417 protein-coding genes, 12 tRNA genes and 2 other RNA genes (2 of these 431 running past the window's edge) are annotated in these 461373 nt (G+C 51.4%); 241 read left to right on the top strand and 190 right to left on the bottom strand.

Translation table 11 applies throughout. The features are described from left to right. The 5 genes from gyrA to dnaA all read right to left on the bottom strand — a co-directional run. Positions 1 to 1734, bottom strand: partial view of a DNA gyrase subunit A gene (gene gyrA / locus B5F75_RS02445; RefSeq protein WP_087287391.1) — the 5' portion only. 786 nt of this gene lie to the left of the window's left edge; 1734 of the gene's 2520 nt are visible here — the first part of the coding sequence; its start codon is at positions 1732 to 1734; the stop codon falls past the left edge of the window. Positions 1735 to 1799: 65 nt separating this feature from the next. Beyond that, positions 1800 to 4271 (bottom strand): DNA topoisomerase (ATP-hydrolyzing) subunit B, encoded by a 2472-nt coding sequence (gene gyrB, locus B5F75_RS02440; protein WP_087287389.1) that lies wholly within the window; start codon positions 4269 to 4271, stop codon positions 1800 to 1802. 31 nt (positions 4272 to 4302) lie between these two features. Beyond that, complete coding sequence (locus tag B5F75_RS02435; protein WP_087287384.1) at positions 4303 to 4599, bottom strand: DciA family protein; 297 nt, start codon at positions 4597 to 4599, stop codon at positions 4303 to 4305. Next, positions 4599 to 5708 (bottom strand): DNA polymerase III subunit beta, encoded by a 1110-nt coding sequence (dnaN, locus tag B5F75_RS02430; protein ID WP_087287382.1) that lies wholly within the window; start codon positions 5706 to 5708, stop codon positions 4599 to 4601. The genes B5F75_RS02435 and dnaN overlap by 1 nt, the downstream gene beginning before the upstream one ends. Positions 5709 to 5877: 169 nt before the next feature. After that, positions 5878 to 7245: a chromosomal replication initiator protein DnaA gene (gene dnaA / locus B5F75_RS02425; RefSeq protein ID WP_087287379.1), complete on the bottom strand. Its 1368-nt coding sequence runs from the start codon at positions 7243 to 7245 to the stop codon at positions 5878 to 5880. A gap of 314 nt (positions 7246 to 7559) precedes the next feature. Here dnaA and tpx point away from each other — a divergent pair, with 314 nt between their 5' ends. The 9 genes from tpx (at position 7560) to B5F75_RS02380 (ending at position 14494) form a co-directional block, all read left to right on the top strand. After that, the gene (tpx, locus tag B5F75_RS02420; RefSeq protein WP_087287376.1) at positions 7560 to 8069 is read left to right on the top strand and encodes a thiol peroxidase; all 510 of its coding nucleotides are present in this window, start codon (positions 7560 to 7562) and stop codon (positions 8067 to 8069) included. A 13-nt stretch (positions 8070 to 8082) separates the two neighbouring features. Next, entirely contained in the window at positions 8083 to 8469 is a 387-nt protein-coding gene (locus B5F75_RS02415; protein WP_087287373.1) for a desulfoferrodoxin, read from the top strand. Positions 8470 to 8526: 57 nt separating this feature from the next. Further along, complete coding sequence (locus B5F75_RS02410; protein ID WP_204201198.1) at positions 8527 to 9723, top strand: FprA family A-type flavoprotein; 1197 nt, start codon at positions 8527 to 8529, stop codon at positions 9721 to 9723. A 9-nt stretch (positions 9724 to 9732) separates the two neighbouring features. Continuing rightward, positions 9733 to 10245, top strand: a complete 513-nt coding sequence (locus tag B5F75_RS02405; protein WP_087287370.1) for a flavin reductase family protein — start codon at positions 9733 to 9735, stop codon at positions 10243 to 10245. Between the two features lie 22 nt (positions 10246 to 10267). Continuing rightward, on the top strand, positions 10268 to 10429 hold the full coding sequence (rd, locus tag B5F75_RS02400; RefSeq protein WP_087287366.1) for a rubredoxin: 162 nt from the start codon (positions 10268 to 10270) through the stop codon (positions 10427 to 10429). Positions 10430 to 10580: 151 nt separating this feature from the next. Beyond that, positions 10581 to 11693, top strand: a complete 1113-nt coding sequence (locus B5F75_RS02395; RefSeq protein ID WP_087287363.1) for a glycosyltransferase — start codon at positions 10581 to 10583, stop codon at positions 11691 to 11693. A gap of 8 nt (positions 11694 to 11701) precedes the next feature. After that, the gene (gene lepB, locus B5F75_RS02390) at positions 11702 to 12670 is read left to right on the top strand and encodes a signal peptidase I (RefSeq protein WP_087287360.1); all 969 of its coding nucleotides are present in this window, start codon (positions 11702 to 11704) and stop codon (positions 12668 to 12670) included. 88 nt (positions 12671 to 12758) lie between these two features. Next, positions 12759 to 13592: a ParA family protein gene (locus B5F75_RS02385; protein WP_087287358.1), complete on the top strand. Its 834-nt coding sequence runs from the start codon at positions 12759 to 12761 to the stop codon at positions 13590 to 13592. A gap of 2 nt (positions 13593 to 13594) precedes the next feature. Then, on the top strand, positions 13595 to 14494 hold the full coding sequence (locus B5F75_RS02380; protein WP_087287355.1) for a ParB/RepB/Spo0J family partition protein: 900 nt from the start codon (positions 13595 to 13597) through the stop codon (positions 14492 to 14494). 255 nt (positions 14495 to 14749) lie between these two features. On the opposite strand, the gene B5F75_RS02375 is transcribed toward B5F75_RS02380, so the two are convergent. From B5F75_RS02375 to B5F75_RS02355, 5 genes are all read right to left on the bottom strand, one after another. Next, the gene (locus B5F75_RS02375; protein WP_087287353.1) at positions 14750 to 15889 is read right to left on the bottom strand and encodes a DegT/DnrJ/EryC1/StrS family aminotransferase; all 1140 of its coding nucleotides are present in this window, start codon (positions 15887 to 15889) and stop codon (positions 14750 to 14752) included. Between the two features lie 21 nt (positions 15890 to 15910). Then, a complete protein-coding gene (locus B5F75_RS02370) occupies positions 15911 to 16540 on the bottom strand; it encodes an MgtC/SapB family protein (protein ID WP_087287350.1) in 630 nt (209 codons plus the stop codon). A 4-nt stretch (positions 16541 to 16544) separates the two neighbouring features. After that, positions 16545 to 17597: a DUF1646 family protein gene (locus B5F75_RS02365; protein ID WP_239406342.1), complete on the bottom strand. Its 1053-nt coding sequence runs from the start codon at positions 17595 to 17597 to the stop codon at positions 16545 to 16547. A gap of 99 nt (positions 17598 to 17696) precedes the next feature. Continuing rightward, a complete protein-coding gene (locus tag B5F75_RS02360; RefSeq protein ID WP_087287347.1) occupies positions 17697 to 18332 on the bottom strand; it encodes an outer membrane protein in 636 nt (211 codons plus the stop codon). A 41-nt stretch (positions 18333 to 18373) separates the two neighbouring features. Beyond that, complete coding sequence (locus tag B5F75_RS02355) at positions 18374 to 18970, bottom strand: KdsC family phosphatase (protein WP_087287344.1); 597 nt, start codon at positions 18968 to 18970, stop codon at positions 18374 to 18376. 48 nt (positions 18971 to 19018) lie between these two features. Here B5F75_RS02355 and B5F75_RS02350 point away from each other — a divergent pair, with 48 nt between their 5' ends. The 6 genes from B5F75_RS02350 (at position 19019) to B5F75_RS02325 (ending at position 24081) form a co-directional block, all read left to right on the top strand. Continuing rightward, entirely contained in the window at positions 19019 to 19699 is a 681-nt protein-coding gene (locus B5F75_RS02350; RefSeq protein ID WP_087287341.1) for a CsgG/HfaB family protein, read from the top strand. After that, a complete protein-coding gene (locus B5F75_RS02345) occupies positions 19696 to 19944 on the top strand; it encodes a hypothetical protein (protein ID WP_087287338.1) in 249 nt (82 codons plus the stop codon). The genes B5F75_RS02350 and B5F75_RS02345 overlap by 4 nt, the downstream gene beginning before the upstream one ends. Before the next feature lie 11 nt (positions 19945 to 19955). Further along, positions 19956 to 21245: a serine--tRNA ligase gene (serS, locus tag B5F75_RS02340; protein WP_087287335.1), complete on the top strand. Its 1290-nt coding sequence runs from the start codon at positions 19956 to 19958 to the stop codon at positions 21243 to 21245. Continuing rightward, positions 21245 to 22441 (top strand): tetratricopeptide repeat protein, encoded by a 1197-nt coding sequence (locus B5F75_RS02335; RefSeq protein WP_087287333.1) that lies wholly within the window; start codon positions 21245 to 21247, stop codon positions 22439 to 22441. The genes serS and B5F75_RS02335 overlap by 1 nt, the downstream gene beginning before the upstream one ends. A gap of 90 nt (positions 22442 to 22531) precedes the next feature. Further along, positions 22532 to 23248 (top strand): outer membrane beta-barrel protein, encoded by a 717-nt coding sequence (locus B5F75_RS02330; protein ID WP_087287330.1) that lies wholly within the window; start codon positions 22532 to 22534, stop codon positions 23246 to 23248. Positions 23249 to 23355: 107 nt separating this feature from the next. Beyond that, a complete protein-coding gene (locus B5F75_RS02325; RefSeq protein WP_087287327.1) occupies positions 23356 to 24081 on the top strand; it encodes an outer membrane beta-barrel protein in 726 nt (241 codons plus the stop codon). 191 nt (positions 24082 to 24272) lie between these two features. On the opposite strand, the gene speB is transcribed toward B5F75_RS02325, so the two are convergent. Both speB and B5F75_RS02315 read right to left on the bottom strand, forming a co-directional pair. After that, entirely contained in the window at positions 24273 to 25157 is an 885-nt protein-coding gene (gene speB / locus B5F75_RS02320) for an agmatinase (protein WP_143351229.1), read from the bottom strand. Between the two features lie 13 nt (positions 25158 to 25170). Then, complete coding sequence (locus tag B5F75_RS02315; RefSeq protein ID WP_087287320.1) at positions 25171 to 25725, bottom strand: pyruvoyl-dependent arginine decarboxylase; 555 nt, start codon at positions 25723 to 25725, stop codon at positions 25171 to 25173. A 225-nt stretch (positions 25726 to 25950) separates the two neighbouring features. Between B5F75_RS02315 and B5F75_RS02310 the strand changes: the two genes are divergently transcribed. The 4 genes from B5F75_RS02310 to B5F75_RS02295 are packed head-to-tail and all read left to right on the top strand — an operon-like array spanning position 25951 to position 30916. Continuing rightward, positions 25951 to 27936 carry a M3 family metallopeptidase gene (locus B5F75_RS02310; protein ID WP_158093752.1) on the top strand — a complete coding sequence of 662 codons (1986 nt, stop codon included), beginning with the start codon at positions 25951 to 25953 and terminating at the stop codon, positions 27934 to 27936. Further along, complete coding sequence (locus tag B5F75_RS02305; RefSeq protein ID WP_087287314.1) at positions 27933 to 28778, top strand: acetate and sugar kinases/Hsc70/actin family protein; 846 nt, start codon at positions 27933 to 27935, stop codon at positions 28776 to 28778. Before B5F75_RS02310 ends, B5F75_RS02305 begins: the two co-directional genes overlap by 4 nt. After that, on the top strand, positions 28768 to 29586 hold the full coding sequence (locus tag B5F75_RS02300) for a phytoene/squalene synthase family protein (protein WP_158093751.1): 819 nt from the start codon (positions 28768 to 28770) through the stop codon (positions 29584 to 29586). Before B5F75_RS02305 ends, B5F75_RS02300 begins: the two co-directional genes overlap by 11 nt. Then, positions 29561 to 30916, top strand: a complete 1356-nt coding sequence (locus B5F75_RS02295; RefSeq protein ID WP_087287310.1) for a tetratricopeptide repeat protein — start codon at positions 29561 to 29563, stop codon at positions 30914 to 30916. Before B5F75_RS02300 ends, B5F75_RS02295 begins: the two co-directional genes overlap by 26 nt. Positions 30917 to 30976: 60 nt before the next feature. On the opposite strand, the gene ligA is transcribed toward B5F75_RS02295, so the two are convergent. Further along, positions 30977 to 32962 carry an NAD-dependent DNA ligase LigA gene (gene ligA, locus B5F75_RS02290; protein ID WP_087287306.1) on the bottom strand — a complete coding sequence of 662 codons (1986 nt, stop codon included), beginning with the start codon at positions 32960 to 32962 and terminating at the stop codon, positions 30977 to 30979. Between the two features lie 5 nt (positions 32963 to 32967). Continuing rightward, positions 32968 to 33378 carry a transcription antitermination factor NusB gene (gene nusB, locus B5F75_RS02285; RefSeq protein WP_087287303.1) on the bottom strand — a complete coding sequence of 137 codons (411 nt, stop codon included), beginning with the start codon at positions 33376 to 33378 and terminating at the stop codon, positions 32968 to 32970. 184 nt (positions 33379 to 33562) lie between these two features. On the opposite strand from nusB, the gene B5F75_RS02280 reads away from it, so the two are divergent. From B5F75_RS02280 to rplT, 5 genes are all read left to right on the top strand, one after another. Then, positions 33563 to 34366, top strand: a complete 804-nt coding sequence (locus tag B5F75_RS02280; protein WP_087287300.1) for a head GIN domain-containing protein — start codon at positions 33563 to 33565, stop codon at positions 34364 to 34366. 77 nt (positions 34367 to 34443) lie between these two features. Beyond that, a complete protein-coding gene (locus B5F75_RS02275) occupies positions 34444 to 34860 on the top strand; it encodes a hypothetical protein (RefSeq protein ID WP_143351228.1) in 417 nt (138 codons plus the stop codon). Between the two features lie 73 nt (positions 34861 to 34933). Further along, positions 34934 to 35473 carry a translation initiation factor IF-3 gene (gene infC / locus B5F75_RS02270; RefSeq protein WP_087287294.1) on the top strand — a complete coding sequence of 180 codons (540 nt, stop codon included), beginning with the start codon at positions 34934 to 34936 and terminating at the stop codon, positions 35471 to 35473. 102 nt (positions 35474 to 35575) lie between these two features. After that, positions 35576 to 35782, top strand: coding sequence for a large ribosomal subunit protein bL35 (locus B5F75_RS02265; protein WP_087287291.1), 207 nt, complete (start codon positions 35576 to 35578; stop codon positions 35780 to 35782). 12 nt (positions 35783 to 35794) lie between these two features. Beyond that, entirely contained in the window at positions 35795 to 36142 is a 348-nt protein-coding gene (rplT, locus tag B5F75_RS02260; RefSeq protein ID WP_087287288.1) for a 50S ribosomal protein L20, read from the top strand. 118 nt (positions 36143 to 36260) lie between these two features. Here the strand turns inward: rplT and B5F75_RS02255 are convergent, their stop codons facing one another. Together B5F75_RS02255 and B5F75_RS02250 are read right to left on the bottom strand one after the other, a co-directional pair. Further along, a complete protein-coding gene (locus B5F75_RS02255) occupies positions 36261 to 36839 on the bottom strand; it encodes a hypothetical protein (RefSeq protein ID WP_087287284.1) in 579 nt (192 codons plus the stop codon). Positions 36840 to 36868: 29 nt separating this feature from the next. Next, positions 36869 to 37678, bottom strand: a complete 810-nt coding sequence (locus B5F75_RS02250) for a TatD family hydrolase (protein ID WP_158093750.1) — start codon at positions 37676 to 37678, stop codon at positions 36869 to 36871. A 548-nt stretch (positions 37679 to 38226) separates the two neighbouring features. On the opposite strand from B5F75_RS02250, the gene hrcA reads away from it, so the two are divergent. The 10 genes from hrcA (at position 38227) to B5F75_RS07670 (ending at position 48363) form a co-directional block, all read left to right on the top strand. Next, positions 38227 to 39327, top strand: coding sequence for a heat-inducible transcriptional repressor HrcA (hrcA, locus tag B5F75_RS02245; RefSeq protein ID WP_087287276.1), 1101 nt, complete (start codon positions 38227 to 38229; stop codon positions 39325 to 39327). Continuing rightward, positions 39320 to 39901, top strand: coding sequence for a nucleotide exchange factor GrpE (locus B5F75_RS02240; protein ID WP_158093749.1), 582 nt, complete (start codon positions 39320 to 39322; stop codon positions 39899 to 39901). The genes hrcA and B5F75_RS02240 overlap by 8 nt, the downstream gene beginning before the upstream one ends. 57 nt (positions 39902 to 39958) lie before the next feature. Then, positions 39959 to 41839: a molecular chaperone DnaK gene (gene dnaK, locus B5F75_RS02235; RefSeq protein WP_087287268.1), complete on the top strand. Its 1881-nt coding sequence runs from the start codon at positions 39959 to 39961 to the stop codon at positions 41837 to 41839. 96 nt (positions 41840 to 41935) lie between these two features. Next, on the top strand, positions 41936 to 42631 hold the full coding sequence (locus B5F75_RS02230) for an RsmE family RNA methyltransferase (RefSeq protein WP_087287265.1): 696 nt from the start codon (positions 41936 to 41938) through the stop codon (positions 42629 to 42631). Beyond that, positions 42631 to 43860: a tRNA (N(6)-L-threonylcarbamoyladenosine(37)-C(2))-methylthiotransferase MtaB gene (mtaB, locus tag B5F75_RS02225; protein WP_087287260.1), complete on the top strand. Its 1230-nt coding sequence runs from the start codon at positions 42631 to 42633 to the stop codon at positions 43858 to 43860. Before B5F75_RS02230 ends, mtaB begins: the two co-directional genes overlap by 1 nt. A 178-nt stretch (positions 43861 to 44038) precedes the next feature. After that, positions 44039 to 45442 (top strand): bifunctional UDP-N-acetylglucosamine diphosphorylase/glucosamine-1-phosphate N-acetyltransferase GlmU, encoded by a 1404-nt coding sequence (gene glmU, locus B5F75_RS02220; protein ID WP_087287255.1) that lies wholly within the window; start codon positions 44039 to 44041, stop codon positions 45440 to 45442. Beyond that, a complete protein-coding gene (locus B5F75_RS02215; RefSeq protein ID WP_087287252.1) occupies positions 45435 to 46379 on the top strand; it encodes a ribose-phosphate diphosphokinase in 945 nt (314 codons plus the stop codon). Before glmU ends, B5F75_RS02215 begins: the two co-directional genes overlap by 8 nt. A gap of 45 nt (positions 46380 to 46424) precedes the next feature. Beyond that, positions 46425 to 47099, top strand: coding sequence for a 50S ribosomal protein L25 (locus B5F75_RS02210; RefSeq protein WP_087287249.1), 675 nt, complete (start codon positions 46425 to 46427; stop codon positions 47097 to 47099). Positions 47100 to 47102: 3 nt separating this feature from the next. Next, a complete protein-coding gene (gene pth / locus B5F75_RS02205) occupies positions 47103 to 47663 on the top strand; it encodes an aminoacyl-tRNA hydrolase (protein ID WP_087287246.1) in 561 nt (186 codons plus the stop codon). 193 nt (positions 47664 to 47856) lie between these two features. Next, a complete protein-coding gene (locus B5F75_RS07670) occupies positions 47857 to 48363 on the top strand; it encodes a type IV pilin protein (protein WP_275531902.1) in 507 nt (168 codons plus the stop codon). Between the two features lie 33 nt (positions 48364 to 48396). On the opposite strand, the gene B5F75_RS02195 is transcribed toward B5F75_RS07670, so the two are convergent. From B5F75_RS02195 to zapA, 5 genes are read right to left on the bottom strand one after another with little or no spacing between them, the layout of a single operon-like run. After that, positions 48397 to 49161: a TlyA family RNA methyltransferase gene (locus B5F75_RS02195; RefSeq protein ID WP_087287243.1), complete on the bottom strand. Its 765-nt coding sequence runs from the start codon at positions 49159 to 49161 to the stop codon at positions 48397 to 48399. Next, positions 49151 to 49399, bottom strand: coding sequence for an exodeoxyribonuclease VII small subunit (gene xseB / locus B5F75_RS02190; protein ID WP_087287240.1), 249 nt, complete (start codon positions 49397 to 49399; stop codon positions 49151 to 49153). The genes B5F75_RS02195 and xseB overlap by 11 nt, the downstream gene beginning before the upstream one ends. A gap of 6 nt (positions 49400 to 49405) precedes the next feature. After that, positions 49406 to 50611, bottom strand: coding sequence for an exodeoxyribonuclease VII large subunit (gene xseA, locus B5F75_RS02185; protein ID WP_087287236.1), 1206 nt, complete (start codon positions 50609 to 50611; stop codon positions 49406 to 49408). Next, entirely contained in the window at positions 50612 to 51865 is a 1254-nt protein-coding gene (locus tag B5F75_RS02180) for a replication-associated recombination protein A (protein ID WP_087287233.1), read from the bottom strand. Next, positions 51862 to 52158 carry a cell division protein ZapA gene (zapA, locus tag B5F75_RS02175; protein WP_143351227.1) on the bottom strand — a complete coding sequence of 99 codons (297 nt, stop codon included), beginning with the start codon at positions 52156 to 52158 and terminating at the stop codon, positions 51862 to 51864. Before zapA ends, B5F75_RS02180 begins: the two co-directional genes overlap by 4 nt. A gap of 130 nt (positions 52159 to 52288) precedes the next feature. On the opposite strand from zapA, the gene pheS reads away from it, so the two are divergent. From pheS to B5F75_RS02160, 3 genes are read left to right on the top strand one after another with little or no spacing between them, the layout of a single operon-like run. Beyond that, the gene (gene pheS / locus B5F75_RS02170) at positions 52289 to 53329 is read left to right on the top strand and encodes a phenylalanine--tRNA ligase subunit alpha (protein WP_087287228.1); all 1041 of its coding nucleotides are present in this window, start codon (positions 52289 to 52291) and stop codon (positions 53327 to 53329) included. A gap of 11 nt (positions 53330 to 53340) precedes the next feature. Further along, positions 53341 to 55725: a phenylalanine--tRNA ligase subunit beta gene (pheT, locus tag B5F75_RS02165; RefSeq protein WP_087287227.1), complete on the top strand. Its 2385-nt coding sequence runs from the start codon at positions 53341 to 53343 to the stop codon at positions 55723 to 55725. A gap of 1 nt (position 55726) precedes the next feature. Further along, a complete protein-coding gene (locus tag B5F75_RS02160; RefSeq protein WP_087287224.1) occupies positions 55727 to 55987 on the top strand; it encodes a hypothetical protein in 261 nt (86 codons plus the stop codon). Positions 55988 to 56062: 75 nt separating this feature from the next. Here B5F75_RS02160 and B5F75_RS02155 read toward each other — a convergent pair whose 3' ends face one another. Both B5F75_RS02155 and B5F75_RS02150 read right to left on the bottom strand, forming a co-directional pair. Continuing rightward, positions 56063 to 56449 (bottom strand): acyl-CoA thioesterase, encoded by a 387-nt coding sequence (locus B5F75_RS02155; protein ID WP_087287221.1) that lies wholly within the window; start codon positions 56447 to 56449, stop codon positions 56063 to 56065. Between the two features lies 1 nt (position 56450). Continuing rightward, positions 56451 to 56867, bottom strand: a complete 417-nt coding sequence (locus tag B5F75_RS02150; RefSeq protein WP_087287219.1) for a secondary thiamine-phosphate synthase enzyme YjbQ — start codon at positions 56865 to 56867, stop codon at positions 56451 to 56453. A gap of 61 nt (positions 56868 to 56928) precedes the next feature. Between B5F75_RS02150 and B5F75_RS02145 the strand changes: the two genes are divergently transcribed. Both B5F75_RS02145 and B5F75_RS02140 read left to right on the top strand, forming a co-directional pair. Continuing rightward, complete coding sequence (locus tag B5F75_RS02145) at positions 56929 to 57846, top strand: hypothetical protein (protein ID WP_087287216.1); 918 nt, start codon at positions 56929 to 56931, stop codon at positions 57844 to 57846. A gap of 58 nt (positions 57847 to 57904) precedes the next feature. Then, a tRNA-Gly gene (locus B5F75_RS02140) sits at positions 57905 to 57978 on the top strand. Positions 57979 to 58009: 31 nt separating this feature from the next. Here the strand turns inward: B5F75_RS02140 and B5F75_RS02135 are convergent. After that, on the bottom strand, positions 58010 to 58393 hold the full coding sequence (locus B5F75_RS02135) for a winged helix-turn-helix transcriptional regulator (protein WP_087287585.1): 384 nt from the start codon (positions 58391 to 58393) through the stop codon (positions 58010 to 58012). Between the two features lie 112 nt (positions 58394 to 58505). On the opposite strand from B5F75_RS02135, the gene B5F75_RS02130 reads away from it, so the two are divergent. Together B5F75_RS02130 and B5F75_RS02125 are read left to right on the top strand one after the other, a co-directional pair. Beyond that, positions 58506 to 59285, top strand: coding sequence for an MBL fold metallo-hydrolase (locus B5F75_RS02130; protein WP_158093748.1), 780 nt, complete (start codon positions 58506 to 58508; stop codon positions 59283 to 59285). Between the two features lie 154 nt (positions 59286 to 59439). After that, the gene (locus B5F75_RS02125) at positions 59440 to 60117 is read left to right on the top strand and encodes a hypothetical protein (RefSeq protein WP_087287210.1); all 678 of its coding nucleotides are present in this window, start codon (positions 59440 to 59442) and stop codon (positions 60115 to 60117) included. Between the two features lie 180 nt (positions 60118 to 60297). Here the strand turns inward: B5F75_RS02125 and B5F75_RS02120 are convergent, their stop codons facing one another. Beyond that, positions 60298 to 61419, bottom strand: a complete 1122-nt coding sequence (locus tag B5F75_RS02120; protein WP_087287207.1) for an HD domain-containing protein — start codon at positions 61417 to 61419, stop codon at positions 60298 to 60300. A 53-nt stretch (positions 61420 to 61472) separates the two neighbouring features. On the opposite strand from B5F75_RS02120, the gene coaD reads away from it, so the two are divergent. Together coaD and B5F75_RS02110 are read left to right on the top strand one after the other, a co-directional pair. Then, positions 61473 to 61955: a pantetheine-phosphate adenylyltransferase gene (gene coaD, locus B5F75_RS02115; RefSeq protein ID WP_087287203.1), complete on the top strand. Its 483-nt coding sequence runs from the start codon at positions 61473 to 61475 to the stop codon at positions 61953 to 61955. Between the two features lie 433 nt (positions 61956 to 62388). Continuing rightward, positions 62389 to 66195 (top strand): MFS transporter, encoded by a 3807-nt coding sequence (locus B5F75_RS02110; RefSeq protein ID WP_087287200.1) that lies wholly within the window; start codon positions 62389 to 62391, stop codon positions 66193 to 66195. A gap of 99 nt (positions 66196 to 66294) precedes the next feature. On the opposite strand, the gene B5F75_RS02105 is transcribed toward B5F75_RS02110, so the two are convergent. Continuing rightward, positions 66295 to 67110, bottom strand: a complete 816-nt coding sequence (locus B5F75_RS02105; RefSeq protein ID WP_087287197.1) for a PHP domain-containing protein — start codon at positions 67108 to 67110, stop codon at positions 66295 to 66297. 1 nt (position 67111) lies between these two features. Next, positions 67112 to 67336, bottom strand: a complete 225-nt coding sequence (locus tag B5F75_RS02100) for a NifU family protein (protein ID WP_087287194.1) — start codon at positions 67334 to 67336, stop codon at positions 67112 to 67114. A 154-nt stretch (positions 67337 to 67490) separates the two neighbouring features. Here B5F75_RS02100 and B5F75_RS02095 point away from each other — a divergent pair, with 154 nt between their 5' ends. The 11 genes from B5F75_RS02095 (at position 67491) to B5F75_RS02045 (ending at position 78342) form a co-directional block, all read left to right on the top strand. Beyond that, a complete protein-coding gene (locus B5F75_RS02095) occupies positions 67491 to 67958 on the top strand; it encodes an SH3 domain-containing protein (protein ID WP_087287191.1) in 468 nt (155 codons plus the stop codon). A gap of 144 nt (positions 67959 to 68102) precedes the next feature. After that, the gene (locus B5F75_RS02090; RefSeq protein WP_087287188.1) at positions 68103 to 68573 is read left to right on the top strand and encodes a hypothetical protein; all 471 of its coding nucleotides are present in this window, start codon (positions 68103 to 68105) and stop codon (positions 68571 to 68573) included. A 121-nt stretch (positions 68574 to 68694) separates the two neighbouring features. Next, positions 68695 to 69420: a hypothetical protein gene (locus tag B5F75_RS02085; RefSeq protein ID WP_087287185.1), complete on the top strand. Its 726-nt coding sequence runs from the start codon at positions 68695 to 68697 to the stop codon at positions 69418 to 69420. 77 nt (positions 69421 to 69497) lie between these two features. Then, on the top strand, positions 69498 to 72092 hold the full coding sequence (secA, locus tag B5F75_RS02080) for a preprotein translocase subunit SecA (protein ID WP_087287181.1): 2595 nt from the start codon (positions 69498 to 69500) through the stop codon (positions 72090 to 72092). Further along, entirely contained in the window at positions 72089 to 72520 is a 432-nt protein-coding gene (locus B5F75_RS02075; protein WP_087287176.1) for a hypothetical protein, read from the top strand. Before secA ends, B5F75_RS02075 begins: the two co-directional genes overlap by 4 nt. A gap of 5 nt (positions 72521 to 72525) precedes the next feature. After that, positions 72526 to 74157, top strand: a complete 1632-nt coding sequence (lnt, locus tag B5F75_RS02070) for an apolipoprotein N-acyltransferase (RefSeq protein ID WP_158093747.1) — start codon at positions 72526 to 72528, stop codon at positions 74155 to 74157. Next, positions 74150 to 75268 (top strand): peptide chain release factor 2, encoded by a 1119-nt coding sequence (gene prfB / locus B5F75_RS02065; RefSeq protein WP_087287171.1) that lies wholly within the window; start codon positions 74150 to 74152, stop codon positions 75266 to 75268. The genes lnt and prfB overlap by 8 nt, the downstream gene beginning before the upstream one ends. Beyond that, complete coding sequence (hemW, locus tag B5F75_RS02060; RefSeq protein WP_087287167.1) at positions 75268 to 76371, top strand: radical SAM family heme chaperone HemW; 1104 nt, start codon at positions 75268 to 75270, stop codon at positions 76369 to 76371. The genes prfB and hemW overlap by 1 nt, the downstream gene beginning before the upstream one ends. Then, positions 76368 to 77075 carry a coenzyme F420-0:L-glutamate ligase gene (locus B5F75_RS02055; protein ID WP_087287164.1) on the top strand — a complete coding sequence of 236 codons (708 nt, stop codon included), beginning with the start codon at positions 76368 to 76370 and terminating at the stop codon, positions 77073 to 77075. Before hemW ends, B5F75_RS02055 begins: the two co-directional genes overlap by 4 nt. 22 nt (positions 77076 to 77097) lie before the next feature. Then, entirely contained in the window at positions 77098 to 77544 is a 447-nt protein-coding gene (gene mscL / locus B5F75_RS02050) for a large conductance mechanosensitive channel protein MscL (protein WP_087287582.1), read from the top strand. A 93-nt stretch (positions 77545 to 77637) separates the two neighbouring features. After that, positions 77638 to 78342: a glycerophosphodiester phosphodiesterase gene (locus B5F75_RS02045; RefSeq protein ID WP_087287161.1), complete on the top strand. Its 705-nt coding sequence runs from the start codon at positions 77638 to 77640 to the stop codon at positions 78340 to 78342. Between the two features lie 41 nt (positions 78343 to 78383). Here the strand turns inward: B5F75_RS02045 and B5F75_RS02040 are convergent, their stop codons facing one another. Together B5F75_RS02040 and B5F75_RS02035 are read right to left on the bottom strand one after the other, a co-directional pair. Further along, on the bottom strand, positions 78384 to 78803 hold the full coding sequence (locus tag B5F75_RS02040; RefSeq protein WP_087287159.1) for a hypothetical protein: 420 nt from the start codon (positions 78801 to 78803) through the stop codon (positions 78384 to 78386). Continuing rightward, positions 78800 to 79672 (bottom strand): bifunctional 5,10-methylenetetrahydrofolate dehydrogenase/5,10-methenyltetrahydrofolate cyclohydrolase, encoded by an 873-nt coding sequence (locus B5F75_RS02035; RefSeq protein ID WP_087287156.1) that lies wholly within the window; start codon positions 79670 to 79672, stop codon positions 78800 to 78802. Before B5F75_RS02035 ends, B5F75_RS02040 begins: the two co-directional genes overlap by 4 nt. Positions 79673 to 79768: 96 nt before the next feature. Between B5F75_RS02035 and B5F75_RS07525 the strand changes: the two genes are divergently transcribed. Together B5F75_RS07525 and B5F75_RS07665 are read left to right on the top strand one after the other, a co-directional pair. Next, positions 79769 to 80254 (top strand): type IV pilin protein, encoded by a 486-nt coding sequence (locus tag B5F75_RS07525; protein ID WP_239406341.1) that lies wholly within the window; start codon positions 79769 to 79771, stop codon positions 80252 to 80254. A gap of 131 nt (positions 80255 to 80385) precedes the next feature. Next, a complete protein-coding gene (locus B5F75_RS07665) occupies positions 80386 to 80952 on the top strand; it encodes a pilin (protein ID WP_275531901.1) in 567 nt (188 codons plus the stop codon). Positions 80953 to 80983: 31 nt separating this feature from the next. On the opposite strand, the gene lepA is transcribed toward B5F75_RS07665, so the two are convergent. The 11 genes from lepA to B5F75_RS01970 form a co-directional block, all read right to left on the bottom strand. Then, a complete protein-coding gene (lepA, locus tag B5F75_RS02020; RefSeq protein ID WP_087287152.1) occupies positions 80984 to 82813 on the bottom strand; it encodes a translation elongation factor 4 in 1830 nt (609 codons plus the stop codon). Next, positions 82800 to 84569 (bottom strand): phosphoenolpyruvate--protein phosphotransferase, encoded by a 1770-nt coding sequence (gene ptsP / locus B5F75_RS02015; protein ID WP_087287150.1) that lies wholly within the window; start codon positions 84567 to 84569, stop codon positions 82800 to 82802. The genes lepA and ptsP (B5F75_RS02015) overlap by 14 nt, the downstream gene beginning before the upstream one ends. Further along, on the bottom strand, positions 84556 to 84825 hold the full coding sequence (locus B5F75_RS02010) for an HPr family phosphocarrier protein (RefSeq protein ID WP_087287147.1): 270 nt from the start codon (positions 84823 to 84825) through the stop codon (positions 84556 to 84558). The genes ptsP (B5F75_RS02015) and B5F75_RS02010 overlap by 14 nt, the downstream gene beginning before the upstream one ends. Before the next feature lie 8 nt (positions 84826 to 84833). Further along, positions 84834 to 85655, bottom strand: coding sequence for a PTS system mannose/fructose/sorbose family transporter subunit IID (locus tag B5F75_RS02005; protein ID WP_087287144.1), 822 nt, complete (start codon positions 85653 to 85655; stop codon positions 84834 to 84836). Positions 85656 to 85658: 3 nt separating this feature from the next. Next, positions 85659 to 86267, bottom strand: coding sequence for a PTS sugar transporter subunit IIC (locus tag B5F75_RS02000; protein ID WP_087287141.1), 609 nt, complete (start codon positions 86265 to 86267; stop codon positions 85659 to 85661). After that, positions 86264 to 86731 carry a PTS sugar transporter subunit IIB gene (locus B5F75_RS01995; RefSeq protein ID WP_087287138.1) on the bottom strand — a complete coding sequence of 156 codons (468 nt, stop codon included), beginning with the start codon at positions 86729 to 86731 and terminating at the stop codon, positions 86264 to 86266. The genes B5F75_RS02000 and B5F75_RS01995 overlap by 4 nt, the downstream gene beginning before the upstream one ends. Continuing rightward, entirely contained in the window at positions 86731 to 87138 is a 408-nt protein-coding gene (locus B5F75_RS01990; protein ID WP_087287135.1) for a PTS sugar transporter subunit IIA, read from the bottom strand. The genes B5F75_RS01995 and B5F75_RS01990 overlap by 1 nt, the downstream gene beginning before the upstream one ends. 2 nt (positions 87139 to 87140) lie before the next feature. Further along, positions 87141 to 87998: an RNase adapter RapZ gene (gene rapZ / locus B5F75_RS01985; RefSeq protein WP_087287133.1), complete on the bottom strand. Its 858-nt coding sequence runs from the start codon at positions 87996 to 87998 to the stop codon at positions 87141 to 87143. Next, positions 87985 to 88935 carry an HPr(Ser) kinase/phosphatase gene (gene hprK / locus B5F75_RS01980; RefSeq protein ID WP_158093746.1) on the bottom strand — a complete coding sequence of 317 codons (951 nt, stop codon included), beginning with the start codon at positions 88933 to 88935 and terminating at the stop codon, positions 87985 to 87987. Before hprK ends, rapZ begins: the two co-directional genes overlap by 14 nt. A 17-nt stretch (positions 88936 to 88952) precedes the next feature. Continuing rightward, positions 88953 to 89504, bottom strand: coding sequence for a ribosome hibernation-promoting factor, HPF/YfiA family (hpf, locus tag B5F75_RS01975; RefSeq protein ID WP_087287127.1), 552 nt, complete (start codon positions 89502 to 89504; stop codon positions 88953 to 88955). Between the two features lie 549 nt (positions 89505 to 90053). Continuing rightward, entirely contained in the window at positions 90054 to 90278 is a 225-nt protein-coding gene (locus B5F75_RS01970; protein ID WP_087287124.1) for a hypothetical protein, read from the bottom strand. 211 nt (positions 90279 to 90489) lie between these two features. On the opposite strand from B5F75_RS01970, the gene smc reads away from it, so the two are divergent. Both smc and B5F75_RS01960 read left to right on the top strand, forming a co-directional pair. Next, entirely contained in the window at positions 90490 to 93969 is a 3480-nt protein-coding gene (smc, locus tag B5F75_RS01965; protein ID WP_087287121.1) for a chromosome segregation protein SMC, read from the top strand. Then, positions 93969 to 94706, top strand: a complete 738-nt coding sequence (locus tag B5F75_RS01960; RefSeq protein ID WP_087287118.1) for a metallophosphoesterase family protein — start codon at positions 93969 to 93971, stop codon at positions 94704 to 94706. The genes smc and B5F75_RS01960 overlap by 1 nt, the downstream gene beginning before the upstream one ends. Positions 94707 to 94721: 15 nt before the next feature. On the opposite strand, the gene B5F75_RS01955 is transcribed toward B5F75_RS01960, so the two are convergent. The 3 genes from B5F75_RS01955 to B5F75_RS01945 form a co-directional block, all read right to left on the bottom strand. Further along, positions 94722 to 96077: a glycosyltransferase family 39 protein gene (locus tag B5F75_RS01955; RefSeq protein ID WP_158093745.1), complete on the bottom strand. Its 1356-nt coding sequence runs from the start codon at positions 96075 to 96077 to the stop codon at positions 94722 to 94724. Positions 96078 to 96203: 126 nt separating this feature from the next. After that, positions 96204 to 96279: transfer RNA gene (locus tag B5F75_RS01950), tRNA-Ala, on the bottom strand. Positions 96280 to 96377: 98 nt separating this feature from the next. After that, complete coding sequence (locus tag B5F75_RS01945) at positions 96378 to 99476, bottom strand: autotransporter outer membrane beta-barrel domain-containing protein (protein ID WP_087287112.1); 3099 nt, start codon at positions 99474 to 99476, stop codon at positions 96378 to 96380. A gap of 175 nt (positions 99477 to 99651) precedes the next feature. On the opposite strand from B5F75_RS01945, the gene B5F75_RS01940 reads away from it, so the two are divergent. Then, on the top strand, positions 99652 to 100362 hold the full coding sequence (locus B5F75_RS01940; RefSeq protein ID WP_087287109.1) for a class I SAM-dependent methyltransferase: 711 nt from the start codon (positions 99652 to 99654) through the stop codon (positions 100360 to 100362). Here the strand turns inward: B5F75_RS01940 and B5F75_RS01935 are convergent, their stop codons facing one another. From B5F75_RS01935 to B5F75_RS01915, 5 genes are all read right to left on the bottom strand, one after another. Then, entirely contained in the window at positions 100363 to 101193 is an 831-nt protein-coding gene (locus tag B5F75_RS01935; protein WP_087287106.1) for a deoxyribonuclease IV, read from the bottom strand. Between the two features lie 2 nt (positions 101194 to 101195). Beyond that, positions 101196 to 102239 (bottom strand): threonine aldolase family protein, encoded by a 1044-nt coding sequence (locus B5F75_RS01930; protein WP_087287103.1) that lies wholly within the window; start codon positions 102237 to 102239, stop codon positions 101196 to 101198. Between the two features lie 74 nt (positions 102240 to 102313). Further along, entirely contained in the window at positions 102314 to 102622 is a 309-nt protein-coding gene (locus tag B5F75_RS01925; RefSeq protein ID WP_087287100.1) for a hypothetical protein, read from the bottom strand. Between the two features lie 143 nt (positions 102623 to 102765). Then, positions 102766 to 102840: transfer RNA gene (locus B5F75_RS01920), tRNA-Val, on the bottom strand. Between the two features lie 354 nt (positions 102841 to 103194). Continuing rightward, positions 103195 to 106836, bottom strand: a complete 3642-nt coding sequence (locus B5F75_RS01915; protein ID WP_087287097.1) for a restriction endonuclease subunit S — start codon at positions 106834 to 106836, stop codon at positions 103195 to 103197. A gap of 878 nt (positions 106837 to 107714) precedes the next feature. On the opposite strand from B5F75_RS01915, the gene B5F75_RS01910 reads away from it, so the two are divergent. Continuing rightward, the gene (locus B5F75_RS01910; protein WP_087287094.1) at positions 107715 to 108830 is read left to right on the top strand and encodes a phage/plasmid replication domain-containing protein; all 1116 of its coding nucleotides are present in this window, start codon (positions 107715 to 107717) and stop codon (positions 108828 to 108830) included. 20 nt (positions 108831 to 108850) lie between these two features. After that, complete coding sequence (locus B5F75_RS01905; protein ID WP_158093744.1) at positions 108851 to 109021, top strand: helix-turn-helix domain-containing protein; 171 nt, start codon at positions 108851 to 108853, stop codon at positions 109019 to 109021. 91 nt (positions 109022 to 109112) lie between these two features. Here the strand turns inward: B5F75_RS01905 and B5F75_RS01900 are convergent, their stop codons facing one another. After that, positions 109113 to 109265: a ribbon-helix-helix domain-containing protein gene (locus B5F75_RS01900; protein ID WP_158093743.1), complete on the bottom strand. Its 153-nt coding sequence runs from the start codon at positions 109263 to 109265 to the stop codon at positions 109113 to 109115. 150 nt (positions 109266 to 109415) lie between these two features. On the opposite strand from B5F75_RS01900, the gene B5F75_RS01895 reads away from it, so the two are divergent. Further along, positions 109416 to 110426 (top strand): tyrosine-type recombinase/integrase, encoded by a 1011-nt coding sequence (locus B5F75_RS01895; protein WP_158093742.1) that lies wholly within the window; start codon positions 109416 to 109418, stop codon positions 110424 to 110426. 342 nt (positions 110427 to 110768) lie between these two features. Here the strand turns inward: B5F75_RS01895 and dnaE are convergent, their stop codons facing one another. Next, complete coding sequence (gene dnaE, locus B5F75_RS01890) at positions 110769 to 114257, bottom strand: DNA polymerase III subunit alpha (protein WP_087287082.1); 3489 nt, start codon at positions 114255 to 114257, stop codon at positions 110769 to 110771. An 85-nt stretch (positions 114258 to 114342) separates the two neighbouring features. Here dnaE and B5F75_RS01885 point away from each other — a divergent pair, with 85 nt between their 5' ends. Continuing rightward, positions 114343 to 114882: an NUDIX domain-containing protein gene (locus B5F75_RS01885; RefSeq protein WP_087287079.1), complete on the top strand. Its 540-nt coding sequence runs from the start codon at positions 114343 to 114345 to the stop codon at positions 114880 to 114882. A gap of 43 nt (positions 114883 to 114925) precedes the next feature. Further along, entirely contained in the window at positions 114926 to 115450 is a 525-nt protein-coding gene (locus B5F75_RS07660) for a type IV pilin protein (protein ID WP_087287075.1), read from the top strand. Between the two features lie 121 nt (positions 115451 to 115571). Here the strand turns inward: B5F75_RS07660 and B5F75_RS01875 are convergent, their stop codons facing one another. From B5F75_RS01875 to B5F75_RS01865, 3 genes are read right to left on the bottom strand one after another with little or no spacing between them, the layout of a single operon-like run. Then, the gene (locus B5F75_RS01875; RefSeq protein ID WP_087287072.1) at positions 115572 to 116459 is read right to left on the bottom strand and encodes a diacylglycerol/lipid kinase family protein; all 888 of its coding nucleotides are present in this window, start codon (positions 116457 to 116459) and stop codon (positions 115572 to 115574) included. Beyond that, positions 116456 to 116803 carry a hypothetical protein gene (locus tag B5F75_RS01870; RefSeq protein ID WP_087287069.1) on the bottom strand — a complete coding sequence of 116 codons (348 nt, stop codon included), beginning with the start codon at positions 116801 to 116803 and terminating at the stop codon, positions 116456 to 116458. Before B5F75_RS01870 ends, B5F75_RS01875 begins: the two co-directional genes overlap by 4 nt. A gap of 17 nt (positions 116804 to 116820) precedes the next feature. Then, positions 116821 to 117519 carry an HAD family hydrolase gene (locus B5F75_RS01865; RefSeq protein ID WP_087287066.1) on the bottom strand — a complete coding sequence of 233 codons (699 nt, stop codon included), beginning with the start codon at positions 117517 to 117519 and terminating at the stop codon, positions 116821 to 116823. A gap of 81 nt (positions 117520 to 117600) precedes the next feature. Here B5F75_RS01865 and alaS point away from each other — a divergent pair, with 81 nt between their 5' ends. Continuing rightward, positions 117601 to 120213, top strand: a complete 2613-nt coding sequence (gene alaS / locus B5F75_RS01860) for an alanine--tRNA ligase (RefSeq protein ID WP_087287063.1) — start codon at positions 117601 to 117603, stop codon at positions 120211 to 120213. Positions 120214 to 120532: 319 nt separating this feature from the next. On the opposite strand, the gene B5F75_RS01850 is transcribed toward alaS, so the two are convergent. Beyond that, positions 120533 to 120619: transfer RNA gene (locus B5F75_RS01850), tRNA-Tyr, on the bottom strand. A 184-nt stretch (positions 120620 to 120803) separates the two neighbouring features. Here B5F75_RS01850 and mutS point away from each other — a divergent pair. Genes mutS through B5F75_RS01835 form a run of 3 tightly spaced genes read left to right on the top strand, consistent with a single transcriptional unit; the run spans position 120804 to position 126024 of the window. After that, positions 120804 to 123368 carry a DNA mismatch repair protein MutS gene (mutS, locus tag B5F75_RS01845; protein WP_087287057.1) on the top strand — a complete coding sequence of 855 codons (2565 nt, stop codon included), beginning with the start codon at positions 120804 to 120806 and terminating at the stop codon, positions 123366 to 123368. After that, a complete protein-coding gene (mutL, locus tag B5F75_RS01840; RefSeq protein ID WP_087287054.1) occupies positions 123361 to 125229 on the top strand; it encodes a DNA mismatch repair endonuclease MutL in 1869 nt (622 codons plus the stop codon). Before mutS ends, mutL begins: the two co-directional genes overlap by 8 nt. A 3-nt stretch (positions 125230 to 125232) precedes the next feature. Further along, positions 125233 to 126024 (top strand): EFR1 family ferrodoxin, encoded by a 792-nt coding sequence (locus B5F75_RS01835; RefSeq protein ID WP_087287051.1) that lies wholly within the window; start codon positions 125233 to 125235, stop codon positions 126022 to 126024. A 57-nt stretch (positions 126025 to 126081) separates the two neighbouring features. Here the strand turns inward: B5F75_RS01835 and B5F75_RS01830 are convergent, their stop codons facing one another. Then, the gene (locus tag B5F75_RS01830) at positions 126082 to 127320 is read right to left on the bottom strand and encodes a hypothetical protein (RefSeq protein ID WP_087287048.1); all 1239 of its coding nucleotides are present in this window, start codon (positions 127318 to 127320) and stop codon (positions 126082 to 126084) included. 317 nt (positions 127321 to 127637) lie between these two features. On the opposite strand from B5F75_RS01830, the gene hpt reads away from it, so the two are divergent. From hpt to B5F75_RS01785, 9 genes are all read left to right on the top strand, one after another. Next, complete coding sequence (hpt, locus tag B5F75_RS01825) at positions 127638 to 128165, top strand: hypoxanthine phosphoribosyltransferase (protein WP_087287045.1); 528 nt, start codon at positions 127638 to 127640, stop codon at positions 128163 to 128165. Further along, a complete protein-coding gene (gene ftsH, locus B5F75_RS01820; RefSeq protein WP_087287042.1) occupies positions 128165 to 130096 on the top strand; it encodes an ATP-dependent zinc metalloprotease FtsH in 1932 nt (643 codons plus the stop codon). Before hpt ends, ftsH begins: the two co-directional genes overlap by 1 nt. 72 nt (positions 130097 to 130168) lie before the next feature. Continuing rightward, positions 130169 to 131521, top strand: coding sequence for a phosphoglucosamine mutase (glmM, locus tag B5F75_RS01815; RefSeq protein ID WP_087287039.1), 1353 nt, complete (start codon positions 130169 to 130171; stop codon positions 131519 to 131521). After that, positions 131518 to 132234, top strand: a complete 717-nt coding sequence (locus B5F75_RS01810; RefSeq protein WP_158093741.1) for a pyridoxine 5'-phosphate synthase — start codon at positions 131518 to 131520, stop codon at positions 132232 to 132234. Before glmM ends, B5F75_RS01810 begins: the two co-directional genes overlap by 4 nt. Before the next feature lie 9 nt (positions 132235 to 132243). Then, complete coding sequence (gene glmS / locus B5F75_RS01805) at positions 132244 to 134085, top strand: glutamine--fructose-6-phosphate transaminase (isomerizing) (RefSeq protein ID WP_087287033.1); 1842 nt, start codon at positions 132244 to 132246, stop codon at positions 134083 to 134085. Continuing rightward, entirely contained in the window at positions 134086 to 134433 is a 348-nt protein-coding gene (gene acpS / locus B5F75_RS01800; protein WP_087287030.1) for a holo-ACP synthase, read from the top strand. Beyond that, the gene (locus tag B5F75_RS01795; protein ID WP_087287027.1) at positions 134430 to 135335 is read left to right on the top strand and encodes an NAD(P)H-hydrate dehydratase; all 906 of its coding nucleotides are present in this window, start codon (positions 134430 to 134432) and stop codon (positions 135333 to 135335) included. The genes acpS and B5F75_RS01795 overlap by 4 nt, the downstream gene beginning before the upstream one ends. A 17-nt stretch (positions 135336 to 135352) precedes the next feature. Next, positions 135353 to 136252 (top strand): alpha/beta hydrolase, encoded by a 900-nt coding sequence (locus B5F75_RS01790; RefSeq protein WP_087287025.1) that lies wholly within the window; start codon positions 135353 to 135355, stop codon positions 136250 to 136252. 59 nt (positions 136253 to 136311) lie between these two features. Then, on the top strand, positions 136312 to 136968 hold the full coding sequence (locus B5F75_RS01785) for an HAD family hydrolase (protein WP_087287022.1): 657 nt from the start codon (positions 136312 to 136314) through the stop codon (positions 136966 to 136968). Positions 136969 to 137035: 67 nt separating this feature from the next. Here B5F75_RS01785 and B5F75_RS01780 read toward each other — a convergent pair whose 3' ends face one another. From B5F75_RS01780 to B5F75_RS01755, 6 genes are all read right to left on the bottom strand, one after another. After that, on the bottom strand, positions 137036 to 138169 hold the full coding sequence (locus B5F75_RS01780) for a glycerate kinase (RefSeq protein ID WP_087287019.1): 1134 nt from the start codon (positions 138167 to 138169) through the stop codon (positions 137036 to 137038). Then, positions 138169 to 139497 carry an outer membrane beta-barrel protein gene (locus B5F75_RS01775; protein WP_087287016.1) on the bottom strand — a complete coding sequence of 443 codons (1329 nt, stop codon included), beginning with the start codon at positions 139495 to 139497 and terminating at the stop codon, positions 138169 to 138171. Before B5F75_RS01775 ends, B5F75_RS01780 begins: the two co-directional genes overlap by 1 nt. A gap of 57 nt (positions 139498 to 139554) precedes the next feature. After that, on the bottom strand, positions 139555 to 139899 hold the full coding sequence (locus B5F75_RS01770) for a hypothetical protein (protein WP_087287013.1): 345 nt from the start codon (positions 139897 to 139899) through the stop codon (positions 139555 to 139557). An 83-nt stretch (positions 139900 to 139982) separates the two neighbouring features. Next, positions 139983 to 140288 carry a hypothetical protein gene (locus tag B5F75_RS01765; protein ID WP_087287010.1) on the bottom strand — a complete coding sequence of 102 codons (306 nt, stop codon included), beginning with the start codon at positions 140286 to 140288 and terminating at the stop codon, positions 139983 to 139985. Beyond that, positions 140272 to 141927, bottom strand: a complete 1656-nt coding sequence (recN, locus tag B5F75_RS01760; RefSeq protein ID WP_087287007.1) for a DNA repair protein RecN — start codon at positions 141925 to 141927, stop codon at positions 140272 to 140274. Before recN ends, B5F75_RS01765 begins: the two co-directional genes overlap by 17 nt. A gap of 1 nt (position 141928) precedes the next feature. Next, the gene (locus B5F75_RS01755) at positions 141929 to 142756 is read right to left on the bottom strand and encodes an NAD(+)/NADH kinase (protein WP_087287004.1); all 828 of its coding nucleotides are present in this window, start codon (positions 142754 to 142756) and stop codon (positions 141929 to 141931) included. Between the two features lie 117 nt (positions 142757 to 142873). Between B5F75_RS01755 and nifU the strand changes: the two genes are divergently transcribed. From nifU to B5F75_RS07655, 9 genes are all read left to right on the top strand, one after another. Next, a complete protein-coding gene (gene nifU / locus B5F75_RS01750) occupies positions 142874 to 143722 on the top strand; it encodes a Fe-S cluster assembly protein NifU (RefSeq protein WP_087287001.1) in 849 nt (282 codons plus the stop codon). 1 nt (position 143723) lies between these two features. Then, complete coding sequence (gene nifS, locus B5F75_RS01745; protein WP_087286998.1) at positions 143724 to 144893, top strand: cysteine desulfurase NifS; 1170 nt, start codon at positions 143724 to 143726, stop codon at positions 144891 to 144893. A gap of 49 nt (positions 144894 to 144942) precedes the next feature. Further along, positions 144943 to 146406 (top strand): bifunctional metallophosphatase/5'-nucleotidase, encoded by a 1464-nt coding sequence (locus B5F75_RS01740; RefSeq protein WP_143351226.1) that lies wholly within the window; start codon positions 144943 to 144945, stop codon positions 146404 to 146406. A 73-nt stretch (positions 146407 to 146479) separates the two neighbouring features. Further along, positions 146480 to 147943, top strand: coding sequence for a bifunctional metallophosphatase/5'-nucleotidase (locus B5F75_RS01735; RefSeq protein WP_087286992.1), 1464 nt, complete (start codon positions 146480 to 146482; stop codon positions 147941 to 147943). A 1-nt stretch (position 147944) separates the two neighbouring features. After that, positions 147945 to 149435 (top strand): bifunctional metallophosphatase/5'-nucleotidase, encoded by a 1491-nt coding sequence (locus tag B5F75_RS01730; RefSeq protein ID WP_087286989.1) that lies wholly within the window; start codon positions 147945 to 147947, stop codon positions 149433 to 149435. Then, positions 149432 to 150406, top strand: a complete 975-nt coding sequence (gene dusB / locus B5F75_RS01725) for a tRNA dihydrouridine synthase DusB (RefSeq protein WP_087286986.1) — start codon at positions 149432 to 149434, stop codon at positions 150404 to 150406. Before B5F75_RS01730 ends, dusB begins: the two co-directional genes overlap by 4 nt. A gap of 113 nt (positions 150407 to 150519) precedes the next feature. Next, positions 150520 to 150945 (top strand): 50S ribosomal protein L13, encoded by a 426-nt coding sequence (gene rplM, locus B5F75_RS01720; RefSeq protein WP_087286983.1) that lies wholly within the window; start codon positions 150520 to 150522, stop codon positions 150943 to 150945. A 15-nt stretch (positions 150946 to 150960) separates the two neighbouring features. Beyond that, the gene (rpsI, locus tag B5F75_RS01715) at positions 150961 to 151356 is read left to right on the top strand and encodes a 30S ribosomal protein S9 (RefSeq protein WP_087286980.1); all 396 of its coding nucleotides are present in this window, start codon (positions 150961 to 150963) and stop codon (positions 151354 to 151356) included. Positions 151357 to 151949: 593 nt separating this feature from the next. After that, complete coding sequence (locus tag B5F75_RS07655; RefSeq protein WP_087286977.1) at positions 151950 to 152459, top strand: type IV pilin protein; 510 nt, start codon at positions 151950 to 151952, stop codon at positions 152457 to 152459. A gap of 67 nt (positions 152460 to 152526) precedes the next feature. Here the strand turns inward: B5F75_RS07655 and B5F75_RS01705 are convergent, their stop codons facing one another. From B5F75_RS01705 to cysK, 5 genes are all read right to left on the bottom strand, one after another. Further along, a complete protein-coding gene (locus tag B5F75_RS01705; protein WP_087286974.1) occupies positions 152527 to 153993 on the bottom strand; it encodes a monomeric [FeFe] hydrogenase in 1467 nt (488 codons plus the stop codon). A 47-nt stretch (positions 153994 to 154040) separates the two neighbouring features. After that, on the bottom strand, positions 154041 to 154787 hold the full coding sequence (locus B5F75_RS01700) for an endonuclease/exonuclease/phosphatase family protein (RefSeq protein ID WP_087286971.1): 747 nt from the start codon (positions 154785 to 154787) through the stop codon (positions 154041 to 154043). Between the two features lies 1 nt (position 154788). Further along, positions 154789 to 156228 carry a phospholipase D-like domain-containing protein gene (locus B5F75_RS01695; protein ID WP_087286969.1) on the bottom strand — a complete coding sequence of 480 codons (1440 nt, stop codon included), beginning with the start codon at positions 156226 to 156228 and terminating at the stop codon, positions 154789 to 154791. A gap of 84 nt (positions 156229 to 156312) precedes the next feature. After that, positions 156313 to 157173, bottom strand: a complete 861-nt coding sequence (locus B5F75_RS01690) for a hypothetical protein (RefSeq protein WP_087286966.1) — start codon at positions 157171 to 157173, stop codon at positions 156313 to 156315. Positions 157174 to 157200: 27 nt separating this feature from the next. Next, positions 157201 to 158112 carry a cysteine synthase A gene (gene cysK / locus B5F75_RS01685; protein WP_087287579.1) on the bottom strand — a complete coding sequence of 304 codons (912 nt, stop codon included), beginning with the start codon at positions 158110 to 158112 and terminating at the stop codon, positions 157201 to 157203. Between the two features lie 153 nt (positions 158113 to 158265). On the opposite strand from cysK, the gene B5F75_RS01680 reads away from it, so the two are divergent. The 7 genes from B5F75_RS01680 to B5F75_RS07650 all read left to right on the top strand — a co-directional run bounded on the left by B5F75_RS01680 (position 158266) and on the right by B5F75_RS07650 (position 168150). Continuing rightward, positions 158266 to 159777 carry an efflux RND transporter periplasmic adaptor subunit gene (locus tag B5F75_RS01680; RefSeq protein WP_087286963.1) on the top strand — a complete coding sequence of 504 codons (1512 nt, stop codon included), beginning with the start codon at positions 158266 to 158268 and terminating at the stop codon, positions 159775 to 159777. Positions 159778 to 159785: 8 nt separating this feature from the next. Then, positions 159786 to 162938: an efflux RND transporter permease subunit gene (locus tag B5F75_RS01675; RefSeq protein WP_087286960.1), complete on the top strand. Its 3153-nt coding sequence runs from the start codon at positions 159786 to 159788 to the stop codon at positions 162936 to 162938. Further along, positions 162935 to 164386, top strand: coding sequence for an efflux transporter outer membrane subunit (locus B5F75_RS01670; protein ID WP_087286957.1), 1452 nt, complete (start codon positions 162935 to 162937; stop codon positions 164384 to 164386). The genes B5F75_RS01675 and B5F75_RS01670 overlap by 4 nt, the downstream gene beginning before the upstream one ends. 130 nt (positions 164387 to 164516) lie before the next feature. Then, complete coding sequence (gene purB, locus B5F75_RS01665) at positions 164517 to 165905, top strand: adenylosuccinate lyase (protein WP_087286954.1); 1389 nt, start codon at positions 164517 to 164519, stop codon at positions 165903 to 165905. After that, complete coding sequence (locus tag B5F75_RS01660) at positions 165898 to 166914, top strand: adenylosuccinate synthetase (RefSeq protein ID WP_158093740.1); 1017 nt, start codon at positions 165898 to 165900, stop codon at positions 166912 to 166914. The genes purB and B5F75_RS01660 overlap by 8 nt, the downstream gene beginning before the upstream one ends. Positions 166915 to 167002: 88 nt before the next feature. Next, positions 167003 to 167602, top strand: a complete 600-nt coding sequence (locus tag B5F75_RS01655; RefSeq protein WP_087286948.1) for an HAD family hydrolase — start codon at positions 167003 to 167005, stop codon at positions 167600 to 167602. 44 nt (positions 167603 to 167646) lie between these two features. Continuing rightward, positions 167647 to 168150, top strand: a complete 504-nt coding sequence (locus tag B5F75_RS07650) for a type IV pilin protein (RefSeq protein ID WP_275531900.1) — start codon at positions 167647 to 167649, stop codon at positions 168148 to 168150. Between the two features lie 39 nt (positions 168151 to 168189). Here the strand turns inward: B5F75_RS07650 and B5F75_RS01645 are convergent, their stop codons facing one another. Next, positions 168190 to 169488, bottom strand: coding sequence for a CNNM domain-containing protein (locus B5F75_RS01645; protein ID WP_087286945.1), 1299 nt, complete (start codon positions 169486 to 169488; stop codon positions 168190 to 168192). Between the two features lie 134 nt (positions 169489 to 169622). Here B5F75_RS01645 and B5F75_RS01640 point away from each other — a divergent pair, with 134 nt between their 5' ends. From B5F75_RS01640 to B5F75_RS01630, 3 genes are all read left to right on the top strand, one after another. Then, a complete protein-coding gene (locus B5F75_RS01640) occupies positions 169623 to 172118 on the top strand; it encodes a heavy metal translocating P-type ATPase (protein WP_087286942.1) in 2496 nt (831 codons plus the stop codon). A 98-nt stretch (positions 172119 to 172216) separates the two neighbouring features. Continuing rightward, on the top strand, positions 172217 to 174148 hold the full coding sequence (locus B5F75_RS01635; protein WP_087286936.1) for an NAD(+) synthase: 1932 nt from the start codon (positions 172217 to 172219) through the stop codon (positions 174146 to 174148). 31 nt (positions 174149 to 174179) lie between these two features. Continuing rightward, positions 174180 to 175241, top strand: coding sequence for an FAD-binding protein (locus tag B5F75_RS01630; RefSeq protein WP_143351225.1), 1062 nt, complete (start codon positions 174180 to 174182; stop codon positions 175239 to 175241). A gap of 44 nt (positions 175242 to 175285) precedes the next feature. On the opposite strand, the gene B5F75_RS01625 is transcribed toward B5F75_RS01630, so the two are convergent. Then, a complete protein-coding gene (locus B5F75_RS01625) occupies positions 175286 to 176494 on the bottom strand; it encodes a phosphopentomutase (protein ID WP_087286932.1) in 1209 nt (402 codons plus the stop codon). Between the two features lie 113 nt (positions 176495 to 176607). Between B5F75_RS01625 and B5F75_RS01620 the strand changes: the two genes are divergently transcribed. Further along, a complete protein-coding gene (locus B5F75_RS01620) occupies positions 176608 to 177135 on the top strand; it encodes a hypothetical protein (protein WP_087286929.1) in 528 nt (175 codons plus the stop codon). A gap of 52 nt (positions 177136 to 177187) precedes the next feature. Here B5F75_RS01620 and B5F75_RS01615 read toward each other — a convergent pair whose 3' ends face one another. Continuing rightward, the gene (locus B5F75_RS01615) at positions 177188 to 178120 is read right to left on the bottom strand and encodes a glycosyltransferase family 2 protein (protein WP_087286926.1); all 933 of its coding nucleotides are present in this window, start codon (positions 178118 to 178120) and stop codon (positions 177188 to 177190) included. 244 nt (positions 178121 to 178364) lie between these two features. Between B5F75_RS01615 and B5F75_RS01605 the strand changes: the two genes are divergently transcribed. Then, a complete protein-coding gene (locus B5F75_RS01605; protein WP_087286921.1) occupies positions 178365 to 180590 on the top strand; it encodes an EAL domain-containing protein in 2226 nt (741 codons plus the stop codon). A gap of 134 nt (positions 180591 to 180724) precedes the next feature. Further along, positions 180725 to 182419, top strand: a complete 1695-nt coding sequence (locus tag B5F75_RS01600; protein ID WP_087286918.1) for a PTS transporter subunit EIIC — start codon at positions 180725 to 180727, stop codon at positions 182417 to 182419. Between the two features lie 141 nt (positions 182420 to 182560). Here the strand turns inward: B5F75_RS01600 and B5F75_RS01595 are convergent, their stop codons facing one another. Beyond that, positions 182561 to 183658, bottom strand: a complete 1098-nt coding sequence (locus tag B5F75_RS01595) for a linear amide C-N hydrolase (protein WP_425130002.1) — start codon at positions 183656 to 183658, stop codon at positions 182561 to 182563. Between the two features lie 116 nt (positions 183659 to 183774). Between B5F75_RS01595 and B5F75_RS01590 the strand changes: the two genes are divergently transcribed. Both B5F75_RS01590 and B5F75_RS01585 read left to right on the top strand, forming a co-directional pair. Then, positions 183775 to 184494 carry a glycoside hydrolase family 3 N-terminal domain-containing protein gene (locus B5F75_RS01590; protein ID WP_087286912.1) on the top strand — a complete coding sequence of 240 codons (720 nt, stop codon included), beginning with the start codon at positions 183775 to 183777 and terminating at the stop codon, positions 184492 to 184494. Positions 184495 to 184527: 33 nt separating this feature from the next. Next, positions 184528 to 184920, top strand: coding sequence for a helix-turn-helix domain-containing protein (locus B5F75_RS01585; protein ID WP_087286909.1), 393 nt, complete (start codon positions 184528 to 184530; stop codon positions 184918 to 184920). Positions 184921 to 185141: 221 nt separating this feature from the next. On the opposite strand, the gene B5F75_RS01580 is transcribed toward B5F75_RS01585, so the two are convergent. Together B5F75_RS01580 and B5F75_RS01575 are read right to left on the bottom strand one after the other, a co-directional pair. Then, entirely contained in the window at positions 185142 to 185462 is a 321-nt protein-coding gene (locus B5F75_RS01580; RefSeq protein ID WP_087286906.1) for a hypothetical protein, read from the bottom strand. A gap of 28 nt (positions 185463 to 185490) precedes the next feature. After that, positions 185491 to 186075, bottom strand: a complete 585-nt coding sequence (locus B5F75_RS01575) for an LEM-3-like GIY-YIG domain-containing protein (RefSeq protein WP_087286904.1) — start codon at positions 186073 to 186075, stop codon at positions 185491 to 185493. Between the two features lie 736 nt (positions 186076 to 186811). Here B5F75_RS01575 and B5F75_RS01570 point away from each other — a divergent pair. The 14 genes from B5F75_RS01570 (at position 186812) to B5F75_RS01505 (ending at position 208043) form a co-directional block, all read left to right on the top strand. Beyond that, complete coding sequence (locus tag B5F75_RS01570; RefSeq protein ID WP_143351224.1) at positions 186812 to 187198, top strand: hypothetical protein; 387 nt, start codon at positions 186812 to 186814, stop codon at positions 187196 to 187198. Positions 187199 to 187200: 2 nt separating this feature from the next. After that, entirely contained in the window at positions 187201 to 189696 is a 2496-nt protein-coding gene (locus B5F75_RS01565; RefSeq protein WP_087286899.1) for an Hsp70 family protein, read from the top strand. A gap of 5 nt (positions 189697 to 189701) precedes the next feature. Then, positions 189702 to 191078 carry an ATP-binding protein gene (locus B5F75_RS01560; protein ID WP_087286896.1) on the top strand — a complete coding sequence of 459 codons (1377 nt, stop codon included), beginning with the start codon at positions 189702 to 189704 and terminating at the stop codon, positions 191076 to 191078. After that, entirely contained in the window at positions 191075 to 192823 is a 1749-nt protein-coding gene (locus B5F75_RS01555) for a hypothetical protein (protein ID WP_087286893.1), read from the top strand. The genes B5F75_RS01560 and B5F75_RS01555 overlap by 4 nt, the downstream gene beginning before the upstream one ends. Positions 192824 to 193852: 1029 nt before the next feature. After that, positions 193853 to 194929 (top strand): hypothetical protein, encoded by a 1077-nt coding sequence (locus B5F75_RS01550; RefSeq protein WP_087286890.1) that lies wholly within the window; start codon positions 193853 to 193855, stop codon positions 194927 to 194929. Positions 194930 to 194954: 25 nt separating this feature from the next. Continuing rightward, the gene (locus B5F75_RS01545; protein ID WP_087286887.1) at positions 194955 to 195140 is read left to right on the top strand and encodes a helix-turn-helix transcriptional regulator; all 186 of its coding nucleotides are present in this window, start codon (positions 194955 to 194957) and stop codon (positions 195138 to 195140) included. 320 nt (positions 195141 to 195460) lie between these two features. Beyond that, a complete protein-coding gene (locus B5F75_RS01540) occupies positions 195461 to 197047 on the top strand; it encodes an LA2681 family HEPN domain-containing protein (RefSeq protein ID WP_143351223.1) in 1587 nt (528 codons plus the stop codon). 248 nt (positions 197048 to 197295) lie between these two features. Continuing rightward, positions 197296 to 198900, top strand: coding sequence for a class I SAM-dependent DNA methyltransferase (locus B5F75_RS01535; RefSeq protein WP_087286881.1), 1605 nt, complete (start codon positions 197296 to 197298; stop codon positions 198898 to 198900). Further along, the gene (locus B5F75_RS01530) at positions 198887 to 199987 is read left to right on the top strand and encodes a restriction endonuclease subunit S (protein WP_087286879.1); all 1101 of its coding nucleotides are present in this window, start codon (positions 198887 to 198889) and stop codon (positions 199985 to 199987) included. The genes B5F75_RS01535 and B5F75_RS01530 overlap by 14 nt, the downstream gene beginning before the upstream one ends. Positions 199988 to 199989: 2 nt before the next feature. After that, a complete protein-coding gene (locus B5F75_RS01525) occupies positions 199990 to 203313 on the top strand; it encodes a type I restriction endonuclease subunit R (protein WP_087286876.1) in 3324 nt (1107 codons plus the stop codon). A 24-nt stretch (positions 203314 to 203337) separates the two neighbouring features. Continuing rightward, positions 203338 to 205182, top strand: a complete 1845-nt coding sequence (locus B5F75_RS01520; RefSeq protein WP_087286873.1) for a GmrSD restriction endonuclease domain-containing protein — start codon at positions 203338 to 203340, stop codon at positions 205180 to 205182. A gap of 808 nt (positions 205183 to 205990) precedes the next feature. Beyond that, a complete protein-coding gene (locus B5F75_RS07345; RefSeq protein WP_087286870.1) occupies positions 205991 to 206191 on the top strand; it encodes a hypothetical protein in 201 nt (66 codons plus the stop codon). A 51-nt stretch (positions 206192 to 206242) separates the two neighbouring features. Continuing rightward, entirely contained in the window at positions 206243 to 206437 is a 195-nt protein-coding gene (locus tag B5F75_RS07760; RefSeq protein WP_087286867.1) for a helix-turn-helix transcriptional regulator, read from the top strand. Further along, complete coding sequence (locus B5F75_RS01505; RefSeq protein WP_158093739.1) at positions 206427 to 208043, top strand: recombinase family protein; 1617 nt, start codon at positions 206427 to 206429, stop codon at positions 208041 to 208043. The genes B5F75_RS07760 and B5F75_RS01505 overlap by 11 nt, the downstream gene beginning before the upstream one ends. Here B5F75_RS01505 and B5F75_RS01500 read toward each other — a convergent pair. From B5F75_RS01500 to B5F75_RS01480, 5 genes are all read right to left on the bottom strand, one after another. Next, positions 208032 to 208108, bottom strand: a tRNA-His gene (locus tag B5F75_RS01500). The two genes, B5F75_RS01505 and B5F75_RS01500, sit on opposite strands and share 12 nt — an antisense overlap. Before the next feature lie 139 nt (positions 208109 to 208247). Further along, the gene (locus B5F75_RS01495; protein WP_158093738.1) at positions 208248 to 210485 is read right to left on the bottom strand and encodes an EAL domain-containing protein; all 2238 of its coding nucleotides are present in this window, start codon (positions 210483 to 210485) and stop codon (positions 208248 to 208250) included. 181 nt (positions 210486 to 210666) lie between these two features. Continuing rightward, positions 210667 to 211404, bottom strand: coding sequence for a M15 family metallopeptidase (locus B5F75_RS01490; protein WP_158093737.1), 738 nt, complete (start codon positions 211402 to 211404; stop codon positions 210667 to 210669). Positions 211405 to 211668: 264 nt separating this feature from the next. After that, the gene (locus tag B5F75_RS01485; RefSeq protein ID WP_087287575.1) at positions 211669 to 212169 is read right to left on the bottom strand and encodes a nitroreductase family protein; all 501 of its coding nucleotides are present in this window, start codon (positions 212167 to 212169) and stop codon (positions 211669 to 211671) included. 5 nt (positions 212170 to 212174) lie between these two features. Next, positions 212175 to 213404, bottom strand: a complete 1230-nt coding sequence (locus B5F75_RS01480; RefSeq protein ID WP_087286854.1) for an L-serine ammonia-lyase — start codon at positions 213402 to 213404, stop codon at positions 212175 to 212177. A gap of 56 nt (positions 213405 to 213460) precedes the next feature. Between B5F75_RS01480 and B5F75_RS01475 the strand changes: the two genes are divergently transcribed. The 3 genes from B5F75_RS01475 (at position 213461) to B5F75_RS01465 (ending at position 215483) form a co-directional block, all read left to right on the top strand. Then, entirely contained in the window at positions 213461 to 214030 is a 570-nt protein-coding gene (locus tag B5F75_RS01475; RefSeq protein WP_087286851.1) for a manganese efflux pump MntP, read from the top strand. A gap of 29 nt (positions 214031 to 214059) precedes the next feature. Beyond that, complete coding sequence (locus tag B5F75_RS01470; protein WP_087286848.1) at positions 214060 to 214617, top strand: manganese efflux pump MntP; 558 nt, start codon at positions 214060 to 214062, stop codon at positions 214615 to 214617. A 104-nt stretch (positions 214618 to 214721) separates the two neighbouring features. Continuing rightward, positions 214722 to 215483, top strand: coding sequence for a hypothetical protein (locus B5F75_RS01465; RefSeq protein WP_087286845.1), 762 nt, complete (start codon positions 214722 to 214724; stop codon positions 215481 to 215483). Positions 215484 to 215548: 65 nt separating this feature from the next. Here the strand turns inward: B5F75_RS01465 and B5F75_RS07340 are convergent, their stop codons facing one another. Then, a complete protein-coding gene (locus B5F75_RS07340) occupies positions 215549 to 216100 on the bottom strand; it encodes a hypothetical protein (RefSeq protein WP_087286842.1) in 552 nt (183 codons plus the stop codon). A gap of 116 nt (positions 216101 to 216216) precedes the next feature. On the opposite strand from B5F75_RS07340, the gene B5F75_RS01455 reads away from it, so the two are divergent. The 14 genes from B5F75_RS01455 to B5F75_RS01390 all read left to right on the top strand — a co-directional run bounded on the left by B5F75_RS01455 (position 216217) and on the right by B5F75_RS01390 (position 230325). Continuing rightward, the gene (locus B5F75_RS01455) at positions 216217 to 217278 is read left to right on the top strand and encodes a DUF1646 family protein (protein ID WP_087286839.1); all 1062 of its coding nucleotides are present in this window, start codon (positions 216217 to 216219) and stop codon (positions 217276 to 217278) included. A 104-nt stretch (positions 217279 to 217382) separates the two neighbouring features. Next, positions 217383 to 218519, top strand: coding sequence for a response regulator (locus B5F75_RS01450; RefSeq protein ID WP_143351221.1), 1137 nt, complete (start codon positions 217383 to 217385; stop codon positions 218517 to 218519). Positions 218520 to 218619: 100 nt separating this feature from the next. Further along, positions 218620 to 219783: a response regulator gene (locus B5F75_RS01445; RefSeq protein WP_087286834.1), complete on the top strand. Its 1164-nt coding sequence runs from the start codon at positions 218620 to 218622 to the stop codon at positions 219781 to 219783. A gap of 233 nt (positions 219784 to 220016) precedes the next feature. Further along, positions 220017 to 220502: an NADH-quinone oxidoreductase subunit NuoE family protein gene (locus tag B5F75_RS01440; RefSeq protein ID WP_087286831.1), complete on the top strand. Its 486-nt coding sequence runs from the start codon at positions 220017 to 220019 to the stop codon at positions 220500 to 220502. Further along, a complete protein-coding gene (locus B5F75_RS01435; RefSeq protein ID WP_087286828.1) occupies positions 220492 to 222375 on the top strand; it encodes an NADH-ubiquinone oxidoreductase-F iron-sulfur binding region domain-containing protein in 1884 nt (627 codons plus the stop codon). Before B5F75_RS01440 ends, B5F75_RS01435 begins: the two co-directional genes overlap by 11 nt. 2 nt (positions 222376 to 222377) lie before the next feature. Continuing rightward, on the top strand, positions 222378 to 224117 hold the full coding sequence (locus B5F75_RS01430) for a [FeFe] hydrogenase, group A (RefSeq protein WP_087286825.1): 1740 nt from the start codon (positions 222378 to 222380) through the stop codon (positions 224115 to 224117). A gap of 98 nt (positions 224118 to 224215) precedes the next feature. Continuing rightward, positions 224216 to 225163, top strand: a complete 948-nt coding sequence (locus B5F75_RS01425; protein ID WP_087286822.1) for a DMT family transporter — start codon at positions 224216 to 224218, stop codon at positions 225161 to 225163. 44 nt (positions 225164 to 225207) lie between these two features. Further along, positions 225208 to 225651 carry a hypothetical protein gene (locus B5F75_RS01420; RefSeq protein WP_087286819.1) on the top strand — a complete coding sequence of 148 codons (444 nt, stop codon included), beginning with the start codon at positions 225208 to 225210 and terminating at the stop codon, positions 225649 to 225651. Between the two features lie 12 nt (positions 225652 to 225663). After that, the gene (gene lpoB, locus B5F75_RS01415; protein WP_087286816.1) at positions 225664 to 226254 is read left to right on the top strand and encodes a penicillin-binding protein activator LpoB; all 591 of its coding nucleotides are present in this window, start codon (positions 225664 to 225666) and stop codon (positions 226252 to 226254) included. Positions 226255 to 226260: 6 nt separating this feature from the next. Then, entirely contained in the window at positions 226261 to 227559 is a 1299-nt protein-coding gene (locus B5F75_RS01410) for a COG3014 family protein (RefSeq protein ID WP_087286813.1), read from the top strand. 8 nt (positions 227560 to 227567) lie between these two features. Further along, the gene (locus B5F75_RS01405; RefSeq protein WP_087286810.1) at positions 227568 to 228503 is read left to right on the top strand and encodes a hypothetical protein; all 936 of its coding nucleotides are present in this window, start codon (positions 227568 to 227570) and stop codon (positions 228501 to 228503) included. Between the two features lie 10 nt (positions 228504 to 228513). Further along, on the top strand, positions 228514 to 229224 hold the full coding sequence (locus tag B5F75_RS01400) for an FKBP-type peptidyl-prolyl cis-trans isomerase (RefSeq protein WP_087286807.1): 711 nt from the start codon (positions 228514 to 228516) through the stop codon (positions 229222 to 229224). Further along, positions 229224 to 229802, top strand: a complete 579-nt coding sequence (locus B5F75_RS01395; RefSeq protein WP_087286804.1) for a hypothetical protein — start codon at positions 229224 to 229226, stop codon at positions 229800 to 229802. Before B5F75_RS01400 ends, B5F75_RS01395 begins: the two co-directional genes overlap by 1 nt. A gap of 43 nt (positions 229803 to 229845) precedes the next feature. Beyond that, positions 229846 to 230325: a hypothetical protein gene (locus B5F75_RS01390; protein WP_087286801.1), complete on the top strand. Its 480-nt coding sequence runs from the start codon at positions 229846 to 229848 to the stop codon at positions 230323 to 230325. Between the two features lie 61 nt (positions 230326 to 230386). On the opposite strand, the gene B5F75_RS01385 is transcribed toward B5F75_RS01390, so the two are convergent. Genes B5F75_RS01385 through B5F75_RS01370 form a run of 4 tightly spaced genes read right to left on the bottom strand, consistent with a single transcriptional unit; the run spans position 230387 to position 233551 of the window. Continuing rightward, a complete protein-coding gene (locus B5F75_RS01385) occupies positions 230387 to 231406 on the bottom strand; it encodes an AI-2E family transporter (RefSeq protein ID WP_087286798.1) in 1020 nt (339 codons plus the stop codon). Continuing rightward, a complete protein-coding gene (locus tag B5F75_RS01380; protein WP_087286795.1) occupies positions 231393 to 231917 on the bottom strand; it encodes a hypothetical protein in 525 nt (174 codons plus the stop codon). Before B5F75_RS01380 ends, B5F75_RS01385 begins: the two co-directional genes overlap by 14 nt. Continuing rightward, the gene (locus B5F75_RS01375; protein WP_087286792.1) at positions 231914 to 232666 is read right to left on the bottom strand and encodes a sensor histidine kinase; all 753 of its coding nucleotides are present in this window, start codon (positions 232664 to 232666) and stop codon (positions 231914 to 231916) included. Before B5F75_RS01375 ends, B5F75_RS01380 begins: the two co-directional genes overlap by 4 nt. 9 nt (positions 232667 to 232675) lie before the next feature. Continuing rightward, positions 232676 to 233551 (bottom strand): hypothetical protein, encoded by an 876-nt coding sequence (locus tag B5F75_RS01370; protein WP_143351220.1) that lies wholly within the window; start codon positions 233549 to 233551, stop codon positions 232676 to 232678. A gap of 96 nt (positions 233552 to 233647) precedes the next feature. Here B5F75_RS01370 and B5F75_RS01365 point away from each other — a divergent pair, with 96 nt between their 5' ends. Continuing rightward, positions 233648 to 234862, top strand: coding sequence for a metallophosphoesterase family protein (locus B5F75_RS01365; protein WP_087286786.1), 1215 nt, complete (start codon positions 233648 to 233650; stop codon positions 234860 to 234862). Between the two features lie 75 nt (positions 234863 to 234937). Here B5F75_RS01365 and rlmB read toward each other — a convergent pair whose 3' ends face one another. Genes rlmB through ispH form a run of 3 tightly spaced genes read right to left on the bottom strand, consistent with a single transcriptional unit; the run spans position 234938 to position 238500 of the window. Next, entirely contained in the window at positions 234938 to 235687 is a 750-nt protein-coding gene (rlmB, locus tag B5F75_RS01360) for a 23S rRNA (guanosine(2251)-2'-O)-methyltransferase RlmB (protein WP_087286783.1), read from the bottom strand. A gap of 9 nt (positions 235688 to 235696) precedes the next feature. Continuing rightward, positions 235697 to 236797 carry a 6-phosphofructokinase gene (locus B5F75_RS01355; RefSeq protein ID WP_087286780.1) on the bottom strand — a complete coding sequence of 367 codons (1101 nt, stop codon included), beginning with the start codon at positions 236795 to 236797 and terminating at the stop codon, positions 235697 to 235699. Positions 236798 to 236808: 11 nt separating this feature from the next. Beyond that, positions 236809 to 238500, bottom strand: a complete 1692-nt coding sequence (ispH, locus tag B5F75_RS01350) for a 4-hydroxy-3-methylbut-2-enyl diphosphate reductase (RefSeq protein WP_087286777.1) — start codon at positions 238498 to 238500, stop codon at positions 236809 to 236811. A gap of 81 nt (positions 238501 to 238581) precedes the next feature. Here ispH and B5F75_RS01345 point away from each other — a divergent pair, with 81 nt between their 5' ends. Further along, positions 238582 to 240630: a M3 family metallopeptidase gene (locus tag B5F75_RS01345; RefSeq protein WP_087286774.1), complete on the top strand. Its 2049-nt coding sequence runs from the start codon at positions 238582 to 238584 to the stop codon at positions 240628 to 240630. Positions 240631 to 240694: 64 nt separating this feature from the next. Here B5F75_RS01345 and B5F75_RS01340 read toward each other — a convergent pair whose 3' ends face one another. Then, on the bottom strand, positions 240695 to 241546 hold the full coding sequence (locus B5F75_RS01340; RefSeq protein WP_087286771.1) for a hypothetical protein: 852 nt from the start codon (positions 241544 to 241546) through the stop codon (positions 240695 to 240697). Positions 241547 to 241611: 65 nt separating this feature from the next. On the opposite strand from B5F75_RS01340, the gene B5F75_RS01335 reads away from it, so the two are divergent. Continuing rightward, a complete protein-coding gene (locus B5F75_RS01335) occupies positions 241612 to 242007 on the top strand; it encodes a DUF4156 domain-containing protein (protein WP_087286768.1) in 396 nt (131 codons plus the stop codon). A 100-nt stretch (positions 242008 to 242107) separates the two neighbouring features. Then, positions 242108 to 242479, top strand: coding sequence for a type IV pilin protein (locus B5F75_RS07445; RefSeq protein ID WP_087286766.1), 372 nt, complete (start codon positions 242108 to 242110; stop codon positions 242477 to 242479). A 229-nt stretch (positions 242480 to 242708) separates the two neighbouring features. Here B5F75_RS07445 and B5F75_RS01325 read toward each other — a convergent pair whose 3' ends face one another. Continuing rightward, complete coding sequence (locus tag B5F75_RS01325) at positions 242709 to 245072, bottom strand: sodium-translocating pyrophosphatase (protein WP_087286763.1); 2364 nt, start codon at positions 245070 to 245072, stop codon at positions 242709 to 242711. 136 nt (positions 245073 to 245208) lie between these two features. On the opposite strand from B5F75_RS01325, the gene B5F75_RS01320 reads away from it, so the two are divergent. Further along, positions 245209 to 246432 (top strand): protein-glutamine glutaminase family protein, encoded by a 1224-nt coding sequence (locus B5F75_RS01320; protein WP_143351218.1) that lies wholly within the window; start codon positions 245209 to 245211, stop codon positions 246430 to 246432. Here the strand turns inward: B5F75_RS01320 and B5F75_RS01315 are convergent. Beyond that, complete coding sequence (locus tag B5F75_RS01315; protein ID WP_087286757.1) at positions 246429 to 247742, bottom strand: BamA/TamA family outer membrane protein; 1314 nt, start codon at positions 247740 to 247742, stop codon at positions 246429 to 246431. The genes B5F75_RS01320 and B5F75_RS01315 overlap by 4 nt on opposite strands. Positions 247743 to 247917: 175 nt before the next feature. Between B5F75_RS01315 and B5F75_RS01310 the strand changes: the two genes are divergently transcribed. Next, a complete protein-coding gene (locus tag B5F75_RS01310; protein ID WP_087286754.1) occupies positions 247918 to 248406 on the top strand; it encodes a deoxycytidylate deaminase in 489 nt (162 codons plus the stop codon). Between the two features lie 114 nt (positions 248407 to 248520). Here B5F75_RS01310 and B5F75_RS01305 read toward each other — a convergent pair. The 3 genes from B5F75_RS01305 to B5F75_RS01295 all read right to left on the bottom strand — a co-directional run bounded on the left by B5F75_RS01305 (position 248521) and on the right by B5F75_RS01295 (position 250287). After that, positions 248521 to 248598 (bottom strand) — tRNA-Asp (locus B5F75_RS01305). 84 nt (positions 248599 to 248682) lie between these two features. Further along, complete coding sequence (murB, locus tag B5F75_RS01300) at positions 248683 to 249582, bottom strand: UDP-N-acetylmuramate dehydrogenase (RefSeq protein WP_087286751.1); 900 nt, start codon at positions 249580 to 249582, stop codon at positions 248683 to 248685. Between the two features lie 6 nt (positions 249583 to 249588). Beyond that, positions 249589 to 250287: a porin family protein gene (locus B5F75_RS01295; protein ID WP_087286748.1), complete on the bottom strand. Its 699-nt coding sequence runs from the start codon at positions 250285 to 250287 to the stop codon at positions 249589 to 249591. 114 nt (positions 250288 to 250401) lie between these two features. On the opposite strand from B5F75_RS01295, the gene B5F75_RS01290 reads away from it, so the two are divergent. The 3 genes from B5F75_RS01290 (at position 250402) to B5F75_RS07645 (ending at position 253603) form a co-directional block, all read left to right on the top strand. Then, entirely contained in the window at positions 250402 to 251949 is a 1548-nt protein-coding gene (locus B5F75_RS01290) for a phosphoglucomutase (RefSeq protein ID WP_087286745.1), read from the top strand. Between the two features lie 92 nt (positions 251950 to 252041). Further along, positions 252042 to 252404 (top strand): fluoride efflux transporter CrcB, encoded by a 363-nt coding sequence (gene crcB, locus B5F75_RS01285; RefSeq protein ID WP_087286742.1) that lies wholly within the window; start codon positions 252042 to 252044, stop codon positions 252402 to 252404. Between the two features lie 644 nt (positions 252405 to 253048). Beyond that, complete coding sequence (locus B5F75_RS07645; RefSeq protein WP_087286739.1) at positions 253049 to 253603, top strand: type IV pilin protein; 555 nt, start codon at positions 253049 to 253051, stop codon at positions 253601 to 253603. Between the two features lie 47 nt (positions 253604 to 253650). Here the strand turns inward: B5F75_RS07645 and B5F75_RS01275 are convergent, their stop codons facing one another. Continuing rightward, positions 253651 to 254580 (bottom strand): GGDEF domain-containing response regulator, encoded by a 930-nt coding sequence (locus B5F75_RS01275; protein ID WP_158093736.1) that lies wholly within the window; start codon positions 254578 to 254580, stop codon positions 253651 to 253653. Between the two features lie 60 nt (positions 254581 to 254640). Between B5F75_RS01275 and B5F75_RS01270 the strand changes: the two genes are divergently transcribed. Next, the gene (locus B5F75_RS01270; RefSeq protein WP_087286733.1) at positions 254641 to 255945 is read left to right on the top strand and encodes a cation:proton antiporter domain-containing protein; all 1305 of its coding nucleotides are present in this window, start codon (positions 254641 to 254643) and stop codon (positions 255943 to 255945) included. A 31-nt stretch (positions 255946 to 255976) separates the two neighbouring features. Here the strand turns inward: B5F75_RS01270 and B5F75_RS01265 are convergent, their stop codons facing one another. Beyond that, positions 255977 to 256669 carry a purine nucleoside phosphorylase YfiH/LACC1 family protein gene (locus B5F75_RS01265; protein WP_087286730.1) on the bottom strand — a complete coding sequence of 231 codons (693 nt, stop codon included), beginning with the start codon at positions 256667 to 256669 and terminating at the stop codon, positions 255977 to 255979. Then, positions 256666 to 257466 (bottom strand): glutamate racemase, encoded by an 801-nt coding sequence (gene murI / locus B5F75_RS01260; protein WP_087286727.1) that lies wholly within the window; start codon positions 257464 to 257466, stop codon positions 256666 to 256668. The genes B5F75_RS01265 and murI overlap by 4 nt, the downstream gene beginning before the upstream one ends. A 64-nt stretch (positions 257467 to 257530) precedes the next feature. On the opposite strand from murI, the gene B5F75_RS01255 reads away from it, so the two are divergent. Next, on the top strand, positions 257531 to 259021 hold the full coding sequence (locus B5F75_RS01255) for a protein kinase domain-containing protein (RefSeq protein ID WP_158093735.1): 1491 nt from the start codon (positions 257531 to 257533) through the stop codon (positions 259019 to 259021). A gap of 92 nt (positions 259022 to 259113) precedes the next feature. On the opposite strand, the gene B5F75_RS01250 is transcribed toward B5F75_RS01255, so the two are convergent. Then, complete coding sequence (locus B5F75_RS01250) at positions 259114 to 259860, bottom strand: phosphorylase family protein (RefSeq protein WP_087286721.1); 747 nt, start codon at positions 259858 to 259860, stop codon at positions 259114 to 259116. Positions 259861 to 259925: 65 nt separating this feature from the next. Between B5F75_RS01250 and B5F75_RS01245 the strand changes: the two genes are divergently transcribed. The 4 genes from B5F75_RS01245 (at position 259926) to B5F75_RS01230 (ending at position 265274) form a co-directional block, all read left to right on the top strand. Continuing rightward, complete coding sequence (locus B5F75_RS01245; RefSeq protein WP_087286718.1) at positions 259926 to 261287, top strand: alanine/glycine:cation symporter family protein; 1362 nt, start codon at positions 259926 to 259928, stop codon at positions 261285 to 261287. Between the two features lie 73 nt (positions 261288 to 261360). Then, a complete protein-coding gene (locus tag B5F75_RS01240; protein ID WP_239406340.1) occupies positions 261361 to 262275 on the top strand; it encodes a magnesium transporter CorA family protein in 915 nt (304 codons plus the stop codon). A 115-nt stretch (positions 262276 to 262390) separates the two neighbouring features. Then, complete coding sequence (locus B5F75_RS01235; protein ID WP_158093734.1) at positions 262391 to 262960, top strand: epoxyqueuosine reductase QueH; 570 nt, start codon at positions 262391 to 262393, stop codon at positions 262958 to 262960. Beyond that, positions 262944 to 265274, top strand: a complete 2331-nt coding sequence (locus B5F75_RS01230; RefSeq protein WP_087286713.1) for an AsmA family protein — start codon at positions 262944 to 262946, stop codon at positions 265272 to 265274. The genes B5F75_RS01235 and B5F75_RS01230 overlap by 17 nt, the downstream gene beginning before the upstream one ends. Before the next feature lie 51 nt (positions 265275 to 265325). Here B5F75_RS01230 and B5F75_RS01225 read toward each other — a convergent pair whose 3' ends face one another. The 3 genes from B5F75_RS01225 to B5F75_RS01215 form a co-directional block, all read right to left on the bottom strand. After that, positions 265326 to 266639: a thymidine phosphorylase gene (locus B5F75_RS01225; RefSeq protein ID WP_158093733.1), complete on the bottom strand. Its 1314-nt coding sequence runs from the start codon at positions 266637 to 266639 to the stop codon at positions 265326 to 265328. A 120-nt stretch (positions 266640 to 266759) separates the two neighbouring features. Next, positions 266760 to 268115: a hypothetical protein gene (locus B5F75_RS01220; protein WP_087286707.1), complete on the bottom strand. Its 1356-nt coding sequence runs from the start codon at positions 268113 to 268115 to the stop codon at positions 266760 to 266762. 120 nt (positions 268116 to 268235) lie between these two features. Then, positions 268236 to 269690 carry a hypothetical protein gene (locus B5F75_RS01215; RefSeq protein ID WP_087286704.1) on the bottom strand — a complete coding sequence of 485 codons (1455 nt, stop codon included), beginning with the start codon at positions 269688 to 269690 and terminating at the stop codon, positions 268236 to 268238. A 203-nt stretch (positions 269691 to 269893) separates the two neighbouring features. On the opposite strand from B5F75_RS01215, the gene B5F75_RS01210 reads away from it, so the two are divergent. Genes B5F75_RS01210 through B5F75_RS01200 form a run of 3 tightly spaced genes read left to right on the top strand, consistent with a single transcriptional unit; the run spans position 269894 to position 273534 of the window. Then, the gene (locus tag B5F75_RS01210; RefSeq protein WP_087286701.1) at positions 269894 to 271915 is read left to right on the top strand and encodes an LTA synthase family protein; all 2022 of its coding nucleotides are present in this window, start codon (positions 269894 to 269896) and stop codon (positions 271913 to 271915) included. Between the two features lie 9 nt (positions 271916 to 271924). Continuing rightward, complete coding sequence (locus B5F75_RS01205) at positions 271925 to 272488, top strand: LemA family protein (protein WP_087286698.1); 564 nt, start codon at positions 271925 to 271927, stop codon at positions 272486 to 272488. A gap of 2 nt (positions 272489 to 272490) precedes the next feature. Beyond that, on the top strand, positions 272491 to 273534 hold the full coding sequence (locus tag B5F75_RS01200) for a M48 family metallopeptidase (protein ID WP_087286695.1): 1044 nt from the start codon (positions 272491 to 272493) through the stop codon (positions 273532 to 273534). A gap of 58 nt (positions 273535 to 273592) precedes the next feature. Here the strand turns inward: B5F75_RS01200 and B5F75_RS01195 are convergent, their stop codons facing one another. Continuing rightward, the gene (locus tag B5F75_RS01195; RefSeq protein WP_087286692.1) at positions 273593 to 274132 is read right to left on the bottom strand and encodes a LemA family protein; all 540 of its coding nucleotides are present in this window, start codon (positions 274130 to 274132) and stop codon (positions 273593 to 273595) included. 208 nt (positions 274133 to 274340) lie between these two features. Here B5F75_RS01195 and B5F75_RS01190 point away from each other — a divergent pair, with 208 nt between their 5' ends. Together B5F75_RS01190 and B5F75_RS01185 are read left to right on the top strand one after the other, a co-directional pair. Continuing rightward, entirely contained in the window at positions 274341 to 275939 is a 1599-nt protein-coding gene (locus B5F75_RS01190; RefSeq protein WP_087286689.1) for a solute:sodium symporter family transporter, read from the top strand. 98 nt (positions 275940 to 276037) lie between these two features. After that, positions 276038 to 276904 (top strand): RDD family protein, encoded by an 867-nt coding sequence (locus tag B5F75_RS01185; protein ID WP_087286686.1) that lies wholly within the window; start codon positions 276038 to 276040, stop codon positions 276902 to 276904. Positions 276905 to 277045: 141 nt separating this feature from the next. Here B5F75_RS01185 and pssA read toward each other — a convergent pair whose 3' ends face one another. From pssA to B5F75_RS01165, 4 genes are all read right to left on the bottom strand, one after another. Next, positions 277046 to 277840, bottom strand: a complete 795-nt coding sequence (pssA, locus tag B5F75_RS01180; protein WP_087286682.1) for a CDP-diacylglycerol--serine O-phosphatidyltransferase — start codon at positions 277838 to 277840, stop codon at positions 277046 to 277048. Positions 277841 to 277848: 8 nt separating this feature from the next. Next, the gene (locus tag B5F75_RS01175) at positions 277849 to 278517 is read right to left on the bottom strand and encodes a phosphatidylserine decarboxylase (protein ID WP_087286677.1); all 669 of its coding nucleotides are present in this window, start codon (positions 278515 to 278517) and stop codon (positions 277849 to 277851) included. A 46-nt stretch (positions 278518 to 278563) separates the two neighbouring features. Then, positions 278564 to 278646, bottom strand: a tRNA-Leu gene (locus B5F75_RS01170). 60 nt (positions 278647 to 278706) lie between these two features. Continuing rightward, positions 278707 to 279117, bottom strand: a complete 411-nt coding sequence (locus tag B5F75_RS01165; protein WP_087286674.1) for an NYN domain-containing protein — start codon at positions 279115 to 279117, stop codon at positions 278707 to 278709. A gap of 94 nt (positions 279118 to 279211) precedes the next feature. Here B5F75_RS01165 and ssrA point away from each other — a divergent pair. From ssrA to B5F75_RS01150, 3 genes are all read left to right on the top strand, one after another. Next, positions 279212 to 279558: a transfer-messenger RNA gene (ssrA, locus tag B5F75_RS01160) on the top strand. 124 nt (positions 279559 to 279682) lie between these two features. After that, positions 279683 to 281092: a phosphoglucomutase/phosphomannomutase family protein gene (locus B5F75_RS01155; protein ID WP_087286671.1), complete on the top strand. Its 1410-nt coding sequence runs from the start codon at positions 279683 to 279685 to the stop codon at positions 281090 to 281092. 9 nt (positions 281093 to 281101) lie between these two features. Next, complete coding sequence (locus B5F75_RS01150) at positions 281102 to 281461, top strand: response regulator (RefSeq protein WP_087286669.1); 360 nt, start codon at positions 281102 to 281104, stop codon at positions 281459 to 281461. Positions 281462 to 281525: 64 nt separating this feature from the next. Here the strand turns inward: B5F75_RS01150 and B5F75_RS01145 are convergent, their stop codons facing one another. Next, the gene (locus B5F75_RS01145; protein WP_087286666.1) at positions 281526 to 282611 is read right to left on the bottom strand and encodes an LptF/LptG family permease; all 1086 of its coding nucleotides are present in this window, start codon (positions 282609 to 282611) and stop codon (positions 281526 to 281528) included. A gap of 1 nt (position 282612) precedes the next feature. Further along, complete coding sequence (locus B5F75_RS01140) at positions 282613 to 283707, bottom strand: LptF/LptG family permease (RefSeq protein ID WP_087286663.1); 1095 nt, start codon at positions 283705 to 283707, stop codon at positions 282613 to 282615. Between the two features lie 125 nt (positions 283708 to 283832). Between B5F75_RS01140 and B5F75_RS01135 the strand changes: the two genes are divergently transcribed. The 3 genes from B5F75_RS01135 to B5F75_RS01125 all read left to right on the top strand — a co-directional run bounded on the left by B5F75_RS01135 (position 283833) and on the right by B5F75_RS01125 (position 291522). Further along, a complete protein-coding gene (locus tag B5F75_RS01135) occupies positions 283833 to 285005 on the top strand; it encodes a trypsin-like peptidase domain-containing protein (protein WP_087286660.1) in 1173 nt (390 codons plus the stop codon). A gap of 126 nt (positions 285006 to 285131) precedes the next feature. After that, positions 285132 to 290786, top strand: coding sequence for a hypothetical protein (locus tag B5F75_RS01130; RefSeq protein ID WP_087286657.1), 5655 nt, complete (start codon positions 285132 to 285134; stop codon positions 290784 to 290786). A gap of 4 nt (positions 290787 to 290790) precedes the next feature. Next, positions 290791 to 291522, top strand: coding sequence for a ComF family protein (locus tag B5F75_RS01125; RefSeq protein WP_087286654.1), 732 nt, complete (start codon positions 290791 to 290793; stop codon positions 291520 to 291522). Positions 291523 to 291566: 44 nt separating this feature from the next. Here B5F75_RS01125 and B5F75_RS01120 read toward each other — a convergent pair whose 3' ends face one another. After that, positions 291567 to 292856 carry an L-cysteine desulfidase family protein gene (locus B5F75_RS01120; RefSeq protein WP_087286651.1) on the bottom strand — a complete coding sequence of 430 codons (1290 nt, stop codon included), beginning with the start codon at positions 292854 to 292856 and terminating at the stop codon, positions 291567 to 291569. Beyond that, positions 292853 to 293542 (bottom strand): RadC family protein, encoded by a 690-nt coding sequence (gene radC / locus B5F75_RS01115; protein WP_087286648.1) that lies wholly within the window; start codon positions 293540 to 293542, stop codon positions 292853 to 292855. Before radC ends, B5F75_RS01120 begins: the two co-directional genes overlap by 4 nt. A gap of 78 nt (positions 293543 to 293620) precedes the next feature. On the opposite strand from radC, the gene lpdA reads away from it, so the two are divergent. The 8 genes from lpdA to B5F75_RS07440 all read left to right on the top strand — a co-directional run bounded on the left by lpdA (position 293621) and on the right by B5F75_RS07440 (position 300700). Beyond that, positions 293621 to 294991 carry a dihydrolipoyl dehydrogenase gene (gene lpdA, locus B5F75_RS01110; RefSeq protein WP_087286645.1) on the top strand — a complete coding sequence of 457 codons (1371 nt, stop codon included), beginning with the start codon at positions 293621 to 293623 and terminating at the stop codon, positions 294989 to 294991. After that, positions 294988 to 295698 carry an RNA methyltransferase gene (locus B5F75_RS01105; RefSeq protein ID WP_087286642.1) on the top strand — a complete coding sequence of 237 codons (711 nt, stop codon included), beginning with the start codon at positions 294988 to 294990 and terminating at the stop codon, positions 295696 to 295698. Before lpdA ends, B5F75_RS01105 begins: the two co-directional genes overlap by 4 nt. A 61-nt stretch (positions 295699 to 295759) precedes the next feature. Beyond that, positions 295760 to 296872 carry a butyrate kinase gene (gene buk, locus B5F75_RS01100; RefSeq protein WP_087286639.1) on the top strand — a complete coding sequence of 371 codons (1113 nt, stop codon included), beginning with the start codon at positions 295760 to 295762 and terminating at the stop codon, positions 296870 to 296872. A gap of 33 nt (positions 296873 to 296905) precedes the next feature. Further along, entirely contained in the window at positions 296906 to 297823 is a 918-nt protein-coding gene (locus tag B5F75_RS01095) for a phosphate acyltransferase (RefSeq protein WP_087286636.1), read from the top strand. Between the two features lie 48 nt (positions 297824 to 297871). Then, positions 297872 to 299158: a M23 family metallopeptidase gene (locus B5F75_RS01090; RefSeq protein WP_087286633.1), complete on the top strand. Its 1287-nt coding sequence runs from the start codon at positions 297872 to 297874 to the stop codon at positions 299156 to 299158. Continuing rightward, positions 299148 to 299717, top strand: a complete 570-nt coding sequence (locus B5F75_RS01085) for an ATP/GTP-binding protein (protein WP_087286630.1) — start codon at positions 299148 to 299150, stop codon at positions 299715 to 299717. The genes B5F75_RS01090 and B5F75_RS01085 overlap by 11 nt, the downstream gene beginning before the upstream one ends. A 3-nt stretch (positions 299718 to 299720) precedes the next feature. Continuing rightward, complete coding sequence (locus B5F75_RS01080) at positions 299721 to 300284, top strand: ATP/GTP-binding protein (RefSeq protein WP_087286627.1); 564 nt, start codon at positions 299721 to 299723, stop codon at positions 300282 to 300284. A gap of 20 nt (positions 300285 to 300304) precedes the next feature. Beyond that, entirely contained in the window at positions 300305 to 300700 is a 396-nt protein-coding gene (locus B5F75_RS07440; protein WP_204201191.1) for an SEC-C metal-binding domain-containing protein, read from the top strand. 164 nt (positions 300701 to 300864) lie between these two features. Here B5F75_RS07440 and B5F75_RS01070 read toward each other — a convergent pair whose 3' ends face one another. Both B5F75_RS01070 and B5F75_RS01065 read right to left on the bottom strand, forming a co-directional pair. Then, positions 300865 to 302124, bottom strand: coding sequence for a tetratricopeptide repeat protein (locus tag B5F75_RS01070; protein WP_087286624.1), 1260 nt, complete (start codon positions 302122 to 302124; stop codon positions 300865 to 300867). 2 nt (positions 302125 to 302126) lie between these two features. Then, positions 302127 to 302621, bottom strand: coding sequence for a YajQ family cyclic di-GMP-binding protein (locus tag B5F75_RS01065; RefSeq protein ID WP_087286621.1), 495 nt, complete (start codon positions 302619 to 302621; stop codon positions 302127 to 302129). A 165-nt stretch (positions 302622 to 302786) separates the two neighbouring features. Here B5F75_RS01065 and B5F75_RS01060 point away from each other — a divergent pair, with 165 nt between their 5' ends. Then, a complete protein-coding gene (locus tag B5F75_RS01060) occupies positions 302787 to 304103 on the top strand; it encodes an MFS transporter (RefSeq protein ID WP_087286618.1) in 1317 nt (438 codons plus the stop codon). Positions 304104 to 304216: 113 nt separating this feature from the next. On the opposite strand, the gene rpsT is transcribed toward B5F75_RS01060, so the two are convergent. Beyond that, complete coding sequence (gene rpsT, locus B5F75_RS01055; RefSeq protein ID WP_087286615.1) at positions 304217 to 304495, bottom strand: 30S ribosomal protein S20; 279 nt, start codon at positions 304493 to 304495, stop codon at positions 304217 to 304219. A 115-nt stretch (positions 304496 to 304610) separates the two neighbouring features. Between rpsT and B5F75_RS01050 the strand changes: the two genes are divergently transcribed. Further along, positions 304611 to 305981: a GIY-YIG nuclease family protein gene (locus B5F75_RS01050; protein ID WP_087286612.1), complete on the top strand. Its 1371-nt coding sequence runs from the start codon at positions 304611 to 304613 to the stop codon at positions 305979 to 305981. Positions 305982 to 306046: 65 nt separating this feature from the next. Here the strand turns inward: B5F75_RS01050 and B5F75_RS01045 are convergent, their stop codons facing one another. Genes B5F75_RS01045 through gltX form a run of 3 tightly spaced genes read right to left on the bottom strand, consistent with a single transcriptional unit; the run spans position 306047 to position 310430 of the window. Continuing rightward, on the bottom strand, positions 306047 to 307126 hold the full coding sequence (locus tag B5F75_RS01045; RefSeq protein WP_087286609.1) for a type IV pilus twitching motility protein PilT: 1080 nt from the start codon (positions 307124 to 307126) through the stop codon (positions 306047 to 306049). Positions 307127 to 307141: 15 nt separating this feature from the next. Continuing rightward, positions 307142 to 308938, bottom strand: coding sequence for a hypothetical protein (locus B5F75_RS01040; RefSeq protein WP_087286606.1), 1797 nt, complete (start codon positions 308936 to 308938; stop codon positions 307142 to 307144). 28 nt (positions 308939 to 308966) lie between these two features. Beyond that, complete coding sequence (gltX, locus tag B5F75_RS01035; protein ID WP_087286603.1) at positions 308967 to 310430, bottom strand: glutamate--tRNA ligase; 1464 nt, start codon at positions 310428 to 310430, stop codon at positions 308967 to 308969. Positions 310431 to 310552: 122 nt separating this feature from the next. Between gltX and B5F75_RS01030 the strand changes: the two genes are divergently transcribed. Both B5F75_RS01030 and B5F75_RS01025 read left to right on the top strand, forming a co-directional pair. Next, the gene (locus B5F75_RS01030) at positions 310553 to 311632 is read left to right on the top strand and encodes a metallophosphoesterase (RefSeq protein WP_087286600.1); all 1080 of its coding nucleotides are present in this window, start codon (positions 310553 to 310555) and stop codon (positions 311630 to 311632) included. Then, positions 311629 to 313326, top strand: a complete 1698-nt coding sequence (locus B5F75_RS01025; protein WP_087286597.1) for a glycoside hydrolase family 3 protein — start codon at positions 311629 to 311631, stop codon at positions 313324 to 313326. The genes B5F75_RS01030 and B5F75_RS01025 overlap by 4 nt, the downstream gene beginning before the upstream one ends. Here the strand turns inward: B5F75_RS01025 and B5F75_RS01020 are convergent. From B5F75_RS01020 to B5F75_RS00990, 7 genes are all read right to left on the bottom strand, one after another. Beyond that, on the bottom strand, positions 313259 to 313909 hold the full coding sequence (locus B5F75_RS01020) for a DedA family protein (RefSeq protein WP_087286594.1): 651 nt from the start codon (positions 313907 to 313909) through the stop codon (positions 313259 to 313261). The genes B5F75_RS01025 and B5F75_RS01020 overlap by 68 nt on opposite strands. A 178-nt stretch (positions 313910 to 314087) precedes the next feature. Beyond that, positions 314088 to 315098, bottom strand: coding sequence for a DNA polymerase III subunit delta (holA, locus tag B5F75_RS01015; protein WP_087286591.1), 1011 nt, complete (start codon positions 315096 to 315098; stop codon positions 314088 to 314090). A 3-nt stretch (positions 315099 to 315101) separates the two neighbouring features. Continuing rightward, on the bottom strand, positions 315102 to 315683 hold the full coding sequence (locus tag B5F75_RS01010) for an LPS assembly lipoprotein LptE (RefSeq protein ID WP_087286588.1): 582 nt from the start codon (positions 315681 to 315683) through the stop codon (positions 315102 to 315104). A 35-nt stretch (positions 315684 to 315718) separates the two neighbouring features. Next, positions 315719 to 318232 carry a leucine--tRNA ligase gene (leuS, locus tag B5F75_RS01005; RefSeq protein ID WP_087286585.1) on the bottom strand — a complete coding sequence of 838 codons (2514 nt, stop codon included), beginning with the start codon at positions 318230 to 318232 and terminating at the stop codon, positions 315719 to 315721. An 85-nt stretch (positions 318233 to 318317) separates the two neighbouring features. Further along, on the bottom strand, positions 318318 to 319205 hold the full coding sequence (xerA, locus tag B5F75_RS01000) for a site-specific tyrosine recombinase/integron integrase (RefSeq protein ID WP_087286583.1): 888 nt from the start codon (positions 319203 to 319205) through the stop codon (positions 318318 to 318320). A gap of 287 nt (positions 319206 to 319492) precedes the next feature. Further along, positions 319493 to 320554 (bottom strand): recombinase RecA, encoded by a 1062-nt coding sequence (recA, locus tag B5F75_RS00995; protein WP_087286579.1) that lies wholly within the window; start codon positions 320552 to 320554, stop codon positions 319493 to 319495. Positions 320555 to 320576: 22 nt separating this feature from the next. Continuing rightward, positions 320577 to 323105, bottom strand: coding sequence for an ATP-dependent Clp protease ATP-binding subunit (locus B5F75_RS00990; RefSeq protein ID WP_087286576.1), 2529 nt, complete (start codon positions 323103 to 323105; stop codon positions 320577 to 320579). A gap of 126 nt (positions 323106 to 323231) precedes the next feature. On the opposite strand from B5F75_RS00990, the gene B5F75_RS07640 reads away from it, so the two are divergent. From B5F75_RS07640 to B5F75_RS00960, 6 genes are all read left to right on the top strand, one after another. Next, a complete protein-coding gene (locus B5F75_RS07640; RefSeq protein ID WP_087286573.1) occupies positions 323232 to 323765 on the top strand; it encodes a type II secretion system protein in 534 nt (177 codons plus the stop codon). Positions 323766 to 323917: 152 nt separating this feature from the next. Continuing rightward, positions 323918 to 324517, top strand: coding sequence for a KdsC family phosphatase (locus tag B5F75_RS00980; RefSeq protein WP_087286570.1), 600 nt, complete (start codon positions 323918 to 323920; stop codon positions 324515 to 324517). A gap of 16 nt (positions 324518 to 324533) precedes the next feature. Then, positions 324534 to 325151 (top strand): dTMP kinase, encoded by a 618-nt coding sequence (gene tmk, locus B5F75_RS00975; RefSeq protein WP_087286567.1) that lies wholly within the window; start codon positions 324534 to 324536, stop codon positions 325149 to 325151. Next, positions 325151 to 326155 carry a DNA polymerase III subunit delta' gene (holB, locus tag B5F75_RS00970; RefSeq protein WP_087286564.1) on the top strand — a complete coding sequence of 335 codons (1005 nt, stop codon included), beginning with the start codon at positions 325151 to 325153 and terminating at the stop codon, positions 326153 to 326155. The genes tmk and holB overlap by 1 nt, the downstream gene beginning before the upstream one ends. Positions 326156 to 326167: 12 nt before the next feature. Continuing rightward, a complete protein-coding gene (gene metG, locus B5F75_RS00965) occupies positions 326168 to 327679 on the top strand; it encodes a methionine--tRNA ligase (protein ID WP_087286560.1) in 1512 nt (503 codons plus the stop codon). Between the two features lie 89 nt (positions 327680 to 327768). Further along, a complete protein-coding gene (locus tag B5F75_RS00960; protein WP_087286557.1) occupies positions 327769 to 328413 on the top strand; it encodes an ankyrin repeat domain-containing protein in 645 nt (214 codons plus the stop codon). Positions 328414 to 328445: 32 nt separating this feature from the next. Here B5F75_RS00960 and recG read toward each other — a convergent pair whose 3' ends face one another. Further along, positions 328446 to 330542 (bottom strand): ATP-dependent DNA helicase RecG, encoded by a 2097-nt coding sequence (gene recG, locus B5F75_RS00955; protein ID WP_087286555.1) that lies wholly within the window; start codon positions 330540 to 330542, stop codon positions 328446 to 328448. A 60-nt stretch (positions 330543 to 330602) separates the two neighbouring features. On the opposite strand from recG, the gene B5F75_RS00950 reads away from it, so the two are divergent. Together B5F75_RS00950 and B5F75_RS00945 are read left to right on the top strand one after the other, a co-directional pair. After that, positions 330603 to 331283 carry a mechanosensitive ion channel family protein gene (locus B5F75_RS00950; protein ID WP_087286552.1) on the top strand — a complete coding sequence of 227 codons (681 nt, stop codon included), beginning with the start codon at positions 330603 to 330605 and terminating at the stop codon, positions 331281 to 331283. Between the two features lie 104 nt (positions 331284 to 331387). Next, positions 331388 to 332836, top strand: a complete 1449-nt coding sequence (locus B5F75_RS00945) for a hypothetical protein (protein ID WP_143351216.1) — start codon at positions 331388 to 331390, stop codon at positions 332834 to 332836. Positions 332837 to 332925: 89 nt separating this feature from the next. Here B5F75_RS00945 and B5F75_RS07755 read toward each other — a convergent pair whose 3' ends face one another. The 4 genes from B5F75_RS07755 to B5F75_RS00925 all read right to left on the bottom strand — a co-directional run bounded on the left by B5F75_RS07755 (position 332926) and on the right by B5F75_RS00925 (position 337110). Continuing rightward, positions 332926 to 334638 (bottom strand): sigma-70 family RNA polymerase sigma factor, encoded by a 1713-nt coding sequence (locus B5F75_RS07755; protein ID WP_087286546.1) that lies wholly within the window; start codon positions 334636 to 334638, stop codon positions 332926 to 332928. A gap of 7 nt (positions 334639 to 334645) precedes the next feature. After that, positions 334646 to 336394: a DNA primase gene (gene dnaG, locus B5F75_RS00935; RefSeq protein ID WP_087286543.1), complete on the bottom strand. Its 1749-nt coding sequence runs from the start codon at positions 336392 to 336394 to the stop codon at positions 334646 to 334648. 87 nt (positions 336395 to 336481) lie between these two features. Beyond that, entirely contained in the window at positions 336482 to 336676 is a 195-nt protein-coding gene (gene rpsU, locus B5F75_RS00930) for a 30S ribosomal protein S21 (protein ID WP_087286540.1), read from the bottom strand. A 98-nt stretch (positions 336677 to 336774) separates the two neighbouring features. Next, positions 336775 to 337110, bottom strand: a complete 336-nt coding sequence (locus tag B5F75_RS00925) for a histidine triad nucleotide-binding protein (protein WP_087287567.1) — start codon at positions 337108 to 337110, stop codon at positions 336775 to 336777. 180 nt (positions 337111 to 337290) lie between these two features. On the opposite strand from B5F75_RS00925, the gene B5F75_RS00920 reads away from it, so the two are divergent. The 4 genes from B5F75_RS00920 (at position 337291) to B5F75_RS00905 (ending at position 342182) form a co-directional block, all read left to right on the top strand. Beyond that, a complete protein-coding gene (locus B5F75_RS00920; RefSeq protein ID WP_087286537.1) occupies positions 337291 to 338934 on the top strand; it encodes an acyl-CoA dehydrogenase family protein in 1644 nt (547 codons plus the stop codon). A 10-nt stretch (positions 338935 to 338944) separates the two neighbouring features. Further along, positions 338945 to 339733 carry an electron transfer flavoprotein subunit beta/FixA family protein gene (locus B5F75_RS00915; protein ID WP_087286534.1) on the top strand — a complete coding sequence of 263 codons (789 nt, stop codon included), beginning with the start codon at positions 338945 to 338947 and terminating at the stop codon, positions 339731 to 339733. Continuing rightward, a complete protein-coding gene (locus B5F75_RS00910) occupies positions 339730 to 340920 on the top strand; it encodes an electron transfer flavoprotein subunit alpha (protein WP_087286531.1) in 1191 nt (396 codons plus the stop codon). Before B5F75_RS00915 ends, B5F75_RS00910 begins: the two co-directional genes overlap by 4 nt. 110 nt (positions 340921 to 341030) lie before the next feature. Then, positions 341031 to 342182 carry a hypothetical protein gene (locus B5F75_RS00905; protein WP_087286528.1) on the top strand — a complete coding sequence of 384 codons (1152 nt, stop codon included), beginning with the start codon at positions 341031 to 341033 and terminating at the stop codon, positions 342180 to 342182. 66 nt (positions 342183 to 342248) lie between these two features. On the opposite strand, the gene B5F75_RS00900 is transcribed toward B5F75_RS00905, so the two are convergent. Next, positions 342249 to 342512, bottom strand: a complete 264-nt coding sequence (locus tag B5F75_RS00900) for a hypothetical protein (protein ID WP_087286525.1) — start codon at positions 342510 to 342512, stop codon at positions 342249 to 342251. A gap of 188 nt (positions 342513 to 342700) precedes the next feature. On the opposite strand from B5F75_RS00900, the gene B5F75_RS00895 reads away from it, so the two are divergent. The 11 genes from B5F75_RS00895 (at position 342701) to B5F75_RS07635 (ending at position 351225) form a co-directional block, all read left to right on the top strand. Further along, positions 342701 to 344410: a sensor histidine kinase gene (locus B5F75_RS00895; RefSeq protein WP_087286522.1), complete on the top strand. Its 1710-nt coding sequence runs from the start codon at positions 342701 to 342703 to the stop codon at positions 344408 to 344410. After that, positions 344407 to 345120 carry a hypothetical protein gene (locus tag B5F75_RS00890; RefSeq protein WP_087286519.1) on the top strand — a complete coding sequence of 238 codons (714 nt, stop codon included), beginning with the start codon at positions 344407 to 344409 and terminating at the stop codon, positions 345118 to 345120. Before B5F75_RS00895 ends, B5F75_RS00890 begins: the two co-directional genes overlap by 4 nt. A gap of 3 nt (positions 345121 to 345123) precedes the next feature. After that, positions 345124 to 345726 (top strand): 3'-5' exonuclease, encoded by a 603-nt coding sequence (locus tag B5F75_RS00885; protein WP_087286516.1) that lies wholly within the window; start codon positions 345124 to 345126, stop codon positions 345724 to 345726. Between the two features lie 2 nt (positions 345727 to 345728). Further along, positions 345729 to 347285 carry a 2,3-bisphosphoglycerate-independent phosphoglycerate mutase gene (gene gpmI, locus B5F75_RS00880; RefSeq protein ID WP_087286513.1) on the top strand — a complete coding sequence of 519 codons (1557 nt, stop codon included), beginning with the start codon at positions 345729 to 345731 and terminating at the stop codon, positions 347283 to 347285. An 87-nt stretch (positions 347286 to 347372) separates the two neighbouring features. Further along, positions 347373 to 347597 (top strand): DUF167 domain-containing protein, encoded by a 225-nt coding sequence (locus B5F75_RS00875; RefSeq protein WP_087287564.1) that lies wholly within the window; start codon positions 347373 to 347375, stop codon positions 347595 to 347597. A gap of 87 nt (positions 347598 to 347684) precedes the next feature. Beyond that, the gene (locus tag B5F75_RS00870) at positions 347685 to 348647 is read left to right on the top strand and encodes a hypothetical protein (RefSeq protein WP_087286510.1); all 963 of its coding nucleotides are present in this window, start codon (positions 347685 to 347687) and stop codon (positions 348645 to 348647) included. A 190-nt stretch (positions 348648 to 348837) separates the two neighbouring features. Further along, positions 348838 to 349158: a 30S ribosomal protein S6 gene (gene rpsF / locus B5F75_RS00865; protein WP_143351215.1), complete on the top strand. Its 321-nt coding sequence runs from the start codon at positions 348838 to 348840 to the stop codon at positions 349156 to 349158. 7 nt (positions 349159 to 349165) lie between these two features. After that, positions 349166 to 349609 (top strand): single-stranded DNA-binding protein, encoded by a 444-nt coding sequence (locus tag B5F75_RS00860; protein WP_087286504.1) that lies wholly within the window; start codon positions 349166 to 349168, stop codon positions 349607 to 349609. A 23-nt stretch (positions 349610 to 349632) separates the two neighbouring features. Next, positions 349633 to 349956: a 30S ribosomal protein S18 gene (rpsR, locus tag B5F75_RS00855; RefSeq protein ID WP_087286501.1), complete on the top strand. Its 324-nt coding sequence runs from the start codon at positions 349633 to 349635 to the stop codon at positions 349954 to 349956. 16 nt (positions 349957 to 349972) lie between these two features. Next, on the top strand, positions 349973 to 350485 hold the full coding sequence (gene rplI, locus B5F75_RS00850) for a 50S ribosomal protein L9 (protein WP_087286499.1): 513 nt from the start codon (positions 349973 to 349975) through the stop codon (positions 350483 to 350485). A gap of 197 nt (positions 350486 to 350682) precedes the next feature. Next, on the top strand, positions 350683 to 351225 hold the full coding sequence (locus B5F75_RS07635; RefSeq protein WP_275531899.1) for a type IV pilin protein: 543 nt from the start codon (positions 350683 to 350685) through the stop codon (positions 351223 to 351225). Between the two features lie 78 nt (positions 351226 to 351303). Here the strand turns inward: B5F75_RS07635 and B5F75_RS00840 are convergent, their stop codons facing one another. Beyond that, positions 351304 to 352752 (bottom strand): peptide MFS transporter, encoded by a 1449-nt coding sequence (locus tag B5F75_RS00840; RefSeq protein ID WP_087286496.1) that lies wholly within the window; start codon positions 352750 to 352752, stop codon positions 351304 to 351306. A gap of 199 nt (positions 352753 to 352951) precedes the next feature. Between B5F75_RS00840 and dnaB the strand changes: the two genes are divergently transcribed. The 11 genes from dnaB (at position 352952) to B5F75_RS00785 (ending at position 365152) form a co-directional block, all read left to right on the top strand. After that, positions 352952 to 354370 carry a replicative DNA helicase gene (dnaB, locus tag B5F75_RS00835; protein ID WP_087286493.1) on the top strand — a complete coding sequence of 473 codons (1419 nt, stop codon included), beginning with the start codon at positions 352952 to 352954 and terminating at the stop codon, positions 354368 to 354370. A 9-nt stretch (positions 354371 to 354379) separates the two neighbouring features. Beyond that, the gene (gene alr / locus B5F75_RS00830; RefSeq protein ID WP_158093732.1) at positions 354380 to 355480 is read left to right on the top strand and encodes an alanine racemase; all 1101 of its coding nucleotides are present in this window, start codon (positions 354380 to 354382) and stop codon (positions 355478 to 355480) included. Continuing rightward, positions 355480 to 356256 carry an MlaE family ABC transporter permease gene (locus B5F75_RS00825; protein WP_087286487.1) on the top strand — a complete coding sequence of 259 codons (777 nt, stop codon included), beginning with the start codon at positions 355480 to 355482 and terminating at the stop codon, positions 356254 to 356256. Before alr ends, B5F75_RS00825 begins: the two co-directional genes overlap by 1 nt. Before the next feature lies 1 nt (position 356257). Beyond that, positions 356258 to 357022, top strand: coding sequence for an ABC transporter ATP-binding protein (locus B5F75_RS00820; RefSeq protein WP_087286484.1), 765 nt, complete (start codon positions 356258 to 356260; stop codon positions 357020 to 357022). 46 nt (positions 357023 to 357068) lie between these two features. Further along, positions 357069 to 358361, top strand: a complete 1293-nt coding sequence (locus B5F75_RS00815) for an MlaD family protein (RefSeq protein ID WP_087286481.1) — start codon at positions 357069 to 357071, stop codon at positions 358359 to 358361. An 8-nt stretch (positions 358362 to 358369) separates the two neighbouring features. Further along, on the top strand, positions 358370 to 359737 hold the full coding sequence (gene radA, locus B5F75_RS00810; protein ID WP_087286478.1) for a DNA repair protein RadA: 1368 nt from the start codon (positions 358370 to 358372) through the stop codon (positions 359735 to 359737). A 111-nt stretch (positions 359738 to 359848) separates the two neighbouring features. Next, complete coding sequence (locus B5F75_RS00805) at positions 359849 to 360796, top strand: PIN/TRAM domain-containing protein (protein ID WP_087286475.1); 948 nt, start codon at positions 359849 to 359851, stop codon at positions 360794 to 360796. 10 nt (positions 360797 to 360806) lie between these two features. Continuing rightward, positions 360807 to 361958, top strand: coding sequence for a 2-C-methyl-D-erythritol 4-phosphate cytidylyltransferase (gene ispD, locus B5F75_RS00800; RefSeq protein WP_087286472.1), 1152 nt, complete (start codon positions 360807 to 360809; stop codon positions 361956 to 361958). Then, positions 361955 to 362524 (top strand): hypothetical protein, encoded by a 570-nt coding sequence (locus B5F75_RS00795; protein WP_087286469.1) that lies wholly within the window; start codon positions 361955 to 361957, stop codon positions 362522 to 362524. The genes ispD and B5F75_RS00795 overlap by 4 nt, the downstream gene beginning before the upstream one ends. 2 nt (positions 362525 to 362526) lie before the next feature. Continuing rightward, positions 362527 to 363927, top strand: a complete 1401-nt coding sequence (gene cysS, locus B5F75_RS00790; RefSeq protein WP_239406339.1) for a cysteine--tRNA ligase — start codon at positions 362527 to 362529, stop codon at positions 363925 to 363927. 1 nt (position 363928) lies between these two features. Next, positions 363929 to 365152, top strand: coding sequence for an adenosine deaminase family protein (locus B5F75_RS00785; protein WP_239406338.1), 1224 nt, complete (start codon positions 363929 to 363931; stop codon positions 365150 to 365152). A gap of 43 nt (positions 365153 to 365195) precedes the next feature. Here B5F75_RS00785 and B5F75_RS00780 read toward each other — a convergent pair whose 3' ends face one another. Beyond that, entirely contained in the window at positions 365196 to 366569 is a 1374-nt protein-coding gene (locus B5F75_RS00780; RefSeq protein WP_087286467.1) for a chloride channel protein, read from the bottom strand. A 160-nt stretch (positions 366570 to 366729) separates the two neighbouring features. On the opposite strand from B5F75_RS00780, the gene B5F75_RS00775 reads away from it, so the two are divergent. The 4 genes from B5F75_RS00775 to B5F75_RS00760 all read left to right on the top strand — a co-directional run bounded on the left by B5F75_RS00775 (position 366730) and on the right by B5F75_RS00760 (position 369156). Continuing rightward, on the top strand, positions 366730 to 367317 hold the full coding sequence (locus B5F75_RS00775) for a MarC family protein (RefSeq protein ID WP_087286463.1): 588 nt from the start codon (positions 366730 to 366732) through the stop codon (positions 367315 to 367317). A gap of 34 nt (positions 367318 to 367351) precedes the next feature. After that, positions 367352 to 367906: a type IV pilin protein gene (locus B5F75_RS00770; protein ID WP_087286461.1), complete on the top strand. Its 555-nt coding sequence runs from the start codon at positions 367352 to 367354 to the stop codon at positions 367904 to 367906. A 51-nt stretch (positions 367907 to 367957) separates the two neighbouring features. Next, the gene (locus B5F75_RS00765; RefSeq protein WP_087286459.1) at positions 367958 to 368518 is read left to right on the top strand and encodes a hypothetical protein; all 561 of its coding nucleotides are present in this window, start codon (positions 367958 to 367960) and stop codon (positions 368516 to 368518) included. Positions 368519 to 368613: 95 nt separating this feature from the next. Continuing rightward, complete coding sequence (locus B5F75_RS00760; RefSeq protein ID WP_087286456.1) at positions 368614 to 369156, top strand: flavin reductase family protein; 543 nt, start codon at positions 368614 to 368616, stop codon at positions 369154 to 369156. Here the strand turns inward: B5F75_RS00760 and B5F75_RS00755 are convergent. After that, positions 369110 to 370225 (bottom strand): hypothetical protein, encoded by a 1116-nt coding sequence (locus tag B5F75_RS00755; protein ID WP_087286453.1) that lies wholly within the window; start codon positions 370223 to 370225, stop codon positions 369110 to 369112. The genes B5F75_RS00760 and B5F75_RS00755 overlap by 47 nt on opposite strands. A gap of 104 nt (positions 370226 to 370329) precedes the next feature. Between B5F75_RS00755 and B5F75_RS00750 the strand changes: the two genes are divergently transcribed. Continuing rightward, positions 370330 to 371184, top strand: a complete 855-nt coding sequence (locus B5F75_RS00750) for a bifunctional methionine sulfoxide reductase B/A protein (protein WP_087286450.1) — start codon at positions 370330 to 370332, stop codon at positions 371182 to 371184. Here B5F75_RS00750 and B5F75_RS00745 read toward each other — a convergent pair. The 3 genes from B5F75_RS00745 to B5F75_RS00735 form a co-directional block, all read right to left on the bottom strand. Further along, positions 371181 to 372065 carry a DMT family transporter gene (locus B5F75_RS00745; RefSeq protein WP_087286447.1) on the bottom strand — a complete coding sequence of 295 codons (885 nt, stop codon included), beginning with the start codon at positions 372063 to 372065 and terminating at the stop codon, positions 371181 to 371183. The two genes, B5F75_RS00750 and B5F75_RS00745, sit on opposite strands and share 4 nt — an antisense overlap. Positions 372066 to 372170: 105 nt before the next feature. Next, a tRNA-Glu gene (locus tag B5F75_RS00740) sits at positions 372171 to 372242 on the bottom strand. A gap of 8 nt (positions 372243 to 372250) precedes the next feature. Then, positions 372251 to 372322, bottom strand: a tRNA-Lys gene (locus B5F75_RS00735). A gap of 274 nt (positions 372323 to 372596) precedes the next feature. Between B5F75_RS00735 and B5F75_RS00730 the strand changes: the two genes are divergently transcribed. Genes B5F75_RS00730 through B5F75_RS00720 form a run of 3 tightly spaced genes read left to right on the top strand, consistent with a single transcriptional unit; the run spans position 372597 to position 375488 of the window. Continuing rightward, positions 372597 to 372974 (top strand): RidA family protein, encoded by a 378-nt coding sequence (locus B5F75_RS00730; protein ID WP_087286444.1) that lies wholly within the window; start codon positions 372597 to 372599, stop codon positions 372972 to 372974. Between the two features lie 6 nt (positions 372975 to 372980). After that, positions 372981 to 374552 (top strand): 4-alpha-glucanotransferase, encoded by a 1572-nt coding sequence (malQ, locus tag B5F75_RS00725; protein WP_087286441.1) that lies wholly within the window; start codon positions 372981 to 372983, stop codon positions 374550 to 374552. A 3-nt stretch (positions 374553 to 374555) separates the two neighbouring features. Further along, positions 374556 to 375488 carry a nucleotidyltransferase family protein gene (locus B5F75_RS00720; protein WP_087286439.1) on the top strand — a complete coding sequence of 311 codons (933 nt, stop codon included), beginning with the start codon at positions 374556 to 374558 and terminating at the stop codon, positions 375486 to 375488. Between the two features lie 7 nt (positions 375489 to 375495). On the opposite strand, the gene B5F75_RS00715 is transcribed toward B5F75_RS00720, so the two are convergent. Continuing rightward, the gene (locus B5F75_RS00715; protein WP_087286437.1) at positions 375496 to 376107 is read right to left on the bottom strand and encodes a hypothetical protein; all 612 of its coding nucleotides are present in this window, start codon (positions 376105 to 376107) and stop codon (positions 375496 to 375498) included. 121 nt (positions 376108 to 376228) lie between these two features. On the opposite strand from B5F75_RS00715, the gene B5F75_RS00710 reads away from it, so the two are divergent. Next, positions 376229 to 376756, top strand: a complete 528-nt coding sequence (locus B5F75_RS00710) for a hypothetical protein (RefSeq protein ID WP_087286434.1) — start codon at positions 376229 to 376231, stop codon at positions 376754 to 376756. Positions 376757 to 376813: 57 nt separating this feature from the next. On the opposite strand, the gene B5F75_RS00705 is transcribed toward B5F75_RS00710, so the two are convergent. Both B5F75_RS00705 and B5F75_RS00700 read right to left on the bottom strand, forming a co-directional pair. Continuing rightward, positions 376814 to 377617: an MBL fold metallo-hydrolase gene (locus B5F75_RS00705; protein WP_087286431.1), complete on the bottom strand. Its 804-nt coding sequence runs from the start codon at positions 377615 to 377617 to the stop codon at positions 376814 to 376816. Positions 377618 to 377652: 35 nt separating this feature from the next. Then, a tRNA-Ser gene (locus B5F75_RS00700) sits at positions 377653 to 377737 on the bottom strand. Between the two features lie 103 nt (positions 377738 to 377840). Between B5F75_RS00700 and B5F75_RS00695 the strand changes: the two genes are divergently transcribed. The 7 genes from B5F75_RS00695 to B5F75_RS07630 all read left to right on the top strand — a co-directional run bounded on the left by B5F75_RS00695 (position 377841) and on the right by B5F75_RS07630 (position 382611). Next, entirely contained in the window at positions 377841 to 378494 is a 654-nt protein-coding gene (locus B5F75_RS00695) for a TatD family nuclease-associated radical SAM protein (protein ID WP_158093731.1), read from the top strand. Further along, positions 378481 to 378939 carry a glycogen-binding domain-containing protein gene (locus B5F75_RS00690; RefSeq protein ID WP_087286425.1) on the top strand — a complete coding sequence of 153 codons (459 nt, stop codon included), beginning with the start codon at positions 378481 to 378483 and terminating at the stop codon, positions 378937 to 378939. The genes B5F75_RS00695 and B5F75_RS00690 overlap by 14 nt, the downstream gene beginning before the upstream one ends. Continuing rightward, on the top strand, positions 378939 to 379412 hold the full coding sequence (tsaE, locus tag B5F75_RS00685; protein WP_087286422.1) for a tRNA (adenosine(37)-N6)-threonylcarbamoyltransferase complex ATPase subunit type 1 TsaE: 474 nt from the start codon (positions 378939 to 378941) through the stop codon (positions 379410 to 379412). Before B5F75_RS00690 ends, tsaE begins: the two co-directional genes overlap by 1 nt. Continuing rightward, positions 379394 to 380089: a tRNA (adenosine(37)-N6)-threonylcarbamoyltransferase complex dimerization subunit type 1 TsaB gene (gene tsaB / locus B5F75_RS00680; protein WP_087286419.1), complete on the top strand. Its 696-nt coding sequence runs from the start codon at positions 379394 to 379396 to the stop codon at positions 380087 to 380089. The genes tsaE and tsaB overlap by 19 nt, the downstream gene beginning before the upstream one ends. After that, the gene (locus B5F75_RS00675; protein WP_087286416.1) at positions 380086 to 380520 is read left to right on the top strand and encodes a GNAT family N-acetyltransferase; all 435 of its coding nucleotides are present in this window, start codon (positions 380086 to 380088) and stop codon (positions 380518 to 380520) included. Before tsaB ends, B5F75_RS00675 begins: the two co-directional genes overlap by 4 nt. Continuing rightward, a complete protein-coding gene (locus B5F75_RS00670) occupies positions 380517 to 382064 on the top strand; it encodes a tetratricopeptide repeat protein (protein WP_087286413.1) in 1548 nt (515 codons plus the stop codon). The genes B5F75_RS00675 and B5F75_RS00670 overlap by 4 nt, the downstream gene beginning before the upstream one ends. A gap of 70 nt (positions 382065 to 382134) precedes the next feature. After that, positions 382135 to 382611 (top strand): type IV pilin protein, encoded by a 477-nt coding sequence (locus B5F75_RS07630; protein ID WP_275531898.1) that lies wholly within the window; start codon positions 382135 to 382137, stop codon positions 382609 to 382611. On the opposite strand, the gene B5F75_RS00660 is transcribed toward B5F75_RS07630, so the two are convergent. The 4 genes from B5F75_RS00660 to B5F75_RS00645 all read right to left on the bottom strand — a co-directional run bounded on the left by B5F75_RS00660 (position 382608) and on the right by B5F75_RS00645 (position 387657). Further along, a complete protein-coding gene (locus B5F75_RS00660) occupies positions 382608 to 383237 on the bottom strand; it encodes a thiamine diphosphokinase (RefSeq protein WP_087286410.1) in 630 nt (209 codons plus the stop codon). The genes B5F75_RS07630 and B5F75_RS00660 overlap by 4 nt on opposite strands. After that, the gene (locus tag B5F75_RS00655) at positions 383206 to 384633 is read right to left on the bottom strand and encodes a sodium:solute symporter family protein (RefSeq protein WP_087286407.1); all 1428 of its coding nucleotides are present in this window, start codon (positions 384631 to 384633) and stop codon (positions 383206 to 383208) included. The genes B5F75_RS00660 and B5F75_RS00655 overlap by 32 nt, the downstream gene beginning before the upstream one ends. Before the next feature lie 45 nt (positions 384634 to 384678). Then, positions 384679 to 386073, bottom strand: coding sequence for a YfcC family protein (locus B5F75_RS00650; protein ID WP_087286404.1), 1395 nt, complete (start codon positions 386071 to 386073; stop codon positions 384679 to 384681). Positions 386074 to 386190: 117 nt separating this feature from the next. After that, a complete protein-coding gene (locus B5F75_RS00645; RefSeq protein ID WP_087286401.1) occupies positions 386191 to 387657 on the bottom strand; it encodes a YfcC family protein in 1467 nt (488 codons plus the stop codon). A 148-nt stretch (positions 387658 to 387805) separates the two neighbouring features. Here B5F75_RS00645 and rsmI point away from each other — a divergent pair, with 148 nt between their 5' ends. Genes rsmI through B5F75_RS00630 form a run of 3 tightly spaced genes read left to right on the top strand, consistent with a single transcriptional unit; the run spans position 387806 to position 390149 of the window. Then, positions 387806 to 388516, top strand: coding sequence for a 16S rRNA (cytidine(1402)-2'-O)-methyltransferase (gene rsmI / locus B5F75_RS00640; RefSeq protein WP_087286398.1), 711 nt, complete (start codon positions 387806 to 387808; stop codon positions 388514 to 388516). Further along, positions 388494 to 389144 carry an L-threonylcarbamoyladenylate synthase gene (locus tag B5F75_RS00635; protein WP_087286395.1) on the top strand — a complete coding sequence of 217 codons (651 nt, stop codon included), beginning with the start codon at positions 388494 to 388496 and terminating at the stop codon, positions 389142 to 389144. Before rsmI ends, B5F75_RS00635 begins: the two co-directional genes overlap by 23 nt. A gap of 3 nt (positions 389145 to 389147) precedes the next feature. Next, complete coding sequence (locus B5F75_RS00630) at positions 389148 to 390149, top strand: sensor histidine kinase (protein WP_087286392.1); 1002 nt, start codon at positions 389148 to 389150, stop codon at positions 390147 to 390149. A 109-nt stretch (positions 390150 to 390258) separates the two neighbouring features. Here the strand turns inward: B5F75_RS00630 and rnpB are convergent. The 6 genes from rnpB to B5F75_RS00600 form a co-directional block, all read right to left on the bottom strand. Next, positions 390259 to 390603: RNase P RNA component class A (rnpB, locus tag B5F75_RS00625), an RNA gene on the bottom strand. 20 nt (positions 390604 to 390623) lie between these two features. Further along, positions 390624 to 391208: a ribonuclease HI family protein gene (locus B5F75_RS00620; protein WP_087286389.1), complete on the bottom strand. Its 585-nt coding sequence runs from the start codon at positions 391206 to 391208 to the stop codon at positions 390624 to 390626. Positions 391209 to 391233: 25 nt separating this feature from the next. Beyond that, positions 391234 to 392487, bottom strand: coding sequence for an ABC transporter permease (locus B5F75_RS00615; protein ID WP_087286387.1), 1254 nt, complete (start codon positions 392485 to 392487; stop codon positions 391234 to 391236). Continuing rightward, the gene (locus tag B5F75_RS00610; RefSeq protein WP_204201189.1) at positions 392484 to 393146 is read right to left on the bottom strand and encodes an ABC transporter ATP-binding protein; all 663 of its coding nucleotides are present in this window, start codon (positions 393144 to 393146) and stop codon (positions 392484 to 392486) included. Before B5F75_RS00610 ends, B5F75_RS00615 begins: the two co-directional genes overlap by 4 nt. After that, a complete protein-coding gene (locus B5F75_RS00605) occupies positions 393140 to 394123 on the bottom strand; it encodes an efflux RND transporter periplasmic adaptor subunit (RefSeq protein ID WP_087286381.1) in 984 nt (327 codons plus the stop codon). Before B5F75_RS00605 ends, B5F75_RS00610 begins: the two co-directional genes overlap by 7 nt. After that, entirely contained in the window at positions 394120 to 395472 is a 1353-nt protein-coding gene (locus B5F75_RS00600; RefSeq protein WP_087286379.1) for a TolC family protein, read from the bottom strand. Before B5F75_RS00600 ends, B5F75_RS00605 begins: the two co-directional genes overlap by 4 nt. A gap of 80 nt (positions 395473 to 395552) precedes the next feature. On the opposite strand from B5F75_RS00600, the gene B5F75_RS00595 reads away from it, so the two are divergent. Next, entirely contained in the window at positions 395553 to 396803 is a 1251-nt protein-coding gene (locus B5F75_RS00595; RefSeq protein ID WP_204201187.1) for a dicarboxylate/amino acid:cation symporter, read from the top strand. A 63-nt stretch (positions 396804 to 396866) separates the two neighbouring features. On the opposite strand, the gene gdhA is transcribed toward B5F75_RS00595, so the two are convergent. Beyond that, a complete protein-coding gene (gdhA, locus tag B5F75_RS00590) occupies positions 396867 to 398216 on the bottom strand; it encodes an NADP-specific glutamate dehydrogenase (RefSeq protein WP_087286376.1) in 1350 nt (449 codons plus the stop codon). Positions 398217 to 398289: 73 nt separating this feature from the next. On the opposite strand from gdhA, the gene B5F75_RS00585 reads away from it, so the two are divergent. The 7 genes from B5F75_RS00585 (at position 398290) to B5F75_RS00555 (ending at position 406254) form a co-directional block, all read left to right on the top strand. After that, the gene (locus B5F75_RS00585) at positions 398290 to 398727 is read left to right on the top strand and encodes a metal-dependent transcriptional regulator (protein WP_087286373.1); all 438 of its coding nucleotides are present in this window, start codon (positions 398290 to 398292) and stop codon (positions 398725 to 398727) included. A gap of 171 nt (positions 398728 to 398898) precedes the next feature. Then, positions 398899 to 401718: an isoleucine--tRNA ligase gene (ileS, locus tag B5F75_RS00580; RefSeq protein WP_087286369.1), complete on the top strand. Its 2820-nt coding sequence runs from the start codon at positions 398899 to 398901 to the stop codon at positions 401716 to 401718. A gap of 25 nt (positions 401719 to 401743) precedes the next feature. Continuing rightward, positions 401744 to 402202, top strand: a complete 459-nt coding sequence (lspA, locus tag B5F75_RS00575; RefSeq protein ID WP_204201185.1) for a signal peptidase II — start codon at positions 401744 to 401746, stop codon at positions 402200 to 402202. Then, a complete protein-coding gene (locus B5F75_RS00570; protein WP_087286366.1) occupies positions 402199 to 403185 on the top strand; it encodes a tetratricopeptide repeat protein in 987 nt (328 codons plus the stop codon). The genes lspA and B5F75_RS00570 overlap by 4 nt, the downstream gene beginning before the upstream one ends. Before the next feature lie 2 nt (positions 403186 to 403187). Next, positions 403188 to 405140 (top strand): heavy metal translocating P-type ATPase, encoded by a 1953-nt coding sequence (locus B5F75_RS00565; protein ID WP_087286363.1) that lies wholly within the window; start codon positions 403188 to 403190, stop codon positions 405138 to 405140. A 5-nt stretch (positions 405141 to 405145) separates the two neighbouring features. Next, a complete protein-coding gene (queF, locus tag B5F75_RS00560) occupies positions 405146 to 405544 on the top strand; it encodes a preQ(1) synthase (protein ID WP_087287550.1) in 399 nt (132 codons plus the stop codon). After that, positions 405541 to 406254, top strand: coding sequence for a hypothetical protein (locus B5F75_RS00555; RefSeq protein WP_087286360.1), 714 nt, complete (start codon positions 405541 to 405543; stop codon positions 406252 to 406254). Before queF ends, B5F75_RS00555 begins: the two co-directional genes overlap by 4 nt. Before the next feature lie 58 nt (positions 406255 to 406312). Here the strand turns inward: B5F75_RS00555 and B5F75_RS00550 are convergent, their stop codons facing one another. Genes B5F75_RS00550 through plsY form a run of 3 tightly spaced genes read right to left on the bottom strand, consistent with a single transcriptional unit; the run spans position 406313 to position 408251 of the window. Further along, positions 406313 to 406576 (bottom strand): HU family DNA-binding protein, encoded by a 264-nt coding sequence (locus tag B5F75_RS00550; RefSeq protein ID WP_087286357.1) that lies wholly within the window; start codon positions 406574 to 406576, stop codon positions 406313 to 406315. 51 nt (positions 406577 to 406627) lie between these two features. Then, positions 406628 to 407632, bottom strand: coding sequence for an NAD(P)H-dependent glycerol-3-phosphate dehydrogenase (locus tag B5F75_RS00545; RefSeq protein ID WP_087286354.1), 1005 nt, complete (start codon positions 407630 to 407632; stop codon positions 406628 to 406630). Next, complete coding sequence (gene plsY, locus B5F75_RS00540) at positions 407619 to 408251, bottom strand: glycerol-3-phosphate 1-O-acyltransferase PlsY (protein WP_087286351.1); 633 nt, start codon at positions 408249 to 408251, stop codon at positions 407619 to 407621. Before plsY ends, B5F75_RS00545 begins: the two co-directional genes overlap by 14 nt. 90 nt (positions 408252 to 408341) lie before the next feature. Here plsY and B5F75_RS00535 point away from each other — a divergent pair, with 90 nt between their 5' ends. After that, positions 408342 to 409331: a trypsin-like serine protease gene (locus B5F75_RS00535; protein WP_087286348.1), complete on the top strand. Its 990-nt coding sequence runs from the start codon at positions 408342 to 408344 to the stop codon at positions 409329 to 409331. On the opposite strand, the gene hflX is transcribed toward B5F75_RS00535, so the two are convergent. The 16 genes from hflX to B5F75_RS00455 form a co-directional block, all read right to left on the bottom strand. Further along, positions 409317 to 410561, bottom strand: a complete 1245-nt coding sequence (gene hflX, locus B5F75_RS00530) for a GTPase HflX (RefSeq protein ID WP_087286344.1) — start codon at positions 410559 to 410561, stop codon at positions 409317 to 409319. The two genes, B5F75_RS00535 and hflX, sit on opposite strands and share 15 nt — an antisense overlap. A gap of 2 nt (positions 410562 to 410563) precedes the next feature. After that, positions 410564 to 411517: a tRNA (adenosine(37)-N6)-dimethylallyltransferase MiaA gene (gene miaA, locus B5F75_RS00525; RefSeq protein WP_087286341.1), complete on the bottom strand. Its 954-nt coding sequence runs from the start codon at positions 411515 to 411517 to the stop codon at positions 410564 to 410566. Positions 411518 to 411850: 333 nt separating this feature from the next. After that, a complete protein-coding gene (locus tag B5F75_RS00520; protein WP_087286339.1) occupies positions 411851 to 412315 on the bottom strand; it encodes a PilZ domain-containing protein in 465 nt (154 codons plus the stop codon). A 2-nt stretch (positions 412316 to 412317) separates the two neighbouring features. Beyond that, positions 412318 to 413547 carry a tRNA (N6-isopentenyl adenosine(37)-C2)-methylthiotransferase MiaB gene (gene miaB, locus B5F75_RS00515; protein ID WP_143351214.1) on the bottom strand — a complete coding sequence of 410 codons (1230 nt, stop codon included), beginning with the start codon at positions 413545 to 413547 and terminating at the stop codon, positions 412318 to 412320. A gap of 57 nt (positions 413548 to 413604) precedes the next feature. Further along, positions 413605 to 415269, bottom strand: coding sequence for a glucose-6-phosphate isomerase (locus B5F75_RS00510; protein ID WP_158093730.1), 1665 nt, complete (start codon positions 415267 to 415269; stop codon positions 413605 to 413607). A gap of 39 nt (positions 415270 to 415308) precedes the next feature. Then, positions 415309 to 415761, bottom strand: coding sequence for a ribose 5-phosphate isomerase B (gene rpiB, locus B5F75_RS00505; RefSeq protein ID WP_087286330.1), 453 nt, complete (start codon positions 415759 to 415761; stop codon positions 415309 to 415311). Between the two features lie 3 nt (positions 415762 to 415764). Then, entirely contained in the window at positions 415765 to 416322 is a 558-nt protein-coding gene (locus B5F75_RS00500) for a D-sedoheptulose 7-phosphate isomerase (RefSeq protein ID WP_087286329.1), read from the bottom strand. Positions 416323 to 416334: 12 nt separating this feature from the next. After that, a complete protein-coding gene (locus B5F75_RS00495; RefSeq protein ID WP_087286326.1) occupies positions 416335 to 417057 on the bottom strand; it encodes an SH3 domain-containing protein in 723 nt (240 codons plus the stop codon). Continuing rightward, entirely contained in the window at positions 417054 to 418868 is a 1815-nt protein-coding gene (locus tag B5F75_RS00490) for a BatD family protein (RefSeq protein ID WP_087286322.1), read from the bottom strand. Before B5F75_RS00490 ends, B5F75_RS00495 begins: the two co-directional genes overlap by 4 nt. A gap of 4 nt (positions 418869 to 418872) precedes the next feature. Further along, entirely contained in the window at positions 418873 to 419532 is a 660-nt protein-coding gene (locus tag B5F75_RS00485; protein WP_087286319.1) for a tetratricopeptide repeat protein, read from the bottom strand. Positions 419533 to 419541: 9 nt separating this feature from the next. Continuing rightward, positions 419542 to 420585, bottom strand: coding sequence for a VWA domain-containing protein (locus B5F75_RS00480; protein ID WP_087286317.1), 1044 nt, complete (start codon positions 420583 to 420585; stop codon positions 419542 to 419544). Position 420586: 1 nt separating this feature from the next. Next, the gene (locus B5F75_RS00475; RefSeq protein ID WP_087286314.1) at positions 420587 to 421714 is read right to left on the bottom strand and encodes a VWA domain-containing protein; all 1128 of its coding nucleotides are present in this window, start codon (positions 421712 to 421714) and stop codon (positions 420587 to 420589) included. Next, the gene (locus B5F75_RS00470) at positions 421711 to 422619 is read right to left on the bottom strand and encodes a hypothetical protein (protein ID WP_087286310.1); all 909 of its coding nucleotides are present in this window, start codon (positions 422617 to 422619) and stop codon (positions 421711 to 421713) included. Before B5F75_RS00470 ends, B5F75_RS00475 begins: the two co-directional genes overlap by 4 nt. A gap of 1 nt (position 422620) precedes the next feature. Then, the gene (locus B5F75_RS00465; RefSeq protein WP_087286307.1) at positions 422621 to 423511 is read right to left on the bottom strand and encodes a DUF58 domain-containing protein; all 891 of its coding nucleotides are present in this window, start codon (positions 423509 to 423511) and stop codon (positions 422621 to 422623) included. 18 nt (positions 423512 to 423529) lie between these two features. Further along, positions 423530 to 424513 (bottom strand): AAA family ATPase, encoded by a 984-nt coding sequence (locus B5F75_RS00460; RefSeq protein ID WP_087286304.1) that lies wholly within the window; start codon positions 424511 to 424513, stop codon positions 423530 to 423532. A gap of 358 nt (positions 424514 to 424871) precedes the next feature. Then, positions 424872 to 425810 carry a hypothetical protein gene (locus tag B5F75_RS00455; protein ID WP_087286302.1) on the bottom strand — a complete coding sequence of 313 codons (939 nt, stop codon included), beginning with the start codon at positions 425808 to 425810 and terminating at the stop codon, positions 424872 to 424874. 64 nt (positions 425811 to 425874) lie between these two features. Between B5F75_RS00455 and B5F75_RS00450 the strand changes: the two genes are divergently transcribed. Together B5F75_RS00450 and B5F75_RS00445 are read left to right on the top strand one after the other, a co-directional pair. Continuing rightward, on the top strand, positions 425875 to 426816 hold the full coding sequence (locus B5F75_RS00450) for a hypothetical protein (protein ID WP_087286297.1): 942 nt from the start codon (positions 425875 to 425877) through the stop codon (positions 426814 to 426816). After that, a complete protein-coding gene (locus B5F75_RS00445) occupies positions 426765 to 427430 on the top strand; it encodes an SMI1/KNR4 family protein (protein ID WP_143351213.1) in 666 nt (221 codons plus the stop codon). Before B5F75_RS00450 ends, B5F75_RS00445 begins: the two co-directional genes overlap by 52 nt. A 425-nt stretch (positions 427431 to 427855) precedes the next feature. On the opposite strand, the gene B5F75_RS00440 is transcribed toward B5F75_RS00445, so the two are convergent. From B5F75_RS00440 to B5F75_RS00430, 5 genes are all read right to left on the bottom strand, one after another. Beyond that, complete coding sequence (locus B5F75_RS00440) at positions 427856 to 428341, bottom strand: DUF4424 family protein (RefSeq protein WP_255375225.1); 486 nt, start codon at positions 428339 to 428341, stop codon at positions 427856 to 427858. A 210-nt stretch (positions 428342 to 428551) separates the two neighbouring features. Beyond that, entirely contained in the window at positions 428552 to 428695 is a 144-nt protein-coding gene (locus tag B5F75_RS07780) for a hypothetical protein (RefSeq protein WP_425130001.1), read from the bottom strand. Positions 428696 to 428733: 38 nt separating this feature from the next. Next, positions 428734 to 428895, bottom strand: coding sequence for a hypothetical protein (locus B5F75_RS07335; protein WP_158093728.1), 162 nt, complete (start codon positions 428893 to 428895; stop codon positions 428734 to 428736). After that, positions 428888 to 429787 carry a hypothetical protein gene (locus B5F75_RS00435; protein ID WP_143351212.1) on the bottom strand — a complete coding sequence of 300 codons (900 nt, stop codon included), beginning with the start codon at positions 429785 to 429787 and terminating at the stop codon, positions 428888 to 428890. Before B5F75_RS00435 ends, B5F75_RS07335 begins: the two co-directional genes overlap by 8 nt. 15 nt (positions 429788 to 429802) lie before the next feature. After that, on the bottom strand, positions 429803 to 431083 hold the full coding sequence (locus tag B5F75_RS00430) for a hypothetical protein (RefSeq protein ID WP_087286286.1): 1281 nt from the start codon (positions 431081 to 431083) through the stop codon (positions 429803 to 429805). A 201-nt stretch (positions 431084 to 431284) separates the two neighbouring features. Here B5F75_RS00430 and B5F75_RS00425 point away from each other — a divergent pair, with 201 nt between their 5' ends. After that, entirely contained in the window at positions 431285 to 431503 is a 219-nt protein-coding gene (locus tag B5F75_RS00425; RefSeq protein ID WP_087286284.1) for an HTH domain-containing protein, read from the top strand. A 369-nt stretch (positions 431504 to 431872) separates the two neighbouring features. On the opposite strand, the gene B5F75_RS00420 is transcribed toward B5F75_RS00425, so the two are convergent. From B5F75_RS00420 to adhE, 4 genes are all read right to left on the bottom strand, one after another. After that, a tRNA-Pro gene (locus B5F75_RS00420) sits at positions 431873 to 431948 on the bottom strand. Positions 431949 to 431963: 15 nt separating this feature from the next. Then, a tRNA-Pro gene (locus B5F75_RS00415) sits at positions 431964 to 432038 on the bottom strand. A gap of 37 nt (positions 432039 to 432075) precedes the next feature. Then, the gene (locus B5F75_RS00410; protein ID WP_087286282.1) at positions 432076 to 432417 is read right to left on the bottom strand and encodes a MerR family transcriptional regulator; all 342 of its coding nucleotides are present in this window, start codon (positions 432415 to 432417) and stop codon (positions 432076 to 432078) included. Between the two features lie 145 nt (positions 432418 to 432562). Further along, positions 432563 to 435202, bottom strand: a complete 2640-nt coding sequence (adhE, locus tag B5F75_RS00405; protein ID WP_087286279.1) for a bifunctional acetaldehyde-CoA/alcohol dehydrogenase — start codon at positions 435200 to 435202, stop codon at positions 432563 to 432565. 179 nt (positions 435203 to 435381) lie between these two features. On the opposite strand from adhE, the gene B5F75_RS00400 reads away from it, so the two are divergent. Beyond that, positions 435382 to 436020, top strand: a complete 639-nt coding sequence (locus B5F75_RS00400) for a redox-sensing transcriptional repressor Rex (protein ID WP_087286278.1) — start codon at positions 435382 to 435384, stop codon at positions 436018 to 436020. Between the two features lie 91 nt (positions 436021 to 436111). On the opposite strand, the gene B5F75_RS00395 is transcribed toward B5F75_RS00400, so the two are convergent. Together B5F75_RS00395 and B5F75_RS00390 are read right to left on the bottom strand one after the other, a co-directional pair. After that, positions 436112 to 436528: an FKBP-type peptidyl-prolyl cis-trans isomerase gene (locus B5F75_RS00395; RefSeq protein WP_087286276.1), complete on the bottom strand. Its 417-nt coding sequence runs from the start codon at positions 436526 to 436528 to the stop codon at positions 436112 to 436114. A gap of 302 nt (positions 436529 to 436830) precedes the next feature. After that, positions 436831 to 437934, bottom strand: a complete 1104-nt coding sequence (locus B5F75_RS00390; RefSeq protein ID WP_087286273.1) for a GMP reductase — start codon at positions 437932 to 437934, stop codon at positions 436831 to 436833. Between the two features lie 163 nt (positions 437935 to 438097). Between B5F75_RS00390 and B5F75_RS07625 the strand changes: the two genes are divergently transcribed. The 3 genes from B5F75_RS07625 to B5F75_RS00375 are packed head-to-tail and all read left to right on the top strand — an operon-like array spanning position 438098 to position 439646. After that, positions 438098 to 438601, top strand: a complete 504-nt coding sequence (locus B5F75_RS07625) for a type IV pilin protein (RefSeq protein WP_087286270.1) — start codon at positions 438098 to 438100, stop codon at positions 438599 to 438601. Between the two features lie 11 nt (positions 438602 to 438612). Then, a complete protein-coding gene (locus B5F75_RS07620; protein ID WP_087286268.1) occupies positions 438613 to 439104 on the top strand; it encodes a type IV pilin protein in 492 nt (163 codons plus the stop codon). Positions 439105 to 439112: 8 nt separating this feature from the next. Continuing rightward, positions 439113 to 439646 carry a type IV pilin protein gene (locus tag B5F75_RS00375; RefSeq protein WP_087286264.1) on the top strand — a complete coding sequence of 178 codons (534 nt, stop codon included), beginning with the start codon at positions 439113 to 439115 and terminating at the stop codon, positions 439644 to 439646. 72 nt (positions 439647 to 439718) lie between these two features. Here the strand turns inward: B5F75_RS00375 and nagA are convergent, their stop codons facing one another. Genes nagA through ptsP (B5F75_RS00360) form a run of 3 tightly spaced genes read right to left on the bottom strand, consistent with a single transcriptional unit; the run spans position 439719 to position 444223 of the window. Then, on the bottom strand, positions 439719 to 440882 hold the full coding sequence (gene nagA, locus B5F75_RS00370) for an N-acetylglucosamine-6-phosphate deacetylase (RefSeq protein WP_087286260.1): 1164 nt from the start codon (positions 440880 to 440882) through the stop codon (positions 439719 to 439721). Continuing rightward, positions 440879 to 441706 (bottom strand): glucosamine-6-phosphate deaminase, encoded by an 828-nt coding sequence (gene nagB / locus B5F75_RS00365; RefSeq protein WP_087286257.1) that lies wholly within the window; start codon positions 441704 to 441706, stop codon positions 440879 to 440881. The genes nagA and nagB overlap by 4 nt, the downstream gene beginning before the upstream one ends. Before the next feature lie 36 nt (positions 441707 to 441742). Further along, positions 441743 to 444223, bottom strand: a complete 2481-nt coding sequence (ptsP, locus tag B5F75_RS00360) for a phosphoenolpyruvate--protein phosphotransferase (RefSeq protein ID WP_158093727.1) — start codon at positions 444221 to 444223, stop codon at positions 441743 to 441745. Positions 444224 to 444405: 182 nt separating this feature from the next. Here ptsP (B5F75_RS00360) and B5F75_RS00355 point away from each other — a divergent pair, with 182 nt between their 5' ends. Next, positions 444406 to 445428: a glycosyltransferase family 8 protein gene (locus tag B5F75_RS00355; protein WP_158093726.1), complete on the top strand. Its 1023-nt coding sequence runs from the start codon at positions 444406 to 444408 to the stop codon at positions 445426 to 445428. A gap of 67 nt (positions 445429 to 445495) precedes the next feature. Here B5F75_RS00355 and B5F75_RS00350 read toward each other — a convergent pair whose 3' ends face one another. From B5F75_RS00350 to B5F75_RS00325, 6 genes are all read right to left on the bottom strand, one after another. Then, a complete protein-coding gene (locus B5F75_RS00350) occupies positions 445496 to 451438 on the bottom strand; it encodes an alpha-2-macroglobulin family protein (protein WP_087286249.1) in 5943 nt (1980 codons plus the stop codon). 100 nt (positions 451439 to 451538) lie between these two features. Further along, entirely contained in the window at positions 451539 to 453131 is a 1593-nt protein-coding gene (gene argS / locus B5F75_RS00345; protein WP_087286247.1) for an arginine--tRNA ligase, read from the bottom strand. Between the two features lie 6 nt (positions 453132 to 453137). Continuing rightward, positions 453138 to 453710 (bottom strand): ribosome silencing factor, encoded by a 573-nt coding sequence (rsfS, locus tag B5F75_RS07435; RefSeq protein ID WP_087286243.1) that lies wholly within the window; start codon positions 453708 to 453710, stop codon positions 453138 to 453140. Between the two features lie 50 nt (positions 453711 to 453760). After that, complete coding sequence (locus tag B5F75_RS00335; RefSeq protein ID WP_087287546.1) at positions 453761 to 454636, bottom strand: LytR C-terminal domain-containing protein; 876 nt, start codon at positions 454634 to 454636, stop codon at positions 453761 to 453763. Further along, a complete protein-coding gene (locus tag B5F75_RS00330; RefSeq protein WP_087286239.1) occupies positions 454606 to 455736 on the bottom strand; it encodes a nicotinate-nucleotide adenylyltransferase in 1131 nt (376 codons plus the stop codon). The genes B5F75_RS00335 and B5F75_RS00330 overlap by 31 nt, the downstream gene beginning before the upstream one ends. Before the next feature lie 249 nt (positions 455737 to 455985). Next, complete coding sequence (locus B5F75_RS00325; protein WP_087286236.1) at positions 455986 to 457008, bottom strand: MraY family glycosyltransferase; 1023 nt, start codon at positions 457006 to 457008, stop codon at positions 455986 to 455988. Between the two features lie 34 nt (positions 457009 to 457042). Between B5F75_RS00325 and B5F75_RS00320 the strand changes: the two genes are divergently transcribed. Further along, on the top strand, positions 457043 to 457672 hold the full coding sequence (locus B5F75_RS00320; protein ID WP_087286234.1) for a hypothetical protein: 630 nt from the start codon (positions 457043 to 457045) through the stop codon (positions 457670 to 457672). Positions 457673 to 457727: 55 nt separating this feature from the next. On the opposite strand, the gene B5F75_RS00315 is transcribed toward B5F75_RS00320, so the two are convergent. The 5 genes in view from B5F75_RS00315 to B5F75_RS00295 are tightly spaced (at most 51 nt apart) and all read right to left on the bottom strand, a layout consistent with a single transcriptional unit that may run on beyond the window. Then, positions 457728 to 459176: a lipopolysaccharide biosynthesis protein gene (locus tag B5F75_RS00315; RefSeq protein WP_087286232.1), complete on the bottom strand. Its 1449-nt coding sequence runs from the start codon at positions 459174 to 459176 to the stop codon at positions 457728 to 457730. 51 nt (positions 459177 to 459227) lie between these two features. Next, complete coding sequence (locus B5F75_RS00310; RefSeq protein WP_087286229.1) at positions 459228 to 460049, bottom strand: purine-nucleoside phosphorylase; 822 nt, start codon at positions 460047 to 460049, stop codon at positions 459228 to 459230. Between the two features lie 20 nt (positions 460050 to 460069). Continuing rightward, positions 460070 to 460429, bottom strand: coding sequence for a YraN family protein (locus tag B5F75_RS00305; RefSeq protein WP_087286226.1), 360 nt, complete (start codon positions 460427 to 460429; stop codon positions 460070 to 460072). After that, positions 460426 to 461064 carry a ribonuclease HII gene (locus tag B5F75_RS00300; protein WP_087286224.1) on the bottom strand — a complete coding sequence of 213 codons (639 nt, stop codon included), beginning with the start codon at positions 461062 to 461064 and terminating at the stop codon, positions 460426 to 460428. Before B5F75_RS00300 ends, B5F75_RS00305 begins: the two co-directional genes overlap by 4 nt. A gap of 38 nt (positions 461065 to 461102) precedes the next feature. After that, a protein-coding gene (locus tag B5F75_RS00295; RefSeq protein WP_087286219.1) for a hypothetical protein crosses the window boundary here: on the bottom strand, positions 461103 to 461373 show its end. It continues 992 nt past the right edge of the window; 271 of the gene's 1263 nt are visible here — the last part of the coding sequence; its start codon lies off the right edge, out of view; its stop codon occupies positions 461103 to 461105.

Here is a 461373-nt window from a genome sequence, read left to right as displayed (position 1 = left end):
CACGCGGCCGCGGTTGGTGAACATCAAAATCGTCGCGTGCGACGAAGTAATGAAGAGATGCTCAATAAAATCTTCTTCCTTCGTGCGGCTGCCGATGATGCCTTTGCCGCCGCGGTTTTGGCTCTTGTAGGTGGAAAGCGGAATGCGTTTGGCGTAGCCGTCGTTGGAGATGGTAATGACGACGTCTTCCTTCTCAATCAAATCTTCCATGGAGAAGTCCGTTACGTCCGAACCGATTTCCGTGCGGCGCGGGTCGCCGTAATCCTTTTTCAGTTCCTGCAGTTCTTCTACAATGATGTCCAAAACTTTCTGCGGGTTGCCCAAAATGTCCTGCAAATCGGCAATCAACTTCAGCAAATCTTTGCGTTCGTTTTCAATCGCCAGGGCGGACAGTTGGGTCAGCTGGTGTAAGCGCATATCCAAAATAGCCTGCGCCTGCACTTCCGACAGCGTAAAGCGCGACATTAAGGTAAACTTGGCTTCCGTCGGGTCTTTGGCTTTGCGGATAATGGCCACCACTTCGTCCATATTGGCAATGGCCACCAGCAACCCGTTGAGCACATGTTCGCGCTTTTGGGCTTTGTTTAAATCAAATTTGGTGCGGTTGGTAACAATTTCCTGGCGGTGTTTGACGTACGCCTTCATCACTTCTTTCAGCGATAACACCCGCGGGCGGCCGTCTACAATGGCCAGCATGTTGACCGGGAATGACGTTTGCAGCTGGGTGTGTTTGAACAAGTGGTTCAGCACCACTTGGGCGTTGCCGTCGCGTTTGACTTCAATCACCAGCCGCATGCCGCGTCTGTCCGACTCGTCGCGGATGTCGGAAATATCGGTTACCTTTTTGTCTCTTACCAAGCCGACAATGCTTTCAATCAGCGCCGTTTTGTTGACCTGGTACGGAATGGCCGTTACGATAATGGCTTCCCGCCCGTTCTTGCGCTGTTCAATTTCCGTAGAGGCCTGCACTTTGACGCTGCCGTGGCCCGTTTCAAAATACTCGTAAATGCCTTTGGTGCCGCGGATGATGGCCCCCGTCGGGAAATCGGGCCCTTTGATGATTTTCATCATCTCTTTGGTGGAAATATCCGGGTTTTTGATGTAGGCGATAATTCCGTCGCACACTTCACCCAGGTTATGGGTGGGAATGTTGGTGGCCATACCGACGGCGATACCGGAAGACCCGTTGACCAACAGCGCCGGCAGTTTGGCCGGCAGCACGGACGGCTCCATCAGCGAACCGTCGTAGTTGGGGATCATTTTGACGGTGTCTTTGTCCAAATCGCCCAGCATTTCTTCGGAGATGCGCTGCAGGCGGCATTCGGTGTAACGCATGGCGGCGGCGGAGTCGCCGTCAATGGAGCCGAAGTTGCCCTGTCCGTCAATAAGCGGCTTACGCAGCGAAAAATCCTGCACCATACGCACCAGCGTATCGTATACGGCGGTATCGCCGTGCGGGTGGTATTTACCCAACACGTCGCCCACCACACGGGCGGATTTTTTGTAGGGTTTATTGTATTTCAACCCCATTTCGTTCATGGAATACAACACGCGGCGGTGTACGGGTTTGAGGCCGTCGCGCACATCGGGCAAGGCGCGCCCGACGATGACGCTCATCGCGTAATCAATGTAATACGAGCGCATTTCGCCCGCGATGTCGCGCTGTTGGATGTTGCCAAACAAGTCCACATTGGCGTTTTGGGCTTGGGGCTGGTTGTTGGTTTCTTCACTCATTAAAAATATCTCCTGTTACGGATAAATCGTTGTTCCGGGCGGCGTTTGAAACCGCCCGGAAGCGGTTAAATGTCCAAGTTCTTTACTTCCAGCGCGTGCGATTGGATAAAATCGCGGCGCGGTTCCACGCGGTCGCCCATGAGCATGGTAAAAGCCTGCTCCGTATCGGCGGCGTCGTTGATTTTTACCTGGATTAATTTGCGTTTGGCGGGGTCCATGGTGGTTTCCCACAATTGTTCGGGGTTCATTTCCCCTAACCCTTTGTAGCGCTGAATGGTGGCGCCGGCGGAAGCGGCTTCCTTCACCGCGTGCAACAGTTCCGCCAAGCTGTAGACCAGCGCGTCGGTTTTGCCGTTGTTGACTTTAAAGAGCGGGTTGACGCGGTCTTTTTCGCTTTCAATCACGGGGTACTGCGCAAACGTAAAGCCGAACGTTTCCATTTTCTTTTCGTCCGCCAACAGTTTGCCGAATTCAAACAGGCTTTGGTGTTCGGGAATCAGGCTGTCGTTGCTGACGGCATCCACATCCACGCCGTCGGCCGCCAATTCTTCGCGTTTTTCCTGCATATACTGGTTTTCGTAATCGCGGTATTCCTGTTCGGCGTAGAAATAGCGGAAGCCGCCGCTTTTAAGCGGAATGCGGTACACCGGCACTTTGCCTTCCGAAAGGAAAGCCATAAAGTCCGAAAGCGTGATGTTTTTCACTTCCAGTTTGGCTAAAATATCTTCCACGTCGCGCAGTACTTTCAAGAGGTCGCGCAGCTGTTCGGCGCTTAAGGCTTCGTTCTTTTTCATATCGGTTACGGTGACCGTAGCCAAGCCTTCTTTCATCAGCCACTGCTGCATTTGTTCTTCCGTCTGCAAGTATTGCTCCACTTTTCCTTTTTTGACTTTGTACAAAGGCGGCTGCGCCAAATAAATGTGCCCGCCTTCAATAAGCGGCTTTAACTGGCGGTAGAAGAACGTTAAAAGCAGGGTGGAAATGTGCTGTCCGTCCACATCGGCATCAGCCATTAAAATAATTTTGTGGTAGCGCAGTTTGGAGATATCAAATCCGCCTTCCCCTTCGCCTACGCCCGTACCCACGGCGGCGATTAAGTCGCGCACGGTATCGCTGGACAAAATTTTCACGAGCGGCGCTTTTTCCACGTTTAAAATTTTACCGCGAAGAGGCAAAATGGCCTGAAATACGCGGTCGCGCCCTTGTTTGGCAGAACCGCCGGCGGAGTCCCCTTCCACGAGGAACAACTCGCATTTGGAAGAGTCGCGTTCCTGGCAGTCGGCCAGTTTGCCGGGCAGTCCACCGCCTTCCAGCGCGCCTTTGCGGCGGGTTAAATCGCGCGCTTTGCGCGCCGCTTCACGCGCCACGGCGGCGCCTACGCATTTTTCGCAAATGGCGCGGGCCGTTTTGGGGTTTTCTTCAAAGAAAGTGGCCAACGTATCGCTGACTACGGAGCGGACAATACCTTCCACTTCCGAGTTGCCGAGTTTGGTTTTGGTCTGCCCTTCAAACTGCGGATGCGGAATTTTAACCGATAAGACGGCCGTTAAGCCTTCTTTAATATCATCCCCCGTCACGGATACGTCTTTGTGTTTGGAGATGTTATTGTTTTTAATATATTCGTTAATAATACGCGTCAGCGAGCTGCGAAAACCGCTTAAATGCGTACCGCCTTCCACGGTGTGAATGTTGTTTACGAACGAAAACACGTTTTCGGAATAGCTTTCGTTGTACTGAATGGCAAACGAAATATAATTATCCCCCACTTCTTTGGTTAAGTAAATAGGTTCGGGGTTAATAACGGTTTTGTTGGTATTTAAGTATTTGACAAACTGGGCAATGCCGCCTTCAAAATGGAAGGTAACGGTTTGATTGTCTTCTTTGCGTTCGTCGGTATAGATAATTTTGACGCCCGCGTTTAAAAACGCCAGTTCGCGCAGGCGGTTGCCGATGGTTTCGGTGGAAAAGGCGAGCTCGCCGAAAATTTCTTTATCGGCGTGGAACGTAACTTTAGTACCGTGTTCCTGCGTATCGCCGATGATTTTAACGGCTTCTTCCGGCTTGCCGCGGTGATAGCGCTGAAAATATACATGCCCGTTGCGGCGCACTTCCACTTCCATGGTTTCAGACAAGGCGTTTACGCACGAAACACCCACCCCGTGCAGACCGCCGGACACTTTATAAGCGCCGCTGTCAAACTTGCCGCCGGCGTGCAGCACCGTCATCACGACTTCCAAGGCGGATTTGTTGCGCAGTTTGGCGTCTTTGGCGTTTTTCATTAAATCTACGGGGATACCGCGCCCATCGTCTTGGATGGAGCAGGTCATATCGTCTTTAATGGTAACGGTAATGGTGGTCGCTCCGCCCGCCAAAATTTCGTCTACCGAGTTGTCCACCACTTCATACACCAAATGGTGCAGACCGGGCAGCCCCGTAGAGCCAATATACATGGCCGGACGTTTACGTACCGCTTCCAAACCTTCTAAAACGGTAATTTTGGAAGAATCGTAATCCTTCTCTTTCTGTTCTTCTGTCATCAAAAACTCCTTTGTCAGACTTTGTAAATCGTTATTGGATTTCTATTTTATGAATCCACGGTGTTTCAAAATGTTTGTTCAGCTCGGCAATTAATTGGTTTCTGTATCCCACCAATTCGTTGCGCGCTACGGCTTGCTTTACTTTCACGTACAGCGTATCTTCTTTAACGGCCTTTAACACCCAAAATTGGCTTTTGTTTCCCACCAGCCGGTTCCAGACGTGGTTTAAAATCATCAGCTGGTTTAACCGGCTGTGCAACGGGTTAAAACGCGAGTCTAATTCCTGGCTGGAGCGCCATTGTTTTTTGGGGTTTTGGCCGAATTTCATTACGCTCTCACCGGCATAATGACGTATTTAAACGTCGCATCGCCCACCGGCTCAATCAGCACCGGCTGGGACGCATTAATAAACGAGAAAGAAACTTTTTCCGACGAAATGTTTTTTAATACGTCAATAATATACTGCGGGTTAAAGGCCGCATCAAACGCTTCCTGCGTGTATTCAATCGGCAGTTCATCGGTAAAATCCATATTTTGGGAATTGGAAGAAACCGTCAGCGTATTATTTTCAAGCTTATATTTCACCACGCTTCCAAATTCGCCCGCGCACAACGCAGCCCGGCGGGTGGAAGCCAGTAATTCTTTGTCAAACACTTCAAACCCAATGTTCTTCTTAGTGGGGATGACTTGTTTATAATTCGGAAAATTTCCTTCAATCAAGCGTGAAATAAACGTCGTTTCGTTCATCATAAAGCTGACCTGGTTGGACGCCACGTTTACTTCAATTTTGCTGTCTTTGCCGGGTTTGGCAATGGTAATATAGCGGCAAAGTTCCGTTAAGACTTTGGTAGGAATAATAATTTTAAATTCCTGGCTGCCGGGCAACGCCTCGTGCGAGGCTACCGCCAGGCGGCCGCCGTCCGTCGCTACAATTTCAAATTTTTCGGCGGTATTGTTCCACAACAAGCCGTTTAAAATATAGCGGGTTTCCTGCGTGGAAGCGGAAAAAGCCGTTTTTTCAATCATTTGCTGCAGCAAGAGCGGATCTAAAGAAACGCTGTTGGCGCGTTCCACTTCCGGGATGGCCGGGTATTCGGATTTCGGCGTACCGATGACCCAAAATTTGCTTTTGCCGGATTTGATATGAAATTTATTGTTTTCATCGCTGTAGAGATTAATTTCTTTATCATCCGGAAGGTTTTTAATAATATCGGAAAATTCTTTAATCGGCACGGTAATGCTGCCTTCTTCTTCCACTTCAGCGTTTACGTAGTGGATGGTAGCCATTTCCATATCGGTGCGGACGAGTTTTAATTTTCCGCCCTGCGCTTCCATTAAAAAGTTGTGCAAAATCGGAAGCGTGGTGCGAGACGAAACACCCGCAGAAACAATTTGAATTCCTTCCAAGAGCGTGTCTTTAGTAATATTTATTTTCATATCTTAATCCCTATTTATATGTCTTGTTTATTGTGTGGATTCTGTTTATTTACCTATACAATCTGTCCGGCGGCCCTGTGTATAACTTGCTTTTTTTATCCACATCATACACCGCCCCAAAAATCGTTCGCAGTTAAGTGTTCTTTTTCCCCCACTTATCCACTGTTTTTTATTTTTTATCCACAGCTTTAATATCCATAATAATTTGATTGATTTCGGCCGCAAAAAACGGATCCTGCTCTATTTTTTCTTTCACTACGTCTCTTGCGTGTACGACGGTGCTGTGGTCGCGGTTAAATTCCCGCCCGATTTCCGGCAGCGACAAATCCGTCAGTTCTGTGGTTAAGTACATGGCAATCTGCCGCGGCCAGGCAATGGACTGGGTTTTACGTTTGGAATTGAAATCTTCCATGCGGATATTAAAATGTTTGCCGACGATCTTTTTAATTACGTTTACGTTAATGTTTAAATCCGTTTCGTTGGTTAAAATATCCGCCAGCAGTTCTTTGGCAATGGCAATAGTGGGCGTAACGCCGTGCATGCTGCAATACGCTACCAGCCTAAACAGCGAGCCTTCCAATTCGCGGATATTGGTTTGAATGCCTTCTGCAATAAACGAAAGGACATCATCGCCAATATCAAAATTAATGGAATCGCGTTTTTGGCGCAGAATGGCAATGCGGGTTTCTAAATTAGGGCGCTTCACCTCCGCAATAATGCCGGAGAGCAAACGGGAGGACAAACGCTCGTCCAAGTCCAGTTGCTGCGGGGTGCGGTCGGAGGAAAGCACAATTTGTTTTCGGCTTTCAAACAGCGCGTTAAAGGTATAGAAAAATTCAATTTCACTGGCGGATTTTCCGGCCACAAACTGAATATCGTCCATTAAAAAACAATCCAGCGAACGGTATTTTTTGCGGAAGCTTTCCGATGATTTATTTTGCAGCGCTTCAATATATTCGCTGACGAATTCCTCGCCGGACATATACAAGACGCGCGCATCGGGATTTTCTTTTAAAATTTGGTTTCCGATGGCGTGCAGCAGGTGGGTTTTTCCGAGCCCGGGGGCGGAATAAATTACCAGCGGGTTATTTTCACGGTTACCCAGTTTGTGCACTACCGCTTCGGCCGCTTTATAAGCAAAGCGGTTGGAAGGGGATTCAATAAAATTATCAAAGGTATACGAGGAATTTAAGCGCGAGGGAAACGGATTTTTTTTAATAACAGGCGCCGGTGCGGGAGCGGCCGGGATGACGTCTTCTGCCGAGTTGACGGCCGGAGCCGCCGCTTGCGCAGAGACCGCATACACGACTGTAATTTCCGCTCCTAAATGTTTCAAAAAAGCGTCTGTAATAATCGTTTCGTAGCGTTCCCGAATGGTTTTCCCCCAAAATTGGTTGGGAAGGGTAATGGTCAGCGTGTTGCCTTCATAGATAAATTGGGCAGGACGCAACCACATGTCGTACGGATCTTTTCCTATAATATTTTCTATATCCTGAAAAACGGGAATCAACTGGGGGTAAGCTTGTAAATTCTCCACAATAATGCCGCCATAAAGAAGTATTTCTTAAATATTACCACTTATTTTTAGGCAGGTCAATGATAAAAAACATAGAAAATGATTTTAAATAGCTAAAAAACGCTCAAATTTTCATTTTTTAAAAAATAAGCCCCTTCCCCCTTATAAAATACTGAAATGCATTTTTACAAGGTTTTACTAAAAAAACACTTTTTAAAAAGGAAACTAGTTAGTTTTTGGGCTTGTGCAGTTCGGATATTCCTTTTATAATAAAAGAGATTTCTTTTTTATTACAGAATAAGCTACAATATTAATAGGAATTATTATTAATAAATATGAATACACCCAAGATTACGTTTAATGGCCTAGCCGTTTCACTAAGTGGACATACGCTTCAAATCGGCGACAAAGCCCCCTCTTTCCAATTGGTGGGCAACTCGCTGGAGCCGGTCAGCTCTGACAGGTTTGCCGGGCGGGTATTGGTTATTTCGTGCGTGCCTTCGTTAGATACGCCGGTATGCAGTCTGGAAACCCGCCGTTTTAATCAGGAAGCGGCCGCTTTGCCGGGGGACGTAACCATTTTAACCGTCAGCCGGGATTTGCCGTTTGCGCAGGCCCGGTGGTGCGCCGCCAACGGAATTAAGCAGGTGCTTACCGCCTCGGATTACCGCAATTTTGGCTTTGCGCAAGACTACGGGGTACTGTTGGAAGATTTAGGGTTGTTAACGCGCGCCGTTTTTATAGTGGACAAACAAGGTATAATAAGATATATCCAGTTTGTTCCTGAAGTGACGCAAGAACCGGATTACAAAGAAGTGCTTGCTGAAATACAAAAAGTACTGTAACAGGAGAAACTTTATGACGAAAGTAAACGAAATTTATAAATGCTCTGTATGCGGAAACATGGTGGAAGTTGTACACGCCGGCGGGGGGGAACTGGTCTGCTGCGGCAAGCCGATGCAACTGCAAAACCCCGGCACCACCGACGGAGCAACCGAAAAACACGTACCGGTAATTGAAAAAATTGAAGGGGGGTATCGTGTTAAAGTAGGCAGTGTGGCGCACCCGATGCTGGACGCCCATTATATTGAATGGATTGAGCTGATTTGCGAAGAATGCGGCAAAGTGCAGCGCAAATACTTAAAACCCGGCGACGCGCCGGAAGCGGTATTTGAAACCAAGGCGGAAAAAGTAACCGCGCGGGAATACTGCAATTTGCACGGTTTGTGGCAGAAAGAAAATTAATTTTTTGCGCCCTCCTCGTCTGTGGAGGGCGCTTATTGACTTTAGGAGAAAGCAACTATGATGGAAGCGGTAAAAATTTCAGAGCATGTTTATTGGGTGGGTGCGATTGATTGGAACATCCGGGATTTTCACGGGTATTCCACCAAACGCGGCACGACGTATAACGCTTATTTGGTGATGGGGGAAAAACCCACGCTGATTGATACGGTAAAAAAAGAATTTTACGGCGAAATGATGGAACGGATCCAAAGCGTGATCGATCCGAAAAAAATTAAAATCATCATTTCCAACCATTCGGAGATGGATCACTCCGGCGCCCTGCCGCAGGCAGTCAATTATATCCAGCCCGAGGAAGTGTATGTGTCCGATATGGGCTTTAAGGATATTACGGCCCAGTTTCATTGTGATTTGAAATTAAAAACCGTCAAAACCGGCGACCGGATCGACGTCGGCGGCGATACGATTTCGTTTGTAGAAGCCCGCATGCTGCACTGGCCGGACAGTATGTTTTCCTATCTGGAAAAAGAAAACGTTTTGTTTACCAACGACGTATTCGGCATGCATTATGCCACGAGCAAATTGTTTGACGACGAGAACGAAGAACGCCTGTGGCTCTACGAGGCCGAGAAATACTACGCCAATATCGTGTTGCCGTATTCGGATATTGTGCTGCGCTTTTTAGGGCAAGTGCAAAAGATGGGGCTTTCTCCTCGGATGATTGCTCCGGATCACGGGTTTATTTGGCGCAAAGATCCTTCCAAAATTATTAGTTTGTACGCCAAATGGGCTTCTCAGGCGCCTAAAAATAAGGCGATTGTCGTCTATGATACGATGTGGGGCAGCACGGAAAAAATGGCCAATTATATTACCGACGGCCTGCGGGCGGGGGGAACGGAAGTCAAACAGCTTTCCATGCATTCCAATCACCGCAGCGACGTGGCGACGGAACTGTTGGATTCCAGCGCGTTGCTTATTGGCTCTCCGGTGCTCAACAGCCAGATTTTCCCGGCGATGGCAGACGTTTTGTGCTATTTAAAGGGCCTTCGCAAAAAAGGCCTGGTCGGTGCGGCGTTTGGTTCATACGGCTGGAACGGTTCGCCGGTGGACGAGCTGACCAAAACGTTGGAAAGCATGAACGTGGAAGTGGTAGCGCCGGCGGTTAAATCTTTGTTTGTTCCCGACGAAAAAGTAAAACAAGCCTGCCGGGATTTGGGGCTAGCCGTCAGCAAAAAATTGGCGGAAAAAGTAAAATAGGAGTGTTCTATGTCGGCGCAAGACATTAACGAAGGCCTTCATTACGTGACGTATGGTTTGTATATTGTTACGACGGCAGACGAAGGAAAACAGAATGGACTGATTGTTAATACCGTTTTCCAAGTAACGGCGGAACCGGCCCGCGTGGCGATTTCCGTCAATAAAAAGAGTCTGACGCACGAAATGATTACCAAAAGCCGTGTTTTTGCCGCCATGCCGCTGGAACAACAAACGCCGCTTCCGTTTATCGGAATTTTTGGTTTTCGGACGGGACGGACGTTTGATAAATTGGCCAAAGTGCCGCATAAAACAGGGTTTTTAGGCTGTCCGATTGTAACGGAGCACACGCTTTCGTATATGGAAATTGAAGTGTGCCAGACGTTGGATGTCGGCAGTCACACCTTGTTTGTAGGCGAAGTAAAAGACGCCGGAGTGATTAAGCCGCAGGGTACGGCGCTGACGTATGCGTACTACCATGATGTCATCAAAGGCAAAACGCCGGCGGGTGCAACTCATTTATAAAAATAAAAGAGAGGAATATCTTATGGTAAAATATGTGTGCGAAGTTTGTGGTTATACGTATGACCCCGCAGTGGGCGATCCGGACAACGGCGTTCCGGCCGGAACCAAATGGGAAGATGTAAAAGAAGACTGGGTTTGCCCGGTTTGCGGGGTAGGAAAGGATCAGTTTAAGCCGGAAAATTAAATTTTAGGCTGGTTTTGAAAAAAATGCTTAAATTTTAAGTATTTTTTAGATACCTTCCCGGGGCTTCCGCAAGGAGGCCCTTTTTTTATAATCTATTATTTCGTTCGGATAAATTTATCCGGCAGTTGGCAAACTTGCTATAATAAACCATATGAAGATTTTATATGTGATTACTTCTACCGAAACCGGCGGTGCGGAAAAAGCATTGGCGGAATTGGTGTTGTATATGTGCCAAGCCAATACGGTAAAAGTAATTTCATTAAAACCGTTGGGGGCGGTGGGCCGGGCCTTACAGCAAAAAGGGATAGAGGTAGAATCGCTGGAAATGAAATGGTATTCCCTGCGGATTATTCAGCGCTTGGCGGCGCGGATCAAAGCCTTTCATCCGGATATCATGCATGCTATGCTTTACCGGGCGATTGAATATACGCGGGTGGCTTGTGCCGGCACGCATATTCCGCTTCTTACAACCCCTCATTTTGACTTATCCAAAAAATCGTTTGCCCTGCGCTGGACAGACCGTATCTTAAAAGATTTGGACACGTTAACGGTTGCCGAATCGTTTACCACCGCCCGCTATTTGGTGGAACATCAAAATTATCAAAAAGAGAAAGTCTATCTGTTGCCCAACGGAGCCGATCCGCGGGTATTTTTCCCGGATGAAAAGGCACGGAATCTGATGCGCAAAACATACGGTTTTGCACCCAATCAGCCTATTTTTATCAGTGTAGCGCGCTTAGCCCCGGTGAAAGACCCGCTTACGCTGTTGCAGGCGTTTCGCAATCTGCTGCGCACGGTTCCTTCCGCACGGTTAATCTATGTTGGGGAGGGGAAGGAACGCAATGCGCTGGAGCAATATATCGCTTCCACGCATATGCAAAAGGAAGTGTTTTTGCCGGGGGAACAAGCGCATATTAATGACTGGCTAAATATGGCAGATGTATTTGTTCTTTCCTCTGTGGAAGAATCCCTGCCGCTGGCGTTATTAGAAGCGTTGCGGGTAGGGCTTCCGTGTGTAGTCAGCCAAGTTGGGGATATGCCCTTATGGGTCGAACACGGGCAAAACGGCTTTGTGTTTTATCCACAGGATATTACGCTGCTTAGCTGTCTGCTAACGGAGCTAGCCCAAAGCGCGGAGCTCCGTCGGAAAATGGGAGCGCGCTCGTTGGAACTAACCGCTCGGATGACGGATACTTCTCCACAATATCAACACCTTTATCAACAAATTAAAGACAAGAGTTTTCACGTGAAAACACAACAATAGGAGTCTAAATGGAACAACGTCTTTTTCTGGCAGCTTGTATTATGTATGCCTTTACGCTGACCACCCGCTACTTAACTAAAAAACAAAAATTACAAACGGCCAAAGCCTTTGGGTATTGGCATGCTTCTTTCTTATTTATTATTTTATTATGCGCGGCCTATTTACTTTTCTTTGTAATGGGCGGAGGAACAGGAGAGCCGGTTGGAGCCGGTAAAATTATTGCCAGTATCGTCATCGCGGCCGCCTGTGCCGTTTATGGATATACGCATGCCCTGAAATCGGATGAAAAGAAAAAAGAAAAGTTGATGAAAGCCGATTTGGAGTGGAGCAATACGGTATATTTTGCGGGCTTTGTAGCGGCGTTTGTGATGTTTTTCTTTATCCAAGCGTTTAAGATTCCGTCCGCTTCTATGCATAATACGCTGTTGGAAGGCGACCACCTGTTTGTAAATAAAGCCGCGTATGGCTTTCGGATTCCGCTTACCAATATCCGTTTTGGGCAGTTTGAAGAAATCAAACCCGGGGATATTATCGTCTTTCGCTTTCCGGCAAAAGACCGCCAACAGCAAAACTGCGGCGGCAGCCAATACGGGAAAGATTTTGTAAAGCGGGTTATTGCTATGCCGGGGGATACGGTGCAGGTAATTAATGGCCGCCCCTGGGTAAACGGCAAGGAACTGCCTCAGCAAGACTATGAGTTGTATGAAGATATAGAGCGCACCCCATATTTTGCAGAAGAAGATAAAGCCCACTATCAGCAGGTGTGGGAAGAACACCAGTTGGATAATTATCTGGGGCTGTATCTGCGCGATTCTTTCGGCCCGGTTACCGTGCCGGAAAACACGTATTTTGTGATGGGGGATAACCGGGATAATTCCTGCGATTCCCGTTTTTGGGGCCCTGTGCCGCGGGAAAACATCAAAGGAAAAGCTTGGTTTATCCATTGGCCGCTTAACCGGGTGCGTTGGATTAAATAGTTGGTTTTCACGTGAAAACATTCATCCGCTCTATTGCTTTTCTGGTTTAATTAATGTTTAATATAAGTATACTTTTATGGGAGGATTTATGGGAGAAATCGTCGTTGTTGCCAACCAGAAAGGGGGGGTAGGAAAAACTACCACTTCTATCAATCTGTCATATGCTTTAGCTTGCTTAAACCAACAAGTGCTGCTGGTGGATTTTGACCCGCAGGGAAACGCCGGCTCCGGCTTAGGCGTTACGGTGGCAGACGGCGAAAAATCGGTTTACCATTTGCTGACCAAAACGGCTCCGTTTGAACAAGTCGTGCGGCAGACCTCCAGCGAAATGCTGGATGTTCTCCCGGCCTGTAAGGACTTGGCCGGCGCGGAAGTGGAACTGGTAAACGTACGCGGCCGGGAAAATATGCTAAAAGACGCCCTGGCCCCGTTTCGCGGGATGTACGACTATATTATTATTGATTGTCCTCCCTCTTTGGGCTTGCTGACGCTCAATGCTATGATGGCGGCGGACAGCGTGATTACTCCCGTTCAATGCGAGTATTACGCCATGGAAGGCTTGGCTCATTTTATGAGCACGGTCTCTAAAATCAAACAATTTTTGCACCCCAAGCTTAAAATGGACGGCGGCGTGCTGACCATGTATGACGCGCGTATGAATTTATCCAAGCAAGTCTTTGCGGAAGTAAGCCGCTTTTTTGGCGACCAAGTGTACAAAACGCCGATTCCGCGCAATATCCGCTTGGCCGAAGCGCCCAGCTTTGGGCAGTCCATTTTTGATTATGACCCCGCCTGCCGCGGTGCCAATGCCTATATTCAGTTGGCGATTGAATTTTTAACCCGCCGCGGGGCCGATCCGACGCAATATAAAGATTTTAAAATGACGGGTGAAATGCCCTTGAACTACGATTTTGGAGGATAACGATGTCCAGACAGGCTTTAGGTAAAGGTTTAGATGCTTTAATTAAACAAACGCAGGAAGTCATGCAAATGCCGGCCGAAGCGGCCCAGCAAGCGCAAACGCCCGGCATGAGCGTTACCAAGATTGCCATTAATAAAATCGTGCCCAACCGCTTTCAGCCGCGGCGCGTGTTTGATGAAGAAAAATTGCAAGAATTAGCCCAGTCCATTAAAGAACACGGGCTTACGCAGCCCATTGTTGTGGTGTACGATGCCGGGTTGGATAAATACGAAATTGTGGTGGGGGAACGGCGTTTCCGGGCCACGCAGCTGGCGGGGATGACGGAAATTGACGCCATTGTCCACAAACACTTGGGCGACCAGGAAATGTGCGCCTTGGCCTTGATTGAAAACATTCAGCGCGAAGATTTAAACCCCATTGAAACGGCCTTGGGCTACCGCAATTTAATGAGCAAATTCTATATTACGCAGGCGGATTTGGCTTCTTACTGCGGCAAATCCAAGGCGGCCATTTCCAATGCGCTGCGCCTGCTGGATTTGGAGCCGGAAATCCAACAAGCCCTGCAGGAAGGATCCCTTTCCGAAGGCCACGGCCGGGCCCTGCTTATGGTAACGGACAGCGCCAAACGGGACGGATTATTTAAAAAAATGCTCAAAACCAAAATGTCCGTCCGCCAAGCCGAAGCGGCGGCGCGGGCGTTGATGTTCCCGGTCAAAAAAGAAGACAAAGCCGGAAAACCGGTGGAAATTGCCTCTTTTGAAAACGACCTGCAAACGGCGTTGGGCACGAAAGTGGAAGTCAAATGCGGCAAAAATATGAAAAAAGGCACGTTGGTGATTCATTACCATTCGCTGGATGAATTGGATAATATCGCCAGCCGGCTCAAAAATAAAATGCTGTAATTTGGCCGCACCTTTTAAAGCACCCTCTGCAAAAGCGGGGGGTGCTTTTTATTGATTAAAAAATACTTAAAAAATAAGGATAATTTTTATTTTCGCGGCAAATTTCCATTTTCCCAGCAGGCGGATACTTCCGCAAAGGCCATTAGGGGCGGCAAAAGAAGCCGACAAGCGTTCGTTGGGGGCTGCATGCAAGCTGTTTTAACAAGCATAAAAAAGCCGGGCCTGCGGCGCCCGGCTTTTCTGCGGTACAAATTACTAAACCGTAGCGTCCTGTTCGTAAAATTCCCGGATGGTTTCGCACACGCGGTGGATTTGTTCTTCCGTAATTTCCGGGAACATCGGAATGGAAAGCACTTCTTGGGCGGCTTTTTCGGCCTGCGGGAAATCTTCCGGTTTAAACCCGCGGTTTTTATAGGCGGGCTGTTTATACAAGGGCACCGGATAGTAGACGGCCGAGCCAATGCCGCGGGCCTTTAAAAAAGCCTGCAGTTCGTCGCGTTTTTCGGCGCGGATGGTGTACACATAGTACGACTGCGCATACCCCACCGGCGGCGTGGGCGGCAGGACGACGGGCACGCCCGCGAGGCCTTCTTCATATAAAGCGGCGGCGCGGCGGCGTTTTTCCGTCCATTCCTCTAAATGCGGTAATTTAACGCGCAAAATAGCGGCTTGGATTTCGTCCATGCGCAGGGTGGAGCCTTCCAAATCGTATTCGTAGGCTTTGCCCAAGGCACGGCCGCTGTGGCGCAGGGAGCGGCAGCGGTTGGCGATGTCGTCATCATTGGTGGTTACGCAGCCCGCATCGCCGCAGGCGCCTAAATTTTTGCTGGGGTAAAAGCTGAAGCATCCCGCGTCTCCAATGCCGCCCACCATCACGCCGTCGGCCATGGCCAAATGCGCTTGGGCGCAGTCTTCAATCACTTTCAGGTCGTGTTCGTTGGCCAGGTGCATAATAGCGTCCATATTGGCGGGATAACCGTAGAGATGCACGGGCAAAATGGCTTTTGTCTTTTTGGTAATTTTGCGTTCCACGTCGTGCACGTCTAGGTTATAGGTGCGGGGGTCAATATCGGCAAACACAAATTTGGCGCCGGTTAAGGAGATAGAAGACGTGGTGGCGATAAACGTAAACGGCGTGGTGATGACTTCATCGCCCGGCCCGATGCCGGCGGCCCCCAAGGCAATTTGCAGGGCGCTGGCGCCGGACGAGCAGCTAATGCAGTGCTTGACGCCGATCAGCGCGGCAAATTCCTCTTCAAATTTTTCCGTCTGCGGGCCCAGCAGCCAATGCATGGAATTGAGGGCTTCCAGGGCGGCCGCATTAATTTGGGGTTTCAGGCTTTCATGCTGTTCCTTGAGGTTAAACAGCGGGATAGGGGTTTTGTCATCCGTCATAGCAAGTACACGCTCCTTAGGTTATTTAAACAAACTGTATACCTCGGGCATTTCCAGCAGTTCTTTGGTAATGTTTTGGAAATCGTGCCCGGTAAACGTAGCCACCAAGCTGACGTGGAAACGGTTATCCTGCTTGGTGACTTCGCTTTTTAAAATGGAAATGTTTTGGGCTTCAATCTGTTTGATGATTTTGTCCACCACGCTCCAGCGGGGTTCACAGGTGAGATAAAACGTGTCGTAATGTTTGACAAATTCCACCAGTTTTAACGTTTTGCGCACGGCCAGCTGCACAATTAAAATGGCTACCGCGCATAAGGCGGCCCAAAAGTATTGGCCGTATCCGACGGCCATACCGATGGCAGCCACCAGCCAGACGCCGGCGGCGGTAGTCAGCCCGGAAATTTTATTTCCGTCCCGCAAAATGGATCCGGCGCCGATAAACCCTACACCGGTAACAATTTGCGCCGCAATGCGCCCGGGGTCGCCCCCGGCCTCGCCCATTACTTCCGAAAGCACCGTAAAGAGCATCGCCCCCAAACAGATTAAACAGTTGGTTGCAAAACCGGCCGGTTTGTCGTGGTATTGCCGCTCCAAACCCAGCGCGCCGCCCAGCACCAGCGCGAGGAAAATTTTAATAAAAATGTCGTCCATATCCTTATAATACAATAGAGAGCAAGAAAAAGTAAACCAACATCAGCAAAATGCCCACCGGCAATGCGGCGCGGGCCCAATCGCGGCTTTTAATGCCCAGCTTGGACGCGCAGATGATGTTGGGGATGTTGCCCGGGATCAGCAGCCCGCCCGCCAAGATAAGCGACGCCAGCAAAAAGACCAAGGTTTCCTTCGGTAAAGACGGCATAATTTCAATACTGGCTAACGTAGCATTATCCAACACGGCGGAAAGCGAGTTAATCCAGTACAGTGCATATTTGGACAAATGGGTAATCGTGCGCGCGGCTAAGGGTTTGAGCCCTTCGCCCAGTAAAATAAGCGCGGCTACAAACAGGTACACTTTCCCGGCGCGCAGCAAAATTTGGCGGTATGTTTCCGCCTCGGCCTGCTGCTGCGGTTTGGCGGTAAGCGCCTGCTTGCCCAGGCGGGCGGCCAGCGCGGCAAACAAAATAAGCGCGGGCACAATCCATACGCCCATTAAACGAAGCAGGAAAAAGAAATCCGCGTGGTAGGGCTCGGCCTTTAATTTGGCAATAACGATGGTAGAAAGCGGCTCGCCAATAGGCGTTAAAATGGCGCCAAAGCCGATGGCAAAACACGCATAAACGGCCAGCTGCGTTTTGGCGCGGGCGGGCAAGTCCAGCAGTTTAATGATTTCCGCCGTAATCAGGGCGGCAATAATGGCGGTCAGCACGCTGGAAAAAAGCCCGATGACAAACACCGTTAAAAACAATAACGTCTTCGGGCCGGTTTTGTTTTCCAGCGCGTGGATGGCGTGGGCGGTATGATGCCCGAAGCGTTTAAACAAAACGCCCAGCACCAACACGGCCGCCGTAATGGCGACGGGCTCTTTAAGCGCTTCGGCCATTAAATGCCCGCTCCACGCGCCCGACACCGTCACCGCGGCCACCCCGCACACCAGCAGAAAAATTTCCAATTCTTCTTCTACTTTGTGCACCAGAAAAGGCAGCGTCAGCGCTGCCAACACAATCAGTGAAAGTAACGTCATCACCACGACGGAGATATTTGATTCCATACTGTATTTAAAATTTTTTGTTTCGGTTCGTCCAAAGACTTTTTGGGTTATAAAAAAACCCGCCGCTTGCAAGCGGTGGGTTTTTTAAAAAACGACTGATTAGAAACGCGTGCCGAACTTAAGCATAACCGTTAAATAATGGTAATGCCCTTTGCCCAGCGCATCGTGGAATTCGTCGTTGGCGTCCAAATAATAGTAGCGCCCTTCCACACCGAAGATGACCGTTTCGTCAATATCAAATTCCAACCCCAGCCCCAGCATGGTGGCCAGGTCGGTGCTGTCGGTCGTCAGGTGGGAGCCGTCTTCGTTTTTCTGGCGGGCAAACATATGCCCTACCCCGATGCCTACGGGGATATAGAGGCGGGTGGACTGCGAGGGGAAGAAGTTAATGCGCCCCGTCACGAGCCCGGTGGCAATGCCGGTGCGGTAGTAGGCGTTCTGGCCGCCGGAGGTAAAATTGTCTCCGTCGCCGGGCTGCGCGTAGTTGGCGTCTACCCCCAAGGCGAATACCGGGGTAATGTTGCGCACAAAGCCCAAGCCGGCCGTCCAGCCGGTGCCGCCCAAATCCACTTCTTGGCCGTTGTGAAACCAGCTGTCCTGCGGCAGCACCATCCCGCCGTAAAATTCAATCCGGGTGGTGTTTTTGCGCAGGCCGTATTCCTGCAGGCCGTAGTATTCCTGCGCGGCGGCAGGCACGGCCAGGCACAAAGCACACAGCAAAAGTAATTTTTTCATAAAACTCCTTTTGAAAGAATATCCCTTATATTGTAAAAATTTTACAACCCTTTTACAATACGAAGCGGCCGTTTGGGGTTTTGAAAGCGGCCGGAGATGTTGTCCTGCACGACTTGCTCCCACGCGCCGCGGGCCCGCAGGATTTGTTCGGCAATGTCGCGCACGGCGGCGGCGCCGCCGTGGCGGGGGGAGGTGTAGAGCGCCAACGCTTTGGCTTCGGGCACGCTGTTGGCCACCGCCAAGGGCAGCCCCACGCGAGAGAGCAGACCCAGGTCAATTAAATCGTCGCCGATGAAAGCCGTTTCTTCGGGCAAGATGCCGTATTCTTTTTGCAAAAATTCCAACGCATGGTGTTTGACAGAGGTGTTGTAGAACAGATAATTCATGCCCAATTCTTTCGCCCAAAACTCCAGCGTGTTGCTGGCGCCCTTGGACACGATGCCCGTCTGAATGCCGCAATACGCCAAAAACAAGAGGCCCATGCCGTCTAGCGATTCAAAATTTTTAATTTCGCGCGCCACGCCTTTTTCGTCCGTAAAGAAGCTTAGCGTGCCGTTGGTCATCACGCCGTCCACATCGGTCAGCAGCAGCTTGAGGCGGCGCGCTTTTTGGATAAATTCCTGACTGAGGGTGTTCATACGGTTATTATACCTTTTCCGGCGGCCTAAAAATTATATAATGAAAATATGAAGAAAATTTTAACTCTGGCGTTGTTTTGCCTGCTGGCGCTAAACGGCTGTACGCCCAAAACCGTCATCAGCAAAACGTACAATTTTGACCAAATGAACCGCATCGGCGTGATGGGGTTCAGCAACACTTGGCCGGCCATGCAGGGCGTGGAAAACCTGTTTGCCAAATATCTGATTGACGCCGGATTTAAAGTGGTGGAGCGCGCCCAGCTGGAAAGCGTGCTAAAAGAGCACAACATTTCCGTTTCGGGGTATTTATCGCCGGAAACGACGCGCGAAATCGGTAAAATTTTAGGAGTGGACGTGCTGCTGATCGGCGAAGTAAGTTCGTACACGCCGGCCCGCACGGAACTGACGATGACGGCCACCCGCCGCACGGAAGCGCGCCCGGTGTACACGCAGGACGTGATGCAGCTGCCGGACGGCACTTATGTGGGATATACCCGCAACGTGGGCACGCAATATACCCACTCGACGGACGTGCGCCCCACGGAATACACCATTAACGCGCGGGTGGGCATTATCGCCAAGCTGGTGGATGTGGAAACGGCCGAAATTATTTGGATCGGCTCGGACGAAGCGTCTTCCTCCAGCGCGCTGGACGCGGCCGATTATATTGCCCGCGGACTAGTAAAAAGTTTTACCAAAGAGCTTACCAAACTCCAGGAACAAAAATGACGCATACCCCTTCCTTTGCCCAGCAATCTGCGGCGGTGTTATTTAAAGCTTTTTTTATGTTGATCAAAACGCTGTTTGTTTTGCTGGCGCTGACGGTAGGAGCGCTGGTGGCGGGGCAAAGTTCGGTGGCGCCGGTCAGCGTGCGCCTGCTGAGCGCTTACGGGATGGAATATGCGGTTGCCACGTTTAAGCCGTACCGCCATTTGTTCCCGGAGCCGTATTTAATCGATTTAGAAAACAAATAACGAGGTTTTTTATGTTAGACATCAAATATATCGTTGCAAATCCTGAAGAAGTAAAAAAACGCCTGTCGCTTCGCAAGCCGGAATTGGCGGTGCAGATTGACGGCGTGCTGGAAAAATACAGCGCTTATAAAACCGTGCTGGCCCGTGTGGAGGAATTGCGCGCCAAACGCAACGAGATGTCTAAATCCATCGGCAAAATCAAAAAAGAACAGGGCGACGACGCCGCCAAAGAAGCCATGGCCCAGGTGGGAAAACTCAAAGAAGAAATGGCGGTAAAAGAAGCGGAAATGGAACCGCTTAAAAAAGAAATCAACGATTTGCTCTTAAGCATTCCCAACCTGCCCAACGAACACATTCCGGTGGGCGTGTCGGACGCGGACAACCCCGAATACCTGCCCTGCACGATTCCGCTGCCCAAATTTAATTTTAAACCGCTTGATCACCAAGCTGTAGGGGAAAAACTGGGCATTTTGGATTTTGAAGCCGCGGCCGCGTTGTCCGGCAGCAGGTTTGCTTTGTTTAAAGGTGACGGCGCCCGCCTGGAACGTGCGATTATTTCGTTTATGCTCGATATGCACGCCAAGAAAGGCTATACCGAAATTTTGCCGCCCGTGATTGTAAACGAAGATATTTTAATCGGCACCGGCCAGCTGCCCAAATTCCGCGAAGATATGTACGAACTGGTGGGCGAGCCGAAACAATTTTTAATTTCTACCGCCGAAATCCCGCTGACCAATTTAAACCGCATCCGCGTGATTCCCGAAGCGGAACTGCCCATTAAGCTGACGGCGTATTCGCCGTGTTTCCGCAAAGAATCGGGCACCTACGGCAAAGACACCCGCGGCCTCATCCGCAACCACCAATTTGATAAAGTGGAACTCGTGATGCTCTCCAAGCCGGAACATTCGTACCAAATGTTGGAGATTATGGTGTCGGACGCGCAGGAAATTTTGAAAGAACTGGGCCTGCCGTACCATGTGGTGGAACTATGCAGCGGCGACATTGGTTTCTCGTCGGCCAAAACATATGATATTGAGGTTTGGATGCCCAGCGAAAACCGCTTCCGTGAAATTTCTTCCTGCTCCAACTGCCTGGACTTTCAGGCCCGCCGCATGGGCCTGCGCTACAAAAATGCGCAAGGCAAGCAGGAATATGTGCACACCTTAAACGGCAGCGGGCTGGCCGTCGGCCGCACCTTTGCCGCCATTTTGGAAAACTTCCAGCAGGCGGACGGCTCTGTCATTATTCCGCCGGCCTTGCGCCCGTATTTTGGCAAAGACAAAATTGAGGCCAAAAAATAATGAAGAAGCTGCTCCACTGGGCGGCGGCCGGGCTGCTGATGCTGGCCGCGGCGCTTCCGGCGTCTTCGGAGCTGACGCTCCCGCCGGACGTGATGCAATACGCCACGGAAGGCATCAACGGCGTGTACAGCCTGGACTTTGACACCGCGCAAAAAAACATTGAGCGGGTGTTTAAGGACTATCCGGATCATCCGTTCGCCCACTTTGGCAACGCCATGATTGCCTGGAGCCGCTACGAGTACGAGTATGAACTGAGCGACGACCGCCAGCGCAAAGTATTTGAACAAATTTTGGATGAATCCATTGCGGGCATCAAACGCTGGATTAAACAATACCCCGAAGACCCCAACGCCTACATGGGCATTGGCGCCTTGTACGGCTTGCGCGCGATGTTTACCATGCGCAACCGCAGCTGGATTACGGCGTATTTCTCCGGGCGCAGAGCCATCAAAAACTTGGAAAAATCCCTCGAGTTGGATCCCACCTATTACGACGCTTATTTCGGCTTGGGTATTTACCAGTATTATGCGGGCACGCTGCCCTCGGTCATTAAAATTCTGGCCAAGATTGTGGCCATTAAAGGCGATCCGGACGAAGGCGTTGCCCAGCTAAACCTGGCGCGGGAAAAAGCGCATTTTACGTCCGACAGTGCTAAACTGATTTTAATTGAAATCCAAAATACGCGCAACAGCAAGTATTATGCCCCGCAAAAATCGCTGGAATACATCCGCCAGCTGCGCGCCAAATACCCCAAAAACCCGCTGATGCATTATGTGGAAATCATCTGTCTCTACGAAACCGCCCATTATGACGAAGTAACCGAACAAGCGGAAGACTTCTTAAAATTAATCGGCACCGATCCTTTTTATAAAGATATCTACATTTCCCGCGCGTATACGGCGCTGGGCACGGTGCAGATGCAAAAAGGAAATTTTGAGCAGGCCCGCGCCTTGTTTGAACAAGGGCAACAAGCCATTAAAAACCAAGAACCCAGCCGCTGGGGCGTGTGGAACGAAGTGCGCTTGGGCGAGGTGTATGACGTGCTGGGCGCGCGGGAAAAAGCCAAAAAACAATACCGCTACGTACTGTCGTTTGACGACAAATGGGGCTTTGACGATTTGGCTAAAAAACTGCTGCAAACGCCTTACGCCGTGCCTGCCAGCCGCGACGTAGGCCCGCTGCCGCCGCAGGCTTGACTTTTTTGTTTTTGGGGAAAACCTATGCCGAAGCATAGGTTTTTTCTTCTAAAATTAGTATGATATAAAAAATTCAGAAAGGAGAAGTCAATGAAAAAAATCACGTTATTAGCCGTATTTTTAAGCATGTTGTGTGCTTGGCCGACGACCGCCTCTGCCCAAGGCATTGAAAAAGGCGACCAAATGGTTTCCGTCTTTTTGGGCAGCGCCGCCCCGCTGAACGATTCGGGCGTTTCTGCATACTCTGTTACGGGTGAAGCGGTTGACACTTCCACCTTAGATTGGGGGGATGCCTCTACGTCTTACGGCGTGCAGTATATGTACGCGCTTACGCCGCATTTCGCTTTGGGTGCCGAATACAACGGCAACAACTTCGGCGATGCCGAATATGAACGGGAATATTTTGTGGACTGGAACAATTGGGGTGAATCGGAAGTAAACAGCAAAATGGACGTACAAAATTTTATGATTGCCGGACGCTATACGGTAAACCCGCAGTCTAAAGTTCGCTTCTACATCCCGTTGGGCTTAGGGGTGGCTTCTTCCAAAGCGACTTTTGATTTTAATGAAGTAATCAACATGGCCGGACGCTTGGATCGCACGAATGCTTCGGAAAGCAAACGCACCACTTCGTTTACCTATTACGTTGGTTTAGGTTTGGAAGGAACGTTTAGCCAAAACTGGATTTGGGGCGTGGAAGGCCGCTACCAAGGCTTCCAGTTTGATTACGGCAAATTCAGCGACGAATACGGCACGAAAAATCTGAGCTACTTTGCGCTGTTGCTGAAACTGGGCTACCGCTTCTAATTTAGGCTTTATGCCTGTATACCCCGCATCTTTGGATGCGGGGTTTTTGTTTCTGTCAAAAATTGGCAAGATATTCTTATTAAGAAAAATTCCTACAAGGAGGCAGTGTGAAAAAAAGTTTTTGGCTCGCCGTTTTAATAGGCATCAGCTGCGTATGGCCGGTATGGAGCCACGCGCAGGGCATCCAAGCAGGAGATCAATTTATTTCCGTATACGCGGGGGCGGGCGGCGCCACCAACGATACGCATTTGGGGCTGGATTTTCGGGATGATACCGGCTATCCGCTGGGGCAAACCAAAGATTTTGGATGGGGGGATGAATCGGTAGCGTTCGGCGCGCAGTACTTATATACCGTCAGCCCCTACTGGGCATTTGGCGTGGAATACAACGCCAACTTGTTTGACGGCGCGGCCGAAGAATTAAACGCGTGGGGCGGCAGCGGCCAGCATATGAAAGCCGAGGCAGATCAGGATATGGATGTGCATAACCTGATGGCGGCCGGGCGGTTTACGCTCAATCCGCAAGGGACTTTCCGGTTTTACATTCCGTTCGGGGCGGGTATTGCCTTTTCCAAAGCGACTGTCAAAAACAGTTTTTGGGAGCAAAACGGCGGGGCGTATACGTCCGTGTCGGACAGCCGCAGCGAAAGCAGCCGCTCGTTTACATACTATACCGGGCTGGGGGTGGAACACCGCTTGGCCGGGCAGTGGCTGTGGGGCTTGGAAGGGCGGTACCAAAGCTTTTCGTTTGACTATGACAAATTCTTGTCCGGTGCCGGCCGCGAAAACCTGCATTATGTAACGGTGTTTTTAAAGCGGGGGTATGTGTTTTAACGTAAAAGCGTGAAGAAAAAAACCCCGCGGATTGCACCGCGGGGGTTTTTATATAGGTTGTTAATTGGGCGGCGGAGGGGAGAATTAGGCGTTCGCCCCGCGCTTAGCATAAAAACCCGTTCCGGGTACGAAACCGAAACGGGCGGAATTAGAGGAGCATAAAAAACCCGCTCCGAAGAGCGGGCAGGAAATTATTTTTTCTTTTGATCTTTCAAGGCCAGGTAGCCCATTAAGCGGTAAATTAACTTAGACACGTTAAATTCCGTAATGACGTCGGCCTTTCTTTGGCAGGCTTCCACCACGTCCACCGCCACGATTTTTTTATGTTTAATGACTTCGCGGAACAAGTCCAGCGCTTCATACCACATAAATCCGCCGGGCTGCGGGGTGCCGGTAGCCGGGATGACGGACGGATCAAAGCCGTCCACGTCAATGGTGATATAGACGGTGTCCGTCAGCTTTTTAAGCACCTGCGGGATGAGCTTTTTAATGTCGCGGTTTTCGTGCATTAAAAACGTGGTCACTTTGCCCGCATTGCAGTATTGCTTTTCTTCGCTGGCTACGCTGCGGATGCCCACTTGCACCACCGGTACCTGGCGGGAGGCCGGATACAGGGCGCAGGCGTGGCTTTTGGGCGTGCCTTCAAAGGTTTCGCGCAAATCGGCGTGGGCGTCAAAGTGCAAGATGCTTAAGTCTTTATATTTTTCAATATAAGGCTGCGCCAGCGCTTGGGTAACCGTATGCTCGCCGCCGATATAAAACGGAATGGCTTTGTACTGCATCAGGTTGCGGACGGTTTTGTCGATATTTTTAAATACCGTGTTGGTAGACCCTTTGCAATTAACGGCCGGCTGCGTATTAATGCCCAGTTCCCACGTTTCGGTTTTGGTTTCTTCGTCCCAAAGTTCAATTTGGGTGGAAGCCTCAATCACCGCGGCGGGGCCTTTGGCGGTACCATGCCCGTAGCAGACCGTCTTTTCAAACGGCACGGGCACGACCACGAATTTAGAAAGGGGCAGAGAGCTGTATCTGCTCTCTAGCCCCATAAACTTATCGGTTTGTACGTTATCGCTCACAATGTTACCGGAGTTATTTTACAAACACAGCCGCCGCTACAACGGTGGTCCAAAGACCTTCCACGCAGATGGCGGACTGAGTAATGTTGGTAGTGCGGACGATTTTACCGCTCATTTTCCAGATTTCTTCTTTCTGGTCCCAAGTGGTGTTATTGTCGAACTCGATGCCCAGCGTAGTGGAGAGCATCAAAGCAGCCAAGTCTTCCGCATAATCGCCGGCTTGTTTGTCGGTTTCGCCGAAGCTGTGGTGTTCGGAAATGTATCCGTGCGTTTTCTTTCCTTCTTTCGGGATCGCCAGACCCACGGAAGCGGAAATCAAGCGGCGGTATTCGTTGCTCGTGTTTCTGCTGATGACGCAATGCAGAATTTGGCCCGGGTGCAATTCTTGAAGGCCTTTGGATATTGGCACGGTTTTGCAGCCGGGAGGGAAGATGCTGGACACAGGCACCAAGTTAAAGCTGGCGATTTTGGCGTCTCTCAACGCTTCTTCAAAGCTGGCCAGTTTTTCTTTGTGTCTGCCAATTCCTTTGGTAAGGAATATCTCTTTGGGTACAAACGCTTCGTACATTTTTATTTTTCCACTAATTCCTTGATGTGAATTAATATAATATAAATTATAACAAATAACAAAAAGAAAAAGACTTTTTGTTTTTCGTTATAATCCGAGTCCACTTTTACCGGTTGCCCCTTCGGGCCCAAAACCGATACAATAAGAGTGTAATATATTCCTATGAAAAAAACAAAATTTCTTTTAGTTACGGCTTTTCTTTTAACCGCGACGGGAGCGTATTGTATGGCAGATATGTTTAAAAACGGCGTTTTGCATTTTGATTATAAAGCCGAGGAACTGGCCCCGGCCGAGGCGACGGCGCGCGTGCAGCTGGAAAAGGATTTAAACGCGCTGGTGGCCATCCCCAAAGAGCAGCGCACGTTTGAAAACACCATTATGGCCTACGAACGCGCCTTTGACGATTACGGCAACGCCTTGGGAATGAGCGGTTTTTTGTCGTACGTGTCTACGGATAAAAACTTCCGCGATGCGGCCTTGGCGCTGCAAATGCAAATCAGCCAATATATGGTGGACGTGGCCACCCGGCGCGACGTGTACCGCGCCATCCGCGAATATACCGACACCAACCCCCAATTAGACCCCGTGCAGGCCAAGCTCGTTAAAGAAATGCTGATCGGGTTTAAAAACAGCGGTATGGAACTAAACGACGAAGATTTGGAAAAATTTAAAGCGCTTAATAAAGAAAAAGCGGAATATATTATTAAGTTTGACAAAAACATCCAAGAATACAAAGACCCCCTTGCCGTTACGCGCGAGCAGCTGCAGGGCTTGGGCGAAGATTATATTGAAAAACTGGAAAAAACGCCGGACGGCAAATACCTGGTTACGCTGGATTATCCCGACTACGTGCCGTTTATGTTAAACGCCGATAATGAAGACGCCCGCAAAGCGCTTGAATTTAAATACAACCGCCGCGGCGGGGCGGAAAATGTGGAACTGCTGGAAAAAACGCTGACGCTTCGCCGGGAGATTGCGCACTTGCTCGGGTATGAAAACCATGCGCAGATGAAACTGGAAGACCGCATGGCAAAAAACCCCCAAACCGTGATGAAGTTTTTGAAGAATTTGCAAAAAAAGCTAAAACCGCTTGCCAAACAGGAAGACCGGGAAATGATTGCTTACAAAAACGGCAAGACCGGCAAAAAAAGCCGCACCTTATATTCGTGGGAAAGCGGCTATTGGAGCAACAAATACCGCAAAGAAAATTTGGAACTGGACAGCGAAAAAATAAAAGAGTATTTCCCGTCCCAAGTGGTGATTGACGGCATGCTGGATTTGTTTGGCGGAGTGTTTGGCATTACGTTTGAGCCGGTGGATATCCCGGTGTGGCACCCCGACGTAAAAGCTTTTAAAATTACCGACCGGGCCAGCGGCCGGCTGATTGCCTATTTTTATATGGATCTTTACCCGCGCGAAGGCAAATACAAACACGCCGCCTGCTTCGGCTTGGTGGAAGGGGAAGAAAAGAAAGACGGCACCTATCAAATTCCGTTCGTCGCCATTGTGGCCAATTTAAACAAACCTTCCGCCACGACGCCTTCCCTGCTTAAACACAGCGAAGTGGAAACGTTATTCCACGAGTTTGGTCATGTACTGCACAACGCGCTGACCCAGGCCAAATACTCCGCGTTTTCGGGCACCAACGTCAGCTGGGATTTTGTAGAAGCGCCCAGCCAAATGCTGGAGCGCTGGGCGTGGGATCCGCAGGTGCTTAAAAAAATCAGCAAGCACTACAAAACGGGCGAGCCGCTGCCGGACGATTTAATCCAACGGATGATTGCGGCCAAGAATTTCGGCTCGGGCGGGACGTACCTGCGGCAGGACTTTTTTGCCCAGTATGATATGACGCTCCACACCGCCAAAACTACACCCGACTCCACCAAACTGTATTTTGATTTAACCAAAAAAATCCGCGGGCTTCCGCTTACCAAGGGCACCCTCCCGCAGGCCTCTTTCGGGCACATTATGGGCGGGTATGACGCCGGATATTACGGGTATTTGTGGTCGGAAGTAATAGCGGAAGATTTTTTCGGCGAGTTTAAAAAGAACGGCATTTTTAACCCCGAGACGGGGCTTAAATTCCGCCGCGAAATTTTGGAAAAAGGCGGCACGCTGGATGAAGAGAAAATGGTGGAAAATTTCTTGGGCCGCCCGGCCAAGATAGAACCGTTCTTGCAGGCCATCGGCTTGCCGCAGGAGGATTTATGAGCGTAGTCATCGGGATAGACGTAGGGGGCTCCACCACCAAAATCGTGGGGTATACGGACGCCGGAAAATTGGTTTCCATGCTAAAAGTGGAAGCCGCCGACCCGCTGACTTCCGCCTATGGGGCGCTGGGCAAATTTATCAACGAAAACGGCCTGGCACTTTCGGACGTACAGCAAATCATCCTGACGGGGGTGGGGTCTTCGCTGTTTAAGAAAAACATTTACGGGATTGCCACTTCCAAGGTGGACGAATTTGAAGCCATCGGCTCGGGCGGATTGGCGCTTTCGGGCAAAAAGGAAGGGCTGATTGTCAGCATGGGCACGGGCACGGCGTTCGTGCGCGCGGGGAAAGACGGCATCCGCCACATTGGCGGCTCGGGCGTCGGCGGCGGGACGGTGCTGGGTCTGTGCGGCAAGCTGTGCGGGGCCACCTCGTTTAAAACCGTAGTGGAAATGGCCGAAGGCGGCCGGCTGGGGCAGGTGGACTTGAACATCAGCGATATCAGCACCGGTGTGATTTCCACCCTCACACCCGATACGACCGCGTCCAACTTTGGCAAAATGGAAGACGGCGTTACGCCCGAAGATTTGACAGTGGGCGTGCTGAATATGGTATTTCAAACCATTGGCATGATGGCGGTGTTTGCCTGCCGCAACGACTCCGTAAAAGACGTCATCCTGACCGGCACGCTTACGTTGGTACCGTTTGCCAAACACGTGTTTCAGGCATTGCACAAAATGCACGGCGTCAATTTTATTATTCCCCAAAACGCCATTTATGCCACCGCTACGGGGGCGGCGTTATCCTATTTGTACAAAAACGGTAAAATCCATGTCGACTAATGTGCAGTCGTATAAAAAATCCAGCTTCGGCCCGGCGTTTTTCTTTTTATCCAAACGCCGCCGCGAAGCGTTGGCGCATTATTATGAATTTTGCCGCCTGATGGATGACCTTGCAGACGAGCCGAACATCCCCAACCCCGGCCGGCAGCTGGACGACTGGGAAGCGGAAGTGCACCGCATGTACGACGGCACTCCGCAGACGGAACTGGGCCGGCTGCTGCAGGCGGACGCGCGGGAATTTTCCATGCCTCCCGATCGGTTTTTGCTGTTAATAGAAGGCATGCGGGCCGATTTAACAGGGCGGACGTATCCCACCCAGCAAGCGTTGGACTGGTATATCTACCGGGTGGCGGCTGTTGTGGGGCTGGCCACGCTGGACATTTTAGGCGTGCAAGGAAAGCAGGCCGAGGCGCTTGCCTGGCAGGAAGGCGCCGCCGTACAGCTGACGAATATCATCCGCGACGTGCCCGAAGACGCCAAATTGGGCCGCGTCTATATTCCGGAAGAGTTGCTCACCCGCTTTGGTCTTACCCGCCAAGACGTATTGGACAACCGCGCCCCGCGGGTGCTGGCGGCCGCCCTGCAGGAACTGGCGGCGCAGGCGGAAGCGTATTACGAAGCGGCGTTTAAACAAATGGCGGGGTTTGCACGCCTGAAAATGATCCCGTGCCGGGTCATGGGGTATGTATATTTAAAAAATCTTGCTAAAATAAAAAAAACGGGCTTTTTGTTCGCCCGTCCGGTTAAATTGACGAAGAACGAAAAATTGTACAGCATTGCTTATGCATTATTTAAAACCTTTTTCTAATTGTTTGGCGTTGTGGCTGGCGCTGGGCCTGCTGCCGGGGGAACTCTGGGCGGCGGGAGCCAAGCAGCAAAACATTTCGTCGTGTTTGGAAAGCGGCAAAAAAGCCTATGCCGCCAAAGATTATTTGCAGGCGCAGGACGTTTTTACGCGGTGCTTAAAACTGGATTCCGACAATGTGGAAGCGCTTTTGTCGCTGGCGGGCGTACTGCTGACGCAGGACGATTTGAAAGGAGCGGAAAAATACTTTACCGCCGCCACCCGCAGCATGAAGCGCAACTCGCCGTATTGGTCGTACACGTATTCCATGTTGGGGGATATTGCGCTGAAGCAACAGCAAAACGACAAAGCGCTTAAGCTCTATTCCAAATCGCTGGAATATAATGCGGCCAACGTCAATTCGCTGGTGGGCAAGGGCGTGATTGTGGAGTATCAGGGCGACAAGCAGGGCGCCAGCGAGTATTACCGCTCGGCCCTGGCGGTGGAACCGCTGAATTTGATTGCGCGCAAACGGCTGATTAATTTGGAGCCGGACTATTTGACCAACGACGAAATGCTTACCGCGCTTAAACAGCGCTACGCCGTGGAACCGGACGCCACGGAACTGACCGATGAAAACAAAGCGTTGTTTGAAAAAATTCACCAAGCCGAACAGCGCCGCGGCATTGATTATTTAAAAAATAAATACGCTAAAGTTCCTTCGGAGTATATTGTTACCATTAACAAAGACACCAGCTTCGAGCGGGAAATGCTTACGCTGGCGGGTTATAACGCCTTGGAAAAAAGCATTGGGCAGGATGCGATTGCCGTGTTCCAAAAAGTAGGCGTGCCCATTAAAGATGTATTTGATTTAAGAGATATGAAGGGCGAAAAAATTTTTACGCCGGAAAGCACCCTCACGGAAAGCGGATTTTACGTGTATACCGAAGCGTTGAAAGGGCGCAAAGCGTTTCTGATGCCCAACGAAGCGGTGCCGCCCACGCAGGCGTTTTTGGCCAAAGTATCCGCCCGCGTGCAGGAGCTGAAAGACGCCGGCTATGTGGAAATTACGCGCTCCGAATACAAAATGATTCAAAACCAAACCAAATGCTCCGATGAAACTTTGCGCAGCAAATTGGGGGTATATGTTCTGCCCGTTACCAAAAACGACGTGCGCTATTTCGTGTTGGCGCGCCAAACGGCCGACCCCAAAAAAGGCGTGGCGTATTATTACTTAATGGCGGCGCACGCCAAGCGCAACCCCAAAGTAAAAGTGCCGTCCAACTCGCTGGTGGAAAGCTATGCGTTTTACGGCTATACGGTGTGTTTGGACGACGGGAATTTATTGGAATAGACGGACAAATCTAAAAAAGAGCGGAGGCTTTGCCCCCGCTCTTTTTTTGTCTTGCGCGTTTTAAGCTTGTTTGCCGATCAACTTTAAAAATTCTTCTTCCGTCAGCACCGGTACGCCCAGCTCTCGGGCTTTGGCCAGCTTGCTGCCGGCGGCTTCCCCCGCCACCACATAGGCCGTTTTTTTAGACACGCTGGAGCTGGCTTTCCCGCCGTATTGCTTGGCCAGCAGTTCGGCCTGCGGGCGGGTCATCGTTTTGAGCTCGCCGGTAAACACAAGCGTTTTTCCGTCCAAGATATTGCCGGAGAGCTCTTTTTTGGGCTGCGTAAAATTAAGCCCCGCCGCGCGCAAGCGTTCAATTTGTTCCTGGGCGCGCGGATTTCGGAAAAAATCGTAAATGCTTTTGGACACAATCTCGCCCACTTCCCGCACGTTTTGCAAGTCTTCCAAAGACGCGTTTTTCAAGGAGTCCAGCGTGCGGAAGCGGTCTGCCAAAATTTCGGCGGTCTTTGCGCCCACAAACGCAATGCCCAGCGCAAACAACAGGCGCGAAAGCGGTTTTTGTTTGCTGGCTTCAATGGCGTCTAAGAGGTTTTGGGCTTTTTTGTCTTTAAAATTTTCCAAATTTAACAAATGCAAAAACGTCAAATTATAAATATCCGCAAAGTCGGACACGTAATGGTTTTCCAATAATTGATCCATCACCACGTCGCCCAGCCCGTCAATATCCATGGCCCCGCGCGAGGCAAAGTGCAACAGCCGCGCCCGCAGCTGCGCCGGGCAGGACGGATTGACGCAATAATACCCCACTTCGTCGGGCTCTTTGTACACCGGCCCGCCGCAGGACGGGCAAACAGTCGGGGGCAGGACTTCTTCTTGCCCTTTGTGCTCCACCACTTTGATAATTTTGGGGATGACTTCTCCCGCTCGCTCTACAATCACCGTATCGCCCACGCGCACGCCCAGGCGTTTAATTTCGTCAAAATTGTGCAGGGTCGCGTTGGAAATGGTTACGCCGCCCACCGGCACGGGCTGCAGCTCGGCCACGGGGGTAATCACGCCGCTTCGGCCCACGGAAAAAAGAATGTGGTTGACGGCGGTGGTGGCTTGCGGGGCGGGGTATTTAAAAGCGATGGCCCAGCGGGGGCTTTTGGCGGTAACGCCTAAAATGCGCTGAAATTCAAAACGGTTTACTTTTACCACCAGGCCGTCTACGTCAAAGGGCAGTTGGCGGCGGGAAGCTTCAAACTGATTATAAAAACGGATGACTTCGGAAATCTGCGTGGTTTTGGTGCGCGCGGGACAGACGGAAAAACCCCATTGGCGGCACAAATCAATAAACCCGCTGAAGGAATCGGCCGCGATGTTTCCCGCGCCAAAGGAATGGGCAAAAAATTTAAGCGGCCGCTGGGCGGTAATTTGCGGGTCTTTTTGGCGCAGTGAGCCGGCCGCGGCGTTGCGGGTATTGGCAAAGGTGTTTTCGCCCGCCAGCTGTTGCTTGCGGTTGAGTTCTTCCAAATCTTTTTTATCCAGATACACCTCGCCGCGGATTTCCAACAATCCGGCGGGGGCGTTTTCTATTTTTTGCGGGATATTGCACACGGTGCGCGCGTTGGCGGTAATGTCTTCGCCTACTTTTCCGTCCCCGCGGCTGGCGGCCGTTACCAAAATGCCGTTTTCGTACGTCAGCGAACAGGACACCCCGTCTATTTTCCCTTCCACCACCATTTCAAAATCATTGCGCTGGAGTGTTTTTTCGGCGCGGGCGTACCATTCGCGGATGTCGTCTGCCGAGTAGGAGTTGTCCAGCGACAGCATCGGCGTCGTGTGCCGCACCGGGGAAAACATCGTCCCGGCTTGGCCGCCCACGCGCTGGGTGGGCGAATTTTTGGTGCGGTACTGGGGGTATTGGTCTTCCAGGTCTTTTAATTGTTTGTAGAGTTCGTCGTACTGCGTATCGGACAAAATCGGATTGTCCAAATTGTAGTAAAGGTTGTTATGGTAATTGATCAGCTTTTTAAGCCGTTCAATCTCTTCTTTCGGGTGCATAACTTTTATTTGCGTTCTTTTTTCAGCTGATCCAGCAGGCCGTTGATGAACTTGCTGGAATTTTCGGTGGAGTATTTTTTCGCCAGTTCAATGGCTTCGTCAATAATGGCGGGAACGGGCGTTTTTTCCGGGCTGAAAACCATTTCATAGGTGGCCATGCGCAAAATGGAGCGGTCTACCGCCGACATGCGGGCCACCGTCCAGTTTTTGGCATAGGCGGAAACGAGCTTATCAATCTCTTTCAAATGTTCGGTCGTGCCGGAAACCAGGTCTTGGCAAAACGGGTAGCAATCCCCCAATTCTCTTTTAAAGTCCGCCGCATAGCGCAGGACGTCTTTTTCCTGGGCGTCTTTGGCGCTGTCTGCGTAATAAAGCGATTGCAAGGCACATTCCCGGGCCATTCTTCTGTTGCTCATTTTCCCCACCTTCAAAACAAATTGTAATAAAAGTTATATAGATTTTAGCAAATTTACGCCGCCCTTGCAGGAACGCGCGCGGGGAAAACGGCACGACAAGGGAATAATAAATTTTTATACTGGTATCATCGTTTTTTTTGTGCTAAGATAAAAAAGCTAAAAATTAACTTAAGGGAGAAAGAAAATGAGAAAAATCAGTCTATTCTTACTTGCGGCGCTTTTGGCGGCGGCTCCTGTGTTTGCGGAGTCGGTCACCGGCCGGGGGCGCTATGTATCGCGTGATGTCAACCATCTGCCGGCATTCCACGCGGTAGAAGTGCGCGGCGATATTGAAGTGGATTTTATGCAGGATAAAATCACTTCCGTCACGGTCAGCGGACGGGAGAACCTGGTGGCGCTGTCGGACGTACGGGTAGAAAACGGGGTATTGCTCGTCAGCTTTACGCGCCCGGTGCGCGTGCGCGGCGAATACGAACTGCGCGTAGCGGTAAGAGCGCCGGAATTGACGGCCGTAACCGCCAGCCAAAGCGGCGAATTTGACCTGCGCGGCTCGCTGGATGCCAACCAACTGGTGCTGACCACGGATGCGGATTCGGATATTTCTATGGATTACGTAAACGCCGACACCATTACGGTAGCCGCCTATGACCGCTCGGATATTGAGCTGGGCCGGGTGCATGTGCAGCAGGTAAAAGCCACGGCGGACGGCCGGGCCGATGTGGATTTGTCCGGCACGGCGGAAGAAGCCGTGTTGACCAACAACGGCTCGGGCGAAATTGACGCCGACGATTTGCGCGCCGTTACGGTGCGTGCCACCACGAACGCTTCCGGCAAAATTAAAGTAAACGCCAGCGAAGCCTTATATGCCCAAGCCAACGGCCGCGGCAGAATTGAATACAGAGGATACCCTTCTACGCTTCGCAAAGAAGGCAATGCCCGCAAAGTCGTGCGCGACCGCGACGAAGATTACGACGACTACGACGATTAAAACCGTCTTTTGCAACAAAGGCCCCGCAAGGGGCCTTTGTTATTGTGCAACGCCCGCGGAAATTCTATAATAAACCCATGAAACGTTTCGGAGTGATGTTGGCAAGTTTGGGACTGGCGGCCTGTGCCGGCCAGCCGCTTGTGCAGGCCCCGTTGGGCGCGGACAGGGACGGGCACGGCTGCATCCCGTCCGCCGGCTATACGTGGAGTACGGCCCGGCAGGCGTGCATACGGGTGTGGGAAGAAGGCATTACGCTTAGCGGCGTGCAGGATGAAACGGCGGCGTATGTGGTGCTGTCTTTAGACGGAACGCAGGCGGAAGTCTTTTTGCCGGTTAAAACAAGCCCGTTGATTCTTTCCCGCTCGTTTACGGAAGACGGCCCCTGTTGGACGCAGCCGGAAAGCCCGTGGCGCCTGTTGCGCCCGGCGCAAGGGTGGCGGCTGTGGAAGGACGGCGTGCTTTTGTATCAGGCCTCCAACCCGCCCGCGCGTTGACACATTTTTGCGGAAGTTGGTATAATAAATATGTTCCCGTATAGGGGAACTATTTTTTTGAAAGAATAACTAAATGGCCAGATACGATAACAGAAGAGAATACAAAAAAGATCTCTATCGCAGAAACCAGAACATCCGTGTGCCCGAAGTAAGAGTCATTAATACCGACGGCACGATGATTGGGGTCATGCCGGTGGCGCAAGCCATCGCCTTGGCCAAAGAACAAGAGTTGGACTTGGTGGAAATTTCACCCAACGCCCAGCCTCCTGTGTGTAAGATACTCGATTACAACCGGTATGTTTACGAACAGGGCAAGAAAGCGGCGGAAGCCAAAAAAAAACAAGCCAAAGTAACGTTAAAAGAGCTGCGCATCAAATCGCGCATTGCTCCGCACGATCTGGACGTGAAAATCCGCCAGATTGAAGAGTTCCTTCGCAAGAAGGATATGGTGCGTTTCGTAGTGGTGTTCCACGGCCGCGAAAACCAGCACAAGGATATCGGCATCCAGATTTTAAACGATACGGCCAAACGTTTGGCCGAGCTTGCCAATGTGGACGGCGGACTGCAGTCCATGGGCAACCGGATGTCTATGACGTTTGTGCCCAAAAACTAAACCGATTTTTAGGTTCTTTTTAGTGTACTGCGTGCGGGGCTTGACCGGCTCCCGGCGCAGGTTGTTCGGAAAAAGAACTAATTAAACAGAGGTAATGATAAAATGCCTAAATTGAAAAACCACAGCGGCGGCAAAAAACGCTTCAGAAAAACCGCCACGGGTAAATTCACCCACAGAAAAGCCGGCAGAAAACACTTGCTTACGCCTGTTTCTGCCTCCCGGAAGCACGAAACCAGAAAGACCGGCGTGATTACGCCCGAGTCTAACAAAGGGAAGATCTTGGAAAAATATCTTCCTATGGCCAAATAAGAGGGTAGAAACATGAGAATTAAATTCAGCGTTGCCAGACACGCAAGAAAGAAAAAAGTATTGAAAAGAGCCAGCGGCTACTATGGAGACAAATCCCGCCGCTTGCGCATGGCCACCCAGCAGCTGGATAAATCCGGCGTGCATGCTTACGTTGGCCGCAAAGACAAAAAAACCACTTACCGCCAGTTGTGGATTACCCGCATCAATGCCGCGGTGAGAGAGGAAGGTTTGTCTTACTCTAAATTCATCAGCGGCCTTGCCAAGGCCAACATTACGCTTAACCGCAAAATGTTGTCCGAAATGGCGATCAAAGACCCGGTGTCCTTCAAGAAATTGGTGGACGTGGTCAAAGCCGCGTAAGCGTTTCTGCTTTGCAAGTAAAAACCCCGCTCGTATGGGCGGGGTTTTTTATGGGCATAAAGCAAACAATCGTTTATTAGGGGCCGGTACGCGGCAGGGGAAAACCCCGCGTGGCGTTTTAGCGGCGGATATTTTTAATGCTGGCCGTATTCTTGCGCAGCAATTCGTTAATCTGGCGGTCTTGCTCCTTTAATAATTGCTGTTGAGTCTGAAAATAAGCCGTAAAAGTGGCACTTTGTTCGGCGGTTTTCTTTAGTTGGCGTTCCGTTTGGGCCGTAATTAAAAAGGCCTGGTATTTGACGTTGTTGCCAAAAGTGGCGGCAATATCCGTAAGCGTGCTTTGATTGGAAAGCTGCACCGCTTCCAAGGCGCGTTTCATACGGGTGCGATCGGCTTCGGAGGCTTTGCCCGGCAGCAGGTCTTCGGACATGGATACTTCCATAATTTGTGGCTGCGCGGGGCGGGCCGCCGCAGGCTGGGCCGGCAGATTCTTGCCAAAAGACTGCTCCAGCGAGGCCGTCAGCTTTTTAAATTGAGGATTGTTGGCAAGCTCCGCCGGGGCAGACGCCAGCTTTTTCACTATCAAATTGCTGTATTGCTGCAGCCAAAACAAGCGGATTTGCTGTTCTTGCTCTTTCGTGGTGCACCCTGCCAATAGCAGCGTGCCAAATACAAAAACCAGTCCCCATTTTTTCATATGCACTCCGTTTTCCCACTATAACAAATTTATTTCAGCCCGTACAAGGCTTTTGCCTGCCGGGTGGTCATTTCCGCCAGTTCTTCCAGCGGCATATTCAGGTAATCGGCCGTAAATTGGGCAATCAGCGGGACATTGGAAGGATCGTTTCGCTGGCCGCGTTTTCCTTGCGGGGAAAGGTACGGACAGTCCGTTTCCAAAATGATTTTGTCCGCCCCCGCTTTTTTAACGGCTTCGCGGATGTATTCGTTCTTTTTATAGGTAAAGCAGCCGTTGATCCCCAGCAGCAACCCTAAATCCAACGCCTTTTTGGCTTCTTCATACCGGGCGCAAAAACAATGGAGCACACCCGGATACCCGGTGGAAGAAGATCCGTTCCACTGATGTTTTAACAGGCGGAAACTGTCTTCGTAGGCGGCGTAATCGTCGCCTTCGCGGCGGATGTGCAGTACAAGCGGCTTTTGCGTTTGGTTGGCCAGCGCAAGCATGCGGGCAAACGCTTCCTGCTGTTTTTCTTTATCGGTAAATTCCAAACACGTGTAATCCAGCCCGATTTCTCCCACGGCCACGTTGCGTTCGTCCGGTAAAAGGGCGGCCAGCTGTTTCCAGGCTGCGTCGTTCATTTTGCAGGCGTATTCCGGGTGAACCCCCAGCACCGCGCGAATGAGCGACGGATGTTGCGAAGACAACTCCAGCGCGGGCTGCCACTCTTCGGGCGAACAGCCGATTTCCACACTAAGCGCAATGCCGGCCTGCGGCAGTTTTTGGGTGATTAATTCCGTACGGTCGGCGTCAAAAGCGGGGTCGTTTAAATGGGCGTGCGAATCAATAAATTGCATATATATATTGTATCTTTTTAAACAGCCGCAATAGAAGGAATTGTTTTTCTTTAGGAGGGATAGACCGTTTCTTTGCACAAAATCTCGCACAGTCCTTCCAAAGGCCGGATTTCCCCGTATAAAACTGTCAGCACTTGTTTTCATCATGGGCATTTTACGGCGGAGCCTTGCCACGGTATCAGGCGCCGTCTCCAAAAGTCGCTATGTGCAGGCGGTTGCGCCGGGCCAAAACATGTTTACGGAACAGAAAGCAGGTGTGCGTGAGGCAAACCATGGCGCTCCAAGGGCAGGCTAACCGCGCCTTCCCGGGGGTGGACAGGGAGGCGAAAGTCTAATCCAAAAATACGCTTGTTTTTGTGCATGACCCTTTCTATACTGGCTGGTAGGAAGGGCTTTTATTGGGCTTTGATTCGACGAGAAAGGCAATTTCAAAATTAGCAGTCTAAAAAAGGGGTTGACAAAAATAAAATAATTGCATATAATACTAGCAGTGAGGAACAAAGAGTGCTAAAATAGATTAAGTACTCAGAAGATGCTCCGAGAAAAATATGAGAATTTTAAAACCGGAAATTGCCAAAGCTCGTAAAGAAAAGATTCTGCGGTGGGTCATCCAGCAGTTTGTGGAAACCCGCCGTCCGGTCGGTTCGCAAATGATTGCGGACGGTGCCCTGCCGGATGTTTCCAGCGCCACCATTCGCAACATTATGAAAGAACTGGAAGAAGAAGGATATCTTTACCAGCCGCATACTTCCGGCGGACGCATTCCTACGGACAAAGCCTACCGCTATTATGTGGATTACCTGGCCAACGTGCAAAAAATGGCCGCACGCGAACGCCAGCGCATTGAAGAGCAGTACGATGCCCGCGTCAACGAGGTGGACAATATGCTGGTGCAAACCTCGCGCTTATTGGCGATGCTTTCCGGCGCGGCGGGGTTTGTGTATACGGCCAATGTGGACGACCAGCGGATTCAGCGGTTGGATTTTGTGCCGGTGGCGCCGGGGCTGATTTTGGTAGTACTGGTTACACAAGCGGGCGCCGTGCGGCACTGGCCGGTGCGTACGGGATACGTGATTGAGCCGGCCCGCCTGCGGGTACTGAGCCGCTTTATTAATGAAGAAATTGCCGGCCGCACGCTGGCTCAGGCGCGGCAGGTGCTGTGGCAGCACGTTCACTCCGGCCACCGGGAAATTTCCGACTTGGCGGATTTAACCACCCAGGTGCTGAAAGATATTGAACGGCCCCAAACCAGTGCGGACGAATTGTATGTGGAAGGCATCGGCCGCCTGCTGGCAAACACTACGCAGGACGATTACGAAGATTTGAAACAAATGATGCGGGTGGTGGAGGAGCGCGAACGGTTTTCTTCGCTGCTCAATGAAAAAATGGCGGATATGGAGAAATCCAATCAGAAGGTAAACGTCAGCATTGGCAGCGAAAACGAATTGGCGGAACTGCGCAACCTGAGCATTGTGTCTACCGCTTGCCGTGTGGGGGATAAAACGGTAGGGATGTTGGGCATTATCGGCCCGAAACATATGGAGTATACCAGAGTGATGTCCTTGGTAAATTTTATCGGAAGTTTGTTGGAAACTTCTATGAATACCTGGACGGCTTTGCCCTCCGAGGATGAAAAAGACTATGAGTAAAAAACATCAGCATAAAAACGGCGGAGAAGAAGCCGCCCAAGCGCTTGATGAGCAGGATTTGCCGGAAGTGCGCGAGCCGGAAATTGAAGTAAAACCGGCGGACGAGCCTACCCCGGAAAAAAAGCCTGATTATTACGACCAGCTGGTTCGTTTAAGCGCGGACTTTGACAACTACCGCAAACGCACCGAACGGGAAAAAGCTTCTTTCCTGGCTTACGGGAAAAAAGAATTTGCCCAGAAGCTGCTGCCCGCGTATGAAGTGCTTTTGCGCCAGCGCGCCGAATTGGCCAAAGAAGAAGATAAAGGAGAATGTTCCGCTTCGTTAAAAGCCGTAAAGGCTGGGCTGAATATGGTTTTTACGGAGCTTGAAAAAGCTTTTAAAGCGGAAGGAATTGAGCATATGGATGTACTGGATAAGCCGTATGATCCGGCCACCCAGGAAGTCGTGGCGATGATTCCTTCCAGCGAAGACCAAGACGGACTTGTCTTGCAGGAAGTACAGATGGGATTTACGATGGACGGCAAAGTCCTGCGCCCGGCGCGGGTGATTGTCGGCCAGCACGCGGAAGGGTAATGCCCGTTCCGCCCAAATGGGGTAAAAATTTTTTGATTTCACAAGGAGAAATAAAGTATGGCTAAAATTATTGGTATTGACTTGGGTACTTCTAACACCGCCGCTGCGGTGATGGAAGGAGGCAGAGGAACGATTATTCCGTCTGCCGAAGGAAGCTCTATCGGCGGAAAGGCTTTTCCGTCTTATGTAGCTTTCACCAAAGACGGTCAGCGCCTCGTGGGTGAACCTGCCCGCCGGCAGGCCATTGCCAACCCGGAAGGCACCGTAACCGCCTTCAAACGCAAAATGGGGGAAAACTATAAATACAATTTGCGCGGACAGGAATTTACGCCTCAGCAGCTGTCGGCTTTCATTCTGCAGAAAGTGAAAAAAGACGCCGAAGCTTTCTTGGGCGAACCCGTGGAAAAAGCCGTTATCACGGTACCTGCCTATTTTAACGATAACCAGCGCCAGGCCACCAAAGACGCCGGCCGCATTGCCGGGTTGGAAGTGGTGCGCTTGGTAAACGAACCGACCGCTGCCGCGTTGGCCTTCGGGATTGATAAAGCCGGCAAAGAACAGAAAGTAATGGTCTTTGACTTGGGCGGTGGTACGCTGGATGTAACAATTATGGAAATGGGCAAAGAAGGCACGTTTGACGTGCTGGCCACCTCTGGCGATACGCAGCTGGGCGGTACGGATATGGATAACGCCATCATCCAGTGGATGGTGGACGAGTTCCGCAAACAAACCGGTATTGATTTGTCCAAAGACAAACAAGCCCAACAGCGCTTGAAAGACGCGGCCGAAAAGGCCAAAATTGAATTGTCCACCACCATGGAAACGGACATTAACCTGCCGTTCATTTCCGCGGGTGCGGACGGCCCGAAACACTTGGAACTGCAATTGTCCCGCGCCAAACTGGAAAGCTTGGTGGACGACATCGTCAAACGCTGCGGCAAATCGGTCAATCAGGCTTTGTCCGATGCAGGCTTGACGGCCTCGCAAATTGACCGCATCATCTTGGTCGGCGGCCCGACCCGTATGCCGATTGTGCAGAAATACGTGGAAGACTTGGTCGGCAAGAAAATTGAACGCGGCATTGACCCGATGGAATGCGTGGCAATCGGTGCGGCGGTGCAAGCCGGTATTTTGACGGGCGACGTCAAAGACGTCCTCTTGTTAGACGTAACCCCGCTGTCTTTGGGTCTGGAAACCTTGGGCGGCGTGTGCACTCGCCTAATTGAACGCAACACCACCATCCCGGTGCGCAAAACGCAGATTTTCTCTACGGCGTCGGACAACCAGCCGGCCGTAACCATCAACGTTTTGCAGGGTGAACGCCCCATGGCCAAAGACAACGTGCCGCTGGGCAAGTTTGACTTGGACGGCATTCCGCCAGCTCCTCGCGGCGTACCGCAGATTGAAGTTACGTTTGATATCGACGCGAACGGTATTTTGAACGTTTCCGCCAAAGATCTGGGTACCAACAAGGAACAGCATATCACCATCAGCTCGCCCAACAAGCTCAGTGATGCCGAAGTGGAAAAATTCGTCAAAGACGCAGAGAAATTTGCGGAAGAAGACAAGAAACACAAAGAAGTCATTGAAGCCAAAAACCAGGGCGACAGCGTGCTCTACCAGACGGAAAAATCGCTGAAAGAATATGGCGATAAAGTGTCTCAGGATGACCGCTTGGCCATTGACCGCGCCTTGAGCGACTTAAGAGACGCCCTCAAAGGCGAAGATGTGGCCAGAATCAAATCCGCCACGGATGAAGCCTTGAAAGCCGGCCAGAAATTGGGTGAAGCGATGTACAAAAACGCGCAAGCCCAACAGCAGGCCCAAGCGGGCGCCCAAGCCGGCGCTCAGCCCGGGCCGGACGCCTCGGCCCAAGCCGGAGCGGCAGGCAACGGCGGCAAGGACGATGTGGTAGAAGCCGAAGTGGTAGATAAATAATCTTCACTTGCCAGCAATGAAAGGGGAACCGAACGCGGTTCCCCTTTTTTATGGGCTGTTTTTACTTTTAAAAGCATAAAAAAGTAAAATAACTGTATGCCCCAGTATTTTGCAGATATTAAAGAAACCGAATTTTTTCTGATGGATGCGGAAGCCCACCACGCCTGCGCCGTCGCGCGGCACCAGGAGGGGGACGAAATCCGCGTGTTTGACGGTACGGGCCGCCAGTATATGGGGCGCATTGACCGTATTCAAAAAAAATTCGTGCGCGGCACGCTGTTAAGGCCGTGCCCGGTGCGCCGTCCGGCGCTGGAGCTGGAGCTTTGCTTTGCTCCCAATTCCCGCACGGGGCTGGAAGACGTGTTGGACAAATGCACCCAGCTGGGGGTGGCGGCTTTTCGGCCGGTGGTAACCGAGCGCAGTGAATACGATGTGCTTAAAAAATGGGACGGCAAAAACGACCGCTGGCGCCAGATTATGATTGCCGCCTGCAAACAGTGCGACACGCCGTTTGTGCCGGCGATACTGCCGCCGTTAAAATTTTCGCAAGCGATCGGGCAGGAAATCCCGTCCTTGATTGCTTACGAGGCCGAAGAAACGCATACCTTGGCGTGGGGGTTGGAAAAATTGGCCCATCCCAAACGCCTGCGGGTGTATGTGGGGCCAGCCGGGGGCTGGACGGATGAAGAAATCGTCATCGCCGCCCAATACAATGTACTGCCCGTTACGTTGGGCGTCAATATCCTGCGGGCGGAAACGGCGTGCATTGCCGTAGCCGCCAAACTGTTATAATGACTACTTTTTTTATTAAAACTTTCGGCTGCCGCGTCAATCAGGTAGAAAGCCAAGCCCTCTTGGAGCAATTCCTGCGCGGCGGATATACGCAGGCCTCCTCGCCGGAAACGGCCGATATTTGCCTGCTCAACACCTGCACGGTAACCCATCAGGCCGATAAAGACGTGGAAAAACAAATCCGCCAAATTTTGCGCCGCAACCCCAACGCACGTTTGGTGCTGACGGGATGCTACGCCGCCGCGCACGAAGCGCAGGTGCGCGAAAAGTTCCCGCAGGCGCAAATCATCGGCAAGTACGACTTGGGCAAACAGCTTTTTGGCGTGGAAGACGTGTGCTGGACGGTGTCCGGCCACGAAGGGCACAGCCGCGCTTTTATTAAAATTCAAGACGGGTGCGACTGCTTTTGTTCCTATTGTATTGTTCCCTATGCGCGGCCCGTTAAGCGTTCCAAACCGCTGGCGGACGTATTGCATGAAATTCAGACCTTGGAGGCAAAAGGCTTTGCCGAAATCGTGCTGACGGGCATTAACATCGGCAACTACGTCTGCCCGCAAACGGGGGCGGATTTGGCCGCCTTGTGCGAAAAGATTGCCGCCCTGCCCGGTCGTTTTCGGGTGCGGTTTTCCTCCATTGAACTGCAAACGGTAACGGATGGGATCATCCGACAGATGGCCTTGCGGCCCGACCGGTTTTGCAATTATTTTCACCTGCCGCTGCAGGCCGGGTGCGATAAAATTTTAAAGGATATGAACCGCCATTACGACACCGCCGCTTACCGCGCGCGGGTGGCGGATTTGCGCCGGCAGGTGCCGCAAATCGGAATCTTTGCAGACGTAATTGCCGGCTACCCCACCGAAACCGAAGCCGATTTTAAAGCAACCGTGGCCTTTATCCGCGAAGTAAAACTGGCGGGCCTTCACGTATTTAGCTATTCGCCCCGCCCGCGCACGCCGGCGGCGGCGCTGAAACAGCTTCCCCGCGAGGAAATCAAACGCCGCGCAGACGCCCTGCGCGCGTTGGATAAAGAGCTCCGCGCGCAATTTGCCGCTTCGCTGGTGGGAACGGAGCAGGAAGTGTTTATAGAAGAGCACAAACAAGGCCGCCCGCACGGGATTACTTCCAACTTTCAGCAAACGGTGCTGGAGACTGATCAGCCCTGCCGCGGGCTGGTGCGCGTGCGGATTACCGGGGCCGAAGGCGGCCTGTGCCGGGGCGTTTTGTGCTAGGCGGGCTTTTTCCCTTCTAACTGAAAATGCTACAATATAACCAATGCCCCGCCTAGGCAGGAAGTGCCGACATTTCCGCTTTGCAGGTTGGGCGGATTATTGGTATAATATATATATAATTTGTTCCTGATTATTCATTAACAAGTTAGATTCTTTTTAGGCAAGAGTAGATAAAACAATGGTAGCCAAAAAAAATCTGTGTGTACTCATCTTGGCGGCCGGAAAAGGCACCCGGATGAAGTCCCCTCTTCCCAAACCGCTGCATATCGTTTGCGGTCTTCCTATTATCGCACATATTTTGAAGGCGGCCCAAGCCTTGGGCCCGGCCGCGATTGGCATTGTCGTAGGGCACGAAGCACAAACGGTGGTAAACGCCATACAGGCCGGCCTGAGCCAGTGGGGCATTACGGCGCCGGTGGTGTTTGTTCAGCAAACCGAGCTGACCGGATCGGCTTCCGCCGTCAAAGCAGCCATTCCCTTATTGCAGAAATTTGAAACCGTTTTAGTGTTAAACGGCGATACGCCGTTATTAAAAGCGCAGTCCTTGGCGCGGATGACCGAAGTGTTTGAACAAAACGAAGCCGGCGCCCTTGTATTGGGTGTTACGGTGCCCGACCCCAGTGGGTACGGGCGCATCATCCGGGCGGAGGACGGCTCGTTTGAAAATATCGTAGAAGACAGCGACGCCGACGAAGAAACCAAAAAAATCGCCGAAATTAACAGCGGCATGTACGTTTTTAATTCCCACTCGCTGCAAACGGCGCTTACCCAGCTTACGCCGCAGGGCCCGAAACGCGAATACTATTTAACCGATACGCTGGCGTTGATTAAGCAAATGAACCAGCCCGTAGTGGTTTTTGCCGGCCGGGATTACCAGCAGGCGCTGGGCATTAACAGCAAAGCGCAGCTGGCCGAGGCCGAGCAAATCATGCGCGACCGCGTGGCCGCGGAACTGATGGACGAAGGGGTAACCCTCGTGCGCCCGCGGGAAGTGTATATTGATCCGGGCGTCAAAATCGGCACGGATACGCGCATTTGCCCCGGCTGCTATATTTGCGGCAACACGGTCATCGGCAAAAACTGCGAGATAGAGGGCAACGTGTATATCAAGGACTCGGTCATCGGCGACAACGTAACCCTTAAAATGGGCACGTATATTGAAGAATCGCAGGTGGAGGCGTGCTGCCAACTGGGGCCGTATGCGCATTTGCGTCCGAAATCGGTGCTTAAAAAAGGCGCCAAAGTGGGCAATTTTTCAGAAATTAAAAAATCCGTCATCGGGGAAGGTTCCAAAGTAAACCACTTAAGCTATATCGGCGATACCCAAATGGGCGCCGGCGTGAACGTGGGGGCGGGAACCATTACCTGCAATTATGACGGCAAAAACAAACACCAAACGCTTATTGGAGACCATGTGTTTGTAGGGTCTAACGTGAATTTTGTGGCGCCGGTAACGGTGCACGAATATGCAAAAATCGGCGCGGGGTCAACCATCACGAAAGAGGTTCCGGCGGAATCTCTGGCGATAGCCCGTTCGCGTCAGGTCGTTCTGGAAAAAAAAGGTGTAAAGAAAAATGACTAAAAGCGTAAACGGCGATTTAAGAATTTTCTCCGGCAATGCCAACATTGCTCTGGCGCAGAAAATTTGCAGCCACCTCAATATGGAAATGGGAAAACTGCGTGTGGAGCGGTTTGCCGACGGAGAAATTGACGTCCAGATTTTGGAAAGCGTCCGCGCGCACGATTGCTATTTAATCCAGCCCACTTGCCCGCCCGTCAACGAAAACTTGATGGAACTGCTGATCATGATTGACGCCTTTAAACGCGCCAGCGCCGGCAAGATTACGGCCGTAATTCCGTACTTCGGCTATGCCCGCGCCGACCGCAAGGCCTCCCCGCGCGTGCCGATTACGGCCAAGCTGGCCAGCAATCTGATTACCGAAGCCGGTGCCGACCGGATTATGACGGTGGATTTGCACGCGGGGCAGATTCAGGGCTTCTTTGACATTCCGGTAGACCATTTGCGCGCGCGCAAAGTGTTTTTGGATTATTTCAAAGATTTTGACCGGAAAGATTTGGTGGTTATTTCGCCGGATGTGGGCGGCGTGGAACGCGCCCGCAAATTTGCGGCCCGCATGGATGCGGGGCTGGTGATTATTGATAAACGCCGCCCCAAAGCCAACGAAGCGGTGGTCTATAACGTCATCGGCGACGTGAAAGACAAAGTAGCCATTATTTTTGATGACATTGTGGATACGGCCGGTACGCTTACCACCGTAGCCCAGAAAATCAAAGAGCGGGGCGCCCGCGAGATTTATGCGGTTTGCACGCATGGTCTGCTGTCCCGCAACGCGATAGACAAAATTAACCGGTCGGAAATCAAAAAGCTGGTCATTTCGGACTCGCTGCCGATTCGGGACTTGGGGCCGAAGGTGGAAGTGCTGTCGGTGTCGTATTTGCTGGCGGACGCGATTAAACGCAACCACGACGGCCGCTCTATCAGCGATATGTTTAACTAAAACAAAATTTCAAAATTTTCGGATGAAAATTTTTGGAGGAATAAAATGGAAAAAGTAACTATCTCTGCCGCTGCCCGCGAAGGGATTGGCGTCAAAGGGGCTCTTTCTAAAATCAGAGCCGAAAAGAAAATCCCGGCCGTCATTTACGGCGGGCAAAAAGAACCTGTTAGCGTAACCGTAAGCGTAAAAGATTTGGACAAAATCGTAAAAGCCGGTAAAAACACGCTGGTGGAAATGGATTTAAACGGTGCCAAAGAATTGGCCCTGGTAAAAGAAATCCAATACCACGCCGTAACCGACAATCCGATTCACGCCGATTTTCAGCGCGTCAGCATGAAAGACAAAATGGACGTCGTTGTTCCGCTTAAACTGGAAGGAACCCCGGCCGACGTGGCCAACTACGGCGCTATTATTGAACACATCCTGCGCGAAATTGAAGTACGCGCCTTGGTCAGCGCCATTCCGCACGAAATCGTGTTGGATATTACGCCCATGACGATTAACAAAGGCTTGGTAGCCGGCGATATTAAACTGCCCGAAGGGGTGGAACTCATCACGGATGCCGAAGCCCCCGTGGTGCACTTGGCCATTCCGAAAGAAGAAGAAGCTCCTGCTCCTGCGCCGGCCGCTGATGCTGCCGCCGCCCAGCCGGAAAGCTCTTCCACCAAGGGCAAGAAAGACGAAGAAGGCAACCTTACGAAGGACGCCGCTAAGAAATAACGTATGCAATATCTCCTGGCGGGGCTTGGAAATCCCGGAACCGAGTATGAACGCACGCGCCACAACGCCGGATTTATGGTGTTGGACGCCGCCGGACAGAAATGGGGTGCCGAGTGGAAAGCCTGGCAGAACTTGGGAGTATATGCAAAAGTAACGGTGGCGGGGAAAGAGGTCTTTCTTCTGAAACCTTCCACATATATGAATGAATCGGGTCGGGCTGTATCCAGCCTGGCCCGGTTCTATAAAATCCCGCCGCAAAACTGCTTGGTGTGTTTTGACGACGTATCGCTGGCGGTGGGCAAATTGCGCCTGCGCAAGAGCGGCTCGGCCGGCGGGCAGAAAGGAATGAAAAGCGTGATTGAGCAGTTGGGCACGCAGGACATTCCCCGCCTGCGCCTAGGCATTGGGCCCAAACCCGAAAAATTTGATTTGGCCAATTTTGTACTTTCCAAATTTCCCAAGGCCGACCAACCGGCGTTGGAAGACGCCCTTTCGCGGGCGGTGGACGCTTTGGAAATGCTTTTTACGCAAGGTATGGAAAAAGCGATGAATACCTTTAACTGATTGATAAATTTAGAAGAACATCCAAAACCCGGGGACAGACAAACTTTTCCCCGGGTTTTTATTCATAGCCTAGCGTTTCGTGTTGGCTTTGACTCGGTTTTTTTGATACACTTTGTTTGTTCTTTCTTTTTAGCTTGGACGCAGCATCAACTGCAAACAGACCTTTAAATGAATATATACAAGGAGTTTTATTATGGGAAAAGGGTTTACCCTTATTGAATTGCTAGTAGTTGTGCTCATTATCGGTATTTTGGCTGCCGTTGCGCTGCCTCAATATGAAAAATCGGTTGAAAAATCGCGCGCGGCAGAAGCGGTACAGATGCTGCGGTATATGAATCAGCAAAAGCAGCTGTTCATTTTGGCAAACGGGGCGGATGCCGTATATGGGAAAAAGAATGAAGATTTGGGAATAGAGCTGCCGGCCGGGCTAACTTGCTCTTGGACGGGGGAAGAAGAGGTGTGTTGCAACAAGGACTGGTGCTATATAAACACCGGTTTTAGCTGGGGCAGCCGTTGCCCAGTAACGGAGAATGTGATTGCAGCCCGCATGGAAGGGGACGGAAGAGAGTTTGACGGGAATAACTTGGAACGCAAGTATCTGCTGGAATACGAGACGTGTGAAGGTTCAGCTAATACGATTGTATGTTACGAAAGTGACAAATGGTGTAAGCTGTTTAAAGGAAAAGGCAACCCCATTTAAATTTAACCCCGCTTTTAAAGCGGGGTTTTTTATTTATGCATTCGGTTTGTTTAGTTTTACGTGCCACAGGTATTCCGTGTTTCCGTGTGTGCCTTTAATGGGGCTTTCTATTACTTCGCCCGATACGCCGCCGTATTTTTCTTTCAGGTTTTCTTCAAAAAAGTCCTGCACGCGCCGAATGGCAAGCTGTCGGTTTTCTTCCGTTTTCACGATGCCGTGCGGCACCTGTTTGGGCGTCAGCTCAAACTGCGGTTTAATTAAAAACACGATTTCCGCTTCTTTTGCCATTACTTTAAATAACGGCTCCATAATCATCGTTAAGGAAATAAACGAAACATCCACCGCCGCAAACTGCGGGGCTTGGTCAAACAAATCGGCCGTCATATAGCGGGCGTTGGTTTCGGGTTTAAAGTGAAAGTTTTTATAGCGGCGCATTTCGTCTGCCAGCTGGCCTTTGCCCACGTCCACCCCGTACACGTCTTTGGCGCCGGCTTGAATCATACAATCCGAAAATCCGCCCGTGGCTACGCCAATGTCCACACACACTTTTCCTTTCAGGTCTATGTTCCAGGCTTTCAGTGCTCCCGCCAGCTTCAGCCCGCCGCGCGACACATACGGGCAGGATTTTTCTTTTAGCGCAATCACGTCTTCCGGCAGAATCGTGCGGTCGGCGCGCGTATCCACTTCGCCGTTTACCAACACTTCCCCCGCCATAATACTGGCCTGCGCGCGGTTTCGGCTGGGGAAAAAGCCTTTTTCTACCAGCGCCATATCCAAACGCAGTTTTTTATTTGCCATTGGGATCCTCAGCCAGTTCGGTGTCAAACGGCTCGGTTAAGAGTTCGCTTCCTTTTTTCTTTAATTCTTCCACTTTGAATTTGACGGTTTCCAATTTTTGCGACAGCTCTTTGGATAAAGCGACGCCCTCTTCAAACAGCTTTACCGAAGCGTCCAAATCCGTTTGTTCTTCTTCCAATTGGGCCACGATTTCTTCCAGCCGGGCCAGTTGTTTTTCAAAGTTTATTTTGCTTGCCATAATGCCTCACTTTACTTCGGAGCGGATCATACCGTCCTGCACTTGGATAAATACGGTTTCGCCGGGCGCGGTTTGGCCTACGCGGCTGATGACCGAGCCGTCCGCCTTGCGTGTAATGCTGTAGCCGCGTTTGAGCACGGCTTGGGGGCCCAGCGCCTGCAGTTGGTTCCGGGCGAGTTCAAAACGGTGGGTAAAATTAGACAGCTTTTCCTTCCACGCGTTTTCCAGCCGCAGGGATAAATCATCCAATTCCTGTTCTTTGGCTTGAAAAATGGTTTCGGGGTTTTTAAACACGCGGCTGTTTAGGGCCTGGTCAAAGCGGTTGCGGGCGCGCTCGTAGAACAAGCTGACGGATTGAAGCAGGCGTTTTTGCAGCTGGCGGATATACTGCCGGGTATTTTGGGAGTTTTGCACCACCAGCTCCGCCGCGGCGGACGGCGTGGGTGCGCGCAAATCGGCCACGAAATCGGCAATGGTAAAATCCACTTCGTGCCCCACGCAGGAAATCACGGGGATTTTGCTTTTGTAAATGGCGCGGGCCACGATTTCTTCGTTAAACGCCCACAAATCTTCCATGCTGCCGCCGCCGCGGCCCACGAGCAATACGTCCGGGGCCGGTTTGAAGCGGTTTAAATCGGCAATGGCTTGGGCGATTTGGCCGGCGGCTTCTTCGCCCTGCACGAGCACCGGCGCAATGATGATTTCCAAATGCGGGCTGCGCCGTTTTAAGACGGATAAAATATCCCGCACCGCCGCCCCGGTGGGCGAGGTAACTACGCCAATGCGTTGGGGATAAGCCGGAATTTCTTTTTTGTGCTCGGGGGCGAACAGGCCCTCGGCTTCCAGCTTCTTTTTTAATTTTTCAAATTCCAAAAACAGGTTGCCTTTGGCCAAGGCTTCGGCCGTTTTTACCACAATTTGGTACCGCCCTTGCTTGGCATAGCAGGACAGGCTGCCCCACACGCGCACCTGCACGCCTTCCTGCAGTTCAAAGCCGTATTTGCGGGCGTCCCATTTAAACATCACGGCGGATAAAAGCGATTCGCGGTCTTTGAGGTCAAAATAAATGTGCCCGCTGGCGGCCTCGCGCAGGCTGCTTACTTCGCCTTCCACAAACACGTCGCGGAACACCCCTTCCATCATTTGCTTGAGGGCCAGCGTAATGGCGGTAACGGTAAATACCTGCCCGCGGAAAGGCGCTTCGGGTTCCATTTATTCTCCTTTGATTTTTTTCAGGCGTTCTATAATAGCGGCTTCTTTGCCCAGCACGCCGGGCTTAAAAAACTGCATGGGTGAAGGCATATAGAGCTGTTTTACATAATGGTTGGGAAAATCGTGCGCGTATTTGTAGCCGCGGTTCTTGCCGCCGGAGCGCAGGTGGTCGGGCACGGGGCGGTATTTGCCCTCGCGCACTTCTGTAAGGGCGGCGTCCACCGCGAGGTAGGCCGAATTACTTTTAGGGCAGCAGGCCACGTAAATGGCGGCGTGCGCCAAGGGGATGCGCACCTCGGGCATGCCCAACTCTTCCGCGGCGGCAAACGCCGCTTGGGCAATCATAATGGCGTACGGTTCGGCCAAGCCCACGTCTTCGCAGGCGCAAATTAAAATGCGCCGGGCGATAAAGCGCGGGTCTTCCCCGCTTTCCAGCATCCGCGCCAGCCAGTAGACGGCGGCGTCCGGGTCGGAGCCGCGCATGGATTTAATAAAGGCGGAAATAATGTCGTAATGTTCGTCGCCTTTTTTGTCGTAGTTTAAATGGCGGCGCTGGATGCATTCTTTGGCAATGTCCAGATCAATGTGCTTCAGGCCGTCTTGTGCGGGGGGCGTGGTTACAAACGCCAGTTCCGCGGCGTTTAGCATTTTGCGCGAATCGCCGTTGGCCTGCGTGATAAAATAGTCGGCCGCGTCCGCTGCGATTTGGGCTTTTTCTTTTTCGGCGGCACGGTTTAAAATTTTAAGCAAATCCTTTTCCCCAAGCGCCTTAAATTCAAACACGGAAAACCGCGACAGCAAGGCCGTGTTGATATAGAAGTATGGGTTTTCGGTGGTAATGCCGATGAGGATGATGTCGCCCCGTTCCACGGACGGCAGCAAGACGTCCTGCTGGGTTTTATTAAAGTGGTGGATTTCATCCAGAATGACCAGCGTTCGCTTTTGGTCAAACGTAGGCGTGCGGGCGCGTTCACGGGCTTCGGCCAGCACTTTTTTAATGTCGGCCACGCCGGCGGCCGCCGCGTTGAGTTCCACCGTATAGGCTTGCGTGCGCGAAGCGATATAGCGCGCCGTGGCCGTTTTGCCGCAGCCGGGCGGGCCAAAAAACACGGCCGATTTAATCATATCCGCTTCCAGCAGGCGGCGCAGCATTTTGCCCGGGCCCAGCAGGTGCGGCTGTCCGGCAAAATCTTCCAATCGTTTCGGCGCTTGGCGCGCGGCCAGCGGGATGTTTTCCTGTTCGTCGGGTGTCATTTGCGGGTATTGTCCAAAGAAGATTTTAATTTCACAATCAAATCGTCCACGCGGGATTCTTCTTCCTTGCGCTTGCCGCCTTCGTTTTGGCTTTGCAAATAGGCCTGCGCGGCAAAATGCAGGGCGGCCAAGAGCGCTTGCTTTAACGTGTCAATTTCGCCCTCTTCCTGCAGCTGAAGCATATACTTTTCCACCGAAGCGGCCAGATCGGTCAGTTCCACCATGCCCAATTCGGACGCTTCTATATCCAGCGGAATCCGCTTGATTTCCACTTGTACAATATCTTTGGCCATATTGGTATTGTAACTTTTTTGCCGGGGGTTGTGCATTTTTAGGGGCGGCCCGCACAAAAAGTGGCAAAAAAGCCCAAAAAATGGGAAAAATCCCCTATACGGGCGCCTAAAAATACTATAATTAAAATATATGACTATCCAAGAATTTAAATCCGCTTGTTCCACTATTGAACAGGAATACAAAGCCAAAATCGGCCAAGCCGCCGATTTGGCCGCCGTGGAAGAATTGCGCGTAGCCGCCTTGGGGCGCAAAGGCGCGCTGACGGAACTTTTAAAAGGACTGAAAGATTTTTCCATAGAAGAAAAGAAAGAAGCCGGCCCGCTGGGCAACGCATTAAAAGCCGCGCTGACGGCCGCGTTTGACGAAAAAACCGAATTTTTTGCCGCCAAAGAAATTAACGATGAATTAAACAAAGTAAATCTGGACTTGACCCTTCCCGGCTACCCCGTGGCCAAAGGGCACCGCCACCCGCTTTCCGTGGCGCAAGACCGGATGACGGACATTCTCTCCCGCCTGGGGTTTGAATGGGCGGAAGGGCCGTGGGTGGAAGACGAAAAACACAATTTTGATTTGCTCAACATTCCTCTTCACCACCCCGCGCGCGACGCGCAGGATACGTTTTTTGTGGACGGCAAAATGCCGCTTGTGCTTCGCACGCACACTTCCAACGTGCAAAGCCGGTATATGGAAAAACACAAACCGCCGCTTCGCATTATGGCGCCCGGCCGCGTGTTCAGAAACGACAGCTTGGACGCTACCCACAGCCCCGTGTTCCACCAAATTGAAGGACTGTATGTGGACAAGCACGTCAGCCTGGCGGATTTAAAAAGCGATTTGACCGCATTTATGAAAGGGCTCTTTGGCAACAAGGCCGAAATTCGTTTCCGCCCGTCGTTCTTCCCGTTTACGGAGCCCAGCGTGGAAGTAGACGTAAAATGCGTATTCTGCCAAGGAAAAGGCTGCAACGTATGCAAAGGAAACGGCTGGATTGAAATGCTGGGCGCGGGGGTTGTGCACCCCAACGTGCTTAGAAACTGCGGCATTGATCCCGAGGTCTACAGCGGCTACGCCTTTGGTATGGGCGTGGAACGCCTGGCGATGATGATGCTGAACATCAAAGACATCCGCACGTTCTATGAAAACGATTTGCGCGTGCTGAAACAATTTTAAGGATTTTTAAAATGAAGATACTTTATTCGTGGCTGAAAGATTTTATAGACCTGGATTTAACTCCCGAAGAACTGTCTAAAAAACTGACCGACGTCGGCATTGAAGTGGCCTCCGTGGAAACCACGGGCGCGGATTTTGAGGGCGTTTTTGTAGCCCAAATTATCAAAATTGAAGACCACCCCAACTCCGACCACCTGCACCTGGTAACGCTGGACTTGGGCAGCGGGAAAACCCAGCGCGTCGTGTGCGGGGCGCCGAACGTGGCGGTAGGGCAGAAAGTGCCGCTGGCCCGCGTAGGGGCGCGGCTTGGCAAAAACGTACTCAAGCCGGCGGTTATCCGCGGGGTGGAATCGGAAGGGATGATTTGCTCGTCCGACGAACTGGGCCTGACGCAAACCCGTGCCCGCGGGATTATGGTGCTGGATGAAAATCTGCCGCTGGGGACGGACGTGTCCTCTTTGTACGGAAAGCCGGATTCGTTGTTTGATTTGGAAATCACGTCCAACCGGCCGGACTTGCTTTCCCACTTGGGCGTGGCGCGGGAATTGGGGGTGCTTCTTAATAAGCCTGTCAAGCTGCCCGCGGTAAAAGCCGTAAAAGGCGAAGGAAAAGCTCTGGAAGTGGAAATTCAAAACGCCGAAGGCTGCCCGCGCTATACGGGGCGCATTATCCGCGGCGTGAAAAACACCCAGTCGCCCGAATGGATGAAACAGCGCCTGGCCGCCATGGGCCTCAACCCCAAAAACGCGCTGGTGGACGTGACCAACTACGTGATGTTTGAGCTGGGGCACCCGTTGCACGCGTTTGATTTGCGCGAGGTGGAAGGCGGCAAAATCATCGTGCGAAACGCCCAGGAAGGCGAAAAATTTACGCTCTTGGGCGGGCGGGAACTTACGCTAAACGCCAACTGCCTGATGATTGCCGATGCTCACAAAGCCACCGCTTTGGCCGGCATTATGGGCGGGCTCAACAGCGGCATTAAAGACGATACGCAGGATATTTTTATAGAAGCCGCCTATTTCAATCCGCCGACGGTAAACAAAACTGTCAAAAAGTTTGCCGTCTCGTCCGATTCCTCCCAACGTTTTGAACGCGGAACGGACATTGAAGGCGTTACGCTGGCCATGCAGCGCGCGACGGATTTGTTTTTGGAACTGTGCGGCGGGTCGGCCTCGGAAGTGGTGGACGTGTATCCCTCCCGCTACGAAAGCCCGACCGTTGTGTTTACCCCGGCGGAAATCAACGCCATTTTAGGGGCGCAGATTCCGGAAGAAAAACTGAAAGAAATTTTCGGCCGCTTGGCCGCCGAATTCCACGCGGACGGGGAAAAGTGGACGTTCAAAGCTCCCACCCATCGCCGCGATTTAAACCACAAATGGGATCTGGCCGAAGAAGCCGCCCGCTTTGCCGGCTACGATATGATTCCGGTGTCGGAAACCAAGGCCAGCTTGGCGTTTGCCGATAATCCCAAAGGCATTGACTTGGGCAAAAAATACGCCCGCGCGCTGATTGGGGCGGGTTTCTGCGAATGCAAGAATATAGACTTTTTGGGAGAAAAGGAACTCAAGGCGTTTGGCGTTGAACCCAAAAACTGCATTAAAATCAAAAACGCGCTGGCACAGGGGTGGGATTACCTGCGCCCGACGCTGCTGCCTTCGCTTTTAAAGAATGTGGAAAGCAATTTGCGCTTTGGAAACCGCAATTTGGCCCTGTTTGAAACGACCAAAACGTTCCAATCTATCAAAGGTTTCCCGGTGGAAGGCTACGCCGTGGCCGGCGTGCTGACGGGCTCGCTGGAGCAAGAAAAGTTCTTTGGCGGAGCGGAAAAACCGGTGGATTTTTACTGGTTAAAAGGACTTCTTCAGGCGCTTTTGGCGGATGTGGAAGGGGTTGCGTTTCTTCCGTCTAAAACGGCGCCGGTGTATATGCACCCCAAAATTTGCATGGACATCTTGTTAAACGGCAAGGTAATCGGCGTGTTTGGCAAAGTGCACCCGCTGACGCTTAAAGCGTTTGATATTAAAACGCAGGACGTATGGGCGTTTGAATTTGCCACCAAGCTAATTGAAAAAGCCTTCTCGGCGCAGGATTTTAAACCGGCCAAAGAGGTGGCGGTGTTTCCACCGTCTTTGCGCGACTTGTCCGTCGTGCTGGATGAAAGCGTTTCCTACGCAAGTATTACGAGCGCCTTGGACAAAACGCCCTTGGACGTGCAGCTGGAATATCATTTAATTGACCTCTACCAAGGTGAGCATTTGCCCGCCGGCAAAAAGAGCGTTACGTTTTCGCTGGCGTTTTCCAACCCGCAGCGCACGCTGAAGGACAAGGAAACGGACGAAGCGTTTAACCGCATTGTGCAGCAACTGCGCGAGCAGGTAGGGGCGGAACTCAGGTAATATGCAGGAAAAACTGAAACAGCTGGAGCTTTTGGTATCGCAGGTGCTCGCCCGGCAGAAAGAACTGCAGGGCGAGAACACCGCGCTGAAAGCCAAACTGCGCAGTTTGGAAGACGGCGTAGAAAAGCTGAAAGCCGTGGAGAGCGAACTGAAAGACGTAAAAGAATGGAAACGCAACACGCAAACGGCTCTCAAACGGCTGGCCGCCCGGCTGGATAAGGAAATTGCAAAAGCGCAGGAAGAAGAAAAGAAAATCGTCTAGCGGTTTTTGTTTTGCAGGAACAATAAAACCCGAAACACTTTTGTTTCGAGTTTTTAATATGTTTCAAACCGCTTTTTAGGCCGCGGGCGCCATGGCGGCTTTTACGTCCGCCCCCATGGGGGTAGGCATCCCCGAACTGTTGACGCACACCAACGTGGTTTTGCCTTTGGTGCAGAGGCGTCCGTTTTGGTTGGTGATGATGTTTTCAAACACGATTTTAATGTCGGACACTTCCAACACCCGGGTGGAAACGTCAATCACGTCGCCGTAGCGAACGGGGAATTTGTATTCCACTTCCTGCCGCGCCACGACGAAATACAGCCCGCGCTGCATCAGCGCCGGCACGGAGAAGCCTTTTTCGGCCATATACAGGGTGCGGGCTTCTTCAAAAAATTTTAAATAATTGGCGTAATATACCACACCGCCGCAGTCGGTATCGTGGTAAAAGATGGTTTTTTGCATATTATTCTCCGATAATTTTAATTAAAATCCGTTTGTTGCGCTGTCCGTCAAATTCCCCGTAAAAAATGGTTTCCCACGGGCCAAAGTCCAGGTGCCCTTTGGTCACAGCCACCACCACTTCGCGCCCCAGCAGGGTGCGTTTTAAATGGGCGTCGCCGTTGTCCTCGCCGGTCAGGTTATGCTGGTATTTATCCACGCCGTACGGCGCCAGTTGCTCGGCCCAGCGCAAAAAATCGGCATGCAGGCCGCGTTCGTTGTCGTTAATAAATACGCTGGAAGTGATGTGCATGGAGTTGACCAAGCATAACCCTTCCTGAATGCCGCTTTTTTCCAGGGCTTCTTCCACCTGGGGGGTGATGTTGACGATTTGGTACCGTTTTTCGGTGCAAACGGTTAGATATTGCGTATAAGATTTCATATAATAAATTATACTTGATATAAAAGGTGGAAAGCACCGTTTGATTTGTTACAATAAGCGTATGAAAAAAGAAGAATTAATGAAATTGTTGCGAAATCCGGCCAAATACCGCAAGGATAAAAAGGCCGCTCAGCCGCAGCAAACCAAACCGCAGCAAGAGCCTGCCCGCAAGCTGCAGGATAAACTGCTGTGGGGGGTAGGTTTGGGCGTGGCGGCGCTGGTGGCGGTTACGCTTTTGGTAATCAGCTCGGCCCAAAACCGGGCGGATAATTTAACAGCGGCGCTGGATCCCGAGCAAGTGAAAGGCTTGTCTGTCGCCGAAACGGAATTTAACCCTAACACCGGGGTTACCTATATTCAGGTAAGCGAAGGGCAAGACCGCAACGTAGCCGTCAGCAACTTGGGTACCACCCTGCCCATTATCAGTCGGTTTAACTATCGCTCTTTTACGCCGGATAATTACGAAGTTATCGGCGCCGCTCCCTGGGCGCTGACCACCAACTTCTCTTCCAACATTTCCGACCCCGATTTAATGCGCTATTTGCTTTCCAACGATACGATGATTCAAGCCTTTTTGGCTCGCCCGGACGTGGCACCTTTGCTGGAGGATCCGCAATTACTGCTTGCTTTTACGAAGGACAATGCCGCCATGGAAGAATTTTTTGACAGCGACACCGTCAAACAAGTACTGGCAAACGAAAAAATGGTGCGCGGAGTGGCGGGCAGCCGTTTTATGAGCTATTTACTCATCAGCAAAGCCGTTAAATACTTCCGCGACCGGCCGCAGGAGGCCGCCGCGGCCATTGCCGCCAACCCGTACTTAAAAGAAGTCCAGCAAAACCCCCATGTGCAGGCGGCCGTGCGCGAAAACCCGTATTTAAAGAAAATCGCCAACATTATTTTAGGCCCTGCGGCGGCCCCCGCCAAAACGACGGGAAAGCCTGCCGCCGCCGGCAAAACCGCCGCCAAGAAAAAATAGAGTTGTGCGTTCGGCGGAAAATTTGTTATAATTTTAGTGTTGAAGGTAAACTGATTTTGCGGGCGTGGTTCAATGGTAGAACGCGACCTTGCCAAGGTTGAGACGAGAGTTCGATTCTCTTCGCCCGCTCCATTTAAAAACCCGGAACAATGTTCCGGGTTTTTTATTGGAATAATTTCTTTGCCGTTTCGGATAAGTCATCCAGGTTGTATTTACAGGGAATACTTTCCTCTTTTAAGTAGCGTATGCCCCACAAATTAAGCGCTTTGATAATAGGGATCATCGTTTTGCCGCGGGCCGAGAGGGAATACTCCGTTTTGGGCGGTACGACAGGGTAGAGCTTGCGCACAATCATGCCGTCGGCCTCCAATTCCTTCAGTTGCTGGATCAGCATTTTGGGCGTAGCCTGCGAAACCAATTTTTGCAGTTCGCTGTAGCGCAGCTTCCGGCCGATTAAATATCCTAAAATAATTCCTTTGTATTTCCCGCCGATAATGTCCATGGTGGCTTCCAGCGGGCACTTATATTCTTGCTTTTTCTTTTTCATAGAGGAAGTCCTTTTATACGCCTTATTATACAAAAAAGTAAGTATTGTACAAAAAAGTACATTCTTGCTAAAACTGCACAAAATACCTATTATAAAAGCAGGAGGAAAGCCTATGAAAATAACGCAAATCCGCAATGCTACCCTGTGGATAGAATACCCTAACGTAAAATTTTTGGTGGATCCTTGGCTGGGGCCCAAGGAATATATGCCCGGTTTTGAAGGAGCCATCCATCCGGAAATCCGCCAGCCCCGCACGGATCTTCCGTTCCCGGCGCAGACGGTTGCACAGGCGGACGCCGTGATTTTAACGCACGTCCACCCGGATCATTGGGACGCGTATGCAGAAGAAGCCCTGCCAAAAGATATTCCCTTTTTTGTCCAGTCCGAAGCAGACCAGAAGTATGTGGCCGGTAAAGGATTTACGCGCGTGAGCGTATTAAGCGAGGGGGGAACGTTGTTCCGGGGCGTTACATTGCATAAAACGCGCGGCCAACACGGGGAAAGAACCAAAGTGGAACCTGCGTGCCGGCAGCTGGGCATGCCGTATGACGCAATGGGCGTTGTGATGAAAGCCGAAGGCGAGAAAACCCTGTATTTGGCGGGAGACACAATTTTCTGCGAAGAAGTACAGCAAGCCCTGCACACCTACCGGCCGGAGGTGGTGATAGTCAATGCCTGTGCGGCGCGCGTAGCCAGCGGCGACCGCCTGATTATGGACGAACAGGATGTGGAGCAAACCTCCTTAGCCGCGCCGCAAGCGGTGATTGTGGCCAGCCATATGGACGAAGTCAGCCATGCGTCCGTTACGCGGGCGCAGCTGGCGGCGTTTGCCCGGCAGCACCGTTTGGACAAACTGCTTATTCCGGCCGATGGAGAAACCTTGATTTTCTAAACGCTTGGCACAGTTTGTAACCGCCTTTCCTTCGGGGAAGGCGGTTTTTTATGTGAAGACCCAGAAAAAAGATAGGTCTAAATTCCGCTTGAAATAGGCCCAAAGACCCTCGTAAAACTGCGGCGAAAAAGAGATACTAAAGTAAGAGGTAATTATGAAAAACATTCTTTTTATTTTGATCGCTTGTTTGATGGTTTCGGTGGTAAACGCGGCGCCGACGCGGGATGCTCGCCAGGAACGCCGTCAGCAATTGGTGCACGAATACCTGACCCGTGCCCTTTCTTCTGCCGATTTGAATAAAGAAAATGAATTTGGCGATACGCCTGTTTTTACGGCAGCCCAGAACGGGGACGTAAGCGCGATTTTGCGCTATGGTAAACGCGCGGCCAACGGTTCTTTCCTGCTGCGCACCGGCAAAAACGGGAACAATGTTTTTCATGTGGCGCGCAACGCCCAAACATTTCAGGCCTTGGCCCGCGTACTGCGCGATTTCTATCCCGGCGATTATAAAATCAAAATCCGCCAAATGATGAACCAGCGCAATCAGCTGGGCGAGACGCCGGTTCAGGCTCAGATTAATTACGGCCGCGCCGATACCTTCCGCATTGCTTTTCCGTATACGGATATGTACGACAAAATGATGACGGTAAAAACCAAATTAAACAAAGGCGGTTTAATTGCCGAAGTGGCCAAAACGGAAGCTGCTGTGGTGGTGGAAATGAGCAAAGACGCCAGCGGCCGCACTATTGCCCAAGCGGCGCGGGATAATGCCTCCGCCCCCGGTATGGCGCAAGTGATTGCTTTCTTCCAAAATAACGCGCCCTATTTATAAAACCGATTTCATCCCCCCCACACCTCCGGTACCCCTCCGGAGGTGTTCCTTTTTTATATGGCTTTGTCTTTCCGGGGAACAGCCGTATGTGCGGCAAATTTGCCAACAACTCACAGGCAAATCCGCGCCGGACGGTTTGCGCGGCGAAAATAGGGTTTCGTACGAATTTTCGGATGCGCTTTAGCTGAAGAATTTAATGGAGTTGGGCAAAATCACGTCTTCCATCACGCTTAAGGCAAACGAATCGGTCATCCCGGCGATATAATCGGCGATGGCCGTGTCTATCTGGGCGGGATCTTGGTGGTAGACCTTGGTCATGGACTTCATGTAATTGGCAAAGCTTTTGGCGGTGTTTTTGCCTTCCTTGGCATAAGCTTCGTAATCAAAGCCGTAGCGGTTAAAAATGGTGCGGAAGTAGTCAAACAAATCGCGGATACATTTGTCTATGGTTTCCTTGCGCTGGCGCATTTGCTCGTTGTGGTAGATGCGTTCGTAGTTGAATGTGCGCAGCTGGGAGAGTAGGGCAAACTTGTCGTCCGAAAATCCGATAAAATCCTTATCCTTGGAATGATTGATTAAATCCAAGGTAAGGGTGTTGATAATTTCCCCGTTGGAGGTGCCGATTTCTTCCCGCACGTTTTTGGGGATGTCGTTGGTCGTAATCAAATCGGCTTTAATGGCGTCTTCAATATCCCGGCCCAAGTAGGCGATTTTGTCCGACAGGCGCACAATGCAGCCCTCATAGGTGGAAGGCATTTGGTTGCGGCCGGTAATTTTTTCCAAATCGTTGGGCTTGTCCGCGGGGCGGAGTTTATTGTTGGCAAAATCTTCCCCGCAGTGGCAGATGATGCCGTCTTTGACGGCAAACGTTAAATTCAATCCTTCCCCGTAGTTGGCCAGATGTTCCACCACCCGGTAGCTGTTGAGCTCGTGCAGAAAACGTTTGGGGCGGATGCAGGCGTCAATCGCGCGTTCCCCTTCGTGCCCGAAGGGCGCATGCCCGATATCGTGCCCCAGCCCGATGGCATAGGCCATATCTTCGCTCAGTTCCCAGTTCCCGCTTTTGTTTAAGCCGCGGCAAATGGTGGCGGCGATAGTGGCCACGTGCAGCACGTGTTCGATGCGGGTGCAGATGTGGTCGTTGTTGGGCGCAAAGAAGACCTGCGTTTTGTGTTTCAGGCGTCGAAACGGGAGCGAATGAATGATTTTGGTCTGGTCGCGGAAATACTCATCGCGCAAGTCGGGCGTATGGGCATGGGTGCGGGCCAAATAAATTTCATTGGGGAACGGATTTTTTATCATAAAATTATGATACCATAATATAGAAGGCAGATAGAAGACAGACAGGAGAAAATATGCTGACCCCCGCCGTATATGCCGGAAGTTTTGACCCCGTTACCAACGGACATATGGATATTATCCGCCGCGCACGGGACGTGTTTGGCGCCGTGATTGTGCTGGTGATGCCCAATGCCTGCAAGCGGCCGCTTTTTACGGCGCAAGAACGGGTGGAACTGCTGCGCCAAGCCCTGCAAGGGGAGGAAAACGTCCGGGTGGAGGCGACCGAGGGGTTGCTGACGGACTATTTAAAAAAGAACGGGCTGAAAGTATTGGTGCGCGGCCTGCGCGGCGAAGGGGATTTGGAGCATGAGTTGGTAAACGCCTTTTACAATAAACAATTTTACGCCTCGGCGGAGACCGTCTTTTTGCCCGGCCGGCCCGAATATGCGTTTTTAAGTTCCTCGGCGGTGCGGGAAGCTTTTTCCTACGGGGCGGACGTAAGTGCGCTGGTGCCGCCCGGGGTGGCGGAGGCCCTGCAGCGGAAAAAACGATTTTAAGTTTTGAAAGCCCCGGTTTTGGCCGGGGCTTTTTTATGCTCCGACGGCAGCTAACCCAAAAGGCCTAAAGCAAAAATAGGTCTTTTATTCGGTTGAGGGGGGATAGATAAGTTTATTATAATATCTGTGGAGAAGGATAAAAGGAGTTTGTGAATGTACTGCAGCAATCATACCCAATTTGCGTGCCAGTGCTTGCCCCAGCGGCTCAAGCCGCAGACGGCGGCATCCGTTGCCGTTTTCCCTTTTCCGTTTGCTTCCCGTTTTTCCCAGATTTTCAGAAATATTCAAGCCGTTTCCTATTCTATTTATTTGCAGTGTCTGTCAGTCCCAGTTTTACATAGGGCCAAAAACCGAAAAAATATAGGTCTTTTGGCCCTATTTTTTTGTCGTTATTTAACTCATAATTAAAGGAGAGAGCAAAGAGGAATCTTCTATGAACAAAATACTAGCAGCCATTTTAAGCATCAGTCTGTTGGTCAGCAGCGTTACTCCGTCGCTGGCCCAGCTCGTTCCGGCCGGCCGGCAAGTAGTTAAGGGCTTAACGCAAAGCGGAGCAAAAAGCGCCGCTGTTACCGCGGGGAAAGCCCTGCCCGGCAAATTGGTGCAGAAGGGAGTCTCGGCTGCCGCGGCCCATGCGGCGGCGGTTCCCGTTTCTTCGGCTGCTAAATCCGCTTTTCCGTCTGTTTCCGTTGCATCTCCTCTTCCCTCTTATGATGTCTCTCAGCTGCGCCTTAATGTAGACCGCTCGGTTCGGCAGCAATTAACCGTCAGCGGCAAAGAGATCCGGGCCTTGGTTGCGGCCGGCCAAACAGACGGGCTGGCCAGCCGTATTTTAAGCTACCCCAAACCGTCTTTCCGGGAAGGACTCCTTCGCAATGAATTTGTAACCGTTGCTTTAAAAGGCGGGGCGGACAAAGCCCAAGTGGCCCAAGCCGTACAATTTTACCGCACGGATTTAGCCAACAACGGCGGCGCTTTTGCCCAGCTGCCCCAAGCGGATTTAAACACCTTGCTGAAAATTGCCCGCACCCCGGAACATCCCTCTTACCAAATCGTCAGCCAAAGCCAGCAGGCGCTGTCTTCTGCGGCGGCGTTAGGGCTTTTAGGCGGAGCGGAGGACGGGGCGAGCCTGTTGGCTTTTTATAAACAAGCTTCCTCTTCCGTTTTTAAAGACGCGGCGCAGCGCATTGCCGCCCGCGGATTGCTGCGCCAAGGGGCCTATAAAGAACTGCAGGAATTGGCCGCGTTGGTCAAAGCGCAAGGCCCGTTTTGGAAAGATGTAGCCGCCCGTGCCCACGAAAAAGGAGTACAGATTTCCGTGGCGGACGGAGCCGTTGCCCCCAGTGCGGAAGACGACGCTTTAGCCGTTTTCCTGCGGGCCGGCTGCCAGCCCAACGCCCTCAATGCCAAAGCTTCTTCCGAAGCGACGGATAAATGGCTTTCGCTGGGTACGCCGGCAGAAACGGCTTCCGCTCAAAAGGCCGCCGCGCCGGAGCCAATGGCGGCGTTGGATATTTCCCTGCCGCAAGTTGCACTGCCCGCAGCCGATTTAAATGTTTCGCCCATTACCCTGCCCGGCGGTACGGCGGCAGCCGAACAACCCGCCCCGGCTCCCACTCAAGTACAGCAAAAAACGGTACAATTCTTTGCCAAAAGCACGCCTTCCTCTTCCTCTGGCACCTTATACAGCGGGCTGCCCGTATTTGAAGCCGGCAAACTGTTTAAAAAAGCCGCTTCTTGGCTGCGCGGCAAATGGGGGAAAAAGGAGCCGGCTCTGCCCAGTGCCCCGCACGAAGAGCCCGGCCTGCATGACGATTCCGAAATTCACGAAGTATTCAGCAATTTGCGCTCTCCGGAAGCGCCGGCCTCGGCCGATGAGGTCATGGGCGCCAATGAAACGGGATTTATCCCGGTATCTGAAAAAGGGTTTAAGCTGACGCTGGTTGATGAACAGGGCGTAGAAAAAATCCTGCCGGTCAATTTGGAAATCAGCAACCGCTTCCGTGTAAAAGGGTACAACCGCATTGCTTTTGCGGCCCATTCGGATTTCAAACACGGCTATGTGGCGGAGCTGCGCAACCAAGAGCAGGAACCCCTGCGCATGGCGCATTTCTATATGCGCTTGCAGCGCAACCAAGTAGGCGCTTTGGCGGATTTAATTCAAGCGACTGGAATTGAAAAATTCAATCTGAAACTGGAAAGTACGCCGGACGTGGTGTACAAGTCGGTTAAGCTTCCCGTCTATGATTTCTTAAGCGGCAAAGAGCTTCCCTTGGAAGTGGAAATGCCGGTAAAAGCCTATGTGGAAAATGCCAAAATGGTGGTGATGGAGAACGGCGCCTTGGGCCTGCTTAAACCGGGTGCCACACAGCCGACGGCCTTGAAAGGCTTTTATGTGCGCCTGCCCAAAAATCAAATTGCCAATTTTGTAGAAGTACTGCGTTTTAGCCCGACCTCTTTTAATGTGTCGGTGCATCCGACCCGCAACCGTGCCGACCTGATTATGCGGGATGCTTCGCTGACCAACGTTAGCCTCGGCAAAACCATGGGGCCGATGGTCAACGGCTCTTTGGGGATGGAAGTAAGCGCGGCAAACAGCATGATGTTTACGATTAACTACATTTTGCCGGGCTTGGCTTCTTTGCTGACTCCTGTTTTAAAGAAATACGGGGAAAAGAAACTGATGGTGCTTTCGTTGGCGATGTCCTCCGCGGCGGGGGTGTTGGCCAGTGCCGGCGGTTTCTACGGTTTTGTAGAAGGACTGACGCTGGGGCCGGTTTCCAAAGGGCTGTTCATTACGGCCTTGTTTTTGATGAGCGGTTCGAGCATTTTAAAACAGCTGGTTTCCAACATGCTCATCCGCGCCAACCGCGGCGAAGTGATTTTAAATGACGCCAAGGAAGCGGTCAAAGCCTCCGAAACGGAATTCACGGCCGAACAAAAACACGGTTTTGCTCAAATGGGACTGCGGTTAAAAGAATTCTTTACCAAGAAGTCCGAAGTCAGTTTAAAAGACGTTGTGCTGTACAACTTGAGCTTCGTTTATAAAAACGTGGGTACGTTGGCCTTCTTGGCTTCGCCGTACTTAATTAACCACGGAATCCTGCTGGCGACCGGGGTGGATTTGGGAATTGACTACTCCATCAGCTTCCCGATTTATGCGGTATACAGCGGGGTGGTGGCCTGGAAAGTGTGGCGCGCCAAACTGCGCGACGCGTATTCCGCCAAGAATTTGGAACAGAGCAAAAAGAATTTGGAATTGGCCCTGCATTCGGGCGCAAAAGCCTTGGCCGGCGTCAAAGGCAAAATTTCGTCTACGCAAATTGACGACGCCGCCCGCGCCTTTAAAGACGCGCTGGACGCGTTGGTCTTTGCCGACGTGAAATTAAATCCGGGCCAGAAAAAAGCCGATTTGTACGCCAAAGAAAAGAAAAACTTCCTGCAAAAATTAGAAAACAAACTTTCCAATGAATATGCCATGGATCCGGCCCGCGTCAAAGAAATTACCGGGCAGATTAAACATTCCTTGGCGGTGCAGGAAAATACGCTGGGCAACATCTTAAAAATGTTAAAAGCGCCGGGCGTGCTGGCCTTGTCCTCCGCCATGACGCTTGCCACGGTGCACGAGTTCGTCATCTCCAGCTCGTTCGCCAGCGTGATGAAGCAATTAATTAACCAGGGCGAACTGGCCAACTTCCTGATTGCGTGCTCGCTGTATGTACCGCTGATTGCCGGCCGTTTGGGCGGCAATATCATCAGCCGCCGGATCAGTGCAGACAGCATGTACATCTTCTGCTCGGCGCTCTCTGCCTTGGGCACGCTGGTCATGGCCACGGCCGGGGACAGCGTGGCGCAGATGATCACGGGCGCAGCGGTAGCCAGCTTTGGGGTGGGAAACTTCTTTACCCAAATGTATGATTACATTATGAATAAATATCCGAAGCAGAACCGCGAGCTCTCCTCTATTCTGGCGCTGACGATGGCGCTGGGCGGGTTAGGCGCTATTCCGGCCGGCTATTTGGCCTCGATGACCGGGTTTGACGCGTCCTCCCTGTTGTATGCGGGGGCGGCGTTGGGGGCCAGCTTGGTGCTGACGCCGGGCATGACGAAAAACTCCACGATCGTAAAAGAGTTGAAGTACGAAGCGAAACGGTTGTGGAAGGGCGTAAAGAAACTTTTTAAACGCGGCGGCAAGAACCCTCCCGCGGGGAATTTGGACGATGCCGCCCCGGCCCAGTAAAAAATACATTCCATTTAAAAAGCCCCGGTTACGGCCGGGGCTTTTTTATGCATAACTAAAAAGAAAAGGATATCTGCAGGGGCGTTACGAACGGGGAAATTAGCGGTTGAATAATTTTCGCAGCAGTTTATCGTAGTGGGACTGCGGAATTTGCATGCCGGGCGTGCTGTTGCGCCCGCCCTGCGGGCCGTGATAATCCGATCCGGCCGTGGCCAACAGGCCGTATTTGCGGGCGATGGCCAGCAAGTCTTGGCGCATCGTAAAAGTATGGGCGGGATAAAAGACTTCCACCCCGTCCAACCCGGCTTCCGTCCAGGCGGGGAAGTTCCAATGCTCGGCTACAATGCCGGGATGTGCAATGACGGCTATGCCGCCCGCCCGCTTGATGTGCTGAATGGCTTCAATGGCCGTCACGCCGGCCGAAGGCACATAGCCCGGCTGGCCCGGCACCAGGTATTTACGGAAACCTTCTTGGCGGGAAGATACGATTTTTTTGGCTTTTAAGGCGTCCGCCACGTGCGCGCGGGAAACGGTATTGGGCGCGCGGGAAAAAACATCCTGCTCGGTAATATCCACTCCCGCCTGCTGCAGCTGGCGGATGATTTGGCGGATGCGCTCTTGGCGGTTGTGGCGGTTTTGCGCCAGAAAGGCCTGGAAGTCTGCATTGTCCAAATCCAAATTATATCCGGTAAAGTGCAGGTGGTCATGCTCCCGGGTGCTGATTTCTACGCCGGGCGTGAATAAAATACGGTGTTCTTTGCACACGGCCGCGGCCCGGCGCACGCCGTCGGTAGTGTCATGGTCGGTCAGCGCGTAAACGGTAATACCCGTTTTCAGGGCGCTTAAGACCACTTCCTCCGGCGTGCTGGTGCCGTCCGAAAAATTGGAATGGGTGTGCAAATCCACCTTGGGCATATTAGACGCGTTCCACTGCCGTTACGCCGGGGACAAGTTCTTTAATCTTCTTTTCCACTACGGCTTGCAGCGTCATCTGCGCGTGCGGGCAGCCGCCGCAGCGGCCGCGCAGCCCTACGGTAACAATGCCGGTTTTTTCATCTACGCCGATCAGTTCAATATCGCCGCCGTCGGCTTGCAAAATCGGGCGGATTTGGTTTACAACGTCTTGTACTTGTTCTTTCATAAACACTCCAAAAAGGGATAAACTACTTTTTATTATATCTTTTTAAGCAGGCCGGCGGGCGCGCGAGCCATAAAAACACTTGCAAAGTTCGGGGCAGTATTGCTATACTTTTGGGGTAGAGTTTTATGGATTATTGCAGAGGAGACGAAGGTATATGAAGAAAATCATCGCTTTATGCACGCTTATGCTGCTTGTCAGCGCGCCCGTTTTTGCCCAGAAATATGCCAGCGTGAATGCCAAAAGAGCCAACATCCGCGCCTGTGCCGGCACGAAATGCGCCATCAAATGGTACGCCTGGAGATACACTCCGGTAATTATGGTAAAAACCAATGAAGACAAAAGCTGGGTGCTGGTGAAAGATTTTGAAGGATACAGCGGCTGGATTTCCGCCAGCCTCTTAAGCCCCAACGGCGGCATGTCTGCCAAGGTGGATTTAAACGTGCGCAAGAGCCCCTCTTCCAACGCGGACATCGTCTGCACGGTGGAAAAAGGCTATCCGTTTAAATACATTTCCAAAAAAGGCAGCTGGATCCAGGTAGAAGACGACCCGGCCGACCCCAAAGACGGCAAATGCGAAGGCTGGGTATACAACGTTAACCTGTGGGGTTTCTTTAAACAATAAGTTTTGGGTAAACCGAAAAGGGAACCCTTTCGGGTTCCCTTTTTTTGCCGCCAAGGGCTTGAAAAACAGTCCGGCAAGAATATACTGTATATAGGGATTGCGCCTCCCTTGCCAAAAAGAGGCGCAAAAGGGTAAAATATAAGTATGAAAAAGATTTTAATTGCAGCTGCGGCTGCCAGCATTATCGCCTGCGTTTTTTGCTTAGCTCGTACGGTCAGCGAAGGGCGTTTTAACATTTCCGGCACGGTAACCGTTCCGGAACGGTTGGCACGTATGGCGGAGGCGGACAATAATTCCTGCGCCATTATCGTAAAAAACGAGGCGGACGTGCCCGTGGCGATCAAACGGGTAGTTAACCCCAAGTTCCCGCTGGAATTTTCGATGGGCGAAGCGGATTTGCTTACGGCCAGCGTGGACGGAGCTTTAAAGCTGGAAGTGCAGATTAACAATCACGGGCAATTGGGCGTAGTAAAGAAAGGGGATATTTTCGGTTCCGTAGACAGAATGATTAAACCCAATGATAAAAATATCACCGTGTCGGCGGATAAGACGTTAGGCCGGGTGCAGTTGGCCCGCAACGTGAAAGGAAACTTCTTCCGCACGGCCGCCCGCTAATCCCTTCTGAACGATTTACCCGGGGTCTTTGGGCCCCGGGTTTTTTATGGCTTCCTGGCCCCCTTGCGGGGCTTGACGAGCGCCTATAGAAATAGCACAATAGAAGAACAGAGGATTTTTGATGAAAAGAAGCCTTTTTATTTTAGCTACGCTGGCGATGTCTTCGGCCTTGTATGCCCAGGCGGAAACAGGCAATTACACGCGGGAAAAAGTGTTGGAAATTTTCTCGCAATACAACCCTGCCGTGTTGGAAAACGCCCGCCAAAATGCCGACTATAACGCCATTTTAGAAAGCTTTCTTGCCGCGTATACCTCCCCGCAAACGGAGCAGAACCGCTACGAATTAATTGCGGTGGCCCGCAATTTTGATAATTCCATCCGCCTGCAGTATGCCACCTCGGTGTACGAAGAAGCTTTTGTGTTTTCCCGCATGAGCGGGGCCAATTTGGCCCCCGCGGCGCTGCGTTTTCGCAAAGAGCTGTTCCCTTTGTTTGAAAACATCTGGGCGGTAACCGTTCAGCTGCGGGAGTACGAACTGCAAGAGGTGCAAGCGCAGTTAAAAGCCCTGCGGAAAGACAAAACCCTTTCCGACGAGGAACGCGCGGAAAAAGAAAACGCTTTACGCTCGCGCCAGGCGGCCCTCCAGCGGGAAAGCGCGGCCCTTCAGGAAAATATCGGAGAGCAAATTATCGCTTCGGTGGATGCCTATATCGCGCAAGCGGATCAAAGCTTATCCGAACAGCTGCAAGCCGTGCGCGCGGCGCAAGCCCAAGCCGAGGCAGAACAGCCCCTTCAAACGCCTAATCTGCAAATCAAAACCAAAAACAAAAAGCCCGTCGCCAAATAATATGTTCCGCTCCGCTTCGGAGCGTTCCGCGCCGTATCAGAAAAACTACATTTTAATCCAAGGAACAAGGAACATATATGCTAAAGACGATTATTGATAAAATTTTTGGAACCAAAAGCGAACGCGACCTCAAAAAAATCCAACATTACGTAGACGACGCCAACAAATTCACCGCCGCCTTTGAGAAGCTGACGGATGAACAGTTAAAAGCCAAAACACAGGAATTTAAAGACCGCTTGGCCAAAGGCGAAACCTTAGACCAATTGTTGCCGGAGGCTTTTGCCGTGGTGCGCTTGGCGGCCCAGCGCGTGATCGGGCTGCGCCCGTACGACGTGCAGTTGTTGGGCGGCATTGTGCTGCATCAAGGGAAAATTGCCGAAATGGGCACTGGGGAAGGGAAAACCCTGGTGGCGGTGCTTCCTTCTTACTTAAACGCGCTGACGGGCAAAGGCGTGCATGTGGTGACGGTAAACGATTACTTGGCCCGCCGCGACCGCCAATGGATGGGCCCCATTCACGAATTTTTAGGCCTCAGTGTGGGGTATATCAACCACGATATGGACAGTACCGAGCGCCGCGAGATGTACGCCAAAGACATTACCTACGTTACCAACAACGAATTGGGGTTTGACTACCTGCGCGACAACATGGTCATCAACCGGGCCGACCGCGTGCTGCGCCCGCTGAACTATTGTATCGTAGACGAAGTGGACTCTATTTTAATTGACGAGGCCCGCACCCCGCTGATTATTTCCGGCCCATCGGAACAAAGCACCGATAAGTATTACATCGTCAACCGTCTGATTCCTTCGTTGAAAGTCCGTATGATTACGGAAAAAGACGAAGTAAAAGCCAAATACGAAGGCATCAAATTAGATGAAGGCGTGGACGCCATTATCGACGAAAAAGCCCACACCGCCACGCTTACGGACACGGGGATTGCCAAGGCCGAAAAGTTTTTAAACGTGCCCAACTTGTATAACGACGTGGAATCGGAGTGGGTGCACCACATCAACCAAGCGCTGCGGGCGCACCACTTGTACGAACGGGATGTGGATTACGTCGTCAAAGACGGCGAAGTGATTATTGTGGACGAATTTACCGGCCGCTTGATGCCGGGGCGCCGCTGGAGCGACGGCCTGCACCAGGCGGTAGAAGCCAAAGAAGGCCTTCCCATCAAGGAAGAAAACCAGACCTTGGCCACGATTACGTTTCAGAATTTCTTCAAACTATATAAAAAACTGTCCGGCATGACGGGTACCGCCATGACGGAAGCCAACGAATTCTGGCAAATTTACAAGTTGGACGTAGTGGAAATCCGCCCCAATAAACCTTCTAAACGCATTGACTACCCGGATTTGGTGTATTTGACCGAGCGGGAAAAATTTAACGCCATTGTGGACGAAGTGGAAAGCTTATGGAAACAGGGCGCGCCCGTGCTGGTGGGCACGCGCTCCATTGAAAAATCGGAAAAGCTCAGCCATATGCTTCGCGCCAAAGGCATTCCGCACAAAGTGTTAAACGCCAAGTACCACGAAATGGAAGCCCAAATCATCAGCCAGGCCGGGCGCAAAGGCGCGGTAACCATTGCCACCAACATGGCCGGGCGCGGAACGGATATTGTACTGGGCGGCAACCCGGCCGACCCGGAAGAGCAGAAACAAGTAGTCGCTTTAGGCGGGCTGCACGTCATCGGCAGCGAGCGTCACGAGTCGCGCCGTATTGATAACCAGCTGCGCGGCCGCTGCGCGCGCCAGGGCGACCCGGGCTGTTCGCGGTTTTATATTTCGCTGGATGATGAACTCATGCGTCTGTTTGCCAACACCACCAAAATCGCTTCCGTGCTCAGCACGATGGGCATGAAAGAGGGCGAAGCCATTGAATCGCGCCTGATGACGCGGCAGATTGAAGGCGCCCAGCGCATGGTGGAAGGCCGCAACTTTGACATCCGCAAACAGCTGTTGGATTACGATAAAGTGATGAACCAACAACGCACCGCCATTTACGGGCTCAGAAACGCTATTTTGGACGGCGAGAACATGACCGAAAAGTCCATGCAGATGATGGAAGAAATCGTGGACGAATTGGTGGAACAGTATTATCAGCCGGCCCATTTGCAGCGCAGTGATTTTGAAGCGCTAAACATTAACTTGCGCAATTTCTTCCCCGGCGATTTTCACTTTACGGCCGAAAACGTGGGGCGCAAATCCCACGACCAGCTGGTGGATGAAATTATGGCGCAGGTAAAAGACTTGTACCACGCCCGCGTGCTGTACTTTACGGAGCAAGGCATTAATTTTTCCGAGATTGAGCGGATGCTGTTGCTGCAAATTATTGATAACGCTTGGAAACAGAACTTGTATGAACTGGATCAGCTGCAAAACAGCGTAAGCCTGCGCGGCTATGCGCAGAAAGACCCGCTGATTGAGTACCAAAAAGAGTCCTACAAGCTCTACTCTTCCATGCTCAACCGCGTGCGGGATTTGATGGTCAGCTATATTTTCCGTCTGCAATTGCCGCCCCGCCGCACGGCGGCGGAACGGGCCCAGCAGGCGGCGGCCAAAAACCCGAACAAAAACGCCGCCCCCGTGTCCAAACATATCGGGCGCAATGACCCGTGCCCGTGCGGGAGCGGTAAAAAATACAAAAAATGCTGCGGAGCTAATTTATGAAATTGAAAATAAGAGAAGCTATCTTGCTGGTCTGCGCCTTGGCGGCGCTGGGAACGATTCCCGTGTTTTTAAGCAAGGATAACCCGATAGAAGTGTCTGTGCCGGTGCTGGATGCGGCCAAACTGGCGGCCAAAGAAGCCAAAGCGCAAAAAGAGGCCGAAGAATCTGCCGCGCAGGCGGCCATGCGGCGCATGGTCAGCTGCAGCGTAAACGAAGATTGCATTATTGTAGATAAAGACCCGTGCGGCTGTTTGGTCGGGCCGGAAGGGGTTACGGCCATTAATGCGGCTTACACGCTGGATTTTAATAAATTCCAGTCCAGCCTGGTAACCAAGGCTTGCCCGGAAGGCGCTCCTTCTACGGAACGGGAATGCAGTCCGTCGGCCCAAGCCGTTTGCCAAGACAACGTCTGCCGGATTTCGTACTGATATTTATGCGCGGATTTAGACAAACCATCGCCGAACAAGATGCATTTTTGGCGCAAAATCGCTGGAGCATTTTCTTTAAAAACAGCTTTTCTGTGCTGGGGCGCTATCTGTTTTTATTGCTTTGTGCCGGGGCCACGGCGTGGCTGGTATACCAAAGCTATCCCAGCGTGTCGCGCCATGCATTGGCGTGGTTTGCCTTGGCACCTTTTATTTGGGGTGTGACCAAAACCAAAGGGTTTTGGTCTTCTTTTTTATACGGCTGGCTGACGGCGTTTTTATTCAATGCCGGTATTTTTTACTGGATTTATTACACCTGCTTACACGGGGGCGGGCTTTCGCAGGGCCTCTCCTTGGCGGCGTGGCTGGGCCTTAGCGGGCTGCTGGCCGTGCAGTTTGCGCTCTTTGGCGGGAGCTGCTATTTTTTAAAGAAAACAGGGCCCTTTTTCCCGTTGCTGGCGGCGTGCGGGTTTGTCACGCTGGAGTGGCTGCACCAAACCTTGGCGTTTTATGGGCTGGGGTTTCCGTGGATTATGTTGGGGTATACCCAATGGAACGCGCCGGAAATGCTGCAGCTGGCGGCTTTTACGGGGGTGTACGGCATTAGCTTTATTGTGGCGTTTACGGGGGCCAGCTTGGGCTGGGCCTTTGCCACCAAAGGCGTAAAAGACGGCGTATGGCATATGGTTGCGGCCGCGGTGGTTTTTTTAGCGGCGTATACGTATGGGCATTATACGCTGCCGGACGCTTCTCAAAAAAGGCCGTTTAAGCCGCTATTGAGTTTAAGCACCGCGCTCTTGCAGCCCAATATAGACCAATACAAAAAATGGAGCCCGCAATACGAAGCTGAAATTTTGCAGACGCTTCAGGCGCAGGGGATGGCGCTGGAAGGAAAAGGCGTTCGGCTGATGGTGTGGCCGGAAAGCGCCGTGCCCGGTGCGCTGACGGAAGAGCCGTATTGGACTCTTTTTAAAGAGATTGCCGCCAAGACAGACGCCTACCAATTTATCGGCTCCAATGTGGAGGAAGACGGCAAGCAATATGTCGGCGCTTATTTGCTGGCGCCGCAGTCGGAAAAACTGCAGTCTTACCGCAAAACCAAACTGGTGCCTTTTGGGGAATATATTCCGTTGGAAGGGCTGGTGCACCGTATTTTTAAGGACGTGGCCGTATTGGGCGAGTTGGGCTCTTTCACGCCGGGTGCGCGCGGGCAGAAGCCGCTGGATTTGGGCGGCGTGGCCGTAGGGGAAACCATTTGTTACGAGTCCATCTATCCGCAGCTGTGGCTTTCGCAAAACCGGCAGGGCGCAAAACTGTTTATTAACGTAACCAACGACGCTTGGTTTTTTGATACGGCTGCCCCTTACCAGCATTTGGCGGTAAATGTACTGCGCGCCGTAGAAACCGGCCGCCCTGTTTTGCGTGCGGCCAACACCGGCTTTTCGGCCGTTATTGATCCGTTCGGACGGATTGAAAAACAGTCGCGTTTATTTACGCAGGAAATTTTACAGGCCTCCATTCCGCTGGCTTTAAACGAGCAAAAAAATTTTTATACCCAATGGGGCGATTGGTTTGCCTGGCTGTGCGCGGCGTTGTTTGCAACCTTGTTGATTTCCACGGTGGTTTTTAGTTATGAATAACATTGAATTTAAAGACGTAGAACAAAAATTGGAAGAATTGGCGGCGCGGGTTGCCAAAATAGAATCCATTGACGACATCCCCGGCAAACAAAAAGAATTGGCCGCCTTGCAGCAACAGTCGGCCGATCCTTCGTTCTGGAACGACACCAAAAAAGCCAAAGAAGTAAGCCGGCAAATTGATTTTTTAAAAAATTCCATTGACACATTCCGCTCGCTCGGCAAAAAAATAGAAGACGACCGCACCTGGTTTGACTTGTGCAAAGAAATGCAGGATGAAAAAGAACTGCTGGCGCTAAACGCTTCACTGCAGGAAACCGAAAAACAGGTGGCTCAGAAAGAAGGCGAGATCCGCCTTTCGGAGCCGAACGATAAATTAAACGCCATTTTAACCATTCACGCCGGCGCGGGCGGCACGGAATCGTGCGACTGGGCGCAAATGCTGGCGCGCATGTACACGCGCTGGGCCGAACAGCACGGGTTTAAATTTTCCGTACTGGACACGCAGCCCGGCGACGAAGCCGGCATCAAAACCTTAAGCGCCATGGTGGAAGGCCCCTATGCCTACGGCTATTTGAAAGGAGAAAACGGGGTGCACCGGCTGGTGCGGGTTTCCCCGTTTGACGCAAACGCCCGGCGGCATACTTCGTTTGCCTCGTGCGACGTGCTTCCCGATATTGACGAAAACATCAACATTGAAATTCCCGAAAAAGACATCCAGCTGGAAACCTCCCGCGCGGGCGGCCACGGCGGGCAAAACGTAAACAAGGTGGAATCGGCCGTGCGCCTGCTGCACATCCCCACGGGAATTGTGGTTTCTTGCCGCATTGAACGCAGCCAGCTGCAAAACCGCCAGACGGCTATGAAAATGCTCAAAGCCCGCCTGTACGAAATGGAAATGGACAAAAAACGCAGCGAAGCCGAAAAACGCTACGGCCAAAAAGGCGAAATCGCCTGGGGGCATCAAATCCGCTCCTACGTATTTATGCCGTACCAGTTGGTAAAAGACCTGCGAAGCGGGTACGAAACGTCGCAAATCAACGCCGTGATGGACGGCGATTTAGACCCGTTTATTTTTGCTTTCTTAAACTACGAAGCCGAACACAAAAAATAATGCCTACCGGTTTGTATATTCACCTTCCGTTTTGCAGGCAAAAATGCAATTATTGCGATTTTGCTTCGTTTGCCGGGCGCGAAAAACAGATTCCCGCTTATCTGGCGGCGCTGGCGCGCGAGGCGGCGCAAACGCCCGTTAAAACGTTTGACACACTGTATGTGGGCGGCGGCACGCCAAGCCTGTTGACGGAGCAGGAGCTGGAGCGGCTGTGCCAAGTGCTGACGGATAATTTTGGCGCCATCGGGCGTTTTTCGGAAAGCACGGCGGAAGCCAACCCCGAAAGTTTAACTCCCGGCAAAATCGCCCTGCTTCGCGGGGCGGGGTTTAACCGCCTGAGCATCGGCCTGCAAAGCTTTTGTGACCAAGAGCTTAAAACCTTGGGCCGCGTGCACGACGTAAAAACTTTTTTAAACGCTTACCGGGCGGCCCGCGCGGGCGGGTTTGAAAACATCAATGTAGACCTGATTGCCGGCGTACCGGGGCAGGGGCTGGAAAGCTTTTTAGAGGGGCTTTCCAAATTGATTGCCCTGCGGCCGGAGCATATTTCCGTGTATGGCCTGCAGATAGAAGAAGGAACGCCCTTTTTTGCCCGCGGTGTCGTGTGCGACCAACTGCTGATGCGCCGCATGCTGGAGGAAACGCACCTGCGTTTGCAGGCCGCGGGGTATCACCATTACGAAATTTCCAATTTTGCCCTGCCCGGGAGGGAAGCCAAGCACAATACGCACTACTGGGACAACGGGCCCTACATCGGGCTTGGCAGTGCGGCGGCGTCATACTGGGGGGGAGAGCGCCGGCAGAACACGCCGGACGTGCAGGAGTATATCCGCCGGATGACGGCGGGCGAAAGCCCGGTGGTGTTTCGCGAAAAACTAACCGGCAAGGTCAAAGAAGGCGAAACACTGATGTTGGCCTTTCGCAAGTTAGACGGCGTGGAGCTGACCCCGCGGCAAGAAAAAATGTTCGGAAAAGAAATTCAAAAGCATTTGCAAAGCGGCCTGTTGGAACGGGCGGGAAAAAAAGTAAAATTATCTTTTGAAGGCTTGTTTTTGGCCAATGAAGTTTTTTGCAGTTTTGTAGCGCCGTTTGAAGAACTATGAAGATTACTCCCGTTCATACGCGTATATTTAAAGAAAAGGAAGATTTGCCCGCTTTTATTGCCGAGCACATCGTTTTGGTGCCGGAAAAAACCGTTTTAACGGTATCCTCCAAGCTGGTTGCTTTGTGGAAAGGGAAAACAGTTCCCTACACGGGCCGCACACAAAAGGAAGAACTGATCCGGCGGGAAAGCCAAGCCGCCTTGCAAACGCCGCTTGCGTGGCTGACGATTAAAGACGGTATGATTATGACCAACGCCGGGATTGATGAATCCAACGCAGACGGGAAATTGATTCTGCTGCCGCCGGACTGCTATGCCTGCGCCCAAGACCTGCGGACGGCTTTGCGGCAAAAATGGAACGTGCAGGACTTGGGGGTAATTATCACGGACAGTATGATTCTTCCCCTGCGGGCGGGCATTATCGGCGCGGCGGTGGCGTACAGCGGGTTTGAAGGCGTGAAAGATTTGCGCGGGAGAGAAGATATCTTCGGAAAAAAGTTGGAAGTAACGCTGGTGGACGCGGCCGATTCGCTGGCGGCGGCCTGCGCGCTTGCCATGGGGGAAGCCGCCGAACAACAGCCGCTGTGCCTGGCGGAAGGGGCCCCCGTTGCTTTCGTGGATGGTACCAACCCGGCGGAAATCAAATATCCGCCGCAGAACGATTTGTATACGCCGCTGTTAAAGGCGGTCAAATTAATCAAATAAAAGGAGCCTTATGTTTAAAAACATTTACAATGAATTTAAAAATTTTGTGATGCGCGGCAATGTGCTGGATATGGCTGTAGGTATCATCATCGGCGGGGCGTTTACGAAGATCGTCAACTCCATGGTGGCGGACGTGATGATGCCGCCGCTGGGCCTGCTGATGGGGAAAGTAAATTTTTCCAATTGGTTTATCGTCCTTAAACAAGGCGACACTACGCCCGGCCCGTATGAATCGTTAACCGCCGCCCAATCAGCCGGCGCCACCACCATTAATATCGGCAATTTTTTAAATTCCATTATCAGCTTTTTAATTGTGGCCGCTTGTATCTTTGCGCTGGTCAAAGCCATGAACAAAATTAACAAACGCAAAGAAGACGCCGCCCCGACTACCAAATCCTGCCCGTACTGCTGTACGGAAATCCCGCTGGAAGCGGTGCGCTGCCCGCATTGTACGTCGGAATTAAAATAATTTTGCGGGAACACCAAAAGAGCGGGAAACCCCCGCTCTTTTTAAATAACATGCTGTCTTGCTAAAAAACGGCAATTTTTTTACACTGGAGATATGATTTACTTTGCACACCGCGGGGCTTCTGCCCGGCGCGTTCAAAATACGCTGGAAGCTTTTCGGCTGGCACGCAGGCTGGGGGCGAGCTGTTATGAACTGGACGTCCACCTGACGCAAGACGGTCAGCTGGTCGTTCATCACGATTATTCGCTGTTGGCGACGGCCGGGAAAGACGCAAAAATAGGCGAACTCCCTTGGGCGCAGCTGCGCCGCTGTGCGTTGCAAAACCGTTTTGACGGTGCGCCGGCTTTTATCCCGCTGCTGCAGGAAGTGTTGCCCGTGGTGGCGCCGGGGCTGGAGCTGCTGAACATAGAGCTTAAAAATGACGCCAACTGCTACCCGGGACTGGAAGAAAAACTGCTGAAACTGTTAGCGGGCGAATATGCCGAATTATTGTCTAAAACGCTGTTTTCCAGCTTTGATTACGACACCCTGCTCCGTATCCGCAAACTGAACAAAAACGCGCGTATCGGTCTGTTAACGCGTTCTTTTGACGTTTCCAAAGCGTTAGACCTGCAAGCGGAAAGCGTTCACTTAAACTACACCCGCTTTAGCCCGGCCACCGCGGAGGAGTGCCACCAAAACGGGTTAAAGACGTATCTCTATACCGTAAACGACATTTCGCTGGCCAAGCGGCTGCAGCAGGAAGGCGCGGACGGCATTTTTACGGATTATATTGATTTGTTTGTTTCCGAGCATTAAAAAGCCCCGCTTAGAAGCGGGGCTTTTTAAACAGACTAAAACTAATAGTCGTAGCCGGAGTAGCTTGTTTCGGAAGAGGTGTCTTCCGCCGCGGCGTCGGCCGTGCCCTGCATGCCGTAGTATTGTTCGGGCGTGTAGCGTTTGGGTTTTTTCCAGAGGCGTTTTTCTTTCTTGTAATCCGCTTCGCTGGGTTGGCCGGGCACTTTGGGCTGTTGGCGTTCGTCAAAGAAATAAATGTTGCGCTGTTCTTCCGGGCCGACGTTAAAAATATATTCGGACTCCACGTTGGGCGGCGTTTCGCGGCGCTCTCTGACGGCGTCCTTAGACAAATCTTCCATATAGTCTTCTTCCGTCAGATAAATTTTGCGGTTGTATTTTTCTTTTCTTTTTTCGTTAGTGTTGCACGCGGTCAAGAAGCCCGCGCACAAGACAAAAGCCAAAAGCAGGGAAAATATTTTCATTTGTTCTCCTTAAGTTTCCTTTCACCAGATAGTATAATGTTTTCCAGCAGGACTGCAAGCGTTACAGGCCCCACTCCGCCGGGAACGGGCGAGTAGGAAATGCCTCGCGCCTGCAATTTTTCCGGGTCGGCGTCGCCGCAGAGGCTGTCGTTGTGCCAGTTGGTGGAAATATCCACCACCGTCGTTCCGGGGCGCAGCCAGTCCGCCTCAATCAGGCCGGGTGTGCCGGCGGCGGAGCAGACCAAATCCGCGTCTTTTAGGGCGCGGGGCAAATCGGTTTTGGTGTGACAAATTTTCACGGTGGCGTTTTGGCAGGTCAGCAAGTGGGCCAGCGGGCGCCCTACCGTAATAGACCGGCCGATAACGGCCGCTTCCGCCCCTTCCAGCGCAACGTGATGATACGTCAGCAGCCGAATGACGGCCATGGCCGTGCACGCCACAAAGCCTTTTAAGGCCTGAATTTCCGGCCAAGTTTTGCACAGAAACAAATTGCCCGTATTGATGTTGGACATCCCGTCAATATCTTTTTGCGGGGCCAGGCGGTCTGCAAAGTCGGTGGCGGCCAAATGGTCGGGCAGCGGGCGCGGGATTAAAATGGCGTCGGTTTTGTCGTCTGCGGATAATTTTTCCACCAACGCCAAAAATTCGGCCGCGGGCGTTTGGTTGTTAATTTCAAACACCTGTGTTTCTACGCCCAGCTTCCGTGCGGCTTCCACTTCTTTTTTAAGATAAACGTAAGCGCCGTAATCTTCCGTAGATCCGATGGCGCACAGCTTAATGGGGCGGCCCAATTTTTGACAAACGGCCTCGGCCCTGCGGGGCAGGGATTCGCGGATTTGGGCGGCCAAGGTGCGTCCTTCTAAAATCATATGTATTATTTTAGCAAATAAAGCCCCGCCTTGCGGAATGCCGCGTCATTGGAAGGCAATTTCTTTTTTTGGTATATTTAAGACAAGGAGTTCTGTATGCAAACGAAACAGGGTTTTACGTTAATAGAGCTGTTGGTGGTTGTGTTAATTATCGGCATTTTGGCGGCGGTGGCCATGCCGCAGTATGAAAAAGCCGTCTTAAAAAGCCGCATGAGCAGCATGTGGCCTATTTTAAAAAGCCTGAAGACGGCGCAGGAATCTTTTTTTCTTGCCAACGGGACATACACCGATGATTTGAACGTGCTGGATATTACCGTTCCCAAGGGGGATTTGCGCTCCAACTCGGCCGTTGGGCAGGAAGATTATAACAATGGAACTTGCCTGGATAATTTGTATGGCACCACCCAAGACAAATGGGTCGTGGCGGGCGGCATTGGGAAAGACTGCGACAGCGGCGCCACCAACGGCTGTTTAATTAAGCTCTGGCTGGATCACTCCACCCGGCCCGGCGAGATTGAGTGCGAAGGCACCCACCCCAAGTGCGCGGAGCTGTGCCGCACGTTTGATTTTGTAACCGACTAGCGTTTGCCTTCCCAAACACAACCTTTCAAACCCGGCTTGGCCGGGTTTTTTATGGCAACGTCATTCGGGGAGAGGCGCATAAAAACCTTTTTGCCAAAGGGCTTGATTCGTTTTTTTGATAAATTTTGCGTATGGACAAAATTTATCAAACGTCTCTTTTCAAACAAAAACCCGGATTTACGCTTATAGAGCTGTTGGTGGTCGTGTTAATTATCGGTATTTTGGCGGCGGTGGCTTTGCCGCAATACCAGTATGCGGTTGCAAAAGCGAAGTATATGGAAATGCTTTCTTTGGCAAACGATATTCGAAAAGGACAGCAAGTATACAAAATGGCCAACGGCAAGTATTCGGCGGATTTATTTGCGCTGGATATCAATTTCCCGCCTTCGTTTGAGGCTCATCCCAGTTATACGTCCGGCGGCGGAACGGTGTACGGCGTGCGCAATGTAGGTAAACGCATTACGTGCACGATGACGACTTCCGTGGGCAGTGATGTAGAAAATTGGGATCCTTCCGGCATGCTGTGTTGGCTGGAAAAAGACGGAATTTGGTACAACATCACTTTTTCAACGGGCGCCCAGGAATGCCGCGCCACCCGAAGCAGCTCGTTTGCCTTGGATTTTTGCAAACGCATCACAGGCCGCAAGGAATCTGCCGGCGGGTGGGGCTCTGCAGAAAGGTTCCCTTTCCCCGATTAACTAAAAACCCCGGGTTCGCCCGGGGTTTTTGTTATTCTTCGTCAATCTTAAGCATGGCCACAAACGCTTCCTGCGGAATGTTCAAACTGCCGATGGCTTTCATTCGCTTTTTACCTTCTTTTTGTTTTTCCAGCAATTTGCGTTTGCGGGTGATGTCTCCGCCGTAGCATTTGGCAATGACGTCTTTTCTGAAGGCGGGAATGGTTTCGCGCGCGATGACTTTTCCGTTTACCGCCGCCTGCACCGCCACTTCAAATTGCTGGCGGCCGATCAGCTCTTTTAATTTGGCGCACAACGCGCGGCCCATGGTTTGGGCTTTGTCTTTGTGTACCACTACGGACAAGGCATCCACCGGCGTGCCGTGCAGCAAAATTTCCATCAGCACCACGTCCGAGCTTCTAAAACCCGCCACTTCGTAATCAAACGAAGCGTATCCTTTGGAAACGGATTTTAATTTGTTGTAGAAATCAATGACCATTTCGCCCATCGGCATTTCGTATTTAATAATCACGCGTTGGTTGGACAAGTGATCCATACTCATAAACGTGCCGCGTTTTTCTTTTAAAAGCGTCATCACGCCGTCCATAAATTCCACCGGCGTAACGATGGTGATGTGGATGACGGGCTCTTTGATGTCAATAATATCGCCGTGGGGCGGGAAATTGGCCGGGTTATCAATAATCTTGTAGCCGGGATCGTCCGGGGCGTCGGGCAAGGCGGCCAGTTCCTGCGGGTGGGATTTGCGCGGGGTAAATTTTACGTGATAAACCACGTTGGGGCTGGTGGCAATCAGCGAGAGGTTAAATTCCCGCTCCAACCGTTCTTTTACGATTTCAATGTGCAAAATGCCCATAAACCCCAAGCGAAAGCCAAAGCCCAACGCCTTGGAAGTTTCGCTTTGGTAATGAAAAGACGAGTCCGAGAGATTTAATTTTTCCAACGCCTTGCGAAGCAACGGAAAATCGGTCGTTTCCACTGGGAAAATACTGGCAAACACCACCGGCTTGGCCTCGGCGTATCCGGGCAGGGCTTTTTCGGCCGGGCGTTCGGCCAGGGTAATCGTGTCTCCCACTTTTACTTGGTGAATGTCTTTAATGCCGGCCACCAAATAGCCCACTTCTCCGGCGGAAAGCGAGTCGGTTTTGTGCAGCTGTTTGGGCGTCATAAAGCCGATTTCTTCGGTTTTGTACGACGCGCCCGAGGACATAAACTGAATCATCTGCCCCGGTTTAACGGAGCCGTCCACCAGGCGGATGTACATAATGACGCCGCGGAAGGGGTCGTAGTAAGAATCAAAAATAAGCGCGCGCAGAGGGGCATTGGGGTCGCCCTGCGGGGCGGGGATATCGGTGATGATACGATCCAGCAAATGTTCAATGCCCATGCCGGTTTTGGCGCTGACGCGCTCGGCCTCTATGGGCTCTTTTAAAATATCCCACAGCTGTTCTTCCGAAGCGTCCGCATCCGCCTGCGACAAATCCACCTTGTTCATTACCGGGATAATTTTAAGCCCCAGGCTTTGGGCCAAATGCGCGTGGGCCACCGTTTGCGCTTCCACCCCTTGCGACGCGTCCACCAACAGCAGCACGCCTTCGCACGCGCGGAGCGAGCGGGCCACTTCATACGAAAAATCCACATGGCCGGGGGTGTCAATCAGGTTTAAAATATAGTCTTTGTACTGAATGCGCACCGCTTTGGCTTTGATGGTAATGCCGCGTTCGCGCTCCAAGTCCATGCCGTCTAACAGCTGGGCTTGCATTTTGCGCTTGGGAACGGTGCCGGTGTCTTCCAAAATACGGTCGGAAAGGGTGGTCTTGCCGTGGTCAATGTGGGCGACAATGGAAAAATTACGAATCTTCATTTTTATCGTTCTGCTCTATCAGGTTCCGGATTTCTTCCGAACTGCCCATTAAAAGGGCGGCTTGGGCCAAGTCGGAACAATTTTCAAAATTTAAATTGCGGATATTGTTTTTGACGCGTAAATACATACGCGGCGTAACGGACAGCGCGTCTACATTCAGCCCCAGCAAAAGCGGCAGCATTTTAGAGTCGGAGGCGATTTCCCCGCAGATGCTTACTTTGCGCCCGCGTTTGTGGGCGGTTTGAATGATTTGGTTAATGGTGCGCCCGACTGCCGGGTGGCAGGGGTCGTACATATGGGCCACTTCTTGGTTGACGCGGTCCACCGCTACTAAATATTGTATCAAGTCATTGGTGCCAATGGAAATAAAATCCAGCAGCTGGATCATTCCGTCCAGCGCAATGGCCGCCGCCGGCACTTCAATCATCGCGCCCAATCCCACCCGGTTGACGGGTTTTTTGCCTTTGGCTTCAAATTCTTTTAATACTTGTTCAAACGCGTTTCGCACGTGGCGCACTTCCTCCACGGACGAAATCATCGGCACCATAATTTTTACCTGTGCCGGCACTTCGCAGGACATGCGGATGATCGCCCGCAGCTGCGTGAACATTAAATCCGGATTTTTTAGAAACAGCCGGATGCCGCGGCACCCCATAAAGGGGTTGGCGTCCTGGTCAAACTCGTCCAGCGGGAAATCGGGCAGTTTGTCGGCCCCCAAGTCCGCCAGGCGGATGGTTACCGGGCGCATGTCAAAGCGTTTGGCGACGGACAGATAAACTTGGTATTGTTCTTCTTCCGTGGGCGGGTGCGGCGTGTTCATATACAAAAATTCGGTGCGCAAGAGGCCCAGCCCGTCCGTAATTAAGCGTTTGTTTTCTTTGTTGTCGGTGCGGGGGTCGTAATTGACAAACAGCTTCACGGCGTGCCCGTCTTCGGTAATGACCGGCAGGTGGTTGATGGTTTTAAGCAGGGCTTCGGTCTTTTTGATTTCTTTCTGAATTTTGCGGTAATTGGCCAAGGTGTATTTGTCCGGATTAATGACCAGCAGGCCGTTCTCCCCGTCAATAATCAGCGTATCGCCGGATTTAACGTCCTTGGATGCGGTGGAAAGCCCCACCACCGCCGGAATGTTTAAGCTTTGTGCCAAAAGCGCCGTATGGCTGGTTTTGCCGCCAACATCCGTGCAGAAACCGATGACCTGATTTTCCTGCAGGTTGATGGTGTCGGACGGGTATAAGTTGTGCGCCACCAGCAAAGAAGGCTTGGTAATAGAGGCCAGAAATTCCCGCTTGTCGCCTTCCAAATTGTTGACCAGACGCTTGCCGACGTCAAAAATATCGTTGCGGCGTTCTTTAAAAAAGGGATCTTCAATTTTATCAAAGCTGGCCGCCAGTTCCTGCAAGGTAAGAAAAATAGCCGCTTGGGCCGACAGGTGTTCCGTGCGGATTTTTTTGGCAACCGACTCTTTGAGCGACGGGTCTTGCAAAATCAGTTTATGGGTGGACATCAGGTTGGCGTATTCCGTTCCCAGGGTGGAAAGCACTTTCTGTTCGCAGGCGTCCAGCTCCGCCAGGGTTTTTTGCATGGCGGTGCTTATTTTTTGCAGTTCGGCCTTTACTTCCCCGGCTTCAATGTATTGCCGGGTAACGGCAAAGCTTTCCCCCGGCAGCAGTACGGCCGGCCCGATGGCTACGCCCGGGCTGGCGGCCACGCCTTTTAACACCAACATGCTGTGCTCCTGATTAGAATTCTTCATTAAATTTATCGTCAAACAGTTTTTTAATGGCTTCAAACGCTTCTTTTTCGTCCGAGCCGTCCGTCGTTAACTGTACGTGCGAGCCAAACTCCGCCGCCAGCATCATTACCCCCATAATGCTTTTGGCGTTTACCGTTACATGGTCTTTCGTCAGCTTAATATCGCACGCAAACTTCGCGGCCGTTTGCGCAATGGAAGCGGCCGGGCGTGCGTGCAGCCCTAAGCGATTGGTGATTTGAATGTCTTGCTGTATCACATATCCCCCTATAAATAGCAGACCAGGTTGAACACCACTACGGCCGCTAAATACAAGTACATGTTCGGTATGCGAAGTTTACGGGTTACAAAGCTGATCATCACGAAAAACAGCACGATGACCGCGCGTGTAACAAAATGAACGTCTACTTCTTCAAAATCTTTTAAATAGTGGTAAATACCGAACAAAATCATCCCCACCGCCAGCACAATGCCGATGCGTTTGGCGTTGTAGATGGTTTTGTTCCAGTCAAAACGGGTTAGGCCGAAACAACTGTTTTCGTCTGCGTTGTAACTGATTTTGAGGCCCTGCCATTTTACAAACAAGGCCACTGCGTTAAAAGCAAAAAAGGCCGCGCCTCCGGCGCAAAAGGCATACAAAAGAGGGGTATTTTGGGGCAAATCAATTTCAAAGAAATTGACGCCCAGCATCAGCCAAATAAACAGCGCCATTAAAAGCGTCAGCGGTTTAAGCGTGCCCCAGAACAAGCGGTCTCCAATGGAGGCGGTGGTAATGGAGAGGCTTTTTTTGATGCTGGCCCACTCGGTTACTTTTTCTTTAAATTTGGTCAACGATTCGGCCCGGGCTACGGCCTCTTCCTGCTTGGCCAGCGCGCCGAAACAGAAGGACGCCATGACCGGCTGCGTGTTGAAATTTTCTAGGTATCGCTGCAGGACGGACGGAAGCGCGTCTTGGTCGTCCTTGTACAATTGCTTTAAAAACGGCATCATCACAAACGTTAATCCCAGGTTCTGGAATTTCATAAAGTTCCAGCCCGTCTGCAGGAAAAACGAACGCAAAAACATATTCAGCCGCATGGAAAATTTCATACGTTACCTTGTTTTGAGGCGGAACGCGGGCACCAGCGTGGCCAGCCCGATCCACGGGACGGCCATATACGCAAACTTGCACGCAAACTGCGCCTTCACCGGGATATACGGCAGCAACCACAGCATCAGCTTACCGCAGATCCACGTAAAAATAAAAATGAGAATAAAATTCATTAAAAACGACGTGGCCAGCGCCAAGGCCACCGTCCGGTTGACGGCGGACGGAGTTTTGGTAATTTTCTGTTCCCAAAAGACCAGCCATTTAAAGCGGTTTTTGCGCATGAGTTTTTCAGCGAGCGAAAATAAAATGGCCCCGCCGACGCCAAAGAAGAAAGCGAAATACAGATCAATCCCCAAAGCGTGCAGCGCAAGCGACACCGCCGAGCATACCACCGCGCTGGGGGGGAGAATTCCGCCCAGCGGGTTGATATCTGCAAAAATCAGTTCCGTAAACACGCCTACCTGAATGCCGGCCATGATGTCCCCCGTCAGAAGCGACATCAGCGGCGCGGCAATAATTCCGCGCGAGAACGTAAGCTGGAAAGCATAGGTGGTATCCAGCTCCAAAAGCGCGGCCAGCACGCACAGCATAAAAACTTCCGGCGTCATCATGAAATAGCCTCGTTTACCGATATGGATTGGGAATTGGGTACGGCGCGGGTTTCGATATTAATGCCCAAATCCCGGATTAATTTTAAAAAATGTTTGTCTTTATCGTCTAAAAAGACGTTTTCGTCCAATTTTTGCGCGCCTTCTTTAAAATGCATGCCGCCGATATTGAGGGATTTGATTTGCAGCCCGTCTTCTATCAGGTCGGTAAATTCCTGCAAAGAGCTCATCAACAAAAAAATGCGCCGCTTGGACTGGGCCGCATAGCGCGCGCAGTCGTGCGAGTTTAAGATGGTCAGCTCGTATTCATACGGCAGGCTCAGGCGCAGCAGGCCGCGGTTGAGGCACGATTCTTTTCCCTTGGTACAGGGGATCAAAATTTCGTCCACATTCAGTTCCGGCAGCCAAGCCTGCACAATCTGCCCGTGAATCAAGCGGTCGTCTACGCGCGCAAAAATAATCGGCATTAAAGCCCCTTTATCAAAAGTTCCGTTGCATTGATTACGGCCCGTTTGCCGTCGGCTTCAATTTTTTCCGCCAATTCTTTGGCCGAAAGTTTCTTGCGGTTGTTAATGGCCGTGAGCAGCATGCTCAAATTCAGGCCGGTAATCACGTGGCATTTGGGCAAGTCTTTGCTGGCGGTGAGCGAGATATTGGTGGCGCTTCCGCCAAAAATATCGGTCAGAATAACGGCGCCTTCTTCGCAGGTGCGGAGCAAATCATGCAATTTGGCCGCTTCTTTTTCCACCGAGGCGGCGGCCGTTACGGAAAACGCGGCCAAGCTTTCATCGGCCGGTTTGCCGATGATTTGCGCCGCTGTTTCCTGCATTTCTTGGGCGAGGTGCCCGTGCGTAACTAAAATAATTTTTACCATAATTAAAGTCCTATATCCCTGTGAAATTCGGTTGCATTCAGCCCGGCTTTTGCCAAGCGTTGGGCCAGCTCGTGCGCCATAAACACGCTGCGGTGCTTGCCGCCGGTGCAGCCCATGGCAATGGTCAGGTAGCTTTTGCCTTCCTTTATATATTTGGGTATCAAATATTTAATCAAGTCCGCAAATTTTTCGGCAAATTCCTGCGTCTCCTTAAACGACATAATATAATTTTGTACTTCTTTGTCCAACCCGGTTTTGTCCCGCAGTTCGGGGATGTAGAAAGGGTTGGGCAAAAAACGTACGTCCATGACGATGTCGCAGTCTTTTAAAATGCCGTTTTTAAAGCCGAAGGACACGACGGAAATCTGCATATCGCCGTCGCGCGTAAGGCCCAGCAGGGCGGAAAGTTTTTCCTTCAGTTCCCCCAGCTTTAAGTCCGACGTGTCAATTACCTTGTCCGCCATGGTGCGGATCGGGCTCATGACTTCGCGTTCGTGGGCAATGGCGGCCGCCAGTTTTTTGTGAATGGGGTGGCGGTGTTTGGTTTCGGAAAAACGCCGGATAAGGCACTCTTCCGACGCGTCTAAAAAGATGACTCTTACAATAAAGTCGTCCGCCACCATGGAGTTCAAAATTTTGGGCATGTCTTTGAGGCGCCCGCCTTCGCGTACGTCGATACCCAGGGCGATGTCTTTGCGCTCGCCGCTTTGTTTGATGTAGTCGGTAAAGTTTTTAAACAAGGCCAGCGGCAAATTGTCCACGCAGTAAAAACCGAAGTCGCCGAAAATTTTCAGCGCTTGGGATTTGCCGGCTCCGCTTAGCCCGGTAATGATAAAAATACGGCGTTTATTGTCTGCCATTGGTTCCCTTTTTCATTTTGTCTAAGATTTTTTGGCTGAATTCTTTGGCGGAAAAAATACCTTGGCTTTTGAGCTGTTGGTTTAAAGACGCCACTTCAATCAGCACCGCCAGGTTGCGTCCCGGTGTAACGGGCAGACCCAGCGAAGGAATTTCAATTCCCAAAATGTTAGTCGTTTTTTGCTCCACTCCCAGCCGGTCGATGGGCTGCTTGTTGGGCGAGGTAAGCACCACTTCCATATCAATGTTGGTTTCGTCTAGCGTAGAGCCTACGCCAAACAGAAGCGGCACGTCCAAAATGCCCAGCCCCCTTACTTCCATATAATGTTTCAGCATCGTCGGGCAGGAGCCGACCAAAAAACGGCCAAACCGCTTTTGCACTTCCACTACGTCATCGGCCACTAAAATATGGCCGCGTTTAATCAGTTCCAGCGCGCATTCGCTTTTGCCGATGCCCGCATCCCCGCGGATTAATACGCCCGTTCCGCTTACGTCCACCAGCACTCCGTGCATATGCGTAACCGGGGAGAGTTTCTCATCTAAAAAGCGGGTAAACTCCGCCACAAAAGCGGAGGATTCCATATCCGTTTTTAATACCGGTACGTCCGAGCTTAAACACGCTTTGCGAATGGCCGGCAGCGGATCCAGCCCCGCCGCCATAATCACGCAGGGCACTTTCCCTTCCACCAGCATTTTTTCCACGTTGGCGCGCAGGCGGGATTTGTTTTCTTTGACGCAAAACGCATGTTCCCCGCGGCCAAACACCTGTACGGAATTGGCGCGGAAACTGTCCAAATGCCCGCACAAGGCCAGGCCGGGCCGGTTTACGCTGCCCAGCGTAATTTCGCGGTGGATGTATCTTTTCCCGCAGACCAGCTCCAGGTTAAGGCGCTTAACCTGGAGCAGTTCTGCAACGGTGATAGATTTGGTAAATTCCAAAACTTCCCCCGTACGGCTTATTTCTTTTTAATCGGTTTAATTAAACCGTAGGTGCCGTCCAAGCGTTTGAAAATCAGGTTGATTTGCTTGGAATCTTCGTCCAGGAACATCCAGAAGGAGTATCCCAGGCGTTCCATTTCGTAGGCGGCGTCTTCCGGGTTCATCGGCGAGACTTCCACCTGCTTGATGACGGAGAACTTTACGTCGGTCTGCGGCAAAAGCACGTGTTCGGCAAACGGGTTGATGTCGGCTTCCTTGACGGATTTTTTGCTTACTTTGCGGGCTTTGGCTTTGTTTTTAATTTTTTTGGCCTGCGCTTCGGCTTTTACGGCCGCGGCGTCGATGGCTTTATACAGGTTGCTTTCCACGGCGCTGGCGCTGATGGTGGTTTTGGCGCCGGTGTGCAAAATAATTTCGGCGCGCTGATTGATTTTCTTTTCTACCGAGATCAGCACCTGCGCGGAAACGATATTGTCAAAAAAGTTTTCTACTTTTCCCACGCGCGTATTGATAAATTCTTTGATGGCCGGAGTCAATTTGATGTTTTTGGCCGTAATTTTAATATCCATAATTCCTCCGTATAAGTAATTGCGAGAGAATCCCCCGTAGAGTTATTAAACCATTAATCAGGCCCCCTGTCAATGAAACCCGCGCGCGGGCGCGTACGGGAAACCGGTGTTGAAACGGCGTTGCCGGCCTGATCAACCGGATGCCAAACCCTGTGGGGCAGTTGCGCCGGCAAACACAAAAGGTGTACTAAGTCCGCCCGGCGCGGAACAGAAAACGGATGCAGCCAGCAGGCGCCGTTGCGCCCGTTGCTGCCAGCGGGAAACCGCTGTGCTGAAAATGAAGAATTATTTGATGCGCCTCCGGATACGTCGGATATAGTAATTGTAGGCGCGATTGTAGAAAATTCAACCCCCGCCTGGGGAACTGCCGGAAGAGAAGTGAAATTAGAAATATAAAAAGAGGCGCAAAACGCTGAGGCACTGCGTGATGTCGTACAATGCGAGATGCGCCCCTTTGCGTCGGACGGTTAGTCCGCGCAAAAAAACGTGTGCGCGCGGATACCGCGTTTGAGAAAACACCCCGCACATGCGCGGGGTGTTTAAATCCTTTTATTTAGCGTTTACCATTTTAGCTCTGGAAATATCGCCCTTCTTGTCCAAGAAGTACAGATATCCTTTTTCTTTTTTGATACCGCATTTTTCTACTTTTTTCGGTTTGCCGCCTTTTTTGCCGCCTCTGGCCATTTGCACGCGGGCGATGTCGCCGTCTTTGTCAATGTAGTAGAGGAAGCCGTCTTCGCGGTCCATTCCAACTTTGAGTACTTTTTCTGCCATGTGGATAATCCTCCTTTTAAGGAAAACAGTCTTACCGAAAAAGTCTAATAAAATTTTCAGTTATTTGCAAGGAATTTTTTTCGTCGGGATGCCCTCGGAGAAAAATTATTCCGTACGCGTAGGATAAAAAGCGAACCGCAGGGGGCGGGCTTTTGCCCTATCTTGTATAGGGAAATGGTATAATCAAAATATATCTGCCTAAGGGGACGCTATGTACTTAAAAGCTATTGAAATTATTGGTTTTAAATCTTTTGCCGACAAATCCCGCCTGGATTTTGAACCCGGCATTACCTGCGTAGTCGGGCCGAACGGCTGCGGCAAATCCAACGTGATTGATTCCGTCCGCTGGGCCATTGGCGAAATGAGCTGGAAGTCCCTGCGCTCCTCTTCCATGGTAGATATTATTTTTAACGGCACGGCAAAGCGCGCTCCCCTGAATATGGCGCAAGTCAGCATGGTGTTTGACAACGCCTCCCGCCAGCTGCCGCTTGATTTTAACGAAATTACCGTTACGCGCAAAATTTTCCGCTCCGGCGAAAGCGAGTACTATTTAAATAAAGTACAGTGCCGCCTGCGCGATATACGCGATTTGTTTTTGGACACGGGCATCGGTGGGGAAGGATACGCCATTATCGACCAGGGCGGCGTGGAAAGCGTTCTTTCCGCTTCGCCGGAACAGCGCCGCGAAATGTTTGAAGAAGTGGCCGGCGTTTCCAAATATAAGGCCAAACGCGAAGAATGCATCAAGCGTTTGGAGCGGGTGGATTTGGATTTGGCCCGTTTGTCCGATACGGTGGCCTTGATTGAAGAACAAATTAAAAAGCTCGACAGCGAGGCCCGCAAAGCGCGCCTGTACCAGCGCTACCGCGAGGAACTGAAAGAAAGCGAAATCGCCATTTCGGTTTGCTCCATTAAAGAGGCGGACGGACTAATCGCCAAGCATACGGGCGAATTGGAACCGGTGCTGCGCAAACTGGAAGATTTGGAAGCGCGCATTTCCGCACAGGAAGGCGCGGCCGCGGCCTTGGATTTAAATTTAACGCATAAACAAAAAGAGGCGGCCGAATTTAACGAAAAAATTTCCGCCAGCAAATATCAGGTGGGCCTGTTGGAAGGGGCCATTACAAACTGCGGCAATTTAACCGCCGAACTGACGGCTCAAATCGCCGCGTCGGGCGCCGAAGCCCAGCGCGGGCAAAGCCGCCTGCAGGAATTGGCGCCGGCCATTGCCAAACTCAAAGAACAATTGGCCGCCGTTTCGGCGGAGCTGGCCCCCTTGCAGGAACAATATAATAAGCAGGTGGCATCTTCCCAACAGCTGGAAACCGACCTGCGCAATACCGAAGCGCAATCCCAGCGCATTTCGGGCGACCTGATGGCCTTGGTGCGCAAACAAATGGAAGTTTCCAACCGCATTTCTCTGGAAGAATCTTCCGCCCAGCGCGAAAACGAGGATTTGATTACCGCCGAAAAGACCAGCCAGGAACAAACAGCCCGCGCGGAGCAGATTACCCGCACGCTGGAAGAAATCTCCGCCCGCGCCGCCGCCAAACAGGCCGAGGCCGATCAAGCCCGCGGTGCCATTTCGGCAGGAGAAGAAGACCTGCGCAAACTGCAAACCCAGCGCGCGGCGTTAAATGAAAAACTTTCCGCCGTTAAAGCGGCCCGCGCGGCGCTGGCCGCCAAGCTGGAGATGATTCAAACCCAAGGCAAAAACGACCCCTACTGGGTGGGCGCAAAAGCGGTGGCGCAAAGCGGACTGCCGGGCGTAAAAGGCACGCTTCGCAAAGCGCTTAAATATCCGGCATCTTTGGCGGTAGCGGTGGAAGAAGCGTTTGGCAAATACTTGGACGCCGTTTTGTGCCAAGACGACAATGCCTTGCAGCAGGCGCTAAGCGTGCTGAAACAGCACGGCAAGGCGCGCGCCAAGTTTATTGTGCTTTCACACGTACCTCAAACGGCGGCCGCCGAAACGGGAACCTTGAAAAAACAGCTCTCGTACGCTTCGGAATTGGAAGATTTAATCAATTTTATTATCGGCGGGTACTCGTATGAGAGCGGAACCGTAACGGGCGGATTTTTTGTAAGCGGCGGCGCGGCGGACGTGCGCGCGCCGGAAGCTTACTGGGGGGAGGAAGAAACCGTCCGCGGCGAGATGGAAGCAAAAGCCGCCGAAGAAGACGCGGTTTCAAAAGAAATTATTTCCAACTATGACGCCCTTACCCGTGCAGACGAAACGCTGAAAAATTTGCGCGCCAAATCGCAGGAAGCGGTGGTGGCGCTGAACGTCGTGCAGAACGAGCGGGCCAATAAAGAGCAGGAACTCCGCTCCGTGCAAGACGCGCTGCAGCGGGCCGCCCAACGCAAGCAGGAAATTACCCTGCGCGTGGAAGGACGCAAGAAAAATGCAGAAACCTTAAAACAGAATTTGGAAGAATTAAAAAACAGTCAAGCCCAATTAACCAAGCAAGGGGAAGAACTGAAAGCCAAACAGGCCCAGCTGCGGGAACAGTCCGAAAAAATCAAATCGGAAATCGGCACGCTCAACGCGCGGCTGTATGAAGTAAAAATCAAAAAGAACAACGTGGAACTGGATTTAAAATCCACGGAATACGAATTTAACAGCCTGACGGAAAACGAAGGCAAACGCAACGAAAAAATAGCGTCTTCCAATTTGCGTTTAAAAAGCCTAGCGGAAGAAAAACTTTCCACCCAGGCCAAACTGTCGGCCGAGCGCGACACGCTGGCCAAATTGGAAGTGGACGAGCATAAAATGCGCGCGGATTTGGAAGCCCTTAAAAAAGAATACAGCGATAAAACCGCCGCGTTAAACGCCTGCAAAAAAGAATCGTCGGAGTTGGCCATTAAAAAGAACGATTTGGAAAACGCCCTTGCCAACGCCCGCCGCCAGCGCACCACGGTTACCAACAATTTGTTTGAAAGCTGGAACATCACGCCGGAAGAAGCGCAAATGAATTACGGCGACAAAACCGTGGATTACGAACGCGTGAAAATGATGCGCAAACGCATTGAAAATATGGGAGCCGTCAATATGACCGCGCCGGAAGAATACGACGCGCTGACCGAGCGCAACACGTTCCTTCGCACCCAAATGGCGGACTTGGACGGCGCCAAAAAAGATTTAAAATCCGCCATCAACAAAATCAACCAAACCACGCGCGAAAACTTTAAATATACGTTTGAACAGGTGCGCACGCACTTTAAGAACATTTATCAAACGCTTTTCCGCGGAGGGGAGTGCGACTTGGTGCTTACCCAGCCGGAAAATCTGCTGGAAACCGGCATTGAAATTTATGCCCAGCCTCCGGGTAAAAAACTCTTAAATATCTCTTCTATGTCCGGCGGCGAAAAAACGCTTACGGCCATGTCTTTGCTCTTTGCGTTCTTTACGCACAACCCGTCCCCGTTCTGCATTATGGACGAGGCGGACGCCGCCTTGGACGAAGCCAACGTGGAACGCTACGTCAACCTGATTAAAGAGTTTTCCAAAACCACTCAGTTTATTGTGGTAACCCACAACAAACGCACCATGGAAGCCGCACGGATGCTCTACGGCATTACCATGGAAGAAAGCGGCGTTTCGAAAGTGTTGTCGGTCAACCTGGCCGACCGTTCCAATCCGGAAGACATCAAGAAGAAAGAAGCCATTGAAGCGTTGGCGGAGGCATAATGCTGGTTGGCGTGTTTTCGGATGTACACAGTAATTTGGAAGCGCTGGACGCGTGCCTGGAACGCTACCAAAAAGAAGGCGTAAGCCACTTTATTTACTGCGGCGACATCATCGGCTACGGGCCGGATCCCGAGGCGTGCGTGCGCAAAATTTCCCAATTAAATTTGCTGGCCTGCGTGCTGGGCAATCACGATGCGGTGTTTGTGCAGCCGGAATTGGAGTCGCTTTTTAATTACGACGCCAAGGTGGCGTTGGACGCCAATAAAAAACAACTAAGCGAAAAATCCATCCGCTTTCTGTCCGCTCTTCCCACCGTCCGGCACGGGGACAATTTTACCGCCGTACACGGCACCCCGGCCGATCCGATTAAAGAATACTTCTCCAGCTGTTCGCAGTTTCGGGCGTGTTTTGACTTGTGGGAAGGACAGGTGTGCTGGGTGGGGCATACGCATTTGCCTTTTTACATGAAAGGCTCTCCCCGCGCGTGCGCCATTTATTTAAACCGCAAAGAGGACGCGCTCGTCCGGCTCAATGACAAAAACCGCTACGTTATCAATCCCGGGGCGGTGGGCAAACCGCGGGATAATAATCCTCACGCCTCTTTTGGCATTTGGGATACGGAGGCCAAAACCTTCCGTTTTATCCGCCAGCCCTACGACTTGCGCATCACGCAGGAAAAAATGGCCAAGCAGAAATATCCCTCTTTTCTAATAGACAGTCTTTCGCTGGGGTTATAAACGGGAGATTCCCCGTTAAGGAAGCGGCCTTTGGCGCGGGTTAAACCGCTGCCATAACGCCGCGGCCGCCGCTCCGGCGGCAATGCACAGCACAAATTCAAAAGGCGCCCGAAAACGGGCGTAAGCCCCAAAAAAAGTGGATCCAATCGCCCAGAAATACAGGCAATAGACGCCTAAAAAGAAAGCGCTTGTTTTTTCTTTTTGCCACAAAACCCAAAAGCCGATGATTCCCAAAAGTACCGTCAGCGCCACTTGCCCGGCGGCGGCCGCAAACAACAGCTTGTCGGAAAATTTTTCCAGCCAGCGCGTATGCACCGCTTCGGTGTGGTTTAACATCTCTCCTTCCAGCAAGGCTTGCGGCGTGCGTCCGCCCCAGGCCAAGCGCGAGAGGTGTACAAAGTTGGCGCCAAACAGCGTTTTTAGCGCCCAAAGCGGTGCGCGGGAAAGTTTATAAAAAAAGCTTTCCTGAATCAGCGGCCGCGCCCACGATTTATAAATACGCACTTGTTCTTGGGCGGGCAGTTGGCTAAATCCGGCGGGCAGGGCGCGCTCCAGCGCGTCGTGCGCCTGCGGCACGGATAAGCCCATTTTGTGCGCCAGATAATCTTCGTTCCACATATACAGGTTGTAGGCCCCTACTGACGTAAAACCGCCAAAACCCGTTTGCAGGCGGTTGCGCAGCTGCCAGGCCCCTATTAAGAGGATAAGCGGCAGTATAAAAAACACAATTATTTTATGCAGCGGAAAGCGAACGAGTTTCCCCGCTTGGAAACATACCAGCATGACGGCCGCCGCAAACATAAAATAATATACGGCCGGGCGTACGTAAACGGCCGCTGCCAAAAACAACGCCGCCGCCGCTAAATCTACAGCGCGGGGGGCCTGTAAAAAGCGTACCGTAAAAAATACAAACCAAGCCAATAAAAACACGCACAGCGTTTCGCTCAGTACGGCAAAAGACAGGGAAAAATACAATACGCTTACCGTGCAGAAAAATGTGGCCCAGCGTGCGGCCGGCAGCCCGGCCAAACGGCGTGCCGTTAAATAAACCGGGATTAAAAGAAACAGCGAAAGGAAATTTTGCGCAATGGCCACGGCCCAGGTTAAATTACCGGTAAAAAAACCGATGAGCGCCAAAAAGAAAGGATACCCTGGCGTGCGCAAGAGCATGGGCGTGGCCGAGACGGCCTCCCACATGGCACCGTATTGCAGCCACGTTTGCGCGGGGTAAACATACGTAATCGAATCGGGAAACGCCAGTACCGCTTCTCCCAGCGGGTTCCAAAACGCCGCATACAAAAGGGCCGCCGCTTTAAACAGTGCCAAAAGGACGAATAAAAGCCGAAACACTTTGTCTTTATAAAAAGCCATACGGTTATTGTATGAAATTAAAGACGCATGCGAAAAATGTTTGTGGGTTTGTGGCGCAGGCCGCGGAAGAAATGGACTGAAAAACGGCAATAAAAAACCCCGCCAAAAGCGGGGTAAAATAAAAAATGGTGGACCTGACAAGGATCGAACTTGCGACCTCCTGCATGCCATGCAGGCGCTCTCCCAGCTGAGCTACAGGCCCTTATTTACTACCTAATTATTATAACAGTTTTTATGCAAAAGTGCAACTAAAATGAAACCCAAAAGAAAAGGCCCTTGCGGGCCTTTTCTTAAGATCGGTTAGAATTCAAACGAGATGTTCACTTCTCCGCCGAAGCCTTCCCGTTTGCCCACCTGACCGTACAGCGTCAGCACCGTGTGCAGCGGCAGGAAAGTGTCGTTGTTGTGGTAAATCAGGGAGAATTCGCCGCGGCCGCTCATGCCTTTAAGCGAGGCGTCGCTGTTGGTCATCCCGTCTACCGCTACGGTAGATTCGCCGTCCATTTCATAGAGGCCGCTTACGCCCAACGCCGGGGTCAAGCCGCCCAAATCTACGGAAGTGAACGTATAGTCCGCTCCAAAGCGCAAGGCCAAGCTTTGCATCGAATCAAATTCAATTTTTTGATTCAAGTTGTCGGTCATGTCGTCTTTTTCTTTGCGCAGCCACTGGATGTTGGCAAACAAGTCCAAGTCCGGCAGCAAGTTTTCCACAAAGCCGGCGGTGGCGCCGTAGTAGAGGCCTTTGCTGCTGAAAGAGGAGAGCAGTTCGCTGGAATTGAAGTCTATATCCATATAGCCGGCTTCGGCGCTGATTTCCAAGCGGCCGGTTTCGCTGTAGCGAAGAGACGTCATCAAACCGCCGCCCGCGGCATTGGCGTCGCCGGAAACTTTAATCGGGAAGGTGTCATACGAGCCGCCTGCGTACTTGGCAAAGAAGCCCAATACCCAGTCGTCCGTGAATTTTTTCCACGCACCGGCATGAACAACCGAGGAATCCAAATCAAAGCCGCTGCCCGTTTTGTAGCGGGTGTGGTGGTACGCAGCGTTTACAAAGGAGTTTTGATCCGTATCGCTCTGCCAAATATCATTCATGGTTTGGTTGAGCATTTCCGGCCCTTCGCTTACGAGAGCCAACCCGACTAACGGCAGCTGCCCGTACATTTCCACGTTCGCTTTGTCTTTGCGGCTGGCGAGCGTCCATTCCAAAACGTTGCCCTGCAAATCCGGAGTCAGCGTAAAAGAATAGGCGCCCAGTTTGTTGTTGGTTAAAGCAACGTCGGAGGTATATTTAATGCAGTTGGGGTCTCCGTTGCATTCCACCGGGCCGTAGCCGTCCAGAATGTCGCCGGGGGTGCGGATGATGACGGTGGCGTCCGTTTCTTTCATAGCGCTGGAAGCCAAGGTCATTTGCGCATGTACATCGCCGCCGGTAAATTCAAGGCGGGTGTCAAAATCCCCGTAGATGGACGTCATCGGGTTGAAATTCTTGAAGTTGTTCATATCGAAGGAAACGAAATTATTTCCGTTGGCGATATGGCTGAAGACCAGCTTGTTGGTGTTGGCATAATAGGGGTTAGATCCGCCGTATACCGTGCCGTTTACTTGCGTATTGCCGGCTAATACAACCGTATTGTTTTGCGCCAGCATATTTTCTTGTTTCAGTTCGGCTCCGTCCACATAGCCGCCGTATACGTTGCCGTTTACGGTAACGTCCGTCAGCATAATGGTGTTGCCGGAGGCACTGAATTTGTCGTCAATCTGTTCGGCCGTGTCGGTATCGGTGGAGGTTTGCGTGGTTACTTCGCCGGTTTCTTCGTTATAGGTGTAGGAAGTAGTGGTGGTCGTGGTCGTCAGTCCGGTTTTGCTTACTTCCACTTTTTCCGTCACGCGTCCCTTTTCATCCGTTTGCTGGGTAGTGTAGTTTACTTCCCGTACGTACGAAGCAAACCCGCCCATTACATTGGCGTTAATCGTGCCGTTTTGCAGCGAGATGGTGTTGTTGTCCGCGGCGGAGCCAAAACCCAAGATAAATTCTTCCGGCGCTTCTTCGGTCGGTTCGGTATTGGTTTGGCTGGTGTAGTCGGACGTAGCCCCACCCAAGATGTACCCGTGGGAAGTATTCAGTACTGGCGAAATGGGGTTGTCCAGAGACGTTTTGGTGCCTAAAAGTTCTTGGCTGGTTAACGACTGGATATTCATTACGCCGCCTAAGGTGTCATTTCCGTTATAAGTAAGCGTCAAGTCGGAACCGGAGATAGAAACCGTGTTATGGCTCGGGTTCCCCGTAAAGTTTACCGCCCCGCCGATTTCGTAGGCCGTCATAGGCGTGTTGGTAATGGTTAAGGTGTTGTAATCCGTCGTTCCGCCGATAGTGGAAGAATTGTCTTCCTGGCCGTGAATCATTTTGACGGTGTACAAGGTACCGTCGGCAACGGTGGAATCTTGGATGTTCATGATGTTGTGGCTGGCGTTGTTGTTGGCGGCCGAAACTGCCGCGGCAGATTGAACGCGGGAGCCGTTTAATAAATCCAAGCGGTTGTAGTCAAAGGTTCCTACGGATTGTTCTCCGTCGTAGAGGGAAAAACCGCTTTTGGCGGCAAAGGCGCTTCCGTTCACGGTGGTTTTGTTTAAGATCACCGTATTGTAATTGCCGGTTACACCGCCCAAGGAGCCGTAAATGTCTCCCGTCACGGTAGATCCGGTCAGATTGACGGTATTGTTATTGTTGTTGCGGTCGGCCGTAATGTCGGGGTGGTTGTCCACTTCTTCCTGCGAGGTTTTGACGTAGGAAAGCCCTCCCACTACCCCGCCGGTAATCGCAGAGTCTGTAATGTTTACGGTGTTGCCCGAGGCGTTGCCGATAAAAAACTGAGAAGCCCCGCCGGCTACGGCCACAGGATCTCCTTCCATGTCAAATACGCTGTCCGCCGTTTGGGGATTTACGTTAATGGTTGCGCCCGTGATATTAACCGTATTGTTGGTGGCGTTGCCCGTATTCCATTTTTCGGCATCCACCGCATCTGCGCGGTTGGTGCGGGCCAACCCGCCGGCCACCGCACGGCCGGAAATGTTTGCCCCGGAGATGTTGACGGTGTTTCCATCGGCCGTGTTATTATAAACAGCCCCGCCGGCGATATAGTGGTTATATTGTCCTTCCGGAACCGTGGTATTCGTTTCGGCGATGTCCGTGGAAATGTTTAGCGTGTTGTTGGTGGCAGTGGCGTTCATCGAAGCGCCGCCAGCAATCATCATATTGGTAGCTTCTTGGGTAAGAGGCTTGTTAATCGTTACAGTTTCCCCTTCCACCGGGCCCGCCGTTTCAATCGGCTTCCAGGTTTGGGCGTTTGCCGCAGAAGCGAAACAAAACGCAAGGATGAGTCCTGCAGTCAAATTCTTCATTTGTCCTCCGGTTTGAATTAAAAAAGCAATATATTTCTATTATACAGAATTTAAGATAAAAAGAAAGCCTTATTTAAGCGTGATTTGCGAGGAGAAAAAGGGCCCGCAAGAAAGGGGGAAAAAGCCGTCGGCGAGGCGGTGTGCGCAGGAAGTCTTTTTTAGTTATAATAAGCCTATGACTTCCATTTATACAGACGGTACCTACCTGCAAGCCAATCCCGGCTGGCACGCCCAAGATGCCCGCTGGAAACTGCAGCATGTGCTGCGCGCATTGGAGCAGGCGGGAGTAACCGGAAAATTACACAACGTGTGCGACGTCGGCTGCGGGGCCGGGGAACTGTTAAAAGAGTGGGCCCGGAAACGGCCGCATATGCATTTTACCGGGTGTGATATCTCGCCGCAGGCGCATCAGCTGTGCCTGCAGGGAGCCCCCGACAACGTGCACTTTGTGCAGGGAAACAAAACGGGACAAGCGTCTTTTGACGCCGTATTGGCGATAGATGTGCTGGAACATGTGCCGGAGCCCGATTTATTTTTAACCCATTTAGAGAGTAAAGCCCCTTTGCTGGTGCTGCATGTGCCGCTTGATTTGTCGGTGCGCAGCGTGATTAAACCGGAAATTTTAGAAACGGAACGCCGCACTGTGGGGCACATTCACTTCTACACTGCACCTTACCTGCGCCGGGTGCTTCGCAACAGGGGATATCAAATTTTAAGCTGGCACTATACCAATAAATATGTGGAATGCCCTCCTCCTTTGCCGCGGCTTCGCAGCCGAATCGGCATGCTGATCCGAAAGGTGGCGCATGTGCTGCTGCCCCATTCTTGGGCGGCTTGGTGGGTGGGGGGATACAGCGTGATGTTGGTGGCCCGTGTTCGGCGTTAGCTAATCGGCGCGCAAACTGCGAAGCAGCGCAATTTCCCGCGCGTATCCGGCCAAATCGTTGGGCGTTTCCAAACAAAAAGGAAGGTCTTTTAAGGCCGGGTGATTGATGACCCGGGCCAGGGTTTGGGTGCCGATTTCCCCTTGGCCGATTGGGGCGTGGCGGTCTTTATGGGCGCCGCGGGGGTTGAGGCTGTCGTTTAAGTGAACGGCTTTTAGCCTGGGAAGGCCAATTTGCTTGTCAAATTCTTCCAGCATGCCGTCCAGCACCGCCAGCGAATAGCCGGCGTCGTGCACGTGGCAGGTGTCCAGGCACACGCCCAGCTTGTCGTTTTGTTTCACTCCGTCCAAAATCTGCTTTAATTCGTCAAAACTGCGTCCGATTTCACTGCCTTTGCCGGCCATGGTTTCCAGCAAAACCGTTGTGTGCTGCCGGGGGCTTAAAATATCATTTAGTGTTTGAATAATCAGGCGGATGCCCGCTTCGGTTCCTTGGCCCACGTGGCTGCCGGGGTGAAAATTGTACAAATTGCCGGGCAGGTGTTCCAGCCGGGCCAAATCGTCCGCCAAGGTTTGGCGGGCAAAAGTGCGGATGTGCGGGTCGGCCGCGGCCGGATTTAAGGTATAGGGAGCGTGTGCGATGACGGGGCCAAAACGGTGCTGCACCAGCAGTTGGCGCAGGCGGGCCACGTCTTGCAAGTCCAGCTCTTTGGCCTTGCTGCCGCGGGGGTTGCGCGTAAAAAACTGGAAGGTATTGGCGTTAATTTCCAAGGCGGTTTTGCCCATGGCTTCCCAGCCCTTGGACGCAGATAAATGGCAACCAATGTAAAACATATTTATTTCCCCGCGTATTTGCGGATGTCGGCTGTGAGCTGGCGCACGTCTTCTTCTCGCGTGGCCCAGCTGGTGCAAATGCGGATGGCCGCCCGGCCGCGGTCTAGGCGGCGGGTGTGGGAAAAGGCGTAAAACTCTTCCAACTGCTTGATGGTCTTTTCCGGCATAATCGGAAACTGCTGGTTGGTGGGGGAATCGTACAGAAACGAGTACCCCGCCTCTTGGCAGGCGCGGCGGATTAGCTGGGCCATATCGTCTGCGTGTTTGGAGATTTTAAAATACAGGCCGTTTTCAAACAGTGCCAAAAATTGCAGTCCCAGCACGCGCCCTTTGGCCAGCATAGCGCCTTTTTGCTTCATAAAATAGCGGAAATCTTTTTGCAGTTTCGGGTTGACGATGACCACCGCTTCTCCCAGCAAAGCGCCGATTTTCGTGCCGCCGATATAGAACACGTCGCAGCAGGCGGCAATGTCCGAAAGCGTCAAATCGTTCCCGGGCGCTTCCAACCCGTAGCCCAGGCGGGCGCCGTCCATAAATAAGAATAAATTATGCTCGTCGCATACGCGGCGGATGGCCGTCAGCTCGGCTTTGGAATACAGGGTGCCGTATTCGGTAGGGAAGGAAAGATATACCAGCTTGGGCTGCGGGGCAAATTCCGGATTGTCATCCTGCCAGTGTTCCTGGCAGCAGCGGGCGATTTGTTCCGCGGTCAGCTTGCCGTTTTGTTCTTCGACGGTAATAACGCGGTGGCCGGTGGTTTCAATGGCGCCGGTTTCGTGCACGTTGATATGGCCGGAAGTGGCGGAAATCACCCCTTGGTACGGGCGTAGGCAGGCCGCAATGACGGTGAGGTTGGTTTGCGTGCCGCCCATTAAAAAGTGAACGTCCGCGTCCGGTGCGGCGCATAAGTTTTTGATTAAATCCGCCGCCCGGCGGCAGTAAATGTCCTGCCCGTAGCCCGGCGTTTGTTCTAGGTTCGTCAGCGCCAGCTTTTCCAGCACGGCGGGATGTGCGCCTTCGCTGTAATCACAGTTAAATCGGATCATAAAGTCCCTCTTTTTAAAACCAGCTAGTTCGTGTTTCCATTATAACTTTTTCTGCCCGCAGTGTCAGCGGCGTATTATTGCCGTGCTTTGCGGCGGGCTTCCCGCAGCTGGGCGTGCTGTTTGCGGAACCAATCAAGCTTGGTGTAGCGGATCATCAGCACCAAATCAATCAGCACCATTACAAAGTTCAATACATACAGCCAGAAGACCAAGTCAAAATTATACAGGATTTTATGAATCATACCGCAAATGTAGGCCAATTCAATGGTAATCATGAACAAAAAACTTTTTCCGGCGGCGGTTTTGGTGTGCAGCGAGCGGCTGATGTTAAACGGCCACGCCAGCCCAAAACCCAACATCATTAACGCTTCAAAAATACTCATACAGACTCCTAGGTGCGAAACGGCGAAGACGTCGTCCGTACTTCTTATATTTTACCTTTTTTAAACGAAAGAGACAGGCGGCGGAGAAACTCAGGAGGCGATTTGGGCAAAAAAATCCCCGCCCGGCGGGCAGGGACTTTAAATGGTGCCCAGTACAGGGATTGAACCTGTGACCTTTCCCATGTCAAGGGAACGCGCTACCGCTGCGCCAACTGGGCGTAAATCTAAAATTATTATACCAAATCTAGCACGATAAGAAAAGTTTTACGTCTGAGAAATTAGGCTTTTGGGTTGAGTCTTAGCATTAACTTTGTAGGGTGTTTATTTTAAATGAAGTTGAACCAAATTGAACCATTTGGGATGTATTTTGGACACTTTTTGGACACTTCGCTTTGCGGTCCATGTTTAACACATTACGTCGGGAAAATTGTGGACATCTTGCCATACTGTAAAAATATAGGACTTTTTCGCCGAATTGGAGTTTGCTTTATGCTGTACGCAAACAAAACGACCGTTTGCGTACAGCATAGGGTATGGTTTGGAAAAGATAAAGTAAGACAGGGTATGATAGGTTATTTGAGGTACTTATCTAAGATAGCCTGTTTTTGTTGTTCTGATTGGGTTATAGCTGACTGAGCCTTTTCAATCTGCTGTTCTAGTTTTTCAATTTCCGCAACAACTTTTTGTTGTTCTTGTAGAGAAGGAACAGGAAGTTTGATTTTTTTAACCATAGGAACTGTCAACTGTGGAATAGTTTTTCCGGCTTGGGGCATAGTTAATGACTTGGAAACTAGCCACAAGTATTTAAGGGAAATAATTGTTTTGTTAGGAATTGCAATTATTAAACGAACAATAGGATAAAATGGAGCCTTGCGTATGGCTGTAAAGCCAATGGTTCCTCTAGCAGAAATTGATAATGCATCTTCTTCTACTTTTTTTATGTTGGTATAACCGTATAAGGATTTTTCCGCTATGCCATTAGAATAAATGGGAACCGTATATTCATCAGTACAGATTTTACTCCAATTCCCTTCTGGCAGGTCTCCTCCGGCAAAGATATCCTTACAAACAGAATCCAACGGCAACAACGGAGCAACTATATCGCTAACTTTAGCGTTAATTTCCTGTTGTAAGCGAGTCATGTCCTGTAACATGGCATGTGCATATTGTTCTATTTTTTCTATTTCATCTACAATTTTCTGCTGTATTTCCAAAGGCGGCAGAGGAATTTTTGAATCTTTCAAAATGGTATAGTGCCTTTGATATCCTTGAGGAATAATCAAATGCTGCAAAACATAGTACACGTATTTGGGAAGAGAAATCCTTTCATTTATTTTGAGTAACTTCGTGCCATCTCCCCCACGCATAAAGGGATGTTCCATATATTTAACACGACAGGTGTGGTCTCCAAAAATAATGATAGGAAGTTCGTCTACAGGATGTGCCAAATCACAATAACCACTAATAAAATCCTCATCTTGTGTTATGACGGGATACTTACCAACTTCTTGAATATCCTTTTTAGCCACAATTGTATATTTTTTAGAAAGAGGCAACAAAAGATTCCCAACTTTTATTTGTGTATATTTACTTGGAATGTGTTTTTTTTTAATCTTGGTGTTGATAATCTTCTCAAAGTCGGCCCGGTCAAAGGTCATCATGTCCAATAAGTCAAGGCGGGACACATTCTCTTTGAGGGTATCGTCAATAGGAACGTTTAAATCCTTTTGAAATGCTTTATAAATGTAGGTACTGGCTTTTTGTGGGTTGTCAAAAGAATGTAGGTCAAATAAACGGGTACATTCTTCTATGGTTTTACCACGTTGTATAGCATGAATACCTTCCCTGCCTCTTGCATGAGAAAACTCATAACCTAAAAACTGTTTTTCTGCTTCTTTTTCCCCGGTTCGTACAATTACGAGCTTTTGCGGGTAAGCCAAAACGAAGTAAAACAGCTTTTCTTTTTCCAACGCAAGGACCTTGCTCCAAAATTCTTGTTCTTTTTTGGTGGTCAATTTTTGGGTGTATTCCCGGTACAGGTCGTGTTTCTGTACTTTTTCGTTCGGGTTTTTGTCTAGCAAGGTAAGATAATCATCAAAGGTTAGCCCTTCCCACACGCGGCTAACATACTGACTGACAGGATGTTCTATGCCATTAATGCTGCCGTCTGTATGTGTATTAAAAAACTTGTCTACAGATTTTTGCAAGTTCACATATTCGTAATTATTCCGACGGCGTAAGAACAGTACCACGGTATTTGTTCCCGTAGCCATAAAGGTATTAGAACCCAGTTCGGTAATGGCTACAAATTCAAAGTACTTCAAAAGCAATTCACGTGTTTTGGTGTAAATACCTGTGTTGGTTAAAATAGAACTGGGTAAGATGATTCCGGCCAGCCCACCGTCTTTTAACAGCTGCTTCATCCTCTCCACAAATAAACATTCAATTTCAGAGCTGTTATCGGTCAGGTACTGGTAGAGGTCAAAATCTTTTTCAGTGTAGTAATCCCGTGTGGTTTGCCGGAAGGCAGCCACAGAATACGGGGGATTACTCAGCAAAATATCAAATTGTTGGTTATCTTGCTGCTTATCGTTTTGCTCTTTATGTAGTTTCCCTTTGTAATCTTTGGTATTTGCAAAGTTTCCTAACCCGTCGCTTAAAATCACATTAGCAAGGCCGTCTCCGTGCAAGTAACATCCTACTTTACCCACTTTTACAAGGCGGTAATCCTTTTCTATTCCGTACACATAATCAGTGGCCCACTCGTAATTAGCATTTTGCCAGTAGTTCAACTGTTTTTTAGTACGTTCTATGTACTTATTGGGGATTTTCTTGTTGATAATATCCTGTACCTCGTGCATGTACTCCGTAATGAAGTGGCCACTTCCGGCTGCGTAGTCAATCATATACGGCAGCAGGTCTCCGGTCTTGGATGAGAGCGTTTTGTCAATCATGTCTTCCAGCGGTAAACTCTTAATGATAAACTGGGCCACGGGAACAGGCGTAAAGAACTGGCCGGCTTCTTGTTTCAGACCTGTAGTGAGTAGAAGTTCAAAGAAGTCAGACAGGTATTGTTGCCGTTTATTGTAACGTATTTTGTATCCCTGCAACAGTTCTACCACTTCTTTAACAATTTTGGCATTTTCAACAAAAGAATCATGGTCGTATACTTCTTTAATGGCAAATTCGTTGTTCTTTTCCAAACGGAGCGTATTGATTTCTTTCAGTAGCTCGGCTTTGGTTTCTTGGGATAAATGTTTGTATTTGTTATCAAATTCAGATTCATCAAAATCACTAACAGTACGAGAAAGGAAAACCTTCATACCATTCTTGTAAAGGTCGGTTAAACGGAGCTGAAAGGACACATGGTCGTCTACCCCTTCTTTCCACTGAAATTCCAATTCCTCGTCATCTTCTTTAGAAGTTTCATCATATACTTTACACAAAAACAGCGTGAAAATCTTATTAAAAGCGTTTCCTTTGTCCGACACAACGTTATGACGTAAAATTTCAAGAAAACGATTGAAGATAAAACTGGAATCTTCCTGATTGATTGGCTTTAACTGACTTTTTATCAATGCCTTATTTGCAAAGCAATACGGACTGACCCATGATTCAAAAATACCATTATCTTTGGTCAATTTGTTCCACTTTTCGTAGAAATCCTTTACGTCTCCGGCTCTGTAGTCATCTTCTATCTTTACAATCTCATTTTTATAAACAACCTTCTTGCCTTGCAGTTCAGAGGTGTAAAGCATAATCACATCAGCTTTGTTGCTAAATTTGAAGTAGGTAAATAGTTGGTCACCGTCTTTATTCATCTTGGCAACTGCTTTATCAAATTCCTTGCCGTAGGTTTTACATTCAATGAGTAGGTATTCTGAATCATCTTTTTCCCGAAGCACGCACACATCAAGACGACCAGAAGTACCATGTCCGGCAGGCCATGTCTTTTCTAATATGAGACGGTCTGGAGCATATCCTTTGGTCAAAAGACGGTCTACACACTCCAACACGACCCAGTTTTCCGCTTGAGAGAAATTTTGTGTGGTTTTGGATTCGCTTTTGATAAGAGGACCGTAATTGATTTGTTCTTTCTGGAAGTCCACCTCTATTACGTATCGGTGGTTAGGGTACGTTTTTGCATACACATCAACGGCGTTTTCTTTCGGTTGAAAACCTAGAACACGCAACAGTTCCTTGTATTTTTGCATAAACGTTCTCCCAAACAGACGTTAAAAGCTCTTGTGGTTATTATAACAAATACGGATTATTTGCAAACAAGCAATTTTAAGCAAACTATGCAAAGTATGCTGTCTAACAATTCCGCACGGATAAATCCGGTAGAACATATGCCTTGTATCTGTGGCAGGTGCCGCCTCTACGGTGTTCGCTCACGCTCGCACCTAATCGGCGGCACGGTTTGTTCGCACCGTTCGCGCTCTCGCACCTCTCCTGCCACAATAGTATTATTAGTGTTAGTCATTACACATACTATTAATACTGAATCCATCTGTTACGTACTGTTGTGTTGGTATGTGTTCATTAGTAGCTATGTACTCTTTACACTGATTTATGATTAATAGGGTATGGGTTATTAATGTGTATCTTCACAGTCTTTCTTACCTCATTAAAACCATAAGCAATCATACGGGTTCATTGGGTTAATGTGTAAGTGTCTTAGTAGTTAGTTTGTTCACTAGGTTACTTTACACGTCTTTTTAGCTTCATCATCAATACAGGTCAATCGGTCTGTAATATATGCTCAAAATTCCCCTGGGAATTAGCAATTTCCAAATACTGTCATCACGCATAAGACACCTGGTTTGTTAGGTGTTTCTGTATCTCAATAATCAATTTTTGCAGCAAAGTTGGCGAAAGTGGGCGTATTTACAGTGTCTGACAGGCTTACATCACTTCATGCTGATTGAGCTTTCTACGACGGCACAGAGCTTAACCTGCCTAAAAATAGAACACATAGGTTGTATATAGAAAGGTCTAAACAGAAATACTGATTGGCAACAAAAATAGAACAGATAGATTGATAGTAGGGAAGTTAAGAACAGTTAAAGCTGTAAAAAGTAGGCAAGTTATGATTAATACCGTCGGTTTATTACTGCAACCGCATGCAGAGTTTGAGTTAAGTTCCAAGGCATGTGTGGATGATATTGAAGCTAATTGGAAGTATTTACGGAAACAGAAGGACTACTTCCCTGCATTAGAGCTGCTGCCGGATGAAAGGTTAAAGATAGAGTTCAGTCCAAGTAAGGTATGGTGTGGACAAAACTTGTATGAAATAGTTCCCAGTGATATACCACAAGTCCTGCTTCGGCTAAATACGTTACTGAACAAAGCTCACGTGTTAACCTGTCCGGCTATCCTGTTTTATGCTCATGTGTACCGGATTGATTATGCCAAGGTGTGTTATTTGCCGTTTAGTAGTCAAACAATGTGGTCTTGCTTACAAGAACAACATCGTGGCGGTCATTATAGGCAAGCGTTCACGTTCTATACAGATGATGGGCACATGGCTGCTGGCTCCTTAAAACGTCGCAAAGTGTGTTTCTATAACAAGACGGCTGAGATACTGCAGGATAAACGGAATGAGGATGAATTAAAGGATATACTCAATAATCTTCCCGGTACGTTCTATCGGTTGGAGTGTTCGCTCAAGACTGCTAAAGAAATTGACCGGGAATTAAAGGTGTGTAGTGTGTCGGTGGAATCCTGCTGTTTGAAGGACTTATCCCAGGAAAATGTAGTCAGAGCTGTACTGCAAAAGAATCTGGAAAAGACCGTACAACACTGGCACGTACCGGACAAAGCCAAAGCACTGGATAAAGTTCGTATGTGGCTAGACCAGAAGGAATACGAAAACACACGGTCATTACTGACTGATATGCTGCATGTGATGTCTTGTGTATATGTAGGTGTAGAAGATGTCCGGCAGATAATAGAAAAGAAGTTAGGTAAGCGAAGAGCTAGAGAGTTCATACAAAGATTTGAAAAGCTACAGTTGGAAGATGTGCATTGTCTGGCTGTGTTTAAGGAGACGTTTATGAAAGCAGTACAAGAATTAAATCCACTAAGTAACACGGATTTAGATGAATTAACCCGCAAAGAGATAGTAACTGAATCAGATACATGTCTTTTTGCCCCAGTACTACTAGCAATAGTGGAGCTGTTTATTTCAACCCCTTTGGGGTAATTAAGTACGGAGAAGCAAAAATGGAAGAATTAATGACTGTAGAAGAATTGGCAGAGTACCTGCGAACCACACCGGGAACGGTCTATACTTGGAAAAGTATGGGTATTATCCCACCAAAGTGTGTAAAGAAAATCGGACGTAAATTGTTATTTATTGTCCGTGAAATAGAAGAGTGGGTAAATAACCTGTAAAGCCAAGTAAAACTGCACAGAGGGCCTGTTTTGGCTCACAATTAAGGGTCTAAACACCCTTTGTGCAGGTTGTAAAGCAATCCAGGTGTGATTAAATGTGCAAGTACGCTTCTAATGCCTTACGAATGAGCCACGAAATACTACGTTCTTCCGTTTTAGAGCGTTTCTCAAGGGCTTGCACGATTTCCGGGGTAGCCACAAAAGCAATAGTTGGATTTGTTTTCTTAGGGGTCTGTTTTTCCATGGTTATATTATAACACATTGGGGTATTGAAAATCATAAATAGCTATTGACTATTGATAGTTTATGTATTATACTTATATATATTGGTATATATTGATAATTATTGAGAAGCAAAGTGAAGTAAAGAGTAGATGGGTGTGATATGAAGCATGTGAAGGAAATTGAAAAAGGCAAAGTGTATCTTATTGACTTCCGTGATAGTGAAGGTAAGCGGTGGCGTAAGAAAATACATGGCACAAAGAAATACGCTGTGGAAGTAGCTACACGCCTAATGAAAGAAAAAGAAGATGATGTTTTCTTTCCGGAACGTCGCACCTTAAAAGTAACGTATGGACAACTAGCAGATGCCTATTGGGAACTTCACGGGAAAGAACTTCCGGGGCGTTCGGCAAAGTCCATGTGGAAAATCTGCAAAGATAAATTTGGTAATGTTAAGATGAAAGATTTAACCAGTACAAAGTTACAGCAGTTCTATAATGAATTATTAACCAAAGGTGGAATCAAAAACAAGGGCCTCAAAAGCAGTACATGTAACCGTTATTTTGCTGTGTTAGGAGCTGTTATAGAATATGGTATCAAGCATGACTTGTGGAACGGTAAAAACCCGTGCGTAGTAGTAACTAAGAAGCCGGAAGATAATAACCGTGAGGCATATTGGGGTAATGATAAATTAACACAATTGTTCCAGTATTGCAAAAACAAACAAGCTCAACAAATTGTACGGTTTGCCCTTCATTCCGGCATGAGAAGAAGGGAAATCTTTGACCTTGATTGGTCTAATGTGGATATGGGTTTAGGAGTTATTTATATCCTTCAATCCAAAACCCATCAGAAACGTATAGTGCCTATGTCCGAACATTTGAAGGCGTTACTGCAAGAAATAGGTCCTAAGACATCCGGCAAAGTATTTACTATGAAGGTAAGTACATTTGAAAGTGCGTTTAAACGTGCTAAAGCCAAAGCCGGATTAAAGGGGCTCACGTTCCATGACCTGCGACATACGTTTGCTACTACGTTTCGGGTACGTAACGGGTCTATGTCTAACTTACAAGGCATTTTAGGGCATACTACACCGCGTATGACCAACCGCTATGCTCATTTAAGCCCGGAATATCTGAAAGAAGTTATTGCTTGTATGAATACGCCACAAGGTAAAGCGTAATAATTGACCGCACGCGCTCCAACCATAAAACAGGTTGGAGTGCGTGTCAAAAGTCCATTTTACGTACGATTTTATGCAGAAATGGACACTTTTTGGACACTTGACCATTTTGAGGGTGGTTGTCAGTGAGGTATAAAAAGGAAAATCCTCGTCGGAGAACGAGGACTAATAAGCGGTTAAAAATGGATTGTGAATGTCCCCATGTCAAGGGAACGCGCTACCGCTGCGCCAACTGGGCTTAAATCGAAGTGAATACCTATCTATTATAGCAAATTGTGTTTTGTTCGCAAAGGCCGCCGCGGATTTTTTCGTAGGTACGGGAGTACAGAGCCAAGCCGGCTTTTATTTAAAACTCCAAGCGTTTCCCATCGTGTTTTCAATATATTCCAACAGTCCTTTGTGCAGCAAAATGCGTTTATTGGTGCGGATGCGGTGGATTTTGCCCGGGTTTTCTTTGGAAGGCACTTCCAAAATAACGGTGGTGGTGCCGCGGGTCATATCCAGGTAGGTTTTCAGTTTTTGCAAGGCGTTCTTGGGATAATCGGCCGGGATGCGGATGGTGAATTCCTTGGCGATGTTGGAAATCAAATCGGTTACGCTGCTGACGTCCTGCAAGTTTAATTCAATGCGGGCGCTTTCGTCGTCTACGCGGATGTCTCCCAGAAAGTTCAAAATGGCGTTGGGCGCCAATTTGTGCGACATATTGGCATACGCCCGCGCAAAAGCGTTTACCATAATGGAGCCGGTGCAGTCTTCTATCACCATTTGGGCCCATTCTTCTTTGCGTTTGTTTTGGCGTTTTTTAAACAAGGTAATAATGCCCAGCACATTCAGCCGCCCGCTGGCGCGCCCTTCCAAAATGTCAATAATCGGCGTGCAGTGCAGCTGGGTCAAGTGTTCTTGGTATTTGGCCATGGGGTGCCCGCTGAAATAGAGGCCCAAGACTTCTTTTTCGTAGCTTAATAATTCATTTTGCGTAAGCGGTTTGGCCGCAACGGGCGCTTTTTGCTTTACGCTTAAGACGGAAGAAAAATCGTCCCCAAACAAATTGCCGGTGTTTTTTTCTTTTTCTTTGGCCACCAAATGCGCCAGATCTACGGCGTTGTCAATGTTGGCCAAGATATTGGCGCGGGTGATTTTGGGGTCTTGGCCGGGGGCGGTGCTGTCCAGCGCGCCGGCTTTGGTCAAGCTTTCAATGGTCTTTTTGTTGGCTTGGAACAAATCAATGCGGCTGCATAAATCTTCCAGCGATTTGTAAGGGCCGTCTTTTTCGCGTTCTTTTACGATGGAAAGGCATCCTTCCTCACCGGCGTTTTTAATGGCTTCTAGGGCGTAGCGGATGTATTCTTTGCCGTCGATGTTTTCCACCGAGAATTCCGGCTGGGATTTGTTTATGTCCGGCGGCAGAATTTCAAAACCCATGCTGCGGGCTTCTTCCAGGTACGTAACGATTTTGTTTTCCTTGTCGTCCGCGCCGATGGCGTTGTGGCCGATTTCGTTGGTTAGGGCGGCACACATAAATTCAATGGGATAGTTGGCCTTTAAATAAGCCGTTTGATACGATACCAAACCGTAGGCAAACGAGTGGGATTTGTTAAAACCGTATCCGGCAAAGGCTTTCATCTGCTCGTAAATATGGGTGGCGATTTTTTCGGAAATATGGTGCGCTTGGCAGCCTTCCACAAATTTTTTGCCGAATTTTTCCATTACGTCCAGCTTCTTTTTCCCCATGGCTTTGCGCAGGGTGTCTGCCTCGCCGGGGGTAAATCCGCCCAGTCGTTTGGAAATTTCCATGATTTGTTCCTGATACACCATACAGCCGTAGGTGTCCTTGAGCACATCTTCCAAAAGAGGCGTTTCGTAGACGATTTTTTCCTGCCCGTTTTTGCGGCGCACGAACATATCCATCATGCCCGATTCCATCGGGCCGGGGCGGTAGAGCGCCACCAAGGCGGATACGTCGCTGAATTTGGTGGGTTGGAGTTTTTTAATCAGGTCGCGCATGCCGCCGCTTTCCAGCTGGAAAATCCCCAGCGTTTTGCAGGCGCAGAGCAGGTCGTACGTTTTTTTGTCGTCCAGCGGAATTTTGTTGATGTCAAAATTCGGGTCGTGGCGCTGGCGAATCATTTTTTCGGCATTGTCGATGACGGTCAGCGTACGCAGGCCCAAAAAGTCCATTTTCAAAAGCCCCAGGTTGGAGCACGGCTCCCCTTCAAACTGGGTGGTAATCGCGTCCCGCGCGCCGCGTGCCAAGGGCACATATTCCGATACGGCTTCTTTGGTAATCAGCACGCCGGCTGCGTGGATGCCGGTGTGTCGTTTTAACCCTTCAATTTTGCGCGCCATTTCAAAAAGGCGTTTGCTTTGCGGGTTTTTCTCCACTTCGTTTTTAAGCTCGTTGATTTCCAGTGCTTTTTCCAACGTCATTTTGGGATCGTTGGGGATCATTTTGGCGATGCGGTTGGCTTCCGCCACCGGGATATCCATGGCGCGGGCCACGTCTTTTAGGGCCAGCTTGGCTTTCATGGTGCCAAAGGTAATGATTTGGGAAACTTTATCGTGCCCGTATTTTTGGCGTACGTAATCAATCACGCGTTCGCGCCCGGCGTCGGACATATCAATATCCAAATCGGGCATGCTCACGCGGTCGGGGTTCAAAAAGCGTTCAAACAGCAGTTTGTTTTGAATGGGGTCTACGCGGGTAATGTCCAGGCTGTAGGCCACCAGCGAGCCGGCGCCCGAGCCGCGGCCGGGCCCGATCGGAATGCCGTTGGCGCGGGCCCAGTTGATAAAATCCTGCACAATGAGGAAGTAGCAGTCAAAGCCCATGGTGATAATAACGTTAAATTCATACTCCAGCTGCTTCCAGTAATTATCCGGCACGTGGCCGTTCATCTTTTTGGTCAGGCCCTTGCGGCATAAGTCTTTAAAATACTCGGCCGAACTGGAAAACTCGGGCGGGATGTCAAACTTGGGCAAAATAAACCCGTGTTTGGGAAATTCCAAATTGCATTTTTCGGCAATCGCCAAGGTGTTGGTGCAGGCTTCGGGCGTGTGTTCAAACAGGGCGCACATTTCTTCGGGCGATTTAAAATACAGTTCGTGCGACATTTGCATCCGGCGCGGGTCGTTGAGCGTTTTGCCGGTGGCAATACACACGTGCACGTCGTGGGCTTCCCAGTCTTCTTTCTTTTCGTAGTGGCAGTCGTTGGTGGCCACCAGCGGAATGCCAGTGCGTTTGGACACGTCTTTTAAAAGCGGCAGGGCTTCCACCTCTTCGCGAATGCCGTGATCCATCAGCTCAATATAATAATTTCCTTTGCCGAAGATATCTTCGTATTCTTTGGCCAGCCGGCAGGCTTCTTCAAACGCGCCTTCCCGCACGTATTGGGACAAGAACCCTTTCAAACAGCCCGACAGGCACAGCAGCCCGCCGCTGTGCTGGGCTAAGAGTTCTTTGTCTATGCGGGGGTGATAATAAAATCCGTCCACCCACGCCATGGAGTTGAGTTTTACCAGGTTCTGGTAGCCTTCGTGGTTGCGGACTAAAATGGTCAAATGGCCGGTGCGGGATTTGTCTTTTTCGGTGTATTTGCCTTCGGTAATGTAGAATTCGCAGCCGATAATGGGCTTAATGCCGGCGGCGCGGGCCGAATCGTAAAAATCCAGCGCGCCGTACATATTGCCGTGGTCGGTAATGGCCATGGCGGGAATGCCCTGGGCGGCTAAACTCTGCAAAAAGCGGGAAGGCTTGTGGTTTTCGGACACGCGCAGCATCCCGTCCAAAAGCGAGTATTCGGTATGATTGTGCAGTTGTACAAATTCGGCCATAAAACAGAGAAACCCTTATTGACTGATCTTGGGCGCGGCAAGCGCGCGGGGACGGGGAACGTCCAAAATGTTATAAGATGTATATATGAAACATTATAGTAAATTAAAAGAGACAAAAATTTCTTCCAAAACGCTCTATCGCGGCGTGCTGGGAGTGAAGCTGGACGAAGTAAAATTATTAAACGGCCGCACGTCCACCCGGCTGTATTTTGACCATCACGGCGCAAGCGGCATTTTGCCGGTGGAAGACGGCAGTGTATACCTGGTGCAGCAATACCGCTACCCGATTCGGCAGGCCACGTGGGAAATCCCCGCCGGCAAGCGGGAAAAAGGGCAAAGCTTTTTGGCCTGTGCCAAGGCGGAGCTGAAACAGGAAACGGGTTTGACGGCCGAGTCGCTTAAAGAAATTATGGTGTTTCATCCGTGCAACGCGTTTTCCAACGAAGAACAGCACCTGTATTTGGCCACGGGGCTTACGCGCGGCAAAGACCAGCCGGACGAAGACGAGTTTTTGAATTTGCAGAAATTCCCGCTGGAAAAAGCGTATAAGATGATTGAAAAAGGCGAAATTACCGACGCGAAAACGATTATTACCCTGCAGTGGTATCGGATTCACGGCAAGTAAGAGAAACGCTGTTTCCGTTCATCTTTAACAAGGAGACAATACTATGAAGAAAGGGTTTACGTTAATCGAACTGTTGGTAGTCGTTTTGATTATTGGTATTTTGGCGGCGGTTGCAATGCCGCAATATACCTTGGCGGTTGAAAAAGCGCGTTCGGCCGAGGCGTTTGAGACGATGAAATCCTTGGGCGATGCGATGGAGTTATATCGCTTGCAAAACGGGGGGGATATGAGCGCGTTTACCTCTTCTACCGATAGGTGGGGACTGCTGGATATTGATTTTCCTCTGCCGGCCTCGGGGCATACCAATGCGCAAACACTTGGCTTAAAAGAAAGCAAAAATTTTACTTATTCGTTGGAATCTCCCAATTTTGTGCGCGCTTACCGCGGAACGGCGCAAGGAAATCAGTGGACCAATCACGATTATGATTTGTTCTTGGATTTAAACGGGGAACAATGGTCTTTTTCTAAAAAAGGATACCGTTTGTGCGGAGCCGTTACGACGCAAGGACAGAAAATTTGCCGTTCGATGGGCACGCTCCTTTCGGGAGACAAATACTTAATTAAATAATTGCATCCCAAAAGTTAGGTTCTTCCCCGTCGCTTCCGTTGCAGACGGGGCCGCCAGCGACGCCCAAAATTTGAAGCGGCGGCTTAGACGAACAGCAGATCGGCGTTTGCGTTTGGTCATATCAGCGGCACGGGCGCCACACGGTCAAGGCCGCGGGCGCAACGGAAATTTCCAGCTTGTCGGCGGTTTTGCGCGGTTCACCGTCAATGTGGTAGATGATTTCTCCCGGGCGGGTAATAAGCGCTTTTTTTACGTGTTCCGTCTTTGTAATGCCAAAGGGGCGCCATTTGTCCGTAAAGAAAGACGGTGCGGCCAGCGCCAGCTTCCATTTGGGTGCGTCGGACACGGTAACCATATCCAATTGCCCGTCCGTCAGGCTGGCCTCGGGCGCGATTTTAAAATTGCTGCCATACTGCCGCCCGTTGGCAAACACCAGCGTCAGCGGGGCCAGCGTGCGCGTTTGCCCGTCCACTTCCAAAGCGATGGTTTTGGGTTTATAAGTAAAAGCCGTCCGGGCGCCGATTTTAAAATAAGGCCACATGCCCCGGGCGCCGGTTTTGCCCTGTTCCATAAACTGCCAGGCGATGTCCGCCTCGATGCCGACGCCGGCCAAATTTAAAAAGAGTTCTCCGTTGGCGTAGCCGACGTCGCACGGAAAGGGGCGCGGCTTTTGCAGCCGGGCGAGGGCTTCTTGCGGCAAAAGGGGCATGCCCAGCTCGCGCGCAAAACCGTTGCCGGAGCCGTTGGGAATCACGCCCAAAGCCGTTTGCGAGCCTACCAGCCCGCGCGCCGTTTCGTTGATGGTGCCGTCCCCCCCGATGGCAATGGCGGCTTGGTAGCCGGCCAGTACGGCCGCGCGCGCCAGCTGGGTGGCGTGGCCGGGGGCTTGGGTCAGGCGCATATCCGCACCGGGAAAGTTGAGCTGAATGGCTTTGCCAATCGCTTCAATTTTATCCGCATCACCTTTTAATTTGCCGCTGTGCGGATTTAAGATAAAAAGAAGTTTCATAATTTTTTGCGCGCCTCCGGCTGGGCCGGGGCGGAAGGATTTTCCAGCAAGGCTTCGTAAATGCGTTCGGTTTTAAGAAGGCCGTTCCCGATTCCGGCGATCGTTCCGCCGGCCGATAAAACAAAAACCATAAACACGGCAAACAAGCCCAAATTCACTAGGGTGCCGATGCTTTTCATCGGGATTTGCACCGGGCCGTAGGTGGTGTTTAGCTGCAAATCCGCCAACTGCATGACCGGCACGACGGCGTTTCCGTTTACAAATACCTTGTACATGCCCACCAGCGAAAAGAAAATCAGCAACAGCCCCGCACAAATTAACAAATAGCCGAAAATTTTATTCATACGCACTCCTTTTCAAATTATAACAAAACGGGCAGCAAGTCCGGCAGAGAGGCAATTTTTAAATAAGGCGGATCTTGCGGCTCGGGCATTTCTTCGTGTTTCCAGTTAAAGGGGCTGGGCTGATAGGCGGCTTGGGCGCCGGCCTGCAGAGCGGGGAAAATATCCGATCGCAGCGAATTGCCCACCATCAACACTTCCTGCGGTTTGGCGTTTAAGCGCACAAACAGGGCGCGGTAGGCGGCGGGCGTCTTGTCGCTGACGATTTCCACATGGTTAAAAAGCGGCTGCAGGCCCGAGCGTTCCAGCTTGCGCTGTTGGTCTAACAAATCGCCTTTGGTAATGACGGACAAATGATATTTCCCCGTTAGTTTTTCAAGCGTGTCTTTCACGCCGGGCAACACTTCCACCGGGTGCAAAATAAGCCGCCTGCCGATTTGGAGGATTTCTTTCAGCGCGCCTGCCGCCTGCTGCGGGGGGAGTATTTCCAAGGCCGTTTGCATCATGGAAAGCATACAGCTTTTGGCCCCGTAGCCGAAGGTTTCCAAATTGTCCATTTCGGTTTGAAACAGACGGTCTATGGCTTGCTGTTGGGAAAGAAAGGGCGCCATCAGGCGGGCAAAGTCCCGCTCGGACTGGCGGTAAAATTCTTCGTTTTTCCAAAGGGTGTCGTCGGCGTCAAAACAGACAAAGCGGACGGATCGGGCGCTAAAAGGCATTTCTTCTCCGGCGGGCGGCGCGCGGAGCGCCCCCTGTATTTGATATACTTTATTATATATGTTTTAGAATAAGAAGGTTTTATGAAAACAAGCACAGAAATCAGAAACGGTTATTTAGAATTTTTCCATTCCAAAGGGCTCCCTATTTTGCCCTCCAGCTCGCTGATTCCCCATTCGGATCCGACTTTGCTTTTTACCTCTGCCGGTATGGTGCAGTTTAAAGCCAATTTGCTGGGGATCGACAACTCCCTCAAAAATGCCGCCACCTGCCAAAAATGCGTGCGCACCACGGATATCGACAGCGTAGGCTTTACCGAGCGGCACCTGACGTTTTTTGAAATGCTGGGCAACTTTTCCTTTGGCGACTACTTTAAAAAAGAAGCCATCGACTGGGCCTGGGAATATCTGACCAAAGTGCTTGCCATTCCGGCCGATAAACTCTACGTCAGCATCTACAAAGGGGGCATCGCCCCGCGCGACGCCGAGGCCTACGAATACTGGCGCAAATATGTGCCGGCCGATCGGATTTTTGAACTGGGCGAGGCTGACAACTTTTGGACGATGGGCCCCACCGGCCCCTGCGGCCCGTGCACGGAAATTTATTACGACTTCGGCCCCAAAGGCTGCAAAAACCCGCATTGCGACATTACCTGCGACTGCGGCCGATTCGTAGAAATTTGGAACATCGTTTTTGAAAGCTACAACCGCCAGGAAGACGGCACCTTTAAACCCCTTCCGCACAACAACATTGATACCGGCATGGGCCTAGAACGTCTGTGCATGGCCATGCAGGGCGCCAAAAACGTGTTTGAAACGGATTTGTTCACCCCGCTTACGGCGCAAGCCAAAAAAGACTTACACATTACGGGCGAAACGAAAGAAGAAATTTCTGCGCTTCGCATTATTGCAGACCACGTGCGCAGTTCCAGCTTTTTGATTGCCGAAGGAATTTTGCCTTCCAACGAAGGCCGCGGCTATATTTTGCGCCGCTTGATCCGCCGCGCCGCGCGCTATGCCAAGCTGATGGGCAACGATAAGCCCTACCTCTACACGCTGGTGCCGGTGGTGCAGCGCATTTTTGCGGGGCTGTATCCGGAAATCGACAAGAACTTGTCCCACATTCAGGACGTTTTAAAACAAGAAGAAAAAACCTTCCTGAAAACGTTGGTTACCGGCGAAGAAAAACTGGCGGCTTTGTTAGCGGCCTGCGGCAAAACCTTGCCCGGAGAAGAAGCTTTTCACCTGCACGAAACGTACGGATTTCCGCTGGAGCTGACCAAAGAAATCGCCGCCGCCAAAGGCGTAGCGGTGGATATGGCCGGCTACGAAAAAGCCAAAGAAGCGGCGCAGGAAAAGAGCCGCTCGTATGCGGACGAATTTACCAAAGGCAAAGCCGTTATGATGCAAAAATTGGAAAACGGCTATCCCGCCACGCATTTTACCGGATACGACACGCTGGAAGACGCGGCCGAAGTGCTGGCGCTTTTAAACGACAAATTTGAACCGTGCGACAGCCTGCAGGGCGAAGGGTACGCCGTGTTTAACCAAACGCCTTTTTACGCCGAATCCGGCGGACAGGTGGGTGACAAAGGCCTTGTTTTGGCGGGCGGCAAAGAAATCGCCCGCGTGGAAGACGTACAAAAACCGCTGGGCAAAGTGTATTTGCATAAAGTCAACGGCACGCTTAAAAAAAGCGAACGGGTTACCCTGCGGGTGGACGCCGCCCTGCGCAAACGCTGCATGGCCAACCACAGCGCCATTCACTTGGTAAACGCCGCACTGCGCCAAGTGTTCGGCACGTCGGTGCATCAAAGCGGGTCATACGTATCGCCGGAGCGGTTCCGCTTTGACTATACGCTTTCCAAAACGCCGTCGGCCGAAGAATTAAACCGCGCGTGGCAAATTGCCAACCAGGCGGCCGAAGCCGCCCTGACGGTTACGTGCCAAGTGCGTCCGTTGGCGGATGCCGAAAAGCTGGGAGCCGTAACCCTGCTGGGCGAAACGTATGCCGACCCGGCCCGTTTTGTGCTGATGGGGGGCGACTTTGAACACCCGGAACAAAAATACAGTTTGGAACTGTGCGCCGGTACGCACGTCAAAAACACGGCGGATGTAATCACGGTGCTGGTGCTTAAGGAAGGCTCCGTTTCCGCCGGGGTGCGCCGCATTGAAGGCGTGGCGGGGTATGCCGCGCTGGACTATTTGAAAGAAGTCAACCGCCAAGCCGATGCGTTGGCCGCGCGGCTGGAAGTACCGGCCAAAGACGTATTTACGCGCGTGGGCGCGATTATGGACGAGCTCAAAGAAGTCAAACGCCGCTACACGCAATTCCGCGAGAGAACGCTGGTTGCCGGCGGCATGAACGAAATGACGTTTACGATGAAAAACGGTTCTTCGCTGGTGCTGCGCCAAGCAGACGGCGCCGAGCCCAAAGAACTGCGCACCATTGCCGATACCGTAGCGCAAAAATACAAACAGGCGCTGATTATCGTGATGTGCGACAAAGAAGGCAAACGATCGTTTGTCGTCAAAATGGCGGGCAAGCTGCCCAACACCGATGCGGTAACCGTGGCCAAGATGATCGCGGCGGACTTAAACGGCCGCGCCGGCGGACGGCCCGATTTCGCCCAAGGCGGCGGCGAGGCCAAACGCCCGTGGCGGGACTTAATCGGCCAACTGCAAGAAACGCTGTAATTCTATATTAGTAGCAAAAGCCCCGGCTTGGCGCCGGGGCTTTTTATTCTGCCTGTTTATAAACTGCCTATTTATCAAAAACCCCGCGTTTTCCAAAGGCACCCGCGGGGTTAAATGGTGGTAGGGGATTCGCCTTCCGGTAATTTTCCTGACGGAAAATTCCTGCAGGCCGGGCTCGCGGTTTGGGCCTTGCGCGCTTGCAGGCGCAAACCCAAACATCGCTGCGCCTTTCGAATCCTAGCGCAGGCCAAGCAGTTGGCCTGCTTTCCTACCTGCCTATAAAAAACCCGCGTTTGCCAAAGGCACCCGCGGGGTTAAATGGTGGTAGGAATAGGATTCGAACCTATGTAGGGCGTAGCCCGACGGTTTTACAGACCGTTGCTTTTGACCGCTCAGCCATCCTACCAAACAAACCGTTAAAAACGCCGGGAACCAGAAGCCCCCGGGCCTTAGTTATTACTTAAACAACTAGGTACAAATATTATAACAAAAAAATTATTTCCTGTCATCCGCTTTACTAGCCCCCTGCGGCGGCCAACGCCGCGGTCTGCCGTCGGGCAATAAGTCCGTAAAATTGCTAAAATATCACTATGCCAAAGACCACAACCACCCCTTTAATGAAACAATACTACGACATCCGGGCCCAATACCCGGGGATTGTTTTGTTCTTCCGGTTAGGCGATTTTTACGAAATGTTTGACGAGCAGGCCCGCGAAGTAAGCGCGTTGTTGGGGCTCACGCTCACCGCGCGCAACGGCACGCCCATGTGCGGCATTCCCTACCACGCGGCAAACAACTACATTGTACGGCTTCTCAACGCCGGGAAGAAGATTGGTATCTGCGAGCAGACCAGCTCGGTAATGGACAAAAATACCAAATTGTTTGAACGCAAAGTCATTCGCGTCATTACGCCCGGCACGCTGATGGAAGATACGCTTCTGGACGCCAACCAGTCCAACTATTTGGTGGCGCTGAGCGCCGGGGCAAACGGGTGGGCGCTGTCGTGCGTGGAGGTGTCTACCGGCGAGTTTTGGATCAATCAAAACGACAAAGACCCCACTCTAACCAACTTGGCGGCGGCGCTGGCGGCAATTAACCCTTCGGAAATTATCGGAGACAAAGACAGCTTGGCCCTGCTGAAAACAAAAGTGGTGCTTCCGGGCAACCTGACGCTTACCGAACGCCCCGCGTTTGACGGGGATTACACTCTGCCGGACAATTGGCCTTCTTTAAGCGCATGGGGCAACAAGCGCAAGGCTCTTGCCTGCGCCCTGCAGACGATGGACTATTTAAACGTTACCGAGCCCAGCTTTAAAACGGTTTTGATTCCGTCGTACCGGGAACTGAAAGAATGTTTGCAGATTGACGAAAACGCCGTAGCGTCTTTGGAGCTGGTCAAAAGCCAGGAAGGGGGGCGCAAAGGCAGCCTGTGGGCCCTGTTGGACAAAACCAAAACGGCGGTAGGAAGCCGCAAATTAAAAGAATGGATTTTGCACCCGCTGATGGATCCGGGGGAAATTGCCCAGCGGCAGGATTGCGTGGAAGGCTTTGCCAAAAACCCGGCGGCCGTGGCCGATTTGACGGCTTTGCTGGAAAACATTTCCGACATTGAACGCATCATGACGCGCACCGCTACCGGCACGGCGTCGCCGCGGGATTTGTCGGGGTTGAGGCAGTCTTTATTAAACGTAGACCCGATCGCCCGCTGGTTTGAAACCTACGGGGCGGCCATTGCCCCGCATTTGCAGGCCAAATTTACCGAAATTTTGCCGGTGCTTCAAAATATGGCGCGGGTTTTGTACGACGCCATTGACGAAAACCCGCCGCTTCGCCTATCGGACGGGCACGTCATCCGCCGGGGCTACAACGCCGAGCTGGATGAACTGCGCTCGCTTAAGTCCAACGGCAGCAAAAGCATGGAAGAAATCTGCGCCCGCGAGCGCGAAAAAACGGGAATTTCCACGATGAAAGTGGGGTATAACTCCGTTTTCGGCTATTATTTTGAAGTGACCAAATCCCACATTGATAAGGTGCCTTATTCCTACGTGCGCAAGCAGACGCTAGTCAATGCGGAACGGTTTATTACCGAAGAACTCAAAGAACTGGAAGACAAAATTTTAAATGCCGAGCAAAAAATCCTGCGCTTGGAAAGCGCCTTGTTTGATGCCGTTCGCAAAACGCTGGCGGCGCAGATTAATAATTTAAAAGACTTTGCCCACATTGTTTCGGAGCTGGACGTGTATGTATCGCTGGCGCTGTGCGCGTTGCAGGGCGGCTGGGTAAAGCCCGTGGTGGACAACAGTACCGAACTGCACTACCAAAACGGCCGCCACCCGCTGGTGGAAGCTACCCTGCCTGCCGGCAGTTTCGTGCCCAACAGCTTGGATATCGGCACGCCGCAAAACCAAATTATGCTGATTACCGGCCCCAATATGGGTGGCAAAAGCGTGTTTTTAAAACAAACCGCCATTTTGGTGATTTTGGCGCAAATGGGCAGTTTTGTGCCGGCTTCGTCGGCTAGAGTAGGGATTGTGGATAAAATTATGACGCGCATCGGCGCGCACGACGCGTTAAGCCGCGGCAACTCCACTTTTATGGTGGAAATGAACGAAACTGCGCATATTTTGGCGTCCAAAACGCCGCGCAGCCTGATTTTGCTGGACGAAGTGGGCCGCGGCACTTCCACCTTTGACGGCATTTCCATTGCGTGGGCGATTGTGGAGTATTTATACCAGCCGCACGGCGGCCCCAAGGTGCTGTTTGCCACGCATTATTTTGAATTGGTGGATTTGGAAAACAAATACGAAAGCGTGCGCAACTACCACGTGGAAGCCAAGGAATATAAAGACGCTTGCGGCGCCAGCCGGCTGGCGTTTTTGTATCAAATTTTGCCCGGCCCGGCTGACCGTTCTTACGGCATTCACGTGGCCGAAATCGCCGGTTTGCCGGCGGCGTGCACGCTGCGCGCCAAAAAAGTGCTGAAAGATTTGGAAGCCAAGAAAGGGGCCAAAATATCGGCCAAGGAGCAGGATATGGTAAAGGACTTGTTCTCCTCGCCGATTGTGGAAGAAATCAAAATGGCCGACCCAGACAAACTTACGCCGCTGGCGGCGCTGCAGTTAATTTGCGAATGGAAGAAACGAATCAATGAGTAACATACGCGTATTGGACGAAAAAACGGCAGGCAAAATCGCCGCGGGCGAAGTGATTGAACGCCCGGCGGGCGTGCTGAAAGAATTGCTGGAAAACGCGGTGGACGCGGGCGCCACAAGCATTAACATCGATATAGAAGGCGCCGGGCGCGAGCTCATCCGCATTAACGACAACGGCTGCGGAATGGACGAAGAAGACCTGGAGCAAAGCGTACTGCGCCACGCTACGAGCAAAATCCGCTCGTTTGACGATTTGACCACCTTGCAGACGTTCGGTTTTCGCGGGGAAGCGCTGTATTCCGTGGCGGCGGTTTCGCGCATGACGCTTACCAGCTGCACCGGCGAAGGCGCCGGGCACCGCTTGGAACTGCACGCGGGGAAAGTATTTTCCAAAAGTCCGGCCCCGGCCATCAAAGGCACCACGGTGGAAATACGCGATTTGTTTTATAACGTGCCGGCCCGGCTTAAATTTTTAAAAAGCGATTCATACGAACGCGCCTGCCTGCTAAAAGTAATTGAAGAAAGCGCCTTGGCCAATTTAAAAGTGGCGTACCGGGTGCACGTGAACGGCCGCACCGTGTACGATTTGCCCGCCCAATCCGGCCCGTTTGAACAGGCCGTGATTGCCCGCGCCAAAGCGATTTTGGGCGAAGAAGTGGCGGGGTCTTTGCTGTTTAAAGCGTTTGACGAAGGAAAACTAAATTTGTTCCTCTCGCCGGCGGATAAATTGGTAACCGTGCGCGATATGCAGTATATTTTCGTCAACCGCCGCCCGATAGATTCCAAAACGGTTCAGCAGGCTATTTACAAAGCCTATCAAAACGTCCGCCCCAAAGACCGCCACCCGGCGTTTTTGGTCTATATGACGCTTAATCCGGCGGATTTTGACGTCAACATCCACCCGCAAAAGCGGGACATTCGCTTTGAAAACGAAAACAGAGTGTTCGGCCGGATTATGAACGACGCGGGGGAAGTGATTTTTGGACAATCCCGCCCGGTGGACGTACGGCTGGAAGCACCGCAAATGACGCTGCCGCCTGCCGCGCAGGAGGCGGCCCAAAAGCTTTTGTCCCCGGCGGCTCCAACGCCCATGGAAACCTTTGCCGCGGCGTGCGCCGCCCGGCCGGCGCAGGCCTTTTCGCCCAAGCCGCATTTTGTGATAAAAGAGACGGAAGACCCCGCCGAATATATCGCTCGCCCGGAAGGCGAACCGTCGGGCACGGATGTTCCTTCCCCGTCCGCTCCCGCGCCGCGCGCTTCCCTGCCGGAGGAAACGCCTTCGTGGTATCAGGGGCCCTATCACTATTTGGGGCAATTGCAGCGGAGTTATCTGCTGTTTGAAAATCCGCAGGGATTGGTGGTAATAGACCAGCACGCCGCGCAGGAACGCGTGCTGTTTGAACATTATCTGGACGCGTTTGAACGGCGGGGCGTGAAAGTGCAAAAGCTCCTTTTCCCGGTGCATGTGGATTTGCCGCCTTCCAACGCGGAGACTTTGCTTTCGTGGGCGGCTTGGCTCAAAACGGCCGGTTTTGAAGTGGAGCCTTTTTCAGCCCGCACCGTGCTGGTGCGCACCATGCCGCATATGATTCGCTTTAAAGAAGACGATATGAAAGAATTTATCGTATCACTTTCGCAAGTGGTGGGCGACCCGTCCAAATCCACCGAAACGCTCAAACGCAATATGGTGGCCATGCTGGCCTGCAAAAAAGCCATCAAGGCGCACGACGCTATTTCGCCGGCAGAGGCGGAAGGCTTGCTTGAAAATATGAAAAAGTGCAAAGACGGCATGCACTGCCCGCACGGCAGGCCCTGCATTGCGCAGGTGGATATGAAACAGTTGGATAAATTATTCGGGAGATAAGACATGCAAATAGACCGGATTACGTGTGTGTGTTTTAGCGCCACGGGGCTTACCCAAAAAACGGCGGATCTGTTTACGGACGCGTTTGGCGCCCCGGTAAAAAAGGTGGACATTACCCCCTTTTCTGCAGAGGACGTTTCGCTTTCTTTCGGCCCGAGCGAACTCGTAGTGTTTGCCGCGCCCGTATACGGCGGGCGGATCCCCGCGGCGGCGGCGCGGCGGCTTTCGCACCTGAAAGGGAACCACACCCCGGCCGTTGTGCTGGCGGTGTACGGAAACCGGGATTATGACGACGCTTTGCTGGAAATGCAGGATATTGCCTTGGCGGGCGGGTTTGTGCCCGTTGCGGCGGCGGCGCCGGTGGCGCAGCATTCGTTAATGCCCCGCGTAGCCAAAGGACGCCCGGATGAAAAAGACGCATCCCTGTTGGCGGCGTTTGCAAAGCGCGTGCAGCAATACCTCCGGCAGGCGGATGCGCAGGAACTGACGGTTCCCTCCGTTAAGGGCAAGCGGCCTTATCAAGCGTATCCTAAAATTCCGTTTCAGCCGTCGGCTTCATCGGCCTGCGTAAAGTGCGGCGTTTGCGCCCAAGCGTGCCCCACCGGGGCCATTTCGCTTGAAAACCCGTCCCAAACGGACGCTTCCCGCTGCATCAGCTGTATGCGTTGCGTGGCTGTGTGCCCGCACCATGCCCGAGGCATTAATAAACTGTTGCAGGGGGTGGCGCAAGCGGCCTTCCTGCTAAAATACGGCGCCCGCAAAGAGCCGGAATTCTATTGTAACGACAAATCCTAAAAACAACCCCCGGAGGTTTGCTTCGGGGGTTCTTTTTTGCAGGCAAATTGATTTGTATTACGGAAGAATAGGCAGGTAAACCGAGAGGGAGACCTTCGGAACCGTAGAGTTCGGATTTTTCCCTTCTGACTCAAACATAAACCAAAGCGGCTTGCTGAAGTCCTTCCACTCCTGCAGCGACATGCCTGTCTTCTCACGCAACAGTTTGGCGGTTTCTTCGGTTATAAACATGGGATCCATTAAGTTTTCTTTGCGCAGATGGGAATCATACATGTCCGCATATTTTTTAAGCACTTCGGAGTATTGTTCTTTCATCGGGAAGTACAGAAAGAGGGCCGCCGGCGGCATATGTATTTGAACCAGCAAGTCCGTAGAAGTAGTTTCAATCAGGTGCCCCATACCGCAATGCACCACAATCACATCATAAAAGGGCTTGACCGCATTGATATAGCGCGCCCACTGTCTGTTCCGTTCCGCCACGCCCCATGTGGAAGCATGTATCTTGTAATGCGTGGCCAAGACCATGTAGGGAAACGTACTGTCGGAGATGTCTTGCCCGCCAGGAACGGTTACTTCGTAAGCGCCTATCTTGGTGCCTAGGTAAAAGCCGTCTTTCTGTTTATCAATCGTAAAAATCTGATCATCCAGCGACAATTGATCTATATTCAGCTCGTCCGCGGTCTGAAATAAGGCGGGATAGCTTTTTCTCCAGGGATCTGCCGTGCCTGCTTTTTTAATATACGGATCGGTTGCCTCTTGCCGAAGGGCAAATTCCGAAGCCAGCAGAATGCGGGCATTGGGGTTGTTCTGCCGTACAGTGCGCAAAAGGGTCATGACTTCAAGCGGAACGTCTTCACTACCATGAGATTCGCCGATATAGATGAGTTTAATTCCGGATAAAATTTTTGCATAGTCTATGGGAGTATTCTTTCCCTCAAACTTAAACGAAGCATTCGAATCGGAAAACGCCTGGGTTAGTTCTTCCTCTGTTTCTTGCAGCTCTTGCCGCGCGCGTTGTTGGGCTTGCTTGTTTTTTTCTATAAAATCTTCCCAAGAAAGCGATACGGTTTCTTTGTTTTGCTGGATCAGCTGGTTTAGGGCCTGTTGGGCTTGTGCAAAGGAATCGTCCGATGAGGCCTGTTTCTGTTTGTTGTAGTCGTTTTGCTGTTGAAAGATCGCGCGGGAGATGGCCGCTTGCCGGCTGGTCGTGTCGGACACTTGCCGAAGTGGGCGTGCATTGGCCAGGAAAGGGGTCATGCACAAGACAGACAGTAAAAGGGCAGAAAATTTTTTCATATTTTTATTTTAAAAGAGTTTTCCCCCAAAAAAACAGGGCCATAAGACCCAGTGCAATCTAGGCTCTGAGTGAAAGGGCGGGAACGGAAAATCCATTGGGGTAAGCGAAATTCCCGTTCGGACTTGGGCCGCGGCGCTTAGGGCGTGCGCGTCGGCGGGCGCGGAGGAAGGAAACGGGCCGTTCCTGGTTAAGTTGCACACCGGGAGAGAGACGATTAAAAAACCGCGTTTTTCACGCGGCATTTGCATCGATATTTGCTCTTCACAGCAAGACCAAAAAAAGGTATCCTTTATGTATATTCTCTATTGGAGGGCATATGCCTGAAAATCCGATTTTGGAACGTGTATTATTTTCTGAACAACAATTAGCCGACCGGGTGGCTGAACTCGGCCGCCAAATTTCTGCCGATTACCGCGGCAAACTGCCGCTGTTTGTGGGTATTTTGCGCGGATGCATTTTGTTCTATTCCGATTTGATGAAAAACATCAGCGTGGACTGCAATATGGATTTTATGTGTCTGTCTTCTTACTCGGGCACTTCCAGCACCGGGCAGGTGCGCACCATGTTGGATTTGCGCGAAAGCATCAAAGGCCGCCACGTGATTATCGTGGAAGACATTGTGGATACGGGGCTGACGCTGAACTATTTGCTGGGCAACCTGCAAAACCGCGGCGCCGCCAGCATTGAAATCTGCTGCCTGCTGGATAAGCCGTGCAACCGCAAGGTGGACGTACATCCCAAATATGTGGGTTTTACCGTAGAGAATGAATTTGTGATTGGTTACGGGTTGGATTACAACGAACTATACCGCAACCTGCCGTATATAGGGGTATTTAGAAAATAATGAAGAATAACAAAAATCAGAATAACCGCCGCATCGTTTCCGTGGGGCAGATTGTAGGCTGGATCGCCGTGTTTATACTGGCTGTACTGCTGTTTAACAAGCCGGGCGTTAAGCAGACGGAGCTGGACTATTCCGAATTTAAACACAAAGTAGCGTCTTCGGAAGTATCGGATTTGACGATTGCTCCCGGCGTGATTAGCGGAATGTACAAAAACGAAAAAGGCGAATTCGCCCCGTTTAAAACGGTGCGCATGGACGACCCGGAACTCGTCAGCCAGCTGTCGGCGGCGGATATCAAGTACAAAGCCGAAGCGGATAACAGCTGGGTAAGCAACATTTTGTTTAATGTACTGTGGATTTTTCTGTTGATCGGATTGTGGTGGTTCATCTTCCTGCGCCCGCAGCGAAACGACGGCCGCAGCGCCATGAACTTTGCCCGTTCCAAAGCCAAAATGCAGGATCCTTCCCAGCAGACCGTTACGTTTAAAGACGTAGCCGGCTGCGACGAGGCCAAAGAAGAACTGCAAGACGTTATTAAATTTCTTAAAAACCCCAAAAAATTTCAAAAATTAGGCGGCAAACTGCCCAAAGGCGTTTTGCTCTACGGCGCGCCCGGCACGGGGAAAACCCTGCTGGCCAAAGCCGTTGCGGGCGAAGCGGGGGTGGCGTTCTTCTCCGCGTCGGCTTCCGAATTTGTGGAGATGTTCGTCGGCGTGGGCGCGGCGCGCGTGCGCGACTTGTTTGACCAAGCCAAAAAGAATTCTCCCGCCATTATTTTTATTGACGAGCTGGACGCCGTCGGAAGAAGACGTTTTGCCGGCATCGGCGGCGGGCACGACGAACGCGAGCAGACACTCAACCAACTGCTTATTGAACTGGACGGCTTTGAAAGCAAACAAGGCATTATTTTAATGGCCTCCACCAACCGCCCGGACGTGCTGGATCCGGCGCTTATCCGCCCCGGCCGTTTTGACCGTCATATTTCCGTTCCCGCGCCGGACTTAAAAGGGCGCGAAGAAATTTTAAAAGTACACGCCAAAAAAGTAAAACTGGGCGCCGATGTGGACTTAAAAGTGGTGGCCAAAGGAACGCCCGGCTTTGTAGGGGCGGACTTGGCCAACGTCGTCAACGAAGCGGCCATTTTGGCCGCGCGTGCCGATAAAGACGCGGTCACCAAAAGTGATATGGACGAAGCGGTGGAACGCGTGATTGCCGGCCCGCAGAAGAAAAGCCGCATCATTTCCCCCAAAGAACAGCGCATTATCGCCGCGCACGAAGTGGGGCACACGGTGGTCGCCCGGCTGACGAATCATTCCGACCCGGTGCATAAAGTAACCATCATTCCCCGCGGCCAAGCGTTGGGCTACACGATGCAGCTGCCGCTGGAAGATAAATTTTTAACCAGCAAGTCGGAACTGTTGGACAAGCTGTGCATCCTCCTGGCCGGCCGCGCCGCCGAAGAAATTGTGTTTGGCGAAATTACGTCCGGCGCCAGCGACGATTTGAACAAAACCATGGCCTATGCCCGCAAAATGGTGATGGAGCTGGGCATGAGCGACAAATTGGGCCCCATTGCCCTGCCGACGGGGGACGACGGCGAAGTGTTCTTGGGAAGAGACCTCTCCCGCCACCACACCTATTCGCCGGAATTGGCCCGCGCCATTGATGAAGAAATTATGAATTTGATTAAGTCGTCCTATGCCCGTGCGAAAGACATTATCACCAAAAACCGCGCGGCATTTGATAAATTGGTGGAAACCCTGCTTGAAAAAGAAGTAGTGGAGGCCGCCGAAATTGACGAAATACTGGGCTTGAAACCCGCGGCCTCGCAGGACGCACAGCCGCAGCCCGCAGAACCGGAACCGGTAAAAGAGGAACCGAAGGCGCCGAAAGCCGAAAAGCCGGAGGCTCAACAGGCGGAACTCTTTTAAGGCGTAAGGAACTGTACGGGAATTATCCGCGCCGCCCGGCGGTTTGCTCCGCACGGCGCAAAAGGAAGTTGTATGGGAAAATACTTTGGAACCGACGGAGTCCGTGCCGTTGCCGGCCAGTTTCCGTTGGTGGATGATTTCATCCAAAAATTGGGGTATGCCGCCTTGCGCGAATTGCAGGAATACGCCAAAAGCGAGCATTTAAAACCCCAGGTAATCATCGCGCAGGATTCGCGCGCGTCCGGCCCGGCGATTTTGGCCGCGCTGGAAAAAGGCATCCGCGCCAGCGGGGCGGATGTCATCAGCGTAGGCATTGCCCCTACTCCGGCAGTGGCCTACTTGGTCAAACATACCGGCAGTTTGTGCGGGGTGGTTATTTCCGCCAGCCACAATCCGGCCGAGTTTAACGGAATTAAATTTTTTACCAACCACGGCACCAAACTCCCCGAAGAATTGGAAAACTCTATTGAGGCGGAAATCGAATCGCTGCAAAGCGTTCCGGCCCCCAAGGGGGTATTCACGCAGGACGAGTCCTTAGTGCGGGACTACGAACGCTTCCTCATGTCTACGGTGGACGCTTCGCTGCTTAAAGGCACCAAGGTCGTGCTGGACTGCGCCAACGGCGCCAGCTCCAAAGTGGCGGTCAACGTGTTTGCCGGGTTGGGGATGGACGTTACCGTCACCGCCGCCAAGCCAGACGGCACCAACATCAATAAAAACGTGGGCGCCCTGCATACGGAATTTATGCAGCAGCTGACGAAACAAGAACACGCCTTTGTGGGCTTTAGCTTTGACGGCGACGCCGACCGCGTGATCGCTTCCGACGAGCAAGGCCGCCAGCTGGACGGCGACAATATCATCGCCTCCTCCGCCTTGTGCATGAAACAAGCCGGCGAATTAAACGGCAACAAGGCCGTGCTTACCATTATGGCCAATTTGGGCTGCATCAACTATTTAAAAGAAAACGGCGTGGAAGTGGAACTGACCACCGTGGGGGACAAATACGTTTCCGAAGCGCTGGAAAAAGAAAATCTGTCCATCGGGGGGGAAACCTCGGGGCATATTATTTTCCGCCGTTTTGCCAACACGGGGGACGGCATTTTGTCCGCTTTGCAATTTTTGCAATTTGTGAAGAAATCCGGGCACCCGGTCAGCTGGTTTGCAGACCGCTGGAAAAAATATCCCAGCAAATTAAAAGCGCTGGCCGTAACCAGCAAACCGCCGCTGGAAAGCCTGGACGGCTTTTTGCCGGGCGTAGCGGATATTGAAAAAACCATGCACGGCCGCGGCCGCGTCGTGGTGCGTTACAGCGGCACCGAACCCAAACTGCGCATTTTAGTGGAAGGGGACGAAGAAAATATGGTGAACCGCGTGCTGGATGAAGTAGAAGCGTTATACCGCCAAAAAACGGAGGTATGCAAATGAGTTTGAAATTAGGTGTAAATATAGATCATATCGCCACTCTGCGCCAAGCGCGCCGGGAGCCCTTTCCGGATCCGGTGGACGCCGCTGCCGTCTGCCTGGCCACGGGGGCCGATTATATTGTGGTGCATTTGCGCAAAGACCAGCGCCATATTAATGAAAAAGACGTGGCCCTTTTGTGCAAAACGTTTCCGGGCAAAATCCATTTGGAATGCTCCTACACGCCGGAACTGGAAAAAGCCGCTTTAAAATACAAACCGTTTTCCGTCTGTATCGTGCCGGAAGAACCGGGCGAAGTAACGACCACGGGCGGCCTTAAATTTTCGCCAAAGGTGAACAAACGCCTGTTGGAGATGATTGAAAACCTGCATAAAAAACACATTTTAGTCAGCCTGTTTATCAGCCCGGATGCGGCTTCCGTACGCACGGCCGCCAAACTGGGGGCCGATATTGTGGAGCTGTGCACCCGCGATTACAGCGAGGCCGCATCGGCCAAACAGGCCCGCAAATGCCTGCAGGATTTGGCGCTCTCTACGCTGTTGGCCAAAGAGCTGGGGCTTGAGGTGCACGCCGGGCATGGGCTAGATTATCACAACGTGCTGGCGGTGGCGGATATCGGCGGAATGGCTTGCATGAACATCGGTTTTGCCATTATCACCCGCTCGCTTTTTGCGGGCCTGCCGACGGCCGTAAATGAAATGAAAGGGTTGTTATAAGGAGCGGTTATGTGCGGAATTATCGGTTACGTAGGAAACAATAACAGCGTTCCTTATATTATTGACGGTTTGAAACGGCTGGAATACCGCGGATACGATTCGGCGGGAATTTCCATTCTGCAAGGGCATGAATTGGTTACGGTGCGCGCCGTGGGGAAAGTGGCCGAATTGGAAAAAGCCACCCTGCTTGCCAACCCCAAAGGAAACACCGGCATTGGTCACACGCGCTGGGCCACGCACGGCAAACCTAGCGAAGAAAACTCCCACCCGCATACGGACTGCACCGGCGATATCGTGGTGGTGCATAACGGGATTATCGAAAACTACCTGACGCTGCGCGACAAATTGGAATCGCGCGGGCACCGCTTTAAAAGCGAGACGGACACGGAAGTAATCGCCCACTTAATTGAAGAAAATTTACTGCACGTCCGCGCGGAGAACGACCAAGACCGCCTGTTAAAAGCCGTGCAAAAAACCAACAAAGAAATTGCCGGCGCGTATGCGTACGGGGTGCTGTGGGCCCGCACACCGGGGTTGCTGATTGGCGTAAAAAACCAAAGCCCGATGGTGGTGGGTCTTGGAAAAGATGAAAATTTCTTAGCGTCGGATGTACCGGCTTTTTTAAAACATACCAACAAAGTGCTTTTCTTGGAAGACGGCGAAATCGCCCTGCTGCATGTGGACGGCGTAACCGTGCTGGATAAAGACGGAAAAGAAAAAGAAGTGAAACCCGTTAAAATTTCCTGGGATCAGCAAACGGCCGAAAAAGGCGGCTTTGCGCATTTTATGCTCAAGGAAATTTACGACCAGCCCCAAGCCATTGAAGACACCCTGCGCACCGCACGGGCCGATTTTGGCAAAATTCTGGGATTGGATACCACGGGAATCCGCGAGCTGCGCAACATTCATATCATCGCCTGCGGCACGGCCTATCACGCCGGACTGGTGGGCAAATACTATATTGAGCAGCTGGCCGGGATTCCGGTCAGCGTGGATTTGGCAAGCGAATATAAATACCGCGCCATTCCTCCGCTGCCGCATACGCTGGCGGTGGCCATCAGCCAATCGGGCGAAACGGCCGACACGATTGGCGCCATTAAAAAAGCCAAAGAACTGGGCTTTCGCACCTTGGCCATTTGCAACGTCCTGGGCTCTACGCTCACCCGCACGTGCGACGGAACCTTCTTTACGCACTGCGGGCCGGAAATCAGCGTGGCTTCCACCAAGGCGTTTACCAGCCAAATTACTTCGGTGTATGCGTTGGCGTTGTTTTTAGGGAAAGCCAACGGCAATTTAAGCCAGGCCGCGTTTGACAAAGCTTACAAAGGGCTTTTGGCCTTGTCTAAAGCCATGAGCGAAGCCGTCAAACTGGAATACGAAGTTCGCCATTTAACGCGCAAAATTTACAAGGCAGACCGCTTTATTTTCTTGGGGCGCAACGTCAATTTCCCCATTGCACTGGAAGGGGCGCTTAAATTAAAAGAAGTGTCCTACCGCAGTGCGGAGGGTTTTGCCGCGGGCGAAATCAAACACGGGCCGATTTCTATTATTGACAAAGGCACGCCGGTGTTTATGATTATGCCGCACGACAGCCTGTTTGAAAAGATGCTTTCCGCCTGCCAAGAGTGCCGGGCCCGCGGCGCGTTTGTGGTGGTCATTACCACCAAAAACGGCGTCAAACAAGCCAAGGACGTGGCGGATAAAGTGATCACCGTGCCGCAAACGGATGATTTGCTGCAGCCCATTATTGACGTGGTGCCGCTTCAGTTTTTGGCGTACTGGATTGCCAAACGGCTGGGCTGCGATATTGATCAGCCGCGCAACTTGGCCAAGAGCGTGACGGTGGAATAAATGAAAATCATCGGCTTAGGGACGGATATCGTGGAAGTCAAACGCATCCAGGCGTTCGCCCAAAAGCCGGGCGCGCTGGAGCGTATTTTTTCGGCGCAGGAAATTGCCTATTGCCGGGCGCGCAAAAACGAATACCAGCATTTGGCGGTGCGTTTTGCCGCCAAAGAGGCGGTGTATAAGGCACTGCCTTTTGCGGGGATTGCGTTTAAAAAAATACAAGTTGTTAATTTGGAAAGCGGCCGGCCGGAAGTACGCGTGGAGGACGAGCGTTGCCAAGGGCTTTGCATCTTGATTTCGCTTTCGCATACGGAGTCCTACGCAACGGCCGTAGCGGTGGTGCAGCAATGAAACAAATTACACGGGAAACACTCAGCGCTTTTTTGCCCCGCCGGGAGAAAACCGCCCATAAAGGTTCTTTCGGGCGGGTGCTGGCGGTAGCCGGATCGCGCAGTATGGGCGGAGCCGGGTTTTTGTGCGCCAAAAGCGCATTGACCGCAGGGGCGGGGCTGGTGTTTTGGGCGTTGCCGCAAAGCATACAGCCGGCGTTTGCGGCGGCACTGCCGGAAGCCATTACGCTGCCGCTTGCGCAAACCGCGGACGGCCTGTTAGCCGAAGACGCATGGACGGATTTGCTGGATTTTATTCGGGAACATCGCCCCTCTTTGGCCGTGATCGGGCCGGGCATGGGGCAAAGCCCGCTAGTGGATAAACTTCTTTTTGATCTTTCCTTGCCCTTGGTGGTGGATGCCGATGCTTTGAATGCATTGGCCCGCCGCCCGCATTGGGAGCAACACTGGCCCAAAGACAGGCCTTGCATTTTTACGCCGCACCCCGGCGAAATGGCCCGCCTGCTTAAGGAGCCGATGGCCCAAACGCAGGAAGAGCGCCTGCACCAAGTGCAGGAGCTGTGCCGCAAAACGGGGGGCGTAACGTTGCTAAAAGGCTGCGGCACCTTGGTTTGCGTGCCGCAAGCACAAACCCCGCAGGTGTGGCAGAATACCACCGGCGGGCCGGCGCTGGCCAAAGCAGGATCGGGGGACGTTTTATCCGGCGTCATTGCAGGCTTGTGGGCTCAGCTGGGCACGGCACAGGGCTTTGACGCCGCCAGCGCGGCAAAAGCCGCTTTGTGCGGCGTGTATTTGCACGGCCTGGCGGGCGATTTGGCCGCGTTAAAACGAAGCGACTTCGGCGTGCTGGCCCGCGACACGGCAGACGCGCTGCCGCAGGCATTTTTGGAAGTATTGCAATAAGTTGTAAAGGAGAAATTATGACTTCCGTTTTATATATTTTGCTTATCGTGTTAGGAGCCGCATTACTTCTTTGCTTAGGAACGGTGGTGTTTTGTATGCACGCCGCCAAACGGGTTTTGCACCCGGTTTCCAAGCGCAAGGCGCTGGACGCTTGGCCCGACCAATTTGGCCTGCCCTACGAGAACGTATATTTTAAGACGGAAGACAAAGTCCAGCTCAAAGGCTGGTTTATCCCCAGCGAGGCTTATTCCAACAAAACCATTATTTTAATGCACGGTTGGGGAATGAACCGGGCGGATATTTTAAAAAACACCTATTTCCTGCACGACCTGGGATTTAACTTGTTGTATTTTGATTTTCGGGCGCTGGGGGAAAGCGGCGGGAAAACCAGCTCCATCGGGTATTTGGAACTGAAAGATGTGGCCGCCGCCGTGCGCTTTTTGAAAGAAACGCGCCCGCAGTTTTGCGAAAAGATCGGCCTGTATGGCCTTTCTATGGGCGGGATGGTGGCCATTTGCGAAGCCGCGCGCAACCCGGACATTGCGTGCGTGGTGGCAGAAGCGTCCTATTATTCGTTCCGGCGGGTGGTTTCGCGCTGGGCGTGGGTGCACCACCGGGTGCCTTATTTCCCGCTGATTCCGATTATTTTGCATTATATTCATAAATACCTGGGCGTCAATCCGGAGCGTTACAGCCCCAAGTATAACATTCCCCGCATTTCGCCCCGCCCGGTATTTATCATTCACGGCCGCTACGACAACCTGGTTCCCGCCGCCCAAGCCAAACTGCTTTTTAAAAAGGCCGGCGAACCCAAAGAAATTTGGCTCGTGCCCGGCGCCAAGCACAACAAATGCGCCGAAGTGGGCGGGTTTGAATACAAACAGCGGCTGGCAGATTTTTTCCGTCAGCATTTATAATACTTGCCCTTTAGGCGGGTGATTGCCGGCGGACGTCCGGTGTTGGAAAAGGAGCAGAAATGAACGAAGCAAGACTGGTAATTTTTGATTTGGACGGAACGTTGCTTAACACGATTGCCGATTTGGCGGCGGCCGCCAATGCCGCGCTGCAAGCCAATCATTTCCCCGTCCGCACGCAGGCCGAGTGCCAGCGTTTTGTGGGAAACGGCATTAATAAACTGTTGGAAAGAGCCCTTCCGCAAGGGCATAAAACCCCGCAAGACGTAGCGAATATGCGCCCCGCTTTTTTTGCGTACTATGATGAACATTTGACAGATCAAACTCGCCCGTATCCCGGAGTGAAGGAACTGCTGGTCAAATTGCAGGCCGGCGGCGTGAAACTGGCGGTGGCTTCCAACAAATACCAAAGCGCAACACGGCGGCTGATCAAACATTTCTTTCCGGAAATTTCTTTTGCGGCGGTTTTGGGCCAGCGCGATGACGTGCCCGTAAAACCCGACCCGGCGATTGTGGAAGAAATTTTGTGGGCGTCCGGCGCGCAGAAACAAAACGTGTTGTATGTGGGCGACTCGGATGTGGACATGCAAACGGCGCACAACGCCGGCGTGCGCGTGTGCGCGGTGACGTGGGGGTTTCGCTCCCGCGAAGAACTGATGAGTTATAAGCCTGATTTTATGACGGACACCCCGGCGGAAATCGCCGACATGGTGGATTAAAACCCGTTTCTAACGATAAAAAATAAAATCCTCCGGACGCCCGGAGGATTTTTTGTGGCATACAAATTTATTTTCGGCCGCAAGCGGATTCGCCCGCAAACAAGTGTTTGCACAAACGTTTTAAATACACGGCGGGATACTGCCGGCAGGCGTCCGGAGTGGGGGCGAAATCCGCCAGTACGGCAATTTGGTTTGGACGGTATTTTTGCCGGGCGAGCGCTTTTTCCTCCAACAGTCCGCAAATGAACAAAACGGGCTTTTTGTGTTTTTTAGCCAGTTTTAAGACAGCCAGCGGAGCCTTGCCGTAAAACGTTTGCGCGTCCAGTTTCCCTTCCGAAGTAATTACCCAGTCCGCCCAATCAAAAGCGCTTTCCAAATGCGCTTTGCGAAACAAAAATTCGCTTCCTAAAATCAATTTGGCGCCAAAACAGCCGTACAGCCCGGCGGCCAACGCTCCGGCCGCGGCGGTGCTGGGGGTGTGGGCAATGTCGCGGCGGGTGGCGCGTTTTACCACCCGTGCCCATTGGGCCATGGCGCGGTCTAGCACTTTTACCTGCGCGGGCGAGGCGCCCTTTTGCGGGCCGAAAACTTTGGCCGAACTGTGCGGCCCCAGCAAGGGGTTGGTCACGTCCGCCACGGCGTAGAGGCGAACGCCTTTTAAATTTTGCTTCAGTTGTTTCAGTTCCAGTTTCGCCGCGCGGAGAAGGGGCGCGGCCCCCAAGGGAATTTCGTTTCCGTTTTTATCGCTGATGTGCGCGCCGCAAGCTACCGCCATGCCGGCGCCGCCGTCGTTGCAGGCCACGCCCCCGAGGCCCACGTAAATTTGGGTGGCCCCTTGTCGGACGGCTTTTAAAATCACTTGTCCTACGCCAAACGAAGAGGCCCCCATCGGATCCAGTTCTTCTTTTTTGGCGCTTCCCAGCCCGCAAATGCGGGCCGTTTCGATGACGGCGGTCTTGCGGTCGGGCAGCATTAAAAAAGAGGTGCGTTTGTTTTTTAGAAAAGCATTTTTGGCCTGAAGATAAATCACGCGGGAAGCCGGATACAGCGCGCGGAAGAAATCTATAAATCCGTCTCCTCCGTCGGAAATGGGATATGCCTTCACGGCGTGGAGGGGCGAGAGGTATCGAGTCAGCAGGCGTGCAGTTTGCAGAGCGCTTAACGAGCCTTTAAACGCATTGGGAAGTACAAGAATATGCATTAAAATTTCCAGCTGAGTTTGGCTTGGGCTACCGTGTTGGAAACGGCCGATTCCTTGAGTTCCCCGCTGCGGGGGGCAAATACTTGCCGCACTTCCAGCCCGATCATTACGTCATCCACCCAGGTTTCCACCCCTAGGCCCAGCGCGCCCGAGAATCCGTTGGAAGTCAGCGAGTCGCGAAACGGCAGTTCCTGCGTGCCCGTGGAAGAAGACGTAGTGATGTTGCCGCGGTAGTTGAGCGTCAGCATTTCATAGGCGGCGTTTGCCGTCAAGTAAAAGGAAAACCGGCCGGCGGGGTTTAAATAATAGTTGGCAGCGGCGCCGACCGTCAAGATATTGCCGCTGCTGCTGGCCGAAACGCTGCCCAGGGAAGGGAGCGAAAAAGAATAGTCGTTATTGGCAATACTGGCAAAGGTGAGCATGGGGCCAATCCACAAATTGCTTTCTTTTAACCGCCAGAGAAATTTGGAAGAAATAACCGCGCTGGTGCCGCCCATGTCTTGGGTGTTGTCGCCCAAATCCACGGTGGCCAAATCGCCCAGTTTTAACACGCCGCTCGCCTGCAAGTCCAAGGCCATGGCGCCGGCTTCCACGGCAAAGTATTTATTGAAATCTTTTTCTTTGTAGGTCTTTTTTGGGGTTTGTTTTTTTGCGGTGGGTTTCTTGGCGGTCAATTCTTCCTTGGCGGCCGCGGCATATTCCTGCTGGGAAACGGCCCCCGTTTTGACCCCTTTTAAGAAGGCTTCTTCATCCGTCATCGGTTTGGGCGCGGCCGTTTGCACCCGGGCCGAAGGCGTAACCACCGACCCGTTGACGACGGTGGCGGTTTGCGCATCAAACACTTGGTTAATGTCGGAATCAAAGGTCAGGCCGCCGGCCGCTTGCACGGTATCGGCAGGAGCACTTTGCTGCGCGGCCGCTTGGGCGGCGGCTTGCTGTTGCTGGATGTTTTCCTGCACAAACTTTTGTTGGGCCTTTTCGCCTTGGTCATAGTCATAGACCTCAATGGAGATGATTTGCGGCATGTCCACATTGACGATAGACCCATCATCCGTTTGCAGTTTTAAATTAAATTCATCCAAGTCCAAAATCACACCGACCAGCTGCGTGCCGCCTTTTAAAATCAGGCGGTGCTTGTCCGGCAGAATTTGTTCAATTTCGCGTTGGTTGAGCGTGATGTTGCCGTAGGAAGTGGCCAAATTCAGCGTGTATTCGGTTTGGGACAGGATAGACCCGCTGATAAGCTCCCCGGTTTTCATTTTAATGGTTTCCGCCTGCAGCAACCCAGCCGCCAGCAGACAGCATACGGCAAACACGCTTTTTCTCATACAACCTCGCTTCTGTTAAAAGGAAAAAAGCGGCGCGGTTTTTCCGCGCCGCTTCTATTATTTGGATTCTTTTTCTACTACTTTTTCAATTTCCGACGGAGCCGGTTTTTCTTCCACCGAGCAGACGCAGGGGGCGACGGCTTTTTTGATTTTGCGCAGGGCTTTTAAAATCTTCGCCACTGTTAAGAAGCCAATCGCGGCCGCCACATCGCTTGCCACGTAGAAAGCGGCGGAAATCCACATTTCGGAACCGTGCAGCATCGGGTAGGTAAAGATGGCATACGCCTGAAACACGGCATAAGCTAACGCCAGATAGAAAAGCACCAAAAAGATGACGGACAACCCTTTCAGGCACAGCCAGTTGTGCGGCCACCACTTGGAGCATTTGCAGCATTTAGACATAGTTCTCTCCTTTTTATGATGGGGAAAAAACGGCATACCCCTCTTTGTTCATATTGTATCAAAAAGAGCGGCCTTTTATGAACTTAATTGCCTGTTTCGGAAAGGGAAGAAAGGCGTTGCAGCGTGCGGCAGAAACGGTGCAGAAACAGCCAGACCAAACACGCCAGCCCCGCCTGCAGCGCGGCCAGCCCGTACAAACGGCGAAGCGGCGCGGAATTAAGGGCCAGCTGCTGGGGCGTTTGGAAGTACGTTTCCAGCCAACAGACGCCCGCATATAATCCCACGGCAAGCGTCGCATAAAACAGGAACAAATACAGGCGGGACAAACCTTTTAGTTCCAGCCAATGATGCGGCAGAAAGGGCGTTATTTTTTTAAATCCGTTTGGCATCGGCAAGCAACTCCTTTGCGTGCGAGAAAGCGGCGGAATGTTTGTCCCCGCCGCCTAACATGCGGGCAATTTCCGCGGTTAATTTTTCGCCGGAAAGCGGCTGAATGGAAACATCGGTCGCGTTTTTGGACGCTTTCTTGGATACGTAAAAATTTTGGTCTGCCTGGGCGGCTACCTGTGCCAAATGCGTGACGCATAACACTTGGCGTCCGTGGGCGGCCTGGTGCAGCTTCTGGCCGACCAAGTGCCCGGTCTCGCCGCCGATTCCGGCATCCACCTCGTCAAACACCATTACCGGCACGGTGGGGGCCAGCACGGTTTTGAGTCCCAGCATCACGCGTGAAATTTCCCCGCCGGAAGCAATGTTTTTAAGCGGGCGCAAGGCTTGGCCCGGGTTGGGGGAAAATAAAAATTCCACTTTGTCCGCCCCGGTGGGGCCCAGGTTTTCTTCGTCCATTTCCACGGCGACGGAAAACCGTATGGCGTTAAATCCGAGCGGGCGGATTTCTTCGCTGATGCGGGCCGCCAGGCGTTGGGCGGCGCGCATGCGCTTGTCGTGCAGTTCCCCGGCCAGCGCAAGCAAATTTTGGCGGGCCTGTTCCAGCTCCTTCAGTAATTCCTGTTCGTGTTCTTCGCCGTGTTGGAGCAGGTCAATTTTTTCCCGCAGGGTGCGCGCTGTTTCCAGCACGTCCGTAATTTCGGGCCCGTATTTGGCTTTTAAGCGTTTGATTTTTTCGTGGCGGGCCAGCATGCGGTCTAAGGTTTGCGGGTCAAGGTTAATATCATCCTTGTAAGAACCCAGGGTGGAGGCGGCGTCTTCCAGCGTGAGAAGCGCACTGTTTAAATCTTGGGCCAGCGCGTTTAAATGGTCATCCAGCTCTGCCATATTTTGCACTTCGCGCAGGGCTTTGCCCGCGCGGGAAGTGGCCGAGTCTTCCGCCGCGTACAATTCCTCATAGGCGTTTTGCGCCAGTTCCAGCAACCGCCCGGCGTGCTTCATTTTGGGCAGGTTTTGTTCCAGCTGCAAATCTTCGTCCGCCGTTGGGTTAACGTCTTCTATTTCCTTCAGCTGGTATTGGCTCATGTCCAGCAGGCGTTCTCTTTCCTGCGAGCTCATGCGTGCTGCGTCTAATTTGGCCGCCGCGTTTTGCATCTGGCGGTACGCGTCCTGCGTTTTTTGCACAAGGGCGCCGTGCCCGGCAAACTGATCCAGAAGCATCAGATGCACGGAGGCGTGCAGTAAACTTTGGTGGTCGTGCTGGCCGTGAAAATCCACCAACGCTTTTCCCAGCTGTGCCAAGGCCGACACGGTGGCCGGGCGTCCTTCTATAAAAGCTTTGCTTTTGCCTTTGCGGTCTAATTCTCTTTTTAAAGTAAAAACGTCCGCGGCGATTTGGTGTTCTTTGCGAAGGGCAGCTGGCAAATCCGTGCTGGAAAATACGGCCGAGGCGGTCATTTTGTCCGCGCCGTCTTTAATGGCGGACACGTCGCCGCGCGCACCCAGCACAAACCCAAGTGCTTCAATGACGATGGACTTTCCGGCGCCCGTTTCTCCGGAGAATACGTTTAACCCCGGTGCGAAATCCAGCGTTAAATCGGAGATAATGGCGAAATTTTGTACATGCAGCCGCACGAGCATATCAGCGGTTCCCCCATTTTAATTTGCGGTTTAGAATTTGGAAAAATCCCCGTTCGGGCGGGCAAAGCAGCTTGGCTTTCAGCGCGCTGCGCGTAATTTGCACGCACGCGCCGGCGGGAAGGGTCAGATTGATTTGGCCGTCTAAACTGCACAGGGCGCGGTCGGCCTTGTTTTTAAACGAAGGCGTGAGCGAGAGCGTTCCCTGCGCCGATAAAATAAGCGGCCGCTGGTTGAGCGTATGCGGGCAAATAGGCGTAACGGCCAGCACGTCTACTCCCGGCTCTACAATCGGCCCGCCGGAAGCCAGCGAATAGGCGGTAGAACCGGTGGGCGTGGCCACGATGACGCCGTCTCCAAAATACGAAGGCATTTCTTTTTCGTTCCATTTGGCTTCCAGTAAAAAAGCCCGCGGCGCGGCCGCGCGCAAAACGCAGTCGTTAAACGCCAAAAATTCCCGCGGCTTGGCCCCTTTTGCCAGAATGCGCGTGTGCAGCATAAAGCGTTCGTTCACGGCGCATTTGCCGTTTAGCAGGGCTTGCAGTGTGGGCAAGGCGTCTTCTTTTTCGCAGGCCGCCAGAAAGCCCAGCGTGCCGCAGTTGATGCCGAAAATCGGAATGCCCAGCGGCGCCGCGGCGCGGGCGCAATAGAGCATGGTGCCGTCTCCGCCCATGCTGACAAGCAAATCCGTTTCCGCGGTCAGCCCGTCCAACTGTGTAATTAAATCCGTATGCACGCCGTGGGCGCGCAATGAGGCGCACACTTCTTGCGCCAGGGGCGCGGTGTGTGTTTTGTGGGCATTGTAAAAAACGGAGGCATTTTTAAAAATCATCGTATCTTTATTTTAGCAAAAAGCGCCGCGGGCGGGGGCAAACGCTAACCCCTCTTGCAAAGCTGCGGCCAAAGCCAAAATGGTATAATTAAAATATATAGGAAAGGGGGTCTTGCTATGTGGGACTATACGGATAAAGTAATGGATCATTTTAGACATCCGCGCAACGTGGGGGCCATCCCCAATGCCGACGGCACGGGCCAGGTAGGCAGCTTGGTGTGCGGAGACGCCCTGAAGCTGACCATCAAAGTAAACAAAGAAACCGATGTCATTGAAGACGCCAAATTTGAAACGTTCGGCTGTGCGAGCGCCATTGCCTCATCTTCTATTTTAACGGAAATGATTAAAGGCAAAACCATTGCCGAAGCTTCCAAAATCACCAACCAGGACATTGCCGACGCGTTGGGCACCCTGCCCGCGGAAAAAATGCACTGCTCCGTAATGGGTATGGAGGCTTTGGAAGCTGCCGTAAAAAGCTACCGCCAGGGCGGTGCGCCGGTGGTGTTTGAACAGCAGGAAGAAAAAATCGTCTGCCATTGTTTTAACGTGTCGGAGGAAACGATTATCAAAGCCATCCGCGCCAACCATTTAAAAACGGTGGAAGACGTAACCCACTTTACCAAAGCCGGCGGCGGCTGCGGCCGGTGCAAAGGGGAAATTCAAAAGATTTTAGACAAAGTAAACGGGGCCGAAACGCCGGCGGCTTCGGCGCAAAAAACGTTTGCCCAAATGACGGTGGTGGAAAAAATCAAAACCATTGAGCACGTGCTGGAAGAAGACGTGCGCCCCAAACTGAATATGGACGGCGGATCGGCCGAGCTGGTGGATTTAGACGGGAATGTGGTAAAAATCCGCCTCACGGGCATGTGCAGCGGCTGTGCGGGCGCAATGGGCACGCTGAAAAATTTCATTGAAAAAACGCTGAAGGAAAAGGTGGACGCTTCCCTCACCGTGGAGCAGGCCTAATATGAAAGTGATTTATTTGGACAACAACGCCACTACCCAGTGTTCTCCCGCCGTGGTGGAAGCGATGTTGCCGTATTTTTCGGAAAAGTACGGAAACGCTTCCAGCATGCATACCTTTGGCGGCAACAACCGCCACGTGATTGACCAGGCCCGCCAGCAGGTGGCCTCGCTCATCGGGGCGGCGCACGCGGATGAAATTATTTTTACTTCCTGTGCGACCGAAAGCGACAACACGGCCATTTTTTCCGCCGTGCGCTCTTACCCCAAAAAGAAACATATCATTACTTCGGCCGTGGAACACCCGGCCATTATGGAACCGTACAAATACCTGGAAGCCCAAGGTTACCGGGTGGATTTTATCGGGGTGGACGAATACGGCCGGTTTGATATGCAACGCTTTCAAAGCGTGCTGGACGAAGATACGGCACTGGTGTCTGTCATGTGGGCCAACAGCGAAACGGGAACGATTTTCCCGATAGCTGAAATCGCCCGTTTGACGCACCAAAAAGGAGCGCTTTTTCATACGGATGCCGTGCAAGCCGTGGGGAAAATTCCCGTCAATGTGCAGGAAATGGACATTGATATGCTGTCGCTTTCTGCGCATAAATTCCACGGGCCCAAAGGCGTGGGGGCTTTGTATGTGCGCCGCGGCACGCGGTTTATGCCCTATTTAATGGGCGGACACCAGGAAAAACACCGCCGCGCCGGCACGGAAAATGTTCCTTATATTGTGGGGCTTGGCAAAGCGGCGGAGCTGGCACAAAAACGCCTGACGGACGGAACCAGCGCCCGCATTGCCGCCTTGCGCGACGAACTGGAGCAAGGCATTGTAGCCACGATTGCGGACGTAAAAGTAAACGGCGATCCCGAACACCGCGTGCCCAACACCACCAACATCAGTTTTGGCTATATTGAAGGGGAATCCATTTTGATGTACCTCAACGATTTGGGGGTGTGTGCCTCGTCCGGCTCGGCCTGCACGTCCGGCTCGTTGGAGCCGTCGCACGTCTTGCGCGCCATGGGGGTGCCTTTCCAGTTTGCGCACGGATCCATTCGCTTCTCGCTGTCGGATCAAACCACGCGGGAAGACATTGAACTGGTGCTCAAAGAGCTGCCTCCCATCATTGAACGGCTGCGTAAAATTTCGCCGTTTTCGCGTTTAGCCGCGTAAATTTAATAACCGCGCCTTGAAAAAAGGCACGGTTTTATTTGGAGAAAAAATGAAAAAAATTTTTATCCTGTTGCTTTCTTTTTTTGCGGCGCTTCCGCTGGCGGCGAAAACCGCCACAATTTACCACACCAGCGACACGCACGGATTTTTTTATCCGAAGAACGGCCAGGGCGGCGCGGCCGCGCTGGCGGCGGTGCTTGCGGCCGGCCCCAAAAACTACTTGTTGCTGGACGGCGGCGATTTTGCGGAAGGAACGGTGGAAACCCAGCGCTCAAACGGTCTGAAGGCCGTTTCGTTGATGAACCGCTTGGGTTACGACGCGGCAACGGTGGGCAATCACGAATTTGCCTTTCGGGATGACGGATTTGACGCGCTGTTGGAAGCGGCCCGGTTTGACGTGCTGGCGGCCAATTTAGTGCCCGCGGCGGGGGAGAAACTGCCTAAACGGGTAAAGCCGTATCAGCTCTACAACGTAAACGGAATGAAGGTGGCGGTAATCGGGCTGGCCAACCGCAACCCGACGAAAAAAAGCCAAAAATATAAGTTTATTAAGCCGCTTGCCGCGCTGGAGAAAGCCCTGCAAGAAGCAGAAAAGCAACAGCCGGATGCGGTAGTGGTGCTGGTGCACGATTCCTTGGCGGATGACCGCCCCGGCTCTCCCAACTATATCGGCGATATCGGCCGGCAATTTGGCGGACGGGTGCAGGTGGTGCTGGGCGGGCATGCTCATAAAATTTTTCAAAACGAATGGCGCGGCGGCATTTTGTTTGCCGAAAGCGGATGTCATTTTCAAAACGTAACCAAAATCACGTTGGAAACGGACGACAAAACCGGTAAAATTACGGATATCCGCTCGGAGCTGATTGCGCTGAATACCGCCCAAACGGGCGAGGACAAGAAAATGAAAGCCTACGCCCAATCCCTGCGCGAGCCGGGCGTGGATGAAGTAATCGGACAGACGGCGGCGGCTTTTTCCAAAAAATCGTTTATTCCCACACACCAAGACGACCCCGTGGACAACTGGGTAGCCGACGCCACCTGCCGCTATACGCCGGCCGACGTGTGTATTCACAATACGGGCGGTGCGCGCGTGGGCCTGCCGAAAGGGGATATTACCCGGCGGGATATTATTGATTTGTACCCGTTTGACAATACGGTGGTTACGGCCACGGTAAGCGGGGCGTTTTTAAAAAAATTGGTAGCCGGGGGCGTAGTGCCGTGGAACCGTCTGGCCTACAGCGGGCTTACGTTTTCGTACAAAAAAACGAAAAAAGGGAAAATCAAAAAATTAAAAATCTGGGTGCGCGGCGAACGGCTGCAGGACGATAAACAATACACGTTGGCCGTCAATTCGTATGTGGCGGGCGGCGGCAGCGAAGGCAAATTATTTAAAACCCTGCCGCAAGGCAGCATCCGCCCCGCCGGGCAGCTGACGATGCGCCAAATTTTGGAAGCGGATTTTAAAAACGGCCCGCTTACCCCGCCCGCAACGGGACGCGTCGTGCAAAAATAATGACTATATGCCTTGAACGGGAGAGATGTTTTTGTTACCATAAAATTATCCCCATAGCAAAGAGAGGCCTCTTATGAGAAAAACTTGGTTGCTCACCGTATTCTTGTTTGTGCCGTTATTGCTGGCGGCCAAAACAACTACTATTTATCACACCAGCGATGTGCACGGTTTTTTCTATCCGAAAAACGGGCAGGGCGGTTTTGCGGCTTTGGCGGCCGTGTTAAAAGAGGGGCCGCAAGGCTACCTGCTTTTAGACAGCGGCGATTTTTCCAACGGCACCGTGGAAACCCGCAACTCCAAGGGCCTCAAAGGCGTGCAGATGATGAACCGCATGAGCTACGACGCGGCCACCATCGGCAACCACGAGTTTGATTTTAAGGGCGAAGGCCTGGCCCCGCTTTTGGCCAACGCCCAGTTTGCCGTTTTGGCGGCGAATTTCTTTGAAACGGCCACCGGCAAATATCCGCCGTCTGTGCTGCCGTACAAAATTTTTGATGAAAACGGCATCAAAATAGCGGTCATCGGCTTGGCCAACCGCGAGCCTACCAATCCTTCCAAATTATATTCCTACGGCAAACCGCTTGCCGCGCTGGAGAAAGCCCTGAAGGAAGTGGAAGAAAAAGAGCCGAACATCGTGGTAGTTTTGGTGCACGATTCTTTGCAGGATGAAAAACACGGCACCCAGTCGTATGTGGGGGAAATCGGCCGCAAGTTCGGCGGGCGGGTGCATGTGGTGCTGGGCGGGCATGCCCATAACATTTTGCAGAACAAATACATCGGCGGAACGCTGTTTGTGGAAAGCGGCTGCAATTTGCAAAACGTCAGCCGCGTCAGCGTGGAAACGGATGACAAAACCGGCAAGTTCGTGTCGGCCAAATCCGAGTTAATTCCGCTGGTCATTGCTCAAACGGGCGAAGACCCGGACATGAAGGCGTACGCCGACTCGCTGCGCGAGCCCGGAGTGGATGAAGTGGTGGGAGAGTCCCCCGCTTTGTTTAGCCGCCTGCCGCAGCGCGACGACCAGCAAGACGCCGCGCTCAACGATTGGATCGCCGATATCATTTTGGATTATTCCGGCGCCCAGATTGCCGTTCACAACAACGGCGGTACTCGGGTGGATATGCAAAAAGGCCCGGTTACCAAGCGCGATTTGATTGATATTCACCCGTTTGACAACACGATTACCCTGGTAAACGTGGACGGGCGTTTCTTAAAGAAATTTATCAAAAAGAGTTTTGCGCCCAACAGCTTGTATTCGTATGCCGGACTGACGATTTCCTACAAGCAAAACAAAAAAGGCAAAATAAAAGATTTGGAAATTTTTGTAAACGGCCAACCGGTGCAAAACCGCAAAAAATACACGCTGGCGACCAACTCCTACATCGCAGGCGGCGGCAGCGAAGGCTGGATGTTTAAAAAGATTCCGGCGGAATACAAAAAATTGGCCGGCGACAAAACCATCCGTGATTTGATGGAAGACGCCCTTAGAAACGGGCCCGTCAAAGTGCCGGAAACGGGGAGAATTTACCGGCGGTAATATGCGGGGGAAGAAGCTTTTTTTGCTCTTAGCCGTCGTATTGCTGGCGGGCGGATGCGGACGGGAAGATTTAACGCCTATTGACGTGTATTACACGGCGGACGTACAGGGGTTTTATTGGTCTCGCCCGGAGCCCCGCTGGGATAACCGCGAAGCGGGCGGCTATGCCGTTTTAAAAAATTTTTTGCAAAGCCGCGAAGGGGAATACCTCTTGTTTGACGGCGGCAGCTGGTTCGGCTCCGCGCCGGAGGGCACCATGACCAAAGGCGCCTATGTGGCGGAGCTGGCCCGCACACTGCCTTATACGGCGGGAACCATCAGCGATAAAGATTTGGTCTACGGCTGGCCTTCGCTGCGCGGCATCGTGCGGGAACTGCCGTATCCGTTTGTCGTTTCCAACCTGCGGCTGGAAAACCAACTGCCCTGGCCGCTGCACGATTATCAAATTCGTACCGTAAACGGAATCAAAATCGGCATTTTTGGCCTGATTGACCCACAGGCCATCAATAAAAACAAATCCCGCCTTTTGGGCCTGCGCGCGCTGGACGCGGTGGAAACCGCCCAGCAAATGGCTTCTTTGCTCAAAGAAAAAGGGGTGGACTATATTATTTTGCTAAGCTCCATCGGCGCCACCCAAAAAGACGGCCTGAGCGATACGGCCCTGGCCGAGGAAACCACCGGCATTGACCTTATTTTGAGTTCCAACAAAGACCGGGAAAACGCCGAAACCGACCAAATCAATAAAACCTTTATCGTCTACCCCGGCTCCAAGCTGGACAGCGTGGGGCATATTAAACTGCTGTTTGATAAGAATAAACAGCTGCGGGAAATTACCTTTGAGGACGTACCCCTTTTAAAAGAAACCTTTGGGGAAGACGCCGCCGTAGCCAAGCAGGCCTCCGCCTTGCGCGCGGCTACGCGCAAAAAAATGAATGCGCGGGTGGCCGAGGTGCCTGTGGAAATTCCAAACGCCTTGGCGCAGGAATCTGCATTGGGCGATTTGTTGGCGCAATGTTTGCATAAATGGGCCCGGCTGGACGGCGCCGTGATTAATTCCGATTCTATCCGCAGCCCCCTGCCCGCCGGCACGCTGACGGAATACGATTTGTACAAAACATACCCGTATGGAGACAACATCACTTTCATCACGATTAAAGGCGAAGCGTTTTTAAAAGCAATGGAACTTTCGTTAAACGCCAAAGATAATTTTCCGCAGATTGCCGGGTTTTCGGTTTCGTATGCCCAAACGCCGGCGGGGCGGAAAATCCGCCAAATTGTATTGGATAACGGCCGCATCGTCCGCCCGCAGGAAACGTACCGTTTTGCCGTAACCGACCACGTACTGGCGGGCGGCTTCGGACACGACGGGTTTATTGATTCGCTGGAATTTAAAAATACTTTTGTGGAAGCACGCCAAATTATGCGTTCCTGTTTGTATCGTCAAAAAACGGTACAGGCGCCCGCCCGCGGCCGTTGGAAAAAAGTCTCATGAACTACATTCATCCGCTTCAGATAGGCTCGTTTACCGCCGCCAATAATTTGTTGTTGGCCCCCATGGCGGGAATTACCGACTCGCCTTTCCGCGTGCTGTGCCTAAAAGGCGGCGCGGGAATCGTGTGCGCGGAAATGGTGTCGGCCCATGCCTTGCATTACGGAAACGCCAAAAGCGGACGGATGCTGCAGGTAAACCCCAAAGAACACCCCGTTTCCATGCAAATTTTCGGCTCGGACGAAGCCACCATTGCCGAAGCCGCCCGCAACGCCGAGGCACAAGGGGCGGATATCGTAGATTTAAATGCCGGCTGCCCCGTTAAAAAAATCAATAAAGCCGGCGCCGGCTGCGTGCTGATGAAAGACGAGGCCAAATTGGGCCGCCTGATAGAAGCGGCGGTAAAAAGCGTTAAAATTCCCGTAACGCTTAAAACCCGCATCGCGCTTACGCATAAAGCACTGCTGGGTGCGCGCCTTGCCAAACTGGCGCAAAACGCCGGGGCCAGCGCAGTTACCCTGCATGCGCGGGCGGCGGTGGACGTGCATTCCGGCCCGCCCAATATAGAAGCCGTAGCCGAGGCCTGCAGCGCCGTAACGATTCCGGTTATTGGGAACGGCGGCATCTTGACGGCGGACACGGCGCGGCAGTTCTTGCAGGCCGGCTGCGCGGGCGTGATGATTGGGCGCGGCGCGGTGGGAAACCCGTTTATCTTCCAAGATATTCAAGACGCGTTTGCCGGCAAAGAGCCTTCTTCTCATACCCCCAAGAGCCGCCTGGCGGTATACTTGGACTTAATCCGCGAGAACGTGGCCTATTACGGCGAACGCATCGGCGTAAACCGCAGCCGCAAAACGGCGGGGTATTGGATTAAAGATTTCCCCAACGCGGCCGAAGTGAGGGGCCTGTTTGTGCGGCTGGACGCGTTGGCCGATATTGAAAAACTGTTTACCCGCACGCTGCAACGGCTGTAAAAAATCCCGTAAAAGACAGAATTTTTTGATATAATATATAAGAAACCACGAGTCATTAAGACAGCGGCCACCACTCCGCTGCGCATTAATTACAAAAGGTAGAAACAAAACTTATGACAAAAACTTTTTTGCCTTCCGTCAAGGAAGTTGAAACCACCCGCAAATGGCATCATATTGACGCCACGGGCCAAACCTTGGGCAGACTGGCTTCTCAAATCGCCGTCTTGCTGATGGGTAAACACAAAAGAACCTATACGCCTCATATGGACTGCGGCGACTTCGTCGTCGTAACCAACGCCGGCAAAATCAAACTGACCGGCAACAAAATGGAAGACAAGGTTTACTTCTCCCACTCCGGCTACGCCAAAGGCGCCAAAGAAACGCCGGTAAAAAGAGTGTTGGAAAAAAACCCCACCAGAGTTTTGGAATTGGCCGTAAAGAGAATGTTGGATGAAAACAAACTCCGCGCGCCCAGAATGAAACGCTTGAGACTGTTCGCCGGCGAAGAACACGCCTTCACCGAACGCTTTGGTAAATAAGAGGGATAGAAATTTATGAACAATACGAAAGAATTGAAAACCGGAAGAAGAAAAACCTCCGTCGCCCAGGTGGAACTTTTGAAAGGCAAAGGCGTCATTACCGTCAACGCCAAATCCCTGGATGAATATTTCGGAAACCACGCCCGCTGCAAAGCCGCCGTTAAGGCGCCGCTCGTGGTAACCAACTTGGAAAAAGAATACGACGTAAACGCTAAAGTAATCGGCGGCGGCGTATCCTCCCAAGCCGGCGCTCTGCGCCACGCGATTGCGCGTTCTTTGGCCGCGATTAGCGAAGATCTTAAAAAAGCCGTCAAGAAGGCCGGTTATCTTACCCGCGATCCCCGTATGGTGGAAAGAAAGAAACCCGGTCAGCCCGGCGCCCGCAAACGCTTCCAGTTCTCCAAACGTTAATCGTTGGCTGGAAACTTGCAGGAGATGTTTTACAAAACCCCGCTCTTTGGAGCGGGGTTTTTCTTTGGATAAGGGAGAATAAGGGCTTTTGTGGGGGAGCCATTGCTTGGCTTTTACAGAGGGCGTCTGCGCCGAAACGGCGTGTTTAAAGCTAGTCATAAAATTGGGCCTGGAATGGGGCGGGCAGCCTCTGGCCCCGGCAAGGGGGGAACTTTTTCTGGCGGCAGAAAAAGTACCAAAAAGACCGCCGCCCCGGCGTCCTCTAAAAAATCACTTTCAAACGGGCCCTTTTACAACTCGCTTCGCTCAAACAATAAAAGGGCTTTGTCGTTTGAAAGGCTTTTTAGAAACAGGACAAAGGGGCGGATAAACGGAAATGACACAAAAGGGAAAAACCTTGTTACAACGTGATAACATGAATGAACGGCAACGGCATAAAAAAGAAATGCTTTATGAAAGGGGCGGGGTTATCTTATTGCAAGAGCGCGGTATCGCTTAGCAATGTGGCTTAAACGAATCGTGCTAACGGGCCTAGAGTGGGGAGGGGGCGTCTCTCCTCTTGACTCGTTTTTTTTTTTTGATAAATTTTGCGTATGGCAAAAATTTATCAAAAATCCTTCCCCGGCGCTAAAAACGCCGGATTTACGCTTATAGAGCTCTTAGTGGTAGTCCTTATTATCGGTATTTTGGCGGCCGTGGCGGTGCCGCAATATGAGAGGGCTGTACTTAAGAGCCGGATGATGAAATTGCTGCCCGTTACCAAAGACATCAAAAATGCGGAAGAACTGTATTACTTGGCAAACGGAAAATATACCGAGAATTTCAATGATCTGGACATTACTCCTTTCGGAACTATTTCTACGGCAAACCCGTCTTATATAGGGTGGGATAAAAACCAATGCGCTTTGTTTCATTCTCCTTTTGGCTGGGTGTGGTGCACCATGCCCATGAATACGCCTTATGCTACCTGTGGTTGGAAAGTTTGGTTAGACCACTCCAATAAGCCAGGGAAAATAGAATGTGTATATGGAAATTACAACGTACAAGATCCTAAGTGCGAAGAAGTATGCAAAACAACGGGCTTTGATTATGGCGGCATTTAGCCGGGTACTGTTTCCTATCTAAAAACCCCGCTCTTTGGAGCGGGGTTTTTCTTTGGGAAGATATTTTTTATTTGGTTTCTTTCTTTTCGTCCAAAGCGCACGGCACTTTGGGGCTTTGGGCCACCAAGTCTTTAATCGGCTTAATCACCGCGGCTTGTTTACGAAGGGTGCACGGCCCGCCGATGCAGCCGCCTTTGCAGCTCATCACTTCCAAAAGCTGAAAGTCGCCCGCGCCTTTGGCGTAGGCGTTTAGCAGCATCATGGTCTTTTTATCCAACCCGTTGATGGCCATTTTCTTAAACGGACGTTTGCCCGCAATCGCGTTTTCCACTGCTTGGGCCACGCCGCCGGTTACGCCGTAGTAGCGGGCCTCGCCGGAGATTTTGGGATCCAACGGGGTTTCTTCGCATTTGGAGGGGTCAATGCCTTTGGCGTCCAGCATGGCGCCCAGTTCTTCGTAGGTCATTACAAAGTCTATATTGGGGTCTTCCATGCCTTCCACGCGTTTGGAAACGCACGGGCCGACAAACACGGTAACAAAACCGTTTTTCTTTTCAATCTCGGCCGTGTATCCCGCCGGGGTTTTCGTTTCGGACACGAATTCTTTTAGCGCGGGCAAATGCTTTTTAACAGCCTGAATCCACGCCGCACAGCAGGAAGTGGTCATAAACCGGGCGCCTTTCTCCAAGCGTTCCACCAGTTCGCGCGCTTCGTTGGCGGTGGTAATGTCAGCCCCTTCGGCGACTTCGGTTACTTTGTCAAATCCTGCCTTTTTGATTGCCGTCATCAGCTGCGGCAGGGTGCAGTCAAACTGGCCCACGATAGACGGGGCAATCATCGCGCACACTTTGTTGTGGCTTTGGATTTGGCCTAAAATATCAATCAGCTGGCTGCGTTCCATAATGGCGCCAAACGGGCAGGCATCCATGCAGTGGCCGCAGGAAATACATTTGTCAAAATCAATTTGAGCAAACCCGTTTTCGCCTTTGTGAATGGCGTTTACCGGGCAGGACTGCTCGCACGGAACGGGCACATACGTAATGGCGTTGTACGGGCAGACGGCCTTGCACTGGCCGCAGTTTTTGCATTTATCGGGGTCAATGTGGGAGCGGCCGTCCGAAAACGAAATGGCGCCGAATTTGCACGCCTGCTGGCACGGGCGCGCCAAACAGCCTTGGCAGGCGTCCGTAACGATATGGCGCGCTTTTACGCAGCCTTTGCAGGCGATATCCATAACCGTCAGTGGCACTTCGGGCACGGCTTTGCGCAAGAGGGCTTGCTTGGCATAGTCGTTTAGCGAGGTAGCCTCGTCGTCTTTTTCCACGCTGCAGCCCATGGCGGCCAGCGTGCGGGCGCGGAAAACGGCCCGTTCTTTGTAAATACAGCAGCGCACCGCGGATTTGGAATCCGGAGGAATAACTTCAAAAGGGATTCGGTACGCGTTTTTTTCCAGCGTGCCCTTGTCAAAAGCTTCTACCACTTTTTTGAGGGCTTCGCGTTTAAAATACACGGCTTTATTGTCAGATGTATTCATAATTACCTATATTTTACCATATTTGGCCAAGGCTCCAAGGGGCAAAACTAGCGGATTTCCAGCCGGGCCAGCAGGGGGTTATGGTCGGAGCCGCGGGTAACGCGCACGCCGCTGGCCAATACCTTCAATCCCCGCACAAACAAATAATCCAGCGGTTTTCCCATCCAGCGCGAGCGCAGATCCGGCTCAAAAGGAACTTCCTGCAGACCCGCCGAGCGGATAATGCAGTGCAGCAGGCGCAGGCGTTTGTGGTTCCAGGAGTTAAAATCACCCCCCAATAGGATAGGGCCGTTATAGTCCAATAAAATTTCGGCGGCGCCGCGCAGGTTTTTTTCAAACGCCCGGATGCCGGTAAAATTGATGGCGTGCAAGTTGACCACCAAGAGGGGGCGTTTTGCATTTTGAATGGGAATTAAGGTGGCAAGCGTCATTTTGGGAATGCGGAACACGGGCTCGCGCGATGTGGCGGCAAACGACACTTGCAGCGGGTTGGCAATGCATCCGGTGGCTACGCCAATGGGATTTTTGCCTTTTAGGGAAAAGAAACTGACCGCGCCGTTCCAATGGTAAGCGGTTTTTTCCATAACTTCTTTGACCGCTGGAGACCGGCGCACCTCTTGGGCCAAAAACAAATCGGCCGCTTGGGCCAGCCGGCTAAATTCGGAGGCCCATTCTTTTTGTTTGCTTTTTTGCCAGTTCCATACGCACACGGTAAAACGCCTGGGCAGCGCGGACTGAGTGGCGCGGCCGTGTTCCACCAAAACATCGCAGGAACGGGGTTTGGAATACAGCATATTAATAGTAGGGCGTCAGCAGGCGCAGGGTATTGTCCGCCAGCGTGCGCCAGAGCGAAGGCTTGGCATTTTTGTCCCATTTTTCGCTGACGGCAGTGGCTTTTTTATGCGCAATAATTTGATTTACCTCGCGCGCCAGTTGCTTGTCCATACACTCCATATTGCATTCAAAATTTAATTTAAAACTGCGTACGTCCCAATTGGCCGATCCGATAAACAGCCACGCATCGTCCACCAGCATAATTTTGCTGTGGTCAAAAGGCGGCTGCGTGCGGAAAATTTTAACGCCTTTTTTAAGCAGGCGCGCAAAATTGGAACGCATGGCGCCGTCCATCCCGAAGATGTTGCTTTTGGAGGGTAAAATAATTTCTACGTCCACCCCGCGCATGGCCACTACTTCCAGCGCCGTTAAGATGTTGCTCTCCGGCAGGAAGTACGGGGTAACCACCTTGACGCTTTTTTGCGCGCAGGCCAGCGCCCCCAGCACCATAAGTTCAATTTTTCCGTAATCGCCGTCTGGCCCGTCGGGTATCACGCGGGCGGGCATCGTGCCCGGAAGCGGTGCCGACACTTGGAAAGAAGCCGGGATAAAATGTTTCTTGCCGGAAAAAATCCAATCTTCCTCAAACACGCGCGACATTTGGTCTACCACCGGCCCTTCTACCCGAAAAGTAATATCCACAATGGGTTCTTTGGGGTGGGTGTTGACTAGGTTCCCTTCCGCCACATTCATTCCGCCAAAGAAGGCGGCCCGGCCGTCCACAATTAAAATTTTGCGGTGGTTGCGCAGGTTGACAAACGGCAGATTGACGGGGCTTTTGGAAGGAAGAAAAACGGAAAACTCCACTCCCCGCATATGGCGCAGGACGGAGGCGATTGTCGGTTTGGAATAATTGAGGCCCACCCCGTCCACCAGCACTTTTACTTTGGCCCCGTTTTGAACGGCTTGTTTAAAAGCGTCCACAAACATTTTTCCGGCGCGGTCGTTGTCAAAGATATAGCTTTGCATCAGCACTTCTTTTTGGGCCGAGGCAATCAGGCGGCACATTTCGGGGTAGGCGCTGTCTCCGTTTACAAAGGCTTGGGCGCGGTTTCCCAAGGCAAAGCGCTGGGGGTGCACTTTGTAGCCCAGGCGCAGCAGCTGCAAAAAGGGTTTTGGAATTTCTTTTTCTATTTCTTCTTCCGTTTTGCCCGTAACGGTAAAAATATCCGGCCCTTTGTTGCGAAGCGAAAGCGCTTTGCGGCGGATGCGGTTGATGCCGAACACGATATAGACAATGCAGCCCACCAGCGGCGCCAGCCACACCAGGCCAATCCAGCCGAAAGAACTTTTTACGTCGTCTTTGCGGCAGATGATATGTCCGGTTACCAGGATTTGCAACACCAAAAATAAGAAACCGGCAATTCCAAAAGAGGAGGCGGATATCGGATCTATGTGCATACTTGTATTATAAAAAATATGCGTCTTTTGAAAAGTAAAAATATAGATTAGTGTGCGAAAAATGTTTCGTGTGCGGCGGGCGGCTTACTGCGGGGTAGGCAGCGGCGTGCCGGCCGGCAGTTTGCTGGGGGTAAGGGCCGGCAGGGGGGTGGCATTGACGGCGCGCGGCATATAGGCTTGGTCGTAGGCGGTGCCGCCGGATACCAAGGCCTTGCGCACCGGTTGGTTTTGGCGGCGCAGGGCTTCTTGGCGCGCTTGCTGTAATTTTTCTTGGCGGGCCTGTTGCTGGGCCTGCTGTTGGGCGGTGAGCTGTTTATTGTTATTGGAAATCTGCCCTACAAATTGGTAGTAGGCGTCATCCGAATCGTAAGTCTGCAGTAAAGCGTCTTCCTCAAATACAAAATAATGCGGGGAAGGCGTTTTGTGGTTGATGTCGGAGTAATTCAGTTGGTACACCTGATAGACTTTCCCAGCGGCATTATCCGCCAGGTTCATTAAGGTGGCTTTTTCTTCGTATTGGCGCAGGAAATCCCGCAGGCTGACGCCCAGGTTCACCTTGTATTTTTTGTTTACGGCCAGTACGTCTTTAATATCGGCCGCACAGGCGACGAACGTTTGCGGGTCTTCGGCTTTAAACAGAAATTTGCGGTAATCCGTATCGTTGCTCCCGTATTGCACAAACGCATATTCCGTGCCGTCTTGGGCGGAGAGAGTGGTGTCTTTGGAGGAGACGTTTTCCACGTGGTACAGCACATAGGTGCGGTTTTTCCCGCGGAAGAGCTTGGTCAGCTGGCGGGCGTTTTTATCCCAAATGGAAACGGACTCCCGCACCGGGGAAGGCTCCCCGTGCATTTCAATCACAATTTCGGGCGCCTCGGCCTGCGCCTGCAGCCAGCCCGCTCCCGAAAACAGCAAACATAAAACCGCCAGCCATTTTATCTGCATAAGGATATTGTAATATAGCTTTTTGATTTATTCAAACAGTTCCGTGCTCAAATACCGCTCTCCGCTGTCGGGAAGCAGTACTACAATGTTTTTCCCCGCGCTTTGCGTCCGCGCCGCCACCTGCAGGGCGGCCCATAACGCGGCCCCGCCGGAAATGCCGGGCAGGATGCCTTGCGTGGCGGCCAGGCTCCGGGCGGTTTGCACGGCGTCTTGCGTTTGGACGGGGATGATTTCGTCTATTAACGAGCGATCCAGCACCGGAGGAACGAAATTGGCCCCGATTCCCTGCAAGCCGTGCGGGCCGGAGCGCCCTTGGCTTAACAGGGGTGAGTCCGCCGGTTCCACGGCCACCAGCCGAAGCTGCGGGTTTTTGCGTTTTAAAAAACGGCCGGTGCCCGTCAGCGTTCCGCCGGTTCCTACGCCCGCTACAAATACGTCCACATTCCCTTCCAAATCTTCCCAAATTTCGGGGCCGGTGGTTTGCTCGTGGGCTTGGGCGTTGTGGGTATTTTCAAATTGGCTGGGCATAAACGAGCCGGGCGTTTGGCGCAGTATTTTTTCCGCTTCGTCTATGGCGCCTTTCATGCCTTTGGCTTTGGGCGTCAGCACCAGGCGCGCGCCCAGCGCTTTTAGCAGTTTCATCCGTTCCGCGCTCATATTTTCGGGCATGGTTAATACAATTTTGTACCCGCGCGCGGCGGCCAAAAAAGCCAACGCAATGCCGGTGTTGCCGCTGGTGGGCTCCACAATCATTGCGCCCGGGAGCAGGCGGCCTTCTTGTTCGGCGGCGTTTAACATAAAAAGCGCGGCGCGGTCTTTGACGCTGAAAGGGTTAAACATTTCCAGCTTGGCCCATACGTGCCCCGGGCCCGGGTTTAAGCGGGTAACGGCGGCCAGCGGCGTGCGGCCGATGGCCTGTTCTAATGAATTTATTTTCATGCGCATGCCTCAAATCTTTCTTATTATTATAAGTGTTTGTGAAAAGTTTGTCAGCCGTTTGGTTGGCGGGCTGTATTATAGAGAAGGGAAAATTTTATACAATACAACCACACGCTTTTTAGCGCGTTACCATTTGAAAGGGGACAACTGCCAATGAATAAAAAACTGTTTACACCGGCTGTTTTAGCCGCTGTGTTTGTTTCGGTGGCGTTTTTTTGCGGATGCAAAAAAGCGGAAAATACGGCTTCTATGCCGGCACCTGTCGTAAATGCAATTACCGTCGTGCAGAAAGATCTGCCGTGGGACATTGAATACCCGGCCCAGGTGGCGGGCTCGCTGGAAATTCAAATCCGCGCGCAGGTGGGCGGTATTTTGCAGGCGCGTCTGTACAACGAAGGCGAATATGTAACCGCCGGAACGCAGCTGTTCCAGATTGATGACAAAGAATATAAAGTAGCGTTGGAAAAAGCGCAGGGCACCTTGGCCCAGGCCAAAGCCGAAGAACGCCGCACCCAGCGCACCTATGCGCGCATGAAACGCCTCCGCGCGGACAATGCCGTCAGCCAGCAGGATTACGACAACGCCCTTTCGGCCTATGAAACGGCTCAGGCCAACGTAAAAGTAGCGCAGGCGGGGGTGGGCGAAGCGGAAATTAATTTGGGATATACCAAAGTAACCGCACCCATTTCCGGCATTGCGGGCAAGGAAGCCCAGTCGGTGGGAAGTTTAATTTCTCCTACGGGTGAATCGGGTTTGCTGACGAATATGGTGCAGATTAATCCGCTGTATGTCAATTTTTCCATGCCCAGCCGCCAGTTTGAAAAATTATCGGCCGGTTTTATTTCCGGGCAGATTGCCATCGGCACGGAAGACCAGCAGGATAAGCTGAACGCCGCCCAATACCGCAAGACTGCCGCGGCCGACGCCCCGATTTACGTGGAAGTTCTTTTAAATAACGGGAAAGTATACCCGGAAAAAGGCAAAATTGTTTTCTTTGACAGTACTGAAAATACCCAAACGTCCAGTTTGGCCATGAAGGCGGAAGTGGCCAACCCCAACAATTCCCGCGCGTTGATGCCCGGGCAGTTTGTACGCGTGAAACTGGTAGGGGCGACGTATAAGAACGCCATTCTCATTCCGTCCTCGGCGGTGCTGAATACGGCGCAAGGGATGATGACGTACGTGATAGACGCCAACAACACGGTTGTCGCGCGCCCCATTCAGGCCCAGCTGCAGGAAGATATGTATATCGTAACCGACGGGTTAAAAGCCGGCGAACGCATTATGAACGGCGGGCTTGTGAAAGTGCGCCCCGGCCAGCAGGTGCAGGTGCAAATGCAGAATTTTGACACCCAGGCCCCGGCCGAGCAGGAAGCCGCGCTGGCGCAAGACGGGCGCAGCACGGCCGTATTGGAAGAAGAAATAGAAGCCTCCGAAGCTTCCGATACGCAGGCCCTGCCGCAGGAACAACCTGCCCCGGCCGCCGAAAATGCCGCCCAGCCGAAGGTTGCTCAGCCCGCGGCCCAAACGGCCGAACAACCGGCTCCTGCCGCAGCGGAAACCGCCCAGCCTGCGGCGAATGACACCGTTCCCCAACCGGCGGCTTCTTCCGAGGCCGCCAGCCAAACGGCGCCCCAGCCGGCAGAATCTTCTGACGGGAAATAGGGGGAAAAATGTTTTCTAAATTCTTTATCAACCGTCCGATTTTTTCTACAGTCATTTCGCTGTTGATTTCGCTGGCGGGGATCGTGTCTATCACGATGCTGCCGATTGAACAGTACCCGGATTTAACGCCGCCCACCATTGAAGTTTCGGCCTCGTATCCGGGCGCCAGCCCCGAAGTGATTGCCAACACCGTGGCCGCCCCCATTGAACAGCAGGTAAACGGAGTGGAAGACATGCTGTATATGAACTCCACTTCGTCTTCCAACGGGGATATGTCTTTGGTGGTGTCGTTTAAGGTAGGCACCGACCCCGACCAGGCGATGATTAACGTCAACAACCGCGTGCAAGGGGCCACGGCCACCCTGCCGGAAGACGTCCGCCGCTACGGGGTGGAAGTCAATAAAAAATCTTCCGCCATTTTGCAGCTGATTGCCCTGTATTCCCCCAACGGCCATTCCGACACCACGACCATCGGCAACTACGCGCTGTTAAACATTGTAGACGATTTAAAACGTATTGAAGGTGTGGGCGATGCGCAGGTTATGTCCGCCAACGACTATTCCATCCGCATTTGGATTAAGCCGGATGTCCTTTCCCAGCGCGGCCTTTCCGTAAGCGACATTGTCGCCGCCGTGCAGGCGCAAAACACCCAGCGTTCGGCCGGCAAAATCGGCCAGCCGCCGCTGCCGGTGGAAGTAGACCGGATGTATTCCATCGTGGCGCCCGGCCGCCTGACGGATCCGAAAGAATTTGAAGAAATTATTCTGCGCGCCAATCCGGACGGTACCTCCCTTCGCTTAAAAGACGTGGCCCGGGTGGAACTGGGCAGCCAGACGTATGAATTTAACGGGCGCTTTAACGGCAAGCCGGCGGTGCCAGTGGGGGTGTATCTCTCGCCGGGGGCCAATGCCGTGGCCACCGCCAAAGCGGTGGACGAGCACATGAAGGAAATCGCCCAAAACTTTCCGCCCGATTTGGATATTGATTACAAAGTGGCGTATGACACCACGCTGTTTGTAACCGCCTCTATTGAAGAAGTCATCCACACGCTGATTGAAGCGATGATCTTGGTGTTTTTGGTGGTGTACCTGTTCTTAAAAGACTGGCGCGCCACGCTGATCCCGTGTTTGGCGGTGCCGGTGTCTATTATCGGCGCGTTTGCAGGTATGTTGCTGTTGGGTTTTTCCATTAACACGCTGACGCTGTTCGGGTTGGTGTTGGCCATCGGTATCGTGGTGGACGACGCCATCGTGGTCATTGAAAACGTGGAACGCATCATGCACGAAGAAAACCTGCCCGTCAAGGAAGCCACCATTAAGGCCATGGGCGAAGTGTCCGGCCCGGTGGTCGCCATTGTGCTGGTGTTGTGTTCGGTGTTTGTGCCGGTGGCGTTTATGGGCGGCTTGACAGGGATTATGTACCAGCAGTTTGCCATTACCATTGCCGTATCGGTGGTCATTTCCGGCTTGGTGGCGCTTACGCTGACCCCGGCCCTCTGCGCGCTGTTGCTTAGGAAGCAACCGCACCCCACCCGCGGGTTTTTCTATCAGTTTGACCGTTTCTTTGAAAAACTGACGGCCAAATACGGCACGTGGGTGGCGTTCTTTATCCGCAAGCTTACGGTGTCGGTCGTTTTAATTGCGGTGCTGTTTTTGGGTGCGTTTGGCTTATTTAAAATCGTGCCCGGCAGCTTGCTGCCCGATGAAGACCAAGGGGTTATTATGGTGGCGGCGCAGTTGGATCCGTCGGCCTCTTTGTCCAACAGCGACGAGGTCGCCGTACAGCTGGAAAACCTGATTATGGCCCAGCCGGCGGTGTCGGAAGTGCTGACTTTTTCCGGCTATGATATTTTAAGCAGTACGCAAAAAAGCAACACGGTGGCGGCGTTTGTGATGCTCAAACCCTGGAAAGAACGCAAAGAAAAATCGCTTTCTTCCGCGGCGCTGGTGGGCAGTTTGTACGCCCAGGCGCAGACCAAGATTCCCAACGCCGTCGTCATGCCGTTTAACCCGCCGCCCATTATGGGCATGAGCACCACCGGCGGGCTGGAAGGCTATATCCAAAACCGCAGTTCCGGCGGAAGTGACGCGCTGGAAGCGCAAACGCAAAAATTTATTGAAGCCGCCAAAAAACGGCCGGAGCTCTCCAGCGTCAGCACAACGTTCTCGGCGGCGATTCCGCAGTATAAGCTGGATGTGGACGAAATTAAAGCCCAGGCCATGGGCGTGCCTCTTTCGGAATTATACGCCACGCTGCAGGGCACGTTCGGCACGTACTACATCAACGACTTTACCTACTCGGGCCGCAGCTTTAAAGTCATGATGCAGGCTGACGGCCAATACCGCGCCCGCCCGGAGCAAATCTCGGGCATTTACGTCCGCTCCAATTCCGGGGCGATGGTGCCGCTTTCCACTTTGGTTACGCTCACGCCCACCTTGGGCCCGGACGTTGTGGAGCGGTTTAACGTCTTCCCGGCCGCCAAAATTATGGCTACTCCCGCCGCGGGCTACAGCTCCGGCGACGCTATCCGCGCCGTGGAAGAAACCGCCAAAGAAGTCTTGGATTCCGGCTTTACGCTGGCCTGGACGGGCACCACGTATCAGGAAAAAATCTCCGGCAACGCCTCGGCCGTGGCGCTTTTGTTGGGCATGCTGGTGGTGTTCTTAATTTTGGCCGCGCAGTATGAAAAATGGAGCCTGCCCATTGCCGTATTGCTGGCGGTTCCGTTTGCCATTTTCGGGGCGTTGGCGGGCACGTGGGCCAGAGGCCTCTCCAACGATATTTATTTCCAAATTGCCTTGGTGGCTTTGGTGGGGTTGGCGGCCAAAAACGCTATTTTGATTGTAGAGTTTGCCGTCATGCTCAAAGCCCAAGGCTACGACACGACCCGCGCCGCGGTGGAAGCCGCCAAACTGCGTTTCCGCCCGATTGTAATGACCTCACTGGCGTTTATTTTGGGCTGTGTGCCGCTGGCCGTCAGCACGGGGGCCGGCGCCGCCAGCCGCCACGCAATCGGTACGGCGGTGGTGTTTGGCATGTTGGCCGCCACGCTGATTGCCCCGCTGTTTGTGCCGATGTTCTTTACCTTGCTTAGCGGCGGGCGCACCAAACAGCTGGCGCAAGCCGTTGAAACATCTGAAACCAAAAAGGAGAATGTATGAACTGGAAACAACTGGGAACCGTACTGGCCGCGGTGTGGCTGGGGGGATGTATGCTGGGCCCCAACTACAAACAGCCGGATTTGGATTTGCCGGCCGGCCAAACGGCGGAGAATTTCAGCGTATTTACCAACAGCAAATGGTGGGAAGTATTCCAAGACCCGGTATTAAACCAACTGGAAGCCGACGCGTTGGAACATAATAAAGACTTGCAAGCCGCCATCGCCCGCGTGGATCAAGCCCGGGCGGAAGTGGGCATTGCCACGGCCGACCAGCTGCCCAGCCTGTCTGCGGCGGCGGAATCGGGCCGCGCCGGGGATCAGGCCGGTTCGGGGCAGAGCAAAAGCACGGCCAATGTGTCGGTGTCGTATGAGTTGGATTTGTGGGGCAAATACCGCCGTTTGAGTGAAGCCGCCCAAGCCCAGCTGCTGGCCAGCGAAGCCGCCCGCGATACCGTACGCCTGACGCTGACGGCGGACGTTGCCAAAAACTATTTTTCCCTGCGGATGTTGGACGCCCAACTGGAAATTGCCCAGCGCACTTTGCAGGCCCGCCAGGAAAACGTGCGCATTTACACCAGCCGCTATCAAAACGGTTATTGCACGGAAGTGGATTTAAAACGCGTGGAAGCCAATATGGCCAGCGTGCAGGCGCAGGAACAACAGCTGCGTTTGAAAATTGCTCAGACGGAAACGGCCCTTTCGGTGCTGGTGGGCAAGTCCCCGCGGGAAATTGTAGAAAACAATACGCCGCGCGGGAAAAGCCTGTCCGAAATTACGCTGATTCCCAATGTGCCTGAAGGCCTGCCCTCGGACTTGCTGGCCCGCCGGCCGGACGTGCGCTCCGTGGAGGGGCAGCTGATGGCCGCCAATGCCAATATCGGCGCGGCGCGTGCGGCGTATTTCCCCAGCATTCCGCTGACGGCTTCCGCCGGATACGCCAGCGGGGCGCTTAATAATTTGTTTACCGGTTCTTCCGGCGTGTGGGCGGCGGGGGGCCAGTTGCTGGCGCCTATTTTTGAAGGCGGCAAAATCCGCGCCGCAAACAAAAAAGCCGAAGCGCAATACCGCGAAACGCTGGCTTCCTACGAAAAAACGGTGCAGGGCGCGTTTAAAGAGGCGTTGGACGCAATTTCCGCCAACCAAATTAACCGCGAAATTTTTGATTCGTACAAACAGCAAACCGAAGCCATGCAGCGCAGTTACGAGCTGACCAAAAAACAGGAAGACGCCGGCCTCATCGGCGTAACGGACTTGCTGGACGTGGAAGAGAACCTGCTTTCGGCGGAAATGAATTTGGCCACGGCGCGCAACGACGAATTGGCGGCCATCGTCAACTTGTCTAAAGCATTGGGCGGCGGCTGGAACGTGCAGGACGGTTTCGGCCCGTATGAAAATTTAGTCAAAAAACAACAAGCCGCCTTGGATCCGCAAGCAACGGCGCAGCCTTAGTTTTTTGCCGTTTTCTGCATCCCCGCGTTTGTAAACGCGGGGATTTTTTTGTCTTTCTCCGCGCGGGGCCCCGCCGCTTTTGGGGCGCGGCGGGCTGGGCGCAAAGCCGGAAATTTAGTAAAATATATATATGAACATACCGGCGCTGTGCCCGTTGGACGGCCGCTACAGCGGCAGACTGGGCGCGCTCAGAAGTGTAATGAGCGAAGCCGCCTTTACTGCATACCGCGTGCGCGTGGAGTGCGCGTGGTTTGAAATCCTTTCCGAATTAAAACTTTTTAAACCGCTTACGAAAGAAGAACGCGGCCTGCTGGCGCAGGCGTGCGAACTGAGTGCGGCCGATTTGGATCACATCCGTGCGCTGGAGTTTGACGGCTACCTTCACATTCCGCCTACCAGGCACGATGTGAAAGCCGTGGAGTATTTTTTGCGTTTGCGCTTGGGCAAAACCTCGCTTAAAGACCGCCTGCAATGGCTGCATTTCGCCCTGACAAGCGAAGACGTAAACAGCGCCGCCTATGCCCTTCTGCTGACGCAGGGCGTGGAAAAAGCCCTCCTGCCGGCCTTGGAAAACCTGCAGAAAGAACTTTCCAAACTTGCCCGCAAAGAGGCCCGTTCCGTATTGCTGGCCCGCACGCACGGCCAGCCGGCGGTGCCCACCACGTTTGGAAAAGAAATGCGGGTGTTTGCCAATCGGCTGGCGCGGCAGATTGCACAGCTTAAACGGCAGGAAATTACGTTTAAATTTGGCGGCGCCGTCGGCAATTTTAACGCACATTATGCGGCTTTCCCGCAGGTGCGCTGGCCGCGGGCGGCCGCTAAAATGGCGGCTGTGTTAAACCGCGGGCACAAAATGAAAATTTCGCTCACGCCCGTTTCCACCCAGGTAGACCCGCGCGACAGCTACGCCGAACTGTTTGACAATTTGCGCCGGGCGGATGTGGCACTGTTGGATTTGTGCCGGGATATGTGGCAATATATTTCCGCCGGGTTAGTTCATCAGAAAACGGCGGCGGGGGAAGTGGGGTCTTCCACCATGCCGCAGAAAGTAAACCCGATTGATTTTGAAAATGCGGAAGGCAATTTGCAGCTGGCGGATGCGTTGTTCGGGCTGTTTTCGTGCAAATTACCGGTTTCGCGGTTGCAGCGGGATTTGTCGGACTCCACGGTGCTTCGCAACATGGCGGTGGCGTTTGGCTATGCGCTGGTGGCGTACCAGTCCGTTCTAAAAGGGCTGGGCAAAATTTCGTTTGACCGGGCCGCAGCCCGGCAGGAGCTCTGCGCCCACCCGGAAGTATTGGCGGAAGCCGTTCAAACCCTTTTGCGCGCGGCGGGGTATCCGCACGCGTATGAAACCCTGCGCGATTTCACGCGCGGGCGGGCCGTTACGGCCTCCTTGTTGCAGCAATTTATAGCCGGGCTGCCGGTGGATGCGGCAACCCGTTCCAAACTACAGGCGCTGTGCCCGGAAAACTATCTGGGCCGCGCACGCGAACTTGCGGAGGAAAAGTATGATTGATATTGTCTGCGGCGGACAAGCCGGCGACGAAGGAAAAGGCAAAATTTCTGCGTATTTGTCTTATAAAGGAAATTACGACTACTGCGTGCGGGTGGGCGGCCCCAATGCCGGGCACACCGTGGTAAAAGACGGCAAATCCTACACGCTTAAAAACATCCCTTCGGGATTTTTAAACCCCAAAACCAAATTGGTGTTGGGCGCGGGCGCGTATACCAAAACCGAATGGTTGTTGGAAGAAGTCAAACTGACGGGCACGCGCGATCGGCTGATTATAGACCCGTACGCCGTGCTAATTTCCGACGAGCAGACGGCGGCCGAAAAGAATGCGTCCCATTTTATGCAGCACATCGGCAGCGTGGGTACCGGGCTGGGGCAGGCCGTGCGCGACCGGATTGAACGGCGCGACATTAAATTTGCCAAAGACGAACCGCTGTTAAAAGATTTTATTCAAGACGTGCCGGAACTTTTAAACGGGTGCCTGGACAAAGGCGGAGAAATCCTGCTGGAAGGCACGCAGGGAATTAAACTTTCTTTGCTGCACGGGGAATATCCGTTTGTTACGTCGCGCGACACGACGGCAAGCACCTTCTTGGGCGAGGCCGGTTTGGGCCCCAAGTCCGTGCGGGACGTGTATGTTGTGTTTAAACCCTATATCACGCGCGTAGGCCCCGGCCCGCTGGAAAGAGAGCTGACGGATGAAAAACAGCTGGAAGTGTATCATACCAAAGGGCACGAAGTGGGCAGCGTCAGCAAGCGGCTGCGCCGCATCGGCGCGTTTGAATCGCGCTCGGCCGCGCGGGCGATTATGATTAACAACTGCACCAAAATCGCCATTACACACATTGATATGTTCCCGGGCAATGACCGCGTGAAGAAGTATGAAGACTTCAGCTCGGAAGCCAAAACGTTTTTGGACAATTTAAAAGCGTTGTGCGCGCGGACGTATCCGCACCCGGAAATCGCACTGATTTCCACCGGGCCGGATATGGAAGATACATTGGTGCTTTAACAAAAACCCGCGCTTTTAAGCGCGGGTTTTTTGTGGGAGAGTTGCGTTTTTTTACTTCGGGAGAGTATAATAAAAAAAGGGGGATTTTATGAAAGATATCGTTTTTGATTTAGGCGGAGTGCTGATAGATTGGAATCCGCGCTATCTATACAAAAAAATTTTTGCTTCCGAAGAAGAAATGGAATGGTTCTTGTCCAACGTGTGCACGCCGCAGTGGAACACGCAGCAAGACGCCGGGCGGCCGTTTGCGCAAGGGATTGCCTTAGCCAAAGAGAAATATCCCAAATATGCGCCGCAGATTGAAGATTATTACAAACGCTGGGAAGAAATGCTGGGCGGGTCCATCAAGGGCACGGTGGCCATTTGGCGTGAGCTGAAAGACAAAGGCTACCGCATCTACGCGCTGACGAACTGGTCGGCCGAGACGTTTCCGATTGCCAAGGCCAAATATGATTTTCTGCAGCAGATGGACGGCATCGTCGTGTCGGGGGAAGAGCATTTGGTCAAACCCGACCCGGAAATTTACGCCCGCCTGTTAAAACGCTTCGGCCTCCATTCGCCCAACTGCGTGTATATTGACGATAACGCCGCCAACGTTTCGGCGGCCGCTATGCTGGGATTTGACGCCATCCCCTTCCAAAGCCCCGATGCTTTGCGCATGGAACTTTTAAAACGTGGAATTTTATAGAATATATGTGTAAATTTAGTAAAAAGATTTAGAAGGAGATCTTTATGTGTAACTCTTTTTGTTTCAAACAACATGTTTCAACTTCCGGCTTTACGCTGATAGAACTCTTGGTCGTCGTTTTAATCATCGGTATTTTAGCCGCAGTGGCATTGCCTCAGTATGATCGCTCAGTCTTACGTTCCCGCATGGCCACCGCCAAACCGGCGTTGGTATCCTTGAAGGAGGCTATAAAACTATATCACTTGGAAACAGGAACCTGGCCCACTTCTTTGGAGGATCTAACTATCCAAATCCCGGAAAATGAAGGGTATTGGATTCATAGCCCCATAGCTGCTTGGGGGGCGGAATCGGCTCCTTTGGCGGTATGGACGGGTTTAACGCAAAACGGGACGACCTTTGGCTTGGTTCTTCCGGTGGCAAGTAATGATTGGGTGTGTTGCGGCAATGCCGTGGCGGATACCAATCAAGTGCAAGAATTGTGTGAAAAAGCTGGATATAGGGAGTATATCCAAAGTCCCACCGGTGGTTTGCGCGGTTGTTATAAATAAAAAGATTTTTTAAAACCCCCGCTGTTAAGCGGGGGTTTTTTAGTCTGCTTTGCTGATTAAAACTTCCATTAATTTATGCCGCCGGAACTTGCGGGGGTCTACCAATATGCCGTCCGCTTTTAACTTATCGTTTTTATCCAGTGCACGGCCCAATTTTTGTTCCGTCCATTGAAGAACGGTGGTAGTGGCCGCTAAACCTTCCGGTGCGGAAACTTGGAGCTGGGCAAAGACATCCGTCATTTTGGCACTGGCACTGGCCACCAGCGAAGAGCCTATCGGGCGGATATACGCCGGGAAGAAATCATACTCGTCTTCAATTTCACCCACCATTTCCTCAAAAATATCTTCCAGTGTAAGAATGCCGGTAATTTTTTCCCCTTCCGTTACCAAACAAATGTGTTGTTTGTTTTTCATTAACTTTTCTAACGCGGCGGAGATTAACGTATCCGCTTCCAAGCGCAGGATCGGGCGCATAATGGAGCGGGCCGAAGTGGGCGAGCCGGAAGCCATTTTGGTAGAGAGGAAAATATCTTTAAAATTTAAGTAGCCGATAATGCTTTGCGGATCCTGCGGGTTTTCCCGCACCGGAAAGCGGGTGTGCATATCCAAATGCGCTTTGACGAATGTATCGGCGATGGAGTCCCCGGCGTCCAGCATATATACCTGATCCAGCGGCACCTGAATTTCGCGGATTTTGCGGATACAGAACATCGCGCTGGAGAGTACGATTTTTTCTTCCGTTTTGCCAAACAAGCGGGAAGAAGACGCAATAGCCGCCGCGGTGCGCAGGTCGGTCATGGCGGCCTGCTGGGCTTCTTTGGGGTCGGGCTTTTTGCTGGAAAGCGGTTTTTGGGTAAAAAAGCGCACCAAGGCTTCCATAATGTGCACAATGGGCGACAAAATGGAATACAACACGCGCATGACCGGCGAAAATTTAAGCGTTACAAATTCTTTGTTTTTAATGGCGAAGGTTTTGGGGGTCAGCTCGGCAAACACAATGGTAATAAAACTCAGCGGCACCACCACCACCGCCACGGATACGACATCCGCCAGGCGTTTGGGCAGAGAAAGCCATTCCTGTAAAATGGGAGAAAACATTTCGTCCGCGCCCGCGCCTCCGGCCGCGGCGGCAATGGCGCCCACCAGCGTAATGCCGATTTGCACTACCGCCAAACTGCCTTCCATATGGTCTTTCATAAAAAGCGCCTGTTCGGCGCCCAGGCGTTTTTCCTGGGCCAAAATGGAAAGCTTGGTGCGGGAAATGGAAGCCAGCGCCATTTCGTAGGCGGCCAGCAGGGCGTTTAAAACAAGCATCAGAAGGATGATGAGTATAGTCATGGGATATAGTGTAGCAAAAAAGAAGTATTAGCAAAAGGGGGAGCCCGTCGTGTAATACCGTCCGCGGACTTGGGTTTTTGCTTGACAAGCGCCGACGATAAGCATATCCTTTAAAAGAAGAGGATTTTTTGTGTATGAAGAAAAAATTTAATGTTACCGGTATGACTTGCTCCGCCTGCCAAGCGCACGTAGAACGGGCGGTGGCCCGGCTGCCCGGCATGCGCTCGGCCGCGGTGAACCTGCTGCAAAACACGCTGACGGCGGATTATGATGAAGAACGCCTGAGCACGCAGGACATTATTGCCGCGGTGCGCGGGGCGGGGTACGACGCTTTTGCCCCCGGCGAAGAAACGGGGGTCTTGTCGCCCCAGCGGGCCGCCAAAGACGAGGCGCGCCGCATCAAATATCGTTTTATTGCGTCGCTTATTTTTTTGCTGCCGCTGTTATACGTGGCCATGGGGCAGATGCTGGCGCTGCCGCTTCCGAAGGAGCTGACGGAAAACCCCGGCCTTTTTGCGCTCACGCAGTTTTTATTGGTGTTGCCCGTTTTATCCGTCAACCGCCGTTTCTTTACCAACGGTTTTAAACGGCTGGTGCAGGGCGGGCCGAATATGGACAGTCTCATCGCCCTCGGCTCGGGGGCGGCGGTATTGTCCGGCTTGTGGGGATTGTTTCGTATTTTGGTGTTGATGGAACACCCAGATTGGACGGCCGCGCTGGAGCAGGCTTTTCACGGATTATACTTTGAATCGGCCGCGATGATTTTAACGTTGGTTACGTTGGGCAAATGGCTGGAAGCGCGGGCCAAAGTAAAAACCTCGGATGCAATTTCGGCCTTGGTTCGGCTGGTGCCGCAGGAGGCGTCTGTGCTGCGGGACGGGAAAGAAGTTTCCGTCCCCGTGCAGGGGCTGGTGCCGGGGGATATTGTGGTCGTACGCGCCGGCGAGCGAATTGCGGCAGACGGTGTGGTGGTAGACGGTGGTGGCGCCGCCGATGAATCGGCCCTGACGGGGGAAAGCGTCCCGCAGGATAAGCCGATCGGGGCGGAATTGGCGGCGGGAACGCTGCTTGCTAGCGGCTATGTGGAGCTGAAAGTGGCGCGCACGGGCAAAGACACCGTGCTGGCGCAAATTATTACGCTGGTGGAAGAAGCCGCCGGCAGCAAAGCGCCGATTGCGCGCCTGGCAGACCGCGTGAGCGCCGTGTTCGTGCCGACGGTTATCGCCATTGCGCTTCTTACCCTGGTGGTGTGGCTGGCGCAGGGAACCAGTTTTTCGTTTGCCCTGTCTTCGGCCATTGCGGTATTGGTTATTTCTTGCCCGTGTGCGCTGGGGCTGGCCACGCCTACGGCCATTATGGTGGGCACGGGCAGCGCGGCGCGGCAGGGCATTTTGGTCAAATCAGCCGCGGCGCTGGAACGCGCGCATAAGGTTACCACGGTCGTGTTGGATAAAACCGGCACGGTAACCAGCGGGCGGATGCAGGTGGCGGGGATTGTGCCCGGGGCGCAATCGTCTTCGGAAGAATTGCTTACGCAGGCGGCGTCGCTGGAGCATTTTTCCCAACATCCGTTTGCGCAGGCGCTGTCGGGCTATGCGGAAGAAAAGAATATCCCGCTGGTGCCGGTTTCCCGGTTTGAGGGCATCCCCGGCCGCGGCGTATGCGCCCAAGAAGGGGAAGAACAGCTTAGCGGCGGCAATTTAACTTATATGCAGGAATTGGGCGTAGCGGTTGCAGACGGCGAAAAACTGCTTGCCCAAGAAGCCGCCTTGGGCCGCACGCCGCTTTTCTTTGTGCGCGGGAAAAAGTATTTGGGAATGATTTCTTTTTCCGACACCATAAAACCCGCCTCGGCGGATGCCGTAGGATTGTTAAAACGCATGCACCTGCAGGTAATTTTGCTGACCGGGGACAACCCGCAAACCGCCCAAAGCGTGGCGCGGGCGGTGGGCATAGACCGCGTGATTGCGGGTGTACTGCCGCAGGAAAAAGAAGCCGTCATCCGCCGTTTGCAGGATGAAGGCGAAGTGGTGGCCATGGCGGGCGACGGCGTGAACGACGCTCCGGCGCTGGTGCGGGCGGATGTAGGGATGGCGCTGGGCGCGGGGACGGACGTGGCGGTAGAATCGGCGGACATTGTGCTGATGAAAGACGATTTAACCGGCGTAGCCACCGCCTTGCAGTTAAGCCGGGCGGTGCTGCGCAACATCAAAGAAAATTTGTTTTGGGCGTTTATTTACAACGTGTTGGGCATTCCGCTGGCGGCGGGCGTGCTGTATTTGCCGTTTGGGTGGAAATTGAGCCCGATGTTTGCGGCCGCGGCGATGAGTTTAAGCTCCGTGTGCGTCGTTACCAACGCTTTGCGGCTGCGCTTTTTTAAGCCGGCGCGGATTGCCCGCAAACACCAACACAAGGGGAAAATTATGCGAAAAACATTAATTATAGAAGGAATGGTATGTGCCCACTGCGCAGGCCGCGTGGAAAGGGCGCTTAATTCTATCCCCGGCGTACAGGCCAAAGTGGATTTAAGCCAAAAATGCGCCGTGGTGGAATCTCATGCGCAAATCACGGACGAAGCCCTCAAGCAAGCCGTGCAAAAAGCGGGGTACGAAGTGGTTGCCATCAATTAGCCGTTCTGAACGATAAAAGCCGGGTGCTTGCGCCCGGCTTTTTTTGCGGGATAATTGATACAATAAAAGAAAGCACTTCCCGGCAAAAGGAGTTTAGTATGAACCATTTCGGTTTTGTAAAAGTGGCGGCGGCGGTGCCGTCCGTAAAAGTGGCGGATCCCGCCTATAACGCCGCGCAAATGGAAACTTGCCTGCGCCAAGCCGTGCGCGAAGGCGTGCGGGCGGTGGTGTTTCCGGAATTGGGGGTTACGGGGTATACCTGCGGCGATCTGTTTTTAAAACCTTTGCTGCTGGACGCCGCCGAACGCGTGCTGGGGGCGCTCTTGCGGCGGACGGAAAGCCTGGACATTGTTTTTATGGCGGGGCTTCCCGTGCGCGCGGGAACGGTGCTGTTAAACGCGGCGGCGGTCTGCTACCGCGGCGAAATTTTGGGCGTGGTGCCCAAAACGCACTTGCCCAATTACAACGAATTTTATGAACGGCGCTGGTTTGCTTCCGCCCAGGAATGGGGCGGCGGCGAAGTGGAGCTGTGCGGGCAGGTTGTGCCCGCGGGGCCGGATTTGCTGTTTGAAGCGGGCGGAATGAATTTCGGCGTAGAAATTTGCGAAGATTTGTGGGCGGTGGTGCCGCCTTCTTCGCGTCTTGCGCTGCAGGGGGCGGACGTTATTTTTAACTTGTCTGCGAGCAACGCCCTGACGGGCAAATACGCCTATGTGCGCCAGTTGGTGGCCCAGCAGTCGGCCCGGTGCCTGTGCGGGTACGTGTATGCTTCGTGCGGGTTTGGCGAATCAACGACCGACGTCGTATTCGGGGGCAATGCGCTGATTTACGAAAACGGCACGCCGCTGGCTTTTTCGGAACGATTTTCCACCCAAGCGCAGCTGGTAAGTGCGGAAATAGACGTGGAGCGCCTGCGCGCCGAGCGCGCGGTAAACACCACGTTCCGCGCCGATGCCGCCTACGAAGCGGCCGAGCCGTATGAACGGGTGGAAACGGGAATGGCGCCGGCGCCGGTATTGGCTCTTTCGCGCCCGGTTTCCGCGTTGCCGTTTGTGCCCAAAGGAACCGCGTTGAACGAGAACTGCCAGGAAATTTTTAACATTCAGGTAACGGGGCTGGCCACGCGCCTTGCCGCGGCGCACGCCCAAACGGCGGTAGTGGGCATTTCGGGCGGGCTGGACTCCACACTGGCCCTGCTGGTATGCGCCCAAACGTTTGCCAAGCTGGACTGGCCGCGCAAAAAAATTATCGGCGTTACCATGCCCGGTTTCGGCACGACCGACCGCACCTACCAAAACGCCTTGGCCTTGATGAAAAATCTGGGCGTTACCATTCGGGAAGTAAACATTCAAAAAGCATGCGAACAACATTTTTCGGATATCGGCCACAACCCCAAAATCAAAGACGTTACCTACGAAAACACCCAAGCGCGCGAACGCACCCAGGTGCTGATGGATATCGCCAACCAAACGGGCGGAATCGTGGTGGGGACGGGAGATTTGTCCGAACTGGCGCTGGGCTGGGCCACGTATAACGGGGATCATATGTCCATGTATGGGGTAAACGCGGGCGTGCCCAAAACGCTGGTGCGGTTGCTGGTGTTGTGGGCGGCGCAGCACGAAACGGGCAAAAAAACGCAGGCTGTATTAAACGATATTGTGGCTACGCCCATCAGCCCCGAGCTGTTGCCTGCCACCGCCAAAGGCCATATCGCCCAAAAGACGGAAGATTTGGTCGGCCCGTATGAACTGCATGATTTCTTTTTGTATTATTTCCTGCGGTACGGCTTTGGCCCGGCAAAAATTTATTTCTTGGCCAAGCACGCGTTTGATAAAAAGTTCACGCCGGCCGTTATCAAAAAATGGCTGCAAGTATTTTTAAAGCGCTTCTTTGCCCAACAATTTAAACGCTCCTGCCTGCCGGACGGGCCGAAGGTAGGGTCGGTGGCGCTTTCGCCGCGGGGCGACTGGCGCATGCCCAGCGACGCCAGCGTACAGGCCTGGCTGGCGGAGGCCGAAAACCTGCATTGAAATGGCGCGGGACACGCAAGCGGGAGAAGCTATGTTTGACGTTATTATTATCGGGCTGGGCCCGGCGGGCAGTACGTTGGCCCGGCTCCTTTCCGGCAAGCAAAAAGTGCTTTGTTTGGATAAAAAAACAGACGCTTCGGACAGTTTTTCAAAACCCTGCGGCGGCCTGCTGGCGCCGGATGCGCAAAAAGCGTTGGCGCGGTTTGATTTGACGCTTCCCAAATCCGTTTTGGTAGACCCGCAGCTCTTTTCCGTGCGCACGATTGACTTGGCCAGCGGGCTCTGCCGCCACTATCCGCGTTTCTACATCAATATGAACCGCCACCGCTTTGACCGGTGGCTGATTTCGTTAATTCCAAACAGCGTATCCGTGCAAGCGGGCGCGCAAGTGGTGCGCGCCGTGCGGGAAACAGACGGCTCTTTTTCGGTAACGTTTCGGCAAAACGGCAGCCTGCACACGGCCCGCGGGCGGCGCCTGGTGGGGGCGGACGGGGCCGACTCGTTTGTCCGGCGGACGTTTTTTCCCCGCCACGCTATCCGCAGTTACACGGCCGTACAGCAATGGTTTGCGGATACGCACAAAAGTCCTTTTTATTCCTGTATTTTTGACCCGGCGGAAACGGACTGCTATGCGTGGTCGGTTTCCAAGGACGGATATTTTATTTTTGGCGGCGCCTATCCCGTGCAGAACAGCCGGGCGCGCTTTGAGCGGCAAAAAAAGAAATTGGAGCGGCTGGGCCTTCAATTTGGAAACCCGCTTAAAACGGAAGCGTGCCGCGTATTGCGTCCGGCGGGGTGGAAAGAATTTTGCCTGGGTGGAAACGGCGTATTTTTAATCGGCGAGGCCGCCGGCTTTATCAGCCCCAGCAGTTTGGAAGGCATTTCAAGCGCGTTTGAAAGCGCCCGCCGGCTGGCGGATTCTTTTGAGCAAACGCCCGGCCGGACGGAACACCGCCGCTACGCGCGCAACACGTTGCGCCTGCGGCTAAAATTGTGGAGTAAGCTGTTTAAATGCCCGTTTATGTACCGGCCGTTGTTGCGCAAATGGGTGATGAAAAGCGGGCTGCAAAGTATCTCAGTTCTTCGCTCGTAATAAAGCATACATCAAAAACCCCGGGGAAACCCGGGGTTTTGTAATTAGTCGTTTAAAAAACTTTTGCCAAACCGAAGCGGCGGCAGTTTGAAATAATCCGCCAGGGTTTGCCCCAAGTCGGCATAGGTGTCGCGCCCGCCGATAAACTGCGGCTTAATGCCCGGCCCGAACAAAATGACCGGCACGTGCTCGCGGGTGTGGTCGGTGCCTTTGTAGGTAGGGTCGCAGCCGTGGTCGGCCGTGATAAACGCCACATCCCCCGGCTGCATTTGTGCGGCCAATTCGGGCAGGCGGGTGTCAAAGTATTCCAAGCCTTTGGCGTAGCCTTCCACGTCGCGGCGGTGGCCCCACGTCATATCAAAATCCACAAAGTTCGTAAACACGAGGCTGAAATCCGGCGCCGCTTTGGCTTGCGCGAGGGTAACGTCCCACAGTTCTTCCAGGCCGGAGGCTTTTACCGCTTGGGTAATGCCCTGCTTGGCGAAAATATCGGATATTTTCCCGACGGAAATCACTTCTCCGCCCGCGTTTTTAATTTCGTCCAATACGGTAATCATCGGCGGTTTGACGGAATAGTCGTGGCGGTTTTTGGTGCGTTTAAATTCGCCTTTCTTTTCGCCTTCAAACGGGCGGGCAATCACGCGGGCGATGTTATAGGGCGCCACGTGTTTAAAGGCGATCTCGCACACCTTATACAGCCGCTCCAAGCCGAAATGCTTTTCGTGCGCGGCAATTTGGAAGACGCTGTCCGCCGATGTGTAGCAAATGGGTTTGCCGGTTTTAATATGTTCCTCGCCCAGTTCTTCAATAATGGCGGTGCCGGAGGCAGCTTTGTCGCCCAGGATGCCGGGCAGGCCGGCTTCGGCGCAGATTTTTTCAATCAGTTCCGGCGGGAAGGACGGATAGTCCGGCTTAAAATAGCCCCACTCAAACTGCACCGGAGAGCCCGCCATTTCCCAATGGCCGGAAGAAGTGTCTTTGCCGTGGCTGATTTCGCGCATAAAACCGTATTTGGAAGGGAGCGAAACGGACGCTTTGGTTTGCGCACCCGCCGCGGGAGCTTTGCCTGTGGAAGCTTCGGCCGCTTTAAACAGGCCCAGTGCCGCCAAATTCGGCACGTTCAGCCCGCCGCGCGCGGCGGCGATGTGTCCCAGTGTGTCGGCCCCGGCGTCGCCAAATTTGGCGGCGTCTTCGGCGCCTCCGATTCCAAACGAATCCATCATCAAAATTACAGCTCTTCCTTTACGGGTCATAGGTGCCTCCTGCTTTTCTTTTATTATACCCCAAAAAAATCCCGCCGTCTAATCGGCCTTCCCTGCACCAAAGGAAGAGCAAAATGCTATAGTATTAACCAGAGGGGGGAGTTATGAAACAAGCGTACGTAAATATGCGAAATTTTTGGCTGGACGTCAAAAATCTGGAAAACCGCAAGGGCGTTATTGAAATCGGGCCGGATAAAATTTCCGTGGCCGGCATTGAAATGGCGATGCAGGACGGAAATGAAGTAAAGCATTTGTTTTTGGCCACCAATTCGTTGGGGGACAGCAGCCTGTATTTTGAAAACAACAGCAAAAGCGGGTTGGGCGGCATCATCGGCGGGCACGGGCACGAAGCCCTGCAGGAAACGGCCGCGCGGATGTTGGCGCACGCCAGCAAACTGACCGGGGAAATGACGGCTGTGGCCGCAGGGGGCGAATTGCCGCCGCCTTCTTCGCCGCAGATGGTGCGGCTGTTTGCCGTGTCTAAAGAAAAATTATTCTATACGGAATTGCCCGAAGTAAATTTGCGCAATCCGGAAAATAATTTTTATCCGTTTTTTGCCTATTCCCAGCAAACGCTGGGGCTGTTCCGCGAGCAGGAAACGCAGGCCTCTTCTAAACCGGGGCATTCTTAATTGAAATTACTTGGACGTAAAAAAGCCGCCTTTCGGGGCGGCTTTTTTGCGGTTAATCGCAGTTTATTTTTTCGTCTATTATATAAAGCGGGCGCTGTTTTACTTCTATAAAAATGCGGCCCAAATACTCGCCGATGACGCCCAGCGAAATAAGCTGTACGCCGCTGAAGAACAAAATGGCCACCATCAGCGAAGCATACCCGCTGACGGGGTTTCCGTATACGATTTTTTGAAACGCTACCCACAGCGCATACAAAAAGGCAAATCCGGAAACGGCAAAGCCGAAATACGTCCACAGCCGAAGCGGCACCGTGCTGGAAGCGGTCAAGCCTTCCAACGCAAAATTCCACAGCCGCCAGTAATTCCACTTGGTTTGTCCGGCCGGGCGCGCTTGGCGCTTAAACGGAACGGCCGCCGTAGGAAAGCCGACCCAATTAAAAAGGCCTTTCATAAACCGCTCCCGCTCCGGCAACGCAAGCACCGCCCGGACGGCGCGGCGGCTTAATAAGCGGCAGTCCCCGGCGTTGGCGGGCAGCGGCCGCGTGGAAATGGCGTTGTAGCATTTATAAAAGCACCCGGCGGTAAAGCGTTTTAAAAACGAGTCTTGGCTTCTGTCGCAGCGTTGGCCGTATACGACGTCAAACCCTTCTTTGTATTTCTGTAAAAACGGGATAATTAATTCCGGCGGGTCTTGCAAATCGGCGTCCAAAATAATCACGGCGTCCGCCTCTGCGGCCTGCGAAAGGCCGGCCGTCAGCGCGGCTTCTTTGCCAAAATTGCGTGAGAATGAAATCACTTTTACGGCCGGGTCTTGCCGGGCCCACTCTTTAAGCAATTCGGCCGTCCCGTCCAGGCTGCCGTCATTTACAAAAATATATTCAAACTTCTCCTGCGGCAGCTGTGCGGCCACTTCCTGCACTTTTTGCCGGAAAAGGGGCAGTACTTCCTGTTCGTTGTATACGGGGACGAGCAACGCTGTTTTCATAAAGGGTTCCTTTTTGTTTCATTATAGTATTTTCTGGGAAAATCGTTGCACTTTGCGCGCGGAAAGGGCATTTGCGGGGATTGCCCGGCGTGTCAAATCGCTGCAAAGCATCCTGCAAACGGGACGAAAAAGCCCTTTTAAACGAACGGGAAAACGGCTGTTTTCCGGCAGGGAAATCAGGCGGATAAATGCTATAATAATTACGCGGCGGGCCTGCCGTTGGGGCGCGCGGGAGGACAGACGGGTGCAGCGCATTTCATTTCGCTTATTTATCTTTTTGTTTATGGCCGCGGCGGCGGTGATTGTCGCCGGGGTGCTGCTATATTGGCAGCAGGTAAGCGGAATTTTGGAGCGGGACGTCAAATCCCACGTGGCGGCCGCCAGCGAAGAAGCCGCTTCCGACTTTAACCGCCTCATTCAAAACGACCAGCAAGTGCTGGAATCCATTGCCATTACGGTGGAAGATACGTATCCGTGGGCGGATACCGTTAATTTAACCGAATTTCTGCGCCGGCAGACGCAGCATAATTATTTTAAGTTGCTGGGCGTGATTACGGAGGGGGGAGACGTCTTTTTGTCTTCCGAACGATCTTTCAGCCCCGTTTTTATTACAGACGTATTGGCCCGCACGTTGGAGGAAGGGAATTACCTTTCCGTGCGCCAAGCCGATCCGGCCGACGGGAAAGATGTGCTGGTGCAGGCCGTATTGCTTAAAAAACAAGGCCGCCCGGTGGGGGCGTTGTTTGCCCTGCAGGAGCCGGGTCGATACCGGCCGCTGCTGGCGCTTTCGGCCATGGGCAACAAAGGCTATTCTCTGGTAATTGAGCGAAACGGAGAGCCGGTGCTGGGATACAGATCGCCTCGGTTTTCCAATGCGTTTGAGGAACTCTCCGGCGTGGAGTTTGACGGGGAAATGACCCCCGCCGCCTTGCGCCAAGCCGTGCGGGAAGGAAAACACTTTATGGTGGGGTTCCGCGGGCCCAACGGACACCGGTTTTTGCATTTTATTCCGCTTCAGGTAAATGATTGGTATATGGTTTCCGCCCTGCCCACCACGTATGTGGAACAGCAGGCGCGGCAGCTGACGTACTTGTCTTTAATTTTATTTCTTTCCATTTTCGTCATTTTCTGCGCGCTTATTTTTTACACCCTGCATATGCGGGCCTACAGCAACCGCCAGCTGTTTGCCACGGCCTTTGTAGACCAGCTGACGGGGGCGGATAACTTTAACCGCATGTGCGAACAATTCCCGGAAAAACTGGCCGGCTTAAACGGCAAAGCGGCCCTTGTGATTTTTGACATCAATAAATTTAAGGTCATCAACGATTTGCACGGATACGAACGGGGCAACCAAGTGCTCCAGCGGGTGGCGCGCGTGCTGCGCGAAAATATCAGCCCGGAAGAATGTTTCTGCCGCTCCACGGCGGATAACTTTATTCTGCTGTTAAAATATACCGACCGCAAATCTTTCCGCTCGCGTATTCATGCGCTGGCCACCCAGCTGCGGCGGGACTGCACGGTGGAAGATTCCTGCCTGATGATTGACGTGGCCTTTGGCGTGTATGAAGTAACGGAAGATATTCCTTTCTATATTATGTTAGACCGCGCCCACCTGGCGCTGGAAAACGCCAAAAAGATGTCGTTTGACAAATGCCAGTTCTACGACGAGGCTGACCGCAAACGGATCGTGGCGGAAAAACAAATTGAAAACACGATGGAAGCCGCCTTGGATCACGGCGATTTCTCCGTATTTCTGCAGCCCAAGTGCGATTTTGCCACCGGCCAAATGCGCGGGGCGGAAGCGCTGGTGCGCTGGAACCAGGCCGAGCAGGGGCTCGTAAAGCCGGATGATTTTATTCCCATTTTTGAGAAGAACGGATTTATTCTGCGGCTGGACATGTTTATCTTGGAAGAAGTGGCCCGGCTGTTGGCGGCGTGGAAGGTAAAAGGCCTGAACCGGGTGCCGGTGGCGGTCAATTTTTCGCGCCTGCATTTAAACGATACGCGCTACATTCCGCAGATGTTGCGCGTGGTGGACAAATACGACGTGCCGCACGAAATGATTGAAGTGGAGCTGACCGAAAGCGTGATTTTTAACAACTTGGAACGGGCGCAGAACGTGATAAACCGGCTGCACCGGCTGGGCTTTTCGGTGGCGATGGATGATTTCGGCTCCGGCTATTCTTCGCTTAACGTACTGAAAAGCCTGCAGTTTGACAGCATCAAGCTGGATAAGGAATTTTTGAGCGGATTTGAAAATAATCCCCATGCCCACCAGGTCATTGAAGGAGCGGTGGCGATGATTAAATCGCTGGGCATCCAAGTAGTGGCCGAAGGCGTGGAAACCAGCGAACAGGCCGATTTCCTGCGCCATACCGGGTGCGATTTGGCGCAGGGGTATTTCTTCTCTCGCCCGCTGCCGGCGGCCCAGTTTGAAACGCTCCTTTCCAAAACGACTTCCGCCCAATAATCCGCCGCGGCCCGCCCGCGGCGTTTGGTTATTGAAGAACCCCGCCAAAAAAGATAATATCCAAGTAGGGGCATTCCCCCTGCAGCAAGACATCTTATTTACGCAAACATCTTAATTACATAGAGGAGTGTCGTATGGCTTCGTCCAAAAACCATAAGATTCTTACCGTCATACAAACGATAGGCCGTTCGTTCTTCCTGCCGATATCCATTCTCCCCGTAGCGGGGCTTTTATTGGGTATCGGCGCTTCTTTTTCCAACCTTTCTACGGTGCAGCAGTACGGGTTGGAATCCATCATGGGGGCCGGTACCGTGCTCAACCATGTGTTTATGCTGATGAGCTCCGTGGGCAACGCGGTGTTTGCCAACCTGCCGCTGCTGTTTGCCTTGGCGGTGGCGATGGGCATGGCCAAGGAAGAAAAAGCCGTGGCCGTGCTGTCGGCGGCGCTGTCTTTTATCATCATGCACGTAACCATTCACGAACTGCTGGTTTTCTCCGGGCAGGTACTGCCCGACGGCAAACTGGCTTCGGACGTCATCGCCGGCACCATCGGCACGACGCTGGGCATTCAAACCTTGGAAATGGGTATTTTCGGCGGTATCTTGGTGGGGCTGGCGGTGGCCTGCCTTCACAACCGTTTTTACCGCATTGAACTGCCGGTGGTCTTCTCGTTCTTCGGCGGGGTACGCTTTGTGCCGATTATCTGCACCTTGGCCGCCATTGTGCTGGGGGTCATCTGCTTCTATGTGTGGCCGCCAATCCAACGCCTGATTTTGGCCAGCGGCGCCTTGGTGGTAAAGACCGGCTACTACGGAACGTTTATCTTTGGTTTTATGGAACGCGCGCTGATTCCGTTCGGCCTGCACCATGTGTTCTATATGCCGTTTTGGCAGTCGGGCCTGGGCGGCGCGATGAACATTGACGGCACGATGTATTACGGGGCGCAGAACATTTTCTTTGCCCAGCTGGCTTCGCACAATACCCAGCACTTTGCTATTGAAGCCGCCCGCTTTATGACGGGCAAATACGCCATTATGATGGGCGGATTAATGGGCGCCGCGCTGGCCATGTACAACACCGCCAAAACCAACAAACGCAAACTGGTGGGCGGGTTATTGTTCTCGGCCGCGCTGACCTCGTTCTTAACCGGTATCACCGAACCGATTGAATTTACCTTCCTGTTTGTGGCGCCGCTTTTGTATGTGGTGCACTGCGTGTTTGCGGGGCTGTCGTTTGTGCTGATGCACGTGTTTCAAATTACCATCGGCACGACGTTCTCCTGCGGGTTGATTGATTACGTGCTCTACGGCGTGATGCAGGGCAACGACAAAACCAACTGGGTGCGCCTGCTGCCGATTTTCGTCATCTACTTTGTGGTGTATTATTACCTGTTCCGCTGGGTGATTTTGAAGTGGAATTTGCCTACGCCCGGCCGCGAAGCAGACGACCAGGAAACTAAGCTCTACACCAAAGCCGATTACCAGGCCAAGCAAGAAAAGAAAGAAGCCGCCGAACAAGCGGCGCAAACGCCTGCCGCCGCGGCGCCGACTGAGCAATCCGTCGGTTTTGAGCGCGACGAACAAATGGAAAACATTATTGCCGGTTTAGGCGGGCTGGACAATATGGAAAACCCGGAATGCTGCGCTACGCGCCTGCGCTTAAACGTGAAGGACAGCAGCAAGATTGACAAGGCTCTTCTTAAAAAAGCAGGCGCCTTGGGCGTAGTGATTAACGGCAACGCCATCCAGGTGGTATATGGCCCAGTGGTAAGCGTCATTAAACCGAAACTCCAAGAGTATATGGATAAAAAACGCGCCGCCGGAAAATAAGTTTAGCCGACGATTAAAAGCGCCCCTTCTAATGAAAGGGGCGCTTTTTTATAAGGAAATTTGGTGCAGGAACTTTTTAGCAGACGTAAAACCTTTCATAAAAAACCCCGGGCATATGCCCGGGGGGTAATCGTTCTTTCGTTAGAAAGAAAGGGCTTCTATCTGCTCCGGCGTTTTGTCCAGCGGCAAGACCTGCGAAGAAACGGAAGCAAAGTCTATCTTGGTTAAATCAATCTGCCGGATTTGGCTGTTGTTCATCGTGCGGTAGTAGAAAGCGGGGCGCGTCATATTGGTTACGCTCGTCCATTGGGTGGCGCTGGGCAAATCCGGGATTTTTTCACCCGCCGCAAATTCCACCCCAATCGGAATATCAAAGTTGTTTAGGATATGAAACGCCTGCAATACGCCGGCCTGCGCCGTAGGCGCTTGAGGAGCGGTGTGCAGATAGAAAAACGCCCGTACAAAGCGGGAAGGGGGCGTAATGTCCCCCGGCAGGCCCCACATGCCGGCGCCGGCCCCAAAAGCCGCTAAGGTGGTATCGCCATAGGAAACGGGTTTTACGTCGCCCGCTTGCAGGTGCACGTAGTTCTTTAAATGCGTTACCTGCCACGGGAAAGAAGGAGAATTGGTCAGCACGCCCACGGTGTTTTCGTAAATGTGCCGCTCGCCGTTGTTTTCAATTTCCAGCACGATGCTGCGCCCCGTAGCGTCTGCAATGCGCCAATGCCCGGTGGAGGCTGTTTTTTGCCCTTCCTGCGGGGGGTAAATGGTCACGATGTCAATTTTTTTCAGGCCTTTAATCACTTCGTCTACGGTGGCGAAATTGGTCAGCATCCAGCGCACCAGCTCCACATCCGCCACGGATTTTTTGGCCCGTTTCGGGTTAAACGGCGCCAAACTGCCATAGCCGGAAAAATAAAAAATACCGGCGGCCAACCCTTTTTCGTTCACGCCTTCGCCGATAAAGGGAGCTTTGACTACGCTAATTCCCACCGCGCCGTATTTGTTCTTCCAGGAAAGGCCGTTTTGGCCCTGCGGCGTAAGAGACGTATTTTGCTGTCCGCGCCCCATAATGACCAGTTGGCTTTCCAGCGAAAACCCGCCCCATTCAATGGTGCGCGCCTGCAGTTGGGCACCGTCGGTCGTTTTAAACGCAATGCCGGTGCAGGCGTCTGCCGGCATTTGCCCCGCCAGCAGTCCGGCCGCCAGCAGGCAAGAAAAGATTTTTTTCATAAGAATCCTCCTTAGGACATTATAAAAAGAAAAAGTCACTTTCATAAAGATAAAATTATATTAGAGAGCCTTTTCTTTTTGAAACCCTTTAAATTGTGTATAGTTTTATAACGGAGCCTGTAATGGCAAGAGATTTTTTAGAAACGTATTTAAACAAACCGCGGTCGTTTCTTTTTGTGATAGGGCTTGTCTTATTGGGATTGGCGGCATGGGGAGTGATGCTCTGGCGGCTGGAAGCACCGGCACCGGTACGCCCGGTTATTTTGCTGATTAACCGTTACCCGCTGACGCCGGCAGACAAGTCGTTTTTACAGCAGGCCAATCCGTACGGGTTTCTTTTGGGGATTCCGGCACATCCGCATTTGGATCCGCGCCGCCTGCGGCAGGAATTAGCGGAAGTGCTGCATCGGGCGGATTTTGTGTTTTTTATAGACCAAGAAGGGGGCACGGTTAACCGTATTAAACAGTACGATCCGTCTTTTCAGGCGCCCGCGCCGGAAGTGTTTGGAAAACAAGCGGAAACAAATTTGCCGCAAGCGATTGAAGCCGCTTATCAATATGGCGTAAGGACAGGGAAATTTCTTAAAAATTTGACGATAGATGTCGTTTTCGCGCCTTTGGCGGAACAACGGCCCACCGGGCCAAACGCCCCGCACAAAAGCCGTTATTTTTCAGATCAGCCGGCCCTTGTGCAAGCTCTAGCCGACGCTTACGCCCGCGGGTTGGCCGACGGGGGCGTAATTCCTTGTTATAAGCATGCACCCGGCGGCTCGGCGCAGTATGAAAAGCAAACCGTGGAACTTCCTGCGCTTGAAATTCAAAGCAAGTTACTTCTTGTCTGAACAGTGTTTTAGCCGAAGTTTAATGAGACGGTTTTGAAGCAGCAGGCAGAATGCGGGTTAATCAATAGAGCGGAACTGGAACAGCAGAAATTAGAGCAACAAACTAAAACGCTGGCCCAAGTGGTGCGGCGGATTACTTACGCATACCAAGGGGAAAATATAGAGGTTTTGCTCCCGAACGGGGTAAGTTTTGCATTCCACGCGGCGGTAAAACCCAATTATGTGCGGCGCACCAAACGGGTAAACACCAACCCCCAAACACCCAAAATAGACAAAAAGACATATTATAAGGCGCTTGCCTTGCAGATACGGGAATATATGAGGGTAAATAGCCTTTCCCAGCGGGAATGTGCCGCGGCCCTTGGCATGAGCCCCGCCCGCGTGAGCCAGCTGCTGAGTGAAAAAAGGGAAAAAATTAATAAATAAACTTATTTTTTAACTCGGGGCTATTTCTTTTAAATTCCCATTTTTATCTTTTATATATCTGCTGTGAATTTTTTCGTCTTTAACTATCTTTTGTAATATATTTATAAAATCCTTTATTTGAATAAAATAAAGGGAGTCATTCTTTTCTTTGTCTGAAGTAAAAAAGAATCCATTTAAAGAATTCCTCTCATTATAAGAAAGTATAAATATAAAACTATGAATTAAATAGTTGCATAATTTTTAATATTCAGAGAGTGTCTCACCGGATTATTCAGATCAAAAATTTGATCAATATTATGCCAGTTAAATAAATTAACGTGTTTAATATTGGGGTATTTTTTTATAGGGCAAGAAATTTCTTTTAGTTTATAAGACAATTTAGATGCTTCGAACAATTTCCTAACAATATATGCCGAAATGAAGATTGCTTTTTCGTAAGCAATCTCCCGGGATTCAGATAACTTCGTTTTGAATCTTGCCCGATATATAATTTGGCTTAGTTTGGATAATTCTTTTTTCCAAGGACGAGAATCAAGAATCATATAATATGTCCCTTAAATATAATAGACGCTAGTTGCTTTGATTTATTTTATATTTCCCATGAGGTTCTTTTCTGATTTTATTTTCTCTCATTAATATTCCTAGGATAGAATAGGTTAGATAATCTTTTTGTTTGCCGGCATTATCTGAATGTAAATTAAGATATCTTGCGAATTCAGCATTTTTTATACCATCGGGATTAGCTTCTAAAAACTCTAATATAGCTTTTTTCATAAAGTCTAGTCCTATAGTTGCCAGTTCATAAACTCCAACAGGCAAATTTAATTCCCGTTTCGAAGAAGTGATAGAAGGGTTGGGCGTGACTGAATTCTTTAAGATTCCGCCATTTTTTTCTGTTCCAAAAGAGGCAATAAGTTCTGCTTCCAGTGTTAAAGCTTGTTGTTCAGTTAAATTGTCAATAAGAGTACTTACAAGAACTTTTCCGCCATCTTGAATAATTTCTTGGATAAACTGCCCTTTGTTTGTATTGTCTATATTTAGTAAGTGTTCTTCTTTTCTCATCCCTGTCCCTTTTCCTATATAGAAAATTTGTGCGGGATTTTTTCTTCCATCTTTTAAGGCATAAATATAAAAGGAATAATCTTTATTTTTCATAATCAGATTTCCATATTGATAAACTCTTCGTTTTGATTATATTAATTTTTAGTTTTACACAAAATTAAATTTCGGGCAGTTAAATGAAGGGCAAAAGGATACAAAGATACCTTTTGCCCTTACTTTTGGGGCCCAAATGCGCCGTAGGCAAAAGTATCCGTTTTCCCCAGAGAGGCCCAAAACAAAAAATCCCCGACGATAGCCGGGGATAAACAAGCTAAAAAGACATTAAAAAATCCCATCCAAAGTTCGATGGGAGTAAATATGGGGTTCGCTTTTAGAATATTTTTACAACTTTTTCTCCACCAATGTCATTTATTGGCATATTTTGCTTTCCCGACGAGAACGAACCCTTAAAAACGGTCAAAAAGGCCCTTCTTATAACTTTTTGCAAGGTGTCTTGAGTCCTTAAATTTGGCTTAAAAATGGCATTTTGGACCCGTCTGCTACAACTTTTGTGGTTTATGGTGATTCAGGAGAGAGTGTGAATATATAATTGTACAAGAATATGTAGAGAAATTTTTATTTTCAACAACTTTACAAGTTGTTAATAAAAACAACAAATTGTATATCTTTGCAGATAAGTCACCATTGCACGTTGGTGAAGTCTAAGAGTTTAGCGCAAACCTCATCAAAGATAAGCGGCCATTTAGTTTGTCATACTCCTGATGCCGCTTTGTCAATAATGGCAGAGTAAACATATGTAGATATAGTTAATTTTTACTATAATCATTTTATGACTCCAAATGGCCACGAAAACTTGCGACTTTCACTTTCTACAATAGCAGATGAAGGAGACATTCAATTTGCTGTAGAAGTATGGCGTTTGGCTAAATTAACAAACAAAATGCTCTCTAAAATTGATTTGGATGAACAACGCAAGTATGTTGGACAACTTGATTGGTTCAATAAGAAAGCCTCTGATTTCTTCCAAAGGAAAGGAATATCTTTCGCAAATTTTCAAGCCGGCATGCCTTTTGACGCAGGAATGCCATTGAATCCTATTAATATTAGTAGTTTCAATGCTGAAGATGATTTATATATTGAACAATTATTAGAGCCTGTTATTTTGTGTGAGGGAAAAGTTGTGAGGAGAGGAGCCGCTATATTAGGGAAGAAATAACTATGAAACATTTTATAGGGATTGATTTAGGGACTACAAATAGTGCTATTTGTTCATATGATGGAGAAAAAACTCATATTTATCAAAGTCCTCGAGAATTATCGGAAGTAACTCCATCAGCTATTTATATCAATAAACGCGGAGTGAAATATTTAGGGCAAGAGGCATATAAAATGCTTTTAAATGACCCTGAAAATGTGGCCGTCAGATTTAAAAGATTCATGGGAACAAATACTCCAATTAATATTCCTAATTTAGGACATCCTATGTCTCCGGAAGAGTGTTCGGCGGAAATATTAAAAGTATTGTTTAATTATCTTCCTGAAGAACTGAGAGATTCTCTAGACGGAGGTACTGTGATTACTGTTCCAGCCGCATTTAATCAAATGCAAAAAGAAGCTACACTGCAAGCTGCTAATATGGCGGGAATAGGAAAAGTCGCCCTCATGCAGGAGCCTGTTGCTGCCATTATGAGTGTCATGAAAGCTCGTACCGAAGATGGTATCTTTATTGTGTATGATCTTGGTGGAGGGACTTTAGATATAGCCGTAGCAGAAAGCATAAATGGACATGTTAGTTTGTTGAGTCATGGTGGAATAGCTATGTGTGGTGGTAGAGATTTTGACCGTGCTATTTTGGAATATGTCGTATATCCATGGTTGTTACAGAACTTTAAATTGCCTGATACTTTTTGGAATGATACAGCATACGGGCGTTTAGTAAGAATGTCTGCTTATGCTGCTGAGTCTGCTAAAATCAAATTGTCTAGCGATGACCAGGCTATCATTAATGTAATGGAAGAAGAAATGCGGATGCAAGACCAAGAGGGTAAGGATATCTATCTTAATATTATCCTTACTAGAGAACGCTATGATGAGTTGGTTGCAGCACAGGTAGAAGAAAGTGTTAAAGCAGTGTATGAAACTCTAGAAAAAGCAGGATTGCAGCCGGATGATGTCGCCCGAATCGTTTTTGTAGGCGGGCCAACCTGTTACAGACCTATGAGAGAAAAAATATCGTCTGCTTTAGGTATTCCAGCCAATACAGATGTGAATCCCATGACAGCTGTTGCTGAAGGAGCCGCTCTTTTCGCTGAATCGATAGACTGGACTTCTCAAGAACATGCTCGTAAAAATGTCAAAGAAACCCTAGAAGTGCAGGAAGATGTAAACCTTCAATTTGATTACATCGCTCGTACGCCCGACATCAAAACTAAACTTATTATGCATTCGGCTTCTTTAAATGAAAATTATGAGTTACAGATTGATTCTGTTGAAAGTGGTTGGTCCTCTGGAAGAGTAAAAGTCAAAGAAGGTAATATGGTCGAACTGTTATTGTCCAAACAGGGAGAAAATAATTTCAAGATATTTTTGTTTAATGAACATGGACAAAATATTCCGTGTGAAATAGATAAAATTACAATAACCCGAACAGCGGCTACTGTTGACTCAATCCCCGCTTCTTATTCTGTTGGAATTGAGGTGTTGGATAAAGTGGGGGGCTCCTCTGTTTTAGATTATTTAGTCCACTCGGGGGATATGCTTCCTAAAAAAGGAATAAAACATTTTAAAGCAGCTTCTACGCTAAAAGCCGGAGATCCTTCGGCATTAAATTTCAAAATTTGGGAGGGAGATATTTCTATGCCAATTACCGACAACCGTCTAGTAGGCGTGATGAAAATTTCCGGTACTGATTTTGATGAAGGCGTCATTTATGCAGGAGCGGATATCGATGTAAACTATCAAATGTCGGATGATGGAAATATCCGGTTGGAGATTTCTATTCCTAGCATTAGAAGCTCTTTTAATTCTGCTAAAAATTTTTATTCTCGTCAGGAAGGACAAAAAGATTATTCAGAACTTCCTCAAACCATTATTTTTGATGCAAAAAGTACTAAAGAAAGAGCAGATGAAATGGCTGCCCATATTGAAGACCCCGAACTAGATGGTATCAGAAATACCTTGGAAGAAACGTCTAATTTGCCTGCGGGATTAGTAGATCCAGAAAAAGCGAAAGAAGCTGAAGAGAAAGTTTTACGGGCAAAAAGAGAACTTGCTTCTATTCGTAAGAAACATCTGTATGAAATAAGAAAAATAGAATTGGATAAGGCGATTGATCTTTTTAACACCTGCTTCCAAAAGGATGTATCCCCTCTAGAAAAATCCTCTTTCGATAATCTTGTGGCAAGTGCCCAACGTATGCTCCAAAGGGATACACAAGAGTTTGAGGACTATATGTTTGAAATTAGAACTAAGATATTTTCTATGTTATGGAAGAGAGACTGGTTTGTTGTAACTAGATTTAAAAGTCTAATTTCGACTCCTTTTTTATTTATAGATAAGGTTAAATTCCAAGAATTAGCCCATAAAGGACAGGAAGCTATAGAGATGGATCAGATACAACAACTGCGCCAAATTGTCTTTGAGTTGGAGGATATCCGGCAAGGTGGAAGTAGTATCATGGAAGAGTCGGATATAACGAATATAGTACGAGGATAATATTTATGTTTGTTCCTTGGTTTCCCAAAAGATATTTGCTTAATTCTGATATTTCAATATCCCGTCTTGTTTTTGCGGGCCCTAACTGGCAAATATACAAATTAGGTGATGGACGCAATTTGCTTGTAGTGGTTACTGATTTAGCCCAAAAATGGGCAAACTTAGGATTATTGGGTATATCAGTATGGCGGAGTGTTTCCTTTGGCGGCAAAAACTATCAGTTTATTGTGTCTTCAGATAAATATGTATTGAGACCAACCAATCATGATGTTGCCATTGCAGATAAAACGGAGGCATTGGCCTTTGCAAATTCTTTGCGAGAAACTCGCAAACTTGTTCCTGATATTCCTCTTGATAATTCAATATATGTCGAACAATATGCACGTTTGCTTCCTCTTGCTGAAACCATAGATAATTCAGATGATGGCCTTTTGTTAGGGACTTGCCTAACAGGAGGAGTTCCAGTATCTATAAAAGCGATTCGCCGTTTGCAAAACTTGACTCCGTATTTATCAAGAGAAGATTTGCATGAAATTGCTCAAGTTGCAGGGGTGGGTATTGCTAAAACCTTGCAAAGAGATCCTACAGATACGGAAAGTCATAAAAATCACCTTTTGGATTGTTTTAGTTTGCCAGGTGCTACCTATTTAGAACAATTTTTTTATGAAAATGTGATTGATATTGCATTCCATCCGGAGAAATATGAACCGCTGGGAATATCTTTCCCTTCTCCTATAGTTCTGTATGGAGCCCCAGGGACAGGTAAAACTTTTGCAGTAGAGCAATTAGCTACTTTTTTGGATTGGCCGGTTTTTTCTGTTGATTCAAGCAGTGTGGGAAGCCCCTATATTCATCAAACGAGCAAAAAGATATCAGAAGTTTTCGAGAAAGCTTGTTCAGCTGCCCCCTCAATACTTGTTATTGATGAAATGGAGGCATATTTATCAAACCGCGATGGAGCCCAGGAATATAAAATTGAGGAAATAGGAGAATTTCTGCGGCTTATTCCCGAAGCTTCTAATCATAAAGTCTTAGTGATTGGAATCACTAATTTATTAGAAAAAATAGATCCAGCTATTTTGCGAACAGGTCGTTTTGACCATAAGATTGAGGTTAAAATGCCTGATGCAAAAGATATCGAAAATATGTTTCGATCTGCATTCGAGAAATTGCCTGTTGATCAAAACATCCAAGCGGGAGAGATCATATCTGCCTTGATTGGTAAATCTCGTTCAGATGTGGCCTTTGTTATTAAAGAAGCTGCCCGTTTAACAGCTTTTAAAGGGAAAAAGCAGATTACACAACAAGAACTTAATGAAGCTCTCCACAGCGGCCACTTTTTATATGAGAACAATAAACGGACAATAGGATTTAGGCCATGAACTTATTTGAAAACCCTTTTAATGTGTTTGGGGTAAGCACACGAGATAACCGCAAACAGATCTTGGAGATTGCCAAAGAGAAGATTTTGTCGCTAGATTCAGGGTTTGTTTCGGATGCTAAATTAATGTTGACCACACCTAGTAAACGCATTAATGCAGAAATTGCGTGGCTCCCTGGGCTTAGTAAAAATAAATGTCAAGAAGTTATGCAATTCTTGGCAAATAAAAATACTGATTTGAACTTTATTGGGACATTGCCGCCGCTACCAGCCCTAAATGTTCTGGTTTCTATGGTGAATTATTGGGATAACTTACAACCCAAACTAGTTGTTGAGTTGATGATTGCTGTTTCGACTAAATATGAAGATATAAATGTGGATAATTTGACGACTATTTTGAATGAAGAAAGAGATGTCGCCAAAATACCTGCCATTTCATCGTCTTCAATTGTCGGACATGCCCTTGAAGTCCATAAAAATTATTGTATAGAGCAAATACAATATCTGCTCGATAAATTATCTATAAAAGATTTAACGAGTAGCATGCTATTACTTATGGAAAGATGCCTCAAACAAGAGAAGAGACTTACATTGGTTGATGCTTTGATTGATAAGAGTTATGCCATCAAGGTGCAGCCTTATGTTCTAGATCAGAGTGATAAAATACAGAAAATTGCTAGCGCAATTAACAAGAAGTTATCTGGTAATCTAACATCTTCATCTGTAGACGAAGCCGTAGAAGAGTTTATCAGAGAATTATCCGTTTTTGATGAGATGGCACGCCCTATACAATTAAGTATGAAACAGCGTGGCTTGGAACACCAAGGAAGTAAAGATATTGCTTATGTGGCTCGTGGTCTTGCAATAGATTTGTTAAATAAAGCAAAAAAAGAAGAACTTTCCGAAAAATTAATGAAGAAGGTTCAAGAACTATTTATAGAGATCCCCTCTGTAGAGGAGAGAGTTTCTGCCGATTTGCAAGATTTAAAAGAAATACAAGAAGACCAAAAAGAATGGGAAAAGGGAATCTCTTGTTCTGTTTCTCAATGGGGGTGGGGACATAAATTAGATATTTCTCCCACTGGAATTACGGTTAGTAAATCACGGCATTATAAATTAGAAGAGATTAGTAGTATCCGTTATGGTGTGACGAAAAAATATACGAATGGAATTTATACAGGGACGGATACGCTTGTCCATTTTGGAACAGAAAAGAATGGATTTGAAACCATTACATGGTTGGATTATAAGAATGGGAACTGGAACAAATTTGTAAATTGTTTATATCGGGCTGTTGGGTGGAGAATTTTTCTGGCGATGATATCTAAACTGGCTTTGGGAGGTAATCTGTATGGTGTGATTTATGATGATAAAGTCTTATTAGCAAAAACCCATTTTTATACTCCAACAGAAAAACAATTTTTCTCTTGGAATGAAGTGGTAATATTTTCGCAAAATGGTTTCTTCGTGATTGCTAATAAAAATGACAAAGCCTGGCAAGTATCATTCTCATATCAAGAAGATGACAATACTCATATCATCGATAATATGATTCATGAGGCTTTTAAAAAGGGGGCAGCCAAACTTAGTCGAGCATTTGGTATGACAAAGGAAAGAGCGAAGCAAAGTCCTCAGTTTGATTTCGGGCCGGAAAAGAATTTAGATAGTTTGGGATATATTTTTACTTGGATATTTACTATTGTAGGTGTAATTTTCCTTCTTGTCTGGATGAGTGGATGTTGTTAATTGTAATTATGTAAGGCGCAATTTGCGAACTATTTTTTTATTGTGTCAAAATATGTAAAAAGTAGATATAAATACGATGACCAGAAAATTGAAAGTAAGCTAAACTCCGACCGCTTTACTAAAAGGGGCTTGAACCCAAAATGGTAAGTGGACTGCATATGCAATGTCATTGAGCGAAATCATGCTGTGTAGGAATATGTTCAAGACCGAGAAGACCAAATTGCCAAAGTAAAGGAAATCAGAAATTTAATTCGCAAATGTGGATTTCCGCTCATTAACAGAAGAACAAACTTCGCAGATGGATTTATCTAATCGCTCGGAACCATCAAGTCTAGTACTTGGACTTTAATAGAAGGGACAAGCTCACTTTCCTGACGAAAATATAAACCCTTCAAATAGCCGAGAAATTGAAACTCTAGAGTTTTGACTTTAAAATGGTACTTTTATTCTGTTTAGGGTTTATGGATATTTAGGGGGCTTGAGGTTTCTAATCTCAGGTACCCACTATATTGATACTGCAAGCTGAGAGTCACTTCTTAGTTTTCCCAAGAGAATTCCATTACTCCCCGCCAAATAGGTCTTTTGTCCCTATCATCTCTAAATTATATTTCTCATAATAAGATGCTGAATATAAAAGCCAGCAAATAGTTTCTCGTAAAACATAGCGTGCACTCTTCAGTAATTTACCAGGTTTTATATTTCTAAACAGCAATTGAGCATGGTATACACTTACCCATTATATAGAAGGGAGGAAGATTTTTGCCTAAAAGGCCCCGAATATACAGGCGGGAAGCACTCTGCTGTAAATAGGAATTGTAAATGGTATACACTTATACATTAAGTAGCAAGGGAGGATAAGAAATTATAACGGGATTTATAGGTTCTAATGGCAGTTTATAAGGCTACACAAAAAGCCCATAACTTTTATTAAGAGGGATTAAAAAAGGTATACACTTATACATTTGTTGAACCCGAAAGAGTTCCCAGATTGAAAAATCTTGGATTTGGACTGAGGAGATTCGACAAAGTATGATAGATCGAATAAAAGGTGGTATTGAACCAAAAAATGTAAAAGAATTGTGGCCTGGGGCGATAGAGGCCTTGAAAGCCCAGAGAATTAAGAATCCCCATAATAAACCTGTGGTGTCTTATCACAGCAAAAAACAACAGGTTGTATTTGATGTAGCCGCACCAAGATGTTTATTTGGCAATAACCTGGCGGAAGCCACGGATTCGGACTTGGATGAGTTAGTGACAGCTATTCAATGCGAATGTACTAGAAACGGCGTAGATGTGCCCAAAGAAGCAATATATAACGCACAGATTTATTATTTGGAGTATGGGAAAAACATTATTTTGCCTATAACTACTTCTATGACCGCCTTGTTCAAGCGGTTTGGGAAGGGTTTAACTAAAGGATATAATGCGCTTGAATTTCATCACTATAGAAAAGATAGAAGAGACGGGTATAAAGTGGGTATAAGCCTGGACAACAGAGACATCGCTTTTTATGACAAAACAACCAAGGAAATAGTGGGAAAGAGTCTATACAACAAGGAAAACAAAGAAATCTATTGCAAGTTGCTAGCTCAAGGGAAGCAAGTGCTTAGATATGAAGTCACTTTTTATAATAGCCCTTCCGTAAAGGCAAATTTATCCAAGTTTAAGCAATGTAGTGGAACGTTTACATTACGGAATGTGTGGGATAGTAAATTAGCCAGGGAGTTGCTGGTAAGCTTCTCTAATGAGGTGCTAAACAATTTACCCCCTGCTGGGTGTTCCAAAGAAACAGAACTAAGGCAGATAAAAGAAGCCAGAAGAGCCGGAGTCTCCATTAGCAATGTTCTCATATACAAAGGATTGGAAAATCTAGAAAAAAAGTTGGGAGCCAATACCGTTAAGGAACTGTTTAACCCTATTGAAGAGAGATACGCTGGAGGGAAAAAGCAATATATGCAGTACAGCGCCGCAAAGAATAAACAAGAGAAATTAGCCGCATATTTTAAGCCTAGGCGGGACCAGACAATTAGAAAAATCAAACGGACGATCAATGATTTTAAGCCTATTCGGGTGGATATGAGGACCAAAGAAATAATTGATTACTAACTGGGGAATACAAAGGAGTAATAAAATGGATAACTTAATTAAACAGTTGGAAGACTATAGACTTAAAAACAGACTTACACAGGCAGAACTGGCCAAATTATTGGGGGTTTCTTATGTATCAATCAACAAATGGCTTAACGGGCATACGCGCCCCCAAAAGTTACAAATTTATCAGATTGAGCAATTAATAAGCACAGGGGGACAGGGATGATAAAGAGGGGTGTATATTATGTAAGAATAAGTAAGGTTAATAGATATAGATAAATAATAGACATAAGTAAAGAAGATATAGGAGTATAATGCCAAGGGTACAAAGTAGACTTGGCAAGATTACAGGGTAATCTTTAAACAGGGTTTAGAAAGATATAAGAAGACAATTTAGAGATGTAGGGAAGGAATTAATCTTATGATTAGTATATCCTTCCAGGGTTCAAAGTAATAGTAAATAAGGAAAACATACGTCACTATTTAAAAAGACCTATATGTGATATTATGATATTAATAGATCAACGCCTTTTTATAAGCCATTGTATGAAAAGATATTTATCTCCTAAAGACAAAGAACGATATGCAGATTATTTAACTATAAACGCTAAATATTATCATTTAGCAAAAAAGATTGATGCAGCTGAATATACAAAAAATTTAGAAGTCCTACATCAGGCTATTGATGAATGTCAAGAGGCTATCAATTTAAGTACAGATCCGTTAGAATTATCCACTTTATATTACTTTAAGAGTAACGGATTGCGTGGGCTTAAAGAAAAGAACAGTTGGAACTGGCGCACCGCTATTGAAGGACAAATTTTATTGGCGATGCGTAATTCTATTCGTTATTCGCTAATAGTAAGTCATAAAATCCCAAAAGCAGAACTGGCAAGAAGATATACCAATTTAGCGAATGCTACTGATTTCGCCGGACTATTTATAGAGGCTGGAGAATTATACGATAGGGCATTATATTTCCAGGAAGATAAAGGTGTAGCTCTCTTAAATAAAGGGATTTCTTTGATATCCTATGGGAACTATGTCTGTAACGAAGATACAGCACAAATTTTTATGCGTGAGGCTGCTTTTTGGTTGCAAGAAGCCTTTCGGATTGGAGAAAAAGATCTCCGCGAAGAAACGGTCCCTATCAAACAAGCAAAGGAAAGATATTCTCGCTTTTTGCAGGTGCCACAGCCAGTGCAATTCAAAAATATTGAAGAAAAATTTTCTATTGAACCAGAAGAATTGAAATATAGAAAATGGGCGGCAGAAAATAGATTGTTTCTGAATCCCTTAAATGATCTTTGCTCTGAACCCATCAAATTATGTGTGGTGGAAGATTGCTTAATGGCCCCTTCATTTATTTTTGATGACAGTAGCAAAAGAAAATACTTGCCATTGTGGATTAATCAGCTCAAGCAAGAATTCATTGCAGCAAGAACATTGTGTTTTGAAGGCTTCTCAGCCCCAAGAGAGCATTATAGTGACCATTTAACTTTCCTGGAAGCTCATCCCCTGTTACCAGGAAGAATATATTCCTTTAATCTAGAAAAAATCAAATGGGCTTTCAGATCCGCATATTCTTTGTTTGATAAAATTGCTGTAATCTTAACTGATATGTATGCCATAGAACATACAAACAAAGTATATTTTAGGAGCTTTTGGTATCAGAATGAGAATTTTAAGCAACCTTTAAAACCTTTCTTTTCTTCAGAACCAAAGACGCAAAATTTTAATCGGCACAATCTTGCCTTACGGGCTCTTTTTAGTATTGCTAATGATTTTTCTTCCAAAACAGAGGAGTGGAAAGATTCTCTTGATGAAGAGATGAGAGATATTACTGCTATGCGCCATAATTTGGAGCATAATGGGTTGGAAGTAATTGAAACGGGAGAGAGTAATCTAAAAGAAAGAATCATTACGCTTCAAGATTTAATAGATAAAACTTTATATTTATTAAAAAAGTGCCGGAATGCCATCATGTATTTAATTTTCGCTATTAATGAAGAATCTCGGAAAGAAACAGAAAAAGATAAACATTTAAGGCTTCCTATACACGGACTTCCGTATTTTGTACCTGAAGGATTAGACTTTTCTCTTGGCAAAGACTCTTCCTCTAAAAATAAATAACATAGCTTTTTTCCTTTTTCTTGCCCCAGGGAGTAGGGGCATCCTCCCTCTTTTGGATAAGAAAGAATCTGTAAATTGAAATAAAGAAAAATTCTAATTAATAATAAGTATTTTCCTGGAAATACTCGGTATGCTGGCTCTAGATAGCAATTCACAATAGGGAAATGCCGATATTTTTACTTAAAAAATGCTTTAAATTGTTAGAATATACCTATAGAAATCGTACTTATCTGTTGGGAGATAATAGAATGGCCAAGAAAAAGGTGGAAAAACCAATCAATTTAGATAATATTCTCTTTAATTGCCGTAATATTTTGCGCGGGGCTCGCAATTCAGGTTCTTTTTTTGAAAAAAGGGACATGATGCTTACCTTAGTGTTTTTGCGCTTTATTGGCGAAAAATACGAAGATGGCATTGAAAAACTGCGCAAAACATTAATAGAGCAAGGCCTAAACCCCGATGATGAGAATATTAGAGCCGCCTTTTTTGATGATGCCACATTTACGGACGGAACCTATAATCTGCCTAAAGAGGCCCGCTGGTCCACCATCATTAATACCAGTGCCCCAGCCTTAAATGTGGCGTTAGATACCGCTCTGCACAGTATAGCCACTACTTCTGCCCAGCTAAAAGGGTGTTTTATAGAAGGAACTTTTACTACTAGAGGCCTAGCCCCCAACGATATTAAAAAACTGGTTGATGAGGTAAATAAAATCAGCCATAAAGCCTTTGGGGAAGAAAAAGACCTTATTGGGCGGGTTTACGAGTATTTCCTTAAAGAATTTGCTGTTAATGCTACCAAAGAGGAGGGAGAATTTTACACCCCGCACGATGTGGTGCAGCTAATAGCCTCTATGATAGAGCCTTATGAAGGAACCTTGTATGACCCGGCTTGTGGCTCCGGCGGTATGTTTATACAAAGTGCGGAATTAGTCAAAGCCCGGCAAGGGGATATTAGCCATATCAACATCTACGGGCAAGAAAAAGATGCCGCCACCTATCGCCTTGCCAAGATGAACTTGGCTCTGCGCGGCCTAAGCCATAACCTGGGGGAAACGAACGACTCTTCCTTTACGCACGATTTGCATAAAGGCTTATATTTTAACTATATCATGGCTAATCCGCCGTTTAACCTGAAAGGTTGGTACAATGAGAATTTAAAAAATGATGCTCGCTGGGCCGACTATGGCCTCCCGCCAGAAAGTAACGCAAACTATGCGTGGATCTTGCATATCCTTTCCCATTTAAAGCCTGCGGACGGCGTGGCCGGCTTTTTGCTGGCTAACGGGGCCTTGAATGATAGTGATACGTTAGCCATACGCAAGAAATTAATACAAAATGACAAAGTGGAAGCTATTGTGGTCCTTCCGCGGGAACTTTTTATCACAACAGATATTAGCGTAACCCTCTGGATTTTGAACCAAAATAAAAAGGGTGGCGAATATCACGGGCGTACGTTAAGAAACCGTGAACACGAAATTTTGTTTATGGATTTGCGCCAATGGACGGAAAACACCGTTAAGAACGAAAACAAAAAAAAGGTGCGCTTATCTACACAACAAATAGAAAAAGCCTCCGAAATATACCACAAATGGCAAAGCACTGGCACCGATGGTGCCCACTATGCAGTGCCTGAACTTTACAGAAGTGTTTCCATTGCGGAAATTGAGCAAAAAGGCTGGGCGCTAACCCCCAGCAAATATATAGAGTTTATTGACCACGACTTGGATATAGATTATAACAAGGAAATGTCTCGCATCCAGACCGAAATGAAAGAACTTTTGAAACAAGAAAAACAGTCTCAACAATTGTTAGAAAGTGCATTTAAGGGTATTGGTTATGGCCTTGACTAAATATAAATTGGGGAATTTAATTGAACAACGCCGCGAAAAATATGATGGAGAAGCCAATATCCAAGCGTGGGGGGTTTCTTGTGATGGATTTATTTCTCCCAAACAAGATAGTGCTGATACTTCTGTTTATAATGTTTTCTACAAAAATGATTTTGTATTTAATCCTGCTAGAATGGAACGCAACTCCATAGCGTTAAATATATTTTTTGACAAAGCCATCTGCTCATCTTTGTATGAAATTTTTTTTATAAAACGGCCAGATATCATATTACCAGAATATCTCAATATGTTCGTCAAGCGTAATGAATTTGCTAGAAAATGTTGGTTTGAAGCTGTTGGATCTGCTCGTAATTATTTTAGGGTTGCAAATTTGGGGGAATTTGAGATTGATCTCCCATCCATAGAAATTCAGCAGAAGTATGTGGATATTTATAAAGCAATGGTGGCTAACCAAAAAAGTTACGAGCAAGGCTTGGACGATTTAAAACTCGTTTGTGATGCCTATATTGAAGACTTGCGCCGCAAAATGCCTTGTGAAAAAATAGGCCCATATATTGAAGAATGTCATGAAAAAAATGACAACAATTTAATTAACTTGTTCCAAGGTGTTACAGTCGATCATATCTTTACAGATCCCAAAAGAATTGCCGAAGATTCTGAAAATGGAAGTATTGTTAGGACAGGGCAATTTGCCTTTAATAAAGTAATGAAAGCGCACAATACAAAATTACCTATTGCTCTTCGTGAGGGTCCTGATTGTGTTGTTTCTAATTCATATCAAGTTTTTAAGATAACGAATTCCAACAAATTATTACCAAAGTATTTATTAATATGGATGAATCGTTCAGAAACCCAGCGATATGCAGGTTTTATGGCTTTTGGTACTACTAGGGATATTTTTACTTTTCAAGATATGCAAGAAATTTCTATTCCATTACCTCATATTACTGTTCAACAAAATATCATTGATATATTTTCTTCATATCAAAAAAGAAGTGCGATTAATGAAAAACTGAAAGAGCTAATTAAAAATATCTGTCCCATCCTAATTAAAGGCGCTATGGAAGAAGGCCAAAAGGAGGCATAACAATGGCGGCACTAAAAGAGTTTAATGGTCGTTATTTTGAGTCGGAATTTGAAAGCGCCTTTGTGTCTTTCTTGGAAGAAGAAGGCTGGATCTATTCTGCCGGCAATAAACTGGCACGCACCAAAAGAGATGTTTTAATAGCAAATGACTTTAAAAAATTTTTAGCAGACACTCAGACGGATTTAACAGAAGAGGAAATTGCACAAATTTTTGATGGCGTGCGCCTTGCCGGTGGAGAAAGCGACTTTGCCACCCTGCATAAAGTATATGGCTGGATGGTAAATGGCGTTCAGTTTACGCCACAAAACGGCCTGGCACGGATGGTCCCTTTGATTGATTTTGAAAGGCCGGATAAAAATATTTTTCGCGTGGTAAACCAATTTGCTGTGGAATATACCAACAACGGCCAAAAAGAATGCCGCCGACCAGATCTTGTTTTGTTTGTAAATGGCCTTCCGCTGTGCGTGATAGAACTTAAAAACCCGGCTGATGAACGGGCCACCGTTTATGACGCCTGGGAACAAATTACTATCCGGTATTGGCGGGACATTCCTCATTTGTTGCATTATTGCCCGCTTGCATGTATTTCTGATGGGGTAAAAACCCGCTTGGGTACTGTCCGCACCCCCTACGAGCATTTTTATGCCTGGCGGCGTGTTAATGAAGGGGATAAAATATCCTCCCTCCCTTTTGCTGAAACACAGACTATGATTAAAGGGGTGTATAACCCGGTGCGCTTTTTGGAGATTTTTAGAGACTATATCCATTTCCAAGACAGCATTTATGACAAAGACGAAAAAGAAATTGTTTGCCGTTATCCTCAGTTCTTTGCTGCCCGATTATTAAAACGAAGCATTGTAAAATCCGTGGTGTCTAAAAGCGGAAAGGGCGGAACCTACTTTGGGGCTACTGGTTGTGGTAAAACGTACACAATGGCTTTTTTGGCCCGGCAGTTGGCACTGCGTTGCACAGATGTGCCGGAAATTGGTTCCCCAACCATTATTTTAATTGTGGATAGAGATGACCTGCAAAAACAAGGGGCTAGACTATTTACTAAAAGTACGGAATTCTTAAACTTGGGGGCTGTTTCTATTGTTAAAAATAGACATGTCTTGCGGGAAGAACTGAAAGCACGGCAAAGCGGCGGTTTTTATATTTGCACGATTCAAAAATTTTGTGACCGGGCCGAGGATAAAATAGGCTTAATAAATGACCGCCAAAACATTATATGCTTTTCGGACGAAGCACATAGAACCCAGCTGGAACATTCAAGAGAAATAAAATTCAGCAAAGATGCTGATGAGAACATGAAAGCCGTTATTTCCAAGCCCTATGCCAAAGTGTTAAAAGAGGCTTTCCCTCACGCTACCTTTGTTGGTTTTACCGGTACACCCATTGCAGAAACATACCAAACATTTGGGGATGAAATTGACCGTTATACTATGGACCAGGCTGTTGCCGATGGGTTAACCGTGCCTATTAAGTATCATCCAAGAATTGCAAAAGTATTATTAAACAAAGAAAAAGTTCAGGAAATTGAATCCTACTATAAAAAATGTGCTGATGATGGCGCAACAGCAGAAGATGTGGCAGCGAGCAAGCGGGCTATGAGTTCTATGGAAGTGATATTAGGGGAACCCTCCCGCTTGGAAAGGCTGGCGGTAGACATTCATGACCATTATGTGGCTGCGTGTGCCAATGACCCGGATAGAGTGCAAAAAGCTATGATTGTATGCTCCAGCCGGGCTATTGCATATGATTTGCTATTAAAGTTTAAAGAAAAATATCCCGAGTGGTTTGTGGCTAAAAAAGTGCCGGATGGTGTTACTGCCACGGCCGAAGAACTGAGAGAATTAAAGCCTATGCCTTTTATGGCTATGGTTGCCAGTGTGGGTAGCAATGATAAACCGGAAATGTATAATTATCTGGGCGGTGTAAAAAATGATAAACGCTCCGAAAATTTAGACACTGCTTTCAAACAAGATAAGTCCAATTTTCGCATAGTGATTGTAGTGGATATGTGGATTACGGGTTTTGATGTCCCCTCTTTGACTTATATGTATAACGATAAGCCCTTAAAAAAACATTTGCTAATTCAAACAATTAGCCGTGTAAACCGAAAATATCCGGGGAAGGAGTATGGCTTAATCGTAGATTATATTGGTATCCGCGACAATATGCGCGAAGCCATGAAAATTTATGGTGGAGATTCTTCGGTTGCTCCTACAGCAGATGATGTTACACAGGCTACTAAAGCATTTAGAGAAGAATTGGAAATTCTTAAAAAAATGTTTTCTGGCTATGATTTAACCCCGTTTTTAAGTTTAGACTGCGAACCGGGAAAACGATACTCCTTATTATCAAAAGCAGCCGAATATGTGTTTACTTCTACACAAGAATTGCAACAAGAAGGCAAGAAGAAAGCTCAAAAAGTATCTTTTAAAACCTATTTTTTGAGTACAGTTAAAAGAATGCGTGCTGCTTTTGACGTGTGCCAGCCTTCCGGTAATTTGGGAGAAGAAGAAAATGCTTTGGCGCAATGTTTTATGGCTGTAGCAGGTTTTGTGCGTAAGATGAGTGGAACATCGGATGTGGATACAGATACGATGAACCGTATAGTAGCCAAAATGGTGGAAGAAGCCTTGAAATACAATCAAGTGGAAAGTGTCCTTGAGAGTGGCGAGGAAGAAGATTTATTTTCCCCAGAGTATTTTGAAAAATTATCGGATGTAAAAATGCCGGCTACCAAATTGGAATTACTTGTTAAAATGCTCCGTAAACAAATTAAGGAGTATAGCCGTGTGAACCAAGTTGCAGCAAAAACTTTTCAAGAAATGCTTGAAAAGACAATTGCAGAGTATCATGAACGACGTAAAACACTTACATTGGAAGAAGCCGGGGAAACACAAGAGCAGGCGTCTGAAAATATTATTAAGAGCGCTACGGAGCAGGCGTTGGATATTTTGCGTAAAATGCAAGAAAATAAAGAAAGTTTCCGTAAATTAGGCTTAACTTTTGAGGAGAAAGCCTTTTATGACATCTTGCTTTCTTTGCGGGATCAACATAACTTTGAATATGGTACAGATAAAAAGGTAAATGGATTAGTGATTAATGATAAATGCAAAGCGTTGGCTAAAAAAGTTAAAGAAATCATTGATACACAATCCTCCTTTGCAGACTGGCTGAATAATCAAAGGGTTAGAGATCAGCTGAAGTTAGAAATAAAAATATGTTTGATTAAAAATGGTTACCCTCCACAATATAGTCCCGAAGTATTTAAAAAAGTGATGCAACAGGTGGAAAATTTTGAAGAAAATGCGGGGTAATAGACTTTATAAGGGGAGTTTCATATGATTATTTCACCACATTCATTGGACACAGATTTAGGCCAGCTGTTAGCCGAAGTAGCAACGGCTAAAATTCAATTGCCGGAATTCCAACGAAGTTGGACCTGGGATGATAACCGAATTAAGGGGATTATTGCTAGTCTTTCTCAAGGTTATCCAATGGGTGCTATTATGCGTTTACAATATGGAAATCCTGAAATTAAGTTTAAGTATAGAACTATAACTGGTGTAAAAGAACAAAATGTAGAACCAGAATATTTAATTTTGGATGGCCAGCAACGTTTAACTTCTATTTTTCAGGCCATGTATTCCACTGAACCCGTCAAAACTAAAACAGATAAAAATAAAGAGATACAGCGTTATTATTATTTCTCTATGGAGGGGTGTTTAAATGAGGAAATAGACAGATTCGATGCTGTTATATCTGTTCCGAAAGATCGCAAAATCAAAGAAAATTTCGATAGAGATGTAAAATTAGATTTATCAACCAGAGATTTAGAATATCAACATAAAATGTTCCCTGTTAATATTATTTTTGATAGTAGTAGATGGATGGATTGGATTTTTAAATACCGTGATTTTTATAAAGATGATAAAGCTGCATGTGACTTGCTTGAAAAGTTCCAAAACGCAGTGGTTAATACAATCAAGAGCTATAAACTGCCCGTTATCACTCTTGATAAAAGCACACCTCGAGAAGCAGTATGCAAAGTATTTGAAAATGTAAATACTGGGGGAGTACCTTTAACTGTATTTGAATTGGTTACAGCAACTTTTGCTACTTATACTAACCCAGAGACGAAAGAAGGTTTTGATTTAAGGAAAGATTGGAAAGAATGTCGTGATAGTATCCAAGATATTGGAGCCCCGCTCAGAACAGATATTTTAGATGATATCGATGAAACCTCTTTTTTAACAGCGGTTACGTTATATACAAGTTATAAGGATAAACAGGAAGGTAAGGTCGGTACAGTAAGTTGCAAAAAGAAAGATGTCTTAGCTTTAAATTTTGACTCTTATTGTAAAAATAGAGCCCAAGTTGTGGAAGGTTTTAAGCTAGCAAAAGAGTTTTTATTAAAATACCAATATGTGTTTAGGAGGAAAGATCTGCCATATACCACACAGATAATTCCATTGGCTGCTATTTGTGCTTTTTTAGGTAGGAGCAAATGCAATGAGCCTAATATAGTAAATATTTTAACTCGTTGGTATTGGTGTGGTATTTTAGGTGAAATGTATGGTGGAGCAAATGAAACGCGCTATGCAAATGATATAGAAGATGTCATTGAAGAAGTTAATGGTAGGCCAAACCCCGCTAGAACAATTAATGCTGCCTTTTTTTCTGCTACACGTCTATTAACTTTGCAAACACGCTTAAGTGCTGCTTATAAAGGGATTATGGCTCTTATTTATAAAGAGCAATGCCATGATTTTATCAACAACACTACTATGGATATTGTGCATAGCTTATCTGAAGCGCCTGATATTCATCATATTTTCCCTGAAGATTATTGCAAAAAACAGGGTATTGATAAGATGCGTTATAATTCTATTGTCAATAAAACTCCTATTTTGCTAGCTACCAATCGCTCTATTGGTGGGGATGCTCCCAGTGTGTATATAGATAGAATTTTAAAAAAAGTAAATGGACTTACAGAAGAAATGTTGAAATCTCGTATAGAGTCTCATTTGATTAACTATACTGCTTTGAAAAATAATGATTTTAATACATACTTTATTGATAGAGCTAAAAAAATATTAATAATCATTGAAAAAGCTATGGGGAAAACAGTTTCAGATAAAAACTCAGAAAATACAATTAAGCAGTTTGGTGTTTCTCTTGAATAGAAGAGAATAAAAAGTACTGCTTGATATGAAATGAGGTAAATTCCTAGGTTTTATTAGAAGGAGTTATCAAGTTTTGGTTATTAGTTAAAACTCCGCTAATGGAGGCCAGTCCGCTATTTTTCGCTTGCCCAAAAGAAGGGTGGCGGACGGAAACTACTAAGAGTGGAAGATAACATCACAAAAATAAATTTTGGAATTTTAGAGTAAAAAGTCCGGTCAAAAATTTTCTAGAAAATTTTCAAAACTTCTCTGCTGCCGCCTTCTATATAGTGTGCTTAATGGACAGAATGCACGAAAAGTTGGGGGTGCTACTCTCATTTAGGCGCTCTATCAGTGAAGGTCTAAAATAAGCCATTTATCGGCTCTATATCTTCGCCCTATTTCCACAGAAGGAATAGGGTAATTTTATGCCTGTAACTGCAAACGATGGATAAAAACTCCTAAAAATGTTTATTTTGAGGCTGAAACGCTCCAATAAGCCCCCAAAAACTAAATTGCTACAATTGTTTCCTTTATAATCCGCTATACAAATTGAAAATGGTTTACACTTACCCCATTATATGAACCCCGATAAAGGGTTCCCGGTTTTAGAACCGTGCATCTTATGAAATTAAGGTGATATAAATGTTGAAGGAAATGAAAGGTAGTATTGATAAAAACGAAAGGAATAATGAGGCAGTGGCCTATAATAGCACGCGGGGTAAGTGTGTAAATGCCATCTTGGCATCTTGTGTATTGGGTAATAATTGGGATGTGGCGGAATTTGTAGACGTACAGAGTGGAAAATATCCAGCGGGGTGGGGTAGTTATGGACGCTTATAATATCTCACTCGGACCATTTGACGAGGCCTATTTGGAAGAAAGCAGGTCCGTATTGGAGCAATATTTTCAGCGTCCTTTAAGTTTAGAGGAAGTGGAAAGTATTATTAATTCTTTCCTGGAGCTGGAAGAAGTAGTCAGAAAGGTGCAGGGAGCCCCTCAAAATGAGGGCTTTACATCTTTCTCATAGGATGATAAGCTTAGCTGCTATAAAGTTTTATAAAGGGATATATAGAGATATATGGATAATATAATCATTCAACTAGAAGAATACAGATTGAAACATCGTATTACACAGCAGGATTTAGCCCGTAAATTGGGCGTATCCTTTGTATCGGTCAACAGGTGGTTAAATGGCCACGCCAGACCCCAAAAATTACAGGTATATCAGATTAAACAACTTTTACAAGATAAGGAAGTGCAGTATGTTAAATAAGGAAAATCAATTTCAAGAAAAAGCCGTCATCTTTTTGCGTGTTTCCAGCATTAAGCAGGAAGACGGATACTCCCTGGACGCACAGGAGAAATTGGCCCGTTCGTATGCTCAGCGTAACAACTTGCAGATAGTAAAAATGTGGAAAGTACAGGAATCTGCCTGGGGCAAGAAAGAACGCAAGGAGTTTAGCGCTATGCTGGACTTTGTAAAGCGTAATGACAGCGTAAAACACGTGATATTTGACGTGGTGGATCGTATGACCCGTAACGATGCCGACAAAATACGGGTAATCCGTTTAATCCGTGAATACCACAAAAGTATTCATTTTTCCCGAACCAACCAGTTGTTAAATGACCAAACGCTGGATTCCAATAAGGAATTTATGATGGATGTGGAAGTCGCGGCTTCCAAAAAGTTATCTAACGACATTGCCTATAAAACCCGTATGGGTATGGTGGAAAAAGCCGAACAGGGCATTTATCCGGGCAATGCGCCGCTGGGGTATATAAACGTAACTACGAAAGAGAAAGAGTCCATTATCGAAGCGGACCCGGTTAATGCCCCGTTGGTGACGGAACTGTTTGAATATGCCTCTACAGGTAAGTATTCTTTGGAAGAGTTGGAAGAAATCTTTTACGGTAAAGGGCTTAGAACCAAGAGCAGGGGGAACCGAGTCTCGTTAAAAAGTATCTCCAAAATGCTTCATTCTCCCTTTTATTACGGTGTGTTTAAGTGGGGCAAAAAGATTTACCAAGGGACGCATACGCCACTTGTTAGCAAAGCCGTATGGGATAAAACCCAAGACTCCCTGGCCGCTAAGGCTCACCGCTATGATACACGGCACAATTATCCCTTTAACCGCTTAATCACCTGCGAACATTGCGGGCATTATATATTGGGGGCCAAAGCCAAGCATAAGTATTTGTATTATCGGTGTGCGCATTACAATAAAGACCATAAAAAGAGCGGGTATTTGACGGAAGCCCGCTTGGCTGAACAATTGGCAGATACCATACAAGACATTGAACTGCCCAAAGAAGTGGTAGAGGTGCTTTGTAAGGGGCTTAAACAGAAAGGTTTACGGGCAAACCAGATTAATGCAGGTACTAAGCAAATATTGCAAAAGGAACTGGAGCGCGTAAATGGCCGTATAGAGGCCTTGCTGGATATGTATTTGGACCGTAAAATAACCGATGCGGCCTATCAGGCCAAAAACCGCCAATTACAGGAAGAACGAGAACGTATTGAGGGTGAACTCTCCCGCTGTACGAGAAGTGCCGAAGGGGCCCAGCGGGCTGTGCAGGGGCTGGCTATGCTGTCCGGGCTTAAAAAGTGCTACCGGGAAGCGGATAATTACGGCAAGGCGGACTTATTGCGTGCGGTAGGGGCCAAGTTCTTGCTTACGCAAGACAATCAAATTGTGGTGGAGTATAAAGAGCCGTTTAAGGCTATTTATGAAGCCAAACACCTGGCTCAAACAGACGCCAAAGAGGCGGAAAGGGATAAAAAAACAGCCCTCTTAAACAAGGGCTGTTTGGAAATCTACGACGATAAAAGCGCTCAAGGCGCATCTCAAAGTTGTAGCAGAAATTATTGGGGTGGATGACGAGATTTGAACCCGCGACCTCCGGTTCCACAGACCGGCGCTCTAACCAGCTGAGCTACATCCACCATAAATCGATACTATATTATACCAATTTCCTTCTCAGTCTGCAAAAAGCTTAGCTTGAAAACTATCTTTCGTGCGGACGCGCTATCGGGGACATGCGGGACGTAAAAATCCGCAGTCCAAGCATTTGGCGCAACGGGGTTATTTAGAATTTTCTTGCGTGCGGGGAAATTGCTCCGCTAATTTTTCTGCCGTAACTGTTGGGAAAAGCCCCGAACCTTGCGCAAATTGAAAGCCCAGTTTTTTAATATGCTCGGTTTCCTGCGGGGTTTGAACGCCTTCCGCTGCCAAAAATACCTGCAGTTTGCGGCACATTTCCACTATCGCCCGCGCCAGTAATTGCTGCTTTTCGCTTGCATTTGGCGCCCATACACCGGGGGCTATTTTAATTCCTTCTACAGGCAGGTGCTGGAAAATGTTGGACAATGTGACGCCTTGCCCGCTATATCGGACGGTTAATCCAAAGCCCGCTTTTCGGAGTGCCGCGCCGGCCCGCTCTAATTGGGGGAGAAACTCCGTTTGGGCTGTTTCTGTCAGTTCTATTACAATCCATTTCGGTAAGATGCCATATTCGGTTGTTTTTTGAGTAAGGTGCTGTACGAAATGGACATCCAAAAATAGTTCATTGGCTAGGTTGATGACCAGCGGAATAAGCGGCAATTTTTCTTTTTGCCATTGAGCCAAAATTTTGCAGGCCTGTTCAAAGAGAAAGAGGTCAAATTGGTAAATGAATCCGTTTTTTTGAAATACGGGGAGAAACTGGCGGCTGTACAATGTTTTTTTCTCTTTTTCAATTTTCCACTCTGCCGTTACGGAAGCGGCGCCGATTTTTCCGTTCTCCAAGGAAACAATAGGCTCTAACAGCACTTTCATTTCGCCTTTTTTTAGGGCATGCTGCATATGACGCTCGATAAAATCTTCTTCTTCCAATTTCTGCTGCCAATCGGGTTTATAGAAGGCTACGATTTGGTCATAGCGCCCTTTGATTTGGGATTTGGCTACGGCGGCCCGGTTGTACATTACCCGAATGGGCATCGATTTGTCTTCTATCGGATAGACGCCGAAAGACAGCAACACCGCATAGGCGTGGTGGTTTTCGGTTTGGAAATTGGTAATTTGTTCGCCTAAAAGTTCCAGGCGGTTTTTAAGAGTGCCCTCGTCGGTGTATTTAAGCAGCATGGCAAAATAATCGCCGTATATGCGGGTGCATAATTCCTGCGGCTGAAGGTTATTTTTAATCAGGCGGGCAATGTGTTTAAGCAAAATGTTGCCCACCTCGTAACCGTGTTGTTCATTAAAAATTTTAAACTTGCTTACGTCCAAGGCTACCATGGCATAATGTCCCTTCGGATTTTCTTTCAGTAATTGCTCTGCCGCCGTACGGTTGGCTTCCGCGTTTGGAAATCCGGTTACGGGATCCACATAGGCGTAGTTAAAGAGCTGTTCTTTATTTTTCTTTTGCTGCAGGAACACATATCCCCATACGACCAGGCCGGCTACGGCAATGGCCAAACATAAAATAAGCAGCAACGTGATGAAGGCATTTAACTGGGCCGACAAGTGAGCTGTTGGAACAACTGAGAAAAGATACCAATCGTTAATTTTTAACGGCTCATAACTGATATGCAGTTCGCCTTTTTCGGCGGAGAGATAATGGATGGTGCCGCTGCGGCGGTTTTTAAGCGCTTGTTGAATGTTGTGTGCCAGCTCGTGGTCGGGATCGTCTGGCGAATTAAAAATGTTATACATTCCGCTTACGGCATTTTTGTGGGAAGCACCGACGATTTTGTCGCCATTGGCGCGCACGATAATGGAATAGCCTTCCCCTCCAAAACTTTCAATGTCTAAAGCCTGGGTGTATTCTTCGGTACTGCGGGTGGCAAACAACACGCCGATGATTTTCTCTTGGTGGTAGACGGGAACGGATTCCACAAAAATATTTTTACCGTCGGAGGCGTCTTTGATTAAATTGGATACGTTGGGGGTTCCGGCCATCGCTTTGGTAAAATGCGGTTCGTGGTGAATGTCCAACAGCAAGTCGTCGCTTAAGACGGCTATCCCGTCCGGATAGACAAAACCCATGCGTTTAAAGTTATTGGTTTTGCTTTCCGCTTTCATCAGGCGGGTAATCATTTGTTCGGTGGGGTTGGGAATGACGCCAATAGCGGTGGCGATGCTTTGGAGCAAATTAAAATCGTCTTGAATTTTGGATTCAATGGTATTGACCCCTTGCTTGGCTACTTCGGCGAGGTAAGTTTTGGTGTTATTATGCAACAAAGTGCTCAGGCGGTTTACATACAAAAAGATGCCCGTGGACAACACGGCCGTACACAACAAAATTAAAACCGAAAATTGCCAAAAAGAAGAAAATTTTTTCACGTGAATTCCTCTTCCTTGCGCGTATTTAGGGCAAGGATAACCTTTTTTTGATAGTAGCATTTTTGGGGCTGTCGTGAACAAAGGAAAAACACGCCAAGAAAAGGGACGTTTCGGGCTTGTGGTACGTAAAAATTCCCCGTCCGGCGCGGTTTGCGTATGGACGGGGAAAAAGACAAAAACCTCAATCGTTTTTTATAGCGGTTTTGGAATCGGGTTTATTCCACAGACACATATTTAAGAAGACCAACATCTTATGTTGGCTCCCGCCAAAAAATTTATTTTGCAGAGCTACGCCTTCCTTGGTAATATAGCGGTAATGCCACGGTTCAAAGGGGTATCCCGTTTCTTCTTCCTGCCCTTTGGGAAAGGACAAACTAAACCCGTATTTCCCGGCGTATTGTTTGAGCCATTCTAGGGCGGGGCGGTAGTATGGGTCGTTGAGCCTTGTCGTATTAAAATCAATAGCGGTTCCCAATTGGTGTTGGGAATGCCCCGGATCTGCTACTTGATCCGGATTGCGCGTGCGTCTCTTTAAATGCCACTGATAGACGTAAGGGCGGTAGGTAGATACAGGAAATAAATAAATGCCCTCTTTGCGGGCATCCTGCTCCATTTCTGCAAACCAAACAGCGGCTTCTTGGCGCAGGAATCCTCTGGGCATTCTGACCAAATCGTCCGGTTTATAATAGGACGGCAGGGCGTGCTCTTTGTCTACCAAAATGAGCAAATCCCGCTTTTCTTCCAGGGGCAAATAAGCTTTTTGGAACTCTTCGGAGTCAACCTGCTGGATTAAGGACTGGCAAACAGACTGCAACACGGCTTGCGGATCTTGCTTGGGTGTTGCCGGTTGGGCAAAGAGGTCGGCCGCGAGCGTCAACAAAGAGCAGAAGGAAAACAAAAAGATATATTTTCTGGTCATATTCGTCCTCCAAGTTGTGCCGTGCGGATAAGCCGCCACCGGCAATAGTTCCCCGCCTGTCAGAGGGGTTTTGATTTCTGTTTTGATAGAGACCGTGTGCCCCGCTTTGCGGGAACGAACCGCCGAATGTTTGTTTGATACTAGCATTTTGCGTTTGCCTCTGTAAAGGGGGGCGTGGCGGGAGTGGATTATAAAAATTACAAAAAGCGGATTTGTAAAAATCCGCTTTTTGTCAAACTGCCGCAAAGGGCGTTTAAGCCGGTGTTACCATTTTTCCGTGTGGATTTTAGCCGGATCAAAGCGGTCTACTTCTTCCTTCTTCTCGGCCGGGTATCCCAGCGCAATGATATTTAAGGGTTTTACATAGTCCGGCAGGCCCAGCAGCTGCGAAAGGCCTTTCATCCGCTCCTCATTGGGATATACGCCCAACCATACGCTTCCGATGCCTAAGGAAGTAGCGGCCAGCAAGATGTTTTGGGTGGCGGCGCCGCAGTCGGCCATCCAATAACCCGGGGCGTGTTCCCGCTGGGTGTTGCCGCAGACGATGATAGCACAGTCCGCCTGTTCCAACATTTTGGCATAAGGGTGCACATGCATCATTTTTTTGAATGTTTCTTTATTGCGCACCACGACAAATTCCCATTCTTGGCAGTTGCGGGCCGTCGGCGCCATCATGGCGGCGCGCAGCAGGGTGTTTAAATCGTCTTGCGCAATCGGCTGGTTGGTAAACTGCCGGATGCTTCTTCTTTTTAAAATAGCTTCCATTACTTTCATTTGTTATCTCCCTTAATGCGTAGTACTTTTTCTTTAAAAAACCGCGCCAGCCCGCCGCGGGCCGTTTCGCGGTAATCTTTGTTCATATCCAGTCCGGTTTGCATCATGGTGGCTAGTACATCGTCGTAGGAAACGCGGTTGTCTCCGTCGGACATGAGGGCGTAGGTCGCGCAGTCCAGCGCGCGCGAAGCCGCCAGAGCGTTGCGTTCAATACAGGGAATTTGCACTAGTCCGTCCACCGGGTCGCACGTGAGGCCCAGGTGATGTTCCAGCCCCATTTCCGCCGCGTAGGCAATGCGGCGGTTATCGCCGCCTTCCAGCTGGCAGGTGGCGGCCGCGGCCATGGCGCATGCCACGCCTACTTCGCCTTGGCAGCCCACTTCCGCCCCGGAAATGGAGGCGTTGGCCTTAGCCATATTGCCAAACAAGCTGGCGGTAGCCAAGGCGCGGATAATGGTATTGTCTTCAAATTCGCAAATTTCCTGCACCAAGCGGCAAACGGCGGGCACCACCCCGCAAGAGCCGCAGGTTGGCGCGGTGACGACAACACCGCCGGAGGCGTTTTCTTCCGCACAGGCCAGGGCATAGGCAAACAGATTGTTCATGCGGCGCAAGTATTGGGGGGAGTTTTCGGCCTTATACAAGTAGCGTCTGGCCTTGCGCTCCAGATTAAGCGATCCCGGCAGCACGCCGCGTTTTTCCAAGCCGCGTTTCATGGTGGCCTGCATGGTTTGCCATACGGTTTGCAGGTAATTCCAAATGTCGGCGCCTTCGCATTCTTCCACATATTCCCACAGCAGCATGCGCTTTTGGGAGGTGTACTCCAAAATTTCCGCCATGGAGTGGTGCGGGTAGATGTTGTTGACTTGCTGGCCGATGGTCTCGTCGTCGCGGATAGTACCGCCGCCCACGCTGTAGACCACTTTTTCGCCCATTACATGGCCGGCTTTATCAAGCGCCTGGAAACGAAGCGCGTTGGGGTGTTTGGGCATGAGGGTGGTGTAATCCCATTCAATGTCCACCGGTTTGGGATAAAAAGCTTCTTTGATGGTAAAATCGGTCAAGTGCCCTTTGCCGGTGGCGGCCAAGGAGCCGTATAGGACGGTTTTAAAACTAACGGCGTTGGGGTAAGCGCGGTTGAAAGCATCGGCCGCTTTGCGCGGGCCCATGGTGTGGCTGCTGGAAGGCCCCATGCCTATCTTGTATAATTCTTTTAATGATTCCATAAATTTCAGTGTTCCTTCAAAACGGGCAATATATAAAAAATGTTATCATATTTGATATGAATATACTTTCTTCCCTTTTGGTGGCGTTGGGGCTGTCTATGGATAACTGGGCGGTTACCATTGCTTCCGGCTGCTCCCACCACGATGCCATCCCCAAAAGTTATATTTTTAAAGTCAGCTCGCTGTTTGCGGCCGCCCATTTTGTGATGTTTTCCGGCGGATGGCTGTGCGGCGCCGGATTGGGCAAATACATCGGGGCGGTGGATCATTGGATTGCGTTTGCCATTTTGGTGTTTATCGGTTTTCGTATGATTCAAGAATCCCGCAGCCGCGAAGAAGCCGGGCAGGATGTATGCGTACTGCATACGTTTAAAATGCTGTGCGCGCTGGCGGTGGCCACGAGTTTGGATGCTTTGCTGGTGGGAATGGGGCTGGCGTTTACAGAGGCTCCTTTCTGGGCCACGGTGCTGATGCTGACGGTGTGCGTATTTGTTACCAGCTGGACGGGCTTTTACGTGGGGGCCTATTTGGGGCGGAAATTCGGGAAAATCATGGAAGCGTTGGGCGGCGCGGTATTAATGTTTATCGGGCTTAAATTGTTGCTTGAAGGCGTAGGCATTTGGTAGAATTCTGATATCTTAAGGGAGGTGCGGGTATGGGCATCATCGCCGTAACGATTATTTTTTTGTGCATCTGCGTGGACAATATGGTTTCTTCCAATATGTCTGCCATGAAAATGACGCCGGAAAAAAAGAGCGTATTTTCCATTAAAATGGCTTTATTCTTTGCCGGATTTAATGCCCTGTTTTTCGGCATCGGTTATTTGCTGAGCATTCTTTTCTTCCACGATTGGGTGCACTTTGCCAACAATTGGATTGCATTTGCCTTTATTTTGCTGCTGGGGATTAAGTTTATGCTGGAGTCTATTGAAAAGTCTCCCAGTTTCAGCAATATAGATGTGGACGATAACAAAAAGATGGTAAAAGTTTCTTCCGTTATTGGGCTCAATTCGCTGTTGGTGGGCTATGCCGTGGAAACGATGGATAAATCCTTTTTCCCGCAAGTGCTTATTTTGATTATCATTACCTTTGCGCTGACGCTGTTGGGTTTCCATTTGGGAAGCCGCACCTCCAAAGTAGTAACGAGCAAAAAAATAGAACTGATTGCCGGACTGGTTTTAATTGTGATGGCGGTGAGCCAGATTATTGTGTAAGCCGTGCAATACTTTTTGTGATCCCCGCTTTTAAAAAAGCGGGGATTTTTTTGTCCGGATTTGTTACAACTATAGTATGGGAAATGTACAGGCGGGAGGTTCTTATGAATACACCCAAATCAAAAAACAGGTGGAGTAAAACGCAAATTTGGACGTTCGTTCTGGCCGTGCTCGCCGTATGCGGCGGGGCCTTTTACGGCGGGTATTATTACCGGCAGGCGCACCAGTTCAAACAGGCCGAGCAGATCATGTCTTCCATTCGTTTGGAGCAGGAAAAGCAGTGCGCATACCACAAACACTACACCACCAACGCCAAAGCTTTTTCGAGATTCTTTCCCAAACGGGGGCATAAACATTTTAAATATGTATTCAAGCCAACCGGCATGGAAATTCACCGAAAAGGGCGGCACGGCTATGTATTAAAAATGCCGTCTTATGAAGACGGCCGCCTGTGCTGCGACACGCCGGACAGCTGCCGCAGATTAAAAGGCAGATTCCCGTTCTGCGCGGATTTAAAGGCCCGTGCAGATTATGTGTCCGGAGAGGAATGTTCGCCTTTTCCCCAAAGACCTTTATGCAAAGGCCCGTCCGTGCGGCGCTGCGGCTGCCAAGGAAAAGGAATTCAACTCCGCATGTGCGACGCGGAAACAAATACGTGGGGAGAATGGGGAAAGTGCAGTATCGCCGATACGTGCGATTGTTCGGCCGTATCGGGCATGAAACCCGCGGCGCAGACGCAGGTGTGCAACGGCTGCGGCGCGCAAAGCCGGGATTTTCGCTGCAACACGCAAACCGGGCAGTGGGAAGCCGAAGCGTGGAGCCCTTGCAGCCGCCGGCCGGAAGAATGCGCGCCGACTTCGTTTTAACCCTAAAAAGTAAACATAAAAAACCCGCCTTTAAAGGGCGGGTTTTTTATGGGTATACGGCCTGCTTATTTAGAAAGAGCTTTCCAGGCTTCTTTTTCAGCTTTCAAAGCGGCTTTGGCGTCTTTAGCGGCTTGTTTGGCTTCCGCTTTTTTGGCTTCGGCGGCTTCTTTTTGCGCTTTGGCTTTGGCCTTGGCGTCTTCTTTGGCCTGCTTTAAAGCGGCTTTTTTTGCCTCGGCTTCTTTTTTGGCGTTTTCTTTAGCGGCTTTGGCTTTGGCTTTCGCTTCTTCTTTAGCGGCTTTGGCTTTAGCTTTGGCTTCTTTTTCGGCCGCTTTGGCTTTTTCCTTAGCCGCTTTTTCGGCTTCTTTTAACTGAGCCTTTGTATCGGCTTGATCCTGGGAAGAGGCCACGGCTTTTTGCTGGGCCGCCTGCAATTTGGCTTTGGCGGCGTCTTTTCTGCTCTGGATATTCTGTCTCAAAGCGGTAATCTTGGACAAGGTGCAATTGTTAATACAAGTTACATCCCCCATGGCACAGCCGCAGTTTTCGGCCGCGCGGACACTGGTCGGCCACGCAGCGGCCATGGTCAGTGCAAAAGCGAATACGATGATTTTTTTCATGCTTTTCTCCTTTATAGAACTTTGTTTGATTATTGTACTAAATTTCAAGCGTTCGGCTGGATATCTTATCCAAAATACAGTGGGCGGGGAAAGCGGGTTTTTGGTAAAATGTAATCATGGAAATCGCAGCCGTAACCCCGTGGTGGGTAAATGTATTATTGGGAATTGTGGTGGTCAATTTGCTGGTGTGGCCGCTTACTTCGCGCTGGGTGGAAAGCCACCTGGAATTGTTTTTGCTGGGGGTGGGCGCCGCGGCGGTTACCATCAGCGGGGGCTGGAGCACGGAGTTTTTGTATGAAACGCTGAACTACCCGGTGAATGTGGCGTTTATTGTATTGGTGGTGAGCGTGATTTTTAATAATTATTCGCGCTACATTTTTCGGGTTTTGTTCGCTTTTTTCCGTAAGTTGGAGCCGCGCTACAGTTTTGCGCTGCTGATTTTCTTTCTGGGGATGACGTCCTCGCTGGTAAGCGTTACCGTTTCCGCCTTGGTGCTGGCGGAAGTGTTGAAAGTCGTAAACTTGGAGCGCACCGCCACGGTGCGGATTACGGTTTTTGCCTGTTATGCCATTGGCCTAGGCGCCATACTTACCCCGCTGGCCGAGCCGCTGGGGCTGATTATCAACAACGCGTTAGCCGGCGCGCCGCACCATGCGGATTTCTTCTTTTTACTGCGTCATTTCTTTTGGTGGATTACGCCGGCGGTCGTGCTGCTTTCTTTGGCGGCAGGCTATTGCGCCCGAAATGCGGGCACCACCTTGCAAATGCATATCCGCGAGGATAAAGAAACCTATGCTTCCATGCTGCGGCGCACGCTGCACATCTATATGTTTGTGGCGGCGCTGAACCTGATTAGCACCGGGCTTCGGCCGCTGGCCCAAAGCACCATTACCCACCTGGGCGGAAAAATTTTATTTTTGGCCAATGCCGTCTCGGTCATTATCGATAACACCACCTTGGCCGCTATTGAAATCGTGCCGTCTATTTCCGATAAAGACTTAATCTATATGGTCATCGGGCTGGCGGCGTTTGGCAGTATGCTCGTGCAGGGCAACCTGCCCAACATTGTGGCGGCCGAAAAACTGGGCATTAAAAGCCGAGAATGGGCCTCCATTGCGGTTCCTACCGGGCTGGTGTTGATGGCCGGCTATTTCCTGTCCCTTTCTATTCTGCTCTAGGCCTTGGCCTAATTTGAATTGGGCCCTTTGACCCTTGCCGCTGCATGTTTCTTCTGGTATCTTTTAAATAAGCCTGTTTCGTGGAAACGGACTTGATAAAAGATATGAAAAAACTACTTTTACTTTTTATTCTATTAGCCACACTTCCCTGCGCGGCGCAGCGCCATTTGCTAAAAGAAGCCGCCGCAGAGGGCGTGTTCAAAAAAGCCCTGGGAAAAACTGCCGGCGAAGACATCTTGCGCCAGGCCCGCGTGGTGCAGGGGAAGATTTTGCCGGGGGGAAAAATGCCCCGGGCGGCGGTTCCTTCGGATTTGGAAAAATATATTTTTAAGCAGGTGCGGCCCACGCCTATCGGCTATTTGCCGGTGTTGTTTTTGGAACCTTCCCAAATGCCTATCGAGGACATTTCGCTATTATACAAACGGGTCATGCAGTCTTTTCAAGCGTTTAAAAAGGAAATGGATGTTTTTCTGTATTATCAGTCCAAGCCCAGCGAGCGGCGTGAAATTTCCAGCGCGGAGCAGGCGATGTGGAGTGAAAAAATCGGCCTGATGAATGCCCAGTTGCTGCAGCTTAAAAATTTAATTTCCCAGCATGACCCGGCGTATCAGGCCGCGCGGGAATATATGGTGTTTGCGGCCGAAACCGTCAACCCCATGCTGCGCGGCATTTTGGAACAGCGCACCTTTGCCCGCACCGACCGCCAGTATACTTCTACCGAATTTTTCCTGCATACACCCCAAGCACTGAAAGAAACGGCCTGGACGGAGTGGCTTCCTCTTTCCGTGCGCACCAATCAGGCGGCGCGCCGTTTGCCGGAAGGCCTTAGAATGGCCGTTTTGAATGACGAACCCAGCGTGTTGGCCGCCATGCAGCGGGAACACCAAAACAGGTTCTGCCCCACGTGGGAACTTGCCACCTACAGCGAGGCGGACGACCTGCTGCAGGCCGTGCGCCGAGGGGCGGAATTTGATGTGATTTTAACGGATTTAATCGTGCCGGGCGGCGGCGGGTATTATTTGGTTTCTGCCCTGCGTGAAAAAGGCTTTAACGGCGCCATTTTTGGGCTTTCGGCGTATCCGGAGGAGTCCCGCATGGGTTGGAATATGTTCCAGCGCGGCTTTGACGGGATGATCCCCGCGCCGATCGGTTTTGAACAAGACCGGAATTGGCCGCGGCTAGTGATGAAAAAACTTCAAAATTATTTTTATTACCGGGATCTAAACGGCTGGAGCCGGTAATCTGGTACCAGGCCTAAATAAAAATAGGCCCAATGGCCCTGGTGCCGCAACAAACACACATTTATAATAAAGATAAGAGATTAAAACAAATGGAGAGCATATGAACCCTGTATCTGGAAAATGGTTGGTTGGATTGATGGCTGTGGCGCTGGCTTCTTCGGCTTATGCGCAGACCGGCAAACAAATTATTAAGTCCGGCTCCCGCGCGCTGAGTTCCAACGCGGCAGAAATGTCTATTTTAAAAACGATGGATAACTGGTATGGCATTGGGGCGGCGTTGAAAAAATCGCCGGCGGCCGCTTCTATAGAACGGGCGGTAAAACAGCAGCTCCCTGTCAAAGAAACGCGCGAACACGCTTTTCGCAACAGCGGTTTTTTTGATCCGATTATGGCCACTCCGATCCGCGAATTACAAATCAATTTAATTCATCCCACCACCGAGCAGGTGCAGCAGGCGGTAAATGAATACCGCAGCTTGATGCGCGATTTGGCGCCTGTGCGCAAAGAAGTAAACGCCAAATTGCTCTACCAAAGCCTTCCCAACGACAAATGGGTATCTTTCCCTCCGCAGGAACGGCGTCGGCTGATTTCGGAATTAGCCGCCTTGGAGGGCCGTGTGGAAAAACTGCGCCGGGTGGTGTTTTCCAATGATGCCGCTTTGGAAAAAGTAGGCAAATGGATAGATGAAGCCTTGAAACAAATCAACCCCTATTACGTACCTGCCCAGCGCACGAGCGCCCGGACGGATTCGCGCAGTTTTAACCGGGAAGAGTTCTTTTTGAAATATCCCGATGTTTCCAAAGTGCCGCAGGGCGTTACGGCCCCCAAAAGAGAGCTGCCGGCCAACATCCGCGTAGCGGTTTTGAATGACCAGACCGACGTGTTGGATATGTACCGCATCTGGAACGCGCAAAAACGCTTAGGGGAAGGCTGGAGCGTGACTACGTATAAAGATACGCGGGATTTGATTAATGCCATCCAGTCCGGAAACGTCTACGATTTAATCATTACGGATTTAACCGTTCCCGGCGGCGGCGGATATTATCTGGTGGACGAAGTGCGCAGCATGGGGCTGAATATGCCCATTATCGGCTGCAGCATGTACACGATTGATAAATTAAATGCCGAAAAAATGTTTGAGCAGGGCTTTGACGGATATATCTATGGCGACGATATGTTTGAAGAAATTGCCGGTTCCGTCAGCTGGGTAGGATATATCAAAAATTATTACTACTATAAAGCGCTGCACGGCTGGTCTCGCTGAGAAATAACGCCCTTTTTACTCGCAGCCTACAAGCCGGTTCCTCCTCCCAAAAGAAGGAACCGGCTTTTGTATCAAAAAGGCCGTTTTTTCTGTTTGACACGATAATCGGATGAAGTTATAATAGGGGAAGAAGTCCCTGGCTTGCAGTATTTCAAATTACACAAGTTATCTGCCGTACCGGTGTGCATTCCTTGCACGCCGAGTGTTTCATTACCGCCTCAAAAGGAGAAAGTATGACAGACAAGTTTGCTCCCGCCGCAAAGATTCTTAAAGACCATAATTACGACAGTTCCAAATTAATTCCCATCCTTCAAAAAGTGCAGGACGAATATAAATATCTCCCCGAAGATATCATGCGCTTTATCGCCAACGAGCTGGACATTTCCCCGGCCAAAGTATTTGGCGTAGCCACGTTTTTTGCGCACTTTGCCATTACGCCCAAAGGCAAGCATATCATTAAAGTATGCAACGGCACGGCCTGCCACGTAAAAGGTTCTTCTTTTGTAATCAATACGGTAAAAGATAAACTCAAACTCAAAGACGGGCAAGACACCACCGAGGATATGATGTTTACCTTGGAATGCGTTTCGTGCCTGGGGGCGTGCGGGCTGGCGCCTGTAATGGTAATGGATGACGTGGTGCACGGCCAGATTACCCCGGCCAAAGCCGTAGAAATTATTGATGAAGTGATCGCCTCGGAGGCCAAAAATGCCGACTAAGAACATTGAAAAAATTGCCAAAGACTATAAAGACGCTTACAAAAAAATTACCGGCCGCGTAGTGATCTGCGGCGGCACGGGCTGCATTGCCGGCGGGTCGCTGAAAGTGTACGAGGCGTTCCAAAAAGAAATGGAAAAACGCAAAATCGGTTTTTGCCTGCAAATTACCAAAGACTGCCACGAAAACTATTTAAGCCTTTCCGGCTGCCGCGGTTTTTGCGCCATGGGGCCGCTGGTAAGCGTGGGGGATATTTTCTACACGAAAGTAAAACCCGAAGACGTGGCCGAGATTGTGGAAAAAACGTTGATCAAAGGAGAAGTGATTGACCGCCTGCTCTACCACAATCCCGCCAACAACCAGAAAGCCAAAACGGTGGACGAAATTCCTTTTTACGCCAAGCAGGAACGCATCCTGTTGCACGACTGCGGGCGCATCAACCCCGAAGACATCAACGAATATATCGCCCACGGCGGCTACGCCCAGGCCAAGCGCGCCTATACGGAAATGACGGACGAAGAAGTCTGCAAAGAAATCATCACTTCCGGTTTGCGCGGCCGCGGCGGGGGCGGTTTCCCGACGGGTAAAAAATGGGATTTAACCCGCGTGGAACCCGGCCCGAAAAAATACGTCATCTGCAACGCCGACGAAGGCGACCCGGGCGCTTTTATGGACAGAAGCGTCATGGAAGGCAACCCCAACGCCGTGCTGGAAGGCATGATGATTGCCGCGCGCGGCATCGGGGCCGATGAAGGATACATTTATGTGCGTATGGAATATCCGCTGGCCATTCAGCGGGTGCGCACCGCCATTAAACAAGCCGAAGAATTAGGCATTTTGGGCGAAAACATCTTTGGTTCGGGCAAGAATTTTAAAATCAACGTGATGGAAGGCGCAGGCGCGTTTGTGTGCGGCGAAGAAACGGCCCTGATTGCCTCCGTAGAAGGCAAACGCGGCATGCCCAAAATCAAACCGCCTTACCCCAGCCAAAGCGGTCTGTTTGGCAAGCCCACGGTCATTAATAACGTGGAAACCTTGGCCACCGTTCCCAAGATTATGGAAATGGGCGCGGAAGAATTCCGCAAAATCGGCACGCTGGGCAGCCCGGGCACCAAAACATTTGCCGTTACCGGGCATATTGCCAACACCGGCCTAGTGGAAGTGCCCATGGGCACCACGCTTCGCCAAGTAATTGACGATGTGGCCGGCGGCACCACCAATGACGACGGAACCGTCAACAAAGCGGCGTTTAAAGCGGCGCAAATCGGCGGCCCTTCGGGCGGATGTCTGACGCGTGAACACTTGGATTTGCCGCTTGATTTTGATTCACTCAAATCCGCAGGCGCCATGGTGGGTTCCGGCGGGTTGGTGGTGATGAACAACAAAACCTGCATGGTAAACGTAGCGCGCTTTTTCTTAGAGTTTACGCAGCGCGAATCGTGCGGCAAATGCGTGCCGTGCCGCGAAGGTACGGAACAAATGCTTACGATGTTAAACGACATCGTAGAAGGTCGCGCCACGCTTAAGACGCTGGAAAACTTGGAAGATTTGGCCAAGGCCGTTCAAAAAGCCTCGCTGTGCGCCCTGGGCAAAACCGCTCCCAACCCGGTCTTGTCTACCCTCAAGCACTTCCGGGAAGAATACCTGGCCCACGTGGTGGACAAATGCTGCCCGGCCGGCGTGTGCAAAGCGCTTGCCCGGTTTGAAATCGTGGCCAGCAAATGCAAAGGCTGCGGAATGTGCAAACGCGCCTGCCCCGTTTCCGCCATCAGCGGCGAAGTGGGCAAACCGCATCATATTGACCCCAAAAAATGTATTAAATGCGGCGGCTGCAAGAGCACCTGTAAATTTGGTGCCGTGGTAACGGGAGCGTAATTATGGAAAAAGAACAATTTGTAACCATTGAAGGAAAAAGAGTACCGATTGAAGGCGAGAAAAACCTGTTGGAACTGATCCGCAAGGCGCATTTCAACATTATGACGTTCTGCTACCACCCGGAGTTGGCGGCCTACGGCGCTTGCCGGCTGTGCCTGGTGGAAGTGGAAGGAATGGGCATTGTGGCTTCGTGCACCGTCAAACCCCGCGACGGGATGAAGGTGCGCGTCAACAGCGACGAAATCCGCCACTTGCGCCGCATTAACCTGGAGTTGCTGCTGTCCTCCGGCAACCACGACTGCACCCTGTGCAGCAAATCCAACAACTGCAAACTGCAGAAGCTGGCCAAGGATATGGACGTAACGGAAATCCGTTTTAAATCCAAAAAGTTGGACAGCCATAAAGATGCCACCTCCCCGGCGTTGGTGCGCGACCACAGCAAATGCATTTTGTGCGGCAACTGCGTGCGCATCTGCAACGAAGTGCAAGGGATCGGCGCCATTGATTTTGCGTTCCGCGGCTTCCGCTCCAAAATCGCTACGGCGTTTAACAAAGAACTCGGCCAAAGCCACGAATGCGTGTCCTGCGGGCAGTGCGCCCGCGTCTGCCCGACGGGCGCTTTAATGCCGAATTCGTCGGAAATTGAACACGTCTTTGAAGCCATCAACAACCCCAAAAAGAAGGTCGCCGTGCACATCGCTCCGGCGGTGCGCGTGGGGCTGGGAGAGATGTTTGGCCTGCCGCAAGGGCAGAATGTGGACGGCAAAATCGCCGCCGCGCTTCGCATGCTGGGGTTTGATTACGTGTACGACACCGCTTTTGCCGCGGATTTGACGATTGTGGAAGAAGCCACCGAATTTTTGGAACGCTTTAAAAAAGGCACCAATTTGCCGCAGTTCACCAGCTGCTGCCCGGCGTGGATTAACTATGTGGAAAAATTCGCTCCGGAATTTATTCCCAACCTGTCCACCGCGCGTTCCCCCATGCAGATGATGGGGCCCATTTTAAAAGCCGACTACGAAGACAAAGGCGGCAAGCGCGAAGACTTGGTGGTGGTGGCGGTGATGCCGTGCTCGGCCAAAAAGACCGAAGCCAAACGCGACGAGTTCTATGTAAACGACAATCCGGATACGGACTATGTGGTTACCACCGTAGGCTTGGCGCGGATGATTAAAGAGGCCGGCATTGATTTTGTAAACCTGGAAAACGAATGGTTTGATATGCCGTTTGGCACCAAGACGGGCGCTGGCGTGATTTTCGGCGCGTCCGGCGGCGTGATGGAAGCGGCCTTGCGTTATGCACTGGCGGAATTAGACCCGGCCAACGCACGCAGCGTTAAATTTTCCAGCCTGCGCGAAGGAAAGGTGTTTAAAGAAAAAACGGTGGAAGTGGGCGACATCAAAATCCGCACCGCCGTGGTCAGCGGGCTGAAAAACGCGCGCAAACTGTTGGACGATATCAAAGCCGGCAAAGACCATTATGACTTTATTGAAGTCATGTCCTGCCAAGGCGGTTGTGTGGCGGGTGCGGGGCAGCCCCAGTTTGACGGTTGGGCGCCGCGCCAGAAACGCGCCGAAGGGCTGTATCAGGAAGATACGGAACTGGCCTATAAATCGCAGGATAACAGCGGAGTGCAGGCGTTGTATGGCCGCATTTTGGATAAAGTGGGCGGCCCGCTGGCGCACAAACTGCTGCATACGCACTATTTTGACCGGAAAGACCGCACCGGCCAGAAACGATAAGCAAAAACATAGACAGAAAACGGGACGGCGAGAACCGTCCCGTTTTTTATGGAAAGTGGGAAAGACGGCGGAAGAGGAAGTAAGATACAATATTATATATGCTTAACTGGAAAGGCTTTTTATATGCGGTCATTACGTCCGCCACGTTTGGACTCATTCCCCTTTTTACCTTGCCCCTTTTGCGGGAGGGGATGAATATCCCGTCCATTCTTTTTTACCGCTTTTTTATTGCGGTGCTGATGTTGGGGCTGTTGGCTTTTTTTACGCGGCGTTCCCTGCGGGTAACCAAAAACGAGCTGGGGGTGCTGGCGGGGCTGAGTTTGCTGTATATCGGATCGGCCGTGTTTTTGTTTTGGTCGTACCACTATTTGGCCAGCGGCATCGCCACAACGATGATGTTTTTGTACCCGGTGTTTGTGGCGCTGATTATGATTTATGTGTTTAAGGAAAAAAACTCGTTCTGGACGATGCTCGCCATCGGGCTTGCGGTAGCGGGGGTGGCGTTATTGTCTTGGAACGGAAAAGCCGGCGGCGTGAGTTTTAGGGGGATTTTGCTGGCGGTGCTTTCGGGCTTTTCGTACGGGATTTATATTATTGCCGTCAATAAATCTTCCGTGCGGAATATGTCTTCTGATAAACTGACGTTTTACGTTTTTTTGTTTACGGCGCTTTTTTTGCTGGCGGGGGCGGGGAGTATGGGCTGGCTGCAGCCGGCGCCGGGCTGGAAGAGCGATTTAAATTTAACGTTTTTAGCCTTGATTCCCACGGTCGTTTCCAACCTGACGCTGGTGCTGGCAATCAAAGAAATCGGATCTACGTTTTGTTCCGTCTTGGGGGCGATGGAGCCGGTCACCGCAATGACGGTGGGCGTGTGGGTATTTGGCGAGCCGTTTACGCGCTCTACGGCGTGGGGGGTGGCGCTGATTATTTTGGCCGTTACGCTGGTGGTGCTGGCGCCGGCGCTTGAAAAAGGGTACCGCACGGGGAAATTTTTGTACATTACCAAAGTGAAAGGGATTCATCCCAATATCGTGCCGTATCACTGAAAGGTTTTTGCTACAATATAAAAAATCTTAGATAAGGAGAAACTATGTTTGTTGAACAACGCGGTTCCATTCACACGATTGTCTTGATTTTGGTAGTCATTGTCGGTTTCGGCCTGGCTTTAGGATGGCCGCAGTATAAGAAACATCAAACGCTTGCCAAAGCCCAGCGCGCGCTGGAGTTGGGCAAAGCATTGGCTTTTGCGGAGGCCACTTACAAAACCCAGCACGGCGCCTATACGCCCGATTTTGCCCGGTTGGATTTTGAACTCCCCTGCCCTGTGCAGCGGGAAGACGGCAAAATAGAAATGGTGTGCTCGGACTATGTATACCGCCTGGAAGAAGGCAATATCCTGCGGGTACAGCACAAAGGGCTTCCAAAGTGGTTTGATTTGGATTTGGAAAAAGGCTCGGTGGATTGTTCGCATGAGGAAGGTTCTATTGCGGGCAGCCATATTTGCGAACGGGTGGATTTAAGCGCCCCCTTTTAAAAAGGAGTTCTTATGAAAAAATACTTTATTGCGCTGTTGGCGATGCCCTTGCTGTTTGCGTGCGCGCCCAGCGTCAAACGCGTAGAAACCAATTTGGTAAAAGACGTTTCCGGCGGTTGGAACGATACCGATGCGCAAATGGTGGCGCAGGAAATGATTACCGACTGCCTGCAAGGCGGCTGGTATAACCGCTTTTTAACCCGCAACGGCAAAGAACCGACGGTAATCGTCGGCACCGTTACCAACAACACCATGGAGCACATCAATACGGGTGTGTTTATTGAATCCATGCAGCGGGCGCTGATTAATTCGGCCAAGGTGGATTTTGTGGCCTCGGCGGATGAACGGGGCGAAATCCGCACCGAGCGGCTGGAGCAGGATGAATTCGCTTCCGAAGCCACGCGCAAGGCGTTTGGGCAGGAAATCGGCGCCGATTATATGTTAAGCGGCGTGCTGAACTCGGTGGTGGATCAATCCGGCAGCAAAGCGGTGGTGTTCTACCAGGTCAATCTGAAACTCATTGATATTGAGACGAACCAAATTGTCTGGAACGGACAAAAACAAATTAAAAAGTACGTTAAACGCAGTAAAGTAACTTGGTAGGTTTTTATGAAGGCGCGCATATGCTTGTTGGGGCTGGCGTTGGTTTGCTCCGCGTGTGCGGCGCCTTCTTTGCGTTATAAGACGGAAATCAACCGCCTGACCGCCGCAGGCAAATTTGAGCAGGCGGCCGCGCGCGTACAGGAAAAGAAAGACAAGCTCTACAGCCGCCGGGACGGCGTACTTTTTTATTTAGACAGCGCCACCCTCCTGCACGACGCCCAAGACCCCTCCGCCAGCGACGAATTGTTTGCCCAAGCCCAGCAGGAAATAGACGCCCGCTACGCCACCAGCGTTTCGGGAACGGTGGGCAGTTTGTTGATTAACGACCTGACCGCCCCCTATTACACCCCCGCCTACGAACAAGCCCTTACCTACTATTACCGCGCCCAGAATTTTTTGCAGCAAGGCGATATTTCTTCCGCCGCGGTGGAAGCCCGAAAAGCGGTTTTCTTTTTAGATCACCTGCGCGCCGATAAGAAAAAAGGCTATAACGACGATCCTTTTGTGCAGTATTTTGCAAGCCTGGTGTTTGAGTCCGTCGGCCAGCGGTCAGATGCCCGCATCGCGCGCCAGAATGCGCTTAACGCGTACCAGCGGCTGGGAAAGCAATTGCATCTGGAAGCGCCCGATTTTTCCGTTCCCGCCAATGCCGGTGAGTTATGCGAAGTGCTGGTGTTTCATTACAACGGACGTATGCCGCTTAAGCGGACACAAACGTTGCAAGTGGCGTGGAGCGACGCGCTGGCCCTGGCGTCTAGCCCGGGGGAAACCCAGCAGGGGGTTTCCCCGCAGGTGCAAAATGCCATTGCCGCCGGCTGGATGGGCTCGGCGGTTACGCTGTCGTATCCGGAGTGGGTGGAACAGCCCGGCCGGGTGGCGTTTTCGGCGGTGCAAGCGGGGCAGGTGCAATATCCTACCCAAAAAGTGGCCGATTTTGCCGCCGCCGCCAAGTTGGATTTAGAAGAAAAAATGCCGGGCATTCTGTTTCGCACGGCCACGCGCGCCGTTACCAAGCGGGTGGCGGCCGTGCAGGCCCGCCACGCCGCCCAGGATGATACGTGGGGCACGCTGGCGGAAATGTTTGTAAGCGCGCTGGGGGCCGCCTCCGAAACGGCCGACACGCGCCAGTGGTTTACACTGCCGGCCGAAGTGCGCTTGGCGCGGCTGTTTTTGCAGCCGGGAAAACAGGATATTACCCTGTTGTTTCGCGACGGATATGGTAATATAATAGGAGAATATACTTTTAAAGACGTGGAGCTGACGCGCGGGGGCAGGGTGTTTTTGCACTACCGCACTTCTTATTGAGAGGAACTATGAAAAAAATCGTTTTATGCGCGATGGCGCTTTTGCTGGCGGCGTGCGCGGGGATGAATAAAAACACGGTCAATTACCAAATGGGCGGTTATGATTCGGTCAAGTATTATGTGGTGGCCGGGGAAGGAATGTCTAAAGAAGAAGCCGCTCAAAACGCGCTGGAAAATATGCGCCGCGAAATGGTGCAAAACGCGCCGGCGGCCGCCAACCAGGGCGTGGTAACCGATTTAATGGCCAATGCCGAGGTGGAAAAAGTTTGGCGGGATAAAGATTTTGACGGGAAGCATTTTTATGCGCTGGCGGTATTGTCCCGCAGCAACGCCCATAAAGTGCTGGCCCCGCTGTTGGATCAGGAAGATGCCAAGCTGGAAGGACTGGCCAAACAATTTGCCGCTCCGGCTTCGGCGTTGGCGGATTTAAAAATAGCTTTTAAAATGCAGCCGGTGGTGGCCCGCCGCGCGGCGTTGGACGAAATGTACCAATTTTTAAACGCTTCGCGCGAAAGCTACCAGCCCGAAGTGTTTGCCCCGTATAAGGCCGCCTTGCAGGAAAAAATGGCCGCGGTATTGGTGGGGGTGGACGTAACGGGCGTGCAAAGCGAGGTGCTGGTAACGTATGTGGTGGACGCTTTAAACCGCATGGGGCTGGGCGTGGTGGACGCGTCCGACCCGGATAAAGTGTTGCTGGTGCAGATTGCAACGGATGTGGATGCGTATGATTCGCAAAAAGTGGAAGGATTGGTGTGGTGCTCCAGCGGGGCGTCCGTCAGCTTGGTAGACGTAGAGCGGGGCGTTACCTTTTCCCGCTTTAACGTACACGAACGGGCGGGCACTTCCCGGGCGGAAGATTCGCTGCGAAAAAGCATGCAAAGCGTGGGGGAACAGGCCTCGGCCCAGATTTCCAGCCGCTTAAAAGCGTATTTGAATATCAACTAGGAGAAAGAATATGAAAAAAATGATGATTTTAGCTTTATTGGCAGCCCCTTTGCTGCTAAGCGCACAGGAAGCCGCGCAGCCCGCGGCGGCCGCACAGGACGCCAAGCCGTCCGTGCAGGACATTGCCGAGCGCAATAAAATGCTCTATTCGCTGGGCTTCTTGCTGGGGGATAATTTAAAACGCCAGTTAATCTTGGACAACGAAGACGATTACAAAGCCCTTTCCCAAGGCATGCGCGACAGCTTGCTGAACAAAAAATCCCAAACGGATTTAGACCAGTATAAGCCGGCTATCATTCAAAAATATCAAGATGACGCGCAAATTATTTCCGCCAAGCGCGAAGCCGCCCAGCAGGAATACTTGGAAAATTTTAAAAAAGAAAAAGGGGTAAAAGAGCTGGATAACGGCACCCTCATCAAACTGAGCCGCGCGGGCAAAGGCAAAACGCCCAAGGCGGACGCGACCGTAAAAGTGCACTATACTGGCACGTTAATTGACGGCACCAAGTTTGACAGTTCGCGCGACCGCGACGAAGCGTTTGAAACCAAACTGACCGATGTTATCCCGTGCTGGACAAAAGCCCTTCAGCAAATGAAGCCCGGTTCCCGCGCCAAAGTGGTCTGCCCCGCCGATACCGCCTACGGCAATCGCCCGGTGGGCCAAATTCCGCCCAATTCCGTGTTGGTGTTTGATATTGAAATGCTTTCGCAAGGAAAATAATGTCTAAAACCAGTTATTGCCTGATAGCCATTATGCTCGCCGCGCTCCTCTATATGGGCGCGGTGCGCGGCTATCAGTTCTATGAACGCAGGGCGGCCGAAAAAGCGGCGCAGGATGCCGTCAGCGGCAATGCGTTTACTTTCCAAAATGTGCCGGTTTCCTTGGCGGCGCCGCGGCCGGAGCCGGTTTCGCGTCCCGTCGCGTTTGACCCGGCCCAAACGGCCATTTTTTTGGAATCGGCTCCCCTGTCGTTTGATTTGCAGCAACAGCAGGCCCAGGAAACCATTGAATCCATTTTAATGGATTATGCGCAAGACCCCAATATACAAAAATTTAATCAGGAATTAGCGGACGCCACCGAGGGAGAGGCCGATAATCTGGCGGATTTAAGCGGCGAGAAAATGCTTAAAATTCTGCAGGAAAATCCCCAAGTGGGCAAGGTGGTGCAAGAAAGTATGCAAAACCCGGAATTTGCCAAAACCATTGAGCAAATTTTCACAAATCCGCAATTTATAGAAAGCGTAAAGCAACTGCAGGGAAATATGTCTGCCGCGCCGCAGCCAAAAAAAGCTGAATAAAAAGGGAAAATATTGTATCCTATAAAATATCAGGAGGTTCCCCGTGCTTAAAATTTTTATCAAAGCTGCCATTTTAGTTTTTATTATTTTAAGTATTTACTTTATTGTGAACCCTTCCGCCTGTTCCAATTTGATGATGGGCCGGGTAACAAACAGTATGGATGAAACCCCTGTGGTAAACAGCCAGCCGGCCGATCACAGCGAGATGTTTGTCCCCTCGGGGGATCAGCCCCTTGCCGCGCCGCAGGAAGGCGTTTTTGACACCAATACGATGAATGAGCCGGAAATTCCGACCTATTCCCAAGAGGATATTGACTACGCCGTAGCCAGCCGGTATGTGGAACTGGAAAACGAATACGCCAAAAAAGGCGCTTTAGGGAAAGATACGGCCAAAGAAATTTCCTATATCGTAATGGATGACTTTGAACTGACGCAGCAGGAATGGGAATCTTTCCTGCAGCGGGCTACCGAGAGCAACCTGTTTAATAAAATCCGCAGTGAGCAGCTGCCGGTGGCACAGTAAGTTCTTTGGAATATAAAAAAACCGCCCCGTTTTCGGGGCGGTTTTTTTGTCGGATAAACAGTTAATGCGGCAGGCGTCCCGCCAGGAACTCCGCCACCGGGCGGGTGTGTTTGATTTTGCTTAACACAATTTTAATGGAGGCCGTAATCGGTACGGACAGGAAAGCCCCCGGCACGCCCCAAACAAGCGTCCAGAAAATAAGCCCGCCCACTACAACCGCCGGATGCAAATCCATTCCTTCGCCCAAGAAACGGGGCTCCAGCAGGTTTCCGATGGTAAATTCGGTCGCGGTCAGCAGGCCGATCACCACGAAAAATTGCGGCCCCAAACCGTATTGCAAAAATAGTACCGGGGCCGGCAACAGCACGGCGATGATGGAGCCCACGCTGGGAATAAAATTAAGCAGGAAAACAAACAAGGCAAACAACGCCGCCAATTTTACCTGAAAGCCGAATAAAATACCCGCCGCAATCAGCCCCGTGGCCAGGGAGGCAATCAGCTTGACGGACAGATATACGGACACATTGGCCAGCATCTCTTTGATAGCCGGGTTGGTAATGGGCGGCGTTTTTTTGCTTCCAAAGAGGAAGAACGTCATAAACAACACCACCAGGGTCGCGTCCGAAACGATGTTAAACACCTTGCCGCCAAAATTTTTCAGCCAGTTGAAAAGCGGCAGTTCCCGCAGGTAATTTTCAATAAATTTCTGGTCAAAGGTAATGCCGTGCTGCTGCAAGCGGGTGGCAATATCGTTAATCGTGTCAATCAAATTCTGCCGGTATACTTCGGCCCCTTTTAAGAAGGTGCCCACCGAGTTGGCCGTAAACCAAATCACCCCTACAAACAACGCCACGCACAGCAAGATAGACACCGTCATCGCCAGCCAAGACGGGAAGGAAAACTTGTGTTTCATATACAGCGTCATTTGCGCTAAAATCGTATAGAGCAAAATGGAAATCACCAGCGGAATCATCAGTGATTTGGTATATACCAAAAAAGCCGTTACAATGCCCGCGGCGATAATCGTCAGGCAGATGGTGCTGGCTTTGAGGTAATAGAAAGTCGGCTTATCCGAAAACATGAGGCCCCCTGTTTCGTTCTGTTTTTTTGGCTATTTCGCGGGCTAGAAACAAAATTTTGCCGGTCAGGCTGGCCGCGTCGTTTTGGTACGACGTCAGCAGCCATACGTTTAGCTTGGCCGCGGTAAATCCGTTGTAGTTTTTGCAGAAAGCATCGTACGCGGTGGTGAACTCGTCGCACGCGCGGGAAAGCGTTTTGGCCCGGCTGTTTAGCCCTTTGGCCGCCAGTGCCAGGTCGCCCGACCAGTCGGCATCTTTATACGTGCGGACTTGGGCGCGGCTTTGCGTCCAGAGCGGTTCATCCTGGTCCAGTTCTTGGCGCAAGGACAGGCAGTATTGGTTAAACTGCCCGGCAAAGTCTTCATCCCGCACGGCAATGTCTTTGTGCAATTGCTGGAGAATTTGTTCCAGCCGGCGGTTGAAGTCGCGCAAATTTTGCGCGGCGGCGGTTAAATCTGCCCGGAATTTATCGCACCGGGCGGAAATTTGTTCTAGGAGTGTTTCGCAATTCATAAGACAGGAAAATTAATGGTAAAAATGGAGCCCAGCCCCCGATCGGATACCACGCTGATGGAACCGTCGTGCAAGTCCAAAATCCGTTTGACCATAGGCAGGCCCAGCCCCCAGCCGCTGATTTGGCCGGTAAAGTAGTCGTCCACCTGGTAAAACGGTTCAAAAATGCGGTTGACGTCCTGCGGACGGATGCCGGCGCCGTAGTCGCGCACGGAAATGGAAATCGTGTCGCCGTGGTTGGCGCATTGTACTTTGATGATTTTTTCCATTTTATTGTTAAATTTAATCGCATTGGCCAGCAGTTCGCGGATGCACAGGCGCAGCATTTCTTCGTTGGCGGTTACGCTTAAATGTTCGGGGCAGTCAATTTCCACAAAGGTGCCGCGTTTGACGGACGTGTCATCCGTCACCGGTGCCGGCGCGGGCGTTTCTTCTTCTTGTGCGATGGCTTTGGCGGCGCAGTCTTTGATTAAATTTTTTAAGTAAACCGTCTGTTTTTCAATGCCTTCGGTTTGGGCGGCGGTTACTTTGTTAAACGCCATCAGCTTGTCCACCAACAGCGACATCCGCCCCCCTTGCTTATTAATTTCTTCCAACGCTTTGGAGGTAAAAGGCGAAAATTTTTCTTTTTTGGCCTGCGACAAAATCGCTTCCGAATAGCCGTTGATAATGGACAGCGGCGTTTTGAGCTTATGGGAAATTAAAGACAAAGCTCGCGAAGTAACGGTAATGTCATTGGGTTCATTCATAAACGGCTCCTAGAAGGACATAATCATCCGGGCGTATAAGATATCGCGTTTGTTGTCGTTATGGATGGTTCTCACATGGTTATAAGCAATATCGGCGCTGATGTTGCGGGTTGCCGCAAACGAGTTGCCCACGATAAACGAGTGTTCCGGATCGGCGGTATAGTATTCGCCGTAGCGGTACCCTACATACAGAGTGGCGGCATTATCCGGCCACATGCGGGTAATGCGGGCGCCCAAGGTATATTTGGCCAAATCGTGCGTTACGTCAAACGTTTGCGTAAAAGCCAAATCCTGCTGGTTTAAAATGCTGCGCAGCCCGGTTACGCCGGTAATGCCGTCCGGGTATTGGAACACGTTGGCGGCCGCTTCAAAACCAAACATCCGGAAAAAGTTTTTGTGCAGCTGCAGCGTATAGACCATCTGGGCATAATCGGTATTGGAAAATTCGCCCCCTTCGCGGAATACAGTTCCTTGCTGGTTGGCGTAGGAAACACCCAACACGGCGTGCGTGTAGAGGTCGTTTACCTGGTCATCTTCCAAGGCGATAATCATCCGGGCCGTTACGCCGTAGGCGGAGGCGTCCTGATAATCGGGGTTATCGCTTTTGTTTTTAAAATAGTAGAAAGGCGTAATGTTAAATTGCAGCAAGTCAAAATCCAGATGAATCGGCACACCGACGGAATAAATAGGGTCTTCAAACGCGCGTTCGTGTATGGTTTGGGCTTCTATGCCGGTAAGCAAATTAAGCGTAGGAGCCATGGTGGCGGCCACGCGCACTTGGTCAAAGTGGGAGGCGCCGATATAAGCTGCCGCCACATCTACCGTACGGGCCGGCAAGGCGGCGGGGAAAGCCAGTAACATAAAAAACAGGATAAACTTTTTCATATCTTTCATTTAACAAAATTTAAAGCGGTTGCGGTATGTTTTTTAGCTATACAAGGTTTCTTTTGTTAGGGGGGATATTTTGCTAGAATAAAAAAGATGAAGAAAATCTTACTTTTTTCCTTATTGTGCACACTAGGCGCTTCCGTGCAGGCGGCGCAGATTATCCGCGGGCCTTATATTGAGGATCCGACCCAGACCACGATGATTTTGCGGTTCCAAACGGACGAAACAACCCCCGCTTGGCTGGAATACGGCCCCGCTCCGCGCTGTAACCAAATCATGACGCTCACGCCCGCCGGCACCCAGCACAAAGCCATTCTGTACGGTTTGGTGCCCAACCAGGATTTCTGCTACCGCATTTATGTAAACAATGCCGCCGGCGACGGCGTGCAGGAACCCGTCAGCGGCAGTTTCCGCACGCTTTATTCGGCGGAGCGCAAGGTAGTCAATTTTTTAGTCTTGGGCGCCACGGGGGCGGATATGCCCTTGCCGCTGCCGGACGGCACCCCGGTAGTGGACGAAGCCGCCCAGGCGCGCAGCCAGCTGGCGGCGCTGATGGAGCAGGAGGAAAGCGATTTTCTGATTCACACGGGCAATATTACCCACAGCGGGCTCAATGAGGATGCCGACCGGGAATTTTTTGAACCGTTTAAAAACGTCTTGGCCAAAAATCCGCTGTTTGTCGCCTTGGGCCCCAACGAATACGGGCCGGATCGGGAAAACCGCGAAAGCAAATCGTTTTTGCGTACCAATTATTCGCGCTATCACGATATGTCGTGGAGCAACGCCACCCCCAAGTATTATTCGTTTGATACGGCCAATGCGCGTTTTATCTTTTTGGATACCAACGTAGCCGAAGGCGCGGTTTGGGGGCCGGAAATCGGCGAGGATTCGGCGCAGGTAAAATGGCTGAAGAGTATGCTGAGCGGGGCTGGCGAAAAGTGGAAAATCGTGGTGATGAACGCCCCGGCGTATTCCACCGGCCAGCGCGGCCCCAATAACGAAGTGGCACTGAATTTGATTAAAATTTTTGAAAACTACGGCGTAAAGCTGGTTATCCAAGGGGGCGACCCGGACTATGAACGCACCTTCCCCATGTACCGCGGAGAGCCGAACCCGCGCGGCGTAACGTATGTTACGCTGGGCACGTCTGCTCCCACGCCGGGCAAACGGGCCCATTCCGATGCGTCCACCGCCCGCTTTGTGGCGGCGCGGCATTATGCGGCGGGCAAGATTGTAGACCGCAAGCTGACGCTTACCGTATATAACAATTTAGGAAAAGAACTGGATACGCTGGAGATTTATTTATAAGCCGGCGGCTGATCGTTTTAGAATTAAAAAACGCCTCTTTAAAAGAGGCGTTTTTTTACGTAAGGCAGAGTTGTTTTATTTCTTGAGCTGCACTTTGGCCATCATGTCGTACATAATAATGCTGGCCGCGGCCGAAGCGTTTAAGCTTTCCACGCCGCCGCGCTGCGGAATGGAAATAATCTGGTCGCAGTTTTCGGCGGTTTTCTCGCGGATGCCGAAGCCTTCGCTTCCGATGACCAGTACGGCCGGGGAGGCGTAATCCGTCTGCGTAATGGGCTGGCCGTCCATATCCGCGCCGTACACCCAAAAACCTTCTTCTTTCAGGTCGTTTAACGCGGCCGAGAGGTTGGCCACTTCCACAATGTTGATGTTTTCAATGGCGCCGCAGGCCACTTTGTACACGGCGGGGGTAATCCCCACGGTGCGCCGCTGCGGCAGGATAATGGTGGAAAAGCCCAAGCATGCCGCACTGCGGATAATGGCACCCAAATTCTGCGGGTCGGTCATTTCGTCCACCGCCAGCCACAAATCTTTTTTGTTCCCGTCGGATTCGTACAGCGCGGTGGAAAGCTTCATCAGCTTAATGGGCTGCACTTTGGCCATCACGCCTTGGTGGTTGGCGTTGCGGGTCAGGCGGTCTAGGGTTTTGTTGTCAATGCGGTCTATTTTTACGTTTTGCCGTTTGGCCAGACGGATGATTTCCTCCACGGCGCGGTGCCCGGCTTTACTGTCGGACACATACAGCTGGGTAACGTTGCGCTTTTTGCTTCTGAGCGCTTCCATCACGGGGTGAATCCCGTAAATCATATCCAAATTGTCGTTCATATCAGCTCCTTAACCGATTTCGGAAGAGCCAAAGCTCATGCCCACTTCCAGCGCGGCTTTTACTTCTTCCCCGTGCGGATCCACCCGTTTTAAGTTGGAAATAGCATCGGCAATTTTTACTTCGGTAATTTTAAAATCGCGGAAGGCCGCCATATAGCCAAACTGGCCTTGCAGCACCATATCCAGCGCCTTGGCTCCGTAAAGCGTGGAGAGCCAGCGGTCAAACGCGGTTGGCGTGCCGCCGCGCTGGGTGTGGCCCAGCACGCACGCGCGGGATTCGATTTTGGTGCGGTCTTCAATCATATTGCTCAGCTTATACGCAATGCCACCCAAGCGGATGGGGTCGGTGCTGCCGGGCAGCGTGCGCGCGACGGTTTGTTCGCCCAGTTCGTTCTTGGCGCCTTCGGCGGCTACCACAATGCTGAAGTTTTTGCCCTTGGCTTTGCGGTCTAAAATGTAATTGACGATCACATCCTCGTTGTACGGAATTTCGGGGATGAGCACAATGTCGCCCCCGCCCGCAATGGCGGAGCGCAGGGCAATCCAGCCCGCGTAGCGGCCCATGGTTTCCACAATCATCACGCGGTGGTGGCTTTGGGCAGTGGTATGCAGGCGGTCAATGGCCTCGGTGGCAACGGCCAGGGCCGAATCAAAGCCGAAGGTCTGGTCGGTGGCGGAGAGGTCGTTATCAATCGTTTTGGGTACGGCTACGATGGGCAGGCCCAAGTCCACAAATTGCTGGGACATGTGCAGCGTGCCGTCGCCGCCGATGGTAATGAGGGCGTCCAACTGGTTTTCTTTAAAGTTATGCAAAGCAACCGAGGATAAATCCCGCGGCGAGTCGGCAGATCCGAACGGCGGCAGCGTATAGTTAAACGGGTTGGCGATGTTGCTGGTGCCCAAAATGGTGCCGCCCATGGTTAAAATGCCGGAGACGGTTTCGTTGGTAATGTTTAAAAATTCGTTACGCACCAGTCCGTCAAATCCGTTTTTAAAGCCCAACACCTCAATGCCGTTTTTTAAAGCGTTTTTGCTCACGGCACGTACGACGGCGTTGAGTCCGGGGCAGTCGCCCCCGGCGGTTAAAATACCGATTCTTTTAATACTCATATCCCCTCCGGTTATAGGAAAGCGGCTAACGCGCTTACCGCCCACAACACAAAAAACTGCCCGTCAATGAGGGTTTCGTCTTTCACGCTGCGGGTACTGCTCTTGCTATAGTAATATATTACAATAAAAACGGTATACAAATGCCCAATCAGAAGCATCCCCACCAAGGCCGGCTTCCACGTAAGCGAAAGAAGCGTCGCCAGCGCCGCCGTCAGCGCCGCCAGCACCAGCGTAACGGCCCATTTGGTTTTTTTCATTCCGAAGGCTTTGTAAAAACTTTCCCGCCCGATAATTAAATCTTTGTTGGCGGAGGTAAAGCCCAGCGTGACCGAGCGCATAAACACCAAAAGCACCGTGTAAAACACGGCCAAATAAGCGGCCTTTCGCAGCGCCATGCCGTGGGTGTACGCCGGCAGAAAAGCACAGGCGTACGCCCAGCCCAAAGCCGTGACGATGTCTTTTGTGCCGGGCAGCGAAACGAGCTGCAATTTAAGCAAATGGCGGTACGGGTAGGCAAACCCGGCCAGCAGAAACACCAGCCCCATCCCCAGTGCTCCTTTTCCGATAAATCCCGCACACAGAATAGCTCCCGCCGCCGCCGCCAAACTGGCCGCAGTTAAAAACCTTTTGTTAAGGCCGGGATCCGTTTCCGCCCCGCGGTTAAACGCCGTGAGGGCAAACACAAACAAGCCGGCAAACGTCAACAGGCGGCCGTCTGTCGGAACGCCTTCCAGCCGCATACACACATAGGTAAGCGCCGCCGCGGCAAAAGCGGTGTAGAAACAGTTTCGCACCAAAAAGCGCCACGTTTTTTCCAGCCAGCCGGACAAAATGGATTTAGCGTTTGGTTTTCGCAGTTCGCGCACGCGGGCGGCCACGCGGTCAATCACCCAGTTGGGCGTAGAGGCACCGGCCGTAATAAAAATTTTGCGGGCGCGCTGTACCGGCAAGGGTTCCAGCTCGTCTTCGGTTTCTACGTGCAGAACCGCCGGGGCCAGCTGTTTGCACAGCGTAGCCAGGCGGGCCGTATTGGCGCTGTGGCGCCCGCCTACGACAATTACTAAATCGGCGCTTTTGGCCAGTTCGATGGTTTCTTTTTGGCGGTCTTTGGTGGGCTGGCAGATGGTGTTTGAAATTTGGCACACGTCCGCGTGTTTTTTTACTTCCTCGGCCGTCTGATAAAAAACGATTTCCTGCTGGGTGGTTTGGGACACGACGTTTACCTTGTCAAAATGCGGCAGGCGGGCGGCTTCTTCCGGGCCGGAAACGACCACGCCTTTTCCCTGCGTATACCCCAACAGCCCGATGACCTCGGCGTGGCCGCCGTCACCCACGATGACGGTGTGGTAGCCTTGTTGGGCAAATTTGGCAATGATGTTTTGTGCGTGTTTAACCAGCGGGCAGGTGGCGTCTACCACTTCCATAGAGCAGGACTCTATTTCTTGCTGAAACTGCGGCGTAATGCCGTGCGCGCGGATGACCAATACGCCCGATTTGTCGGCGGCTTGCTGCGGCCGGTCAATGGAGGTAATTTGCTTGGCGGCCAGCATATCGGTCACCTGTTTGTTGTGAATCAGCGGGCCAATGGTATAGACCGGCTTTTTGCCGGCGGCTTCCAGTTCCAACACTTTGTCTATCGCGCGTTTGACGCCGGGGCAAAAACCGGCGCTTTTGGCAACGGTAACGTCCTGTTCTTTTTCCATATCTATATTATAGGAAATTCACACGTTCGTTGGGCGGCGGGGCGCGGGCAGGCGGGGCGCGGTTTTTTCTATAATTTAACTATGCATAAAATGATGATGAGTGTGGCGGCGCTTGCGCTGCCGTGCGCCGCGTTTGCCGGCGCGTATGGCGATATGTTTAAAAACGGGCATCTCCGCTTTGACTATACGCCGCAGGAAATTTCCTCTCTGGAGGCCCGTGCCGCCAAAGAGCTGGATGTCAATTTAAATTTTTTGGTGCGCATTCCCGCCCAAGACCGGGATTTTGAAAATACGGTGCTGGCGCTGGAAAACGCGTATACGTCGTACTGGTTTGTGCCGAAAAATCTGTCGCTGTTGGCGTATTTCCACGAAAATGCGGACGTCCGCGCCGCCGCGGCCCGGTTGGAAGCCAAAGGCAGCCAAACCAAAGCGGCCGTGTTTGCCCGAAAGGATGTGTATAAAGCCTTAAAAGAGTACGCCGACAAAAAGCCGGCGCTGGCCCACGAAGAAGCACGCCTGTTGTCTAAGTGGCTGGAGCGCTACGAACGGGCTGGGATGGCTTTGTCCGACGAGGCCGCCGCCGAATATGCACGTTTAAACAACGAGCGGCTGCAAAAAATCACGCAGTATAACGTCAATTTAAACAATTATCAGGATGAACTTGTTGTTTCCCGCGAGGAGCTGGAAGGCTTGGGCGACACGTTTATAAACCGCCTGGCGCGCACGCCGGAGGGGAAGTATATCGTTACGCTTAAATATCCGGATTATAATCCGTTTATGGCCTCTGCCAAAAGCGAAAAAGCGCGCAAAGCCCTGCAGGAAAAATTCGCCCGCCGCGGCGGAGAAGAAAACGTACGGCTGTTGGAAGACACCTTGGAACTGCGCCGCAAGCAGGCGGCTTTGCTGGGCTATGCGCAGTATCCCGATTACGTGCTTCCGGTGCGTATGGCCAAAAACTATAAAACGCTGGAAAAGTTCCTGAAAAATTTACAAAAAGAAGTCACTCCGCTGGCGCAAAAAGAAATGCAGGACTACCTGAAATTAAAAGAAGAAATTACCGGTCAAAAAGCCCGCGAAATGACCGCCTGGGAACTGCCCTATTGGAGCAACGAATATAAGAAAAAATACTACCGGGTGGACAACGATAAAATAAAAGAATACCTGCCGGCAGACCGCGTGCGGGAGGGAATGTTTGAAATTTTTGGACACCTGTTTGGCGTTACGTTTGAAAAAGCGGATTTGCCCGTGTGGCATCCGGACGTTCTCGTCTACCAAATTAAAGACGCCAAAACCGGAGAACTGATTTCCAATTTTTACCTGGATTTGTACCCGCGCGACGGCAAATATACCCACGCCGCCACGTGGAGCTTTGTAGACCGGTTTGAACTGCCCGACGGGTCGTACCAAACGCCTTCGGTGGTGATTGCGGCCAATTTTACGCCCGCCGGGAACGGGGTGCCGCCCCTGCTGGAGCACAGCGAGGTGGAAACTTTATTCCACGAATTCGGGCATGTGCTGCAAATGTCTATGGCCACTTCCAAATACGCCACGCTGACGGGGGACAACGTCGCGTGGGATTATATTGAAACCCACTCCCAACTGCTTGAAAACTGGGCTTGGCAGCCCGAAGTGTTGGCGCGGATTTCGGCCCATTACCAAACGGGCGAGCCGATGCCCAAGGAAATGATTGACGCGCTGATTAAATCCAAACACGCTGGCGAGGCTACCGCCTTCCTGCGCCAGAACTTTTTGGGCCAGTTTGACTTGGCCGCCCACGCCGCCCAAAAGCGCGTGGACAGCACCCGCCTCTACGCCCAAATGATGCAAGACATTACCGGCGTTCCCATGACCAAGGGCACCTACCCGCAGGCCAGTTTTGGGCATATTATGTCCTTAACGGATCCGTATGACGTGGGGTATTACGTGTATGCGTGGTCGCTGGTGATTGCGCAGGATATTTTCGGCGAGTTTCAAAAGCAGGGTATTTTTAACGAAGAGCTGGGGGCCCGCCTGCGCCAATATATCTATACGCCCGGAACGGTGTACGACGAAAACGAAATGGTGGAAACGTTTTTGGGCCGGCCGTATAACGACGAGGCGTTTTTGAAAAGTTTGGGAGTAGAAAAATAGATAAGTTGTTTCGGCATAAAAAATCCGCGTTCAAAAGAATGAACGCGGATTTTTTAAATGTTGTTTAGCGGGGCAGCCAGTTGGAAAGCACCACCCACGAAAGGAGCGACATCCCCAGCAAAACGGCCAATAACGCCACAATCCAAATGCCCCGCCAGCCGCTTGCTTTGGAAGAGGAAGGGTTGTGCACGGTGCACAGGGCCTTCATCATGGCTTCGGCGCGCAGTTCGGCTTCGTCCTGCGCTTTTGGCACCAGCGTGGCAGTGGTGGACGGGTTGGCCTCGTCCAGCCGGACGATGACATTTTCAAATTCGTGCAAAATCTGAATGGCGCGGAAACGAAATTGCTGAAACTCAGCAAGCGGCATTTGGGCATTTTCGTGATACACAAGGGCGTTGTCGTTAAGCTCCATATAGATGTTGGCGCGCGTTTTTAAAAGGCCGATGATAAAAGGCGTCAGCACCAACGCCGCCGCCGGCGTGGGCGCATGGATGCGGTAGCGGCTGTCTATCTGCGGGATATTTGTTTTCATCAGCGCATATTGGGACGGAGCAAAAGGGGAATCAATCGGCGCAATTTTTAAAGCCGGAAATTGCCGCTTTTTAAGTTCCGCCGTAAAAATGGTAAACTTAACGGGCTTGGTTTTGGGGTTATCGTCGCGGTAGATGTTATCGTCCGCCACGCGGATAAAGGCAAAATCGTCGGTGCAGGTGCATACGTTTTGGTATTGGTGGAAGTATTGCGTAAAGAACTCCAGCCGCCCGGCGGTTTGCTCGGTGGTAATGGAGTTTTTTTCGCGTTCATACCGGCAGCCGTTTGTTTTGGCCATACGGGCAATCTGCGCACTGCGGGTGCGCGTGGTGGCAATTAAACCGACGATGCCGGCAACAATTAAAACAATCAGCAGGATGTTCATATACCATATCATAGCAAAAACAAAAACGCAGTTTGCTATAATTTATGCACAGCGAGGGAGAAAATATGAACAAACATAAACTTTGGATTCTTTTGGCGGCCCTGTGCGGGGTAAGCGGGTGCGCCGTATGGCAGCAGGCGCAGGGGCCGGTGGTGCCGGCAAACGGAATGGATGTGGACGGCGTGACGCTGGTGGAAGTACAGCCGGCGGCGGCGTGCGTGTTTAAAGGGGCGGTAATGGGCGACACCAACCCGGACGTAAGCGGAATACCGGAGTCCTTGCTTCACTTAAACAATACCATCCGCCAAGGGCTGGTGTCCAGCGCAAAACAAATGGGGGGCAATACCGTGTGGGTGCGCACCCAAAGCTGGCAAAACCCGGATATGGATACCGATTACTTTCAGCCGTTTTACATTAATAACGTGCGTTACGGGGCGCTGGTGTATCAGTGCCCGAATTAAAGCCTTTTACCGCCCAATAAACCGCCCCGTTAAAAAGGGCGGTTTTTTGTTTTAAAATGTTAAAGCTTGTATCCGTCTCTTTTTTTGATACATTTTGCGTATGCATCTAATCCATTTGCATAACATACCGGCAGACATTCACGCCGCACAAGGCCACAACAGCGGGTTTACGCTCATTGAGCTGTTGGTGGTGGTGCTGATTATCGGCATTTTGGCGGCAGTAGCCCTTCCCGAATATACAAAAGCGGTAGAAGAATCGCGCCTAAGTGAAGGGGTTATGGCCGTGGAAGAAATTGCAAAAGCCAACCGGGTTTATTATATGGCCAATGGACAATACAGCAGAGACATCAATGCTTTGGATTTTGCTTACGCCGGGAGCGGAAAGTATGGGAATCTACTGGAGGCTAATGTCGGAAAGCATTTCATCTTTTCTGCCTCTGCGTGGGGGCGGCGGGATATATCGCTTTGGTGAGCCGCCGCCTAAATGAGCAGGATACGTCGGGAGAAAAAGTATATTCCTTGGCCATTGACCAAACCGGCCGCCGCAAGTGTTTTTTGTACCGGCAAGCTACTGAACATCAGAAAAAATTATGTACGGAATGGGCGCAAGGAAATGTGCAGAATTGGTAAAAGTAAGCCGCGCTTTTTACAACTAAAAAATCCCGCTCGCTGACGAGCGGGATTTTTGTTTACGGTTAAACTTATTTATTTAAGTCCTGCGCCGGCTTTTTGCTGGTTAAAATCGCCCAGCTTAATACCGCCAGCAGGAAGATGACGATCACCCACCCGATTTTGCCCAAGGGGGTAAAGTCGTTGTGGTAATTGACGATAATCGGCGCTACGATGACCGCCACCATATTGACCACTTTAATCAGCGGGTTGACCGCCGGGCCGGCCGTATCTTTCAACGGGTCGCCCACAGTATCGCCCACCACGCTGGCTTTGTGGCGTTCGGAGCCTTTGCCGGTGTTGGCGGCAATGTCGGTCGGTTCGTCTTCCACCACTTTTTTGGCGTTATCCCATGCGCCACCGGCGTTGGACATAAACACCGCCAAGAGCTGGCCGGACACGATAATCCCCGCCAAAAATCCGCCTAAGGCTTCCACGCCAAAGGCAAGCCCCACCACGACGGGGGACACAATGCCTAGCAGCGCCAAGATGATGAGCTCTTTCTGGGCGGCGATAGTGGAAATGTTTACCGCGCGCGTATAATCGGGCTTGGCGGTTCCTTCCAAAACGCCTCCTTTAAACTGGCGGCGCACTTCCTGCACGATAAGCGCGGCGGCGCGGCTGACGGCGTTAATCGCAAACGACGAGAACAGCCACGGCAACGCGGCACCGATAAGCATGCCGACAAACACCACCGGGTTGGACACTACAATCCCCACCTGCGACAAAAGCGTCAGTACTTTGGCTTCGCCCGCGGCGGCCCAAGCGTCATTTAGCAGGCGCTGCACGTTGCTTACGTCCACCATATACGAAGCAAACAGCGACACGGCCGCAATCACGGCCGATCCGATGGCTACGCCTTTGGTAATGGCTTTGGTGGTGTTGCCCACGCCGTCCAAGTCCGCCATAATTTGGCGGGCTTTTTTGGTTTCGGCGTCATCCTGCCCGTGCCAGGCCATTTCGCCAATGCCGTTGGCATTGTCTGCAATGGGGCCGAAGGAGTCCATGGCCACATTGTTGCCCGTAAGCGTGAGCATGCCGATACCCGTCATGGCTACACCGTAGAGGATGAAGTTGAATTTTTCGGACGGCGTCAGCCCGTCAATCGTACCGAAAATGACGACGGAGCAGAAGATGGACGCCGCAATAACCAAGGTCGTCCAAACGGCCGACTCAAACCCGACCGCAATCCCGGAAAGGATTGTGGTGGCCGAGCCCGTAGCCGTGGATTTTTTGATTTCCTGCACGGGTTTGTTTTCCGTTCCCGTAAAGTATTCGGTCAGGCGGTCAATGATAATCGCCAGCAAAATACCGATGGTGGTGGCGGCAAACGGTCTCCACCAGCCGCCGGGGACGGCGCTCATATAATAGTAGGCCAACACGCCAAAAATCACCACGGAAATCGTGGCGGAAATGCTGTAGCCTTTAAAAATGGCTTTCATGGCGTTGCCGGCGGTGCGTTTGGAATCTTTTACCGCATAGGTGCCGATAATGGAGCATAATACGCCGATGCCGCGCACCAAGAGCGGATAGACGATCCATTCGTGGTGCCCGGTAATTCTCCACAAGCCGATGCCCAAAATCAATCCGGAGACGATGGTTACTTCGTAGGATTCAAAAATATCGGCCGCCATACCGGCGCAGTCGCCCACGTTGTCGCCCACCAAGTCGGCCACTACGGCCGGGTTGCGCGGGTCGTCTTCGGGAATGCCGGCTTCCACTTTGCCTACGAGGTCGGCCCCCACGTCAGCGGCTTTGGTGTAAATCCCGCCGCCCACGCGCATAAACAGGGCCAACAGCGTGCCGCCAAAACCAAACCCCAGCAAGGCGTCCGGCGCGGCGATGCCAAAAATGACAAAGATTACCGTTCCGCCCAACAGGCCTAAGCCGTCGGTCAGCATCCCGGTTACGGTGCCCGCCCGGTACGCAATGCGAAGCGCGTCTCCAAAGCTGCGTTTGGACGCCGCCGCAACGCGTACGTTGGCGTCTACGGCAATACGCATTCCCAGCTGGCCCACCAAGAGCGAAAACACCGCCCCCAGTACAAACGCGCCCGCCCGGCCGAACGCGGCAATCAGTTTGACCGTGCCGGCGGAAAGGCCCGCAAAGCGTTCCATGGAATCCTGCGAAACCGGCACAATGTAGACGGACAAGAACAGGCAGACCGTCAACAGGCCGATCAGCGGCAGGATGGTTTTGAGCTGTCTTTTCAGGTAGGCGTTAGCGCCTTCCCGGATGGCGCCCCATACTTTTTGCATTTCGGGGGTGCCGGCATCTTCGCGAATGACCTGCTTGCGCAGGAACAACGCATACAAAAGCCCTAACACCGCGATAAACAATACGCCAAACAACGCATATTGCTCAAAGGGTCTTAGGGAGGCAATTCCATACCACATGGGCTATCTCCTTTTAAAATGAGGTAAAACGTCCCCTATATTATAATAAAATTCCACCGCGGATAGGTCTTTTGGCCCCCGGGAAAAGGGTCTTTTGTCCCTTGTCGCTTTTTTATATCTTTTTTATACTTTTAATATGAAACGTTACCTTTCCATTTTATGGGGAGCCGTCTTGCTGGCGGGCTGTTGCGCGTTTGCCTACGGAGCGCCGCCAGTACAGGAAGGCTGTTTGAAAAAGCTCGTTCGCCGCTTGCAGCCGGCGGCGGGGGAACCCGGCCGCGCGGCCATGAACCGCCTGCGGTGGATGCGCTTTTATTTGCCGACGGTCAAAATAGCGGAAAGGGAAGGGTTTTGGGAGCGGCTTTTTCATTCGTTTTCCGAAGCGGATAAACAGCGGGCGGTGGCGTCTTACCTGTATCAGATGTACATTTCGTCGGCCGTATACGGAGGGGAAATTCCGCCCCGGCTGACGGTCAATTACTTGGGGGTTTTAAACGGGTTGGAACGGTTGGAAGCGAATTTTGATGCGCGGGAAGCGTTGGCTTATTATCAAAAAAATAAAGCCGAGATTAAAAAATGGCTGGTGCAATTTTTTAAAGAAGCCGCACTGCCCGTATACCAGCCGGAAAATGCCCGCAACGATATTACGGAAAAAGCTTTCTTAAAAACACTTGCCCGCAGTACGTTGGAACACGGCCGCGCCGGATATGTGCTGGCTGCGCCGCGCTGGAACGAACCGTTGCCGCAGGCCGATCAAAAATGGCTGCAAGAAGTGCAGCGCCTGGCGGCGGCGGATATCCGCCAGAAAGTAGTGCTGTATGAAGAAAACGCTGCTTCCCTTTCTTCGCTGGACAAGCTTTCCGGCCAGTATACGGACGGGGGCAAAGTCTACTTATTCCGCCCGGCCGGCAAAGAGTGCGCCGCCTGCAGTTATTTAACGTGCAGCCGCGTGTGCCGGCAGGTGCAGGCGCAGCCTTCGCGCAATTGGGGGCTTATGCAGGTGTACCAGCTGCAGCTTCGGCCTTTAAAAGCAAGCCAGCTGCGCCCGGCATCCGGAACGAAATTTTTCTCGCCGCAAGGCAAGGCCTACCCGGATTGGTTTTATCACGAAGCGGTGTTGGTAATTTTAAATCACGGCAAGCGGCATATTCCGGTGGTGTTGGATCCGTTCCTGGCGGAGGGGCCCATGGCGTTTAGCCAATGGCTGGCCCATTTCAGCCCGCAACATACAGTGCTGTATGCCTATCCTTTTCAACGCTGGTCGGACACCGAAGAACGGCTGGTGCGGCCTGATAAGGTAAAGGGGAATAAAATTTGGAAAGACGGCCGCTCTTATAAACCGTATCCGGTGGAGTACTAGAATTTCCCGCCAAACACAAATCCTACCGTGTCGCTCCCGTCCTGCAGGTTGCGGGTGTAATTGATGCCAAACGGGAACGGAAAGCGCCATAATTTATAGGTAAGCGCCGCACCGGCCCCGCTGTGCGGGCGGTAGCGGCTGCCTGCATATACATAAGCCAGTTCATAAAAAGGCGCCAGCGACAAGAGTCCCGTTTCGTTTCGCAGCAGATAATAGATGAAGGATACCGCCGCGCCTGCGCCGCGGCTGCCGCGGATTTGGCGGTCGTAGCGGCCCAGCCCGCTTAAGAGTTCGCTGGAGAGGACGCGGTCGCTAAACGGGGCTTTAAAAGCATCCTGCGCGCGGATTTCCGCCACCAGCATATGCCGGTTTTTAAACTCCAGCAGGCCCGCCGCTTCCAGCCCCAATTTGGAAATTTCATAATCGCTCCCCGTCCAGCTGCCGCCCGCCGTATAGAACACATTGGCCGCATATCCCGTGCGGGGCCGGGGCAGATTTTGCAGGCTTTTCTTTTTATCCGTCAGCCCGTAGCCGGACAGCGCCCCCATATTGACTCCTTTGCGTACGTCATCGCTCAGCCGCAGGCCCAGCGTAATTTGGTTGTGCGAGCCGTTATCCAGCGCGCGAGGGGAATAGGTATAGCGCACGTATTCGGGGCGGACAAACGCCCGCAGGGTGCGGGAAAAACGGTGCATATAAGTAAGGGCCAGCTGTTCTTTGCGCGTATGGAGGGCGCCCAAGAGGGAGGAATGATATTCATCTTCGTCATCCGTAGTGGAAAACACGCCAAAGGTATTACTCCAGCCGTTTTGGTAGAAACGCTGATCAAAATTTAATTTGGTAAATCCCAGCGATATAAAATCGTCCCCCAGGCTTAGCCCGGCCATGGCGGTAAAACCGTCGTCGCTGCCGCCTGCAAAGACGAAGGTGCTTTCCCCTTGTTTAAACAGGTTCCCCGCCGCCAGCGACAGGGCGGCGGCGTTCTTTTTGCCGCCGGAAGCAAACGCCAGCGGGAAAATATAATAACCGTCTTGGGCGTTGATAAAAATATCGGTTTTGCCGTTTTTTTCTTGGGTGGAAAATTCCAATTTTTTAAATACGCGCAGGTCGTGCAGGTCGTCTTGGGCTTTATCAAACAAGGCGGGCGTAAAAGGGTCTCCCGGTTTTAGCAGAAACCGTTTTTGAAGGGTTTTTCCGCTCATGCGCGCGGCGGAGGCGCGCACTTCTCCCACCACCTGCTGCATCGGCTGGGCGCCGACGGGAGCGCCCGCCCAAACGAAAAGGGAAAACAGAAAAATCAGTTTTTTCATTTTTTAAATTATATCTTTTTGCGCGTTTGTTCCGACGGCAGGTTTTGGGTTAGTCGGCCGTGCGTTGCGCAGGCGGGCGGGATTGTTTATAATATAGAAAATCTTTTTCGTTTTGAACCGCCGGCTTGTATGTTGCGCCGCAGGGCGGGCACGGAACAAAACGCCGGGAGGCCTTATGGCAAGACGCGATAAAACAAATTATTACCTGGACTTGGCGGACGTCGTGTCCCAGCGGAGCACCTGCCTGCGCCGCCGCTACGGGGCGGTAATTGTAAAGAACGACGAAGTCATTTCCACCGGCTATGTCGGTGCGCCGCGCGGGCGGAAAAACTGCAGCGATTTGGGCTACTGCATCCGCCAACAGCTCAACATCCCCCGCGGGGAACGCTACGAACTGTGCCGCAGCGTCCACGCCGAAGCCAACGCCATCATCAGCGCGCCGCGCGATAAAATGTTGGGGGCCACTTTATACCTGGCCGGCAGGGAAGTGTCTACGGGGGAATATATCAGCCACTCCAACAGTTGTTCCATGTGCAAACGCATGATTATCAACGCCGGCATTAAAAACGTGATCGTGCGCGACACCAACGACGCATACCGCGAAATTAACGTGCAGGATTGGATTGATAACGACGAATCCCTTTCCGGCCAGCGCGGCTACTGAGCCGCCTGACACGCCGTTTTGGATGAAACGGGCCCGCTTCGGGGCCCGTTTTTTGTGGGTGGGCGAGAAAAAAGGATAAAAAAATCCCGCCTTGCGGCGGGTATTCTTTTCAAATGGCGGAGCCGACGAGATTCGAACTCGCGGTCTCTGCCTTGACAGGGCAGCGTGTTAACCAGGCTACACCACGGCTCCATTTGTTTCTGACTATAGATATATTTTAGCTTAATTTGAAGGGCGCGTCAACAAATTTTAAAAAGCGCCTTTTGTATAGGGAGATTAATCAAAATCTCCCCACAAAATTTGCTCCAGTTCCAGCTCCACTCCGTGCTTTTCTTTCACTTTTTCGCGCACCACATCCATCAGTGTTTTAATGTCCTGCGGCGTGGCGCGGTTGAAATTGACGATAAACCCGGCGTGTTTTTCAGATACTTTGGCCCCGCCTACGGAAAGGCCTCTTAGTCCGGTATCGTCAATCAGGCGCGAAGCATAGTCGTTGGCCGGGCGTTTAAACACGCTGCCCGCGGACGGAAATTCCAGCGGCTGTTTTTCCATTCGTTTGTGCAGTACCGTGTTGCGGCTTTCAATCAGCTGGGTAAACTCCCCTTTCTGCAGTTTAAACCCGGCCGATAAAATGATGCAGTCCTGTACGCCTTCCACTTTGCGGTAGGCGTGTTTGACTTCTTCTTTTAATAGCGTGGCCGGGCGGCCTTCGCGGTCAATAATGTCAAAGTATTCCAGGCAATCAAACGTTTCCTGCCCGAACGCGCCCGCGTTCATATACACGGCGCCGCCCACGCTGCCGGGAATGCCGGAAAGTTTTTCCATCCCCGCCAGGCCCGCCTCGCAGGCCATTTCGCACACTTTATCCAGCGCCGCGCCGGCTTCGGCTTTGATATGTTCCCCGTCCAGGGTTACCTGGTTCATCCGCTTGGTGGAGCAGACGATCCCGCCAATGCCTTTGCCGCTTACTAAAATGTTGGAGCCAAACCCGATAATGCGCAGGGGAATGTTTTCCGTTTCGGCCAGTTTTAACACAAAGCTCCACTCTTCCCGCGTTTTCGGATAGACGTATACTTCCGCCTTTCCGCCCGTGCGGTAGGTGGTGTGCCGGGCCATGGGTTCGTCCAGCAGGCAGTTGTCTTTAAAAAAAGTTTTTAATTCCTGTTTATAATCCATACCGTGCTAAAAGTTCAGCCCCACGCCGCCCTGCAGCCCGTGGCTGGAAGCGGTTTTGGTATAGGCGGCAAATACATACACAAACGGGAACGGTTTTAAGTTGACGCCGGCCGTATAGCGGATGTCGCCGTCGGAGGTGGAGCGGGAGGGCAGCAAATCTTTGGTTTCCAGCTTGCCGTAATCGTACCCGACGCCTACATACGGGGTTAAGAACAACACATTCATAGAGGCGACGGCCGAGAGGGAGTAGTGGTCGGTGGTGTACCAGTCGGTAGAGCCGCGGTCATAAAATCCGGCCAGCGAAAGGTGGATGGTGTCAAACAATCCGAAATTGTATTTTAACCCGCCGCCCAGCGATTTAAAGCCGTTCATATCGGTGCCGCGCAAGACGACGCCCAAATTTAACACCGGGATTTTGGTTTCTGCAGTAATAAAGCCGACATACATATAATCGTCGGAGAAAATGTTGTTGTCGGAAGAGGTTTTTACCGCGTTTAACGAGGCGCCGATATCAAACCCAGGGAAGGAGGTTCCTTTGCCGGTATGAAAATCCGCCAAGCCGATTAAGGAGTTGAGATCTTTATTATAGGCGGCCAAGTCGGACGCGGCCGAATAGTGCGCGCGGAAATCATCCGCAATGTTGGAAGCGTGGGCCGCTCCCGCCAAGCAAAAAACACCAACTAAAAGGGCAATTAATTTTTTCATTAGGTCTCCGTTGCGAATTTGTAAGATATATAATATCATAGAAAAAGACGGGGGGATGCGCAACCTGCCTGACGGAAAATCGATTTACATTTTTTGTATGTACAGGAGAACAATATGGTAAGTGAACTCGCTGGAACGCTGACGAAACAAAAAATAGATGTAGACTCTTTGCGGAAACAATTTTTTGAACCCAACGGCACGCCCGTACCGGTAAAATTCGGTACTTCTGGCCACCGCGGCAGCTTGGGCACGGGCTTTTGCGCCCTGCATGCGCGCGCCATTGCGCAGGCGGTAGCCCGGCTGCATAAAGAGCAAAACATCACCGGCCCGATTTTGGTGGGGGGCGACACGCGGCTGATGTCTGCAGACACCGCGCGCCTGTGCGCCGAAGTGCTGTGCGGAAACGGATTGACGGTTATCCTGCCCGATATGCCGCTGCCGACGCCGGTGTTTTCGTTTGAAATTATTAACGGCCGCGCCAGCGCCTCGTTAAACGGCACCGCCAGCCACAACCCGCCGCAGGATATGGGGCTGAAATACAATCCGTCCAACGGCGGCCCGGCGGACGCTTCGCTTACCGCTTTGATTGAAAAATACGCCAACGAATATATGAAAAATCCGGCCGAAATCAAATCCGTTCCGCTGGAAGAAGCCCGCCAGAAAGGCCTTTTGCGCACGGTGGATTTGATTACGCCTTATATCACGGCGTTGGCACGGGTTATTGATTTTAAAGCCATTGCGGCTTCGCCTTTAAAATTTGCGGTGCATCCGCTGGGCGGAAGCAGCTTGGCGTTCTACGAAGCCATTAAAGAAAAATACGGCCTTAAGAATGTGGAAATTGTCAGCAAAGTGCAGGATCCCACCTTCTATTTTATTCCGATAGACCACGACGGCAAAATCCGCATGGATCCGTCGTCCAAGTATCCGATGTCGCCGCTGATTAAACTGGTGCAGGACGGCACCTACGATTTTGCCGGCGCCTCCGACCCGGATGCTGACCGCTTTGGCTGTGCCACCAAAAAAGGCGGCCTTATTCCGCCCAACCACGCCTTGTGCGTGATGGCCGATTATTTGTACCGCCACCACAAAGTGCGCGACGCGTATTCCATCGGCCGCACGCTGGGCACTACTGCGCTCTTAGACCGCATTGCCGAAGAACACGGGCTGAAGTTGGATGAAGTAAACGTGGGCTTTAAATACTTTGTGGAAGGTATCGTCAAACGCAAATATGTGTTGGCCGGGGAAGAAAGTGCGGGCATGTCCGTCAGCGGCTGGACGCCGGAAAAGGACGGCATTTTGGCGGTATGCCTGCTGATGGAAATTATGGCCACCGAGGGCGACATCGCCGATTTGTATGACCGGCTGACGGCCCAACACGGCACCCCGTATTATACGCGGGTGGACGTGCCGACGGACGAGGAAACCAAAAAACGTGTCAAAGCGCTGAAAGCGGCCGATTTTGAGAACCTGCACCAAGTGGCGGGCGAACGGGTTACGCGCGTGCGCGATACGGACGGCATTAAAGTGTATCTGCAAAGCTCGTGGTTTTTGGTGCGGCCTTCCGGCACGGAAAACATCCTTAAAATCTATGCCGAAACGTTCATCAGCCCCAAACACTTGGACGCGCTGATTGAGCAAGCTAAAAAACTATTGGCAAAATAACCGTTTGTATGGGTATAAAAGAAGGGGCCAATGGAGCCCCTTCTTTTTTGTTTGCACGGGTTGTGGGCAAACGGATTTAGTAAAATAGAAATATGATGAATTTTGTCTATGTGGGTTTAGGCGGTTTTATTGGTGCGGCGCTTCGCTACGGCGTAAGTATGGGGGCGGCCGCGTTTGCCTGGCGCGGGCATTGGGCCACGCTGGCCGTAAATGTGCTGGGCAGTTTGGCCATCGGCTATCTGGCCCCGTATTTTGAAAATCCGTCCCACCCGGCGCGGTTGTTTATAGTCGTGGGGCTGTTGGGCGGGTTTACCACGTTTTCCTCTTTTTCTTTGGATACACTTTCGCTGTACCACAACCGGGAGTTTTTCCTGGCGGCGTGCAATGTGCTTTTGAACGTACTGGTATGTTTGGCGGCGGTGTGGGCCGGGTTTCGGCTGCACCATGCGTGGTAGATGATTTGAAACGGAAACGCCCCGCTCCAAAGAGCGGGGCGTTTCTTTTATAGGGTGTGTAAAAAGGTGTTTTGGCTGATGTCGGCTTAAGGTGCGCGGTACTGCGTTAACGGTGTGGCGTAAACTAGTCAGTTGAGTGGGCATTGAATGCCTGCCCCCGGCAAGAGGTCGTGGTATAAGAGTGTTATATTGCTTAAATAGTGTGGCGTAACCTAGTCGGATGAGTGAGCATTGAATGCCTGCCCCCGGCAAGGGGGTACTTTTTCTGGCGTCAGAAAAAGTACGAAAAAGACCGCCGCCCCAGTGTCCTATAAAAATCACTTCCAAGCCGGAAATTTTATAACTCGCTGCGCTCAAACAATAAAATTTCCACTCGTCTTGGAAGGCTTTTTATAAGCAGAACAAAAGGGCGGATAAACGGCAACAACATCAAAAGGAAAAATCCTTTTTACAGCGTAACAGCGTATCTGAACGGCAACGACACATAAAAAGAAATTCCTTATATAGTGGAACGGTCAGCCGCTATCCTTTCGTAAGGATGCTACATTGCCTAAGTAGTGTGGCCTAAACTAATCGGATGAACGGGTATTGAGTGGGGAGGGGCGGCTCGCCCCTTGACTCGTTTTTTTTGATAAATTTTGCGTATGGCAAAAATTTATCAAAAATCGTTCCCCGGCGGTAAAAACGCCGGATTTACGCTTATAGAGCTCTTAGTAGTGGTATTAATAATCGGTATCTTGGCCGCGATAGCTGTGCCGAAATATCAATCGGTAGTAGATAAGGCCAGAATGAGCGATTATATACAAAGAGCTTATGGCATTAAACGGGCGCAGGAAGCCTACTACCTTGCCAATGGGGAATATGCGGCCGATTTGCGCGATTTGGACGTGAATTATGTGGAGGACTGCGAGCCTGCCTTAGCAAGAGGAAATGAGTGGATTTGCGGGAAAGATTTTTTTATACACAATATGATGCCGCAGGGGGCTTATGTAGGCGGAGCAATAGAGGTTTTTCTGTGTCCGGATTCCACCGTAGGCTGCATTACTTGTTCCGATAAACAACTGGCCAGAATTCGGATCGGGTTTGATCACGGCGATTATGTAGGCGATGAAGTCTGCATTTACCGCGTACGGGAAAGTACGCAAAGGGGCAAACAGCTTTGTGCTACGCTTGGTTTTAAGAATGTCATCGCAGAATAAATAAAAAGCCCCGCTCCAGAGAGCGGGGCTTTTTTTGCAGGCAAAGCTTAGGCGCGGCGGTCTAACACGTAAAAACTGCCGCCTTCGTGCTGTTTGGCCAAGCATTTGAGCTCGCTGCCAATGTTGCTGACCATGGCAAACGAAGTAAGCGGTTTTTTGGTGTTGTGCACAATGCCGATTCCGATGGAGAGGAATTTGAATTTTTCCATTTCTCCCCGGCGGTTGGTGGACACCATATACCCGTTTTTGCGGTCTTCCTCGTTATAAAACGTAGGGGCCAAGGCATCGGTTTTGGACGTAATTTCTTGGGCGATGGCTTCGGCCTTGTCAAACGAGCAGACCACGATAAAATCGTCTCCGCCGATATGCCCCACAAAAGAAGTAGGGTCTTGCTCGGCCGCGTGTACGATTACGTCCGCCTCGGTTTTCAGCACGCGGTCGCCGGCTTCAAAACCGTATTTGTCGTTAAACGATTTAAAATTGTTTAAGTCGCAATACAGCACCGCAAACGGCCGGCCGCTGGCAATTTCGGCTTCCACCCGCGTTTGAATGGAGGGGTTGCCCGGCAGGCGGGTTAAGGGGTTGCAGTCCATTTTTTGTTTGTTGCGCTTTAAAAGCAGTTTCACGCGGGCGACGATTTCGTCTTCGTCGGCGGGTTTGGTTAAATAGTCGTCAATATCCAATCCCAAGCCTTCCAGCTTGGTGGATTTTTCGGTTACCGCCGTGAAAATAATAATCGGCGTGTGCAGGTAGCCGGTGCGGCTTCGCACTTCGCGCACGACTTCAAAACCTGTCTTTTTGGGCATTTCATAGTCCAAAATCAGCAGGTCGGGGTTTTCTTTATAGGTTTTTTCAATGGCTTCCTGCCCGTCTTCGGCTTCAATAACGGTAAAGCCGGCGTTGGTCAGGATTTCGGACACTAAAAAACGGATGGCGTGGGAATCGTCCGCCAATAAAATTTTTGCATTGTGTTCCATAAGCATATTTAAATAAATATTCTTCCCCCGCGCAAGAGCCCTTTTTCGTATAATTTTTATATGACCTACGCCATCTTATTTATCGGGGTACTCCTGTTTTTAGGACATATTTTTTCGTCCCTGTTTGAAAAAACGCGCCTGCCGGATGTGCTGCCGCTGATGATTTTGGGCATTTTAATGGGGCCCATTTTGCACGTGGTCAGCCCGGCCTCGTTCGGGGAAGCCGGCCAGATTTTTACCACGCTGGCCCTTATTGTGGTGCTGTTTAAAAGCGGGCTGGATTTTCGCATTTTGTCTTTGCGCGGTGCCGTGGGGCAGGGGTTATTGCTGACCACGGTGTGCTTTCTATTAATTACGGCCTTAATCGCGTTTATTACCCAATGGACGCTGGGCATTCCGCAAATTTACGCGCTGATTATCGGCGCCATTGTGGCCGATAACTCCACCGCCATCATTACCCCCATGCTGGCCAAGCTGAAAGTGTCCAAAACCACCAAAACCATTCTTTTCCTGGAAGCCAATCTGACGGGCGTCTACTCCATTGTGCTGGCGTTGGCATTGTTGTCGGCGGCGTCGCGCGGGGGGACGGTGTCTGCCGGCGCGCTGGCGGCGGGGATTATCAAATCGTTTGGCATCGGTATAGTGTTTGCGCTGGCGGCGGGATTCTTTTGGATGAGTATTTTAAACCGGGTGCGCCGGCTGGAAAACGCCATTTCGCTGACGTTTGCCTTTGTGCTGTTGGTGTACAGCGTAAGCGGGCTTATCGGCGGAGACGGCGCCATAGCCACCCTGGCCTTTGGCGTGGTGGCGGGGAACATACGGCTTATTAAACGGCTGTGGCTGCCTAAGCTGGATTACCGCCGGCTGCTGTCTTTAAACAGCGGGGAAAAGGACTTTTTTGACGAGATTGAATTTATCTTTAAAACGCTGTTTTTTGTCTATATGGGCATTTGCATTCGGCTGGGGCGGATGGATTTGCTCGCTATTGGCCTGTTACTGGCGCTGGCCAAGCTGGTGTTCCGGGCGCCGGTGGTAAATTATTGCGTGTCTAAAAAAATTACCCGTTCGGATTGTTCCGTGATTACGGCCATGTGCCCCAACGGATTGGTCAGCGCGGTGTTGGCGGCGATGATTGCTTCGCAGCTGCCGCAGGAAGGCGCCGTTATTCAAGATGTGATTTATGCGGTCATCTTTTTTAGCGTAGTGCTTTCCAATTTGATGTCTTTTCGGATTGAAAAAGGCGGACTTCAATGGCTGGGAAAAGCGATGTTTTTCCGCCACGCGCAAGGCACGGGTGCGCCTGCTCCCGCACAGCCGGAGCAAGGGGCCGCTCCTGCGGCTGAAAATCCGCCCACGGAACCATAAATTGAAAAGCCCCGGTTAAACCGGGGCTTTTTTACGGCTTGTAAATAAACGAAAGCAAACTGTCTTTTACGTGGTCGCGCCGCCAGGAAAAGAAATTTTCTTTATCCCCGCACGTGCAATAGTAAGGCGTTTTGACGTCCGCCGCGTTGAGGCCCGCCAGCTGCAGCTGGAGCAAAATTTCCGTATTTAAATTGACAAAAATTTTGCCGTCCTTATGAATAACGCTCTGGGCCGAGAACTGGGCAGCCACGTCTTGCTGCACTTCAAAACAGCAGCTTTGAATATGCGGCCCCAGCCAGCCGTAAAGAGTGCCTTGGGCGCCGGCGTCCTTCATTGCTCGGGCGGTTTTGTAGGGCAGCTGCCCCACCACCCCGCGCCAGCCGCAGTGCGCCAGGGCAAAGACGGAAGCGGTTTCGTCCCATAAAAACAGCGGCACGCAGTCCGCCGTTAAAATGGCCGCGCCCCAGCCCCCGCAGGAAAAAAGCCACGCATCGGCTTCTTGTTCGGGCTGGTTTTGAAAGGCCAACGCGTCCGCATCGGAAGCGATGCGGATGATGCGGTCGCTGTGGGTTTGATGAAAGTGCAAAATTTGCTTGGCCGGTATATTTAATTGCTGGTATACGGCCGCCTGCGCGTCCGCCGTGCGCATATTGCCGGCATGGCGCGAGACCGTGCCGCCCACCAGCCCTAAAGAAAGCATCCGATTGTCTGCATATATATTCATAAATCCAGTTTTTTAAGCCGTACGGCTCCTATTTTGCCCGGCAGCAAATAGCCGGCCAGGCGTTTAAAACGGGCCGGGTCGTCGCTGGCGTAGAGGCGCACGCACCCTTTGCCTTGTGCGGCGGCTTGGCCGCGGGCCGTTAAAAACGCGCGGGCGGCCTGGGCCAGCGTATCGGCCGAGTCTACAAGCGTTACGTGTTTGCCCAAAATTTTGCGAAGCACCGGTTTTAATATGGGGTAATGGGTGCAGCCTAAAATCACGGTGTCTGCCCCGCTTTTTTGCACGCGGGCCATGTATTCCCGCGCAATCAGTTCGGCCGCGGGTTTTTTGCCCCAGTTTTCTTCCACCAGCGGCACAAACAGCGGGCAGGCCTGTTGAATGATACGCGCTTGGGGGCTGCGCTTTAAAATGGCTTTAGGGTAGGCGTTGCTTTTTACGGTGCCTTCCGTCCCCAATACGGCAATGCGCCCGTTGCGGGAGGTTTGGGCGGCTCTTTCGGCGCCGGGTTCAATGACGCCCATGACCGGTACGGAAATGCGCCGCCGCAGTTCCGCCAGCGCTTGGGCCGAGGCGGTATTGCAGGCCACAACAATCAGCTTGACTCCCAAACTTTCCAAAAAACGGGCAATCGCCAAGGAAAATTTAGTTACCGCGGCTTTGGATTTGGAGCCGTAGGGCACGTTGGCGGTATCGCCGAAATAAATCAAATCTTCATGCGGCAGTTCGCGGTGCAGGGCGTTTAAAATGGTCAGCCCGCCCAGGCCCGAATCAAACACGCCGATGGGTTGTTTTTTCATAATCCTTATTATAGTAATTCTACAGGGTTGGAACAAAACCCTTTCTTTGTGCTAGAATATGCTTATGTTTAAAAAGGGCATTCTTTTACTGGTTGGCGTTTTGCTGTGGGGAGCAGCGCTTTGGGCGGCTCCGGCTACGCAAAATGCACCGCTGATTGTGGGGGGGAATTTTTCTTCCCAAACCAATACGTCTGTCCAAACAAAAGTTTTTAACCAACAAGCCCGCAACACCGAAATTGCTTCCTTAAATAAACAGCTTAAAGAACGGCGCTTTAATGAGGTGATTCGCCGCATTAATGAACTGACCGCCAAAAACTTTTTAGACAACCGTTTCCATTTGCTTTTGGCCATTGCCTACGACGGACTCGGAAGATATGACGACGTGATTTATTCCGCCGGGCAGGCAATTGCCGTAGCCCCGCAGGATTCCCGCGCCTATATTTTGCGCGGCGGCGCCTATTTGCATTTGAAAGATTACGAGCGCGCCCGGATAGATGTGGAAACCGCCTTAAAGCTGAATCCTTCTTCCCGCTTGGCGCAAAAACTGCAAGATGAACTGAATGCAAAGACTTCCGCCGTCAAGACGACGGCTGACCCGGCGCAAAAAGCTGTCAAAAAATCTACCCCGCGCTGGATTGTGCTGTATTTTGTGGCGGTGTTTATTGCCGTATTGTTGTTTGTGTACTGGCGGTATGAAGATGTGTTCCGCCAGCCGCGAAACGCCTTTTCCCGCCGGGAAGTGGAAGTAAAAGAACAGTACGACTTTATCCGCCAAATAGGCGAAGGCGGCATGGGAAAAGTGTATGAAGCCTATGACAAAGTGCTCAAACGCAAAGTGGCTATCAAGCGCGTGCGGCCGGAGTTGGTGCGCAGTTCTTATGTGCGGGAGCAGTTTTTATCCGAGGCGCGGATGGTGGCCCTCTTGCGCCACCCGTGCATTGTGGAAATTTACACGGTAATCGAGTCCGAAAGTTCCTTATATCTGGTGTTTGAATATGTGGACGGGCAAACGTTGGAAACCCGGCTGGATATTGACGGACGGCTGCCGTTTTCCAAGGCAAAACGGATTTTTGAATATGTCTGCCGCGGCCTGCAGTACGCCCACTCACAGGATATTATCCACTGCGATTTGAAGCCGGGCAACATTATGATTTTTGATGACGATAAGGCCAAAGTCATGGATTTTGGCGTGGCCAAAAAATCGGTAGACCACGAAACCGGCGCCCGCACCGTGGCCGGCACGCCCGCTTATATGGCGCCCGAACAGCAAAAAGGATTTATGCGCAAACAGTCGGACGTATATTCGCTGGCGCTGTGCTTGTATGAAGCGTTGGTCGGGCAAGTGCCGTGGACGGTGAAAGGCTTTGATATTGCCAAAAAGAAAATTGTTCCGGCGTCCAAACTGGCGCCCAATATCCCGCCGGCGGTGGACGGCCTCTTGGAAGATGCGCTGAAAGAAGACCCCAAAGAACGCATTCAAACGATTGACGAATTTTGGAGCCGCTTAAAAGCCATTGACCCGCTGCCCGAAGATTTGGAGCGCACCCACTACTAAGGGCTTAAAAAGCGGCCGCGAACGAAGAACTTTTGCAGCATAAAAAACCCCCGGTTAAACCGGGGGTTTTTATCAGAGGAATCGGACGTATTTTATTGAAGGGCTTTGCGCGCCGCGTCAAATACCGTTTCCAAGGCGCGGAAAATAGGCTTTTCTCCAAAGTGCGGTTCCCATTTAAGGCGGTCTAATTTATCGCTTACCACAAAAGCCGCCGCTCCTTTGGCTTTGCGTTTGGCGCATACGGCGTAAAAAGCCGCCGTTTCCATTTCCACCGTCAGCACGTCCTGCTTTTGGTAGTGTTTCACTTCTTCTTTGGTCTCACGGAAGATGGCGTCCGTCGTCCAGTTGCGGCCGATATGGAAATTTTTCCCGGCCGCCCGCAGCGCTTTGGCTAGTTTTGCAAACAAGGTTTTGTTGGGTTTGCTGGTTTCGCGCGCAGTATAGCAGGGGGAGGTGCCGTCATCGCACAGGGCTTCCTGGCACAGGACGATATCCGCCGGTTCCACTTCTTCCTGAAGCGACCCCGCAAGACCGATGAACACAAATTCTTTTACGCCCAAAGCGATAAGCACTTCCAAGGCCATCGTCATGCCCGGGGCGCCGGAGCCGAAGTTGGTAACGTAGCACAAATCTTCCGTGCTTAAGGCGTAGATGTCTGCCTCGCAATTGTATTTTTTGTATTTGGCTTGGCTTTCTACATAGCGCGTGAGGGAAGAAATGGGGCATAAAATCGCTTTAGACGGCAATTTCAGCCCCGCCGCCACATGCCGCACATAGCCGGCGGGCGTGGAAATTTCTTTTAAAGAAGGTTTTTTGTTTTTCGGGAATAGAAGAGTCATATTTTGGTAAAATTTACAAATTGTGTTTGCACTGCAACTAATACTATACAAAAAGAAGGAACCAAATGGAACAGACTGTTATGGAAATGTTTACGCAGGCCGTAGTGAAATTTAACGCCGTTTTATGGGGCGCGCCGATGTTGGTGCTGATTGTGGGCATCAGCGTGTATTTTACGTGGAAATTAAAATTTATCCAAAAACATCTGTTGCAGGCCATTTCTCTTTCTCTTAAAAAAAGCAACGCGGCCGGCGCCGTAAGCAGTTTTGGCGCGTTGGTCATCGCGTTGGCGGCCATGGTGGGCACCGGCAACATTGTGGGGGTGGCGGCGGCCGTATCCACCGGGGGGCCGGGGGCGTTGTTTTGGATGATGCTTTCCGCTTTTTTTGCCATGGCCACCAAGTATGCCGAATCGGTGTTGGCCGTAAAATACCGCGAAAAAAACGAAGCGGGGGAATATGTAGGCGGCCCAATGTATGTGCTTAAAAAAGGGCTTCAGATGAAGAAAACGGCCGCTGTGTTTGCCATTGCCACGGCGCTGATGGGGTTTGCAGACGCTCTAATTCAAACCAATTCGTTGGTCGCCATTTATGATTCCGTTTTTAAGGCGCCGTCTTTTATCACGACGCTTATTCTTATTGGGCTGACGGGGGCCGTCATCTTGGGCGGCGTTCGCAAAATTGCCGCGTTTTGCAAATGGCTGGTGCCGGTCATGGCAGTGGTATATATCGTGTCGTGCGTCGCCGTGATTATTACCCACGTTGATAAGTTGCCGTGGGCGATTGCGTGTATTTTTAAAAGTGCTTTCAGCGGTACCGCCGTATTAGGCGGCGCGATCGGCATTACGCTTAAAGAAGCCGTGCGCTACGGGGTGGCGCGCGGGGTGCTTTCCAACGAAGCCGGCAGCGGAAGCGGTGCCATTGCCGCCGCCGCGGCGCAAACGCCCAACCCGGTGCGGCAGGGCTTAATTTCCGCCACCACCGTGTTTTGGGACACCTTGGTTATTTGTCTGCTTTCGGGCGTGGCGGTGGTAATCGCGGGGGATTGGAGTGCGGGCTCTTTGTTTGGCGCGCAATTGGCGGAAAATGCTTTTTCCACGTTGCCCGGCGGTTCGGTGCTGTTGTTAATTTCGCTTTCGTTATTTGCTTTTTCCACCTTGGTGGGGTGGAGCTATTACACCGCCAAGTCGGTGCAGTTTTGCCTGGGGGTAAATGTGGAGAAACCCGTGTATTGGCTGTGGCTGGCGGTAATGTGTGTGGGCGGGTTTTTAAGCCCTAAACTGGTGTGGGAACTGGCGGACACGGCCATTGCCGTGATGTGCATCCCCAACATTTTGTCGTTGTGGCTGCTTCGCAAAGAAGTGTTTGAAGAAACGAAAACCTATCTGGCTCTAGAACTGCAGGCCGCCCGCAGCGCCGCCCAAGATTAAGACGGTAAAAAGCTTTACAAGGGCGCTGTTAGGTGGTATCATTTAAATATAGCTTGCCAAACAGGAAGACAGTATGCTGAAAAAATATCAAATTATAGAGAAAAAACTGACGGAAACCACCGGCGACGTTGCCCAGGTGTATGTCTATACCAATCCGTCGGTGGAAGAACAGCGCTATTTGGTGGAAACCTGCCAAATTGACGAGCATACCCTGGCCTCCGCCCTCGACCCGGACGAGCTGCCCCGCTTGGAATTTGAGCCGGAACATATCGTGATGATTTACAAACGGCCGAAAAATTATTCCGGCAAAGACCAGCTGGAATTTAAAGTGGCTTCGGTGGGAATGTTCCTGTTTGAAGAAAAACTGATTGTGGTGCTGGCGGAAGACATTCCGCTGTTTGTCGGCAAGCGTTTTCATACGGTTTCTTCCATTAAAGAAGTGTTTCTGAAACTCGTTTACAATTCCATTTCGCATTATGTGGAACACTTGCGCATTATCCATATGATTTCCGAGGAAATTGAAGATAAAATCACCGAGTCTATGGATAATACGTACCTGCTCAACCTGTTTAGCTTGGTAAAAAGCTTGGTGTATTATGCCGAGGCCATTACCTCCAACGGATTTGTGTTTGAAAAAGCGCGCAACCTTTCGGCCCGGATCGGGTTTGACGAAAAAGACGAAGAAATGCTGGATGATATTATCGTGGAAAATATGCAATGCAAAACCCAGGCCGATATCTATTCCAACATTTTGGCGCAGCTGCTGGATGCGCGCGCTTCCATTGTAAACAACAATTTGAACCAGCTGATTAAAAAATTAAACGTCATTACCGTTTGGATGATGGTGCCCACCTTGGTGGTCAGCGCTTACGGGATGAACGTAACCCTGCCGCTTTCCGACCATCCGGACGCGTTTTGGATGCTCATCGGGATTTGTTTGATTTTGGTGTGGCTGGTGATGATGTACTGGCGGCATAAAAATTGGTAAGCATTTTGGATTTACAAAAAGGGCGGAGCATATCCGCCCTTTTTTATGGGAGAATAATCCTTTTTAAGCGTTGCAAAAAATGCGCCTGCCGTATCGCTTTTGCTACACTATATATATGCAACTACCCGCTAAACTGCTTGTGTTATCCTGCTGTGCGCCGTGTTCGTGCGCGGTGATGAAAAAACTGTCGCAAGACGGCGTGGATGTTACGGTGCTGTTTTACAACCCCAACATTTACCCCACTGCCGAGTACGAAAAACGCCGCGATGAACAAAAACGCGCCTGTGCGGCGTTGGGCGTGAAATTTGCCGAACTGCCTTACGAGCCGGAAGTCTGGAACGAATGCGTAAAAGGACTGGAAAACGAACCGGAGCGCGGCAAGCGCTGCTGGGCGTGTTTTGCCCTGCGGCTTAAACGGGCGGCCGAATATGCCAGGGAGCATAAGTTTGATGCGTTTGCCTCCGTATTGGGCGTATCGCGCTACAAAGATTTAGACCAAGTAAACGACGCCGCCCGCTGGGCGTGGATGCACGTGGGAAAACCGTATGTGGCGGTCAACTGGCGCAAAGGCGGCTTGGAAGAGCTGCGCCGGGCGTTAATTGAAGAACTGCACCTGTATAAGCAGGAATACTGCGGGTGCAAATACAGTATCAGGAAGAAAGAAGAAAATGAAAAAATGGCTTAGACGTGCCGCCTTGGCGGCGGTAAGCGCGCTTATTTTATTTTTTGGGGCCGATTTGATGCTGCGCTGGGGTTCCGGCTGGGACTGGACGCGCGGGTGGACGGTGGAAAAAGCCGCGGCTCTTTTAAACCGGGAAGTACGGCTGGAAAAAATGTCCGCCAGTTTTATGGGGGTAAAACTGGACGGGTTGGAAATTTCCGAAGCGGGCGGATTTAAAAACGGTACTTTTTTATCCTTGGATCGCGTGCGGCTGCGGGCGGATTTGTTATATTTGCTGCGCGGCGATTTTAAAGTTCGCTCGTTGACCGTCAACGGAGCGCAAATACATCTGGAACGCTTGGCGGACGGCACGTTTAACTGGCAGAGCATGGTTACTTCGGCGCCTGCCGCCGCGGCGGAGAAAACGGAATCTTTCCAAGTGCCGCTGGATATTACGCTGGGGCAACTGACAGTGCAGCATTTGCAGCTGGATTATTCGGACGCGCAAACCCATACCCGCGCCGCGGCAAAAGAAGTGCTTTTTATGGTGCGGCATTTTGCTTTTGGCAAGCCGGTGGCGGTGCGCTTTCGCTCCACGCTTTTGTATGAAAAAGACGGCCAAGTGTTTACCCTCCCCGCGGAATTAAAAGCGGAAGTCCTTTTAAAAGATTTAAATTTGGCAAATGCGTCGGTTAACATTACGGATTTTTCCGCCCAATACCAAGACGCCCAATTGCAGCTGCAATTGCAGGCGGATTCGCTCGTGCAGCCTGCCGTGGCGGCTAAAGTGCAGCTTCAAAATTTATCGGCGCAGGCGTTGGCCGATCTGCTGCCCCAGGTGCCGCCGTTTGCCATTTCGCAGGCTGAAGTAAACACCCGGTTTCGGCTGACTCCTGCCGAGCAACAGCTGGCGGTAACGGATTTTGATTTTTCGATGCCCGGAGTGCAGGCCCAGTTTGCGGGGAATGTCCGCTATGGCGACAAACCCGCGTACGAGGTGGATTCTTCTTTTGAAATAGACGCGGCGCAGGCGGCGGCATTATTTCCCCCTTGGGAAAAGCAGTATCGCCCGTCCGGCCTTTTAAAGGGGACGGGCTCTTGGAATAAAGAAGGCGCCCAAGCGCAGCTTGCGCTGGAGGACGGATCCGTTCAAATTGAACACATGGGCAAATTTACGGGGGTTACGTTGGCGTTTTCCGCCCAAGAAAATGCGGCGTTTACCCAAGGAAGCGCAAAAGGCACGTTTAACGGGAAATTAAACGGAGAAAAATTTGAAGGCAAATTGGACGTAACCCAACAGCCCCAGCAAATAGACGCCGACTTGCAACTGCGGGCGGGCCGGGTGGCGCTTCCGCCCATGGCGGCGGCTGTTGAGCCGCCCCAAACGCCGGACGGCTTTGTGGCGGATACGCAATTGGTGGCGGCCCCCGAAGAGGCCTGGCCGCTGCCGCCGGTGAATATCCGCGCGGATATTCAGGTAGCCTCGCTGGACGCTCCGTACGTGTACGGCACCGACCTAGTGTTCCGTTCCGATCTGACCGGTGTTACGCCGGATTTAAAACAAACCCACGGCGATTTAACGCTTTCCATGGGCAGCGGCGAAATTAAAGACCTCTACCGCCTGACCAATGCCAACGCCGTTACGAAAGTGCTGTTCCTGTCCATCAACATTGTGGGCAAAGTGTTTAACTCCATGAACGTGTTTGCGGTGCTGGACGGACTAGGCAGCGGGTTGTTAAACGTGATGGGCGCCGGGGAACCGGAAGAGGAAGGAGAAGCCGATTTGGTGGTGAAAACCGTTACCGGCCCGGACGGGCAGCCCATGCAAATTATGGTGCCGTATACCGACCGAAAAATAGACGGGCGGCTGGCGTATGATAAATTTGCCACTTCCGTACAGTTCACGCAGGGCGTGGCGGACGTGCACGGCGGGACGTTCGTGTCGGATATGGTTTCGTTTACGCTGGACGGGAAAACCGATTTCAACACCGGCGAACTGGATATGACGGTGCAGGCCGCCCCCGGCAAACACGAGGAGGACGGCATCATGCCGCTGACGGTGAAAGTAGGGGGGACGGTGTCGGAACCGAAGGGAAGTATGAGTTTAATAGGCTCGGTTTCGTCACTCCTCACGCAGGGAATCAACAACAATTTTGCAAGCCGATCGGTAAAAAAAGGAATCGGCGGATTGTTTGGGCTGTTTAAAAAGAAACCCGCGCCGCAGCAAACGACTGCGGTTACGGCGGCCGAACCAGAAACGGCCGCGCAGGAGCAAGCTGCTTCTGAGCAAACGCCCGAAACGACAGAAGCGCCCGAAACGCCCGAAGCAACGGACTGATTGCCGGCTTTTGGTTATCTGTAAAAATCCCCCGCCTAAGCGGGGGATTTTTTATTTAATAACTTCTTTTACAATTTTGTAAGGGGCGGGTTTTTTCTTGCCTATTTTTACGGCTTGCGTAAAAAGAGCTGCGCCGTCTTCCAAGCGTTTTTTGTCAGAGGCGTAGAGCGTGGCAATTACGTCCCCTTTCTTTACGGCGTCGCCGGCTTTTTTGTCCAGCCAAATGCCCGCACCGTAATCAATGGCGTCTTCCATGGTGTTGCGCCCCGCGCCCAACAGCACGCCGGCCATACCGGCGGTTTTGGCGTCGATATGCTCCACAAATCCGTTGGCGGCGGCTTTAAATTCAAATTTCAGTTTGGCGTTTTTGAAGTATTTGACGGGATTGTCCACCGCTTCGGGGCTGGCGCCCTGCCATTTAATCATCTCGCGCAGTTTGGCGGCGGCTTCGCCGTTGGCGATTTTTTCTTCCATCAGCGCGCGCGCTTTTTTGACGTCCTTGACCTTGCCGCTGATGACGAGCATGTTGGCGGCTTCTTCAATTAACAGTTCATAAAAATCCGGCGCCAACTCTTTGTTTCCCTTCAAAATAAGCACCGTTTGCAGCATTTCGTTGGCATTGCCGATGGCGCGGCCCAAGGGCTGATCCATATAGGTAATCAGCGCGCGGCATTTTAAGCCCAAAAGCTTGGCGGTGCTGACTAAGGCGCGGGCCAGTTTGCGGCTGTCTTCCAGCTTCTGCATAAACGCGCCGGAGCCGTATTTAACGTCCATCAGCAGGCTGTCCACGCCTTCGGCGTATTTTTTGGAAAGGATGCTGGCTACAATCAGCGGACGGCTTTCCACGGTGCCGGTGGCGTCCCGCAGGGAATAGAGTTTTTTGTCGGCGGGGGCCAAATCCTGCGTTTGCCCAAACATGCAAACGCCCAGTTTTTGAATTTGGCGGTAGATGAGTTTGACCGGTACGCGCACTTCAAAATTCTTCATCGATTCCAGCTTGTCCAGGGTGCCGCCCGTGTGTCCCAGGCCGCGGCCGGACATCATCGGCACCGCTACGCCGCCGCACGCCACAAGGGGCGCCAACGCCATAGAAATGCCGTCCCCCACGCCGCCGGTGGAGTGTTTGTCTACCTTGGGTAATTTGACGGAAGAAAAATCCAACCGCCCGCCCGAATGGGCCATGGCTTTGGTAAAAAGAGCGGTTTCTTTGTCGGAAAGGGGGCGCAAAAAGCACGCCATTAAAAAAGCGGAAAGCTGATAGTCGGGCACGGTGCCTTTGGCGGCGCCGTTGGCCACGAAATTAAATTCCTCTTGCGTTAACGTCTTGCCGTTTCGTTTTTTGATGATGATATCAATCATGCGCATAGTTGCTGCCTCCTTTTTTCTCCGCGGGGGGAGAGAATTCCAGCATAGCATTTTCTGGCGGGAAAGAGAAGATACCCCGCTCCCGCCGTTTTAGACAGCAAACGACAGGCAGGGCGGGTGCTACGGCATGCGGCCGAGTTCTGCTTCGGTTTGATGCAGCCGCAGGGATACTTCGTTAATGTTTTTTTGCAAGCGGGCTTCCCGTGCCGAAATAAAAATCCACGTAGCAAGTATTTGCTTTTTGTCTTCCACAGTGCTGTCTTTTGTGGGCGGATGATCCGTTAAAATTTGGGCCGCTCGGCGGGCGGAGTCCTGCTTGTCGAGCAGTTTTTGCAAGCGGTTCCACAACAGGTCGCTGTAAGCTTGCAAGGCCTTGCGGCGGGCGGAATAAAGCAATTTAAACCGGTTGGACAGTTTTGCTTTGGGCAGAATGACACCATCGGGCCAGCGTTCTTGCTGGTGCAGGCGGGCGTCTTGCGTGCGTTTTAGAATTTCTTGGGAAAGGGGATGGTCTAACGGATGTTCCAATAGCCACAGCGGGGCTTGCGTTTCCAAAAAAGTAGCCGCCCCCAATACCGCTTGGGCTTTTTCGGCCGGCAGGAAAACGGACACTTGCGCAAAGCGTTCAAAATCGGCGGGAGACCAAGATCCCTCGTCTTGTAATTTTAACAGCAACTTTTTTTGAACGGCGGTTGCATACGCTTCCAGCCCGGCGTGTGCGTCCGGCTCGGCGGCAGACGGAACAACCGCTTGCGGGAGCATGCCAAAGGCGGGCACATAGAGCTGCACAAATTCATAGGTTAAAACGGCGGACGCTTCCTCCGCGGCGCAAATAAGCAGTTGCTTTTGGCGGGAGGTTAAGGCGGGCGCGTCTAAAATTGCGTTATAAAACTCGTACTTGGAAGACCCCGTCTCCCACGTTAATTCTTCCCAGGCTTCTTCAGGAATATAATCGGGATCATTCGGATTTGTCGCAAAACGCAAGGGGTTTACTTGCACTTCATCCCAGTTTTGGGTGCCCCAGGTAAAAGAAGGGTTTCCGCTGGCGAGGATTTGTTCCCAATGGTCGCGGGTTAAAGCCTGCTGGCGGGGGGTGGAAAGCGGCTCCCAGTTTAGGCGCTTGTCCGGTGTATAAGGGCGCGGCTGTTGGTCAAGGACGGACGCCAAGGCTTTGCTTTCCCGGTACAGCAGTTTGTTAAGTCTTTTTAAATAGCGCTCTTTTTCGGCAGTCGGCGCATCCGCTTTCGGTTTGGGGGGCACCGGCAACTCCAGGCGCGCCAGGCGCTTGGCGGTTAGGTTGAAATCCTTAGATACCGCCCAGCCGGGGTTTTGCACCAGGGCCCGGCGGGTTTCTTCCAATGCGGTCAGCTGGGACTCCAGCAGATGCTTTTGGGCGGAAGACAGGGCCCCGTTTTCCAAAACCATGCGCGGGGCCGTGAAAGAACCTCTTAACAATTGAGATAAATTTTTGGACAAAGGCTGCGCCCCTGCCCCTGTCGTGCAACTCAGCAAGAAACACAAAATTAAAATTCTATGGGATGTGTTCATAAAAATGTTTCCAATCGGTTTAACAAACCGCCGCTTCGCATTTTTTTATTAGAAGCGTTCCATGCCCTCCAATTCCGTGCCAATCTGATATATGCGTTTTTGAATTTGCTCAATCAGCGGATCCAACCGGGCCAAAAGCGCCGAGATTTCCAGCTGCATAGCGGTTTGTATGGCGGCGTTTTCCGGTTCATCGCCAAGTATTCCCAACGCATTAACCGAAACCCGCTGATGCGTGCGCTGCAGAAAATCTCTTTCTTGGGCCAACTTAGACAGCCGTGTTTGCAAGATGTCTAAGTATTCGGTCAATTCTTTTTTCCAGGCCGCCTGCATGTTCTGCGGGGTCTGCAGCAAAGGCATTTTGGAAAGGATGATTCCGTTGGGCCAGATCAGATGGCGGTTGTTTTGAAGGTGCGTTATTTGTCCTTCAATTTTTTTGACGAGGCTGGACTCAAGCGGGTGCGCCAATACCAACAGAGCCGCATCCGGCTCTAAATAAGTAATCGCTTTGAGCAGTAATTGCGCCTGTTGCGGATCCAGATAAACCGACCAGCTGATGAAGGCCTCGTAATCCTGGGGCGTCCAGCGGCCGGCGGATTTTAATTTTTGAAGTAACCGCTTTTCTTGTGCCGCCGCGTATCCCTGGGCTTGATAGAGCTTTTCCATTTCCGTATTGGCGGGCGTTTCTACCAGCGGCAGGCGGTTAAATGCAATGATGTATTTGCGTACGAAGTTAAAATCCAATAAAGAAAAAGTGTTTTTCATTACGGAGAGCATCAATTCTTTTTGCTTTTGGGGCAGGCGGTCGTTTTTGGCAATTTGATCAAGCGCCTGCTGAGGGCCGGCCAAGAGATGAGAGCAGAAAAAGCCATATTCTACCGGATCTATATATAAAGAGCTGCCCCGGTCTTCGGAGGGGATAAAAGGCGTAATTCTCACTTGGCCCACGCCCGACACTTGCAGGGAAAAGTCAGGGTCGCCGGCTGCAAAAAAGGTATCCGGAGCGGGCACCGTGAAGGGCTTGAGCAGGGAGCGTTCGCCGTTGGTTTTGGCGGCTTCGACGAGTGTTTTAAGATGGGGCGTGCGAAAGGCCGGAATCGGGTTGGCCTGAACAATTTGGCCCAATGCTTTTGCCTCGCGGTACAAAATATCGGAAAGGGCTTGGAGATATTTTTCTTTTGCAGCTACATCCGCCGAAGCCGGCGGAAGAGCGGGCAGGGAAAGCCCCATGGCCTGCAGTTGCTTCCGGCTGGAAGCCGCTGCGGGAGAAAGCGCCCAAGCGGGGTTTGACCGAAGGGCGTGGCGGAACTCTTCCAAAGAAGAAAAATAATTTTTTAATGTGGTTTCACGCAGAAAAGCCGCGGAAGAGTTTTGTTGTAATAATTTAGAAGCCGTAACGGATTTTTCAATCATTTTGGCCGCCGAACCCCCGACGCCTTGGGCCAGCGCCGAAGTGGCTGTAGAGGCGGCAACCAAACAAAATACAAGATATTTTCCAATGGACATATATATATATATGCTCCTTCCTTTATCTATATAAATAGCATAAAGCTTTTATAAAGTGCTCACAAGGGTCTTTAGTCCTATTTTTAAAACCCAATTGGCCCTTCCAAATATAGGTCTTTATATGGGTCTTTGAGGGGGCGAAAGGGCATTTAGCCCGGCGTTTAGATTTGATATCATATAAGAAAGTTACTTTCGGAGGAGTTATGAAGAAAATTGTCCTGCCGGGGTGGATTAAAGCCTATTTTGGGTTCATCTTGGCGAACTGGTTGCTTTTTACGCTGATGCGCGGCATTTTCCTGTTTGTATTCCGTGCCGCGTTGGTGCCGCAGTCCTACCCGGAATTGTGGGAAACCTTTTATGTAGGTGCCAAATTTGATATGCGCCTGGCCTGTGCATTGGCCATTCCGCTGGGCCTGTATTTTACCGTGTGCGCTTTTTGGCACAAAGCGCGGGCCATCCGCAAAGGAATGGCGTGGCTGTACGGCGTGTTGGAAGCCGTCGTGTTATTGGTGTATTTTCTGGATTTTGCGCACTATTCCTATATTTCCATGCGCATCAACTACTCTATTTTAAAATATGCCGAAAACCCGCTGATCTCCCTACAAATGGCGTGGGAGACGTATCCGGTGGTTTGGGGGCTGTTGGGACTCGCTTTGTGGGGCGTTTTGGGCGGTTGGTTTGCCAATTATGTGCAAAAGAAAGCGTTCGCCCAAACGGATTCTTACCGCTGGAAAGGCAATTTGGGATGGTTCTTTGGCGGCCTGTTGCTGACGGGGGCGCTGATGTTTGGCCAGCTGAGCCAGTATCCGCTGCGCTGGAGCAACGCCTATCACTCCACCAACAACTTCATCTGCAACCTGACGCTGAACCCGGTGCTGAACATCTATGATACGGCCCGGTTTGTAAAGGCGGACAGCTATGACGAAGAAAAAACCCGCCGGTACTATGACGCCGTTTCCAAATACTTGCAGGTGGATCAGCCCAATAAAGAAACGCTGAATTTTGAAAGAGTAATTGCCGGCAAACCTGCCGCCGAGCGGAAAGATTACAACGTGGTGGTTATTTTTATGGAATCGCTGGCGTGGAACAAACTTTCCATGACCAATCCCGACATCGACCCCACGCCGTTTGTAAAAGAATTGTCGGAAAGATCTATTCTGTTTAATAATTTCTTTGCGCCCACTTCCGCCACCGCGCGGGCCGTGTTCGCCACGGTAACGGGCATTCCGGACGTAACTTCTTTTAAAACCAGCTCCCGCAATCCGCTGATTGTAGACCAGCATGTAGTGGTAAACGCCTTGCGGGATTATGAAAAGTATTTCTTCATCGGCGGCAGCGCCAGCTGGGGCAACATCCGCGGTATTTTGGAGCATAACCTGACGGATGTGCATATGTATGAAGAAGGTCATTTTAAAAACGAACACCGCAACGACGTGTGGGGCATTTCGGACTTGGATTTGTTCCGGGAAGCAAACCGCATTTTGGATGAAGAACAAAAAGCCAAGAAGAAACCCTTCTTTGCCATTATCCAAACGGCCGGCTATCACCGCCCCTACACCATTCCGGACGACAACGCCGGTTTTGAACCCAAGGACATTGGGGAAGAATTGGCGCACAAGCGCAGTTTTGTCAGCGTGGCGGAATACAACTCGCTGCGTTTTTCCGACCATGCCTTGCGGGAATTCTTTAAATTGGCCGAAAAGTCGGACTATTATGACAACACGGTTTTCTTTATTTTCGGCGATCACGGCCTCTCGGCCCCGCAGTCCGAAAATATGCCGCGCGGCTATGTGGATTTGAACTTGATTAACCACCAAATCCCGCTGATTATCGCCGGCAAACCGATTGAAAAACCGCAGGTAATCAGCCGTACGGCCAGCCAAGTGGATATTCTGCCCATTGCCATGGGGCTTTTGGGCCGCCCGTATTTTACGCGGGCCATCGGCCGCGACGTGCTGACGGACTCCGAAGCGGAACCCGGTTCGCTGATTTACGGCTGGGCCAGCACGCCCGCCACCATTGGCTTTGTGCAGGGGGAATACTACTACCACAATTCCGGCGGGAAAGAGGGCCTTTACAAGTTTACGGCGGATAATTATAATGAAGATATCTCAAAGAAAGACCCTGCCCGCTTTGAGCATATGAAAAACTTGGCGCTGGGATTGTATGAAACCTCGCGCTATCAGTTCTATCATAACCAAAAACGCGATGAACGCGACGATTAGGAGAAATAAATGAACGGAATTTGGATAGTTATTTTAATACTGGCGGTATTTGGCGTTTACGCCATGATGACGTACAATAAATTCATCTTGCTTAAAAACCGCGTAACCGAGGCGTGGAGCGATATTGAAGTGCAAATGAAACGTCGGTATGATTTGATTCCGAACTTGGTGGAAACCGTAAAGGGATACGCCAAGCACGAAAGCGGTACGTTGGAAAAAGTCATCCAGGCGCGCAATATCGCCATGGCGGCGCAGGGCAATATGAAAGAACTGTCCCAGTCGGAAAGTATGCTGACGGGGGCGCTGAAATCCATATTTGCCTTGTCGGAAAATTATCCGGACTTAAAAGCCAACGCCAACTTTATGGAATTGCAGCGCGAACTGCGCGACACGGAAGACAAACTGCAGGCGGCCCGCCGCTTTTACAACGGCAATGTGCTGGCGTTAAACACGAAAATTGAATTGTTCCCCAGCAACATCATTGCTTCCATGTTCCACTTTGAAAAACGGGACTTCTTTGAACTGGCCGAAGAGGAACAGGACGCCCGCAGCGCAGTGAAAGTCCAATTCTGACAATGGCTACCATCTACGATCATATTGCACAAAACAAGCGGCGCACGTGGCTGCTTGTTTTGTTATTTCCGATTACCTTTGTGGTGTTGGGATATGTGTTCCTGTTCGGGTTTTACCAGCTGGCCTCCACCCCCCAAGGGCAATCGTCTTACTCGGGTTCTTATTATTCTCAAACGGCCCCGCGCTCCTATTATTCCCAAACGCCCGCGGAGGAGGGATCTTCCGCGCTGGAGCACGCCAACCAAACGGCGCTGTACGTGCTTCCGTTCCTGTGGGTGGGGGCCGTGTTGTGGATTGTCATTGCATACTTCGCGGGCGACCGGATGTTGCTGCACGGAGCCCGGGCGATTGAAATCCACCGGGAAGACCAGCCGGAAATTTATAATTTGGTGGAAAACCTGTGTATTTCCCAAGGGCTTCCCACGCCGCGCATCTATATTATAGATGACGAATCGCTCAATGCGTTTGCCACCGGGCGGGATCCGGAACACGCTTCGGTCGCGCTGACGAAAGGAATTGTGCAAAAATTGGAACGGGTGGAGCTGGAAGGAGTGGTGGCGCACGAATTGGCCCATATTCAAAACAGGGATATCCGGCTGATGCTGATTACGGTGGCCGGCATTTCCTTTTTTACCTTTTTGTCGGAAATTTGTTTCCGGATGGGTTTGCGTGCCAGCCGGCGCAGCAGCAAAAATTCCGGCGGGGCGGCGGCCCTTATGTTTGTGTTAGGTATCTTTTTTGCCATATACGGCTATTTAGTCGCGCCGCTTATACGGCTGGCGGTTTCGCGTACGCGGGAGTTTCAGGCAGATGCCACGGGCGCTTTGATGACGCGTCATCCGGCGGCTTTGGCCCGTGCGTTGCGCAAAATCAGTGCCGATCCCCGCGTGGAAGCGTTGGACGAACATGCCAGTATGGCGGCGATGTGTATTGAAAATCCGCTTCAAAAGAACGGGTTGTTTGCGTCGCTGTCGGGTTTGTTTGCCACGCACCCGCCGGTGGAAGAGCGCATTGCCGCGTTGCAGGAAATGGACGGAAGAATTTGAACGCTTTTCCATACAAAAAAGCCCCGGCCTTAGGGCCGGGGCTTTTTGCGTCAAAAGGTTACTGCATTACTTTTTCTAAGCTGGGGTCAAAATCAAAGTATTCGTAAGGCTCAAATTCAAACATTTTGGCAATCAAATTAAGCGGAATTACCCCGGTAATCGTATTAAAATCCCGCGCGGCGCTGTTGTATTTTTTCTTGGAGGACTGCACTTTGCCTTCCGCGTGGATGATGCTGCGCTGCAGTTTTAAGAAGTGTTCGTCGTCTTTGAGTTCCGGGTGCTGCATGGCGGCGGTAAACACTTTTTTAAATTTTTTGGTAATGTCGCTTTCCAATTGTACCCGTTCCTGCAGGGTGGCGGTTTTGCGGCAGGCGTCTTTTAAGTGGGACAGTTCGTAAATAAATTCGCGATCCAGTTCCGGGAAAGACGCGGCCGACAAGGCCAAACTGGGAATTAGCTCTGCGCGGTTTTTCATATTGTTATCCAGCTGCTGCCACGCGTTTTGCGCCGCTTTATTAAGCGATACAAATTTGACGTACGCCAACATGAGTAACACCACCAACATGCACATTGCCCCAAACAAAAACCAAATCACCATATTGTCGTCCTCCCCGTTGACTAACAGACGGATTATAATTACAATGAAAGTAGCAGCCCAGCTACTACAAAGTATAAATATTAACCCGACAGAAATCAAGGACTGCTGCCGCCACCTGGCGTGTGCGGCGGGTTAATAGGAAACATTCTCAAGTAGGGCCGGCCGTTGCCGGAGTTTTGCAATTCTTTATTTCCAAACGGAGGAATCCATGCTGCTAACGATATCGTCGTTTGTCGGATTTACGGCGCTCGTGTTGGGGCTGTCGTATTATTTGACGAGAAAAAAAGACGCATCCTCCTCGGAAGGCTATTTTTTGGCCGGAAGAGGACTAACCGGGTGGGTAATCGCGGCTTCGCTGTTGCTAACGAACCTGTCTACCGAACAAATGGTAGGGCTAAACGGGCAGGGATATATGTTCAATATGTCCGGAATCGGCTACGAAATTGGGGCGTCTTTGGCGCTGATTATCGTAGCTTTTTTCTTTCTGCCCCGGTACCTTAAAAAAGGATATGCCACCATTCCGGATTTTGTGGGAGATCGGTACGATTCCGCCACCAAGCAGTTTGTCAATTTCCTCTTTTTGGCCGGCTATGTGTTGATTTTGCTTCCTACGGTGCTGTATTCGGGCGCCATTGGAATGGGCGGTATTTTTAACATTATGGATACTTTCGGCATGTCCGAAATGATGGCCATTATCGTGGTGGTGGTTGCCATTGGCGTGTTGGGCTGCCTCTACACCATTTTCGGCGGCCTTCGCATTATGGCCATTGCCGATACGTTAAACGGAATCGGGCTTATTTTCGGCGGACTGATGGTGCCGCTGTTCGCGCTGGCCTATGTGGGCGGCGGAGACATTTTAGGCGGGCTTACGGAAGTGGTCAAAGCACACCCCGAAAAATTTAACGCCATTGGCGGCCCGAATGATCCGGTGCCTTTTGCCACCATGTTTACGGGGATGTTCCTGGTAAACTTGTTTTACTGGGGCTGCAACCAAACCATTATTCAGCGTGCCCTGGCGGCGAAAAACTTAAAGGAAGGGCAGAAAGGCCTTTTCCTCGCGGCCATTTTTAAGTTAATCGGGCCGATTTATCTGATTATTCCGGGCATTGTGGCCTTCCATATTTTCCAGGATAACCCCTTGAAGGTGGGGGATATGGCTTACCCGATGCTGGTAAACAAAGTGCTTCCGTTCTATTTGATCGGCTTCTTCGCGGCCGTATTGTTCGGTGCCATTGTAAGCTCGTTTAATGCGGCGCTGAACTCTTCTTCTACGCTGTTTATGCTCAATGTGTACAAACCGCTGATTAAGCCCACCGCCACCGACGAAGACCTGGTAACCAAAGGCAAGTATGTGGGGATTATTTTGGCGATCTTCTCCATGTGTGTGGCCCCGCTGATTGCCATGGCTCCTTCGGGATTGTTTAACTACCTGCAAATGGTAAACGGTTTTTACAATGTGCCGATTTTTACGCTGATTATCTTCGGTATGCTCAATAAAACCGCACCGGCGTGGGCGGCCAAAGTAACGCTGATTTTCTTTATGATCGGCTACGGCCTGACGCAGCTTGGCATTGTGAAAACGGACTTGCACTTCTTGCATGTGCTGGCCATACTGTTCGTTATTTCCATTGTGTTTATGTACATTACCGGCAAATTTTGGCCCGCCAAAAATAAGTATGATGACGGGAAAGATTTGCACATTGTAGATACCACCCCGTGGAATATGCGGGTAGTGGTCAGCATTGCCATTGTGCTGTGTGTTTTTGGCGTATATGTGCTGTTTTCGCGGATGGGGATTGCCGCGTAGCAAAAAGTTTGCCCAAACGGACGGGGAAATTCCCCGTCCGTTTTTTGTTTAGAGAGGAAAAAACTTGTTATAATAACTAAACGGAGGGCCTTCTTTTTATGATTGAGAAACGCATTAATATCATGGAGCCGGAAATTCCCACGCTGCAGCAGCCGCCAGCCGAAGAACCCGCTGAAAAAAAACAAGTGGAATACGCTTCGGTAACGGAACGCTTTGTGGCGCTTTTAATTGACTATGGCGTCGTATTTATCCCCGCCCAGCTTATTGCCAGAGTAATTTTGAACATCATGGGGCCTATTACCGAGCTGTGGCAAATTGCTTCTATTTTTATTGGGATTAACCTTTTGTTTATTTTGTATGAAACCATTCTCTCCAGCGGAGACCGCGTCACTTTAGGCAAGGCGTTGGTCGGCATTGCCGTCGTAAAAAAGGATTTAAGCGGCCCCATTTCGCTGCCGCGCGCGTTTCTGCGGGCGATTGGATATTATTTCAGCGCGGCCCTTTTAATGTGTGGGTTCTTATTGGCATTCTTTGATGATAAACACCGCGCCTTACAGGATTTTTTGGGCGGAAGCGTGGTCGTGCAAATCCGCGAAAAAACGTGGATGGAACGCACCATGGTGCGTTTGCTGGGGGGAGTCTTGCTCGTGGCGTTTGCAGCTACTTCCTATACGCAGTTTTTTGGAAGAGGCGGGACGCTTCAGCAATTCTATATCCGCCGGGCGCAAGAGCATTTGGGCAAGATTGCCCTGTTGGAAGAAGCCCATTACAACCGCTATGGCAGCTATACCAACGATCTATTGCGCTTGTCTTTATTGTCCGGCGATCCGGTACAATTCCAGCGGGATACGCAAAAGGTATTGTATCCGAAGGGATTTAAAATTGGCGTACAGGGAAATTACTACAAAATTTCCGCCCGGGCTCGGGACGCGCGCAATACGCCTGTTTATTTTACGTCTAAATAATCTAACGGCACATCATCAAACGCCGGGCTTACAAAAGCTCGGCGTTTTTGTTTGGGTATCATTCGTTGATGGTTTAAAAGCCAAAACAAGTCAAAAAAACACCCCCCGGCTGTGGGCTGGGGGGTGTTTGTGAATACAAATTTATTTTTCCACTTTAATGCCGCGGAAAGCCCGGTACAATACCGCCAGCAAGCCGAAGATGACATACAAGGAAAATACGATAAAGATTACATCTTGCGGGAAGCGGATTAACATTACCACCAAAAACACGATTAACAACAGCGTCCATACGCTCAAGCGTTTTTCGCGTTTGGCTTTAAACGCCGCATACGGAATGTTGGATACCATTAACAGCGATAAAATCAGCATGGCAAACCAAACAAAATTGTACAGATGCGGCAGGTACAACGTCAGCAGGTGAATGTTGCGTCCGCCCATTTCGCCTTCCATAATGCTATAGGAAATGGCAAACGAAGCCAACAGCGCCGCCGGCGCCGGAACGGGCAGACCGGAGAAATATTTTTTAGAGCCTTGCCCCGCATGGGCCATGGTGTTAAACTTGGCCAAGCGCAACACGCCGAAACACGTATACACGCAGGCAATCGGCGCGCCCCAAAGCGGCTGAGCGTGTAAAACGAAAAAATACATCAAAAAAGCCGGCGCCGCACAGAACGAAACGGCATCGGCCAAAGAATCCATTTCCACGCCGAAATCGCTTTCGGCGTCCAATAAGCGGGCAATGCGTCCGTCAAACATATCAAATACGGCGGCCGCCAAAATCAGCCAGCCGGCTTGGGCAAAGTTGCCCCGGGCGGAGGCTAAAATAGAAAAGAATCCGCAGGATAAATTCCCAAGCGTAAACAGGGAAGGCGCCGTCAGCGCGCCGGTGTGTTTAAGTCTGTCCACAACTTTGGTTTCTTTATTTTCGTCTTGCATAAGCGCCCCTATTTCCAAAGCCCCAGCACCGTAATGCCGCCCTGCACTTTTTGGCCTTCTTTTACCAATACGCGTACGGCATTTTTCGGCAGGTATACCGCCACTTGCGACCCAAAGCGCACCAGCCCCAAGTGCCCGCCGATTTTAATATCCTGCTGCGGCTTTACCCAGCATTCAATGCGCCGTGCAATGGCGCCGGTAATTTGCTCCACATGGGCAAACTGCGCCGGGTTTCCGTTGCGGAACAGCTGAATTAAATTGCGTTCGTTTTTGTCGGCGGCGGGGTTGTTGGCAAACAGGAAAGTGCCTTTGTTGTAAAAAATTTCGCCCGTTCTTCCGTTGACGGTAGAGCGCTGAATGTGCACGTCAAAAATAGACAGGAAAATGCGGATGACGACGGAGTTGGGGTCGTCCTCGGTTTTAATGGAGAGGACGGTTCCGTCCGCCGGGCAGGCGATTTCGTCGTCTGCAAAAACGGTTTCGCGTTTCGGATCGCGGAAAAAGTACGCGCAGAAACAACCCGCCAGCAAGCACAATACGCCCAGGGTGCGCAGGTCAAAAAACAGCAAAATGGCGGCCGCCGCTACGGCGACTGCAAAAAATTTGATTCCTAACGGCAACACGGTGCCAACCCAGCTAAGACACTTAGAAAGCGTGCGGTTGATATCTTCTAACATAGCTTTTTATACCGGTGGGTTTGATTGAATGGCAGGAAGTGTTAAGTGGGCAGGGGGGGACTTGAACCCCCACGACCTTGCGGTCAACAGATTTTAAGTCTGTCGCGTCTGCCATTCCGCCACCAGCCCTCTTATATCACTATTTTAACAAAAAAAACGGCCCTTTGCACTTTTTTTATGGGAAGGAAACTATTTTTCAAATGTTTTTAAACTGTTGTAAAATTTACGGCAGAAAAATGTTTTTACGCCCAGCTCTTTTAGCGCCTGCTGCAGCTGGCGGTCGTCCGTCACGGCAATCACGCGGCTGCCGCTTTGGCTTAAATAGGCGGCGCGTTCGTAGATGATCTGGTCGGCGGAGTCTTCCTCGGAAAAAGAAATATGCACCCCGCCGCGGTACAGCGGGCCTACGGGGCGGAAGGAACCGTCAAAAATTACCTCGTACTGATGCATGGCGTAGTGCTCGTCTTGCGAAATTTCACTTAAAAAATCAAGGAAATCCGCCGTTACTTCTTCTTCCGTCCGGGCAAATTCATACAAAAAACTGCGCACCAAGTTCAGTCCGTCAATCAAATAAATGGTGGGTTTGGTAGTTACGTACATATATATTGTCTTTACTGCGCAAAATTGTTATAAGAAATGATACAATATAATACTCTTTTACAGGAAGAGCTCTTTGACAATTTCCGTATGTAACGGGGGTGTAATAGATTCGACGGGTATCTGTTGCCGCCCGGGAGCAAGTGCCGGTTGGCCAGGCCGGCTAAAATAGGGCCAAAAAAATAACTAACGACAATCAAGTCGCTTGGGCTAACGCTTAGTCCCACCGTGCCTTTGGTGTCTTCCATACGCTAAGGGATCACGGTTATTATATGGAATGCGGCAAAGCGGGCGCGGTTCGTCCGGCTTTGCCTAAGACCCACGAACCAAACCGCAGGCGTGCCGCTTCGCGCTTAGCCGGCGGTTACAAAAGCGAAGCTAAACTTGTAGCGCCCGGTTGGAGAAGATGTTCGGACGGGGGTGCGAATCCCCCCACCTCCACTGGTTTTAGCGGGCGGATTGCCGGCGAGGGGAGTCCGCCTGAAATAAACGGGCCGGAAATTTTGTTATAAAGAAGGAACGGAAATTGTGCACAAAAGAATTTACCAACATAAAAACGGGAGAATGTATGGCAGCTGAGATTAAGTTCGGTACCGACGGGTGGAGAGGCATTATCGCTTGGGATTTTACCTTTGAAAACGTACGCCGCTTGGCGCAGGCTCTGGCCGACTATATCAACGAAAACGCTCCGGTGGGCGAAAACGGCAAACAGCCTAAGATTTTTGTGGGTTACGACCGCCGCTTTATGTCGGACTTGTTCGCCGCCGACATTGCCAGCATTTTCCGTTCCAATAAAATAGACGTTACGCTCTCGTCCTGCCCCATTTCTACGCCGGTGGCGGCGTGTTTAAGCTTAAGCAAATTCTGGATGAGCGTGATGGTAACAGCCAGCCACAATCCGCCCCATTATAACGGCATTAAAATCAAGCTGGCGGGCGGGTCGGCCTCGTCTCGCGTTACGAAAGAAATTGAAGAGTACTTGGATCAAAATTCCGTTTTGTTCTTATACGGGCAGAAAGCGGAACAGAAAGATTGTTCCGACCTTTATTTTAAATATGTGGCCGCACATGCCAACACCAAAAAATTAAAAACGTTTAAATCCAAAGTGGTGATTGATTATATGCACGGGGCGGCGGCCGGCTATTTGGAAAAATTCCTCTCGCCCAAACAAGTGATCGCCTTGCGTGCGGACAGAGAACCCACGTTTGAGGGAGAGCAGCCGGAACCGGTGGAGAAGAATTTGTCCGTTCTAAAGAAAACGGTAACCGAGAAAAAAGCCGCGCTGGGCATTGCCTTTGACGGAGACGGCGACCGGGTGGCATTAATAGACGAAAAAGGAACCTATTTAACCCCGTGTATGATTGCGGCCGTGCTGTGCAATTATTTGGTGAAATACAAAAAATTAAAAGGCAAAATCGTGCAGACGGTCTCCATGGGCTATTTGCTCAAGCGCATTGCCCGCAAGTATGAAATGCTGTTTGAAGAAGTGGGCGTGGGCTTTAAAAATGTAGCCGAGCGGATGAGTTTGGATGATGTCGCCTTTGGCGTGGAAGAATCCGGCGGGTTTGCCTGGAAAGGCAATTTGCCCGACCGAGACGGACTCACGGTAGCCTTGGCGTTTTTGGGCATTATGGCCGCCACGGGCAAAAAAGCCAGCCAGCTGTGCGCGGATGTGGTGCAGGAATACGGGGCTTCGGTTTATATGCGCCGGGATTTGCCGATTTCCAAACCGGTAGACAAAGCGGCCTTGTCCGAGAAACTGCGCAAAAAACTTCCCAAAAAAATCAACGGCCGCCGCATTGCCGAAACGTTGACGTCGGACGGGCTGAAGATTGTTTTTGATAACGACGAATGGCTGCTGTTGCGCCCCTCGGGCACCGAACCGCTTTTGCGCATTTACGCCGAAAGCGCGACCAAAAAAGATACGCAGGCGTTGTTGAATTTCGGAGAAAAAATACTGGCTCCTTACCAAAAATAAGAGGAATGCATGTTAAAAATAGCGTTGGTGGATGATTCGGTGATTTTGCGTTCGGCCATTAAGAACGTGTTGGAATCGTCCGGATTTAAAGTTGTTTTTGAAGCGGGAGGATCCGCCGAATTGTTTTCAAAGATTGAAAACAGCGGCGTGGAACTGATTTTGCTGGATATTTTCTTCCCGACGGAAAACGGATTGGACATTTTGGCCAAACTCAAAAAGCATATGCCGCAGGTAAAAGTGCTGATTGTAACGGGGCTGCGGCAGGACACAATTCTGGAAGAGGCCCAGCGGCTGGGGGCAGACGGCGTGCTGTACAAACCGTTTGACACCGATGAGCTGTTGTCGGCCATTCAGCGGGTTTCGCGCTGAAACCGTTTTGCGTAAAAAAGCCGCCTGCAAACGCAGGCGGCTTTTTTGTTTGGGTGAAGTTATTTTAGAGCTTAAGCCATTTAAATTCAAAAAATACGACTACCGCAAATACCAGTACGGGGCCCCAACCGGCCAGATAAGGGTTGATGTAGCCGTTTTCTCCGATGGATGTAAACATCGTAATCAGCCACCAAAACGTAAAAGCAATCACAAGCGAAGCAATAATGTTTAGAATTTTGCTTTTGCGCCGGACGCTGATGGCAAACGGCATGCCGAGCAGGCACATAATAAGCGTAACAAACGGCGTGGCCAGTTTGGACTGGAGCATCGTTTGCGCCGCATAGGAAGAAAGACCGCTTTTTTTAAAGAAGTGAATGCGTTTGTAGAGCTCGCGGATGCTGAGGAGCTTGTTGTCCGTGCGGTCTATGGCCATTTCGGAAGGATTTAAATTGACGGGCGAATCCGCCGTTTCAAACGATTCTTCCGTGGTGTCCATGGAATCTATAAAAACGCGCTGAATGCCCTTGGAAAACAGCCAGCTTTTGGTGTCCGGGTTCCATAGCATCTGATCGGCTACAATTTGGTTGGCAATGTTCCAGCCGGAGTCGTAGGTGTCCAGCGAAACGCGTTTCATGGTGCCCTCTTTCAGGTTTACCTCTTTGGCAAATAACATCTGGTTGGGGGAAATTTTTAAAATAACATCACGTTCGGCATCGGGGTTAAAGGGGTCTTCCGAGGGGTTGATGCGGGTATTGTAAATACGCTCCGACTTGGCGTTTAAGGGGGGAATGACAAATTCCTGCAGCACCATAGTCGCCAACACGACCCCTAAAATACACAGGATAACGGGTTTAAACAACTGGCGCGGGGCAAAGCCGCTGGCCACACAGGCCGTCCATTCGCCGTTGGCCACCATTTCGGAAATGACGGAAATGGCCCCCAGCAGGCAGGCAACGGGCATAATGGTGGCCAGCCAATTGGGAAACGTAACCAGCGAATAAGAAAGCAGATCCATCATTGTGGTTACGCCGTTGCCCAGGTTTTTCATTTTTTCAAAGGTGTCGCCCAGTACCACCAATGCCGTAAATACGCCTAGGGCAAAGAAAAAGGGCCCCCAGAATTTTCGGGCGATATAGAAATAAATCCGCATATTAAATGTTTAACCTCTTTTTCCATAGGTAACGGGCCGCAAAAATGCCGGCTATAATCGGCAGCCACGGGCCGGGGTAGGCAATCCATCCGTATTTTTTCCCTAAAGAAAGGCCCAGCGTCATTAATAAATAGAACGTAAAAATGATAATCACGCTAAAGAGCATTCCCCAGCCCTTATTGGTTCTTTTGCCGAAGGAGAATCCGATCGGACAGCTGACAAACAGCAATACAATCGGGGAGAAAGCGAGTACGTTGCGCATGCTGATTTCGGTGCGGTATTCGTTGATGGTTTCGGGATCTAAAGGCATTTGGCGCATGCGTCTAAGCAGTTTGGTGGTGGACATTTCCCCTACGCGCAAACGGCGGTATTGGGCCTTTAAGAGGGAAATGCTCATAATGTATTCGTCAAAATTGGCGGCGATAAAAGAGGAAGGATCTTTGTCGTCCAGGCGCTGCATTTGCCCGTCTTTGAGCTGCAGGCCGATGGCCGTATGGGTTAAAATCACTTTGCCGGAAGAAGCGTTTACTTTGGTGCTCAGGGCGCCGTTATCTTCTTTTTTAATCAGATGAATTTGCCGGGCGACATCCGTGTCTTTGTCCAAGCTTTCCAAATACAAATCCCATTCGCCTAAATTTAAGAATGTTTTGGGTTCCAAATTTACTTTGGTAATTTTACTGCGGGCTTCGCTGCGGCGGTCTAAGAGGCGTTTGTAGCTGCGCGGAGTCAGCCAATTTTGCATGACAAACATTACCACCGTCAGCCCCAGGGCGCAAATAAAAAGCGGCCGGATAATCTCTTTAAACGAAAATCCCGCCGCGCGCAAGGCAATAAGTTCGCCGTGTTCGCTCATATTGGTCAGCGTCAGCAAAATGGCAATCTGAAAGGCCATCGGCGCGCTTAAGCAAAACACATTGGGCAGCACGTTAAGAAGAGAAGATACAATCCACCCGAAACTGGTGCCGTACGTCATGGCCATATCCAGGATACGGATGAACTGGTTCATAAAAATAACAAACGTCAGCACTCCCAATACGCCTATAAAAAACGTAAGGAGACTTTTTGCAATGTATTTGGTAAAAATGCTGACGCGCATATATATTATTCTAACAAAATATCAAACCCGCCCGCAGGAGAAATCTCTGAAGAGAGGCAAGACCCAGCGCTTTTATAGGCCTTTTGGCTCTGGCGGCCGCCGGATGCAGCGGATATAATATAGATATGAGAGCGTTTCTTTTCGTATTATCTTGCTTGCTGACAGTCCCCTTTGCAGCAGCCCAGAAACTTCCGGCTAAGAATTTCCTGCGCGGCGGGCTGGCTCCCGCCAAAATAGAAAAAAATATCCTGCTTAATCTTCGCTATATTCCCCCGGCTTCTTTGGCGGCGCAAAGCGCTTTTCAAACGGCCAAAACCGCCGTCGTTAAACCGCCCGTCCGAAACGAACAGGAGGTGGCTGATTTCAGCCCACTGCAGCGGACGATTGCCCGCCAAACCCTCGGCGGCCTGCAGGCTCCTGCCGAAACAACTTCTTTGGCCCAGACCGAAAAGCATATCCGCGCCTCGTTAGTGGAAGTGGTGGGCAGAGCCAGTGGAGACCTGATGGGAAGCGGATTTGTGGTACAGTCGCGTTCGGGGCGATTGTATGCGGTGGTATCGTATCATGTGGTGGGGCGGAAAGGAAATACCGTGGCGGTGCGGACGTATCCGGAAAAAGGGGCCCCGGTTGTGTATAACGGGTTAATTGTCAATGCGGCGGGCTCGTTCGGCATTAATGCGCCGGACGCAGCCATCATCGCTTTGCCGCAAGAGGCCCAAGCGTATGTGCGGCCGCTAACGATAGCCCCCTCTTTGCCGGAGAAAGGCAGCGAACTGGTGGTGTGGGGCAGCCCGTATGCCTGCGAAGGATTTGCACGAATAGATGAGTTAAAAGTAACGCTGGCGCAAGGAATTAAAATGGTGATGGACAGCCCGGACGTATCGGAAGAATTTAACGGTTTGTGCGGCAGTCCCGTTTTAAATGCGCAAGGGCAAGTGGCCGGTATTTACAGCGGCCATGACCCGGAGCAAGGGCAGGTGTTTGCGGTCAATGCCCGCCAAGCGCTGGAGTGGCTGTTGGAAAGCTACGAACAAGGCAAACTGCCGGCGCCGCTTACGTATAAGGTGTATGGCCGGGACGTGCTGCAAATCCAAGCGGAAGAAACGATCGGCTGGGTGTATCACTTTGACCAAGGCGGCACGCTGCTGCACAAAGTATATCTGCCCAAATATAACGGCCGGTTTGACCCGGAACATGCGGAGTGGTTGTTTCCCGACGTGCAGCATGGCGATTTTTTGGAATTTGAAATCGTAAAACATCGGTTTGTGGATCGGACGGTTTCCGTCGGTATTTCTTAATAAAAATTCGTTTTTAAGAAAGCCCCCCGAGAGGGGGCTTTTTGATGGGCAAAACAGGAAACAAATACAGACGGTAGAGAAAGGGTAAATATTATAGAATGAAATAATGAGGTATTTTTCCTTCTTATGAAAATACTGCGGCTGCCTGTGGCCCTGCTGCTTATTTTGCAATTCGTCGCCGCCCCTCCGGCCGGCGCCGAATCGCTGCCGTACACCCTGGTAGACCGCGATCAATACGATATTTTTGCCGAAGACCAAGCCGAAAAAGAAGAAGAGGCCCTTACGATTCAAGACCCGCCGGACGACGCCCAGCTGCTTAAATTTACCAACGAGTTTTGGCGCCAGGCGGTTACTTCGGTGGAGGGCTCGTATAAGCTGGACAACGAGCCGGAGCCGATTCCGGACTTGACGCTTTTAAATCCCACTCTTTCCCTGCCGCTTTACGGCACCAGCATCGCTTTAACCGGGCGCTATGTGCTGGGGTTCCAAATGGCGGCGCAGAAATACAAAAAAGACTCCAATAACGACATCAATAAACGCAACACCAGCACGTTTGAAATGCAGCAGGAAATGCAGCTTAAAATGCAGGGTAAAATTTTGGAGCGCGTGTTTGTGGATATCGACTACGACGACCAGCGCGAAGAGGAAAAAACCATTTCCGTGGCTTACCGCGGCAAACCGGGGGAACTGGTGCAGCTGGCTGAATTCGGGGATATTAATTTGTCCCTGCCGGAAACGGAGTTTATCGCCTATCAAAAGCAACTGTTCGGCGCCAAAATGCACTTGCAGCACAAAAACGCCAATTTGTATTTAATCGGCTCGCAAACCAAAGGTTCCAGCAAACAAAAGCAATTTATCGGCAGCAGCGTGTCGGAAATTATTTCGCTGGCGGACACTTCCTATCTGCGCCGCACGTATTACGATTTGACGTTCGGCGGCAACGTCCGCCCGTATATTGACGACGGCGGCAGCATCCGCTACCCGGTAGACCGCACCGCGTATGATGAGTGGCGCACCGTGATGGGCAGCATCTCGCCCGGCACGGAAGAAATTTATTACTACAGCAACGATTCTTCCACCTCCTCCGATTACGTGCCGATAGACCGCATTGCCACCGACGCTTTGGGCAGTACGGAATATCCCGCCAAGTGGCAGCTTTTAACGCGCGGCGTGGACTATACGGTGGATTATGCAAGCGGCATCATTACGTTTAAACGCACGGTTACGGCGGAGAGCGTTATCGCCGTGGATTACCGCGACACCCGCGGCAACCAGTTAAGCAATGTCTTGGGGAAAACCGGCACCATTAAACTGATTAAAACCGCCAACGACAAATCCATTGAAACCGGCCCCGCCATGGTAACCGAGACCGCCAACAAACTGGAGCTGAAAACGTATTACAATATCGGCGCGCAAAAAATTACGCAGGACAACGGAAAAGGCAATTTTATTTTGCAATTGCAAGACGCCAACGGCCAGGCGCTTACCAGCCCCTATTATACCTATCCCACGTATATTGACGTGGATTTTGACAGCGGTATTTTTGACCTGGCCTACCGCATTAACGACACCGGGCTCTACGGCGCCACGCCGACGTCCTCTAAAAACCTGACGTTTAAAATTCAGTACGAATCCACCGTAAAAACCTACTTTATCGAGTCGGGCATCGTGATTGAATCCGAAACCGTCAAATTAAACGGCCGCACCCTCACGCGCAACAACGATTATTATATTGACTATACCTCCGGCTTTATCACTTTTTATAAAGGGGATGAAATTACCGAAAATTCCGTCATAGACATTACCTACGATACCACCACCGGCTCCAGTTCCAACAACTCGGTGATGGGCGGGCGGCTGGATTATAAACTGTTTGACAAAATCATCATGGGCGCCACCATGCTTAAAGAAAGCGGCGAAAAACCCAACACCGTTCCGCAGGTGGGCAATTATTCCAAGGATTTGCTCGTTTACGGGGCGGATATTAACGGCAAAGACATTCGGCTGGCAGAGCCGCTGTCGGTGGATTTCAGCGCGGAAGTGGCCAAAAGCAAAAAAAATCAAAACCTGTTTGGCTACGCCATGGTGGACAGCATGAACGAAGCCACCGAACAAGTGGCCGGTTCGCGCATTTTCAGGGACTGGATTTTTGCTTCCAACCCCAGCGGCAAACCCGCTTTCTTAAACTCTATCCATTGGGACACGCAGGATTTGCCTTCGCTGGAAATCAACCCGCACTCCATCGCCAATTATAACGACAAACAGCAAGTGCTGGTGTTAAATTACGATTTCACCCTTCCGGCCACCACCATTGACCAAACAACCGGGCAGCCGTTTTTAAACGAGGAAGGGCGCGACGAGGTTTCCATCGTCTATCCGCTGAGCCAAAGCGGGATGGATTTGTCCAGCAAAACCTCTTTTGAACTGACGATGCTGGGCGAAGAAAACGGCCCGCAGGTCAACTTTGCTTTCGGTAATATTTCCGAATACTCCGATTCTTCCAACGGAATGGATACCCAATGCGGCACTAACGTTCCCAAGACCGAAGACATTTACTGCCGCAACACCCTGGCGCCGAATGAAGATATCGGCTGGCTGTTTACCAACCCGGACGGGACGGAAGAACGCTATAATCCGTTTGTAAACAACGTCTACAACCCCGAATCCCAGCCCAACGGGCGCATTGATACGCAGGATTTAAACGGCAACGGCGCCTATGACGCCGAAAGTATGCCCGCCCAGGGCAACTTCGGTTTTGCGGGGGCGTCTATTGACGGAATGGTGAACAATACGGCATCCAACACCGCGTGGACGACCTACACGATGCCGCTTTTATTGTCTACGGAAGAAAAGGAACAATGGACGGCCGTGCGCCACCTGCGTATTACGCTTAAATTAACCGACGAAATGAAACGCGCCGGCAAATTAAAAGGGCAAATTAAAATTGCCAACGTGTCTTTGTCCGGCACGGCGTGGAACGCCCAAAACGAAACCGATCCGGATGTTTTCTCCGTGGCGGGCATCAACAATGTGGACGACACCAACTACGAGCCGATCTTTGCCGATACCACTGGCGACGGGCTGACGGTATTTAATTATTTGTACGGCTCGGTTAATAACTATAAACAGGCCACCGGCTCTGCCAACGCCTTGGATCAGGCCCTGAACATTAAATTTAATACCATCGGCCTTTCCCCCGTGCGGGACGACAGCACGGAAAACAATCCGGCGGGCGAACGCTACGCCAACCGCAACTTCTCCAGTATGGATTTTACCCAGCACCGGGAATTCCGCTTTTTGCTGCACGGCGCCATGGAGCAGGGCGGCGCCCGCCCGTTAAACCAGCCCGGCACGGAGTTCTTTTTAAAAGTGGGTACGGAAAACAATTTTGACAAAATCATCGTGCCGACCGATTTCCGCGGCTGGCGTCTTATTTCCCTGCGGATGGTGGATACGGATATGGACGGCGTGCCCGACTCGTTTGAAAATATATCGGATCCCTCCTACAATGTGCGTGTCGTGCACCACCGGGGGCCGGGCGGATTGCTTAACTTTAGAGAAGTCAGCTTGATGTTTACGGGCGTGCAGCCCGAAAGCCGCTATACGTACACGTTTACGCAGCAGGATAACACGCAAACCCTTTTTGCCCGCGGCATTTTGCAGCCGGGGCTGGCGCTGTACGGCGATGCCAATTTTACGGTTTCCGCGGGGACGGTGCAAACCGTTTCCACGCAGGCGGACGGCTCTTATGCCGTTACGCTGGAAAACGGCAAATCGTACACGGCGGTGCTGGATCAGGTAAGCGCACTGGGCAGCCAGGGCGAAGTGTGGCTGAATGTAATTCACTTGGCCGAATCCATTACGCTGGAAGGCACGGCCTATAAGGGAGATGTGGTGGTAAACCTGGACGGCTGGGGCAGTGCGGGGGCCAAGTATAAGTATCAGGACAGCAATTTTGAAACGCCGCTTGCCGTGTCCAAAAATCAGGAAGTCACGCAGGAAGAATACTTTTTGAAAGTGGATAAAATTAAAGAATTTCCCATGCAGGCCAATTTAACCCGTTCCAGCACCGTAACCCCCTTGGTAACGGACACGACGGATTACAACACCATCAGCCTGTTGGATAAAGGCAAGGTAGACCGGCAAAGCGCGGTCGTGCGCGGCGACTTTAAGAAAGATAACTTCCCTCAAATCGGCTTGGAATACACCACCGATCAGGTGGAATACGACGCGATGAAACGCAAGGACGACGCCCGCACCTACGGCGCCACGCTGACGCATTCGGCCGGCACGTTTAAAAACATTACGGCCGGGTACCACATTACCGACTCGTCCATTAATTATGACCGGACGCGGCATTTGGAGTCCGACAATTACTACAATACCGACGAAAACACCCAAAAAATGAACATGAAGGTAACGTACCAGCCGACGAATAATTTTAACTTTACCCCCAGTTACAGTTTAAGCAAAAGCAAGGAAGACCGCACTACCTATCAGGAAACGTCCGCCCAAAACATCAGCTATCCCAAAGCCATGAGCCAGAACACCGGTTTTAACAGCACGTGGAAAATCACCAAATGGCTGGCGCCGTCCGTCAGCTACAACATCAGTACCGTGGAAAGCAACAACCTGACGGCCAAAACGCTTAACGCCGCCGGGCAGCAGGTAACCGTGGGGGTGGGAGAAGTAAAAACCATCAACCGCAACGCAGACGGCGGTATCTCGCTGACGCTAAACGGAAATGAAATCCTGCCCAACAGCAAGCTCTTTAACACGTTTGTCATTTCCTCCAGCTACCGCATCCAGGACGCGGACTCCTGGTACGACGTGGACAGCGACTACGACTCCCGCAAAGATTTGTGGATCCGCAGTTCCTTAAAAGACGTGGGGGAATACGGCTATCGCAAGAGCTTAACCTTGCGCGACACGTTCACCTCTACCCAGCGCTGGAGTCCGCTTTCGCAGTACAACCTGGAAGGCGCCGCCGCCCCGTTAAAGACGATTTCGCTGATTAACAACTTTACCCGCACCCTGCAAACCAACGACCAAACCGGCACGCTGTATGATTCCACCAGCTTAACCTTGCCGGATATGACGTTTTCCATTTCCGACTTGGAAAAATTCTTTTACGGCGGCCGCTGGTTCAGCTCGTCCAACTTAAAACTGCGCTACAGCTGGGTGGAGCAAAACACCCCGGGAACGGACGAACAATACACCACCCAGTACGGGGGGGACTTGCGGTTTATGCTGTTTAATTATTTTGACACGGTGCTTAACTATACGCGCAAAACCTCCGACAAGACGGACTTGCGCGCCGGCACCAGTTTGGAGCGCATTGAGGATAACGATATTTCGGCCCAGACTTCTTTTTACATCGGCTCCATGCGCGTTACGCCCAAACTGCTTCACACGTCGCACGAAAAATGGCTGGTGGCGGGCCAAATCAGCGAAAGCAGTACCGAAACTACCCCCAGCCTGAACCTCCGCTGGGACTTCAACCTCCCGCGCGGTTTTAAACTGCCGTTTATCAATAAAATGTACAACGCCACCAACCGCGTGATTTGGAACACCACTTTTTCGTATACGGACAAACGCTCTCCGGTGGAAGTAACGGAAAACTACAAAAAATTTGATTTCAGCACCTCGCTGGATTATGAACTTTCGCAAAACCTGCGCTTTACCGTAGGCGGCGGATTTACACTGCTCAACCACGCGTATGTGGAAACCGAAGATTATACGGCCTACAATGTGGCGGCCAACGTAACGGTGCAATTCTGACGGTATGAAAAAAACTTTAAAGACACTGTGGCGGCTGCTGTTGCATTTTTTCTTTCCGCGCACTTGTTTTGCCTGCGGCTGCGACCTGCCGTGGAGGCGAGAGGAGCCGCTGTGCGCCGCGTGCGCCCAAGGGCTTAAAACGCCCGGGCCGCATATTTGCCGCCGCTGCGGGGCGGTGCTTACAGAGGGCGGGGCGCATTGCTATGCCTGCCGCGGCAGCAAGGAACGCGCGTATAAGTGCCGGGTGATCCGTTCGGCTTTTGTGTTTAACACCTCTTCGCGGGCGTTGGTGCACGCGCTTAAATATGCCGGGGCCGACTATTTGGCCCGGTATATGGGCGGGCTGATGGCCAAACGCTTTGCCCGGTATCCCGAGCTGGCCGCGGCCGAAGTGGTGATGCCGGTGCCGCTTTTCCCGCGCCGCGGGCGCAAGCGCGGATATAACCAAAGCGAATTGCTGGCACGTTTTTTTGCGCCGCAGGTGGGCCTGCCCGTGCAAACCAAGGCGCTTGTGCGGGTGCGCAACACCGTCAGCCAAACCAAGCTGGGCCGCGCGGGAAGACTGCAAAATATGGCGGGCGCCTTTGCCTGCCGTCGGCCCGAATGGGTAAAAGGGAAAACCGTTTTGCTGATAGACGACGTGGCCACCACCGGCGCCACGCTGGAAGGCTGTGCCGCCGCTTTAAAAGCGGCCGGGGCCCGCCGTGTGCTGGCGTATACGTTTGCGCGGGAATAAAAAATCCGGCCGGGCGGCCGGATAAAAAGGTGGCAGGCGTGCGCTTATTGCCTGCATTTTTCCTGCATAATATCCACAATCATCGGGTCTACCTGCCGCATGCCAATGCTGGAAATGGAGCCCAAATTGCGGATGGTTTCTTCGGCCGTTTTTCCGACGAATCCTTCCACTTCCGTAATGCCGTAGTCGTGAATGGCCATATAGGCGGCGCGGATGGCGGCGTCGGTGGAGCTGACCACTTTTAAGGCGCAGCCGCTTTTGGCCCCGTCGCAGAGCATGCCGCCAATATCGCTGATGATGTTGTTGATGGACAAGGTAACGGCCGGCACGCATTTGCCGCGCTGTTGATACACTATCGCGGCGGAAGCGCCCACCCCGGCCGCAATGGCGCAGCCGCAAATGGGGGCCAGCTCGCCGGTAAACACTTTTACGTATCCGTTGAGCAAATGGGAAAGTGCGATGCTTTTTAAAATGGTTTTTTCGTCCACTTCCATTTCTTTGCCCACTTTCCAAGGCACCAAAATGGTTACCACGCCCTGGTTGCCCGATTCCCCGCTGGACATAACCGCCACAGCTTGGCCGTCCATGCGGGCGTCGGCCGCGCAGGCGGTTAAAATTTTGGTGGAGGAAATTAAATCCATCTGAAGCAGTTTTTTGCGCACTAGTTCTTTAATGTAGAACCCTACTTTTTGCAGTGCCTGCCCCAGTTCGGCGGCTTTTAAATTCATTTCTACACCCTTTTTAATATAGGCCAAATCTTCTTCGTCTGCGTTGTCCGCCGCGTCCAGCAGTTCCTTCAGGGTGGCTTTTTTAAGGGAGGCTTTAAACTCGTTGGCCTGCTGGGTATTGTTTTCCAGCGGCAGCTGGTTGATCTTTACGTTTTGCCCCTGCGCCAAAAACACCACTTCCGTATGGCTGCCGGCAATAATGCATTTGGCCGTTTTGCCGCTAAGGCCCGTCAGCTCGGCTTCAATGTAAAAGCCGTGTACGTCGGGCGCTACCTCCATATGTACCCGGTGGGCCTGGAGCAATTCTTTGGCTTTGGCAACGGTTTGTTTGTCGGCTCCGCCCAAAATCTGCATGTTCAGCTCCGGCTGAGCCAACACAATCCCCATGGCTCCCGCCAGCAGATTTCCTTTTTCCCCGTCGGTATTGGGGATGCGCACCCCCATGCCGTTTTTATAGGTGCCGGCATCCAGCTTAAAATCCGCCCGGGCGATCGGCTCGCCCAATTCTTTGGCGGCATAGGCCGCGCACAGCGCGACCGACACCGGCTCCGTACATCCCATGGCCGGATAGACCTGATATTTTAATACTTCTTTTAAAATGTTCATGCTATTTTTCCGTTTGCTTTTAAACTGTAGTGGGAGCCTTTGCCCACGATAATATGGTCGTGCACCGAAATGCCGAACAGTTCCGCCGCCCGGATGACGTCCTGCGTAAGGGCGATGTCTTCCTTCGACGGGGTGGCGTCCCCCGAAGGGTGGTTGTGCACCAAAATAATGGCGGAGGCTTTTGCCGCTAGGGCGCATTCCACAATTTTGCGCGGCGACACGGCCACCCGGTCAATCAGCCCCGAGGCCACCACCTGCGTACTCATCACCGTATTGCGCACCGAGAGATAAATGACTTCCAAACATTCTTCTGTTTTCCCGGCCAACGAGGCCTTGCAATACTCCAACACCTGCTGCGGGGTGCGGATGGTGATGCGTTCTTTTACTTCTTCAAACGAGTATTTTTTAAATACGGCCCGGATTAATTTTAGAAACTGGGCCGTATTCGGCCCTACGCCCGGTACCGTCATCAGTTGTTCGGGATCGGCGTCCAACACGGCGGATAAAGAACCGAATTTTTTAAGTAAAGCCCAGGCAATCGGTTTAGTGTCTTTGCGGGCAACGGCGTAGGTAAGCAGCAGTTCCAGTGTTTCGTGGTCTAAAAAAGCGTCTAACCCGGCCGAAGCAAATTTTTCACGGATGCGTTCACGGTGTCCGATATAAGAAGGCTTACTGTTTTTTGCCATAGTGTTTCCTGTTTTTTTATTATACTGTTTTTAATGCTACAATAGGTATAACCAACACATACAAAACAGGTGGAAAATATGAAAAATATCGTGGTAATCGGCGGGGGCCCGGGGGGATACCCGGCCGCTTTGAAAGCCGCCGCATTGGGGGCAAAAGTAACGCTGGTGGAAAAAGGCCAGCTGGGGGGCGTGTGCCTAAATTGCGGGTGCATTCCTTCTAAATCCTTGTTGGATGCGGCGCACCGTTTCCACACGGTAAAAACCATTTCTTCATTGTGTGCCGCCGGGGCGGACGAAGCGGCGCAAGCGCTGTTTGCCCTGCGGGACTGGCCCAAAATCCAAGCCCGCCAGAAAGCGGCTACCCGCAAGCTGACGCAGGGGATTGCATTCCTTCTTAAAAAAGCGGGGGTGGAAGTACTGCAGGGGGTGGCTTCTTTTCGGGACGCGCATACGGTGGCGGTAACATTGCCGGACGGAAGCGAAAAAACCCTCTCGTGCGACGGCGTTATTTTGGCCGCGGGGTCGGAAGCGTTTTTTCCGCCGCCGTTTGACCAAATAAAAGACCAGATTTACGACAATTCCACTATTTTTGATATTCCCGCCCTGCCCGAAACTCTTGCCATTGTGGGCGGCGGCGTGATTGGGTGCGAAATGGCGGATTTGATGAACTCGCTGGGGGTGGAGGTAAGCGTTATTGAAATGCAGCCGCGCATCCTGCCGCTGGAAGATGAAAACGCCGCGCGCGTGCTTGCTCAGGCACTTTCCAAGCGCGGGGTTCATTTCTACACGGGCACGAGCGCGGCGGCCGTCCGCCGCGAAGGCGAACGGTTTACGCTGACACTTTCCAACGGGCAGACGCTTTCGTGCGCGGCGGTGCTGGCCGCTATCGGCCGGACGGTGGATTTAAGTGCGCTTCATATGGAAAATATCGGCGTGGAATGGACGCGCAAAGGCGTGCAGGTAAATCCGCAGACGCTGCAGCTAAAAGACGATATTTATGCCGTGGGAGACGTAAACGGCCTCTTCCAGCTGGCGCACGCCGCCAGCCGCCAGGGCGAGGTGGCCGCCAGCAACTTGTGCGGGGTGCCGGCCGTGTATCACAATCAGGCCGTGCCGCGTGCCATCTATACCACGCCCGAAATTGCCTCGGCCGGGCTCACGCGCGCGCAAGCCGAAGCACAAGGATTTTCCGTCAAAACCCACAAGGCTTTCTTATTGGCCAACGGGCGCGCCGTGGCGCAAGATCAAACGGAAGGCTACTACGAACTCATCAGCGACGCCAACACCGGCCGGTTGCTTGGCGGCGTGCTGGCGGGAGCCAACGCTACGGAGCTGGTGCACACCCTCAGCGTAGCACTGGCCGCACAGATGACGGTGGAGCAATTTAAAGAAGTAATTTTTGCCCACCCGACGTTTGCCGAATCCTTGGGAGAGGCGGCCGCCAAATGAGCGCTTTTTGCATTGTCCTCGTCCGCCCGCGCGACCCGAACAATATCGGGGCGTGTGCGCGGGCGATGGGCAATTTCGGACTGTCGGATTTGCGGGTAGTGGATCCGTATCCGCCCGTCTGGCGCGAGGCCGTCAGTGCGGTGGGCGTGGGCGACATTTTGCAGCACGCCGCCCGGTGCGAAACGTTGGACGAGGCACTGGCGGACACGCAGTTTTCGCTGGCATCTACGGCGCTAAAAAACCGGGATATCCGCCAGGAAATTATTACCCTGCCGCAGTTAAACGAACGGCTGGCCCGTCAGCAAGCCCAGCGGGTGGCGTTGGTGTTTGGAAACGAAAAAAGCGGCCTTTCCAACGAAGACATTGAACGGTGCGACGCCGTGCTGAATATCCCGACGGCCGCCAAACAGCCCTCCATTAATTTGGCCCAAGCAGTCATTTTAACCTGTTACGAGCTTTCCCGCCGGCCGGATTTTGCCGCCCTGCGCACGCCCGGCGCCGGCCCGCAGCTGCCGACGGACGCGCAAAAAGAAATTTTTATCTCGGCGGCGGATCGTTTGTTTGAAAAGGCCCAATTTAAAACCGATTTTTCCTCCGCCCAGCGCAAAGCGCTTTTGCGGCACATGTTAGCCAAACAGGGGCTTTCGCGCGAGCAGTTGTTTTTTCTTAAAAAATGGGCCGAAAAATTAGCCGAAAAACTGCCGTAATTTAACGGTCAAAAGCCGGATATTTTGTTAGAATATAGGTATATGCAAAAGGGGGAGCGCTATGGCTTATAATATCCTAGTCATCAATCCGGGATCCACCTCGGATGATATCGGCTATTACAGAGGGGATAAACCCGTTTTTGAAGTTACCGTACGCTACTCGCTGACCGATTTGGAACCCTACGAAGGCAAAAACGTTACCGAACAATTGCCCTTGCGGCGCAAACTGATCTTGGATTATTTGCTGGATCATAAAGTGCCGCTTAAAGAGATTGACGCCGTCATCGGCCGCGGCGGTTTTATCCGCGCCATGGAAGGCGGCGTGTACGCCGTCAACGATCAAATGGTAAGCGATTTGGAAACGGGCCGCTACGGCGGCATCCACCCCAGCAATTTAGGGGGGATTTTAGCCAAAGAAATCGCCCAATACGCCGGCTGTCCCAGCTTTATTGCAAACCCGGTGGTCATTGATGAACTCCAGCCCGTCGCCCGCTATTCGGGCATGCCCGAAAATCCCCGCATTTCCATTTTTCACGCCCTCAGTCAAAAACGGGTGGCGCGCTTAATTGCCGAAAAAATGGGTACCCATTACGAAAAAGTAAACTGCATCGTCTGCCACGGCGGCGGCGGGATTACCGTGGGCGCACACCGGCAGGGGAAGGTGGTGGACGTCAACAACGGCTACGAAGGCGACGGCCCGATGACCCCCCAGCGAAGCGGCGGCACGCCCAACGCGGGGCTGGTGCAGATGTGCTTTTCCGGCAAATACACCCTGCGCGACATCCGCCTGAAACTGCGCGGCAAAGGCGGGCTGGTGGCGTATACCGGCACGTCGGACGTAAAAGATTTGGAAGAATTTATCCGCACCGGGGAAAAACGCCCCGGCTCGCTGATTCACTGCACCCGCGAAGAGGCCAAACTGGCCGAAGACGCCATGATTTACCAAATTTCCAAATACATCGGTTCCATGGCCGTGGTGCTGGAAGGGAAAGTGGATTTTATCGCGCTTACGGGCGGGCTGATGCACAGCAAAATTATTCCGCAGGAAATCAGCCGTTATGTGGGCTGGATTGCCCCGATGTACGTGTTCCCCGGCAGTGAGGAAAAAGACGCCCTTCGCGACGCGGCCCGCCGGGCGCTGGACAATCCGAAAATTGTAAAACAGTATAGCTGATCTGTATTATTACTTGAAGGAGAAACAAAACGTATGAAATTCAAAAGCTTTGCTGATTTGATTAACCAAGTAAAAGGAAAATCAAACAGAGTCGTCGTTCCGGGGGCCAATAACAAAGAAGCCCTGCAAGCCATTAAAATGGCCGATGAGAACGGTCTTATTTCCCATGGTATTTTAATCGGGCCGCTGGCGGCCGTAAAAGAAACGGTGGCCAAAGTGGGGCTGGACGAAAGCAAGTTTGAGTTTATTGACTGCGAAGACGTCCCCACCATGTGCAAACTGGCGGTAGACCAAATTTTGGCCGGGAAAGGCGATTTCTTGATTAAAGGGCTGGTGGATACGAAGTATTATATGAAAGCCATCCTGAACAAGGAAGCCCACCTGGTGCCGGAAGGGGCGCTGTTGTCGCACTTTGTGTTGTTTAGCACGCCCAAATACAAAAAACCGTTTGCCGTAACGGATTCCGCCGTCGTGATTGCACCGACCTTGGAACAAAAAGTAAAAATCATTCAAAACGCCGTCAACACCATGCACAAGCTGGGGTTGGAACACCCCAAAGTGGCCTGCGTGTGCCCGGTGGAAAAAGTAAACGAAAAAATCCCGTCTACGGTGGAAGCCGCGGCCTTGGCGCAGCTGAATGCAGAAGGCAAAATTACCGGCTGCACGGTGGAAGGGCCGTATGATTTGTACATTTCGTTGTCTGCCGAGAAAGCGGCCGAAAAAGGCATTACGGGCAAAACCGTGGCCGGCGACGCCGACATTTTGATGCTGCCGGATCTGGACGCGGCCAACCCGCTTTACAAAGCGCTTACGTTCTTTGGCGACCAGATGGAAGCCGCGGCCGTATTGGTGGGGCCGAAAATCCCGGTCATTCTGCCTTCCCGCGCCGACGATCCGAAGGTCAAGCTCAACGCCATTGCGCTTTGCTCGTATCTGAAAGATCAAAAATAATTGCTTCATGCAAAGGGCGGCCCTCAGCGGCCGCCCTTGCCTGTGTCTATGAGAAAAAAGATTTTAGCTTTATTGCAGCGTCATTACCGGCGCTACCACGATATCCTTTTTTACGTACTTACCCTGTGCGTGATAGCCGTATCTACTTTTGCGGCGGTGGAAATTTCCCGTGCCAAAAACGCCCAGGAACGCGAAAACCTGCACGAGCGGGAAATCCCGGTGGCGGAATATACCGTCAAAGAAAAACCGATTTATGTGGCCCTGCAGGAAGCGGGGCTGGACAATCAGCTGGTGGCGCAAATTGTAAGCAAGCTTTCTTCCGTGGTGGATACGCGCAAACTGCAGAAACAGAATGTATATTCCGTGTCGGTGGATTCGGACGGAAATTTTATTTTGCTGTTGCTGACGCAAGGATTTAAGCGCTATTATGTGGCCAACGTAGAAGGCGCGTTAGTTGCCGGCGTGAGCGATGTGGAAATTAAAACCCGCGTGAAAACGGCCGCGGGGAAGGTGGAAGGCTCTTTGTTTAATTCCATGCTTTCCAAAGGGCTTGAAGTGCCGCTTATTTTAGATTTTACGGACGCTTTTTCCTGGACGATAGACTTTAACACCGATACCCGCAACGGCGACGAATACTCCGCCTTGTGGGAAGAACACTACACCGCTTCGGGCGAGATCACCGGGCAGGACTTGCTGGCGGCCTCTTACAAAGAAATTGAACGCGGCACCACGACCAACGCCTTCTATTTTGAGGGAGATTTTTACGACGAAACCGGCAAAATGAGCCGCAAAATGTTCTTAAAATCGCCCATCAGCTTCCGCAATTACCGCATTTCGTCCCGCTTCTCGTACGGACGGATGCACCCCATTCTGAAGGTGCGCCGCCCCCACTTGGGGATTGACTATGCCGCCCCGGCGGGTACGCCCGTGCAGGCGGTGGCGGACGGTACCGTGCGCTTTGCCGGGCGCAACGGGGGATACGGCAACTTTGTGGAAATCCGCCACGCCAACGGCTATACCACCATGTACGGTCACTTAAAAGGCTACGGCAAAGGCATCAAGTCCGGCGCCAAAGTCAAGCAAGGCCAAACGGTGGGCTATGTGGGCAGTACGGGGCTTTCCACGGGGCCGCATTTGGATTTCCGCATCAAAGAGAAAAACAAATTTGTGGATTTCTTAAAGATGAAAAACCGCAACTCCGCCGTGCGGGACGTACCCAAAAACAAGCGGAAAGAATTTGAAGAGCTAAAAGTGTTATACTTAAAGGAATTGGACGCGGCAAAAAAAGAGGCTTTTAAAAAGCCGTCCGCGTCGGAGGAACAGGATGAAGCATAAAAAGATTGCGCTTACCGGAGGCCCCAACAGCGGCAAAACCACGGCCCTTTCTATTTTAAAGGAAACGTTCGGCCCCAAAGTAGAATTGGTGCGCGAAGCCGCCACGATGATTTTCAGCGGCGGGTTTCCGCGGCAGGACAACAGCCGCCCCCATATTGAAGCCGCCCAGCAGATTATTTTCTACGCAACGCGGGAAATGGAAAGCTTGGCCGAAGAATCTTCCGACGCGCCTTTAATCGTGTGCGACCGCGGCACGGTGGACGCCGCCGTCTATTGGCCCGGCGGGGTGGAAGACTTTTTTGCCCGCATGGGCACCACGCTGGAGGCCGAACTGGCCCGCTACGATGCGGTGCTGCATTTGTCGCCGCCTTCCAACCCGGCTTTTTATCAATCCACGCACGTGCGCACCGAAAGCCTGCAGCAGGCGTTTGAGATTGACAGAAAAATCCTTAAAATTTGGGAAAAACACCCCAACCGTTTGGTCGTGGGCGGGACGGAACACTTTTTTGAAAAAGCGGAAGTCATCAAAAATTTTGTAGAAAAAATCATCAAAGGATAACTTATGAAAAAAATCGTTTTAACCGGCGGCCCCAGCGGCGGCAAAACCACGGCTCTTTCCATTTTGAAAGAAACGTTTGGCAACAAAATCGCGCTTGTGCAGGAAGCGGCCACGCTGATTTACAGCGGCGGTTTCCCCCGCAAGGACAACAGCCCCGTTCATATTGAACACGCGCAAAACATCATTTTCTATACGGTGCACCAGCTGGAGCACTTGGCGGAAGTTACTTCCAACGCCAAAGTAATGGTGTGCGACCGCGGGTCTATCGACGGCGCCGTTTACTGGCCGTACGGCCCGGAGAATTTCTTCACCTCCATGCACAGCTCCCTGGAGGCCGAACTGGCCCGCTACGATGCGGTCATTCACCTTTCGCCGCCGCCGGAAAAAGATTTTTATCAGGCCACCAACGTCCGCACCGAAAGCTTGCAGCAGGCGTTTGAAATTGACGACAAAATTTTAAAAATTTGGGAAAAACACCCCAACCGCCTGGTCGTCCCGCGGGAAAAACATTATTTTGAAAAAGCGGAAATTATCAAAAATTTCGTAGAAAAACTTATTTCCGAATAATAAAGGAGCAGTAATTACGTATGTGGAATCCGTTTAAGAAAAAACAGGAAGGGGAAGCCGCCCCGCAGCAGGCTGCGGCGGAGCCTTCCAAAAAGGAATCAATAGAAGAACGTTTGGAGCGGGAGATTGACTCCCTGCCGGATATGATTAAAGGCAAACTCAAAGATCCGGCCATCAAAAAACGTTTTATCGATATTGCCAAACGCATGGAAAAAGACGGCGTGGACTTTAAGAGCATCCGCCAAATGAAAAAATGGATGAAAGCCCACGAAGCCGAACTGCGGGCCGAAGCCGGCGGCGGCACGGTGACCAAGGTGGAAACCGTGGTGCACGAAGGGCCCAAAATCGGGCGCAACGATCCGTGCCCGTGCGGCAGCGGCAAGAAATACAAAAAATGCTGCGGCGCAGGCAAATAGGGCGTTTGCTACAAATTAAATCAGGCGGGCAAATTTACTTGCCCGCCTTTTCTTTGAAATTTTGAAACCGCAAAAACGGATTTTTTATTTTTGGGAATAAATTCAGGCCGTTGCATTAAAAAACCCGCGTGTAAACACGCGGGTTTTTTGTTTGGCCCTAAAAGTTATTTTTCCAGCCGGGAAAGACGCCCTTGGGCCCGGGTGGCCAGCTTGTCCGTCGGGTGGTTGATGATGAGTTTCTTGTAAATTTCCACCGCTTGGGCATTGCGGCTTTGCTGTTCATACGCCCGGCCTAAATCGTACATCAGTTGGGGCGCGTTGGGGCCTTTCGGATGGGCCAAGAGCGCTTTTTCCATAGATTGGATATATTTGTTGTCATCGCGCATTTTTTTGCGGGCCAAATCCGCCGCTTTTAACAAGGCCGCGGTGGATTTTTCTTCATCCTGTTGGAAAACGGCTGCCGTTTGGTGCAGGGTGTTATAAGCCTCGGTGTAATTTTTGGTTTTGGTATACACGTCGGCCTTTCCCTGATACGCCTCGTAGGCGGCCGGGGTAGTGCCCAGGAGCTCGATGGCTTTGTCGTAATTAATCAGGGCGCTGTCGTATTGTTTGTTGTTTTCGTCCAAAATGGCCATGTGTTTGTACACAATGCCCGTTTCGGACGAACCCGGAAATTCGCGCAGGACTTGGGTATAAGTAGCCATGGCGTTGGCGGTGTCTTTTAAGTTATCGGCGTAGATATCGCCAATTAAGCGCAGGCTGGCCGCCCGGTAGGGCGTTTTGGGGTACAGTTCACCGGCTTTTTTGTACTGCGAAATGGCCGCCAAATAGTTCCCGTTTACGCGGTGCAGGTCGCCGTACCACAGTTCTACCATATCGGTAGCTTCGTAGTTGGGGTTGGCCACAAAAAACGCTTCAAAGGCTTGGGCGGCCGGCTCGTAGAGGGAGCGGCCCGACAGTTTGGAAAGCGCATACAACGCCTGGGCTTGGCGCTGGGCCGGGGTGGTCGTTTTTACGTCCGGAACCGCCATAAACAACGCGGTGGCGCTGTCGCGCTCTTTGGGGTTTACGGCCAGCACGGCATCGGCCATCAGCGGCGTGAGAAGCGCCATATCCACCTGCGGAAACTGCTGGCGCAGGGTAAACAGCGTTACCAAGGCGCGGTCGTCTTCTTCGGCGCGCAGGTACAGGCGGGCCTGCAACAGCAGGGCGTCGGCTACTGCGGGCTGGGTAGGATTTTGTTTAATCCACGTGCCGAGGTTATCTGCCAGCGTTTTGGAAAAAGCACGTTCCTCGCGGGTAGGCTCGGCGGAAAGGGTAAGTGCCTGCTTCTTATAAAACTCAAGCGAAGCGGCGGCGTCTGCCGCGCAGACGCAGGGGGCGGCAAAAAGAACCGCCACAGCGGTAATAAACAGTTTATTCATAGTTATCTGTAGTTGGTAAACTGGAGTTCCACTCCAAAATCTTTGCCTCTTAAGAGGGCCATGGTGTTTTGCAGTTCGTCTTTGGATTTGGACGATACCCGTAGCTGATCACCCTGGATGGAAGCCGAAACTTTCAGTTTGGCGTCCTTGATGGCTTTGGAAATTTCCTTGGCTTTGTCGGCCGGGATGCCCTGCTGAATTTTGACCGTCTGTTTGGCGTTTCCGCCAAGAGCGGCTTCAATTTTTTGCGGGAGCATGTTTTTAAGCGGAATGCCGCGCTTGGCGATGCGGGTAAAAATAATGTCGCGCAGGGTGTTTACCTTGTATTCATCGCTGGAAGCGAGTTTGAGCTCGTTGTCTTTTTGGTTCAGTTCAATGCTGGAATTGGTTCCTTTAAAATCGTAGCGGTTGGTAATTTCTTTATTCGCGGCGGAGACGGCCTCCGAAATTACGTTCAAATCCACTTTGGAAACGATATCAAAGCTGTAATCTGCCATTTGGTATACCTCCGTCATCGGCGGGAGCCGATTTATTTCCTATATTATATCTTTTTTTGTACAATGATTTTATCGGCGAGGCAACCGCTGTTTGACGTTTTTCCCGCCTATTCTACGGAGGTTGACGTGTAACGTGGCGCCGGGCTTTCCGGCGGTATTTTGCTTATGAACATTAAAATTCGTTTGACCGTAATGAATTTTCTCCAGTTTGCCGTCTGGGGGGCGTATTTGACGTCTATGGGTACGTTCCTGGCCGGAGCGGGCTTGGCGGAGAAGATTGGTTGGTTCTATGCGGCACAAGGTTTTGTGTCGCTTTTTATGCCGGCAATCATCGGCATCGTGGCAGACCGCTGGGTTCCTGCCCAAAAATTATTGGGCATTTGCCATTTCTTGGCGGCGGCCGGTATGGCCGCGGCGGCCTATTTCGGCTCGCTGCCGCAAGTCAGCTTTGCGGCGGTATTTGGCATGTATTTGTTCAGCGTGGCTTTCTATATGCCTACCATTGCCCTTTCCAACTCGGTGGCCTATACCGTGCTGCGCCAGCACAATTTTAATACGGTCACGTCTTTCCCGCCCATCCGCGTGTTCGGTACGGTGGGTTTCATTTGCGCGATGCTGACGTCCAACTTTACCGGCTTCCAGAACACCTATATGCAATGGTATTTCTCCGGTATTTTAGGCTTGGTGCTGGGGCTGTACTGCTTTACGCTGCCCAACTGCCCTACCTGCGAAACCAAAGCCAAAACCTTGGCCGAAGCGCTGGGCCTCAAGGCGTTTGCGTTGTTTAAAGAAAAGAAAATGGCGATTTTCTTTATTTTCTCCATGCTGCTTGGGATGTCTTTGCAGGTAACCAACGCCTATGCCAACCCCTTTATCAACGGGTTTAACTCCTTGGAAGGGTTTGCCGGCTCTTGGGGCGCCAATAACGCCAACGCGTTAATTTCGCTTTCCCAAATGTCCGAAACGCTTTGTATTTTGCTGATTCCGTTCTTCTTAAAACGCTTCGGCATCAAGAAAGTGATGTTAATCAGTATGTTTGCCTGGGTGCTACGCTTCGGATTCTTCGGCATCGGCAATCCGTCCACGGCCTCCGGCATTGTGCTGTTGGTGCTTTCCATGATTGTGTACGGGGTAGCGTTTGACTTCTTTAACGTGTCCGGCTCCTTGTATGTGGACAAGGAAACCGACCCGGCCATCCGCTCCAGCGCACAGGGCGTATTTATGCTGATGACCAACGGCTTTGGCGCCATGATCGGCACGCTGGGCGCGCAGTGGGTAATTAACAAATTGGTAAACGTGCACATCAACGCCTATACGGCGGCCAACGGCTTTTTGCCGGCGGGGTCGGTGTATCCGGCGGATGTGTCTAAGGCGATTATGAACGGCTGGAGCGAATCCTGGTTTGTGTTTGCGGGGTTCTCGCTTGTCGTGGCAATTCTGTTTGCCTTTGTGTTTAAATACAAACACGTGCCGGAAGCATAATTGACCGTTTATTTTAAAAAGGCGTTTCCGTTTGGAAACGCCTTTTTTGTTGTGTGCTTAAAAAGCATAAAAAAACCGCCCTTGTTAAGGGCGGTTTTTAAAAGGATTCCGGCTTATTTAGCAGCTTTGTTAGCGGCTTTGGCCAAGCGGGATTTCTTGCGGGCGGCCGTTTTCCAGTGCATCACGCTCTTTTTGGCGGCCTTGTCGATGCAAGATTCTGCTTTTTTCAAGTCTTCTTTAAGCGTAGCGGCTTTCGTCTTGGCGGCGGCTACTACGGCTTTGGTGGCCAAGCGGACTTTTTTGGTCAGTCCTTTGTTTGCGGAAGTTCTTTTTTCAGCTTGGCGCTGCGCTTTGATGGCGCTAGTGTGTCTACCAGTTTTTAATTTTGCCATTTAATAATTCCTCTATACAAAAATCGGTTATTTATATTTTATCCTTTTATTTTTTCCGGGTCAACTTCTTTTTAACAATCCGCCCTGCCGGCGCGGGAAATGTTAAAATAAAAATATGGATCCCCGTTTAGATATTTTACCAAATAAACCCGGCGTTTACATCATGCGCTCCAAAGAGGGCACGATTATTTACGTCGGAAAAGCCAAAAACCTGTCCGACCGGGTAAAACAGTACTTTCAGGAATCCAACCTCTATTCCCGCGGCTGGAAGCTGCCCTGCCTGCTGCCGCTGATCGCCAAGATAGACTATGTAACCACCGCCAGCGAACGCGACGCTTTGGTGCTGGAAGAAAAGCTGATTAAGCAGTACCAGCCGTTTTTCAACTCGCTGGGGAAAGACGGCAAAAGCTACCCGTATTTAAAGCTGACGATGGGGGAGGACTACCCCCGCCTGCAGCTCACGCGCCGCGTGGTGCGCGGGAAAGATTTGTATTTCGGGCCTTACCCCAAGTCCAGCATCGTCAAAAGTCTGATGCGCTTTTTGTGGAAAAGCAAATACGCGCCGCTTCGGCCGTGTAAATGGAATTTTTCGCGCCAGAAGCCGTTGGACGAGCGCAAAATCAACACCTGCATTTATTACCACACCGGCCAATGCCCGGCCCCCTGCGCCGGAAAAATTTCTTACGAGGATTACCGCGCCATCGCCCAACGCATGGCCGAATTTTTAGACGGGCACTTTGGCAACATTACCGAAACCATTACCTCGCTGATGCACCAACACGCCCAAAAGCTAGAGTACGAGCAAGCCGCTGTGTACCGCAATTTTTTGCAGGCGCTGGCCCACATGCAGGAGCGGGTTATCGTGGGGCGGTTTAAGGACGATCAGATTACGACAGCCATGGAAAATACCGACAAACTAAAACGCTTGGCTCAGGTAATTGGCATGCATAAACTGCCGGCGCATATAGAGGCGTTTGATAACTCGCACCTTTTTGGACGGGAAGCCGTGGGCTGTATGGTGTGCTATATCAACGGCGAAAAGAACCACGAACATTACCGCCGCTTTAAAATCCGCTCCAAACTGCCCGAACGGGGCGGCAGTGATTTTGCCATGATGGAAGAAAGCGTCTACCGCCGTCTGCGCCAATTAAAGCGCGATCCGTCCCAAACGCCGGATTTAATTTTGCTAGACGGCGGCAAAAGCCAAATTTCAGCCGCCATGAACGCGTTTGACCGCGCGGGCCTCTATATTCCGTTTATTGCGTTGGCCGAAACGCACGAAGGCATTTATCTGCCCGGCGCGGCGGAAAGCATTAAGCTGCCCATTGGCGATCCGGCGCTTAACCTGCTGATGGAAATCCGCGATGAGGTGCACCGCTTTGCCATTACCTACCACCGCAAACTGCGCGGCAAGGCCGAGCTGACCGGCCACCAAAGTCAGGAAGGCCTGATAGACGGCAAAGATCCCGCCGGCCGGGATTTGTAAGCCGATTTTACGCCATAAAAAAACGCCTTGGAATTTTTCCAAGGCGTTTTTTGCGCAGAACGCTTTTATTTAAAGCTGGACGTTCCCAGTTTTTGCTGGAGATAAGTCTTCAAGCCGGAAGGATCGCTGGTGTGCGAGAGCGCTTCTTGATAGCTGATTTTCTTTTGAATATACAAATCGCCCAAGGCTTGGTTCATGGTAATCATCCCCATGCCCACGCTGGTTTGCATGGTAGAGATAATCTGCTCGGCCTTGCCGTCGCGGATTAAGCTGCGCACGGCGGAGTTGGCCAACAACACTTCGCACGCCATGGCGCGCCCGCCGGTTAAGGTGGGAATTAACTGCTGGGACAAAATTGCTTCCAGCACGAAAGAAAGCTGCGTGCGGATCTGCGGCTGTTGTTCGGCGGGGAAGACGTCAATAATACGGTTGATGGACTGCACCGCGTCGTTGGTGTGCAAGGTGGCAAACACCAAGTGCCCCGTTTCGGCCAGCGTCAGGCAGGCTTCCATGGTTTCCCGGTCGCGCAACTCGCCGACCAGAATGATATCCGGGTCTTGGCGCAGAAAGTGCTTGAGCGCCGCGGCAAAGGAATGGGTGTCCGCGCCCACTTCGCGCTGGTTGACGATACTGCGTTTGTGCGGGTGGACGAATTCGATGGGGTCTTCTACCGTCATAATATGGTTGCTTTCGTTCATATTCAGGTAGTTGATCATGCTGGCTAAAGACGTAGATTTACCAGACCCCGTGCACCCCGTTACCAACACCAGCCCTTTGTTGAGCTTCATAATGTTGTATACCACGGGCGGCAGGTTTAATTCCTCAAACGATTTGAAATCGTTCGGAATGGAGCGCAGGGCCGCGGCCACGCAGCCTTTTTGTTTATAAATATTAACACGAAGACGGCCCAAAGATTTTAACCCGAACGAAAAGTCCAATTCCAAATCTTCTTCAAATTGTTGGCGCTGTTCGTCGGTCATAATGGAGTAGATGAGGGTTTGCGCCGTTTCTTTGGTAAGCGGCTCAAACTGGGTGGCATACAAGCGGCCCTGGATACGCAAGACCGGCGGCACGCCGACCGTCAGGTGAATATCGGAAGCGTTTTTGGCTTTCATCAACTTGAACAGATCGTCCATTAAAATCATAAGTAACCCTCTTTGTTATTGAATTTTTCCTACCAAGTCCAGTGTGATGTTGTTCAAAGCACCGGTCAGTTTGCCGGCCTCCACGTCCGCCTGGAAGATATAGACAACCGGTTCCATGCGGGTTTTGGTTAGCCTGTATTTTACAATATATGTGCTCTTGTGCAAAGGCTCCACAGACCAGCTGGCGGTATACCCTTGCGTAAGCTGCGGCCGATAAAGCTGATTAAGATAAGCGGCAATCGTCCCCTTGTTTCCGGGCAGGCGGTAATTTTGCACCAGCGAAAGGGCCTTGTTTTCTTGCGAAGGCTCCGTGATGGTTTGCGGCGGAGGTGGGACGGGAATATCCGGCAGCAGTTCGCTGGAATCGGCCGGGCTTTTCTCCTGCGGCTGAACCGACTGTGCTTGCGGAGCCGCAGCCTGGGGCGTCGGATCCGAAGCCCCCATAACGGTTTTATTGATATAAGCCGCCGCACCTACCGCCAACAACGCAATAAGCACCGAAAGAGCCGCCATGGCTTTTTTGTTTTTCCGTTCCCGTTCGATACGTTCGTTGCGGGTTTGGTTTAAAAATTCTTGAATTTCCGGCGTTTGTTTCAGGCGCGGACGCACATGGTTTACCTGCGGTTCCACCGTAACGTTTTTAATCGGCTCCAGCACTTCCGGCGTGGGCGTTACGTCCAATTTCCCTTCCAAAATATGCCGCACGGTCGCTTCCTTGGGATCTTCGGCAGGCGGAGTGTCGGCAGGAACTTCTGCTTGCAAAGGGGCAACGTCCACCGGTTCCGGTTGTTTGGAAGCCGGCACCAATTCTTCCGGTTGTGCGTCTTCTTTTGCGGGAGCCTCCTTTTGGGGAGATTTCACTTCGGAAATCGTTTTTTGCTCGGCGTCCGGCGCAGGGGCCGGTTCGGGCGTCTGGTTAAACTGGGGAGAAGAAGCAAAAGAGGAAATTTTTTGCTCGGGTAAAGGCGGCAGCTGTGTTTCCGGCTGGCCCAGCACCGGCAGTTGGGAGGTCGTTTGCAGCGTTTCCTGTTCCGGTTTGGCCGTCGAGGTTTCTTGTTTTGCAGGCGTTTGCTGCAGCGGTTGTTCCTTAGACGCAGGCGGTTGCCCGTGAACGGTTAAAACCAAATCTTCCTCGGCCGTTTTGGACATGGGGATAGAGGCCGGTGTCGGTTCCGCGGCGGGAGCAGGCTCCGCCTTTTTGAGCGGTTCCGCGGCGGCCGCTTTTTCGTTAGCCGGGGCGGAAACAGGCGCCGTTTCCTCGGGCAGTTCTTCGGGTTCCTCTTTGGGAGTAAACTCGTCAAAAGGGTCGTCTTCTATCGGCTGGACTTCCTTATCCGTAGGCGGATTTGTTTTTTCAAATTGGGTTTGCAGGGCGCGCGCCAAGTTCATATCCGAATTTTCATTCGGATCGGGAATGCCCAGAATGTTGCCCAAATCTTCGCCTTTGATGTTATTGAAATAGTCTTCAATCGGGCCGGGTTTGGCCGGTTTTTTAGGAATTTCCAAGGAAGGTGATTCCACCGAAGGCGTTTCTTCCAAATCGCCCAGCGGGGAACGTTCTTTTAGCAAGGTGTCCATTTCCTGGTCAAAAGAATCCGTTTCCTGCGCCGGTTCCGGCGCAGGAATGGAAATTACTTCCGAAGGATCAAAATGGAAATCTGGAAAGGAAACCGCCATTTTCCAGCTGTCTTGGTCTTCACTGAAATTTTCGGGACAGACCAAGCTGGTCGCCGCAAAACCGCGCCGGGCCGCAAGCTCTTTGGGCTCAAACGGGCCGACGACGTCATTTCCGTCAAAAAACCAGTACTTCATGGCGGCTCCTTGCCCCTATCGGGCGGAGTTATTTGCAATACTGCAGCGCGTTTTTAAGCCGCGCGAGTACGGTGTCCTTCCCCATATATTCCAACATTTTAAACAACGTGGGCCCGTGGGTGCGGCCGGAAACGGCCACGCGCACCGGGTGGAAAATCTGCCCCGCTTTCATGCCGTTTTCTTTGGCGTAAGCGCGGGCGGCGGTTTCCAGGTTGGTTTCCGTGAAGTCGGTTAAATTCCCGTATACTTGAATCATCCCTTCCAGCACTTTTTTGGCTTCGGGTTTGGAGAAAACTTTGTCAATCGCTTCCTGTTCAAATACCGGGTCTTCAAAGAAGAAGCGGATCAAATCGGGAATTTCGGTCAACAATTTGTATTTTTCCTGTTCCAGCCCGATGATTCCTTCCAGCCGGGCGCGGTCTACGCCCGAAACGTTGATGCCGGCTTTTTCAATAAACGGCAGGGCCAGATCCGTCAGGCGGGAAAGGGGCGTGGCGCGAATGTATTCCCCGTTCATCCAGTTCAGCTTTTCCGGATCCATTACGGCCGGGCTGGGCTGGCAGCCGGAGATGTCAAATTTTTCTTCCAGTTCGCCCGGGGCAAACAACTGCTGGGAATCGGGCGTGGCCCACCCCAAAAGCGCCAAATAGTTTTTAAGCGCTTCGGGCAGGTAGCCCATATTGCGAAATTCCACCACATTCGTGGCGCCGTGGCGCTTGGAAAGTTTTTTGCCGTCCGGCCCGTGAATCATGGACAGGTGGGCAAAAATGGGTTCTTTCCAGCCGAGGGCGCGGTAAATCTGGATTTGGGCCGGCGTATTGGAAATGTGGTCATCGCCGCGGATGACGTGCGTCATGCGCATCAAATGGTCGTCCACCACGACGGCAAAGTTATAGGTGGGGTAGCCGCTGGTTTTTTGGATGACCAGGTCATACAAATCTTTGCTGGCAAATTTTACGTGCCCGCGGATCATATCGTCCCATTCCACGTCGCCTTCCTGCGGCATGCGGAAACGGATGACGTATTTGCGGCCTTGGGCTTCCAGCTCTTTTTGCTGTTCTTCCGTTAAGTGGCTGCATTTGCCGCTGTACTTGGGCGGGCGGTGTTCGGCCAGGCATTTTTGGCGGTTTTCTTCCAGTTCTTCTTCGGTGCAGTAGCATTTGTAGGCTTTGCCTTCGGCAAGGAGCTGGTCAATGTATTTTTTATAAATGCCCATATCGGCGCGCTGTGCCTGGTAATAGGGGGCGTCGGGCCCTTTGTTGGTGCCGTCTGGCATGGGGCCTTCGTCCCAGTTTAAATTCATCCATTGCATGCCTTCAAAAATGGCATCGGTGGAAGCTTGGGTGGAGCGTTCTTCGTCGGTATCTTCAATGCGGAGTAAAAACGTGCCTTTATTTTTTTTGGCAAAAAGGTAGTTAAAAAGCGCAGTACGAACCCCTCCGATGTGTAAAAATCCAGTCGGAGACGGGGCAAATCTAACTCTTACGGTCATAAGGTATGGTGTCCTCTGTTGTTATATAGTATACGTTATAAATATATTATACTTATTATGGGAAATTTTTTAAAATATATAAAAGTAAGTTTTGATAACTTTTTGAAGAAGGAGCGTTGTACGTGAGTGCGTTTTTTGTAGTGGCGTCTATCGTGCTGTGGCTGATGCAGGTAACGGTAGGGGCGTGGCTGTATTTTGCTTTCCCGCAAATAGGCTGGAAAGTGCCTGTGGCGGCAGTGCCGCTGCTGATGACGGTTTTGTTTCAGGTATTTATGTCCTACACCCGCACGCATTGGGGCGTATGGGAAAGCTGGGCGTATTATTTTGCCTATGCGTGGGCGGGGCTTGCGTTTTTGGCTTTTTGCATTTGTGCGGTATGCGCGTTTGTCCAGTGGGGGTTGTTCTTTTTTCATGTGCAGGCGCGGGCGTGGCTGGGGCCGCTTAGCGTAGGGCTGATGGCGGTTACCGCGGCGCTGGCTGTTTACGGGGGAGTTGCTTCGCCGCGCGTAAAGCACATTTCGGTTACCCTTCCCGGGGCGCCTAAAATGAAGTTGGCGCTGTTGTCGGACGCGCATTTGGGAATGGGCGTTTCGCTAAACCGGTTGGACAAGGCGCTAAAACGCGTGGAAGAACAAAAGCCCGACGCGCTGCTGGTGTTGGGGGATATTTTTGAATACGGGCCCAACCGCTTGGCGTATGCCAAACGACTGGCGCAGGTACAAACGCCGCTGGGGGCGTACGGCGTGTTTGGAAATCACGAGTATTATGTGGGGTATGACGCGTCCAAGGAATTTTATAAAGAAGCGGGAATAAAACTGCTGGAAAACGAACTGGCCCAACTGCCTAACGGCGTGCAAGTGGCCGGGGTGAAAGACGTGCGCACGGCACATGTCCGCGCGCGGGATGTGGAACAGCTGCTCCGCCAGGCCGATCCGGCCCGTACGCTTCTCTATTTAAGCCATACGCCGCTTTACGCCGAAGAGGCCGCCCGACAGGGTGCCGATCTGATGGTCAGCGGGCATACGCATAATGGGCAGATTTTTCCGTTCAATTTTTTGGTGCGGCTGCAGTTTCCGCGGGTGTATGGGCTGTTTGCCGTAGGGCAAATGAAATTTTACATTACGTCCGGTCTGTTTTACTGGGGTATTCCGCTGCGGTTTTTGGCGCCGGCGGAAATCCCGATTATTGAGGTAAACGCATGAAGCATTGGCTAAGCGTTCTGCTCTTGTGTGCGGCGCTGCCGCTGGCGGCGGCTACGCGGTTTGAGGATTTGTCCTACGAAGAAAAACTGGGGCAGACGCTGGTGGTGTTTGTGGATATAGACAGCGCTTCGCTGGTGCGCCCGGCCATAGAGCAGGGCAAAGTGGGCGGGGTGCTGATTCAATGGGGCAACTATTCCCTGAAGCAAACCCAGGAGCTGATTGAAAAATTGCAAAGCTGGGCCGCCAAAAGCCCGCATCAAATCCCGCTGTTAATCGCCATTGACTACGAGGGGGGCACCGTCTACACACCCATTACGCTGGGGTTTGACTACCTGCCTACCAACATGATGCTTTCGGCCTCGCAGGATGAAGAAGGCGCCGCCGCCATTGCTTATTTGGCCGGGCTGGAGCTGCGCCGGGCCGGCATTCACATCAATTTTTCGCCCGTGCTGGACGTTAACAGTAACCCCAATAACCCGATTATCGGCGTGCGTTCTTTTGGCTCAGACCCGCAGAACGTTACCAAAATGGGCATCTCGCTGATGAACGGATTTAAAGCGGCGGGGATTATCAGCGTCGTCAAGCATTTTCCCGGTCATGGGGATACGTCGGCCGATTCCCACTACAAAGTGCCGGTGGTAAAAGCCGGTTACGAAGAACTGCAAAAAATCCACCTGGCGCCGTTTGCCGAGGCCGTGCGCCAAGGCGTGCCCGGCGTGATGACGGGGCATATTTTGTACCCGGCGCTGGACAGCAAAAACATCGCCACCTTTTCCAAGCCGATTCTGCACGACCTGCTGCGCGAAAAACTGGGATTTAAAGGCTTTGTGGTTACCGACAGTTTGGATATGAAAAGCGCCACTTCTTTCTGTACCATTGCCGGCTGCGCGGTGCGCGCGCTGGACAGCGGGGCCGATATGATTTTGCTGGGCCGCTACATTAAACCGCTGACGGTGTTTAAACAAATTTTAACGGAAACCCGGCAAAAAAACATGCAGCCGCGGGTGGAAGATGCCGCCCGGCGGATGTTTGCCCTAAAAGAAGAATTGGGCCTTTTGGACGGAACGGCCGAAATCCCCGCCCCCATTGAGCAGGCGTACAAAGCGGAACTTGAGAAAATAAGCGACGAGTCCGTTACTTTGGTGCGAGACCGAAACGGAATGATTCCTTTTACGGTGCCGGAGGGGAAAAAGCCCACCGTGTGCGCGGTGTTTTTTGCGCCTTCGCGCTTTGCAGACCAGCTGATGGGTTTTTCCAAACCGTTTTTGGAGAAAGGGTGGAACGTGCGCAGTTACAACGCGGCGCTTACCCCGCGCAAAAAAGACAGCCAGCGCGCCGCCGCCTGCGCCAAAGGGGCGGATTTGCTGATTTTAACCAGCCTGCAATGGGCCGATAAAACCAACATCAACCAAAAAAACGCCATTCACGGGCTGATTGAGGAAAATAAAAATGTGGTGTTTATCTCCACCATGAGCCCGTACGATATCAAAAATTACCCGGAGGCGGACGTTATTCTGGCTACCTATGGGTTAAATAAATACGCTTTGCAAACAGCGGCGAATATCATCTTGGGCAACTTGGCCCCGCAGGGCGTACTGCCGGTGGATTTGCAGCTGCCGCCCGAAACTACTTCTTCGGCTGCCGATGTGCGTTCCAAAACTCGTACACCGCAGGCAGCAACGAAATCACGATAATAGCCACCACGACATAGTGGAAATGGTTTTGCACCACGGGCAAATCGGCAAAGAAATAGCCGCCCAGCGTAAAAGCCAGCACCCACAGTGCGGCGCCGATTAGATTGTAAGAGGCAAAGTGAAAGTACGTCATTTTCCCAATGCCCGCCACAAACGGCGCAAACGTGCGGATAATGGGTATAAAGCGCGCCAAAATGATGGTTTTGCCGCCGTATTTTTCGTAGAAAGCGTGGGCTTTGTTGAGGTGGTCTTTATTTAAAAAGATACTGTCTTCTTTGGTAAATACCTTTGGCCCCAGCCATTTGCCGATTTCATAATTGCAAAAATCTCCCAGCACGGCGGCTGCAAAAATAACGGGAATCAGCCAATACAGGTTGATGCTGCTTCCTTCGGCGGCGGCCAGTGCGCCGCAGGCAAACAACAGCGAATCTCCCGGCAAAAAAGGCGTAACCACCAAGCCCGTTTCGCAGAAAACCACTGCAAAAATCACTACGTATAACCAGACGCCCATCCAGGCCGCCCAGGCGTTGAGATGCACATCCAGGTGCAAAAAAATATCAAGAACTTGCGATAATAATTCCATATTTAAATTGTACTAAATAGCGGGGAGCGTCTTCCGGAAAGAAAAAATTGCATTTTGGCAGCGATTATGTTATTATTTACTTACCGGTAAGTAAAACATATAAATTTCACGTATCGGGGGGTAAATAAAAGAGCTCTTCTGTTGAAGAGCTCTTTTTATTTGGGAAGAAATTGGAATACTATTTGCTAAACAGCGTCAAGAGAATGCCTTTTAGCAAAATTTTGGGGTCGGATGAGGTGGAGGATTTAAACGCCGCATCGGCCTCTATAATGCGGTTTAACGCACTTAAAAAATGGCTTTGCGAAGGGAACAGCCGGGCTTGGTTGACCAGGCGGCTTTCCCAATACATCAGCCCTGCCGCGCGTAAAATTTCGGCCGGCGCCATACCGGCTTGGCTCAAGCGTTTGATGCGCGCCATTTTTAAAATGGGGAAAGTCATCTTGCTTAAAATAGATACGGGCTCTTCCCCGTCGTCCACCAATTTGTCCACCAACTGCACCGCCCGGTTTTTGTTGCAGGCGGTAATGGCGTTGGACAGTTCAAACGGGTTTTCTTCTTTGCTAAATCCGATGCAGGCCAGTACGTCGGGCTTGGTGATGTGTTTGTCGGCCCGGTCGGCGGTGTAGAGGGAGAGTTTTTCAATTTCGTTTTCCAGCGCGTTTAATTCGCCGCCGATGCTTTCGCACAATAAATCCACCGAATCAAAATCGGGCTGCAGTCCTTTTTCCTGCATTTTTTGGCGCACCCAAGCGTTGAGTTCATCCTTTTTCAGCTCGTCAAAGCTTACGACGCGTCCCGCGTCCGAGCAAACTTCCGCCAGTACCTTTTCCGTTTTCATTTTTTTGGCGTCGTTGTGCGTCAGCACCAAGGTGGTGGTGGGCAGCGGATTATCCAAGTAGCGGATCAGCGCTTCTTTGGGGTCTTTGCGCAGTTTTTCAATGCCGGTCAGCACCACCAGGCGGTTTTCCGAAAATACGGGCGCCGTGTTGGCCAGGGCCAATACTTCACCCAGGTCTGCCTTGTCGGCCTCGCTTTGGTAGGAATTGAAATCGTCCGGGTGGAGCACTTCGCGGATTTTTTGAATGGCCAAATTCTTGCGATAGACGTCTTCCCCCGTCAGCAAATAGACGGGGGAAACGGTATTTTTGGCAAGTTCGGTGTTTAATTTTTCCGCGGAGATTTTGGACATATGTTATTGGGTAATGGTGGTATATTCCGGGTTGTTCATCACTTTCTTTTTGTTTTCGCTCATCACCGAGCCAAACCCTTCCACCGTGCGTTTGACGATGTCTTTGGAGAGTTTTTCAAACACCACGTCCCGCGCCTGTACCTCGGTCATGCCGCCGGGCAGGGTGGAAGCCGCATAAATTTGCGTGCCCAAAAACGCCGGCTCGCGCCAGACGGGCGCGTTGGTGGTTTTGTCCATAAACACCACATCCAGCCAAATGTCCATGCGGTACACGGTGGGAATGAGTTGGCTGTCGTACTGGATGGGCACATTTAAATAGCGGGAAATGGTGGTTACCACCACGCCTTCGGCGCCGTTGTTTTCGGAGACGATTTGATAGGAACCGTCGCGCAAAAATTCGTCGTAAAGCTCGTTATAGAACTTGTCTTCCAAGGCGAAGACTTCCGTCTTGTTGAGGATTTGGCGCACCGCGATTTTTTTGATGTGCTGCGGCATAATTTGGGCCTGCGGTTTGTACACGGCCCCTTCGCTGGCGCACGCCGCAAGCGCGGCGGCCGCACATAAAACAGACAAGAATTTTTTCATACAGACTCCCTTTTGCCGGCCTTTGGGCGGGCTTTTTATTTTTGGGGGGCGGCCACAAAGCTGACCATGCGGCCGGGGACGACAATTACTTTTTTAATTTCCAATCCTTCCAAGCTGCGCTGTACTTTGGCGCTGGCGCGGGCCAGCTTTTCCATTTCTTCGCGCGAAGCGTTTGCCGGCACGGAAATTCGGTCGCGCACTTTGCCGTTTACCTGCACGCCGATTTCTACGGAATCGTCCTGCAGCAGATCCGGGTTGACCTTCGGCCAGGCGGATTTAACCACAAATCCTTCGTAGCCTTTTTGCTGCCAGATTTCTTCGGTTAAGTGCGGGGCAAACGGGTGTAAGAGTTTTAAGAACGTTTGGAACGTGTCTTGGCTTACTTGCGGCAGTTTGCTGATATCGTTAAACAACACCATCAGTGCCGAAATGGCGGTATTGAAACGGAAATTTTCAATATCTTCGCTTACTTTGGCGATGGTTTTGTTCTTCAGGATTTCGCTCTTTTTCGGATCCGGCCCTTCAAAAAGCTTTACGCTTTCGCTCCAGGCGGCTGTGCGCTTTAAAAAGCGGGAAATGCCTTCAATGCCTTTCATGTCCCAAGGTTTGCTGGCCTCAAACGGGCCCATAAACATTTCGTACATGCGGAAAGCATCCGCCCCGTACTGGGAAAGAATTTCATCGGGGTTGATGACGTTCTTTTTGGATTTGGACATTTTTTCCACCATGGGGGAAAGTTCCTCCCCGGTGGTTTTTAAGAAGGCTTTTCCGTCTTTAAAATCAATTTCGTCGTAGCCGTGGTAGGCGCCCATTTTATCCCGGTACGAGAACGCCAAAATCATGCCTTGGTGGCGCAATTTTTGGAACGGTTCCGGGTGGCTTACGACGCCCAAGTCAAACAGCACATGGTGCCAGAAGCGCGCGTACAATAAATGCAGCACGGCGTGTTCCGCACCGCCGATGTAGCAGTCCACGGGGCCGTAGGCTTTTTCAATTTCCGGGTCTACCAGCGCTTTGTCGTTGTGCGGATCCATATAGCGCAGATAATACCAGCAGGAGCCGGCCCATTGGGGCATGGTGTTGGTTTCGCGTTTGGCCGGGCCGCCGCAGTGCGGGCAGGTGGTGTTTACCCAACTTTCCACCGTGGAAAGCGGCGATTCGCCCGTGCCCGAGGGTTCAAATTTTTCTACTTCCGGCAGCGTCAGCGGCAGCTGGTCTTCCGGCAGCGGCACCACGCCGCATTTGGGGCAGTGCACAATGGGGATCGGTTCGCCCCAGTAGCGTTGGCGGGCAAACACCCAGTCGCGCAGTTTATAGCTGGTTTTGGCGTTGCCCAAGCCGCGCTGCGTCAGCCAGTCAATCATGGCGGCTTTGGACTCTTGCACGTGCATGCCGTTTAAAAAGCCGGAGTTGACGAGTTCTCCGTCTCCCGTAAAGGCTTCTTTTTCCACGCCTTGTTCGCTTTTGATAACTTCGATGATATCCAACCCGAATTTTTTGGCAAAAGCGTAGTCCCTCTCGTCGTGCGCCGGCACGGCCATAATCGCGCCGGTGCCGTAGCCCATCAGCACATAGTCGGACGTCCACACCGGGATTTTTTTGCCGTTTACCGGGTTGATGGCGTAGGCGCCGGTAAATACGCCGGTTTTGTCTTTATTTAAGTCGCCGCGTTCCAAGTCGCTTTTTTTGGCGGCTTCGGCCTGGTAATGTTCCACCGCGGCTTTTTGCTCGGGCGTAACAATTTTTTTCAAAATCGGGTGTTCCGGCGAAACCACCATATACGTGGCGCCGAAAAGCGTGTCCGGGCGGGTGGTAAATACGGTTAAAATATCGTCGTGCCCGTCCAGCTTGAATTTGACTTCCGCCCCGTTGGACTTGCCAATCCAGTTGCGCTGCATGGTCAGCGTGCTTTCGGGCCAGTCCAGCTTGTCCAACCCTTCCAGCAGTTTTTCGGCGTAGTTGGTAATGCGCAAAATCCACTGGCGCAGGGCCTTGCGTTCGATTTCGTGGCCGCAGCGTTCGCACTTGCCGTTAAACACTTCTTCGTTGGCAAGCCCCGTTTTGCACGATGGGCACCAGTTGATCGGCACGGTGGATTCATACGCGAGGCCTTTTTTGAAAAGCTGCAGAAAAATCCACTGCGTCCATTTATAATACTTCGGGTCGGTGGTGTCGATTTCGCGGCTCCAGTCGTAGGCGAGGCCGATGGATTTGATTTGGCGTTTAAAATTGGCGATGTTTTTATGAGTAGTAATGCGCGGGTGAACCCCGGTGGCAATGGCGTAATTTTCCGCAGGTAGGCCGAAGGCGTCCCACCCCATGGGGTGCAGCACGTCGTAGCCGTTCATCAGTTTATAGCGTACCAAAATGTCCGAAGCGGTATACCCTTCCGGATGGCCGACGTGCAAGCCGGCGCCCGACGGATATGGGAACATATCCAAGCAGTAAAACTTTTTGCCTTTGGGCATTCTGGGGCTGGCGAAAAGGTTGGCTTTTTCCCAGCGGTCTTGTTGTTTCTTGTCAATTTGCGGAAAGTTATCAATACTCATACTACTTTTATTTTAACAATTTTTAGTTTTAAAATCAGCCCCGGTGTATTGGGCAAACCAAGTGCCAAACGGCCGGTTGCTAGGTTTAGCCGCGCGGGTGGAATTTTTTGTGTTTTTCTTTTAAATCGCTCACGTCCAAGTGCGTGTAGATTTGGGTGGTGGTTAAATTGGCGTGCCCCAGCATTTCCTGCAGGCTTCTTAGGTCGGCCCCGCCTTGGAGCATATGGCTTGCAAACGTGTGGCGGAAAAGGTGCGGGTGAAGAGGCTGGGAAATGTTGGCTTTGCGGCCGAGGGCGGACAAGTCTTTCCAGACGGATATGCGGCTGATTTTTTTGCCGTTTTTGTTTAAAAATACTTCCGAGCCTACGTTTTTGTCGGCAAAGTGCGCTTCGCGCACCGCCAGGTATTGTTTGATGCGTTCGCAGGCACGCGGATGAATGGGCACAAAACGCTGTTTGCCGCCCTTGCCAAACGCCAAAACCCACCCTTCCTGCGTGTTGACGTTTTCCAGCCGCAAATTAATCAGTTCGCTTACGCGCAGGCCGGCGGCGTAGAGCAGTTCTATAATCGTTACCGTTCGAATTTCCGCCAGCGTTTCGGCAGGATAAGACAGCAGCCGATCCATTTCTTCGCGCGTGAGCTGGGTGGGGATTTTTTGCGCCAGCTTGGGAGATTTTAAAAAACGGGTGGGGTCGTCTTTTATTTTTTCTTCAATCAGCAAAAATTTGTAAAAACATTTCACCGCTTCCAGCTTGCGAAACACGCTGGAAGGGGCCAGTTTTTCTACTTCGCGCAGCTGGTAGGTGTATTGGTCTAAAAAATCCGGCGTGATTTGCAGGGGATCTTTTTCGTTAGCTTGGCAGTACTCCAGAAAACTTTCCACGTCAGAACCGTAGGACGCTACCGTGTTTTTGGAGAGTTGGCGTTCAAAGGTAAGGTGGTTTCTAAAGTCTTCCAGCAAAAAGTTTTCCATACTTTATTATAAGTTTTTTAAACAGGCGTGCGGAAACTGAAGGACGCAAACCTCGGTAAAAAACGAAAAAAAGCGGGGCTTCAGCAGGTGTCAGACATTCGGGAAAATCATAAAGCAACGGGTTTGCCGAAAAACAGGCTTTCTGGAAAGGCGCTGTAAACAGCGCGGAATCGTGTAACGGAAAAGGAATGGGCGTTTTCACATAAATAAGCCGCCGCACTTTTTGCATGGCCGGCGCAGGAATAAAAAACGCCTCCCGCAGGGGAGGCGTTTTGCTTGCAGAAGATTTACTTTTTAACGGGCTTCTTGGCGTCTTCCGCAGGTTTGGTTTCCGCCGCGTCGGCCTTTTTGCCGTTGTAGTGGTGGCCGAGGTATTTGACGTAGAGCTTGTCTTCAATTTCGGCGGCCAGTTCCGGGTTGTCTTTTAAGTACTGGCGGGCGTTTTCGGCCCCTTGGCCCAGTTTCTCGTCGCCATAGATAAACCAGCTGCCGCTTTTTTCAATAAATCCGGCTTCCACGCCTTTGTCAATAATGCACGCTTCGCGCGAAATACCGTGGCCCAAAATCATGGTAAATTCGGCCTGGCGATACGGCGGCGCCACTTTGTTTTTGGTTACTTTGGCGCGCACGCGGGTGCCGATGATTTCGTCGCCTTTTTTGAGGTTTTCAATGCGGCGCACGTCAATGCGGACGGAAGCGTAAAACTTAAGCGCCAAGCCGCCGGGGGTGGTTTCGGGGTTGCCAAACATCACGCCGATTTTTTGGCGCAGCTGGTTGATGAAAATGATGCTGGTTTTGGTTTTGTTGAGGATGCTGGTCAGCTTGCGCAGGGCCTGGCTCATCAGGCGCGCCTGCAGGCCGACGTGGGCGTCTCCCATTTCGCCTTCAATTTCGGCTTTCGGCACCAAGGCGGCCACCGAGTCCACAATAATCAAATCAATCGCGCCGGAGCGGACGAGCTTCTCCGCAATTTCCAAGGCTTGTTCGCCGGAGTCCGGCTGGGAAACCAGCAGTTCGTCCACATTTACGCCCAGGTTGGCCGCGTAGACGGGATCCAAGGCGTGTTCCGCATCAATAAAGGCCACCGTGCCGCCCATTTTTTGCGTTTGAGCCGCCACATGCAGCGAAAGGGTTGTTTTGCCGCCGGCTTCCGGCCCGTAAATTTCAATTACGCGCCCGCGCGGCAAGCCGCCCACGCCCAGCGCCAAATCCAAGGACAGCGCCCCCGTGGGGATGGCTTCCACGTTTTTCACGCTTCCGCCGCCCAGTCTGCAAATTGCTTCTTTGCCGAACGCTTTTTCAATTTGGCCCAACGCCAAATCAAGCGCTTTTTGTTTGTTTGCGTCCATTCAACAGTTCCTCCCAATCAGGTTAAATCGTTACGGCGTTTTTCTCTTTTACCGCCGCGCCGGAAAAGGTCAATTTGCCGGCATCTTTATCTAAGTCTACCAAAATTTCGGTATGTGCCGGATAGCGGCTGACGAGGATATTCTCCGCCAGCGGGTCTTCCAGCTCGCGCTGCAGCGTGCGCAAAAGCGGGCGCGCGCCGAATTTGACGTCAAAGCCTTTCTCCACCAGAAAATCCTTGGCTTTGGGCGTTAATTTTAAGCTCAATTCCTTGTCCGCCAGTTTGGCGTCCACATCTTTTAACGCCAAGTCCAGAATTTGGCCGATGTTTTCTTTGGAAAGCGAGTGGAACACCACAATTTCGTCAATACGGTTGATAAACTCCGGATTAAACGTTTTTTTCACTTCGTCCATTACGTTTTTGCGCATATCCTGGTATTGCTGTTCTTCGGATTGGTGAGCGGCAAACCCCAAGGTGTTGCCCTTGTTGGTAATTTCCCGCGCGCCGACGTTGGACGTCATGATAATCACGCAGTTTTTAAAGCTGACTTTGTGCCCTAAATTGTCCGACAAAGAGCCTTCATCAAGCACTTGCAGCAGGATATTATAAATATCCGGGTGGGCTTTTTCCAGCTCGTCCAGCACTACCACGCTGTAGGGGCGGCGGCGCACGGCTTCGGTCAGCTGGCCGCCTTCTTCATATCCCACGTAGCCGGGCGGCGCCCCGATCAGGCGCGAGACGGCAAACTTTTCCATGTATTCCGACATATCCAGCCGGATCATGGCGTCCTCGTCTCCAAACAGGAAGGTGGCCAAACTTTTGGCCAGTTCCGTCTTGCCTACCCCGGTGGGGCCCAAGAACAAAAAGCCGCCAATCGGCCGGTGCGGGTTGCCTAGGCCCGTGCGGTTTCTGCGGATGGCCAGCGAAACGGCTTTTACCGCGTCGTCCTGCCCGATGATGCGTTCGTGCAGGTGCTCTTCCATATGTAAAATCTTTTCGGTTTCGCTTTGCGTCAGGCGCGTAACGGGGATGCCCGTCCATTTGGAGGCCACCAGCGCAATGTCTTCTTCCGTTACTTGAGGCACTTCTTTGTCGTGTTTTTCGTGCCACTGCTGTTTAAGGTGTTCCACATACGCTTTTAAGCGGTCTTCGGTGTCTTTGGCGGCGGCGGCTTTCTCAAATTCTTTTTTGGAAAGGGCTTCGTCTTTTTCCTGTACGGCCTGGTTGTATTCCATTTGTTTTTGTTTGATTTCCGGCGGGAATACCGCGTTTTTAAGGCGGGCGCGGGCACCGGCTTCGTCAAACAGGTCGATGGCTTTATCCGGCATGGCACGGTCGGTAATATAGCGGTCGGCAATGGCGGCCGCGGCGCGGATGGCGCCGTCGGTATATTTGACCTTGTGGTGCTGCTCGTATTTGGAGCGGATGCCTTTTAAAATGGTGATGGTTTCGTCTACGTCCGGCGGGTCGGCCACGACGGGCTGAAAGCGGCGTTCCAAGGCGGTGTCGGCTTCAATATATTTGCGGTATTCGTCAAACGTAGTGGCGCCGATGCACTGCACTTCGCCGCGGGCCAGGGCGGGTTTTAACATATTGGAAGCGTCTATGGAGCCTTCCGCCGCGCCGGCGCCGATAATGGTGTGCAGCTCGTCAATAAAAATAATGGCGTCTTTGGCGGAGGCCAGTTCGTCAATAATGTTTTTTAAACGCTGTTCAAACTCGCCGCGGTACTTGGTACCGGCAATGACGGACGCCAAGTCCAGCGCCAGCAGGCGTTTGTTGCAAAGCACGTCCGAAATTTCGCCGCGGGCCATTTTTTGCGCCAGCCCTTCCACAATAGCCGTTTTGCCTACGCCCGGCTCTCCGATAAGAACGGGGTTGTTCTTGGTGCGCCGCGCCAAAATTTGCACCAGGCGTTCTATTTCTTCTTCTCGGCCGATGACCGGATCCAGCTGGTTTTTGGCCGCCAGTTTGGTTAAATCGCGGGTGTATTCATCCAGCGTGGGGGTTTTGGTTTTTTTCTTTTCTAAAGGTTCGCGTTCCCGTCTGGGGGCGGAATTGAGGTTGATTTCCTGCGGCATATCCGGCACGTCTTCATTGAGGTCTCCGGGTGCCGCATCGCCGATAAAGTTAAGCACGGCGTCGCGCACGGCGTCTAAGTTTAAGCCTAAATTTTCCAAAATCCGTCCGGCCATTCCTTCTTCTTCGCGGATCAGGCCCAGCAAAATGTGTTCCGTGCCGATGTGGTCGCTTCCCAGCATTTGGGATTCTTCCACCGAAAATTCCAACACTTTTTTGGCGCGCGGCGTGAACGGAATTTCGCCCAGCAGCATAATGGTGTCGCCAATGCCCACCATTTTTTCTATTTCCAAACGTACTTTGCGAAACGTAACGCCAAGCCCCGTTAAAATCTTATTGGACACGGTGCCTTCTATGGCGCTTAGCCCCAGTAAAATATGTTCGGTTCCTACATAGTCATGATTGAGACGCTTGGCCTCTTCTTGCGCGATGAGAATGATTTTTTGCGCATTTTCGGTAAATCGTTTTGCCATCTTCCTAATACCCCTTTACAGCGATTACTTCCATTATATAAAAATAACACCGCGGCGCGGAGCGGGTTTGACAACTTGAGCGACAGGGCTTTTTTTGCTACAGTAAACCAAACGAGGCACTGCAAGATGAATAAACACGGGTTTACGCTTACGGAGTTGCTGGTCGTGGTGGTCATTATTGGTATTTTGGCGGCAATCGCCGTGCCGTGGTACCAGACGGCGGTGGATGCCAGCCGCTATACCCAGCTGCAGGTGGTGGTTAAATCGGTAAAAGACGGGGTGGAACTGGCCCGGATGATGACGGGAAGTTATCCGGATTCACTGGAAGATTTGGATATCGAGCTGCCGGCCGGGTGCACCCTGCAGACGGATAAAACCGTTGCGCAATGCGGGAAATTTTATATTGATTATCTGGACGGAGACGATGAAAACATCGTAGGGATGATGAATTTTGACACCAATACGTTTACGCCTTCCGGCAATTATGTGGCGTATGTGATGTGGCTGGACTATGCCGCCAATCAGGCCGGGCGGCGCGAATGCCGGGCGGGCGCGTCCAGCAGCCGAATGCAAAAACTGTGTGAAGACCAGCCCGGTACGCCGGACGGTACGGCGGGTGGCAGCTACTGCCCTTCGTGCAAACGCTATTGGCTGAATTAAAAAAGGAAAATTGAAAACGGGCCGGAAGGCTCGTTTTTTGTAGAGGGGCATAAAAGCCGCTGAAACCGGCGCCGTGCGGCTGCACAGACCGAAAGAAGCATAGGGCGGGAGCTTATCTTGCCGGAAACGATATTTGGTATAATACCTTATATATGGAAGAAGCAATTAAACGGGCTCAAAAAATCAAAGCCATTTTAACCGACGTGGACGGTATTTTAACGGACGGAAAAGTAAACTTTTTCGTGCGGGACGACGGTAAAATAGACGAATTTAAATCTTTTCACACGCAGGACGGCATTGCCGTACTGCTCTGCCACAGCGCCCACATTGTGTGCGGCATCATCACCGGCCGGCGCCACCCCACTACGGTGGCACGAGCCAAAAATCTGGGGTTTAAATACATGTACCAAGGGTTTTTGACCAAAATCGGCCCGCTGAACGATATTCTGGAAAAAGAAAACCTGACCGCGGAAGAAGTAGCCTATATCGGAGACGATATCACCGATATCCCGCTGTTGGCCGAAGTCGGCTTTGCCGCCACGGTGCCAAACGCGTTGGACTGCGTCAAAAAACATGCCCATTATATTACAAAACGCGTGGGAGGAGACGGCGCCTACCGCGAAATTATTGATTTTATCCTAAACGCCCAAGGGAAACTGGCCCCTATTTTGGAGCAGGTGGAAGCTTCGGCCTGGACGTCGGGCAAACGCCCGGAAATGGAAGTCATTACCTCGCAGGAAGGCTTGGCGTAAGCATTTGGGGACAACTATGAGAGGAAAATTTATTGTATTGGAAGGCCCCGACCGCTGCGGCAAATCCACCCAAGCCAAAATGCTTTATAACCAGCTGGTGGCGCGCGGGAAAGACGTTATTTTAACGCGCGAACCGGGGGGAACGCCCACGGCGGAGCGGATCCGCCAAATCGTATTGGAGCCGGGGCTGGATGTACGCCCGCTGGCGGAGCTTTTGCTATATGAAGCTTCCCGGGCCCAACATACGCAGGAAAAAATTCTTCCGGCGTTGGCGGAAGGAAAAACCGTCATCTGCGAGCGCTACACCATGTCTACTTGCGCCTATCAGGGGTATGGGCGCGGCATTGCGCTGGAGACGATTGATATTCTCAATAAAATCGCTACCCAAGATACGCAGCCCGATTTAACGCTTGTTTTTTTAATGTCCGACAAGTATTTTACCGAACGCGGCGAGTATTTGTTTTCCGACCGTTTGGAACAGGAAGACCTGGCCTTCCGCCAAAAAATGCGCAAAGGGTATTTGGAAATGATTGACCGCACGCCCCATGCGTATTTGATTGACGCCGATAAAAACATCCGCGATATTCAGGCCCGCGTGTTAAAATTGTTGGAAGAGCACCATATTATAGATTAATGCCGTTTGCCGATATCCTGGGGCAGGAAAAAGCCTCCTCGTATTTAAAAAAGCTGGCCGGAGCGCAAAAAGTTCCGGGAGCTCTTTTGTTTTACGGGCCGGACGGCGTGGGCAAAGCCCGCGCGGCGGTTTTATTTGCGCAGGCGCTCAACTGTCTGGATCCGCAGGCCCGCCAAACGGGGGACGCCTGCGGCGTGTGCGCCAGCTGCCAGGCCATTGCCAAGGGAACACATCCGGATGTTACATTTGTGGATTTTACGTACCAGGCGCGGCTGGAAGTGAAGAAAGATTTTTCCAGCAAGGGTTACGAAGACGAACTGGAAAAAGAAATCGCCAAACAGCAGCACATCAATGTGGATACCATCCGCGACGTAACCGCCAAATCCCAGCAAAAAGCCGTGGGCGGCGGGTGGAAGGTGCTGATTATAGATCAGGCGCAGACCATGCAGGGCGCGGCCGCCAATGCGCTACTTAAATTTATTGAAGAGCCGCCCTATAAAACCGTTTGGATTTTAATTACCAACAAGCGCGCCACCATGCTTAAAACCATTTTGTCGCGCTGTCAGCCGCTGGCGTTTGCGCCGCTTTCGCAGGAAAACGTAACGCAAATTTTAAAAAACACAGGGGCGGACGTACCGGATCCCGATTTATGCGCCCGCTACAGCGGCGGTTCCGTGTCGGGGGCGCTCAAAGCGGCGGAAGCGTTGGAACTGTTGCAAAATGGCCAGTTCGGCACGCCGCAGGGGCCGTGCAGCGTGGCGGCGGGGCTCTCGCGCACATTAGTGGCGGCCCGGCAGGAAGCGCAGGCGGTGCTGGACGTGCTGATTTGCGCGCTTCACCGCCGGTGGACGCAAACGCAAGACCCGCGCGAACAACGCCGGCTGCAGCAGGTGCTCAACCAATTTGAAACCTACAAGCGCAGTATCGGGCGCAACGTATCGCCCGCGTTGGTGCTGGAAACCGCACTGATGAGTTTAGACGGCTTAAACGTGCAGATTTTTTAATACGGAGAACATATGACCAAGAAATTCTATATCACCACCCCTATTTACTACGTCAATTCGGTGCCGCACATCGGCCATGCCTACACCACCATCGCCCAAGATGTGCTGGCGCGCTATAAACGCCAAAAAGGCTTTGACGTACGCTTTTTGACCGGTACCGACGAACACGGCGCCAACATTGAAAAATCCGCCACCGCCGCCGGTGTAACGCCCAAACAATGGGCAGATGAAGTTTCGGACAAATACAAAGCCCTGTGGAAAACGCTTAACATTTCCTACGACGATTTCATCCGCACCACCGATAAAAAACACGAACAGGTGGTACAGGCCATTTTTGAAAAACTGTTAAAAAGCGGCGATATTTATTTGGGTTCCTACTCCGGCAAATACTGCCTCTCCTGCGAGCAATACTACAACGAAAGCGAAATTTTGGAAGGCAACCTCTGCCCCGTGCACAAACGCCCGCTGACCGAAGTGCACGAGGAAACGTACTTTTTTAAACTGTCCCGCTATGAAAAACCGCTGCTGAAATACTATGAGGAACACCCCGAATTTTTAAGCCCCAAAACCCGCGCGCACGAAATTATCAACTTTGTAAAAGGCGGATTGCAGGACTTGTCCGTCACGCGCACCAAAGTGGCGTGGGGCATCCCCGTGCCCAGCAACCCGCACCACACCATTTACGTGTGGTTTGACGCGCTGATCAACTATATTTCCGCCGCAGGATACGGCACCGTCTTGTGCGAAGACAAAACCTTGCACGAAGCGCAGCTGAAACAAATCCGCGCGGACAAATTTGAAGATTTGTGGCCGGCGGACTTGCATATGGTGGGCAAAGAAATTTTCCGTTTCCACACAGTCATTTGGCCGGCAGTGTTAATGGCGCTGGGGCTGCCTCTTCCGAAAAAAGTGTTTGCCCACGGCTGGTGGACGGTGGAAGGGGAAAAAATGTCCAAATCGCTGGGCAACATCATTGACCCCGCCAAAGTGGCCGCGCAGTACGGTGTGGATCCGCTGCGGGCGTTTTTATTCCGCGAGGTGCCTTTCGGGCAAGACGGCGATTTTTCTATGGAAAGCTTTAAAAACCGCTACAATTCCGACTTGGCCAACAACATCGGCAACCTGCTTTCCCGCACGCTTAATATGGCGGCCAAAAACATCGGCGAGCTGCCGGAAAAAATTGAAGGCGACTATCCGCTCCTTGCCAAGTCGGCCGAAGTGGAAAAAGCCATTGATGCCGCTTACGACCAGCTGGCTTTTGACAAGGTGCTTGAAAACATCTACGGCTTTGCCAGCGATTTAAACAAATTGGTGGATACCAAAAAGCCCTGGGAACTTGCCAAAACCGACCCCGAAGCGGCCAAAGCCGTTTTGCTGGAGCTGGTGGCGTGCCTGCGCAAGGTGGCCGTGTGGCTGGAGCCGTTTATGCCTACGGTAGCCAAGGAAATGCAAAAACGCCTGCTGCCGGGAAAAATTGAAAAATATCCGCCGCTGTTTCCGCGGTTGGAAGCCGATAAAAAATAGAGAAAATCTGATGTATAAAAGCGGCCGGTTTTCCCCGGCCGCTTTATTTATGGCTTGTAAAAGGAAAGAAAATAGATTAAACTAAAAAAATGAAAACATTTTTATTAATTGGTTTATTTTTATTGTTGAGCGTTTCGTCCGGTCAGGCAAAAGAAGTGGATGAATTTTTTGCGGCGGTGCGCAACGGCAACAGCCAGCGGGTAGAAGAAATGCTGTCCAAGAACAAAATCTTGGTTTTTACGGCAGACAAACGCGGTATGACGCCTTTTTTGGTGGCGGTGGAAACGCGAAACCTTAAAATGGTGAGTTTGCTGGCGGATTCTTTTTCCCGTTTAGGCAATATCGCCCAACCCGGCAATGCACTGCATATCGCGGTGTCCAATGACGATGAACCAATGGTACGTTTGTTAGTGCGCCTTACTTCGGAAGAAGACCCCGCTTTGACCAAACGCCTGTTGAATATGAGGCGGCGGGGAGATAAAGAAGAAATAAATGACCGCAATACGCCGCTTCATCTGGCAGCTTTAAAATGTAACTTCCGTGTGTATAATTATTTGCTGGAACACGGTGCTAACCCCACTTTGCCAAATTCCAAGGGAAAGACGCCGAAACAAATTATCAGCGCTTGCCCCAAACCGAAGCCCGCAAAGAAACAAGCGGCGAAGCCCGCTTCTTCTGTTCCCGCATCTAAGCCAAAACCGGTTGAGGAACCGCTTATTTTTCCGATCCCCTAATAAAAAACCTGCTTTTAAAAGCAGGTTTTTTATTAGCTTAAATCAATTAAGTGCCAGTCTTTCTGATATAACTCCACCAGTTTTTGCCGAAAACGTGCATGCTCGGGCGCTGTGAGGGAAGGGTCTTGGGAGAGGAGTGCGTCGCGGTCTTCTATGGCCCAGTAGAGGATGTCTTTGTCTTTAAAAATATCCCCGGCTTTAAATTCCAGTTCCCCGCTTTGGCGCGTTCCCAAAATTTCGCCCGGGCCTCTTAGCTGCATATCCCGCTCGCCGATTTTAAATCCGTCCCGCGTCGCGCAAATGATATCCACCCGTTCCTTGGCCACGCTGCCGGGGTGCTGGGGCACCAAAATACAATAACTTTCGTGCTCGCCGCGGCCCACCCGCCCGCGCAGCTGGTGCAGGCTGGCCAGGCCAAACCGCTCCGCATTTTCAATCACCATAACGGTTGCGTTTTTGACGTCTATCCCCACTTCAATCACGGGGGTGGCTACCAAAATATCGGTTTTATGGGCGGCAAAATCCGCCATGACATTTTCTTTTTCGGCTTGGCTCATCTGCCCGTGCAAAATAGCCAGCCGGAACTGCGGAAACACTTTTTTGAGTTTTTCAAATTCTTCCGTAACGGCTTTGGCGGAAATTTTTTCGCTTTCTTCAATTAAAGGGAAAACGATATAGGCCTGCCGTCCTTTTTGAACTTCTTCCCGCACGCGGTCGTAGGCCAGCTTGGAGGTGGCCGACTCGGTGCGAATGGGCTGGCGGCCGGGGGGAAGTTCGTTTAAGGTGGATACTTCCAAATCGCCGTAAAAAGCCAAGGCCAAGGTGCGGGGAATGGGGGTGGCCGTCATGGTCAGCAAATCCAGCTTGGCCGTTTTTTCTTTTAGGCGGCTGCGCTGTTTGACGCCAAAGCGGTGTTGCTCGTCAATAACGGCCAGGCGCAGGTTATGAAATTGTACTTCGTCCTGAATGACGGCGTGGGTGCCCACCAAAATGTCAATTTCCCCTTCTGCCAGTTCTTTTAAAATTTTTTTGCGGGCGGCCGTTTTGGTGCTGGAGGTCAGCACCGCTATATTTACGTTAAGGCCGCTTAGCAGGCGTTTAAATGTTAAAAAGTGCTGCTCCGCCAAGATTTCGGTGGGCGCCATCAGGGCCGCTTGGTAGCCGTTCTCGGCCGCCAACAGCATGGCGCACAGGGCCACCACCGTTTTGCCGGAACCCACATCCCCTTGCAGCAGGCGGTTCATGGGGCGGGGGGAGCATAAGTCTTTAAAAATTTCGTTGATTACTTTTTTCTGGCTGTTGGTAAATTCAAATCCCAGCTGCTGGCGGAAAGGGGTAAGAAGCGTTTTTTTAATTTGGTAAGAATAGTCTTTGGCCAGAATTTTGGTTTGCGTGCGTTTAATGCCCCAGGCCGTGGCCAACAGCAAAAATTCTTCATACGCCAGGCGGGTGCGGGCGTTTTGCAGCTCGGCCAGCGAATTGGGAAAATGCACCGCTTTCAGCGCCTGCGGCGCGCTTAGCAACTTGCGTTTGGACAGCAAGTCCGGCGGCAGAACTTCCGGCTCCCGCTCCAGCGAGCTGGTTTGCAGCGCTTCGTAAACAAACTGGCGAAACTGTTTGTTGGTCAGTCCTTCGGTAAGGCCGTAAATGGGGGTCAGCCGTCCGGCGTGCAGTTTGGTTAGAGCGTCGGCCGCCGGGTAATGCTCGTCCACCGTAATTTTATTGCCGAAAAAATTGTTTTTATCGTCCCGCTTGCCAATCACCCATACTTCCTGATTCATTTTAAAATCTTTTTTAAGCGTGCCGAACGGGTCAAACCGAAATCCGCGGTACATCCGCCGTTTAAACCAGGTACATTCCACGTGTTCGCCCTTTTCGTTTTCCAAAAACGCTTTAAAAATAAGCACGCTGCGGGCCGGTATTTCCTGCGTGCGCAGTACGCGGCCTTTGAATACGACCAGCGCATCGGAATTATATTCGTTGGGGGGCGTATCCAGCCGGCGGTCTTGGTAGGTGCGCGGATAGTAGTGCAGCAAATCTTCCACGGTGTGGATTTCCAAACGCTCAAAGAGTTTGGCTTTGGCCGGGCCGATGCCTTTTAAAAATTGGATTTGGGTGGTTGCCGTCATACGTATATACTTATTTTACAAATAATATATGCTACAATTAAAAAAAAGGAGGGTACTCTTATGGATTTAGAAGCCATTTCCACACAAGTCAGCGCGCACCTGCTGCAGGTGGGCCAGAGCAGTTTGAAGGTGCTGGCGGCACTCGTTGTGGCGGTATTGATTTTGGTAATCGGTTTGTATATTTCCCGGTTTGTGGGATCTTACGTTAAGAAAATTTTAAATAAAATTTCGTTTGACGACAAAACCTCAAAACTCGGCATTAACGAGCTGTGCGTGCGTTTTGGGCTGGGCAAATCGCCTACCTATATTATTTCCTTCGTGCTGGCGTGGGCGGTGATCTTTTATGCCGTGGTATTGGCGGCCGAAGTGCTGCATTTGGATATTATCCGCAATTTGTTTACGCAATTTTTGGAATTTATCCCCACGCTGTTTGTGTCGGTGTTGATTTTGTTTGCGGGGCTGTTGTTTGGCAAGTTGATGGGCAACATTATTGAAAACTCCGCTCAAGCCAACAATTTAAAAGGCGGGTTCTTTATTTCCAAAGCGGTAAACATCTTTATTGTGTTTTTCTGTGCGTTGATTGCGGTGGAAAATTTGGGCTTTGCCAACCAGTTGGTAAATAATGTGGTCATTATTGTGCTGGCTTCTTTGGGGCTTGCCTTTGGCATTGGAGTCGGGCTTGGTTCTAAAGAGCTGGTGGCGGATTTTTTAAGAGAACTCTTTAAAAAAGAAGAAAAATAGACCGCTTGTGCACGGCACCCCCCTTGCAAAAGGGGGGTGGTTTTTTTGAAAAAACCCTATACTATTAGTAACAGTGAATTTGGAGAAAACGAACGGGAAACGGTATGCGTAAGATTATATCTTTATGTTTTCTTTTGGGGTTGGCTCCCGGCCTGTGGAGTGCGCCGTGGGGGGCGATGCGGGATTTTGACCAACCGTTAAAAAACAATTCTCCCGCGATTGCCGCCCCCGCGATGGGGGCGCGCTACCTGATGCCCAAAATTCTGGCGGGCCAGCCGATTCGTATTTATGTTTCCGTGTCCCAAGAAAAAGAAAACCGACTGGACAAATATCAAACCATTATTGCAGAAAACTATAATAAATGGTTTACCGAAACCGCAAGCATTATTCAAGCAAACAAACGCCAGCAGGAATTTGGCGATATCCTGCCCCTTTTGCAAAAAGGCATTCAAGTGAATTTTGTAAATAGGGAGGAAGAAGCAGATATTGTTTTCTTTATCGTTCCTTTTAAGACCATGCAAGAGCATTGCGGCGCCGGGGCGGGCGGGTGTTATTTTCGGGTAGAGTCTCCCGGGGGAAAACCCCGTATTTACCTACCGGAAGATCATTTTTGGCTTAAGCTGTTCTCCGCGGGGAAAGTATCCACCTCGTCGATTGGTTTGCACGAAATCGGGCACTCGCTGGGACTTAGCGACCAATACGAAGAAGCCCGCGACGCTAATACCCACGACCGCTATTCTTCTATGCGCTCGGGGAAAGGCACGATGAAGGACAATTCGTCCATTTCCTGCGACGAGGCGGACGGAATCATTAATTTAATTGATTTGACGCGGCATACCGTTCGCGGTGCCGAGAGCGGGTGGAAAAGTTTATGTCCCCGGTCGGATGAATTTTATGTGCGCGGGCAATCCGCCTCCAAAGGGCCGTTTCTGATTGAACAGAAGGATCACAACGTTTTCGTGCTTCATACCTATAAACAGGGAAAAAGAGTTGCTTCTCAAACCTATACGTTCCAAAAGCAAGGGGCTTTTTTCCCTACGGTTTTCTCTGAAGAGACCGTGTTGAAGCGGGACGCGCTGGGCCGCCCGGTGAAGAGTACGGGCCCCAACGGAGAAGACATTTATTATTCGTATCAGTATGAGCAATACCTTCGCTTGGTGGTGCAAGGAAAAGAGGCTGTATTGGCGGAATTTAACGGTGCCGCGGGCAAAGGACGCAGGAAAATCAGATACAAAACCGTTTTATTTAACCAGAACGACCGCTTGGTAAAAGCGACCGCTGCCTATGGCCGCAACAAAGCAGGCAGCGTGGAATATCAGGAAGCCACCCCCCAAGCAAAATCCTTGCTCTATTTATCGTTTAATTTGGATGAAAAGGGGAATATCAGCCAAAAATATGTCCGTCGGGCCTCCCGACAGAAGGCCGCGGCCGCGGCGCTTCCCGCCGCGCTGGGGGGCAACAAAATCCGTTCTTCGGTAGAAAAAAGCGTGGATGAGAGCCGGCTGGAACAAATACAAAACCAGCTGATTAAGTGGTTTAAAAAAGGGCGTTAACGTTTCGTTTTCCAAAAAACCCGGAGCAGTAAATGCTCCGGGGCTTTTTTATAAAGAACCGGGCCGCCTTGAAAGGGGCCCGGTTGAAATTAATTGTCCTGATAATCTTTCAGCAGTTTCGTGCGGCTGGGGTGGCGCAGTTTGCGGATGGCCTTGGCCTCTATCTGGCGCACGCGCTCACGCGTAACGTTGAACATTTTTCCCACTTCTTCCAACGTGCGGGGGTAGCCCGAGTCAATCCCAAAGCGCAGGCTGATGATTTTGGCCTCCCGTTCCGACAGCGTGGCCAACACATCGGCCACTTCCTGCTTGCGCAGGAAATCCACCGCGGCGCTGGTGGGATTTGGCCCGTTCTTATCCTCAATAAAGTCTTCCAGGTTGGAGTCCTCGTCTTCCCCGATCGGCGTAGAAAGCGAAATGGGATCCTGCATGATTTTAAGCACGCTTTTTACTTTTTCCACCGACAGGCGCAGCGTCTTGGAATACTCTTCCAGCGTGGGTTCGCGGCCGTGTTCCTGGCGGAATTTGTTGGTTACTTTGGTAAGCTTGGACACCAATTCTTTCATATGCACCGGGATGCGGATGGTGTTGGCCTGGTCGGCAATGGCGCGGTTGATGCTCTGGCGGATCCACCAAGTGGCATAGGTGGAAAATTTAAACCCGCGTTTGTATTCAAATTTTTCTACGGCTTTCATCAATCCTAAGCCGCCTTCCTGAATAAGGTCGGACAGTTCCAAATTGGAATTGACGTGTTTCTTGGCGATGGAAACCACCAAGCGCAGGTTGGCCTTGATGAGTTTCAATTTATCCTGCAAAATCATATCTTCAAAGAAGACGATGCGGTCGTTGAACGCCAAAAACTCTTTTTCCGTCATGGGCAGGGTTTCCACCATTTGGGCGTGGCGTCTTTGCACGTCTTCAATGTTGGCAAGCGCCCGTTCCAATTCGGGCAAAGTAAATTTGGTGGCTTTTTTGAATTCTTTTTCGGTTATTTTGCCCGCTTTAAACCGGTTGACCAGTTTTTTTACTTCCGCATACGGGCCGAAGTAATCGTCAAAGCGCTTCATATCGTTGCGGGCTTCGGTTAAGCGGTCGGCCAAGTTTTTGATTTTGTTGGTCAAACGTTTGATTTTGTTTTGGTTTAAATTCAGTTTGGTAATGCAGGCCACCACTTCTTTTTGTTTGGCTTCCAGTTTTTCAATGGCGTTGTTGCGCTTTTTGTCGCTTAAATCGCCTTCGCGCAGTTCTTTCATCAGTTTGGTAATTTCCTGCTCGCGTTTGCCGATGAACTGGGCGGCATCTTTCAGTTTTTTGCGCATATTGTTCAGCTCGCGCGTGGTGCGTTTGCCGCGGGGCATCAGCTCTTTGGTGGTCATTTCTTCCTGATCTACCAGTTCTTCCCAGTTGCAGATTTCGCGCATGGTAATGGGGGATTCCAACACCAGCTTGCGCAGTTCTTTTTCGCGTTCGCGGATATTGCGCGCCAGGGTAATTTCTTCATCGCGCGACAGCAGCGGCACCTTGCCCATTTCGGACAGATACATCCGAATGGAGTTGGAAATATCCGGGCTGGACGACCAGTCTTCGCTCAGGGCTTCTTTTTCCGGAGCGGAAACCGATTTGAATTTTTTCTGGTCTACCACTTGGATGCCCAAGTCGTCCAGCGTGCCCATCACGCCGTCAATGTCTTCCGCGCTCATGTCGGACGCGGCAATAGAGCGGTTCAAGTCTTCCAACGATAGAAAACCGCTTTCTTTTCCTTCTTCAACTAAATCTTTCAGCGCTTTGTTTCCAGATGCCATATTTCCCTCAACTGCGGTATTTTTTTAATTTGTTCTGCAACTGCATATATTTTTGAAAAACTTCCTGCGGCACGTTTCCCGCACCGAGTTGTTTCATTTGCCGTCTGACGGCTTCCAGCCGCTTGTGCAAGCCGGCCTGTTCCAGCTTAGCGGCGCAAGCCGCTATATCGCGCGCGGGATCAAAATCCGCCGGAGCCTGTAACATAGCCAATTTAACCAGCTCCGTCTTGTATTCGGGCACTTTTTGGGCCGCCCGTTCCGCCAAGTTGGCGGCCTGCGGGTCTTCCCCGTGTGCTTGTACGACGGCTTGAAAAATCTTCCACGCCGCCGCGGTGGAAAAATCTTCCTGCGACAGTTCACAGCACAGCACCGTGTGCTGCGGGCTTTTTAATAACCAGGACAGCAAGTCCTCTTCCGCGGCGCTGGCCACGGCCGCCCCCGCGGACGGAGCCGGCTGCCTGCGTGCATAAGCCGGCTGCAAGGCCGGTTTGCGCAATCGCTCCAGCACCAGCTGTTCATCCACGCCTACATGTTCGGCCACGTATTTGGCCCATTCCCGCCGGACGATTTCATCCGGTTGTTTGGCGATGGTTTCCGCCAGTTCCGAAATCACGCGCGTTTTGTTTTGCGCGTCCATCGGCTGGGGGTAGAGCCCCAGCTGCAGGCGGGTATGAAACGCGATTAAATCTTCCGCCTGGTTTAAAACCGTTTCAAAACTTTCTTTGCCGTATTTGGCGATGTATTCGTCGGGGTCTAAGCCTTCGGGCAGTGAGGCTACTTTTACAAACAGCCCCCGCTCAATTAAAATTAAGGCCCCGCGCAGCGCCGCTTTAATGCCGGCGGCGTCCGGATCAAACAAAACGACCACATTGTCCGTATAGCGTTTTAACAAGCGGGCGTGATCTTCCGTCAGGCTGGTGCCCAGCGGCGCCACGGTATATTCCACGCCGGCCTGGTGGCAGGCAATCACGTCCATATACCCTTCCAACAGCACCGCCCGCCCGGCCTTGCGGATAGCCGGCCCGGCAAAGTTTAATCCGTACAAAATGTGGCTTTTTGTAAAAAGAACCGTTTCCGGCGAGTTTAAATACTTGGGCTCGCCTTCCCCTAAAATCCGCCCGCCGAAGCCGACCGTGTCGCCCCGTTGGTTAATGATGGGGAACATCAGGCGGTTGCGGTAGTAATCCCGCGGGCCGTACGAAGTAAGCACGCACAAACCGGCGTCTTTTAAATCTTTATCGGTATAACCGGCGGCCTTGGCTTCGCGGGCCAGGGCGGTGGGCTCGTTTTTAGCCAGGCCCAATTCAAATTTTTGGCACGTTTCCTTGGTTAAATTGCGCTCTTTTACGTACGCGCGCGCGTATTCGCCGCCGGCGGACATTAAATTTTTGTGATAGAACGCCTTGGCAAAATCCAACAGTTTGCGCGCGTTCGCGCGGCGGATTTCCTCGCCCGTGAGCGGTTTGGCGGGTTTGTATTCCACGCCCGCCAGCCCGGCCAATTTCTCTAACGCTTCGTTAAAGGAAAGGTTCTCCATTTTCATCAAGAACGCGAAAATGTCACCCCCTTCCTGGCAGCCGAAACAATAGAACAACCCCTTTTCGCTGCTGCAAGTGAAGGAAGGGGTCTTTTCTTTATGAAAAGGACAGCAGGCCTTGTAAGTTTTACCCGCGCGTTTTAAATCCGGTACATACTGCCGGATAAATTCTACAATGTCCAATCTGTCCTTAATTTGTTCTACGATGTTATTGTTCACGTCTGCGCCGCCTGTTTTAGATTAAAGGCAAAGAAGGCAATAGCCCGATACTTGCGTAAAGGACTATTGCCTGGGTTTCTTCTTTAATTAAAAACGTCTGCGTTTGGTGCGGCGAGCGCGGCGTTGAGCTTCCTGAGATTTGATTTTTCTCTTTACGCTCGGAGGCATGTAAGTTTCGCGTCTTTTGATTTCTTTCAAAATGCCGTTCTTCTCACATTCTCTTTTGAAGCGTTTGAGAGCTTCTTCCAAGTGCTCGGCGTCTCTGACTTTTACAAAAACCATTCCTTTCTCACCACCTTCTACGGTCAATAGACAAAAATAAAACGGTATTTTCTACCTTATATATATTATAACTTATTTTTTCCGTTTTGGTACGGCTTTTAGCCCGCCGGCCACAAAAAGCGCCGCCCCGCCATTAAATGGAAGTGCAGGTGATCTACGCTTTGGCCCGCGCCTTTGCCGTTGTTGGTAACCAGGCGGAAGTCTTTTAAGTCAAACTGCTGGGCCAGCTTTTTGGCAACCAGCAAAATTTTGCCCAGCAGCAGGGCGTCTTTTTCGTCCGCTTCGGACAGGCGCGCAATGTGCTTGCGCGGGATGATGAGCAGGTGCGTGGGGGCTTGCGGATTTAAATCTTTGAAAGCCACCACGTCCTCGTCTTCGTATACTAACTGGCTTTTAATGGAGCCGTCGGCAATGCCGCAAAAAATACAGTTCATATGGGTATTATACATATTTCAAAGGAATTGGACATCGCCCGCCGGCATCGGGCGGCCATTTTTTTGGATTTTCCGAACCCCGGCGAGCGGAAAAAGCCCTCGTTACCCGGCCTGATACAGTGCGCCGGGGCTTAAAAATTGGTATCATATATCTATATTGTATTTTGGAGACTCCCAAATATGGCTAAAAATGACCTGACAACCAGAAACCTGATGTTGGACAGTTTAAAGCAATATGCGAAGAACCGGATTTCTTTTAACCTGATCCGGGAGCATGACGCGAAAAACGAAATTCCGTTAGACATTTTAAAAGAGATGTACGACCATGACGTATTGGGCGTGCATCTTTTGCTTATTCCCGAAGAATACGGCGGACTCGGCGGCCAGACCACCGAAATCTACCGCGTGTGCGAACAGTTGGCCCGCATTGACCTGGGCATCGCCACCGGCGTGTTCGCCACGTTCCTGGGCAGCGACCCGATTAACGTGGGCGGCACCCCGGAACAGAAAGCCAAATGGTTTAAGAAAATTGCCCAAGAAAACAAATTGGTAGCCTATGGCGCCACAGAAGCCGATGCCGGTTCCGACTTGGTATCCCTGCGCACCCGCGCCGAACACGTAGTGAAAGACGGCAAAGTGGTGGGCTACAAAATTACCGGCAGCAAAATGTGGATTTCCAACGGCGGCGTGGCCGACATCTACACCGTGCTCGCACTGGCCCCCGGCGGCCCGAGCTGGTTTATCGTAGAAAGAGGCACCCCCGGCTTTACGCAGGACGTACACGAAGACAAGCACGGTATCCGCTTGTCCAACACCGCCGGATTGGCGTTTGATGAAGTGTATGTGCCGGCTGAAAATTTAATCGGGCTCAAAGAAGGCCAAGGCTTCCTGCAGGCGCAGGCCGTATTCGGCTATACGCGCTTAATGGTAGCGGCCTTTGGCTTGGGCGGCGGCGAAGAAGCGGTGGAAACCGCCTTGCAGTACGCCCAGCAGCGCATTCAGGCCGGCGGCCCGCTGGCCGAAAAACAGGGCTTTATGTTAAAGCTCATCACCCCGCATTATGTGCGCTTTGAAGCGGCCCGCGCGTATATTGACTGGACGGCCAAACAATTGGAAGTAAACAACCACGGCCTCGCCACCGAAGGCGCCATCGCCAAACTGTACGCCACGGAAACCGGCAACAAAGCCGCCGAAGACTCCATCCAGGCGATGGGCGGTTTCGGATACACGAAAGAATTTGCGGTTGAAAAAATTAAACGCGACGTCAAAATCACCTGCATTTACGAAGGCACCAGCGAAGTGTTGGAAATGACCATCTTCCGCGGGCGCTGGCAGGAACATTTAAAGAGCCGCGGTCAATACTATTTGAACCAAGCCGCCGAGTTTGACGCCATCCACGCGCAGAACCCCAATGTGGGCGCCGACAGCGTGGCCTTGGGCTTTAGAGCCTTGGCCCGCGTGTTGGAAGACTGCCGCGCCAATAAGCTGACCCGCCACCAGTACGTAACTTTTATGCTGGGCGACCTCATCAGCGAAATGGAAGTGGCGGCCGTATTCTCCCGCCAGTGCGCCAACAAGGTCATTACCGAAGGCAGCCGCTTTGACTTAAATACCCTTAGCACGATGGCCCGCGTCAACGCCCGCCAGAGCGCTTTCAAAACCGCTACGGAAGGCATGCGCCTTATTTTGGGCACCTGCCCCAACAGCAACGCGGCCGACTTGAGCCAAGGCGTAAACTTGGTAGGCATTGAAGAAAAAATGCGCGGAATTATTGACGATATGGACGTCGTTTCCGCCAAACTCAGAGAAGTTTTCAAGAAATAGGATATAACGCATGAATATCATTGTTTGTATTAAACAAGTTCCCGATTCCACACAAGTAAAAGTGGATCCGAAAACCGGTACGCTCATCCGCGCGGGCGTGCCCAGCATCTTGAACCCCTATGACCATTACGCGTTGGAAAAAGCGTTGGACATCAAAGCCAAAACCGGCGCGAAAGTAACGGTGCTTTCCATGGGCCCCGCCCAGGCAAACGCCGTGCTGCGCTTGGCGCTGGCCTTGGGCGCCGATGAAGGTGTGTTGTTGGCCGACCGGGCGCTTGCCGGCTCGGACACGTGGGCCACTTCTTATGCGTTGGCCATGGCCATTCGCAAAATCGGCCAGTACGATTTGATCCTCTGCGGACAAATGGCCATTGACGGCGATACCGCCCAAACCGGCCCCGGCATTGCCCACCATTTGGGCATCCCCCAAATTACCTTCTGCGAAAGCATTGACGCCAACGGCAATCAAGTGGTCGTGAAAAAATTGATTGACGGCGGCCACCAAATTTTGGAAGCGGATTTGCCCGTACTCGTTACGATGACCATGCCGCACGACTATGCGCCCAAATATCCTTCTTTTATGGCGGCGCACAAAGCGCAGGATAAAGTAACGCTCACGTGGTCTGCTGCGGATATCGCGGCCGACCCGCACAAAATCGGGTTGGAAGGATCGCCCACGCGGGTAGACCGCATCTTCCCGCCGCCGGCGCGCCCGAAAGGGGAAATGTTCACGGGTTCTGCCGTGGAACTGGCGGATAAATTTGTGGAAATTTTGAAAAAGGAGAGTGTAATCAAATGATTCAGGTAGCTTCTAATTGCGTAGGTTGCGGCAAATGCGTAGGCGCTTGTCCGTTTGGCGCGCTCTCTTTGGTAAACCGCAAAGCGGTGCCCAACGCCAACTGCACCATGTGCGGTGCGTGTGTGTCCGTCTGCCCGGTAAAAGCGCTTTCTTTGCCGGCTTCCGGTGCGGTGAAAAAAGACCTTTCCGCCTACAAAGGCGTGTGGGTGTTTATTGAAATCGCCGACGACGGGAAAACCCAAAAAGTGCGCCCGGTGGGCTTTGAACTGCTGTCCAAAGGGCGGGAACTGGCCAACCAATTGGGCGAAGAATTGTGTGCGGTTGTGATTGGGGATAACGTATCCCAGTATTATGCGGAACTTTCCCAATACGGCACCGATAAAATTTACGCCGTAAACGGCCCGGAATATCATCACTACAACACGCTGGCGTACGCCAACGCGATGGTAACGCTGATTAAAAAATACAACCCCAGTGTGGTGCTGTATCCGTCCACGTATATCGGGCGCGACTTGTCGCCGCGGATTTCGTCGGAACTGTTTGTAGGGTTGACGGCGGACTGCACGGGATTGTCCGTAAAAGACGGCAACCTGATTCAAACCCGCCCCGCTTTTGGCGGCAACATCATGGCGGACATCAAATGCCCGGACTACCGGCCGCAAATGTCCACCGTGCGCCCCAATGTGTTTAAAAAAGTGGTCACCACCCCCGGCAAAATGGCTCAAGTGGTAACGGAAGCCATCGCCGTTCCGCCCCAGGCGGCCAAAGTGCGCATTATCAATACGCACTTTGACGAAGTGTCCGCCATGGACAAGCTGGACGAAGCCGAAGTGGTCATCGCCGGCGGCCGCGGGATGAAAGACAAAAGCGGTTTTGCTTTGCTCGAAGAATTGGCGGCCGATTTGGGCGGTGCCGTAGGTGCCAGCCGCGCTGCCATTGATTTGGGCTTGAAACCCAAAGAAAAACAGATTGGCCAGAGCGGGGTGACCGTGGCGTCCAAACTGTATGTGGCGTGCGGTATTTCCGGCGCGGTGCAGCATATTGTAGGAATGGAGCACAGCGACGTGATTATCGGCATCAATAAAGACGCCAACGCGCCTATCTTCAATGTCTGCAAATACGGCTTTGTGGGCGACGCCCGCCAAATCCTGCCGCGGATTATTGAACAAGTTAAAAAAACCAAATAACTGGTTTTGCAAAATAACCGGAGGGCCTAACTTAAGTTAGGCCCTCTTTCTTTGCCCAAGAGGGCCCAAAGGCCCTGGCCGGAATGCGTTTAAAAAGACATAGTATAGATATGAGAACTTTTTTACTTTGTTGCCTCTTGTTGGGGGCTTTTCCTTTATCTTCGTGGGCTCAGTTGCAAAAATTGCCGTCCGTGGTGGCCAAAGAACTGCTTGGTTCGTCCGCCTCGGCGGCGGGCGGCCGTATTGCGGGGGTATCTCCTTCAGCTGCGGCCGTTTTATCCCAGCGGAAAAATTATATTAAGAATTTGGAAGAGAACGGATTTGAAGATTTAAACACGATGCTGGAAGATTATTTTACGCTAAATCCCCAAGCGGCTACGTCGAAGCTGCTGCAGCAAAACAAAGAAATGCAGCGCGCCTTGGTGGCGCACTGGCTGGAGCGCGATGCCTATGCCTATAGCCGAAAAGGAGAACTGCAAAAAAACGTGCAAGTGGAGCCGGTGCAAGGCAAAATTGACTATTTGAACTATATTCCGTATGATGCCCGGTTGGTGTTGCTGGGCGAAGTGCATGAGATTAATTGGATGGCCCAAAATGTGGAAGAAGCACTGATGCAGTTTAAAAGGGCGCATCCCGACAAAAACATCTATTATGCTTCCGAGTTTGTGGATGCTCCGCCCGTGCCGGAATTATATATTTTAAAGAAAGAAAAAGAGGTAGACCAATTGGTGGTAAAACGCCCCTACTACCGCCCGCTGACCAAGCGGCTGCTTGCGGCGGGAGTATGGGTGGTGGGGTTGGAAAACCCGGCTTTATCACGCGAATTGCTCCGCACTCGCTATACTTCTTTCCAACAAACCCCCTTGGCTTGGAAAACCATCGCTCCCAGCGGCATGCAGGAGCGCAACCAGTATTGGGCGCAAATTATCCGCCGCATTTATGCGCAGGATCCGGACGCGGTGGTTTTTATTCATGCCGGCATGGGGCATACCGACTATAACCAGCCGTTCTCGTTACCTTTATTGTTAAAAGAATTTAAACCGTTTGTGGTGGAATACTCTTCTTCCGGCATCGGAGATTTTAATACCTTGCTGGAGCGCAATATCCCCATTCCGATATCTGTCCGCGGGTTAGGACGCCAATTGCAGCAAAGCAATCCTTCTCAGCCGGTATTTTTGATTCGTTGGATGAAAAGCAAGCGCAGTGCGCTGGTAGGGGGCTGTGATTTGCATATTCAAAAAGTCGCCCAGAGACGAGAGTAAGAAAGATTTTGGGCAAACAAAAAAATCCGCTTTTGTAAGCGGATTTTTGGTTTTTATATTTATAAATTACATATAGACCGCGTAGGCAATTTTGCCGGGCGCGGGCGGGGGAGGAATGCCCAAACGTTTTTTGCGTTTGGCTTCCTGGCGCTGGGCACGCAGCAGCCGGCTGGTTTCCAGCGCTACAAAGGCGGCCTCTTGCTCGCTTAAGCAAATAATTTGTTCCTGTATGCATACGGTGCGTATGTCCTGCTGGCGCAGGGTCTTTTCTCTTTCCTGTCGGAAAGCCCGGCGCATACGGGAAGCGAATAAAATCAGGTGTTTTGTCATACTTATACTATAGGCTTTCCAAAGGGCTTTCGCCAGGGTCAAAGGGCCCGTATGACGGCCTAAAAAAGGCCCAACTCTTTTTGAAGGACAGACCCAGCCGCCCCTAGGCCTTTTGGGCCTGTGCAGCGAAAGCAGAATTTTATCCGTTTCCGGGTTTTGAATTGATATAATTTATAATAAGGTGGAATATGTCTTTATTTTCTAAACTTTTTAAATTGTTCCTGGCTGTGGTGCTGATGCCGCTGATCCCGATGATCTTGCTGCTGACCTATTACCAGGTACATTTAAAAAACAATATCTTGGAAACGCACGCCAACTTGGCCCAGATTGTATCTTCTTCCATGAACCAACATATAGAAGATTTAACCTGGCGCCTGGCCTTTGCGCCGCAAGTTACGCAAGCCTTGCGCAAAAAACAAAACCCTCAGCCCATTTTGCAGGAAGCCCTGAACGCAAACCCCGATTTTTTGATGCTTGCCGTGATCTCCCCGAAGGGAAAAGAATTGTACCGGGCGGGGGAAAAACAAATTTTAAAACAAATTCCCGCGCTGGATTTATCGCAGGATCCGTCCTTGCCCGAATTGGCAAAAACGCCGCGCTTGTCCGTCAGCAGTTTTGACGTGGTGGCCGGGCGGCCCATCAGCGAGTTTATTTATCCGCTCTCCAACGGCGATTTCTTATACGGAATTATGAGCTTTTTTGGCTTTCTCTCCCGCGTGCAGGAACAGCGCATCGGGCTTACCGGGCGGATCTATATTGTGGATCAGGACGGCGCCGTTTATGCCAACGATTACCAATATAAGCCCGCTTTTGACGCGGAAACGCTTAAAAATGCATTCGCTTCGGGAAATCAGCTGATTAAAAATTTAAAAACCCCGCGGGAAACGTATGTGGGGGCTTTTTCCGCTTCGCCCATCTTAGGCGCGTACGTAACGGTATTGCAGCTCAAGAGCGAAGCCTACCGCAGTATTTACTATACCAACATCATTATCGCCTTGTTTTTGCTCTCCATTGCCACACTGGCGTATTTTGGCGCGCTGACGTTTGCCGAGCGCTTGGGCGAGCCCATTGGAGCGCTGGCGCATGCGGCGCAGGAAGTAAGCAACGGCAATTTGGACGAAAAAGTGGACGAAGAAATCGGGTGGGGGGAGTTTAAGCAATTAATTAAAGCGTTCAACCAAATGACGGCCGATTTAAAAGATTATCAGGTGCTGCAGCTGCAGGCGCAGGTGAGCGAAATGAAAGAACAGGTGTTCCGCTCCGTGGCGCACGATTTAAGAGCCCCCTTGCTGGGCCTGCAGGGATATTTGTATATTTTGCAAAGCGGAAAAGTAAGCGAGGAAGAAAAGAAAAACTATTTGGAAATGATGAGCCAGGCCGCGCGCAATCTATCCTCGCTTTTGGAAGACGTGCTGGACGTATCGCGCGTGCAGGCGGGTATGATGACCCCCAAAAAAGAAAGCGTGGAGGTGGCCGCCTTATTTAAAAACGTAACCGATACGCTGGAGCCTACCGCCCGGGAAAAAGGCCTGGAGCTGACGGCCGAAACGGAAGTGGACCGGCTGCCCGCCGACCCGAAGCTGTTGCAGCGGGTCATTATGAACTTGGTTTCCAACGCCGTTAAATTTACGGACAAAGGCTTCGTGCGCATCCGCGCCGTGCAGGATGAAAAGGCGTACTACCTGTCCGTGCAGGACAGCGGCATCGGCATTTCCGCGCAGGATATAAAAGGACTTTTTCAAAAATACCACCAAATCCGTTCCGACCGGCCCGGCTACGGGCTGGGGTTATTTATCAGCCGGCAAATCGTGCAGGCGCACGGCGGGTCGCTGGACGTAACCTCGGAACCGGGCAAAGGCAGTACGTTTACCGTCTGCCTGCCCAAGGAGAGAAAATGATTGTTTTTTGGCGTTTGTTTTTAGCTTTCTTTTTGACGGATTTTGTCTTCTTCCACAAAACGATTAACCGGATGGAAGAGCAAAACCGCCCCCGGGCCATTGCCCTGCATGCCGGCGTATTTTTGGCGTGGGCTTTTTTGCTGTGCTACGGCTACCTGACGATGCCGTGGCCCTTTTTGGGCTTTTGGCATATTCCGGGCTGGCTGTGCATTTTGCTGTTTTGCGTGTTCTTGGTGTTTGCAGACCGGTTTTTCCAGTTCGGCGGCAAAATGCGCCACGGCCATGTGCTGACGTTTTTTACCAAAACCATCGTCAACCTGTTGTTCTTGTTCTTATGCGTGCCGTTTAAAGTGTTGTACGAAACGGGCAACTTTTTTGCCGAACCGTGGATTATTTTTTGTGTGGGGTTGGTAACGGCTACACGCGTGTTGGGGTGGTTTATTTTTTCCGTGGAGCAAGACCGCTACGGGCGCGACTATCCCACCTTTGACGAACGCTGGCTGTTGACGATGATGTGCGCCATTTTCTTTTTGATTATGCTCCTGCCGGGCTGGCGGTGGGTGGTATTGTTGCTGGTATGGTTTGCGGCCTGCCTGTACGCCCGCAAAATACGGTTAATGGATATTTCCAATATGGCGTTTTACGTGGGAGCTTTCGGGGCGGCCTTTATCGGATTTTTAGTGCGCCTGCGCTTTTATTTGAATTGGTAACGTATGCAGCTATCTGAAATTAAATTTGCTTGTTTGGATACCGAAACCACAGGCCTTTCTCCCTTAGAAGGAGGAAAAATCTGCGAGATAGCGGTTTCCGTTTCGCAGGGCGGGCGGGTGACAGAGGAATTTTCTACCCTCATCAACCCCGATATGCCCATGCACCCGGATGTGGTGGCCATTCACGGCATTACAAACGAAATGGTGGCGTCCGCCCCGCGGTTTGCGGCGGTGTTGCCCAAGCTGCTTTCGCTGTTGGATAATTGCGTGATTGTGGCGCACAACGCCGATTTTGATGTGGGGTTTTTAAAGAGCGAATTTGCCCAGTGCGGCATGAAGTTCCCGCCCTATCCGGTGTTGGATACGCTTAAGCTCGCGCGCAAGAGCGGGCGGTTTGCCAAAAACAACTTGGGCTGTATTGCGGCGGATTTGGGAATTAATCCGCAAGGGTGGCACCGGGCCATGGCCGATACGAAGATGGCTGAGCAGATTTTCTATTATTTTCTTACAATATTAAGTAAGCACGGCGTGCAAACGTTGGAACAGCTGGAGCCGTTCCAATACAAACGCTGGAAAGATTTGATAGCAGTAAATAAGGAGAATTAAGTATGAATAAAGTGGTTTTAATTATTAGAGACGGCTGGGGGGATGCCAAGGCCGGCCCGCACAATGCGGTAACCACCGCTAAAACGCCGAATATGGATAAATACCTGGCGCAATATCCGCACACGCAGATTGAAGCGTCCGGCGAGCAAGTGGGGCTTCCGGCCGGGTATATGGGATCTTCCGAAGTAGGACACCTGAATATGGGTGCGGGAAGAATCGTCATCCAGGAACTCAAACGCTTAAAAGACACGATTGAAGACGGCTCCTTGTTTAAGTCCGCCGCGTTTTCGGCTTGCATTGACAACTGCCTCAAAAACAACAAACCGCTGCATGTGATGGGGCTGGTGCAGGATGAAGGCGTGCACGCCCACCAAGACCATCTGTTTGCCATTTTAAAATACGCCGCCGAGAAAGGCATTAAAAATGTGTATGTGCATTTCTTTTCGGACGGGCGCGACACGCCGCCGCAGAGCGCAGTGGGCTTTATCCGCACGCTGGAAGACAAAATGAAGGAATACGGCGTGGGCCAAATTGCCACGATTCAGGGCCGCTACTACGCCATGGACCGCGGCGAAGATTGGAGCCTGACCGATAAAGCGTATAATTTAATTGTCCGCGCCGAAGGCTTGCACGGTACCACCGCCGAAGAAGTGGTGCTGACCGATTACAAAACCATGAAAACGCCCGACGGCGGCCCGATGGTGGATGAATATATTCCGCCTACCGTGCTGGGCGATTATAAAGGGATGGAAGCGGGTTCCAGCGTGATTTTCTTCAACTTCCGCCAAGACCGCGCCATCCAGCTTACCCGTGCCTTTATCGATGATAACTACCCCGGCAAAAACCGCGGGCCGCGCGTGCCCTGCGTGTACTGCGGGCTGACCAAGTACTACGACGCGTTCCCTTACAACGCCCTTCCGTCTATGACAGACGGCGGCGGAATGAACAACCTGCTGGGCGAAGTGATTTCCAAGGCCGGCTTAAAACAGCTGCGCCTGGCGGAAACGCAAAAATTCAAACACGTTACGTCGTTCTTCAACGGAAAATTGATTAAACCGTACCCCGGGGAAGACCGCATTGAAATCAAAGGCCGCTTTGATCCGGCTACCTTTGCCGAACATCCGGAAATGGAAGCATACTTTGTTAAAGACGAAGCCCTCAAGCAAATCGCCACCAACAAGTATGATTTCATTGTCATCAACTTTGCCAACTGCGATATGGTGGGACACACGGGCAACTTTGATTCCGTGGTTAAAGCCGTAGAAGTGGTGGACGAATGCACCGGCGCCGTAACGGAAGCTGCGCTGGCGGCCGGATACACGGTGTTCATCACGGCCGACCATGGCAACGCCGAAGAAATGTGGGACGAAAAAATCAATATGCCCAAAACGGCGCACACGACCAACTTGGTGGATTTTGTGTACGTCAGCAAAGACCATAAAAACGCCAAAATGGCCGCCACGGGCAACTTGGGCGACATTGCGGTAACGGTGTTGGACGTGATGGGCCTTAAAAAGCCTGCCGATATGACGGCCAAAAGCCTGATTGTTGAAAAATAACCGTTGGGCCTTTTTAAAAAACGGGGAAAAGGAAAATCCTTTCCCCGTTTTTTTGCGCCGCCGGCCGGGAAAAAGTACAATGTCCGTATGGAAAGCTACCTCAAGGTAAAAGTGCACGCGGGCGAAAAGAAAAACCGCCTGGAGCAAAAAGGGCCCGATTCGTACGAAATCTGGGTCAAAGCGCCGGCCGAGCAAGGCCGCGCCAACGAAGCCGTGCGCACCCTTTTAGCGCAGCACTTGGGCGTGGCGGAAAATAAACTTTCCCTTATTAAAGGCGCCACGAGCCCGGCCAAAATTTTTTTAAAACGTTGACAGTACCCCCAATTGGAGCATCCTATGCAGATAAAAAAACGATTGCGTGTGTGTTTTGCGGCGGCGAGCGCATTGGCTGTAAGTGTTATGTTCAATCCGCTAAATGCGTTTGCCTTGCCAGACGGCCCGGAGGCAAAACAAGCCTTTTTGGTGGGCGGTTCTTGTGATGAATATAGAAATAATTTTACGGATGAATTTAACGCTTGGAATAATTTTTTGTCCTCTAAAAAGTGGCAAGTGCACGGCTTTATAGACGAAGCAAAAAAAACAGAGGTGGCTGATGTAAAACCCTTTTTTTGGAAAGATTTTTTGGTTGCCCTCCAGCAAGTCCGTAACGAACCTGTGAAACAAGTGCTAATTGTGATTTCAACGCATGGAAGCAACAAAAAAGAAATACACGGCATTTGTGACCAAAGCGGGCACTATCACGATATTCGGGATTTAAATCCCATTTTACAGCAATTACAGGAACACTCGGTTCAAACGGCCGTTATTGATGCGTCTTGTTATTCCGGCTTTTCGGTTTCCGCAATAGGGGATAACGCTTCTTGTGTGATGAGTATGGCCGGGAAAAATATCGGGAGCGGCTCCATCAGTGAGCTGGTTGCTAAAGGGTTGCTCACCATGCCCACCCTTGCCCAAAAGGCTTCTGTGGAAGATGTGTGGTTTAGCGTGTTAAACCAGTCTGTCAAACGGTTGGCGCATGTGCCGCTTATTACCGGGATGCCTGATATCGTGCATTGGGTTCCCGCGCCCGGGGCGTTGGCCCAACATTTCTTTTCCAATAGAAGGGCATTTCCATCGGAAAGTACTGTCAGCCGATGGGAACAAATGAGCGTATCCGCTGAAGAATTGGAATCCGGGCGGCAGTTTTTTGCCAAAAATACGGCGTTGTTTGAGCGGTTGTTTTCCCCGCAGGCGTTAGCAGGAATTTCCGCGTATTTGCAAGACGGCCACTTCGTGGCCATCAGTTCGCCGGCGGCTAGCGTGTTCTATCTGCAGACGCACCCTAAGAGAAAAGACCGCCCTTGTGCCAATTTCTATTTTTAGGGTGTTCGGAAAATGCGCCGCGCGATAAAACTCCCGTTTTGGCGCTAATTTTGTTATAATATCCATAGGGTCAGGATTGCCCCGGCTATAGGTGAGCAAAGCCGAATCTATCCGCAGAAACTCTCCGGGTCTAGAGGCCCGCGGGGGCTTTTTGGCCCTGCAAAACGCAATAAAAAAGAATAATTGGTATATGAGAACTTACGAAAGCGTAATTATTGTTAAACCCCAACTCTCCGACGGAGAAGTGGGTGAATTCGTAACCAAAGCCAAAGACTTGATTACGAAAAACGGTGGAGAAGTCGTCAGCGAAGAAAAACTGGGCAGAAGAAAATTCACCCACGAAGTAAACCACGTTCGCGACGGTTTTTACCTCTACCTTAAGTTCAAAGCCGAACCCAAATTCGTAAAAGTATTTGAAGACGCCTTGAAACTTAACGAAAAAGTACTTCGCTCCATGACGATGAACTCGGTGGAAGTGAAAGTAAAACCGGCTCCTGCCGTTGCAAAATAAGGTCGCTATGTCAGCACAAATCAAATTACCGGAACAGAACCTTGTACTTCTAGTCGGACGGTTAACACGTGACCCTAACGTGTCTTTTACACAGAAAGGTCAGGCAGTGTGCCGTTGTGATATTGCGGTCAACCGCAGATATTTGGATGCTACCACAAACGAGTGGAAGGACGACACGGTGTTTGTTCCCGTAGTGGTTTGGGGTGCTGCCGCCGAACGGTGTAAAGACCGGGTGAAAAAAGGGACTCCCGTACAAGTGGAAGGCCGCCTCACCAGCAGCGAATACACCGACAAAAATACCGGACAGACCCGCAAATCCTTGCAGGTAACCGCCCGGAGAATCCAAATACTGGAATCCGGCGCCGCGGCTTCGTATAACCAAGACGCTGCCCCGGCCGCCAAGGACGACGTCCCCACCACGGACGTGATGGAAGACGACGTGCCTTTTTAACAGGAACCAAAGAGAGATAACAAATGTCTGAAGAAATTAAAAACACCCAAGCCCCCGCCGCGGCCCCTGCCGCTGCTCCGGCCGCCCGCCTCGAAAGACCGGCGCGTCCGTTTATGGGCAAAAAGCGCTTTGAAAGCAGAAGAAAAGTCTGCAAAGTCTGCGCGGAAAAAATCGACAACGTCGATTACAAGAACTTTCAGTTCGTGAAGTCTTTCACCATGGAAAGCGGCAAAATCCTTTCCAGAAGAATCACCGGCACCTGCGCTAAACACCAGCGCCAAATCACCAAAGCGATCAAACGCGACCGCAACCTGGCGATTTTGCCGTACTCGTTGCCCAAGAAATAAGCCGGAGGATTTGGAAATGAAAGTTATTTTGAAACAGAATGTAAAAAACCTGGGTATGGTGGGCAGCATCGTAGATGTGAAACCCGGCTATGCCCGCAACTTCTTGATCCCGCACCGCTTGGCGGAACTCGCCACCGAAGGCGCGATTAAGAACTGGCAGTTGGGCGCCGAAAGACGCGCCAAACGCATTGAAGCGGAACTGGCCGAAGCGCGCGCCATTGCCGAAAAATTGGCCGGTGTGGTGCTTCCGTTTACCAAAACCGTCAACAGCGACGGCGTGGTATTCGGTTCCGTCAACAAAGCCGATATCTACAAAGCCTTGAATGCTTTGGGGCACAACATCTCCAAGGATGCCATCGAGCTCAATATGCCGATTAAAGCTTTGGGTGAAACCGAAGTGGGCATTTATTTGAAGCCGACTGTTACCGCCACGATTAAAGTGCAGATTAACCCCTTGACCACGGTGGAAGAAAAAGTAGCCGATGCCAAGCCGGAAGAAAAAGCCGAAGCGGTTGCCGAAGCCAAATAAATCCCGACCCGATTGCGTTTTGTAACCCCCGCGAAAGCGGGGGTTTTCTTTTTGTGTGAATTTGGAATAAATGAAATGTGGAAAAGAGTGCAACAGTACGGAAACAGTGTGGCCTAAACCAATCGGATGAACGGGCCTAGAGCAGGGAGGGGCGGCTCGCCCCTTGACTCTTTTTTTTTTTTTGATAAATTTTGCGTATGGCAAAAATTTATCAAAAATCCTTCTCTGACGGTAAAAACGCCGGATTTACGCTTATAGAGCTCTTAGTAGTGGTATTAATTATCGGTATTTTGGCGGCCATTGCTGTACCGCAGTACCAGCGCGTGGTAGACAAGTCGCGCCTCACCCAAGTGATGACGTGGGCCGCCCCGCTTATCCAAGCCGAAAAACTGTATTATATGGCCAACGGCAAATACAGCCCGTATATGGAAGAATTGGACACACAAGTGGCCGATTGTGAGTTTAAAAGCATTTCTTATGAAGCGCAAGGCGGGCGCGGGCGCTATACGTGCAATGGAGACTGGACAGTAGATTTGAATGCTTGGCAAAAAAGGATTCACATTTATCTTCCGGATGGCGGGCCAGTAGGATCCACGGTGGAATTTCAATTCTATTTAGACCAGAAGAAAACCTTATGCGGGCTACGGCCGGTCGCTGGAGAGATGTATGTGCCAGTTTTGGCGGGGCCAGTACGGGCGGAACCAGCTCTATACAGTATTGGGAAATTCCCAATTAATTAAGAAATCCACACTCGTTTATTTAGTATCGCTAAATAAAAACCCCGGGTTTTTGACCCGGGGTTTTATGTTGGAAACATCTTAGTGTACGCCGTGCATCCATTTTTTGATGGGTTTTAAAAACACCAGCAAAAGCCCGGATACCGCCAGCGGCACAATCACCAGCCACAGGAAGAACTGTTCGTTGCTGATGCGCTGGAAATAGCCGGAGTACACCCCCGCCAATTTGTTGGCTACCGCGTTGGACAAGTACCACACCCCAATCAGCAGCGATACAAACCGCGCCGGCGCCAGTTTGGTAACCATGGATTTGCCCACCGGCGAAATGCACAGTTCGGCAAACGTCTGGAACAGGTACGTAAACGCCAAATAGAACAAGCTGATTTTGGCATTTCCCACCAGTGCAAACGCGCCCAGCAGCATTACGCCAAAAGCCAAGGCAATCAGCCACAGCGACACCATAAACTTGGCCGGAGTGGAGGGTTCTATGCCTTTTTTGGCCAGTTCAATCCATAATTTGGAAAACAACGGCGCAAAAATGACCACGTACAGCGGGTTTAAGCTTTGAAACCAGTTGGCCGGAATTTCCCAGCTGTGGCCAAAGAAGGAGATGACGCGGTCGGTATATTCGTAGGCAAACAGGTTCAGCGCCGCCCCCGCCTGTTCAAACGCGGCCCAGAAGAAAATGCTGAAAAACGCCAAAATGCCGATTACGGCGATCTGCTGTTTTTCCTGCCGGGTCAGCGGGGCGGTGTTTTCGGTTTTTACCCGGTTGACCTTTTTGTTGTACATATAGTAGGCAGCGGCCAGCACCGCAAAGGAAATGTAAGAAGCGGTGTGATGCCCCTGCATATACAAAACGACCATCGGAATGGCCAGCACGATGGCCCAGAGGGCGGGGTCTTTGTAGAAAGTCGGTTTGTCTTTGGGAGCGGCCCCTTTGCCCAAGAGGAATTTTTTGTATCCCAAAATAAAGGTAAACAGGCCAATCACCATTCCGGCCCCGGCAATCCAGAAGGCCGCTTTATAGTTGCCCCCTGCCGCCAAATGGCCCACCAGCAGCGGCCCGAAGAAGGCGCCGATGTTGACGCTCATGTAAAAAATCGTAAATCCGCCGTCGCGCCGGGCGTCGTTCTTTTCATATAACTGCCCGACAATGGCCACCACATTGGGTTTGAAAAAACCGTTCCCCAAAATAATGAGCCCCATGGCGATATAGAGGAAAGCCACGGTGGGCACGCTCATGATGAACATCCCGCCCGCAATCATCAGTCCGCCCCAAATGGTGGCCCATTTTTGGCCCAGGTATCGGTCGGCTAAGAAACCGCCCAGCAAAGTGGAAAGATAAACCAAACTGGTAAACGTTCCGTATACGTTGGAAGCGCCGCTCTTGTCCATCCCGAGCAGATACACCATATACAAAATCAGGATACTGCGCATGGCATAGTAGCTGAAGCGTTCCCAGAGCTCGGTCATAAACAGGAGCCAAAGCCCGGTGGGTTGTTTCGTTTTTACGGCTGTTTGTTCCATGAAATCCTCCTTAAAAAAACAAAGAATAATACACTTTACTAAATTTTGCCTTGCGACGGGGAAAAAATATCACCCTTTTGCTTGCGGAAAGCCAACAGGGAGGGCCCCCTTTTCTGCCAGAAATTGCTACAATGAAAGAAATAGCGTTTTTGCACTAGCAAAAACGCGGAGTTTGAGTTTCCCATTTTTAAGAGGTATTATGGCCAGTAATTTGTTGGAAGAACGTATCCCGCCGCAAGCCATTGATGCGGAAATGGCCGTCTTGGGCTCTATGCTGTTGGACGCCGACGCCGTGACGGAAGCTTTGGAAATTTTAAAGCCGGAACATTTTTATAAAGAAGCCCACCAGAAGATTTTTGCCGCCATGAAAGCTTTGGCCGACCGCAGCCAGGCCGTGGATATTATCACGCTGACGGAAGAATTAAAGAAGCACCACCAGCTTACGCAGCTGGGGGGCGAGGTGTATTTAACCCAGCTGGTGGACAAAGTTTCCACGGCGGCGCACGTCAAGCATTACGCCCAGATTGTGTATAAAAAGTTTGTCGTGCGCGATTTAATCCGCACCGCCACGGGCCTGGTGCAGCGCTGCTATAAAGAGGAAGACGACGACCCGCAAATTTTAATTGACGAAGCGGCCGACCAAATTTACCGCCTCAGCCAGAAGCAAAAACTGTCCGGTTTTATTTCCTCCAAAGAACTGGCGCCCGAAGTAATAGAAATCTTGGAAAAAGCCGTGCGCAACAAAAGCGCCATCCAAGGGGTGCCCACGGGGCTGGATGAGTTTGACCGCAAAACCGGCGGGTTGCGCAAGTCGGATTTAATTATTTTGGGGGCGCGCCCCAGCCAGGGGAAAACGGCCTTGGCCCTCAACATCGCCCACCATGCGTGCGTGGATTGCAACATTCCGGTGGCGTTTTTCTCGCTGGAAATGGGGCGGCACATTATTTTTGAACGTATGCTGGGTGCGGCGGCCATGGTGGAAATTTACAAACTGCGCACCGGGTATTACGAACAGAGCAAATGGTCGGACTTAACGCGGGAGCTGGGCCGCTTGGCCTCGGCGCCGATGTATATTGACGATACGTCCGGCATTTCCATTACCGAACTTCGCATGCGCTCGCGCCGGTTGGCTACGGAATTAAAAAAACAGGGCAAGGAATTGGGGCTGATCGTGATTGATTACCTGCAGCTGATCCGCGGCGGAGAACGCCGCGCGGAAAGCCGCCAGCAGGAAGTGTCCGAAATTTCCCGCATGCTTAAGGACTTGGCCCGCACGCTTAACGTGCCGGTGCTGGCGCTTTCGCAGCTGAGCCGTAAAAATGAAGACAAATCCCGCACCGACAACAAACCCCAGCTTTCCGATTTGCGCGAGTCCGGCTCTATTGAACAGGACGCCGACGTGGTAGCCTTGATTCACCGCGAGGCGTATTACAAGCGCGACGATGAATCGCTTAAAAACAAAGCCACGCTGATTATTGCCAAACAGCGCAACGGCCCCGTGGGGGATATTGATTTGGCGTTCTTTGGCGAGTACGCCTTGTTTACCAACCCTGCGCCTGAACATATGGAAAATGCGCAAGAGATGAGCGGCAATACGATGATGTCGCTTCCGGAGTAACAAATGTCTATGCCTATTTTACGCCCAACAGTGGCGGAAGTGGATTTAAAAAAGCTGGCCCGCAATATGCACAAAGTGCATGCCCAAGCGGGGGCCGGCGTGAAAGTGCTGACGGTTTTAAAAGCCAATGCCTATGGGCACGGGGCCGAAAAGCTGGGCCTTTTTCTACAGCAAAACCACCTGAGCGATTTTTTTGGAACCGCCTCGGTAGAGGAAGGCATTGCCCTGCGCCAGGCGGGCGTAACGCTGCCGATTTTGGTGCTGGGCAGTCTGTATCCGTTTGAAGTATTTGAATACGCTATTAAAAACCACTTGGCGGTTACCATTGCCAGTTTGGACGCGGCCAAAGCTGTTAGCCAAATTGCTGCCAAACTGGGTCAAAAAGCGTTCTGCCACGTGAAGCAAGACACGGGAATGGGCCGCATCGGCACCCGCCGCGGCGGCGTGTTTAACGTGATTGATTTCTTGGCGCACGACCCGCATGTGGTGCTGGACGGGCTGTATACCCACCTCTCCAGCGTAGAAACCGACCCGGCCTATACCGAGGAGCAAATCGGCTACTACCGCGACACGCTGACCAATGTCCAGCTGCACCATATTCATATTAATCATTGCCATGTGGCAGCGTCGGCCGCCATTGTGGCCCGGCCCGATGTGCGCTACGATATGGTGCGCACCGGCCACAGCGCTTTTGGGCTGGAAAAAGGCTTTGAGCCTATTTTGTCTTTAAAAACCCGGGTAGTGTATGTAAAAGACGTGCCGGCTGGCAGCAGCATCAGCTATAACCGCAGTTTTATTGCGCCGCGCCCGATGAAAGTGGCCACGCTCCCCTTAGGGTATGGGGACGGCTACCTGCGCGCCCTGTCCAATAAAGGCGAAATTTTAATCCGCGGCAAACGCTGCCGGGTGCTGGGAAACGTTACCATGGATATGCTGATGGTGGACATTACCCAAGCGGGCCCGGTAACCGTGGGCGATGAAGCCGTGGCCGTCGGCCGCCAGGGAGACGAAGAAGTTACCTTTGCCGAACTGGCCCAAAAAGCCGGAACCATTGATTACGAACTGTGCACGCTGTTAATGCCGCGCGTGCCGAGGATTTACAAAGAATAATGTTTACCGCCATCGGAACGTATATGACCCGTATGTTTGACCAAATCGGCGGAGCCGCCCAAATGGTGCGCTCCAGCCTGTTTTGGCTGACGCATTCGCGGTTTGAGTTTCGCCAGGCGGTAGACCAGAGCGTAACCATCGGGGTGGAATCCTTGGGCGTTACGGCGCTGACGAGCTTGTTTACCGGGATGGTGCTTGCGCTGCAGGCGGGCAATACCATTGGCAACATTTTTGGCGAACCGATTTTTGTGGGAACGATTGTAACCTTTTCGTTAATCCGCGAGCTGGGCCCCGTGCTGACCAGTGTGGTTGTGTCCGGCCGGGCGGGCGCCGCCGTAACGGCGCAGATTGGCACCATGGCCGTTACCGAGCAGATTGACGCCCTGTATACCTTAGGCACCAACCCCATCCGCTATTTGGTTATTCCGCGGATGTTCGGGTTTATGCTGACCATGCCTATTTTGACGCTTTTTTCCAATTTGTTCGGCGTGTTGGGCGGATATCTGGTGGCGGTGTATGCGCTGGGCATTGCCGGCGAAGTGTATATCACGGATATTACGTCGTTTATGGGCGTGCGGGATTTTATGCACGGGTTTATCAAAACGTTTGTGTTTGCGTTTATGGTGGCCACGGTGTGCTGCTACAAAGGCATCAGCACCCGCGGCGGGGCCGAGGGGGTGGGCAAGTCCACCACCGGCGCGGTGGTAACCACCATTGTGCTTATTTTGGTGCTGGATTATTTCTTAACCGCTATTCTGACGGCGTTTGGAATTTAATATGATTGAAATCATCGGGCTTAAAAAGAGTTTCGGAACGAAAGAAGTGTTAAAAAACGTCAACCTGAAAATAGAGGAAGGCAAAACGACCTGTATTTTGGGCGGTTCCGGCTCGGGCAAAAGCACGCTGATTAAATGCCTAATCGGTTTGGAACAGGCCACGGGCGGGCAAATTTTGGTAGGGGGAAAAGACATTACCAAAATCCGCAGCGAAATCAAACTGGCGGCTCTGCGCCGGCGGTTTGGGTATTTGTTTCAGGAAGGGGCGCTGTTTGACTCGATGACCGTGGGCGAAAACGTAACGTTCGGGCTGAAATACTTGACGGACACGCCGGAGAAAGATTACCCGGCCGTGAGCAAAGAAAAACTGGCGTTGGTGGGCCTGCAGGAAGACGTGGCCAAACTCAACCCCAGCGAGCTTTCCGGCGGAATGAAAAAGCGCGTGGCGCTGGCGCGCGTGCTGGCGGTGGAGCCGCAGGTGATTTTGTACGACGAGCCCACCACCGGGCTGGATCCGATTATGTCGGACATTATCAGCGATTTAATTATGGATTTGAAAGCCAAACTGGGGGTAACGTCGGTCGTCATTACGCACGACATGCACTCGGCTTTTAAGATAGCAGACTATATTGCCTTTCTGTACGAAGGGGATATTTTGATGTACGGCACGCCGGAAGAATTTAAACACACCGATAATCCGTATGTCAAACAATTTGTAACCGGCAGCAGCCACGGGCCGATACAAATGAAATTGATGAAAGACTGATTTTACAGGCGCCTGGGCGCGGAGATTTTAACAAAAGGATGAAGGTATGAAACCAGAAACCAAATTAGGCATTTTTACCGTATTGGGGATTGTAATTTTTGGATTTTCCCTGTATTTTTTAGGGGGTCTTTCCGTCACGCGTTCGTATGAGATTAACGTGGCGTTTGAAGACGTGTCCGGCCTGCCCGTCAAAGCGCCCGTGAAACTTTCCGGCGTGGAAGTGGGCCGCGTGCGCCACATCCGCATTGAAAAAGGCCAGGCCGTTGTGGTGGCGGATATTCACGAAGGGGTGGAAATTTTCCGTGATGCCCGGTTCAGCGTAGTGATGACGGGGATTATCGGCACGAAATACCTGAAGGTGGAACAAGGCACGCCTGCGGCGGGCGTATTAAAACCCGGCGCCTTGGTGCGCGGCGCGGACGAAATGCCCATGGACGTGATGATTACCAAAACCATGAGCAGCATTAAAGAGTTTGTGGACAGCGTCAACAATCAAGGCCAGTTCGGCGAAAAATTAAACCAGACGATGCACGAAGTCCGGCAGCTGTCGGCCAATTTAAACCAGCTGGTGGCGCAGATGCGGCCGTATCTTTCGCGCTCGGTACAGAACTTGGACGTCGCTTCCGCCAAATTAAATGATTTAATGGCCAAGGCCGACTCGCTGATGAACAGCTTGGAGCAGGGGGAAGGGGTAATCGGCAGTTTGATTAAAGACCCGCAGATGAAGGAAGACGTGAAGGACAGCGTGAAAGATTTGAAAGAAACCATGGGCGAAGTTAAAACGTTTGTAGGCAAAATGAGCCGCTTCCGCGTGTATTGGGATTATGATTTCTTCTATATGCCGGGCCCGGCCCTGGCTACAAGCGACCTGGCGCTTGAAATTTATCCTTCCAGCGGTTATACCTTCTACCGCGCCGGTATTGCCAATATCGGCAACGAGGACGACCGCTTAGACGCTAAAGACTATTTGGAAAAGAACCAGTTTGACGTGCGCTTCGGCTTGTACAACAAGTGGGCCACCATATCGGCGGGCTTAATCCGCGGTGCTGGCGGCGTGGCGCTGGAGCTCAAGCCGTTCTATGACAAAGAATTTTTGGAACGCTTCACCTTCACGGGCGAGTTTTCCGACTGGGGGCGCGACCGCGTCATCAACGGGCGTCTGTTTAACAAACCGAATTTAACCTACGGGGTAGACTTCCGCTTCAACCGCTACTTCTCGGTGGGTGCCTGGGCGCGCGACGTGCTGGAAACCAACGATTTTGCCGTCAAGGCCAACATCTCGTTTAACGACCAAGATATTTCGTCTTTCTTTGGCCTGGCCGCTATGGCCGGCTCGTGAGGCAAGGTATGAAGTTTAAAACGGTTTTTGTCTGCCAGAAATGCGGGTACGAATCCCCCAAATGGGCCGGAAAATGCCCGGACTGCGGGGAATGGAACACGTTGGTGGAAGAGGTAAAACAGCAGGAAAGCAAAAAAGCGCCCGCGCGCACACGCAGCTTTACGGATTTTTCATCCGAAGTAGTAAAACTTTCCGAAAGCAAATCCGTGCAGGAACCCCGCATCCAAACACATATCCCCGAATTTGACCGGCTGCTTGGCGGGGGCCTTGTCAGAGGGCAGCTTACGCTTTTGGCCGGTGCGCCGGGCATCGGCAAGTCCACCCTGATGCTGCAGGTGGCGGCGGAACTTTCCAAAACCTTAAAAGTACTGTACATTTCCGGCGAAGAAAGCATCGGCCAGATTTCCGGCCGCGCCCGCCGGCTGCAGGTGCAGGGGGAAAATATCTTTTTGCTGTGCGAGACAGACATCCAGAAAATTGTGGAGTCGGTAGAACAGGTAAACCCGGAAGTGCTGATTTTGGATTCCATCCAAACGGTGTACCACCCGGAATTTACGTCTTCTGCCGGCACGGTGGCGCAGGTGCGCGAATGCACCAGCGAGCTGGTGCGCCTGTGCAAACCCAAAGGAATTATCACGTTCGTGCTGGGGCACGTAACCAAAGACGGCGAGCTGGCCGGGCCGAAAATTTTGGAACATATGGTGGACTGCGTGTTGTATTTTGACACGGAGAAAGACAACGTTCTTCGCCTGCTGCGCCCGCACAAAAACCGCTTTGGCTCCACCAGCGAAATCGGCCTGTTTAAAATGACGTCTGCCGGCTTGGAATCGGTGGAAAATGCCAGCGAATACTTTGCCCAAACCTCGCGCGACCGCGCCCTAAAAGGCCGGGCGTACTCGTTGGCGGCGGAAGGCTCGCGCCCGCTGCTGACCGAGGTGCAGGCGCTCGTATCGCCTACGCGCTATCCGTTTCCGCGGCGGGTGGCCACGGGGGTGGATTTAAACCGGTGCCTGATGCTGTTTGCAGCACTGGAAAAACACATCGGCCTGCCGCTTGACAATAAAGACATTTTCGTCAGCTTAACGGGCGGCGTGAAGCTAAAGGATCCGGCGCTGGATTTGGCCGTGTGCGCGGCGGTAATCAGCTCCTGCAGGGATATTCCCATCGCGCCCGACAGCGTATTTATGGCGGAAGTGGGCATTTTGGGGCAAGTGGCCAAGGTGCCGCTTTTAGACAGACGGCTGGAAGAAGCGCAGCGGCTGGGATTTAAAAAAGCTTTTTGCGCACCCGTGTCTAAAACGGAGAAGCAAAAACTCCAAACGCTTTCGCTGTGCGAGCTGGCGGATTTAAACGCGCTGGCCCTTAAACTGCGCTAAAAGCGTTTCCCCGTCGTACCGTACGCCTAAGAAATTCTGCAAAAAAGGCCTGTAAAGTGCTAAAATATAGCTAGTTCTATTTGGGGAGTTTTTCCCCGTTTTGGAGGGCATATGCCTATTTGGATTTTCCGTATTTCCACGTTGGTGGCTTTTCCTTTTCTGACGTACAATTTTATCGATAAAGAATGGATGAGCCTGTTGGCGGGCCTGCTGTGCGGCGCGCTGGTGGTGGGGGGCGAAGTGCTGTTTAAACGCCTGCGCCTGATTAAAATTATGATTGCCTGCTCCGGCTTTTTGCTGGGGTATATGCTGTATGTGTTTTTTGACTACGGCATGATTCATTTCGCCGAAGCGGACGTAATGAACTTTTGGATGACGTACGGGCGCGACATTGAAATCGGCCTCATCATATTCGGCGTCATTGCGAGCCTGATTAAATCGCGCGATTTGGAAGGGCTTTCCTACACCGGGCACCATTTGAAAGTAGCCGACGTAACGGCGCTGATGGACGGGCGCATCGTAGATTTGTGCGAAATTAATTTTCTCTCCGGCATTATCGTGCTGCCGGTTTTCGTATTAGACGAGCTGAACAAAATGGCGGCCTCCAAAGACCCGCTGGAACGCGCCAAAGGACGGCGCGGGCTGGACGTGGCGGCGCGCCTGCGGGAGCTGAGCGAAATTGCCGTGCGGGTTACTTCCAAAACGCCCAAAGCCGACACGATGGAAGAACGCGTGGTAAAACTGGCCAAAAGCCTGGACGCGGAAGTGGTTACCCTGGATTTTAACGTCAACAAAATCGCCGCCTTGCACGACGTAATTGCCTTGAACATTGCCGACTTGGCCACCGCCTTAAAACCGGTAGTGCTGCCGGGGGAAAGCATGTCGCTGTTTATTATGAAAGACGGCAAAGAAAAAGAACAGGGCATCGGCTACTTGGACGACGGAACAATGGTCGTGGTGGAGGACGGACGCAAATACATCGGCAAACGGGCGGAAGTATCCGTTTATTCCATTTTGCAAACGTCTTCTGGCCGGATGATTTTTGCCAAAATTAAATAAGGCTTTGTACATGAATCGGACGGGTTTTTCTTCAGCGGTGTTGGTAGCGGGGGGAAGCGGCAAACGAATGGGCCGCCCCAAACAAATGCTGCCGCTTGGAGGAAAACCCGTTTTGGTTCGTACGATAGAAGCCTTTCAAAAATGCCCCGACGTTCGGGAAATTGTAGTGGTTACCCCGCCGGAAAACCGTGCGGAATTAAATAAGTATTTTACGGATTTAATCTATGCAGACCCCGGGGATACCCGGTTGGAATCGGTCAAAAACGGCTTTGCCCAAACGTCTGCGGCGGCGCAAACAATCGCCGTGCACGACGGCGCCCGCCCGCTGGTCAACCCGCAGCATATTGAACAATGTTTGCAGGCGGCCCTGCAGTTTGGCGCGGCGGTGCTGGCCGTACCGGTAAAAGATACCATTAAAGTGGGCCAAAACGGCGTTGTGGAAAAGACGTTAGACCGCTCCGTGTTATGGGCGGCCCAAACGCCGCAATGCTACCGCCGGGAAGTGCTGGCCCGCGCCCTAGAGCAGTTTGGCCAGAAAAAAGACGCCACCGACGAATCGCAGCTGGTGGAAAAAACGGGCGTTGCGGTGCATTTGGTGCCGTCTGATTATAAAAACAATAAAATTACCACGCCGGAAGACTTGGTGTTTGCGGAGGCGCTTGTAGAAGAAAAAACGGTGTACCGAACCGGATTTGGTTTTGATTTGCACCGCCTGGAACCGGGGCGGAAATTGTATGTGGGCGGGGTGGAAATTCCGCACACGAAGGGCTTTTTGGGCCATAGCGACGGGGATTTGGTGCTGCACGCTCTGTGCGATGCTGTTTTGGGCGCGTTGTGTGCGGGCGAAATCGGTATTTTGTTCCCGCCAACGGATGATTCCATTAAAGGCATTTCCAGCGTGACGATTGCCAAAAAAGTGTTGGAAATCGTCCGCGCGCACCACGCGGAAATTGACCATATAGACGCCACCATCATAACCCAAGAACCCAAAATGAAACCGCATTACGACGCGGTGCGTCACTCGCTGGCCAAGGTGTTTGAAATGCCGGTGGAACGCGTGAGTTTTAAATCAAAAAGCCACGAACACGTGGGCGAAATCGGCCGCGGCGAAGCGGCCATGTGCCAGGCCGTGGCTACATTAAAATTAAGGAGCAGCTTATGAAGACTCGTTTCGTGATCACTTTATTGTTGGCGGTGTTTGTGTGTGCCTGCAGCACCACGGACTTTCGCTCCCGCAAAAAAGTAACCCAGGGGATTGATTATTCCCGCTACCCGGGAAATGAAGTGTACTATGAATTTACCTCCGATATTCCCACGGATCCTTCCGTGCTGGCCGGCGCGGACGAAAACGCCCAGCCGGGGCAGCCGCTGAGCGAAGATGAAGATTTTACGTCTGAAAATATCGCCAGCACCTATGGAAATTACGGCGATGTGGTGGTAAATGTAGCGGCGCATAAATTTAAATTAGGGCCTTCGGCCTCGCGCAAGGAAATGGCGGTTTTCCAAAAAGCGTTGGATCAAGCCTACACGGTGGCGCTTAAAAAATACCGCCCGGTGGGTTTTACGTACGCCATGAGCAGTGTGGGGGCGGTCAATCCGCTTTCGGATATTGAAGTGCGCTGCATGCTCAGCGAACGCTCCGCCAACGATGTGGGCCAGTCCACCTGCACGCTGTTTTTTAATACCATTGCATCCAACTATATTGAACAGATGAAAGAGGCACAATAAATATGATGTATTTGTACAATACGGCCACCCGGCATAAAGACGAATTTAAACCGCAAAATGAAAAACAGGTAACGATGTACTGCTGCGGGCCGACCGTTTACAATTATGCCCACATCGGCAATTTGCGCACGTATATTTTTGAAGATTTGCTGGCGCGCACCATTCGCCTGCATTATCCGCTGAAACACGTGATGAACGTAACGGATGTGGGGCACTTGGTGTCCGACGCGGACGACGGCGAAGATAAAATGGAAGTGGCCACCGCCCGCGAAGGAAAAAGCGCGTGGGATATCGCCAAATTTTATGAAGCTAAATTCTGGCAGGATTACGACGCGCTGCACTGCTCGCGCCCGAGTGTCATCAGCCGGGCTACCGAGCATATCAAAGAAATGATTGCGCTGGTAAAAACCCTGGAAGAAAAAGGCTATACCTACCGCACGTCGGACGGTATTTATTACGATACGTCCAAATTCCCGCGCTATGACGCGCTGGTGGGCCATGCGCGCATCAGCGGCCTGCAAGGCGGCGCGCGGGTGGAAATGAGTGACGAAAAGCGCAACCCGACGGATTTTGCCTTGTGGAAATTCTCCCCCAAGGATAAAAAACGCCAAATGGAATGGGACAGCCCGTGGGGGGTCGGTTTCCCCGGCTGGCATATTGAATGCTCGGCCATGGCAATGAAGTACCTGGGACATACGCTGGATATTCACTGCGGCGGGATTGACCACGTCACCATCCACCACACCAACGAAATCGCCCAGAGCGAAGCCGCCACCGGCGAAAAATACGTCAATTATTGGGTGCACGGCGAATTTTTGATTTTGCGTTCGGGCAAAATGTCCAAGTCCGGTGGCACTTTTGTGACGCTGGATGTATTGAGAGAAAAAGGATACGAGCCGCTGGCCTACCGGTATTTATGCTTGGGTGCGCATTACCGCACGCAATTGGAATTTTCGTATGAAAGTATGGACAGCGCCGCCAAGAGCTTAAAGAATTTGCGCGCTTTGTGCAGCCAAGTGCGTACGGCGGCGCAAAACCGCGCGCAGCAAACCGACAAATCCCGTGCGTGGAAAGAAAAATTTACGGCTGCCATGGAAGACGATTTAAACGCGCCCAAAGCGCTGGCTCTTGCGTGGGAAGCCGTACGGAACGCCGAATTGACGCCCGGGGAAAAGCTGGATTTTTTGCAGTTTGCCGACACGATTCTTGCGCTGGATTTGTTTGTCCAGCCGGAAGTTTCTTCCGAGCCGCTTCCTGAAGAAGTAACCCGGCTTTTGGAAGAACGCGCCCGCGCCCGCGCCGCAAAGGATTGGAAAAAATCCGATGAACTTCGCGACGCGATTGCCCAAAAAGGATATGTGGTAAAAGATACGCCTAAGGGCCAGCAAACGGAGAAAAAATAATATGAAAAAAGTGCCCTCCGAGTTTTTAAAACGCATTCCCAAAGCGGATTTGCACGTCCATTTGGACGGCTCTCTGCGCCTTTCTACCTTAATCGAATTGTCTAAAAAAGAAGGCGTGGAACTGCCCGATTATACGGAAAAAGGCCTGCGCCAAAAAGTATTTAAAGACAAGTATGCTTCTTTGGTGGAGTATTTAAAAGGCTTTTCCTATACGGGCGCCGTGATGCAAAACGCCGAAAACATTGAGCGCATTGCCTATGAACTGGGGCAGGACGCCATTGCCGAGGGGGTACGCTATCTGGAGGTGCGCTTTGCGCCGCAGCTGCACGCCAACGAAAAGCTGACCGCGCAGGAAGCCGTGCGCGCCGTGGTGTGCGGCTTAAGACGGGCCCAAAAAGAACACAATTCTTCTGCCGCGGTTAAAAAGGGAGAAGATTTGGAATTTTATTTTGGCATTATCGCCTGTGCGATGCGTAATTTTAACCAGTTTATGTCCCCTTATTATGCGGGGCTGATTAAAGCGCTGTCGCAGTCCAGCAAGAGCGAAATTTTTTCCATTGCTTCGCTGGAACTGGCAAAGATGGTGGTAAAGTTGGCCAAAGAAGAAAAACTGCCCGTAGTGGGGTTTGACCTTGCGGGCGAAGAAGCCGGCTATCCGGCGGCCGACCATTTGGACGCGTACCGCTACGTACATAAACATTTTATCCGCAAGACCGTCCACTCCGGCGAGGCGTACGGCCCGGAATCCATTTTCCAGGCCATTACCGACTGCTACGCCAACCGCTTGGGGCACGGCACGCATTTGTTTGCGGCGGAAATGATTAAAGATAAAAAAGTAAAAAACAAAGAAGAGTACGTCAATTCGTTGGCGGACTATATTGCCAGCGAGCGCATCGGGATTGAAGTATGCTTAACGAGCAATTTGCAAACCTTGCCGCAGATTAAATCCGTCAAAGATCATCCCATTAAAGAGATGATTAAGCGCGGCCTGCCGGTAAGCATCAATACGGACAACCGCCTGGTTTCCAATACGACGGTTACCAAAGAAATGGAACTGTTGGTGCGCAACGTAAACCTGACGCCAAAAGACTTAAAAAACATCGTCATTGCCGGGTTTAAGAGCGGATTCTTCCCGGGCAGTTATATTGAAAAGCGCCGCTTTGTGCGCAAAGTTATAGACCGTTACAACGCCCTGGCCAAAGAATACGGCATTCCGCTGTATTAGTGAACTGTTATTTAAAAACCCCGGCCTGAACGGCCGGGGTTTTTTATTTCTCGTCATCAAAACCTTTGGGGTTTGGAATCAAGTGTTTAACCATTTTTTTAAAGGCTTGTTTAAACATGGTTTTGCGGTAAGGAATTTTGGCCGGGCGCAGGGGCGTATCGTAATTGGAAGAAGAAGCGTCCGGTGCGTCGCCGGTTTTGCCTCCTTCCAGAGAAATGCGCTGGCTGGGATAAATGCTTTGCTGCCCGGTTACTAAAAAGCTGATGACGCAGGCCACCGTGGCATACGGGGCAATGTCGGCCCCAAAAAGTTCAATAGCCATAATGCTGGCCGAAAGCGGTGTGTTGGCCGTACCCGCCAAAACGGCCACCAGCCCCAAGGCGGCCAAGGTGGCGCTGTCTACGCGCAAAAAGTCCGCCAGCATGGCGCCTGCCTGTGCCCCTACGAAAAAGATGGGCGTTACCACGCCGCCAATGCCGCCGGCGGCAAAGGTAACGGAGGTAGTAATCATTTTGTACAGAAATCCAAACGGGGACTCCGGCGCCGCACCGCCCAGCACCGATTCAATGCCGGGCATTCCGAGGCCCAAATAAAGAGGCGAAATAAAATAACCTACCGCCACCAGCAAAAGCCCGCCCGTTACGCACGCCCAAAACAACCGGGTTTTAAGGGCAATATAGCGAAAAAGAACCCGCGTAAATTTGGTAATTTCAATAAATAAAATGGAAATTAACCCGAAAAACATTCCGGCGATAATCATTTTTAAAAAGAACTGCTCCGAAAACACCGGCACGAAATGAAGCGGGTGGTAAATATAATCCACCCCCAAGAAAGAGGTTACCTGAAAGGCCGTAATGCCGGCTACCAATGCGGGGAACATCACTTCATAAAAAATATGCCCCGCCCACAATACTTCCAGCCCAAACAGCGCCCCGGATATCGGCACGCCAAATACGCCTGCAAACCCGGCGCTCACGCCGCAAATCATCATTTTGCGCTGGTCTTGCGGGCTCATGCGCACCCAGCGGGCCAAAATGGAAGAAACGCCGGCCCCCACGTCTGCACAGGGGGCTTCCTTCCCGGCGGATCCGCCCATCACCATCGTTACGATAGATAGGGTAAATCCTTTGAAAATAGAAATAAAAGAAATGGAACGGTAGGAGTTGATTTTGTTGATTACGGCATCGGTTGAGTAATCGGTGTGGCGCTTGGCTACTTTTCGCCCCAGAAGCGCTACGCCGTATAACACAAACGGAAGCAAAATGTAAAAAAGCGGAATGCCGTTTCGAAACGAAATGGCGCGGTCTAGAATTTTCAAAAACGCCGCATCCAATACGCCTACGACGCACCCGACGGCGGACGCCAGCAAAAACCATTTAATAATGCTAATTACATTATTTTTGTGTTCATTAAGCATATTCTAATATCTTACTAAAAATATATTCCGGGAACAAAAAAACGATTTTTGCGGCTTACAAAACCGCTAAGGTAGTAATTTTGCTATACTATATAGGAAGAAAATCCCTCACGTAAAAATGAGGGAGCTTACTTTGTGTATAAAAAAGGACTTGTATTGTATGGATTCTTTTATTTCCTCTGTTATCACGCTGGCGTTAGTTATGGATGGGTTCGGCAATATCCCGCTGTTTATTACCGCCCTTAAAAAAGTAGCCCCGGAACGGCGCAAAATCGTCTTGCTGCGCGAATTGGGGATTGCCCTGCTTATTATGATTGCGTTTCTGTTTTTGGGCAAATGGTTCTTGCATGCTTTTGGCATTCATGAGTATTCGCTGAGCATTGCAGGCGGCATTATTTTGTTTATTATTTCGGTCAAATTGGTTTTTGGCGGCGAAGAAGAACCCAAAAACGACCCCAAAGAAGACGAACCGTTTGTGGTGCCGTTGGCCATTCCGTTGGTGGCGGGCCCGGCGGCGCTGTCTATGGTCATGATTACGGCGGCCCAGCAATCCAATAAACTCATCACGTTGGGGGCGGTTATCGGGGCTTCGTTAATCAATTCGGTTATTTTGATGGCCTCTTTTCCGCTCAGCAAATTGTTGGGAAAACGCGGCTTAATCGCCATTGAACGCCTGACGGGTATGATCCTGATTTTGATGTCGGTGGATATGGTAATGGGCGGAATTTCATCGTTCATGAGCTTGTAATCTGTTTTTTTACTCCGCTTGATAAGGAGAGTGTATGAAAAAAGGTTTCACGCTGTTGGAATTATTGGTAACCGTAATTATCGTAGCCATTTTGTCCAGCGTGGCGGTTATGTATTACGGGCGGTTTATTGAGCGTATGCGCATTGCCGAGGCGGATACCGCCATCGGGTCGGCCATTTTATCGCAGGAGCGGGTCTTTATCAAATTCCAGCGCTACACGCCGTATTGGCACCAGCTGGATGCGGGGCCGCTTGCGGTGCGCACGCCCAAAGAAAATAATGATTTTGCCAACGGCAAATTAAACACCATTTATTACACGCGGGGCGGTATGCTGTCGGGCAAGCCGAAATCCGGCTTTGCCATTTCGTTTGAAACGGACGCTACGGGCCGTTGGTTTGCGGTAGCCAGAAGAGTGGGGGACGATACGTACACGTACCGGATTGTCCGCCCGTTTGATGACACGAAATCCACCTGCGTGCCGGACTGGGGGAATGAAAAAGATCTGGCGATTTGCGTGGATTATATGGGGGTGGCGGATGCGGCGCAGTTAAGCCCGGATCCGATGGTGCCCAAAGTGGAAGGAAATTAATTTATAAACGGCTTGCCTAAAGCAAGCCGTTTTAGACAGCAGGGGGAAAAAATGAAAAAGAAATTTTCGTGGAAAAGATTTTTAGTTTTGCTGGTGTTGCTGGCGGTTGCGGTGGGTGCGGCGTTGCCGCATTATCTGTGGACAGTGGAACGCGCCAAAGCGGGGGGAGCGGAAGCGGTGTTGATTAATTTGGTGTCGGCTGAAAATTTGTATTTTTTAAAGCACAACACTTATACGGATGATTGGCGGCAGTTGGAACGGTACCTTTCTAAAATCGCACAAGAGCAAGGGGCTTTTGCCCCCGCGCCGGAAGTGGGAGAAGAACGCTTTTTTGCCTTTTCAGCTCAGGATTTGGAAGCGGCGGAAGACGGTTTTTCGTTTGGAATTGAACTGTCGCAAGACCGGGCTTCCGGTAAAATCTACACCGTGCGGGATACGGGATTGTTTGATTATATGTTAGAGGATTCTTTCCCGCAGCCGGCTTTTCGCTGTGAGCCCGACGGCGGCTGGATCTCCCGCTGGTTTTGCCGTAAATTTACGGCGTATGTGGAGCCGTTGCTGATGCGCAAACCAGCCGAAGCGCAAGAAGATAAGCCGCAAGGCGCTGTATAACCGTCCGTTCTTTCTTTTTAAATCCCGCTTATCAAGCGGGATTTTTTCTTGCCGTTTGCGGAAAATAAGCCTACAATAAAAAACAAGGAGCCTTTATGAAAAAAGTGAAAATAGAAAAAGCGCTTACGTTTATTGAGCCCGGCCCGCTGTTGCTGCTGACTACTTTTGACGGGCAAAAAAATAACGTAATGCCTCTTTCCTGGGCGATGCCGCTGGACTTTGACGGCCGCTTTGCCTTATGCACCGGCCCTTGGAACTATTCGTTTGGCGCACTGCGCAAACAGAAAGAATGCGTGCTGTGTGTGCCGGGCCCTGCCCTGCTGAAGACGGCGGTGAAGTTGGGAATGGAAAGCGGGGAAGATACGGATAAATTTAAAAAATTTTCCCTGCGTACGTTGCCTGCTTCGCAAGTCAAAGCGCCGCTGTTGGCCGATTGTGCGGCATGCGTGGAGTGCCGGGTGGAGCGGTTTTGGCAGGCGTATGGAATTTTTGTGTTAAAGGCCTTGCAGGCGTGGGAGAACCCGTCGTGCGCGGACGGGCGGATGGTGCACGCGGTGGGCGACGGTACCTTCCGGGCAGACGGCGAAAAATTTAATCTGCGCCGCTTGATGAAGGCAAAACTTCCGCCGGGGCTGTAATATCCTGCGGCAAAGCGTCTGTTTGCGGTTGGGAATCGGCCGCGGCTTGCGCGTCTGTTTGCGGCTGTGGGGCCGGCGTGGCAAGCGGTTGTTCGGCTGGGGGCATAGGAGCTTGCTGGGGAGCAAGGTCTTGTGAGGTCTCCCCGGGTTCGTTTGCCGGGGCAGCTTGCACGGGGGCCGGAGCGGAAGAATCGGAAGGAAGAGCGGCCTCTTCGGCAGCTTCTTGCGTTGTCGGCTCGGTTGCCGAAGGCAGTTTATCGGTCGGCTCCTCGCCTTTTTCGGCGGCGGGAGGGAGCGTTTTATCAGAAGACGAAGCTTGTTTGCCGTCGGGCGCGTTTTCCGGGGCCGAGGCGGTTTGCGTGGATTGGTGCTGCGCCTGCGGCTCTTGCGGCGCTACGATAAAAGTGGGTTCTTCGGCGTCAAACACGATACCTTTTTCCGGCTCGGATGCTGCGGGTGCAGGCTCGGGCGCGGGCTCTTGGGCCGGGGGCACATACACCGGCACCGGCATATCCTGCCCGGCCGGCACAGGGTAGCGGGCAATCACTTCTTGGGCGGATTCTTCAAAAAACAGCCGTCCTTCTTTCCACGATTCGTATAACTGGCGATCCGGCGTTTCCGGGCGGAAGAAATCTTTGTGCATGGTTCGGTCGGAAATGGCAAACGCCAGCAAATGCAGCACGGCAATATCTTTGCCGGTGAAATTTTTGCGCGTTTCATAACTGCTTACCCTCGCCAATACTTTAATTTCGTGTCCTTTTTTAATGCCCGTCATGGCCGGCATGGAGCGTTTGTTAAACGTTACCAGCAACAGCTCATACGACAGGGCGTTCCCTTTCCCGGTGGCGTAATAATATAAAGGCGCGTCTATTTTAAGCACCAGCCTTAGGCGCAGCGTGTCCTCGGTCGTGCCTTTTACTTCGCCGCCGAAAGACACCACCTGCCCGCGGTAGGCGGAGGGATCTTTTTCAATGCCTTGCAGATAATCCAGATTCTGATCCTTATAAGGAATCATAGAACTGCAGGCGGCGGAAAAGACGCAAAACAATAAAATTAAAAATTTTTTCATATAACTGGTTATATTATAGCTTTTCTGAAAGGCGGGATTAACATAACCCGCTTTTTAGGCTTGACGGCCAAGCGGGAAACGGATAGGATGAAAAAGAGGTAACTATGAAACCCCTGAATCCGGAAGAAAAACACATCCTGCTTGAAAAAGGAACGGAACCCCCGTTCAGCGGGAAATACTACCGCCACAAAGCGGCCGGCCGTTATCTGTGCCGCCAATGCGGTGCGCCGCTGTATAGAAGTGAGGACAAATTTAACTCCGCCTGCGGCTGGCCCAGCTTTGATGATGAAATCCCCGGTGCGGTCAGACGCGTGCCGGATGCCGACGGCGTGCGGACGGAAATTGTGTGCGCGCGCTGCGGGGGGCATTTGGGACACGTGTTTGAAGGGGAACACTTAACCGCCAAAAATGTGCGCCACTGCGTTAATTCGTTGTCTTTGGTGTTTCAGCCGGCCGGGGAAGAAACCACCAGCCCGCGGGGAGAAGTGGCTATTTTTGCGGGCGGCTGTTTTTGGGGGGTAGAGCATCTGATGAAAAATTTTCCGGGTATTTTGCAAATAGAGCCCGGCTATACGGGCGGCTACGAGCCGCACCCCACCTACGAACAAGTTTGTTCCCAGCTCACCGGCCATGCCGAAGCCGTGCGGATTGTGTTTGACCCCAAACAGGTAAGTTATGAAACGTTGGTGAAAGGATTTATGGAAATTCACGACCCGACCCAGCAAAACCGCCAAGGGCCGGATGTGGGATCGCAGTACCGCTCGGAAATTTTTTACACGACCCAGGCCCAGCGCCAAACGGCGTTGGCGGTCATCGCGTTATTGCGAAGCAAGGGCTATCCCGTCGTTACGCAGGTAACAGAAGCTTCTTCTTTTTGGCCGGCCGAAGATTATCATCACCGCTATTATGAACGCACCGGTGCGCAGCCGTATTGCCACCGCCGGGTAAAGCGCTTTTAAGGTACTTCGGGGCGGGAGGACGTGTCGGCCGCGGCCAGCCAAGTGCCCGCCAGCATAAGCGCCAGTGCCGTACAAAAAGACCAGCCGATCGGCTGTCCAATTAACATAAAAGAAAAGAGCACTCCCATAAAAGGCGCCGCCGCATAAAAAACGCCGGTGCGGGCCGCGCCCAAGTAGCGTTGGGCTAAAATATAAAAATACACGCTGCACCCGTACGCAAGCGCTCCCAGCAGCAATGCTCCTAATATATAGCCGGGGGCAAGATGTATCTGCCCGGTATAAGCGGCCACGCATAAGGACAAACTACCGGAGCCAAATCCCTTAACCATGACCGTTTGTACGGGGTTTTTGGCAGATAACTGGCGGGTGGTGTTGTTTTCAAATCCCCAGCAAATACTTGCCGCCAACGCCAACAGCGCCCCCTTGGAAAAAGACAGCGCGGAAAAATCATCCACCGTTAATAAGACCGAAGCGGCCGTAATCAATACAACAGCCGCCCACAGCCGTTTACTGACCGTTTCTTTAAATAACCAAAACGCAATTAACGCCGTAGCGGCAATTTCAAAATTGTTCAGCAGTGCTACCGTGGCCGGAGTCGTGGTTTGCAGCCCCCAAAGCAACAGCATCGGGGCGGCGGCATCCAGCAGCACCATAGCGGCCAGCCACGGGAAATCTTTGCCGGACAGCGCGGGCGCAGAAGGGGCGGATTTTGCAGGAAACACATACACCGCCAGCATGCCCAGCCCAGCGCCCCAATACAGTAAAGAAGCCAAAAACGCGGGGGAAATCTGCCGCAGAAGCAGTTTGGAAAAAGGAGCGCTTAAGCCGTAGCACAGGGCCGCGGTTAGTGCATAAATGACGGCAAGCCGGGTTTTGTTCATATCGCTATTATAGCAAAGGGAAAAAGAGGGGCGGAAAATAAAAAAGGAAGAGGGATCTCGGCCTCTTCCTGTAAAACGCCTAACGGCTAAATGGGAAATAAAAAACGCCCTCTAGGAGAATCGAACTCCTCTTTTCGGATTGAAAATCCGACGTCCTAACCGATAGACGAAGAGGGCATTTAAAGTGCGCCCGGTGAGACTTGAACTCACGGCCCCCCGCTTAAAAGGCGGATGCTCTACCACTGAGCTACGAGCGCTAAAAAAGCAGTCAAAAAAACGATCCGGGTTTAATCTTGCATCGGGTTAAACCCAACATAAATATTATACTACAAATTAAGCTGTCGCACAAGAAATTTATTTTTATTTGTTGTTGCAGCTTTTTTTCGATACTTTATTATAACACTTTTGCGCTTTTTGCGTCAAACCTCTTTTTGAACTGCCGGGTATGTAAAATTGTTTGACATCCCCCGCCGTGCTTGATACCATATAACAAATGGGCTTTGACGCCCAAACTTATTTAGAGAGGGTTTTATGAAAAAAGTCATTAATTCCAACAATGCGCCCAAAGCCATCGGGCCTTATTCGCAAGCCATTGACGACGGCGGCTTCGTTTTTACTTCCGGTGTGCTGCCGATTGACCCCGTAACAGGCGAGATTTACAGCGGCGATGTGCAGGTGCAAACCGAACTGATTTTAAAAAACTTGGAAAACATCTTAAAAGAAGCCGGCTGCGCGTTGAAACATGTGGTTAAAACCACGGTGTTTATGACGGATTTGACCAAATTTGCCGAAATGAACGCGGTGTATGCTTCTTTCTTTAAAGACAATCCGCCCGCCCGCAGCACCATTCAGGTGGTGGCCTTGCCCAAAGGCAGTATGGTAGAAATTGAAGCGATTGCCAAAAAATAGACGGTTATGACGATTCAAGACCAAGTGCTTTCCAGCCGTTTAAACGGCATATTGTTGCCGCTTTCCGCCATGAAAACCGCGGGGGATTGGGGCGTGGGGGATTTTTCTTCGCTGCGGGAATGGACGGAGTTTTTGGCCGCGCAGGGGGCTAAAATTATTCAAATTTTGCCCTTGCAGGAAACCGCCCCCGGCGAGAATTGCCCTTATTCTGCCTTAAGCGCCTTCGCGACCGACCCGGTATACGCCGATATTTCCAATGTGCCCGATGTGGCGGCCAGCCCGCGCGCACAGGAATTTATTGACTCCATTTCCTTTAAAATCCGCGAATGGCACGACGCCCCCCGGGCGCCTTTCTTTGCGGTCAAGCAAGCCAAGTTAAAAGCGCTTTGGTTCGGGTATCAGTATTTTTTGGAAACGCAGGCCGCGGCCAATTCGCCGCGCTTCCAAGCGTTTGAAGCCTACTGCGCCGCCCAAGCGGGCTGGCTGCGGGGCTATGCGCTTTTCCGCGCTTTAAAAGAATTTTATAAATGGCAGACGTGGACGCAATGGCCCGAAGGCCTGCGCAATTTTGAACCGTCGGCCGTGCGCGCGTTTGAAGCGCAGTACCGCGAATACGTCCACTATTTTTCTTATATGCAGTGGATTTTAGACCAGCAGCTCCGCCAAGCCAAAACGTTTGCCCAAGAAAAAGGCGTGCTTATTTTTGGCGACATTCCGTTCGGCACCAATTTGGACAGTGCGGAAGTCTGGTCGGAACGGGCCAACTACCGCCTGGGGTGGGAAATCGGCGCGCCGGCAGACCAATTTTCCAAGGGCGGCCAGCGCTGGGGCCTGCCCGCCTATGACTGGGTATACCAGCATTCCCATAACTTGGATTTGTGGCGCCGCAAAATCCGCCGCGTAACGGAACTGTATGACATTTTCCGCTTAGACCATTTGGTGGGTTTTTTCCGCACGTATGTGTTCGCGCCGGGGGATCAGGTGGGCAGTTTTGATATCCAGGGCGAGCAAAACCAAATTGACCGCGGTTACAACTTTTTGCGTATGGTGTTGGACGAAGCCAAAGGCAAATTGCCGGTGGGCGAAGATTTGGGGGTAATCCCCAATTATGTGCGCCGGATGCTGGCGGATTTGCGCATCCCGGGCTATAAAGTGTTGCGTTGGGAACGGGAAGACAACGGCTATTACCGCGAGCCGCGCAATTATCCGCAAGTGTCTTTAGCCACCACTTCCACCCACGACACCGAAACCGTGCGCGGCTGGTGGGAAACCATGGACGTGCACGAACGCGCCAACATTTGGGAAATGATTTCCGCCCAAAAGACGGACGGCAACGTGCCATTTAACGACTATTCCCAACGGGCGATTTTGCGCCGGGTGTTGGATTCCAACTCGGCCATTACGCTGTTTTCCTGGCAGGATATTATCGGTACGCTGGATCGGGTAAACACGCCCGGCACCGTAGGCGAGAACAATTGGACGTACCGCAGCGCCTATACGCCTGCCCAAGCGGCACAAGTATATGCTCCTCAGCTAGCCACCTACCGCGAACTGTTAAAAGAAACGGGACGGGTCTAAACCATGAACGAGTTTACCGCTATTATTCCGGCGGCGGGAAAAGGGGTGCGTCTGCTCCCCTATACCGCCAATATGCCCAAAACCATGATTTGTGTGGCAGGGAAGCCGATTTTGGGCCATATTTTGGATCAGGTGGAAAGCTTGGGCATTAAAAAAGTGGTATTCATCGTCGGTTATAAAAAAGAAGCTATTATTGAATTTGTCCAATCGCAGTATCCGCATTTGGAGGCTAACTTCGTAGAACAGCCGGAGCCCAAAGGGCTGGGCCAGGCCATTTACCTGGCCAAAGAAAAAGTATCCGGCCCGTGTTTTATTTTGCTGGGGGATACGATTGTAGACGGCGATTTAAAACCGTTGGTTTTTGGCGGGCAAAACGCAATCGGCATTCGGGCGGTGCAGGATCCGTCCCGCTTTGGCATTGTGGAATTAAAAAACGGCAAAATCGTTTCGTTTGAAGAAAAACCCGCCCGTCCCAAATCCAATTTGGCCATTATCGGGGCGTATTCGTTTTTGGACTCGGCACAGCTTTTTAGCGCGTTGGAAGAAGTCATCCGCTCGGGGAAAACCGTCAAAAACGAAATCCAGCTGACGGACGCTCTTTCGGTGTTGCTGGCGCGGGGGGTGGAAATTCATCCGGTGCAGATGAACGATTGGTTTGACTGCGGAACGGTGGAAGTCTTGCTGCAGACTAACCGCCTGCTTTTAGACCGCCACCACCGTATTCCCGCCGGGCTGGAACGAAACAATAAAATTATTCCTCCGTGTTGGATTGCCGACGGGGTGCAGGCCCAAAATTGCACGCTGGGGCCTTATGTTTCTATTGCGTATGAGGCCCAACTGACGGATTGCGCGCTTAAAGATGCCATTGTCGGCCCGCAGACACGACTGCAGAACAAAACGGCAGAACATACCGTATTGGATAAATATAATTTTTAAGAAATGTTTATTTTTTGGAAGAGCCCTCGGCTGCGGTAGCGGCGGAGGGTTTTTTGTCGGCGGGCGCGGCCGATTGAGTGGCAGGGGCCGCATCGGTTGCCTGATCGGCCGGCTGCTTGGCTTGTTCGGCAGATGGGGTCGTTCCTTCCGAAGAGGTGGCCGTTTCGCCTGCGGGTTCGGCCTGCGGGGCCGGCGCCGGGAAAAGTTCGTCCGCCAGTTGTTCGGCAAATTCCCGCGCTTCGTTGTAGTCGGAAACGGCTTGCGTAAATTGGGCGGTGGGGCGGTTGGTATCCGTATTTTTGGCCATTTCCAATTCCAGCCGCGCCTTTTTCAGTTCAAAATCTTCCAGCGCCAACAGCAGACGGATTTGGTTTACCAGACGGTCTTTTTCTTCATTTACCACCACGGGGCAGGACTGCATGGCCTGGTCTAAAATGTTTAAATTGCGCTCTGCCGCCTCCCGGTTGGTGTGTTGAAGCACTGGGTTTTCCTGCGACAGGGGCGGCACGGATACGGCCGAGGCCAATGTGGCGGCGCGCTGCGGCAGGTAGATGTTTCCCACCATCATCCCGCCCACAAACAATAAGGCCATTGTGAATAAATAAAGAATGTAGCGCATAGAAATCCTTTTTTATATTCTATCAAAATGAACTGAAAATAAATATAATAAAAATAATATCGGCAAATAGCGGCGGGGCTTATGGTTCTGCCGCAAACAGAAAGAAAGGTAAGGAGCGTGTATGGCAAAAATTAAGTTTGGCAAAAAAGGACATTTGGAATTGGAAATTACCCCGCTGACCATATGGTCTAACCCGGGCAGCGAAGGGGAATTTATGGAATACCAGTTGGGACTGTTTTGCGAAGGAGAAAATGTTTTCAATCCGGCGCTGGAGCCGAAACTGGTGGCGTTGAAAGACGAAGAAAATGTTTACTTGTCCGATTTTATTGCCGAAACGCTGGCCGAACGGAAAGAAAACAATTGGATGATGCTGGAGCCTAAAGTTTCCCTGTATATGCGGCCTGTGCCGCCGCCTGCGGGGTGTTGTTCGGCATACAACCAGCCGGATAATTTTTTGCTGCAAATGACCTTGGAGCAAAATATCTTTGCCGGGGAAGATAAAGTGTTTGGCCCTTATTCCAACACCGGGCTGACGATCAGCTTTGAAGCGGCGGGAAAAGACTGGGCGGATTTTGCGCAGGCCATCCGCGCGGAAGAAGAAGATTTTGACGAAGAAGATTCCCCTCAGGAAGACCCCTACCGCAGTTAAAAAACTTGCCCTGATTAAAACCCCGCCGAAAGGCGGGGTTTTTGGTGTATGAAAAAATTATAAAACAATCGTTTGCAAATCATCCGGCACATACACCGGGCCGGAAAAGCATTGCCTGGCTTCGGCGGTATATAAGCGCTTGCGCTCAGGCAGGCAATTATCCTGCGTGTGGTACAACACCAAGTTTTTTGCGCCCAGTTGCGCGGCGGTGCACGCCGCATCGCGGGCGGTGCTGTGGTGCTTTTCGTAGGGTTTAAATTGCTCTCGTTCGCTAAAGAGGCAAAACGCTTCGCTTAGCAGCCAGTCGGCTTGTTGGGCATAGCGTTGGCAGGCGGGGTTATACGGCTCGTCCCCCAGGCAAACCAGGGTTTGCCCGTCCGGCAAGACAGCTCGGTAGCCGAATTGTTTGGTTTTGGTGGAGTGGATGTCAAACGCGGTGCACGCAAACCCGGCCGCTTGGAAAGAATCCCCGTCTTGCAAACAAACAAATCGGACGCCGTTGTCCAGCACGGCCTGCAGTTTGGCCGTCAGCGTCATTTGGCAGAAGGCGCGCAGTTTCTTTTCGCATTCGTCGTGGCAATAGATCGTCAGCCCCGGGTGTTTGCCCCGCGTAAAAAGAGAGGCCGCCAGCCGAATCACCCAAATCACGCCTAAGATATGGTCAGTATGGCCGTGGGTAACAAACAGGGAGCGGATTTGCGGCAGGGGAATGCGGGCTTTTTCAAGCTGGGCCAAAATGCCGTTGCCGCCGCCGGCGTCGGTCAGAAAAAATTCATCCCCGTTCTGCAAGGCAAAACAGGTGTTGTAGCATTTGGTTACAAGGGCATTGCCCGTACCTAAAAAAATAAGAGAAGTTGCCATAAGGTTTAATAAAAAGTGTGTGTGCGCAAAACCCGCGGAGAGGGAGGGATTCGAACCCTCGATACCTTGCGGTATGCCAGTTTTCAAGACTAGTGCCTTAAACCACTCGGCCACCTCTCCTTGTTTTTATTTTATTAATTTTGGGGCGGGCTTGTCTGCTTTTCTGCCGGGCCGGTGGCGGTGCGCGTCTGTCCAAATTGCTATAATACAAAAAGAGGTATTTATGAAAACTGAAAATAGGCCAAAAGTCGTATACCGTTTCGGGGAAGGCGTTTATTTAAACATTACCAACCGCTGCCCCAATTTGTGTGCTTTTTGCATTAAAACCAAATGGCATATGGATTTTCACGGCAATAATCTGAATTTGCAAGGCCGCGAGCCCTCCGCCAGCGAGGTCGTGGCCGCCTTGGACGAGGAACTTAAAAAAGCGCCCTTTAAAGAAGTCGTTTTTTGCGGATACGGCGAGCCGACCATGCGCCTGGATGTGCTTCTTTTCGTGGCTCAAACGTTAAAAGGCTGGATGGCCCAGGCCAAATACCCGCCTTTTAAAATCCGCTTAAATACCAACGGGTTGGGAAATTTGATTAACCATAAAGACACCGTGCCCGAATTGCGCCGCGTGGTGGATGTGGTAAACGTCAGCCTGAACGCCGAAAACGAAACCGTGTGGCGCCGCATTGTTCGGCCGGAAGAGGGGTATGAAAACGGTTACGAGGCCGTGCGCGCTTTTATTCGCTCGTGCGTAGCGGCCGGGTTTGACAAGGTGGTCGCCAGCTGTGTAGACCAAACCGGAGCCGACCCGAAAGCCGTTCAAAAAATTGCCGAGGCCGACGGTGCCCAGTTCTATCTAAGGAGTTTTTTGGATGCCCAAAATTAAAAGACCCGGCGCCTTGTTTGTGCTGTTTGTGTTGCTGATTGCCATCGTGCTGACGTGGTTTTTCGCCGCCAGCGAAGATTATTACGATTACGCCGCCGACACGATTGAAAGCTCCGCCTCCGTGGCGCCGCTTAACAAAGAAAGCCTGCTGGCCCGCATGCAGCCGGTGCGGCATAATTATGATACGGAAGTGAAATACCGCAAATTCTACATTACCGCTCCCGGCGCCAAAAAGGTGGAATTGCTGGCGGATTTTAACCGCTGGGGGAAAGACCCGATTGTCCTGAAACCTTACCGCAAAGGATATTTTGAAACTTCCGTTGCTTTGACGGGCGGCGAATACAAATATGTATTTTCGGTGGACGGGAAAGAAGTGCTGGATCCCACCAATTTAGACCGCCGGGAAGTGGACGGACACGAAATTTGCATCAAAACGGTGAAATAATGAAAACAGCTGAAATTGCTTCCCATTCCCGCGAAGAAACGCTGGCCTTGGCCGGGCGGTTTGCGCGCGCCTTAAAAGGCGGAGAAATTGTATTTTTGCGCGGGCCGATTGGCGCGGGGAAAACGGTGTTTGTAAAAGGCGTGGCGGCGGCGTTGGGGCTTAAAAGCTCGCCCACCAGCGCCAGCTTTAGCCTGATGAAAGAATACAAAAACAAACATTGCCGTTTGTTTCATATCGATTTGTTCCGCCTGGAAGAAGGCGAAGTGTTTAACCTGGGCTTTGAAGAAATGCTGGAAGACGATAAAGCCATTATCCTGGCGGAGTGGCCGGATCCCATTCGTCATATGCTGCCGGAAGACCGGCTGGAAATGGATTTTATTTTACAGGAAGGAGATGACCGCGTCATCGCGCTCAAATCCTTCGGGCGCGTTTCGGACGCGCTGTTGGAGGCTTTATGCAAAGCGGCAAACTAGTAACGCTCGCGATGGACACGTCTGCCTCGCCCTTGCTGTTGACGTTGGAAAAAGACGGAAAAATCTATACCGTGCGCCGCAAAGGCGTCAAACAGGAGAAGCTGCTCTTCCCGGCGCTGCATACGCTGCTGGCCAAAGCCGGCGCATCGCTAAACGACATCGGCCGCATTTTCTTAATCCGCGGGCCGGGGCGCTTTACCGGGATTCGCATTTCGCTTACGTTTGCTTCCATGATGAAGTATTTAAACCATACCGAGGTGCGCGGCACGACGATGTTTGAAGCCGTGCGCTTTCAAACGCTTGCTTCCCGCAAATTTCAAACTTGGCAAAAGCAACATCCCCAAGGGGTGCTGGCGGTAGTGCTGCACGCGTTTCGGGAAGAATACTTTTTACAAATTTTTGACGCTAAAAACGAAGGCCCTGCGTGGCTTTCGCGCGAAGAACTGCTGGCGCGTTTGGCCGCGTATGCCCAGCCGCTTTTTATAGCCGGCAGCGACAAAGACGGCGCGGGCTTGGAGGGGCTGGTCGGCTCGGGCTATGCGCTGGCGGAGCCGAAGGCCTGCAAATTGCAGCCGGCCCGCTTGCTGGAAATGGCGGCGGAAGAACGCTGGACGAAAGACGCGTTGGAGCCGCTGTATTTAAAACCGGCCCGTTTTGAGCTTGTAAAACCCGTATGAAAATGCGCCCGGCCGTTACCTTGGATGCGCCGCGTTTGGCTTGGATTGAAAGCACCCAGCCGATGAGCGCGCATTGGGGAGAAAAAGGCTTTGCGGGTGAAATTGCCAATGCCGCTTCCCATATTTGGTGCTGGGAAGAAAACGGTGAAGTGCAAGGCTTTTTGGCTCTGCGGCTGGCGGCGGATATGGGGGAAATTTTAAATTTTGCAGTTTGCCCGGCCCGGTGCCGCAGGGGGATTGGCTTTCGGCTGCTTGCCCACGCCTTGCGCGATGTGCGCGCCCGCGGCGGACGGACGGTTACGCTGGAAGTAAACGTAACCAACCTGCCGGCGATTTCGCTTTACACCAAAGCCGGATTTTCGGAATGGGGCCGCCGGGAAAAATTCTATGGCGGAACCGATGACGCGTTAATTATGGGGATTCGGTTATGAAAAAATATCTTGTGCTGGCGGTTTTGTTGGCGGCGGCTCCGGTGTGGGGGCTTTCGCTTAGCAAAGAAAACAAGCAGGAAGCCCGCCTGTTTAACCAATTTTTAAAAGCGGTATATGCCCAGCGGGAAGAAGACCCGCGGGCTTTTTCGTATTTGGAAAAAGCGCTGGAGATGAATCCTTCTTCTAAATACCTCAAGCGTTTGCTGGTTTCCGAGGCGCTTGCGCAGGGAAATGCGGCAAAAGCCGATGCTTACGCTTCCTTTATTCAAGAAGGCGAAAACGAAGCCGAAGACTGGATGGTGTATGCCGCCTACCAATGGAAAAAGGGGAATCTCTCCGAGGCAGAAACCGCCTATGAAAAAGCCCTTAAGCTGGAGCCGGACAATACGCGTATTCTTTACCAATACGTGCTGCTCCTGACCGTTACCAATGTGGACAAGGCCGTTTCCAAATTGCTCCCGTTGGCGGAAGAATATCCGGCTTTGAAATCGGATGTCTACACGGAAATAGGCACGTTGTATTTGCGGATAAAAGATTTAAACCAAGCCTTGGTTTATTACAATAAAGCCGTCGAGGCCGACCCTTCCAACCCCGAGGCGCGCCTGGGCCGCGGGGAAGTGTACGAAAAAGCTTCGCAGTATTTTTTGATGCTGCACGAGTTTGAAGAATTGGAAAAGATGGGCTATGCCAACGCCGACACGCTCTCGCGCATGGCGTCGGTATTTTTGATGGCGAACGACGTGCCGAAAGCCGAGGCTTATTTCTTAAAAGCCAAGGCCGACGATAACGGCGACGTGCCTTCGGCCTATTTTCTGGCCTTGATTGCCGAGCAGAAAGGCGATTTTTCCCGCGCGATCGGCTACTTAAAAGATTCGGCCGATTACGACCGTTCCGCCTCCAAATGGCTGCAAGTCAGCTTTTACCAACAGCGCTTAAACCAACCGCAGGAAAGTTTAAACACCTTGGAACAGGCCTATAAAAAATTTGACGGGAACGTAGAAATTGCCTATTTCTATGCCTTGGCGTTAAACGAAGTGCAGGAGTACAAAAAAGCGGCCCGGGTGTTAAAAAAACTGTTGGATTCCAACCCCGCATACGAAGACGCCCGCCTGCAATACGCGTTTACGCTGGAAAGCCTTAAAAAATATAAGGAGATGGACGCCCAGCTGGAGCGGATTTTAGAGAAAAACCCCAACAATGCCCCGGCGCTTAATTTGTATGCCTATTCGCTGGCCAACCGGAACATCCGGCTGGAAGACGCGCAAGAATACATTGCCCGCGCGTTGGCGCTGGCCCCGGAAGACAATTCGTTTATAGACACGCAGGCGTGGATTTATTTTAAACAGGGCAAACTGCAGGCCGCGGCGGATTTGCTGGCTGCTATTGCGCCGGAAACGGTCGCCTCTGACGTGGAAATTTCTTATCACATAGGGGCCGTGTTGTGCGCCCAGGGGAAAACAAAAGAAGCCCGCCCCTATTTGGAACGTGCCCGCGGCAAAATAAAAGAAGCCGATAAACTCTATAAGAAAATTTTATCCAAATAAAAAATTTGAAAAAACGGTTTAGCAGCGGATTAAAATTGTCTTGGAAAAGATTCTTAAAAAAGGAGCTTAAATGAAAAAAGGATTCACTCTTATTGAGTTGTTGGTAGTGGTACTAATTATTGGTATTTTATCTGCAGTGGCGTTGCCTCAATATACAAAAGCGGTGGAAAAAGCCCGAATGAGTAATGCAATATCCGTCTTAAGCAGTATATACAAAGCTCAGCAAGTTTATTACTTGGCCAATAATCAATACGCCCAAAAATTGGACGATTTGGACGTGGGCGTGACGGGGGAAGATGTGGATGCCGTCGGAGATGGTGTGGTAGCTTTCGGGCCGCTCAAAAAGACGCAGGATTTTATTTTTGGCGCGTGGACAATGACCACGAATGTGCCTGGCATGGCTTCGGCCAGTCGTATAGACGCCAACGGACATGTGGCTTATGTAATGATGATGACGATGGGCGGAACCCGTTTTTGTAATGCTTCTGCCTATGCTACCGATGCCCAGAGCAAACTGTGTGCAGATTGGCGCGACGGAAAAATTTAATCTTCGGCGTATACGAACAAAAAGCCGCTTTGCATGGAAACGGAAAACGTTTTTCCGGTGGTTTGGTTGCTTAGCGTGCGGCCCGTTCCGCCCAAATGCAGGCGCGCATTTTGAAGGGGATATTTAAGCCCTTTTAGGCTTACGCCGCGGCAAACGCGCAGCGGGATAAGGCTCACGCGCGCTCCCGGCCGGCAGGCAAAGCGGCGGCTTTTGTAAACGGGGTAGAATTTCCAGCCCGGGCCGGCAAACGCAAGCGCCATTTTTTTGGCGTAGGGAACAACCGAAAGGAAGTTCCCCAGCGTAAAATCCCACCGGCCGCCCATAAAACCCACCAGCGTGCAGGAAGATACGCCGCGCGCGCACAGCCAGTCCAGCGCTTTTTCCAGGTCGGTATTGTTTTGGTTGTTTACGAAAATCAGGTTCTCCGGGCGTACGGCGTGTTTGGCCCGCGCGGAAACCGAATCCAAATCCCCGATAATCACGTCCGGCGTCAGGCCGGCTTGCAGCGCGCGGTCGGCCCCGCCGTCCGCCGCCGCCACCAGCTGCGCTTGTGCGGCCAAGGTTTTGAGAAAAGCGGAATCGTCCGTCTGCCCGTTACCGATAAGTAATGCGTGAAATGCTGGCATTTTTGCTCCTGCGCAGTAAAATTAAAATCACTAGCCCCGTGGCTACGCCGATGTAAAAGGGATCTACGGCTTCCAGCACTTCGTGTTTGCGCACAAAGCGCCACGCCGTCATGGCGGCGGCGCTGGCCAGGGAAGAGAACACAAACAGCCCGTCGCTGATGCGCCCCGGCGACAGATACCCCATCAAAATCGGCACCAGCAAACACGCCGAAAAATACGACCCCAGCACCAGCCAAATCTCTTTAAAACTGCCGTGGAACAGGTGCGCCATCAAAATGGCCAATATCCCCACGGCAAAAATGGCGATGCGGTTGGAAAGAACGACATTTTTAAAGCGGTTTCGCAAAAGGTCAAAACTAAGCGTGTTGGAAGCAATAAACAGAAAGGAATTGAGCGTGGACAAAATGATGGACAAAATCCCCGCCACAAAGAATCCGCGCAGTCCCACCGGCAGCAGCTGGATGGCATAAAAGAAATAGGCCTGCCCCGGCTGGGCCTGCGGCAGAAGCGCCCGCGCATACAGCGAGCCCGCCGTGGTGCACAGGTCAAAGCAAAACCAAATAAACGTGGAAATTAACACGCCTTTTTTGACGACGCTCGGATTTTTGGCGGCAAAACAGCGCTGGTAAAAGCTGGGGTCAATAAGCGTAGATAAAGCGATAAACCCCCAAATCAGCGTATTTAGCCACGAGTTGCCGCCCGTTAACGTAAAGTGGGAGGCCGGCAAATGCGCTTTTAAAAAATCCAGCCCGCCAAAAGTACCTACGGAAAATACCACCACCAACAGCACCGCACTGCACATGACGAAAAATTGCACCAAGTCCGAAAACACCACCGAGCGGAACCCGCCCCACGCCGTATACAGCCCGGCAAACAGCGTGCCTAAGGCCATCCCCGGCAGTATGCCTATGCCAAAAACCATATGCAAAAACATTCCCAAACTCAGCACATAAGCCACCGGCGTAATGTAGAAGAACGTAAACAGCGCCGCCACTTTGGCTGATTTCGGGCCGAACATCTGCCCCGTCAGGTCGGGCAGCGTCATGGATTGGTAACGAGCTACTTTTTCGGCGATAAAAAAAGCAAAAATCAAATACGCCGCGTACCAAAAAAGCCCTTGGGTTACAAAATTATAAATGCCGTAGTTAAACGTAATTTCATTGACGCCGAAAATCCCGCCGTACCACGTAGCCACCAAGGTGGCCACAAACAGCGGCAGCGTCAGCTGGCGGCCCATAAGCAAATAATCCAGCACGCTGACGGGTTTTTTGCCCTGCTTCTTTTTTAACCGGCGGTTTCCGTATATGGCCGCCCCTGCCGTGGCGGCCAGCACCGCAAAAAAGACGGCCCAATCCGCCCAGTGAAAGTAGGAAACGGTTTTTAATTCATTTAACATAGCTTTTAAAAAGCCCCTTGGCCGGGCCAAGGGGCTTAATTCATTCTACCAAATATAATACGCCGGAATAAGCAGAATCAGCGACAGGGCCACCAGAATCACTTCCAGCTTTAAAAACCATTTCACCCACATCGGGTACGAAATGCCTGCCAACGCCAGCGCCCCCATGGTAACCGGGGCGGTGGGGATAATCGGGTTGCCCCAGCCTTCGCCGAATTGGTAGGCCAAAATGACCGTCTGGCGCGAAACGTTTACCAAATCTCCCAGCGGCACCATAATGGGCATCGTCAGCACCGCTTGGCCCGACCCGGAGGCGATAAAGAAGTTCAGCACCGTCTGGATGACAAACATCGCCTGCGAGGCCAAAATGGGGTGCAGCCCGCCTACGCTTTGCGTCATGGCGTGCAGGAACGTGTCTAAAATATGGCCGTTGGTAGCTACAATTACAATAGAGCGCGCCAGCGCCATCAAAATACACACGCCAATCATGGATTTGGCGCCGTCTATAATGGCGTTGGTCGCCTGATCCAGCGTCAGCTTGCCGAAATAGGCGCACGCAATGGATACGCCCAAAAATACCGCCGCAATTTCAATCATATACCATTGGTAGCGGATGACGCCGTAAAACAAAAGCCCCATTCCCAATACAAACGACGCAATCACGCGTTTGTGGGCGCGGGTGAGGCGGAACGATTCGTCCACCACCACATCGTTGATGATTTTCAGCTCGGCCCGTTTGTCCAAATCCATTTTATAGGTTAAACTTTTGGTGGGGTTCTTGCGCACGCGTTCGCCGTACCAGGTAAAAAAGCCCGCCACGACCGAGGTGAAAATAAACCAAATCACCACCCGGTACTGCCAGCCGGAATACATGGGCAGCTGGGCAATGGTTTGGGCGATTCCTACGGTAAACGGATTGACGAAGGCCGAAGAAAATCCGGTAAAGGCGCCAATAAACGGGATGGACATGCCGATGACGGTATCATACCCCAGCGAAAGCGCCAGCGGAATAAAGATGGGAATAAAAATAAGCGTTTCTTCTTCCATGCCAAACATCGCCCCGCACAGGGAGAACAGAAACATACAGACGGGAATAAACAGTTTCTTGTATTTAGGACGGCTGGCAAAGAAGAAGCTGACTTTCTTAATCAGCGTATTAATGGCGCCCGTGCGCTCGATAATGGTGAACAAGGCGCCCACCACCAAAATAAAAGCAATAATTTCCGCACATTGCGTGAAGCCTTCCACCGGGGCGGAAAGAACGGCGTCAATGCCTTGCGGGTTTTTGGCGACGCTGTGGTAGGAGCCCGCCACCGCATAGGTGCGGCCGTCGGCCTCCACCCGGTCATACAGGCCGGAGGGGACGATCCACGTCAGCGCGGCCACAAACACCATAATGGAGAACACCAAAAAATAGGTGTTGCACAGCATTTTTTTCATTTGTTTTAGTTTTCCTCTTTTCTATACGGCGTATTTTTTGCTTGCAAGCATAAAAAGCGTCCCGCCGGCTCAAACACGGGCTTTTTTGCCCAAAAATGCGGCGGGACGCAAAAAATCTTATTGCCACTTCATCAAATACGGCGGAATCAGCAGCACAAACGACAACAAGTACATCACGGCCAACAGCGGCAGCATCCATTTAAGCCATTTCGGATACGCAATGCGCGCAAAGCCGATGGCGGCAATGGTTACCGGGTCGGTGGGGATGACCATATTCATCCAGCTGCCGCCCAGTTGGAAGGCCAGCACCATCGTCTGGCGCGTAATGCCGATTAAATCGGCCAGCGGCGCCAAAATGGGCATGGTCAGCACGGCTTTGCCGGATCCGGATGGAATAAAGAAATCAATCACGGTTTGCAGTACCATGGCCGCCCACGAAGCGCACACCGGGTGCAGCCGGCTGATGGCGCCGGACATCCAGTTAAGCAGCGTGTCCAAAATATGCCCGTTGTTGGCAATAATCACAATGGCCTGAGCAAAACACAACAGCATGGCAATTTCCGCCATGCCGCGCACGCCGTCAAAGAAAGCGTCCGTAAATTTTTGCATGCTCATTTTGCCCAAAAAACCGCACAAAAAGCCAACGCCCAAAAACAACGCCGCAATTTCGGTAATGTACCAGCCGCTTGCTTCCAGGTGCAGCATTTGCATCAAATCCACGCCCCACATGCCTTTAATCATGGAGCACAGCTGCGGTTTTAACACGCCCGCAATCAGCGTCAGCATGCCTAATCCAAAGGCCACCAGCACCCATTTTTGGCGGCGGGTCATGCGGGTTTCTTCTTTGTTGAGTTTTAATTCCTTGCGTTTTTCGATATCAAACTCGTAAGTTAAGCTTTTGGTGGGATCTTTGCGGATTTTGCGCGCATATACGCTCAGCCACGTAATTACCACCGTGGTGCAGATGATCCAGATGATAAAGCGGTAGCCGATGCCCGAATAGAGCGGCACTTGGGCAATGCCCTGCGCAATGCCTACGGTAAAGGGGTTGGTAAACGCGGCGGCAAACCCTACCCCCGCACCGATAAACGGAATGGCGGTGCCGAGGGCGGAGTCGTACCCCAGCGAAAGGGCCAGGGGAATAAAAATGGGGATGAAAATCAGCGCTTCTTCACACATGCCGAAGGTGGCGCCGCACAACGAAAACACAATAATCCCCAGCGGGATAAACATAAACCGCAAATGGGGCTTGCGCTGAAAGAAACCGCTGGCGGCCTGAATGCCGGCGGCAATGGCGCCCGTTTTTTCCACCACGGCCAGCACACCGCCGATGACCAGCAGAAATACAATCACTTCCGCCGTGTTGGAAAACCCTTGAATCGGGGCTTTGAGTACATCAAACAACCCTTGGGGGTTGGCCGGCACGGGGTGATACGTCCCGGCGACGACGACCTGCCGGCCGTCTACGTCCATTTTGTCATAGGCGCCGCTGGGCACAATCCACGTCAGCACCGCCACGACCGCCACGATGGAAAGAATAATGGCGAACGTGTTGAGTTTTATTTTGGACAGAATTTTAGACATTTCTTTTCTGTGTTTCCTCTGTGTGTTTTTAAAATAAATAACAATTAAATATTGTACTAAATAACCTCCCTTTCGTTACGTTTTATTTTTTTGTTTTTCCGCAAGATTTCCTGTTGGCGCGCCCTGCTATTTTATATACTCTTACTATATGCTCTATATCGTCCCCACGCCTATCGGCAATTTGCAGGATATTACCCTGCGCGCTTTGGAGGTTCTTAAAACCGCCGATGCCGTGTTGTGCGAAGATACGCGCCGCACCCAGATTTTGCTGTCTCATTTCGGCCTTTCCAAACCGACTTACCGCTATAACGAAAATGACGATCGTTCGGTGGCGCGGTGTTTGGAGGCGCTAAAAAGCGGCAAAACCTGCGCCTTGGTGTCGGACTGCGGCACCCCGTGTATTTCCGACCCGGGGTGGAAACTGGTCAAAGCGGCGGTGGCGGAAGGGATAAAAGTGTCTTCCCTGCCGGGGCCCAGCGCGGTGGCGTGCGCTTTGGCGGGGGCGGGCATTACCGGGGGAGCGTTTACGTTTTTGGGGTTTTTGCCGCGCAAGCCCGGCAAGGCCGCCAAGCTGATTGCGGCCGCTTATGCGCTGCAACACCCGGTGGTGCTGTACGAATCGCCCTACCGCGTGGTGAAAATGCTGCAGCTGATTGCCGATACGCTGGGCAACGAAACGCCGGTTATTTTGGCGCGGGAACTTTCCAAGGTGTATGAAGAATGGCTGCGCGGTACGGCGCAGCAGCTGGCGGAAACTTTGGGCAAAAAACAGAAAGTGCAGGGAGAATTTGTAATGATTATTGACCGCCCGGCCGCGGCCGAGCGGGAGGAAGAACATGCGCAAGACGCTTATTTTTAAAACGGAAGAAATGACGCCGGAATATATGTTGCTGGCGGCCCAAGCCCTTGAAAAAGGTGCCGTGGCGGTACTGCCTACCGATACCGTGTACGGCATTGGCACCGGCGCGTTTTGTGAAACGGCGATAGCGGAAATTTACCGCATTAAAGAGCGGCCGGCCACTTCGCCGCTGCAAATTTTAACGGGTTCTTTACGCCAAGCCCATCAAGTTGCCCGTTTCTCGCCCGCGGCCGAAAAATTGGCGCAGGCCTATTGGCCCGGCGCGCTGACGGCCATTGTGCCGCCCTCCGATAAAGGCAAGCCGCTGGCGCGCGGGTTTGCGGGGCTGGGCATTCGGGTGCCGGGGAATACTTTTTTGGTAAAATTACTGTCCCTGATGCAGGCGCCTATGGCGTGCACCAGCGCCAACTTGCACGGCCAGCCCGTCTTGACGGATGAAAAAGGCATTTTGGAAACATTTAAAGGAAAAGTGGATTATATCTTTTTGGGCGGTACGCTTAGCCCCACGGCTTCCAGCGTGGTGGATTTGACGGGGGAAACCCCCGTTTTGCTGCGGGAGGGAGGAATTGCCCGCGCGGCGCTGGAGCAAACAATGGGACTTGCCCTGCAGGGGAAAAAGGAGGCATAACCGATGACGCTATGGCAAATTCTGGTTTCTTATTCCTTGTTGGTGGCGGCGTCTTTGTCGCTATTGACGTATTGGATTACCAAAAAATTCGTGCTTAAAAAAATGCACCGCACCATTATGAAGGCGGAGCATAATTACCAACAGCAAATTGCCACCCTGCAGATGCAGCTTTCGGGCAAGGTAAATGTGCTGGAAAGCATGGTGGAAAAACTGCGTCTTTCCAACCAAGAGCTGAACCGGTTAAACGAAATCCGCGCCAAATTTATGTCTATCGTGGCGCACGATTTGCGCCAGCCGCTTTCTTCCATTCAGGGGTTTACGTCCGTGCTGATGATGGATAATCCGCAAGGCGGCGGAAATAACGACCAGACCGCGCTGAACAACATTTTAAAAGCCACGGACAATATGAACATGTTAATGGCGGATTTAATGGATATTTCCATGATTGAATCCGGCCGCTTCAAAATGGACGCCCAGCCGTTTAACTTTAACGCCCTTTTAAACGATGTCATCACCTTGCAGGCCGTCAACGCCCAGAAAAAAGGGATTTTTCTGCAAAAGTGCGAATATCCCGCCGAAGTAACCGTGGTGGCGGATCGTTTCCGCATTTCGCAGGTGCTGAATAATTTAATCGGAAACGCGATCAAATTTTCTCCTCAGGGGGGGAGTGTGGAAGCCCGGTTTTATGTGTTAAACGGCATGCTTACGTTTAAAGTGGCGGACAACGGCCCGGGCCTGTTGCATACGGAAAAAGATAAGGTGTTTCAAAAGTTTCACCAGTCCGAAAATGACCGCACCTTAAAGAAACAAGGCTGGGGATTGGGCCTTTCCATCGCGCAGGAAATCGTCAACGCGCACGGAGGGGAAATCGGCGTAGAGAGCGCCGGGCTGGGGCAGGGCTCCGTATTTTGGTTTTCCATTCCGCAGACGCCTGCCGCCGCGGCGGCGGACGCCGACAAAGCGCCTATCCCGAATGTGGAAAAGAAAACCGTTATGCCCGAATAAGGGTTGGATTTAATAAGCAAAACGCCCGCTTAATAGCGGGCGTTTTTTATGTAAAGCGGCGCGTTCGGCCGTTCCGAATGAATAAAAAACTCCGCATACAAGCGGAGTTAAAAAGAAGCAGCCGATACCCCGGATTCTGTCGGCCCTTGCGGGCCGGGATAACCATTACTCTAAGCGGCCTACTTGGTTGCAAACGCGGGCCGCGTGTGAACCGGTTTGGCCTTGCTCCGTGCGGGGTTTGCCTTGCCGCGTTTATTGCTAAACGCGCGGTGCGCTCTTGCCGCACCCTTTCACCCTTACCCTTGCGGGCGGTATTTTTTCTGTTGCACTTTCCGTCCAGCGGGGTAATCTGGCCCCGCCGTCCCGTCCTTTCGAACGGCGCACTGCCCTGTGGAGTCCGGAAGTTCCTCCCCCAAGCCGGAATTGGCCGGGAGCGGTTATCTGGGCTGCTTTTCTTATTGTAGCAAAAAGCGGTTACAGCTCGCCAAACAAGTCCGGCTGGTGCGGCTTTTTGAGGGCGCGCTTGGAAGCGGATTTGGCGGGAGCGGGTTTGGGCCGTTGTACCGGTTTTACTTCTACGCCGTTTACGATATTTTCCGGCGCGGCGGGGGGGAGCGTTTCCTCCTCTGGCGGCAAGTGGACAATGGGGTTAAACCCGACGGACTGCTTGGCGTCCATCGCCTTGTTGGCCAGGGCGTCCGGCGCTTTATTGAGGTGGCGCAAGACGTGTTGCATATGAATGGTAAGCGGGGCGGCCAGGCGGCGGATGACGGCCATGCGGGCCGCCAAGTCCGGATGTTTGATTTTGTATTCGCCTAAGAATTGTTTAACGAGGAGCAGCGAGTCCGATTGAATAAAAAGCTCCGTTGCGCCCAGTTCTTTGGCTTTAATTAAAGCCAGCTTTAGGGCGGTGTATTCGGCCTGGTTATTGGTGCAATGCGGCATAAAATGCCCTTCCTGCGCCAATATGGTGCCGTCCGGGGAGCAAATCACATACGCCGCGGCGCCGGGGCCGGGGTTTCCGCGGGAACCGCCGTCAATGTTTATTTTTACTTGCATAGGGGTATTGTATCAAAATAAGGGCTTATTCGTATTTAAGCGCGTCCACCGGTTTGAGTTTGGAAGCTTGGTACGCCGGGTACAGCGCAAACAAAAAGCTGGTGGCCAGCGCAATGAAAATGGAGATGGCGACCACCCACCAGGAAAAGGTCATTTGGTCGGCGTTGTCCGCCATGTGTACGACGGCCAGATATCCAAGCAGCATGCCGCCCATGGCGCCGCACAAGCCCAACAGCAGCGCTTCCACCAGAAATTGAATAAGAATGTCAAAGCGGGTGGCGCCCAAGGCGCGGCGGATTCCGATTTCGCGCGTGCGGGAAAAAATCACCACCATCGTAATGTTCATAATGCCGATGCCGCCCGCAATCATTGCAATTAAACCGATAAAAATCATCGAGCGCAGGTTTTTCCAGGCGGCTTGTCTGTCCAAATTCAATTTGTCGCGGAAGAAATTAATGCTAAATTGGAAATTGGTGCCAAACTGGTGATGCAAAAAACTGCTTAAAGCCGTAGAGGCTTGATTGGCGTTCGTTTCGCTGCCGGCGACAATGCGGATTTTGGTTTCGTAATAATCTCTCCACGAAGGAAGGATATCGTACCAAGTGGAATAGGGAATAAAAATCTGCTGCATCGTTTCCTGGTCGCCCCGGAAACGAAAATCCTTGTCCACGGTGGGCGCGCGCAGAATACCCACGACGGTAAAGCTTTGATCTTCTATGGTAATAGATTGGTTAAGCAAATTGATGCGTTTGACGAATTCTTTCAGGTCTATTCGGTCTTTGTCGGGCGCCCAGGTGGGGGCGGAGAAAACGCGCCGCTCTTTTTTGTCGCGCGGATAGACCACGATAAGGGCCACGCGGTGTTTGTTGATAATGTCTTTCCAGTTAAAGAAACGTCCTTCCACCTGATAGGCAAAAGCGCTGTCTTGAAACGAAGGAAGAATGCCTTCCACAAAAAAACCGGTTAACGTCTGCCCTTTGTAAATGGCTCTGGTGATATATTCATTCGTCCGGAACGCCAAGGAAGAACCTTCCGGCAAGGAACTGAGCAGCTGCTGGTATTGATCCATGGAAAGGGGAGCCTCGATGCTGGTATCCAGGCGGCCTTTGCCGGATATTTCGGCGGTGCGGTTAATATCGCGGTAGCGCTGGCTGAGGACGCTTAAGGTATAGAAAAAGGTGGCAATGCCGATTGCAATGGCAAACACGCTTAAAAAACTGCGCATTTTATGGCTTGTAATTTCGGCCCAGCCGGTGGAAATTAAATCGGGCAGTTTCATACGATTTTACCGTCCTTCATACGGATAATGCGCCGGGCGCCGGCGGCAATTTTTTCGTCGTGCGTAACCATAATAATAGTCAGCCCGTTTTGGTTCAGCTCTTGCAGTAAATTCAAAATTTCCGCTCCGGATTTGGAATCCAAATTGCCGGTGGGCTCGTCCGCCAAGATAATTTCCGGCCGGTTGGCCAAGGCTCGCGCGCAGGCTACGCGCTGGCATTGCCCGCCGGAAAGCTGCAGGGGCGTATTTCCCGCTTTTTGTTCCAAGCCTACCCGGCGCAGCAGTTCACGCGCCCGCGGCAAAATTTCCTTGCGGGGAATAAGGCTGTTGTAGCGCATGGGCAGGGCGATGTTTTGCAAAACGGAGAGCCGGGGCATTAAATTAAACGACTGAAAGATAAAACCGATGTTCGTGCATCTGAAGTGGGAGCGGGTGCGGTCGGGCATTCGGGCGGTTTTGACGCCGTTTAACAGGTATTCGCCGGAAGTGGGTTCATCCAAAAGGCCCAAGATATTAAGAAGAGTGCTTTTCCCGCAGCCGCTGGGGCCCATGATGGAGATAAAATCCCCTTTTTCTATATCCAGCGACACGTCATCCAACGCCCGAAACGATTGGGCGGTTTGGTAAATTTTTACGAGATGTTCACAATGAATTACCATGATTCTCCGTAGGGCAGCGCAATCAGCACCTGGTCGTCTTCTTTCAGGCCGTCGGTAATTTCTACGGTCGTGTCGTTTACCAACCCGGTGGAAACTTCGGTCTTGTCCGCTTTGTTTTTGCCCCGGTATTTGAACACATAGTTCTTTCCGTCTTTTTCAAACAGGGCGTTGGCCGGAATCGTTAAGACGTTTTCGCTCTTTTGCAGCACAATCGTGATATTGGTGTTTACGCCCAGCAAAATGTTTTTTCCGTCGCGGGGGAGCTCCACCAACACCAAAAATCCTTTGCTGTCGCTCCAGCGGTCGCCGCTTTTTTCGATTTGGGTGGAAATGTACGTGATTTTTCCGGTTAACGGTTCGGCCTTATCGCCCAAGGAGATGACTTCTATTTGCACCGGCATTCCTTTTTTAAGCTGCAGCACTTGCGTTTCGCTTACATACAGCGGAATGACCAGCGTGTCGGTATTGACCAAACGCAGCAAGCAAGTGGCATTTTCGGTATTGTCGTAAGAACCTTCCAGAAAGGTTCCCAGCCGGGGGAGCGATAAATTCCGCTCCGATAAGTCTTTTTCGTATTCTTTGGAATCGGCGTGGCATTTGACCACCGTTCCGTCCGCCGGCGCATAGATCGGCACCGGTTTATAATCTTCAAATTCATTGCGCCCCGGTTTAATAAGGGCTAATTTGGTTCCTTTTTTTACGGTATCGCCTTCTTTTACGTATACGGCTTGCAGAATGCCGCTGGGTTTGGAAGTTACTTTGATATCTTGCTTGGCCATGACCGTTCCTTGGCTTTTAAGAAAGATTTCCACCGACCCTTTTTTAACGGATACGATGTCTTCCGGCATAATCACATCCCCTTTGAGTTTTGCAATCAAAGGCTTTACGCCCCACATCCACCCGCCAGCCACTACGGCTGCCGCCAGCAGTAAAAACAAAATCGGCTTCCAGATGCGTTTTAACATTTTTTTAATCATAACCCCTCCGGTTTGTAATCATACAGCTGTTCTCCCAAGGCGTATTGGTAGCGCAGGCGCGAAAGCGTCAGCTCGGAAAGCAAGGTGGCGTAATCCACCTGTGCGGAAATTAATTCTTGGCGGGCGACCGTCAGGTCGGTTGCGCCCATCAGCCCGTTTTTGTATTTCAGCTGGGTGGCGTCAAATTTTTCGGTGGCGGCCTGCAGGCGCAGTTTGGAAATTTCCAGCGAGCGCATTTTAAGGGAAAGCGTATTGCGCGTTTCCACCACGTCGTCGCGCAGCGAACGCAAAAATTGTTCGTATTCCAAGTGGGCGTTTTGGTTGGTCAGGCGGACGTTTTTGCGTTCGCGGTATTTGTTGAAATACAGAAAGCCGATGTCAAACGAAATCCCGGCCGAAATGCCGTAATTATAATCCCACTTTTCGTGAGTGGAAAATCCGCGGCCGGTGTTGGCGAACAAATCCACAAAAACGGAAGGGAGCGTATTGAGGTTGCCCAAGGTTTGGGTAATATCGCTTTGCTTGAGGCTCAAGCGGCGGGTTCGGGCGTCGTAGCGGTGCGCGATGGCGGTGGTAAGGTCTTGGTCAAGGGGCGGGAGCGCGGGCAAATCTTGGGGGATGTTTTCATCCAGCCGGGCCGGCGCTTCGATGGGGCGGTTGATGGCAATGTTGAAATTTTTAAGAGCGTTTGCATAGTCGTTCTGCGCCGAAAAAAGCGAAAGCTGGCTGCTGCGCCAGTTGGTGTCGCTGGAAAGTAAATCGGAGCGGGTTTTTAAGCCGTTTTCATACAAAATACTGTCCTGCTCGTATTGTTTTTTTGCAACGGCCAAGTCGTCTTCATATACCTGCAGCAATTTCTGGCTCAGCAGCAGGTTGTAATACGTTTGCACCGCTTCCAGTACGTACTGCTGAACGGTGGAATCATAATTAATTTGGGCAATTTGCCAATCCAAAGACGCCATTTTATAGTTCAGCACGTCTTTGCCGCTGTTAAACAAATTCCAAGATCCTTGGGCCTGCCCGTAGGAATCGCCGTGCTGAAAATCTTCCCACGAAGAAAAATGGTAATTCCGCCCGTAGGTTTCCGACGCGCTGACCCCCAGCGAGAAAGAAGGAAGAAAGGCCGTAGTAAAGGCGTTTTTATAGGTATTATGCTCAATTTTTAATTTATTGGTTTCCGTTTGCAGCTGCGGGGAATAGTTCAGATACAGGGCAATGTATTGCTGCAGCGTAAAATCCTGTTGCTGGGGGGAAACGCTGCCCGCCAAAGCCGTTTGGGCGGAAAAGGACAGGCCCGCCGCCGCGCTGGCGCAGAAAAGGCAGAAAATGCACCCTAACAGTTTATGCATAGATTTCCCCCAAAATGATATTTATTATAACAAATCCTCGTTAGGTTTCGTATAATAGAACAGTTGACCCGAAAAGGTATATGATGAAACTGAGAAAAAGAAAACTGCATTTGAAATTAAAATGGGGGCTGCTGCCGGGGGTAATCTGTGCGATTGCGCTTGGGATCGGGTGCGGCCTGTTTTTCCCGGACTGGCTGGTGCGGGCGGCCCTTACGTTTAACGGGTTTTTCGGAAATTTTTTAGGGTTTATAATTCCGTTATTGATTGTGGGCCTGGTGGCGCCCGGCATTGCGGAGTTGGGGCGCAGCGCGGGCCGGCTGTTGCTGATTACCACGGTGTTGGCGTATGGGTTTACGCTGGCGTCGGGCTTTTTTAGTTACGGCGTGTCGGAGGCGGTGTTTCCGTATTTGTTGGAAACGTCTTCCCAAACGGCGCAGTTTGCGGCGGCGGCGGAGTTAAAGCCGTATTTTACGGTGGCCATGCCGCCCGTGATGGATGTGATGAGCGCCCTGGTGCTGGCGTTTACGCTGGGGCTGGGGATGGCGGTCATACAAGGCAGTCGTTTAAAAGGCATTATGTGGGATTTTCGCGATATTATTGACCGCGTCATCGCGCGGGTGATTATTCCGCTGCTTCCGTACTACATTTTTGGCATTTTTTTAAATATGACGGTTTCCGGCCAGGTGGTGGCGGTGCTGGGCGTATTCGCCAAAATCATCGTGTTGATTTTTGTCATTACGGCGGTGATGCTTTTCTTGCAGTTTGCGGCGGCCGGCGTGGTGGCGGGGAAAAACCCGTTTTCGATGTTAAAAACGATGTCGGTGGCGTATATGACGGCCTTGGGCACGCAGTCCTCCGCGGCGACGATTCCCGTTACGCTTAAGCAAACCGTCAAATTGGGCGTGCGCGAGGAAGTGGCCGGCTTTGTGGTGCCGCTGTGCGCAACGATTCACTTGTCCGGAAGCACGATGAAAATTGTGGCCTGCGCACTGGCTATTTTGTTTATGAGCGGGACGCCCATGCCGTTTGCCCGGTTTGCCGGATTTATTTGCATGCTGGGGATAACCATGGTGGCCGCGCCGGGGGTGCCGGGGGGCGCCATTATGGCGGCGCTGGGCATTTTGCAGAGCATGCTGGGCTTCTCCGAGGCGGAGCTGGGGCTGATGATCGCGCTCTATATTGCTATGGATTCCTTCGGCACGGCCTGCAACGTAACGGGGGACGGCGCCATTTCGGTGATTGTGGATAAAATTTATTCCCGCCGGGCGCCGCAGGCGGCCCCCAAAATGCCGTCCGCGCCGGGCAACCCGCAGGGCATACGCATTGGATAAAGAATTTAGCAAACAAAAAACGGAGAGGGAAAATCATCTCCGTTTTTTTGTTTAAAGGAACGTTTACACGAGCCCTTGGTCTATCATCGCGTCGGCCACTTTTATAAAACCGGCGATGTTGGCCCCCGCCATATAATTGCCTTTCATGCCGTATTCTTCGGCGGCGGAGAGGCAGCTGTGGTGGATGTTGTTCATAATGCGCTGGAGGTATTGGTCTACCTCTTCGCGCGTCCAATATACGCGCATGCTGTTTTGCGTCATCTCCAGGCCCGATACGGCCACGCCCCCGGCGTTGGAGGCTTTGCCGGGCGAATACAAAATGCCCGCCTCTTGGAACGCTTCAATCGCGCCCGGCGTGCAGGGCATATTGGAGCCTTCGCACACGCATTTGCAGCCGTTTTTCAAAAGCAGTTTGGCGTCTTCGGTGTGCAGTTCGTTTTCGCAGGCGGTGGGGCAGGCCACGTCGCACGGAATGTCCCACGTTTTTTTGCCGGGGCGGAAATGCGCGCCTTTGAATTTTTTGTCGTACTCTTTTAAACTGCCGCGGCGGACAAAGACCAAATCCTTCAGGAAAGCCAACTTTTCGGCGTCCACGCCGTTTTCGTCGTAAATGCTGCCGTCGTAATCCATAAACCCGACGACTTTCCCTCCCAGCTGGGTCAGCTTTTCAATGGCGTAAATGCCCACGTTGCCCGTGCCGGACACGATGCACGTTTTGTGCTGCAGGCTGTCGCCTTTGGTGGCCAGCATATTCTGCGCAAAATACGCCACGCCGTAGCCGGTGGCTTCCGGCCGCAATAAACTGCCGCCCCAGTTGGGCTTTTTGCCGGTGAATGCGCCGGTAAAATCGTTGGTCAGCTTTTTGTACTGCCCGAACATGTACCCGATTTCGCGCGCTCCGCAGCCCAAGTCTCCGGCGGGGATATCGGTGTGGTAGCCGATGTGGTGGTACAGTTCGTTGATAAACGAATGGCAAAAACGCATGACTTCACTGTCGGACTTGCCGCGCGTGTCAAAATCGCTGCCGCCTTTGCCGCCGCCCAAGGGAAGGGTGGTTAAACTGTTTTTAAATACTTGTTCAAAACCTAAAAATTTAAGGACGTCCTGCGTAACCGTTTCGTGAAAGCGCATACCGCCTTTGTAGGGCCCTAAGGCGCTGTTGTATTGCACGCGGAACCCGCGGTTGACGTGAATTTCCCCTTTGTCGTCCTGCCACGGCACGCGGAAGATAATGGTGCGTTCCGGTTCCACAATCCGCTCCAGAATGCGTTCTTTAATATAGAGCGGTTTTTGCTCCAGCACGGGTTTTAACGTGCTGACCACTTCAAATACGGCCTGGTGAAAAACTTTTTGGGCGGGGTCTCTTTTGGTTAGCGCCGCCAGGAACTGCTCGGTGTAAGTATTGGTGTCCATAGCGTCTCCTTTTGGGTCTTGCTACCCCCATTATAAACATATCTTCGGGGGGAAAGCAAGGGGGATTTTCGGTATGAAATATGGTAAGATATACACACACAAGCTGCCCCGCGGGGCAGAGGAGCACGAGATGAAATTATCCCCCAATATGGAAGACTATTTGGAAGCCGTTTCGCTGTGTGCCAACAGTGAAGGCGTGGCCCGGGTGAGCGATATCCGCGATATGTTGGGCGTCAAGACACCCAGCGTAACCGGAGCCATGAAAGCGCTGGCACAGGGGGGATATGTGCGCCACCAGCCCTACAGCGGCATTGAACTGACCGTAAAAGGCCGCCGCGCCGCCGAAGACGTGAAAAAACGCCACGCCATTTTAAGCCGCTTTCTTACCCAAGTTATCGGCGTGAGCCCCAAAATCGCCGATATGGACGCCTGCAAAATGGAGCACGCCGTCAGCCGCGAAACCTTGGAAAAACTGCACGACTACCTGCGCAAGCAAACCGGCGAAAAATAAGCCCGCGCGGGCGGGGTTTGCAAAACCATTTATCCGGTTGGAACGGGTTGGCGGAAAACGGCCATTTTGCTTTTCTCTAAAATCTTCCATCCCGCGCGGCCGCGCGAAAGAGCCCTTAAATTTTCTATAATGTAAATATCCTTAATTATATATACGGAGTGAACGACTATCATGGCAAAAAATAAGTATTCCCATACCGTTTTGCTGCCCAAAACGGATTTTCCGATGCGCGCAGGTCTTGCGCAGAAAGAACCCAAAATCTTGGAGTTCTGGCAGTCCATCCATCTTTACGAAGCAATGCTTAAAAAGAACGAAGCCGGCAAACATTTTGTCTTGCACGACGGCCCGCCCTATGCCAACGGGAAAATTCACATTGGGCACGCTCTGGATAAAACCATTAAGGATATTATTATTAAAAGCCGCGCAATGACGGGGTATTATACGCCCTACGTCCCGGGGTGGGACTGCCATGGCCTGCCCATTGAACAGGCGCTTTTAAAAGAATTGAAACAGGACAAAAAGCACATCACCGATGTGCCGGCCTTCCGCAAAAAAGCCCGCGCCTTTGCCGCCAAATTTATTGATTTGCAACGCCAAGGCTTTAAACGCCTGGGCGTGCAGGGCGATTGGGACAACCCGTATCTTACCATGTCACCGCGCTACGAAGGCATTACGATCGGCGTATTTTTGGATTTGATTGAAAAAGGCTACGTGTATAAAGGGCAAAAAACCATTACGTGGTGTTCCCACTGCGAAACGGCTTTGGCCGACGCCGAAACGGAATACAAAGACGTTAAATCTTCTTCCATTTACCTGCGTTTTAAATTGGTAGACCCCAAAAAAGAAATCTTTGGCGATTTGGATTACACCAAACCCGTCAGCCTGGCGGTCTGGACGACCACCCCGTGGACGATCCCTTCCAACATGGCGGCCGCCGTATCCAATACCGAAGATTACGCCGTTTTGAAAGACGAAAAAACGGGCGAATACTACATTGTGGCCGAAAAACTGGCCGAAGAATTTTTGAAAAATACCGGGTTGGATTGCACGCAAGCCGGCAAAGTGGCCGGAGCGGACTTGGTGGGATTAAAATACTATCATCCGCTGACGCATAAAGAAAACCCCGTCATCTGGACGGACTTTGTAACGATGGACGCCGGGGTGGGTATCGTGCACATCGCGCCCGGCCACGGCGAGGACGACTTCCGCGCCGGCAAACAATGGGGCTTGGAAACCTTCTGCCCCGTGGACGAAAAAGGCTGCTACACCAAAGAAGCGGGCGTGTTTGAAGGCATGCACGTGTTTGACGCCAACCCGCTGATGGTGAAAAAGCTCGACGAACTGGGAGCGCTTATTAAAGAGCAGGAAATCACCCACAGCTATCCGCACTGCTGGCGCTGCCATAACCCCATTATTTTCCGCGCCACCGAACAGTGGTTTATGAGCATTGACAAAGACGGCCTGCGCCAGAAATTAATGGATAATCTGTCCAACGTTAAATTCTATCCCGCCGGCGGCGAAGAGCGGATGCGCTCCATGATTGCGCTGCGGCCGGATTGGTGTCTTTCGCGCCAGCGCTTTTGGGGCACCCCGGTAACGGTGCTGTACTGCAAAAAATGCGGCAAGCCGCAGGTAAACCACGAGCTGTTTGCGTTTATTAAAGAACGCGCGATGAAAGAAGGCTCTGATTTTTGGTTTATTGACCCGGTGGAAAAACTGATGCCGCAAGGATATCACTGCGAATGCGGGTGCGGGGAATTCCGCAAAGAAACCGACATTTTGGACGTATGGCTGGATTCGGGCGTATCGTGGGCGGCCGTGGTGAAAGACCGCGGCATGTCCTTCCCGGCGGACGTCTATTCCGAAGGTTCCGACCAGCACCGCGGCTGGTTCCAAAGTTCGTATATTCCTTCCTTCACGTTGGAAGGAACGGCGCCTTTCAAAACGATTTTAACGCACGGCATGGTGCTGGATCAGCAAGGCCGCCCGATGCACAAATCGCTGGGCAACAGCGTAGACCCCGAAGACGTCATCAACAAATACGGCGCCGACATTCTGCGCCTGTGGGTGGCCTTCTCCGACTATCAGGGCGACGTGCGCATTTCCGACGAAATTTTAGGCGGCCCGGTGGATACGTACCGCAAAATCCGCAACACGGTGCGCTATGCGTTGGGCAACCTGTCCGATTACGATCCGGCCCTGCACCGCGTGCCCGCCAAAGAATTGGCGGAGATGGATCAATATATGCTGGGACGCCTGAACGAGTTAATCCAGGAAGTCCATGCCGGCTACAGCGAGTTTAACTTCCGCCGCGCCATCCGCGCGATTACGGATTTTTGTATTTTGGATCTGTCTTCGTTTATGCTGGACGCTTCCAAAGACCGCCTGTACACGCTGGGGGCTTCGTCTGCGGCGCGGCGCAGCGCGCAGACGGTGCTGGCCGAAATTGCCGTTACGCTGTTGCAGCTCATGGCACCGGTGCTTTCGTTTACCGCCGAAGAAGCCTGGCAGGAACTGCGCAAAACCGCGCTGGGGCGCGATTTGCCGCAGAGCATTTTCCTTTCCAACATGCCGGCCAACGCTTCCATGATTCCGGACGTGAAACTGGAAGAAAAATGGAACAAAATCCGCCGCGTGCGCGAAACCGTGCAGAAAGTATTGGAAGAAACCCGCCAGAAAGGTGTGATCGGCTCTTCGCTGGAAGCCAAGGTAACTTTTAAAACTTCCAATCCGGAAATGAAGGCGTTCTTGGAAGAAACGAAAGCCTTGTGGCCGGAAATTGCCATCGTGTCCGAAGTGGAAATTGCGGACGGAAAAGAAGAGCTGGAAGTAACGGCGGAACACGCCGCCGGCCAAAAATGCGCCCGCTGCTGGCAGTGGAAGCGCGAAGTAGGTTCGGTGCCCGGCCATGCGGATTTGTGCGCCCGGTGCGCGGACGTGCTGGAAAAAGAGGGAATTAAAGTAGAGGAAGAGGAACAAGTCCGTGCGTAATCTCTTGAAAAGAGCGTTTTCTTGGATGAAAGAAAACAGCATGCTTTTAAGCGTGGTGGCGGGAATTTTCCTGCTGGATCATATCACCAAGGTAGCCGCTTTTTTCTATTTGCCCGATCAACCGGTGGAGCTGCTTCCGTTTTTCCATTTGACCTATGTGGAAAATACGGGGGCGGCTTTTGGCATGATGCAAAACGGCAATTTTCTGCTCATTTTCGTCATGCTGGCCATTATCGCCTATATTATTATCAGCTGGCGGGAATTATGTTCCTGCGGAAGCTTGGTAAAATGGGGCGCCGTATTTATTTTGGCGGGTGCATTGGGCAATCTTTATGATAGAATACTGTTAGGATTTGTTATTGACTTTTTGGATTTCCGGGTTTGGCCCGTGTTTAATGTGGCTGACTCCTTTATCACAGTGGGCGGTTGTATGTTTGTGATTTCGCTGTTCATGCAACGCCGCAAAAAACGGGAGGAACGATGAAAAAGATATTAGGGTGCGCCGCAGCCGTTTTGCTGTTGGCCGCGTGCAGCGATGGAAATGAACGCCTTTTTAAGCAGGCCCAGTTGGCCACTTCTAAAGGCAACTACACGCAGGCGATGCAGTTGTATTCGCGCCTTCTCAAACAAGATCCCAAAAACGCTTCTGCCCTGGCCAACCGGGGGATTTTGTGGGAACGCCTTCCGTTTGAAAATGAAAAAGAACGCGCCAAAAACCGCGCTTATGCCGAGCAGGATTATTTAAAAGCCATAGAAGCCAACCCCAATATCCCGGAAATATACAACAACTTGGGCGCTTTGTATATTGATATGGGCCGCTATGTGCCGGCGGTTTACTATTTGTCCGATGCCATTAGCTTAAATCCCAAATACTTTACCGCGTTAATGAACCGTGCCATTGCTTACTTTCGCATGGGCCGTGTAACGGATTCTTTGGCGGATTTTAACCGGGCGTTTCGTATCCGGCAGGATGAGCCGCTTCTTTATTTAAACCGCGGCTTGGCGTATTTTGCTTCGGGCCAATACGAACTGGCACTGGATGATTATACGTATTTAATTTCGCTCACGCCCGACGATGCCCGCCCGTATTTGGAACGCGCCCGCGCTTTTATCAAAGCGGGCTATCCGGCCCAGGCGTATGCGGATTTGGAAGAGGCGGTTTCCATTAAGCCTACCTATGCGTTGGCCTATTATTACATGGGGGATTTGATGTTCCGCCGCGGCGAGACGGATTACGCCTTGGGGCTGTTGGTCAAATCCAAGGAGCTTGCCAGCCAGTATGTGCCCACGTATGATTTAATGGGGGATATGCTTTCGGTGGAAGATCCGGTAGCGGCGACGGCAAACTATATGGTGGCCAAAAAGCTGGATCCGGCCAATGCCGCCAAGTATGACCGCAAAATAAAATTGATGCGCACGGAAGAAGGGCGCCAACGCGTATTGGCGGAGCGTTTCTTCCCGAATTAATTATGTCAGAACAATCTACTGTTATTTCCCGCCCGGAGCCGGCCGCACTTTCTGTGCCGTCCCGGGCGTTTACATACCGTTTTTTTCTCTCCTCCTGCTTTTTGGTGCTGGTGCTTTTTTCGCTTACGTTTCATCATTCCGGAGTGGGAATTTTTATTTTGGGGCTGATGAATTTTCTGTTCTGCGCCGATGTGCTGGTGCGTTCGGCCGCCAAAGACATTTGGGCGGGGCGTTTTAGTTTTGCGGTGCTGATTAGCCTGTGTGCCGGGGCCGGGTTTGTGTATGCTTCTTTAAACACGTTTCTTACCGTTAAACTGTTTGGCCCGTCTGTCGATTTGTTTTTGTATTCTGGGCTTTTGGTTACGCTGGGCCTGTGGGCGGAACGCCGCTTGACCCGCGAAAAAGAACGCGCCCGCGTATTTATTAAAAAAATAGATGATTTTTTGCCCAAATCCGGCCGTTTGTGCGTGGGCAGACAATTTAGAAAAGTATTTGCCAACGAACTGAAAAAAGGCGATTTGATTTTTGTAAAACCGGGCGAACGCTTGGCGGCGGACGGAATCGTCCGCCAGGGGAAAACGTCCATTGACGAACAGCTGATTACCGGCAATATGCTGCCGACCTCCAAAACGGAAGGGAGCCGGGTGTATGCGGGCACGCTGAACAAATCGGCGGAAATATATGTGGAAGTAACGGAAGTGTTGGCTGCCTCGGCGTTGATGAGCGTGATTGACGCCATTAAAAAAGGGGAATTGCTGCGCAGTAAATTTAAAAGCGCGCTGGATGCTTTTTCCGGGTGGGTGTTGCTGCTGCTGTTGCTGGCGGCGGGGGGCGTATATGGGTTTTTGCTCTACACGCACGGCGCCGGGCAATGGTTTCACTGCTTGGGGATTTTCCTCTTTATTTTAGCGGCGGGCTGCCCGGCCGCGCTCGTATTTGCGGCGGTGTTCCCGTCGTTTTTTACGCGTTCCGGCGCACGGGCCAGCAAAATTAAAATTCAAAATGTATACGCCTTGGAAGAACTGGCGCAGGCCGATACGGTATTTTTTGATAAAACCGGCACGCTGACATATGGCGAACTGCGGGTGTCTGGCGTATATCCGGCCAAAAAAATATCGGAGCGGCAGCTCTTGGAAACGATTGCTTCGGCCGAGCAATTGGTGGACGGCCCGTTTGCAGATGCCATCAATTTGTATGCAAAAAAGCACAAAGTAAAAATCCAGCGGGTGCTGTGCTTTGACGTGTTGCCCGGGCTAGGCGTGCAGGCCACGTGCGGGGAAGACAAAATTTTGGCCGGACGCACCCAATGGCTGGAGGAACAGGGCATTAAAACTTCCGCCAAAATCGCCACGGCGGCGGAAGCGGTGGTATGCGTGGCCCGGAACGGGAAATTTTTGGGCTTTTTGACCCTGTCGGATGAACTGCGGCCCGGAGCCAAGGAAACGGTGGCATTGCTTAAATCGCTGGGAAAAGACGTAATTTTAATTTCCGGCGACAATGAAGTTTCCGTGGGCGTCATTGCCCAAGAAGCGGGAATTGAAAAAATGAATTTTAACGTGCTGCCCAAGACCAAGGCGGAAATCGTGTCCAACCTGCGCGCGTTGGGAAAGAAAGTGGTCATGGTGGGGGACGGGTTCAACGACATTATCGCCTTGCTCAAGGCCGACGCGGGAATTGTGTTTTCCTCCGGGCGCAACGTGTACAACAACTGGGTGGATGTTATTGTAAAACGGCGGGACTTGTTTCCCATTTCCTATTTATTTACAATAAATAAGAAACTGCGCCGGGTGGTCGCAATGAACGTACTGCTGGCCGTACTGCTTAATGGCCTTGTGGCGGCGTGGCTGGTGGGGCGTATGCCGCAGCCTTCCGGCTGGCCGCTTTTAGTGGGCGGGAGCCTGGCGGTGGTGTTAATCGTTTTGTTAAATTCAGTGAGGATGTTAAAAATAAAATGAATCATATGCACGATATTGACTTTGGTTATACTTCGGATCATGCCCGTAAAAATGCGGATGCGGTACTGCCGGACATTCAATGCTGGCCCAACCAATATAAACGGGATTATGACATTAAGATAGAATTGCCGGAATTTACGTCCGTCTGCCCCAAAACGGGGCTGCCGGATTTTGGCGTGATTACCATTGAATATGTACCCGATGAACTGTGCCTGGAACTGAAATCGCTGAAGTACTATTTGCTGGAATACCGCGATATGGGTATATTTATGGAAAACATCGCCAATAAAATTTTGGATGACGTGGTAAAAGCGTGCAAGCCCAAAAGAGCGGTGGTAACCGGTGTGTTTACGCCGCGCGGCGGGCTGCGCTCGGTCATTACGGCGAAATACGAGAAAAAATGATGGATAAAAAAAATTGGATATTGGCCGGCGCTTTTGTGCTGGTATTTTTGGCGGGGTGGTTTTTGGCGCGGATGGGGGGCTCCTCTGTGGCGCCGGTGCTTGCGCAAAATACCGAAACCCCGGCGGGGAGCGATTCCCTGCTGGTGGTGGATATGCAGGATGCCGATGAACCCGAAGGCGTAGTGGCGGTTTTGGAGCCCAAGTATGTGGATGATTCCCAAATACCGTCCCAGCTGTCTAAAATTAAAGTGCAGGGCATAGAGCGGGTGGTCTCCCGAACGGGTGATTCTATAGACGCCCCCTCGCAGGACGACAGCGCGGTGATGCTGGGCGATGTAGAACGGACGCGGATTCAATCCAGCGTGGCCCCCGTCTCCCCGAAAAATGAAGACGACAGCAAAATTTCGATGATTGAAGCCCCCGTCCAGGCGAAGGTGATTAAAAACTTGGAAGAATATAAAAAATTCAAGCGCACCGCCCGCGGCAAATATCCGGAAGCCAACTTTGCCAAAGATTATGTGGTGGTGCTGGAATCCACCAGCAACCTGCCGGATAAAGTGTTTGAAATTCAGGACGTGCAGGAAAATGACGGCAAGATGCTGGTCATTTACCGGGTGAATATCTTTGGGTTGGATCAAAAAACCAATACGCACAGCGCCGTGCGGATTGACAAGACGGATCTGCCGATTGAATTGAAACAGGTACTCTAAATTCGTTTGAATTTAAAAAACCCCGCCTTGTGGCGGGGTTTTTTATTGGAAAAGCAGATTATTTTTTCAACAAATTTTCCGAAGGTTTAAAGCGCACTTTTTGCTTGGCGGGCACTTGCACCTTGGCGCCTGTTTTGGGGTTGCGGCGCGTAACGGGGCGGGCGGTTTTTAAATGGAACGAGCCAAAATTGCTGATGACTACTTTGCCGTCTCTTTTTAAACCGTGTTTAATAATTTCAAAAACTTTATCCACCGACATTTTGGCCTGTTTCTTGTCCAACACATGCCGGGTTAAATGGCGGATTACGTCGTCCTTATTCATTTTCTTCTTTCCTTACCGTCCCCGGGCCGGGCCCGAAAGACGCATTTTAAATTATTTGTTGCCCCGGTTGGTAAATCCCATGGCGTGCAGCAGCACCCAGGGCTTTTTGCCTTGGCAGACAATTTGCCAAATAGCGTCCAAAATCGGGGTTTTTAAATTGTTTTTGCGTGCGATGTCGTATACGCTTTGCACGGAGTTTACGCCTTCGGCGATGGTGCCCACTTCTTTCTTGGCTTCTTCCAACGAGAGGCCCGAGCCCAGCTTTTCGCCCAAGCGGCGGTTGCGGGAGATGGCGGACATACCGGTTAAAATCGCATCGCCAAATCCGGCCAAGCTGTAAACGGTGCCCGGCTGGCCCCCTTGGCTGACGATAATATCGTTCATTTCCTGCATGGCCTGCGTAATCAGCGCCGCCTTGGAGTTGGCTCCGTCGCCAATGCCGTCTATTACCCCGCAGCCGATAGCCAGCACATTTTTAATGCCGCCGCCGTATTCCACGCCGCGGCGGTCGGACGCGGGAACGACGATGATCGGGTCTCCGCTCATCACATCACGGATTTCATCCACCAAGGCGGGGTCTTTCCCGGCCAGCATAATTTTGGTCGGCACATCCTGTGCTACTTCCAACGCAAAGCTGGGGCCGGAGAAGGCAAGTGCTTTGTCTTTTAACTGCGGAAGTTCTTCTTCAATCAGTTCGCAAATGGTTTTAAATGTTTTGTCCTCAATGCCTTTGGAGGCGCTGACCACCGGCACCGCCCGCCCGTTTAAAAGCGGCTTTAGCTGCTTGCGGCAGAAGGAGCGGATGGCTTTGGAAGAAATGACAAAAATAATTAAATCGGTGTCCTGCACGGCCTCCGCCACGTCACCGGTTAGGCGGATATTGTCGTGAAGTTTAAAATTGGGGATGTTGGGGTGGCGGCCCATGGTTTTAAGCACATTGAGCAGGTGCTCGTTGTATTCCCACAGAGCCACATTATAGCCCTTTTTAGCCAAATGCTGGGCGATTACGCTGCCCCAAATGCCGGCCCCTAAAACAGTGATTTTATTTATTTTCATGTTGTTCTTTTCTCTTTTTGGCGCCGTCTTCAAATTTAAGTTCTTTTTGCGCGAGCAGGCGTTTGATGTTGGGAATATGCTTGTAGATCACCAGCAAGCTGACGGCCGTTACCATCAAATTCACGGAAAGCGGATGATTGCCGATAAAGAAACTGGCAATCGGCAGCACGACACAGGCGCAAATAGAACCGATGGAAATGCGCCCCCACAACGCCACACACACCACAAACGAGGCAAAAGCGATGGCGGTGGGAATCGGCAGCAAGGCGGCAAATACGCCGGCCGAAGTGGCCACGCCTTTTCCGCCGCGGAATTTAAGGTAAATCGTCCACATATGGCCTAAAATGGCAATTACGCCGCAGGCAATGGCCACCCAGTAGTTCTCCGGGCAATAGTGGCGCGCCAGACACACCGGAATAAAGCCTTTCAATCCGTCAATGAGAAACGTGGCAATGCCCGCCCATTTGCCGACCGTGCGGTACACGTTGGCCGCCCCGGGGTTGCCGGAGCCGTATTCGCGGATGTCAATGCCCATGGAGCGTTTGGCAATCAGATAACCGGTCGGGACGGACCCGAGTAAATAACTAAACAAAACGAGAATGGTAACAGTCGTAATCATATAACCATTATATTAAATTTAAACGTTATGAAAAGCTGGTATCTGGCGTTTAACATGGAAATTTAACCGTTTTTTATGTAGACTTTACATATGAGACTACTTTGTATATTTCTTTTTTCGCTCTGTTTTACTCCGATGCTGCAGGCGTTGGAGCAGGCCCCTGCGCCGATCAATGAAAACGCTTTTTTAATTCAAAAAGAAATCGCCACCTGGCCGACCGACCAAACTTTTAACACCCAGGTTTCCGTTTACAACTGCCAAGCGGTGCGGCTGCACCCCAATTGGTTTTTAACGTCGGCCCATTGCGTCTATTCCGCCTGCGCCACGCGCCCTTGTACGGTGGAAATTACGTTGGCAGAGTCTCCGGATTTGCTGGCCCGGGTACGGGTCAAGCACAGCACCGTCTCGCCCAGCGTGTATATTTATCCGGGGTTTTTCCCCGGGCAGAACCGCATCAGCGGTATGGACGCGGCCTTAATCCGCTTTGATCCGCAAAAAGCCGAATATTCCTACATTAATTTGGAAGACGGCCGCGCCTTGACGCGCGGCGAATTTGAAAAGAAACTTCGTTTTGATACGGAAGCGCAGGCCCAGCTGAATGCGGCGGGAGCCCGGCTGCTTAATGTATCGGGCATCGGCACCTCCAAATTAAAACCGCAGATTGTGGTGCCCAAAACCACGGCCGGCGTGATTTCGTATTTGCCGGGCAATTCGCCGGAAGTGTATTTCGTACAGGAACTGCAGCATTTTATCTCGCCGGGGTTTGGCGTGCGGCAGGGCAACTCGGGCGGCGGCGTGTTTACGCGCTCCGGCGATTTGGTGGGGCTTGTTTCTTCCTTGCTCTATGCGCAGGACGGAAGCGCCTCTTTCCACGATGCCGAGGGCAAGACCTTGCTTACCTTGCGCAACGCCCGGGACTTCTTCTTCTTTACCGGGTTTAACGGCTCTACCCTCAATTTTATCCGCAACAAAGTTCCCAATTTGCGGACGGTGGGGGTAATTCCCGACTTTGCCACCCCTTCCAACAAGAAGTTTGACGCTATCGTAAAGGCCGAACAGGCGGCTTCACTTCGTTTTTAATAATTTTTGCAGGCTGGCAAAATTGCCGTCCGTCGCCATTAAGGTAAGTTCCACGGCGCCGGACGGTTTTTCTTTGCGTCCGGTCACCAAAGCTTTTTCGTATATTTTCCCAAGCAGGGCAAACGATTGCGGCGGCAGCACCAGGCGGTGCAGTTTCCAGCGGTAGGCGGCGGCTTCTTCCACTTGCTCAAGCAATTGCCGCAGGTGGGTGCCGCGGGCGGCGCTGACAAAAAGCGCCTGCGGAACTTGTGCCTGTAGGAGCGCCTGGCGGGCGGGGGAGAGTAAATCGGCTTTGTTAAACACTTCAATAAGCGGGGTTTTCTGGGCGCCCAAATCCGTCAGAATTTTGCGCACGGTGGCCGCTTGTTCGGCGCGGTGGGGGGAGGAGGCGTCCTGCACGTGCAAGATAACGTCTGCAAAAGTAGTTTCTTCCAGCGTGGCGCGAAAGGAGCTGACCAGGCTGTGCGGCAGTTTTTGAATAAATCCCACCGTGTCCGTAAACAGCATTTCTCCGCCGGCCGGCATACGGACGCGGCGGGTGGTTGGATCTAACGTGGCAAAAAGTTTGTCGTCTGCGTAGACGGCGGTTTGGTTGGTCAGTGCGTTTAAGAGCGTACTTTTGCCGGCATTGGTGTAGCCTACAATGGCAATTTGCGGCAACGGAATTTGCCCGCGCCGCTGGCGGCGCAGGGAGCGTTCTTGTTTCACTTGCTCTATTTCTTTTTCCAATTTGCTGATGCGCAAGCGCAGGCGGCGTTTGTCATATTCCAATTTGGTTTCGCCCGGCCCGCGCAGGCCGATTCCGCCTTTTTGCTGCATCAGGGCCGTTCCTTTGCCGCCCAAGCGCGGCAGGAGGTATTTTAATTGGGCCAGTTCCACCTGCAGTTTGCCTTCCTGGGTGCGGGCGCGCTGGGCGAAAATGTCTAAAATCAGGCGGGTGCGGTCTATTACCTTGGCGGGGATGATTTCTTCTAAATTGTTTTGTTGGGCGGGGGAGATTTCATCGTCAAAAATGACCGTCTGCGCTTCGTTAAGCCGTACGGCTTGGGCGATTTCTTCGGCTTTTCCGCGGCCGATCAGCGCCGCGGCACCGAATGCCTGCACCCGCACGCGAAAAGTCTCCGCCACTTCCGCGCCCGCCGTGTGGGCCAGGCGGCGCAGCTCTTCCAGCGATTCTTCGTTAAACGTTTCGCTTTTTAGACAAACGCTTACTAAAATGACGCGTTCCATATCTATCCTGCCTGCTGCGAAGCGGCGAGCTGCACTAAAATTTGCCGGGCCAACGACCGGGGCTGAAAATCGGCCGGCGTGTGGAGCGGCAGGCGAAGGGCGTTGGTGTAGCGATTAAACCAGGTGCGCTGGCGTTTGGCGTATTGGCGGGTGAGAAGAGCAATCTGTTTAGTCGCTTCCTGCCGGGAAAGCTTGCCGGACAGATATTGCACCGCCTGCGGATAGCCCAAGCTTTTTAAGGCGGGTATATCCGCGGCAAAGCCTTCTTGGAGCAGTTGGCGGGTTTCTTGGCACATCGGGTCAAAAATAGATTCGGTGCGGCGGGCAATCCGCTCGTTTAAAATTTCTTTATCCCAATCCAAATATACCCAAAACGAAGTTTTTGGATCGGGCAATTTAAAAAAGTGGCCGCTTTTGAGTTCGCTGGCCGGCCGTCCCGTCAGCAAGAAAAGTTCCAAGGCGCGCATCGTGCGCTGAACGTTTCCCGCCGGAATTTGGGCGGCGGAAGCGGGGTCTTTCTTTTCCAGTTCCGCATGCAGGCCCTGCTTGCCTTTCTCTTTTAAAAGGGCCGACAGATATTCCCGCGTTTTAGGCGTAGAGGAGGGCAGTTCGTCCATTCCCACAAAATAAGCGTGTAAATACATTCCCGTTCCGCCGGCAAAAATAAGTTGTCTGTCCGGGTGTTGGGCGGCTATTTCGGCCGCACGTTTGCGAAAAGCGCCCGCGTTAAACGTTTCCGTAACGGGCAAAAAATCCACCAGGCCGTAGGGAACGCCTTCCACTTGGTAATATCCATTGTGCCACTGGCCCTGCGGTTTGGCGGTGCCGGCGGTTAAGCGGGTGTATACTTGGCGGGAATCAGCCGACACAATCATCCCCCCCGTTTGGCGGGCGAGTTCCAGCGCCAGTTCTGTTTTGCCGGAGGCGGTCGGGCCGCAGAGTACAATGGGTTTCATATCTATATTTTAATAAATTTGGGACGGAGGGTCTTGCCCTGCGTTACTTTTGCGTTTGCTCGGCAAGAGCAAGGGGAAACGTATGGTAATTGCGCTGGGAAAGGGGCGGAGCAGAGGGGATAGAGGAGGTCTTTATAGACAAATGTGGGCGATAAATTGTTTCTAAATATTTATTCTAAACAAACGGGCCTTTTCCTAGAAAGATTGGCAGTCGTAAAAATGCAACTAAAGAAGTACGACTGCTCCTTTTTTGCTGGAAAGGCTGTAAGAAAACCCATTTAAAAGCCCCGGGTGTCGGCCCGGGGCTTTTTATTTATTTGCGAAGTTTGGGATTTATTTGCCTTCAAAAAGGCTTTCGTCTTTTTGAATTTTGTTGCAGATTTTGTGGCACTTGCAGCCGGCTACGCACACTTCGGGCAGTTTCAGCAAAATGCGGGTGTCGCAGTCGTTAAAGTCGTCGGCCATTTCGCTGATGACTTTGGCGTCCTTGTCCGCCATTTTGATAAACTCAATGCCGATGGTGTACACATTTTCGCGTTGTTTGACCCACGCCAGCTTGGCTTCCACTTCCATTTTGCCGGTGCCGGGCAGCTGCAGGCTGATGGAAAAGCGATCGGCCAGCGGCGCGCCTAAAAAGCTGATCATACGCATACCGGAAGCGGACAAGTCCGCCAAGATGGCGACTAAAGAAGTTTCTTTTCCGTCTTCGGTTTTATAATGCAGGTTGACCGGTTCAATCAGATTGCTGATTACCGGCATGCGCGGATGTCTGCGTTTTTCGGAGAAATTTTTTGTCATACTTAGTCCCTCGCAAATAATAAAGTCCCGTCGGCCCGCTCAATTGTGGTGCGAACCAGCGACCCTACCGGGTGTTTTTGTTTTGTCTTTACCCAAAAATTTTCGGAAGAACGGCCTTTGTCTTCCGTTTCCATAAGCACTTCCTGCACGGAGCCTACTTGCTTTTGGTAGGCCGCGTCCGAAAGGCCTCTTACTTTATTTAACAAAATATCAAGTCTTTCTTCCAGTACATTTTCGGGAAGAAGTTTCATTTGGGCGGCCGGCGTGCCTTGGCGGGGGGAGTATTTATAGCAATAGGCGATAAAAAACTGCACCTCGTCTACCAAGGTAAGCGTTTGGTGAAAATCGTCTTCCGTTTCGGTGGGAAACCCGACGATAATATCCGTAGAAATGTTAAACCCGCAGGCTTTTAGGGCGCGGATTTTTTCCAAAAATAATTCCCGCGTGTAGCCGCGTTTCATTTCCTGAAGCACTTTGGTGGATCCGCTTTGCACCGGCAAATGCACGTGTCGGGCGATTTTGGGATTGGCTTTGACGGCGTTTAAAAAAGCGGGCGTAAAATAAATGGGGTGCGGGCTCGTAAAGCGCACGCGTTCTACGCCGGGCACTTCGCTGACGCGGTTTAACAAATCCGCAAACGAAACCGCTCCGTCCTCATAGGCGTTTACCGTTTGGCCCAAGAGCATAATTTCTTTGGCGCCGGCCGCCGTTTTGCGGGCAACTTCCTGCAAGATATCCTGCACGGGCAAACATTTAATTGGCCCGCGCACGCTGGGCACAATGCAATAGGTGCAGGCAAAATTGCACCCGCGCATAATGGTGACGTACCCGGTCAGCCCCGGAGCCGGAAGCGCCCCGGCCGCCGACGGCGTGCCAAAGAGGCCGCTTTTATCCAGCGTATCGGAAAAATGCTCAATGTTCTTGGCGCCGGAGAGAATATCCAAAAACGGATATTTCTTTTGCAGTGCGCTTCCCAAGCGCTGGGCGGCGCAGCCGGCAAAAATAATCACGCGGCCCGGTTTTTCTTTTTTCCACGCTGCCAGCCGCCCCAAGAAAGACACGGCGCGGTGTTCGGCATGGTCGCGCACGGTGCAGGTGTTAATCAGCACGGTGTCGGCCTCGTCCAGTTTATCGGTCAGCACGGCGCCGCGCGCCGCTAAATGCGCAAACATTTCGTCCGAGTCGGCCACGTTCATTTGGCAGCCATACGTTTGGATAAATACTTTATTCATTTGTTTTAAAAGCACAAGGCGGCCTTGTAAAAAGACCGCCTTGTTTGCGTGGTAAGATTAGAACAAGCTGCTGATTTTTTTGATGCTTTCCAAAAGCGGCTGGGTTAAGTGCAGCTTAATGACCCGTCTGCCTTTGGCTTGCAGCGCCTGAAAATCGCCCAACGCCTGCGCATTGCAGAGCTGGCCGAAGGTGTAGTGCTGGCCGGGGATTTTGATGTCCTTGGCCGGATCGGCGGAGAGGATTAAAAACACGCCGTTGTTGCCGCCGCCTTTGTGCAGTTGGCCGGTGGAGTGCAGGTAGCGCGGGCCGAAGCCAAACAGTACGGCGCGTTTGGTGCGGGCCATAATTTTATCGCGCAGGGCCAACAGGGCTTTTTCCACGTCTTCGGACGGGTAGACATAAGGCAAAATGGCCACATAGTCGTTGCTTTCCAAGAGCGAGTAAAGATCTTGGGAGAGCGTGTCCAACTTCACTTCGTCGGCGATGTCGGCGGAAACCAAAATCGGCGCGGATACTTCGGCCGGGATGTCGCCCGCTTCCAGCTTGGCCAAGATGTTTTTGGTTAAGGTCTTGGCTTCCTGCACGTTGGGCTGGTCAAACGGGTCAATGCCCAAAATGGCGCCCGCCGCAGCGGTGGCAATTTCCCACAAGAGGAACATCGCGCCCAGCTGGTAGATATCCTTCATAAAAATGGTCAAAATCGGATATCCGCGTTCGGCTAAATCTTTGGCAATGGCGCTGACGCGCTTGTCGTCTTCACTGCCGGTGGAAAGGTGCACAAACAGGCGGTCTTCCCGGTAGTCAAAGTTGGGCGTCAGGGTTTCGCCCGCCACTGGCACGATGCCTTTGCCTTCTTTGCCGGTAGATTCGGCCACCAGCTGTTCGGCCCACAAGCCGAAGGTGGCAAAATCTTTCGGGGTCAGCAGCGTCAGTTTGTCTTGGTTGTGATTGACGTTGCACGCGCCCATAAATGCGCCCAATTTCACGGCGGCGTTGTCTTTTACCGGGGCGTCGGGGCCGAACGTGGCGGCTTCTTCTTTGGCCACGGTAAGCAGGCGTTTGACGTCTACGCCCATAATGGCGGCCGGCACAATGCCAAACATAGACAGCGCGGAAAAACGACCGCCGATGTCGGCCGGGTTCAAAAATACTTTGCGGAAATTATGCTTTTTGGCCAAAGCCACAAGCCCGGTGCCCGGGTCGGTAATGGCGGCGAAGTTTTGGCCGGGTTCTTTGACGCCGGCTTTTTTCACTTCATCCAAGAAGTAGGCAAATTGAGAGGAGGGTTCCACCGTGCCGCCGGATTTGCTGGCGAAGATGAACAGCGTCTGCGCCGGGTTGATGCGGGCGCGGGCCGCGCCGATCCAGTCCGGGTTGGTGGTATCCAGAACGATGAGTTCCGGCCAGCCGTCCTGCTTGCCGAAAACCGTGCGGAACACTTCCGGCGCCAGGGACGAGCCGCCCATACCCATAATCACGCAGTGTTTGAAATTTTGTTTTACGTCATTTGCAAAAGCCAACACTTCGTCTATCCGTTCCAGCGTCCAGTCGTAGACTTTCTGCCAGCCTAAGAATTTAACGATAAATTCCATATGCTCTTTGTCGTGTTTCCAAAGAGTGGGATCCTTGGCCCAGAATTTGGTGTTGAAATCCAGCCCTTCCAGCTTGATTTCACCTTCTCTGATAATTCCTTCGGCCATGGGGTTTGCTTGTGTGTTCATAAGTTTCATCATCCTTTCTTATTTTAAGACTTTGCAGTCTTATTTAAAATTTGCGTTTTCAATCGCTTTTACTTTATTTAGCCTGCCTTCGTGGCGGGAACCCGTCAGAAAGGAGGCGCTTAAAAAACGTTGGGTCAGTTCTTCGGCCAACGCCGGCCCGATAATGCGCGCGCCCAGGCACAGCACGTTTAACGCATCGTGCTCCACCGCCTGTTTGGCGCTGTACGCGTCGTGGCAGACGCAGGCCCGCACGCCTTTTGTTTTGTTGGCGGTTACGCACACGCCTACGCCGCTGCCGCACAGCAAGATGCCGCGGTCGGCCTGGCCGGAGGCCACCAGCTTGGCAACCTTGTCGGCATAGTCGGGGTAGTCGGCGCGTTCGGTACTGAAAGTACCGCAGTCTATCACTTCGTGTCCAAGGCGGGTTACCGTCTCTTTCACGGTTTCTTTTAGCGGGAATCCCGCGTGATCGCAACCAATCGCTATTTTCATAAATCAGTAGGCCTGGTCTACCAAGTCGCACATACAATGCGCCATAAAAATATGGCAGGCCTGAATATGGGGCGTATCTTTGACGTTTACAATAAGCGGCAAATCGCAGATATCTTTAATGGTGCCGCCGTCTTTGCCCAAAAAAGCGGCGGTAAAACAGCCTTTGCGTTTTGCCATTCCCAAGGCCAAATACACGTTTTTGCTGTTGCCGGAGGTGGAAATGCCGATGACAACGTCCCCTTCTTTGGCAAAGCCGTCAATCTGGCGGGAAAAAACCACATCGTACGAATAATCGTTTCCGATGGCGGTAAGCGTGGAGGAGTTGGTATTTAGCGCCAAAGCCGGCAAAGAGGGACGCTCTTTTTTAAAACGGCCCACAAATTCGGCCGCAATGTGCTGCGCGTCCGCCGCACTGCCGCCGTTTCCCATCAAAATCACTTTGTTGCCTCTTTTAAAGGCTTCCACCACTTTGGCAGCCAGTTCTTCCACTTTATCTGCCAGGTTTTCCTTCACATAGGTAACGGCTTGAATCAGCTCGTCGGCTTGTTGTTTGACAAACATACACACCTCGCGTTAAATCTGTTCTACGGCGCTTTTTTCCACCCAGCCTTTCAGCCCCTGGGATTTGACGATGACTTCGTACCATTCGTCTTTGGCGTCTTCCACGGTAATCAGGTGGCCTTGGGCCAAAGAGGCGCTGGCCGGAAAATTGGTGCCCGGCCCGCTGCGGATTTCGGCCACCGGCGCCGCAATCACCGCCAAGTGTTCCACCTGCAGAGTGTGGCGTAAATAAAACCACCCGGCGCACAAAAGCAAAATAACGGCGCTTGCCGCCAGCATCCGCCCCCATTTGCGTTTTAACAGCCACAGGCTGGCCAACGCACAAAAGAGCCAAAGCAGTGCAAACAGCAACCCTTTCAGCTCGCTGTAAGACAGGCTGTAAAACGCTTGGTGCAAAACAACCGGCACGCCGGAAGGCACCAGCCGCTCTCCCACCGAACTCAAACTCAGCGTCAGGTTGTGGCGGATGTCTGCGTCGCGCGGCGCCAAGCGGAAGGCCCGGTAATAATTGGCAATGGCCAAGCCGCGGCTGCCCATCTTAAAATAGCAGTTACCTATATTGTAGTAAAGATAGGGGTCGTTGGGCACTTTTTTTAGTTCGCTTTCATAAATGCCTAAGGCGGCGGAGAATTTGCCCTGGCGGTAAAAATTTTCGGCCTGTTCTAAGGCGGTTTGCGCCCACGCGGCGGATGCAACGCTTACCAGCAACAAGGTCAAGGCCAAGAAACGCTTCATTGGGCTTCCTCCTCCATCAGTTTCAAAATATCCAGCGCCTGGCGGGCCAAATCCTGCGCGCTTTGGGCGTCGGGCGTGCCGGGAGCGAAACGGGCCGTTTCCAGCCGCTGCCACAATAAAGAAAACGCTTCCGCCGTAGCCGGCGTAATGCCGCGCTGCTGCAGGGATTTGACAATAGAGCGAAGCGGCAGGCTGCCGGTACTGATTTTAAGTTTTTGCTGTAAATAGTCTGCCACGGCGTCTGCTACGGCTTCGTCCGAAAGGGCTTTTTTAAGCTGGCTTTTGGCCACGCCGTAGGCCCGCTTTTGCGCAAGCGACTTGCGCCCGATAGAGGCAAACAGCACGCTGGCCGCCAGCAGGCCCAGCATAATCCAGTTGAGGGTTTTCCAAACGCTGATTTTTTCCAGGAAAGAATCTTCCGGCGCGTAAGAAGTTTTCAAGTACGCAATATCTTGCCCCAGCGCCTGAAAGCCGCTTCCGGTAGGGGCGGCGGCGCCAAAGTCAAAGCCGCGGTCTGTCTTGGTGGAGGTGGAAACCTGAAGAGTAATCGGTTCGGTATGAATCGTTTTATAAGAGGCGGTAGCCGGGTTGAAATAAGACCATTTTACCGAAGGAATGGTATATACCCCGGAGGCAGACGGCACCAAAACCGCTTTAAAAATTTTGTAGCTTTTTACACTGCCGCCGGCGGAAGAAGTGTCGGAAACGGATTGGGCGGGATAGGTTTTAAAGCCGTCTAAGGAGGGGAGTTCCAAATCCTCCGTGGATTTGAGATTGCCCGGCCCCTGGACGGTGATGGTTAAATTGACGGCTTCGCCCGCTTCCACTTGGGTGCGGTCTGCCTGGGCGGAGATCGTGTAGCCGGAACCCACCGCCCCGTAAAACGATTTGGGCTTTCCCGCCGCCGGCACGGCCCGCACTTGAAGCGTAATCGGGGCGGACTGGGCGGTTTCTTCGGCGCTGACCGCCGAGCCGCCAAACAGGCGGTCTAAAGCGGAGAGCGGGGAGGAGCCCGTCATATAGCGTACGGACGCCGGCCCAATGGTGGCTTTGCCTGCGGTGGGGGCCGTCAGCTGGTAGCGCTGTTCTTCGTAGCGGTACAAAACGCCGCCGATGCTTTGCGTCCCCTGCGAGGATCCGGCGTCTTCCATAAAAATGTTGGAAACGGTCGGCTTTTGGTAGGGCGCGTCGTAAAACGGGCGGTTGTAATAAAAACGTACGGCCAGCGTAACCGCTTCATTTACATAGGGGGTTTCGTCGCTGACGGCAGCAATTAAAAAATAGTTTTCATTCCCGCGGGCATAGGCCTGATTGGCCAGGTTGCGCTCCAGCGGGGGCAAATTGGGGTCGGCTTTTTCCACCGGGCGTTTGACGGCGGCGGAATCATAATTGCCGGAAGATGCCACGCGGGCGGTGGACGAGGCCGGCTGGGTTCTTTGCACGCCCTGCGCATTGCGGTAGATGTTTACCGTAATGGGGTCGGTCGTGTAGGTCTTTCCGTTATAAGTAAAGCGAATGGCGCCAATGGTGGCTTTGCCCACAAAGCGCGGCAGCATGACGTAGCGGAAGAAAGTGGTTGTTTTGCCGTTGACGGTGTTTTGTTCCACTTCGCGCGAATACACGTTAAACGCGGGCAGGCTGGGCAACTGCGGCATAAGCATATTGCCCGCCGCGCCTTTGACTTCTACCGAAAGGGTTAGCTCGTCGTCCAAAGTAAGCGCGGTTTTATCCACCCGGGCCGTAATGGACACTTGGGCCGCGGCATATACGGCAAAAAAGAAAAATAAAACAGATAAACAAACTTTTTTCATACGCTTACCAATCTTTTTCTACACTGCTTCCCTGCGCAGAACCGGTTTGAGTGGGTTTTTTGTATTCGTTTTCCCGGGCCATTTGCATCACGCGGTCTGCATCGGTTTTATCCATTTGATCCTGCAAATCGGAAGGAGAGGGCTGATCCTGTTGGTCTTGGGAGGCGCCTTGATCGTTCTGGTTTTGCTGGTTCTGATTGGACGAATTGGGATCTTGGTTTTGTTGGTTTTGATTATTTTGATTCTGCTGGTTTTGCTGCTGCTGGAGCAGAATTTGCAAATTGTGAATGGCTTCTTTGTCTTTGGGATTTTTGACAATGGCCTGGCGGTATGCTTTTTCGGCTTCTTTTACATTGCCGGCCCGATAGTAGGCGTTGCCCAGGTTAAAAAGGGCGTCTTGTTCCAGCTCGCCTTGTTGTTGGACGGTTTGCTCAAAAGATTTTTCGGCGGCTTGGTAGTCTTTCAAATAATAGGCCGCCGCGCCGGCCCCAAAAGAAGCGTCTTCGTTTTTGGGGTTTTCCTGCAAAATTTCGTTGTATTTGGAAAGGGCCTGCCCGTATTTTTTGTTTTCATACAATTTGCCGCCTTGGCGCAAGTCCGCCCGTACTCCGGCATAGGCGGAGTTGACGGCCAAAAGCAGGATCAGACAGGCAAATTTCTTCATATACTTATTTTACCTTTTTTGAGACTCTTTTTCTTCTTTGGACTCCGCCGGTTTGCGCCCGCGGGGCCACAGCAGGTAGCCGGCCAAGCACAGCATGGCGGCAATCAGCGGGAAGGCATAGCGGTTTTTGTATGCGGCCCGTGCGGCCGTGCGCGAAACGGAGCGATCCAGCCCCTTGACGGCGGCCTCCACCTTGGCGGCCACTTGAGCGGGCGTTGTATAAGGAATATAGACCCCGCCCGTTGCCTTGGCTAATTCCAGCAAGGTGTTCTCGTCCAGTTTGGAAACCACGGTTTTGCCTTCCTTGTCTTTTTTGTATTCCAACACGCGGCCGGAGGAATCGGTGCGGCTGGGGATGAGAGTCCCCTCTTTGGTGCCGATGCCGATGGCAATAATGCGGATGCCGTTTTTTAAGGCGGTTTCCTGAGCGGCTTTCAGTTCATCGGGGGAGTGGTCTTCCCCGTCGGTTAATAAAATAAGCGCTTTTTGGCCCGGATATTTGGAAAGCATCCGCGCCGCCAGCTGTACCGGTGCGGCTAAAGACGTGCCCGGCACGGGCAGCATGTCCGGCTGCAGGGAGGTAATGAAATAGGTCAGGGCGTCGGCGTCCGTCGTAATGGGGCACTGAATGAAGGCTTGGGAGGTAAAGGCCAAAACGCCGATGCGCTCGTCTTTTAAATTGCTTACCAGCATGCGGAGCATATTTTTGGCGTTATCCAGCCGGTCGGGCTTTAAGTCCTGCGCCCGCATGGAGGCCGATACGTCTACGGCGATAACCGTTTGGGCAAACGTGCCCTGCGCTTCAATAACTTCCGTTCCCCATTGGGGGCCGGCCAGCGCCGCAAACAAGAAAAACAACGTCAGGAAAAACAGCACCCCGCGCCAGCGCGTTACCGGGCGCAGCCCGGCCGTCAGCTTGGCATATGCCAGCGGGCCGAACAAAATACTGATCAGGCGGTTTTTGAGCTTAAGCCCCAGCCAGGCCGCCAGCCCCGCCGCCAGCAGGGCGGGAATCAAATACAGTAAAAAAATCGGTTTTGCAAATAATTCCATATTAAGGCACCTTGATAAAAAATACTTTTTCTAATACAAACGCGGCAAACGCGCACGCCAGCGCCAAGAGCAAAAACGGCTGGTAAGCGTCGCTGCGGTTGACGGTGGAGCTGGGGGCGAATTCCGTTTTTTCCAGTTCATTGATCGTATCGTAAATTTGGGTCAGTTCCGCCTCGTTTTTGGCGCGGTAGAATTTTCCGCCCGTGGTGTTGGCAATTTCCATCAGCAGCCCTTCGTTGATTTCGTCCTCCGCGCTGGAATAGAGGCTTTCCCCCGGGGCGCTGGCGGTGCCGATGGTATAGACGCGTATGCCGTACGCGGCCGCGGCTTTGGCGGCCATTTGCGGGGCAATGGTGCCGGCGTTGGAGTCGCCGTCCGTCAGCAGGATAATCACCTTGCTTTTGGCTTTGCTGTCTTTTAAGTGATTGGCCGCCACGCCCAAGGCGTCGCCAATGGCGGTATAGTTGGGGTCTACAATGCCCAGGTATAAGGTGGAAAGGTATTCCTGCAGGGCTTCGTGGTCTAGGGTTAAGGGGGCTTGGAGCATGGCTTCTTTGGCAAAGACCACCAGGCCAATGCGGTCGTTAAAGCGTTTGGAAATAAAGCGGGAAGCTGTTTGCTGGGCGGCAATAAAACGGTTGGGGTAAAAATCCTGCTTTTGCATAGAGGCCGAAACGTCCATCAGCAAAATGATATCAATCCCTTCCGTGGGAGGCAGGACGGTTCTGTCCACCCGCACCGGCCGGGCGAGGGCCACGGTCATAAACAGCAAAGAAAGCGTGTAAAGCCCCAGCGGCAGCCATTTGGTAAACAAGACGCGAAGCGACGCTTGCTCCACTTTCAGGTGCGTCATCGGGTAGGCGATGCGGCGGGTAAACGCCCCGCGGAAAACCGTCTGCGCCATCAGTACCGCAAACGGCACCAGCAAAAAGAGAAACGCCCACGGGCGCAGAAATTCCGCGTGGCCGCCCGACCAGCGCACAAACAGCAACCCCGCTAGGCTTACCAGCGCCAGCGAGGCGGCCGCCGCCAGCAATACGGCCCTTGCCTGCGGGGCGCGCTTAATAAACAAATTGGCCGCCAGCACCAATAACAAAAACAGTACGCTGGCCAGGAAAAAAATCATCATACGCCCTCCTTCGGCGCCTCGGGGGCCAGTTCTTTCGGGGAGGTTTCTATAATAATTTCCCGCAGCAGCTGCACGTCTTTATCCCGGATTTGCTGGCTGGGGACGGCTTTGGCAAATTTTACCAAGTCGCCGGAGCTTAAAAAGTCCCGCAGTTGGTACATAAGCTGCGCCATTTGGGGCATATTTTTGACCCGGCGCAAGAGTTCTGCCGTCGTGTCGGCGGAGGCGTCTATATGAAATTGCCGCCACAGGTACTCGCGCAGAATATCGGAAAGGGCAATATAGAACAGTTTATACTGCTGGTTTTCCCACAGGCCGCTGTCCAGCAGGGCGTCTATTTTAGAAAGAGCAATGACGTTGCCGGGGCGGGTGTCTTGCTCCAAGCGTATGGTGCGGGCCCGTTCGTGCAGGCGTTTGTACCAATAGCGCCACACGTACACCAGCGCGCCCAGCAACAGCAGGGCCACCAGCCACGCCAGCCAGCCCGAAGGAATGTGCGGCGGGCGGATTTCCCGCAGGTTGGGGTCGTCGAAGGTTTGGGCGCGGGGGACGTTGATAAACACTTCCTGTTTGGTTTGCGCCAGCGGCTTGCCGTCTTGCGACAGCTCAAACGTAACGGTAAAGGTGGTTTTGCCCAAGGCAAAAGGAAGGGCCGTAAAATCATACGTTACCGTGCCGGGGGAATTGTCGGCCGAAGAAACTTGGGTAATTTCAAACTGGGGGGAGAGCGATTCCTCCTGCACCGTTACCTGATATCCCGGCGTGTGCGAAAGCACAAACTGCAGGGCAAACGGCTGGGCAAACGGCACCGACTCGGCGGCGCGGGTTTCCACTACGCTGATTTCCTGCGCCCGGGCCAGCGGCGCCGCAAACAAAATACATAAAAGCAAAAGAAATTTTTTCACGCTATCTCCTGATTTTTTTGGCGCGTTGTTTAAAAAATGCAATGACCGGATCCGCCGGCGGCAGGGCCGTATCCACGCGGATGGGCTCAATCTTATACGGGTTAAACAAAGCCTGCAAATTTAAATGCTGGGTGCGGGCGTAGTCGTCCAGGGCGGTATTGATCTCGCCCGAAGACAGACACAAGAAATCTTCTTCCCCCGTTTCCGGGTCGGTTACGTCCACACAGGCGCTTACGGGCGGCAGGCGGGTTTCCAGCTTATCGTGTACGATGACGGGAATCAAGTCAAACTTGCGCGCCGCCAGTTTGAACGGTTTGGAAAACGACGATACCGGCGCCAAAAAGTCCGAGATCAAAATCAAAATTCCCTGGCGTTTGATGACTTTGGACAGTGTCTCCAAACACAGGCCGATGTTGGTGCCGGTGTCCTGCGGTTCAAAAGCCACCAGCTCGCGGATGAGGCGCAGCACGTGTTTTTTGCCTTTGCGGGGGGGAACAAACAGTTCCACTTTGTCCGAAAACAGCATGAGGCCCACTTTATCGCTGTTTTGAATGGCGGAAAAGGCAAACAGCGCGGCTAATTCGGCGGCGGCTTCCAGCTTGAGTTTGCTGGAAGAGCCGAATTTTTGGGAGCCGGACACGTCACACGCAATCATCAGCGTCAGCTCGCGCTCTTCGTTATACTTTTTAATATAAGGTACGCCGGTGCGTGCGGTTACGTTCCAGTCGATGGAGCGGACGTCGTCCCCCGGTGTGTATTCGCGCACTTCGGCAAATTCTATTCCCTGCCCTTTAAACGCGCTTAAATACTCCCCGGCGAACGTTTCCGACACCAATTTGTTCGTCTGGATTTCAATTTGGCGTACTTTTTTTAAAATTTCCGCAGTATCCACGGCTACCCCCTAGGCGGACTACGGTACGTCCACGGCGTCAAAAATTTGTTTGACGATTTGGTCGGAAGAAATGTTTTCCGCCTCGGCTTCGTACGACAAAAGCACGCGGTGGCGCAGCACGTCTAAGCCGATGGCTTTGATGTCTTCCGGCGTTACGTAGCCGCGGCCGTTTAAGAAAGCGTAGGCCTTGGCGGCCTGCGTGAGGAAAATGGTGGCACGCGGGCTGGCGCCGTAGGCGATAAAAGAGGCCAGTTTTTCCAAGCCGGCGGCCTTGGGGTCGCGCGTGGCGAAAACAAGCTCCACAATGTAATTTTTGATTTTATCGTCCACGTAAATGCTGTCCGTTACCGCGCGGGCTTTCAAAATCATTTCCGGCGTTACGTTGGTGTTTACTTCAATGGTTTGGTGCGAGGCCATGCGTTCCAAAATCATTTTTTCTTCTTCTTTGGTCGGATAGGTTACCAGCACCTTGAGCATAAAGCGGTCTACCTGCGCTTCCGGCAGGGGGTAGGTGCCTTCCTGTTCCACCGGGTTTTGCGTGGCCATGACCATAAAGGGGGAAGGCAGTTTGTAGGTTTGCTCGCCAATGGTTACCTGGCGTTCCTGCATGGCTTCCAACAGGGCGCTTTGCACTTTGGCCGGGGAGCGGTTGATTTCGTCGGCCAGAACAAAGTTGGAAAACACCGGGCCGCGTTTGGGGTAGAATAAACCGTCCTTGGGGTTAAAAATAAGCGTACCGGTAATATCGGCGGGGAGCAGATCGGGCGTAAACTGAATACGCTGGAACTGGGCGTGAATGGCTTGGGCCAGCGTTTTGACCGCCAAGGTCTTTGCCAGGCCCGGCACGCCTTCAATTAAAATGTGTCCGTCCGCCAGCAAGGCCACCAGCATTTTTTCCAACAGGGCTTCCTGCCCCACAATAACTTTGCCTACTTCTCTTTTTAAATCTTGCAAAAAAATGCTTTCCTGCTGGACTTGTTTGTTAAGTGTCGTGATATCCATAATCCCCCTCCTGCCGCCTGCTGGGGCGGCGCCAAACGGCGGTGTTTCTTTTCCCTATATTATAAAAAAATGCACCCGCAGGAAAGCTCCCGGGTGCGGTTAAAAAGGGTTATAACCCGTATGCAGTAGAACAGGCGGCCGGCTACTTTCGGCCGAAAAACGCCGCCAGCCGACGGGCCAGATAGCATTTGCCCTGCCAGACGGTTTCGCCCTTGGCGGCGGGCAGGATATTTTTGTAAAGGTCAGAAGTCATAAAACCCCCGCGTAAAATAACTTTTATATTATGTAAGAATTGAACTGAAAATACAAGGGCAAATTTTGCCCGCGCCGCTCAATGTGCTCTTACGGGCGGCTGCAACTAAAAGCGCGTGGCAGTGCCTCCTTCTGCCGCGGAAGAGGCGTTTTTTAGCGTTTGCAGTTTTTGGCTTGCCGCGCGGAAGGCGCGGTATCTTTGGATATTCCACACCGCCCAAACCAGCGGCCCCGCCGCAAGTACGCACAAAAGCGCCAGCAGTACCGGGCTTGCGTTTGTTTTGAGAAAAACGGACAACGCCATTCCTATGCCCCATTCTATCACGGCTAGGCACGTCAGCCCCAACACCAGCCAAACGGCCCGCGGGGCCGGATATTCCGGCAGCATCTGCCCGTAGCGGCGGTGGTTTTCCAGCTGTTCTTCCAAGAAATGAATGAAATTGGTTTCGCTTTGGCTGGGCAATTTATCGGTTTCCAAACGCCGAACCGTGGCGGAAGCGGTGCGGAATTTTTTGCCTTCATCCAGCAAGGTTTGTACAAACGGCAGTTTGCCCTTATGGCGGACGGAATAGGTTTTGCCCGTTTGGGAAAAGGCTATTTCCAGCTCGGCCAGGTGCGCGAATGCTTGGCCGTATTTATTATAGGTAACGAATACCGGCAGGCAAACGGATAAATCCGTTTCGGCGTAGGGCAGGCAGCGGTCGGCCCGCGGGTTTTTGTGGCCCAACAGAACGCCCGTTTCTTCAAACGACAAAAAGACAATGGGGTTTGTTTTGCGGGCTTTGTTCCAGCGTGTCGCGCGGGAGCAGAAAAAGAGCACCACCCACAGCCCTGCCAACCACGGGAAAATGTAAATAAACGCATAAGAAAGCAGGCTTTTCCCACGTGCATAGGCCAGCAAATCCTTCCACACGGCAGTTACGGGCTGCAGGTGGGAAAGCAGCCACTGCAATACAAACAACGCAATGAGCGCGAGGAGAATATAGACAAAAATGTAGAGCGGTGAAGCGGCCGCGAGGGTAGAATTTTTGATTTTTAGTTTCATTATGCATAGTGTAGCAAAAAAGCCGTTTGTTGACACGTTGGGGCAGGATTGCTAAATTTGAAATATGGTCAAAATGCATACATTTATTTGGGAAATTTTTAGCCTTTTTTTGTGCAGTTACGCGGCGGCGCAGCCGTTTACGGCGGATTTTTCCGCCTTGTCTGACGCGCGCAGAGAGCTTCACCAGGAAAAATATGAATTGTTCCCGACCCCTCCTTTCTTGACGGTGTATCAAAAAGGGGATAAAAAACTGGTACTATTGGCGGCGCGGCATGGGGCGGAGTCTCTGCCGTCCGTGCAATATGCGTTTGACGTGTATGCCCCACAGGTGGCTTTGGTTGAGCGGGAGCCCGCAGAAGTGTTTGGCGGCCCGTGCACGGAAGCGGAGGACAGCTATACCGCCGCGCTCTGCGGCAAATGGCAAATCCCGCTGGTGCGGGCCGATCTGTCACTTGAAAAACAATGGCAGTTTGCCAAAGAAAACGGATTTTCGTACGAGGATTGGCAAATGCTGTGGATGATTCGCGATGGGTATGGCCGCGCCCGGGAAACCGATCAGCCGTTTACGCCCGCGGAAGCAATTGCTTCGTATGCCAAGCGGGATCACCATGCCGCGTGGGGCGAACTGTTTACCGAAAAACGTCTGAATGCTTATTTTAAAAAGTATTACAAACAAAATTTTGCTGAAACCGATTTCATCCGCCTCTACCAAGACCTCATGAACATTTATCCCGAAAAGTGGGTAACTAAAACGCCTTTTTACCGCTTGAATCATGCTGCCGGGCTGGCGCGGAGCCGGTTCATGCTGCAAAACATTGCGGCGGCGCTGAACCAATATGATGTGGTGTTTGCGGAAATGGGCGCCGGGCATTATATGGATTTGGTGTTGGCGTTGGAAAAAATGCTGGGGGATCCCCAGGTGATAGACGGCCGCCGGCTCCCGCCGCAAAACTTGTGGAAAGATTGCACGGTGGAAGGCGTGGAAGAAATAGTTTTGGTTCCGTAAAAGTTTTTGCAAGACACGAAATTCAATCAATGACAAGAGAAAAATTAGAAAAATTATTAATGCGTTACGCCCCGCTGGGGGTGGAGCATTCTAAAAACGGGGCTTTATTGATAGGGAAAGCGCCCCATATTGCCGAGTTTGCGTGGTTGAATGTTATGTATCCATGCGCTACGGAAGCCGAAATATGCAACTTGGAAAAAAGCTTGGGAACAGCTATTCCGAAAATATACAAAGATTTTTTGGTGAATGTCGCCAATGGCTTTGATATCATGAATTGCACATTAGCTTTTCATGGTTGCAGAACATCATACAACAGATCAGATTTGGATTTATGGTATCCGTTTAATGTTGAAGATATCCAGAAGTATGGCAGGCCCAAGAATTCATCACCGGCGATGTTCTTTTTTGGAACTTATAAATATGACGGATCCAAACTTTATTTGAATACAACGGATGACAAAGTGTATTATTGCGAATGCTATGATGCAACCCCTCTTAAATCATGGAATTCGCTGGATGAAATGATAGTTTCCGAAATAGAGAGGATATACACACTGTTTGATGAAAAAGGCCATCAAATTGACCCGTCCAAACCCACAACTCCAATTGAATAGATGAACCTTGCATAGATAAACAAAAAAGACACCTTGGAAAAGGTGTCTTTTTAAATGGTCGGGCACGGCGTGCGGACTGCCAAAGGGTGTAAGAACGGGGAAGCAAAATCCCTGTTTATCAGGCAAAATACAGGGAAAAACCGTAAAAGTTGCCCTTTGTATGTGGGCAAAAGCTGAGTGCCCCCGCTTATTTTATACGGAGGCTTTGCCTTTGCATATACATTCCCTACACCCTAGAACAGGGAAAAACAGGGATTAAAATACTTTTATTAAATTTTGTTTGTGTGTATATCCCTGTAAATTATTTTGCAAAACAGGATACCAGTTGCCTTGTTTTTCCCCGGGCCAGACCCAAACATAGGTGCCGTCTTTCATTTCTCCGACAATTTCTCCGTTGGGCTCCTTGCGCATATTGGCGGGGCCGTTTACGCAGAAGAGGCCGGATCGCTTGCAGGTTTGTAAGAGGACGGGATAGTGCCCTTTTCTAAGAAATCCACCGACAAATTTCTCTCCGGGTAGAAATACTTGCGGCTAAGCGCAAAATACTTCTCACCGTAGAAAGGATGGCCTTCAAAACAGCCCACGCTTTTAAGCGGGCTTTCCACCAGCAGGTTGAAATCATCTATAAACCCCTGCCAGTTGTTGGCGGTGGTGAGGATGTATTCCACATAGTGCTGGGCTTCTAACTTATCCCACAGGTGGTCGGTGCCCGTCGGAGTCGGAATGCGGACGAAATCCTGGTAGTCCCATGTGTCGGGGTTGATGCAAGAGGAAAAAGGCATACCCGTATTGGTGGTTTTGGCAGAAGGTGTATAGGTGTGGCGGATATGCACGGTTTTGCCGGCGGGAAAAGTTTGAACCCAAAAATAGGAAATTTCTTTTGTCCACAAATCCTCCTCACGGTCGGTAATCGTCCAGCCCTCGGCTTCTTCGTAGTCGCCCGGTTCTTTACTGGGAAGAAATACGCTGCCCCCAGTGCAGGAAATTCCCGTCTATTAATAGTTGGCGGTCTTTTTCTTTCATCGCTGATACACGCTCGTGAAATAAAGATTCTTTCAGCCCTTCCTCCGGGTATTTTCACAGAGAATTAGCCACTGCAGGTACAGCGCGTTTGCCTTGTTTTAGGTTAAAAATGGCTTGATATTTTTTAGGCTTTCATTTACCCACAATTTGAAATGAAACTGGTGTAAGGTTTCCTGGGTATATCCATAATAATCCGCTACCGCCGCAATAGGCTGCAGGGGGAAGAAAACCTGGGTGGTAATGTCTTTGTCTGTGGTGTTTTCAAACAGATAATTTACTTCTATCTGCCCCGGCGGATATAGAGAGCTTCGGTTTTCATTTTAATTCCGTCTTGTTTTTCAAACACCACGCCGCCCGTGGGCAACACATAACCGGCGGAGTCGTTGGCACGGGAGGACATACAGGAAAGAAAAAGGAGCAGAATGAACAATAATTTATTCATTTTTAGTGTTACTTTGAATAAACTTTTGGTATTCTTGGGCGGCTTTTTCCGCTTGCGCCGGTGTTAGTTTGGGACGCACCACAAGCTGGCTTTTGCGGGGAGATTCGTCGGAATCCTGTAAATAAAAAATCCAATTTGTGCCCGGTATTCCGATGGGATTGTAAGGATAAAGGGCGGATTTCTCTTTTGTTTCGTACGGGGTGGCGGCATAAGCCCCGCGGGTGTGATTTTGCAAATCACAAAAGAAAATGCCGCGCCGGGCTTTATTTCTTCCCGGCCATGGAAAATCGTCAAAGCCGTCGTAATAGAGTATATTTTCGTCGCAATAAGCAAATTGGCCGGGCGGAAAATCTATCACCGGGACGGGGCATTCTTCGCGGGTAAACGTATGTTGTTTCCCGTCCTTATGCCAGATGACTTTGTAGAATACGTCACTTTCTTCTCCGGGGGCACCCTTTTTGATTTGTTTTATAAATTCTACCGAGGAATTTTTTCCGCATGGAAGCGAAAAATTCTTTCCGTCTAAATGCGGGACGGCAAATTCTGCTAAAAATTGTTTCTCAAATTCTTGGTAATTATCTTGCCACAATTGAAAACTTTCCAAGATAGGAAAGGGATCTGCCGGAATAAGATGAAAATAAAGAGTCCCGGACCAATTAAAATATAAATTATTTTCTCTTATAAAGTAATCCGTCCATTCATTGCCATAGGTAAATTCTCCTAATACATAGGCGTTGTTTTCATCGGGCTTAGGCATATTAAACCCCCGAAAGCGGGAATAAACGACGGCTTCTGTGTATTTGGGTTTATCCTCCTGATTGGTGGGCAGGGAATCGGCCTGCCCACTTAACCAGCATACACTAAGCAAAAATAGCGCAAATAAATGTTTCATTTTTTTATTATACATTTATTCTTTTTCCTTTTCTTTTTCAGGGCCCGTGTATTCATAATAATCCATATGGGGTTCCCGCGGCGTACTAAACTGTTCGCTTAGAGAGCCTCCCTCGGTTATTTGTTTAGTGTCTGGATTATATCCATCTACTGAAGGAACTTCTCCGCCCCATTTGCCGGAGCGTTTCATTCCCGCTTCGGCGTTCACAAGTGCGATATGTCCGTGTTCGGCATTATTGGGATTGTGATAGGTGGCCACCACCGTGCCGCCAGCTTCGGCTCGGCGTTGGGCTTCTTGGTGGTCTAATTTACCGGTAGGATTGCCCTGCGCGTCTACTTTTTTAGGCAGTTTCTCCCAGCCGGAACCTTTTTTATCTATATCTTCAATCATTTGGTTTGCATTTTTGTCGGGCGCCATATAAATACCTTTTTGAAGAAGTCTGTTGCGGGCATAGATATTGCAGTAAGGTTTTTGCTCTGGGTTCTTTTGAGGGTCTTGTTTGTCGTCTAATTCTTTTTGGCTTTTACTTAAAATGGTATCCCATTGAGCGGGAGAAATATCTTGTTTGGATAGAGTGCCGTCTTGAATATCCTGGTCTATTTCCTGCCAGCTTTTTTGGTCGTCTTGCCATTTTTTCAAATAGGAAGCATACTCATTGGGATTTTCACGTTTATACCGGCTGATTTCTTTACTGACGGCGGTAGGGGTGTTGGGGTAATTTTCCTGGCCAGTCTGTTCGTCCGCAATATCCCAGAACCGTTTCGCGGGGGATTGGGTGCCGGGTAGTTGAGAACGCCTGCCAGCTTGTAAATCTTGCCAAGAGAATTTTTTTTCTGCTTGGCGCTTTTGGGGAGTAGAACCTAGCTGCAATTCCTGCCGAATTTTTTTCTGCTCTTTAGAGTAATCTTTTTTCCCGTACATGCGGGTGGTAAAGTCATCTTGGAGGGCTTGCTGGCGGTCCAAATAGTCCAGTTGTTTCAACCGGTCTTGCAAATACTGCTGGCGCAAGGGATGTAAGGAATATTCTTGCTGGCGAACAAAATATTGTTCTTCAGCCGGAGAGAGTTCTTCTTCTGATAGTTGATTAAGAGGTACGGACTTACTTTCTCTCTCTAAATAATCCTGGTATGCTTCTTCGGGTGTTTTCCCCTGCGGCCAGGGAATAATTTCCCCGTTTACTCGTAACTGAGGGGGATCGGAGTACAAAACCTCTATATGAGGATTCTTGTGTAGTTCGTTTTGGTATTCCATTGTTTGGTAAGGTTCGGTATTGCGGCGTGTGTGGTAGGTTTTCATAAGAACTCCTTAGGTGGGTATATACTACAGAGGGGGAAACATCTTTTTGAAGGGAAAGACAAATAGAAAGGTAGGATAATAATATATATTATACTATAAAATAATTATAAAAGTCAAATCCTTAGAAGCTTATGAATAGAAGTTGGCAATAAAACATTTATGTTGGTATGATATAAGCAAATATAGGATTAAACACATTTTATGAAAGAGCGGAACCTTAAAAAATTAAACCGTTTGTTATATTTGCTCAATAGGTTGGACGGAGAGGGGATAAACATTCGGCGAGAGGCCCGTGAGCTGGAAGTAACCGAACGTACGATTCAGCGGGATTTGATAGATATTGAAACGGGCGGGTTCCCGTTGTTCAAAGCGGCTACCGGCGTATATAAGTTTATAGAAGGCTTTTTTCTTAAAAAATGAATTTAACAGAACAGGAAGCCTCCCGGTGGCTCGCGATGTAAAGTATCATCGCTCCTTTAGGGGCTAATTTTCAACGATCCTTGGATTTTCTGCGGCATAAAGTTTAAGCGCACCCGAAGAATCCCCGTTCTATATCAAAACGCCTGCGGACTGCAAATATGAGAAAACTAAAAATAGATTCCTGTTACAAAATCAACATTGGGTCCTTTCTATTTGCCAGTTAGAGAAAAAGGCCCAGTTTGGGCCTTTTTTTCTGTATCTCTAAAAGGTATCTAGGACGGCGATGTATAAAAACGGAGGCAATTTCCCGACGGAACTCAAGCCGCACAGGCAACAAAAAAGACACTTCGTAAGAAGTGTCTTTTTAAATGGTCGGGGCGGCGGGATTCGAACCCACGACCTCACGGTCCCGAACCGTGCGCGCTACCATCTGCGCTACGCCCCGATAAATAGTTTTAAATGGTCGGGAAGGCGGGAATCGAACCCGCGATCTCTCGCACCCCAAGCGAGCGCTCTACCTCTGAGCCACTCCCCGAAAATATGAGCCGTTTACCGGCTACACATATATTTTATCATTCTTTTAGCAAATCTTCCAGCGTTTCTTTAATTTCCGTCAGAAGTTTGATGTCCGTGCGGGGCTTTTCGCCGCGGCCTGCCGCCGGGAATTGATATTTGGAGAGCTGCTTTTTGGCGCCTTCCAGCGTGAGCTTGTGTTTATAGATTAAATCTTTAATTTTGAGAATGGTATAGACGTCTTCTTTGGTGTAGCGGCGGTGGCCGCTTTCCAGGCGGATGGGGCGAATCAGGCCGAATTCGGCCTCCCAGTAGCGTATGGAATACTCCGGCACCCCGGTAATGCGTTTTACGTCGCCGATGGAGAAATAATCCTTCTCCTCAATTTCTTCCAATCCCATACATGTATTATATCAAATTGCTTTTTGCCTAGGCGGCGGGCTTTCTAAAAATAAGTTATCGGGGCGGTGTCGGGCAGAAGGGGCTCGCGGCACCCATAAAAATGCCCCGGATTATCATCCGGGGCATTTGGTGTTTCTGCAAAGCTTATTTGGCTTTGTGTTTCACGGGTTCTCCGTAGTACGCTTTGAGGTACAAGTCCTTGATTTCGCTGATCAGCGGGTAGCGGGCGTTGCCGCCGGTGCACTGGTCGTCGAAAGCGAGTTCGGAAAGCTTATCCAAGTTGTCCAAGAACTCTTTTTCCGGAATGCCGTACTCTTTGATAGAGCGGGGGATGTTGAGCTTGTGTTTCAAATCTTCCACCATATCAATGAGTTTTTGTACTTTGGCGTCCTTATCGTCGCCCAAGTTGTTGTGCGGCAGCAGGAAGTCCACAATTTTGCCGTAGCGGCCTTTGACGAACGGATATTTGTACTGCGGGAACAGGCCCTGCTTGGTCGGTTTGTCCGTGGCGTTGAACTCAATAACGTACGAGAGCAAGAGGGCGTTGGCCAATCCGTGCGGCACGTGGTACATGGCGCCCAGTTTGTGCGCCATGGAGTGCGAAAGACCCAAGAACGCGTTGGCAAAAGCCATACCGGCAATGGTGGCCGCGTAGTGCATTTTTTCGCGGGCGTTGATGTCTTTGGCGCCGTTGGTGTAGGATTTTTCCAAGTATTTAAATACCAGGCGCATGGCTTCCAACGCTTGGCCGTCCGTAAAGTTGGTGGCGTATACGGAGGTGTAGGCTTCAATGGCGTGGGTCAGCACGTCCAACCCGGAGAAAGCCGTCAGCGATTTGGGCATATTCAGCACGAATTCCGGGTCGATAATTGCCATATCCGGCGTTAACGCATAATCGGTAATGGCGTATTTGGTGCCGGTTTTTTCGTCGGTAATAATCGTAAACGGCGTTACTTCGGAACCGGTGCCGGAGGTGGTGGGAATGGCTACCATCACGGCTTTTTTGCCCAAGGGCGGCGCCGCGTAAATGCGTTTGCGGATATCCATAAAGCGCATGGCGATATCTTCAAAGCTGGTATCCGGGTTTTCGTACATCAGCCACACCATTTTTCCTTCGTCAATGGCAGAACCGCCGCCTAAGGCGATAATCATATCCGGCTGCCAGGAATTGGCAATGTTTAAGGCTTCCTGCACGTTGGAAATGTTCGGATCCGGCAGAACGTTGGAGAAGACGCGGAACTTGATGTTGAGGCTTTCCAACACATCCGCCACGGCGCGCACATGGCCCAGCTGTTCCATGGTTTTATCGGTAATGATGTAGGCGCGGTGCTTGTCGGAAAGTTCCGCCAAGGCCTGCGGCAGGGCGCCGCGTTTGAAGTAGATTTTGGAAGGTACTTTGTACCAGTACATATTTTCGCGGCGTTCCGCGACGGATTTCACGTTCATAAGATGTTTTACCCCAATGTTTTCGCTGACGGAGTTGCCGCCCCAAGAGCCGCAGCCCAACGTCAAAGACGGGGCGAGCTTGAAGTTGTACACGTCGCCGATGGCCCCCTGGGAAGAAGGCATATTGATCAGCGTGCGGGCGGTGGGCATATCTTTGAAGTAGTCAATATGGTCTTCGTTGGCTTCGTCCGTATACAGCACGGAAGTATGTCCGGCGCCGCCGTAGAGGATTAAATCCTTGGCCAGCTGCGCGGCGGATTTAAAATCTTTGGCGCGGTAGAAACCCAATACCGGGGAGAGTTTTTCGCGGGCGAAGGGTTCTTGGTCGCTTACTTCTTTGGCTTCGGCAATCAAAATTTTGGTGCCGGCGGGCACTTTAATGCCGGCCATTTCCGCAATTTTTTCGGCGCTTTGTCCGACGATGGCGGAGTTCAGCTTGCCGTTAATGACGATGGTGTCGGCCAGTTTTTTGCGGTCTTTTCCGGTTACAAAGTGGCACCCGCGGGCGATAAATTCTTCTTTCACTTTATCGTACACCGGGTCTTCCACAATGACGGACTGTTCGCTGGCGCAGATCATCCCGTTATCAAAGGTTTTGCTCATAATCACGGAGCTGACGGCCATTTTGATGTTGGCGGTGGCGTCAATCACTACCGGGGTGTTGCCGGCGCCTACGCCGATGGCCGGCTTGCCGGAGGAGTACGCCGCTTTCACCATGCCGGGGCCGCCGGTGGCCAAGATCAGGTTGATGTCTTTGTGGTGCATGAGCGCGTTGGAAAGGGGCATAGTCGGGTTTTCAATCCAGCCGATAATGCCCGCGGGCGCGCCGGCTTCCACGGCGGCGTCCAACACGATTTTCGCCGCGGCGATGGTGCATTTTTTGGCGCGCGGATGCGGAGAGAACACAATCCCGTTGCGGGTTTTCAAAGCAAGCAAGCTTTTGAAAATAGCGGTAGAAGTCGGGTTCGTGGTCGGGATGATCCCGGCGATTAGTCCGATAGGCTCTGCCACTTGGCGGAAACCGAACGCGTCGTCGTCCGAGAGGACGCCGCAGGTTTTGGTGTCTTTGTATTGGTTGTAAATGTATTCGGAAGCGAATTGGTTTTTAATTACCTTGTCTTCCATTACCCCCATGCCGGTTTCTTCCACCGCCAGTTTGGACAGGGGAATCCGGTTTTGCGCAGCGGCGATAGCGGCCGCGCGGAAAATTTTGTCTACTTGTTCTTGCGTATATGTCGCATACACGCGCTGGGCTTCTTTGACCTTCGAAACAATTTGGTCCAAGTGGGCCAATTCTTCCGGGGTGGCAACAGCCGGCGCAGTTTTCTTTTCCGCCATAAATAGTCTCCTTGTGATATACAAAAACATCTCTATGGATATTTTGATATCTATATTTTATATTTTGCACGAAATGATGTCAATAACCCTTCTATAAAACAACCGCAGAAAGGCTTGACAAGGACTTTACAAATAGATATTATGGATATTGTAATATCCAGAGTTTTCAGACGATACATATGAGTATATTCCATCATAAAAAAGAAATCAGCATTCAAACCATCCGCCGCCTGCCGCAGTATCTGCGGATATTTTATAATCTGCACGCCTACGGGCGGGAATTGGTGTCCTCCACCGCTTTGGCGGAAGAAACGCAGCTGCTGCCCATCGTCATCAAAAAAGATTTGCAGGCCGTGGGCGCCCCCAGCAAACTGCGGGCCGGCTTTAAAGTGGCGGGGACGATTGCCGTTATTGAAAAATTTTTGGGCTGGAACAATTTAAACAAAGCTTTTTTGGTGGGCGTTGGCCATTTGGGCGCGGCGCTGTTGGGGTTTGACGGATTTAAAAACCACGGGCTTGAAATTGTGGCGGCCTTTGACACGCACCCGGAAAAAGTGGGCAATTCGGTTCATGGCGTGCAGGTGTATCACACGGCGCAATTGGCGGGAATCATTGAAAAACAAAATTTAAAAATAGCCATTTTAACCGTGCCCGCGGCCGCGGCCCAAGGCATTACCGATACGCTGGTGGCGGCGGGGATTAAAGCCATTTGGAATTTTGCCCCCGTCAATTTAACCGTTCCGCCCGGCGTGGTGGTGCAGAAAGAGGACATTTCTTCGGGTTTGGCCGAATTGTGCGCCAAGTTAAAAAGCCGCTGACGCGTTTTACAAAACCCCGCCTTTTAAAACAGGCGGGGTTTTTAAATAAAAAACGGAGCCTGGCGGGCTCCGTTTAAAAAACCGAATACGGTTAATTAATTTCTTTAATTTCCACGTCAAACGTTAATTCTTTGCCGGCCAGCGGGTGGTTGAAATCCAGCACGACTTCTTTGTCCGTAATTTCTTTCACCACGGCGCGGAAGGTGTGCCCCGCATTGCTGGCGCCCACCATATCGCCTACTTTGAGGTTTTCGGCGCCGCCGATGGCTTCTTTCGGCACGCGGCGGATGGCTTCGGGCAATACTTTTCCGTAGCCTTTCTCAGGGGAGACTTTTACCGTTTTCTTGTCGCCCACTTTCATCCCGGTCAGTTCTTCTTCCAACCCCGGAATAATATGCCCGGCCCCGTGCACATATTCCAGCGGGCCGCGTCCTGCGGAGGTGTCGGCGGTTTTGCCGTCTACCGTGAGGGTATAGTCAAATTTGACTTTAGAACCTTCTTTAATCATTTTTATCTCCTTTTGCCGCAGAAGTTCTGGGCGAGTATATGGGTATATTGTAACAGTTTTGTTTAAAAATGGGCTAAAAAATCCGTATGTCGGTGCGTAAAAGCCCCCGCCCGGAAGGGGGCGGGGGATACCAACATGTTGGCTGGGGGTAAAATAGACGCCTGGCTCCCCCGGGCCGCCCGCTGGGCGGTGTACCCCCAGTATGGCTCTTTAGCGGGGGAAGCTCAAGGCCAAAAAAGGATTAGTTGGGCGCATAAAAAACGCGCCGCTTGGGCGGCGCGTTGTCTAAGAAAGCGCGTGCGTTAATCGTTGCCAAAGATGGTGTTTAGCTGCCGGTTGACGCGGTAGAAAGTGGCGCATTTGGGCATATCTTTTAGGCGTTTGGCGCCGATATACGTCATACAGCTGCGAATGCCGCCCAAAATGGCCAGCAGGGTGTGCTCAATCGGCCCGCGGAAGGGAATTTCCACTACTTTTCCTTCGCTGGCGCGGTATTTTTTCATCCCGCCGTAGTGTTTGTCTTGGGCGTATTCGGAGCTCATACCGTAGAATTTCTTATATTGTTTCTCTTCAATGCGCATGGCGCAGGTTTTGTCGTCAATCATCTCTACTTCGCCCGTTTGGAACGACTTGGTGCACATCTCGCCGCCGCTTTCGGTGTGGCCCGCCAGCAGGCCGCCCAGCATCACAAAATCGGCCCCGGCGCATAAGCTTTTGCAAACGTCCCCGGGCACGGTGCAGCCGCCGTCGGCGCAAATCATTCCGCCCACGCCGTGGGCCGCGTCGGCGCATTCAATGACGGTAGAAAATTGCGGCCGTCCGACGCCGGTCAGCTTGCGGGTGGTGCACACCGAGCCGGGCCCGATGCCCACTTTTACGATATCGGCTCCGTTTAAAATCAGGTCTTCGCACATATCGCCGGTTACGACGTTGCCCGCCATAATAAGCGCCTGCGGAAAGTCTTTGCGGATTTTGCGGATGTAGTTAATCAGGTACGGCGAGTAGCCGTTGGCTACGTCCACGCAGATGTTGTTGATGAGCTTGGAGGCCATAACTTGTTTGAGTTTTTCGTAATCCGCGTCCGACACGCCGGAACTGACAAACAGCAAATCGTTGTTGCCAAACGCTTGGGCGTTGTCTTTAAGAAACTGCAGCAGTTCTTGGGCCGTATAATGTTTGTGCAGGGCGCTCATCAGGCGGAGTTTTTGCATTTCTTTGGCGATTTCAAACGTACCGGTAGTGGCCATATTGGCCGCTACAATGCCGGTAGCCGTGAGGGAGCGGGGGCACCATTTAAACGTATATTCGCGCTCTACAATTACTTCCGAGCGGGAAGCCAGCGTGGAGCGTTTGGGGCGCAGCAAAACGTCGCAATAATCCAGCTGGATATCATCATAAATTCTCATATTAATCCTCCTTCCGGCCGCAGAGCATCCGGCCAAACCGTCTTATATCATACAAAATTTAGGTTTTAAAAGCAGTTTGGCGGCTTGGCACGGAAAGAGTTTTTTAGTTATAATGGGTATTGTAATAAACGATAAAAAGCCTATACTTTTACAGGGAGTTTTTATGAAAAGAGGGTTTACCTTAATTGAATTATTGGCAGTCGTGCTGATTATGGGTATTTTAACGGCGATTGCGCTGCCCCAGTACCGCCGCAGCGTGGAGCGCACCCGCGTGGCGGAAGCGCTGCAGATGCTGCCTGCCATTTACGACGCGCGGGAACGGCTGATGACCGAACGCGGCTGGAAGTGGGGATTGCAACTGGTTCAACCGGCGGTTTCTTTTGACAAGCTGGACATCGATATGAAAGGAAAACGAACCAGCGACACCACCCTGCTTACGGAAAATTTCCAGTATAATTTAGTCCAATCCTGTGCGGGCAGAATGTGTACAGTCGGGGAACCGTGGGTGTCGGCCACGCTGCAAAAAGGTACTTATAAAGGAACGATTGTGTATTATGCGGGCGATCAATTTACCTGCTGTCCCGGAACCAGCGGTTCGGATGCGTGCGAGCGCCTGAATTTGGATAAAGCCGCCTGCGAATTCACCGTGATTCCGGTTGTTCCCTAATGGAGAGAGCTATGAAAAAAGGATTTACGCTGATTGAATTATTGACGGTTGTATTGATTGTGGCAATTTTGTCCGGCGTGGCGCTGCCGCAGTATAGAAAAGTGGTGGAAAAAGCCCACGCTTCCGAGGCGCAGGCCATGCTGAGAACCATTTACGACTCCAGCGAACGCCTGGCGGGCGAATTTGGCTTTCGCTCGTATGCTGCGCTGGTGGCGCAGAAAGGACAAACCAATTATTCTTTCCCGCGGATGGATATGTTCGACTCCTCCAACTTGCCGACGGGATGCTCGCTGGTGGACAGCAACCGCACGCTGCAATGTTCGCGGTTTTCGTATACGGCGCTTGTAAATGAAAACGGCGTGGCGTATGTCAAAGCCGAAAAACGCACCGATCCGTATAAGGGCGTATCGTTTTATTTCGACCGGGAAAACCAGCAGCTTTATTGCAAAGAGCCCGATGCTTCCTCGGAGGCGTGTGATATTTTCGGCTTGGATACGTTATAGGAGCTTGTATGCAGAAAAAAGGATTTACGCTGGTGGAAATTTTGGTGGCGGTGATGATTGTGTCGCTGTTAGTGACGATGGCGGTGCCGATGTATGATAAAACCGTGGAAAAATCCCGCATGGCCGAGGCGCGGACGTTGATGAAAAAAATTTTAGAGTCCAAATTGCGCACCTTGGACAATATGGACAGAGAAAACTACGCAAACGGATTGTTTGGCTTTGAAAATTTGGACGTTACCATTCCGTGTGTGGACGCCTCTACGGGCGCCCGCCTGACGCGCTGCACGGGGAATACCCTCTACACCAAAGATTTCAAATACACGCTATTGCCGCAAGGCTCGGTTTCCGGCTCTACCGCCACCATTATTAACGGCGTGTGTGCCGTGCGCCGCAAAGGGGACAACGCCGGCGTGAACTTCTTGTATTTGGGCGAATTGGAAACCAATTCCAATCGGGATAATTTCCTGTGCAACGACGGAGCCGGGGACGGCTCCTGCGAAGTGTACGGGTTGGATTCCACCGCTTCGGGCTGGTGCAGTTGAGAAACGGTTTTTGCGAAATATAAAAAGCCGGGAGATTTTTTCTCCCGGCTTTTTTGTGATTGGAGCTGCCCATTAATCTGCCGGCACCCGCATTTGCCCGCGTAAAAATACTTTTTCCGGCTCAAAAGAAGCGTTCAGCAATACAATATCGGCCGAGGCTCCTTCTTCCAACGCGCCATACTTGGAGAGGCCTATTAAGCGGGCCGCATTGGACGAAGTGCACGCCGCCGCCTGCGGCAAGGTGTAGCCGCAGTCCAACAGCGTTTTAAACGCTTGGGCCATGGTAAGGGCCGAGCCGGCGATCACGCCGTCCTTCCGACGCCGCCAGACGCCGCCCTTAAAGACCACTTCCTCCGCGTTGGCAAGGAAGGGGCCCTCTTTTTGCCCGGTGGGAAGGAGCGCGTCCGTAATGGCAATAATTTTTTCAATCGGTTTGACCGTGCGCAAAAAGGACACAATGTCCGGGTGCACATGCACGCCGTCGGCAATCAGTTCGCACGAAATACCGGGATGCATCAGCGCCGCGCCCGCCACGCCCGGCTCGCGGTGGTTGAAAGGGCTCATGGCGTTAAATAAATGGGTTACGTGGGTAACGCCGCGCGCCGCCCCCAGCAGAAATTCATCATACGTGGCGTTGGTGTGGCCGGCTTGCAGCAGGATGCCGTTTTGTTTGGCGTAATCAATCACCGGTTCAATGCCGGGCAATTCCGGCGCCAAGGTAACGGAAACGATGGTTCCGTCGCCCGCTTCACAAATTTTTTGAAACGCTTTTAAATCGGCCGGCGCAATATCCTGCGGCTTCATCACGCCCGGCTTTTTGGGGGAAATAAACGGCCCCTCCAAGTGAAATCCGATGATTTTGGCGCCCGTTTCCAACCCTACCGCCGGGCGGAGTTTGCGAAGCAGTTTTTCCATCTCTGCCGGTTTAGCGCAATAGAGCGTGGGGCAGAAAGCACATACCCCGGTTTGCGCCAACGCTTCCGACATATTCAGCAAGGCCTGCGGGTCGGCCAGTTCCGGGCCGAAACCGGCAAAACCGTGAATATGCAGATCAATAAATCCAGCAATGGCCACACAGCCCTTTGCCTCAATGCGGGGCAGCTGCTGGGCCTGCGGCGGAAGTTCCTCCGCGTCTAAGATGCGGAAGATGTGCCCGTTTTGAATCCAAATCGCCGCCTGTTGAAGCGTGTCTTGCGGGGTAACGGCACAAACGGGTGTAATTAAAAAATCGTTCATAGCGCCTCCTTAGGCAGTTCCACCACCCAATGCGGCGCATCGGGCTGGCTGTGCATCAGCGCATCTAACTGTTGGCGGATGGGCCCTTCGGCCAGGGCGCAGGCGGCGGAGTCCGCCAGCAGGGTGGCGTGGGGGTGCAATTTAAGCGCCGTAAGCGGGCAGGCTTCGCTAAGGCCCGGTTTGCATAATTGCGCCACCGCCCCCGCTTTGGACGGGCCGGAGGCCAAAAACAAAAGTTCCTGCGCTTGCAAAATGGTGCCAATCCCCACGGTTAAGGCTTGCGTGGGGACGCGGTGAACGTCGTTTAAAAAGAAACGCGAGTTGGCCTGTATGGTGGCCGCCGTTAAATTGACGGGGCGGGTGCGGCTGTCAAAGGAGGAGCCTGGCTCGTTAAAAGCGATATGCCCGTTTCGCCCGACCCCGCCCAGAAACAAGTGAATGCCGCCGGCTTGGCGGATTGCCCGCTCGTACTGGGCGCACTCCAGCGGCAAATTGGCCGCCTGCCCGTCTAAGATATGAGTGTTTTCGGGGGGGATGTTCACCTCGGAAAACAGATTTTGGCGCATATAGCTGTGGTAGCTTTGGGGATGATCCTGCGGAAGCCCGACATATTCATCCATATTAAACGTAACAATATGCCGGAAATCCAACAAATGTTCTTTGTAAAAAAGCCGCAGGTTGGCGTAAAAATCCACCACGGTGCCGCCGGTGGGCAGCCCCATGACGAACGGTTTTTCGGCCGTTGGGCGGAAGGCGTGTATTTTTTCTTTTACATACGCCGCCGCCCATAATCCCAAATTCATTTTGGTTACTACCAAACGCATACGCAGCTCCCGAAGCTTCTTGCTTTGAAAACAAAACTATACGCCAAATTCCGCCTTGGCCAAAGCGCGCACTTCTTTTGCGCTGGCCAACGTAACGGCTTTTTGCGCGGCTTGCCCGCAGCGGCGGCTGTCAAGCCGGCGCACCAGGGCTTTAATTTGCGCCACCGCTCCTGCGCCTACGGCCAGTTCCGTTACGCCTAATCCTATCAGGAAAGGAATGGCGGTCAAGTCTCCTGCCATAGCGCCGCAGACGGCCACCGGTTTGCCCTGCTGCCGGGCTCCTTCGCAGGTAAGCCCGATCAGGCGCAGCACGGCCGGGTGGAGCGAATCGGCTAGGACGCTTAATTCTTTGTGGCCGCGGTCAATGGCAAGGGTATATTGCGTTAAATCGTTGGTGCCGATGGAAAAGAAATCCGCCCGTTCCGCCATTTGACGGCTGCTGAGCGCCGCGGAAGGAACTTCCACCATCATCCCGATTTGCACGTTATTTTTAACGCCCAAGGCTTGCTTTTCTTCTAAAATGACCTGTCTGAAAAAATCCATTTCTTCGCTAAAAGCCACCATCGGCAGCATAATGCGCAAATTGCCCGTTTGCGGCGCCACGCTTAACATGGCCCGCAGTTGGGTGCGGAAAAAAGCTTCGTTGTGTTTAAAAGCGCGTATGCCGCGAATGCCGACAATCGGGTTTTCCTCTTTGGGAATATGCACGAAAGGAAGCGGCTTGTCGCCCCCGGCGTCTAGCGTGCGCAGGGTAACCGGGCGGCCTTGTGCGGCGTTGACCACCGCTTGGTAAGCGGTCTGCTGTTCCTGCTGGGAGGGGGCTTGCGTGCGGCCGTGGAATAAAAATTCCGTGCGTACTAAGCCCAGCCCGTCAGCCCCGTTTGTGATTGCGCGGGCGGCTTCTTTTTCGTTGGAAACATTTCCTTCTACCCAAATTTGCACGCCGTCCTGCGTGCAGGCTTTTTCGTGGGCGGCTTGTTCCTGCGCCAAGCGTTCTTGGCGGTGTTGATCAAGGCGTTTGGAAAAATCGGCCTGCTGTTGAGGCGTGGGATTTGCGGTAAAAAGGGCGTGGTCGGCATCTAAGCAAATGGAGGTTCCGGCCGGAATATCCAGCACTTTCTGCCCGCCGCGCACCACGGTGGGAATGCCCATATTGCGCAAAATAATGCTGGCATGCGCCGTGGGAGAGCCGGCCGCTAACAACACGCCGGCCACTTGCCCTTCCAAGGCGGACGCTTCGGAAGGAAGCAGTTCTTCCGCCACCAGAATGCACCCTTGCGGCACTTGCGGGGCGGTTTGGCTTTTGCCGCCCAAACGCAATAACAGCGCGCGGCGCAAATCTTTCAAGTCGGCGGCGCGTTCCATTAAGAAGGCGTTGGCGGTTTTTTGCAGTACGCCGATGCTGGCGCGGATGGCCTCGCTGATGGCGTAGGCGGCAGATTTGCCGGCCTGGACGGATTGCTGTGCCTGTTTGGCCAGTTCTGGATCTTGCAAAATGCTTAAATGCGCGCCTAAAATGGCTTTGGCTTCTTCATTCTTTTCGGAGGCGATTTTGCTTTCCGTTTCCGCAATGACCGCCTGCAGTGTGTCTGTCAGGCGTTTTTGTTCGGCGGCGGAATCGGCGGCGTTTTCTTCAAAGGCAATATCGGCCGCGTGATACAGAAACGCTTTTCCAAACGCCAGCCCCGCACAGGCGGTTAAGGCTTTTTGCTCCGACGAAGCGGGTGCAGCCGTTGGCGCGGGCGCGGGAAAAGTGTTTTCGCCCAGCCCTTCTTTAAAGGCCGTTTCCAGCTGCGCCAAGAACGCTTTTGCCTGGTCTTGCGGCCCGCCGGCGCGCAGCGTAACGGTATCGTTATAGGCCAGCGCCATACCCATGATGGCTACCACGCTTTTTGCATTGGCGGCGGTGCCCTGTTTTACGATTTCAACGGTAAACGGATATTTAAGCGCCATTTGGGCCAGCACCCCGGCGGGGCGGGCATGCAGGCCGTTGGGGTTGATCACGGTAATGGGGGCGCTTTGCGTGAGCGGTTCATCGGAAGAAGAGGCTTCGACCGCCTGCACTGACGGCAGCTGAAACAGCGGATCACCCACTTTCAAAATGCCGTCCGCCTTATTTGCAACGGAAGATTCCGGCGGGGTCGTAACCACCACCATCACCAGCGGGCTGGCGGCTTTTTGGGCGATGACGTTCGGATCAAATTTCAGCAGGGGCTGCCCTTTTTTTACCATATCCCCCGTCTTGGCCAGCGGCGTGAAACCTTCCCCTTTTAAGGTAACTGTTTCCAACCCTACATGCACCAGCACTTCCACGCCGTTTGCGCCCAGCACAAACGCATGGGATTCTTTATTAAAATTGATAATTTTTCCATCAAATAACGCAAACACGGTGTCTTCCACCGGGTCAATGGCGATGCCGTCACCCAGCATATGTTCGCTGAAAACGGGATCGGGTACTTTTTCCAACGGAACGGCTACTCCCGCAACGGGAGAATAAACGGTAAATGTATTGGACATAAAAACTCCTTCAAAGGTTACCTCCATTATAGTATATTATCAGGCTTTTTTTAAGAAGAGAAAAAGGCGCAGGCCGCAGGCTTGCAGACGGGGCCCGGCCGCCGCCCCGGCCCTGCGGTTTGACGGAGGCGGTTTATTTTTGATATTCTTCCAAATAGTTACATTTATAAATGGGGTGCTTTATGTCTTGCGATTGGCAATATACGGCGCAACAGTGTGCAGAAAACCGCCGCCGGATCAATTTGCATACGGAGCTTGCTTCGCCGCGGAAGACGGCCGTCGTGCTGACCTGCAGCCGCGCTTTTACGTTTTGCACGTATGTATCGGTTGATTCGTTTCTTCGCCATTCCCCGCAGTTGGCGGAGCAGAGCGATATTTTTGTGTTTATCTGGCAGGCCGATGATAAACTGCGCCAAATTTTTACGTCTTTGTCCGACCGCGTGCAGGTGGTGGATTTTGATATGCCCTACCCGGTGCCGGCCCGCAAGAGTATTACGCTTTTTACTCCGGCGTCGTACGCCCGGTTTGAATGCTTTCGGCTGTTAGACCGCTATGAACGCGTGCTGTTTTTGGATTCCGATGTGCTGGTGCGCAAGGAATTGGCGGGCGTGTTTGACCAAATTTCCAACGGTATCGGCATAACCTTAGATCCGGTGATGACGACGGTCGCGCGCAATTTCTTTTCGGTGCCGGAAGGGGTAAATCCTTCCTCCCCCGGGTACAATGCGGGCGTATTTGCCCTGACCAGAAAGCTGCCTTGCCCCGGCCGCTATGCGGAAATTACCGATTGGCTGTATGCGCAAATGGCCCGCTGGGCGGATTATTTGTTTTTGCCGGATCAGGCGGTAATTAATGTGGCGGTGGATCATTTCGGCTGGCAGGCAACGGTTTTGCCGCGGGATTATAACCGGCCGGCGTCTTCTTCCCATGCCGATTTGAAACGGGCGTATATCGTGCACAGCACGGGCCCGCGCAAATTTTGGTGTTATTATTATTTTCGGGAATGGTACCGCGGATATGCCGAGTGGATTAAAAAGGGCGGGGCGCCGGTGTCCGTGCGCAAGGACAGCCGGGCCTATGTGGCCTTTTGCCGCAAATTCGGCCTGCAGAACCGTGTGTTTTTCCAGCTGATGCCGGATTGTTTTGCACGTCCCGTTAAGGCGCTTCGTTTTGCGCTGAAGGCTTGGCTAAAGCCCGAGTTTTAGAAGCTTGCGCCTTGTAAAAACACCCCGAACGGAAGTTCCGTTCGGGGTGTTTTTTTGCGTGAGATTTTTACTTGCTTACGCTTAGTACTTCCGCCGCCGTATGCGCGCCGAACTCCGGCGCGTACATGGACTGGGTTTGCGCCGGCAGCGCGTGAAAACGGCCTTCCAGCGTGGGGCGCAGCACATAGCGCAAGGTAACCGTGCCCGCCGGCAGCCAATTGATAAAGAAATTGGTTTCGGCGTCGCGGTTTTCGCGGTAGAGCCACAGCGGCTCGTGCGTCCAGCCGCTGGTCAGCTCGTCACTTTCAAATCCGGCCGGTTTGGGATCTGTCAGCAGGACGTATTCAAACGCGCTGTCGGAAGTAAGCGTCAGGTGCACTTCCACTTCGTCGCCCACCTGCACTTCGCCCAAATCCTGCACGGGGCGGATTTTCTGCACGCCGTCTTGAGTAAAACGGGTGTAGTATTTGCGCGTTACGTTGAGCACGCCCTTGGGCGAGGCTTTGGCCTGGGCCGACTGATAAATGACCGACAGGGAAGCAAAGTCCGTCAGCACGCCTTTTTTGGTAATTTGCGCCCGCAGCGCCTGCGGCGTAATTTGGCCGCCTTGGCGCACGAGCTGCAAGTCTTCCGTCCAGTCAAAGGGTTCAAACGAGAACGATTTCTTCTCTCCGCCCCACTGCACCGTATATTCCACCGGCAGCGACAGGGCCCCTTTGTGCTGCATGACTTTAAGCAGGGTAAACATCGCCTGTGCGGCGGCTTTGGGGTCAGACCATTCGTTCACTTGCCGGTTGAACAGAATCCACTGGGTCATCGGGTCAATTTTATCCGATTCCGGGCGCAGTTCCAACAGCGTGCGCAAGGTGGTCGTTTGGGTGGAAAGGGTATCGCGGTACCACACCCAGCTTTGCGGCTCGGGCGCGAAATAGGCGCCCGTCAGCTCGTCTTGTTTCATGCGCGAGAGCACCAAGTCCAGATAGCGGTTGGCTTTTACGTCGTCGCCCAAGCGGTGGTAGACGGAGGCCGCATAAATTTGCCCCAGCGGCGTCATAAAGCGGGCCAGCTGGTCGGCGTAGTCCGCCCAGCGTTTGACATACGGCTTGGCCTGTGCCGTTTGCGCCCAGTTGGGCGGGAAAGACGAAAGCGTGTACGCCGCATACAACGCAAAGGCCACGGTCGTTTCCGAGCCGGTTTTGTCGTCCTGCAGGCGTTTTTCAATACGCGGGACGATGTAGGCAAAGGCCTTTTGGGCTTGCTCCTGCGGAATGTCGGCCCCGTAGGAAAGCGCTTGGGCAAACATATGCAGGGCGTAGAGGGTTAAATATTCGTCTTCCTGCCCGCCGGGGAACCACGCAAAGGATCCGTTTGCGTTTTGGAATTTGACGATTCTCGCCCATTCTTTGGCTTTCGTTTTGGCCACGATTTGCGGATTAAATAAATCAATAATATCCGCCGTGTGGACGGCCGCACCCTGCGCTTGGCGCAGCCAAGGCGTTTGCTGCAGCAGGGTAAGGCGCAGCGGGTCGGACTCGTTCCACGAAGCGTTCACGCCGGTGCGTTTGGGCAGTTTGGCCACGGCTTCTTTGAGCTGGGGGTACTGCGTGTAGAATGTATTGACGACCGCCAGCGGTACGTAGCGGTTGAGCGAGGAAACCAAGTCGTTATAGCGGGTGGAAAGCAAGTTCGGCATGGAGTTGAGCACCGACAGCGCCAAACTGGGGTTCAGCGTCAGAACGGCGGTTTGCGCTTCGGCGTCGGGCACGTCGTTTAACTCGGTAATTTCCAGCGTGTTTTCCCCGTTTTTAAGCGCGGTGTTGACGGTGGCCAGCAGGCGTTCTTTGCCGGGGTAGACCGGCAGGGTTTTTTGTTCGCCGTCGCTGTTTTTGCCGCTGCGCGCCGTAACGGTGGCTTGATAAAGCGCCGGCTGGGAAGGAGCGGTAATTTCCCACGTTACAAATTCCGTGCTGTTGGCGCCGACGGCAAGGCTCTTTTTGGTTTTGGATAAACCGAAGGCCTCGTTGGCGGGGGCATTGTCGGCGCGGAGGGCAATGTCCACTTCCGCGGTAAGCTTTTTATCCGTCAGGTTAGTCAGCGCCGCCTGCAGGACGCCTTTGTCTCCTTCGCGGTAAAAACGCGGCATTTGCAGGCGCACCATAAAGTCTTTGCGGGTAACGGTTTGGGCGGAAAACGCGCCGAAATCGGCATTTTTGGTAAGCACAAAGCCCAAAATGTTCCACGCCGTCAGGCTTTGGGGCATGGTAAAGCGGACGGATGCCTGCCCGTTGACAAGCGGCAGGGCCGGGTTGAAATAAGCCGTTTCGGAAAAATCCGTGCGCAAGGCCGTTTGCGCCGCATCGTCGGAGGCGGCTTCTTCTTCGGCATAGGCCGAGCGGCTTTCTGCGGGGGCGGCGGCCGCCGTATCCATTACCGCCGATTCTTGCTGCAGCAGTACGTTGCTGGCCGTTTTCATCAGCTGCGGGGCGGCGGTCAGCATGGCGCCGCCGGCGACGGCCATATTTCTAAAGAAACGCACCGGCAGGCGCAGGTTTAACTGCGGCAGGGTAGGCGGCACCAAATACGGGCGTTCCGGCGCGTTATACGCGCGGGAAAAGGAACCGCGCAAGGCGCTGGCCGAGCGGTCGCCCAGGCTGGTGTTTTGGGAAAACAGGGAAGCCAGCGTAAACGGATTTTCCTGCTTGGCGTAATAGTCCAGCGATTTGTCGTACACCGTGAGGCTGGCCTGCCCGCTGACGGGGCTGCCGGTAATGTCTTTGGCGGTCAGTTTCCAAGCCGTCGTTTCGCCGGGGCGCACCGAAGCGGGAACGTCCAGCGTAACGCCGAGCTCTTTATTGTCAAACGGAATTTCCAGCTGGGCGGAACCTTGGTGGAAGGTGTAGTTGCTGGCGCCAAACCACGCCACCGCCAGGCCGCCGCGTTCTTCCTGTTCCACCGGGAAGGAATACACCGATACGCCGCCGGGCAGCAAGTCCTTGTGTTTGAGGAAGGTGTCTCCCCAATACACTTCCACGCGCTTAGAGCCTTCCAGCGCGCCGGCGCCCAACAGCACGCGGGCGGTTTCGCCGGGGTAGTAGGCGGCGTGCTGGACGAGGGTTACGTCCGGCAGGGCCAGGGCAGACTGTTCGGCCGCTACGATAAAAATCATCTGCTGCGGGTCGGCTTTATCGGATTTTAATTTCAGCCGGTAAACGCCTTCTTCCAGCGCCGCAAGCGCCAACTTTTGCGGGCCGGGCGTTTTGAAATTGAGCGTTTTGCTAAACACCGTTTTTTCTTCCGGGGCGTTTTGATACCATTCTTCCAGCGACGGCGTGCGGTGGGCGTAAACTTCGTCTTCCAGCTGGGGAAGTTTATTTTGCAGGCGCGCCACCTGTACGGTCACTTTGCCGGAGACGGATTTTCCCTGTGCGTCGGTCAAATCAATCGTCGCCAACGAAGAAATTTCTTTTTTGGCGTCGTAAAACCCTTGTGAAAATTCCACTTTAAACAATTTGGGTTTTGCACTTAGCGTGTAGGTGCGGGACGCGTCAATGGCGCGGCCGCTTTCATCGTATACTTCAGCCGTAACGACGTATTTGGCAAAAGAAGCGTCCTCTTCTTCCGGCGCCGCGGGCGTGAAGGACACGGTAAAATCGCCGTTTTCGTCCGTTGTCGTTTTGCCTTCGGCAAGCAGGGTGTTTTCCGCCTGCAAAATGCGGGGATACCACCAATAAAACGGCGGAACGTAGCGCTGGCGGGAAACGGTGTATTGGACGGTGGCGTTTTGCAGCGGGGCGCCCATATAGTATTGGGCATGCCCGCCGATAGAAGCGGCCTTGCCGTATTCCATGGTTTTGGCCGGGTCTCCCAGCGTCAATTCATAATCGGGGCGTTTAAAGTCTTCCACGCGGAACGAGTTGTACGTGCGGAACGAGCGGCCGCCCGCCGTTACCGAGGCGCGGATTTGGAAGTAGCCCAGCATGGTTTCTTCCGGCAGGACAAACTGGGCCGAAGCCGTGCCCATTTCGTTTAACAAAGGCGCCGCCGAAAATACTTTTTCGCCGGAGGCATTGGTTACTTCTATTTCCACCCGGCGGCCCGGCAGCACCCGAAGGCCCCGCGGCAAGACTTCAAATGCGTTTACCGCCAGCTGCACGTTTTGCCCCGGGCGGTAGATGGGGCGGTCGGTCTGGGCAAACAGGCGGATGAGATCTTTGTTGTAAAAATGGAAGTACACCGCATTGGCCGTATAGGCTTGGCTGCCGTCTTTTTGGGCCAATACGTTTACAAAGTGAGAACTGCGCTTATCATTATTGGGGGAGACCACAATCTCGCGCGCCACGGAGGAAGAGCCGTCCTCGGTTGTAAATCCGCGCTGGCGCGTGCCGTTCCAAGCGGTGATAATGTCCAAATCCGCATTGCCTTCCGGCAGGCCCGTTTTGAGATTGACGGTATAGAACCGGAATAAATCCGGGCGGTACGTATGGGCGGAACCCGTCAGTTCGGCGGTGTATTTGTCGGGGTTGTCTTCAATGGCGGCCGTTACAAAAAGGGCTAAGTCCGTTACGTTGAGCACGGTGGCGAGCACGGGGGACTTGTCTTCGTCAAACGATTCGTCCCAGCTGGCCAGCGCCACATAAAAACCGTTTTCCAGCTCCGGCAGCTTTAGCGAGATTTTTTTAGACCGGTACGGTTTTTCATACGAGACCGCTTGGGAGAGCGTGTGGAGCGGGGCGCGGTCTAAAAAGAGAGGAATGTTTTTGGAACTGATTTGGGAAAGGAAATTCCAGGAGTTTACGGTGTCGCTTAAATAAACCTGGTGGTAAAGCCGCTGCAATTCTTCCCGCGACGTGGGGTATACGCGCACATAAACGGCCGGCGCGTTGCGCACGGAGAAAGAAATCTCCGGCCGGTGCGAATAGGCTTGGGGCAGGCGGTCAAAAGACAATTCGTTTTGGGTAATTTGCTGCGCCAGCTGCTCGCAGAGCGACGTATAGTACGATCCTTCCAGTTCCTCCTGGGCATACTGACAAATTTTAAGCGCCGTTTCGGGGTCGTCGTGTACGTTTAGCAGCTGGGCCGCCCGGTACGCCGCGTACGAACGGCCGTAGGCGGTGCCTTCCGGCGAAACATAATTTTTGAGCTTGTTCCAAAAGCCCATCTTTTGCGGCGTGTAGCCGCTGATTAACTGCAGTTGTTCTACCGCTTTTTGAAGCGCTTTTTCCGGCTGAGTCAGGCGGAAGAGGGAGGGCGAGTCAAAGGGGAGCAAAATGTATTGCGTACGCCAGAAGGTTTTGGCGTCTTTGCGGTTTTTGCCGTCCAGCAAGTAGGCCGTTTCCAGCAGATAGGCCAGCTGTTGGGCCGTTTCCTGGCGGGAGGCCAGCGGCTGGGCGGTGCCGTCTAAAAAGTAGGCTTCTTCCCGCGCGAGCGGTACGGGGGCGTTTTGGCCTTGCAAGCGGCTGATCCAGTTGTGCACCACCACATCAAACAGGGTGGGGATGCGCCGCGTGTCGGTTTTTTGAATATCTAAAATAAGGGTTTCCCGTTCCACCGGGTCGTTTATCAATGCCGCGCGCAGGGCCCAGAGCGTTTGGTAGTCGCGGTCTATTTGCTGGTTCCATTGGGCCAGCGTCCATTGTTCAGGGGAAGTGTTTGGCGCCGCGATTTCCCGTTCGTTCATAAGAGAGGGGTACACCGCCGCCACTTGCTCGGCCATTTGGATGCGGTACAACAAAAAGCGCGCTTTCCACAGGTCGTCGGCGGGCAGGTCGTAGGAGAGCATGGTTTGCGCCGCCGTCATATATTCGCCCAGGCCATATTCGCAGGACGCTTTGCGCAGCTGCGCCTGCAGGCGGTCGTCGCCGGTGGCGGTCTTTAAAACGGCTTCATACTGCGTAAGCGCCCGGGAAAAATCCCCTTGGGCGTACGCTTCTTCGGCTTTGGGCAGGCTTTGGGCGCTTAGCGCCAAAGGAAAAAACAACAAGGCCCCAATTAAACGAATGGTTTTTTTCATACAGTTCCCCTTATTTTTAAACGCCCCAGAATAAAAATCTCCGTCCGCCCAAGAGGGGGAAAGAGATTTTTATACAGGCAGTTGTAAAATGCAATCCGGGCTACATAACTTCCGGCGCGCTCACGCCGATAAATTCCAGCCCTTTCTTGATGCGTTCCGCTACGCGCTGGCAAATAAACAAACGGGAATGCGTCTGCTCCGGGTTGTCTTCGTCCAGCACGCGGCACGTGTCGTAGAACGCATGGAAAAGCCCCGCCAGTTCCACGAGATAGGTGGTTAAATGGTGGGGGCTCAAATCGGCCACGCAGTTGCGCAGCACTTGTTTAAACCAAACCAGTTTCAACAACAGCGCGCGTTCCTGCGGCGCCAGCGGCGTGCGTACGCCGTTGTATTGCGTAAATCCTTTTTCCGCGGCGGCCTTAAAAATGGAATGAATGCGCGCGTGTACGTATTGTACATAGAAAACGGGGTTTTCGTTGGTGCGCTTTTTGGCCAAGTCCATATCAAAAAGCATATGGGCGTTGGGGGTGCGGCTGGCAAAGAAAAACCGGCAGACATCCGTGCCCACTTCGTCCATCAGTTCCCGCAGCGTGATAAACCGCCCGGCCCGCTTGGACATTTTGACCTGCTCGCCGTGTTCGGTTAAGTGCACCAGCTGGTGAATAATCGGCACGAAGGAGCTTTCTTCTTTGCCCAAGGCGTGCACCGCCGCCTTCATGCGCGGTACATAGCCGTGGTGGTCGGCCCCTAAAATATCAATCAGGGTATCGTAGCCGCGGTCGTATTTGTTTTTGTGATAGGCGATATCCGCCAAGAAATAGGTGGGGCGCCCGTCTGTGCGCACAAGCACGCGGTCTTTGTCGTCCTGCGCTTCGGCGTCCTGCGTGGAGCCGAACCATACCGCGCCGTCTTTTTCGTAGGTATATCCCTTTTCGGTAAGCGCTTGCAGGGCTTTTTGCGGGGCGTGTTCTTTGTGCAGGTCGGACTCGCGGAACCAGCGGGTGAAATCCACATGGAAGTCCTTCATGTCCTGCTGCTGGGTTTTGATAAGTTCTTCCATGGCCCAGCGGCCGTAGTCTTCTTCCTGCAAATCGGCGGGCATCCGCTTGACTAAATCAATCAGGTACGACCCGTGGTAGCCGTTTTCCGGCGGCTCTTTGCCTTCTTTGCGGGCTTTGACCGATTCCGCCAGCAGCTGCGCTTGGTTGCCGGCGTCGTTGACGTAGTATTCGCTGTCGCACGAATAGCCCAGCGCCCGGTGGATTTTCACCAAGCTGTCCCCCAAGCTGGCGCCGCGCCCGCTGGCCACGTGCAGAGGGCCGGTGGGGTTGGCGGAAACGAATTCAATTAAAATGTTGTGTTTGGAAGTTTCGGCCCCGCGGTCTTTGATGCGGCGGTCGGAAGCGGTATCAATAATAAATTTGTCTTCCAGTTTCAGGTTGATGAACCCGGGCGGCAGGGCGGAAGCGTCGGCAATGGCGGTAATCTCGCGCAGGACGACGCAGGCCTCTTTGGCAATCTCCAATGGATTTTTGTGCATCTTTTTGGCGGCTGCCATGGCCCAAACGAGCGAAATGTCCGCCCCGGTATGGGCGGGCGCGGCGGAAAATTCTACTTCCGGCAATTCAAAACCTTTGAAGTAGTCCGCGTTGGATAATTTTAAGGTAATGTCTTGTTTCAGTTTTTCTAGCATGTTGAATTATTTTTTAGAGGCGGTCTTTTTGGCTGCGGTCGTTTTTTTGGCAGCGGTTTTTTTGGAAACGGCTTTTTTAGCCGTTGTTTTTTTGGCGGCAGTCTTTTTGACTGCCGGTTTGGAGGCAGCGGTCTTTTTGGCTGCGGTTGTTTTTTTGGCAGTCGTTTTTTTGACCGTTGTTTTTTTGGCGGCAGCTTTTTTGGCCGCCGGTTTTTTCTTGGCCGCCTTTTTGACGGGCTCGTTAAAGTTGATTTCTTTGCCAAAGCTGAAAATTTTGTCCAAGGCGTAGAAATCGCGCGCTTCCTGAGTCATCACATGCGCTAGGAAGCCGCCGTAGTCGCTCACGCGCCAGAGGTTGCTGTCGCCCCCGTCGCGGTTGAGCTTATAGTAGCCCAGTTCTTTGAGTTTTTTGCTGATTTCTTCTTCCACCGCATCCAAATGCGGCTTAGAGGTGGCAGTGGCAATTAAAATATAATCGCACAGGGAAGAGAGTCCTCCCAGGTCAATTACTTTAATGTTTTCGGCTTTTTTGCCGTCGGCCAAGCGGGCCGCCAGGCAAACGAGTTCTTTCGTGTTCATAAACCACCTCTGTAAAACGGTTATAATAACAATAAAATTAGTCTAGCATTTTAAAGCGGCATTTCAAAGTCTTTCCCCAGCACGATGCGGGTATCGCAGATGGCGTTGGCGGCATTTTCGGACTTGATTTCACTGTTGATGCCGATTGCCAGGCTAAGCTGTTTGACCTGCACCAGCCGGCCGCTGTAGTCCACAATAAACGACTGTTCCTGATAGGAAGGGTAATTGTCGTACTGCAGCACGTCCACCCGCAGCAGGCCTTTTTCGTTTTGCTCGCGCAGGTATTGGGTAAGCGCCAAGGCCAGGCCGCGCTTGCCGGACGCATTAAAAATTTCCACCACGATGGGTCTGTCTTTCACCGCCAGCGGGGCCATGTCTTCTATTTCCGGCAGGGGCGCCGGGGTGCGCACTCTTTTGGATTTGGACGCTGCCGGCAGGCGGACGGCAAAGTCCGCCGCGTCCAGTTTAGACAGTTCCAAAGCAAGCAGCAAAAATTCCGCCGGGGAGATATTGGTGCGCCGGTCGTGCCAGGCGGTAAGATATTCCCAGCCCGTGCGGGCGGCCAGCAGCGGGTTGTAGCGCCAGGAAGACAAATTATGCTTAAAATGATTCCAAAAGTCTTCCCTTTTTTCGGTTTGGGGAATAAAAAAGCGTTCCCCTTTTTCCGGCGTATAGGAACCGTGTTTTTTGGAAGAGCGTTTTTCGGAACTGACGGCCACCACCGCTTTTTGGGTGGCGGGGTTATAGGAAAATTTCATCGCCGGGGAGGTCAGCACCGTAAGCTGAATTTCGGACGCATCATGCCGGATGAGCGCTTGGGCCAGCGGCGAAGAAAACTGGGCCGCACCCGCCCATACCAGCACGCCCGCCAGCAGCACAAGCAAACAGCGCTCTATTATTTTTCTTGTTTTATAAGATGGTTCCATAAATCAATCCCCACCGGGCAGAGCCATTTTTGCGAGTCAATGGTAAAAAGCAGTTTGCGGTTGGCGGCGTACAGAAGCGCGGCGTCCAAATCCTGCAAGGCCAGGTTGCGGATGAGGAACGCGTCTTTGTACTTGCGGTCCTTGGAAGAAATATCCGCCACAAACAGAATTTTGGAAAGAGTGCTCATGTGCAGGCTGCCCAAGGTGTGCTCGGTAATGGCGTTTAGAATGTCCTTATCGTGCACGCCAAAGAGGTGTTTGGCAATCCAAGCCGAGGCATAACTGTGCAGCAGGCTGGGTTCCAAGCGGCAGATGTCCTCAAAAAACGGCACCTTGATTTTATGTTCCTTACAAAAACGGATGAGCTCCGGGCCGGAAAAGCCTTTTCCGGCGTCGTGCATAATGCCGGCTTTGACGGCCGATTCCACATTTACGTCGTAGATATCGCTTAGCGCGGCGGCCATTTCCGCCACGTTTTTGGAGTGGAGGTAACGGTTGGTTTTTAAGTGCGCCCGGAGCCAGTCGTGCACGGTCAAACCGTAGAGTTTGTTTTCGCGGATGGTGGGGGCAATTTGCGGCGGAATGGTGTCCGGCACGTCGCCGCAGGCCAAAATATGCGCGCGCACGCGGCTGGAAGAAAGCTTGGGGAAAAAGCCCGGCAGAAAAATATGTTTAAATGCGGCGGGGTTTTCGTCATATCCGCGCCGTTTGCCGGCCACCACCGTGGCGTTTTCAAAAATATAGCGCGGGTTTTTCCAGTTGTGCAGGTCGTTTAGGCAGTCCGTACCGACCAGCAAGTAAATTTCCGGGTTTTTATAACGCTTTTTAAGGTATTGCACCAGCTGGTAGGTGTAGGTTTTGCCGCCTTGTTTCAGTTCGTAATCGTCAAACACGATATTGCCGCTAAACCCCGCAAAGGCCTGTTTGAGCATTTTCATGCGCAGGCGGAAGGGCGTAGGAGATTTTGCTTTAAAAGGGGAATGATAGGCCGGCACGATATGCGCCACGTCCGGCGCGATGGTTTTCATCGCACGGCGGAAAAGCGATACGTGCCCTTTGTGAACGGGGTCAAAACTGCCGCCAAAAACGAGAACTTTCATAACACCTCATTATACAAGTTTTTTGCCAACGCCAAGCTTCCGGCAGGCAGGCGCTTGGGCCCGGCCTTTGGTCGGAGGGAAGGAGTTTTAATCGGTTAAAACCCCTTGGCGTAGGACAGAAACATAGGGCAAAGTTTACCGGAAGGATTGTTTCACTTCGTCGTATATATCTATTATACCTTTTTGGCAAACGCCCTTCCAACGGCTTAAAACGCTTGTTTGGGGCCCTTTGCGCGGGCGCCAAACGCGCTATTCCGTTTTAATATGCAGCAGCCATACGGCAATCAGCCCCAAGGCCAGGGCCGAAAACACAAATAAAGCCAGCGCAATTTCAATACAGCAGTGCGTCAGCGTAAAGGCCATGATGTTAAAAAACAGCCCGGCCGCGGCAAACGTAAGCAAAATAAAGGGGGATTTCCAGTGGAGTTTCTTAAGCCGCAGGGCGATGTGATCGTTGCTTCCTTTGAGGGGATTTTTGTGTTTTAAGATGCGCGCCAGGCTGACAAAGGCCGTGTCAAACAGCGGAACCGCCAGAATAAACAGCGGCGCCAAAAAGCCCCAAGAGGTGCGTTCACTGTAGCCGGTGCCGATGGAGAGGGCGGCAATCATAAAGCCCAAAAAGGTGGAGCCGCTGTCTCCCAGAAAAATTTTGCGTTTGGCGTGGTTGTAGGGCCAAAAAGCCAAGCAGGCCCCCAGTAAAGCCAGCGCGGCAAAATTAACGTAAACGTATTCCGACGGAAGCGCAATAACCGCCAGCCCCAGCGTGCAAACGACCGCCTGGCTGACGCACAGCCCGTCCATAATATCAAGCAAGTTAAACGCATTGGTCAGCCCCACCACCCACAAAAACGTCAGCGGCCAGGAAATCCAGGGCGAGGTAAACGCATGAATGCTGACCCCGTAATAAATCAGCGCGCCCGCCGCCAAGGCCTGCACCAGCAGTTTGGTGGCGACGGATACCCCTTTGGGCTTTTTAAAATCATCCACCAGCCCCAGTGCAAAAATGCACGCGCCTCCTATAAAAATGCCGCGCAGGTTGTGCAGGGTGCCGCTTGGAAAAGCCGTGCAAAAGCGGATCAGCACCAAGCTGGCCAAAGTGCCTATCAAAATGCCGCTCCCGCCCAGTACGGGCACGCTTCCGCGGTGTTGTTTCAGCCCGCCCGGGGCATCAAGCAGTTTGCCGGCGCTCAACCGGCGCAAAAGCGGCAGGGAAGCGGCGGTAATCACGCCTGCGGTCAGCATACAAAGGAGGTAAAGGACAAACGTTTTCATAATATCTATAATATCATAATAAGGAGATACGACTATGTTTAAAAGAATTTTAACATTTTCCCTGGCCGTTTTGTTGGCGGCGTGCGCGGGGGGGCGCGTGAAAGAAATCCCGGCGGATGTGCGGGATTATAGGAAGGTGGACTTTTTTACCCAAGGCCGCACACAGGCCGCTTTTAAAGTGCTGGGGCAGATGGATCAGGATTATATGGAAGGCGTGCTTCGGATTAAAAAAATCGGCGAGCGGGATTATGACGTCGTGCTCATGACGGGGGCCGCCTACCGCGTGCTGCACGCCACCGTCAGCCCCGAAGGCGTGGCGTACCGCTATTTGTTTAAAGAGGCCGATACGCCCCTCGTGCGGGGGCGCATTACCCAATTTTTAAACCTGCTTCTGGCGGAAGAAGGGCAGTTTAAAAGCCGCCGCTTTAAAGGGGAGAACGTGATTGTAACCTATCAGGGGCGCGAGGCCAAAGAACAGTTTTTCTACCGGAAAGGGGAATTCTATCCTTACGCGGCCAAAAGCGTGGTAGCATTAAACACGGGAGATTTGGCTTACGAAGAATATGCCCCTTTTGATGCGGAAGGAACGACAGAAGTGCCGCATGTAGTGGTGTATAAGGACGGAAATGTAACGCTGGATATGACGCTGATCAGCTTGCGGTAGCGGCCGATTTTGCGAAAAGGATTTAAAAACCCCCGGGTTAACCGGGGGTTTTTGATTAGAGCAAAACCGAAGGAGCGGCCGCTTTCTGGCCGCGCAAAATAAGAAACATCCACAAAGGATATAGCGTAAGAAGCAGTATTTTCACGCCCAAAGGCGTCCAGCCGCTGCAGCCGCTGCAAGCATAGGAAACGCCCGCCGTGGCCACACACACCAGCGCCATAGCGCCCAATTTTTTGTATTCGTATGCAACTGGGTAGACCTTTTGCGTAAAGCAGAACAGCGCCCCCGCCATGGCCGCATAGCTAAGAGCCACCGCCCAGCCCGCTCCGGTAATGCCGATATGCGGCACCAGCGACAGGTTGGTCGTAATGCTGACGGCCGCTCCCAAAAGCGTAATCCACATCAGGATGCGTGTTTTTTTGGTCAGCACCGGCCCTACCATAAAATTAATGTACAGCCCGTAGAAAAAATACCCCGTCAGCACCAGCGGAATGACCGAAAGCCCGCCCCAGTAAGCGGGGCTGATGATGTGGAAATTGCCAAAGAGGTCACTTTGTATGATGGGAGGCATCAGCAGGGAAAGGCCGAGCAAAAACCAGCTGCCCAGCGCAAAAAAGGCCGAAAGCACTTTGGCAAAGGTTTCTTTGGCGTCGGCTTCTTTGGCATGCGCCAGGAAAAACGGCCGCCACGCTTGGTCAAACATGGATACCAAGAGCATCATAAATACGCCGATTTTAAAATTGGCCTGATACACGCCCACTTGTTCCAGCCCCGCCAAATGAACCAAGATCGGCTTGTCAATCACGCTGATGAGCAAACTGGCCAGCCCGGCCGGTACAAACGGCCAGGCAAAGCGCAGCATATCTTGATAAAGCGCACGGCTGATGCGAAAGGGGGTTTTGGTAAGCTCGCCCCATACCACGGGCGACAGCAGAATAAGAGACGCCAGCGACCCAAAGATATTGGCCCATAAAATAGAGGCAATCCCTTTGTGCAGCCAGGCGATAAACAAAATGTTCCCCAATACGTTTACCACAATGGAAACCGTCCGCACGCCGGCAAAATACCACGGCCGCCGCTCCAGGCGCAGTTTGGTAAACGGGATCATATTCAGCACATCCAAAAACAATACCCACACCGCCAAATGGATAATGTGCATATGCTGGGCGCCGATTCCAATCAGCCCCGCAAACGGTTTTGCAAATACCCACAATAAGACCGACAGCACCGCCCCGTTAGCCAGTACGCCGTAAAAACAATGCTGGAATACTTCGGCCTTGTTTTCCCGTTCGCTGGCAAAGCGCAGGTAGCTTTGATCCATGCCGAACAAAAAAATCACATTCAGCAGCGCCACCACGGCAAACGTCGTGGCGATGACGCCGTACTCGCCGGGCAGCAAATAATAGGTGTAAAAAGGAACCAGACAAAAATTAAGAAGCCGCGCCAACACCGTAGACGTGCCGTAAATTAACGTTTCTTTGCCCAGTCGTTTGAGGTTTGCCATAATCAAAAGAGCGCGCGGCCGTTCGCAAAGAAACGGCCGCGCGGAGCGTTTTTATAACTTTACAAACAGAATTTCCAACAATTTTTTAAACTTTCCTTCAATCTTTTTAGTTTCGCTGATGGTTTGCGCATGGGAAAGGGGCTTCTTTTCAATGCCGCAGCCCATATTGCTTACCCACGCAAGCCCCAACACGCTGATGCCGCACTGCCGCGCCACCAATACTTCCGGCACGACGGACATTCCCACCACAGTCGCGCCCCATTTTTTAAACATCTGGATTTCGGCCGGCGTTTCAAAGTTGGGCCCGGTGGCCGCCAAATACACGCCTTCCCCCGCGGTAACGCCCACTTTTTTGGCGGCCGCGAGTGCGGTTTTGCGCATGGCTTTGTCGTACGCTTCGGACAAATCAAAGAACATCGGCCCAAACGCCGGGTCGTGGTTGCCAATGAGCGGGTTGTTGCACATAAAGTTAATATGGTCTTTCAGAACGCACAGCGAGCCGGGTTTGAGCTTTAAATCCATAGATCCCACCGCCGCCGAGACGAGCAATTTTTCCACGCCCAACAGTTTTAGCGTGCGGATGGAAATGGCCAAATCTTTCATCGGGTGTCCTTCGTAATAGTGAAAGCGCCCCTGCATGACCACCAGCTTGCGCCCTTTGTAGACGCCGAAAATCAAATTGCCGCTGTGCCCCGGCACGGTGCTTTGCAAAAAACCGGGAATGGACGAATACGGAATTTTAATTTCTTTTTCCAAGGGGGGGATGGAACCCGCCAAGCCGGAACCCGTAATTAAGGCGATTTCCGGTTTAAAATTTTTTGTTTTTTTGTTTAAAAAAGCGGCTGCTTTTTTTACTTGCGCCAGTTGGGTCATACGTTCCTCCGTAGAGAATTTTATAACGTCGTGCGGGGCGGAAAGAAGGCATTGGGAATGTGTTCAATCCGATCCGGCAGAACGCACAGCACATCAAATCTTATACTATCAAATTTTAACCCTCTTTCCTGCAGGTAGTGCAGGGCCGTTTGCGCAATGCGCTTTTGCTTGGCGGGAGTAACGGCCGCCAGCGGGCCGCCAAACGCTTGGTAAGAGCGGGTTTTTACTTCGGCAAAAACAAGCGTTTTGCCGTCGGCCGCAATTAAATCTATTTCGCCGCCGCGGGCGGAAAAATTTCGCTCCAAAATGCGCCAGCCGGCCTGCTCTAAAAAGCGGGCCGCTCTGTCTTCGCCGGCTTTTCCTTTCCAGGTGGTGTTCATGGCAAAAAAGAGGGGTTGAGTAATTTGCCGACCGGGGCAAAGCTGCGGCGGTGCTCCCGGCAAGGGCCCAGCGCGCGCAGGGCCTGCATGTGCTTGGCGGTTCCGTAGCCTTTGTGGCCGGCAAACCCGTAGCCGGGGTAGAGCCTGTCCAAGATATTCATATAATGATCCCGGGTAACTTTGGCAATAATGCTGGCGGCGGCTATCGCGAGCGATTTGGCGTCTCCGTCCACCACGGGCGTTTGGCGCATGGTAAGGCCGGCGGCGGGGTAGGGGCCGTCTATCAACGCCACCGAATCGGGCAAGTTGGAAAATTTATAAGCGGCGCGGCGCATGGCCAGAAACGTGGCCTGCAGAATGTTCAGCCGGTCTATTTCCGCCGCGGAGGCAAAACCAATGCCATAGGGTACGGAACCGACTAATTTTTGAAACAGCATTTCGCGCTTTTTTTCGGAGAGTTTTTTACTGTCGTTTACTTCCGTAAAATTAGAAGCCATCGCCGGCGGAATAAAGCAGGCGCACGCTACCACCGGGCCCGCCAGCGGGCCGCGGCCCGCTTCGTCAATTCCTACAATAAAATTGGCTTCCAAACGAATGGCTTGTTTTTTATCAAAATCCTGAAGTGTCGTCGGCATATATGTATTATATCAATAATTGTCCGTACGGCTGTGCACTAAAAAATAGTGCGTTCAATGACGGTTACGTGCTGGCTGCTCTTTAAATGATTGACGGGTTTAAGAATCATTTCATTATATAAAAACTCGTCTCGGTTCGTCGTCGGCAAATTGGACGGCGTGGAAAGCGGAATGGATAAATTGAAATTTACCGTTTCCTCTTGCGTAATGCCCAGTATCGTTTCAATTTCGGCCGTACGAATTTCGTTTAAGTGCAGGTGCAGCCGATCCGGGAAAGAATACTCGTGCGGCGTAATGCGCAGCCACAGG

It is taken from the genome of Elusimicrobium sp. An273 (assembly GCF_002159705.1).
Lineage (GTDB): Bacteria > Elusimicrobiota > Elusimicrobia > Elusimicrobiales > Elusimicrobiaceae > Avelusimicrobium > Avelusimicrobium gallicola.
Note: the sequence above shows the minus strand (reverse complement) of the source record. Positions and strands in the feature narration are given on the sequence as shown.

Bases quoted from the DNA above. Each gene is read 5' to 3' on its own strand.
- gyrB (WP_087287389.1), bottom strand. From the start codon at position 4,271: ATGACAGAAGAACAGAAAGAGAAGGATTACGATTCTTCCAAAATTACC.
- B5F75_RS02435 (WP_087287384.1), bottom strand. From the start codon at position 4,599: ATGAAATTCGGCCAAAACCCCAAAAAACAATGGCGCTCCAGCCAGGAA.
- dnaN (WP_087287382.1), bottom strand. From the start codon at position 5,708: ATGAAAATAAATATTACTAAAGACACGCTCTTGGAAGGAATTCAAATT.
- tpx (WP_087287376.1), top strand. From the start codon at position 7,560: ATGAATACACCCAAGATTACGTTTAATGGCCTAGCCGTTTCACTAAGT.
- B5F75_RS02415 (WP_087287373.1), top strand. From the start codon at position 8,083: ATGACGAAAGTAAACGAAATTTATAAATGCTCTGTATGCGGAAACATG.
- B5F75_RS02410 (WP_204201198.1), top strand. From the start codon at position 8,527: ATGATGGAAGCGGTAAAAATTTCAGAGCATGTTTATTGGGTGGGTGCG.
- B5F75_RS02405 (WP_087287370.1), top strand. From the start codon at position 9,733: ATGTCGGCGCAAGACATTAACGAAGGCCTTCATTACGTGACGTATGGT.
- rd (WP_087287366.1), top strand. From the start codon at position 10,268: ATGGTAAAATATGTGTGCGAAGTTTGTGGTTATACGTATGACCCCGCA.
- B5F75_RS02395 (WP_087287363.1), top strand. From the start codon at position 10,581: ATGAAGATTTTATATGTGATTACTTCTACCGAAACCGGCGGTGCGGAA.
- lepB (WP_087287360.1), top strand. From the start codon at position 11,702: ATGGAACAACGTCTTTTTCTGGCAGCTTGTATTATGTATGCCTTTACG.
- B5F75_RS02385 (WP_087287358.1), top strand. From the start codon at position 12,759: ATGGGAGAAATCGTCGTTGTTGCCAACCAGAAAGGGGGGGTAGGAAAA.
- B5F75_RS02380 (WP_087287355.1), top strand. From the start codon at position 13,595: ATGTCCAGACAGGCTTTAGGTAAAGGTTTAGATGCTTTAATTAAACAA.
- B5F75_RS02375 (WP_087287353.1), bottom strand. From the start codon at position 15,889: ATGACGGATGACAAAACCCCTATCCCGCTGTTTAACCTCAAGGAACAG.
- B5F75_RS02370 (WP_087287350.1), bottom strand. From the start codon at position 16,540: ATGGACGACATTTTTATTAAAATTTTCCTCGCGCTGGTGCTGGGCGGC.
- B5F75_RS02365 (WP_239406342.1), bottom strand. From the start codon at position 17,597: ATGGAATCAAATATCTCCGTCGTGGTGATGACGTTACTTTCACTGATT.
- B5F75_RS02360 (WP_087287347.1), bottom strand. From the start codon at position 18,332: ATGAAAAAATTACTTTTGCTGTGTGCTTTGTGCCTGGCCGTGCCTGCC.
- B5F75_RS02355 (WP_087287344.1), bottom strand. From the start codon at position 18,970: ATGAACACCCTCAGTCAGGAATTTATCCAAAAAGCGCGCCGCCTCAAG.
- B5F75_RS02350 (WP_087287341.1), top strand. From the start codon at position 19,019: ATGAAGAAAATTTTAACTCTGGCGTTGTTTTGCCTGCTGGCGCTAAAC.
- B5F75_RS02345 (WP_087287338.1), top strand. From the start codon at position 19,696: ATGACGCATACCCCTTCCTTTGCCCAGCAATCTGCGGCGGTGTTATTT.
- serS (WP_087287335.1), top strand. From the start codon at position 19,956: ATGTTAGACATCAAATATATCGTTGCAAATCCTGAAGAAGTAAAAAAA.
- B5F75_RS02335 (WP_087287333.1), top strand. From the start codon at position 21,245: ATGAAGAAGCTGCTCCACTGGGCGGCGGCCGGGCTGCTGATGCTGGCC.
- B5F75_RS02330 (WP_087287330.1), top strand. From the start codon at position 22,532: ATGAAAAAAATCACGTTATTAGCCGTATTTTTAAGCATGTTGTGTGCT.
- B5F75_RS02315 (WP_087287320.1), bottom strand. From the start codon at position 25,725: ATGTACGAAGCGTTTGTACCCAAAGAGATATTCCTTACCAAAGGAATT.
- B5F75_RS02310 (WP_158093752.1), top strand. From the start codon at position 25,951: ATGGCAGATATGTTTAAAAACGGCGTTTTGCATTTTGATTATAAAGCC.
- B5F75_RS02305 (WP_087287314.1), top strand. From the start codon at position 27,933: ATGAGCGTAGTCATCGGGATAGACGTAGGGGGCTCCACCACCAAAATC.
- B5F75_RS02300 (WP_158093751.1), top strand. From the start codon at position 28,768: ATGTCGACTAATGTGCAGTCGTATAAAAAATCCAGCTTCGGCCCGGCG.
- B5F75_RS02295 (WP_087287310.1), top strand. From the start codon at position 29,561: ATGCATTATTTAAAACCTTTTTCTAATTGTTTGGCGTTGTGGCTGGCG.
- ligA (WP_087287306.1), bottom strand. From the start codon at position 32,962: ATGCACCCGAAAGAAGAGATTGAACGGCTTAAAAAGCTGATCAATTAC.
- nusB (WP_087287303.1), bottom strand. From the start codon at position 33,378: ATGAGCAACAGAAGAATGGCCCGGGAATGTGCCTTGCAATCGCTTTAT.
- B5F75_RS02280 (WP_087287300.1), top strand. From the start codon at position 33,563: ATGAGAAAAATCAGTCTATTCTTACTTGCGGCGCTTTTGGCGGCGGCT.
- B5F75_RS02275 (WP_143351228.1), top strand. From the start codon at position 34,444: ATGAAACGTTTCGGAGTGATGTTGGCAAGTTTGGGACTGGCGGCCTGT.
- infC (WP_087287294.1), top strand. From the start codon at position 34,934: ATGGCCAGATACGATAACAGAAGAGAATACAAAAAAGATCTCTATCGC.
- B5F75_RS02265 (WP_087287291.1), top strand. From the start codon at position 35,576: ATGCCTAAATTGAAAAACCACAGCGGCGGCAAAAAACGCTTCAGAAAA.
- rplT (WP_087287288.1), top strand. From the start codon at position 35,795: ATGAGAATTAAATTCAGCGTTGCCAGACACGCAAGAAAGAAAAAAGTA.
- B5F75_RS02255 (WP_087287284.1), bottom strand. From the start codon at position 36,839: ATGAAAAAATGGGGACTGGTTTTTGTATTTGGCACGCTGCTATTGGCA.
- B5F75_RS02250 (WP_158093750.1), bottom strand. From the start codon at position 37,678: ATGCAATTTATTGATTCGCACGCCCATTTAAACGACCCCGCTTTTGAC.
- hrcA (WP_087287276.1), top strand. From the start codon at position 38,227: ATGAGAATTTTAAAACCGGAAATTGCCAAAGCTCGTAAAGAAAAGATT.
- B5F75_RS02240 (WP_158093749.1), top strand. From the start codon at position 39,320: ATGAGTAAAAAACATCAGCATAAAAACGGCGGAGAAGAAGCCGCCCAA.
- dnaK (WP_087287268.1), top strand. From the start codon at position 39,959: ATGGCTAAAATTATTGGTATTGACTTGGGTACTTCTAACACCGCCGCT.
- B5F75_RS02230 (WP_087287265.1), top strand. From the start codon at position 41,936: ATGCCCCAGTATTTTGCAGATATTAAAGAAACCGAATTTTTTCTGATG.
- mtaB (WP_087287260.1), top strand. From the start codon at position 42,631: ATGACTACTTTTTTTATTAAAACTTTCGGCTGCCGCGTCAATCAGGTA.
- glmU (WP_087287255.1), top strand. From the start codon at position 44,039: ATGGTAGCCAAAAAAAATCTGTGTGTACTCATCTTGGCGGCCGGAAAA.
- B5F75_RS02215 (WP_087287252.1), top strand. From the start codon at position 45,435: ATGACTAAAAGCGTAAACGGCGATTTAAGAATTTTCTCCGGCAATGCC.
- B5F75_RS02210 (WP_087287249.1), top strand. From the start codon at position 46,425: ATGGAAAAAGTAACTATCTCTGCCGCTGCCCGCGAAGGGATTGGCGTC.
- pth (WP_087287246.1), top strand. From the start codon at position 47,103: ATGCAATATCTCCTGGCGGGGCTTGGAAATCCCGGAACCGAGTATGAA.
- B5F75_RS07670 (WP_275531902.1), top strand. From the start codon at position 47,857: ATGGGAAAAGGGTTTACCCTTATTGAATTGCTAGTAGTTGTGCTCATT.
- B5F75_RS02195 (WP_087287243.1), bottom strand. From the start codon at position 49,161: ATGGCAAATAAAAAACTGCGTTTGGATATGGCGCTGGTAGAAAAAGGC.
- xseB (WP_087287240.1), bottom strand. From the start codon at position 49,399: ATGGCAAGCAAAATAAACTTTGAAAAACAACTGGCCCGGCTGGAAGAA.
- xseA (WP_087287236.1), bottom strand. From the start codon at position 50,611: ATGGAACCCGAAGCGCCTTTCCGCGGGCAGGTATTTACCGTTACCGCC.
- B5F75_RS02180 (WP_087287233.1), bottom strand. From the start codon at position 51,865: ATGACACCCGACGAACAGGAAAACATCCCGCTGGCCGCGCGCCAAGCG.
- zapA (WP_143351227.1), bottom strand. From the start codon at position 52,158: ATGGCCAAAGATATTGTACAAGTGGAAATCAAGCGGATTCCGCTGGAT.
- pheS (WP_087287228.1), top strand. From the start codon at position 52,289: ATGACTATCCAAGAATTTAAATCCGCTTGTTCCACTATTGAACAGGAA.
- pheT (WP_087287227.1), top strand. From the start codon at position 53,341: ATGAAGATACTTTATTCGTGGCTGAAAGATTTTATAGACCTGGATTTA.
- B5F75_RS02160 (WP_087287224.1), top strand. From the start codon at position 55,727: ATGCAGGAAAAACTGAAACAGCTGGAGCTTTTGGTATCGCAGGTGCTC.
- B5F75_RS02155 (WP_087287221.1), bottom strand. From the start codon at position 56,449: ATGCAAAAAACCATCTTTTACCACGATACCGACTGCGGCGGTGTGGTA.
- B5F75_RS02150 (WP_087287219.1), bottom strand. From the start codon at position 56,867: ATGAAATCTTATACGCAATATCTAACCGTTTGCACCGAAAAACGGTAC.
- B5F75_RS02145 (WP_087287216.1), top strand. From the start codon at position 56,929: ATGAAAAAAGAAGAATTAATGAAATTGTTGCGAAATCCGGCCAAATAC.
- B5F75_RS02135 (WP_087287585.1), bottom strand. From the start codon at position 58,393: ATGAAAAAGAAAAAGCAAGAATATAAGTGCCCGCTGGAAGCCACCATG.
- B5F75_RS02130 (WP_158093748.1), top strand. From the start codon at position 58,506: ATGAAAATAACGCAAATCCGCAATGCTACCCTGTGGATAGAATACCCT.
- B5F75_RS02125 (WP_087287210.1), top strand. From the start codon at position 59,440: ATGAAAAACATTCTTTTTATTTTGATCGCTTGTTTGATGGTTTCGGTG.
- B5F75_RS02120 (WP_087287207.1), bottom strand. From the start codon at position 61,419: ATGATAAAAAATCCGTTCCCCAATGAAATTTATTTGGCCCGCACCCAT.
- coaD (WP_087287203.1), top strand. From the start codon at position 61,473: ATGCTGACCCCCGCCGTATATGCCGGAAGTTTTGACCCCGTTACCAAC.
- B5F75_RS02110 (WP_087287200.1), top strand. From the start codon at position 62,389: ATGAACAAAATACTAGCAGCCATTTTAAGCATCAGTCTGTTGGTCAGC.
- B5F75_RS02105 (WP_087287197.1), bottom strand. From the start codon at position 67,110: ATGCCCAAGGTGGATTTGCACACCCATTCCAATTTTTCGGACGGCACC.
- B5F75_RS02100 (WP_087287194.1), bottom strand. From the start codon at position 67,336: ATGAAAGAACAAGTACAAGACGTTGTAAACCAAATCCGCCCGATTTTG.
- B5F75_RS02095 (WP_087287191.1), top strand. From the start codon at position 67,491: ATGAAGAAAATCATCGCTTTATGCACGCTTATGCTGCTTGTCAGCGCG.
- B5F75_RS02090 (WP_087287188.1), top strand. From the start codon at position 68,103: ATGAAAAAGATTTTAATTGCAGCTGCGGCTGCCAGCATTATCGCCTGC.
- B5F75_RS02085 (WP_087287185.1), top strand. From the start codon at position 68,695: ATGAAAAGAAGCCTTTTTATTTTAGCTACGCTGGCGATGTCTTCGGCC.
- secA (WP_087287181.1), top strand. From the start codon at position 69,498: ATGCTAAAGACGATTATTGATAAAATTTTTGGAACCAAAAGCGAACGC.
- B5F75_RS02075 (WP_087287176.1), top strand. From the start codon at position 72,089: ATGAAATTGAAAATAAGAGAAGCTATCTTGCTGGTCTGCGCCTTGGCG.
- lnt (WP_158093747.1), top strand. From the start codon at position 72,526: ATGCGCGGATTTAGACAAACCATCGCCGAACAAGATGCATTTTTGGCG.
- prfB (WP_087287171.1), top strand. From the start codon at position 74,150: ATGAATAACATTGAATTTAAAGACGTAGAACAAAAATTGGAAGAATTG.
- hemW (WP_087287167.1), top strand. From the start codon at position 75,268: ATGCCTACCGGTTTGTATATTCACCTTCCGTTTTGCAGGCAAAAATGC.
- B5F75_RS02055 (WP_087287164.1), top strand. From the start codon at position 76,368: ATGAAGATTACTCCCGTTCATACGCGTATATTTAAAGAAAAGGAAGAT.
- B5F75_RS02045 (WP_087287161.1), top strand. From the start codon at position 77,638: ATGATTTACTTTGCACACCGCGGGGCTTCTGCCCGGCGCGTTCAAAAT.
- B5F75_RS02040 (WP_087287159.1), bottom strand. From the start codon at position 78,803: ATGAAAATATTTTCCCTGCTTTTGGCTTTTGTCTTGTGCGCGGGCTTC.
- B5F75_RS02035 (WP_087287156.1), bottom strand. From the start codon at position 79,672: ATGATTTTAGAAGGACGCACCTTGGCCGCCCAAATCCGCGAATCCCTG.
- B5F75_RS07525 (WP_239406341.1), top strand. From the start codon at position 79,769: ATGCAAACGAAACAGGGTTTTACGTTAATAGAGCTGTTGGTGGTTGTG.
- B5F75_RS07665 (WP_275531901.1), top strand. From the start codon at position 80,386: ATGGACAAAATTTATCAAACGTCTCTTTTCAAACAAAAACCCGGATTT.
- lepA (WP_087287152.1), bottom strand. From the start codon at position 82,813: ATGAAGATTCGTAATTTTTCCATTGTCGCCCACATTGACCACGGCAAG.
- ptsP (WP_087287150.1), bottom strand. From the start codon at position 84,569: ATGAAGAATTCTAATCAGGAGCACAGCATGTTGGTGTTAAAAGGCGTG.
- B5F75_RS02005 (WP_087287144.1), bottom strand. From the start codon at position 85,655: ATGAAATTTTCCATGCGGCTGAATATGTTTTTGCGTTCGTTTTTCCTG.
- B5F75_RS02000 (WP_087287141.1), bottom strand. From the start codon at position 86,267: ATGATGACGCCGGAAGTTTTTATGCTGTGCGTGCTGGCCGCGCTTTTG.
- B5F75_RS01995 (WP_087287138.1), bottom strand. From the start codon at position 86,731: ATGCCGATTATTTTTGCGCGCGTAGACGACCGCTTGATTCACGGGCAG.
- B5F75_RS01990 (WP_087287135.1), bottom strand. From the start codon at position 87,138: ATGGTAAAAATTATTTTAGTTACGCACGGGCACCTCGCCCAAGAAATG.
- rapZ (WP_087287133.1), bottom strand. From the start codon at position 87,998: ATGGCAGACAATAAACGCCGTATTTTTATCATTACCGGGCTAAGCGGA.
- hpf (WP_087287127.1), bottom strand. From the start codon at position 89,504: ATGGATATTAAAATTACGGCCAAAAACATCAAATTGACTCCGGCCATC.
- B5F75_RS01970 (WP_087287124.1), bottom strand. From the start codon at position 90,278: ATGGCAGAAAAAGTACTCAAAGTTGGAATGGACCGCGAAGACGGCTTC.
- smc (WP_087287121.1), top strand. From the start codon at position 90,490: ATGTACTTAAAAGCTATTGAAATTATTGGTTTTAAATCTTTTGCCGAC.
- B5F75_RS01960 (WP_087287118.1), top strand. From the start codon at position 93,969: ATGCTGGTTGGCGTGTTTTCGGATGTACACAGTAATTTGGAAGCGCTG.
- B5F75_RS01955 (WP_158093745.1), bottom strand. From the start codon at position 96,077: ATGGCTTTTTATAAAGACAAAGTGTTTCGGCTTTTATTCGTCCTTTTG.
- B5F75_RS01945 (WP_087287112.1), bottom strand. From the start codon at position 99,476: ATGAAGAATTTGACTGCAGGACTCATCCTTGCGTTTTGTTTCGCTTCT.
- B5F75_RS01940 (WP_087287109.1), top strand. From the start codon at position 99,652: ATGACTTCCATTTATACAGACGGTACCTACCTGCAAGCCAATCCCGGC.
- B5F75_RS01935 (WP_087287106.1), bottom strand. From the start codon at position 101,193: ATGTTTTACATTGGTTGCCATTTATCTGCGTCCAAGGGCTGGGAAGCC.
- B5F75_RS01930 (WP_087287103.1), bottom strand. From the start codon at position 102,239: ATGATCCGATTTAACTGTGATTACAGCGAAGGCGCACATCCCGCCGTG.
- B5F75_RS01925 (WP_087287100.1), bottom strand. From the start codon at position 102,622: ATGAGTATTTTTGAAGCGTTAATGATGTTGGGTTTTGGGCTGGCGTGG.
- B5F75_RS01915 (WP_087287097.1), bottom strand. From the start codon at position 106,836: ATGCAAAAATACAAGGAACTGTTGCGTGTTCTAGGTTTTCAACCGAAA.
- B5F75_RS01910 (WP_087287094.1), top strand. From the start codon at position 107,715: ATGATTAATACCGTCGGTTTATTACTGCAACCGCATGCAGAGTTTGAG.
- B5F75_RS01905 (WP_158093744.1), top strand. From the start codon at position 108,851: ATGGAAGAATTAATGACTGTAGAAGAATTGGCAGAGTACCTGCGAACC.
- B5F75_RS01900 (WP_158093743.1), bottom strand. From the start codon at position 109,265: ATGGAAAAACAGACCCCTAAGAAAACAAATCCAACTATTGCTTTTGTG.
- dnaE (WP_087287082.1), bottom strand. From the start codon at position 114,257: ATGGCCGAATTTGTACAACTGCACAATCATACCGAATACTCGCTTTTG.
- B5F75_RS01885 (WP_087287079.1), top strand. From the start codon at position 114,343: ATGAAACATTATAGTAAATTAAAAGAGACAAAAATTTCTTCCAAAACG.
- B5F75_RS07660 (WP_087287075.1), top strand. From the start codon at position 114,926: ATGAAGAAAGGGTTTACGTTAATCGAACTGTTGGTAGTCGTTTTGATT.
- B5F75_RS01875 (WP_087287072.1), bottom strand. From the start codon at position 116,459: ATGAAACTTCTTTTTATCTTAAATCCGCACAGCGGCAAATTAAAAGGT.
- B5F75_RS01870 (WP_087287069.1), bottom strand. From the start codon at position 116,803: ATGAATAAAATTTTCGGCTATTTGTTAATTTGTGCGGGGCTGTTGCTG.
- B5F75_RS01865 (WP_087287066.1), bottom strand. From the start codon at position 117,519: ATGCCTTTTAGCGCCCGATCCGTCCGCTTTGTCTGTTTTGACGCCGAC.
- alaS (WP_087287063.1), top strand. From the start codon at position 117,601: ATGAAAACAAGCACAGAAATCAGAAACGGTTATTTAGAATTTTTCCAT.
- mutS (WP_087287057.1), top strand. From the start codon at position 120,804: ATGCCAAAGACCACAACCACCCCTTTAATGAAACAATACTACGACATC.
- mutL (WP_087287054.1), top strand. From the start codon at position 123,361: ATGAGTAACATACGCGTATTGGACGAAAAAACGGCAGGCAAAATCGCC.
- B5F75_RS01835 (WP_087287051.1), top strand. From the start codon at position 125,233: ATGCAAATAGACCGGATTACGTGTGTGTGTTTTAGCGCCACGGGGCTT.
- B5F75_RS01830 (WP_087287048.1), bottom strand. From the start codon at position 127,320: ATGAAAAAATTTTCTGCCCTTTTACTGTCTGTCTTGTGCATGACCCCT.
- hpt (WP_087287045.1), top strand. From the start codon at position 127,638: ATGCCTGAAAATCCGATTTTGGAACGTGTATTATTTTCTGAACAACAA.
- ftsH (WP_087287042.1), top strand. From the start codon at position 128,165: ATGAAGAATAACAAAAATCAGAATAACCGCCGCATCGTTTCCGTGGGG.
- glmM (WP_087287039.1), top strand. From the start codon at position 130,169: ATGGGAAAATACTTTGGAACCGACGGAGTCCGTGCCGTTGCCGGCCAG.
- B5F75_RS01810 (WP_158093741.1), top strand. From the start codon at position 131,518: ATGAGTTTGAAATTAGGTGTAAATATAGATCATATCGCCACTCTGCGC.
- glmS (WP_087287033.1), top strand. From the start codon at position 132,244: ATGTGCGGAATTATCGGTTACGTAGGAAACAATAACAGCGTTCCTTAT.
- acpS (WP_087287030.1), top strand. From the start codon at position 134,086: ATGAAAATCATCGGCTTAGGGACGGATATCGTGGAAGTCAAACGCATC.
- B5F75_RS01795 (WP_087287027.1), top strand. From the start codon at position 134,430: ATGAAACAAATTACACGGGAAACACTCAGCGCTTTTTTGCCCCGCCGG.
- B5F75_RS01790 (WP_087287025.1), top strand. From the start codon at position 135,353: ATGACTTCCGTTTTATATATTTTGCTTATCGTGTTAGGAGCCGCATTA.
- B5F75_RS01785 (WP_087287022.1), top strand. From the start codon at position 136,312: ATGAACGAAGCAAGACTGGTAATTTTTGATTTGGACGGAACGTTGCTT.
- B5F75_RS01780 (WP_087287019.1), bottom strand. From the start codon at position 138,169: ATGCATATTCTTGTACTTCCCAATGCGTTTAAAGGCTCGTTAAGCGCT.
- B5F75_RS01775 (WP_087287016.1), bottom strand. From the start codon at position 139,497: ATGAGAAAAAGCGTGTTTGCCGTATGCTGTCTGCTGGCGGCTGGGTTG.
- B5F75_RS01770 (WP_087287013.1), bottom strand. From the start codon at position 139,899: ATGTCTAAATGCTGCAAATGCTCCAAGTGGTGGCCGCACAACTGGCTG.
- B5F75_RS01765 (WP_087287010.1), bottom strand. From the start codon at position 140,288: ATGCCAAACGGATTTAAAAAAATAACGCCCTTTCTGCCGCATCATTGG.
- recN (WP_087287007.1), bottom strand. From the start codon at position 141,927: ATGCTCGTGCGGCTGCATGTACAAAATTTCGCCATTATCTCCGATTTA.
- B5F75_RS01755 (WP_087287004.1), bottom strand. From the start codon at position 142,756: ATGATTTTTAAAAATGCCTCCGTTTTTTACAATGCCCACAAAACACAC.
- nifU (WP_087287001.1), top strand. From the start codon at position 142,874: ATGTGGGACTATACGGATAAAGTAATGGATCATTTTAGACATCCGCGC.
- nifS (WP_087286998.1), top strand. From the start codon at position 143,724: ATGAAAGTGATTTATTTGGACAACAACGCCACTACCCAGTGTTCTCCC.
- B5F75_RS01740 (WP_143351226.1), top strand. From the start codon at position 144,943: ATGAAAAAAATTTTTATCCTGTTGCTTTCTTTTTTTGCGGCGCTTCCG.
- B5F75_RS01735 (WP_087286992.1), top strand. From the start codon at position 146,480: ATGAGAAAAACTTGGTTGCTCACCGTATTCTTGTTTGTGCCGTTATTG.
- B5F75_RS01730 (WP_087286989.1), top strand. From the start codon at position 147,945: ATGCGGGGGAAGAAGCTTTTTTTGCTCTTAGCCGTCGTATTGCTGGCG.
- dusB (WP_087286986.1), top strand. From the start codon at position 149,432: ATGAACTACATTCATCCGCTTCAGATAGGCTCGTTTACCGCCGCCAAT.
- rplM (WP_087286983.1), top strand. From the start codon at position 150,520: ATGACAAAAACTTTTTTGCCTTCCGTCAAGGAAGTTGAAACCACCCGC.
- rpsI (WP_087286980.1), top strand. From the start codon at position 150,961: ATGAACAATACGAAAGAATTGAAAACCGGAAGAAGAAAAACCTCCGTC.
- B5F75_RS07655 (WP_087286977.1), top strand. From the start codon at position 151,950: ATGGCAAAAATTTATCAAAAATCCTTCCCCGGCGCTAAAAACGCCGGA.
- B5F75_RS01705 (WP_087286974.1), bottom strand. From the start codon at position 153,993: ATGAATACATCTGACAATAAAGCCGTGTATTTTAAACGCGAAGCCCTC.
- B5F75_RS01700 (WP_087286971.1), bottom strand. From the start codon at position 154,787: ATGCTGTATTCCAAACCCCGTTCCTGCGATGTTTTGGTGGAACACGGC.
- B5F75_RS01695 (WP_087286969.1), bottom strand. From the start codon at position 156,228: ATGCACATAGATCCGATATCCGCCTCCTCTTTTGGAATTGCCGGTTTC.
- B5F75_RS01690 (WP_087286966.1), bottom strand. From the start codon at position 157,173: ATGCAGATAAAATGGCTGGCGGTTTTATGTTTGCTGTTTTCGGGAGCG.
- cysK (WP_087287579.1), bottom strand. From the start codon at position 158,112: ATGAAAATAAATTCATTAGAACAGGCCATCGGCCGCACGCCGCTGGCC.
- B5F75_RS01680 (WP_087286963.1), top strand. From the start codon at position 158,266: ATGAATAAAAAACTGTTTACACCGGCTGTTTTAGCCGCTGTGTTTGTT.
- B5F75_RS01675 (WP_087286960.1), top strand. From the start codon at position 159,786: ATGTTTTCTAAATTCTTTATCAACCGTCCGATTTTTTCTACAGTCATT.
- B5F75_RS01670 (WP_087286957.1), top strand. From the start codon at position 162,935: ATGAACTGGAAACAACTGGGAACCGTACTGGCCGCGGTGTGGCTGGGG.
- purB (WP_087286954.1), top strand. From the start codon at position 164,517: ATGAACATACCGGCGCTGTGCCCGTTGGACGGCCGCTACAGCGGCAGA.
- B5F75_RS01660 (WP_158093740.1), top strand. From the start codon at position 165,898: ATGATTGATATTGTCTGCGGCGGACAAGCCGGCGACGAAGGAAAAGGC.
- B5F75_RS01655 (WP_087286948.1), top strand. From the start codon at position 167,003: ATGAAAGATATCGTTTTTGATTTAGGCGGAGTGCTGATAGATTGGAAT.
- B5F75_RS07650 (WP_275531900.1), top strand. From the start codon at position 167,647: ATGTGTAACTCTTTTTGTTTCAAACAACATGTTTCAACTTCCGGCTTT.
- B5F75_RS01645 (WP_087286945.1), bottom strand. From the start codon at position 169,488: ATGACTATACTCATCATCCTTCTGATGCTTGTTTTAAACGCCCTGCTG.
- B5F75_RS01640 (WP_087286942.1), top strand. From the start codon at position 169,623: ATGAAGAAAAAATTTAATGTTACCGGTATGACTTGCTCCGCCTGCCAA.
- B5F75_RS01635 (WP_087286936.1), top strand. From the start codon at position 172,217: ATGAACCATTTCGGTTTTGTAAAAGTGGCGGCGGCGGTGCCGTCCGTA.
- B5F75_RS01630 (WP_143351225.1), top strand. From the start codon at position 174,180: ATGTTTGACGTTATTATTATCGGGCTGGGCCCGGCGGGCAGTACGTTG.
- B5F75_RS01625 (WP_087286932.1), bottom strand. From the start codon at position 176,494: ATGACCCGTAAAGGAAGAGCTGTAATTTTGATGATGGATTCGTTTGGA.
- B5F75_RS01620 (WP_087286929.1), top strand. From the start codon at position 176,608: ATGAAACAAGCGTACGTAAATATGCGAAATTTTTGGCTGGACGTCAAA.
- B5F75_RS01615 (WP_087286926.1), bottom strand. From the start codon at position 178,120: ATGAAAACAGCGTTGCTCGTCCCCGTATACAACGAACAGGAAGTACTG.
- B5F75_RS01600 (WP_087286918.1), top strand. From the start codon at position 180,725: ATGGCTTCGTCCAAAAACCATAAGATTCTTACCGTCATACAAACGATA.
- B5F75_RS01590 (WP_087286912.1), top strand. From the start codon at position 183,775: ATGGCAAGAGATTTTTTAGAAACGTATTTAAACAAACCGCGGTCGTTT.
- B5F75_RS01580 (WP_087286906.1), bottom strand. From the start codon at position 185,462: ATGATTCTTGATTCTCGTCCTTGGAAAAAAGAATTATCCAAACTAAGC.
- B5F75_RS01575 (WP_087286904.1), bottom strand. From the start codon at position 186,075: ATGAAAAATAAAGATTATTCCTTTTATATTTATGCCTTAAAAGATGGA.
- B5F75_RS01570 (WP_143351224.1), top strand. From the start codon at position 186,812: ATGACTCCAAATGGCCACGAAAACTTGCGACTTTCACTTTCTACAATA.
- B5F75_RS01565 (WP_087286899.1), top strand. From the start codon at position 187,201: ATGAAACATTTTATAGGGATTGATTTAGGGACTACAAATAGTGCTATT.
- B5F75_RS01560 (WP_087286896.1), top strand. From the start codon at position 189,702: ATGTTTGTTCCTTGGTTTCCCAAAAGATATTTGCTTAATTCTGATATT.
- B5F75_RS01555 (WP_087286893.1), top strand. From the start codon at position 191,075: ATGAACTTATTTGAAAACCCTTTTAATGTGTTTGGGGTAAGCACACGA.
- B5F75_RS01550 (WP_087286890.1), top strand. From the start codon at position 193,853: ATGATAGATCGAATAAAAGGTGGTATTGAACCAAAAAATGTAAAAGAA.
- B5F75_RS01545 (WP_087286887.1), top strand. From the start codon at position 194,955: ATGGATAACTTAATTAAACAGTTGGAAGACTATAGACTTAAAAACAGA.
- B5F75_RS01540 (WP_143351223.1), top strand. From the start codon at position 195,461: ATGAAAAGATATTTATCTCCTAAAGACAAAGAACGATATGCAGATTAT.
- B5F75_RS01535 (WP_087286881.1), top strand. From the start codon at position 197,296: ATGGCCAAGAAAAAGGTGGAAAAACCAATCAATTTAGATAATATTCTC.
- B5F75_RS01530 (WP_087286879.1), top strand. From the start codon at position 198,887: ATGGCCTTGACTAAATATAAATTGGGGAATTTAATTGAACAACGCCGC.
- B5F75_RS01525 (WP_087286876.1), top strand. From the start codon at position 199,990: ATGGCGGCACTAAAAGAGTTTAATGGTCGTTATTTTGAGTCGGAATTT.
- B5F75_RS01520 (WP_087286873.1), top strand. From the start codon at position 203,338: ATGATTATTTCACCACATTCATTGGACACAGATTTAGGCCAGCTGTTA.
- B5F75_RS07345 (WP_087286870.1), top strand. From the start codon at position 205,991: ATGGACGCTTATAATATCTCACTCGGACCATTTGACGAGGCCTATTTG.
- B5F75_RS07760 (WP_087286867.1), top strand. From the start codon at position 206,243: ATGGATAATATAATCATTCAACTAGAAGAATACAGATTGAAACATCGT.
- B5F75_RS01505 (WP_158093739.1), top strand. From the start codon at position 206,427: ATGTTAAATAAGGAAAATCAATTTCAAGAAAAAGCCGTCATCTTTTTG.
- B5F75_RS01490 (WP_158093737.1), bottom strand. From the start codon at position 211,404: ATGACCAGAAAATATATCTTTTTGTTTTCCTTCTGCTCTTTGTTGACG.
- B5F75_RS01485 (WP_087287575.1), bottom strand. From the start codon at position 212,169: ATGGAAGCTATTTTAAAAAGAAGAAGCATCCGGCAGTTTACCAACCAG.
- B5F75_RS01480 (WP_087286854.1), bottom strand. From the start codon at position 213,404: ATGGAATCATTAAAAGAATTATACAAGATAGGCATGGGGCCTTCCAGC.
- B5F75_RS01475 (WP_087286851.1), top strand. From the start codon at position 213,461: ATGAATATACTTTCTTCCCTTTTGGTGGCGTTGGGGCTGTCTATGGAT.
- B5F75_RS01470 (WP_087286848.1), top strand. From the start codon at position 214,060: ATGGGCATCATCGCCGTAACGATTATTTTTTTGTGCATCTGCGTGGAC.
- B5F75_RS01465 (WP_087286845.1), top strand. From the start codon at position 214,722: ATGAATACACCCAAATCAAAAAACAGGTGGAGTAAAACGCAAATTTGG.
- B5F75_RS07340 (WP_087286842.1), bottom strand. From the start codon at position 216,100: ATGAAAAAAATCATCGTATTCGCTTTTGCACTGACCATGGCCGCTGCG.
- B5F75_RS01455 (WP_087286839.1), top strand. From the start codon at position 216,217: ATGGAAATCGCAGCCGTAACCCCGTGGTGGGTAAATGTATTATTGGGA.
- B5F75_RS01450 (WP_143351221.1), top strand. From the start codon at position 217,383: ATGAAAAAACTACTTTTACTTTTTATTCTATTAGCCACACTTCCCTGC.
- B5F75_RS01445 (WP_087286834.1), top strand. From the start codon at position 218,620: ATGAACCCTGTATCTGGAAAATGGTTGGTTGGATTGATGGCTGTGGCG.
- B5F75_RS01440 (WP_087286831.1), top strand. From the start codon at position 220,017: ATGACAGACAAGTTTGCTCCCGCCGCAAAGATTCTTAAAGACCATAAT.
- B5F75_RS01435 (WP_087286828.1), top strand. From the start codon at position 220,492: ATGCCGACTAAGAACATTGAAAAAATTGCCAAAGACTATAAAGACGCT.
- B5F75_RS01430 (WP_087286825.1), top strand. From the start codon at position 222,378: ATGGAAAAAGAACAATTTGTAACCATTGAAGGAAAAAGAGTACCGATT.
- B5F75_RS01425 (WP_087286822.1), top strand. From the start codon at position 224,216: ATGCTTAACTGGAAAGGCTTTTTATATGCGGTCATTACGTCCGCCACG.
- B5F75_RS01420 (WP_087286819.1), top strand. From the start codon at position 225,208: ATGTTTGTTGAACAACGCGGTTCCATTCACACGATTGTCTTGATTTTG.
- lpoB (WP_087286816.1), top strand. From the start codon at position 225,664: ATGAAAAAATACTTTATTGCGCTGTTGGCGATGCCCTTGCTGTTTGCG.
- B5F75_RS01410 (WP_087286813.1), top strand. From the start codon at position 226,261: ATGAAGGCGCGCATATGCTTGTTGGGGCTGGCGTTGGTTTGCTCCGCG.
- B5F75_RS01405 (WP_087286810.1), top strand. From the start codon at position 227,568: ATGAAAAAAATCGTTTTATGCGCGATGGCGCTTTTGCTGGCGGCGTGC.
- B5F75_RS01400 (WP_087286807.1), top strand. From the start codon at position 228,514: ATGAAAAAAATGATGATTTTAGCTTTATTGGCAGCCCCTTTGCTGCTA.
- B5F75_RS01395 (WP_087286804.1), top strand. From the start codon at position 229,224: ATGTCTAAAACCAGTTATTGCCTGATAGCCATTATGCTCGCCGCGCTC.
- B5F75_RS01385 (WP_087286798.1), bottom strand. From the start codon at position 231,406: ATGTTTTCGGATAAGCCGACTTTCTATTACCTCAAAGCCAGCACCATC.
- B5F75_RS01380 (WP_087286795.1), bottom strand. From the start codon at position 231,917: ATGAATTGCGAAACACTCCTAGAACAAATTTCCGCCCGGTGCGATAAA.
- B5F75_RS01375 (WP_087286792.1), bottom strand. From the start codon at position 232,666: ATGAATGAACCCAATGACATTACCGTTACTTCGCGAGCTTTGTCTTTA.
- B5F75_RS01370 (WP_143351220.1), bottom strand. From the start codon at position 233,551: ATGAAAAAGTTTATCCTGTTTTTTATGTTACTGGCTTTCCCCGCCGCC.
- B5F75_RS01365 (WP_087286786.1), top strand. From the start codon at position 233,648: ATGAAGAAAATCTTACTTTTTTCCTTATTGTGCACACTAGGCGCTTCC.
- rlmB (WP_087286783.1), bottom strand. From the start codon at position 235,687: ATGAACGACAATTTGGATATGATTTACGGGATTCACCCCGTGATGGAA.
- B5F75_RS01355 (WP_087286780.1), bottom strand. From the start codon at position 236,797: ATGAGTATTAAAAGAATCGGTATTTTAACCGCCGGGGGCGACTGCCCC.
- ispH (WP_087286777.1), bottom strand. From the start codon at position 238,500: ATGGAAAAAGAACAGGACGTTACCGTTGCCAAAAGCGCCGGTTTTTGC.
- B5F75_RS01345 (WP_087286774.1), top strand. From the start codon at position 238,582: ATGCATAAAATGATGATGAGTGTGGCGGCGCTTGCGCTGCCGTGCGCC.
- B5F75_RS01340 (WP_087286771.1), bottom strand. From the start codon at position 241,546: ATGAACATCCTGCTGATTGTTTTAATTGTTGCCGGCATCGTCGGTTTA.
- B5F75_RS01335 (WP_087286768.1), top strand. From the start codon at position 241,612: ATGAACAAACATAAACTTTGGATTCTTTTGGCGGCCCTGTGCGGGGTA.
- B5F75_RS07445 (WP_087286766.1), top strand. From the start codon at position 242,108: ATGCATCTAATCCATTTGCATAACATACCGGCAGACATTCACGCCGCA.
- B5F75_RS01325 (WP_087286763.1), bottom strand. From the start codon at position 245,072: ATGTGGTATGGAATTGCCTCCCTAAGACCCTTTGAGCAATATGCGTTG.
- B5F75_RS01320 (WP_143351218.1), top strand. From the start codon at position 245,209: ATGAAACGTTACCTTTCCATTTTATGGGGAGCCGTCTTGCTGGCGGGC.
- B5F75_RS01315 (WP_087286757.1), bottom strand. From the start codon at position 247,742: ATGAAAAAACTGATTTTTCTGTTTTCCCTTTTCGTTTGGGCGGGCGCT.
- B5F75_RS01310 (WP_087286754.1), top strand. From the start codon at position 247,918: ATGGCAAGACGCGATAAAACAAATTATTACCTGGACTTGGCGGACGTC.
- murB (WP_087286751.1), bottom strand. From the start codon at position 249,582: ATGGATTATAAACAGGAATTAAAAACTTTTTTTAAAGACAACTGCCTG.
- B5F75_RS01295 (WP_087286748.1), bottom strand. From the start codon at position 250,287: ATGAAAAAATTAATTGCCCTTTTAGTTGGTGTTTTTTGCTTGGCGGGA.
- B5F75_RS01290 (WP_087286745.1), top strand. From the start codon at position 250,402: ATGGTAAGTGAACTCGCTGGAACGCTGACGAAACAAAAAATAGATGTA.
- crcB (WP_087286742.1), top strand. From the start codon at position 252,042: ATGATGAATTTTGTCTATGTGGGTTTAGGCGGTTTTATTGGTGCGGCG.
- B5F75_RS07645 (WP_087286739.1), top strand. From the start codon at position 253,049: ATGGCAAAAATTTATCAAAAATCGTTCCCCGGCGGTAAAAACGCCGGA.
- B5F75_RS01275 (WP_158093736.1), bottom strand. From the start codon at position 254,580: ATGGAACACAATGCAAAAATTTTATTGGCGGACGATTCCCACGCCATC.
- B5F75_RS01270 (WP_087286733.1), top strand. From the start codon at position 254,641: ATGACCTACGCCATCTTATTTATCGGGGTACTCCTGTTTTTAGGACAT.
- B5F75_RS01265 (WP_087286730.1), bottom strand. From the start codon at position 256,669: ATGAATATATATGCAGACAATCGGATGCTTTCTTTAGGGCTGGTGGGC.
- murI (WP_087286727.1), bottom strand. From the start codon at position 257,466: ATGAAAAAACAACCCATCGGCGTGTTTGATTCGGGCCTGGGCGGGCTG.
- B5F75_RS01255 (WP_158093735.1), top strand. From the start codon at position 257,531: ATGTTTAAAAAGGGCATTCTTTTACTGGTTGGCGTTTTGCTGTGGGGA.
- B5F75_RS01250 (WP_087286721.1), bottom strand. From the start codon at position 259,860: ATGACTCTTCTATTCCCGAAAAACAAAAAACCTTCTTTAAAAGAAATT.
- B5F75_RS01245 (WP_087286718.1), top strand. From the start codon at position 259,926: ATGGAACAGACTGTTATGGAAATGTTTACGCAGGCCGTAGTGAAATTT.
- B5F75_RS01240 (WP_239406340.1), top strand. From the start codon at position 261,361: ATGCTGAAAAAATATCAAATTATAGAGAAAAAACTGACGGAAACCACC.
- B5F75_RS01235 (WP_158093734.1), top strand. From the start codon at position 262,391: ATGCAACTACCCGCTAAACTGCTTGTGTTATCCTGCTGTGCGCCGTGT.
- B5F75_RS01230 (WP_087286713.1), top strand. From the start codon at position 262,944: ATGAAAAAATGGCTTAGACGTGCCGCCTTGGCGGCGGTAAGCGCGCTT.
- B5F75_RS01225 (WP_158093733.1), bottom strand. From the start codon at position 266,639: ATGCGCATGATTGATATCATCATCAAAAAACGAAACGGCAAGACGTTA.
- B5F75_RS01215 (WP_087286704.1), bottom strand. From the start codon at position 269,690: ATGTCCATTGGAAAATATCTTGTATTTTGTTTGGTTGCCGCCTCTACA.
- B5F75_RS01210 (WP_087286701.1), top strand. From the start codon at position 269,894: ATGAAGAAAATTGTCCTGCCGGGGTGGATTAAAGCCTATTTTGGGTTC.
- B5F75_RS01205 (WP_087286698.1), top strand. From the start codon at position 271,925: ATGAACGGAATTTGGATAGTTATTTTAATACTGGCGGTATTTGGCGTT.
- B5F75_RS01200 (WP_087286695.1), top strand. From the start codon at position 272,491: ATGGCTACCATCTACGATCATATTGCACAAAACAAGCGGCGCACGTGG.
- B5F75_RS01195 (WP_087286692.1), bottom strand. From the start codon at position 274,132: ATGGTGATTTGGTTTTTGTTTGGGGCAATGTGCATGTTGGTGGTGTTA.
- B5F75_RS01190 (WP_087286689.1), top strand. From the start codon at position 274,341: ATGCTGCTAACGATATCGTCGTTTGTCGGATTTACGGCGCTCGTGTTG.
- B5F75_RS01185 (WP_087286686.1), top strand. From the start codon at position 276,038: ATGATTGAGAAACGCATTAATATCATGGAGCCGGAAATTCCCACGCTG.
- pssA (WP_087286682.1), bottom strand. From the start codon at position 277,840: ATGCAAGACGAAAATAAAGAAACCAAAGTTGTGGACAGACTTAAACAC.
- B5F75_RS01175 (WP_087286677.1), bottom strand. From the start codon at position 278,517: ATGTTAGAAGATATCAACCGCACGCTTTCTAAGTGTCTTAGCTGGGTT.
- B5F75_RS01165 (WP_087286674.1), bottom strand. From the start codon at position 279,117: ATGTACGTAACTACCAAACCCACCATTTATTTGATTGACGGACTGAAC.
- B5F75_RS01155 (WP_087286671.1), top strand. From the start codon at position 279,683: ATGGCAGCTGAGATTAAGTTCGGTACCGACGGGTGGAGAGGCATTATC.
- B5F75_RS01150 (WP_087286669.1), top strand. From the start codon at position 281,102: ATGTTAAAAATAGCGTTGGTGGATGATTCGGTGATTTTGCGTTCGGCC.
- B5F75_RS01145 (WP_087286666.1), bottom strand. From the start codon at position 282,611: ATGCGGATTTATTTCTATATCGCCCGAAAATTCTGGGGGCCCTTTTTC.
- B5F75_RS01140 (WP_087286663.1), bottom strand. From the start codon at position 283,707: ATGCGCGTCAGCATTTTTACCAAATACATTGCAAAAAGTCTCCTTACG.
- B5F75_RS01135 (WP_087286660.1), top strand. From the start codon at position 283,833: ATGAGAGCGTTTCTTTTCGTATTATCTTGCTTGCTGACAGTCCCCTTT.
- B5F75_RS01130 (WP_087286657.1), top strand. From the start codon at position 285,132: ATGAAAATACTGCGGCTGCCTGTGGCCCTGCTGCTTATTTTGCAATTC.
- B5F75_RS01125 (WP_087286654.1), top strand. From the start codon at position 290,791: ATGAAAAAAACTTTAAAGACACTGTGGCGGCTGCTGTTGCATTTTTTC.
- B5F75_RS01120 (WP_087286651.1), bottom strand. From the start codon at position 292,856: ATGAACATTTTAAAAGAAGTATTAAAATATCAGGTCTATCCGGCCATG.
- radC (WP_087286648.1), bottom strand. From the start codon at position 293,542: ATGGCAAAAAACAGTAAGCCTTCTTATATCGGACACCGTGAACGCATC.
- lpdA (WP_087286645.1), top strand. From the start codon at position 293,621: ATGAAAAATATCGTGGTAATCGGCGGGGGCCCGGGGGGATACCCGGCC.
- B5F75_RS01105 (WP_087286642.1), top strand. From the start codon at position 294,988: ATGAGCGCTTTTTGCATTGTCCTCGTCCGCCCGCGCGACCCGAACAAT.
- buk (WP_087286639.1), top strand. From the start codon at position 295,760: ATGGCTTATAATATCCTAGTCATCAATCCGGGATCCACCTCGGATGAT.
- B5F75_RS01095 (WP_087286636.1), top strand. From the start codon at position 296,906: ATGAAATTCAAAAGCTTTGCTGATTTGATTAACCAAGTAAAAGGAAAA.
- B5F75_RS01090 (WP_087286633.1), top strand. From the start codon at position 297,872: ATGAGAAAAAAGATTTTAGCTTTATTGCAGCGTCATTACCGGCGCTAC.
- B5F75_RS01085 (WP_087286630.1), top strand. From the start codon at position 299,148: ATGAAGCATAAAAAGATTGCGCTTACCGGAGGCCCCAACAGCGGCAAA.
- B5F75_RS01080 (WP_087286627.1), top strand. From the start codon at position 299,721: ATGAAAAAAATCGTTTTAACCGGCGGCCCCAGCGGCGGCAAAACCACG.
- B5F75_RS07440 (WP_204201191.1), top strand. From the start codon at position 300,305: ATGTGGAATCCGTTTAAGAAAAAACAGGAAGGGGAAGCCGCCCCGCAG.
- B5F75_RS01070 (WP_087286624.1), bottom strand. From the start codon at position 302,124: ATGAATAAACTGTTTATTACCGCTGTGGCGGTTCTTTTTGCCGCCCCC.
- B5F75_RS01065 (WP_087286621.1), bottom strand. From the start codon at position 302,621: ATGGCAGATTACAGCTTTGATATCGTTTCCAAAGTGGATTTGAACGTA.
- B5F75_RS01060 (WP_087286618.1), top strand. From the start codon at position 302,787: ATGAACATTAAAATTCGTTTGACCGTAATGAATTTTCTCCAGTTTGCC.
- rpsT (WP_087286615.1), bottom strand. From the start codon at position 304,495: ATGGCAAAATTAAAAACTGGTAGACACACTAGCGCCATCAAAGCGCAG.
- B5F75_RS01050 (WP_087286612.1), top strand. From the start codon at position 304,611: ATGGATCCCCGTTTAGATATTTTACCAAATAAACCCGGCGTTTACATC.
- B5F75_RS01045 (WP_087286609.1), bottom strand. From the start codon at position 307,126: ATGATTTTAATGGACGATCTGTTCAAGTTGATGAAAGCCAAAAACGCT.
- B5F75_RS01040 (WP_087286606.1), bottom strand. From the start codon at position 308,938: ATGAAGTACTGGTTTTTTGACGGAAATGACGTCGTCGGCCCGTTTGAG.
- gltX (WP_087286603.1), bottom strand. From the start codon at position 310,430: ATGACCGTAAGAGTTAGATTTGCCCCGTCTCCGACTGGATTTTTACAC.
- B5F75_RS01025 (WP_087286597.1), top strand. From the start codon at position 311,629: ATGAAGCATTGGCTAAGCGTTCTGCTCTTGTGTGCGGCGCTGCCGCTG.
- B5F75_RS01020 (WP_087286594.1), bottom strand. From the start codon at position 313,909: ATGGAATTATTATCGCAAGTTCTTGATATTTTTTTGCACCTGGATGTG.
- holA (WP_087286591.1), bottom strand. From the start codon at position 315,098: ATGTCCAAAATCTCCGCGGAAAAATTAAACACCGAACTTGCCAAAAAT.
- B5F75_RS01010 (WP_087286588.1), bottom strand. From the start codon at position 315,683: ATGAAAAAATTCTTGTCTGTTTTATGTGCGGCCGCCGCGCTTGCGGCG.
- leuS (WP_087286585.1), bottom strand. From the start codon at position 318,232: ATGAGTATTGATAACTTTCCGCAAATTGACAAGAAACAACAAGACCGC.
- xerA (WP_087286583.1), bottom strand. From the start codon at position 319,205: ATGGAAAACTTTTTGCTGGAAGACTTTAGAAACCACCTTACCTTTGAA.
- recA (WP_087286579.1), bottom strand. From the start codon at position 320,554: ATGGACGCAAACAAACAAAAAGCGCTTGATTTGGCGTTGGGCCAAATT.
- B5F75_RS00990 (WP_087286576.1), bottom strand. From the start codon at position 323,105: ATGGCAAAACGATTTACCGAAAATGCGCAAAAAATCATTCTCATCGCG.
- B5F75_RS07640 (WP_087286573.1), top strand. From the start codon at position 323,232: ATGAATAAACACGGGTTTACGCTTACGGAGTTGCTGGTCGTGGTGGTC.
- B5F75_RS00980 (WP_087286570.1), top strand. From the start codon at position 323,918: ATGGAAGAAGCAATTAAACGGGCTCAAAAAATCAAAGCCATTTTAACC.
- tmk (WP_087286567.1), top strand. From the start codon at position 324,534: ATGAGAGGAAAATTTATTGTATTGGAAGGCCCCGACCGCTGCGGCAAA.
- holB (WP_087286564.1), top strand. From the start codon at position 325,151: ATGCCGTTTGCCGATATCCTGGGGCAGGAAAAAGCCTCCTCGTATTTA.
- metG (WP_087286560.1), top strand. From the start codon at position 326,168: ATGACCAAGAAATTCTATATCACCACCCCTATTTACTACGTCAATTCG.
- B5F75_RS00960 (WP_087286557.1), top strand. From the start codon at position 327,769: ATGAAAACATTTTTATTAATTGGTTTATTTTTATTGTTGAGCGTTTCG.
- recG (WP_087286555.1), bottom strand. From the start codon at position 330,542: ATGACGGCAACCACCCAAATCCAATTTTTAAAAGGCATCGGCCCGGCC.
- B5F75_RS00950 (WP_087286552.1), top strand. From the start codon at position 330,603: ATGGATTTAGAAGCCATTTCCACACAAGTCAGCGCGCACCTGCTGCAG.
- B5F75_RS00945 (WP_143351216.1), top strand. From the start codon at position 331,388: ATGCGTAAGATTATATCTTTATGTTTTCTTTTGGGGTTGGCTCCCGGC.
- B5F75_RS07755 (WP_087286546.1), bottom strand. From the start codon at position 334,638: ATGGCATCTGGAAACAAAGCGCTGAAAGATTTAGTTGAAGAAGGAAAA.
- rpsU (WP_087286540.1), bottom strand. From the start codon at position 336,676: ATGGTTTTTGTAAAAGTCAGAGACGCCGAGCACTTGGAAGAAGCTCTC.
- B5F75_RS00925 (WP_087287567.1), bottom strand. From the start codon at position 337,110: ATGAACTGTATTTTTTGCGGCATTGCCGACGGCTCCATTAAAAGCCAG.
- B5F75_RS00920 (WP_087286537.1), top strand. From the start codon at position 337,291: ATGGCTAAAAATGACCTGACAACCAGAAACCTGATGTTGGACAGTTTA.
- B5F75_RS00915 (WP_087286534.1), top strand. From the start codon at position 338,945: ATGAATATCATTGTTTGTATTAAACAAGTTCCCGATTCCACACAAGTA.
- B5F75_RS00910 (WP_087286531.1), top strand. From the start codon at position 339,730: ATGATTCAGGTAGCTTCTAATTGCGTAGGTTGCGGCAAATGCGTAGGC.
- B5F75_RS00905 (WP_087286528.1), top strand. From the start codon at position 341,031: ATGAGAACTTTTTTACTTTGTTGCCTCTTGTTGGGGGCTTTTCCTTTA.
- B5F75_RS00900 (WP_087286525.1), bottom strand. From the start codon at position 342,512: ATGACAAAACACCTGATTTTATTCGCTTCCCGTATGCGCCGGGCTTTC.
- B5F75_RS00895 (WP_087286522.1), top strand. From the start codon at position 342,701: ATGTCTTTATTTTCTAAACTTTTTAAATTGTTCCTGGCTGTGGTGCTG.
- B5F75_RS00890 (WP_087286519.1), top strand. From the start codon at position 344,407: ATGATTGTTTTTTGGCGTTTGTTTTTAGCTTTCTTTTTGACGGATTTT.
- B5F75_RS00885 (WP_087286516.1), top strand. From the start codon at position 345,124: ATGCAGCTATCTGAAATTAAATTTGCTTGTTTGGATACCGAAACCACA.
- gpmI (WP_087286513.1), top strand. From the start codon at position 345,729: ATGAATAAAGTGGTTTTAATTATTAGAGACGGCTGGGGGGATGCCAAG.
- B5F75_RS00875 (WP_087287564.1), top strand. From the start codon at position 347,373: ATGGAAAGCTACCTCAAGGTAAAAGTGCACGCGGGCGAAAAGAAAAAC.
- B5F75_RS00870 (WP_087286510.1), top strand. From the start codon at position 347,685: ATGTTCAATCCGCTAAATGCGTTTGCCTTGCCAGACGGCCCGGAGGCA.
- rpsF (WP_143351215.1), top strand. From the start codon at position 348,838: ATGAGAACTTACGAAAGCGTAATTATTGTTAAACCCCAACTCTCCGAC.
- B5F75_RS00860 (WP_087286504.1), top strand. From the start codon at position 349,166: ATGTCAGCACAAATCAAATTACCGGAACAGAACCTTGTACTTCTAGTC.
- rpsR (WP_087286501.1), top strand. From the start codon at position 349,633: ATGTCTGAAGAAATTAAAAACACCCAAGCCCCCGCCGCGGCCCCTGCC.
- rplI (WP_087286499.1), top strand. From the start codon at position 349,973: ATGAAAGTTATTTTGAAACAGAATGTAAAAAACCTGGGTATGGTGGGC.
- B5F75_RS07635 (WP_275531899.1), top strand. From the start codon at position 350,683: ATGGCAAAAATTTATCAAAAATCCTTCTCTGACGGTAAAAACGCCGGA.
- B5F75_RS00840 (WP_087286496.1), bottom strand. From the start codon at position 352,752: ATGGAACAAACAGCCGTAAAAACGAAACAACCCACCGGGCTTTGGCTC.
- dnaB (WP_087286493.1), top strand. From the start codon at position 352,952: ATGGCCAGTAATTTGTTGGAAGAACGTATCCCGCCGCAAGCCATTGAT.
- alr (WP_158093732.1), top strand. From the start codon at position 354,380: ATGCCTATTTTACGCCCAACAGTGGCGGAAGTGGATTTAAAAAAGCTG.
- B5F75_RS00825 (WP_087286487.1), top strand. From the start codon at position 355,480: ATGTTTACCGCCATCGGAACGTATATGACCCGTATGTTTGACCAAATC.
- B5F75_RS00820 (WP_087286484.1), top strand. From the start codon at position 356,258: ATGATTGAAATCATCGGGCTTAAAAAGAGTTTCGGAACGAAAGAAGTG.
- B5F75_RS00815 (WP_087286481.1), top strand. From the start codon at position 357,069: ATGAAACCAGAAACCAAATTAGGCATTTTTACCGTATTGGGGATTGTA.
- radA (WP_087286478.1), top strand. From the start codon at position 358,370: ATGAAGTTTAAAACGGTTTTTGTCTGCCAGAAATGCGGGTACGAATCC.
- B5F75_RS00805 (WP_087286475.1), top strand. From the start codon at position 359,849: ATGCCTATTTGGATTTTCCGTATTTCCACGTTGGTGGCTTTTCCTTTT.
- ispD (WP_087286472.1), top strand. From the start codon at position 360,807: ATGAATCGGACGGGTTTTTCTTCAGCGGTGTTGGTAGCGGGGGGAAGC.
- B5F75_RS00795 (WP_087286469.1), top strand. From the start codon at position 361,955: ATGAAGACTCGTTTCGTGATCACTTTATTGTTGGCGGTGTTTGTGTGT.
- cysS (WP_239406339.1), top strand. From the start codon at position 362,527: ATGATGTATTTGTACAATACGGCCACCCGGCATAAAGACGAATTTAAA.
- B5F75_RS00785 (WP_239406338.1), top strand. From the start codon at position 363,929: ATGAAAAAAGTGCCCTCCGAGTTTTTAAAACGCATTCCCAAAGCGGAT.
- B5F75_RS00780 (WP_087286467.1), bottom strand. From the start codon at position 366,569: ATGCTTAATGAACACAAAAATAATGTAATTAGCATTATTAAATGGTTT.
- B5F75_RS00775 (WP_087286463.1), top strand. From the start codon at position 366,730: ATGGATTCTTTTATTTCCTCTGTTATCACGCTGGCGTTAGTTATGGAT.
- B5F75_RS00770 (WP_087286461.1), top strand. From the start codon at position 367,352: ATGAAAAAAGGTTTCACGCTGTTGGAATTATTGGTAACCGTAATTATC.
- B5F75_RS00765 (WP_087286459.1), top strand. From the start codon at position 367,958: ATGAAAAAGAAATTTTCGTGGAAAAGATTTTTAGTTTTGCTGGTGTTG.
- B5F75_RS00760 (WP_087286456.1), top strand. From the start codon at position 368,614: ATGAAAAAAGTGAAAATAGAAAAAGCGCTTACGTTTATTGAGCCCGGC.
- B5F75_RS00755 (WP_087286453.1), bottom strand. From the start codon at position 370,225: ATGAAAAAATTTTTAATTTTATTGTTTTGCGTCTTTTCCGCCGCCTGC.
- B5F75_RS00750 (WP_087286450.1), top strand. From the start codon at position 370,330: ATGAAACCCCTGAATCCGGAAGAAAAACACATCCTGCTTGAAAAAGGA.
- B5F75_RS00745 (WP_087286447.1), bottom strand. From the start codon at position 372,065: ATGAACAAAACCCGGCTTGCCGTCATTTATGCACTAACCGCGGCCCTG.
- B5F75_RS00730 (WP_087286444.1), top strand. From the start codon at position 372,597: ATGAAAAAAGTCATTAATTCCAACAATGCGCCCAAAGCCATCGGGCCT.
- malQ (WP_087286441.1), top strand. From the start codon at position 372,981: ATGACGATTCAAGACCAAGTGCTTTCCAGCCGTTTAAACGGCATATTG.
- B5F75_RS00720 (WP_087286439.1), top strand. From the start codon at position 374,556: ATGAACGAGTTTACCGCTATTATTCCGGCGGCGGGAAAAGGGGTGCGT.
- B5F75_RS00715 (WP_087286437.1), bottom strand. From the start codon at position 376,107: ATGCGCTACATTCTTTATTTATTCACAATGGCCTTATTGTTTGTGGGC.
- B5F75_RS00710 (WP_087286434.1), top strand. From the start codon at position 376,229: ATGGCAAAAATTAAGTTTGGCAAAAAAGGACATTTGGAATTGGAAATT.
- B5F75_RS00705 (WP_087286431.1), bottom strand. From the start codon at position 377,617: ATGGCAACTTCTCTTATTTTTTTAGGTACGGGCAATGCCCTTGTAACC.
- B5F75_RS00695 (WP_158093731.1), top strand. From the start codon at position 377,841: ATGAAAACTGAAAATAGGCCAAAAGTCGTATACCGTTTCGGGGAAGGC.
- B5F75_RS00690 (WP_087286425.1), top strand. From the start codon at position 378,481: ATGCCCAAAATTAAAAGACCCGGCGCCTTGTTTGTGCTGTTTGTGTTG.
- tsaE (WP_087286422.1), top strand. From the start codon at position 378,939: ATGAAAACAGCTGAAATTGCTTCCCATTCCCGCGAAGAAACGCTGGCC.
- tsaB (WP_087286419.1), top strand. From the start codon at position 379,394: ATGCAAAGCGGCAAACTAGTAACGCTCGCGATGGACACGTCTGCCTCG.
- B5F75_RS00675 (WP_087286416.1), top strand. From the start codon at position 380,086: ATGAAAATGCGCCCGGCCGTTACCTTGGATGCGCCGCGTTTGGCTTGG.
- B5F75_RS00670 (WP_087286413.1), top strand. From the start codon at position 380,517: ATGAAAAAATATCTTGTGCTGGCGGTTTTGTTGGCGGCGGCTCCGGTG.
- B5F75_RS07630 (WP_275531898.1), top strand. From the start codon at position 382,135: ATGAAAAAAGGATTCACTCTTATTGAGTTGTTGGTAGTGGTACTAATT.
- B5F75_RS00660 (WP_087286410.1), bottom strand. From the start codon at position 383,237: ATGCCAGCATTTCACGCATTACTTATCGGTAACGGGCAGACGGACGAT.
- B5F75_RS00655 (WP_087286407.1), bottom strand. From the start codon at position 384,633: ATGTTAAATGAATTAAAAACCGTTTCCTACTTTCACTGGGCGGATTGG.
- B5F75_RS00650 (WP_087286404.1), bottom strand. From the start codon at position 386,073: ATGAAAAAAATGCTGTGCAACACCTATTTTTTGGTGTTCTCCATTATG.
- B5F75_RS00645 (WP_087286401.1), bottom strand. From the start codon at position 387,657: ATGTCTAAAATTCTGTCCAAAATAAAACTCAACACGTTCGCCATTATT.
- rsmI (WP_087286398.1), top strand. From the start codon at position 387,806: ATGCTCTATATCGTCCCCACGCCTATCGGCAATTTGCAGGATATTACC.
- B5F75_RS00635 (WP_087286395.1), top strand. From the start codon at position 388,494: ATGCGCAAGACGCTTATTTTTAAAACGGAAGAAATGACGCCGGAATAT.
- B5F75_RS00630 (WP_087286392.1), top strand. From the start codon at position 389,148: ATGACGCTATGGCAAATTCTGGTTTCTTATTCCTTGTTGGTGGCGGCG.
- B5F75_RS00620 (WP_087286389.1), bottom strand. From the start codon at position 391,208: ATGCAAGTAAAAATAAACATTGACGGCGGTTCCCGCGGAAACCCCGGC.
- B5F75_RS00615 (WP_087286387.1), bottom strand. From the start codon at position 392,487: ATGAAACTGCCCGATTTAATTTCCACCGGCTGGGCCGAAATTACAAGC.
- B5F75_RS00610 (WP_204201189.1), bottom strand. From the start codon at position 393,146: ATGGTAATTCATTGTGAACATCTCGTAAAAATTTACCAAACCGCCCAA.
- B5F75_RS00605 (WP_087286381.1), bottom strand. From the start codon at position 394,123: ATGATTAAAAAAATGTTAAAACGCATCTGGAAGCCGATTTTGTTTTTA.
- B5F75_RS00600 (WP_087286379.1), bottom strand. From the start codon at position 395,472: ATGCATAAACTGTTAGGGTGCATTTTCTGCCTTTTCTGCGCCAGCGCG.
- B5F75_RS00595 (WP_204201187.1), top strand. From the start codon at position 395,553: ATGATGAAACTGAGAAAAAGAAAACTGCATTTGAAATTAAAATGGGGG.
- gdhA (WP_087286376.1), bottom strand. From the start codon at position 398,216: ATGGACACCAATACTTACACCGAGCAGTTCCTGGCGGCGCTAACCAAA.
- B5F75_RS00585 (WP_087286373.1), top strand. From the start codon at position 398,290: ATGAAATATGGTAAGATATACACACACAAGCTGCCCCGCGGGGCAGAG.
- ileS (WP_087286369.1), top strand. From the start codon at position 398,899: ATGGCAAAAAATAAGTATTCCCATACCGTTTTGCTGCCCAAAACGGAT.
- lspA (WP_204201185.1), top strand. From the start codon at position 401,744: ATGAAAGAAAACAGCATGCTTTTAAGCGTGGTGGCGGGAATTTTCCTG.
- B5F75_RS00570 (WP_087286366.1), top strand. From the start codon at position 402,199: ATGAAAAAGATATTAGGGTGCGCCGCAGCCGTTTTGCTGTTGGCCGCG.
- B5F75_RS00565 (WP_087286363.1), top strand. From the start codon at position 403,188: ATGTCAGAACAATCTACTGTTATTTCCCGCCCGGAGCCGGCCGCACTT.
- queF (WP_087287550.1), top strand. From the start codon at position 405,146: ATGCACGATATTGACTTTGGTTATACTTCGGATCATGCCCGTAAAAAT.
- B5F75_RS00555 (WP_087286360.1), top strand. From the start codon at position 405,541: ATGATGGATAAAAAAAATTGGATATTGGCCGGCGCTTTTGTGCTGGTA.
- B5F75_RS00550 (WP_087286357.1), bottom strand. From the start codon at position 406,576: ATGAATAAGGACGACGTAATCCGCCATTTAACCCGGCATGTGTTGGAC.
- B5F75_RS00545 (WP_087286354.1), bottom strand. From the start codon at position 407,632: ATGAAAATAAATAAAATCACTGTTTTAGGGGCCGGCATTTGGGGCAGC.
- plsY (WP_087286351.1), bottom strand. From the start codon at position 408,251: ATGATTACGACTGTTACCATTCTCGTTTTGTTTAGTTATTTACTCGGG.
- B5F75_RS00535 (WP_087286348.1), top strand. From the start codon at position 408,342: ATGAGACTACTTTGTATATTTCTTTTTTCGCTCTGTTTTACTCCGATG.
- hflX (WP_087286344.1), bottom strand. From the start codon at position 410,561: ATGGAACGCGTCATTTTAGTAAGCGTTTGTCTAAAAAGCGAAACGTTT.
- miaA (WP_087286341.1), bottom strand. From the start codon at position 411,517: ATGAAACCCATTGTACTCTGCGGCCCGACCGCCTCCGGCAAAACAGAA.
- B5F75_RS00520 (WP_087286339.1), bottom strand. From the start codon at position 412,315: ATGACAAAAAATTTCTCCGAAAAACGCAGACATCCGCGCATGCCGGTA.
- miaB (WP_143351214.1), bottom strand. From the start codon at position 413,547: ATGAATAAAGTATTTATCCAAACGTATGGCTGCCAAATGAACGTGGCC.
- B5F75_RS00510 (WP_158093730.1), bottom strand. From the start codon at position 415,269: ATGAACACACAAGCAAACCCCATGGCCGAAGGAATTATCAGAGAAGGT.
- rpiB (WP_087286330.1), bottom strand. From the start codon at position 415,761: ATGAAAATAGCGATTGGTTGCGATCACGCGGGATTCCCGCTAAAAGAA.
- B5F75_RS00500 (WP_087286329.1), bottom strand. From the start codon at position 416,322: ATGTTTGTCAAACAACAAGCCGACGAGCTGATTCAAGCCGTTACCTAT.
- B5F75_RS00495 (WP_087286326.1), bottom strand. From the start codon at position 417,057: ATGAAGCGTTTCTTGGCCTTGACCTTGTTGCTGGTAAGCGTTGCATCC.
- B5F75_RS00490 (WP_087286322.1), bottom strand. From the start codon at position 418,868: ATGAAAAAAGTTTGTTTATCTGTTTTATTTTTCTTTTTTGCCGTATAT.
- B5F75_RS00485 (WP_087286319.1), bottom strand. From the start codon at position 419,532: ATGAAGAAATTTGCCTGTCTGATCCTGCTTTTGGCCGTCAACTCCGCC.
- B5F75_RS00480 (WP_087286317.1), bottom strand. From the start codon at position 420,585: ATGGAATTATTTGCAAAACCGATTTTTTTACTGTATTTGATTCCCGCC.
- B5F75_RS00475 (WP_087286314.1), bottom strand. From the start codon at position 421,714: ATGATGATTTTTTTCCTGGCCAGCGTACTGTTTTTGTTATTGGTGCTG.
- B5F75_RS00460 (WP_087286304.1), bottom strand. From the start codon at position 424,513: ATGGATATCACGACACTTAACAAACAAGTCCAGCAGGAAAGCATTTTT.
- B5F75_RS00455 (WP_087286302.1), bottom strand. From the start codon at position 425,810: ATGAAACTAAAAATCAAAAATTCTACCCTCGCGGCCGCTTCACCGCTC.
- B5F75_RS00450 (WP_087286297.1), top strand. From the start codon at position 425,875: ATGGTCAAAATGCATACATTTATTTGGGAAATTTTTAGCCTTTTTTTG.
- B5F75_RS07335 (WP_158093728.1), bottom strand. From the start codon at position 428,895: ATGAATAAATTATTGTTCATTCTGCTCCTTTTTCTTTCCTGTATGTCC.
- B5F75_RS00435 (WP_143351212.1), bottom strand. From the start codon at position 429,787: ATGAAACATTTATTTGCGCTATTTTTGCTTAGTGTATGCTGGTTAAGT.
- B5F75_RS00430 (WP_087286286.1), bottom strand. From the start codon at position 431,083: ATGAAAACCTACCACACACGCCGCAATACCGAACCTTACCAAACAATG.
- B5F75_RS00425 (WP_087286284.1), top strand. From the start codon at position 431,285: ATGAAAGAGCGGAACCTTAAAAAATTAAACCGTTTGTTATATTTGCTC.
- B5F75_RS00410 (WP_087286282.1), bottom strand. From the start codon at position 432,417: ATGGGATTGGAAGAAATTGAGGAGAAGGATTATTTCTCCATCGGCGAC.
- adhE (WP_087286279.1), bottom strand. From the start codon at position 435,202: ATGGCGGAAAAGAAAACTGCGCCGGCTGTTGCCACCCCGGAAGAATTG.
- B5F75_RS00400 (WP_087286278.1), top strand. From the start codon at position 435,382: ATGAGTATATTCCATCATAAAAAAGAAATCAGCATTCAAACCATCCGC.
- B5F75_RS00395 (WP_087286276.1), bottom strand. From the start codon at position 436,528: ATGATTAAAGAAGGTTCTAAAGTCAAATTTGACTATACCCTCACGGTA.
- B5F75_RS00390 (WP_087286273.1), bottom strand. From the start codon at position 437,934: ATGAGAATTTATGATGATATCCAGCTGGATTATTGCGACGTTTTGCTG.
- B5F75_RS07625 (WP_087286270.1), top strand. From the start codon at position 438,098: ATGAAAAGAGGGTTTACCTTAATTGAATTATTGGCAGTCGTGCTGATT.
- B5F75_RS07620 (WP_087286268.1), top strand. From the start codon at position 438,613: ATGAAAAAAGGATTTACGCTGATTGAATTATTGACGGTTGTATTGATT.
- B5F75_RS00375 (WP_087286264.1), top strand. From the start codon at position 439,113: ATGCAGAAAAAAGGATTTACGCTGGTGGAAATTTTGGTGGCGGTGATG.
- nagA (WP_087286260.1), bottom strand. From the start codon at position 440,882: ATGAACGATTTTTTAATTACACCCGTTTGTGCCGTTACCCCGCAAGAC.
- nagB (WP_087286257.1), bottom strand. From the start codon at position 441,706: ATGCGTTTGGTAGTAACCAAAATGAATTTGGGATTATGGGCGGCGGCG.
- ptsP (WP_158093727.1), bottom strand. From the start codon at position 444,223: ATGTCCAATACATTTACCGTTTATTCTCCCGTTGCGGGAGTAGCCGTT.
- B5F75_RS00355 (WP_158093726.1), top strand. From the start codon at position 444,406: ATGTCTTGCGATTGGCAATATACGGCGCAACAGTGTGCAGAAAACCGC.
- B5F75_RS00350 (WP_087286249.1), bottom strand. From the start codon at position 451,438: ATGAAAAAAACCATTCGTTTAATTGGGGCCTTGTTGTTTTTTCCTTTG.
- argS (WP_087286247.1), bottom strand. From the start codon at position 453,131: ATGCTAGAAAAACTGAAACAAGACATTACCTTAAAATTATCCAACGCG.
- rsfS (WP_087286243.1), bottom strand. From the start codon at position 453,710: ATGAACACGAAAGAACTCGTTTGCCTGGCGGCCCGCTTGGCCGACGGC.
- B5F75_RS00335 (WP_087287546.1), bottom strand. From the start codon at position 454,636: ATGGAACCATCTTATAAAACAAGAAAAATAATAGAGCGCTGTTTGCTT.
- B5F75_RS00330 (WP_087286239.1), bottom strand. From the start codon at position 455,736: ATGAAAGTTCTCGTTTTTGGCGGCAGTTTTGACCCCGTTCACAAAGGG.
- B5F75_RS00325 (WP_087286236.1), bottom strand. From the start codon at position 457,008: ATGAAAACGTTTGTCCTTTACCTCCTTTGTATGCTGACCGCAGGCGTG.
- B5F75_RS00320 (WP_087286234.1), top strand. From the start codon at position 457,043: ATGTTTAAAAGAATTTTAACATTTTCCCTGGCCGTTTTGTTGGCGGCG.
- B5F75_RS00315 (WP_087286232.1), bottom strand. From the start codon at position 459,176: ATGGCAAACCTCAAACGACTGGGCAAAGAAACGTTAATTTACGGCACG.
- B5F75_RS00310 (WP_087286229.1), bottom strand. From the start codon at position 460,049: ATGACCCAACTGGCGCAAGTAAAAAAAGCAGCCGCTTTTTTAAACAAA.
- B5F75_RS00305 (WP_087286226.1), bottom strand. From the start codon at position 460,429: ATGAACACCACCTGGAAAGGAAAAGCCGGCGAAGACAGAGCGGCCCGC.
- B5F75_RS00300 (WP_087286224.1), bottom strand. From the start codon at position 461,064: ATGCCGACGACACTTCAGGATTTTGATAAAAAACAAGCCATTCGTTTG.